A 336,692-nucleotide genomic window follows, 5' to 3' on the forward strand; every position below is an offset into this window, starting at 1 on the left:
CCCGGCGCCTCTCCGGGGTTCGGGCCCCCCCCGGGGGGTTCCCCCCCGCCCGCTTTCGGGGGGGGGGGGGGCGCCGGGCCCCGGGGGGGGGGGGGGGGCCCCGGGCGGGGCGCGGGCCCCCCGCCCTCTTTCCTTCGACACCGTCGGGTCGGCCGGCTCCGTGCGCCGGCCGCCTGGCGTGCGTACGCCGGTCAGCCGGCCAGCAGCTGCTTCACGACGGCGGCGACGCGGCCGCCCTCGGCGAGGCCCGCCACCTTCGGGTTCACGATCTTCATGACGGCACCCATGGCGCGCGGCCCCTCGGCGCCGGCGGCGCGGGCCTCCTCGACGGCCTGGGTCACGATCGCGGTGAGCTCGTCGTCGCTCAGCTGCTTCGGCAGGTACCCGGCCAGGACCTCGCCCTCGGCCGTCTCACGCGCCGCCTGCTCGGTGCGACCGCCCTGGGCGAAGGCGTCCGCGGCCTCGCGGCGCTTCTTCGCCTCCTTGGTGATCACCTTGAGGACTTCGTCGTCGGAGAGCTCGCGGGCGACCTTGCCTGCGACCTCCTCCTTGGTGATCGCGGCGAGGGTCAGCCGGAGCGTGGCCGAGCGGAGCTCGTCACGCGCCTTGATGGCGGTCGTGAGGTCTTCCTGCAGCTTGGACTTGAGCGTGGTCATGGGTCGAGTCTGCCAGGTGAGTGCCCGCCGGCGCCCCCGGGTTTCGCCGGGCACGGGGCGCGTCCCGCGTCTGCGACGATAAGCACCATGCACGCGCGTTACGGAGTACCCCTGAAGGTCACCGCGGGAATCGCCGCCGTCGGGGCGGCCGGCGTGGCCTACGCCGCCGGCTTCGAGGCGAGGTCCTTCCGGCTGCGGCGGGTCACCGTGCCCGTGCTGCCGCGCGGCATGCGCCCCCTGCGGGTGCTCCAGGTCTCCGACATCCACATGGTCACCGGCCAGCACAAGAAGCGGGCCTGGCTCCAGTCCCTGGCCGGGCTGCGGCCCGACTTCGTCGTGAACACCGGCGACAACCTCTCCGACACCGGGGGCATCCCCGAGGTGCTGGACGCGCTGGGCCCGCTGATGGAGTTCCCGGGCGTGTACGTCTTCGGGTCGAACGACTACTACGGGCCCCGGCTGCGCAACCCCGGCCGCTACCTCATCGAGAAGGTGCAGGGGCGGCACGGGCTGAACGGCAACAAGCCCGTGGTCGGCGCCGTGCACAACCCGTGGGAGGAGATGCGGGACGCCTTCGACGCGGCCGGCTGGGTCAACCTCACCAACACGCGCGGGCGTCTGAAGCTCCCGGACCTGGAACTGGCCTTCACCGGACTGGACGACCCGCACATCAAGCGCGACCGGTACGAGTACGTCGCGGGCGGTCCCGCCGCCGACGCGGACTTCTCGGTGGCCGTGGTCCACGCCCCGTACCTGCGGGCCCTCGACGCCTTCACCGCCGACGGCTACCCCCTGATCCTGGCGGGGCACACCCACGGCGGGCAGCTCTGCATCCCCTTCTACGGGGCGCTGGTGACCAACTGCGACCTCGACACCGACCGGGTGAAGGGGCTGTCCACGCACGAGCTGGCCGGCAACCGCGCGTACCTGCACGTCTCGGCGGGCTGCGGCACCAACCGCTTCACGCCGGTCCGCTTCGCGTGCCCGCCCGAGGCGACACTGCTCACGCTTACGCCCGCGGAGTGACGCGCGGCAGTACGTTGACCGGATGATCGCACCCGCGTATCCGACGGCGTTCCGCGCCCTGATCGCCCTGGCCGCGCTGGCCGGCGTGACCATCGAGTGCGTCTACGGCCGCGTGCCGGTGGTGCTGAGCTTCTTCACGATCTGGACGAACATCGCGGTCGCCGTGGTCTACGGGATCTCCGCGGCCCGCACCGCGCAGCGCCGCGAGCCGCTGCCGCCGCTGGTGACGGGCGGGGTGCTGCTGTTCATCCTGATCACCGGGCTCGTCTACCACCTGGTGCTGGCGAACCCGGCGAGCCCGTTCAACGTGACGGACGACATCGCGAAGCTCACCGGGGCGCGGGCGGTCGCCGACCAGCTGCTGCACACCGTGACCCCCGTCGGGGCGGTCCTGGAGTTCGCGCTGCTGACCGCGCCGCGCCGGTTCACCCCGCGGCTGGCCGCCCTCTGGCTCGCGTACCCCCTGGCGTACGTGGGCTTCGCCCTGGTCAGGGGTGCCCTGCTGGCCCCCGGCACCCCGACCCGCTACACGTACCCCTTCATCGACGCGGCCCGGTACGGGTACGCGCCGGTCGCCGTGAACGCCGTCGTCCTGGGCCTCGCCTTCTACGCGCTGGCCCTGCTCCTGGTCCTCGCGGACCGCCTCCGCCCGGACCTCCGCCCCCTGTCCCTGCGGCCCGCCGAAAACCGGATTTCGTCTCCGGGCGAGGGTCCGCTAAAGTAATCGATGTCGCCACGGCAAGCAGAACCGCCCGGCGGCGATCGGGGTGTAGCGCAGCTTGGCAGCGCGCTTCGTTCGGGACGAAGAGGTCGTGGGTTCAAATCCCGCCACCCCGACTCAGCAGTACCAGGTCAGAGCCACCTAGGAGATCTCCTAGGTGGCTCTTCCGTTTGTCCGGGTGGGTCAGGCCTGGAGGGTGACCTTGGTGCCGGTGCGGGGGTTGATGAACCACCAGTCGTTCGACGCGGCGTTCGGGACGCCCCATTTGAACTGGTGGGCCGTGCCGTAGAAGGTGCAGGTCTTGTTGCCGGCCGAGTCCCAGGTGCAGACGTTCTTGTTGTACGTGGTCTGGGCCGACCACCAGGTCCTCGGGCCCGCGCGGCCGTCCTTCTGGAGTTGGTTGCCGTCCCAGTCGAGGTGGATGGCCTGCCAGTCCTTCGTCCGGGCTTCCGTGTTCGGGCCGAACTGGCCGTCGATGAAGCCGGTGGAGGTGATCTGGCCGTTGACGTTGTCGGCCCAGAGCACCGACTGCCAGAAGCGGATGTAGTTCGCGTCGGAGCTGCAGCCCGACCGGCAGAGCTCGGGGTTGGTGCGCCACGCGTCTCCGTCGGCGTGGGCGGTGCCCGAGCCCGCCGCCGTCGCGATGATCGCGGAGGCGGCAAGGGCCGAGAGGGCGGTCAGGGTCCGGGGCAAGCGCACGGGTCCTCCTCGTTGTTGGCGTGAGCATGTTCAATTTGGCGGGCGCGTGCGTCAAGAGGGCCTTGCCGGTCAGGGGGTGGGGGTGCGGCGCGGGAGCAGGGCCAGGGTGGTGGCCGTGGCCAGGGTGAGGAGGAGGGTGCCGGTGGCGAAGGCCAGGTGGAAGCCCGAGGTCAGCGCTTCGGCGGCCGGCCGGCCGGCGTCGGCGAGGTCGCGGGTGCGGCCGGCGGCCAGCGTGGACAGGACCGCGACGCCGAGCGCCATCCCGATCTGGCCGGTGGTGTTGAACAGGCCGGACGCGAGGCCCGCGTCCCGCTCGTCCGAGCCGGACATCGCGAGGGCGGTGAGGGCGGGCAGGGCCAGGCCGAAGCCGGCGGCCAGCAGCATCACGGGCAGCAGATCGGTCACGTAGTCGGCCCGCACCGGCAGGCGGGTCAGCAGGCCCAGCGCCCCGACCAGCAGGACGAGACCGGCCAGCAGGACGTTGCGCTCGCCGAAGCGGGCGGCGAGCCGGGCCGAGGCGCCCAGCGAGACGGCACCGATGGTGACCGCTGCCGGGAGCATCGCCAGACCGGTGGCGGCCGCACCGTAGCCCCGCACCTGCTGGAGGTAGAGGGCCACCAGCACCTGGAACGCGAACAGCGCGGCGACCATCAGCATCTGCACCAGGTTGGCCCCGACCACCGCCCGCGACCGGAAGATCCGCAGCGGCAGCAGGGGCGTACGGGCCTTCGCCTGCCGGACCGCGAAGGCGGCCAGCAGCAGCAGGGCGAGGGCGCCGGGGCCCAGGGTGCGGGCGGCGGTCCACCCGTACCGCTCCACCCCGACCACGGTGGAGATGCCCAGCATCAGGCCGCCGGTGATCAGCAGCGCGCCCCAGACGTCGGCCCCGGCGCGCAGCCCGAGCCCGCGGTCGGCCGGCAGGGCGGGGAGCGCGAGCAGCAGGGCGGCCAGGCCGATCGGCAGGTTGATGAAGAAGATCCAGTGCCAGTCGAGCGCATCGGTCAGCACCCCGCCCAGCACCTGCCCGAGGGAGGCTCCGGCCGCGCCGGTGAAGGAGAAGACGGCTATCGCACGGGCCCGTTCCCGGCCCTCGGGGAAGAGGGTGACCAGGATCCCGAGGCTCACCGCGCCGGCCACGGCGGACCCGACGCCCTGGAGGAACCGGGCGGCGATCAGCACGGCCGGGGAGGCGGCGAGGCCGGCCAGCACCGAGGCACCGGTGAAGACGGCGGTGCCGGCGAGGAACATCCGCTTGCGGCCGATCAGGTCCCCCAGCCGCCCGGACAGGAGCAGCAGGCTGCCGAAGGCGATCAGGTAGGCGTTGACCACCCAGCTCAGACCGGCCGCGGAGAAGCCCAGGTCCTCCTGGATGGCCGGCATGGCGACGGTGACGATGCTGCCGTCGAGGATCGTCATCAGCATGCCGGTCGAGAGCACGCCGAGCGCGGTCCAGCGGGACCGGAGGCCCGTGGGGGCGGGTGGCGTGGCGCGGGCGGCAGGCTCAGGGGCTGCAGGCGCAGGGGCTGCAGAGGCAGAGGCAGTGGGAAGCGCGGACATGGTCTCTCCCGTCGGGGACGCACGTGGCTGATGGATGAGACCGTAGCAGATAGATCCGTTGCAGACGATTTATTGAGAGACGATTTTTGACGGACCCGTTCGCTAGGCTGGACCCATGACTGCCATGGCCCCCCGGCGGACCGAGCCGGACCTCTCCTTCCTGCTCGACCACACCAGCCACGTCCTGCGCACCCGCATGGCCGCGGCCCTCGGCGAGATCGGGCTGACCGCGCGCATGCACTGCGTGCTCGTGCACGCGCTGGAGGAGGAGCGCACCCAGATCCAGCTCGCCGAGATCGGCGACATGGACAAGACGACGATGGTCGTCACCGTGGACGCGCTGGAGAAGGCCGGGCTGGCCGAGCGGCGGCCGTCCAGCACCGACCGCCGGGCCCGGATCATCGCGGTCACCGAGAAGGGTGCCGAGGTCGCGGCGCAGAGCCGGCGGATCGTGGACGGGGTGCACCGCGACGCGGTCGCCGCCCTCCCCGAGGCCGACCGGGCGGCGCTCGTCAAGGGACTGCGGCTGCTGGCCGAAGGGGAACTGTCCACACCTGTGGACAGTCCGCGGCCCGCGCGGCGCGCCCGCCAGTAGCCGGCGGGCCCCAGGGCCCCGAGGCCCAGGCGTCCAGAGGCCTCAGCGGTGTTCGGGGTTCGGGAAGTCGAAGCGGCAGCCGGCGTCCCACTCCGAGCGCTGGTTGCCGTGGGCCGGGATGCCGCCGGCGCGGCGGATCATGCCGGCGAGGTGCATCAGGTTCCACGCCATGAAGGTCGTGTTCCGGTTGGTGAAGTCGTTCTCCGGCCCGCCCGAGCCCTCGTCCAGGTACGACGGCCCCGGCCCGGCCTCGCCGATCCAGCCCGCGTCCGCCTGCGGGGGGATCACGTAGCCCAGGTGCTGGAGGCTGTAGAGGACGTTCATCGCGCAGTGCTTGACCCCGTCCTCGTTGCCGGTGATCAGGCAGCCGCCGACGCGCCCGTAGTACGCGTACTGGCCCTGCTCGTTCAGGAGCGAGGAGCAGGCGTAGAGGCGCTCGATCACCTGCTTCATGACCGAGCTGTTGTCACCGAGCCAGATCGGGCCGCACAGCACGAGGATGTCCGCGGCCATGATCCGCGAGTAGAGCACCGGCCACTCGTCGCTCTCCCACCCGTGGTCCGTCATGTCGGGCCACACGCCGGTCGCGATGTCGTGGTCGACGGCGCGGATCAGCTCGGTGGTGACGCCGTTGGCCTCCATCACGGCCCGGCTCTTGTCGATCAGTCCCTCGGTGTTGCTGACCTCGGGGGACCGCTTGAGGGTGCAGTTCACGTACACGGCGCGCAGGTCTTCGTACACACCCCCACCCTGCGGGGCCACCGGGCGGGTCGGCCAGCCCGGTGGGCCGTACGGCCTACGGCGCCAGGGCCTGTCCGGCGGATCAGGGTCGGACCCGGGCATGATCCGCCGGGCAGGCGCTAGGCCGTGTCTTTCGGATCAGGCCGGATCAGGGAGCGGGGCCTGGTGCGTGCGATCGCAAGGCGGAGGAGGGAGTCAACGCGGAGCGTTGGCGACCGACGACAACGCGGCGAGCGTGCGTGCCAGGCCCCGCGAGCCCGGCCTGATCCGAAAGACACGGCCTAGTCGCGTGCCGCGTCGAGCGGGTTCGCCGCGATCCGGGCCGCCACGCCGCCCGCGACCAGGTGCGCGGCGGCGCAGCCGGGCTTGCGGACGCCCTGCTCGGTGACCAGGTCCAGGAAGGCGGGGCCGAAGCCGGCCCGCGGGTACACGCCCAGCAGCGCCGCCGTGAACTCCGCGTCGAACCCGCCGACCCGCAGCCCCGACACGTCCGCGCTGGTGCCGACCTGCAGCAGGTGGCTCTCCGGGTCCTCCTCGGCCGACACGTCGTCCCGCATGTGCAGCACGATCAGCTCGGCCGCCCGCTCGCGCCGCGCCGGCGGCCAGCCGAGACCCGCGGTCAGCACCCGCGCCACGTGGCCGCCGGCCTCCTCGAAGGGCAGCGTGTGGCTGTCGAAGGGCACGGTCAGCCCCAGGTCGTGCAGGAGCGCCGCGACGTAGAGCAGCTCCCGGTCGAACTCGATGCCGTGCTGCCGCGCGTACTCGGCGCCGAAGGCGTACGAGCGCACCGAGTGGTTGAACAGCGGCTCGTCCGCGTACTCCGCGCCCAGCGTCCTGGCCGCCTCCGCGGCCGCGCCGCTCGGGACCTGCACGCCCGGGATCCAGGCGCCCGGGATCCCCGCACCCGTCGGTTCCATCGTTCTTCCCCCTATAGCCGTTGCCAGGCGGCGGCGTCGCGCCGCCGCACGAAGTCGATCATCTCGCCCTCCTCGCCCGGCCAGTCCAGCCGGGTGGCCTGGTACGGGGTCTCCGCGACCACCCGGCCCCGCGCGACCACGTAACGCGGCCGCACCTGGCGGCGCACGGCGTCGAACGGCGAACCGGCGGGCAGCAGCACGAAGTTCGCCGGGCGGCCCTCCGCGATGCCGTACTCCTCCCCCAGGCCCAGCACCCGCGCGGCCCGGTCGGTGACCATCGCGAAGGCCGTGGCGATCTCGTCGGTGCCGGTGAGCTGGGCGGCGTACACGCCGGTCAGGGCGGTCTGGAGGGGGCTGCCGGTGCCCAGCGGGTTCCAGGGGTCCATCACGTCGTCGTGGCCGAAGGCCACGTTCACCCCGGCCGCCAGCATCTCCTTGACCTGGGTGAGGCCCCGGCGCCTGGGGTAGGCGTCGAAGCGGCCCTGGAGGCCCAGGTTCGCGAAGGGGTTGCAGACCAGGCTGATCCCCGAACGCGCGAGGATCCGCTGGAGCTTGTAGCTGTACGCGCCGTTGTACGAGCCCATCGCGGTGGTGTGCGAGGCGGTGGCCCGGCCGCGGAGGCCCGACCGCAGCGCCAGCGTCGCCAGCACCTCCACGAACCGCGACTGCTCGTCGTCGATCTCGTCGCAGTGCGCGTCCACCCGCAGGCCCTCGCGCTCCGCCAGGGCGAAGGCGAAGCGGAGCGATTCGACCCCGTCCTCGCGGGTGTCCTCGAAGTGCGGGATGGCGCCCACGACGTCCGCGCCCCGGCGCACGGCCTCGGTCATCAGCCGCTCGCCGTCGGGGAAGGAGCGGATGCCCTCCTGGGGGAAGGCGACGATCTGGAGGCCGATCACGTCCCGTACGCGGTCGCGGACCTCGGCGAGGGCGTCGAGGGCGAGGAGCCTGCCGTCGGTGACGTCGCAGTGCGTACGGACGTGCAGCACGCCCTGCGCCGCCTGCCAGCGCAGCACCTCGGTGGCCCGGTCGACCACGTCCTCGCGGGTGAGGGTCTCCTTGCGCTCGCTCCAGCAGGCGATGCCCTCCCAGAGGGTGCCCGAGGCGTTCCACCGCGGCTCGCCGGCGGTCAGGGCGGTGTCCAGGTGGATGTGCGGCTCGACGAAGGGCGGGGCGAGGAGGGCGCCGTGCGCGTCGACCACGCGGGTGCGGGCGTCGGTACGGGCCTCCGCGAGGGCGTCCGTACCGGGGCCCGTGCCCGCGTCCCCGTCCGTGCCCGGCGGCGGCTCCTCGTACGGGACCACCCTCGCGATCCGGCCGTCCTCGACCAGTACGTCGGCCCGCCCCGGAGCCACCTCGCCGTCGCCGGCGTAGAGCCGCGCGTCCCGCACGATCATCCGCATACCGGCCACCCTACGAACGAGTGCGGACAGAATGGGCACATGACCGATGACACCACGATGCCCGACTGGGAGAAGCGCTTCCGCGCGCCGCGGACCGGCCTGCCGGAGTGGGCCGAGGACGCGCCGGACCGCTCGCTCTTCGTCTCCAACGCCACCGGCACCTACGAGCTGTACGCCTGGGACCGCGCCACCGGCACGCGCCGGCAGGCCACGGACCGGCCCAACGGCACCACGGACGGCACGCTCTCGCCGGACGGCGAGTGGATCTGGTGGTTCTCCGACAAGGACGGCGACGAGTTCGGCGTCTGGATGCGGCAGCCCTTCGGCGGCGGCCCCGACGAGCCCGCCACCCCCGGGCTGGCCCCCTCGTACCCGGCGGGCCTGGCCATCGGGCGCGACGGCAGCGCGGTCGTCGGCCGGTCCACCGACGAGGACGGCTCGACCGTCCACGTCTGGCGGCCCGGCACGGCGCCGGTGGAGATCTACCGGCACCGCGAGTCGGCGGGCGTGGGCGACCTCTCGCGCGACGGCAGGCTGGTCGCGATCGAGCACACCGAGCACGGCGACGCCATGCACTCCGCGCTGCGGGTGCTGGACCTGGACGGCACCACGGTCGCGGAGCTGGACGACACCGAGGGCGGCACGCAGGAACTGGGCCTGGAGGTGCTGGGCTTCGCACCGGTCGCCGGCGACACCCGGCTGCTGGTGGGACACCAGCGGCGCGGGCGCTGGGAGCCGATGGTGTGGGACGTGGCGACCGGAACGCAGACCGACCTGGTGCTCGACCTGCCGGGCGACGTGAGCGCGGAGTGGTACCCGGACGGCTCGGCGCTGCTGGTCGCGCACAGCCACGAGGCGCGCAGCGAACTGTGGCGGTACGAGCCGGACACCGGCGCGCTGACCCGGGTGGACACCCCGCCCGGCACGGTCTCGGGCGCGACGGCCCGGCCCGACGGGACGGTGGAGTACCTGTGGTCCTCGGCGGCGCAGCCGTCCTCCGTGCGCTCCACCACGGGCGCGGTCGTGCTCGACCCGCCGGGCATGAAGGCACCCGGCTCGGTGCCGGTGGAGGACGCCTGGGTGGAGGGGCCCGGCGGGCGGATCCACGCGCTCGCGCAGCGGCCGGCCGGCGGCGAGGGGCCCTTCCCGACCGTGTTCGAGATCCACGGCGGGCCGACCTGGCACGACAGCGACGCCTTCGCGGCGGCCCCGGCGGCCTGGCTGGACCACGGCTTCGCGGTGGTGCGGGTCAACTACCGCGGCTCGACGGGGTACGGGCGGGCCTGGACGGACGCGCTCAAGCACCGGGTGGGCCTGATCGAGCTGGAGGACATCGCCGCGGTGCGGGAGTGGGCGGTGTCCTCGGGTCTCGCCGACCCCGCGCGGCTGGTGCTGTCGGGCGGCTCCTGGGGCGGCTACCTGACCCTGCTGGGGCTCGGTACGCAGCCGGACGCCTGGGCCGTGGGCCTGGCGGCGGTCCCGGTGGCCGACTACGTGACGGCGTACCACGACGAGATGGAGGCGCTGAAGGCCCTGGACCGGACGCTGTTCGGCGGGACGCCGGAGGAGGTGCCCGAGCGGTTCGCGGCCTCCTCGCCGCTGACGTACGTGGACGCGGTCAAGGCTCCCGTGCACATCGCGGCGGGGGTGAACGACCCGCGCTGCCCGATCCGGCAGATCGACAACTACGTGGACCGGCTGGCGGCGCGGGGCGCGGTGCACGACGTGTACCGCTATGACGCGGGTCACGGTTCGCTGGTGGTCGAGGAGCGGATCAGGCAGGTGCGCATGGAGATCGACTTCGCGCTGAAGCACCTGGGGGCGCCGGCGGGCGGGTACGCCGGGGGTACCTCCGGGGGTGCCGCGGGAGGCGTCGCGGGCTGACCCCGCGGACCGTGGCCGGTGCACCCCCCGTACCGTGGTGGGGTGCACCGGTTTCTGCTGACCCCGCGCTGGTGGGGGATCAACCTCTTCGTCGTGCTGGCCGTCCCCTTCTGCCTCTTCATGGGGTCCTGGCAGCTCGGCCGGTTCGAGGACCGCGTCGACAGCCACCGCGAGGCCACGGCTCCCCGCCCCGCCGCGGAGAGCTCGGCGGCCCCGCTGGAGTCCCTGCTGCCGGTGGACAAGGAGACCTCGGGGCGTACCGCGTCCGTGAGCGGCACGTACGCCGACCAGTTCCTGGTCCCGGAGCGGAAGCTGGACGGAAAGTCCGGCTACTACGTGCTGACGCTGCTGCGGACGGACGCCGGGAAGGCGGTCCCGGTGGTACGGGGCTGGCTGCCGGGGACCGCTTCGGGCAAGGGGCCGGCGGCTCCCTCCGGGCGGGTCACGGTGACCGGCGCGCTGCAGGCCTCGGAGAACTCGACGAGCCGGGGCGTCCACGCGGTGGGTGGCCTCCCGGCGGGGCAGCTGGGCGTGATCGCCGCGGCGTCGCTGGTGAACCTGGTGCCGTACGAGCTGTACGACGCGTGGCTGACCGTGCCGGTGGCTTCGGGCGGGCTGACGCCGGTGCCGGCCGTTGCTCCCGCGGGGACCGGGCTGGACCTCAAGGCGTTCCAGAACCTCGGGTACACCGGTGAGTGGTTCGTCTTCGCGGCGTTCGTCGTCTTCATGTGGGTGCGGTTGTACCGGCGGGAGGCCGAGGCCCTGCGGGATGCGGAGTTCGGCCTCGTGCCGGGTGCCGGTGGCTCTGCCGTACCGGATGCCGGTAGCTCTGCCGTACCGGATGCCGGTAGCTCTGCCGTACCGGATGCCGGTAGCTCTGCCGTACCGGGTGCCAATGCCTCTGCCGTACCGGATGCCGGGGCAGGTGCCGTACCGGATGCCGGGGCAGGTGCCGATGCCGGGGCGGTACCGGGTGGCGGAGCCGTGCGGGGCTGAGCCCTGCGGGGCTGGTCCCCTACCCGCCCTTCCTCCGTTCCTCCCCCAGCTACCGCTGGGAGGTGCCCCCAGGGCTGCGCCCGGACCCTTCGGGGGCTCCGCCCCCGTACCCCCGCTCCTCAAACGCCGGAGGGGCTTGATTTGCCGGCGGCGCTGGATATCCCTGCGGCGCTGGATTCGCCCGTGGCGCTGGGGTATGCCTGCGGCGCGGGATGTGCGGGCGGGGGCTGGGTTCGCGCAGCGGAATCCAGCCTCGCCGGCGTTTGAGGCGTGGGGGTCCCCCCGGACGGAGTCTGGGGGAGGGTCCGGGGCGGAGCCCCGGGAAACGGAGAAAGGGCGGGGCGGGGAGAAGGCTCCGCGCAGCGGCAACGGACCGCACCTCGCACGGCCCGGCACCCGCAAGCGCACCGCACCCGGCACAGGACCCACACCCGCAAGCGCACCGCACCCGGCACAGGACCCACACCCGCAAGCGCACCGCACCCGGCACGGGACCCGCACCCAGAAGCACACCGCACCCGGCACAGGACCCACACCCGGAAGCACACCGCACCCGGCACAGGACCCACACCCGGAAGCACACCGCACCCGGCACGGGACCCGCACCCGCAAGCGCACCGCACCCGGCACGGGACCCGCACCCGGGAGCGCGCCGCACCCGGGACGGGACGGGCGACGGGCCCCCGGGAGGGTCAGGCGGACGGGGGCGCCGCCAGGATGCCGGTGCGGTAGACGGTGCCTTCGCACGCGTTCGGGATCGTCGTCGTCGCGACCGGCGCGCCGGGGTCGGCCACGTGCGTGACCGAGACCGCGCCGGCCTGGGCCGGCGGCGGGTTCTCCGACTGGTCCACCGGCGGTTCGCCGCCGTCCAGCGGGTCCGAGTCCGTCGCGCCGTCCGACGCGGTCGGGTCCGGGCTGGGGTCCGGCACCGAGGTCGGGTCCGGGCACGACTGGGCCGGCACCCAGGCGAACTGGACCTCGTACGCCGCGTTCGGCTCCAGCCGCAGCGCCCGCTGCTCGGACGACGGGTCCGGCAGCCCGGTGGCCGGGTCGCCCGAGGTGTGGTCGAGGACCGTGACCTGCCGCTGGTCGGCCGCGAGCGCGGACACCGAGCCGCCGCTGCCGACGACGCAGTCGCTCTGCGAGACGTTGGTGATCCGGAAGGTGCCGTAGACCTTGCCGTCCGCGTCCGGGGTACGGGTGTCCTGCACCGCCACGCCCAGCTGGTCCGCCTGGCAGACCGGGGTCCTGCCCGAGTCGTCCGACGGCGGGTTGGGGCCCCCCTTGCCGATGCCGCTGTCGGCCGGCTCGCCCTTGGGGGTGCCGCCCTTGCCGCGGTCCTTGCCGTCGCGGCCGTTCTTGCCGCCCTTGCCCTTGCCCGGCTTGCCGGAGGGGGAGGCGAGCGCCGAGGGCCCGAAGACGTCGGGGCCGGTCAGATTGGGGTTCGTACTGCCGCCCCCCGTACTGCCGTCGGGGGCCTTCTCCCCGTGGCCGGCGATGGCGGGGTTCGCGGAGTCCGGCGACGTGGCGACCCGGAAGAACGCCGGGATCGCGGTGCCGACGAGCAGCGCCGCCGCGGCGACGCCGACCAGCGCCTGGCGCTTGCGCTGCCGCCGGCGGGGGACGGCGACCTGGAGCCTGGCCAGCGCGCCGTCGGAGGGCTCCAGACCCTCCACGGCTCCCCGCAGCAGGCTCCTCAGCTCGAGTTCGTTCTCGGGGCCGGGGGTGGGGCTGGGGTTCACGCTGCCGCTTTCGGTCGGTTCGGGATCGGGGGACGACGGTGTCCGGTCCGGCACAGGACTCATTGCTGCTCCCCCATCGCCAGTCGCAGGGCTGCGATGCCCCGCGAACCGTACGCCTTCACGGAGCCCAGCGATATGCCGAGGGTCTCGGCGACCTGGGCCTCGGTCATGTCGGCGAAGTACCGCAGGACCAGCACCTCGCGCTGCCGCCGCTGGAGGCCCTTCATGGCCTTGATCAGCGCGTCGCGCTCCAGCTGGTCGTACGCGCCCTCCTCGGCGCTGGCCATGTCCGGCATCGGCTTCGAGAGCAGCTTGAGGCCCAGGATGCGGCGGCGCAGCGCGGAGCGCGAGAGGTTCACGACGGTCTGGCGGAGGTACGCCAGGGTCTTCTCGGGGTCGCGGACGCGGCTGCGCGCCGAATGGACCCGGATGAACGCCTCCTGCACCACGTCCTCGCAGGACGCGGTGTCGTCGAGGAGCAGCGCGGCGAGCCCGAGGAGCGAGCGGTAGTGCGCCCGGTACGTCTCGGTGAGGTGGTCGACGGTGGTGCCCGCGGCGATCACCGGGTCGGCACTCTCACGCGGTGAGGGCACGAGACCGGTACGCGTGGTCGGCACGGGAGCCATTACGGGCAGCCCTCCCCCGAAGCCGCTCGCCCGGGAGTTGCCTGCTGGTACGCGGGGACGCCGGATCGGCGGAACGAGCGTGCCGCGCACCGGTATGACTGCAATGTCGAGGACCTCTGCCACGCCAGTTGGACACGCATCCCCCCGTCAGGGTTGTACGCGTGAGGCATGCCGATCTGCGACACGTCAAAAGCCCTCATGCGTAACCACTCTTCCCAGTTGCCCCATTTATCCAGGCGGCAGTGGGCCATCACCTTGATCACGGGATCACTGAAGATCCTACAAAGGGATGTGCGATGCGGGCTCGGCCAGGCCGTCCCTTCAGGCGGACGCGAATTCGGCGGCGACCAGTTCCGCGATCTGCGCGGCGTTGAGTGCGGCACCCTTGCGCAAATTGTCCATGGAAACGAAGAATTCCAACGCCCTTGGATCATCAAGGGATCTGCGCACCCGGCCCACCCAGGTGGGGTCCGTACCGGCCGCATCGACCGGAGTCGGGAACTCCGCCATTCCGGGATCGTCGGCCAGCACCACACCGGGAGCTGTGGCAAGGATCTCGTGCGCCCGGGCGGCGGTGACCTCGCCCTCGAAGGAGGCGCGTACGGACAACGAGTGCCCGGTCACGACCGGCACCCGGACCCGGGTGACCGACACCGGGAGCGCGTCCAGCCCGAGCACCTTGCGCGTCTCGGCCCGCAGGGCCAGCTCGGCGGAGGACCAGCCGTCACCGGCGTCCTCGCCGGCCCAGGGGACGACGTTCAGGGCCACCGGCGCGGCGAAGGGCCCCAGACCCTCGCCCACGGCCCGCCGCACGTCCCCGGACTGCTCCCCCAGCTCCGTACCGGCCACCAGCGCCAACTGGCGGCGGAGCGCCTCCACTCCGGCCCTGCCGGACGCGCTCACGGCCTCGTACGAGGACACGGTGAGCCCGGCCAGGCCGAACTCGGCGTGCAGCGCGCCCACGGCCGTGGTGAGCGCCAGGGTGGCGCTGCCGGGCCCGGCGACGATCCCGCGGGGCCTCAGGCGCGCGGCCGCGGCGTTGAGTTCGGGCACCACCAGCGGGACCTCGGGGTCCGCGCGGAAGGCCCCGGAGCCGTCGACCACCACCGCGCCGCGCGCGGTCACGACGGGCGCCCAGCGGGCGGACACCTCGTCCGGGGTCAGGAAGACCACCACGTCGCGCGGACCGACGCCGTCGAAGGCGTCCTCGGTCAGCGCGAGCACCTCGCTCTCCTCGCCGCGCACGGCCAGGGGCCTGCCCGCCGAGCGGGAGGAGGCGATCAGGTGGATGCCGCCCCAGACGTCCGCGCGCTGGGACAGGATCTGGAGCAGGACCGAACCGACCGCTCCGGTCGCCCCGACGACGGCGAGCGTCGGGGCCGACCGGGCGCCGGTCATCGTCCGGTGCCTCCGTAGACGACGGCCTCGTCGCTGTCGGAGTCGAGCCCGAAGGCGGTGTGCACCGCGCGGACGGCCTCGTTGACGTCGTCCTGGCGGGTGACGACGGAGATGCGGATCTCGGAGGTCGAGATCAGCTCGATGTTCACGCCGGCGTCGGACAGCGCCTTGAAGAAGGCGGCCGTGACGCCCGGGTTGGTCTTCATGCCCGCGCCGACCAGGGAGATCTTGCCGATCTGGTCGTCGTAGCGCAGGGACTCGAAGCCGATCGCGGACTTCGCCTTCTCCAGGGCGTCGATGGCCTTGGAGCCCTCGCTCTTGGGGAGGGTGAAGGAGATGTCCGTCAGGCCGGTGGACGCCGCCGACACGTTCTGCACGATCATGTCGATGTTGATCTCGGCGTCGGCGATGGCCTGGAAGATGGCCGCGGCCTCGCCCGGCTTGTCCGGGACGCCGACGACCGTGACCTTGGCTTCGGAGACGTCGTGGGCGACTCCGGAGATGATGGCGTGCTCCACCTGCTCGTCCCCTTGAGGCTCGTTGCTGACCCAGGTGCCGCGCAGTCCGGAGAAGGACGAGCGGACGTGGATCGGGATGTTGTAACGGCGCGCGTATTCCACGCAGCGGTGCAGCAGCACCTTGGAGCCGGAGGCGGCGAGCTCCAGCATGTCCTCGGAGGAGATCCAGTCGATCTTCCGGGCCTTCTTCACGACGCGGGGGTCCGCGGTGAAGACGCCGTCGACGTCGGTGTAGATCTCGCAGACCTCGGCGTCGAGCGCCGCGGCGAGCGCGACGGCGGTCGTGTCCGAGCCGCCGCGGCCGAGGGTGGTGATGTCCTTGCTGTCCGCCGAGACGCCCTGGAAACCGGCGACGATGGCGATGTTGCCCTCGTCCAGCGCGGTGCGGATCCGGCCCGGCGTGACATCGATGATGCGCGCTTTGTTGTGGACCGAGTCGGTGATGACGCCTGCCTGGCTGCCGGTGAACGACTGGGCCTCGTGGCCCAGGTTTTTGATCGCCATGGCCAGCAGGGCCATGGAGATCCGCTCTCCGGCGGTCAGCAGCATGTCGAATTCACGCCCGGTAGGCATCGGAGATACCTGCTCGGCGAGTTCGATCAGCTCGTCCGTCGTGTCGCCCATCGCAGACACCACGACGACCACCTGGTGGCCGTTCTTCTTGGCATCGACGATCCGCTTGGCGACGCGCTTGATGCCCTCGGCATCGGCTACGGAGGAGCCTCCGTACTTCTGCACGACAAGGCCCACGTGCGCTCCTCGCTCAGTCCATTACTGCGGTCCGACCGTCACTCCGGTCCGGGCCAGTCTATCGAGCGACCGGATTGCGATCGGCGCGTGTCACATCATGAGATGTGATCTTCGCCAAGCCGCTGCCGGGAACTCCGCGGGGAACCCCACGGGGAACTCCGCCGGGAATCAGCGGCCGGGCAGCCCGAGCGATCCGCCGAGCTCCTCGGCCATCACCCGGCCCGCCTGCTCCGCCAGGTCCTCCTCGGCGAGGTCCTCGTCCGTGTCCAGCCCGTCCAGCTCCTGGAGCGGCTGGTCGAGGCGGACGTGCGCGACCACGGACTGCAGGGCCCGCAGGGCCGCCGACGCGGTCGGGCCCCAGTTGGTGAAGTACGAGAACTGCCACCACCACAGCGCCTCGGTCACCCGGCCCGCGCGGTAGTGGGCCAGCCCGTGGCGGAGGTCGCTGACGATGTCCGCCACGTCGTCCGAGATGCGGTGCGCGACGGGCGCCTTGCGCGGCTCGTACGGGTCGAAGACCTCGGAGTACACGTCCACCGGGTCCAGCATCAGCGCGAACCGCTCGCGCAGCTCGTCCACGTCCTGCTCGGGGCCGAGGTCCGGCTCGTACCGCTCGTCCGGGAGGACGTCCTCGTGGGCGCCCAGCCGCCCGCCGGCCAGCAGCAGCTGGGAGACCTCCAGCAGCAGGAAGGGCACCGCGCGGTCCGGGTCCTCACCCTTGGCCACCTCGGTGACCGCGACGATGAAGGACTCGACCGAGTCGGCGATCTGGACGGCGAAGTCGGCCGGATCCTGGCCCACGGCGTGCAGCGTTGCGTCAGACATCGAGTAGTCGCCTTCCTTCAAAGGCCCGCCCGAGCGTGACCTCGTCCGCGTACTCCAGATCTCCCCCGACGGGGAGCCCGCTGGCCAGGCGGGTGACCTTCAGGCCCATGGGCTTGATCATCCGGGCGAGGTACGTGGCGGTGGCCTCTCCCTCCAGATTGGGGTCCGTGGCCAGGATCAGCTCGGTGACCGCGCCGTCCGCGAGCCGCGCGAGCAGCTCCCGGATGCGCAGGTCGTCCGGGCCGACGCCCTCGATCGGGCTGATCGCGCCGCCGAGCACGTGGTACTTGCCCCGGAACTCGCGGGTCCGCTCGATCGCGACCACGTCCTTGGGCTCCTCGACCACGCAGATCACCGTCGGGTCGCGGCGCGGGTCGCGGCAGATGCCGCACAGCTCCTCCTGCGCGACGTTCCCGCACACCGCGCAGAAGCGGACCTTCTCCTTGACCTCCAGCAGCGCGTGGGCGAGCCGCCGCACGTCCGCCGGCTCCGCCTGGAGGACGTGGAAGGCGATCCGCTGGGCGCTCTTGGGCCCGACGCCGGGCAGCCTGCCCAGTTCGTCGATCAGGTCCTGGACCACGCCTTCGTACAACGGACTCTGCCTTCTCTCTCTGCTGTCTCTCGGGTTCGGACGGTCGCCGGGGTTCGTACGGTAGTGCCGGGCCGGGTCAGAAGGGCAGACCCGGGATGCCGGAACCGCCGCCGAGGCCCTGGGCCAGCGGACCGAGCTTCTCCTGCTGGAGCGCCTGGGCGTTCTCGTTGGCCGCCTGGACCGCCGCGACCACCAGGTCGGCGAGGGTCTCGGTGTCCTCCGGGTCGACCGCCTTCGGGTCGATCACCAGGGCGCGCAGCTCGCCCGAGCCGGTCACGGTGGCCCTGACCAGTCCGCCGCCGGACTGACCCTCGACCTCGGTGGCCGCGAGGGCCTCCTGGGCCGCGGCGAGGTCCCGCTGCATCTTCTGGGCCTGCTGAAGCAGCTGCTGCATGTTGGGCTGCCCACCACCGGGAATCACGGTCACACGCTCCTGTCTCTTGCGGTCAAACCGAGCCTACGTGCTCCCCGCGCGGCGCGCCCTACGCCGAGAGGACCAACTCTTTCGGGTGAGAGTTCCGCCGCCCCCGTACCTGATCAAGACCTCCTTGCGGGCGGAAATCCCGGGATTCGATGTCCATACCCCGCCGTTCGGCGGTAGGAAGGGCTAGCGCATCATTGCGCACACGCGCACCACCATCACGTCAGCGCAGGCAGAGGGAGTGCCGGGTGAGCCAGCCGGAAATGCAGCCCGAGGGGCCGCCCCGGGATCCGCGGGAGGAAGGTGGCCCGAAGGCGCACGACCTGACCGGCCGCCCGTTCCCCCTCGGGGACTGGGGAGAGCCCGCGGAGCGCCTGGACGAGCTCTACCGGTGGGTCGAGGCCGACGCGCTGCGCACGGCCGAGTGGTACCTCTCCGACCGCGCCTGGAAGCGCCGCGGGGCGCGGGCCCTGCGGGGCGTGGCCGCCGTGGGCGCGGTCACCGGCGCCGCGCTGCCGCTGCTGGAGCTGACCGGCTCCCTGCCCGGGGCCTCGACCTGGGGGTACCTCTCCCTGCTGGTGGCCGCGGCCGCGCTGGCCTGCGACCGGTTCTTCGGGCTGACCTCGGGGTGGATGCGGGACGTGGCCACCGCGCAGGCGGTGCAGCGCCGGCTGGCGACCCTGCAGTTCGACTGGGCCTCGGAGAACGTGCGGGAGGTCCTGGGGCCGACCGAGGGTACGGCGAGCGAGGCGGCGGAGCGGTGCCTGACGGTGCTGCGGCGGTTCTCCGAGGACGTGACGGAGCTGGTGCGGTCGGAGACCGCCGACTGGATGGTGGAGTTCCGGGCCGGGCCGGCGCCGCTGGTGACGCAGTCGCTGGGGTCGGGGGCGGCGCGGTCGGAGGCGGGGGCGGTTCCTGCGCGTTTCCCGCTGCCGCCGGGTACGCGTCCGAACATGCCGCGTCAGCGGCCGCCGGAGCAGCCCCGCTGACCACCCCGCTACCGGACCGGCCCGTGCGGGCCTAGCGCTGTGCCGGCCCTGCGGGTCCGGGCCGGGCCTGACCCCTGCGGGGGCGGGTGCCGTGCCGGGTGCGGGTGCGTTGCCGGGTGCGGGTGCGGGTGCGTTGCCGGGTGCGGGTGCGTTGCCCTGCGGGGCCGGTCCCCTACCCGCCCTTTCTCCGTTTCCCGGGCTCCGCCCGGACCCGTTTCGGGGGCTCCGCCCCCGGACCCCCGCTCCTCAAACGCCGGAGGGGCTGAATACGGATGTATACAGCCTCGCCGGCGTTTGAGGCGCGGGGGCCTGGGGGCGGAGCCCCCAGTTCGGGAAGGGGCGGGGTGGGGAAACGGCTCCGCGCAGCGGCGACGGCCCGCACCACCACGGCGCCTCACCCCGCACGGGACCCGCACCCGGCACGGGACCGGCACCCGGCACAGTGGCGCGCGCCGCGACCGGCACTGCGCGGTGGGCCCGTGCCAGGGGTCGTCAGCTGAAGATGATCATGGAGCCTTGGCCCAGGCTTCGGGTGGCGGCGGCGTGCAGGCCGAGCCACACGTGCCGCTCACGGGCGAAGGGGCTCTCGTCGTACGGGATCGGGCCCGCGGGCTCTTCCAGGGACGTCGGGCGGCCGGGCGGGGCCGGCGGGGCCGGAGGGTTGGCCGGATCGATGCCGATGACCGGCGCAACGAACTGCAGCTCCCGCAGCAGTCCCTGCGCGGAGCCCAGCGGGCCGCCCCCGCCCAGCAGCTCCTCGTTGGCCAGCGGCACCGGGAAGTCCACCGGCACGTACGCGCCCGCGTGGTCGTAGTGCCAGACCAGGTGGGACTGCTGCGCCGTGGACTCGAACATCTCCAGCAGCTGCTCGTAGTCGCCGCCCAGCTCGTCCACCGGCGTCACCGGCAGCCCGCAGATGTGCAGCAGGTAGGCCCGGCGCAGGAAGTGCAGGGCGTCGTAGTCGAAGCCCGCGACCGGGGCGACGTCGCCGGAGAGGCCCGGCATGTAGGCGAAGACGGGTACGGACGGCAGCCCGGCCTCGCCGAGCGCCCGGTCGTACGCGGAGATCTCCTCCGCGAAGGGGTTGTCGGGGCTGTGGCACAGCACGTCGACAAGGGGGACCAGCCACAGGTCACAGGCCACACGGGCTCCCATCGTTGTCCTCCGGTCGCCACAGCGTAGTCCGCCCGGCACCCTGCGCGAAGGGCCCTGCGCAGACCGGTGCGGTCACCTGAACGGACCGCGCCAGATCCAGACGTCCTGCACCCGCTCCGGCTGCCTGCCCAGCATCTTCGCGACCGTCTCCCGCAGCACGCCCGCCCGCTCCTGCTCGACGGGCAGCACCAGCAGGCCGGCCTTCCACCAGCGCAGGTCCCGGCGGGCCTGGTCCTTCCAGCCCTGGTCGATCTCCGGCGGCTCCTTGCCGTACCGGATGTCGGAGAGCAGGTTGGAGGTCCAGCGCGGGGTGGCGCCGTAGATGCCCATCCGCTCCGGGCCCCAGGGCCCGTTGAAGTACCCGCCGGGCATCCGGAAGCCGAGGCCGGCCTCCACCTGCCAGTGCAGGGCGTCGGCCGCGGCCGGGTCCGGCACCGGGACGGGCACCAGCGTCCGGCCCTCGGGCAGGTACCGCTGCCAGGCACCGCCGCTGATGAACACCGGCACCTCGGCACGGTCCCGCACGGGGAACGGCGTCGGCACGATCGGCAGCAGCGCCGCACCCACCGCCATGAACGCCAGCACCCGCTGCTTCGGCACCGGGAACGTCCGGATCCGGTCCAGGGCCAGCGCGACCAGGACCGCGAGCGGCGGGGCGCACACCATGCCCACGCGCCCCTCGATCACGGACTCGAAGAGCGGCTGGTGGGCCAGCGCGCGCCAGGGGCCGGGTACGACGATGTCGGTGCCCGGTACGCGGATCCGCTGGCCCAGCGAGAGCCAGCCCGCGACCACGGCGGTGGCGACGAGGGCCTTCACCGCCGGGCGGCGCCACTGCCAGACCGCCACGCCCGCGCAGAGGGCGATCAGCGGCCAGCCGTAGAAGGCGTTCTGCTCGGTGCGGTTCAGGGCCAGCTTGTCGGCCGTGGCCTCGTCGCCGAACAGGGAGCGCTGCGCGTATTCGACGAAGGCACGGGGGCTGTTGCCCGCGGCGTCCCCGTGCAGCACCGAGGTGTAGCTCTGCGGGCCGAAGAACTGCCAGTAGAGCGGGACGGCCACCAGCGGCACCGCGACCAGCGCCCCGATGCCGAGCCCCTTCAGCAGCGGCCGCCAGGCCGCCCGGGCCCGCTCGCGGTGGGCCAGCGCGTACGAGAGGGCGAAGAGCAGCATGCCCACGGCCGCCAGGAGGAACGGTTCCTCCCCGAGGAACACCTGGTACGCCGAGAACAGCCCGAGCAGCACCCCGTCCCGCACCACGTTCCGCCCGGTGCACAGCCGCAGCGCGCGGTCGATGATCACCGGGATCATGAACAGCACGCAGAAGTTCGGGTGGGCGTTGGCGTGCGAGATCATCGGCGGCGCGAAGGCGGCCAGCGCGCCGCCCACGGCGGCGGCCCAGCGGCTCTCCACCAGCCAGCGGCGCAGCAGCCAGTACCAGGCCAGCGCGGTGCCGGTCAGGCCGAGGGTCAGCACCAGAGCCCAGGTGACGGCGGGCCCCAGGGCCAGCGTGACGGGCGTGAGCGGCACGGACAGGCCGAGCATCACCGTGTTCGCCATCAGGTTGACGCCGTCGGGCATGCCCTGGAGGTCGGTGAAGAGCGGGTTGCGCAGGTGGGAGACGTTGTCCGCGGTGACCGCGAAGAACCATTCCCACTGGTTCTGGTCCTGGCCGGCGTCCGCGAGGTAGCTCGTGCCCAGGTCGGCCCACAGGCCCTTGTAGAGCAGCAGGGAGCCGAGCAGGTAGAGGCCGGCGACGGCCAGCGCGCCGGCCTTCAGCCGGGCCAGTTCGCCGAGCACCTTCACGTAGTCGGCCGGCTTCACCTTGGAGCCCTCGCGGTGCGACCAGCGCACCGGGACCTCCGTGACGGGCCAGCCCTGGCGGCGGAAGAACTGCAGGATCTCGACGTCTATGCCCCAGCCGTCGAGCCGGGAGGCGCCGAAGGCGGCCCGCGCCCGGTCGCCGTCCAGCAGCTTGAAGCCGCACTGGGTGTCGCGGATGCCGGGCACGGCCACGGCGCGGATCAGCCGGTTCCCGGCGCGGCCGAGCAGCTCGCGGAGCCGGTTCTGGTGGTGTTCGATGCGGGAGTCGGGGTGGGCGCGCGAGCCGATCGCGGCCTCGGCGCCCTCGTCCGCGTACGCCTTCTCCAGCCGGCCGAGTTCCTCGATGGGGGTGGCCAGGTCGGCGTCGGTGAGCAGGACGCGGCGGCCGTTGGAGGCGAGGACGCCCTGGCGCAGGGCGTTGCCCTTGCCTCGGTTGCGGTCGCAGCTCACCAGGCGGATGCGGGGCTCGTCGGCCGCGGCGGCGAGCACGATCTCGGCGGTGCGGTCGGTGGAGCCGTCGTCGGCGACGATCAGCTCCCAGGCGCCGGGTGCCGTGCCGACGTGCGCGTCGAGGTGGGCGCGTACGGCGTCCAGCGTGGGGCCGATGCGGCACTCCTCGTCGTACGCGGGTACGACGACGCTGAGTTCCACGGTGCCCAGCCAGAGCGCCTCGCGGTCGCCGTCGCGGTCGAGACCGGCGGGGCCGGTGGTGGCGCTCACGCGCCCGCCGCCGTTTCGAGGCCCTCGGCCCAGGCCAGGCCCTGCTCGTTGTAGTCGCGCACCAGGGCGCGCGTGCCCTCGGCGTCGCCGCGGGTGACCGCGTCGACGAGTTCGCCGTGCCGGCACCAGAGGGCTTCCCGGAGCTTGGGGTCGCGCAGCAGGTGCGGGACGGCGAAGACCCAGCACTGGACGCGGATGCGGTGCAGGAAGTCGGAGATGTAGGCGTTGCCGATCAGCCCGCTCAGCTCCCGCCAGAAGCGCAGGTCGTAGCCGATGAGCACTTCCAGGGAGCCGCTGAGGGCGGCGCGGCGGGCCTCGTCGGCCCGGCGGCGCACCGAGACCAGCGCCTCGCCCGCGCCGGGTCCCGAGCCCCGCTCGCAGAGCCTGCGGAAGATGCCGTCGACGACCAGGGCGCGGGCCTCGACCATGCCGCGGAAGTCGTCCACGGTGAAGATGCGCACCCGGAAGCCGCGGTGCTGCACGGATTCGAGCAGTCCCTGTGCCGAGAGGTCGACCAGGGCCTCGCGCACCGGGGTCGCGGAGACCTCGTACTGCTCGGCGATCTGCTTGACCGTGAACTCGGTGCCGGGTGGCAGGCGTCCCGCGAGCACCTCGTCGCGCAGCGCGTCCGCGATCTGCTGGCGAAGTGTGTTGCGGGTGACAGCTCCGCTGCCGGCCATGGGGTCCGTCTCCTTTGTAGGGCTTCGGACACCTTAGGCCAGGCAGCGGAGCGTCGGGCCGGTCGATTTTCGTGAGAATAAGGACATTCAGCCCGAGGTGGTGTGCCGGTCGGCCACCGTCAGTGCCTCGTCGAGCAGGGCGAGGCCCTCCTTGGCCTCCGCCTCGCCGATGTTGCAGGCGGGGACGACGTGGGTCCGGTTCATGTTCACGAAGGGCCACAGGCCGGACTTCTTGCACGCCGCGGCGAACTCGGCCATGGGCGCGTTGTCGGCGCCGCCCGCGTTGTACGGGACCAGTGGCTCGCGGGTGGTCCTGTCCTTGACGAGCTCCACGGCCCAGAAGGTGCCGAGGCCGCGCACCTCGCCCACCGACGGGTGGCGCTCGGCGATCGCGGCGAGTTCGGGGCCGATGACGTTCTCGGAGAGGTGGGCGGCGTGCTCGACGATGCCCTCCTCCTCCATGGTGTTGATCGTCGCCACGGCCGCGGCGCAGGCCAGCGGGTGGCCGCTGTACGTCAGGCCGCCGGGGTACGGGCGGGTGGCGAAGGTCTCGGCGATCTCCGGGGAGATCGCGACGCCGCCGAGCGGGACGTAGCCGGAGTTGACGCCCTTGGCGAAGGTCAGCAGGTCCGGGACGACGCCGAAGTGCTCGGCGGCGAACCACTTGCCGGTGCGGCCGAAGCCGGCCATGACCTCGTCCAGGACGAAGACGATCCCGTAGCGGTCGCAGATCTCGCGGACGCCCGCGAGGTAGCCGGCCGGCGGGACCATGATCCCGGCGGTGCCCGGGACGGTCTCCAGGATGATCGCGGCGATGGTGGCCGGGCCCTCGAAGGCGATGGTGTCCTCGAGGTGGCGCAGCGCCCGCTCGCACTCCTGCTCCTCGGTCTCCGCGTGGAACGGCGAGCGGTAGAGGAACGGCCCCCAGAAGTGCACGACGCCCGAGGACGCCGTGTCGGAGGGCCAGCGGCGCGGGTCGCCGGTCAGGTTGATCGCCGCCGCGGTGGCGCCGTGGTACGAGCGGTAGGTGCTCAGCACCTTCTGGCGGCCGGTGTGCAGCCGGGCCATCCGGACGGCGTTCTCGACGGCCTCGGCGCCGCCGTTGGTGAAGAAGATCTTGTCCAGGTCGCCGGGGGTCCGCTCGGCGATGAGGCGTGCGGCCTCGGAGCGGGACTCGACGGCGAAGCCGGGCGCGAGGGTGCACATCTTCGCGGCCTGCTCCTGGATGGCCGCGACGACCTTCGGGTGCTGGTGGCCGATGTTGGTGTTGACCAGCTGGGAGGAGAAGTCGAGGTAGCGGTTCCCGTCGTAGTCCCAGAAGTAGGACCCCTCGGCACCCGCGACGGCGAGCGGGTCGATCAGGGCCTGGGCGGACCAGGAGTGGAACACGTGCGCGCGGTCGGCGGCCTTGACGGCGGCTCCCGCCTGCGGATCGGGCTGAGGGGTCATACCGGGCACGCTACGAGTCCGCTGGTGGGACCCGGTATCGGCGTCCTGTAAGCCCCGGAGGGGGGCGCCTCGGCAGTGTGTCTGCCGCAACGGATTTCGTTGACAGCATGCTGTCGTTATGACAGTCTTCTGTCATCAGAGAACGGCAGCCGATCCAGGAGGCGACCATGAGCGCGACCGACCGGAGCACGACCCGCCGCAAGCCCGTCCACCTCGCCGTGTACGACACGTACGCGGACTGGGAGACCGGCCACACCACCGCCCACCTCACCCAGCGCGGGTACGAGGTCCGCACCGTGGCCCTGGACGCGGGCAAGCCCGTCACCACCATGGGCGGGGTCCGGATCCAGGCCGACCTGTCGCTGGACGAGCTGCGGCCCGAGGACTCCTCGCTGCTGATCCTGACCGGCGCCGGACTCTGGGACGAGGGCGACGCGCTCGCCCCCTTCGCCGCCGCGGCCCGGCGCTTCCTGGACGCGGGCGTGCCGGTGGCCGCCATCTGCGGGGCGACGGCAGGGCTCGCCCGGGAGGGGCTGCTGGACGACCGGCCGCACACCAGCGCCGCGTCCTTCTACCTGGCCGCCACGGGGTACGCGGGCGGCGAGCGGTACGTCGAGGCCGACGCGGTCACCGGCGGCGACCTGATCACCGCGGGGCCGACGGAGCCGGTGGCCTTCGCCCGCGAGGTGTTCGCCCGGCTGGACGTGTACCGGGGCGAGGTGCTCGACGCGTGGTACCGGCTGTTCCACGACTCGGACCTCGAGGCGTACGGGGTGCTGGCGGCGGCAGCGGAGCGCGGGGATGCCTGAGGAGCACGCGGCGGGTGTCCGGGCCGAGCAGGACCTGCTGAGCCGCACCGCGCTCGGGGTGTTCCGGCTCAACGGCCAGTTCCTCGCGGTGTCCGAGGAGCTGGCCGGCCCGGCCGGGCTGACCGCCGCCCGCTGGCAGGTGCTCGGCGCGGTGCTGCGCGAGCCGCTGCCGGTGGCGGGGATCGCCCGGGCCATGGGGATCACCCGGCAGAGCGTGCAGCGGGTGGCGGACCTGCTGGTGGCGCAGGGGCTGGCCGAGTACGCGGCCAACCCGGCCCACCGGCGGGCCAAGCTGGTCCGGCCCACCGAGGAGGGCCGGGCCGCGGTGGCCCGTATCGGTCCCGGGCACGCGGACCTCGCCCACCGGCTCGCCGCCGAGCTGGGGCCCGAGGGCTTCGCGGAGACCGCACGGGTGCTGGAACGGCTGGCCCGCGCGATGGAGACGCTCAGAACGGGTGCCGAAGAGGGCGCCCAGGGCTGAAACTGAACCCCAGGGCCGCGGCGTCTCGTGAGGCGGAGAGGGACGACCGCGGAAGACGCGACGGCGGGACGGGCCCGGTCGGAACGAGGACCCGGCCGGCCGGGTCCTGGGGGAAGGGGCCGCGCGGCCATGGAGCAGCTGGCATTCGGGGATCCGCAACGGATCGGCGGCTACCGCCTGTTGGCGCGGCTGGGCGCGGGCGGAATGGGCCAGGTCTACCTCGCCCGGTCGGAGCGCGGCCGTACGGTGGCGGTCAAGCTGGTGCGGCCCGAGCTCGCCGAACGCGCCGAGTTCCGCGCCCGGTTCCGCCAGGAGGTGGCCGCCGCGCGGCGGGTGGGCGGCGAGTGGACCGCGCCCGTGCTGGACGCGGACACCGAGGCGCCGGTGCCCTGGCTGGCGACCGGGTACGTGGCCGGGCCCAGCCTGAGCGCCGTCGTGGCCCGGCAGTTCGGGCCGCTGCCCGAGCGCTCGGTGCGGATCCTGGCCGCCGGGCTGGCGTACGCGCTCCAGGACATCCACGCGGCCGGGATGGTCCACCGCGACCTCAAGCCGTCGAACGTGCTGGTCACGCTGGACGGGCCGCGGGTGATCGACTTCGGCATCGCACGGGCGCTGGCCGGCGATCCGGGCCACACCCGGACCGGCGAACTGGTGGGCTCCCCCGGCTTCATGGCCCCCGAGCAGGTGCGGGGCGGGGCCGTGACGGCGGCGTGCGACGTGTTCTGCCTGGGCTCGCTGCTGGCCTACGCGGCTTCCGGACGGCTCCCGTTCGGGGAGGCGGAGGGCGCGGGCGGGGTGGCCGCGCTGCTGCTGCGGATCGCCGACGCGGAGCCGGACCTGACCGGGGTGCCGGAGGCGCTGCGGCCGCTGGTCCGCGACTGCCTGCACAAGGATCCGGGCGCCCGGCCGACGCCGGCCGACGTACTGGCCCGGGTGGGCGCCGGGGACACGGTGGCCGACGGCAGGGCGCTGGAACCCTGGCTGCCGGCCGCGCTGGTGGCCCAGCTGGGGCGGCACGCGGTGGAGCTGCTGGAACGGGAGGACGCCGGCCCCGCCCGCGCCGAGCCGCCCCAGGGGCCGACGACACGGGTGGGGCAGCCCCCGCCGGCCGCGGACGGGTACGGGTACGGGTACGGCCCTCCGCACGGCCCGTACGGCGGTCCTCCGGGCGGGTACGGAACCCCGCCGGGCGGGTACGGGCAGCCGGCCGGTCCCGGGCAGCCGGGCGGCCCGGCGCCCGCGCCCGGGGAGCCCGCCGGATACGGGGCACCCGGCGGCCCGGGGTACGGGCAGGGCGGTGGCTTCGGCCCGGGCGGTGGCTTCGGGGTGGCGTGTCCGCCTCCGCCGCCGGTTGCCACGGAGCGCCCCCGACCCGGGTCTTCGGCGTTCCTGGTCGCGGTGGCACTGGTGGTCGCGGTGCTGGCCGGCGGCACGGTCTTCGCCTTCATGAACGGCTGGCACGGCGACCACGACCGGGACGACCTCAAGGGAACCGGCCCGCGTCCGGCCACCGCCTCCGGCACGCCGGACGGGCAGCGTACCGGGAGCCCCTCGCCATCGGCCGCAACCCCGGACCCGACGGCCGGCGCCGGCATCCCCGCCGGCTACCTCGGCACCTGGTCCAGCGAGCTGCGCACCTGGCGCCTGACGCTGCGCGCCGGGGCGGTGGGCGAGCAGGTGATGACGCTGGTCAAGACCGACCCGGCGTACACCTGCACCTGGACCGCCACCCTGCGCTCGGCCGGTCCGCCGGTCGAGCTGGACGCCTCGGCCGTCACCTCGGGGGACCCCGCCACCTGCGGCCCCGGCCCCTGGAGCGTGCTGACCCTGCTGCCCGACGGCCGGCTGGAGCGGCGGCTGACCGGCAGCGACAAGCCTCCGCTGACCTACACCCGGGAGGGCTGAGCGGCGCCCCGCGGCCCCGGCGGCCCGTTCCTCGTCGAACGCGCGGGGTCCTGCCGTGTTCCGACCGCAGGGGGAAGAACGGTCGACGGCGGCCGTGTTCCCGGGGCCGGATAAATGGTTCCCGAATTTACGAGGTGTTGACGTTCCCTATACGGAAACCCACACCCCGGACCGTGATCACCCAGTCCCGGGAACCCAATTTCGTGCGCAGACTGCTCACATGGGTGTCGACGGTCCTGCGTGAACGGGAACCGCCCCAGACGCGGTTCATCAACTGCCGCCTCGGCACGATCGCCTCGGGGTGTGCGGCCAGGACGTGCAGCAGGTCGAATTCCTTGCGCGACAATTCGACCGGCTCGTCGTCGAGGGTCACCTCGCGGGCCGCCACGTCGATCCTCAGCCGGCCGTGCTCGATGCTCTCCGGGGCCAGCGGCTGGGGCTTCACCCGCCGCATCACCGCGTCCATCCTGGCCATCAGCTCCTGGAAGCCGTAGGGCTTGACCAGGTAGTCGTCCGCCCCGGCCTGCAGGCCCAGCACGCGGTCCAGCTCGCTGCCGCGGGAGGTCACCACGATCACCGGGACGTCGCTGGCGGCGCGGATCTGCCGGCACACCTCCAGCCCGTCGAGGTCGGGGAGTTCGAGCTCCAGCAGCACGAGGCTGGCGTCCCCGTACGACTCCAGCGCCGAGCCGCCCGTACCCGAGGTCCACACCTCGTGGCCGTGCCGGCGCAGCCGGTCCCCCAGGGCCTGCGCGTCGCGCTGCCGGCTGTCGATCACCAGCACCCGCCAGCTCTCCGACGGGCGGGGTTCGCCGCCGCGCTGGAGCGGCAGGGGGGTCTGCACCACGGACAGCGGTACCTGGCCCATCTCTCCCCCTCGCTAGTGCTCCGCGAACGCGCGAACACCGGGAATTCTATGCATCGGGGGCCGCTTGCCACCCCGGACTAATTGAGTGTGTCAAGTCGCTCAGAACCCTGACCTGTTTTCTCTTTTCTGCGCGATTCCTGCGCGCACATCACCAAACTGCGCACGGACTTGAATGGCCGCACCTTGTTCCGGCAATTACCCGGCGGCGAAGCTCGTCGCTAGCTTCCGCAGTTCTGTGTCGAAAGTTCTGTGTCGGACGACCGAGGAGAGGTACATGGATTCCGCTGTGATTGTCGTGGGCGCGGGACCCGCGGGCATGATGCTCGCCGGCGAACTGCGCCTGGCGGGCGCGGACGTCATCGTCCTGGAGAAGCTCGCCGCCCGGACCGGGGAGTCCCGCGGGCTCGGCTTCACCGCCCGCACCATGGAGGTCTTCGACCAGCGCGGACTGCTCTCCCGGTTCGGCGACATCGAAGTCAGCAACCAGGGCCACTTCGGCGGCCTGCCGGTCGACTTCGGGGTGCTCGACGGCGCGCACCAGGCCGCCAAGACCATCCCGCAGTCGGCCACGGAGACGGTGCTGGAGGAGTGGGCGACGCAGCTCGGCGCCGACATCCGGCGCAGCCACGAGGTCCTCTCCGTCCGGGAGAAGGAGGACTGCGTCGAGGTCGAGGTCAGGGGACCGGGGGGCGTGCACACGCTGCGCGCCGAGTACCTGGTCGGCTGTGACGGCGGCCGCTCCACCATCCGCAAGCAGTCGGGCTTCGACTTCCCCGGCACGGCCGCCACGCTGGAGATGTTCCTGGCGGACGTGAAGGGCATCGAGCTGGCGCCCCGGATGATCGGCGAGACCCTGCCCGGCGGCATGGTCATGGTCGGCCCGCTGCCCGGCGGGATCACCCGGCTGATCGTGTGCGAGCGGGGCACCCCTCCGCAGCGCCGCAAGACCCCGCCCGCCTGGGCGGAGGTCGCGGCGGCCTGGCAGCGCCTGACCGGCGACGACATCTCGCACGCCGAGCCGGTCTGGGTGTCCTCCTTCGGCGACGCCACCCGGCAGGTCACCGAGTACCGGCGCGGCCGGGTCTTCCTGGCCGGCGACGCCGCGCACATCCACCTGCCGGCCGGCGGCCAGGGCATGAACACCAGCATCCAGGACGCCGTGAACCTGGGCTGGAAGCTGGGGGCCGTGGTCCGCGGCCGGGCACCGGAGGCGCTGCTCGACACGTACCACGCCGAGCGCCACCCGGTCGGCAAGCGGCTGCTGATGAACACCCAGGCCCAGGGCCTGCTGTTCCTCTCGGGCCCCGAGGTGCAGCCGCTGCGCGACGTGCTGACGGAGCTGATCCGGTACCCCGAGGTCGCGAAGCACTTCGCCGCCATGGTCTCCGGCCTGGAGATCCACTACGAGCTCGACGGCGGCCGGCACCCGCTGCTGGGCCGCCGCCTGCCCGAGGTCGCCCTCACCGGCGACCGGCTCGCCGGCTCCAGCACCAAGGCCCTGCACCAGGGCCGCGGCGTCCTGCTCGACCTCGCGGACAACGCCGAGCTGCGCCGCCGGGCCGCCCCCTGGCTGGACCGGGTGGACGTGGTCACCGCGACCCCGTCCGGCCTGCCCGCGGACAGCCCGCTGACCGGCACCGCCGCCGTGCTCGTACGGCCCGACGGATACGTCGCATGGGCGGCGCCCGGCAGCCACGGCGACCTGCCGATGGCGCTGGAGCGCTGGTTCGGCCCCGCCCGCTGACCCGCCGCGGCGACCCCCCATCCACTGACGGAAAGAGACGCACATGCACAGCACGCTGATCGTCGCGCGCATGGACCCCGGGTCCAGCCTCGACGTCGCCAAGCTCTTCGGCGAGTTCGACGGCACCGAGATGCCCCACCGCATGGGCACCCGCCGCCGCCAGCTCTTCTCGTACCGGGGCCTGTACTTCCACCTCCAGGACTTCGACTCCGAGGACGGCGGCGAGCGCATCGAGGCCGCAAAGACCGACCCGCGCTTCGTGGGCATCAGCGAGGACCTCAAGCCCTTCATCCAGGCGTACGACCCGGCGACCTGGCGCTCGCCCGCCGACGCCATGGCCACGCGCTTCTACAACTGGACGGCCTCCGAGTGAAGGCGTCCGCGGACATGATCGGAGGCAGCTCGTGACGGGGCGCCGAGTGGTCATCACGGGCATCGGCGTGCTGGCGCCGGGCGGCGTGGGGGCCGAGAACTTCTGGAACCTGCTCAGCGCGGGACGCACCGCTACCCGGGGGATCACCTTCTTCGACCCCTCCCAGTTCCGGTCCCGCGTCGCCGCCGAGATCGACTTCGACCCCGAGGCCGCCGGGCTGGGCGCACAGGAGATCCGCCGGATGGACCGCGCGGCGCAGCTCGCGGTCGTCGCCGCCCGCGAGGCGGTGGCGGACAGCGGCCTGGACCTGGCCGCGGGCGACCCGTACCGCACCGGGATCACCATCGGCAGCGCCGTCGGCGCCACCATGGGCCTGGACGAGGAGTACCGGGTGGTCAGCGACGGCGGACGGCTGGCGCAGGTGGACCACACGTACGCCGTGCCGCACCTCTACAACTACCTGGTGCCCAGCTCCTTCGCGGCCGAGGTCGCGTGGGCCGTGGGCGCCGAGGGCCCCTCCACGGTGGTCTCCACCGGCTGCACCTCCGGCCTGGACTCGGTCGGGCACGCCGTCGAGCTGATCCGCGAGGGCTCGGCCGACGTGATGGTCGCGGGCGCCACCGACGCGCCCATCTCCCCCATCACGCTGGCCTGCTTCGACGCGATCAAGGCGACCACCCCGCGCAACGACGACCCGGCGCACGCCTCGCGGCCTTTCGACGGCACCCGCAACGGCTTCGTGCTCGGCGAGGGCTCCGCGGTCTTCGTACTGGAGGAGCTGGAGAACGCCCGCCGGCGCGGCGCGCACATCTACGCGGAGATCGCCGGCTACGCCACCCGCTCCAACGCGTACCACATGACGGGCCTGCGGCCCGACGGCGCCGAGATGTCCGAGGCGATCGACGTCGCCATGGCCGAAGCCCGGCTGAACCCCGAGGCCATCGACTACATCAACGCGCACGGCTCGGGCACCAAGCAGAACGACCGCCACGAGACCGCCGCGTTCAAGAAGAGCCTCGGCGACCACGCGTACCGGACCCCGGTCTCCTCCATCAAGTCGATGGTGGGCCACTCCCTCGGCGCGATCGGCTCGATCGAGATCGCCGCCTCCGTGCTGGCGATGGAGCACAACGTCGTGCCCCCGACCGCCAACCTGCACACCCCCGACCCCGAGTGCGACCTCGACTACGTGCCGCTGACGGCGCGCGAGTGGAAGACGGACGCCGTGCTGACCGTCGGCAGCGGGTTCGGCGGCTTCCAGAGCGCCATGGTGCTCGCCCGCCCCGGAAGGAGCGCCGCATGAGCGACAGGCCCGCCAAGACGGTCGTCACCGGCATCGGCATCGCCGCCCCCAACGGCCTGGGTAACCAGGACTACTGGGAGGCGACCCGGGTCGGCAAGAGCGGCATCTCCCGCATCACCCGCTTCCCCGCCGACTCCTACCCGGCCACCCTGGCCGGGGAGATCCACGACTTCCACGCCGAGGACCACCTGCCCAGCCGGCTGATCCCGCAGACCGACCGGATGACCCGGCTCGCGCTCGTCGCGACCGACTGGGCGCTGGCCGACGCGGGCGTGGACCCGAAGGACCTCGCGGCCTACGACATGGGCGTCGTGACCGCCAGCTCCTCCGGCGGCTTCGAGTTCGGCCAGGGCGAGCTGCAGAAGCTGTGGAGCCAGGGCAGCCAGCACGTCTCCGCGTACCAGTCCTTCGCCTGGTTCTACGCGGTCAACAGCGGCCAGATCTCCATCCGCAACGGCATGAAGGGCCCCTCGGGCGTCGTCGTCAGCGACCAGGCGGGCGGCCTCGACGCCCTCGCCCACGCGCGCCGCCAGATCCGCAAGGGCACCCGCCTGATCGTCTCCGGCTCGATCGACGCCTCCATCTGCCCCTGGGGCTGGGTGGCGCAGCTGGCCAGTGACCGGCTCTCCACCAGCGAGGACGCCGACCGCGCCTACCTGCCCTTCGACGCGGACGCCCACGGGCACGTGCCGGGCGAGGGCGGCGCGATCCTGATCCTGGAGGACGAGGAGGCCGCCCGCGCCCGCGGCGCCCGCGTCTACGGCGAGATCGCCGGGTACGGCTCGACCTTCGACCCCAGGCCGGGCAGCGGCCGCGAGCCGGGCCTGCGCAAGGCGATCGAACTCGCCCTGGCCGACGCCGGGGTGACCGCCGGCGAGGTCGACGTGGTCTTCGCGGACGGCGCGGCCGTGCCGGAGCTCGACCGCATCGAGGCCGAGGCGATCACCGCGGTCTTCGGGCCGCGCGGCGTCCCCGTCACCGCGCCGAAGACGATGACCGGCCGCCTCTACTCGGGGGCCGCCCCGCTGGACGTCGCCACCGCGCTGCTGGCCGTCCGGGAGGGCGTCATCCCCGCCACCACCCACGTCGAGCCGGCCGGCTCCTACGAGCTCGACCTGGTCACCGGCCAGGCGCGCACCGCCGAGGTGCGTACCGCGCTGGTGCTCGCCCGCGGCCACCACGGCTTCAACTCGGCCCTGGTCGTCCGGGCCGCCGGCTGACCGCGGTCCGGGCCCCGCCCCGCGCGGCCCGGACCGTCCCCCACGCACGCACACGGAAGACAGGAAGGCACACGCATGTCCCAGCACGAGTTCACCACCGAGGACCTCAAGCGCATCCTGCTGGAGGGCGCCGGCGCCGACGAGAGCGTCGACCTGGACGGCGACATCCTCGACACCGAGTTCGAGCAGCTCGGCTACGAGTCCCTGGCCATGCTGGAGACCGCCAGCCGCATCGAGCGCGAGTACGGCATCACCCTCGACGACGACGTGCTCGCCGACAACCCCACCCCGCGCGCCCTGGTCGCGGCCGTGAACGCGGCGGTCGCCGCGAGCGCCCCCGTCGCCGCCTGACCCGAGCCGCCCCGGCACCTTCCGGTACGCCGCCGCGGCGGGCCCGCACCCCGCCCCGGCGGCGGACCGCCCCTGTCCCGCCCCCCTTCCACAGGAGAGCCCTTTCATGTCGAACACCGAGCAGCGGGTCGCCCTCGTCTCCGGCGCCACCAGCGGCATCGGCCTGGCCGCCGCCCGCCTGCTGGCCCAGCAGGGCCACCGCGTCTTCATCGGCGCCCGTGACGCCGAGAACGTCCGCAACACGGTCAAGGAGCTCCGCGAGGAGGGCCTCGACGTCGACGGCCAGACCCTCGACGTGCGCTCCCAGGAGGCCGTCGACGCGTTCGTCGCCGCCGCGGTCGAGCGCTTCGGCACGGTCGACGTGCTGGTCAACAACGCCGGCCGGAGCGGTGGCGGCGTGACCGCCGACATCGCCGACGAGCTGTGGGAGGACGTGATCGACACGAACCTCAACAGCGTCTTCCGCCTCACCAAGGCCGTGCTCAACGCCGGCGGCATGCGCCACAAGGACCGCGGCCGGATCATCAACATCGCCTCGACCGCGGGCAAGCAGGGCGTCGTGCTCGGTGCCCCGTACTCCGCCTCGAAGCACGGCGTGGTCGGCTTCACCAAGGCGCTGGGCAACGAGCTGGCGCCCACCGGGATCACCGTGAACGCGGTCTGCCCCGGCTACGTCGAGACCCCGATGGCCCAGCGCGTCCGCCAGGGCTACGCGGCCGCCTACGACACCAACGAGGACGCCATCCTCCAGAAGTTCCAGGCCAAGATCCCGCTCGGCCGCTACTCCACCCCGGAGGAGGTCGCCGGCCTGGTCGGCTACCTGGCCTCCGACACCGCCGCCTCCATCACCGCGCAGGCGCTCAACGTCTGCGGCGGCCTCGGCAACTTCTAGGCCCCCGGCGCCCGTCCGGACCCGACGCCCGTCCAGCCCCGACGCCCGTCCGGACCCGGCACCCGTCCGGCGCACCACCGCCGGTACGCCCCTACCACCCAGAAGGGACAAGCATGTCTGTGTCCGGCCCGCGCGAGGTGCGCGAGGTGGAGCACGAGATCACCGTCTCCGCCCCGGCAGCCGCCGTCTACCGGCTGATCGCCGAGGTGGAGAACTGGCCCCGGATCTTCCCGCCCACCATCTACGTCGACCACCTGGAGCGCTCCGGCAACGAGGAGCTCATCCGGATCTGGGCCACCGCCAACGGCGAGGCCAAGAACTGGACCTCGCGCCGCGTCCTCGACCCCGGGGCGCTGCGCATCGAGTTCCGCCAGCAGGTCTCCACCCCGCCGGTCGCCTCCATGGGAGGCACCTGGATCATCGAGCCGCTCTCGGAGACCGAGTCCCGGATCCGGCTGCTGCACGACTACACGGCCGTCGACGACGACCCCGCCGGCCTCGCCTGGATCGACGAGGCGGTCGACCGCAACTCGCGCTCCGAGCTGGCCGCGCTGAAGACGAACGTCGAACTCGCCACCGCCTCCGAGGAGCTGACCTTCTCCTTCGAGGACACGGTCGAGATCGCCGGCTCCGCCAAGGACGTCTACGACTTCATCAACGAGGCCGGCCTCTGGTCCGAGCGGCTCCCGCACGTGGCCACCGTCCGCCTCACCGAGGACACCCCGGGCCTCCAGACGCTGGAGATGGACACCCGCGCCAAGGACGGCTCCACGCACACCACGAAGTCGTACCGGGTGTGCCTGCCCACCGAGAAGATCGCGTACAAGCAGACCACGCTCCCGGCGCTGATGAACCTGCACACCGGGTACTGGACCTTCCGCGAGACCGCCACCGGCGTGGCCGCCTCCTCGCAGCACACGGTGGTGCTGCGCGCCGAGAACATCGGGAAGATCCTCGGCCCCGACGCGGACGTCGCGCAGGCCAGGGAGTACGTGCGGACGGCCCTCAGCACCAACAGCCGCGCCACCCTCGGCCACGCCAAGGCGTACGCCGAAGGCAAGCGCTGAGCCCATGGACGCCGTGGACACCCATGTCATCGTCGTCGGGGCGGGCCCCGTCGGCCTCATGCTCGCCGGTGAACTCCGCCTGGGCGGCGCCGAGGTGATCGTGCTGGAGACCCGGGACGCGCCGACCACCGAGTCCCGTGCCTCGACCCTGCACGCCCGCACCATGGAGCTGCTCGACCAGCGCGGCCTCCTCGACGGGCTGGGCGCGCCCCCGCGCGAGCCCATGGGCCACTTCGGCGGCGTCCCCCTCTCGCTGGACCTCCCGAGCCCGCACCCCGGGCAGTGGAAGGTCCCGCAGATCCGCACCGAGGAGCTGCTCGGCACCTGGGCCACCGGCCTCGGCGCCGACCTCCGGCGCGGCCACGAGGTGACGGGCCTGGCCCAGCACCCGTACCACGTCACCGTCGAGGCGCGCGGCCCCGGCGGGCCCGTCCGCCTCACCGCGCGCTACGTGGTGGGCTGCGACGGGGAGCGCTCGGCCGTACGGCGGCTGGCCGGCTTCGAGTTCCCCGGGCACGACGCGGAGCGCGAGCTGATCCGGGCCGACGTGGACGGCGTCGAGATCCCGAACCGGCGCTTCCAGCGGCTGCCCGGCGGGCTCGCCATCGCGGCCCGCCGCGGTGACGGCGTCACCCGCGTGATGGTCCACGAGTTCGGCCGGGCCGCCCGTGAGCGGTCCGCGGAGCCGGAGTTCGCGGAGATCGCGGAGGCCTGGCGGAACGTCACCGGCGAGGACATCACCGGCGGCACCCCGCTGTGGGTCAACGCCTTCGGCGACGCGTCCCGGCACGCCGGCCGCTACCGCGACCGCCGCGTGCTGCTCGCCGGCGACGCCGCGCACCAGCAGATGCCGATCGGCGGCCAGGCCCTCAACCTCGGCCTCCAGGACGCGGTCAACCTCGGCTGGAAGCTCGCCGCCACCGCCCTCGGCCGCGCCGCGCCCGGGCTGCTCGACTCCTACCACCGCGAGCGGCACGAGGTCGGCCGCCGGGTGCTGGGCAACATCTCCGCCCAGGCCCGGCTGCTGCTCGGCGGCCCCGAGGTGGAGGCGCTGCGCTCCGTCTTCGGGGAGCTGATCGGGTACGAGCGGGTACGGGCCCACCTGGCCGGGATGATCAGCGGCCTGGACATCCGGTACGAGGCGGACCCCGACGCCCACCCGCTCACCGGAGCCCGGCTCCCGTACGCGGAGCCGGGCACGGCAGGAGGCCTCGGCGCCGCCCTCGGGCCGCTCCGCGCGGGCCGGGGCGTGCTGCTGGTCTTCCCCGGGCCGGACGCGGCCGCGCTGGCCGGTGCCGCCCGGTCCCGGGCCGGGTCCGTGGACACGGTCACCGTCCCCGCCGTCCCCGAGGGAGGCGAGCCGGCCGGCGTACCGGCGCTGCTGGTGCGCCCCGACGGATACGTGGCCTGGGCCGGGGGCGACCCGGCCGGGCTGACCGCGGCGCTGGACCGCTGGTTCCGGGCCGACGGGGCCGACGCGTCCGCCGGGTCCGCCGGGGACCCGGCCGGGAAGGCCGGCCGGCCCGCCGCCGCGCCCACCACCACACCACCGACCACCCCCACCACACGGACGCCCCAGCGCGTCGACAGGAGTGCCCCCATGGGAAATCTGACGGGTAAGACCGCCCTGGTCACCGGCGCCAGCCGGGGCATGGGCCGCGCCACGGCAGAGCGCCTCGCCCGCGAGGGCGCGCTCGTCGCCGTCCACTACTCCACCGGCGCGGACGCCGCCGCCGAGGTGGTCGCCGGCATCGAGAAGGACGGCGGCCGCGCCTTCGCCGTCAGGGCCGAACTCGGTGTCCCCGGCGACGTGCACGAGCTCTTCCTCGCCCTGGAGCAGGGCCTGAAGGAGCGCACCGGCTCCACCGAGCTGAACATCCTGGTCAACAACGCCGGGGTGATGGGCGGGGTGAAGCCCGAGGACACCACGCCCGAGCAGTTCGACCGGCTGTTCGCCGTCAACGCCAAGGCGCCGTTCTTCATCATCCAGCGGGCCCTGGCGAACATCCCGGACGGCGGACGGATCGTCAACATCTCCTCCGGGCTCACGAAGTTCGCCAACCCCGACGAGATCGCCTACGCCATGAGCAAGGGCGCGGTCGAGATGCTCGCCCTGCACTACGCCAAGCTGCTCGGCCCCCGGAACATCACCATCAACTCCGTGGCCCCGGGCATCACCCGCAACGACAACCCGCTCTTCGACATCCCCGAGGCCGTCGAGGCCATGTCGGGACTGTCCGCCTTCAACCGGGTGGGCGAGCCGCGGGACGTCGCCGACATCATCGCCTTCCTCGCCTCCGACGACGCCCGCTGGATCACCGGCTCGTTCGTCGACGCGACCGGCGGCACCCTCCTCGGCTGAGCCGCACGGACCATGACCCTTCCCAAGACCGCCCTGTGGGGGCTGCTCGGCGTGCTGGCGGGCAACATGCTCATCGACGCGCTGGAGGTGTCCACCGCCGTCGTGGCGGCCCCCTCGATCGGCGCCGACCTGGGCATCCCCGACAGCAGGCTGCACTGGGTGCTCAGCGCCTTCGCGCTCGGCTTCGGCGGGCTGCTGCTCTTCGGCACGCGGATCACCGGCCGGTACGGGCGCCGCCCCGTCTACCTGGCCGCGCTGCTCGGCTTCGCCGCGGCCTCCGTGGCCGGCGCCCTCACCGACGAGCCCGCGGTGCTGTTCGGCACCCGGCTGGTCAAGGGGGTGTGCGCCGCCCTGACCGCGCCCACCGGGCTCGCGATCATCGCCACCGCCTTCCCCGAAGGGCGGCCGCGGGAACGGGCGTTGTCCGTGTACACGCTCTTCGGGGCCGCCGGCTTCACCGGGGGGCTGCTGCTGTCGGGCGCCCTCACCGAGGCCGGCTGGCGGCTCACCTTCGCCTTCCCGGCGCCGGTCGTGCTCGTGCTGTTCCTCCTCGGGCTGCGGCTGATCCCGGCCGACGACACCCCGCGGGGCGCCGTGCGCGGGCCGCTGGTGCCCGGGGTGCTGCTGCGCACCCCGGCCCTGGTCCGGTCCGCGCTCGGCGCCGCCGCTCTCAACGGCTCGTACCTCGGGCTGCTGTTCCTGCTCACCCTGCGCCTCCAGAACGGCGCCGGCTGGGGACCGCTCGCGACCGGGCTTGCCTTCCTGCCCGCCAGCGTGCCGCTGATGCTCACCGCCCTGCACTCGGGGCGGCTGGTCAGCCGGTTCGGCGCGGCCCGGCTGATCGCCCTGGGCGCGGTGGCGCCGCCCGCCGGCTACCTGCTGGCCCTCGGCGTCGGCACACCGGTGCGGTACGCGAGCCAGGTCCTGCCCGTGATGCTGCTGGTGGGCGCCGGCTTCCTGCTGTCCTTCACCGCCCTGCACACCCAGGCCACCTCCGCGGTGCCCGCCGAGCTGCGCGGCACCGCCGGAAGCCTCTACCAGACCGCCGTCCAGACGGGCGCGGCCGTCACCCTCACCGCGGTGGCCGCCCTCGGCACCGCCGGGTACCGCACCGCACTGCTCCTCGTGACCGGCGTCGGCCTGGCCGGGCTGTGCGTCGCGCTGGCCGGCGTACTCCCCGGCCGCCGCACGCCCGCACCGGCGCCGGCCGTCCCCCGGACCTCCCCGACCCCTCGGAAGGAATCCCATGTCCACTGAACCCCTCCGCCTCGCCGTGATCGTCGGCAGCAGCCGCGCCGGCCGCTTCGGCCCCGTCATCAGCTCCTGGTTCACCGGCATCGCCCGCGAGCGCGGCGACCTCGACGTCGACCTCATCGACCTCGGGGAGCACGCCCTGCCGCTGGAGCTCTCCCAGGACCCCACCCCCGAAGCCAGGGCCGTGCTCGCCGAGGTCTCGCCCCGGCTCCAGGCCGCCGACGCCTTCGTCGTCGTCACGCCGGAGTACAACCACAGCTTCCCGGCCCCGCTGAAGAACCTCATCGACTGGCACTACACCCAGTGGCAGGCCAAGCCGGTCGGCTTCGTCTCGTACGGCGGCCTCTCCGGCGGCCTGCGCGCCGTCGAGCAGCTCCGCCCGGTCTTCGCCGAACTGCACGCCGTCACCGTCCGGGACTGCGTCAGCTTCCACTCCGCGCACGAGCAGTTCGACGCCGACGGCCGCCCCCGGGACGAGACGGGCCCGGAGCGCGCCGCCAAGGTGCTGCTCGACCAGCTGACCTGGTGGGGCACCGCGCTGCGCGAGGCGCGCACCCGCGTGCCGTACGGGAGCTGATCCCGGTGGGACCGATCAGGAGCGGCACCGCCCGCCCCGCCCGGCACACGGCGCTCGGCGCCACCGACACCGATGCCCGCACCCAGGTGGTCAACCGGTACGTGTACGGCGTGCTGGGCACCGTCCTGGGGCTCGGCCCCGAACTGTCCGACCCGTCGGGCGGACCGGCCGGCAAGAACTGGAGAGGAGCCGTGCGGAGCTGAACGGAACACGCACGGGGCGACCCGCCGCGCGGACCCGCACCGCGGCGGCGGAGGTGCCGGAGGACCCCACGCGGGCGCCGGGCGCGCGGGGACCCGCCTCACCCGGCGTGCCCCGGCGCCGGCGGCCCCCCAAGGGGCTGCCGGGACCGGGTCTGGTGGACCTGTGGATGCTGAAGGCGCCCCCGCCCGAGGCCGGCCCCCTGGACCTGTCCGTCCTCGACCCGGCGGAGCGGGACCGGGTGGCCGCCTTCGTACGGCCCACCGACGCCCGCGCGTACGCCGCCGCGCACATCGCGCTGCGGCGGCTGCTGGCCGGCTGGCTGCGCATCGGCCCCGAGGAGATCCCCATCTGGCGGGAGCCGCTGGGCCGGCCGGTGATCCCGTGCCCCGGCCTGAAGCTGCACTTCTCCGTGTCGCACAGCGGCGGGCTCGCCCTCTTCGCCGTGGCGGCCGCCCCCATCGGGGCGGACGTCCAGCGCAGGACCGGGGACCGGACCATCGACGCCGTCGCGCGCACGCTGCACCCGGCCGAGCGCGCCGAGCTGGAGGCGGCGCCGGAGGAGGCCCGGCCCGAGCTGTTCGGCCGCATGTGGACCCGCAAGGAGGCCTACCTGAAGGGCATCGGCACGGGCCTGCGCCGCTCGCCCGCCGCCGACTACCTGGGCTCCGACCCCCGCCTGCGGCCCCACGGCTGGACGGTGTTCGACGTGTCCTGCCCGCCCGCCCACACCGCCGCGGTGGCGGTCCAGGGGCCCGCGCCCAGGCAGCTGCGCGTCCACTGGCTGCCGCCGGACTGGCTCGCCTGACCCGGAGCGGCCCGAACAGAGAAAGGAAGCAACTGGCATGACCCGTACCGCATTCCTCTTCCCGGGGCAGGGCGCGCGGCGCGCCGGCATGGGCCGGGACCTGCTCGCCGGCCGTCCCGAACTGGCCGACCGCTACTACCTGGAGGCCGACCGGCTGCTGGGCATCCCGCTGTCGTGGGCCTGTCTGCACGGCCCCGACGGCCAGTTGCGCGAGGCGCCCGTGAGCCAGCCGGCCGTGCTGCTGACCAGCCTGGTCACGCTCGACGTGCTGCGTTCGCGCGGTGCCGAGCCGGACGTCGTGGTGGGCCACAGCCTGGGCGCGTACACGGCGCTGGTGGCGGCCGGCGTGCTGGACTGGACGGACGCGCTGTGGCTGGTGCGGCTGCGTGGCGAGCTGGTGGCCGCGGCCGACGACCGGGTGCCGGGGCGGATGGCGGCCCTTTGGGGGCTGCCGCTCGCGGCGGCCGGGCGGCTGTGCGCCGAGGCCCGGCTGGCGACCGGCGAGACCGTGGAGACCGCCAACGACGGTGAGGGCGGCCGGGTCGTCGTCTCCGGGCAGCTCAGGGCCGTGGCGCACGTGCTGGACGCGGCCCGGGCGGCCGGGTTCCGCGCCACGGGCCTGTCGGTGGGGGCGGCCCTGCACTCCAGCCTGATGCGGGAGACCGAGGCGGAGTTCGGCGAGGCTCTGGCCGCCACCGAGTTCCGGGACCCGGTCGTCCCGGTGGTCTGCGGCTCCACCGGAGGGTTCCTCACCACGGGCGCGGCCGCGCGGGAGAGCCTGCGCGGCGAGCTGAGCCGGCCGGTGCGCTGGGCGGCGGCCGCGGACCGGATGGCCGCCCTCGACGTGAGCCGGTTCGTGGAGGTGGGACCCGGCCGCACCCTCGGCGGGCTGCTGCGCCGGCTCGACCCGAAGGCCCGCGTCCACGCCACCGGCACGGCCGCCCAGCTCTCCCTGACGACCGCGGCGCTGGCCGCGTAACCGATCCGCCCCCGCGCCGCGCAGTCCGATCCGTTCCGCCGCGCGGACCGCTCCCCCACTTCACGAGAAAGGCACTCCCCTATGCCGCAGACCGTCCTGGTCACCGCCGCCACCGGCAACGTCGGCCCGCACGCCCTGGCCCAGCTGCTGGAGGCGGGCGTGACCGCCCGCGCCCTGGTCCTCAAGGACGACCCCCACATCGGCCGTGTCCCCGAGGGCGTCGAGCTGTTCGAGGGCGACCTGGCGGATCCCGACAGCCTGGACGCCGCCCTGGAGGGCGTGGACGCGGTCTTCCTCATGTGGCCGTTCTTCACCACCTCGGTGGAGACCGCGCCCGCCGTGGTCCGCAAGATCGAGGCCGCCGCCCGCCGGGTGGTGCTGGTCTCCTCGGTCGGCGTCCACATCGGCCTGGAGCGTGTGGACAACAACTGCCACGCCTACCTGGAGGAGCTGCTGGAGGACACCGCCCTGGAGTGGACCTTCCTGCGCACCACCGGCTTCCAGGCCAACGCCCTCGGCTTCGCCGGCCAGATCAGGAACGGCGGCACCGTGCACTTCCCGTACGGCGCCGCCACCCGCACCTCCGTGCACGAGGCCGACGTGGCCGCGGTCGCGGTGGCCTCGCTGACCGAGCGGGGCACGGCCCACGCGGGGCAGAAGTACCTGGTCACCGGCCCGCTCGCGGAGTCTCAGGAGGAGCAGGTCCGGATCATCGGCGAGGTGCTCGGCCGCGAGCTGGAGTGGCGGGACATCGAGCACCAGGCCGCCAGGGACGCGATGGTGGGCGCCGGCTGGCCGCCGTCCTACGCGGACGGCGCGCTCGACTACTTCAGGATGCTCACCACCGAGGCCGAGGTCGGCTCGACGGTGGTCGAGGAGGTCACCGGCAGGCCGGCCCGCACCTTCCGGGAGTGGGCGCTGGAGCACACCGCGGTGTTCCGGTGACCGTGCGGGAGGTGCTGCTCGACGCCGCCGGGATCCCGCTGTCCGGGCTGCTGGCCGAGCCGGCCGGGGGTCCGCCCCGGGCGCTGGTGCTGGCCCTGCACGGGGGCGGGATGCGCGCCGGGTACTTCGACAGCCGGGTCGTGCCGGGGCTCTCGCTGCTGGAGCTCGGGGCCCGGCTGGGGTACGCGGTGCTGGCCCTGGACCGGCCCGGGTACGGGGCCTCGGCGGCCGCGCTGCCGGAGGGGCAGCCGGTGGCCGGGCAGGCCCGCACCGTCCGCGCGGCGCTGGCCGGCTTCGTGCGGGAGCACGCGGTGGGGGCCGGGGTGTTCGTCCTCGCGCACTCCAACGGGGGCAAGCTGGCGCTGGCCCTGGCGGCGGACGGCTCGGGGCCCGGGCCCGGCTCCGGGCCCGGCTCCGGGCCCGGCTCCGGCCCCGGGCCCGGGCCCGGCTCCGGGCCCGCGCTGCTGGGGCTCGACGTCTCGGGGATCGGCAGCCGGTTCGCCGTGGGGCCCGAGCTGATGCCGGGTCCGGACACCTCGGGCGACTGGCGGCGCCACTGGGGCGCCCTGCGCTGCTACCCGCCGGACGCGCTGCGGCGGGGCCAGGAGCTGCTGGCCCGGGTGCCGGACACGGAGGCGCTGGAGGGCCCCCGGTGGCCCGAGCTGTACCCCGGCATCGCCGCCCGGGTGCGGGTGCCGGTCCGGTTCACCTTCGCCGAGCAGGAGCGCTGGTGGCGGCACGACGAGGAGGCGGTGGCGGCCCTGACCGCGCCGCTCGCCTCGGCCGTCGTACGGGTCGACCGGCAGCCCGATGCCGGCCACAACATCAGCCTGGGCTGGGCGGCCCGTACGTACCACCTGCGCGCCCTCGGCTTCCTGGAGGAATGCCTGCTGGCCCGCGACGCGGCCGCACCGGTCCGGGCCCGCGCGGCGGCCTGACCGTTCCGGCCCCGGCCCCGGCCGGCACCCCGCCCTGCCTGGCCGCCCCGCGACCGCCCCGCGGCGGCCCCACGGTCCCCGGCGGCCCCGCGGCGGCCCCACGGCTCCGGCCGTGAACCCGGCCGGCACCCCGGCCGCTCCCGGCGTCCCGGCGGCGCCCGGCCGGAGCCGGCCGGCACCCCCGCCGCCCGGCCACCGGTCCCTTCGTCCACCCCAGCTCCGGAGGAGCACATGTCCACCACCCCCTTCGTCACCTTCGACACCTGGCACGCGGACGACGGGCCGGCGGCGCTGCGCCTCGCCGACGCCCTCGCCGCGGAACTCCGCGACCGGTACGCCCCCGCGCCCGGCTTCGCCTTCGCCCGGGTGCACCTCAGCCTCGACGGCCGTACGGTCGTGACCTGCACCGAGTGGGACGCGGAGGCGCACTGGACGGCCGCGTCCGCCGCGCTGCCCGCCGGCGCGGCGCTCCGCACGGAGCCCGGCAGCGCCTTCCGCGGCACCCGCGCGGCCCACGTGGCCGGCCCCGAAGCCGGCACCGCCCCGGGCATCGTCTCGGTCGCCACCCGGCACGTCGGCACGGCCGTCGCGGCCCGCTCGCTGCTCCGGCACCTGCTGGACACGGCCGACTGGAAGCGCACCTTCCCCGGCTTCGTGTCGGCCACCCCCTTCATCAGCCTGGACGGCACCACGTACCTCAACTACCCGCAGTGGACGGACGAGGCGGCGTACCGGGCGTACATGACGGATCCGCGCAACGCGGCCGCGCAGGGCGGGATCGCCGCCCTGGAGGTCGCGCCGCCGGAGTTCGTGATGGCGGTGGTCCACGCACAGGTCACGGCGGCGGACGCCGCGGGCGCGGGGAGGGCGGCATGAGCTCGTACAGCACGGGGTCGCTGACGAAGGACCAGCTCTCGCGGCTGGACCAGGTGCGGCTCTTCGAGAAGAAGTACGACCCGGTGACCGTCTCGATCCTGGAGTCGCTGCCGGTCGGGCGCACCTGGCGGTGCCTGGAACTGGGCGCGGGCGGCGGCTCGATGGCGTACTGGCTGGCGGACCGCGCCGACCTGGGCAGCGTGCTGGCCGTGGACGTCGACACGGCGTACCTGGACGGGGACCGTGCGCCCAACCTGACAATTCAGCGGTCCGACATCAGCGCCGGTGACTTCGCCCCGGGTACGTTCGACCTCGTGCTCGCCCGCGCCACGGTCGAGCACGCGGCGAACCCCGACGAACTGCTGGAGCGGGCTGCGGGCTGGGTCGCGCCCGGCGGCTGGCTGGTGGTGGAGGACTTCTACTACCTGCCCGCCGAGCACGCGCCCACCAGCGTCGGACGGGCCCTCGTCGGCGCGTACGTCCGGCGGATGGAAGCACAGGGAGCGGATCTGGGCTGGGCCCGTCATCTGCCCGCGGCGCTCGCGCGCGCCGGGCTGACGGAGGTCGGCTCGCGGGTGACCCCGGCCGGTCCCGGGCAGTCGGCCGCCGACGACGAGCTGATCGGCCTGCGCATGCGGCAGGAGGGTCACACGCTCGTCGAGAGCGGCCTGGTCGAGGCCGGTCAACTGGCGGCCTTCATCGACGCGTTGGGCACTCCGCAGGCGCGCGACATGACGACCCTGATGGTTTCGGCTTGGGGACGCAGGCCCCAAGAGTAGATAGTTGGCCAGCCAAGCAATATGGTTGGTGGGCCAACAGTTCTTCTGAGTGGAAGGCATTGCCATGTCTGTTGTTGCCGGAACCGTGCTCGTCCTCGGTGCCACCGGCCGTCAGGGCGGCGCCGTGGCCCGTGAGCTGCTGCGCCGCGGCTGGCCGGTGCGCGCCCTCGTCCGGGACCCCGCCTCGGACGCCTCGCAGGCCCTCGCGGCCGCGGGCGCCGAGCTGGTGCCCGGCGACCTGGAGGACACCGCCTCCCTGGACGCCGCCCTGCGCGACGTCTACGGCGTCTACAGCGTCCAGACCTTCACCGGCCCCGACGGCGCGGCCGGCGAGGAGCGGCAGGGCAAGGCCGTGGCCGACGCGGCCGCCCGGGCCGGCGTCGCGCACTTCGTGTACGGCTCGGTCGGCGGCGCCCGGCGCGGCAGCGGCGTCGAGCACTTCGAGAGCAAGGGCCGCATCGAGGCCCACATCGAGGAGCTCGGCCTGCCCGCGACCGTCCTGCAGCCCACCATGTTCCTCGACAACTTCCAGTGGATCGGCCCCGCGGCGGTCGACGGCGAGCTGGTCCTCAACCTCGCCCTGGAGCCTGACACCAGGCTCCAGATGATCGCCTCCAGCGACATCGGCGTCTTCGCCGCCGACGTCTTCGCCGACCCGCAGGGCCACCTGGGCCGCACCATCGAGATCGCGGGCGACGAGCTGACCGGCCCGGAGATGGCCGACGCCTTCGCGAAGGCGGCCGGCGTCCCGGTCCGCTTCCGGCAGCAGCCGATCGAGCAGCTCCGCTCCTTCAGCGCCGAGATGGCCACGATGTTCGACTGGTTCAACAGGGAGGGCTACCGGGCCGACCTGCCCGCCCTGCGCGCCCGGCACTCCGACCTGATCACCCTTGAGACCTGGGCCGCGCGGAACTGGACCGCACCCCAGGGCTGACCCGGAGCCCCGGCCGCCCACGCACCCACGCCCCGCCCTTTGGAGGTACCCCCATGTCCGCACCGACTGCCGCGATCACGGCCGCCCGCGCCGCCGGAGCGGTCGCGGCGCGCCACGCGGCCGAGGCCGACACAGGCCGGCGCCTGCACGTCGACGTCGTGGCGGCCCTGACCGACGCCGGGTTCGCCCGGCGGTTCGTGCCGGCGCACCTGGGCGGCGAACCGGTGACCTTCGCCGAGCTGACCGAGGCCGTGGCCGCGGTCGGCGAGGGGTGCGCCTCCGCCGCGTGGGTGGCCTCGCTCACGGCCCACGTCGGGCGGTTCGCCACGTACCTGCCCCTGGAGGGTCAGGAGGAGGTCTGGGAGAAGGGTCCCGACACCCGGCTCGTGGCGGCCGTGGTGCCGCAGGGCACCACCGAGCGCGTGGACGGCGGCTGGCGGATCTCCGGCACCTGGAACTTCCTGAGCGGGGTCGAGTTCTGCGACTGGGCGCTGCTGCTCGGCCCGGCCGCGCCCGGCGGCCGCCCCACCGGGCAGGAACGATTCTTCGTGGTCCGGCGGGACGACTTCGTCATCGAGGACACCTGGAACACCCTCGGCATGCGCGCCACCGGCAGCCATTCCGTGCGGGTCGACGAGGTCTTCGTACCCGACCACCGGACCTTCCGGCAGGCCGACCTCTTCGAGGGCCGGCGGTCCGAGGCCGCCGGCGGTGCGCGCACCGGCCTGCCCGGCGAGGGCCTGCCGATCTTCGCGGTCAACGGCCTGACCTTCGCCGCCCCCGTCCTGGGCGCCGCCCGCGGCGCCCTCGCCCTGGCCGGGCAGTCCCTCGGCGGTACGGACGGCCGTCCCCCGGCCCGAGACGCGTACCGCACCGCCTTCGCCCTGTCCGCCGGCGAGATCGACGCGGCCGGGCTGCTGCTCCAGCGGGTCGCCGCCACCGCCGACCTCGGCGGCGTCACCCCCGAACTGGTCACCCGCGCCCGGCGCGACAGCGCGCTCGCGACCCGGATGCTCGCGGGCGCGGTCGACCGGCTCTTCAAGGGCAACGGCGTGCGCTCGACCGCCACCGGCGCCCCGCTCCAGCGCTACTGGCGCGACGTGACCAGCGCCGCCACCCACGGCGTGCTCCAGTTCGAGCCCGCGGCGCTGGAGTTCACCAAGCGCTGACCCAGCGCCCCGCGCGGCGCGCGCCGCCTCCCGCTTCCCGTCCCCTCCCGCTTCCTGTCCCCTCCGCTCTCCCCTGTGAGGACCAGATGAGCTCACCCAGCCCGGCCACGCCAGGCCCGGCCGGACCGGCCGGACCGGCCCCGGCCGGCGCCCCTGCGCAGCCCGCAGGCACGCCGGCGATCCTCTCCGTGCTGCTGCTCGCCACGACGCTCACCGTGATGGCCGGCGCCATCGTGATGCCCGTCGTCGAGGTGATCCGCGGCGACCTCGGGATCAGCGGCACCGAGGCCGGCCTGATCCTCACGGCGCACGGCCTCTCCCTGGCCGTCGCCAGCCCGCTCACCGGCTGGCTGGTCGACCGGATGGGCGTCCGCACGCCCCTCGCGGCGGGCCTGGTGCTCTACGGCCTGGCCGGCGGAGCGGGCCTGCTCACCGACTCGTACGTGTCGCTGCTGCTCACCCGGATCGTGTTCGGCATCGGCGCGGCCTTCGTCTTCACCGGCACCACCGTGGCCGTGCTCGCCCTCTACCAGGGGCCCGAGCGCGACAGGGTGATGGGCTGGCGGGCCACCGCCCAGTCCCTGGGCGGCGTCGTCTGGCCGCTGATCGGCGGCGCGCTCGGCGGGGTCTCCTGGCACGCGCCGTTCGCCATCTACCTGCTCGGCGTCCCGCTCGGCCTCGCCACGCTGGCCGCCCTGCCCGACACCCGCGGCGCGGGCGGCCCCGCCAAGGGGGGCACGGTGCTCCAACTGCTCCGGCAGCGGCCCGCGCTCATCGGGTTCTACCTGCTCCAGGCCGTCTGCTCGGTCCTGCTGTATGCGATCGGCGTCTTCCTGCCGCAGCGGCTGGCGGAACTGGGCGTCGAGGAGCCGTTCCTGGTGGCCCTCTACAACGTGGTCATGACCGTGGTGATGAGCCTGGTCGGCCTCGTGTACGCCAAGCTGCGCGCCGGCCTCGGCTACACCCTGCTGCTCCGGCTGGCCGCCGTGGCCTGGGTCGCCGCCTTCCTGATCCTGGGCGTCGCCGACCAGACCCTGCTGCTCTTCCTGGCCCCGGCGCTGTTCGGCCTGGGCCTGGGCATGGCCTTCCCGGCCCTGGCCGTGCTCATCGGCGAGGGCGCACCGCCCGAGCTGCGGGGCCAGGCCACCTCCCTGTCCGGCACCGCCACCTTCATCGGGCAGTTCGCCTCGCCGCTGCTGCTCGGGCCGCTGATCGGGGCCACCTCGGTGACCACCGGGTTCCTGGCCTCCGCCGGGCTCTCCGCGGTGGTGCTGCTCCTGCTGCTGCCGTTCAGGGCGGGCGGGCCGGCGGCCGCACCGGGCGGGGCGGCCGCGGCGGATGCGGCTCCGGCCGGCGCGGCTCCGGCTGCCGCCGCGGCTGCCGATGCCTGACCTCCGTACGGCGGACGCCTGATCCCCGTAGGGCCACCTGACCTCCGTACCGCCGCGCGGGCCACCCGTACCCGTGCGTCACGTACCGCCCGCGGGCGCACCTGCACCCGCATGCCAGACCCCAACCCGGGGCGCCCGTTCCCCCGTACCGGCGCCCGACTCCGTATCACCCGTTAGTGAGGACACCCATGACCACCGCATTCGACCCGGCCGACCTGGCGGGGACCAAGCTCGCCAACCGTCTCGTCATGGCGCCGATGACCCGGAGCCGTGCCGCCGAGGGCGCTCTGCCGACCGAGCTGACCGCCGAGTACTACGCCCAGCGCGCCTCGGCCGGTCTGATCATCACCGAGGGAACCCAGCCGAACGTCAACGGCCAGGGCTACCCCTTCACCCCCGGCATCCACAGCGCCGAGCAGGTCGCCGCCTGGCGCGTCGTGACCGACGCCGTGCACGCCAAGGGCGGCGTGATCTTCGCGCAGCTCATGCACGCCGGCCGCATCGGCCACCCGGTCCTGCTGCCCGGCGGCATGACCCCCGTCGGCCCCTCCCCGGTGGCCGCCAAGGGCCAGGTCTACACGCCGGAGGGCCCGAAGGACTTCGTCACCCCGCGCGAGCTGACGGGCGACGAGGTCCGCGCCACCATCGCGGACTTCGCCTCCGCCGCCCGCAACGCGATCGACGCCGGGTTCGACGGCGTCGAGCTTCACGGTGCGGCCGGCTACCTGATCCAGCAGTTCCTCGGCCCGGTCAGCAACCAGCGCACCGATGAGTGGGGCGGCTCGGTCGAGAACCGCATCCGCTTCGCGGTCGAGGTCGCCAAGGCCGTCTCCGCCGAGATCGGCGCCCACCGCGTCGGCCTGCGCATCTCCCCCGGGACCAACCCGTTCAACGACATCCAGGAGCCGGAGCCGCAGCCGACGTACGCGGCGCTGATCGAGGCCCTCAACCCGCTGGGCCTCGCCTACCTGCACATGATCGAGGGCGCCGACCGCGACCTCATGCTCGCCATCCGCAAGGAGTGGCAGGGCACCTTCATCCTCAACCCGGCCACCGAGGGCCGCCCGACCGGCGTCGAGGAGCTGAAGCTCGTCGAGGACGGCACGGCCGACCTGCTCGCCTACGGCGCGCTGTTCCTCGCCAACCCCGACCTGCCGGCCCGCCTGGCCGTCGGCGGCCCGTTCAACGAGGCCGACCCGGCCACGTTCTACGGCGGCGGCGCCGAGGGCTACACCGACTACCCGGCGCTCGCCGGCTGACCGACGGCACCGCCGGGTTCCCCCAGGCGCCCGGTCCGGCCCCGCCCACGCGGTGACCGGGCCGGGCGCCTGCCCGTACGGACGACATCCCGAGGAGACCAGAGCATGGCCCGCCGTACCACCCGCACTCCGTCCGCCTTCCGAATACGCCGTACCCCTGCCCGGCTTCGCGGCGCCGTCGGCGCAGCCGTCGCCGCGGCCGTCTCCGCCGCCGCGATGACCGCCGCGCTGCTCCCGGCGACCACCGCCGTGGCCGAGGAGTCCGACGGCCTGGCCGCGCCCCGACGGGTGCTGTTCCGGGACGACTTCACGGCCGGCTTCGCCAACTCCGGTGCGGGCGCCAAGTGGAGCACCCCGTTCACCGACGGCGTCGTGACGACGTCGGCCGCCGGCCTCAAGGTCGTCCCGTCCGGCACCGACCCGGCCACCGGGCAGCCCGCCTTCCAGTGGACCACCGGCCAGCAGTCGGGCGGCGGGATGGGCACCCTGGACCACATCAAGTGGGCCTCGATGACCACCCACACCGCGTCCACCGGACTGGCCGGCTTCGACACCCCGGCCACCGGCACGCTCAGCTGCGCCACCACCCTCTCGGCCACCGGCACGGGCATGGGTGCGCACCCGTTCGGCGCGGCCGTCTCCGACGCCGAGGCCGATCCGCGCCTGGGCTCCGGTGCGCTGCTGTTCACGGACCCCGAGTCCAACGTGGTCTTCGACTTCTTCGTGACCAACAAGAAGATCTACGCCGTCTACGAGCGGCTCCGGAAGCCGGGCACCACGTACGCCGCCTACTCGTACGCCGTGCCCGTGGCCTCACGGACCAGCACCTCGACGGACACCCTGAAGATCTCCGTCAACCGCGCCAACGCGAGCGTGACCTGGACGGTCAACGGCGCGAACGTCCTCTCGGTGTGGGGCATCGGCAACCGCGTGCCGGACCGCAAGTACATGACCCTGGACCACGGCGGCACGGAGGAGACGGTCCGGCCCCGCCAGCTCAACTGCGGTCTGGGCACCTTCACCCTGCTCGACGGTGCGACGGGCGCCGACGGCAAGGCGCTCGTGAAGATCGACTCGACGGTCGACTACTTCAACCCGCGGCAGGGAGCCCCCGCCGCGCAGACCTTCGTGGACGCCGCGGGCCTGGCCGGGAACCGGCTGTGGGGCCAGGGCGTTCAGCTGAGGGTCGGCAGCGTCGAGGTGACGAGCAGCTGAGCGGCCGTCGCCCGGTCGCCGAGCGGCCGCTGACCGGCCGCTGACCGGGCGCTGACCGGGCGCTGACCGGCCGCTGACCGGCCGCTGACCGGCCGGCCGCCCCGGGCGCACTGACCCCGGGGCGGCCGGCGTCGGTCGTCCCTGCGGTGGGAGGCCTCAGGCCCCGCGCGGTTCCACCAGGTTGCGTTCCATGCGGCGCAGCAGCCGCAGGGCCTCGGTGCGCTGGCGTTCCGACATCCCGGCCGTGGTGATCGTCTCCAGGTCCGCCCAGGCCCTCTCGACCTCGCTGCGCAGCGCCCGGCCCTCGGAGGTGAGGGAGACGATCACCGAACGGCGGTCGTCGGGTGCGGTCTCGCGGGTGATCAGACCCTGCTGTTCGAGGCGCTGCACGGTGCGCGTGACCGTCGAGCGGTCCAGCTTGAGCGCGTTCGCCAGCGCGCTCTGGGACTGGTGGTCGTTCTCCCACAGGCGCATCAGGAGCAGTTCCTGGCCGGGGTAGAGGCCGATCCGGCCCAGCAGCGGCGAAGCGGCCGCCCAGTGGGCGCGGGCCAGCCGGAGAATCATGTGTCCGATCTCCCCGTACTCCTCCACCGGGCCTCCACGCCGCCGTCCCACAATTCGTCGCCGGGCACACGTCCGTGGCCCGGCCACACACTACAGCGGCGCCGGAAGGGGTCCCTTGAACACGATCAGGCGGACGTTCCAGTCCCTCTCGGTGCGGAACTTCCGCCTCTACGCACTGGGCCAGCTGATGTCCGTGACGTGTACGTGGATGATGATCGTCGCCCAGGACTGGCTGGTCCTGGGCCTGTCCGGCGACTCCGGCACGGCCCTCGGCGCGATCACCGCGGCCCAGTTCGCCCCCGTGCTGCTGCTGACCCTGTACGGGGGGCGGCTGGCGGACCGGCACGACAAGCGGCGCATCCTCGTGCTGGCCAACCTGGCCGCCGGCGTGCTCGCCCTCGCGCTGGCCCTGTGGGTGGTGGCCGGGGGCGTGCGGCTCTGGCACATCGGGGTGTTCGCCGTGCTGCTGGGCGCGGTCAACGCCGTGGAGGCGCCGACCCGGATGTCCTTCATCAGCGAGCTGGTGGGCTCGGAGCTGCTGCCGAACGCCTCGGCCCTGAGTGCGGCGTACTTCAACACCGCCCGGGTCGCCGGGCCCGCCCTGGCGGGGCTGCTGATCAGCGGTTACGGGGTGGGGCCCGTGATGCTGCTGAACGCCGTGAGCTACCTCGCGACCGTGGTGAGCCTGCTGCTGATGCGGCCGGGCGAGATGCGCGGCGGGGGTGCCGGGCGGGCGCGGGACACGCGGGTGGTGGACGGGCTGCGGTACCTGCGGTCGCGGTCCGACCTGCTGCTGCCGATCGGGCTGGTCGCGGTGAACGGCCTGTTCGCCTTCAACTTCCAGCTGACGCTGCCGCTGCTGGCCAAGACCGTGTTCGGGGCCGGCTCGACGACGTTCGGGCTGCTGAGCAGTTCCCTGGCGGTGGGCTCGCTGGTGGCCGCCTTCGCCACCACCGCACGGCGGGGCCGGCCCTCCGCGGGCGTGGTGACGGGCGGTGCGGTCGCGTTCGGGGCGCTGGAGGCGCTGACCGGGTTCGCGCCCTCGCTGCCGGTGGCGCTGGTGCTGCTCGCGGCCACCGGGTACGCCATGAGTCATTTCGCGCAGTCCTCGAACCACCGCATCCAGCTGGGCTCCGATCCGCGGTACCGGGGGCGGGTGATGGCGGTGTACACCCTGATCTTCCAGGGGTCGACGCCCGTGGGGGCGGTGCTCACGGGCCTGGTCTCCGAGGAGTTCGGGGCGCGCTGGGGGATGACCGCGGGCGGGCTGGTCTCGCTGGCTGCGGGGCTCGGCGCGTGGTGGCTGCTGCGGCGTGGCTACGGGCTGGCGGCTTCGGGGAGCGGGGCCGGGGATACGGCGGACGAGGTCCGTGCTTCTGGGGAGGGGGCCGTCACCCCCGTAGTACTTGAGAGCTACGCGGAAAGGGCGCTCCCCAGCGGGACGCCGACCACGCGGCGCGGTTCGTAGCTTCGGGTCCGGTGGGGGCGCGACCGGTGTCCCCCAGGACCCGGAGGTGCCGCGATGACCACCCAGCACGATCGTGCCGCCCGCCCCCCGCGCTTCGGCCGGCTGCGCCGCACGCTGCTGGCCGCGCTGGTCGCCGCGGCGGTGGTGGTGCCGGTCTCAGCCGCGGCGCTGCCGGACGCGCCGGCGCCGGCCCCGGTGCGCTTCGGGGAGGCGGTCCCGCTCCAGGAGCGGTACGCGGCGAACCGCGCCGCGCTCGCCGGAGCCGCTCGGATGGCGGCTGGTGCGGGGCACGAAAGCCGTGCGGCGAAGCTGAGGGCCATGGCGTCCGGGCGGTTCCTGGCCTTCGACGGCCACGGGACCGGGCGGGCCGTGGAGGTGCTGGGGGACCTGGCGGGAGCCCGGCGGGTGGCGTTGCTGGTGCCGGGTTCCGACACGACGCTGGACACGTACGCGCGCTTCCGTGCCGGTGCGGCCGCGCTCCGGGAGCGCCTGCTGCGGGAGGGCCACGGGGACACGGCGGTGGTGGCGTGGCTGGGGTACGACACTCCGGGCACGGTGAGCCCCGCGGTGGTCACCACCGGGCGCGCCGACGATGCCGCCCGCGAACTGGCGCCCTTCCTTTCCGGGTTGGCGCGGCTGGCGCCCGGCGCCGGGATATCCCTGCTGTGCCATTCGTACGGCTCGGTCGTGTGCGCGCGTACCGCCACGCCGGCCGCCGTGACGGACGTGGTCCTGTACGGCAGTCCGGGCACGGGTGCCGACCGGGCCGCGGACCTGCCGACCGCGGCCCGGGTCTGGGCCGGGCGGGGTGCCGGGGACTGGATCGCCGGTGTGCCCCACGTGCGCGTGGAACTCCCGGGCGGCTCGCTCGGGTTCGGCACCGATCCGGTCGATCCCGGCTTCGGGGCGCGGGTGTTCGACGCCGGGGACGGCGGTCACAGCGGCTACCTCCATGCGGGCGCGGCCTCGCTGGCCCGGCTCGCGCGCATCGCAGCGGGTGAGCGGCCGTGACCCGAGTCCGGGCCACCTCGCCCTCCCTCCGCGCCGGTTCTTCCCCTGCCGTCAGCCCGGAGCCACGCCCTCACCTTCGGAGGCTCGCCATGCCGAAACCCGCCGGACTCGCCCACCGGATAGACGCCGCCACCCCTCCCGGCCGCGACCGTGCCGTCGACGGGCTGCGGGCCCTCGCCATCACCGGTGTGGTGCTCGGCCACTGGCTGGTGACCGCACTGACCCCCGCGGACGGCGCGCTGCGGGGCACCAGTCCGCTGGCCCACCTGCCCTGGCTGGCGCCGGTGTCCTGGATCTTCCAGACGCTGGCCGTGTTCTTCCTGGTCGGCGGGTACGTGGCCGCGCGGAGCCACGCCTCGGCCCGGTCGCGCGGGGTGACGTACGCGCGGTGGACGGGGGGCCGGCTGGCCCGGTTGTTCCGGCCGGTCGCCGCCGTCCTCGTGCTGTGGACCGTGGCCACCGGGGCCATGCTGGCGGCCGGGGTCGGCGCGGAGACGCTGCGGACACTGCTGCGGCTGGTGCTGTCTCCGCTGTGGTTCCTCCTGGTGTTCGCCGCGCTGACCGCCGCCACTCCGCTGGTCGCGCGGCTGCACCCGGGGTGGCCGCTGGCCGTGGTGGCGGGCGTGGACCTGGCCCGGTTCGGGTGCGACGGGCCCGCCTGGCTGGGCTGGGTCAACGTCGCGGCGGGCTGGCTGGTCCCGTACTGCCTCGGTGCGCTGTGGGCCCGGGGGGCGTTCGCCCGGCGGCGGCCGGCCGTGCTGCTCCTGGCGGGCGGGGCGCTGTCCACCGGGGTGCTGGTGGTGTGGGGCGGTTACCCGGCGTCCATGGTGGGGGTGCCCGGCGCGGAGGTGTCGAACCTCAACCCGCCGACGCTGGCCGCGGTGACGTTCGGGCTGGCGCAGTGCGGGCTGGCGCTGCTGGTGCGCGAGCCGCTGGGCCGGGTGCTGCGGAGGCCGGCGGCCTGGGCGGCGGTGGCCCTGGTGAACCTGTCCGCGATGACCGTCTTCCTGTGGCACCAGACCGCGATGATGGCCGTCACCGCCACGGGGCTGCTGTTCGGGACGCGGCTGCCGGGGCTGCACACCGTGCCGGACAGCCTGGTGTGGATACCGGCCCGGCTGATGTGGCTGCCGGTGTTCGCGGTCGCGCTGCTGGTGTGCTGGGCGGCGTTCCGTACGTACGAGCAGGGCGGGCGGCGACGCTCCCGCGGGGCGTCCGTGGTGGTCCGTGAGCACCACCCCTCCGGACAGGGGGCGTTGCATGCCTAGGGTGGAGGACGTGAACCCGCACGAGACGACCAGGGCGCCCGGTCCGCCGCCCGACCGGCAGGATCCGGACGAGCTGACGGCCGCCCTCGACTGGACCGCCCACGCCACGCGGAGGCTGGTGCGGGTGGTCGCGCGGACCCTGTGGGAGGACCTGTTCACGCTGGAGCGGGACCCCCTGCCGCGGATGTCCCGGCCGCGGTGGCTGGCCCGGCTGCCGCACGTCCTGGTCTTCCTGTACGGCTGGGTGGCGACGATTCCGTCCGTCCAGCTGCTGCTCAACTCCTACCAGGCGCGGGGCGAGCTGGTCGTCATGCAGGTCGTCGTCCAGGCGGCCGCCCTGCTGATGGCGATGAGCAGGCCGGTGCTGGGCTGGTGGCTGTCGCTGGGTGCCGCCTTCATCACCCAGCTCGCCGTGACCCGGGTCGGCGAGAACCCCTGGCCCTGGACGCTTCCCGAACTCGCCCTTCACGGACTGGTGTTGCTGCTGCTCGCGCTGCGGGTGCGGCCGCGGGTCGCGGTCGAGGCCCTGGTGCTGTCGGTGGGCTTCGGCTTCGCGGCCGTCGCGTTCAACAACTTCGGTGTCGGGTACCGGGGCACGGCGGTCGGGGCCCTCGTCTACTTCGGCCTCACCGTGGTGATCGGCTCGGCGCTGCGCGCCCGCCGGGTGGCCAGGACGCAGCTGGTGGAGCAGACCTCGCTGACGGCGGAGGAGCGGGCCCGGCGCACGCTGCTGGAGGAGCGCAGCCGGATCGCCCGCGAGCTGCACGACGTGGTCGCCCACCACATGTCGGTCATCTCGATCCAGGCCCAGGTCGCCCCCCACCTGGTGGAGAACCCCTCCGAGGAGCTCAAGGAGAACCTGGCGGGGATCCGGGAGAACGCGTTGGAGGCGCTCACCGAACTCCGCCGGGTGCTGGGCGTGCTGCGCTCGGAGAACGCCGCCGACCCGGCCAACCCGCACCACCCGCAGCCCACCCTGGCCGACCTGGGCGGGCTGGTGGACAACGTGCGCGGGGCCGGCCTGGACGTCACGACCGAGATCGCCGGGGTGGCCCGGCCGCTGACGCCCGGCGTGGAACTGACCGCGTACCGGATCGTCCAGGAGGCGTTGAGCAACTGCCTGCGCCACGCGCCCGGTTCCGAGGTGGAGGTGGGCATCGCCTACGGTCCCAGGGAGCTGCACGTGTGCGTGGCCAACTCGGCGCCCACCCGGTCCGTGCCGCCTTCCCCCGGCGCCGGGCACGGCCTGCTCGGGATGCGCGAGCGGGCCGGGATGCTCGGCGGAGAACTGGCCGCGGGCCCCCGCCCCTCCGGGGGTTACGAGGTGACCGCGGTCCTCCCGATAGACACCCCCGCCAGGACGACCACCGAGAAGGACCCCGTATGACGACGACGCCGATCCGCGTGATGATCGCCGACGACCAGATGATGGTCCGCCAGGGCTTCACCGTGCTGCTCAACGCCCAGCCCGACATGGAGGTCGTCGGCCAGGCCGTGGACGGCGCCGACGCCGTGGCCAAGGTGGCCGAGCTGCGTCCGGACGTGGTGCTGATGGACATCCGCATGCCCGGGGTCGGCGGGATCGAGGCGACCGCCCGCATCACGGGCGAGCCGGACGCCACCGTGAAGGTGCTGGTGCTGACCACCTTCGACCTGGACGAGTACGTCTACGAGGCGCTGCGCGCGGGCGCCTCGGGCTTCCTCCTGAAGGACGCGTCCGCGGACCAGCTCGCCGAGGCGGTGCGGGTGGTGGCGGCGGGCGAGGCGCTGCTCTCGCCGAACATCACCAAGCGGCTGATCACCGAGTTCTCCCGGCTGGGTGCGCCCCGCGCGCCGCTGAAGGAGCGGCTGGGCGAGCTGACGGAGCGGGAGACCGAGGTGCTGTCGCTGGTCGCCCAGGGCCTGTCGAACGCGGAGATCGCCGCCCACCTGCACGTGGCGGAGCAGACCGTGAAGACCCACGTGAGCCGGATCCTGGTGAAGCTGGGCCTGCGCGACCGCACCCAGGCGGCGGTCTACGCGTACGAAACCGGGCTGATCCGTCCGACGGGCTACTGAGGGTGGGGCGTAGTACCTGAGGGGGACCTGGAGAAATCCCCTTCCGGCCCGACGTGGGTGAGGGGGACGGCGGCCTACCGTTCTGTACGTGACCGAGACGACCACCGGGGGGACCCGGACCCATTCGCCGGAGCTGAAGCTGGCCTCCGGGATCGTTGCCCAGCTGCGGCACGACCTCATCACGGACGCGTTCGCGTACCGGCCGCTGGAGCGGATGCGCACGGACGGGCCGCTGACCCGGCTGCTGCCCCGGCGGATACGTCCACGGGCGGCCTGGACGCCGCACGCCCTGGTCGTCGCGGGTGCCGGGTTCGTCCTGCTGATGAGCCTGGCCAACGGCAGCGGCGCCGCCGGGCCCTTCAGCGCCTTCGTCTTCGGCCTCGTCGCGGCGGCGCCGGTGCTGATGACCCTGGTGCGGCCGGTGGGCGCGTTCTGGGCCTCGCTGGCAGCGACGCTGGTGCTCGGGGTGGTCGGCCGCACCGATTTCTGGCCCTGGTCGCCGGCCACGTTCGTGGCCCACGTCCTGGTCATGGTGCTGGTGACGGCCCGTACCCGGCCCCGGGTCGGGGGGTGGATGTGGTTCGTCACGGTGCTGGTCGGCGGCCTGCTGAGCAGCGCGCTCAGCCTGGACGGCACGGACAACACGGGCCCGCTGGCGGTCGTGTCCGCGATCGCGCTGCTGGCCGTCAGCGTGCTGAAGATCCGCAGCCAGGCGGCGAAGGAGGTCACCGCGCAGCAGGAGGTGACGGCCGTCGAGCGGGACAAGCGGACGCTGCTGGAGGAGCGCACCACCATCGCGCGGGAGCTGCACGACGTGGTGGCGCACCACATGTCGGTGGTCGCGATCCAGGCGGAGGCCGCGCCGTACCGGGTGGAGAACCCTCCGCCGGAGCTGGAGCAGGCCTTCCTCACCATCAGGGAGAACGCGGTGGCGGCGCTGACCGAGTTGCGCCGGGTGCTGGGTGTGGTGCGGTCCGCCGACTACGAGGCCCCCGAGGCCCCGCAGCCCACGCTGGCCTCGCTGGACGGGCTGCTGGCCAACGTCCGTGACGCCGGGCTGACGGTGGACAAGACGGTGACCGGAGCGGTGCGGGAGCTGCCGCAGGGCGTGGAGCTGTCGGCGTACCGGATCATCCAGGAGGCGCTGAGCAATACGCTGCGCCATGCGCCCGGGGCGCGGGCCGGTGTGGAGATCGGGTACGTCCTGGGCGGGCTCGGGCTGCGGATCGTGAACGACGCGCCGACCGGGGACGTCAGGCCCTCGCCGGGTGCGGGGCACGGGATCACGGGGATGCAGGAGCGGGTGGCCATGCTGGAGGGCGAGATGACGGCCGGGTCCACAGCGGACGGCGGCTACGAGGTCGCGGTCTTCATACCGGTGCGGGCGCGGACGGACGAGGACGCCGCATGACGATCAGGGTCCTGATCGTGGACGACCAGATGATGGTCCGCGAGGGCTTCTCGGTGCTGCTGAACGCGATGCCCGACATCGAGGTGGTGGGCGAGGCGGTCGACGGCCGCGAGGCGATCACGCAGGTCGCCGCGCTGCGGCCGGACGTGGTGCTGATGGACATCCGGATGCCGGTGCTCAACGGCCTGGAGGCGACCCGGGAGATCGTGGCGGCGGACGCGGACGCGAAGGTGCTGGTGCTGACCACGTTCGACCTCGACGAGTACGTCTACCAGGCACTGCGGGCGGGGGCCTCCGGCTTCCTGCTCAAGGACGCCTCGGCGCGTCAGCTGGCCGACGGGGTCCGGGTGGTGGCCTCGGGCGAGGCACTGCTGGCGCCTTCGGTGACCAAGCGGCTGATCGCGGAGTTCTCGAAGCTCGCCGAGTCCCCCAAGGTGGGCGACCGCACCCAGGTCGGTGAGCTGACGGACCGGGAGACGGAGGTGCTGATCCTCATCGCCCAGGGCCTGTCCAACGCGGAGATCGCGGAGCGGCTGGTCATCGCCGAGTCCACGATCAAGACGCATGTCAGCCGGATCCTGGTGAAGCTCGGGCTCCGCGACCGCACCCAGGCCGCCGTCTTCGCGTACGAGGCCCGGCTGGTCACGCCGGGGTAGGCGCGTTCACCCCCTCGGGTGGCATATGCCGGAAGCTGTTGCCGCCCTCGGCTACGGCCGACACGCTGGCCTCGGCCTGGAAGGAGGGGCACCATGACGCTTATGGCAGAGCGCACGTCAAGCATGTCGGTCCGTGACTTCGAGAAGATCGCCGCGTTCGCAGCCAGGGAATCCGATTCCGCCAGGTTGGAGTTCGTCGGTGGAAGGATCGGAGAGAAGGCCGTGCCGGACGGCGATCACAACCAGATCTGGTGGTGGCTGGCGGACATCTGCCTGGAGCATCGGCCGGACCTGCGTCTGTTTCCCGAGTCGCAGGGATTGAAGGTCGAGCACTACCGGAAGGGCAGGGCACGCCCGGACGGATCGCTCGCGCCGCGCGAGGCGTTCACGGGCGGTGGCGAATGGGCCGATCCCGAGGCTGTCCTCATGGCAGTCGAGATCACCTCGTACGACTCCGACACCGACCGCCGAGACCGACGGGAGAAGCCCGCCGCCTACGCCGCAGCCGGCATCCCGGTCTACCTGCTCATCGATCGCGAAGCCGGCAAGGTCGTCGTCCACAGCACCCCGGAGGACGGCGACTATGCCACCGTGCAAGCGGTGAGCTTCGGACACGAAGTGATGCTGCCGGAGCCCGTCGGCTTCGCATTCGACACCGGGAAGCTCAAGGACTACGTCCGCTAGGCGGTAGCGTCGGGGCATGGACGAGGGCGCTGTTTTCGATCCGTGGTCGGCCGGGTTCGTCGCCGATCCCTATCCCGCGTACGCCCGGCTGCGGCGCGAGGGGCGGGCCGTGTTCTACGAGCCCACCGGCCAGTGGCTGATCCCGCACTACGACGACGTGAGCGCGCTGCTGCGGGACCGGCGGCTGGGGCGCACGTACCTGCACCGGTTCACGCACGAGGAGTTCGGGCGCACTCCCCCGCCGGCCGCGCACGAGCCCTTCCACGTGATGAACGGCAACGGGCTGCTGGACCTGGAGGACCCGCACCACGCGCGGGTCCGGCGGCTGGTGGCGAAGGCGTTCACGCCCCGGATGGTGGAACGGCTGGCGCCGACCGTCCGGCAGCTGGCGGGCGAGCTGGTCGAGGGGCTGCTCGCGGACGGCGGCGGGGACCTGATCGCCCGGGTCGCGGAGCCGCTGCCGGTGGCGGTGATCGCCGAGCTGCTCGGGGTGCCCGAGGGCGACCGGCACCTGCTGCGCCCCTGGTCGGCGGCGATCTGCGGGATGTTCGAGCTCAACCCGTCCGAGGAGACCGCGCAGGCGGCGGTGCGGGCCTGCCAGGAGTTCGACCTCTACCTGCGGGAGCTGATCGAGGAACGCCGCCGGGAGCCGGACACCGATCTGATCTCGGCGCTGATCGCCGCGCACGACGAGGAGGGGCGGCTGAGCGAGCAGGAGATGGTCTCCACCTGCGTGCTGCTGCTCAACGCCGGTCACGAGGCGACGGTCAACACCACGGGCAACGGCTGGTGGACCCTGTTCCGCCACCCCCAGCAGCTGGCCGCCCTCCGCGCCGACCCGGCCGGGGTGCTGTCCACAGCTGTGGAGGAGCTGATGCGCTTCGACACCCCGCTCCAGATGTTCGAGCGCTGGGTGCTGGACGACATCGAGGTCGGGGACGTGAAGATCCCCCGCGGCTCGGAGGTGGCCCTGCTGTTCGGCTCGGCCAACCGCGACCCGGCCCGGTTCGCCCGCCCGGACGAGCTGGACCTCGTACGCACCGACAACCCGCACATCACCTTCGGCGCCGGCATCCACTACTGCCTGGGCGCCCCGCTGGCGCGGCTGGAGCTGTCCGCCTCCTTCGGCGCGCTGCTCGCGGACGGCGTGCCGCCACTGCGGCTCGTCGCCGAGCCGCAGTGGCAGGAGGGCTATGTGATCCGGGGCCTGAAGGAGCTGCCGGTCGAGTTCTGACCCGCGGCCGCAGCGCCCTCCGGGGCCCGCCTCGCCTACGTCGTCAGGTCCCGGCGGCGCAGGGCCGCGAGGCCCCCGGCCGCCAGGGCCGCGGCGAGCAACCCCAGCACCGGCAGCGGCGCCCAGGCCACCTCGTCGCCCGGCAGCTTCGGCAGGTGCGCGAAGGGCGACAGGTCCAGGACCGCGTCGGGCAGGTTCAGCGCCGGGCCGATCCAGCCCAGGCCCAGCGCGAGCCCCGCGGCGGCCCAGGCGGCCACCGCGGCCCGCGGCACGGCCCCGTACAGCAGCACCGCCAGCCCCCCGAGCGCCCACACGGCCGGCAGCTGCGCCAGGCAGGCGCCGACCACGGGCCAGAACCGGTGCCCGTACCCGGCCGCCAGCCCGACCCCGCCGGCCAGCAGGACCAGGGCGGAACCGCCGAAGGCGACCGCCAGGTGTCCCCCGGCCCAGCGCAGCCGGCCGACCGGGTGGGCCAGCAGCGGTTCGGCCCGGCCGCCGGTCTCCTCGCCCCGCAGCCGCAGCACCGCGCCGACGGCGAAGAGACCGGCCACCATCCCGAGCATCCCGGCCATCGCAGCCAGGAAGGCGTCGGTCAGCGCGGCCTGGCCGCCCATCCGCTCGAAGATCTCGCGGGTCTTCGCGTTCTGGCCGACCAGGTCCGCGACGCCCTCGGTCATCCCGCCGAACACCACCCCCGCGACCAGGAAGCCCAGCGCCCAGGCCAGCAGCGCGCCGCGCTGGAGGCGCCGGGCGAGCGCCCCCGCGGACCCGAGCCGCCCCTCCGCCGGCCCCGGGCGGGCCGGCAGGAAGCTCATCCCCACGTCGCGCCGCCCGGCCAGGGCGTACGCCAGCAGGGCCTGCGCCGCCACCGCGGCCGCGAGGAGGCCCAGCACCCACCAGCGTTCGGCGGCGAAGGCGCGTACCTGCCCGACCCAGCCCAGCGGCGAGAGCCAGGTCAGCGCCGAGGAGCCGTCGGCCGCCCCGGCGTCGCCCGCCGCGCGCAGCACGAAGGCGGCGCCCAGCACGGCCGCGGTCAGCCCCTTGGCTGCCCGGGCGCTCTCGGTGGCCTGTGCCGCGAGGGCCGCCGTGGTGGCGAAGAGCATCCCGGTGCCGCCGACGGCCAGGCCGAGGGCGGCCGCGCCGGCGGCGCCCTGTCCGGCGAGGCCGGCGGCGACCAGTACGGCGAGCAGCCCGTTGGCGGTGAGGGCGGCGAGCAGGGCCGCCGTCAGCGGCGCCCGACGCCCCACCATCGCGGCGGAGACCATTTCCTGCCGGCCCGTCTCCTCCTCCTCGCGGGTGTGCCGGACGACGACCACCAGGCTCATGACGGCGGCGAGCAGGGCACCGAAGACCCCCATCCGCCAGGCCGTCAGACCGCCGAGCGAGTCGCTGAACACGGGCCCGTACATGGCCCGCATCGAGCTGTTGGCGTTCATGGTGGCGGCCACCGAGGCCCGCTCGGCGGCGCTGCCGTACACGCTCCCGAGGGAGCCGGGCATGCTGACCAGCATCGTCGTGATCACCAGCACCCAGACCGGGATCAGCACGCGGTCCCGGCGCAGGGCCAGCCGCAGCAGCGTGCCGGTCCCGGCGAACGGCCGCTTCACCGCGCGCCTCCCGCCCCGTCGCTGCCGGCCGCGGAGCCGCCCGCCCCGGAGCCGTCCGCCGCGTAGTGGCGCAGGAACAGCTCCTCCAGCGTGGGCGGTGTCGAGGTCAGCGACCGCACTCCGGATCCGGTCAGGGAGCGCAGTACCGCGTCCAGCTTGTCGGTGTCGACCTGCAGCCGGACCCGCAGCCCCTGCACGTCGACGTCGTGGACGCCCGGCAGGCGGCTCAGGCCGTTGGGCGGCGTGGCCAGCTCGGCGGAGACGCTGGTCCTGGTGAGGTGGCGCAGGTCGGCGAGGGAGCCGGTCTCGACGGTGCGGCCGGACCGGATGATGCTCACCCGGTCGCAGAGCGCCTCCACCTCGCTCAGCACGTGCGAGCTGAGCAGCACGGTCCGCCCGGCGGCACGCGCCTCGGCGACGCACTCCCGGAAGACCTCCTCCATGAGCGGGTCCAGGCCGCTGGTGGGCTCGTCGAGGACGAGCAGTTCGGCGTCCGAGGCGAAGGCCGCGACCAGGGCCACCTTCTGGCGGTTGCCCTTGGAGTAGGTACGGCCCTTCTTGGCCGGGTCGAGCTCGAAGCGCTCGACCAGGGCCGCGCGGCGGGCCCGGTCGAGTCCGCCGCGCAGGCGGCCGTAGAGGTCGATGACCTCGCCGCCGGTGAGGTTGCGCCAGAGGGTGACGTCGCCGGGCACGTACGCGATGCGGCGGTGCAGCTCCACCGCGTCCTTCCAGGGGTCGCCCCCGAGGAGCAGCGCGGTGCCGGAGTCGGCGCGCAGCAGTCCGAGGAGCACCCGGATGGTGGTGGACTTCCCGGAACCGTTGGGGCCGAGGAAGCCGTGGACCTCGCCGGTCCCGACGGTCAGGTCGAGGCCGTCCAGCGCGTGGGTGCGCCCGAAGGACTTGTGGAGTCCGGCGACGCTGATTGCCTTCGTCATGGCTCCGAACGTACGCTTCTTTCACAAATTTGTGAACCTCGGGAAGTCTCGGAACCTCACGTAGAGTCCGGAGGATGGAGCGGATGGAGCGGATGGAGCGGATGGGGACAGCCAGGGCCGGCGACCGGGACGACGGCCGGGACGACGGCCGGGACGACGGCCGCGACCAGGAAGCCGTCTCGCGCTTCGTCGAACGCTTCGCGGCCCAGCTGACCGACGCCGGCATGCAGCGCATGGCCGCCCGCGTCTTCGCGGCCCTGCTGGTCAGCGACCGCGGCGCGATGACCTCCGCCGAGCTCTCCGAGGCCCTGAGCATCAGCCCGGCGGCCGTGTCCGGCGCGATCGCCTACCTCTCCCAGGTCGACATGGTCAGCCGCGAGCGCGAGCCGGGTTCCCGGCGCGACCGGTACGTGCTGCACAACGCGATCTGGTACGAGACCTTCGCCCGCCGCGACCAGCTGCTGGACCGGTGGGAGACGACCCTGCGCGAGGGCGCGGCCACGCTCGGCCCCGGCTCCCCCGCCGGGGCGCGGGTGGCCGAGACGGCGGCCTTCTTCGCGTTCCTCCGCCAGGAGATCCTGGGCATGATGGACCGCTGGCGCGCCCACCGCGCGACCCTCGGCCTCCCGGACGCCCCCTGAGGCCGTGTCTTCGGCTCAGGTGGGGCCCGCTACCCGCGCGGCAGCGTCAGCCCCCACGCCCCCGGCCGCAGGGTCCACGTACGCCGCCGCACCGGGCCGGTGACGCGATGGTCGGCGCGGTAGCGGAAGTCCGCGCCGGAGACGGTCACCGTCCGGGCCCGCGCCGTCACCGGGTCACGCGACAGCCCGGTCCGTACGGTGACCTCCGCCAGCCCGCCCGCCGACGCCACCGACACGTCCCGCACCGGCCGGTCCACGTCGCTGAGCAGCACGCCGTCCGCCTCCACCCGCAGCCGGGCCCCGGCGTGCGCGCCGACCGGCGGCCGCACCAGGGTCCGCACCAGCGACCGGCAGGCGCTCCACACCGAGGGAGCCGGCGGGGGCGCCGCACCCATCGCGGGGATCCGCAGGCCCCCCAGCACCACCCCGTCGCTGTCGTCGACCAGCAGGTCGAGCCGCTCCACCACCCCGTCCAGCGCCGCCCTGGCCGCCAGCACCGCGCTCGTCGGCACGCCCAGCGACCGGGCCACCGCCAGCGAGCCGGACGGTCCCACCGGCACCAGCGAGACGGCGCCCTCGCGCAGCTCCCGCTCCCGGTGCAGCAGCGACACGGCACGGGCCAGAGCCCGGTCGTCCCCCACGATCACCGGCCGCCGATGACCCCGCCGGGCGAGTGCCCGCGCGAACTCCTCCGGCCCCTCGGGGAGGCAGATCTTGGCCTCCGCACCGGCGCTCAGCACGTCCTTCGCGATCCGCACGGACTCGCCGTCCAGACGGCGGGCGACCGGGTCGACGAGCACGAGCAGGCCGGCCTCCGCCGCGCCCGCGTGGCTCATGGTGGGCTCTGGAGCCGACACCTCGGTCCTTCCTCGGGTAGCATCTTTGTGCAAGAGCCCCTTGCGCTATTGCGCCAGGGGCTTCGTCTATTCCGGGGCACCGGTCCGACGGCTCAGCCTGCGGTGTACATCGTCGTACGCCCCCTGACCTTGGACATGCCCCATCCGGAAGAGGTGTACGCCTGTGCCCGCTCTTGTGCTGCTCGGAGCCCAGTGGGGTGACGAGGGCAAGGGAAAGGCCACCGACCTCCTCGGTGGTTCCGTCGACTACGTCGTCCGCTACCAGGGCGGCAACAACGCCGGCCACACGGTAGTCGTGGGCGACCAGAAGTACGCCCTGCACCTCCTCCCGTCCGGCATCCTCACCCCTGAGTGCACCCCGGTCATCGGCAACGGCGTCGTCGTCGACCCGGCCGTGCTGCTCTCCGAGCTCAAGGGCCTCAACGAGCGCGGCGTCGACACCTCGAAGCTGCTGATCAGCGGCAACGCGCACCTCATCACGCCCTACAACGTCACCCTCGACAAGGTGGGCGAGCGCTTCCTCGGCAAGCGCAAGATCGGCACCACCGGCCGCGGCATCGGCCCCACCTACGCGGACAAGATCAACCGCGTGGGCATCCGGGTCCAGGACCTCTACGACGAGTCGATCCTCATCCAGAAGGTCGAGGCGGCGCTGGAGAACAAGAACCAGCTGCTCGCCAAGCTCTACAACCGCCGCGCGATCGAGGCCGGCGCGATCGTGGAGGAGATGCTCCAGTACGCGGAGCAGATCAAGCCCTTCGTCGCCGACACCACCCTGATCCTCAACAACGCGCTCGACGAGGACAAGGTCGTGCTGTTCGAGGGCGGCCAGGGCACCCTGCTCGACGTCGACCACGGCACGTACCCCTTCGTCACCTCCTCGAACCCGACCGCCGGCGGCGCCTGCACCGGCACGGGCGTCGGCCCGACGAAGATCACCCGCGTGATCGGCATCCTCAAGGCCTACACCACCCGCGTCGGCGCCGGTCCGTTCCCGACCGAGCTCTTCGACCAGGACGGCGAGGACCTGCGCCGCATCGGCGGCGAGCGCGGTGTCACCACCGGCCGTGACCGCCGCTGCGGCTGGTTCGACGCGGTGATCGCCCGCTACGCCACCCGCGTCAACGGCCTCACCGACTTCTTCCTCACCAAGCTGGACGTGCTGACCGGCTGGGAGCAGATCCCGGTCTGCGTCGCGTACGAGATCGACGGCAAGCGCGTCGAGGAGCTGCCGTACTCGCAGACGGACTTCCACCACGCCAAGCCGGTCTACGAGTACCTGCCGGGCTGGTCGGAGGACATCACCAAGGCCAAGACCTTCGCCGACCTGCCGAAGAACGCGCAGGCGTACGTGAAGGCCCTGGAGGAGATGTCGGGTGCCCCGATCTCCGCGATCGGCGTCGGCCCCGGCCGCACCGAGACGATCGAGATCAACTCGTTCATCTAGGACCACGCATGCGAGGAGCCCCCCACCGCACCGCGGTGGGGGGCTCCTCGCGTTCCGGGCGCCGCGGACTCAGCTGTCCCGCAGCTCCAGCGTGCAGCACTTGACGCTGCCGCCCGCCTTGAGCAGCTCGGACAGGTCCACCCCGACGGGGTTGAACCCGCGGGCGGCCAGCTCGGCGGCCAGCCGCTCCGCGGCCTTCGGCAGCACCACGTTGAGCCCGTCGGAGAAGGCGTTCAGCCCGAAGACCTCCGCGTCCTCCTCGGTGGCGAGCAGCGCGTCCGGGTAGAGCCGCTCCAGCACCTCGCGGCTCTCCGGCGAGAAGGCCGCGGGGTAGTACATGACCTCGGTCTCGCCGAGCACCGCGAGCGCGGTGTCCAGGTGGTAGAAGCGCGGGTTGACCAGGTGCAGCGGGGTGACCGGGACGCCGAGGAACGCCTCGGCCTCGGCGTGCGAGCGCGGGTCGGTACGGAAGCCCGTACCGGCCAGCAGCCGGTCGCCCACCAGCAGGTAGTCGCCCTCGCCCTCGTTCACGTACTCGGGGTCGAGGAGGTCGGCCCAGCCCTGCTCGCGGAACCAGGAGAGGTACGCGGGGCCCTCGGCGGCGCGCTCGGGGTACCGGAAGCGCGCGCCGAGCACCTTGCCGCCGACGACGGTGGCGCCGTTCGCGGCGAACACCATGTCGGGCAGGCCCTCCACGGGGTCGATCTCCTCGACCTTGTGTCCCAGCTCCTTGTAGAGCTCGCGCAGCTGGACCCACTGGCGCACCGCGAGGGGGTTGTCCGCGCCGTCCTCCGGTTCCATCCACGGGTTGATGGAGTAGCGGACGTCGAAGTGGTGCGGTCGGCACATCAGCAGATGGCGGACGGTTGCCTGGCGGGTCATGCCTTACTGGTCCTTTCGCTGCATTGCGGATATCCGGCCGGGCAGGGACCAGATGTAGGAGAAGCCCGTACCGGCGCCGTGGTCGAACTCGGCCTCGGACTCGTACGAGGCGATGCTCAGCCGGTACAGCGAATGGCCGGAGTGGCGGGTCTGAACGGTGACGGAACCCTTGTAGAGGCGGACGGACACCTCGCCCGAGACCCGCTCCTGCACGTGCTCGAAGAAGGCGTCCAGGCTCTGCCGCAGCCCGCCGAACCACTTCGCCTCGTATACCAGTTCGGCATACTTGCGCGAGACGAGCTCCTTGTAGTGGAACAGGTCCGACTCCAGGACCAGGTTCTCCAGCTCGCGGTGGGCCTCGTACAGGATGGCCGCGGCCGGAGCCTCGTACACGCCGCGGACCTTGAAGCCGACCAGCCGGTTCTCCATGATGTCGATCCGGCCGACGCCGTGCGCCCCGCCCAGCTCGTTGAGCCGCGAGACCAGCTCCACGGGGCCGAGCCGCACGCCGTCGAGCGCGACCGGTACGCCGCGCTCGAAGCCGATCGTGACGGTGGCCGGCTCCTCGGGGGCCGCCTCCGCCGCCGCGGTGATCTTGTAGACCTCCTCGGGCGGCGCGGCCGAGATGTCGTCGAGCGGACCGCACTCGACGCTCGTGCCCCAGATGTTGGTGTCCCGGCTGTACGGGCTGGTCTTGAAGGCCGGGATGGACAGGCCGTGCTCCTCGGCGAACGCGATCTGCCGGCCGCGGGTGGTGAGGTCCCACTCCATCACCGGGGAGATGATCCGCAGGTCCGGGTTGAGCGCCGAGATGCCCGCGTAGAAGCGGACCTGGTCGTTGCCCTTGCCGGTGGCGCCGTGCGCCACGGCGTCGGCACCCTCCGCCTCGGCGATCTCCACCAGCCGCTGCGCGATGAGCGGGCGGCTGAGGGAGGCGGCCATGTAGTACTTGCCCTCGAAGACGGCGTCCGCCTTCAGGGCCCGGAAGGCGTACTCCTCCAGGAACTGCTGCCGGAGGTCGTCGACGTACACCCCGGACGCACCGTTGCGCTTCGCGCGGTCGGCGACGTCCGAGAGGTCCTCGAACTGGCCGATGTCCGCGCAGAACGCGATCACCTCGGCGTCGTAGTGCTGCCGCAGCCAGCCCAGGGCGAGGGAGGTGTCGAGTCCGCCCGAATACGCCAGAACGATCTTCATTGGCACCCTCTCTGCGACCGGGTCAGGAACCGACGGCGGAGAGCTCGTGCGCGAAGGGCGCACCCTCTCCGGCGCGGAAGCGGGTGAGCATGGCCCGGGTGTAGAGGCGGGGGCCCCAGACCTCCGGGGAGAGGGGCAGTTCGGCGCCGTCGTGGAGCAGGCCGACGACCTCGTAGAAGAGGGTGAGGCAGTAGGCGGCGGTGCGCTCGCTGAGCCCCTCCGGGGTCTCCTCGGCGGCGTTGATCGGGAAGCGGACCACCTTGATGATCGGGCCCGCGTCGATCTTCGCGTTGATGTGGTGGGCGGTGGCGCCGAACTCGGTGCCGCCGTCGTTGATCACCCAGTCGTAGCCGCCGATGCCGCGGTACGTCGGGATCGCGGGGTGGAAATTGATCGCGGACTTCCTGGCACTGGCCAGGTTGTCCGGGGTGAGGATCAGGTCCGCCTTGAAGCAGAAGATCCGGTCGCCCTGCCAGGAGTCGACGAAGGCCGGGCGTTTACCGCCGTGGTCCCACAGCACGGTGTCGGTATGGGGGAAGAGGGAGGTGAGGTACGCGGAGGCGAGTTCGCTCCAGCGCGAGTTGTCGCCGATGAATAAGACGGAGTCGTTCGACATGGTGGAGCCTCTTCTTCTCTGTTGTCGTTTTCGTCGTACGAACACGAGCGCCGTCGGCTGCTACTCCGACTGCACGGAACGGCCCTTGAAGATGAAGGCCACGCCGCAGAGCACCGCGACGACGGCGGCGGCGGTGACGGGGGTGATGTCCTCCGACAGCAGCCAGTACCCGAGGAAGACCGCGATCACGGGCGTGACCAGCGTGTAGCTGGTGGCGATCGCCGTGCGGACCGTCTTGAGCAGGTACATGTACGCGGTGTAGGCGAGCAGGGAGCCGCCCACGATGAGGTAGAGCCACGACCAGACCGCGCCGGAGTCGGGCGTCTCGGTGATCCGCTCGCCGCCGATCAGGCCGACGAGGGTGACCAGGGTGCCGCCGGCCAGCATCTCGGCGGCGTAGGCCATCGGGCCCTCGGGGATGTCGACGTGCTGGCTCATCACCGAGCCCAGGGACCAGCAGAGGGCCGCGATGCTGATGATGACCGCGCCCTTGGTGGCACCGGAGATGCCGCCTTCGAGGTTGATCAGGATCACGCCGAGGAAGCCGCAGGAGATGCCGACGATCTCGAAGCGGTTGGGCCACTTCTTGGTGTAGAGGCCCGCCATGAGGGCGGTCCAGATCGGCACGGTGGCGATGCCGACCGCGGCCAGGCCGCTGGTGATGGACTTCTGCGCCACGGCGATGCTGGCGACGCAGCCGCCCTGCATCAGAGCGCCGATGACGGCACAGTTCACCCACTGCTTGAGGGTGGGCAGCGAGTGCTTCCGCAGGTACAGGAAGGGCAGCAGCAGGAGCCCGGCGAGCAGGAACCGGGTGCCCGTCATGACGTAGGGCGGCATGGTGGCGAGCGTGTAGTCGATCGCCAGGTAGGTGGAGCCCCACACGATGTACGTGATGATCACCGCGACGATCGCGAGCGGTGCCAGCCCGGTCTTGGTCTGGGGGGTGTCAATGGCCGTCACGAATGACTCGCCTTCTCACAGGGGGACGGGGAACACGCGGGAAACACGGAGAACGCGTCCGCGGGGACGCGTACGGCGAGCGCGGGCACGAATGCGGGCGCGGGTGTGTGTGGGGCCGGAGGTCCGGCTACTGCTCCTCGAAGCCCGGCGAACAGGTGTAGCCGAGGATGAGGATGTCCCGTACGGCGGGAGCGGAGTGGTCCACGACGGTGATCGGGCTGACCGAGTGCAGGACCTTGCGGTCCGCCCAGAACATCGTGTCCATCGGGCCCTGCAGCTGGAACTGCGCGGTCAGCCGCTCGTCGTTGTCGTAGACGCTGGAGATGCCGCCGTCGGCGTTCGTGCGGGACATGAGGTGGATCGCACCGAAGTCGATCTCGTCGCGGTGCACGCCCTCGGGGGTCGGTTCGCCGATCTCCTCCGGCCGGGCGATGATCCTGAACTGGTGGCAGGCCACGAGCCAGGGATGGTCGAGGCGTTCGTCCTCGACGGGGAAGTGGTCGAAGTCGAACTCGACCAGCTCGCGCATCAGCGGGTTCTTGACGGCCGCCTCGGTGACGGGCTCGACCACGCGGTGGATGCCGCCGGCGTAGCGGTTGGCCGTCTCCGACTGGAAGTACGGCTGGTGACCGAGGAGGCGGAAGCTCCTCTCGCGCGGGCTGTAGAGGAAGCGGCCGTAGCGGCGCTCCCGGAACCGCGCGTTGTCCTTCAGGTAGTTGTCGGGGCCGAGACGGTCCCACTCCGCGGCAAGCTCCGCCTCGTAGGCGGTGCTCGTCAGTGCCGCGCGCATCTCGGCCCCGCGGACTAAGGAGTAGCCCTGTCCTGCGAGGTCGTCGGATATCTGCTTCGTGCTGCTTGCAACTGCCATGTGCCGTGCACGCCCTTTCGGGTGCCTTGCGAACCTTGTAAGGAGACGCACCCGGGAACGACTGTGACGGAGGTGATCGGGGTCACTCAAGGCAAGCCATTGAAATGTGACCCCAATCACATTCAAGTGTTTCTCTGTTAGAACTGGCTTGTTTTTTAGCAAAGTTGGAGCATTTTTGGCCAGCCGGACCGGGGCTGGTTCAGGCGGCGGCGATCACTTCGATCTCGACCATCCAGGACTCCGAGAGCGTCTGCGCCACGATCGCCGTCGTGGGCACCGGACGCCCGCCGAGCGCCGCCGTCCGGGCCTTGGCGTTCGCGCCCGCATACGACGCGTCACGCAGGTAGCTGGTCAGCCGCACGATGTTGTCGACACCCATACCGGCTGATCCGAGGATGGTCCGCAGGTTCGACCAGATCAGGTCCAGCTGGTCCTCCAGCGTCGCGCCCGCCGCGCCGCTCTCGTCCAGCCCCATCGTTCCCGCGACGAACAACAGCCGCTGCGGGTTGACGACTTCCATGGCGTGGACGTAGTCGCCGCTCGCCGGGTACACGCCGCGGTCGGGGTTGTGGGTACGGGTCTCCGCAAGGGTGATCTCGCTCATGTGACGGATCCTGGCAGGAGGTACGAACCAATCAGGACAGCAGCGCCCTTGCTTACCCCGATCAAGTGACGGACATGTCCGACTTCGTAACCCGTCCTTCACCCTGGCTCGTTAACGTTGCCGTTACGCGCTTTACCAGGCGAGTTGGGCGATCTCCTCGGACACCACCGCGCAGGCGTCCGCTGCCGGGTCGATCAGCGGGAAGTGCCCGACCCCGTCGAGCACCGTCAGGCCCACCGTTTCGCCGGCCTTCGCGGCGGCCGCCACGTACGACTCGGCCACCCGGCACGGCACGACGATGTCCTCCCTGCCGTGGACCACCGTCGTGGCGATGCCCGTCGGCAGCAGCGCGGCCGGGTCGGCGTAACGCAGCCGCTCCTCGAAGCGGGCTTCCCCGCCCAGGAGTTGCGCACACGCCCCGCCGCAGACCGCGAGTTCCTCGGAGAGCCGGAAGTCCGCGATCGGCGCCAACGCCACCACCCCGCGCAGCGGAGGCGGCTCCGCCAGCCGCCAGGGCGAGTCCGCCGGCAGCACGTGCCGTGCCGCCGCCCACAGCGCCAGCTGGCCGCCGGCCGAATGCCCGGTCACCACCGTCCGCCGTACGTCGGCCCCCGGCAGCGCCGCCGCGGCCAGCCCCGGCAGCGCGTCCATCGCCGCCGCCACGTCGTCGAAGGTCTCCGGCCAGCGGCCCGCCACCGGACCGGCACCGCCCTGGCGGGGTACGGAACTCCCGCGCCGGTACTCCACGTTGGCCACCGCGAAACCCTGCCGGGCCAGGAAGTCGGCCAGCGGGGTGATGTGCTCGCGGTCGTACGGGGCGCGCCACGCGCCACCGTGCAGCACCACCACCAGCGGTGCCCGCTCCCCGCCGTCCCGCGGCGCGTAGAAGTCGACCACCTGGTCCGGGTGCGGACCGTAGGCGGCCGTCGCGTCGGGGGCCACGGGCGGGTGCGAGAAGGCCGACGCCTCCTCGGCGGCGTCCCGTTCCACTGCGGGGTCCGTCACGTGGGTCAGCCTCTCTGGGACAGGGGACCCGTCGGTCCGGGCAGCGGGACCGTATCAGCATCCGCCGGAGCGTCTTCTTCCGGCCGGGGCGCGGGTCCCGTCGCGGGCGGGACCGGGGTCCCGCCCGCGCAGCGGAGCAGTGTCGTTTCGCCCCGGGCACCGTCCCGGGCGGTGATGATCACCCGGAAACGTGACCCGGGGCGGGGCCGGTCAGGCCGAGAGGATCCCGGCCAGCGTCCGCGCCGCGCGCTCCGCGTCGGCGAAGCCCACGTACAGCGGCGTGAAGCCGAACCGCAGCACGTCCGGGTGGCGGAAGTCGCCGATCACGCCGCGCGCGATCAGCTCCTTCATCACCGCGGCCGCGTCGTCCGTGCGCAGCGCCACCTGGCTGCCCCGCTCGGCGTGGGCGGCCGGGGTGACCGACTCGACGCGGCCCGCCGGCACGTACGCCTCGACGCACTCCAGGAAGAAGTCCGTCAGGGCCAGCGACTTGGCGCGCACCGCCTCGACGTCCACCCCGTCCCACACGCCGAGGGCCGCCTCCAGCGACAGCATCGACAGGATGTCCGGGGTGCCGACGCGGCCGCGCAGCGCGCCGTCCGCCGGCACGTACCCCGGGCTCATCGCGAAGGGCTCGGCGTGCGAGTTCCAGCCCGGCAGCGGGGAGTCGAAGGCCGCCTGGTGGCGCTCCGCGACGTAGAGGTACGCGGGCGAACCCGGGCCGCCGTTGAGGTACTTGTACGTGCAGCCCACCGCAAGGTCCACGTCGTGCGCGTCCAGCCCCACGGGCAGCGCGCCCGCCGAGTGGCACAGGTCCCAGACGGCCAGCGCACCGGCCGCCCGGACCGCGGCGGTCAGACCCGGCAGGTCGTGGAGGCGCCCGGAGCGGTAGTCCACGTGGTTCATCAGCACCACGGCGGTACGCGGACCCAGCGCGGCCGGCAGCTCGGCCGGGTCCACCGGGACCACGGTCAGCCCGGTCATCCGGGCCGCCGACGCGGCGATGTAGCCGTCGGTCGGGAAGGTGGTGGCGTCGACGAGCAGCTCCGTACGGGGCGCACCGGCGGTCCCGGTGCCGGCCTCGGCGTCGTCGCGCGCCGCGACCAGCCGGGCCGCGCCCACCAGCGCCTTGAAGAGGTTGACGCTCGTGGAGTCGCCCACCACGATCCGGCCGGGAGCCGCGCCCACGAGCGGGGCGATCAGGTCGCCGATCCGCTCGGGGGCGGTCCACCAGCCGCTCTCGTCCCAGGAGCGGATCAGCAGCTCGCCCCACTCGCGCGAGACCACGTCCGCGACGCGGCCGGGCACGGCGGCGGGCAGCGCTCCGAGGGAGTTGCCGTCGAGGTAGACCACGCCCTCGGGGAGGGCGAAGCGCTCGCGGAGCTTGAAGAGTTCGTCCGCGGCGTCGAGCTCGGCGGCGCGTATGGACAGGTCGGTGTGCGGGGTCGCGGTCGGCTCAGACATGGCTGCGCGCCGTCCACAGCTCGGGGAAGACGTTCTTGGCGGCGCGCTTCTCCAGCCAGGCCACGCCCGCGGAGCCGCCGGTGCCGACCTTCGCGCCCATCGCGCGGCGGGTGGCGACCAGGTGGTCGTTGCGCCAGCGCCAGACCAGCTCGCCGACGTCCGTCAGCGCCTCGCCGAGCCGGACCAGCTCGCCGTGCTGGTCGTCGGCCGAGTAGATGCCGGCCCAGACCGCCTCGACCTCGGGCGAGGGCTCGTACTTCTGGGACAGGTCGCGGTCCAGCACCGCCGCGGGCACTCCGAGGCCGCGGCGCGCGAGCAGCCGCAGCACCTCGTCGTACAGGCTGGGCTCGTGCAGCGCCTTCTCCAGCTCGGCGTGCACGCGCGGCGCGCCGCGGTGCGGGACGAGCATGGAGGCGGACTTCTCACCGAGCAGGAACTCCATGCGGCGGTACATCGCGGACTGGAAGCCGGATCCCTCGCCGAGGGCGCTGCGGTAGGCGTTGAACTGCGCGGGGGTGAGGTTGATCAGGGGCCGCCAGGAGGCGTTCAGGGCCTCCAGCTCGCGGCAGGAGCGGGCCATGGCGTCCATGGCGACTCCGAGGTCGTCCTCGCGGAGGGCCCGCGCGGCGGTCTCCCACTCGTGGACGATGACCGTGAACCACAGCTCCATGACCTGGGTGGTGACCAGGAAGACCATCTCTCCCGGGTCGTCCGAGAGGGGGTGCTGGAGGTGGGTGAGCACGTCCGCCTGGACGTAGTCCTCGTAGGGGGTGGTGCCGGCGAAGTCGAGGTTCGGGGTGTCCGAACCGGCTCCGGAGGCATCAAGGGCGTGCGACATCGCTGTCTCCTCGACACGAACTTCCGGGTAGCGGTCCGCTCCTTCCTGGTGGCTGTGGAGCCCCGGTCCCCTGCGGGCATCATAAGCCGCATCCCCCGGCCCGTCCCGGGGTGATATGGGCCACTTTCCGGCCGCGCTCGAGCACAACCGGAAAGCAGCCCTCCGCCCCGCGGGGGCTCAGCCGAGGGTCTCGGCCGCGGTCTCCGAGGAGTCGCGCAGGAAGGTGGAGCAGCGCTCGTACTCCTCCTGCTCACCGATCGCCTGCGCGGCGCGGGCGAGGGCGTGCAGGGCACGCAGGAAGCCGCGGTTCGGCTCGTGCTCCCACGGCACCGGGCCGTGTCCCTTCCAGCCGGCGCGGCGCAGGGCGTCGAGACCGCGGTGGTACCCGGTACGGGCGTAGGCGTACGACTCGACCGCGCGGCCGCCCTCGAAGGCGTCGTCCGCGAGGCGGGCCCAGGCCAGGGAGGAGGCGGGGTACTTCGCGGCCACCTCGGCCGGCTCCGTCCCGGCGGCCAGCAGCTCGCGGGGCTCGGGGTCGTCGGGCAGGTGGGTGGGGGCGGGGCCCCCGAGGAGGTTCTGGTGGGTTGCCATGTGCCCAGTGTGCCGCGTACCCCCCGGTCTTCCACGGCGCGGGGGGCCGCCGGGGCCCCACGGGGGCCGCGGGGTGGGGTCAGGGGGCGGTGATCAGGGTGGACAGGAGGGCCGCCGGGGACGGGGAGGTGAGGAGGGCCGTGCCCACCAGGAGGGTGTCGGCGCCGGCTTCTCCGAGGGTGGTCGCGTCGGCCGGGGTGGTGATGCCCGACTGGGCGATGCGGATCACGTGGGGCGGGACCGGGGCGGCGAGCTTCGCGAAGGCGTCCGGGTCCAGGGCCAGGGTGTGCGGGTTGCGGGCGTCGATCGCGATGATCCGGGCGTCCGCGGCCAGGGCGCGGGTCACCTGTTCCTCCGTGTGCGCCTCGACGACCGGGGTGAGGCCGATGTCCTCGGCCAGGTGCAGGAAGCGTTCGAGCTTCCGGCCCGGCAGGGCGGCCGCCATCAGCGGCAGCAGGTCGGCCCGGCGCGCCCGCGCCTCCCAGACCTGGTACTCCGTCACCACGAAGTCCCGCAGCATGACGGGTACGTCCACCGCGGCCCGTACGGCGTCGAAGTCCCCCTGCGCGCCGCGGTGCCGGCGCTGCTCGGTCACCACGCTCACCGCCACAGCGCCGCCGGCCACGTACGCGGCGGCCAGTGCGCCCGGGTCGGGTACGTCGGCCAGCGGACCCCGGGCCGGGTCGGCCCGTTTGACCTCGCCGATCACCCGTACCCCGTCGGGCCCGCGCAGGACGGCGCCGGCGTCGACCGGCCGGCAGGCCGTCGAGACCCGCTCCCGCAGATCGCTGAAGGGCACCGCCAGCTGGCGGACCACGACGTCGGCACGTACCCCTTCCATCAGTGTGGCGAGGGGGGAGTGGGAGCGCATGCTGCCGGTACGAGGGGTTCCGCTTCGATTCACAGGCCGATGCTCCGGGCCCCGCAGGCCGGGGCACAATCGGCGCCCGGCCGGTGTGTCAGATTGTCAGGGACCCCTGTCAGGTGCGCGGGAGGGCCGCCGGGGGTGCCGGCAGGCGGTCCCGGTACGGCGCCTCGCCCGGCAGGGCGATCGTGGCACGGCTGACGAGCTGCGCCCGGTCCGGGTACGACAGCTCCAGCCCGAACACCTCCTCCAGCAGATCCGGCACCTCGGCCGGCGCGAAGCGCCGCTCGGTCGCCGTGCCGTCCGGCATGACCGTGGTCAGGACGGTGCTGTCGAGGAAGAGGTGCCGGTCGGGGGCCATCCGCTGCGCGACCAGCCGTACGGCGAACGGCGAGCGGCGGTGCGTCGACATGAAGTGGCTGGCCACCAGCCAGTCCGACGGGTGGCGCTCGTCCGTCGTGAAGGCGTGCAGGTCGAACCACCCCTCGGGGCCGCGCGCCCGGAGCGCGTACACCCCCCGGCCCAGCCCGGTCGACTCGCGGCGCAGCCGGAAGCCCCAGCCGTCGGTGCTCGTGGCGCCGTCGGCCAGCTCCAGCGGCTCCAGCGGGCTGCGGCCGAAGCCGGGGTCGCAGATCCAGGCCCGCCCGGTGTCGGCGGTCTCGGCGGTCTCGACCCGGAGCAGCGCGTGGGTGGCGGGCCGGACGCCGGCGGCCCCGGTGCGCACGCGCGAGCAGAGACCGGTGACGCCGAAGCCGATGCGCTCCAGGGCGGCGGCGAAGAGCAGGGCGTGTTCGTAGCAGTAGCCGCCCCGGCGGCGGTGGACCAGCTTGTCCTGGAGGTCGGCCAGGTCGAGGGAGACGGTCCGGCCGAGCGCGATGTCCACGGTCTCGAACGGGACGGAGGTGACGTGCGCCCGCGACAGGGCCCGCAGCACGGCGAGGGTGGGGGCGAGGTCACCGTCGTACCCGATCCGGCGGAGGTACGCGTCGAGGTCGAGGCGCCGGCCGTCCCAGGAGGGGGCGGGCGCGGTGAACGGGGCGGGCGGGGAGAGCGGGGCGGCGGTCATGGCGCCCCATCGTGCACGTCCGGCCACCATCCGCCTCACGGCCCGTAGCGAGAACGTCACCTCCCGCCGCCGGTACGTCACCTCACGGCACCTTCCCGCGACGGGGGTGGTGGGCCCCCCACCACCCGGCGCCCGAGCCAGGTGCCCGGCGCACCTCCCCGCGGGACCGCCCCCGGAACGACGGTGTAGAGGCAACCGACTCAGCCAGAGGGGGCATGGCGTGAACACCGTTGTCAGGAAGGAACTGTCCGTCGTGGGGGCGCAGGCGGGGCGAGGCCCGGCCCGGCTCCACCGGGACCACGTCGCCGAGGTGACCGAGGACCTGTGCTCCACGGTCTTCACCTCGCTGCGGCGCCGGGACCAGCGTGAGAAGGGGCGGCAGTACGTACGGGGCCTGCTGGCCACGCGCGGCCGCAAGTCGATCCGCAACATCGCGGCCCAGATCGGCGGCCCGGCCGCCGAGCAGAGCCTGCACCACTTCATCTCCAGCTCCACCTGGGACTGGCAGCCGATCCGTACGGCGCTCTCCCGCTACCTGGAGTCCTCCACGCCGCTGACGGCGTGGGTGGCCCAGCCGATGGCCATCCCGAAGGGCGGGGACCACTCGGTGGGGGTGGGGCACCGCTTCGACCCGCACCAGGGGCAGATGTTCCGGGGCCAGCAGGCCTTCGGGATCTGGTTCACCTCGGCCGACGTGATCACGCCGGTCGGGTGGCGGCTCTTCCTGCCGGAGCAGGGAGAGGAGGGCGAGGCCGCGGCGTACGAGGCGCAGGCCGCCGCCGGCGGCGAGGGGGCGCCGGTGCCGGGTCCCGGTCCGGGCCTGGGTTCGGGCCTGGGTTCGGGTCCGGTGCCGGGTGAGTCGTACGAGGAGTGCGCGACCACCGGTGTGCTGGACACGGTCCGGCAGTGCGGGATGCCGCCGCGGCCGGTGATCATGGACATCCGGGACATCGGAACGCGGTCGACGATGAACCGTTTCGCGGAGGCGCGGCTGCCGGTGGTCGCCCGGATCAGCCCGTCCACCCGGCTGCTGGTGACGGACCCGGCGCTGCCGGGCCACGGCGCGGGGACGCTGGCCGCGCGGGACATCCTGCAGTCCGTGAAGGGGCTGCGGGCGCCGGTGGAGTGGCCGGACCCGGTGCACCCGGGGATGCGGCGGAACTCGCTGGTGGCCGCGGTGCGGGTGATGATGCCGGACCCGTCCCCGGCGCGGCGGCGGCACCTGCTGCTGCTGGGCGAGTGGACGGACCCGCGGCGGCTGCCGTCGCAGCTGTGGGTGACGGACCTGGTGCGGATGCCTGCGGCGCCGTTGCTGCGGCTGACGAAGCAGGCCCGGCGGGTGGCGGTGGCCTCGACGCAGAGCGTGCAGGAGGTCGGGCTGCGGGATTTCGCCGGGCGGTCGCTTCCGGGGTGGCACCGGCACGTGACGATGGCCTCCGTGGCGCATGCGGCGCGGTGCCTTTCGGCTGGTGCCGGGGCGGGTGGTGCCGGGCGGCTGGCGGTGCCGGCGTACGCACGCGCGGCCCTGGCGTAGGGCCCCGCGCCGTGCCGGCCGCGCGCCGTGCGGGTCCCGCGCCGGCCCGGACCGTGCCGGTCCCGCGCCGGTACGGGCCCTGCCGGGTGCGGGTCCCGTGCCGGGTGCCGGTCCCATGCCGGGCGCCGGTCCCATGCCGGGCGCCGGTCCCATGCCGGGTGCGGGTCCCGTGCCGGGCGCCGGTCCCATGCCGGCGCCGGTCCCGTGCCGGGTGCGGTGCGCTTGCGGGTGCCGGGCCGTGCGGGGTGCGGGTCGTTGCTCTGCGGGGCTGTCCCCTACCCGCCCTTCCTCCGTTCCCCGGGCTTCGCCCGGACCCTTCGGGGGCTCCGCCCCCGGACCCCCGCTCCTCAAACGCCGGAGGGGCTGAAAACAGCCTCGCCGGCGTTTGAGGCGCGGGGGCCTGGGGGCGGAGCCCCCAGTTCGGGAAGGGGCGGGGTGGGGAACAGGCTCCGCGCAGCGGCAACGGCCCGCACCACCCACGGTCCGGCACCCGCAAGCGCACCGCACCCGGCACGGGACCTGCACCCCGCACGGCCCCGCACCCGCAAGCGCACCGCACCCGGCACGGGACCTGCACCCCGCACGGCCCCGCACCCGCAAACGCACCGCCCCCGGCACGGGACCGGCACGGGACCCGCACCCGGCACCCGGCGCGGGGCCGGTAGGGCACGGGGCTACGGGACGCGGCGGCGGAGGGACGTGCGGGCCTTGCGGAGGCGGAGGGCCATCTGGATCTCCAGGGCGGCCGCCGGCTTCTGCCATTCCGGGCCCAGCAGCTCCGCGATCCGTTCCAGGCGCCGCGACACCGTGTTCGGGTGGACGTGCAGCGAATCGGCCGCGTGCGTCGGGCTGCCGCCCGAGTCGAAGTACGCGTCCAGCGTCCGCGTCAGCTCCGTGAAGCGGCCCGCGTCGTACTCCAAGACCGGCCCGATCGTCCGGCCGATGAAGGCGTCCACGTCGTGGTCGGCCGACAACAGCAGCCCGAGGAAGCCGAGTTCGCGCAGCGAGGCCGTGCCGCCCACGCCGTCCAGCGCGGTCAGCGCGTCCAGGCAGCGCACGGCCTCCTCGTACACGCCCGCCATCGAGGACGCGCCCTCCGCCGGCCCGGCCGCCCCCGTCGAGACGGGGTGGCCCAGCAGCGGCGACAGCTCCGCGGAGACCTGGTGGCCGGCGGCCGAGGCGTCGGTGCCGGGCAGCATCAGCACGATGCAGCCGCGGCGCACGCTCTTCAGGCCCGACATCCGGTACGCGTACGAGGACGCCCACGCCACGGCCTTGCCCAGCTCCCCGCCCTCCGGCCGGGCCACCACGATCACGTGCGGGGTGTCGAGGTCGATCCCCAGCCGCCGGGTGCGCTCGCGAAGGTGCAGGTCGGAGCCCTGCGGGCGGTCCAGCAGGTCCTGGAGCAGCTCGTCGTGCACGGGGCCCTCGGCGGCGGCCGTGCCGCGCTGGATCAGCATCAGGGAGGCCACCGACTGGCCCGCGAGCTGGAGCAGCCGTACGTCCTCGTCCGTGAGCGGCGCCGACGGGCTGAGCACCAGCACGCCGAGGTCCTCCGCACCGGCCAGGACCGGCGCCACCCACGCGCCGCCGTCGGCCGCGACCGGCCGCCGGTCGGTCTGGGCCTGGAGCGCCGCCCGAGTGATCGTTTCCTCGGCCAGGCCGCCCGGCGGGAAGACACCGGTCACCGTGAGCTGCCGGCCGCCGGGGTCCCGTACCTCCAGTACGCCGTCCAGCGCGTCCGCGATCGCCCGGGCCAGGGTGCCCAGGCCGGCGCCGTCGAGCACCAGGCCGGCCATCCGCGCGTGGCACTCCCACAGGTAACGGACCCTGGTCAGCGCGGTGTTGGTGCGCGAGCCAAACCGTTCCAGCTCGGTCACCTCGTCCCGGGTCTGTTCCAGCAGCCGCGCCTTCTCGATGGCCACCGCGGCCAGGTCGGCCAGCGAGAGCAGCACCCCGATCTCGTCCGGGGTGAAGTGCCGCACCTTCCGCTCGGCGCCGTACAGCGCGCCCAGCGTGGTGTCCCCGTGCCGCAGCGGGACCGCGATGATCGCGTGCAGGCCCTCGGCCCGCACCACCTCGTCGATGCCGGGGGCGTGCGGGATGGTGTCGTCGGCCAGGTAGTCGGCGCTCCAGACCGGCGCCTTGCGGGCCTGCGCGAGGCTGCCGAGCCCCTGCCCGTCGCCCAGTTCGAGGCCGACGTTGAGGGCGGTGGTCTCGCCCTCGGAGGTACGGACGTACGCCGACCCGTCCGGCCGGTTGAAGCTCACGTACGCCATGTCGAAGTCGAGCAGCCTGCGCGCGCGGCGCGTGATGACCCGCAGCAGTCCGTCGATGTCGTAGGGGGACGTCAGGTCGTGCGCGGTGTCGACGAGCGCCGCCAGCGCGGCCTCCCGCTGTCTGCGCCGGCCCGCGCTGTCGCGTACGGACCGGGCCAGTTCGACGGCCCGGGACAGCTCCTCCAGCTCCTCCTGGGCCGCGCCGGACCGGCGGGCTTCGTGCAGCAGATCCTCGAACCGGCTCCCGGGCGCCTCCTGGGCCAGGAGTTCGAGCACCGCGAGCGCACCGCCCCCCGCGGATTCGTCGTCGGCCATGGCGATTCCCCTCCCTCCCCGTCAGCGGAATCAAGCCACGGTGATTGAACCTAGGTTCCTGTGATCCACGGGTCAAGCGGGCTCCTGACCAGCGAGTCGAGCGGTGGCCGGACCACCACCGGGGGGCGGATATGTGTCACCGGGTCACCTTCCCGCGCGCCTCCCGGGGCGGGGAGTGTGGCGGTCACAGGCACCGGGGGGTGCTCCCCCCTGCCTGTCCACAGCTGTCCGCACAAGGCTCCGTAACTGGGGGGACGCCATGTCACACATCAGCGACTACCGCCGCTCGCTGGAGCGCAGCAGGCTGTCGCGCGCGAGCGGGGACCGGCCCGGCACGTTCGCCCTGCGGGGGCGGGAATGGGACCTGCTGCCCGACGTGTTCGCGCCATCCCACTCGCGGTCCACGGACGTGGCGATGAAGCTGCTCGGCTTCGACGACGACCTGGAGGTCCCGCGTGCGGGCTCGTTCCTGGAGATCGGCAGCGGCACGGGCGTGATCGCCGTCTCCGCGGCGCTGGCCGGCTGCGAGCGCGTCGTCGGCTCGGACATCAGCCCCCAGGCGGTGCGGAACACCGCGCTGAACGCGGAGCGGCACGCCGTCTCGGACCGGCTGCGCGCGGTGCAGGGCGACCTGTTCGAGGGCCTGACGCCCGGCGAGCGGTTCTCCACCGTGTACTGGCACTCGAACTTCGTGCTGGCCCCGGCGGACTACACGTACCGGCACGTGCACGAGCGGGCCTACGTGGACCCGGGCTACGCGGCGCACCTGCGCTACCTGCGCGAGGCGCCGCTGTGGACGGAGCCGGGCGGCTCGGCGCTGCTGCACTTCAGCGACCGCGGCGACGTGCCGGGGCTGTGGAGCATGGCGGACTCCTGCGGCCGGGAGCTGCGCGTGCTGCGCAGCCGCCGGATCAAGGAGGGGGCGGAGACGGTGGAGCACATGCTGTTCGAGATCACCGTGGCGGAGGCGGTGGTGCCGATGCCGCTGCCGAAGCCGGTGCCGCGCCGCACGGTCCCGCTGCGGGGGCAGGGACACCTCTGAGGGACGCCGCGGGCGGTACGGGCTCCTGCGCGGCCCCGGCCGGTACGGGTCCCTGCGCGGCCCCGGCCGGTACGGGTCCCCGCCCGGCCGCCGGAGGTACGGGGTCCCCAACGGCCAGCTCGCGGGTCACCAGCCGCACCGCGCGCGACCAGAGGGCGAGGGCGGCCCGGGTGTGCGCGGCCGCGAGGGCGGCGGCGGTGGCCGGGGCGGTGCCGCCGCGCGACGGCAGGCGGCCGATCCTGGGGCCCGTACCGCTGAGGGTGTCGCCGCGCAGCCGCGTGCTGCGCGCGACCCGGGCCAGCGCGGGCAGGGAGAGGGCCATGCCGGTCCCCCAGCCGACCAGTCGCTCGACGGCGCCGCCGTCCCCGAGGCCGGTCCACATCAGACGCTGCGGGCGGGCCCCGGCCCGTACGAGGTCATGCCAGCGGGGTGCGCCGAGGGCGGCCTCGTAACACTCGTACAGCAGCCGGGCGAGGCCGACGGCGGTGGCGCCGAGGTCCTGGACGCGGACCGAGGCGAACGAGGCGATGGCGCGCAGGTCGAGGCCGCGGTCCCGGGCGCGTTCGAGGCCGGCGAACCAGGCCTGGACGAGCGCGGTGTAGCCGTCGGGGCCGAAGACGGGGCCCGCGTGCACGCCGAGGCCGGCGCCGAGGCAGCGTTCGGAGGCCGCGAGCCCCTCCTCCGTGGCCGGCAGGACGACGACAACGTTGGGGCGGTCCACCGCGAGCACCGTGCGGTGGGCCGCCTCAACGGTGCCGTCGACACCGCCGTGCCACGGCGCGAGGGGGACGGCGACCAGGCCCTGGGCGCCGTCGGTGGCCCGGTACAGGGGCAGCAGCGCGTCGCAGGCGCGCCGGGCGTCGTGGACGAGCAGCTCCTCCAGCGCGGTCCGGGCGGGTGTGCCCCGCGCGGCGAGTTCGGCGAGCTGGGCCGCGTACGCGCCGGTCTCGCGGAGGCCCTGGACGAGCGCGCCCAGGTCGCAGAGCAGCCCCTGGACGCCGGTGCGCCCGGCCAGCCGCCGGAGCTGGCCGCCGTCCAGCCCGGCCCGGCCGATGCCCTCCAGCCAGGGGGTGACCCCCTCGTCGGCGAGCTGCCGCAGCACGTCCGGGGTTTCGGACAGGTCGGCGCAGGTCATGGGGCCGCTCCCCTCGGGTGGTCAGGCGTCCAGGGAGGGCAGCAGCAGGGCGCGGCGGCCGTGCAGCCCGCCCTGCTCGATGCGCCGGTGCACGTCGGCGGCGGCGCTGAGCGGCAGCCGCTCGACGGAGCGGGGGCGCAGGGTGCCGGCGGCGAGCAGCCGGTTGATGGCCACGGCGGCCTCGGCGAGTTCGGCGGCGGTGGCGCTGGAGATGACGAAGCCGCGGACCGAGCCGTCCTTCATGTACAGGGCTCCGGCGGGCAGTACGGGCTCGGTGCGGGCGCCCGCGAGGAGCACGATGCGGCCGCGGGGTGCGAGCAGCGCGACGGCGGCGGCCAGGTCGTTGCGGCCGGAGGTGTCGAGGTGCAGGTCGATGCGGCCGGCGAGGGCCCCGGCGGCCGCGGGGTCGCGGTAGTCGAGCACCTCGTGGGCGCCGAGGGAGCGCACGTACTCGGCGTCCTCGGCGCGGGCGGTGGCGATGACGCGGGCGCCGGCCTCGGCGGCCATGACGGTCATGGCCGAGCCGACGTTGCCGGCGGCCCCGGCGACCAGGACGGTCTCGCCGGCGCGCAGGCCGCCGTGGGTGAAGAGGCCGAGGTAGGCGGTGGCGGCCGGGTGGACGACGGCGACGGCGTCGTGCGGGTCGGCGCCCTCGGGCAGCCGGTAGAGGCGGTCGCCGGGGACGACGGCCAGTTCTGCGGCCGGTCCCTGACGGCCCGCGTGGCCGAGGCTGTTGCTCCACACCCGGTCGCCGGGACGGAACGCGGCGGCGCCCGGGCCGGCCTCGACGACGGTGCCGACGAGATCGCGGCTGATCACGAACGGGAAGCCCAGCGGGGTGCGGTAGAGGCCGGAGCGGACGAAGGTGTCCACCGGGTTCACCGTGGTGGCCGTGACGCGCACCAGGACGTCGGTCGGCCCGGGAAGCGGGTCGGGGAGTTCGCCGTACCGGATGGCGTCCGGGGTCCCGAGGTCTTCGATGAAGGCAGCACGCATACCACGGGAGTCTGGCCGGGCCCCGGCGGCCCGGCACCCTGCCGCCCGCCAGTCTGTCAACTCTCGCTGACGCCATCGGGCTTCCTTCCGTACGGTGTGCCGCGTGGAACTGGAATTCACTGACGCAGAACCGGGATCCGCCCTGCTCGACGGGCCGGTCCGGACCCTCTACCGGAACCTCCGTCCGGCCCTGACGGACGACTCCTTCACCGACTTCGCCCGGGAGGCCGCCGGGCAGGGCCTGGTCTTCACCGTGGGCCTGAGCAGCGGCGAGGCCGTGGGCGTGGCCGGCCACCGCGTGCTGGCCACCAGCCGGGGCCGGGTGCTGTTCGTCGACGACCTGGTCACCGGTCCGGCCCTGCGCGGAGGCGGTTTCGGCGCGGCGCTCTTCGGTGAGCTGGAGCGCCGGGCGCGGGCGGCCGGCTGCGTGCGCATCGAGCTGGACTCGGGGGTGGTGAACCGCGGGGCGCACCGCTTCTACCACCGGCAGCGGATGTCCGTGGCCGCCTTCCACTTCGCGTACGAGCTCCCCGCCGCGGGCTGACCACCCGCCCGTACGAACCCCCGCCGCGGGCTGGGCCACCCGCCCGCCCGGACCCGCCGGATTTCCGGAATCGTTCGGTCCCCCGATATCCCGGCACCGCCCCACCTGACGTACTCCATTACCGTCAACCCCGCCTCTGAACAGGGAACTTGACGGACCTCCCGGGCATTCTTTGACCCTCCGCCGCGACGCTCAGCAAGCTCTCGGCCATGGCTCAGACGACACACACCGAAACCCCGATCTTCGAACTCAGCTCCTCGCTCCACGTCGACGCGGCCCCGGAAGAGGTCTACGCCGTCGTCAGCGACCTCGGCCGCAGTGGCGAATGGAGCCCGGAATGCGTCGGCGGCGCATGGATCAGCGGTGAGCCCCGCACCGTCGGCTCGGTGTTCCGCGGCGAGAACCTGCGCTCCGACGACGTGGTCGGCTGGGCGCCCGTCGTGCGCGGCACCTGGTTCACCGAGTCCGAGGTCGTGGCCGCCGAGCCCGGCCGGATCTTCGACTGGGCCATGCGCGACAGCGCCGGCCGCAGGCAGGAGAGCGTCTGGGGCTTCGCCATCGCCCCCGAGGGCACCGGCTCCCGCCTCACCCACCACTTCCGGATGGGCTCCGCCACCGAGGGCATCAAGGGCATCACGGCGGAGATGACCGCCGAGCGGAAGCAGCAGTTCTTCACCGAATGGGGCGCGAAGGTCGAGGGCGACCTCGGTGCCACGCTCGCCCGCATCAAGGACGTCGTCGAGGAGAACTGACCGGTTCCGGGAATTCCCCTCCCCGCCGGGAGCGGGAAAGGGAATTCCCGGAGAACCGCAGCCCGCCGGAATTCCGGCGCTCCCTCCCCACCATCCCACGCAGTGGAGTCGCGGTTTCCCCGACCGGATTCCCGTACCCAAAGACGAGATTGGCCATATGCTTCTGCAGCGCATAGGAAATCGTGGAATCCGCCTGGGAACCCTCTTCGAGCGAGCTGCTTCCCGGCACCCCTCGAACGTCCTGATCCTCGACCACGACCTCGACACCGCACCGCAGCTCGGCCGCCGCGCCACGATCGCCGAGGCCGCCGACGCCGTGGACGACCTCGCCTCCCGGCTGTGGGCCGTCGGCGTCCGCCCCGGCACCCGCGTCGTCGTCTACAAGACCGACGGCTTCGACATCACCCTCATGGCCTGCGCCGCCGCCCGCGTCGGCGCGGTCCCGGTGCTGCTCTCCCCGCAGCTCGACGGCGCCACCGCCGCCGAGCTGGTCCGCCGCACCGAGCAGCCGTTCCTGGTCACCGACCGGACCAAGCTGGACACGGAGCTGCCGGAGGAGGTCTTCGCGCTGGCCGAGCGCGTGATCCTCACCTCCGGCGACCACGAGCAGGCCACCGCCCTCGCCTCGCTGGCCGGCGTACGGCGCATCCCGCCGGTCACCATGCCGCCGGACCACCCGACCCTCATCACCCACACCTCCGGCACCACCGGCACCCCGAAGCTCGCGGTCCACACCGGCCGCAGCCTCCAGGCCCGTTACCTGCCGCAGGCCACCGCCGTCCGCCCGGTGCTGCCCGGCCGCGAGACGATCGCGCTGCACGTCTCGTTCGTCCACTCGCGGCTCTTCACCGCCCTGGCGATCTCGCTCCTGCGCGGCTTCCCGATCGTCGTGCTGCGCGACTCCGAGCCCGCGCACGTCGCGGACCTCTTCGCCCGCCTCAGGCCCGGCGTGCTGGAGGCCCACCCCAACTCCTTCATGGAGTGGGAGGAGCTGGCGGACGACCCGCGCGGCCCGCTGTCCAACGTGAAGCTCTTCAGCTCCACCTTCGACGCGATCCACCCGCGCACCGTGCGCACCCTGCTGGCCGCCACCCGCCGCCGCGGCGCGCTCTTCGGCCAGCTGTACGGCCAGAGCGAGGTCGGCCCCGCCGTGGTGCGCGCCTTCTCCCGCCGCCGCGGCGAGGACGAGGACGGCCGCTGCGTGGGCGTCCCCTTCCCCGGCATGACGGACGTCCGCGTGGTCAGCCGCGACGGCAACCCGCCCTCCGCGGACAACCCCGGCTACATCGAGGTCCGCAGCGACGGCCGGATCGTCACCTACCTCGGCGAGCAGCAGCGGTACGACAAGCAGCTCTCCGACGGCGGCTGGTGGCGCATGGGCGACGTCGGCTACCGCACCAAGTGGGGCTGCGTGCACCTGCTGGACCGCGAGGTCGACCTCATCGAGGACTTCGGTTCCACGCTCGCCGCCGAGGACACCCTCTTCGGCCGGCTCGACGAGCTGACCGAGGTCATCATCATCCCCGGCCCCGACGGCCGCGCCACCCCCATCGTCTGCACCAAGAACGACGAGCCGCTGGACAGCGTCCGCTGGCAGTCGGCCGCGTCCCTGCTCAACCCGATGGCCGAGCCGGTGCACATGCGCCTGGACGAGCTGCCGCAGACCGCCACCACCAAGATCAAGCGCCTGGAGCTGGCCCGGCTGCTCGCCGACCGCCTCCCCGTGGGCGCCTGACCGCTGCCCGGAGACGACATGTCAAGGATCATCATCGTGGGCGGCGGCATCGGCGGACTCGCCACCGCCCTCAGCGTGAGCGCGCGGGGCCACCAGGTCCTCGTACTCGAACGCGCCCCGGAGTTCGCCGAGATCGGCGCGGGCATCCAGCTCGCCCCCAACGGCCTGCACGCCCTCGACCGGCTCGGCGTCGGCGAGGAGACCCGCGCCATCACCGTCCGCATGGACGAACTCCGCTTCATGGACGGCGTCTCCGGGCGCCACGTCACCAGCCTGCCGCTCACCGAGGAGTACCGGGAGCGGTTCGGCAACCCGTACGCCGTCGTCCACCGCGCCGAACTCCACCGCATCCTCCTGGAGCGCTGCCTGGCCGACGACCGCGTCGAGCTGCGCGGCGACTGCGAGGTCACCGGCTACGGCCAGAGCCCGCACGACGCCACCGTCCTCCTGAAGGACGGCGGGCAGCTCACCGCCGACGCCGTCATCGGCGCCGACGGCATCAACTCCGCGATCCGCGCCCAGCTCGTCGGCGACGGCGCCCCCCGGATCTCCGGGATCACCGTCTACCGGGCCGTGATCCCCATGGCCGAGGTGCCGGCGGAGCTCCGCGACCTGGCGCACATGGACCGCGCCGTCGCCTGGTGGGCCGGTCCCCACTGCCACCTCGTGCACTACCCGATCGCCGGCGGCCGCCACCTCAACCTGGCCGCCAGCAAGGACGACGGCGGCACCGAGGCGTTCGCCGGCCGACCGGTCGACGAGGCCACCGTGCTCGGGGAGTTCGCGGGCCTCGGCGACACCGCCCGCCGGCTCCTCTCGCTGGGCCGCGGCTGGAAGACCTGGATGCTCGTCGACCGCGACCCGGCCGACACCTGGACCGACGGCCGCGTCGCCCTCCTCGGCGACGCCGCCCACCCGATGCTCCACTACGCCGCCCAGGGCGCCTGCCAGGCCCTGGAGGACGCCATCGTGCTCGGCGAACTGCTCGACTGCCCGGCCGGCTCCTTCGCCGCCCGCTTCGAGGAGTACACCGCCCTGCGCCGCGAGCGCACCGCCCGCGTCCAGCTCGCCGCCCGCTGGTCCACCGCCCTCTGGCATCCCTCCGGCGAGGCTGCGGCGTCACGCAACACGCTGCTGGAGTCCCTCACCCCGGCCGAGCTGACCGACCACGTCACCTGGATGCACGGCGTACGCGACCCGCTGCGCGACTCCCTCACGGGGACGGCGCCCACCCGCGCCGCCCTCACCCGTCCCGCCACCAGCCCGATCGGAGCCACCGCATGACCGCGTCCACCGAGAACCATGCCGAACTGTGCGTCGTGGGCGCCGGCCCGCGCGGCCTCTCCGTCATCGAGCGGCTGCTCGCCCGTGAGCGGCACACCCCCCGCCACGCCTCCGTGACCCTGCACGTCGTCGACCCGGCGGCGCCCGGCGCCGGCGCCGTGTGGCGCACCGAGCAGTCCCGGCACCTGCTGATGAACACCGTCAGCTCGCAGATCACCGTCTACACCGACGCCAGCTCCCGGATCGACGGCCCGATCGAGCCCGGCCCCAGCCTCTACGAGTGGGCCCGCTCCCTCGCCCTGCTCGGCACCGACGGCGAGCACTCCGAGGAGACCCTCGCCGAGGCCCGCTCCCTCGGCCCCAACACCTACCCCTCGCGCGCCTTCTACGGGGAGTACCTGCGCGACAGCTTCCGGCGCCTGGTCGCCGGCGCCCCCGCGCACGTCACGGTCGAGGTCCACCGCGCCCGCGCCGTCGCCATCGCCGACACCCAGGGCATCCCCGGCGGCCCCCAGGGCGTCCGCCTGGACAACGGCACCCGCCTCGACGACCTCGACGGCATCGTGCTCGCCCTCGGCCACGTCCCGGCCCGCCTCTCGGTCCGCGAGGAGCGCACCGCGAGCCTCTCGCGCATCCACCACCTGACCTACGTCACCCCCGGCAACCCGGCCGACGTGGACCTCAGCACCATCGAGGCCGGGCAGCCGGTCCTGCTGCGCGGCCTCGGCCTCAACTTCTTCGACCACATGGCGCTGTTCTCCGCCGGCCGCGGCGGCACGTACCAGCGGCGCGCGGACGGCACGCTGGGCTACCTGCCCTCCGGCCGCGAGCCGAAGCTGTACGCCTTCTCGCGGCGCGGCGTCCCCTACCACGCCCGCGGCGAGAACGAGAAGGGCACCGACGGCCGGTACTTCCCCCGCCTGCTCACCGCCGAGTTCATCTCCGGGCTGCGCGAGCGCGCCGAGGCCGGCGTACCGGTCAACTTCTCCGCCGACCTGTGGCCGGTGATCTCCCGCGAGGTCGAGTCCGTCTACTACGCGACCCTGCTCGCCGCCTGCGGCCTCGGCGACGAGGACCGCGAGCGGTTCACCCGCCGGTACCTCGCCTTCCCGCACGGCGTCGACGCCGGCGGCCTGCTCACCGAGTACGGCATCGGCGAGGCGGACCGCTGGGACTGGGAGCGGCTCTCCCGCCCGTACGGCGACCGGAAGTTCACCAGCCGCGCCGAGTTCCACGCCTGGCTGGTCGAGCACCTCGCCGCGGACGTCGTGGCCGCCAAGGAGGGCAACGTCAGCGGCCCCCTCAAGGCCGCCCTCGACGTCATGCGCGACCTGCGGAACGAGATCCGCCTCGCCGTCGACCACGGCGGCCTGGAGGGCAACTCCCACCGCGACGACCTGGAGGGCTGGTACACGCCGCTGAACGCCTTCCTCTCGATCGGCCCGCCGGCCTCCCGCATCGAGGAGATGATCGCGCTGATCGAGGCCGGGGTGCTCACCGTCACCGGTCCGGGCACCGTCGTCCGCATCGACACCGCCACCAAGCAGTACGTCGCCGAGTCCACGGAGGTCCCCGGCGAGGCGATCCGCTCCACCGCCCTCATCGAGGCGCGCCTGCCGGAGCCGGACATCCGCCGCACCGCCGACCCGCTGCTCCAGCACCTGCTCAACACCGACCAGGCGGCCCCGTACCGGATCGCGGGCACGCACGGCACGTCGTACGAGACCGGTGGCCTCGCCGTCACCGAGCGGCCGTACCACCTGATCGACGGGCGTGGCCAGGCCCACCCGCGGCGCTTCGCGTACGGCGTTCCGACCGAGGCCGTGCACTGGGTCACCGCCGCCGGCATCCGCCCGGGCGTGGACTCCGTGACCCTCGGCGACTCCGACGCCATCGCCGGCGCGGCCCTGGCGCTGCCGCGCGCCACGCAGGTGCCCGCCGGGGTGCGGCCGGTCGTCTCCGACGCGGCCCTGACCGGTGTGATCGTGTGACCGGCCCGCTCGACGGGGGGCCGCCGCGGGGCGGCCTCCCGGCGGCCGGGGGGCCCTTTGCCGGGGGTTCCCCGCGGGCCGGGCGGCCTTCTGGTGGGGGCTCCGGGCGGAAGGGGGAGCCCCTTGCCGGGGGTTCCCCGCGGGCCGGGGGGCCCTCTGCGGAGGGTTCCGCACCGAGCGGGGCGCCTCTTGCCGGAGGTTCCCCGTCGGATGGGGGGCGGCCGGGCGGCGGGCGGGTTCCCGTCGACGTCGGCCTGCTGTCCCCCGTCCGGGCCGGCACCCCGGTCGAGGCCGCCACGGACGACCGGGCGTGGTTCGCCGCCATGCTCGGCGCCGAGGCGGCCCTCGCCCGGGCCCAGGCCCGGCTCGGCACCCTGCCGCCCGCGGCCGCCGAGGTGATCACCGCAGCCGCCGACCCCGACCTGTACGACGTACGGGCCCTGGCGCTGGCCGCCCGCGAGACCGCCAACCCGGTGGTCGGCCTGGTCGCCGCGCTCACCGCCGAGGTCGCCCGCCGCGACCCGGCCGCCGCCGACTTCGTCCACCGCGGATCCACCAGCCAGGACGTCTTCGACACCGGCGCCATGCTGGTGGCCCGGCGGGCCCTGCGGCTGGTCCGCGCCGACCTGCGCCGGACCGCCGCCGCCCTCGCGGAGCTGGCCCGGGACCACCGAGACACTCCCGTCGCCGGCCGCACCCTCGCCATGCAGGCCGTCCCCACCACCTTCGGCCTCAAGGCCGCCGGCTGGCGGGAGCTGGTCCTCGACGCCGAACACCGGCTGTCCGCCGTCCTGGAGAGCGGGCTGCCGGTCTCCCTCGGCGGCGCCGCCGGCACCCTCGCCGGCTACCTGGAGTACGCCGAACTCGACTCCGGCTCCGGCTTCGACCGCGAGCGGTACCTCGACGACCTGGTCGACGCCTTCGCCGACGAGACCGGACTGGCCCGGCCGGTACTGCCCTGGCACACCCTGCGCACCCCGCTCGCCGACCTCGGTGCGGCCCTCGCCTTCACCGCCGGCGCCCTCGGCAAGATCGCCGTGGACGTGCAGGGCCTGGCCAGGACCGAGACCGGGGAGGTCAGCGAGCCCGGCCCGGCCGGCCGGGGCGGTTCCTCCGCCATGCCGCACAAGCGCAACCCCGTACTCGCGACCCTGCTGCGCAGCGCCGCGATCCAGGTGCCGCCGCTGGCCGCCGGGCTCGCGCAGTGCCTGCTCGCGGAGGACGAGCGGTCCGCCGGAGCCTGGCACGCCGAGTGGCTGCTGCTGCGCGAGTGCCTGCGGCTCGCCGGCGGGGCCGCGCACACCGCGGTCGAACTGGCCGAGGGGCTGGCCGTGGACGAGGAGCGGATGCGGGCCAACCTCGCCCTCACCCGCGGTCAGATCGTCTCCGAACGGCTGGCCGCCCGCCTCACCCCGGAGCTCGGCAAGGCAGCCGCCAAACGGCTGCTCACCGCCGCCTCCGCACACCCGGGCCCGCTCGCCGAGGCACCCGAGCTGGCGGGCCGGCTCACCCCGGCCGAACGGGCCGAACTGTGCGAGCCGGCCCGGTACACGGGCGCCGCCGGCCTCCTGGTCGACCGCGCGCTGAACCGCGGGGACAGCAGGGACGGCAAGGGCAGCAGGGACAGCAGGGACAGCAGAGAACACGGATAGGGCAGGACCCCGGAGCTTCGGAAGGGACCCGATGAACGTGCACAACGGCCGCCACCACGGACGGTGGATCACCGAGTGGGACCCGGAGGACCCCGTCTTCTGGGAGCGCACCGGCCGCCACGTCGCCCGCCGCAACCTCTGGCTCTCCGTGCTCTCGGAGCACATCGGCTTCTCCGTGTGGAGCATGTGGTCCGTCCTCGTGCTCTTCATGTCCCCGGAGATCGGCTTCGACTTCACCAAGTCGGAGAAGTTCCTCCTGGTCATCACCCCCACCCTGGTCGGCGCGGTGCTGCGGCTGCCCTACAGCAGTGCCGTCGCCCGCTTCGGCGGCCGCAACTGGACGGTCTTCGCCTCCGGGGTGCTGCTCGTGCCGGCCGGCCTCGCCGCGTACTTCGTCCAGCGTCCCGGCACCCCGCTGTGGGTGTTCCTGCTCGTCGGCGCCCTCGGGGGCGTCGGCGGCGGCAACTTCGCCTCCTCGATGACCAACATCACCGCCTTCTACCCGCTGCGCCACCAGGGCTGGGCCCTCGGACTCAACGCGGGCGGCGGCAACCTCGGCGTGGCCGTGGTCCAGCTGCTCGGCCTGCTGGTCATCGCGACCGCCGGCGACACCCACCCCTCGTACGTCGCCGCCGTCTACCTCCCGCTGATCGCCCTCGCGGCCGTGCTGGCCGCGCTCAGGATGGACAACCTGGCGAGCGTACGCACCGAGAAGGGCGCCCTCCGCGAGGCGGCCGCCCACCCCCACTCCTGGTGGATCTCCGCCCTCTACATCGGCACCTTCGGCTCCTTCATCGGCTACGGCTTCGCCTTCGGCCTGGTGCTGCAGAGCCAGTTCGGCTCCACCGCGCTGGAGGCCGCCTCGGCCACCTTCCTGGGCCCGCTGCTCGGCTCGCTCTCCCGGCCCGTCGGCGGCAGGCTCGCCGACCGGTTCGGCGGCGCGCGCGTGACGTTCTGGAACTTCCTCGCCATGGCCGCCGGCACCGCGGTGCTGCTCGCCGCGTCCGCAGGCGGCTCCTTCGGCCTGTTCATCGGCGCCTTCACCGTGCTCTTCGTACTGAGCGGGCTGGGCAACGGCTCGACGTACAAGATGATCCCCGCCGTGCACGCGGCCGAGGCCGAGCGCGCCGTGGCCGCCGGGCACGACGCCGCCGACGCCTTCACCCGCTCCCGCCGCCTGTCCGGCGCCGTCATCGGCATCGCCGGAGCCGTCGGCGCACTCGGCGGGGTGGGCATCAACTTCGCCTTCCGCACCGCGTACGGCACCTGGGGCTCCGGCACCGCCGCCTTCGCCGTGTTCCTCGCGTACTACGGCCTGTGCATGCTGCTGGTGCGCGCGGTGTACCTGCGGCGCGGTCCGGGGCGCGGCCAGGACCCGGACACGTCGCCCGCGGCCCCGTCGTCCGCGGCCGGCCCGGCCGCCCGGGTGCGGAGCGGCGCGGGTGTCTGAGGTGCGTACGGCGCGGGTGGCTGAGGTGCGTACGGCCCGGGGGTCCGGCGTGCATGCGGCCCAAAAGGCCGAGGCACGCCCGGCCCGGGTCGACACGCACTGCCCGTACTGCGCCCTCCAGTGCGGGACCGTGCTGGAACGGGACGGGGTCGGCGGGGACTTGGACGGCGGGGACTGGCACGGGGACGGCGGGGACTGGCACGGTGTCACCGTCCGGCCCCGCGAGGACTTCCCCGTCAACCGGGGCGGCCTGTGCCAGAAGGGCTGGACCGCGCCCGAGGTGCTGGGCGTCGCCGACCGGCTGCGCACGCCCCTGGTCCACGGCCGCCCCGCGACCTGGGACGAGGCACTCGACACCGTCGCCGACGGCCTGCGCCGGATCCAGGACCGGTACGGGAAGGACGCCGCGGCCGTCTTCGGCGGCGGCTCCCTCACCAACGAAAAGGCCTACCAGCTCGGGAAGTTCGCCCGCGTCGCCCTCGGCACGAGCCAGATCGACTACAACGGCCGCTTCTGCATGTCCTCCGCAGCGGCGGCCGCCAACGCGGCCTTCGGCGCCGACCGCGGCCTGCCGTTCCCCGTCACCGACCTCGGCACCGCGGACGTCGTCCTGATCGCCGGCGGCAACCCGGCCGAGACCATGCCGCCGCTGATGCGGCACCTGGAGCACCCCGACCTGATCGTCATCGACCCGCGGCGCACCCGCACCGCCCGGCAGGCCGCGCTGCACCTCCAGCCCGCTCCCGGCACCGACCTCGCACTCGCCCTCGGGCTGCTGCACGTCGCCGTGGCCGAGGGGCTGGCCGACCGGGCGTACGTCGACCGGCGCACCACCGGCTTCGACGCCGCCTGGCAGCGCGCCGCGGCCTGGTGGCCCGAGCGCACCGAGCGCGTCACGGGCGTGCCCGCGGCACAGCTCCGCGAGGCCGTCCGCATGCTGGGCGGCGCGGAGCGCGCGTACGTGCTGACCGGGCGCGGCGCGGAGCAGCACAGCAAGGGTTCCGACACGGTCGCCGCCTTCGTCAACCTGGCTCTCGTGCTGGGCCTGCCCGGCCGCGAGGGCGGCGGCTACGGCTGCCTCACCGGCCAGGGCAACGGCCAGGGCGGCCGCGAACTCGGCCAGAAGGCCGACCAGTTGCCGGGGTATCGGATGATCACCGATCCGGCCGCCCGCGAGCACGTGGCGCGGGTCTGGGGCGTGCCGGCGGACTCGCTGCCGGGCCCCGGCCGCAGCGCGTACGAGCTGCTCGACGCGCTCGGCACCGAGGGGGGCCCGCGGGGCCTGCTGGTCTTCGGCTCGAACCCGGTCGTGTCCGCGCCGCACGCGGGCCGGATCCGGGACCGGCTGGCGTCCCTGGACCTGCTGGTGGTGGCCGACTTCGTGCCGTCGGAGACGGCCCGGATGGCGCACGTCGTGCTGCCGGTGGCCCAGTGGGCCGAGGAGGAGGGCACGATGACCAGCCTGGAGGGCAGGGTGCTGCGCAGGCGGCGGCTGCTCCCCCCGCCGCCGGGCGTGCGGACCGACCTGGAGGTGCTGGCCGGACTGGCTGCGCGCCTCGGGGCCACCAACGGCTTCCCGTCCTCCCCGCGCGAGGTCTTCGCGGAGCTGCGCGAGGCCACGCGCGGAGGCATCGCGGACTACTCCGGGGTGAGCTGGGAGCGGCTGGACGCGGGCGAGGTGCTGCACTGGCCCTGCCCCGAAGGCGGCGACGGCACGCCCCGGCTCTTCCTGGACGCCTTCGCGCACCCCGACGGCCGGGCCCGCTTCGCGGCCGTGGACCACCGGGACAGTGCGGAACTGCCGTCCGCGGAGTACCCGTTGTACGGGACCACAGGACGCGTCCTGGCCCAGTACCAGTCCGGTGCGCAGACGCGCCGCGTGCCGGAACTGGTCGCGGCCGCGGGCGAGCCGTATCTGGAGGTCCACCCCGACACCGCGGAACGGGCCGGTCTGGCCGACGGCTCCCTCGCGCGGGTGTCCTCGCCGCGCGGAGGCGCGGTGGCGCGGGTCCGCTACGACGGCGCCCTGCGCACCGACACCGTCTTCCTGCCCTTCCACTGGCCGGGCGGAGCGAGCGCGAACCTCTTCACGAACCCGGCCCTGGACCCGCGCAGCCGGATGCCGGAGTTCAAGGTGTGCGCGGTCCGGATCGGGCCGGCGGGGGAGGCGGAGGGTGCGGAGCCGGGGGCAGTTGCTTCGACTTGGGGCGACGGTGTTCCTGGCTCTGCCGCGAACTCGGCTTCTGGCGAGGCTGGTTCGGATCATGTTGCGAACTCGGTTTGCGGACACGGCGGTTCGGGTCGCACGCTGAAGTCGACTGCGCAATCTGGCGGTTCGGGCTCGTCGCGGAACTCTGCCTTCAGCAAAGGCCGTTCGGGATCCACTCCAAACTCGGGTTCCGAGAGCGCCCGTTCGGAGGGATCTTCGAACTCGGCTATGGGCAGCGTCGGTTGGACCTCGGGTCGCGCGGCTGTGGCTGGCTTGGCTTCAGATGAGGCCGGCTCGGCTGCGGCCGGGGCCGGCACGACCGGGGCCGGGGCTGCTCCGGCGACGGCCGGCGCGGGAACGGCTGGCGGCGGCTCGGTCTCGGATCCGGCTTCCGCCGGAACGGGCGCGGACGGCTCCGCTGCGCGCGTGACCGCCGGCCCGGATCCAGGGGCGCGCCCGGCTGCCGGCCTGGATGCAAGGACGCGCCCGGCTGCCGGCCCGGACGCACGCGCCGAGGCTGCTCCGGCCGTGACGGCCCCGGGCCGGATGGTGGCGGGCGCGGGCGGGCCCGGGGTGCGGACGGAACCGCCGGCCTCCGGAGAGGCGGGGGCGGCATGACCGGGCCCGGAGTGGTGGTCGTCGGGAACGGTACGGCCGGGCGGGCGGTGGCCGAGCGGCTGGTGGCCCGCGGGGTCGCCGTGACCGTACTGGGCGAGGAGGCCGCGTACCACCGGCCGCTGCTGGCCGGCGTGCTGTCCGGTGCCCTGCCGGCGGCGGCGCTGGAACTGCCGCCGGTGCCGGGCACGCGGGCCGGGGTACGGGTGACCGGCCTCGACCTCGCGCGCCGGGTCGTGCGGTGCGCCGACGGTACGGAGGTGCCGTACGCGCAGCTGGTGCTGGCCACGGGTACGGTGCCCCGGCTGCCGGAGCTGCCGGGCATCGACGGGCCGGGCGTCGTGGTGCCCCGTACCGCGGCGGCCTGCGCGGCGCTTCCCGAGGGCGCGGCGGTGGTGCTGGGCGGGGGCCCGCTGGCGGTGGAGGCCGCCTTCGCCCTGCGCCGGTCGGGCCGCGAGGTCGCGCTGGTCCACCGGGGCCCCTGGCCGCTGGACCGCCACCTGGGCGCTCGTGCGGGAGCCGCGCTGGCCGGACGGCTGACCGCGGCCGGCGTCTCCCTCCACCTGGATGCCGAGGCGGCCGAGTACGTGCCGGGCAAGCTGTTGCTGGCGGACGGCACGGTGCTGCCCGCCGACGTGCTGCTGCCGTGCACCGGAGCGTCTCCCGACACCACCCTCGCCGACGCCGCCGGCCTCCCCACGGCCACCGGCATCCTGGTGGACGCCTCCCTGCGCACCCCCGACCCGCACGTCTGGTCCCTGGGCGGCTGCGCCCAGCCCGTCGCCCCGCGGGAGTTCACGGCGGTACGGCGCGCGCACGAAGCCGCCGGCACCACCCTGGCACGCGCGGCCGGGTGGGCAACACGATCACCCGAAGCCGGACCCGAGGCCAACCGGACGACACCGGCACCCGAAGCCGCGCCCGCGGCCGCGCCGACATTGGCCGGCCCGGGAGCAGCACGGCCGGAACCGGACGCCGCGGCAGCCACGCCCGGCACCCCGGTGCCCCCGCCCGCACCGGGCGCCAGGGCCACCCCTCCGCCGCCCACCCGCACGACCCCCGCCCCGGCAGCCCCACGGGCGGAAACGGCCACCCTCGCCACGCCCGCACGCGCCCCGCGCGTACCCGCACCAGCACCGGCACCGGGGTCGGCGCCGAGCCCATCGGCCGGCGGCACCGGGATCGCCCCCGGCCTCGACGCCACGCAGCCGGCACCCGGCAGCGCGTCCCCCGGCTTCGACACGGTCCTCCGGCAGGCGGACACCCTCGCGGCGGCCCTGGCCACGGTCCTCCAAGCCGAGGCCGGGCCCGACCACGACGCCGACGCCCCCGGCACCCGGGGCCAGGCCCCCACCGGCGCCGGCCGCGGCCCCGGAACCACCACCACAGCCACCACAGCCACAGCCACAGCCACAGCCACCGGCATGACCGACCTGCTCCGTCTCCAGGCGCCCGAGGCCGACGTACTCCGCCTCGGCACGCTCGACGGCGCCCACGAGACCGTCACCTTCAGTGACCCGGCACGGCACCGCCACGCGGAAGTGGCCCTGTGGGAAGGGCGGTTGGCCGGGGCCGTCACTGTGGGCCTCCCGCACGGCGCCGCAGCCCTCACCCGGCTCCACGCCTCCGGCGCCCCCGCGCCCCGGGACCTGCTGGCCCTGCTCCTCGGCACGCCCGCGGTGCTCCCCCGTACCACCGACCCGCTCGACGACGTGATCTGCCACTGCAACAACGTCACCGGCCGGCACCTCGCCGAGGCCCACGCGGCCGGCACCCGGACCCGGGCCGGCACCGGCTGCGGGGGCTGCGCCGAGGACGTCCGGGCGTTCTGTTCCACCCTTGTCCCCACCACCAACGGAGCACAATGACCCGGCACCTGGTCGTCGTCGGCTACGGAATGACGGGCCACCACCTGGTGGCCGAGACCCACGCCCGGGACGACGCCGGCGAGTGGCGGATCACGGTGCTCGGGGAGGAGGACCGCCCCGCGTACGACCGGATCGCCCTCACCACCTGCGCCACCGGCCGTGACCCGGACGAACTCGCCCTCCCCGCACCGGGACCCGGCGCGGCGTCCCTCCGCCTCGCCACCACCGCGATCCACCTCGACCCGGAGGCCCGCACGGTCACCACCGCCACGGGTGAGGCGATCCGGTACGACGCGCTGGTCCTGGCCACCGGCTCACGGCCCTTCGTACCGCCCGTACCCGGGCACGACGGGCCGACCTGCCACGTGTTCCGCACGGTCGACGACGTACGCGCCATCCGCACCGCCGCCCGCCCGGGCCGGCCCGCCGTCGTCGTCGGCGGCGGTCTCCTCGGCCTGGAGGCGGCCGCGGCCCTGCGCGACCTCGGCATGCGCGTGCACGTCGTCGAGCGCGCGCCGTGGCTGATGGCCCTCCAGGTGGACGAGGGTGGCGGAGCAGCGCTCGCCCGCCAGATCACCGCTCTCGGTGTCGAGGTGCACTGCGGGGCCTCGCTCCTCGCCGTGGACCCGGCCGGCGTCGACCTCGACTCCGGCCGCATCCCCGCCGACCTGGTCGTCTTCGCGGCCGGGGTCCGCCCCCGCGACGACCTCGCGACGGCCGCCGGCCTGGCCCGAGCCGAACGCGGCGGCATCCTCACCGACGTCCGCCTCCGCACCTCCGCCCCCGGCATCTGGGCCATCGGCGAGTGCGCCGCGGTGGAGGGCCGCTGCCACGGCATGGTCGCCCCCGGACAGCGCATGGCCGAGGCCGTCGCCGCACAGCTCACCGGCGACCCCGGAGCCGCCTTCCCCGGCGCCGACCTCTCCGCCCGCCTGAAGGTCCTCGGCGTGGAGGTGGCCGGCTTCGGCGACGTCCACGCGCGCGAACCGGGCGCGGTGGAGTTCACCCGCCAGTCCCACACCACCGGCGCCTACGCCAAACTCACCCTCGACGCCGAGGCGCAAACCCTCCTGGGCGCCGTCCTCGCGGGCGACACCCGCCCGTACGCCCGCCTCCGCGCCCTCCACCACACCCCCCTCCCCGCCTCAGCCGACCGCCTCCTCCTGCCGTCCTAGCCTGCGGGTGGTGCCCTCGCCGGCTGCACCGGCTGAGGCGGGATCAGTGCCCCCGCGCCACTCCGGGTGCGCGTACGCCGGTTCCCTCGCGCCACTGGCGGAGAAGCCGTCGTGGACCAGGTTCGCCCGGCGCGGCGCGCACCGCTACGCGGAGGGGCCCCCGGCCCCCCATTACGCCTTGACGATCGCAGCCAGCTCGGCCAGGGAGTCGAGAGACCAGTCGGCGGCCGCGCGCACCTCCGGGTCGTCGGCCCACCAGTGGCCCCACGGGCCCCGCCGCAGGTGGGCCGTGCGCAAGCCAGCCGCGCGGGCGGGATGGATGTCGTTAGCGGGGTGGTCGCCCACGTAGAGGGTCTCGTCCGCCGGGGCGCCGGAGACCTCCAGTACGCGGGTGAAGAACCGCGGATCGGGCTTCGACACCCCCCACTCGCCCGAGGTGGCCACCAGGTCGGCCGGCAGGTGGAGCGCGCGCAGCAACTCACCCATCCGCGGGCTCTGGTTGCCCGCGACGACCACGCGCGTCCCGGTCGCGCGCAGCGCGGCCAGGGCGGGGCGGACGTCTTCGTACAGGTCGCTCTCGTCCAGCCGTTCGCCGCGGCCGGCGGCCTCGCGGGCGGTGTACTCGGCCGCGAGGTCAATACCCGGGCGGAGCAGGCGCACCGCGTCAGCGTTGTCGCGTCCGTCGACGACGACCGCCCCCACCAGGGCGGAGAGCGTGTGTCTCGGCACCCCGAGCCAGTCGGCCCAGGCCGCCCAGTAGCGGTCGTCGCGGGTGAGCGTCTCGCCTACGTCCAGCGCCACGGTGCGGATCACCGGGCCACCGTACCGGCCTCCTGCCGTCCGGCTGAGACGGCCGGTTACCGTGGCCAGGACGGGCCGACCCGCTACCGGACCACCGGCCCGAGCCCCGCCCGCCAGTCGTCGATCCGCTTGCGGATGCCGGCCACCATCGGCAGCCGGTCCACGTCTTCCGGGGCGTACCAAGCCACCTCATGGGACTCGTCCGAGACCCGGATCTCCCCGCCGGTCGGCCGGGCCAGGAGGCAGACGGAGAACTCCTGCCGGACCTCGCCGTCGTCGTAGGCGAAGACGTGCCGGGGGTTGGTGTACGTGCCGACGATGCCGGTGATCTCCACCGTCAGCCCGGTCTCCTCCCGGGTCTCCCGGACCGCGCACTCCCCGATGGACTCGCCGATCTCCATCTTGCCGCCGGGCAGCGCCCACATCCCGTTGTCCACACGCCGCTGCAACAGGATCCGGCCCGCGCCGTCCACGACCACCACCGAGGCCGCGGGCACCAGGCTGTTCGCCTCGGGGGCGTCCGGATCGTCCTCGTAGTCACGCCGTGCCATCGGCCCCCGCCTCCCGGATGTCGCGCCCGCGACTCCACAACTCCTCGACGTGCGCGGCAAAACGGTCGAACATGCCGTCCGACTGACAGCGCCGCAAGTGCATCATCGGCGAGTCGTGCCCGACCCGGCGGGCGAGGATCGGCGTCACGATCATCTCGTCGTCGAATCGGAAGACGGACAAGTTTACGTGCCCGGTCTCGAAGCGGCCCTCAATGCCGGTCATGTCCCGCAGCTTCTCCAGCTCGGCCAGCGTGACCGTGATGCGCATCGTCAGAGTGAGGGGCACACCCTCCTCGGCCTCCCGGTCGGCCCACCTGACTGTGGAGGTCACCTACCAGGAACCGCACCCGGCAACCGGCGCGAGCCTTCTGACGCAGCGCGCTCCCCAAGTTCGCCTGCTCCATACCGGATTCCGCCACGTCGTGACCGGCTTCCTCCACGTGGTGCCCGCCGGCTGAGCCGGGGCGGGGACGTTGTCCGTCCCCGCCACGGGCGCGCGTACCTGCGGCAGGACGGTGCCCCGTACGGGGCGGACCCGGGACATGCCGGACCCCTACGTGACGGACCCCCCGCCGCACCTGACGGAGTGCGGGGTTCGCGATGGCCGGGGAAACGTGGCCGGAACAGGATGCATTCGACTCACCACGCACGCTCCCCCGACGGAGGAAGTCGAACCATGTCCGGTACCGCCCCAGCAGAACAAGACCAGACAGGCCAGGCCCCGTTCGGGGCCACGGTCGCGGTGATGGCCGTCGTCGGGCTCGTGCTCGGCAGCCAGGCGTACGTGACGATCCCCCTCATGCCGCAGATCGCGGAGGCCTGGGACGTCTCGCAGTCCTCGGCCGCCTGGGCCACGTCCGCCTTCGCCATCGCCTACGCGTGCGGCTCGCTGCTCAGCGGCCCGCTCGCCGACCGCTTCGGCCGCCGCAGCGCCATCTGGTCCACCCTCGCGGTGATGGCCGTGGCCACCGTGGCCGTGCCGCTGGCCGGCGGGCAGGGCACCGGGCTCGCGCTGCGTGCCGTGCAGGGCGTCGCGGCCGGCGTGTTCGCGCCCGTCGTGTTCGCGTACTTCGGCGAGCGGCTGCCCGCCCAGCGGCTCGCGCTCGCGCTGACCACCGTCTCCGCCGCACTCGGCGGCGCGCTGGTCTTCGGCCAGCTCGCGGCCCAGTTCCTGGAGGCCCAGCTCGGCTGGAGCGCCGTCTTCTGGATCACCGCCGTGGTGCTCGCGCTCGGCGCCGTCGCCGCCCGCAAGGTGATGCTCCCGGACGCCCCGCGCACCACCCGCGGCGGCTTCGCCTTCGGCAACGTGCTGAGCAGCCCGCGCCTCGTCCCGCTGTTCGTCACCGCCCTGGCGGTGCTCGGCGGCGTGACCGCCATCTACACCGGCGTCCAGCTCTACGGCCCGGACTCGCTCGGCGACCCCGACGCGATGTTCGCGCTGCGAGCCAGCGCGCTGCCCTCCCTGCTGGTGGCCGTGCTCGCCGCCCCGAAGCTCGCGCACGTCAAGCCCACCACCCGCGCCTGCGGCGCCCTCGCGCTGGCCGCACTGGGCATGGTCGGCGCCGCCCTGTCCGGCGACAGCGTGCTGGTGCTCGGCATCGCGCTCTTCGTCACCATGGTGGGCGCCTCCACCGCCGGACCCGCGCTGGTGCAGGCCGTCGGCGGCGCCGCGGGCGCCGACCGCGCCACCGCCATCGCGGTCTACAGCTTCCTGCTCAACCTCGGTGCCGGCCTCGGCGCCCAGGTCCCGCAGTCCACGGACGTCTTCACCCACCTCGCCCTCTGGATCGCGCTGGCCTTCGTCGCCGCCATCGGGCTGGTCGCGCTCGCCGCCAAGGCGTCCGCCAGGACGGCCGCCGCCGAGCAGAAGGCGGCCCCCGTCCTCAGCCAGGCCCGCTGATCCCAGCAGCCAGGCCGGTCCCCAGTGGCCGGGCCGGTCCCCACGGGCCCGGCCGATCCCCACAGGCCCGCTGATCCCCACCGGCCCGGCCGCTCCACCGGCCGGCCGCTCCCACAGCCCCGCCGACTCCCACAGCCCCGCCGACTCACACAGCCCCGCCGACCCCCGCAGGTCCGCCGATCCCCCCAGGTCCGCTGATCCCCGTACGAGAGGTCTCTTCCGCATGAGCACCCTGCCGCCCCCGCCGAGCACGGACTGGAACTCCGACGCGCTGGTCCTCGACGTCTATCTGCACCGCATCGGCTACACCGGCGAGATCGCCACCGACGCCGAGACGCTGCGCGCACTGCACCGCGCCCACGCCGACGCCGTCTCCTGGGAGATCGTCGACCTGGCCCTCGGCAACCCGATCACCCTCGACGTCCCCAGCCTCTACAAGAAGATCGTCGACGCCGGCCGCGGCGGTTGCTGCCTGGAGTCCAACCTGCTCTTCGCCGCCGCGCTGGAGCAGGCCGGCTTCACCGTCACCCGCCACCTGGCCCGCGTCCGCCGCGGCAGCACGGCGCTGCGCTACCGCTCCCACGCCGTGGTCGTCGTCGAGGCCGGGGGCCGCCGCTGGCTGGCCGACGTCGGCTTCGGCGACGAGGGCCCGCTGGAGCCGCTGCCGTTCGAGGACGGCGCCCAGGTCACCACCGGCGACTGGACCTGGCGGCTGGACCGCGAGGGCGAGGACTGGATCCTGCGCTGCCTGCACCACGACGGCTGGTTCGACGTGTACAGCCTGCGCGAGGAGCTCCAGGCGCCGGTCGACTTCGAGGTGTCGAACGTCTACACCTGCAACAACCCCTCCTCGCCGTTCATCGGCAAGCTGGTGGCCCAGCGCGGCGGCGACACCGTCCGCCACGTCCTGCGCCACCGCACGCTGACCGGGACCTGGCCCGACGGCCGCCAGGAGGTCACCGAGCTGACCGCCGACGAGACCGTCCGGCACCTGCGCGAGACCTTCCGCATCACCCTCACGCCGGACGAGGAGCGCGCGCTGCGCGAGGGCGTCCTGTCCCGCTAGCGGCTCCCACGGGCCTGCTCTCCGCGACGGGGGGAGCAGGCCCGTGCCGTACCCCTGCCCGTACCGCCACCCGTACCCACCCGCCCGTACCCACCCGCCCGTACCCCGTACGAGGAGACACCTGATGCTGCGGAATCCCGCCCGAACGAGCGGGCTCTACATAGGGACCGTGCCCGAGCAGGCCGCCGCCACCCGCCCCGGCACCACGATCACGGTGGACCACGCCCTGGACGTGCTGCCGGACGTCTCGCGCCACCTGACGGTCACCGAACTCGCCGGTCACGTCGACGACATGGCCGCGCGCCTGTACGCGGCGGGCGTCCGGGCGAGCGACCACGTGGCGATCTACAAGAACAACAACTTCGACATCTACATCCTGGCCAGCGCCACCTCCCGGCTCGGCGCCGTGCCCGTGATGCTGTCCCCCGCCCTCGACGGGGCCAGCGCCACCGCGCTGCTCGGCCGCCTCGACACCCCGCACCTGCTGACGGACGACACCAAGCTCGACGGCGTGCTCGACGCCGCCGGGGTCGCGGCCGTCACCCGCGGCGTGATCTCCGCGTCCCCCGCCCGCGAGGGCGTCGTCTCGCTGCACGACCTGGCCGGTTCGCCGCGCCGCGAGCCCGTGCTGCTCGACGCCGACCAGCCCGCCCTGATGACCCACACCTCGGGCACCACCGGACTGCCCAAGCTGGTCATCCACTCCGCGCGCAGCCTGTACGGGCGCTTCCGCCCCCAGCGCCGCCTGGCCCGCCTCATCAAGAGCGGCGAGACGGCGGCCATTCACCTGTCTTACGTCCACTCCCGGATGTACCTGGGCATGGCGGTCCTCCTCGGCAAGGGCATGCACGTGGTGGTCATGAACGACACGGAGCCGGAGCGGGTGGCGGACCTGTTCGCCCGCGTCCGGCCCGGGTTCGTCGAGACCCACCCCAACTCCTTCATGGAGTGGGAGGAGCTGGCCTCGGACCCGCGCCGGCCCTTCTCGAACGTCAAGTACTTCTCGTCGACGTTCGACGCCATCCACCCCGGCACGATGGACCGCCTGCTGAAGGCGTCCGACCGGGACGGCGCGGTCTTCTTCCAGATCTACGGGCAGAGCGAGTGCGGCCCCCTCACCGGCCGCTCCTACACCCGCAAGAACGCGCACAAGGCCGACGGCCGCTGCCTCGGCTTCCCGATGCCCGGCATCACCAAGTACCGCCTGGTGCCGCGCAACGGGCAGCGCCCCTCCCGCGAGCACCCCGGCTACATCGAGGTCAGCACCCCGGGCCGGGCCATCGGCTACTACGGCGAGAAGGAGCGCTTCGCGCAGCAGGCCTTCGGCCAGTGGTGGCGCGGCGGCGACGTCGGCTTCCGCACCAAGGTCGGCTGTCTGCACCTGCTCGACCGCGAGGTCGACGTGATCCCCGGCATCCACTCCACCCTGGAGGTCGAGGACGCGGTGCTGCAGCGCCTGGAGGAGCTGGCCGAGCTGGTCCTCGTACCCGGCCCGAACCAGGAGCCGCTGCCGGTCGTGTGCACGCGCCACGGCGAGCCGCTCGACGAGGCCCGCTGGGCGCAGGCCGTCGCCGACCTGCCGCGGATGGCCGCCCCGATCCAGATCCCCCTGGCCGACCTGCCCAGGACCGCCACCATGAAGGTGCAGCGGATCAAGCTGGCGGCCGACCTCCGCGCACAGCTGGAGCAGGCGTCGTGACCGAGCACATCCAGAGCACCGCGACGGACTACGACGTCCTGGTCGTCGGCGCCGGCCCCACGGGCCTGATGGCCGGCTGCGAGCTGCTGCGCCGCGGCGTCCGCGTCCGCATCATCGACATGGCCCTGGAACCGCTGGAGGTCCCGAAGGCGCTGGCGCTGTGGCCGCGCGCGCTGGACATCCTGGAGGACATGGGGGCCGGGCCCGCCATCCGGGCCGCGTCCACGCAGATCAACGGCTTCAGCTACTACTCCGACCGGCAGCACCTGGCCACCTTCGACTTCCCCGAGGACCTCGCGCCGCGGCACCTGCCGCAGCCCGAGACGGAGCGCGCGCTCACCGCCCGGCTGCACGCGCTCGGCGGGAAGATCGAGCGCGGGGTGCGGCTGCTGGGCGTGGAGAAGGTCGACTACTCCGGCGACATCAGCGCCACCGACGGGGTCACGGCCGTCCTGGAGCACGGCGACGGGATGATCGAACGGACCCGCGTGCCCTTCCTGATCGGCGCGGACGGCGCGGGCAGCAAGGTGCGCGGCGAGCTGGGCTCGGGCTTCACCGGCAGCACGTACGAGATGGAGTTCGCGCTCGTCGACTCCCGCATCGAGGGCCACCTGCCGGCCGACCAGATCCTGTACTTCCAGAACCCGAACGGCACCCTCGTCATCGTCCCGCAGCCGGACGGCGTCTTCCGCTTCCTGTCGGTCATGCCGCGCGGCGGCGAGGGCAAGGTCGGCACCGAGATGATGCAGCGGATCCTGTACGACCGGGGGCCGCGCGGCGTGAAGCTGACCGAGCCCGTGTGGGAGACCGTCTTCCGCGTCCACGCGCGCACCGCGACCGACTTCCAGCGCGGCCGGATCTTCCTGATGGGCGACGCGGCGCACGTGCACAGCCCCGCGGGCGGCCAGGGCATGAACAACGGCCTGCAGGACGCCCACAACCTGGCCTGGAAGCTCGCCGCCGTCGTCCAGGGCCGCTCCCCCGCCGCGCTGCTCGACACGTACGGGCCCGAGCGCTCCGCCGCGACGCAGCGCATCGTCCGGGACACCGACCTGCAGACGCGGGCGTGGATGTTCAACGGGCGGGTGCAGGTGCGGGCGCGGGACGCGGCGTTCCGCGTGCTGGACCGCACGGGGATCGTCTCGCACTTCTACGCACCCGTGATGGCGGGGCGCCGGCTGGCGTACGACATCGTCCGGGAGACCCAGCGGCCTTCCCGCAAGGCGGGCTGCGGTCTGCACGAGAAGCTGCCCGGCGGCCTGAAGGTCGGCGCGGTCTTCCCGCGCAAGCTGGCCGTCTCCCACCGGATCTCCGGTCCCGACGCGGACCCGGAGGCCTGGTCGCTGGCCGTGCTGCCGCCCTCCAGCGGCGGTTCGGACTGGCTCACCGAGATCGGCCACATCGTCGACCGCTGGCCGCAGGTCCGCGTCGAACGGCTCCGCAGGCGCAACTCCGTGCGGGCCACCGGCTGCTGGCGGCCCGGGTACTACCTGGTGCGGCCCGACGGCCACATCGCGGCGCACGGCCACGACCGCGACCTCAACCGGCTCGAAGCCGAGCTGGCCGCGGCCCTCCTCCCGATCGGATCCCGCTGATGCGCCCCCTCGTCGTCGTCGCCTACCACTCCGGATACGGACACACCGCCGCCCTCGCCGCCGCCGCCCGGGAGGGCGCGGAGGAGGGCGGGTCCCGCGCGGTGCTCGTGGACGTGGAGACGGTGGAGGACGCCGGGTGGGCGCTGCTGGACGGGGCCGACGCCGTCATGTTCGGCGCCCCGACCTACATGGGCAGCGCGTCGGCGGCCTTCCACGCCTTCGCCGAGGCCAGCTCGAAGCGGTGGGCGGCCCGGGCCTGGCAGGACAAGCTGGCCACCGGCTTCACGGTGGCCGGCTCGATGAACGGGGACAAGCTGCACACCCTGCAGTACTTCTCGATCTTCGCGGCCCAGCACGGGATGCACTGGGTGAACCTGGACGTCCCGCCGGGCTGGAACTCCACGACGGGCTCGGAGCACGACCTCAACCGGCTCGGCATCAACCTGGGCGCCGGCGCCCAGGCCAACACCGACCAGGGCACGGAGGGCGTCACGAAGGCCGACGTGGAGACCGTCCGCCACCTGGGCCGCCGCATCGCGCAGCTCGCGGTGGCCCTGCATGGGGTGGCACGGGCCCACTGAGCCGCCCGGCCCCGAACACGACGGCTGAGGCCGACGGCCCGGCCCCGCTCGTGGAGAGCGGGGCCGGGCCGTCGTGGCACCGGCACCTACTTGTCGCGGCGGCGGTCCCGCACCTCGGGGAGGGGGACGAAGCCGGCCGCCCGGTACGTGGCGACGGCGGCGGTGTTGGCGCTCGGGGTGCAGACGTCCGCGCTCGACGCGCCCAGTTCCCGGAGCGCGGCCGCCGCGGCCCGGGCGACCGCCGTGCCGTAACCGCGCCCGCGGTGGTCCCGGTGGACGCCGAGCGGTTCGAGCAGCCCGGGCCTGCCGGGCCCGGCCGACCACACGGTCACCGCGGCCACCGCCGCACCCTGCCCGTCGTACGCGACCAGGCACCGGGCGGCCGCGTACGGCGCGCCGGCCGCCATCGCGCGCCAGCGCTCCTCGGTGAAGGTCGACCCGTCGAACGCCGACCGCAGTACGGCGGTGAACGCGGCCGCCCCGTCGGGCCCGGCCGCCGCGACCCGCAGGCCGGGCTCCCGCGACGGCCCCCGCGCCGAACCTCGTACCGGCACCCGCCCCGGCACCAGCACCCGCCCCTGCACCGGCTCAAGCCCCGGCACCGGCACCGGCACCGGCCCCTGCACCGGCTCCGCCAGGCCGCACCGCAGCTGCGTCCACGGCTCGTCCACTCCCCAGCCGTCCCCGTGCAGCAGTTCCTGGAGCAGCGCGTCCGCCGGAGCCTCGACGTTGGCGCTCCCCGCCGGCAGCACCCCCCGCTCCGGCCGGCCCGCGTCATCCGCCAGCCGCCGCGCCAGCTCCTCGTCCCGCCGCGCGTCCGGCGCGATCGTCAGGCGCAGCAGCCGGGGCCCGTCCAGCAGCCCCACGGCGAGGATCCGGCCGTCCCGGCTCCACGTGCGGACCGCCGCGGCCGTCGCCCCCGCCCCGAACCGCCAGAACCACCCCACGTCCCCGGGGTGCAGCTGCACCGCCGCCCCGTCGTCCTGCCACTCCCGCAGCGCGTCCAGCGCCGCGCCCAGCCCGTCCACGTCCGGCGTACCCAACTCGATGGCCATCGCCCGATCCCACACCACCGCTCCGCCGCTCGCACCCGAAAATCCGGTCCGCGAGGCGAGGTTGACCCTGCCACCGTGTCAGGGTCTGGAATGGGTCCCCGGTGACCGGCCGGCCGGACGGGCGGCTGCGGAAGAGGGGACAGTCGTGACGTACTACACCGGCTCGGGGCCGTACTGCTTCAGCAACTCCCTGGCCATGGTCCTGGGGCCGGACGCGCCCGCCGTCGGCCTCGTGGAGGTGCTGACCGGGTCGCCGTTCGGGTTCCAGCTGCTCGGAGGCCGGCTGCCGCTGTTCGACCCGTACGGCTGGCACCCCGACCTCGGGCTCGACGCCGCGCTGTCCCTGCTCGCGGTCGGGTGCGCGCGGACCGCGGGCGGGACCGCCGGCGAGGCGGAGGCCCGGCTGCGCGAGGCGGCCGCGCGGGGGCCCGTACTGGCCGGGCCGGTCGACATGGGACTGCTGCTGCACCAGCCGGGGACGCCGAACGCCGAGGGCGGGGACCACTTCGTGGTCGTGCTCGCGGTGACGGGCGGTGAGGTGGTCTTCCACGACCCGCACGGGCACCCGTACGCGACGCTGCCGGTCGGCGACTTCCTCACCGCGTGGGAGGCGAAGTCCGTCGGGTACGTCGACGAGCCCTATGTGATGCGGGCCGGGTTCGTGCGGGAGCGCGAGGTGACGGCCGGGGAGGCGCTGCTCCGGTCCCTGCCGGGCGCGGGCGCGTGGCTGGCGGGCCGGACGGGCCTGCCCGTGCCGCCCGGCACGCTCGGCGGGGCGGCCGGGGTGGAGGCGCTGGCGGTGCTGGCCGACGGCGGTCTGGACGCCGGCACGCGGGCCTTCCTCGGGCACTTCGCGGTGCGGGTGGGCGCACGGCGTCTCGCCGACGCCGCGCACTGGCTGGGGTCGCTGGGGCTCGCCGGGGCGGCGGGCGTCGCCGGTGAACAGGCCCGGCTGGTCGGCGGGCTCCAGCACCCGGTGGTCACGGGGGACGACCGGGTGCTGGCTGAGCGCCTGCGCCGGCTCGCGCCGACGTACGAGCGGCTGCGCGCCGCCCTGGAGGACGGCGCGGCGGCCTGACGCGGGCGCGGGCCGGCGTCAGCGTGCGGTGCCGGCCGCGAGTGCGCGCAGCGCCAGGTGGTACGAGACGGGGCCGAAGCCGGCGATGGTGCCGGTCGCCACGGCGGAGATCACCGACACGGCGCGGAAGTCCTCGCGGGCGTGCGGGTTGGAGATGTGCACCTCGATCAGCGGGGCGCTGCGCTGGGCCACGGCGTCGCGGAGGGCGTACGAGTAGTGCGTGAACGCGGCCGGGTTGAGGACGACCGGGATCTCCTGGTCGGCCGCCTCGTGCAGCCAGCCCACCAGTTCGGCCTCGGCGTCGGACTGGCGCACCTCGACGTCGAGGTCCAGCTCCTTGCCGAGCCGTACGCAGCCGTCGGCCAGTTCCGCGTGCGTGGTGGCGCCGTAGATGCCGGGCTCGCGCAGACCCAGGCGGCCCAGGTTGGGGCCGTTCAGCACGAGCACCCGGCGCGGGGCGGCGCCGCCGTCGGCCGCGGGAACAGGAACCGGTGCCGTCCCCTCGGCGAGGGCCGTCCCCTCCGCCGGGGCCGAGAGCTGCGCGAAGGCGGCGTCCAGGGTGCTCCTCGCGGGGCCCTCCAGGATCCCGGGGCGGCCCACCCCGTCGAGGACGACGAACCGCAGCTTGTCGCCGCGGCTCTTCTTGTCGACCCGCATCGTGTCCAGCAGCTCGGGCCAGCGGTCGGCCCGGTAGGTCAGGGGCAGGCCGACGGCGTCGAGCACCGCGCGGTGGCGGCGCACCGTGGCCCAGTCCAGCCGCCCCTCCACGCGGGCGAGTTCGGCGGCGAAGACCATGCCGACGGCGACGGCCTCGCCGTGCCGCCAGGTGTAGCCCTCGGCCTTCTCGATGGCGTGGGCGAGGGTGTGGCCGTAGTTGAGCACCTCGCGCGGCCCGGCCTCCTTGAGGTCGGCGGAGACCACCTCGGCCTTGACCCGTACGGCGCGGACGACCAGCTCGGCGGTGTGCGGGCCCTCGGGGGTACGGGCGGCCGCCGGGTCCGCCTCGACGAGGTCCAGGATCACGGGATCGGCGATGAACCCGGCCTTGATGATCTCGGCGAGGCCGCTGGCGTAGTCGGCCGCGGGCAGGGAGGCCAGGGCGTCGAGGTCGCAGAGCACGCCGGCCGGGGGGTGGAAGGCGCCGACGAGGTTCTTGCCCTCGGCGGTGTTCACGCCGGTCTTGCCGCCGACGGCCGCGTCGACCATGCCGAGGACGGTGGTGGGCACGGCGATCCAGCGCACCCCGCGCAGCCAGCCCGCGGCGACGTACCCGGCCAGGTCGGTGGTGGCGCCCCCGCCCAGGCCGACGACGACGTCGGTACGGGTGAACCCGGCCCGGCCCAGGGCCGCCCAGCACTCCCCGGCGACCCGGAGGGTCTTGGCCTCCTCGGCGTCGGGCACGGGGAGGGTGGTGACGCGGTGGCCGAGGGCGGTGAGCCGGTCCCGCACCTCCTCGGCGCGCGCGCCGAGGGTGTCGGGGTGGATCAGGGCCACGCGGCGGGGCTCCTCGCCGACCAGCGGCGGGAGGTGGCCGAGGAGGTCCCGGCCGACCAGCACCTCGTACGCGGGATGGCCGGCCGAGGCGGCGACGGGCACGCAGGTCACGGCGGGGGATGCGGTCGTCATGGGGTCTCCTGCTCCAGTGCGTCGAGGACCGCGTCGGCGACCTCTTCGGGGGTGCGGTCGTCGGTGGGCACGACGACCCGGGCGACCGCGGAGTACAGGGGGCGGCGCCGGTCGCGCAGTTCGCGCCAGCGGCGGCCCGGGTCGGCGGCGAGCAGGGGGCGGGTGCGGCCGTCGCCGACCCGGCGCAGGGCCACCTCGGCGGAGACGTCGAGGAACGCCACCGGCAGACCGGTGAGGAGAGCACGTGTCCCGGAGTGGAGCACTGCTCCGCCGCCGAGCGAGAGCACCGCTCCCGGTTCGGCCACCGCCCGTGCCACGGCCTGGTGTTCGCGCTCGCGGAAGGCGGCCTCGCCCTCCCGGGCGAAGAGCTCCGCCACGGTCAGGCCGGTCTCGGCGGCCACGTCCTGGTCGGTGTCCCGGTAGGCGGCACCGAGCCGGCGCGCCAGCAGCGCGCCGACGGTGGACTTCCCCACCCCCATCGGCCCGACGAGCACGACCGCCGGCCCCGGCCCCGGGCCCGCCGGCCCGCCGCCCGACCGGCCGCCGCCCGCCCCCGCCCTGCCCGTCACCGGTAGTTGAGGTTCTCGAGGTACGACGTGACGTTGCGGCGGGTCTCGGCGACCGAGTCGCCGCCGAACTTCTCCAGCACCGCGTCCGCCAGCACCAGCGCCACCATCGCCTCCGCGACGATCCCGGCCGCCGGCACCGCGCACACGTCGGACCGCTGGTGGTGGGCCGCTGCGGCCCCACCGGTCGCCACGTCCACCGTCGCCAGCGCCCGCGGCACCGTCGCGATCGGCTTCATCGCGGCCCGCACGCGCAGCAGTTCACCGGTGGTCAGCCCGCCCTCCGTACCGCCCGAGCGGCCCGACGTACGCCGGATCCCGTCCCCGGTCGGCACGATCTCGTCGTGCGCCTGCGAGCCCGGCACCCGCGCCAGCCCGAAGCCGTCGCCGACCTCGACGCCCTTGATGGCCTGGATGCCCATCAGCGCCGCGGCCAGACGTGCGTCGAGACGCCGGTCCCAGTGGACGTGGGAGCCGAGGCCGACGGGGACCCCGTACGCCAGCACCTCCACCACGCCGCCGAGGGTGTCGCCGTCCTTGTGGGCCTGGTCGATCTCGGCCACCATCGCCTCGCTCGCCGCAGCATCAAGGCAGCGCACCGGGTCGGCATCCAGCTTCGCCACGTCGGAGGGGGCGGGCAGGGATCCGTACGGGGCCTTCGCGGCGCCCAGTTCGACGACGTGGGAGACGATCTCGATGCCCGCGGCCTCCTTCAGGAAGGAGCGGGCCACGGCGCCGAGGGCGACGCGGGCCGCGGTCTCACGGGCGCTGGCGCGCTCCAGGATCGGCCGGGCCTCGTCGAAGCCGTACTTCTGCATGCCGGCCAGGTCGGCGTGACCGGGGCGCGGACGCGTCAGCGGCGCGTTGCGGCCGGTCTCCTTCAGCTCCGCCGGGTCCACCGGGTCGGCCGACATGACCTTCTCCCACTTGGGCCACTCGGTGTTGCCGACCATCACGGCCACCGGCGAACCCAGCGACAGCCCGTGCCGGACACCGCCGAGGAAGGTCACCTCGTCCTGCTCGAACTTCATCCGCGCACCCCGCCCGTAGCCCAGGCGTCGCCGCGCGAGGTGGTCGGCCACCAGGGCGGTGGTGGCCGGGACCCCGGCCGGCAGCCCCTCCAGGGTGGCGACGAGCGCCGGTCCGTGGGACTCACCGGCGGTCAGCCAACGCAGCCTGCTCAGCACTTTCTCTCACTTCTCCTTGGTGGGGACTTCGTACAGGGGGAAGAGGCGGGCGAGTTCGCCGTGGAACTCGGGGAAGGTCTTGGCGACGCAGCCCGGGTCGTCCAGCGTCAGCGGCACGCCGCTGCCGAGCCCGAGGACCGCGAAGGACATCGCGATCCGGTGGTCGCGGTGGCAGTCGATCAGCGCCGGGCGCGGCAGGCCGGGGTGGACCGTGAGCGACTCGGGGGTCTCGTCGACGCGGATCCCGCAGGCCCGCAGGTTCGCGGCCATGGCGGCGATCCGGTCGGACTCCTTGAGCCGGGCGTGGGCGACACCGGTGATGGTGACGGGCCCGTCGGCGAGCGGCGCGATGGCGGCCAGGGTCATGAAGGTGTCCGAGATCTCGCCCATGTCCACGGTGAACCCGCCGGTCAGCCCGCCCGCCGGGCCGGTGACGGTGGTGGCGTGGTCGCCGATCTCCACCTCGGCGCCGGTCAGCCGGAGCACCTCGGCGAAGCCCAGGTCCCCCTGGAGGCTGCCGGAGCCCAGGCCGGGCACGGTGACGGTGCGGCCGGTGACGGCCGCGGCGGCGAAGAAGTACGAGGCCGTGGAGGCGTCCGGCTCCACGACGAAGTCGGTGGCCGTGTAGCCGGTCGGGGCCACCTCGACGGTGCCACCGGTCTCGGTGACCTCGGCGCCGAAGTACCGCATCAGCGCGATCGTCATGTCCAGGTACGGGCGGCTCACCAGCCGCGGCACGTCCACGGTCAGCGGCCCGCCCATCAGCGGGGCCGCCATCAGCAGGCCGCTCAGGTACTGGCTGCTCAGCCCGGAGTCCAGCTCGACCCGGCCGCCGGCCAGCCCGTTCGCCGCGATGGTCAGCGGCAGCCCGCCGCCGGGCGCGGCCTGCACGTCGGCCCCGAGGCGGGCCAGCGTCCGGGTGAGCGGGCCGAGCGGGCGGGCGCGCAGCTGGTCGGAGCCGTCGAAGACGAAGGTGCCGCGTCCGGTGGCCGCGAAGGGCGGCAGGAAGCGGGCGGCGGTGCCGGCGTCGGCGCACCACACCCGGCCGGGCGCGAACGGGCCGACGCCGTTGCCGGTGACCTCCCAGCACTCGTCGGAGGGCGTGGCGGAGGTGGCGACGCCGAGGGTGCCGAGCGCCCGCCGGAAGGCGACGGTGTCGTCGCTGACCAGCGGGGCCCACAGGCCGGAGGTGCCGGACGCGGCGGCGGCCAGCAGCAGGGCGCGGTTGGTGAGGCTCTTGGATCCGGGAACGCGGGCCGACAGCACGGGCGGCCGGGACGTGTCGAGCGGCATGGTGACTCCTGGGTCTCAGCGGGCGCGTGGACTGCGGGCACGGCTGCGGGCGCGGCTCCGGGCGAGCGAGTGGCGGGCGGCGGCCGCGACGCGGTCGGCGGTGAGCCCGTACTGGCCGTAAAGGCGGCGGAACGGGCCGTCGGCGCCGAAGCGTTCGAGGCCGACCGCGTCCCCCGCCCCGCCGACCATCGCGTACCAGCCGAGTGCCGCCCCGGCCGCCACGGAGACCCGGGCGGTCACGTGCGGGGCCAGGACCCGGTCGCGGTAGGCGCGGTCCTGGGCAGCGAACCGTTCGGGACGCGGCAGGCACACCACGCGGGTGCCGATGCCGTCCCGTTCGAGGATGTCCCGGGCCTCCAGGGCCACGGCCGTCTCGCCGACGGCGGCGATGAGTACCGTCTGCGGCTCACCGCCGCAGGCCTCCGCCTCAGCGAGGACGTATCCGCCACGCGCTTCGTCGATCATGCGGTCATCGTGGGCCAGGGGGCCGGGCCCCTCCAACGGCTCCGGGGCCCGCTCGTCAGGTCGGTGCCCCGGTACGTCAGGTCCCGGCGGCGGGACCGCCGCCGGGACCTGCCGCCGGGACCTGACGGGGGCGGCACTAGAGCCGGCCACGGCCGAGTTCGAGCAGCAGCCGGGCGAACTCCTGGCCCACGACGCCGAACTCGGCCTCGTAGGAGCCGACGATGTGCTGCTCGCGGCCGCGCACGACCCGCGGCCCGCCGGAGGAGATGCGGGCCTTCTGGACCTCGCCGGACAGCCGGCACCGCTCCTTGATCAGCTCGATCAGGCAGCGGTCCGCCTCGTCGATGGCGGCCCGGTGGGCCAGTACGGCCTCCACGGCCTCGGTCGCGTTGTGCGCCTCGGCGCGCACCCCGGTGGCCGGGTCGAAGGCCAGGCCGAGGGGTGCGCCGAGCGCGGTGTCGAGGGACAGGGTGGACATGGGAACTCCCTTGGTGATCGGGACGAACGATCAGACGGCTGCGGGCGCGGGCGCGCGGAGCCCGCCGAGGGCGAGGGCCGCGACCACGCGGGTGGGGACGGCGCCCCGGCCGGTGTGGCGGGCGACGGCCGCGCCGAGGGTGTCGAGCAGCAGCCCGGCGCACAGGTCCGGCGGCAGGTCCTGCCGTACGGAGCCCTCGCGGGCGCAGTCGCGGATCAGCTCGGCGACCCGCCGCTCGAGGTCGGCGCGCGCGCCGGTGACGGACCGTCCGTCGGGTCCCAGCAGCAACTGGACGAAGGGGAGTTCGCGGGCCGGCCGGTCGGGCACGGACCGCACGAACCGTTCGAGCCGGACGAACGCCGGGTGGGCGTCCTCCGACGGGCGGAGTGCGGACAGGAGGTGCCGGCCGGCCCGGTCCAGGGCCATCTCCAGCAGTTCCTCCTTGCCGCTCACGTGGTGGTAGAGGGTGGACTTGGTGATGCCGAGGCGTGCGGCGAGCACGCCCATGCTGGCGCCGGCGAAGCCCTTCTCGTTGAAGAGGCGGACCGCCTCGGCGAGCAGGGTGTGGCGGGAGTGCGGGGTCCGCCGGGTGGGCGGGCGGCCGGCTCGCCCGGGCGCTGCGGCCACTGCGGCCGATGGGGCCGGTGCGGCCAGCGGGCCCGCTGCGGCCGGTGGGGCCGGTGGGGCCGTGCGGACCGCCGTCACAGGTCGGCCAGGGCCCGGACCGGGTCCTCGATGCAGTCGGCGACGAACCGCAGGAAGCCGCCGGCCGCGCCGCCGTCGCACACGCGGTGGTCGAAGACGAGGGAGAGCTGCGTGGTCTTCCGGGAGAGGACCTGACCGCCGACCGACCAGGGCCGCTCGACGATCCGGCCGACGCCGAGGATCCCCGCCTCGGGGGCGTTGAGCAGCATGGAGCTGCCGTCGACCCCGAAGACGCCGAAGTTGTTGAGCGTGAAGGTGCCGCCGGTCAGCTCGGCCGGGGACAGCCCGCCCTCGCGGGCGCGGCCGATCAGGGCGGACACCTCGGCGTGCAGGGTGCGGGCCGACTTCCGGTCGGCGCCGCGGACCACGGGTACGAGCAGTCCGGCGTCGGTCTGGGCGGCGACGCCGAGGTGTACGTCGCGGTGGCGCAGGATCTCGTCGTCGCGCACGGTGGCGTTGAGCTCGGGGTACCGGCGCAGACCGGCGACGGTGAACCGCGCCAGCAGCGCCAGCAGCCCGGGGCCGTCCGCGTCCTGGCGGGCCCGCAGCGCGAGCAGCTCGGTGGCGTCGACGTCCACCCACACGGTGGCCGTGGGCACGGCGGCGGCCTGCACCAACTTCCGGGCGATGGCCCCCCGTACCCCCTTGAGCGGCACCCGCTCGACCCCGTCCGAGCCGGTGCCGGTGCCGGTGCCGGTGCCGGTGCCGGGCAGAGCGCCGACGGCCGCGCCGGAGGCAGGCCGGCCCGCGGCGGGCCGGCTCGCGCCGTGCGCGGCGTGCGCCCCGGAGTCCGCTCCCGAAGCCGTGCGAGGGGCCGCGGCGGGCGCCACGGCACCCATCGCACCCGCGTGGGCTGCGGCCGTCGTCGCAGCCTCAGTACGGGCCTGCTCCGCGGCGCGGCGCAGGTCGCGCTCGGCGAGCGCCGCGTCGACGTCCTGACGGGTGATCACTCCACCCGCACCCGACCCGGTCACGCCCGCCAGGTCCAGCCCGTGCCGGGCGGCCAGCGCCCGCACGACGGGCGACACGACGAGCACGGCCCGGGCAGCCGGAGCAGCCGGGGAAGGCGGCGCGGCAGCACCCCCGCCCGCATCAGGACCGGCAGCCGCCACCCCCACCCCCGCACCCGCACCCGCACCCGCACCTGCGAGGGAGCGTCGCGGCGGGCGACGGCGGCCTGCGCCGGACGGCTGGGTGCCGTAGCCGATCAGGACGCGGCCCGAGCCCTCCGGCTCCGCCGCGTCGGCGGCATCCGCATCACCCGCTGCCCCTGCATCCGGCGCGAACGAGATCAGCGGGCGGCCGACCTCCACCACCGCGCCCTCGGCCGCGTGCAGGGTGGCGACGCGGCCCGCGTACGGGGACGGCACCTCCACCGTGGCCTTGGCGGTCTCCACCTCCACCACCGGCTGGTCGACGGCGACGGCGTCGCCCTCGGCGACCAGCCAGCGGACCACCTCCGCCTCGGTGAGGCCCTCCCCCAGGTCGGGGAGCAGGAAGTCCGTCGTGGCCAGGGCGTTGTCCGGGGCGGTGCTCATGCGCTCTCCCACTGGAGTTCGTCGACGGTGTCCAGGATCCGGTCCACCCCGGGCAGGTGGTGCCGTTCCAGCTTCGGCGGCGGGTACGGGATGTCGAAGCCGGTGACCCGCCGCACGGGCGCGTGCAGCGCGTGGAAGCACTGCTCTCCGATGCGGGCGGCGATCTCGGACGCCACGCTCGCGAAGCCCGAGGATTCCGCGATCACCACGGCCCGCCCGGTGCGCCGCACCGAAGCGGCCACCGTCGCCTCGTCGAACGGCACGAGGGACCGTACGTCGACCACCTCCAGCGAGCGGCCCTCCGCCGCCGCGGCCTCGGCCGCCTCCAGCGCGACCGGCACCGAAGGCCCGTACGCCACCAGCGTCGCGTCCGTGCCCGCCCGCCGGACCACCGCCCGGCCGACCGGCTCGGTCCGCGCCGGCAGCGCCACCGGCTCCTTCGCCCAGTACAGCCGCTTGGGCTCCAGGAACACGACCGGGTCGGGCAGCTCGACGGCCTCCCGCAGCAGGCTGTAGGCGTCCGCGACGGTCGCCGGGGCCACCACCGTCAGGCCGGCGGTGTGCGCGTAGTACGACTCCGACGAGTCGCTGTGGTGCTCCACACCCCCGATGCCGCCCGCGTACGGGATGCGGATCACCATCGGCAGGTTCAGCCGCCCCCGCGTCCGGTTCCGCATCTTCGCCACGTGGCCAACCACCTGCTCGAAGGCCGGCAGCGCGAAGGCGTCGAACTGCATCTCGGCGACCGGCCGGAAGCCGTTCATCGCCATCCCGACCGCCATGCCGATGATCCCGGACTCGGCCAGCGGCGTGTCGAAGCACCGCTCCTCGCCGAACCGCGCCTGCAGCCCGTCCGTGATCCGGAAGACGCCGCCCAGCGGGCCCACGTCCTCGCCCAGCACCACGACCGACGGGTCCTCGGCCATCGCGTCGGCCAGCGCCCGGTTCAGGGCGCCCGCCATCGTGACCCGCTCGGCAGCCGCAGCCGGCCCGGCCACGGCATCCGCCACGGCAAGCGTCGGCGTGCTCATCGGCCCTCCTCCAGCGTCATCTCGGCGGCCAGCAGGGCCGCCTGTTCCGTCAGTCGGGCCGACCCGCCGCTGCGCACGTGCCGGAACAGCTCGCCCGCCTCCGGCGGCGCCGAGCGGACCAGCCGCTCCCGCAGGTCCGCGGCCCGCTCCTCCGCGACGCGCGCCGCGTCGGCGGCCTCCGCGTCGGACAGCAGCCCGGCCCCGCGCAGGTACGCCTCCAGCCGCGCCAGCGGGTCCCGGGCCACCCAGCTCTCGGTGACGGCCGGGTCCCGGTAGCGGGACGGGTCGTCGGCGCTGGAGTGAGGGCCCATGCGGTACGTGTGGGCCTCGACCAGCGTCGGCCCCTCCCCCGCACGCGCCCGCGCCACCGCCCGGTCCAGCACGGCCAGCAGCGCTGCCGCGTCGTTCCCGTCGACCTGCTCGGACGGGATCCCGTACCCGATGCCCTTGTACGCCAGCGAAGGCGCGGCGCTCTGCTTCTCCAGCGGCACGGAGATCGCGAACCCGTTGTTCTGGATCAGGAAGACGACCGGGGACCGGAAGACCGCGGCGAAGTTCAGCGCCTCGTGGAAGTCGCCCTCGCTCGTCGCGCCGTCACCGATCAGCACCAGCGCCACCGTCGGCTCGCCGCGCAGCCGCGCCGCGTGCCCGACGCCCACCGCGTGGGGGGCCTGCGTGGCCAGCGGGGTGGCCTGCGGCGCCGTACGCCAGCGCACCGGGTCGTAACCGCAGTGCCAGTCACCGCGCATCAGCGTGAGCGTCTCGACCGGGTCCACCCCGCGGGCGGCGACGGCCACGCAGTCGCGGTACGTCGGGAACAGCCAGTCGTCCTCCCGCAGCGCGAGGGCGGCCGCGATCTGGCAGGCCTCCTGCCCGTGCGCGGACGGGTACACCGCGAGCTGGCCCTGCTTGGCCAGGGCGGTGGCCTGCTGGTCGAAGCGCCGGCCGACGACCATCGCCCGGTACGCGGCCAGCAGCCGCGCCCCGTCGGGCAGCCGGTCCGCCGCCCCGTCCGTCAGGGTGCCGTCGGCCTCGATGAACCGTACGGGCCGCTCGCCGGGCAGCAGCGGATGCCGCCCGGGCCCCGGCACGGCGGCCGTGGCGCTCCCCGCTCCGGTCGTCCCCGCCGCACTCCCGGCCGCGGCCGGCCGGGGCCGCCTGCCCCGCGTGGTGGCGGCGGGCCGGCGCTTCGTCTCGGCCCCCGCCCCCGCCCCGGCCCCTGCTCCCACGGCGGAACGCGTCTGTTCGACGGTGCTCACGACTTCCCTTCTTCCTGCCCTCGTGGGTCTGTGGATCCCTTGGTCACTCCGGGTACGGCCAGCTCGGCCGTACCGCGCCCGGTCCGCGCGTACAGCACGGCCCCGTACGAGCCGCCCGCCCGCCGCACCCGCAGCGTCCGCTCCTCGCTCCGCCCGGCGAACCGGAACTCGGCGCCGCCCAGGTGCGTCAGCGGCAGCACCCGCCCGCCCCCGGTGCGCAGCCAGAGCCGCTCCGCCCGGTCGTCGGCCGGCTCCAGCGTCACGGTGGTACGCGCCTGTCCCGCCCGGAACGGGTCCTCGTCCTCCCGCACCAGGAAGCCGGCGGGCACGCTCAGCTCCCCGGCCAGCGCCGCGGCCTCGCCCGGCGCCAGCGGCCGCGGCGGCCGGTTGACCAGCACGTCGCCGCGGAGGAGGAACTCCCGCCAGGCCACCGGGAAGGCGCGCACCAGCCGCTCCGTCACCGGCACGTCGAGCGCCAGGTGCACGCAGTGGTCCTTGCCGTGGTTCAGCACCTGGTGGGTCCGGGTGAAGTCCCCGAACCACAGGTCCCCCGGCGCCCACCGGTGCACCTCCCCGTCCAGCACCAGCGCCGTCTCGGTGTTGGTCTGCACGGGGACGTGCAGCCGGGCCGTGCCCCAGCGCAGCCCCTGGGCGGCCTCGATCCGCCCCGCCGCCCCGGTGCCGGGCCGGCGGCACATGAAGCGCGCCCCGAACACCGGTGCCGGGAAGGTGTCGAGGATGTACCGGACGTGCGGGAAGCGGTCCAGCAGCGGCGCATCGGTCCAGTCGCCCGGCCCGCCCGGCGAACGCAGCACCAGGCAACGCCAGTCGTCGGCGGGCGGCCGTACGCCGCGCAGCTCGGCGGCGAGCCAGCCGGCGTTGAAGGAGGTGCTCAGCCGGGCGGCGGCCGCGGGCATGGGCACCACGGCCGCCCCGGCGAGCACCTCCGTGCTCACAGCGCGGTCCCGAGCCGGGCCAGCGACGTCAGCGTGTGCACGCCCTCGGTGGTGGCCTCCACGTCGAAGACCATCCGCTCGTCCGGCATCTTGCCGATGATCTCGGCGGCACGGGTGGACAGCGGCTGCCCGAGGGCCTCCGCCGACTCCCACAGCTGCACGGCGCCCCAACGGCCGCGCTCCTCGTCGCTGATCCACACCTTCAGCAGCAGGCCCTCGTAGCCGGCCCAGCGGTCCACGGCCTCGTCGCGCAGGAACTCCCGCAGCGACTCGGGCGTGTGGCCGGTGCCCTCCAGGTCCCACCAGGCGATGACGGCCTTCACTCGGTCTTCCCCTCTCCCGCGAGCAGTTCCCGCACCAGGCCGCCGACGATCCGGGGCCCGTTGCGGGTGAGCAGTGATTCGGCGTGGAACTGCACGGACGCGAAGTGCGGTCCGCGCAGCGCGTGCACCTCTCCGGTCTCCCGGTCCCGGCTGATCTCGACGACGCCGACGCCCTCGACCTCCGCCTTGTCCTCGGCGGAGCGGGCGGCGAACGTGTTGTAGAAGCCGACGAGTTCGTCGGCGCCGAACAGCTCCACCGGCTTCTGGACGCCCTGGTTCGGGGTGTCCCGGCGGACCAGGTCGAAGCCGAGGAGGGTGCTGAGCACCTGGTGGCTCAGGCAGACCGCGAAGAAGGGCCGCCGCTCGTCGAGCAGCCGCCGGACCGTGCCGCGCAGGTGGGCGATCTTCGGGTGCCCGGTCTCGCGCGGGTCGCCGGGCCCGGGCCCCATCACCACGAGGTCGTACGCGGTCACGTCGTACGGCTCGTCGAAGCGGCGTACGGTCACCCGCGTCCCGAGCGAGCGGAGCTGCTGCTCGATCATCGAGGTGAAGGTGTCCTCTGCGTCGACCACCAGGATCCGCTTGCCGGCCAGGGCCGGGTCGGGGTGGGCGGTGAGCCGCTCGTCGGCGTCGTCGAACCAGAAGCGGGCCACCGTCTCGTTGCGGACGGCCAGCGCGGACAGCACCTCGGGGTGCCGGGCGAAGGACGAGGGGCCGGTGTCCTTGAGGGCGCCGAGCAGCGAGGACGCCTTGGCGCGGGTCTCCGCCACCTCGCCCTGCGGGTCGGAGTGGCGCACCAGGGTGGCGCCGACGCCGATGCGGACCTGCCCGGTGCGGTCGATCTCCGCGGTGCGGATCAGGATGGCCGAGTCCATGGTGCGGGCGCCCTGCTCGTCGCGGCCGATGAGCGCGAGGACGCCGCTGTAGTAGCCGCGGCCCTCGGGCTCGTACCGGGCGATGACGCGCGCCGCGCTCTCCAGCGGGCTGCCGGTGACGGTGGGCGCGAAGAGGGTCTGGTGCAGGATCTCGCGCGGGTCGCGGTCGGTGCGTCCGCTGATGAAGTACTCGGTGTGCGCGAGGCGGGCCATCTCCTTGAGGTGGGGTCCGGTGACGATGCCGCCCGCGTCGCAGATGCGGGCCATCATCTTCAGTTCCTCGTCGACCACCATGTACAGCTCGTCGGCCTCCTTGCGGTCGGCGAGGAAGTCCAGCAGCCCGGACAGCTCGGGCCCCTGCGGCGGGTAGCGGTAGGTGCCGCTGATCGGGTTCATCACGGCGGTGCCGTCGTGCAGGCTGACGTGCCGCTCGGGGCTGGCGCCGACGAGGGTGCGCTCGCCGGTGTGGACGATGAAGGTCCAGTAGGCGCCGGACTCCATGCGCAGCAGCCGCCGGTAGAAGGCGAGGGCGTGGCGCGGGGAGTAGTCGGAGATGTCGGCGACGAAGGAGCGGCGGATGACGAAGTTCGCGCCCTCGCCGCGGCCGATCTCGTCCTCGATGATCCGGCGGACGGTGTCGGCGTACGCCTCGTCGTCCACGTCGAAGCCGCCCTCGGACACGCCCAGCGGGATGTCCGGCAGCCGCTCCAGCGCACTGGACACCGGCAGGACCTGGCGGCCGGTGACGCGCAGCGAGAGCAGCGGGGCGCCGTCGTCGGGCGCGTGGAAGCCGCGCTCGGCGAGCTGGCGGTACGGGATGAGGGTGAGCACCTCGGGGCCGGGCCCGGCGGCCGGGTCGAGGGGGACGCCGGCCAGCGTCTCGGACGCGGTCACGTCGCCGGTGAGGACCTCCAGCCGGCTGCCGTTCGTCTCCGGGCGGTGCAGCACGGCGAAGGCGGGCGGGCGCTCGCCGAGGATCCGGCGGAGCAGGTCGTCGGTGGTGTCGCGGCCGGTGGTCCGGTCCTGGGCCGTCATGCGGTGACCTCCTTGGCTGTCGTGACCACCGCACAGCGCGAAGCCGCGTACCGGACGGTCATCCAGTGGTCCTCGGCCGAGAAGTCGGCGATCGCGTCCGCGACGAGGAACGGCTGGATGTCGTGGGTGAAGGCCTCGACGGCGCTGGCGAGGATCCCCACGTGCGCGTAGACGCCGACGATGATCAGCTGGTCGCGGCCGGCCGACCTGATGCGGTCGAGCAGGTCCGTGCGGAAGAAGGCGCTGTAGCGCCACTTGGTGAGCACGGTGTCGCCGTCGCGCGGCGCGAGCGGCTCCACGATCTCCCGGTCGGCCGGGTCGGCCCGCATGCCGGGCCCCCAGAAGTCCTTCAGCAGGCCGCGGTCGGCCTCGCTCATGCTGCCGGGCTGGGCGGTGTAGTACGTCGGGATGCCGTGCCGGGCGGCGAACTCCCGTACCTGCACGGCGTTGTGGACCAGCGACTCGCGCAGGTCGCCGGGGAGGGGCTTGAGGAAGTAGCGCTGCATGTCGTGCACGAGCAGCACGGCGCGGTCCGGGTCCACCGTCCAGTCGGCGGTGTTCCCGGGCAGCTCGCCGGCGGTGGGCAGCGGGTAGGAGGTGATGGGCGGGATCCCGGCCATGTCGGTCCTCTCGTGGCTGGAGTGGTGCGAAGGGACGGGCCCGTGCGGCACTCGGGACAGGGCCGCACGGGCCCGGGCGGGGCCGGCCGGGGCAGGGGGCCGGCCCCGGCGCGGGGCGGGCACCCGGGGCGGGGCCGGCCCTCGGGACAGGGCCGGCTCCACCGGCGGGGCGTGCCCCGGTACTGGGCGGACCCGGTCAGGCGGCCCCGAGCGAGGCCCCGCCGTCGACGGTCATGACGTGCAGGGTGATCTGCTCCGCCTCGTCGGACAGCAGGAAGGCGACGGCGTCGGCCACGTTGTCCGGCTGGGCGATCCGGCCCAGCGGGATGCCGACGCGGAAGGCCTCGGGATTGCCCTCCAGCGTGCCGCGCGCCGCCGACTCGTCGGGCCACATCGACCGCAACATCGGCGTGTCCGTGGAGCCGGGGGCGACGATGTTGCAGCGGATCCCGTGCCGGGCGACCTCCAGGCCCAGCGACTTGGTGAACATCGCCGCGGCCGCCTTGGACGCGGCGTACGCGGCCATGTCGGCGCGCGGCGTCGCGGCCGCGTTGGAGGCGACCGTGACCAGCGCGCCCCGGTGCCGGGTGAGCATCCGCCGGGTCACCGCGCGGGACAGGTGGAAGACACCGTCCGCGTTCACCCGGAAGGTCGTCTGCCAGTCCTCGTCGCTGTAGTCCGTGACCTTGCCCAGCCGCAGCACGCCCGCCGAGTTCACCAGGTACTCGATCGGACCCAGTTCGTTCTCCACGCGCTCCGTCAGCTCGTCCACGGCCGCGCTGGACGCGACGTCCGCGGCGAACGCGTAGATGCGCGGCCCCTTGTACTCGGCGGCCGGCGCCTCCGGCACGTACTGGCCGTCCGACCCGATCCGCACCGCCTCCCGCACCTCGGCGAGGTGGGCGGCCTCGGCGGCGCGGGCCGCGGCGCACTCCACGCGGAGCTCCTCGTTGAGCTCCTCGACGGCCGTGCGCAGCGTGTCCGCGTCCCGGTCCACGGCGGCGATCAGCGCCCCGCGCCGCGCCAGCGCGCGGACGACGGCCCGTCCGATGCCCCCCGCCGCGCCCGTGACGACGGCGACCTTGTCCAACATGCTTTCCCCTCCAAGGAAATCGCGGGGCCGCCCCATCTCAGCGGCCGCGTTGTCACCGCGGCCGGCCGGACACCGCCGCGGCCGCGTCACTTCTGCCAGGCGGTGACCACCGAGATGGCCTGCGACGGGTTGAGCCGCGGATCGCAGAAGCTCGTGTACGCATCGCCCACCCGGTCGGCGGCGGACGCGTTGACCACGCACTCCGTGACGTCGTCGGGCGTCGTCTCCAGGTGCAGGCCGCCGGCGACGCCGCCGGCCGACTCGACGGCGAACTGGAAGGCCCGTACCTCGCGTTCGACGGTCTCCAGGTACCGCGTCTTGTAGCCGCCGGGCGTCGAGACGGTGTTGCCGTGCATCGGGTCGGTCAGCCAGATCACCGGGTGCCCGGCCCGCCGAACCGCCTCCACCAGCGGGGGCAGCTTGTCGGCGGCCGCGTCCGCGCCCATGCGGGCGATCAGGGTGAGCCGGCCCGGCTCGCGCCGCGGGTCGAGGATCCCGCAGAGCGTGACCACGTCCTCGGGGCTCATCGAGGGGCCGACCTTGCAGGCCACCGGGTTCTCGACCTGCGACAGCAGCGCCACGTGCGCGCCGTCGAGCTGACGGGTGCGCTCGCCGATCCACGGGAAGTGCGTGGAGGCCAGGTAGTGGCCGCCCTCCCCGTCCTGGCGGACCTGCGGCAGCTCGTAGTCGAGGAGCAGCGCCTCGTGGCTCGTCCACACCGGCGGCTCCAGCAGCACGTCGTTGCCGTCGCGGCGGTCCGCGTACCAGCCGAGGTGCTTGTTGATCTCGCAGGCGGCCATGTAGCCGGTGAGCATGCGCAGCGGGTCGGGGCGGCGCGAGGCCGGGTCCGGCTCGGGGCCGTTGACCAGGTGCCCTCGGTACACCGGCAGTTCGACGCCGTCGATGATCTCCGTGGGGTTGGAGCGGGGCTTGGCGAACTGGCCGGCGAGGCGGCCGATCCTGACCACCGGCCTGTGGGTGATCATCTTGAGAGCGCCGGCGACCAGGTCGAGCACCGCGGCCTTGCGGTGCACGTCGCGGGCGGTGCTCTCGTCGGGGTCCTCGGCGCAGTCCCCCGCCTGGACCAGCTTGGCCTCGCCGAGGGCGACCCGCGCGAGCGCCTCGCGCAGGGTGCGCACGTCCTGGGCGCGGACCAGCGGGGTGTGGGCGGCCAGCTCCTGGCGGACGAGCTCGACCTGCGCGTGGTCTTCCCATTCGGGCTGTTGGAGGGCCGTCTTGAGGCCGATGTCGAGCAGGGTGTTGTCCACGGGTGTCTCCTGGTGCGTAGATCGTTCCGAGGTACGAGTGACTCGGCGCGCGTCGTCGTCGGCACGCGCCTGGGTGTGGGGTGGCGGGGCGGTCAGGCGCGGCCGGGCACCCGTCCCGTGTCGTCCCAGAAGCGCAGCTGCCCCTGCGGAGGGAGCGCGCCGGTCCCGGCGACGGAAGCACCGCCGAGGACCAGCGCGCGTGGCCGGCCGGGGGAGAGGGCCGGCCAGTCCGGAACACGCGGAGCGCGCGGCACTCCGGTGCGCGCGAAGGAGACCACCAGGTCGGCGAAGACCTCGCCGGCCTCCGTCACCTCCCGGTCCGGCCGTCCGTCGGCGGTGCCGGCGGGGCGTCCCGCCGGCCCGTGGGTGCCGAAGAGGAGGGCCACGGCGGCCTCGTGGGCGGCGCCCGGGCGGGCGGCCGCCGGCTGTGCGGGGTCCCCCGGGTCGGCGGCCGCAGGGAGGGCGAGCTCCATCACGTACTGCGGCCAGCGGCCGGCCCGCGCATGGCGGTCGGCCATGCTCAGCACCGGGTGGCGGAAGTGGGCGTCCTCGCGGATCGCGGCCCACAGGGACGGGAGGTCGGCGGTCCGGCCCTCGGCGAGGGCCGCCTCGCGGTAGGCGCGCAGCACCTCGTCCGCCGCCGTACGGTCGGCGGCCGGGTCGGCCTGGCGCAGCAAATCCGTGATCCAGGTGCGCAGTTCGGCTTCGTCCGCCGGCCCAGGACCGGCCGTCCGGCGGCCGGGAGCGGCGTACACCGAGAGCACGGGCAGTTCCGGGGGCGGCTGCTCGTGGTCGTACGCGCGCAGCCAGACTCCGTCGAGCACCGGCCCGCGGTAGTGGCGGCCGCTGCGCACGAGGCGCTCCTCGGGGCGTACGGAGAACAGCCGGTGCCAGGCGGCGTTGAGTTCGGCAGCCGGCACCTCGCGCAGGCCGGGCACGGTGGTGCCGAACCGGGCGGCGAGGGTGTCGTACACGGTGCGGGCGTCCTCTGCGGTGAGTGAGAGGCCGGGGGCCCGTACGTGCGCGGGACTGACGGGGACGATGCGGCGGATCAGCGGGCGCGTCACCGGCAGCAGGGCCAGCTGGTGCACGCTCGCACCGCCGGCCTCGGCGCCGACGAGGGTGATGTTGCCGGGGTCGCCGCCGAACGCGGCGGCGTTGTCGTGGGTCCAGCGCAGGGCGGCGACCTGGTCCTGGAGGCCCCAGTTCGCGTACGAGCCGGTTTCCGGGTCGGCGAGCTCCTCGTGCAGGCCGAAGCCGAAGACGCCGAGGCGGTGGCCGAAGGTCACGACCACGACGTCGCCGCGCTCGGCCAGCCGGGCGCCGTCGACGCCGGCCGCGCCGCCGGAGCTCCAGGAGCCGCCGTGCACGTGGACGAGGACGGGGCGGGCGGTGGTCTGGTGGGTCGAGGGGGTCCAGACGTTGGCGTACAGGGCATCCTCGGACCCGGCCCCATCCGGCTGAAGAAACGTTCCTGCCGCCTCACGGGCATCCCGTACGCCGCTCCAGGCGGCCGGCGGACGGGGCGACGCGAACCGCAGCGGGCCCACGGGCGGGGCGGCGTACGGAATGCCGCGGAAGGCGATCACCCCGCCCGTGCGCTCGCCCTTCACGTAACCGGCGGTGGTCCGGGCGACGGGCGGCGCCAGCGGGACGCCCGCCTGAGCGGACAGCACGGCCGGGGCCTGGGCGCGGGTGACGTCCACCTCACACCTCCCGGCGGGACGGGAGGCGGCCGGGGGGTACGGGAACACAGGTGGCCGAGCAGCAGAAGACGGCGGCCGTGGTCATGCCGGAACTCACTCCTCGACGGATCAGGGAGGCTCGTGGCGAGCCGGTGGCGGGTCCTGTCGATCGTGTCGGCTGGCCCAGGAGCCGCCCAACGCAGTGATCCGCTTTCCGTCAAGTGCCGTCACAGTGCGTCAGGTCCTGTGGGGCGGGGTTCCAGTGCCCTATTGGGCTTCTGACGTGGGGAGTTGATGTTCGGGGACGTCGTGTCGGCGGTCAGGCGGGGGGCCGGTTCCGGCCGCGGCTGCCGGTCGGGCGAAGACCGTTTCCCCGGCCTGGCGGCCGACGATCCGCAGCAACTGTGAGCCCGTGGACATGTCCTCTGGATTGCGCCTCCCGGCATGCCCACTGCTTCAACCGGCAGTGCGCCTACAGGCCTTCATGCGCTTCCCGGTCCTACCTTCTGTAGCCGGCTCATGCGTTCAGAGAAGCGTGGCTGAGCTGGCTGGTGGGCTGATGGAGGCTCCCGTGCACCGGATACCGCCTCACGGTTTCGCTTGGGCGCACCTTCTATGGCTGGTGTTCACGACTACCGGATCTCGATGGTTGCTGCCGTCTCGGACCTCAGCCACAGAAGGTGCGCCCACGCGAAAGGTGCGGGCGATCACCGGCGCACGGGAGCCTCCATCAGCCACCCACGAACAGCAACCACGCTTCTCTGACCGCCTGGGCTGGTTACAGGAGGTAGGAGGCCGGGGCGCATGAAGGCCTGTAGGCGCACTGCCGGGCGGGCTTGGCTCGCTTCGGGGAGGCGCAATCCAGAAGACATGTCCACGGGCCCACCGTTGGCCACGGCCCCGGCCGCCAGGCCGGGCACGGCCCGCACCCCAGTCAGGAACGGCCCGCACCCACCCGAGAACGGCCCGCACCCACCCCAGAACCCCTCAGGCCACCTGCCCCGCCGCCGGCTGCGTCCCCAGGAGCAGTGCCCGCCGGACCGCGCGGGCCGCTGCCGCGCCGTTGCGGCCCACGTCCGCGCGCAGCGCGTCGGCCAGCGACCGGTAGGTGTCCAGCGACTCCGCCCGCCGCCCGGAGCGCCGCAGGGCCGACAGGTACGGGGCGCTGCCCGCCTCGCGGCCCTGGTACGAGGCGATCAGCCCGGAGAGTTCGGCGCGCAGCTCCTGGTGACGTCCCAGGGCCAGTTCGGCCTCCACCCACTGCTCCAGTACGGACAGCCGGGTGGCCTCCAGCTGTGCGATGCGTTCACCGAGGCGGGCTCCGGCGGTGACGCCGTCGAAGGCGGGCCCCTTCCACAGGAGCAGCGCGCCGCGCAGCCGGCGGGCCGCGGTCTCGTAGTCGCCGCGGGCCATCGCGCGGTAGCCGGCGCCGGCCTCGCGTTCGAACTCGTGCAGGTCGGAGCGGCCCCAGCCGGTGTCGAGCAGGTAGCCGCCCGGCAGCGAGACCAGCACGGTCTCGGGGGTGCGGGCCTCGGCGCCCTCCGCGCGGCCGAGGGCCGCGCCGAGCTGGTCGCGCAACTGCCGTACGCAGCTGTGCAGTACGGCGCGGGTGTGCTCCGGCGGCGCGTGCGCCTCCAGCTCCTCGGCGAGCACCGCGACCGGGACCACCTGGTCGGTGTGGGCCGCCAGCACGGCGAGCACCTGCCGCGACTGCGGCGTGGCGGGCGTGATGGGCACACCGTTCTCGAGGACCTCCAGCCCTCCGAGCACGTCAATGTCCACAGATCTCTCCCAGGGCACGGCGAGGCCCCGGTCGGCGGCGAGCCTCACTCACGAAAAAAATAATACCCGGAAGTTTTTTTCAGGGCTACAAGGATGCGCCCACGGGGATGCGATCCCCGTCACGGCCCCCCGGCGGCCGCCGGGGCCCTCACGCAAACCGGCGGCCCGGCGCGAGGCCGGGCCGCCGGAAGGGGCGGGGAAGGGAGGAACGTCAGGCGGCAGGAACTCCGGGGGCGGCGTCGGTGCGACACGAGGGGCAGTCCCCCTCGGTGTCGGCCGCCACCTCCTCCTCGGGAGCGATGTCGGCGGCCGCGCCCAGGTCCGGCGCGAGCGCGCCCAAGGCCCGCCCACCGCGCCCGGGCAGCGTGTCGAGCAGCACGGCAACGGCCGGGATCACCAGGCTGGGCATCAGCAGCGTGTAGAGGGTGGAGACCTGTTCGTCCAGGTCGGAGCCCTGGAGCGTCTGCGACATCAGGTTGATGCCGGCGTACGCGCCGACCACCAGGCGGGCCGTCGCGACCGGGTCCACGTGCGGGAGCAGCTCACCGCGCTCCTTGGCCTCGGCGAGGATCCCGGAGTTGAGGTCGATCCAGCCGTGGAACGGACCCGAGCGGGCCAGGCTGCGCCCGGTCTGGTCGAGGGTCAGCCGCGCGCTGCCGCGCATGAGGATGTCGTGCTTGAGCCGGTACGAGAAGATCATCCCGACGTCGACGAACTCCTGCGCCTTGAAGTCCTGCGGCGTGTGCGTGGGCTCCACGTGCACCTGCGCGTCGATCACCGCCTGCGCGAGGTCTTCCTTGGAGTCGAAGTGGAAGTACAGCGCCCCCTTGGTCACCTGGGCGATCTTGACGATGTCGGTGAGCTTCGCGGCGTCGTAGCCCCGCTCCTCGAACACCGTGGCGGCCGCCTCCAGGATCGCCTGGCGCGTGCGCACCGCCCGGTCCTGCTTGACCATGGGTCGTTCCATCCTGCTCATCTGCTGTTCTTCCCTCTCCTGCCCCCCATCTTTCAAAGCGCCGCACAACCCCTCTGCAGCGAACGGTGAGCGCGTTCCGTCCTGTCGTGTTCCGGTGTTCCCAGTCTGTTTTCTGGCACCCGCGGCAATACATGCCCGCGGGTACGTTCCTCAGGAACCAGCTTCACACCATCGTGAAGCCGCCGTCCACCGGCATGGTCACACCGGTGACGAAAGACGACCGGTCACTGCACAGCCAGGCGGCGGCCTCGGCTATCTCCCGCGGCTCGGCCGTACGCGGCTGCGGCGTGGCGGCGTGGAGCTGCTCCTCGATGCCCGGAACGGCCGCGAACCACTGCTCCACGACCTCGGTGCGCGTGGTTCCCGGCGCGACCGCGTTGACTCGAATTCCCTGTGCGGCGTACTCGGCGGCGGCGGCCCGCGTCAGGCCGATCACCGCGTGCTTGGCCGCCACGTAGGGCGCGGCGACCGGGGTCGCGACCACGCCGCCGACGCTGCTGGTGTTCACGATGGCACCGCCGCCGGTCTCCAGCATGGCGGCGATCTCGTCGCGCAGGCAGTTCCAGATACCGCGGACGTTGACGTCCATGATCTCGTCGTAGAGCTGGTCGCCCATCTTGTGCAGCGGGCTGCGCCCCACGCCCCAGCCCGCGTTGTTGAAGGCCGCGTCCAGCCGGCCGAAGGTCGCGACCGCCTGCTGGACCGCCTCGGCGGTGTCGTCGGGCCTGGTCACGTCCGTCACGGCGTACGTGGCCTCCGCACCCCCCGCCCGCAGCTCGTCGACGATCTCCTTGAGCCGGTCCTCGCGGCGGGCGGCCAGCACGACCTTCGCGCCCTCGCGCGCGAAGACCCGGGCCGCGGCGGCTCCGATGCCGCTGCTCGCTCCGGTGATCAGTGCGACCTTGCCTGCCAGCAGTCGGTTCTCGGACATGGATGGGCCCCCTTGGTGGCGAATATTGATTGTTGCTACGTGGTCCTGGAAATCAAGCGGCCCAAGCGTGCCCGCTGGCGGCCTCTCCGTCCAAAGCGCGCAGCAGCGGCTCGTCGATCTCCGCGAGGGAACCGACGACGTGGCGGACGCCGGCCTCGCGCATCAACTGCCGCTGGAAGCCGTACTCGAAGGTGCTCGGGTGGCCGATGAAGGCGGCGCCCAGGTCGCGGGCCGCGTCGGAGACGCGGGCGACGTCGTCGATGAAGACCGTCCGGGAGGGCTCCAGCCCGAAGTAGTCGGTCGCGATCTCGCGGACCCCGGGGCGGAAGTCGTTGGTGCAGACGTACTGGGGGCCGTCGAAGAGGTGCGCGTAGTGGCCGAGGTGGCGGTCGAAGTGCTCCTTGGACAGGCCGCCGTAGCAGACCGTGCGCAGTCCCATCGCCCGCAGCCGGTGCAGGAGTTGCTCGGCACCCTCCAGCACCCGCAGCGGGTTGCGCTCCAGGTACGCCGCGCGCTCCTCGAAGTAGACCTCCAGCACCCGCTGCGGCGTCCAGTCCAGGCCGGCGGCCGCGGCGGCGGCGCGGGCGGCGATGTGCCGGGGCTGCGAGAAGATCTCGCGCTCGACGGCGGCGTCGTAGTGGCCGCCTCGACTGGTGACGAAGTGGTGGATCACCGGGCTGAAGGTGTCGCTCAGGAGAACGCCGTCGATGTTGACGGCGGCGAGACGCAGGTGCCGCAGCGGACGGATGTGCTGCACGGAGTGCACGGGGTTCTCCAATCGGCGGAGCCGGTATCGCGTGGGGTTCAAGAAGGTTTCCGGGCGGCCACCGCCATGTGCATGCAGAGGATCCGCCCGAAAAAAACCTGACAGCAGGGATGTTGTCAGGTCCCAAAAGATACCCGATTACGTTCCGCGGGGCACCCCTGGACCGGACTTTTCGATCATCCCGGAACGATCAATTCCTCCCGGCTGACCAGCCACTTTTCCCGTCTGACCAGCGAAAACGCCAGTTTTGAGGCGTGTGAATCATGTCACTAGGGGCCCCCGGAGGGGATGATCATCGGGTAATCCTGGGCCTGTCAAAGAAACCCGGAAGTACGTACTTTGCCTTCGGCGGGCTCAAGTCACTTTCGGCCAGACCTCAAGGGACCTCATGATCACGACCCTGGAACCGACCGACCGCGCGACCACGTCCACCCCCGTGCTCTGCGAGTGTCCGTCGCACCTCGACGGGCTCACGACCACGGTCCCGCGACAGCTCGTCCACCGGGCGGCCGTCGCCGAGGTCTTCCTGACCGGCTGGTGCCGCCTCTCCGAGGACCGCTTCCACGTGCGGGCCCAGTGGCCCCGCGGGCACAGCTTCTTCACCCCGATAGCCGGCAGCCACTACGACCCGATGCTCGTCGCCGAAACGGTCCGTCAGGTCGGCGCCCTCATCGCGCACGCGGCGTTCGACGTGCCGCAGGGCTACCAGTTCCTCATGTGGGGCCTGGACTACACGGCCGTCGCCGACGACCTGGTGATCGGCGGAGCGCCGGCCTCCCTCGACCTGGAGGTCACCTGCCCCGACGTCCGCCGCCGCGGCAAGCAGCTCACCGGCCTGCGGTACGAGGTCGTGGTGCGCCACTCCGGCCGGGTCATCGCCACCGGCGGCGCCGGCTACACCTGCACCTCGCCCGCCGTCTACCGGAGGCTGCGCGCCGAGCAGCTGGCGCAGCAGCCCGTCCCCGGCCTGCCCGCCGCCCCCGTCGCCCCCTCGCAGGTCGGCCGGCTGTCGCCGTTCGACGTGGTGCTCTCCCCCACCGGCCGCCCGGACGCCTGGAAGCTCCGCTACGACACCCGGCACCCGGTGCTCTTCGACCACCCCGGCGACCACCTGCCGGGCATGGTGCTGCTGGAGGCGGCCCGGCAGGCCGCGGTGGCGCTCTCGCCCGAGCGCGGGGTGCTGCCGGTCGCGGTCGACAGTTCGTACCACCGGTACGCCGAGTTCGGCAGCCCGGTCCTGATCGGCGCCGAGCGGCTCGGCCAGGGGCCCGACGGCAGCCGCCTGGTCCGCGTCACGGGCACCCAGGACGGCGAGACGGTCTTCACGGCCGTGGTCACCACCGCCCGCCCGGCCGTCCCCCTCGCCCTCTGGTCCTGACCGCACGCACCACCCGCACCACACCCCCGGGCACGGATCCCCTGTCCCTGCCGGGGGACCTCGCACGTCCGGGCCCGTACGCGCCGGGAACCACACGCATCGGACGACGCCGAACGCCGGAAGGGGCCTCCCCACCCGCATACGCGGACGGGAAGGCCCCTTCCTCCACAACCTGGGGACAACCGCCGGCCCGACGGCCGCCCGGCCGGCGCCCCCGGTCGTTACTTCAGCTTGGTGCCCGTGGAACGCAGGTTCGCGCAGGCCTCGGTGACGCGCTTGGCCATGCTCGCCTCGGCCAGCTTGCCCCAGGTCCGCGGGTCGTAGGTGGACTTCTTGCCGACCTCGCCGTCGACCTTCAGGACACCGTCGTAGTTGCGGAACATGTGGTCCGCGACCGGGCGGGTGAAGGCGTACTGGGTGTCGGTGTCGAGGTTCATCTTCACGACGCCGTTCTCCAGCGCGGTGGCGATCTCCTGCTCGGAGGAACCGGAGCCGCCGTGGAAGACGAAGTCGAACGGGCTGGTCTTGCCGTACTTCTCGCCCACGCCCTGCTGCAGGTCCTTCAGCAGCTCGGGACGGAGCACCACGTTGCCCGGCTTGTAGACGCCGTGCACGTTGCCGAAGGACGCGGCCAGCAGGTAGCGGCCCTTCTCGCCCAGGCCCAGGGCCTCGGCGGTGCGGATCGCGTCCTCGACCGTGGTGTACAGCTCGTCGTTGATCTCGTGGCTGACGCCGTCCTCCTCGCCGCCGGTCGGGGTGATCTCGACCTCGAGGATGATCTTCGCGGCGGCGGCCTTGGCGAGCAGCTCCTGGCCGATGGCCAGGTTGTCGGCCAGGGTCTCGGCGGAGCCGTCCCACATGTGCGACTGGAACAGCGGGTTGCGGCCGGCCTTGACGCGCTCGGCGGAGATGTCGAGCAGCGGGCGGACGTAGCCGTCCAGCTTGTCCTTCGGGCAGTGGTCGGTGTGCAGGGCGACCGTGATGTCGTACTTCGCGGCGACGACGTGCGCGAACTCGGCCAGGGCGACCGCGCCGGTCACCATGTCCTTGTTGTACTGGCCGCCCAGGAACTCCGCACCGCCGGTGGAGATCTGGATGATGCCGTCGCTCTCGGCCTCCGCGAACCCACGCAGGGCCGCGTGCAGGGTCTGGGTCGAGGTCACGTTGATGGCCGGGTAGGCGAACTTGCCTGCCTTCGCCCGGTCGAGCATCTCGTTGTAGACCTCGGGGGTTGCGATGGGCATCTGTCCGCTCCTTGTGATGTGCGGGTGGTGTGCTGTTGGCCCTGACCTGGGGGCGACGTCATCGTCGGGGCTATCTTTCCAGACTCTCGGCCCCGGTCCACCCGGCGTATCCGTGCCACAAGCACACAAGGCGGAGCGTTTCACGTGAAACACTCCGCCTTGCCCATATAGCCGCAGGTCAGCCGCGCCGAAGGACGAAAGTCACGACTTGTCGCCCGTCAACGCAGGGTGCTCCTAGGCCAGGCCCAGCTCGTCGAGCTGGTACCCGGTCAGGTACGGCAGCCCGGCCTCGGCGATGGCGCCGGCCGCGCCGCGGTCCACGATCGTCGCCACGGCGACGACCTCGCCGCCGGCCTCGCGCACGGCCTCGACCGCCGTCAGCGGCGAGCCACCGGTGGTGGAGGTGTCCTCGACGACCAGGCAGCGACGGCCCTTGACGTCGGTGCCCTCGATGCGGCGCTGCATGCCGTGCGCCTTCTGGGCCTTGCGGACCACGAAGGCGTCCAGGCGCTGACCGCGCGCGGCGGAGGCGTGCAGCATCGAGGTCGCGACCGGGTCGGCGCCGAGGGTGAGGCCGCCGACGCAGTCGAAGTCGAGGTCGGCGGTGAGGTCGAGCATGACCTGCCCGACCATCGGCGCCGCCTGGCCGTCCAGGGTCACCCGGCGCAGGTCGATGTACCAGTCGGCCTCGCGGCCGGAAGAGAGGATGACCTTGCCGTGCACGACGGCCTTGTCCTTGATCTGCTGGAGCAGCTCACCACGTACGTCACTCATGCCTTTGAGCTTAGGCCCTGTCTTCCCGCCCCGGTCCCGCGCCGATCCCGTCCTGAACCGCCGCTAGAGACGCCGCCAGGACCACACGGTCTCGATCTCCAGCGGATCGACGGGCGTCACGAGCCGGGGCAGCGTGTTGAGCCCGTTCGGCGGGCCCGACTGCGGCTCCACGCACACGGCCTCGGCCTGCTCGTCGTACACCACCACCCATTCGGCCCGGCTCCGCACCGTCAGCTCCAGCTGCCCGGGCCAGGTCAGCGTGACCCGGACGCCCTCGGGCATCCCGAAGCAGTCGTCCCAGGGCCCCGGCCGCGGATCGATCCGCCGCCCGGTGGGCAGGTGGTCGTCCCCGCGCTCCTCCTGCCAGGCCGCGTCGAACTCCACCCGCGCGTCCTCGCCGCCGATGTTCCGCAGGAACCAGGGGTGCCAGCCGGCCTGCGCCGGGAAGGAGTCCTGGTACGTCTCCACGCCGAGCGCGAGGGTCAGCGAGTCCTCGGCCAGCTCCACGCGCTGCGTCACCCGCCCGCTGTACGGCCAGGGGTCGGCCAGGTCGTACGTGAACGCCGCCGACGCCTTCTCCGCCGAGGCCACCCGCCAGGCGGCGTCGCGGGCGAAGCCGTGGATGGCGTGCGGGGGTGCGTTCAGCGGCATCCGGTGCTCGGCGGCCCCGTCCCGGAACCGCCCGTCCCTGATCCGCCCGCACCAGGGCACCATCGGAAACGCCCCGTACCGCTCGCCCTGCCGCAGCAACTCGGTCCCGTCGACCCGCAGACTCGCGATCCGGCACCCGTTCCCCTGATCGACAACCAGATCCACGCCACCGGCGCTCAGTTCGGTCACTTCAGTCATGCCCCGACCCTACGACCGCCGCCCCGATTCCTCCCCCACCGCGCCCGATCCCTGACCCGCACAAAGCCCCACCACACGGCCGCCCCTGAGGCCCGGAAACACCCCTGCCGGAACGGACGGCCCCGGAGCACACCCCCACCAAAGCCCGGGACACGCCCCCGCGGGCCCGGGACCCGCTCGAGGCACAGCCCGAGCGGGTCCCGGGCACGCCCCACAGGGGATCCGGCGCACGGCCCGGAGCGGGTGCGGGCCACGCCCCGCAGGGGCCCGGGGCGCAGCCCCGGGGGGTCCGGGACACAGCCCGTCCGGGACCGGGGCACAGCCCCGAGCGGGCCCAGGGCCGCAGCCCGTGCGGGTCCGGGCCGCAGCCCCGGTGAACGGGAGAAGGGCGGGACCGGGGCACGTTTCAGCGGGTCGGCGGCGCGGCCCGCACGGGGCCAGGGTCCGGGCCGGGGTCCGGGGCGCGGCCCCGTGCGGGTCCGGGGCGCAGCCCCGAGCGGGTCCGGGGCGCAGCCCCGAGCGGGTCCGGGGCGCAGCCCCGAGCGGGTCCGGGGCGCAGCCCCGAGCGGGTCCGGGGCGCAGCCCCGGTGAACGGGAGAAGGGTGGGACCGGGGCACGTTTCAGCGGGTCGGCGGGGCGGCCTGCACGGGGCCGGGGTCCGGGGCGGAGCCACGGTGAACGGGAGAAGGGCGGGACCGGGGCACAGCGGCAGCAGGCCCGGACCGGGAGGTCAGAGGCGCCGGCGCCGAAGCGACCGCGCCACCACGACCGCACCCGCCAGCGCCAGCGCAGCGGCCGGCGCAACCCACCGCAGCGCCCCGCCCGCTCCCCCCGCCTCCGGGGCCGGAACCGGCGCGTACCGCCCGCGCGGCGGCGCATGGTCGACCTCCTCCGCACTGCGCCCGATCATCGTGCGCCGCGCATGGGCCGCCTCGGCCGGCACCCGCGTGCCGAAGTCGTCCTCCAGGAAGGGATCCAGCGCCGGATCGAGCGACGGCGGCGGCACCTCCGTCTCGAACACCGAGGCCGACCCGGCAGCCCCCGCACCCGGCTCCCGCTCCGGCTCCCGCTCCGACTCCGGCTCCGCCCCGCCCGGCGCCACGGCCGCCTCGTCCCCAAGAGCCGAACCCACCCGGTCCAGCAGCCTGCGCACCGCCGCGTCGGCGGCCTCCGGCGCGAACTCGGCGGCCCTCCCGGCCACCTCCGCGTCCCCGGCGAACTCCAGCCAGGTCCCCTCGCCCTCCGCCCGCAGCGCCACCCGCAGGGTGACCGACACCGAGCCGGAGCCGCGTACCTCCTCGCCCTCGGCCACCACCACGAACCCGGCGTCACCCGCCTCGACCACGGAGACCACGCCCCGGTACGTCACGGTGCTGTTCCCGACCCGGACCTTGAGCCGCCCGCCGAACGACCCGCCACCGGCACCGCCCCCCGCACCGCCACCCGCATCGCCCACGGCGTCAGGGGCGGCCACCGCATCCCCCGCGTCCCGCTGGAGCCCGGGCACGCAGCCCGCCACCCGCGCGGGATCCCGCAGCACGGCTCGGAGGTCGTCCACGGCCACCGGTACGAACACCTGATGCTCCATGACAGCCGAGCCTACCCACGGGGACGCCCCGCGCACCCTCCCGCGCACGGGCGACCCACCGGTCGCGGCCCCGACCGCCCGGCACCCACCCCGGCGGAGCCCTACGTGTACCGGGGATGCGGCAGCGTGGAAGCCGGCAGCCCCCGCATCCTGGCCCGCTCCGCGTCCCGCGAGGCCGCGTCCAGCGCGGCGTCGGAGAGCGAGCGCAGCGCACCCGCGTCCCGCCGCACCCCCAGCGCGGGCGGACGCCCCGACCCGGCCAGTACGAAGCCCCAGTCCACCGGCGCCCCGCCGCGCCCGGTCGACCGGTCGGGCCCGGCCTCGAACCCCGACAGCCGGCCCCCCGCCGTGTACGGCCGGGTGGCGAGCCCCGCGGCCCGCAGCGTCGCCTCGACCGTCCAGTACGTGTGCGGCCGCGCCGACAGCGACCCGGCGTGCACGACCGCACGGCCCCCGGGCCTCAGCGCCCGCGCGACCAGCCCGTAGAACTCCTGCGAGTACAGCTTCGAGCTCGGCGTGATCCCGGGATCCGGCAGGTCGGACACGACCACGTCGTAAGCGGTCGAGGCCCGACCGGCACCAGCACCAGGACCACCCCGTTCCCCGTCCCCGTCTTCCCCCACTTCCCCCTCCCGCAGCCACCGGAAGGCGTCCGCCGTCACCACCCGCACCCGCGGGTCGTCGAAGACGCGCCCGTTCAGCTGCGACAGCATCGGGTCCGTCCGCGCCAGCCGCACCACCCCCGCGTCCAGCTCGACCACCGTCACGCGCCGTACGTCCGGGTACCGCAGCACCTCGCGCGCGGCCAGCCCGTCCCCGCCGCCCAGCACCAGCACCCGCTCGTGCGGTCCGTTCATCGCGGGGTGCACCAGCGCCTCGTGGTAGCGGTGCTCGTCGTACCCGCTGACCCGCAGCCGCCCGTCGAGGTACAGGTCGAGCGACCGCGGTGACCCGCGGGAGGGGCCGGTGACCACCAGTTCCTGTACGTCGGTCTGTACGGCGACCCGCACCTCGGCCCCGTACACCGCCCGCCGCGCCACCCGCTCGAAGTCGTCGGCCAGCACGGTGGCGGAGGCGAGCACGGCGAGGACGCAGAGGTTGGCCGCGAGCAGCAGCCACCGCGCCCGCCTGCTGAGGTCCCCCCGGAACAGCCACAGCACGAGCGCTCCGCCGACGGCGGCGTTGACGGTCCCGGTCAGCATCGCGCCGGTGAGCTGCCCGAGCACCGGCAGCAGCAGGAAGGGGAAGGCCAGGCCGCCGACCAGGGCACCGACGTAGTCGGCGGCGAAGAGGTCGGCGACGGCACCGCCCGCGTCCTGCCGTCTGACCCGCTGGATCAAGGTCATGAGCAGCGGGATCTCCGCGCCGATGAGCACCCCGATCCCGAGGGAGAACGCCACCAGCGCGGGCCTGGACTCGCCGAGCCAGGCGAAGCACGCGTACAGCGCTGTCGCGGACAGGCCGCCGACGAGCGCGAGCACCGCCTCCACCGCCCCGAAGCCGACGGCCGGCCGGGCCCGCAGCCGCTTCGCGAGGAGGGAGCCGACGCCCATCGCGAAGACCATCACGGACAGCACGACGGAGGCCTGGGTGACGGAGTCGCCGATGAGGTACGAGGCGAGCGCGAGCAGTTCGAGTTCGTACACGAGTCCGCAGGCCGCACAGATGAACACGGTCGCGAGCACCAGCAGCCGTCCGGTCCTGGGCCGCACGGGCAGCGCCGCCGGACCGGCCTCCGCCGCAACCGCATCCGACGGGCTGGCCTCCGCCGCAGCCGCCACACCCTCCAGGCCCAGGCCCGCCAGAGCCTCGGGCCCGTCCTCGTCCACGGCCACCCGCGCAGGGCCCGCCACGGGCACGGGATCCGCCACCGGCACGGGATCCGCCGCGGGCGCCGGGAGCCCGCCGCGGGCGGCGGAAGCGCACGGGGCCTCCCCACCACGGGCAGGGGAACGGTCGATCATGAACCGAACCGTACGTCACTCCATGCCCACACCCCGTCACCCACATGGGTGCAACTGGCGCACTGTGTCAGCCAGTTGGCGGATCGTTTGTGCGGCGGCGCACCCCACCCCGCGCCGAACCGGACCACCCGCACCACCGCCGGCACGACGCCGCACGCAACCACCCGCGACACCACCCGCACCACCGCCACCACGACACCACCCACCCGCGCCGTACCTCAGATCAGCGTGGCCGCCATCCGCACCCCCACGCGTGTCCGCGTGGCCACGAGCTGGCCTTCCTGCGGGTACGCGTGCCACGTGCGCCACCGCACCTGGCCCTCGTACCGCTGCGCCAGCATGGCCGTGAAGGCGTGCGGGCTCCCGGGAAAGGTGCCGGCCAGCCCGTTCGGGTGATCCGCGACCAGCGCGAGCAACTCCTGCGCACGCCCCGCGAACGAGCCCTGCGACAGCGTCTCGACGCGCGCGGCGAACTCGTACTCCCAGGCGCCGATGCGCTTGGCGACCCCGAGCGGCAGCGGCGTACTGCTGCCGGGCATGCAGGCGACCGTCTCGGAACAGACGGCGTCGCCTTCTTCGAGCAGCACCTGGTGAGAGGCCCCGAGCAGGCGCAACTCCACCTTGGCGCCGGTGAGTTCGAGGTTCATTACGGCGAGGGCGGGCAGCGGTTCACGGCCCAGGGCCCAGGCGAGGTCGGCGGCACGCGTGTCGGTGTACGTGGTCTTGAGGGTCGTGAGCATGAATCGGCTCCGCAAACGCGCGAGGGAGGTCGGCCGGACGCGCCCCGGCCGGCCGTGCGGCGGATGGGGGTGTCACCGGCTCGTCCACAGGAAAGCCCTGGGAGATCCGAGGAGGCCCGAGGAGGTCCGAGGACTGGTCTACTCAACCGAGGGAATCATGAAAGGCACGGCGCACACAGCGTTTTTACCCAACTTGACGTGGTTTACATCCCCTCGGGGGCTACCCAGTTCACCTGTTCAACGCGACAGGGCCCGGCGGAAGTTGCGCCGCCGGGCCCCTCGGACCTTGCCGGGTCGCGCGCGGCCCCTCAGGACCCGCCGCCCCCGCACCCCCCTCCCCCGCCCCCGCAGGACGAGGACGAGCCGCCACAGGACGAGGAGGAACCGCAGGACGACCCCGTGCCGCACGACGTCCCGGCGCCGTGGGAACCGGAGTCGGCCCACCAGCTCCGCGACCGGCGGCCGCGCGGGCGACCCTGCGCCCCGCTGCGGGCCATCACCCAGACGAGTCCCGCCACCAGCAGCACCAACAGCACTCCAAAGGCCAGGAACATGATCCTCGCCCCCTTCTGCACTCGCTCGGTCCCCCGAGTGCGGGATCCCCGCGTCCCGCGTATCCGGGGTGTCCCCCCGCGCGCCACGGCCCAAAGCACACTTGAGCAAGTCCAGAGGTTCCGCGCAGGATGGCGCCCATGACCGCACCTCACGGCACCCCGCCCGGGCCCGGATCCGCCGCCGGCGGCCGCCCGTTCCTGAACCGGCGCCTGGCCTCCTTCGGCACCACGATCTTCGCGGAGATGTCCGCGCTCGCCGTCCGCACCGGCTCCGTCAACCTGGGCCAGGGCTTCCCCGACACCGACGGCCCGGAGGAGATCGCCGAGGCCGCGGTGCGCGCCGTCCGCGCGGGCCACGGCAACCAGTACCCGCCCGGCCCCGGCATCCCCGAACTGCGCCGCGCCGTCGCCGACCACCAGCGCCGCTTCTACGGGCTCGCCTTCGACCCGGACACGGAGGTGCTGGTCACCGCGGGTGCGACCGAGGCCATCGCGGCCTCCCTGCTGGCCCTGCTGGAGCCCGGCGACGAGGTCGTCGCGCTGGAGCCGTACTACGACTCGTACGCGGCCTGCATCGCGATGGCCGGAGCCACCCGCGTCCCGGTCACCCTCCGCCCGCACGAGGGCGCGTTCCGGCTGGACCTCGACGAGCTGCGCGCCGCCGTCACGCCGCGCACCCGCCTGCTCCTCCTCAACACCCCCCACAACCCCACGGGCACCGTCCTCACCGAGACCGAGCTGCGCGCGGTCGCGGAGCTGGCCGTGGAGCGCGACCTGCTGGTCGTCACGGACGAGGTGTACGAGCACCTGGTCTTCGAGGGCGCGCACGTCCCGATCGCCTCGTTCCCCGGCATGCGCGACCGCACGGTCACCATCTCCTCCTCCGGCAAGACGTTCTCCTTCACCGGCTGGAAGGTCGGCTGGATCACCGCCTCCCCCGCGCTGACGGCGGCCGTCCGCACCGCGAAGCAGTTCCTGACCTTCGTCTCGTCGGGACCGTTCCAGTACGCCATCGCCGAGGCCCTGGCCCTGCCGGACGCGTACTACGAGGGCTTCCGCGCCGACATGGCCCGCAAGCGCGACATCCTGACCCGCGGCCTGGAGGCGGCCGGCTTCGAGGTCTTCCGCCCCGCGGGCACGTACTTCATCACCACCGACATCACCCCGCTCGGCGAGCGGGACGCCCTGGCCTTCTGCCGCGAGCTGCCGGCCCGCTGCGGCGTCGTCGCCATCCCGAACTCGGTCTTCTACGACCACGAGACCGCGGGCCGCTCCCTCGTCCGCTTCGCCTTCTGCAAGAAGGACGAGGTCCTGGAGGAAGCCGCCACCCGCCTCCGCAAGCTGTAGCGCCCCCAGCCGGGCGGCCTCCGCCCCCGCCCACAGGCTGTGGATCATGCCCGGTTAGAGTCCCCGGACCGTCATCACCGACCGAATCCGGGGGGATCCAGTCATGCCGACCGCATCGTCGCCCACGCCCTCGTCCGGGGCGTTCAGCCGCCGCTCCGCCCTGGCCGCCCTGGCCGGGGCGGCTGCCGCGGGCACGCTCGCCCAGGCGCCGCGGGCCGCCGCGGCCCCTGCCGCCGTACCCGCCGCCACCACGTCCACCGGGAGCTCGACCGGCCCCGCCGCCCCGGTGCCCGACCCGCTCCGCCGTGCCCCCGTCGTCATCGACGGCGGCGGCACCTGGCCGTTCACCCCGCACCCCGCGGGCACGCTGACCACCCGCACGGTGACGTCGGGCGGGCTGGCCCTGACCGAGGTCCTGGACTCCGAGGGCGTGCTCGCCACCCTCACGAAGGACGCGAAGACCGTGACCGTGCGGGGGCCGCGCCGCTGGTTCACGGAACAGAAGAAGGACTTCACCGACGAGTTCCACCGCGATCTGCCCGACAACACCGGCTGGGGTTCGTCGCCCGGCGGCGGCAAGTGGGACATGGTGAACGGCCAGAGCACCGATTACGACATCGACAACGAGCGCGGCGTCGTCAAGCTCACCACGGACAACTCCGCGCGCTACGGCCTCCTCCTCGACGACGAGATCGGCGATCTCGACGTCACCGCCCGCTTCTCGTTCGCCCGGGTCCCCACCGGAGCGCCCTGCTCCCTCGCGCTGGTCTTCACCGCGGATCCCGAGCGCACCGGCGGAGCCGTCAACAACCACTACCGGGCCCGGCTGATCCTCACCACCGCCGGCCAGGTCCAGCTGGTCCTGGAGAAGGAGGTCGACGACCAGTCTTCCGAGCTCCGGTCACCCACCCAGGTGGGCACCGGCTACCAGGCGTACGAGCACTGGTACGTCCGGGTCGTGAAGGCCGGGCCGCACATTCGCGCCCATGCCTGGAAGAAGGACACCCCGGAGCCGCCGACCTGGGTCGAGGCCCACGACACCACCTTCGCGAAGGGCAGGATCGGCATCCGCGCCCTGGCTTCCGCCGGCAGCACGGGCCTCCCGCTGAACGCGTACGTGTACGACATCGCGGTCACCGAGGCGTACTGGGCCGAGCCCCCGGTGGTCTCCCACGACACCTGGGTGCGTCTGCTCCCGGCGAAGTTCGACGGCCAGTGGACCCCCGAACTGGAGCAGCGCATCCGCGCCTGGGCCGCCGACACCTCACCCGACGCCCTCGCCTACGCCTCGGCCCTGCGCGCCTTCGGCACCCCGGTGACCAGCGCCGCGCAGGGCGGCGCGCAGGTGCTCGGCGAGTCGGGGTACAGCCCCCGGCTGCCGGACGGGACGCGTCGCGTCGGCGCCGACTTCAACCACTACATGGGTCTGCCGTGGGACTACCCGGCTCCCGACGAGGACGCCAAGGCCGCGCCCACGACGGGAGCGGCCGTGGATCCCGACGATCCGGACTGGAAGCGCAATCTCGACTGCTCCGGCTACGTCCGGATGGTCTACGGCTACCACATGGGCATTCCCATGGTGCACAGCAACAACTTCGGGAACGGGAACCTCCCACGGACTTCCGCGGACCAGAACAAGTGGGGTCCGGGCGTCACCGTGATCGACAGCGTGGACGTCCGGCCGTCCTCCCTCGCCGGGCTGCGGATCGGCGACGTGGTCTTCTTCGACGCCACCGGCTCGAAGGACGACCCGGAGACCCCGGACGGCAAGGTCGATCACACCGGCATCTACATGGGCCGGGACCAGCACGGCGACCACCGCTTCGCCTCCAGCCGGCGGACGCCCAACGGCCCGACCATGGCGGACCTCGGGGCGACTTCGATCCTCAACAAGAAGACCTCCGGCAAGGAGCTCTACCCGGACTCCCTCCGCAGGGTCCGCCGATTCTGACCCCAGGGCGGAAATGACGAAAGCCCGGCCGAGGTCCGCGGTCGTCGTGACCGTGGCCCTCGCCGGGCTGTCGTACGCCCACGGGACCTGCCCGGCGCTCAGCGCCGGGGTCCCGCTCCGGGCGCGGCCGCTCAGGCCTCGTCGTCGCCCTCGGGCTCGTCGCCCGCGGAGTCGATCTCCTTCTCCAGGCCGAGCTGCTCCACGAGCCACTTGTCGAACTCGATGGAGGCGCGGACCCAGCTGACGGTCGAGGAGACGAAGTGCTCCAGGCTGACGCCGGTGCCGATCAGCATCTGCGCCTCGCCGATGAGGCGGACGGAGCCGTCGTCGTGGGTGTGGGTGTAGACCTTCGGCCACAGGGTGCGGCGGTTCCAGTCGTCGATCGACTCGAGGAGCTGCGGACGCTCCTCGATCGCGTGCGGACGGTCGTAGAACGTCCGGACCGAGAACACCTGCTGCTCGTCCTCGCCGCGGAACATGAAGTACGTGCGGAACTCCTCCCACGGCGCCGCGAGGTCACCCTCGTCGTCGACGACGTACTTGAGCTCCATCTGCTCCAGCAGCTGCTTGACCAGGTCCTGGTCGGGCACGACGGGACCCGCCGGTCCACTGGCCTGCGGGTCGGGCTGGCCCCCGAAGTTCGGAATCGAGGCCGGATCGATGCTCACCGTGTTTTCCCTTCGTGCGGATACCGCCATCCTCCCCCATCACGCCCACCCCATGGCAAGCCCCGCCGCCGCGATCCGCTGCGGGCGGAACCCGTCCGCCCCCGGAGGGTGCGCAAAGGGGCGGCGGGACCCCGGAGGGTCCCGCCGCCCATGGCCTCTGAGCAGGGACGATCAGGTCGCGCGGCCCACGATCAGGCCTACGCCCGCCACGTCCACGCGGACCGTGTCGCCGTCCTTGATCTCGCCGGCCAGGATCTCCTTGGCCAGGCGGTCGCCGACGGCCGTCTGGATCAGGCGGCGCAGGGGGCGGGCGCCGTAGGCCGGGTCGTTGCCCTCGTCGGCGAGCCAGGCCAGGGCCTCCGGCGTGACGTCGAGGGTCAGGCGCCGCTCCGCCAGCCGCTTCGCGAGGCGGGCGATCTGGAGCTCGGCGATGTGGGCCAGCTCGTCCTTCGAGAGGGCGGAGAAGACCACGATGTCGTCGAGGCGGTTGAGGAACTCCGGCTTGAAGGAGGACCGGACCACCTCCAGGACCTGCTGCCGCTTCACCTCGTCCGAGGTGCCGGGGTCGGTCAGGTACTGGCTGCCCAGGTTGGACGTCAGGATCAGGATGGCGTTGCGGAAGTCCACCGTCCGGCCCTGCCCGTCCGTGAGCCGCCCGTCGTCGAGCACCTGGAGCAGCACGTCGAAGACCTCGGGGTGGGCCTTCTCGACCTCGTCCAGCAGGACCACGCTGTACGGGCGCCGGCGGACGGCCTCGGTGAGCTGGCCGCCCTCCTCGTAGCCGACGTAGCCGGGCGGCGCGCCGACCAGCCGGGCGACGCTGTGCTTCTCGCCGTACTCCGACATGTCGATGCGGACCATGGCCCGCTCGTCGTCGAAGAGGAAGTCGGCCAGGGCCTTCGCCAGCTCGGTCTTGCCGACGCCGGTGGGGCCGAGGAAGAGGAAGGAGCCGGTGGGCCGGTCCGGGTCGGCGATGCCGGCGCGGGTGCGGCGCACGGCGTCCGAGACGGCGCGTACGGCCTCGGTCTGGCCGATCAGGCGGCGGCCCAGCTCGTCCTCCATGCGGAGCAGCTTCTGGGTCTCGCCCTCCAGCAGGCGGCCGGCCGGGATGCCGGTCCAGGAGCCGACCACGTCCGCGATGTCGTCCGGGCCGACCTCCTCCTTGACCATCGTGTCCCTGGAGGCCTCCTGCTCGGCCTCGGTGGCCTCGGCGAGCTCCCGCTCCAGGGCGGGGATCTCGCCGTACAGCAGCTTGGAGGCGGCGTCGAAGTCGCCGTCGCGCTGGGCGCGCTCCGCCTGGCCGCGCAGGTCGTCGAGGCGCTCCTTGAGCTCGCCGACGCGGTTGAGGGACTGCTTCTCCTTCTCCCAGCGGGCGGTCAGGCCGCGCAGCTCCTCCTCCTTGTCGGCGAGGTCCTTGCGCAGCCGGTCCAGCCGCTCGCGGGAAGCGGGGTCGGACTCGTTCTTCAGCGCCAGCTCCTCCATGCGGAGGCGGTCCACGGACCGCTGGAGCTCGTCGATCTCCAGCGGGGAGGAGTCGATCTCCATGCGGAGGCGGGAGGCGGCCTCGTCGACCAGGTCGATGGCCTTGTCGGGGAGGAAGCGGGAGGTGATGTAGCGGTCGGACAGGGTGGCGGCGGCGACCAGGGCGCTGTCGTTGATGACGACCTTGTGGTGGGCCTCGTACCGGCCCTTGAGGCCGCGCAGGATGGCGATGGTGTCCTCGACGCTGGGCTCGGCGACCAGCACCTGCTGGAAGCGCCGCTCCAGGGCGGGGTCCTTCTCGATCCGCTCGCGGTACTCGTCGAGGGTGGTGGCGCCGACCATGCGGAGCTCGCCGCGGGCCAGCATGGGCTTGAGCATGTTGCCGGCGTCCATGGCGGAGTCGCCGCCCGCGCCCGCGCCGACGACGGTGTGCAGCTCGTCGATGAAGGTGATGATCTGCCCGTCGCTGTCCTTGATCTCGGCCAGGACGGTCTTCAGGCGCTCCTCGAACTCGCCGCGGTACTTGGCGCCCGCGACCATGGCGCCGAGGTCGAGGGAGACCAGGCGCTTGTTCTTCAGCGACTCGGGCACGTCGCCCTTCACGATGCGCTGGGCGAGGCCCTCGACGACGGCGGTCTTGCCGACGCCGGGCTCGCCGATGAGCACCGGGTTGTTCTTGGTGCGCCGGGACAGGACCTGCACCACGCGCCGGATCTCGTGGTCCCGGCCGATGACCGGGTCGAGCTTGCCCTCGCGGGCGGCGGCGGTGAAGTCGGTGCCGAACTTCTCCAGGGCCTTGTACTGGCCCTCGGGGTCGGGGGTGGTCACCCGACGTCCTCCTCGTACGGATTCGAAGGCGGCCAGCAGCTTCTTCGCCGTCGCGCCCTCGCGGGTGAGCACCTCGCCGGCCGCGCCGCCCTTGGCGGCCGTGGCGATCAGCAGGTGCTCGGTGGACAGGTAGTCGTCGCCGAGGTCCTTGGCCTGCTTGTCGGCCTCGGCGAGTACGGCGAGCAGGTCGCGGCTGGCCTGCGGGGGCGCGACGGTGGAGCCGGTGACGCTGGGCAGGCCGGCCAGCACCTTGTCGGCGCCGGCGCGCACGGCGGCCTGGTCGGCCTCGACGGCGGCGAGCAGGTCGGTGATGTTCTCGTTGTCGGTCCCCGAGAGCAGGGCCAGGAGCAGGTGCGCGGGGGTGAGGTCGGGGTGGCCGTCCTTCACCGCCCTGGTGGTGGCGGCGTTGAGGGCTTCCCGGCTCTTGTTGGTCAGCTCGGCGTCCACGTACGGCTTCTCCTCTCCGGGACGATCGGCGGGTCCGACCGGAGGTCCCGGCTGCGGCGCCGGGGACCCACATCGGTCTGACTTCATCAACGGATACAAAGTTGAGTCTGTTCCGCTCAACCAATGAAGTTGAGTCTAGCCGACTCAAGCCAGGGCTCAAGCCCTACGCTGCGGTCATGTCCCTGGATCCACTGAACCCGACGCCCGAGTACCTCGCCTTCTGGCGGGAGCGCCACATCTGCACCCTGACGACGTCGCGGCCGGACGGCACGCCGCACGTGGTCCCGGTGGGCGTGACGTACGACCCGGAGGCCGGCCTGGCGCGGGTGATCAGCAACAAGAACAGCAAGAAGGTCCGCAACGTGCTGGCGGCGCAGCCGGGCGGCGCCCGGGTCGCGGTCTGCCAGATGGAAGGACGCCGCTGGGCGACCCTGGAGGGGCGCGCGGTGATCCGTACGGACGAGGAGGCGGTGGCGGACGCGGTGAACCGCTACGCGGAGCGGTACGGGCGCATGCCGTCGCCCAACCCGGACCGGGTGGTCATGGAGATCACCCTGGACCGCGCGATGGGCCGGGCCTGAGGGACGGCACGACGGGTCCGGACGGCCGTACGGCGGACCTGCGCGCCGCCACGACGGACCTGCGCGGCCGTACGGCGGACCTGCGCGGCCGTACGGCGGGCCTGCGCGGCCGCACGGCGGGCCCGCACGCCCGCCCGGTGGGTTTCGGCACCGGAAGGACCAGTACGCGCCACATGCCCCGTTCTTTGGCCGGTCCGCGGTATGGACGCGGACAGCACAACGGCGCCATCGTGTTCAGGTCCACGATGGCGCCGTTGTGTGGGGGAAGCGCCTAAAGCGATCTGCAACGACGGGGGAATCGCTTCAGGCACTGCGGGGGGTGGCGGTGGTGAAATCGGGCTCGAAGAGCTGGTGGTCACGCTGATCGAGGTTGACGAAGACCATGCCGTAGCGGACTTCGCACCGCACGGGCTGGGGCGCGCCCCGCGGCCTGCGCAGGCAGCGGTACGCCCGCACGTCCTCGTCCTCCTCGCGCACCACGACGATGGGCTGGCCGAACAACGTGACCATCAGTGAGTCGCCGGCGTGGGGGATCGCCGTGACGAGATCGATGAACTGCCAGCCGGAGCGGTACGCGGAAGCCATTTCCCGGCGGAAAGAACGGTCGTCAGGAGTCATCACGCCACCGCCTCGGGGAGCGAGTTCCACCCGGTGTCCGCCTTGGTACCCGTCGGCGCGGTGGTCCAGCCGGTGTCGTCGGCAGCGCCGGCCACCACGGCACCCGTCCCCCCGGACCCGACACCGCCGCCCAGAGCCCCGTAGGCCACAACCGTGGAGAAAACAACGGCAAGCGCCGAGCGAAGCATTCTCTTATACATGGTCGGCTTCGTCCTCACTTGATGGAATCCTCTCCCCCGCGTGTCAGACGATGGCTCATTCAGGCACGTCCGTGCCACAAGGACGATGCATCATGTTCTTGCATGTTCAGGACCCTGGGGGGTGGAGATTTGCCCAGCATCACCACAAAGCCGACACATCCCCACTCGGTCACGGCCCTGTGCGACGACGGCGTGCGGTTGTACGCCACCGCGCTCAGCACCGGACGCATCGCCCGCGCAGAAGTTGAAAGCGCTCCTTGCCTGCTGGAATTCGCGCTGCTCCATCCGGATCCGGATGACGCGAACTCCCTGCGGCCGGTTCCCCCGTCCGTCGCACTCGCGCAGCGTCTCCACCCGATCGAACGCGAGATCCAGGACCGGCGTCGGCTGTCCGTAGAACTCACCGACACTTTCGAGCCGTTCCTCGCCATCAGCGCGCAGACGCCCTCCAACACCCACGCCATCACCGTGCTGGAGGGTTTCGACCGCATCAACGCGGCGCTCAACATCGCCACCGCCGAGTGCCACACGGAGGTCCTGACGGTACAGCCCGGCGGCCCCCGTCCGTCGCTCGCGCTGACCCAGGCGCTGGAGCGGGACGCGCCGCTGATCAACCGCGGGGTCAGCATCCGCACGCTCTACCAGCACACCGTCCGCCACAGCCAGGGAACCCTCGCCTACGTGGACCGCATCTCCTCGGGGAAGGTGGAGATCCGCACGCTGGAGGAGCTCATCGAGCGGCTCATCATCTTCGACCGGACGGTGGCCTTCATCCCCGCGAGCGACGACCGCCGGGTGGCCCTGGAGCTGCGCCACCCGGGCCTCGTCGAGTACCTCATCAAGGTCTTCGAACAGCTGTGGCGGCGCGCCGTGCCGCTGCGCGAGGAGGTCACCTACACCCCGATGCCGGACGGCATCACGGGCGTCCAGCGCTCCATCGCCCAACTCCTCGTCGAGGGGCACGTGGACGAGGCGATCGCCCGCCGGCTGGGGATGAACGTGCGCACATGCCGGGCGCACATTGCCAAGCTGGCCAGCCATCTCGGCAGTGGGAGCCGGGCGCAACTCGGTTACCTGATAGCCCAGTCGGGCATCCTCGACGCGCCGGAGAACTGAACGGCCCCCGCCCGCAGGGGCAGGGGCCGATCTTGGCCTGAAATCGCCTACTCGGACGGGCGCTTGGGGCGCCAGACCACCAGCGCACTCGTGTGCTGGACGTCCTGGTACGGGACCAGGTCGCGCCGGTACGACGCGTGCACCTGCGCCTCGCGCTGCTGCATGGCCGCTGCGGCGCCGTCCAGCGCCGAGGAGAGCTCGGCGACGCGCTGCTGGAGCGCGGCCACCTGGTTCTCCAGTTCGATGATGCGCTTGATGCCCGCGAGGTTGATGCCCTCGTCCTGCGACAGCTGCTGCACCGTGCGGAGCAGCTCGATGTCGCGGGCGGAGTAGCGGCGGCCCCGCCCGGCCGTGCGGTCCGGGGAGACCAGGCCCAGGCGGTCGTACTGGCGCAGGGTCTGCGGGTGGAGGCCGGAGAGCTGTGCGGCCACCGAGATCACGTACACCGGCGATTCGTCGGTGAGTTCGTACGGGTTGCGTCGTCGGCCGTCGCCGTTCATGGCGTCACGCTCCCTTCGCGGCCTGGAACAGTTCTTCCCTGGGGTCCTCGTCCGCCGTGGCGTCGCGGTACGACTCCAGGGCCTCGCGCGCCTTGTCCGACAGCCGCGTCGGTACGGCGACCTCGACGGTGACCAGCAGGTCCCCACGGGTGCCGTCCTTGCGCACCGCGCCCTTGCCGCGCGCCCGCATCGTACGCCCATTCGGTGTGCCCGCCGGGAGCTTCAGCGTGACCGGCGGCCCGCCGAGGGTCGGCACCTTCACCTCGCCGCCGAGCGCGGCCTCCACGTAGGAGACCGGCACGGTGACGGTGAGGTTGTCGCCCTTGCGGCCGAAGACCGGGTGGGAGTCCACGTGGACCACCACGTACAGGTCGCCGGAGGGACCGCCGCGCTCGCCCGGCGCGCCCTTGCCGCGCAGCCGGATCCGCTGGCCGTCGGAGACGCCCGCCGGGATGCGGACCTGCATGGTGCGCGAGGAACGCGCCCGGCCGCTGCCCTTGCAGACCTCACAGGGGGTCTCGGCGATCAGGCCGCGCCCCTTGCAGTCGACGCAGGGGTCGGTGAGGGAGAAGCCGCCACCGCCGCCGCGCGAGACCTGACCGGTGCCGACACAGGTCGGGCACACCCGGGGCGTGCCGTTCTTGTCGCCGGTGCCGGAACAGGCCTTGCAGGGCGCCTGGGACGACATCCGGAGCGGGACGGTCGCGCCGTCCACCGCCTCCGTGAAGCTGAGGGTGACCTCGGACTCGATGTCCTGGCCGCGCCGGGGCTGCGTACGCGTGCCCGCACCCGCACCCCGGCCGCCGAACAGGCCGCCGAAGACGTCCCCGAGGCCGCCGCCGAAGCCACCGGCCCCGCCTCCGGCCTGGGCGCCCCCGAAGAGGTCGCCCAGGTCGAAGTTGAAGGAACCGCCGGCCCCGGGACCGGGGCGGAAGCCGCCGTTGCCGAAGAGCGCGCGGGCCTCGTCGTACTCCTTGCGCTTCTTGGGGTCGGCGAGGACGTCGTTCGCCTCGGAGATCTCCTTGAAGCGCTCCTCGGCCTCCGCGTTGCCCTTGTTGGCGTCCGGGTGGAACTCGCGGGCGAGCTTCCGGTACGCCTTCTTGATCTCGGCCTCGGTGGCGTCCTTGGGGACGCCGAGAACCTTGTAGTAGTCCTTCTCCACGAAGTCCTTCGTGCTCATCGACGTCCCTCCTCCCGCGTGCGGGTGCTGCCTACTTCTTACTCACTGTCCTGCTCGGAGTCTTCCGACTCCTCCGCCTTGGCCTGCGCCCCGGGCTGGGGCTCGGCCACCGCGACGCGCGCGGGGCGGATCGTACGCTCGCCGATCCGGTACCCGGGCTGCAGGATCGCCACGCAGGTCGTCTCGGTGACGTCCGGCGCGTACGAGTGCATCAGGGCCTCGTGGATCGTCGGGTCGAAGGGCTCGCCCTCCTTGCCGAACTGCTGGAGGCCCATCTTGGCGACGACCGTCTCCAGGGATTCGGCCACCGACTTGAAACCGCCCACCAGCTCGCCGTGTTCCCGGGCGCGGCCGATGTCGTCGAGCGTGGGGAGGAGCTCGTTCAGGAGGCTCGCGACGGCGATCTCCTTGACCGTGATCCGGTCCCGCTCCACGCGGCGGCGGTAGTTCTGGTACTCGGCCTGGAGCCGCTGGAGGTCCGCGGTGCGCTCGCCGAGCGCCGTACGGGTCTGGTCCAGCTGGGCCACCAGGGCCACGTCCGTTGCGTCCCCGGCCGGGGCCGCCGCCTCCTTGGCGGAGTCGGCGGCCTTCGGCTCGTCGGGCGTGCCGTCGGCGGGGACTTCGGGCTTCTCGTCGAAGCCCGGGGTCTCCTCCGACATCAGACCTGGCCGCCCTTCGGCTTGTCCTCGTCGATGATCTCGGCGTCGACGACGTCGTCGTCGGCGGCCTGGGCACCGGCGTCACCGGCAGCGCCGCCGGCGGCACCCTGCGAGGCCTGGGCGTCGGCGTAGATCGCCTGGCCGAGCTTCTGGCTGACCGCGGCGACCTTCTCGGTCGCGGTGCGGATCTCGGCCGTGTCCTCGCCCTTGAGCTTCTCCTTCAGCTCGGCGAGGGCGCCCTCGACCTCGGTCTTGACGTCGCCCGGGACCTTGTCCTCGTTGTCCTTGAGGAACTTCTCGGTCTGGTAGACGAGCTGCTCGCCCTGGTTGCGGGTCTCGGCGGCCTCGCGGCGGCGGTGGTCCTCCTCCGCGTACTGCTCGGCCTCCTGGCGCATGCGGTCGACCTCGTCCTTGGCGAGCGAAGAGCCGCCGGTGACGGTCATCTTCTGCTCCTTGCCCGTGCCCAGGTCCTTCGCGGTCACGTGCATGATGCCGTTCGCGTCGATGTCGAAGGAGACCTCGATCTGCGGGACGCCACGCGGGGCCGGCGGCAGGCCGGTCAGCTCGAACATGCCGAGCTTCTTGTTGTACGCCGCGATCTCGCGCTCGCCCTGGTAGACCTGGATCTGCACCGACGGCTGGTTGTCCTCGGCCGTCGTGAAGATCTCGGACCGCTTGGTCGGGATCGTGGTGTTGCGCTCGATGAGCTTGGTCATGATGCCGCCCTTGGTCTCGATGCCGAGGGACAGCGGGGTCACGTCGAGGAGCAGGACGTCCTTGACCTCACCCTTGAGGACACCGGCCTGGAGGGTGGCGCCGATGGCGACGACCTCGTCCGGGTTGACGCCCTTGTTGGCCTCCTTGCCGCCGGTCAGCTCCTTGACGAGCTCGGCGACGGCCGGCATGCGGGTGGAGCCGCCGACGAGGACGACGTGGTCGATCTCGGACAGGTTGATGCCCGCGTCCTTGATGACGTTGTGGAACGGCGTCTTGCAGCGCTCCAGGAGGTCCGCGGTCAGCTGCTGGAACTGGGCGCGGGTCAGCTTCTCGTCGAGGTGCAGGGGGCCCTCGGCGGAGGCCGTGATGTACGGCAGGTTGATGGTCGTCTCGGTGGAGGACGACAGCTCGATCTTCGCCTTCTCGGCGGCCTCGCGCAGACGCTGCAGCGCCATCTTGTCCTTGGACAGGTCGACGCCGTGGCCGTTGGCGAACTGCTTCACCAGGTAGTCGACGACGCGCTGGTCCCAGTCGTCACCACCGAGGTGGTTGTCACCGTTGGTGGCCTTCACCTCGACGACGCCGTCGCCGATCTCCAGGAGGGACACGTCGAAGGTGCCGCCACCGAGGTCGAAGACGAGAATGGTCTGGTCGTCCTTGTCGAGGCCGTACGCCAGGGCGGCCGCGGTGGGCTCGTTGACGATGCGGAGGACGTTCAGGCCCGCGATCTCGCCGGCCTCCTTGGTGGCCTGGCGCTCGGAGTCGTTGAAGTACGCCGGCACGGTGATGACCGCGTCGGTGACCTTCTCACCCAGGTAGGCCTCGGCGTCGCGCTTCAGCTTCTGCAGGATGAAGGCGCTCATCTGCTGCGGGTTGAAGTCCTTGCCGTCCAGGTTGATCTTCCAGTCGGTGCCCATGTGGCGCTTCACCGAGCGGATGGTGCGGTCCACGTTCGTGACCGCCTGGCGCTTGGCCACCTCGCCTACGAGGACCTCGCCGTTCTTGGCGAAGGCGACGACGGACGGCGTGGTCCTGGCACCCTCGGCGTTGGTGATGACGGTGGGCTCGCCGCCTTCGAGAACGCTGACGACGGAGTTAGTGGTGCCCAGGTCGATGCCGACCGCACGTGCCATTTTTGATTCCTCCATGACTTGAGTGGAACAGGCTCAAGGATGCCGCAACGCCGCGCGCGCGTCAACAGACCTGAGCCCATGCGGCTCAACTCTTACGCGGCCCTTACACTCACCCCGGCCTGGCGGACGACCAGGATCCGGGCCCGCCGCCCCGCCCCGGAGCGGAAAGTCGGGCCGAGCGGGGCGGAGCCCGGCCCGGCGGCAGTACGGGGGAGCGTCGGCGGCCGTGCGGGGGACTCCGCACGCGCGGCGGACAGGACCCTCGGGGCGGAACCGGCAGGGTGCCCCTATGCCCGCGCTCCCGCTGCCCCCGCTTCCGGCGTCACTCCCGCGCCCCCGGCCGGGCACGGCCAAGCGCGGCACGGACCTGTTCGGCGCCGCCCTCGCGCTGGCCCTCGCGGCACTGCCCCTGCTCGCCGTCGCCGCCGCGCTCGCCCTGACCACGCGCCGCTCCCCCCTCGTACGGGAAGAAGTCACGGGACGGGGCGGCACCAGGTACCACCGCCACCTGTTCCGCGGGGCCCCCTGGGTCACCCGGTACGCCCTCGACGGCCTGCCCCAGCTGTTCGACGTGCTGCGCGGCGAGATGTCCCTGGTCGGGCCGCGCCCGCTGCCGCCCGGGGACGGGATCCCGCGCGAGCGGGCCCTCGTACGCCCCGGCATGACCGGCCTCTGGCAGGTCAGCGCCCGCTCCGACCTCCCCTGGGAGGAGATGGCCCTGCTCGACCTGCACTACGTCGAACACCACTGGCTCGGCATGGACCTCGCGATCCTCGCGCAGACCCCCCGGGCGGCCCTCCGCGCCCGCCGCCCCGCGGCCGCCGCGCCCCGCGCCGAAGTGAGGGCGGCCTGAGCGACACAGATCACCGCCTGCACGACTACAGTGCGGCGGTGGGGGGCGGTAATCTCAGCTTGACTGAATAAGTTACCGCTTAGTAAGTGCCCGCCCGAGGAGCCCCCAATGCAACTCGCCGCGATCATCGTGTCGCTGGTCCTGACCGTGGTCGGCGTCGCGCTGCTCGCCCGAGCCGTGGCGTCCATCTACCGGTTCGTCAAGATCGGCCAGCCCGTCCCGGCGGGCAGCCGCACGGACCGGCCGAAGGAACGGACGATCACCCTGGTCCGGGAGTTCCTGGGCCACACGCGCATGAACCGGTGGGGCATCGTCGGCTTCGCGCACTGGTTCGTCGCGATCGGCTTCCTGACGCTGCCGCCCACGCTGGTCCAGGCGTACGGGCAGCTCTTCCAGGCGGACTGGCTGCTGCCGATCGTCGGCGACTTCCTGCCGTTCGAGCTCTACACCGAGTTCATCGGCCTGATGACGGTCGTCGGCATCGTCGTCCTCATGGTGATCCGGCTGCTGTCACTGCCCTCCCGGGCCGGCCGCAAGTCCCGCTTCGCGGGCTCCAAGGCCTGGCAGGCGTACTTCGTCGAGTACGTGATCCTCACCATCGGCCTCGCGATCCTCACCCTGCGCGGCCTTGAGGGCGCCATCCACGGCGTCGAGCACTACGAGGCCGCGTACTTCGCCTCGTACCCGCTGGTCGAGGCCTTCAACGGGCTCGAGCTGAGCACGATCCAGAACCTCATCTACGCCGTCGCCATGGTGAAGATCAGCGTCTCGCTGATCTGGATGATCGTGGTCTCGCTCAACACCAACATGGGCGTGGCCTGGCACCGCTTCCTCGGCTTCCCGAACATCTGGTTCAAGCGCAACGCCGACGGCGCGACCGCACTCGGCGCGCTGCAGCCGATGACCTCGGGCGGCAAGGAGATCGACTTCGAGGACCCGGGCGAGGACGACGTCTTCGGCGTCTCCCAGGTCGAGCAGTTCTCCTGGAAGGGCATCCTCGACTTCTCCACCTGCACCGAGTGCGGCCGCTGCCAGTCGCAGTGCCCCGCGTGGAACACCGGCAAGCCGCTCTCGCCGAAGCTCCTGATCATGTCGCTGCGCGACCACGCGCACGCCAAGGCCCCGTACCTGCTGGCCGGCGGCGGCAAGACCATGGAGGGCGAGGAGAAGGCCACCGAGGAGCAGCTGAAGGACGTCCCGGCCGCCGCCCTGGCCGAGGCCGAGCGCCCGCTGATCGGCACCGCCGAGGAGAACGGCGTCATCGACCCGGACGTGCTGTGGTCCTGCACCACCTGCGGTGCGTGCGTGGAGCAGTGCCCGGTCGACATCGAGCACATCGACCACATCGTCGACATGCGCCGCTACCAGGTGATGATCGAGTCCGCCTTCCCGTCGGAGGCCGGCACGATGCTGAAGAACCTGGAGAAGAAGGGCAACCCCTGGGGTCTGGCCAAGAAGCAGCGCGTCGAGTGGACCAAGGAGGTCGACTTCGAGGTCCCGATCGTCGGCAAGGACGTCGAGGACCTGTCCGAGGTCGACTACCTCTACTGGGTCGGCTGCGCCGGCGCCCTGGAGGACCGGGCCAAGAAGACCACCAAGGCCTTCGCCGAGCTGCTGCACATCGCGGGCGTCAAGTTCGCGATCATGGGCGGCGAGGAGAAGTGCACCGGTGACTCGCCGCGCCGCCTGGGCAACGAGCCGCTGTTCCAGCAGCTGGGCCAGGAGAACGTCGCGATGCTGAACATGGCGTTCGGCGAGGACGACGAGGACGAGTCGACGAAGAAGCCGAAGTCGGCGAAGAAGATCGTCTCCACCTGCCCGCACTGCTTCAACACCATCGCGAACGAGTACCCGCAGCTCGGCGGCGACTACGAGGTCATCCACCACACGCAGCTGCTCCAGCACCTCATCGACGAGGGCAGGCTGATCCCGGTCACGCCGGTCGACGGTCTGATCACGTACCACGACCCGTGCTACCTGGGCCGTCACAACAAGGTCTACACGCCGCCGCGCGAGATCATGTCCGCCGTCCCGGGCCTGCGCCAGCAGGAGATGCACCGCCACAAGGAGCGCGGCTTCTGCTGCGGCGCCGGTGGTGCGCGCATGTGGATGGAGGAGCGGATCGGCAAGCGCATCAACACCGAGCGCGTGGACGAGGCGCTGTCCCTCAACCCGGACATCGTCTCCACCGCCTGCCCGTTCTGCCTCGTCATGCTGACCGACTCGGTCAACGGCAAGAAGAACGACGGCCAGGCCAAGGAGTCGCTCCAGGTCGTGGACGTGGCGCAGCTCCTGCTGGACTCGGTGAAGACCCCGGTCGAGCCGGAGTCGGACGGCGAGGGCGTCTCCGAGCCGGAGCCGGAGCCGGCGAAGTAACCGCGTAGCCACCGCACCGCTCCACCGCACAACCGCTTCACCGCACAACCGCACAGCCGAAGGCGAACGGCCGGTCTGCCCCCCGTGGCAAGACCGGCCGTTCGCGTGTGCGGGGGCTGGGATCAGCCCTGGTGGCGGCCGCGGCGCAGGAGGGCGAAGCCCAGGCCCGCGGCACCCGCGGCGGCCATGCCGCCGCCGGCGGCGACCAGGACCGGGGTGTCGGAGCCCTTGCCCTCGACGCCCTCGGCGCCGGCCTTCACGCCGCCCTTGGGCAGCACCTGGTGGGCCGTGGCCTCCTTGACCTGGCGGGTGTCCCCGGCGTCCTTGGCCGAGGTGGCGACGGCGGCCTTGCGGCCGGTCCTGCGGTCGGCCTTGTACTGCTCGACGAGCTTGCCGTGGAAGTCGTAGACCCAGCTGTCGCCGCCGTTGCGGCAGTCGACGACCACGAACTTGGCGCGCTTGCCGTCCTTGACGATCTTGTAGGTCCAGCCGTCGTTGACGGTGCTGGGGTGCTTCAGGTCGAGGGTGCCAAGGTGGTTGCCGTTCGGCATGGAGATCTCGACGCGGGGGCCGTTCTTGCCGCCCTTGATCAGCTTGGCGATGCGGCCGTCGGGCATCTTGACCGTGGCGACGGAGACGGCCGGGACGGTCTTCTTCCCGCGCTGCTCGTGCTTGTCGTGCTTCTTGTGCTGCGGCTTCTGCTGCTTCTTGCCGCCCTCGACCCACGAGGTCACCGTGCCGTTGGGCTGGAGCACCACGTGCAGGCCGTTGTTCTGGCCGTAGGACGGCCGGCCGTCCTTGGAGACGAGGGTGTCGATCGTGACGCCGTTGGCGGAGATCACGGCCTCGAAGTGGTTCGGGCCGATCTTGTAGACCTTGGCGACCGAGCCGTCGGCCAGGCGGACCGTGGTGACGAACTGGCGGACCTTGTTCCCGTCCTTGCCCCTGTCCTTCTCCTTGTCCTTGCCGGGGAGGACCTCGGGCTTCACCTCGGGCTTCACCTCGGGCTGGATCTCCGGCGTGACGTCGGGCTTGCCGGGAAGGACCTCGGGCCGGATCTCCGGCTTCACGTCCGGCGTGGCCTCGTCCGTGCCCGGCAGGACCTCCGGCGTGGTCTCGCCGGCAGTCTGGCCCGCCTCCGTCTGGTTGGCCGCGGGCGCCGGGGAGGCGGCGAAGGCGGCGTGGGCCGGGAGGGCCAGGGCGGCGACTGCCCCGGTGGCGACGGCGGCGGTGCGGACGGTGCGACGGATGGCGCGCATGACGGTTCCTCGTGACTTCGTTGGGTGCGTGACCTGCGGTTCTTCGTTTTCCAGGCCCCTTGCGGTGGCGACAGATACGAAGTTACGCACCATTTGTCTGGACCATCCGTAGGGAATGTAACGGCCGACCGCAGAGTCCCCCACGACCCCGTAAATGCCCCCGATCCCCACAAAACGGACCTGAGGCAGACCCCCCAGGGTCCCCCTAGGGGATGTCACAGCTCAGCCGCAAAGGCCCCCGGTTCCGGCCGCCCGCCCACCCTCTCCGCGACGACCAGGTACTTTCGATCACGTGGCTGGATTCAGGATCGGACGCGGCCGGGACAACCGCACCCCCCAACAACCCCCGCGGCAGCAGCCGTACGGACAGCAGCAGGTGCCGCCGTACGGGCAGCAGCCCTACCCCCCGCAGCAGCAGTACCCCTCTCAGGGGCCGCCGCAGCACTGGCCCCAGCAGGGCGGCGGCACTGCGGGCGGCCAGGGCGAGCCGGAGTACTTCGACCCGTACCACCAGGCCCCCCAGGGCGGCGGCCACGCCCCCCAGGGCGGCCCGCAGTACGGCGCCGGACACGGTGACCCCTACTCCGCGGACAACCCCGGTCACACCCGGGCGTTCTCGATCGGCGAGGAGCCGTACGGCGGCGGCGCGACCTACCAGGCCGGCCAGGCGGCGCCCCCCGCGGGCCCCCGGCTGCCCTGGAAGCAGCTCCTGAGCGGCATCGTCCTGCGCCCGGGGCCGACCTTCCTCCGGATGCGGGACTACGCCGTCTGGGGCCCGGCGCTGGCCGTGACGTTCCTGTACGGGCTGCTCGCGGTCTTCGGGCTGGACGACACGCGCGAGGACGCGATCAACTCCACCCTCTCGAAGGCCGTCCCGATCGTGCTGTCGGCCGGCGTGGCCTTCGTGGTCTGCGGCCTGATCCTCGGCGCCGTCACCCACACGCTGGCCCGCCAGCTGGGCGGCGACGGCTCCTGGCAGCCCACCGTGGGCCTGTCGATGCTGGTCATGTCCATCACGGACGCCCCGCGGCTGGTCTTCGCGATGTTCCTGGGCGGCGAGCACGCCCTGGTGCAGGTGCTGGGCTGGGCCACCTGGGTGGCCGCCGGCGCGCTCTTCACGTCGCTGATCAGCAAGGCGCACGACCTGCCGTGGCCGAAGGCCCTCGGGGCCTCGGCGATCCAGCTGGTCGCCCTGCTGTCGATCATCAAGCTGGGCACGCTCTAGCCGGGGCCCTTCCCCACGAGCCACACGAAAGGGCCCCCGCCGGATTCCGGCGGGGGCCCTTCGTGCGTCCGGGGGCGGGACTCAGGCGTCCAGCACCTGGCCCTCGCGCTTCACCACGGGCGGCTCGACGCTCCACGGGAACTCGATCCAGTCGTCCGTGCGCTTCCACACGTACTCGCACTTCACCAGCGAGTGGGACTTCTCGTAGATCACGGCGGACCGGACCTCGGCGACGTTGCCGACGCAGAAGTCGTGCACCAGCTTCAGGGTCTTGCCGGTGTCGGCCACGTCGTCCGCGATCAGCACCTTCTTGTCGGAGAAGTCGATCGCGTCGGGCACGGGCGCCAGCATGACGGGCATTTCGAGGGTGGTCCCCACGCCGGTGTAGAACTCCACGTTCACGAGGTGGATGTTCTTGCAGTCCAGGGCGTACGCCAGACCGCCGGCCACGAAGACGCCACCCCGGGCGATGGACAGGATGATGTCCGGCTCGTAGCCGTCGTCGGCGATGGTCTGCGCGAGCTCGCGCACGGCATTGCCGAAGCCCTCGTACGTCAGGGACTCTCGTACTGCGCTCATACCGGCCTTCACTTCCTGACTTCGGTGCGGTGGAAGTTCACGAAGGACCGCGAGGCCGTCGGGCCGCGCTGGCCCTGGTAGCGCGACCCGTACCGCTCGCTTCCGTACGGGAACTCCGCGGGCGAGCTGAGCCGGAACATGCACAGCTGCCCGATCTTCATTCCCGGCCAGAGCTTGATCGGGAGCGTGGCCAGGTTCGACAGCTCCAGGGTCACGTGACCCGAGAAGCCCGGGTCGATGAACCCGGCCGTCGAATGCGTGACCAGCCCCAGCCTGCCCAGGCTGGACTTCCCCTCCAGTCTGGAGGCGATGTCGTCCGGCAGCGAGATGACCTCGTACGTCGAGGCGAGGACGAACTCGCCCGGGTGGAGGATGAAGGCCTCGTCCCCCTCGGGCTCGACCAGCCGGGTCAGATCGCTCTGCTCCTCGGCGGGGTCGATGTGGGGGTAACGGTGGTTCTCGAACACTCGGAAGAACCGGTCGAGACGCACGTCGATGCTGGAGGGCTGCACCATCGATTCGTCGAACGGGTCGATGCGCACCCGTCCGCTGTCGATCTCGGCCCGGATGTCCTTGTCTGAGAGAAGCACGTCCCGAGGATACGCAAGGCGCGCGGCCCCGCCCCAATCAGGACAGCCCGCGCGCCTCTCACTGTCAGCCGCTACCGCTTCACCGGCACCGCGTGCCGGAGCCGTGCGCAGCGCGGGCAGCGGATGAGCCGCCCGGGCCCGATCCGTCCGGCTCCGAGCTGCTGCATCGGGAACGAGGCGGTGCTGAATACGTGCCCTTCGGCACAACGGACGACGGTGTGCTCCATCGAGTCCCTTTCCCCAACGAGCCGACTGCGACGAATCGCCACATTAGGGGATGAACCACTGCGCGCTCCACGCGCCGCTCCGCCCGCCCACGGTACGCCTCAACTCCCGCCCCGCGCACGCGTATCCCTGACCGGAAACAACACGAGGGCCCCGCGGCTTCTCCGCCGGGGGCCTGGGATGGGGTACAGTATGCGACGATGCATCACACACAACCGATGCACCATGCGGATGTAGTTTAATGGTAGAACATGAGCTTCCCAAGCTTATAGCGCGGGTTCGATTCCCGTCATCCGCTCTTCCACGAAGGCCCAGGTCACAGACCTGGGCCTTCGTCGTTGTCTAGACCGGATCAGGAGCCCCGCACTACTCGCGCACCACCTCACCCTTGCGCAACCTGCAACGTGCCCTTATCCGGGGACTGGCGGGCGCGGACCGTTGGGTCTTCCGTGGTGGCGGCCCTGAGGGCGATCCGCGCTTCGAAATGACCAGGCGCGCGGCGGTTTAGCACTGGGAGCAGCGGCTCATACGACCCATATTCGTCCGTCGTCCCAACAGAGTCTGTAGGGCAAACCCCACATTGCTGCTATCCCGGCGAATCCTCGAACCGCCGGGCAGCGGACCCAGGGACTCCACCGAAACCAGGACACCCACTAGCAGCAGGGGGCAAGATTTCAGGTACACGGAGCTCGACCGCAGGAGCAGGATCACTTTGAACGCGTCAACCCTTCAGCAGGCCCGACGACTGGTCGCCCTGCTGGCCTCGGAAGACCCTGGCATGACTGCGGCAGAGTTACTCGAGCGCATTGATGAGATCGCCGAGGGCATCAGCTCAGCCACGGAGCGGTCGACGTGTCGGAACTGCAGGCAGCCCATCGAGCGGGGGCCCAGCGAGGACAGTTGGGTGCACTGCAACCGGGCCCGCAATCGCGGTTGCCGAGCAGCTTCGTTCGACTACGAAGCCGAGTCTGCATGGGACGGCTCCTTGGCCAAGTCCTGGAAGGCCCAGCCCCTCGCCTGACCGACACTCCGGCGTCACCGACAGCCGGCCCTCACAGACCGCACGAGGAGCCGAACACCCACATCGTCACAGCCGCGACCCGGAGGGGCTCCTCCACTGCTACGCAGCGGAATGCTAGATATGGACCTGACTGCCATCCGGCTGATCGCCGCTGCCGCCACCCCAGAACTACACAGCCTGACAACGGCGTTCTCGCGACCAGCTCGCGCATCCAAGGCCGAGCAGCCACGTACTCGTAGGGCGTCCCACTCGACCCTGAGGTCGACATCCACAGAGAGCAACATCGCACGCCTCCTAGCAAGAACCGACCTGACATAGGTCATTCTTCGCGGCTCGAAGATCGAAGTCAGCGCCATGTATCAGGCTTTTTGGGATCTTGGATTGAGGCGCACGCCGGCCGCGGAGCAGCGAAGCGCGCCGCGAAGAGATGACGGGCAGCCGTACGACCCCGATCCCGGAGCGACCATCCCGACCCAGCGCCGCTGACGCGGCTGATGCCGGGACGATGAGCCTGGCCGCGAAATCCATGAGGCTCTGGGGACCTACGCGTTGCATCCCACGCGGGCTGGAGTGCATTACGCATGGTCCCCGTTGGCGTAATGGGCGTGCCATAACGTGCCAGTAGCACCGGTCAACAAGGGTCATCAGGGGACCCAGCGACGTGCCGCGAACAGGTCCCCTCTGGGGTGTTTTCGCAGTTCAGACACTACATCCGGGCTCAAGTGCCGGGTGATTCCCAAGCTTATAGCGCGGGTTCGATTCCCGTCATCCGCTCCACGACAAAGCCCCAGGTCAGCGACCTGGGGCTTGTTTTCTTCTAAGCCTGTCTCAGGGTGCCGTCATCGAGGGCGTCCCGCAGGACGTGGGCGATCTCCTCGGGCCTGAGGTCGATGCCGTCGAGGCCCTCGACGGTCAGCGGGATCTCCTCCAACGCGTACTCGCCGCGGCCCTCGGCGCTGAACTCGGGGCCGGTGCGGTCCTCGAAGGACCAGGCCGCGATGCGGGCGAGGTAGAAGAGCTGACGCTCGTCGTCGGACTCCATCGTGTGGAGGAGGCGGATGATGTCGGCCTTCCCCGCGATCTCCTCGTGGATCTCCCTGTGGAGGGCAGCCTCCCGGGACTCGTCTCCGGGCTCGACGCCGCCGCCAGGCAGCACCCAGTACTCGGGAATGTCGGGCTTGGTGCGGCGGATGACCAGCATCGTGTCGTCAGCAGTGACGAGGACGGCGCGGACTCGTTCCTTCATTTCGGTCTGTCTCCTTGCTCGTTGACGTCTCAGTGCAGCAGCCGGCCGCCGTCGACGTGGACGGATTGCCCGGTGATGAACAACACGGAGGGACCCACGAGGAACGCGACCAGCGCCGCGGCGTCCTCGGGCCGTCCACGGCGAGGGACGCACCGGCGCTTGATCTGGTCCTCCGGGAGGGCGGGCACGGCGAGGAGCCGCGCCTCTTCGGCCTATACGCGGACGCGCTGCGCGGCGCCACCACGGCGTAGGTCAGCACGGCCAGGGCCGCGAAGGCGCCGATCACCAGCGCCATCGGCAGCGCGGAGGCCGCCCCGCCCAGCCCCACCAGCGGGGCGGCCACCCCGCCGAGGGCGTACTGGCACAGGCCCAGCAGCGCCGAGGCGGTGCCGGCGTTGCGCGGTCGCCCGTCCAGGGCCAGGGCGGCGGTGTTGGGGCCCAGCAGCCCGATGCTGGAGACCACCAGCAGCAGGGCGGGCAGCACGGCGGCCGGCCCGAGCCCGGCGAGCGCGGCGGCCAGCAGCAGCGCGGCCCCCGCGGCGCACATCGCGACCCCGTACCCGACCAGCCTCCGCACCGGAGCGCGGCGCAGCAGGCGGGCGTTGAGCCGGCCCATCGCCACGATGCCGAGCGCGTTGGCGCCGAAGACCAGGCTGAACTGCTGCGCGCTGAGCCCGTAGACCTGCTGGAGCACGAAGGGCGAGCCGGCGATGTACGCCATCAGGGCGCCGAAGCCGAAGGCTCCGGTGAACGTCACGCCGAGGAACCGGCGTTCGCGCAGCAGCGCCCCGAACCCGCGTACGGTGCGGTCCAGTCCGCCGACGGCCCGCGCCCCGGGCGGCAGCGTCTCGCCGAGCACGAGCGCCGCGGCGGCGAGGATGCCCGTCCCGATCAGGGAGAGGGCGACGAACACCCCGCGCCAGTCGGTGAGCCGCAGGATCTGGCCGCCGACCAGCGGGGCCAGGATCGGCGCCGCGCCGTTCACCACCATGAGCAGGGAGAAGACCCGGGCGGCGGCGGTGCCGGAGTAGAGGTCGGAGACCACGGCCCGGGAGATCACGATGCCGAAGCCGCCCGCGAGGCCCTGCACGAACCGGAGGCCGGTGAGGGCCCCGACGGAGGGGGCGAAGGCGCACAGGAGCGAGGCGAGGGCGTAGCCGGCCAGGCCCCACAGGAGCGGGCGGCGGCGGCCGAACGCGTCCGCCAGCGGGCCGCCGGCGAGCTGGCCCAGGGCCAGGCCCAGCAGGCAGGCGGTCAGGGTGAGCTGGGCGTCGGAGGCGGCGGCGCCGAACTCCCCGGCGAGCTGGGGCAGGCCGGGGAGGTACATGTCCAGGCTGAGCGGCCCGAAGGCGGACAGTGCCCCGAGCACGAGCACCATCCGTACGCCCGGCCGCTCGGCAGGGGGCCGGACGGCCACGGCGGCTTCGGCGCGGGAGCCGGCGCCCGAGCCGGCGCCGGAGCCCGAGCCCGATCCGGGTGCCGAGCCCGAGCCCGAGTTGAAGCCGGGGCTGGTTCCGGAGCCGGAGCCGCCTTCGGAGCCGGTTCCGGCACTCGGGAGACCGGTCGAGCGGGGGCGTATGACACTCATGCCCGTAAATATACCTGCGTACGCAGGTAGTTTTTCAAGGGTGCCACCGGTGCCGGTCTCCGGACGTGGCGTCCGGATGGCGGAGGATGGGCGCATGGGAGAGACCACCGCCCCCGGCGCGGAGATCGACCGGCTCGCCGAGACCGACGGCGTGCGGCTGCTGGGCCACCTGAGCCGCGTCGTCCACCTGCTGCACAACCGCACCCGGCCCGTCATGGCCGCCGCGTCCGGTCTCGAGGGGCCGGAGTTCGAGCTGCTCCTGCGGCTGTGGCAGCAGCCGGGTCACACCGCCCAGGCGGCACCGCTGGGCGAGGCGATCGGACTCACCTCCAGCGGTACGACCCGCCTGGTGGCCCGCGCCCTGGCGAAGGGCCTGGTCAGCCGCGAACCCGACCCCTGCGACGGCCGGGCCTTCCTCCTCCGGCACACACCTCTCGGCCGGGAGAAGCTGCACGCCGCGCTGGACGCGCACGCGGCCCAGCTGCGGGAACTCCTCGGCCGCCGCCTCCCGCCGGACCTGACCGCCCGGCTCATCGAGGACCTGGCCGCCTTCGACGCGGCGCTCTGACGAACCGGACCGAGCTCCGCACGACCACTCCGGCGGCCCGGCCCGGCCCTCGCACGACCACTCCGGCGGCCCGGCCCGGCCCCCGCGCGATCACTCCGGCGGCTCCGGCGCCTCCTCCAGCCCCCGCGTCGCCGGCCCCTGGAGCAGCGTGCCGTCGGCCGCGAAGCGGGAGCCGTGGCACGGGCACTCCCAGGTCCGCTCGGCGGTGTTGAAGCCCAGCTCGCAGCCCATGTGGGGGCACCGTACGTGCGACCGCCCGGCCACGTAGTGCCGGGCCACGGAAGCCTGGGAGCGCAGCACCGACGGCACGTCCCGGAAGGGCAGCCGCCGCCGCGGGTCCAGCAGCTCCGTCCACGCCGGCCGCGGCGCCCCGGTGACGTGCGCGGCCAGCAGCGGCCCCGCCGCCACCCCGTTGGTCAGCCCCCAGCCCCCGAAGCCGGTGGCCACGAACACGTGCTGGGTGTCGGGGTGCTCGTGGCCCACGAGCGGCAGCCCGTCCACCGAGTGCACGTCCTGCGCCGCCCAGCGGTACCAGGGCTCGGCGATCCCGAAGCGGGCCGCCCACTCCCCCAGCCGGGCCAGCCGCGCGTCCGTGTCCGGGGCGCCGGGCTCGAAGGCCTCGCCCGTGACCACCAACAGCCTGCGCCCCCCTTCGTACGGGGCGGTCCGCACCGACCGGACGCCGTCCTCGGGCGTGAGGTACATGCCCCGCGGCGCACTCTCCGCGTCCACCGGCGCGGCCAGCACCAGTTCCCGCCGCACGCTCAGCCGGGCCAGCAGGGCCGTGTGCGCGGTGACCGGGAAGCCGGTGGCGACCACCACGTCCCCGGCCGATACGGTGCTCCCGTTCTCCAGGCGCAGCAGGCAGTGCGTCCGCTCGTGCACCTCCACCACCCTGCTGTGCTCGTAGATCCGCATGCCCCGGGCACTGAGGGCGGCGGCCAGGCCGAGCAGGAAGCGCCGCGGGTGGAACTGGTACTGGTCCGGCACCCGTACCGCCCCCGCCACCTCGAAGGGCAGCTCGGTCTCCGTCACGAACGCGGCGTCGAGACCGGCCTCGCGGGCCGCCTCGGCCTCCGCCTCCAGCTCGGCGACGCCACCGGGGTCGGTGGTGTAGGTGTAGGCCGGGGCGCGCTCCAGTTCGGCGTCGATCTCCAGCTCGGCGCAGAGGGCGGCCACCCGCTCCATGGCGTCCTGCTGGGCCGCCGCGTACAGCCCGGCGGCGTCCGCCCCGTGCTCCTTGCGCACCCGGCCGTACGTGAGGCCGTGCAGCGCGGTCAGCTTCCCCGTCGTGTGGCCGGAGACGCCGCGCACGATGCGGTCCCCCTCCAGTACGACGACCTCGGCCCCCGCCGCGGCCAGCTCCCAGGCGGTGCAGAGGCCCGCGATGCCCCCGCCGATGACGGCGACGTCCGCCGTGCGGTCGTGGTCCAGGGCGGGATGGCCGGTGCGCGGGGTGCTCGACACCCAGTACGACGGCCCCATGTCGCTGCTCATGACCAGCACGTACCCGTACCCCCGCCGTAGAATCCGATATGCACCTGTAGTGGGTGGATTGCCACGGAAAAGCACCGAGACGGGGCACCCGAGGACCGGGCAACACGGGGACGCGGGTCCGGGACCAGCCGGGGAGCCGGGACGAGACCAGCCGGGGAGCCTGGATGTCGGTCCCAGAGAGCGGGCTGGCGGCCGCGGTCGCCGAGCTGACGGCGGAACTCGCCGCCATGCGGTCCGACCGCGCCCGGCGCAGGCTCGTCGACCTCGCGACCGGGGTGCTGGTCAGCCAGCTGCGCATCCCTCCGGCGGAGGCCGGGGACCACCTGACCCGGCTGGCCGCGTCCACCGGCCTCGGCGTGCCCGACATGGCCGCCGACATCGTCAACGGCGCGGCCGGGGCGCCCTCGGCCGCCCCCGGGGTGCCGGCCACGTCCACCGGACCGCCGCCCGCGGAGGCCCGCCGGATGCGCCGCGGTGTCGCGGCGGTCCTCTCGAACGACACGGCCGCCGACGCGGCAGCCTCGCTGCTGGAGGGCAGCCTGCGCGCCCTCGGCGTCCGGGCCGTCTTCCTGTGGCGCCGCACCGGGACCGACTGCCTGGAACTGGCCGGCCAGGCCGGCGCCGGCCCGCAGGAGGCGGAGCACTGGCACTGGGTCCCGCCCGAGGGCGAGGGTCCCCTGCACCGCGCGCTGCGGTCGGTCGCCCCCGTCTGGCTGCCGGCCGGCACCCCGCCGGAGCGGGGCGAGCGCCTGCCGGGCCCCGCCCCGGAGGCCGCCCGGGCCCTCGTGCCCCTGGTGCGCGACGGGGCGGTGACCGGGCTGGCGCTGGCCGTCTGGCCGGGGCCGGCCGAGCTGACCGAGGAGATACGGCGCACCGTGCCCGCCCTGTGCGCGCCGACGGCGTACGTCCTGGACGCGGAGGCACCGGTGTCGGCCGTGCCGCCGCTGGTCACCGCCCTGCTGGACGTGCTGGACCGGCCGGGGGCGGTGCTGGGGGCGGACGGTGCGGTCGCGCACCTCAACCCGGCCGCCCTCCGGGCGCTGGGGGGCGCGAGCCGCGTCGGGCGGCCGGCCGCCCAGGTCTTCCCGCACACCCACGCCGAACTGCTGGCGCTGGCCGGACGGGCCGCCGCCACGACCGCTCCCCAGGTGGCCGACCGGCTGCCCGCGGACGGCGAGCGGCGGCCGCTGATGCGCGACGTACGGGTGGTGCCGCTGGGGCAGGGCCGGGCGGTGGCGCTGTGGCGGACCTCGGAGGACCGGGGTCCGCTGCTGACGCGGGCCCTCGGACGGCTGGAGAGACTGGCCTCCTTCGAGGACGACCTCGCCGGCGGCGGCTCCCGGTGGAGCGAGCACGCGTACGCCGTCTTCGGGCTGCGGCCCGGCGACCCGCCCGTACCGCTGCGGTCCCTGGCTCCCCTGCTGCACCCGGAGGACGTGCCGGAGCTGCAGGAACTGCTGACCACCCTGGCCGAGAGCCACGAGGGCGGGCAGGCGCTGGTCCGGGTGGTGCGCGGCGACGGCGGGGTGCGCCACGTGCGCATCGCGGCCGAGCCGGTGCTCGGCGGCGGGGCGGCCACGGGCGTGGTGGGCGTCTTCCAGGACGTGTCCGCCCAGCACCACACCGAGGTGGCGCTCAACGCGACCTTCGACCAGCTGAGCGCCGTCCAGCGGGACGCGGTGCTGCGCAACCGCCTGGTGCTGCGGCTCCAGCACGCGATCGTCCCCGAGGCGCCGACGCTGGAGACCGTGCCGGGACTCCAGGTCGCGGCCCGCTACCGGCCGGCCGTGGAGGAGGACCGGGTGGGCGGGGACTGGTACGACGTCCAGACGCTGCCCGGCGGGAAGGCCCTGGTCACCGTCGGGGACATCGCCGGGCACGGCATCGCGTCCGCCACGTCGATGATCGCCCTGCGGGGCGCGCTGCGCGGGCTGGCGTTCGCGGAACGGGCCCCCGGAAGGCTGATGGCCTGGCTGAACGAGGTCACCCTGCACACTTCGAGCCAGCCCACCGCCACCGCGCTGGCGGCGCTCTTCGACCGGGCGGACCACTCGCTGCGCTGGACGAGCGCGGGTCACCCGCCGCCGCTGCTGCTGCGGAACGGCCGGGCGCGCTTCCTGACCGGGCCGCACAACGTGCTGCTGGGCGCCCTGCCGGGGGCCGCGTACGAGGAGGCCACGGTTCAGCTGCGGCCCGGGGACACCCTGCTGCTCTACACGGACGGCTTCGTCGAGCGCCGGCACACGGGTCTGGACGAGAGCCTGGAGGCCTTCCGGCGGGCGGCGGAGCTGCTGGGCCCGGGCCCGCCGGACGAGCAGGCCGACCGCCTGATGACCGGGGTCATCGGCGACACGGACGACGACACGAGCCTGGTCGTGGTGCGGGTCGCGTGACCGGCCGCCGGCGGAGCGCCACCGCGCCGGCCGAGAGTCATGCGACCGGGCCGGCCGGCGGGGCCGGCCCGGGGCGGGACGGGGTGCGTCAGGCGGTGATCCAGTCGCTGGTCGCGATGACCGGGGTGACGCCGTCGCGGTGGATGGTGCCCTCGATCAGGCCGTACATCCGGTCGGCGGCGTAGTAGACCTCGTTGTCGTTCTTGAGGCCGAAGGGCTCCAGGTCCACCAGGAAGTGGTGCTTGTTGGGCAGGTTGAGGCGGACCTCGTTGACCCGCGGGCAGTTGTCGAGCACGCGCTCGGCCATCTGGTTCAGGGTCTGCTGGAGCGAGTACGAGTACGTCTCCGCGAAGGCCTCCAGCATGTGCTTGCGGACCTTCTTGTACGACCGGTCCCAGTCGTGACCGGCGTCCTCGGCGGCCAGGTTGGAGTGCGCCCAGCGGGCGGTGACCTTGGTGGCCAGGATGCGGTCGTACGCCTCCTGGAGGGTCGTGTACCTGTCCTTGATGTAGCCGTGGAACTCGGAGTCGGTCGAGTTCATCACGGTCAGGTCCTTCAGGCCGGAGATGACCTGGAGGCCCGTGGTCTCGCTGTAGGTGATCTGCGCGGTGCGCACCTCCTGGCCCTTGAGGACGAAGGAGTGCTGCTCCTTGCGGGTCGGCACGGGGATCCGGTCCCAGGCGAACTCCTCGATCCGGATCTGCGCCTCGCGGATCGGGGACTGGGAGGAGACGAAGTGCTTGGCGAGCAGGATGCCGAAGGCCTCCGGGGACTCCACGCCGTGCTCCTTGGCGAAGGCGTACACGGTGTTCTTCGTGGTGTCCGTCGGCAGGCAGTTGGTGTTGTCGCCGGTCAGGTGCACGTCGCGGAACTCGCCGCGGAGCGCCACCGAGACGTTGAGGTCGCGGATCTCGTGCCAGGAACCGTCGCTGCCCTTGCGGGTGACCTTGACGATGCGGTTCTCGGCCTTGCCGTACTGGTTCTGGGCCAGGACGTGCTTGCTCATGCTCTGGTGTCCTTCGGGTACGCGGAGTCCATCGGATCCCGTACGCCCGGCGTCCGGCGTCCGCCCCGGAGCCCTTTTCCCCGGACGGTCACCCCCCGCCGTTCGGTCCCGGGGGACCGCCCCGGGACTGACGTGCATCCCGGTCCGTAGGTGGTTCATCGGATTGCAACACGCTTGCTGGGGGTTCGTCCCCGCGCGGATCGTCCGAGAGCGGGGGCGGTTCTTCGTCGGAACCGCCCACACCTGCGCACGCTCCGCGCGGGGCGGGCCCGCCCCTCAGTCGACGTGCGCGTCCGTGACGGCCAGGGCCTCGTCGAGGATCTCCAGGCCGGTCCGCGCCTCGGCCTCGGAAATGGTGCAGGGCGGGGCGATGTGGGTGCGGTTCATCGTGGTCAGCGGCCAGAGGCCGCGCTTGCGGCAGGCCGCGGCGAAGGCGTTCACCGGGGCGTTGGCCTCGCCCGTGGCCGCGTACGGCACGAGCGGCTCCCGCGTCTCGGGGTTCCGTACGAACTCCAGCGCCCAGAAGGCGCCCGTGCCCCGCACCTCGCCGACCGACGGGTGGCGGGCGGCCAGCTCCCGCAGACCGGGGCCCAGCACCTCGGCGCCGATGCGGGCGGCGTGCTCGACGACCCCCTCCTCGGCCATGGTGTTGATGGTGGCCACGGCGGCGGCGCAGGCCAGCGGGTGGCCTGAGTACGTGAGGCCGCCGGGGTACGGGCGGGTCGCGAAGGTCTCCGCGATCTCGGCGGAGATCGCGACGCCGCCCAGCGGGACGTAGCCGGAGTTCACGCCCTTGGCGAAGGTCAGCAGGTCGGGGGTGACCTCCCAGTGGTCGGCGGCGAACCACCGGCCGGTGCGGCCGAAGCCGGCCATGACCTCGTCCAGGACGAAGACGATCCCGTACCGGTCGCAGAGCCGCCGTACGCCGGCCAGGTAGCCGGGCGGCGGCACGAGGACGCCGGAGGAGCCGGGGACGGTCTCCAGCACGACGGCGGCGATGGTGGCCGGGCCCTCGAAGACGATGGTGTCCTCCAGGTGGGCGAGCGCCCGCTCGCACTCCTGCTGCTCGGTGCCGGCGTGGAACGGCGAGCGGTAGAGGAAGGGTCCCCAGAAGTGGACCGTGCCGGCCGTGCCGGTGTCGGAGCCCCAGCGGCGCGGGTCGCCGGTCACGTTGATCGCCCCGGCGGTGGCGCCGTGGTACGAACGGTACGCGCTCAGGATCTTGGGGCGGCCGGTGTGCAGCCGGGCCATCCGGATCGCGTTCTCGACCGCCTCGGCGCCGCCGTTGGTGAAGAAGATCTTGTCCAGGTCGCCGGGGGTCCGCTCGGCGATCAGCCGGGCGGCCTCCGAGCGCGGCTCCACGGCGAGGCCGGGGGCCAGCGTGCAGAGCCGGCCGGCCTGCTCCTGGATCGCGGCGACGACCTTCGGGTGCTGGTAGCCGATGTTCGTGTAGACGAGGGCGCTGGTGAAGTCGAGGTAGCGGTTGCCCTCGTAGTCCCAGAGGTGGCTGCCCTCGGCCCCGGCGATGGGCAGCGGGTCGATGAGGGCCTGGGCGGACCAGGAGTGGAAGACGTGGGCCCGGTCGGCGGCGCGGACCCGGTCGCGCTCCGCGCGCAGCCGCTCGGCCCGTGCCGCCGGCGCGCGGTCGGACGCGGGCATATGGGCGGACGCGGGCGTGTGGCCGGACGCGGACGTGTGGCCGGACGCGGGCGTGTGCTCAGACAACGTGCCGCCCGCCGTCCACGGTCAGGATGTCGCCGGTCGTGTAGGCGGCGTCGGCCAGGTAGCGGACCGCCTCGGCCACGTCCTCGGGGGTGCCGACGCGGCGCAGCGGGGTGTTCTCGGTGATCCAGTCGCGGGAGCTCTCCCAGACCTGGTCCGCCCCGTCGTACCAGGGGGTGTCGATCAGTCCGGGGGCGACGGCGTTCACCCGGACCTCGGGGCCGAGCTGGGAGGCCAGCAGCCGGGTCATGTGGTTGAGGGCGGCCTTGCTGACGGCGTAGGGGACGGAGCTGCCGAGCGCGCGGGTGGCGGAGACCGAGGAGACGTTCACGATCGCGCCGGCGCCGGAGGCGCGCAGGTGCGGGGCGGCGGCGGTGCTCATCTGCCAGGCGCCGATGACGTTGACCCCGAAGATGTCCCGCCAGGCGGCGGCGTCGGCGCCGTCCAGGTCGTCGAGGGGGATGAAGCGGGTGGTCCCGGCGTTGTTCACGAGCAGGTCCAGGCGTCCGTACGCCTCCACGGCGGCGGCCACGATGCGGCGCGCGTCCCCGGCGTCGGCCACGTCGCCGCGTACGTACACCGCGTCGGGGAGTTCCGCGGCGAGGGCCTTGCCGGCCTCCTCGCTGCGGGCGGAGTTGACCACGATCCGGAGGCCGGCGGCAGCCAGGCGCCGGGCGACGGCGGCCCCGATCCCGGAGGAGGATCCGGTGATCAGAGCAACGCGGCTCTCGGTCATGCAGTGCTCCCATGGTCGTGCCGGATGGAGCGGGAAAGCATAGTCCATCTACCGCTAGACGGAAGTTTGATTCCGAGGGACGGAAACAAGGAGGCTAGGGTTCCGCACCCGGCCGTACCGAATGAGACCGGGGCCACGGGGTAGCCGCGCTGTGTATCGGGTTGCATACCGGGGCAAGGAGGACGCCATGGCCACCGATATGGCCCAGCTCATCGGGTACCGGGTCGAAGCATCGGACGGACACATCGGGAAGATCGACAGGCACTCCGAGTACGTCGGCCGGCAGTTCGTCGTGGTCGACACCGGACCCTGGATCTTCGGCAGGAGCGTGGTCGTCCCCGCCACCCTGGTGGCCCGGGTGGACGACGAGGCGCAGACGGTCCACCTGGCGGCGACCAAGGACGAGATCAAGGACTCGCCCGACTTCGAGAGCGGGCAGCACGACGACGACGTGGCCTTCATCCGTCTCGTCGAGCAGTACTACGCGAACCGCCACATGTGACCCTGGACCCGGGACCTGGACGACGGAGCGGGAGGGCTTGCCATGGTGTCGGCAGCGGCCGGAGGGCCGGAACCGGAGAAGCGGAGCGGCGGACGCTTCGCAGTGGAGTCGCGCCCCGTGGACGGGGCCGTGGTGCTCTCCCTGGCGGGGGAGCTCGACCACGACACGGCGGAACCCCTCCGCGAGGCCCTGACCGCCGCCCTGCGGAGCGGGGCGCCGCGCCTGCTGGTGGACTGCGCGGAGCTGAGCTTCTGCGATTCCACGGGCCTGAACGTGCTGCTGCGCGGCAGACTGGAGGCCGAGGAGGCCGGAGCCCGGCTGGAGCTGGCCGGACTGCCGCGGCCGGTGGCCCGGATGTTCCGCATCACCGGCGCGGAGCAGGTCTTCCCGGTGCACGCCGACCTGGCGACGGCACTGGCGGACGGACGGGGAGGCAGCGATGAGTGACGTGGACCCTTCCCCGGGCCCGTCCCCGGCGGCCCGCCCCGGCGAGCAGACCCGGCGACTGGCGCTCCGGGGCACGCGGGGCGTCGTCACCCGCTGCCGCGACTTCACCCGCGAAGCCCTCGCCGACTGGCACTGGTTCCCGTCCGTCGACGGGCCGGCGTACGCCGGTCTGCCTCCGGAGCAGGAGGAGCGCTGGGCCGTCGTCGAGGACGTGCTGCTGCTGGTCTCCGAGGTGGTCACCAACGCCTGCATGCACGCGGGCGGCCCCAGCGAGCTGGTCCTGCACCACACTCCCGAGCGGCTGCGCGTCGAGGTCACGGACGGGAGTCCGGAAGCGCCGCGGCTCCGCCCGGCCGGCGACCCGGCCCAGCCGGGCGGGCACGGGCTGGTCGTGCTCCAGCGGCTCGCCCGCGAGTGGGGCTGGCGCCCCGTCGGGAGCGGCAAGACCGTGTGGCTGGAGGTGCCGTCACCGCTGCGGTACGAAGGGGACGGCCACCGGTCGCCCGGGGACCACGGGCAGGAACTGCCCGGGCCGGGCGGTCACCCGGACCGGGACGGCCGCGGGGGCGGCGCGCCCGGCCTCACGGGGCGTCGTCCCGGGGCGGGTCATCCGTCAGCAGGCCGGAACGCAGCGCGCCCAGCGTCCGGCTGAGCAGCCGCGAGACGTGCATCTGGGAGATGCCCAGCCGGGCCCCTATCTCGGCCTGGGTGAGCTCCTCGCCGAAGCGCAGGGAGAGGATCTGCCGGTCCCGCTCCGGCAGCTCGGCGAGCATCGGCTTCAGCGCCTCCAGACACTCGATCCGCTCGTACGCCGCCTCCTCCTGGCCCAGTGACCGCTGGACCGTGCCCGGGTCGGCGTCCTCCTGCACCGGGGCGTCCAGCGAGCGGGTGGAGTACGCCTGGGCCGCGCGCCGGCCCTCCGAGAGCTCGTCCTCGCTCACGCCGAGGCGGGCGGCCAGCTCCGCGTCGGTGGGGCCCCGGCCCAGGTCCTGCTCCAGCTGGTCGGAGGCCTTGGCCAGGTCCAGGCGCAGCTCCTGGAGGCGCCGCGGGACCCGTACGGCCCAGCTGGTGTCGCGGAAGAAGCGCTTGATCTCGCCGGTGATGGTCGGCAGGGCGAAGGAGGTGAACTCGGCCCCGCGCTCCACGTCGTAGCGGTTGATCGCCTTGATCAGGCCGACGGTGCCGACCTGGATGATGTCCTCCAGCGGCTCGCTCCGCCCGCGGAAGCGGCGGGCGGCGTACTTCACCAGGCTGAGGTTGAGCTCGACGAGGGTGTTGCGGACGTACGAGTACTCGGGCGTGCCCTCCATGAGGGTCGCCAGACGGCGGAACAGCACCACCGACAGGGTCCGCGCGTCAGCGGTGCTGACCTTCAGCGGATCCTGCGGGATCTCCGCGGACAGTCCGGCGGGGGCTCCCCGCAGGGCGTCCTCCCCGGCTGCGGGGCCGGGGCCGGTAGGGAGCGGCTCCTGGACGGAGCGCGGTGCGGTGCGGTGCATGACGGTCCTCCGACGTGGTCGGCGGGCGGCAGTTCCGACCGGTTTATACCCGGCGTACGGGCCACCGACCCCTTCTCATGACAAAGTGGAACAGTCGACGTCATATGAGGTCATTCATGGCTGAATCGGATCGGGCGCTGGAAGAGCTGCTGGCCGGGCTGACCGCCGTCCGGGACGGCGACTTCTCCGTCCGGCTGGCCGAGGACGTGCCGGGGCTGCCCGGCGAGATCGCCGCCGTCTACAACGGCATGGTCGGCCAGCTCTCCCTCGTCACCAGCGAGGTCACCCGGGTGGCGCAGGAGGTCGGCGGCCAGGGCCTGCTCGGCGGGCACGCCCACGTGCCGCGGGCCGGCGGCGTCTGGCGCGAGCTGACCACCGGCTTCAACAGCATGGCCGACAACCTGACCTCCCAGGTCCGGAACATCTCGCAGATCGCCCAGGCCGTGGCCCGCGGCGACCTCACCCAGAAGATCCGCGTCCAGGCCAGCGGCGAGATCCTGGAGCTGAAGGAGACCATCAACACGATGGTCGAGCGGCTGTCGGCGTTCGCCGAGGAGGTCACCCGCGTGGCCCGCGAGGTCGGCACGGAGGGCAACCTCGGCGGCCAGGCCACCGTCCACGGCGTCTCGGGGACCTGGAAGGACCTCACCGACAACGTGAACTCGATGGCGACCAACCTGACCAACCAGGTGCGCAACATCGCGCAGGTCACCACCGCCGTCGCCCAGGGCGACCTCACGAAGAAGATCGACGTCGACGCCCGCGGCGAGATCCTGGAGCTCAAGACCACCATCAACACCATGGTCGACCAGCTGTCCTCCTTCGCCGCAGAGGTCACCCGCGTCGCCCGCGAGGTCGGCAGCGAGGGCCGGCTGGGCGGCCAGGCCGAGGTCGCGGACGTCTCCGGCACCTGGCGGCGGCTGACCGAGAACGTGAACGAACTGGCCGGCAACCTCACCCGCCAGGTCCGCGCCATCGCCGAGGTCACCAGCGCCGTCGCCGAGGGCGACCTGACCCGGTCCATCGCCGTGGAGGCCCCCGGCGAGGTCGGCGAGCTGAAGGACAACATCAACGCCATGGTCGAGTCGCTCCGCGCGACCACCCGCGCCAACGAGGAGCAGGACTGGCTCAAGACCAGCCTCGCCCGGGTGTCCGGCCAGATCCAGGGCCTGCGGGACCTCCCCGCCGTCGCCGAGCTGATCATGCGGGAGGTGCCGCCGCTCGTCTCCGCCCAGTACGGCAGCTTCTTCCTCGCCCAGCCGGGCTCCGCGGGCACCGAACTGGTCGCCATCGCCTCGTACGGCCTGCCCGACGACCCGGCCGACGGCCCCCGGCGCTTCCTGCCGGGCCAGTCGCTGGTCGGACAGGCCGCGCTCGACCGCAGACCGCTCGTCGTGGACGACGTACCGCCCGGTTACGCCACGGTCGCCTCCGGCACCGGGGCCATCGACCCGACCACCCTCATCGTGCTGCCCATCGTGGCCGAGGACCAGGTGCTGGGCGCGCTGGAACTGGCCGCGCTGCGGCCCTGGAGCCCCGTGCACCGGGACTTCCTGGAGCAGTTCGCCGAGCTGGCCGCGGTCAACGTCGGCTCCCTGATCGCCAACGCGCGCACCGACGAGCTCCTCGACCGCTCCCAGCGCCTCACCGTCGAACTGCGCGCCCGGTCCCAGGAACTCCAGGTCCGGCAGGGCGAACTCCAGCGCAGCAACGCCGAACTGAAGGAGAAGGCGGCCCTGCTGGCCGACCGCAACCGCGACATCGAGCGCAAGAACCTGGAGATCGAGCAGGCCCGCCAGGAGCTGGAGGAACGCGCCCAGCAGCTGTCCCGCACCTCGATGTACAAGTCGGAGTTCCTGGCCAACATGAGCCACGAACTGCGCACCCCGCTCAACAGCCTGCTGATCCTGGCCCAGTTGCTCGCCCAGAACCCCGACGGCAACCTCACGGAGAAGCAGGTCGACTACGCCACGGTGATCCACTCCGCCGGCTCCGACCTGCTCCAGCTGATCAACGACATCCTGGACCTGTCGAAGGTCGAGGCCGGCAAGATGGACGTGCACCCCGAGCCGGTCTCGCTGCGCCGCCTGCTCGACTACGTGGACGCCACCTTCCGCCCGGTGGCCGACGAACGCGGCCTCGACTTCCGCGTCTCGGCCGCGACCGACGTCGCCGACGAACTGGTCACGGACGAGTCCCGGGTCCGCCAGGTGCTGCGCAACCTGGTCTCCAACGCCCTCAAGTTCACCGAGACCGGCGGCGTCGAACTCGGCGTCGAGGTCCCGGACCCCGACCTGGTCCCGACGGAGCTGCGCGGCGCGGGCCCCCTGCTCGCGTTCACGGTCACCGACACCGGGATCGGCATCCCCCAGGACCGGCTCGACTCCGTCTTCGGCGCCTTCCAGCAGGGCGACGGCACCATCGCCCGGCACTACGGCGGCACCGGCCTGGGCCTCACCATCAGCCGCGAGGTGGCGGTGCTGCTCGGCGGCGTGATCACCGTGCGGAGCACCGAGGGCGAGGGCAGCAGGTTCGCCCTGTACCTGCCGGTGCGCATCGGCCGGGACGCCGCGGAGCGGGCTCCCGACGAGTCCGGGACGGCGGCCGAGGAGCTGGGCGAGGAGACCGGCACGGCGACCCTGGCGGGACGCACCGTGCTGGTCATCGACGACGACCCCCGCAACGTCTTCGCGCTCACCGAGATCCTGCGCGGTGCCGGGATGGAGGTGCTCAGCTCGGGCAACGGCGAGGCCGGCATCGAGCTGCTGATCGCCCACCGGGAGGTGGAACTCGTCGTGATGGACCTGATGATGGCCGGGCTCGACGGGTACGCCGCCACCCGCGCCATCCGCGCGATGCCCGAGTTCGCCACGGTGCCGGTCGTGGTGGTCACGGCCAAGGCCATGCCGGACGACCGGACCGAGGCCCTGGCCGCCGGGGCCACCGACTACGTCACCAAGCCGGTCGACCCGGAGCGGCTGCTGGCCGCCGTGCGGACCTGGCTGGCGGTGGACTGAGGGGCCCTACACCGCCGAGCCGAGCCTGAGGTTCCAGCGGCCCGCGCGGCCGCTGAGTTCCGTCGTCGTGCCGGGGCGGGCGTCCAGCCGCCAGAAGACCGCCGGCGGCAGGCCCAGGGCGTGCACGACGGCCGCGCGGACGAAGGCCTGCTCGGCCTCCACGCGGTGCGGGCCCGGAGCAAGTCCGGCCAGCCAGTCCCCGGCACGGGCGACCAGCTCCTCGACCGATTCGCCGCCGGGGGGCGCGTACGCAGGGTCGGTGAGCCAGCGGTGCACGGCGGCCGGGTCCTCGGCGGCCACCTCGTCCAGCGTGCGGCCGGCCCAGACCCCCGTACGAAGGCCGAACGGGCCTCCGGCGCCGAACCGCCCCCGCCCCGCGTCGCCGTCCAGGAGCGGGGTGACCAGGCGAACTCGTACCGATGGGGGGTTCATAAGCGGAGCATAAACGCGGTACGGTCTCGGACGACATGACGACGGTATGACGGAAGCACCGGTGAGAATCCGGCACGGTCGCGCCACTGTGAATCCCCTCCCACGGGCGGGGTGAGTCAGACCCGTAGCCGTCGTTGAGTGCACCACTGACCGGGACGCGTGTTCCCTCTGGAGGTACTGCCATGGCTCAGACCGCCGTGCCCGCGACGACCGAAGTCGCCCCCATCGCCCCCATCTCCCTGAAGACGCTGGCTCCTTGGGCCGTGTTCTTCGGCGTCGTGATGCTGGTCCTGCTCTACTTCGTCGGTGCCGAGCAGGGCGCCACCTCCGTCATGCAGGGCGAGACCATCCACGAGTGGCTGCACGACGGCCGCCACCTCCTCGGCTTCCCCTGCCACTGATCCAACGGCGAGGAACCGATCGTGAACTCTGTCTCCGTACGGGCCCTGCTGGTCCGCGGAATGCTGGCGGGGCTGGTCGCGGGCGTGCTCGCGATGCTGGTCTCGTACTTCCTCGGTGAGTCGAAGGTCGACGCGGCCATCGCCATCGAGGAGGCGGGCGCCCACGCGGCGGCCGCCGGCCACGCCCACGAGCACGCCGAGGAGGTCGTCAGCCGCGCCCTGCAGTCCACGGCCGGTCTGGCCACCGGCGTCGTGCTCTACGGCGTCGCGCTGGGCGGCATCGCGGCGCTTGTCTTCTGCTTCGTCCTGGGCCGCATCGGGCGGTTCGGGGCGCGGGCGACGGCCGCACTGGTGACGGCCGGGGCCTTCGTGGCCGTGACGCTCGTGCCGTTCTTCAAGTACCCCGCCAACCCCCCGGCCGTCGGCGACCCCGACACCGCCGGGAAGCGCACCGTGCTCTACCTGCTGATGATCGCGCTGAGCGTGCTGCTGTCGGCGGGTGCGGTGATCCTGGGACGCCGGCTGGCGCCCAGGCTCGGCAACTGGAACGCCTCCGTCGCCGCGGGCGTGTTCTTCGTCGCCGTGATCACCCTGGCGTACGCGTTCCTGCCCGCCGTGAACGAGGTGCCGGCGGACTTCCCGGCCACCCTGATCTGGCAGTTCAGGCTCGCCTCCCTGGCGATCCAGGCCACGCTGTGGGCCGCCTTCGGCGTGGCCTTCGGCATCCTCGCGGAGCGGGTGCTGGAGCCCGCGCCGGCCGCGCCGGCGGGGAACACCGCCGGCAATTCCGCCGCAACTGCCGCCTGAGGAGCTGTTTCTGCCTTCTCAGGACTACTTCACACGCTGCCCCTTCGGGTACAACGGCCCTGTCACAAGGGCGAGTTATCCGGGGGGCGGCGCCGTGAACGAACCTGTCACGCGACAGCGGGTCTGGTACTGGTACGGCTGGACGGGCTCCGCGCCGTTCTGGCTGAACGCGTTATTGCTGGGGCTCGTGCCCTTCCTGCACGTGCTGCTGGTCCCGCAGATAGCGATCATCACCACCCTGGCCGCGCTGGGCGGACTCGTACGCCAGCTGGTCTTCCACGACTACGGCCACGCCGGGCTGCACCTCGCCGCGCTGGTCCTCGGCGCGCACGCGGTGGTCCTCGGGTTCATGGTCAGCACCTAGGCGGTGGCCTCCGGGCCGGGCCGGGTCAGCTCGCCGCGTCCGGTGCGGTGCGTACGACGGCCTGGTCGCCCCGCGGCCCGAACAGGTGCAGGATCTCCACCGGCTCCGGCCCGGCCGGGCCGAACCAGTGCGGCTCCCCCGTGTCGAACTCCGCCACCTCGCCGGGCCGCAGCGTGAACTCGGCGCCGCCGAGGACCAGCCGCAGCTCCCCCGCCAGGACGTACAGCCACTCGTAGCCGTCGTGCTTCACCAGCTTCGGCTCGCGGGGCGCCAGCACCTGTTTGAACACCTGCACCCGGCCCGGGTACTGCGTCAGCGGCACCAGGACGCTGCCCGCGCTGCGGCGCAGCGGCCGCAGGTGCACCCGGGGGTCGCCGCTGGCCGGCGCGGCCACCAGCTGGTCCAGGGCCACCCGGTGGGCCCGGGCGAGCGGGATCAGCAGGTCCAGGGTCGGGCGACGCTTCCCGGACTCCAGCCGGGAGAGCGTGCTCACCGAGAGGCCGGTCGTCGCGGCGAGCGCCTCCAGCGTGAGCCCGCGGTCCCGGCGCAGGGTGCGCAGCCGGGGGCCGATGCCGTCGAGCACCCGCTCGAGTTCCTCGTCCACGGCCCCATTGTGGGGGCCGCCGGGCCGTCGGCCGGGGCCGTTTTGCGGTTTCCGCAAAGACGCTCGGCCGGTGCGGCCGTCCGGGCGGAGCCTGGCCGGGCAGACGAACCCGGAGCCGAGAGGCGAAGCGCAGCCATGACGACCCATCCCCCCGGGCCCGCGAGCGGGCCCGAGACCGGGCCGGTGAACGGGCCGGTGGACGGGCAGGTGAACGGGCCGGTGGACGGGCAGGTGAACGGGCCGGTGGACGGACCGCGGCCCGGACCGCCGCCCGGGTCCGTGACCGCGGCGTCGGCCCCGGCCGCCGGTCCGGCGCTGAGCAGACGCGGCCGGTGGACCGTGCTGGCGGTCTGCTGCCTGAGCATGTTCCTGGTGGGCCTGGACACCACCATCGTCAACGTGGGCCTGCCCGCGATCGGCGAGGGCCTGGGGATGGACACCCGGGGCCTCGAATGGACCGTGGACGCCTACACCCTCGTGCTGGCGAGCCTGCTGATCTCCTCCGGCGCGCTGGCGGACCGGTTCGGCCGCCGCCGGGTGTTCCGGCTCGGGCTCACCGTCTTCGGCGCCGCCTCGCTGCTGTGCGCCGCGGCCCCCTCGGCGGGGCTGCTGGTCGCGGGCCGTGCGGTGCAGGGCGTCGGCGCCTCGATGCTCAGTCCGGTGGCGCTCGCGATCGTGGTGAACGCGATGCCCGACCCCAGGGAACGGGCGCAGGCCATCGGCGTGTGGGCCTCGGTGTTCGGGCTCAGCATGGCCGCGGGTCCCGTCACGGGCGGCGCGCTCGTCGAAGCGCTCGGCTGGCGCTCGGTGTTCTGGGTGAACGCCCCGGTCGTCGCGGTGGCGCTGCTGCTGAGCGTGTTCTTCGTACCGGAGTCGCGGGCACCGCGGGCCCGGCGGCCCGACCTCCCGGGGCAGGTGCTGCTGGTCCTGCTGGTCGGGGCGGTGGTCGGCGCCCTGATCGAGGGGCCGCACTTCGGCTGGGCCTCGCCCGTGGTGCTGGGCCTGTACGCGCTGGCCGCCGGGGCGGGGGCCGTGTTCGTACGGGTGGCGTCCCGGCGGCCGGAGCCGCTGGTGGACCTGGCGCTCTTCCGGCGGCCGGTGTTCGCGGGCGCGGTGGTGGGGGCGGTGGCCGTGTTCACCGCCCTGAGCGTGGCGCTGCTGCTGACCACCCTGTACCTCCAGGAGGCGCGGGGGTGGACGCCGACGGCAGCGGGGGCGGCGACGCTGCCGATGGCCCTGGGGGCGACCGTGTGCGCGCCCCTGTCGGGCCGGCTGACCGGGCGCCGCGGGCCCCGGCTGCCGCTCGCGCTGGCCGGCGGTTTCATCGCGGCCGGCGGGCTGCTCCTGCTGGTGCTCCCGGCGGACACCGGGGTGCCGCCGCTCCTGGTGGCGTACGGGCTGGTCGGCACCGGCTTCGGGTTCGCCAACGCCCCGATCACCAACACCGCGGTGAGCGGTCTGCCGCCGGACCGGGCCGGGGTGGCCGGCGCGATCACCTCCACCGCGCGCCAGCTGGGCTCCGCGGTCGGCATCGCCGTGGCGGGCGGTCTGGTGGCGTCCGCCGCCCCGTCCGGACTGGCCTCGGCCGCCCGCCCCGGCTGGGCCCTGGTCACCGCCTGCGGGGCCCTGCTGCTGGCCCTGGCGCACACGACGGCCCGCCCGGCGCGCGCGACACGCCCGGTCGCGGCCGCGGGGGCCGATCACCCGAACGGCCGCAGGTGACGGTCCGGTCACCCCGTGCGACCGTACGTGTCGCCAACTGCGGTGACGCGCACGGGGTTTGCCGGCACGCCGCACGTGATACCGCCAACGGCCTTTGTTCCGGCGGGTGGTGACGGGCGGACGGGGATCTCCTCGTGCCGGTCCGCAGCGGCCGGCGGCCGGGCACACGAGCCGCCGTCGGCCGCTGCCCAACCGGACGCGTGCCGTCCTCCCATCGGGGGGTTCTGCGTCACGTCGGGCACGGGAGCCGAGCGGCGCGGGAAGCTCCTGTGCATGAGCGGGACGCGGTACGTGCTGACGAAGGCCCTGGTGGCGGTCTGCCTCGTGCTGCTCACGCTGCTGGGCGGCGGCACCCCCGCCACGGCCGCCCCCGCCGGCGCGTGTCCGGCTCCCACCGCTCCCGCGGCCCCGGCCGCCCCGGCACTCCCCCTCGCCCCGGCACCGGCCGAGGGCCCCGGTGCACCCGGCGGGTCCGGCGAGGGTTCCGGCGAGCCGGTGCCCTGGGACACGGAGCTCCGCTTCGCGGTACGCCATTCCGCGCGCGGCGCGGAGCCGAGGACGCCCGCCGGCCGGACCCCGGGCGGCACCCCCGCCCCGGAGCCGCCGGCCGCCGGCGTGCCCCGCGTGCGGTCCGCCGCACCCGGGCCCGGCGCATCCCTGCTCACGGTGAGGTGCGTGGTCCTGCGCTGCTGACGGCCCCGGCGTCAGACGCGAGTACCCCGACACCCCCCACACCGTGAGGACGTCCGCCATGCCCTTCGACCCCTTCGCGGCGCTCAACGCCATGCTGCGCGCGGAAGCCGCCCGCTCCACCCCCCGGCCCCAGGACCCCGCCGGGACCGGCCCCGAGCCCGAGCCGCGCCCCGCGACCGGGACCCGGCGGGACCCCGTGAAGCGCGGGAGCACGCCGCAGGACTGACCCGTACGCCGGACCGGCACGGATGAGCGCCGGTTCCCGCGCCCTCGGCAACGGAGAGTGGTCATGTGTGAGGTTCGACCACGGGGCGCGGGAACCGGCGCCTGCAACCATGCTGCGCCGGGCGGGCCGGCCGGGGCATCGGGCTTTCGTCCCGACCCGGACGGCCGAAAGTACGGGCCTACGGTTCGTGCTGGTAGAACCAGTAGAAGGCGGCGACGCCGACGCCGAGGGCCACCGACAGCGCGACCACGACCGTGCGCCAGATGCTGTCGCCGGTGAGGCTGTAGAGGTAGCCCATCGAGATGCCGGCGAAGGAGAACCACAGGGCGGCCCGGATCTCCCGCACCACGTTCTTCCCGTACCTGAGCAGCAGGAACATCAGCCCCGCGAACAGGACCCCGCACAGGATCCCGTAGAAGACGTTGGCCGCGTCCACGGGACCGGTGTCGCGCTTCATGAACGCGCAGTAGATCCCGTACACGGCACCGATCAGCAGTGGACCCAGCCAGGTCCCGGTGTGGATCTCACTCATCGTGCCCATGTGCCGCCTGGCGGCGCTGGGTGCGGCATGTGCCATCGCGGGCTCCTTTCGCCGGCCCCCGGCCTCCCCACCCTCAAGGGCACACCCGCGCCCCCGGACCGGCAAGTGGATCTCCGTCACCCGTGCGCAGCAGCTCCGGTCGCGCCACGCCCGGGGGCCCGCGTTCCCTGGTGCCGTGCGGACTCGGGCGACGGCGGTGCGGGCGGTGTGGAGCGCGGTGGTGATCGCGCTGCTCGCCGTGCTCGTGCCGCTGGGCGCCGTGGCGATCTGGGCGGACCGGGTGCTCGGCGACGAGGAGGAGTACGTCGTCGTCATGGCCCCGCTCGCGGAGGACGGCGCGGTACGCGGAGCCGTGGCCCGGGGTGCCGCGTCGGCGCTCGCCCGGCAGATCGACGCGGGACCGGTCGAGGCCGGCGCGGAGCGGCTGCTGGGTGAGGCGACCTCCTCCTTCGTCGGCACCCAGGCGTTCCGGACGGCGTGGAACGCGGCGAACCGGGCCGCGCACACCGCCTTCACGGACGCCCTCGACGGGGGCACGGGCGACACCGTCACCGTCGACCTCGCGCCGGTCGTCGCGGAGGTGAAGGCGGACCTGACGGCCGACGGCGTGCCGTTCGTCGACCGCATCCCGGTCGCCCGCACCGCGGTCACGGTCATGGAGTACGAGAACCTCGGCACGCTCAGGAAGGGCTTCCACGTGCTGCAGAACGCCGGCGTCCGGCTGCCCGCCGTCACCCTGCTGCTGCTCGGTGCGGCGGTCGTGTTCACCCGGCGGCGCAGGGCCCTGCTCGTGGCCGCCGGGACCGGTCTCGCGGCCGGGGGCCTGCTGCTGGCGGGAGCCGTGTCCGTGTGCCGCCGGCTGACCCTCGACGACCTGCCGGCCGACGTCGACCGGGCGGCCGCGGGGGTGGTGTACGACGCGCTGACGGCCTTTCTGCGGGCCGGCGCCTGGGCGGTGCTGGGGGCCGGGCTGGTCCTCGCGCTCGGTGCCTGGCTGTCGGGCCGGCTGCCCTCCCGGGAGCGGGGACGGATTTTCCCAAGGGTGTCCGGAAGGGTCCCGCATACCCCATAAGCTCGGTTGTGTTGAGAGAAGGAACGATTCGCGAGCTGCGCTACGGAAGCGGAATGAGCACGGAACAGGCACGGCCCGAACGCTCCACACCCCACGCCCTGGCCCCGCCCTCCTGGCTGCTGGAGGGGCTGCGGCCCAGCTCCGCCCCCATCCCCTGGGCGGCCGTCGTCCGGGCGGGCATCGCCCTGGCCGCCCCGCTGGCCGTCGGTTTCGCGCTGGACGAGCCCGAGTACGGCGCGCTGGTCTCGATGGGCGCGCTGTCCGGGGTGATGGCCGACACCGCGGACGCCTACCGGATGCGGGTCTACAACATCGCCGTCCCGCAGCTGTTCGGCGCCGTGGGCGTCGCGCTCGGCACCCTGGTCTACGGGCACGGCTGGCTGGCGGTGGCCGTGCTGACGCTGGTCGCGCTGGTCTCCGGGATGATCTCGTCGATCGGCCAGGTGGCCTCCGTGTCCGGTCTGCTGCTCCTGCTCAACGCCGTGGTGGGAGCCGGCCTGGCGATGCCCCGTCCCTGGTGGATCGCGCCGGTGCTGCTCTCCGCGGGCGGCCTGTTCGTGCTGCTGCTGTCCCTGCTGGGGTGGCCGGTGCGGGGCCGGGCTCCGGAGCGGGCGGCGGTGGCGGCGACGTACCGGGCGCTGGCGGACGCGCTGGCGGCCGCGGGGACGCCCGGGCCCGCGTACGAGGAGCGCCGCCAGACCGTCACCCAGACCCTGAACCACGCCTACGACCTGGTGCTGGCCCGGCGGGCCAGGGTGCACGGGCGCAGTCCCTCGCTGGTGCGGATGCTGGCCCAGCTCAACGTGATCATCCCGATGGTCGAGGCCGCCCCGGTCGCGCACCAGCGCGGCAGGCCGCTGCCGCCCGAGATCCCGGCCGCGGTGCGCGAACTGGCCGTAGCCGTCGAGGAGGAACGCACCGGCACCGGCGAACTCGACCTGGGGCTGCCCGCCCCCTCGGGCCCCTCCGAGCGGGCCATCGAGTCGGCCCTGCGCCATGCGGCGGCCATCGTGCACGCCCCCGACCCCGACCCGTACAACGTCGACGACCGGCTCGGGCGTCCCGCCACCCTGCGCATCAGGGCGCGGCACGCGGTGCGCGACGTGATGCTGTCCGGCGACTCCTGGCGCTACGGGCTGCGACTGGCCCTGTGCATCGGGCTGGCCCAGTCCCTGGTCTCCCTGGTCGAGGTCGAGCGCTCGTACTGGGTGGCGCTCACCGTCACCTTCGTCCTCAAGCCGGACTTCGGGTCCGTCTTCTCCCGGGCCGTGCTGCGCGCCGTGGGCACGGCGGTGGGCCTGGTCCTGGCGGCGGGGGTGCTCGGAGAGGTGCCGCGGGGCTGGTGGGACGTGCCCGTGATGCTGGTGCTCGGCGCGCTGATCCCGGCCTTCTCGGCCAAGGGGTACGCCTTCCAGACCGCCGCCATCACGCCGGTGATCCTGCTGCTCTCGGACCTGCTCAACCACCAGGGTTTCGACCTGATCAGACCCCGGCTGATGGACAGCCTGATCGGCTGCGCGATCGCCCTGGTCGCGGGCTACCTGCTGTGGCCGGAGAGCTGGCGGACCCGGATCGGCGACCGGCTGGCCGACACGGTCGACGACGCCGCCCGGTACGTCGAGCGGTCCTTCCGCAGGGACCTCGGCGACGATCCGGACGCGCTGCGGGCCGCCCGGGTGTCCCGGATCCAGGCCCGGCGGCGGATCTACCGCGACCTGTCGTCCGTACGGTCGGAGTTCCAGCGGGCCCTGACCGAGCCGCCGCCCGCCGGGACGCGGGCCGCCGCCTGGTGGCCGCTGGTGGTGGCCGTCGAGCGGATCGTGGACGCCACCACGGCCGCCCGGGTGCGGGTCAACCACGGGGCGGAGCCGCCCCGGCCCGAGGAGGTGGAGCGGATCGCCGCGCAGCTGCGGGAGCTGGCCTCGGAGGTACGGGACGACCTGGCGGCGCTCCCGGTCCGGCCGCGCCCGGAGGACACCGACGAGGAGGGCGTGCTGGGACCGCTCCGCCAGGAGGTCGTGGCCGCCCGGGCGATCGCCTCGGACCAGGTCTGAGCGCCGGGTCCCCCGAACGGGCCCGTCGCCACGCCCGGCCCGCCCGGCCGGGGGACCATCGGAACATGTGGCACCCCAGTGAGCGCGTCCTCGGCCCCGTGCTGCTGGCCGTGCCGCTGTCCCTGGCCCTGGCGGGATGTGCCGACGAGTCCGGGCTGCGCAGCCGCGGCAACCTCGGGGAGGTGCACGCCCCGGAGAGCCTCTGGACGGAGATCCACCCCTCGCCCCCGGCCCCCGGTGAGCGCCCCGGGCAGCCGGCCGTCGTGCCCGGCCTGCCCCGGGTGCCGGGCGGCGACATGCGCGGGGCGGACGTGCTGAAGGTGGTGCGGGCCGACATCGGCTCGGCCACCCGCGAGGACGGCGGCACCGGACGGCTGGTGGACCCCCGGGCGGTGCAGCGGCTGGCGCTCTGCCCCGAGAGCGGGAACCCGGAGGAGGGCTGCCCGGTGCGCCGGGCGGTCTTCCACGACCTGACCGACGACGGCAAGGACGAGCTGATCACGGCCGTGGACGTGGACGGGCGGCTGAGCGAGCTGCGCGTCTACACGGTCCGGGACGGCCGGGTGACGCGCGTGCTGTCCCGGCGCGCGGTGCTGGAGGGCGTCGAGGTGGCCGCCGAGCACCTGGCCGTCCGGGAACCCACCTCCAACCCGAAGCTCGTCGCCATCTCCGACTACGTCTGGGAGCCCGAGAGCGGCAGCATGGCCCTGTCCCAGCTGAGCCTCGACGAGTGCCGCCTGCTCAAGGAGGCGTCCACGCCCTGCCCGCCGAGCGAGATCTGAGCGGGGCGGCCCATGTGGACCAGCCTGCGCTGGAAGATCGCCGCGACGACCACGGCGGTGTGCTGCGCCGTCGCGGCCGTCCTCGGGATCCTCGTGCACAACGTCGTCGCCCGGCAGATCTCCGGGGAGGTGCGCAAGGAGGTCGACGAGAAGCTGGAGCACGCCATGGGCCACTACCAGTACGGCACCACGCACGGCGACGTGAACAGCTCGCTCGACCCGCCGGACCTGCCGCGCGACCTGGCCGCGCTGGTCGCGCGCGGGGAGACCGGCAGCATGGTCGGCACGGCCGGCGGCAAGCCCGTGATGTGGGCCGCGACCCCCGCCGACGGCAGACCACTGGCCGTGTGGGTGCCGTACGGGGAGACCCGGGACCGGCTGAACTCCGTCGACGCCGCCATCCTCGCCTCGGCCGCACTCGCCGCCGGGCTGGTCGCGCTGGCGGGCCTCTTCCTCGCCGACCGGATCAGCCGCCGGCTGGCGCTCACGGCGGGGGTGGCCCGCCGGATCACCGAGGGCGACCTGGACGCGCGGGCCGGCTTCCCGACGGACGACACCCGGCGCCACCGGGACGAGGTGCGGGACGTGGCGGTCGCCCTGGACTCGATGGCCGAGGCGCTGAAGGACCGGCTGGAGGCCGAGAAGCGGTTCACCGCCGACGTGGCGCACGAGCTGCGCACCCCGCTGACCGGGTCGATCGCCGCGGCGGGGCTGCTGCCCGAGGGCCGCCCCAAGGAGATGATCGACGACCGGCTGCGGGCCCTGCACCGGCTCACCGAGGACCTGCTGGAGATCTCCCGGCTGGACGCCGGCGTCGAGCACGCCGACCTCGCGCGGATCCAGCTCGGGGCCACCGTCACCCGGATCGTGGCGGCCTCCCGGCTCGATGCCGAGGTCAGGGTGGTGCGCGAGGCCGTGGTGCTCACCGACCGCCGACGGCTCGACCGGATCCTGGTCAACCTGATCGTCAACGCCCACAAGCACGGGGCACCACCGGTGGTGGTGACCGTGACGGGCCCGGTGGTCCAGGTGCGCGACCACGGTCCGGGCTATCCGCGCGAGCTCGTCGACCGGGGGCCGCAGCGCTTCCGCACCGGGGACCCGGGGCGCGGGAAGGGGCACGGGCTGGGCCTGACCATCGTGGCGGGCCAGGCGGCCGTCCTGGAGATCGGGCTGGACTTCGCCAACGCACCGGACGGCGGCGCGGTGACCACCCTGCGGCTGCCGGTCCGGGTGCCGCCCGAAGGGAGCTGAGCCGGGGTGTGTTTCACGTGAAACACACCCCGGCTCACTCAACTGCCGGATCAGACGCCGATGTTCTTGCCGTCCTTGCGCCAGACCGCGACGACCGCGGGGCGGACGATCTTGCCGGGTCCGTCGGGCCACACCGACATCGGGTTCTCGACGGAGGCGCCGTCGAGCTCGCCCGGGTGCTGCACGGCGACCAGGACGCGGCGGTCCTGGACCAGCGGGCCGCAGGTCTCGGCACCGCGCGGGACGGTGAGGAACTGCTTCAGCTCACCGCGGCGCTCGCCACGGGTGGCCACGCCGAACAGGCCGTCGTGCGAGCCGAGCTGGTTGCCGTCCGTGGAGATCCACAGGTTGCCGTGCGAGTCGAACGCCACGTTGTCCGGGCAGGAGATCGGGCTGACCTTCTCCTTCGGGAAGCCCGCGAAGTAGGTGGCCGGGTCGTTCGGGTCGCCGGCGACCAGGAACAGGCGCCAGGCGAAGCCGTCCGAGGCCGGGTCGTTCCAGTTCTCGGCGAGCTCCAGGATCTGGCCGTGCTTGTTGGCGTTGCGCGGGTTGGCCTCGTCGGCGGCGGCCTTGCCCGCCGCACCGCGGTCCTTGTTGTTGGTCAGCGCGACGTAGACGCGGCCGGTGCGCGGCGACGGCTCGATGTCCTCGGGGCGGTCCATCTTGGTGGCGCCCACCTTGTCGCCGGCCTGGCGGGTGAAGACGAAGACCTCTTCGGCGGTCATGCCGTCGACGTGCGAGACGGCGCCGTCGGCGGTGGCGGTGGCCAGCGGGATCCACACGCCGGTGCCGTCGAACTCGCCGTCGTTCGGGAGCTTTCCGGTGCCGTCGATCTCGGCGGCCGGGGAGTCGCCGGTGAGCTTGGCGACGTACAGCGTGCCCTCGTCGAGGAGGGTCAGGTTGTGCTCGCGGGCGGAGCGGGACTTGCCCTTCTTCATCCGCTTGCTGGAGACGAACTTGTAGAAGTAGTCGAAGCGCTCGTCGTCGCCGGAGTAGACGACCGGGCGGCCGTCCTCGGTCAGGCGCGGCTGTGCACCCTCGTGCTTGAAGCGGCCGAGCGCGGTGTGCTTGCGCGGGGTCGAGGTCGGGTCGTACGGGTCGAGCTCGACGACGTAGCCGAAGCGGTTGACCTCGTTGGGCTCCTGGAGCACGTCGAAGCGCTTGTCGAAGCGCTCCCACTTGCGCTCGGAGGCGGCGCCGCCGATGCCGTAGCGCTTGAGGCGGGCGGCCTGGACCGGCTCGGTCACGGCGCCGCCGTTGGCGAAGTACTGGTTGAAGTTCTCCTCGCCGTGGAGCGTGGTGCCCCACGGGGTGGTGCCGCCGGAGCAGTTGTTCAGCGTGCCGAGCACCTTGGTGCCGGTCGGGTCGGCGGAGGTCTTCAGCAGGTCGCTGCCGGCGGCCGGGCCGGTCAGGCGGAACTCGCTGGTCGCGGTGAGGCGGCGGTTCAGCTCGTGGCGGCGGACCGGGGTGAGCTTGCCGCTGCGGTGGTCCTCCTGGACCACGACGACGCCGAGGCCGTGCGCGGCCCAGGCGATCTCGACCTGCTCGCGGGTGGGGTTGTTCGCGTCGTAGTTCGCGAACATCAGGACCTCGTCGGTGTACTCGTGGTTCGCGACGAGGACCTGGCGGCGCGCGTACGCGTCGTCCAGCGGGAGGAGCGAGAGGAAGTCGTTGTTGTAGCCGAACTGGCCGGCCTGGGCGGCGGCGGTCTGGTTCTTCTCGTCGAAGGCCGGGGCACCGCGCAGGATCGGGTCGCCCCAGCGGATCACGACGCCCTGCTCGTAGCCGGCGGGGATGGTGACCTTGTCGTCGGTGTTGGGCGCGACGGGGGCGAAGCGCAGCCCGCGGGCGGCACCGGCGTCGACGGCGGTGGCGGCGCCGGCGGCGCCGGCAGCGGCGCCCTCGGCGGCCACGGCCGGGGTCGCGCCCTGGCCGACGACGGCAGTGGTGCCGGCGGCGGTGGCGACGGTCACGACGGCGGCGGCGCGGAGCACCGAGCGGCGCGAGAGCGCACCGGCTATGACGTCACCGACGTACTCGTTGTCGCTGGTGTTCGGCACCTCGTGGAAGCAGGCGTCACCACAGCGGAAGCGGCAGGTGAGCACCGAGCGGCCACCCGCGTGCGGGGTGCTGATGAGCGGCAGGAGCTTGCGCACGTATGTCCTCCGGTGAATACACGGCGACGCTTCCCTGCGCCGACATCGTGTCGGAACGAATCCAGCCGCGACGGTAGGAGGCAGTTCCGCCACGGCGGCGGCGGGCGGATGAACGGTGGGTGAATCCGGCACGAAGGGGCGGAAGTTCACTCCGGCGGACCCCGGGACGGGCGCGTGGGGCCTCCCCTCCCTTGTTACGGGGAGCGGTATCGATAACCTTACGTGTCCACTCTGGTCAGGGATCTTTCGCCAATTCCCCCGCAGTACGGACAAACATCGCACCCCCAGCTCATGCGAAAGGCCTCGCTCATGGGTATTCGGAGTTTGTTGCGCAAGGTGTTCGGCCGCGAGCGTGCGGAGTCCGTCACCGCCACGGGTACCGATCAGCCGGAGCGAGCCGAACCGATGGTCCCGGCCCAGTCCCCGGCCTCGGACAAGGCCCCCCTGGACGCGGCCGCGGAACTCGTCGCGGCGTCGTTCGACAACCCCACCGTCCCCTCCCAGTCCGCACCGCGCGACTCCGACCCGGTGCCGGTGGGCGCCCCGGAGCAGCGCGCCTCGCTCGGCGTCGCGCCCCCGGCCGACGCCACCGTCCCGGAGGCCCGGCGCGAGTCGCCGGCCCCGGCGCCGGCCGCAGGGCCGGAACCCGCTGCCGAGCCCGCTGCCGCTGAGGTTGCGGACCCCGAGCCCGCTGCCGCCGAGCCGGAGGCGGAGGCCCCCGTGGCGGAGGCCGAGCCCGAGCCGGCTGCCGCCGAGGCCGAGCCGGTCGTAGAGGCCGAGCCCGAGCCCGCCGCGGAGACCGAGCCGGTGGCCGCCGAGGCCGAGCCCGAGCCCGTCGTGGAAGCCGAGCCCGAGCCGGCTGCCGAGGTCGAGCCCGTCGCCGAGACCGAGCCGGTCGCTGCCGAAAGCGAGCCCGAGCCGCTCGTAGAGGCCGAGCCGGAGCCGGTCGCCGAGCCCGAGCCGGTCGCTGCCGAAGCCGAGCCCGAGCCCGTCGTGGAAGCCGAGCCGGAGCCCGTCGCCGAGGCCGAGCCGGTCGCTGCCGAAGCCGAGCCCGAGCCCGTCGTGGAAGCCGAGCCGAAGCCCGTCGCCGAGGCCGAGCCGGTGGCCGCGGAAGCCGAGCCGGTCGCCGTCGAGGTCGAGGTTGAGGTCGAGGCGGTCGCCGAGGCCGAGCCGGAGCTCGTTGCCGCCGCGGAGGCGGAGACGGCCGAAGCGGGCGAGCCCGAGGCCGTCGAGGGCCCCGCGCGGACGCTCGCTCAGGTGCGTGCCGCGTCCAAGGAGCTCGCCGACCCCTACAAGGCCGCCGGCAGCGTGCTGCGCGGCCGTGGCGCCGTGGGCGCCCGCGCCAAGGTGTACCTGGTGCTGGACCGCTCCGGGTCGATGCGCCCGTTCTACAAGGACGGCAGCGCCCAGCACCTCGCCGACCACGCCGTCGCCCTCGCCGCGCACCTGGACGAGGACGCCACCGTGCACACCGTGTTCTTCTCCACGGACATCGACGGCACCCACGACCTCACGCCCGCCAACCACGCGAGCGTGGACGAGACCCACGCGGGCCTCGGCCGCATGGGCCGCACCAGCTACCACCGGGCCGTCGAGCAGGTCCTGGAGCACGTCGGCGACTCCGACGTGCCCACCCTGGTCGTCTTCCAGACCGACGGCGCCCCCGACGCCAAGCAGCCCGCCCGCCAGGCCGTGGCCGACGCGGCGAGCTCGGCGAAGAACGTCCACTGGCAGTTCGTGGCCTTCGGCGACCACGACAACAAGGCCTTCGACTTCCTGCGCAAGCTCGAAGCGGACGCGGACAACGCCGGCTTCTTCCACGCCGGCCCCGAGCCCCGGGAGCTGACCTCTGCCGCGCTGGTCAAGGGCATCCTGGGCGACTTCCTGCGCTGATCCGGCAGGACGCGTCACGGCACGGCGCAGGGCCCGGAACCGACCTCGACGGTTCCGGGCCCTGCGCGTTTCCCACCTCACCAAGTGGTCCTAGAAGAGCAGCTCCCCGGCCGGGTAGCCACTGCCGGTCCGGACGCGGGGCGCGTAGCCGCCCGCCCCGTCGCCCTTGTAGAAGTACAGGTCGCCGGCCGCGTCGCGGCCGAGCAGGTCGGCCCTGCCGTCACCGTTCACGTCGCCGGGCGAGGTGAGGGCGGTGTAGACGTCCCAGTTGGTGCCGATCCTGACCCGGGCCTCGTACCCGCCCTGTCCGTTGCCCCGGAACAGCCACAGGTCGCCGGCGGCATCGCGGGCCAGCAGGTCGGCCCGCCCGTCGCCGGAGAAGTCCCCGGGGCTCAGCAGGGCCTCGTACCCGGACCAGCCGGTGCCGATCCGGACGGGCGCGGCGTAGGAGTGCGCACCGGTGCCGGCGTGCAGCCACAGGTCGCCCGCCGTGTCGCGGGTGACCAGGTCGGCGCGGCCGTCCCCGTTGGAGTCGCCGGGCGCGAGGATCCGGTCGTACGCGCCCCAGCCGGTGGCCGCCTGGACCCGGGTGGAGCCCGAGTACGCGCCGGCCGCGTCCGCCGGGTAGTGCCACAGGACGCCGCCCGCGTCCAGGGCGGCCAGGGTGGTGCTGCCCGTGGGGCGGACCACCTGGCGCATCCCGGTCCAGCCGGTGCCGGTCTTGCAGGCACCGGAGAGGGTGCCGTCGCCCTTGCCCGTGTACCGGAAGAGGGCGCCCGAGGCGTCGCGGCGGAAGAGCGCGCCGGTGGCCGGGGCGAAGGCGCCGCAGTCGGCCCAGGAGGCCGCGCCGCGCACCATCCGGTGGTCGGAGACCGCGGTGTCGAGCGGCAGGGCGTCGCCCTTGGGGGTCTTGAAGTGGGCCCGGCTGAAGAACACGTAGTCGAGCTTCTTGTCCAGGCGGGTGGTCTCGCCGGACCGGCAGCGGGTCTGCGTCCCCGGGGTGCAGGCCGCCGGGTCGAAGAACTCCGTGTCGGTCTCGTCGGCCTCCACGAAGGTGCCCTCGGCGGCGTCGCCGATGGTCTTGTCGTAGAAGGGCCGCAGGGAGGTGGTGCGGGGTGTGTGGTTGAAGTCGCCGCCCAGCACCACGGGGGTGCCCTGGGCCTGCCACGCCTCGGCCTGCGCCGCGAGCTTCTCTGCCTCCGGGGCGGCGAGCGTGCCGTCGTCCCAGTAGAGGTGGACGGAGCAGGCCCAGTTGGCCCGGCTCTGTATGTAGTTCCTGACGCAGGGGATCTTGATGGGCTCCGCCTCGCCGCCGACCGTCAGGTCGAGGTCGGCGGTGGCGGTGACCGGCCCCTTCACGAGGACGGCGTTGCCGTAGTCGGCGCCGCCGCAGACGGTCGCCTTCCCGGAGATCGTGGGCGTGTAGTGGCCCTTGAAGCCGAGCGGCGCCAGGCGGGAGAGGATCTCGTCGTACTGCGGCCGGCAGACCTCCTGGAGGAAGATCTGGTCGGCGTTCCAGGTGCCGACGGCGGCCTGGGCGACGACGCTGTCGATCCGCTTGGCGTTGTCGTGGTCCGCGCCGACGCACATGTTGCCGCAGATGTTGTAGCTGACGAAGCGCAGGGGCGGGGCGGTGGCCGCGCCGACCGTGTCCGCCTGGGCGGGGGCGGCGAGGCCGACGGCCGCGGTGAGGGCGAGTACGGCCGAACCGAGGGCGGTCCAGGCGGACGCGGTACGGCGGCTCACCAGTTCGTACCGATCTGGACCGCGGTGCCGCCGGTGAACGACGGGCCGGAGTAGCGGTACAGGTTGCCGGTCGAGGCGTTCACGGCGACCAGGTCGCCCTTGCCGTCGCCGGTCACGTCGCCCACGCCGGCCAGGCCGCGCATGGAGTCCCAGTTGGTGCCGACCTTGACGCGGGCGGCGCCGCCGGTGAAGTTCGGGCCCGAGTAGCGGTAGAGGTCGCCGGTGGCCTTCTCGACGGCGACGAGGTCGGCCGTGCCGTCCCCGGTGACGTCGTCGACGCCGACGATGGTGGAGTAGATGTTCCAGCCGGTGCCGATCTGGACGCGGGAGCCGCCGCCGAAGGAGGGGCCGGCGTAGCGGTACAGGTTCCCGGTGGCCTTCTCGACCGCGACGATGTCGCCCTTGCCGTCGCCCGTGACGTCGCCGACGGCGGCGATGTTCGTCATCGAGTCCCAGTTGCTGCCGATCTTGACCTTGGTGCCGCCGTTGTAGTTGGGGCCCGAGTAGCGGTAGAGGTCGCCGTTGTTCTTGTCGACGGCGACCAGGTCGCCCTTGCCGTCGCCGGTGACGTCCCCGACGCCGACGATGTCCGAGTACGCGTTCCAGCCGAAGCCGATCTTCACGCGGCTGCCGCCGCCGTAGCTCGGGCCGTGGTAGCGGTACAGGTCGCCGGTGGCGGCGTCGACGGCCACCAGCTCGCCCTTGCCGTCGCCGTTCAGGTCGCCGACGCCCGTGAGGTTGTTCATCTTGGCCTGGGGCAGCTCGGGTTCGGACGGGTACGGGTCCGCGTGGTCGGAGCCGAGGCCCGCGGCCGGTCCGCAGTGCGGCCAGGCGCCCTCGCCCTGCTCGGCGAGGACCTTCTCGCCGATGCGTATCTGCTGCTCCTTGGTGGCCTGGTGGGCGTACGAGGCGTACGCCGTGCCGCCGAAGGCGTCCCAGGTGGACTTCGAGAACTGCAGGCCGCCGTAGTAGCCGTTGCCCGTGTTGATGGACCAGTTTCCGCTGCTCTCGCACTGGGCGACCTTGTCCCAGGTGGCCACGGAGGCGGCGGAGGCGGGGGCCGCCGTGAGCAGGGGGAGGGTGAGCGCGGCGACCGGGGCGGCCACGAGGGCGAGCAGGGCGGACTTGTTGCGGGTGAAGACGGACATCTCGGGGGCACCTCTGGTGTCGTGGCGTCAGGGCGACGGGGCGTCAGGGCGGCTGCGCGCCGGAGTCGTCCGGGTCGTCGGGGACCCGGGAGGGCACGGCGGGGCCGGGGGCCGGCCCCGCCGTGCGGGAAGGCGGTGCCTTCCGGGGTGCTGCCTGTCGGATCAGGCGGTGCGGGCTACCACTTGACGCCGATCTGGACCGCGCTGGAGCCGGTGAAGCCGGGGCCGGAGTAGCGGTACAGGTTGCCGGTGGAGGCGTTGACCGCGAGGAGGTCCGGGACGCCGTCCTTGTCGAGGTCGCCGGGGCCCGTGAGGTTGATCATCGAGTCCCAGTTGGTGCCGATCTGGACGCGGGTGCCGCCGTTGAAGTTCGGGCCCGAGTAGCGGTACAGGTTGCCCGTCGAGGTCTCGACCGCGACGATGTCCGCCTTGCCGTCGCCCGTGATGTTCCCGACGCCGACGATGGTGGAGTAGATGTTCCAGCCGGTGCCGATCTGGACGCGGGTGCTGCCGCCGTACGACGGGCCGGAGTAGCGGTACAGGTTTCCGGTGGCGGTCTCGACGGCGATGATGTCGCCCTTGCCGTCGCCGGTGATGTCGCCGACCGAGGCGATGCCGTGCATCGAGTCCCAGTTGGTGCCGACCTTCACGCGGTTCGAGCCGCTGTAGGACGGGCCGTAGTAGCGGTACAGGTCGCCGGTGGAGTTCTCGACGGCGATGATGTCGCCCTTGCCGTCGCCGTTCTGGTCGCCGACGCCGACGATCGTGCCCATGGTGTCCCAGTTGGTGCCGATCTTGACGCGGGCGGCGCCGCCGGTGAAGTTCGGGCCCGAGTAGCGGTACAGGTCACCGGTGGCGGAGTCGACGGCTATCACGTCGCCGACGCCGTCGCCCGTGATGTCGCCGACCGCGGTCACGTCGGTCATGCCGGTGTCCTTCACCGTGGCCGGGGACTCCGCGACCTTGTTGTAGCGGTACGCGGACATGCCCTCGCCCTGCATGTAGCTGCGGGTGACCTTGATGTGGCGGGCGTTGGTGCCCGGGCGGGCGTGCTCGTAGATCCACATCTCGGTGTGGGAGGAGTCGACCCACTTGTCGAAGAGGACGACGTGGGCGTTGACGTTGTTCAGCGCGTCGCCGGGCAGCAGCTGGTCGTAGCCGGAGAGCTTGGTGGAGTAGTCGGGCAGCGTCCAGGTGACCGCGCTGGTGTTGAGGTGCCAGGCCATCGAGACCAGACCGGAGCAGTCGGTCCGGTAGTAGCGGCCCTGCGGGTCCCTGGCCGTCGCGCCCTGGTTGTACGGGACGGCGTTGTCCACCCAGAACTGGGCGCGCTCCAGGATCTCCTGACGGGTGATCTGGCCGCCGACGGTCGAGGTCGCGGTCACCGCACTCACGGCGGCCGGGGCCACCGCGGGGCTCGCGGCCTGGGCCGGGGACAGGCCGCCGAGGGCCAGGGCTCCGAGCGAGGCGGCGACTGCGGCGGCGGAGGCGATGCGACGGGTCGAGAGAGTCATGGACATGACAGAGATCTCCTGGTGAGGATTTCGAGGTGAGGTGTGAGGTGAGGTGAGGTGAGGTGGAGCAAGTCGAGGTGGCGCGGGGCGGACCGGTGCCGGAGCCGGCCGGCACGGGCGCTTCCGGGCAGCGCGCACCGCGGCACCGGCCGGCACGCGTTCAGGCGTGCGGAAGGGACCGGGCGGTGCCGGGAGGGCCGTGACCCGCGTTCAGGGAGAGGGGGAGAACCGCACCGGGACGGATCCGGTGCACCGAGGGGACCGGGGCGTCAGCGCGCCGGCCGGCGGCCTGCGGCCGCGGGGAGCTGGATGCCCGTCACTCCAGCGGTTGCAGGGGGGTGTACCCCTGTGCGGCGAGCGGGGCGGAGGCGCGGCCGAGGAGCGCGAGCGCTCCGCACGGGACGCCGGTCCCGTACGCGCTGCTCAGCAGGAACACCGCCTCCAGACCGACCCAGTGGGGCCGGACCCGGATGTGTTCCAGGCGGTCGGCGGGGTCCGTGTGGGCCCAGAGCAGGTCCTGGACGAGGTCGGCGCGCTTCCGGCTGCCGTCCACGTCCGCCGCACCGAGCAGCAGCGCCGTGACCATGTGCATGAGGATCAGTCCCAGCCGATCACACCCGCGCCGCCGCCGGCGACCGCCGTCGAACCGGCCGGGGCCGAGTCCCAGCCGATGACCGGCTTGCCGGCCGCGACCGCGCCGGGCTTGGCGGAGTCCCACCCGATGACCCCCTGGGCCGCGCCGGTGCCGGCGGCGGCGAGGAGAACGGTGAGAGCGGCGGTGGCGAGGTGCCTGGACATGGACATCGGATCCCCCTGAGGTGCAGACATTACCGTCAACTTGGTTTCTTCTCTCGAGGCGTTGGGCCCGTTTCCGGTGTCCCGCCGCCCTCTCGGTGATCACCATCCTGCAGGGGTCCGGAACCCTCCGGAAGGCATTCGGGGTGGCACCAAGAGGGCTGGCACGGAGGTGCCACCTCGCCCGAACCTCCTTGCGGATCGGTGGCCGTATGCCGACGATGGGCCCGGGGGACGATCAAGATCACGGCGGGCATCCGAATGCGCGCCGAGGACCCGGGGGTGGGGAAAACATGCTGGAAGTGCTGGGTCTGGGGGCCTCGGCGGAGTCCGTGTACCGAGGGCTCCTGGAGCAGCCGGGCGCCGGCGTCGCCGAGCTGTGCGAGCTGCTGGGGATGCCCGAGACCGAGGTACGGGACGGCCTGGACCGGCTCATCGACCTGGAGCTGCTGCAGCCGTCGCGCGACGTGCCCGGCCTCCTCCGGGCCCTCACCCCGGACGTCGGCCTCGAACTGATCCTGCGCCGCCAGGAGGCCGAACTGGTGCGCCGCCAGCAGGAGCTGGCGGCCGGCAAGGAGGCGATGGCCCGGGCCGTCGCCAGCTTCTCCGGGCTGCGCACCGGCACCGAGGTGGACGGCGCCGAACGGCTCATGGGCCTGGACGCGATCCAGCGGAGGCTGGAGACGCTCGCCCGGGAGCTGCGCCACGAGTGCCTGGCCATCCAGCCCGGTGCCCAGTCCCAGGCCAGCCTCGACGCGTCGCGCCCCCTGGACCAGGACGCGCTGGCCCGCGGCATCAGCCTGCGGGTCATCCACCAGGACTCCGCCCGCAACGACCCGCCCACCCGGGCCTACGCGCGCTGGATCACCGAACTGGGCGGCGAGATCCGCACCAGCCCGGTCGTCCCGCCCCGGATGCTGATCTTCGACCGGACGACCGCGCTGGTCCCGATCGACCCCGCCAACAGCAAGCTCGGCGCCCTGTGCACCAGCACACCGGGCATCGTCAGCTCCCTGATCGCCCTCTTCGAGCAGACCTGGGAGGCGGCCGTCCCGCTGGGCGCCGACACCCGCGGCCACGGCGACGACGACGGCCCGTCCCCGGCCGAGCTGGAGCTGCTGAAGCTGCTCGCCTCCGGGATGACCGACGAGGCCGCCGGCAAGCGCCTCGGCGTCTCGCTGCGCACCGTCCGCCGCCAGATGTCCGCCCTCATGGAACGCCTGGACGCAGGCAGCCGCTTCGAAGCGGGCCTCAAGGCGGCCCAGCGCGGCTGGCTCTGATCACCGGACGGTAACTCTTGGGAGCCGGGGCCCCGCGGCGTACAACCCCGCGGGGCCCTGGCGGGTCTCCTGTGCGAAACCAATCGACTTCGTTCACGGGGAACTCATGCGTCGCTCTCTTTCCGTCCGCTCCCGGCGCTCGCTGGCCACGTTCGTAGCCCTGGCCGCCGTGGCCGGTGCCGCCCCCGTCCTCGCGTCCGGCACCGCCGTCGCCGCCGACCTGGGCCCGTGGTCGCAGGCGTGGAAGGTCAACGGCACCAACGCCCCCACCAACCCGATGGACCTCGTCAGCGCCCCGGACGGCTCCGCCGTCGCCCTGTGGCGCTGGAAGGACACCCAGACCTCGCACTGGAAGCTCTACGCGGCCCGCCGCCCGGCCGGTGCGAACTGGACGGGCCCGCGGCTGCTGGCCACCACTCCCACCGAGGCCGGCGCCTGGGACGCGCACCTCACGGTCGCCGGCGGCCGGGCCGTCGCGATCTGGACGGAGTTCCCCGGCGACCTCGGCCCGGGCGGCGAGAACCGCAGCGCCGGCCGGGTCATGACCGCCACGCAGAACGCCGACGGCGACACCTGGTCGACGCCACAGCCGCTCGTGGACCAGGACGCGAACGTCGAGCCGGGCGGCACGAGTCTGGCGGCCGGGCCCGACGGCAGCGTGACCGCGGCGTGGAACGCGTACCCGCTGGGTGGCGGCAAGGCGGAGGTCTGGACGGCCACCCGCACCCCGGCCGGCGTCTGGTCCGCCTCGGTCCAGGCCAGCACCGCCGCCGCGGACGGTGATTCGGGCTCCGAAAGTCCCCGCGTGACCGTCACGGCGGACGGCACGGCCGTCATCGCGTACCGCCAGAGCAACACGAACCCCGAGACCGGCGGCGGCAGCAGCATCCTCACGACGACCCGCGCGGCCGGCGCGACGTCCTGGAGCAAGCCCGTCCCGGTCGCCACCTCCACCGGGTCACTCGGCTTCCCCAGCCTGGCCACCGCCGCCGGCAAGGTGGCGCTGACCTGGAGCTCGTCCGACCCCGAGACGGGTGACGTGACGTTCCATTCGGCCCTGGCCGCAGACCCGGCGGCCGGCTGGACCGAGGCCAAGCCGTTCGCCGCCGGCGGGAACACGGGCACCCCCGAGACCGTCCTGGAGCCCGACGGCGACCTGACCGCGGTCTGGGTGGACTACCGCGAAGCGGACTCCTTCGGCACCCGCACCACCACCCTGGACCACGCCACCGGCTCCTGGTCCCCCGTCAAGACCCTCTCCACCCGCTACGCCTCCGAGCAGTTCGACGTGGCCATGGGTACCGACGGCACGGTCCGCGTCCTGTGGACCCAGAGCACCGCCGGTGACAGCCGCGAGCTCTGGCAGGCCGCCCGCACCGACGACAAGTGGTCCGCCGCGGGAGCGATCCAGGGTTCGCAGGGCGACAACGCGTACGGCCAGATCGCCGCGGACGGCAAGGCCAACTCCGTGGCCATCTGGTCCGGTACGCGACTCGGCAACGAGTACCTCTGGTACGCCTACACCACCGAGTACGTCCCGCCGCTGGCCGTGGTCTCCTCGACCGTCCCCGCGACGATCCCCCTCGCCGGCACCAACACCAGCAGCAAGCCCTGGGCCGCGGTCTGGACCGTCAACCACTCGTTCAGCAACTACACGCTGACGGTCACCGACCTGCGCGGCAACGTGCTGAAGGCGCTGAAGGGCGTCACCAGCACCAACAAGATCGAGCCCGGCTGGAACGGCCGCACCACCTCCGGCGCGGTCACCCCCAACGGCCCGGTGAAGTGGACCCTGAAGGGCACCGCCGCGGGCGGGACCACCGAGGTCACCCTCGCCTCCGGCAACGCCACCGTCACCGGCGGCGGCGCGGTCTACCGCGACTTCGGCAGCGCCTCGGGCACCCCGGACGGCTTCGGCGACGCGGTCGTGACGACCACCAACGGCGGCATCCGGTCCGTCTTCGGCGACCGCGCCACCGGCGCGTTCAAGGGCTCGGCCACCGGCTACGGCTGGCCCGCCGGCATCCGCGTGGTGCCGGTCAAGGACATGAGCGGCGACCGCTGCAACGACTTCCTGGTCCGCAACTCCAAGGGAGAGCTGCGCCGTTACACCCCGGCCTGCGGCAAGCTGCCCACTCCGGCCACCACCAGCCGCCTGATCGGCGGCGGCTGGAACCAGTACGACGTCCTGACGTCCACCACCGACGTCACCGGCGACGGCCGCCCGGACCTGGTCGCCCGGAACGCCTCCACCGGTTACCTGTACCTGTACGCCCGCACCAGCGACGGCGTCTTCGCCCCGCGGGTCCAGCTCTCCGGCGCGTACAAGCAGTACAAGAAGGTCGTCGGCGCCGGCGACCTGAACGGCGACGGCAAGGGCGACCTGCTGCTGCAGGACTCCTACAACAACGCCTACCGCATGTACGGCCAGGGCAACGGCACCTTCTCGAACCCGGAATACGTCAGCGCCAAGTGGGGCGTCTCGTACAACTCCGTGGTCTCGGCCGGTGACTTCAACGGCGACGGCAAGGACGACCTGCTCGCCCGCGACACCTCCGGCAACATCTGGCGCCACTACGGCACCGCCAACGGCGCCCTCGGCGCCGGCGTGAAGATCGCCACCGGCTGGCAGGTCTACGGCGGCCTGGTCTAGCAGGCCGCGCCGGGGGCCGTACGGACCGTACGGCCCCCGGGCAAGGCGAAGGGGCCCGGGATCCACTGAGGATCCCGGGCCCCTTCGTACGAGCGGTGCGGTCGGTACGACCGGTGTGACCGGTGTGGTTACCGCGCGGCGTCCGGGTGGACGGCCTCGGAGACCGGGCGGTCGCCGGTGACCTTCTTCTCGACCGGCTTGCGCAGGGCGATGTTCAGCTCGCGCAGGCGGGCCTCCTCCAGCTCCGTCGGCGCGCCCATCATCAGGTCCTGGGCGTTGCCGTTGAGCGGGAAGGCGATGGTCTCGCGGATGTTCGGCTCGTCGGCCAGCAGCATCACGATGCGGTCCACGCCCGGGGCGATGCCGCCGTGCGGCGGGGCGCCGTACTGGAAGGCGCGCAGCATGCCCGCGAACTCGGTCTCGACGGTCTCCTTGGAGTAGCCGGCGATCTCGAAGGCCTTGAACATGATCTCGGGCTCGTGGTTCCGGATGGCGCCGGAGGAGAGCTCGATGCCGTTGCAGACGATGTCGTACTGCCAGCCGAGGACGTCCAGCGGGTCCTGGGTCTCCAGGGCCTCCAGGCCGCCCTGCGGCATCGAGAAGGGGTTGTGCGAGAAGTCGATCTTGCCGGTCTCCTCGTCCTTCTCGTACATCGGGAAGTCGACGATCCACGCGAAGCGGAACACGCCCTCCTCGAACTGGCCCGCGCGCTTGGCCGCCTCGACACGGACCGGGCCCATGATCTTGGAGACCTCGTCGAACTCGCCGGCGCCGAAGAACACGGCGTGGCCCGGGGCCAGGCCCAGGCGCTCGGTGAGGACCTTGACGTTCTCCTCGGTGAGGAACTTGGCGATCGGACCGGTGAGGGCGTTCTCCTCGCCCACGCGGACCCAGGCCAGGCCCTTGGCGCCCAGGGAGACGGCGAAGTCGCCCAGGCCGTCGAAGAACTTGCGCGGCTGGTCGCCCGTGTCCGGCACGGCCAGGGCACGGACGTGCTTGCCGGCGAAGGCCTTGAACTCGGAGTTCTCGAAGACGTCGGTGATGTCGACGAGCTCCAGCGAGGTGCGCAGGTCCGGCTTGTCGTTGCCGTACTTCAGCATCGACTCGCGGAACGGGATGCGCGGGAACGGCGAGCTGACGTGGCGGCCGCCGCCGAACTCCTCGAAGAGCTCGGTCATCAGCTTCTCGACGGGCTGGAAGACGTCCTCCTGCTCGACGAAGGACATCTCGATGTCGAGCTGGTAGAACTCGCCCGGCGAACGGTCGGCGCGGGCGTCCTCGTCGCGGAAGCACGGCGCGATCTGGAAGTAGCGGTCGAAGCCCGAGATCATCAGCAGCTGCTTGAACTGCTGCGGGGCCTGCGGCAGGGCGTAGAACTTGCCCGGGTTCAGGCGGGACGGGACCACGAAGTCGCGCGCGCCCTCGGGGGAGGTCGCGGTCAGGATCGGGGTCGCCATCTCGTTGAAGCCGAGCGACACCATCTTGTGGCGGATCGCGCCGATGACGGCGGAGCGCAGCATGATGTTGCGGTGCATGCGCTCGCGGCGCAGGTCGAGGAAGCGGTACTCCAGGCGGCGCTCCTCGTTCACACCGTCGTCGGTGTTGATCGTGAAGGGCAGCGGGGCGGCGGCGCCGAGCACCTCGACCGCGGCGGCCTCGATCTCGATCTCGCCGGTCGGCAGCTCGGGGTTGATGTTCTCCGCGCCGCGGGAGACGACCTTGCCGTCGACCCGGACCACGGTCTCCTTGGAGAGCTTGTCCAGGACCTCGGCGGCCGCGGTGCCGGGACGGGCGACGAGCTGCGTGATGCCGTAGTGGTCGCGCAGATCGATGAAGAGGATGCCGCCCAGGTCTCGACGATTGTGCAGCCAGCCGCTCAGCCGGACGTCGGTGCCGACGTCAGAGGCGCGGAGCTCGCCGCAGGTGTGGGACCTGTACCGATGCATCGTTCATCCAGTTCTTCGCGACAGCGCGTCTTTCGCGACGCGATAGCAGGGTGTGATTCAACCCTCCCAAGGTTACCGCCCGGGCGCGACCGGCACGGCGGGCCGCCGTGGACGCCCCCCGTCCGGTACGGCCGCGCCCCCGCCGGGGTGCCGCGACAGGCAGTGCGCGCCGATGACCTGTAAAGATGAATCAATGCGCACCGAGGACGTCCTGGCCGCGATCGCGACCGGCCTGTGGCGGTGGGACAACGCCTCCGGGACGGTCACCCTCGACGGCGAGGCCGCCCGGCTGCTCGGGCTGCCCGCGGAACCCGTGGAGCTCCCCGAGGTCGCCGTCCGCTCCCGCTTCCACCCGGTGGACTGGAACGAGATCAACGGCATCGTGAACCTGGCCGTGGCCGAGGGCACCCTCGCCGAGGCCCGGCTGCGCATCATGGACGAGGACGGCCGGGTGCTGCGCACCGTCCGCAGCCGCTCGAAGCCGCTGGCGAACGTCACGCCCGAGGGGCGCCAGGACTACCAGCTGATCGGCACGATCCAGGAGATCGCCGAGCCGCAGCCGGGCACCACCGCCGCCCACACCCCCATCACCGGCGACTGGCGCCGCTCCCGCGAGGCCTTCCTGCTGGACGCCGGCCGGGCGCTGGCCGAGGCCAGGTCCACGGCCGAAGTGCTGCGGGTGGCCGCCTCCCTCTCGATGCCGGGCTTCAGCCCGGACGGGCTGGCCGTCTTCGGGGTGGCCGGGGAGCGGCTGTCGATCATCGGGCACCACGGGCACCTGCCGGGGGACGAGGTCCCCTTCAGCGACATGCGGCTGGACACGGACTACCCGGCGGCCGAGGTCGTGCGCACCGGGCGGGCGATCTACCTGCCCACCCCGGAGGAGTACAAGCGGCGGTTCCCCGCGACCTGGCCGCTGGCCCAGCGCTTCGGGCGGATCTCCTGGGCCTACCTGCCGCTGATCGTCGCCGGCCGGACCATGGGCGCCTGGATGGCCGCGTTCAAGCACCCGGTCTCCTTCTCCCCCGACGAGCGCTCGGTGCTCACCACCGTGGCCCGGATGCTGGCCCAGGCCCTCCAGCGGGCCGGCGTCGCGGAGTCCGAGAAGGAGCTGGCCACCGGCCTGCAGCGGTCGATGATGCCCACCCTCGGCCCCTCGATCCCGGGCATGCGGGTCGCGGCGCGGTACGTGCCCACCGGCGGCGGTCTCCAGGTGGGCGGCGACTGGTACGACATGATCCCGCTGCCCTCGGGCCGCTTCGCCCTGGTCATCGGGGACGTCCAGGGACACGACGTACGCGCGGCCGGGCTGATGGGCCAGCTGCGGATCGCCGTGCGCGCCTACGCCTCCGAGGGGCACCGCCCCGACGCGGTGCTCTCCCGCGCCTCGCGCTTCCTGGCCGGGCTGCACGCCTCGTCCGAGGAGGAGGCGGAGCCGTACGACGACGCCGACTTCCGCAGCCCGCGCTTCGCCACCTGCCTGTACGTCGAGTGCGACCCGGAGACGGGGGTGCTGGAGGTGGCCCGGGCCGGCCACCCCGACCCGGCGGTCAGGATGACGGACGGCACCGTGCTGATGCGGTCCACGGCCGGCGGCCTGCCGCTGGGGATCATCCCGGACACGGACTACCCGACCACCCGGTTCACGCTGGAGCCGGGCGAGATGATGATGCTCTGCACCGACGGCCTGATCGAGACCGGCGGACACGACCTCGACACCGGATGGGCCCGGCTGAGGGAGGTCCTGGAGGGCGAGACCCACCGGGCGGAGAGCCTCGACAAGCTCGCGGACGCGCTGGTCGCCGCCGTGCACGGCCCGTCCTCGCACCACACCACCGGACCGCTGGCCGACCGCCGCGAGGACGACATCGCGGTGGTCCTGCTCTGCCGCGAGGGCCCCGGCTGCGGCTGCGGCGACTCCGTCGCGCACCCGTCCCGGCCGGCCCGCCGCACCATGCTGACCGTGGCGCAGGCCGAGCCCGAGCGCATCGCCGGCGCGCGCCGGCAGATCCGGGAGCTGCTGCACGACTGGGCGGACGCGGAGCAGGTCGACTCGGCGGTGCTGATGGTCTCCGAGATGCTCACCAACGTGCTGATGCACACCGACGGCGACGCGATGCTGCTGGCCGAGGCCAGCGGCGAACTCGGTGCGCGGCGGCTGCGCGTGGAGGTCGCCGACGGCAGCGACGAACTCCCCCACAAGCGCCAGCCGGGCGAGATGGCGAGCAGCGGCCGGGGCGTGCTGCTGACGGAGATGCTGGCCGACACCTGGGGCGTGGACCCGCGCGGCGAGGGCAAGTCGATCTGGTTCGAGCTGTACGAGCGCTCGAAGCCGGCCGAGGACGCGACGACGGACGCGGGCCCCGACCGGCCCTGAACGCACCGTGGTTGGATGACGGGATGCCGAACAGTCCCCTGCTCCCCGACCCCGTGCGCCGCGTCGCCGCCTGGTGCGCCGTCTTCCTCCTCGTCACCGGCGTGGCCGCGGTCCTGGTCTGGCTGTGCATCACCTTCAAGGCAGCCGTCACGCCCGTGCTGCTCGCCGTGCTCGGCGCGGCCCTGCTCCGGCCGATGCACGGGCGGCTGATCCGGATGCGGGTGAACCGTTCCCTCGCCGCCGCGCTGACCTGCCTCGCGGTGGTCGCGGTGGTCGGGGGCGCGACGTACGTGGTCGTGCTGGCGCTGATCGAGACCGGCGACCAGATCGTCCTGTCCCTGCGCAAGGCCGGCGAGGACCTCCGCGAGCACTTCGGCGCGGCCGGCACCTCGCTGTCCGACCTGGCCAAGAACTCGCGGGAGCTGCTCTCGAAGTTCGGCGGCACCGCCGCCTCGGGCGTGATCACGGGTCTCAGCGTGGTCGGGCAAATGTTCGCGACCGCCCTGCTCGCGATGCTCCTGATCTTCTTCTTCCTGCGCGACTCCCACCGCGCGGCGACCGGCCTGCGCTCGCTGGTACCGAGCCACTCGGGCGACCTGATCGAGGCGATGGGCCGGCGCGCCTTCTACGCCGTCGAGGGCTTCATGCGCGGCACCACCTTCATCGCCGCGATCGACGGCGTGCTGATCACCATCGGTCTGCTGGTCCTCAAGGTGCCGGGCGCGGTGGGCCTGGGCGCGCTGGTCTTCGTGACGGCCTACATCCCCTACCTCGGCGCCTTCCTCTCGGGCGCGATCGCGGTGCTCGTGGCCTTCGCCGACCGGGGCTGGGTGGTCGCGCTGTGGACCCTGGGCGTGGTGCTCGCGGTCCAGGTCATCGAGGGCAACGTGCTGCAGCCGGTGGTGCAGAGCCGTACGGTCCAGATGCACCCGGCGGTGGTCATGCTGGCCATCACCGCGGGCGCGAGCGTCGCCGGCATCCTCGGCATGCTGCTGGCCGTCCCGCTGACCGCCGCGGCCTTCGGTGTCATCTCGGAGCTGCGGGCGCGGTACACGAACACTCCCGGACCGGTGCCGGACGAAGTCGGGTAGCCCGGCAGGGCACGGACGACGGGAGCCGGCCGCACGCTCCCGCGTGCGGCCGGCTCCGTTGCGTTCCGTTCCGTCCTGCTCCGTTCCCGCGGGACGTCAGTCCTCGTCGGCCTCACCCGTGCCGCGGTGGCCGAGGCCGGTGCGGGCGGTGGTGGGGATGACGCCCAGGCGGCCGGCCTGGAAGTCGTCGAAGGCCTGCTGGAGTTCGGCGCGGCTGTTCATCACGAACGGGCCGTAGTGCGCCATCGGCTCGCGGATCGGGCGGCCGCCGAGCAGTACGACCTCCAGGTCCGGGGCGTTGGAGTCCTGGTTCTCGTCGGCCCGCAGCGTGATCGAGCCGCCCTCGCCGAACACGGCCGTCTGCCCGGTGTGGACGGGCCGCCGGTCCGTGCCGACGGTGCCGCGGCCGGCCAGCACGTACGCGAGGGCGTTGAAGTCCTCGCGCCAGGGCAGCGTGAGCTGCGCACCCGGGGTGACGGTGGCGTGGATCATCGTGATGGGGGTGTGGGTGATGCCCGGGCCCTGGTGGCCGTCGAGCTCGCCCGCGATCACGCGGAGCAGCGCGCCGCCGTCGGGGGTGCTGAGCAGCTTGACCTTGCCGCCGCCGATGTCCTGGTAGCGCGGGGGCATCATCTTGTCCGAGGCCGGGAGGTTCACCCACAGCTGGAGGCCGTGGAAGAGCCCGCCGCTGACGACGAGGGACTCCGGCGGGGCCTCGATGTGGAGCAGTCCGGCCCCGGCGGTCATCCACTGGGTGTCGCCGCCGTTGATGACTCCGCCGCCGCCGTTGCTGTCCTGGTGCACGAACGTGCCGTCGATCAGGTACGTGACGGTCTCGAAGCCGCGGTGGGGGTGCCAGGGCGTGCCCTTGGGCTCACCGGGCGCGTACTCCACCTCCCCCATCTGGTCCATCATGATGAACGGGTCGAGGTGGCGGTAGTTGATGCCGGCGAAGGCACGGCGCACCGGGAAGCCCTCGCCCTCGAATCCACCGGGTGCGGTGGTCACGGCCAGCACGCGCCGCGCCTCCGTCCCCTGTCCGGGCTCGGCGACCCGGGGAAGCGTCAACGGGTTCTCAACAGTCACTGCAGGCATGGTCCGGCCTCCTTCTGCCTCGAGTTTAGTTGAAACTCGAACTTTCTGCCATCCCTGCAACCCGAATGGCCCCGGAGGTATTTCCTCCGGGGCCATTCTCCGGCGCCCGACCTGCGCCGACACGCCACGCGCGGCGACCGCCGGGCCGTGGGGTCCCGGCGGTCGCCGTCGGTGGTCGCCGTCCGTACGGCCGGTTCGCCTAGCCGTTGCAGGCCGGATCGGCGTAGCGGCACCAGTGGGCGGGCGAGGCGGCCGCCTCGCCCGCCGCGACCACTCCGGCACCCAGGGCCAGCGCCACCACGGCCATCAGTGCGGCCGCCTTCGCGCGGATCGATGTACGCGTCATCTCTGCCTCCTCCGGTCGACGGGCCGGGGCTCCCCCGTTGGATCCCCCGTGCCCCCTCACCCGCCCGGGCCCCCGTGCGTCGGAGGGGCCCGGGCGGGCCGGCCGGGGGTTCCCCCGAACTCCCCCGGCACACCGATCTTCCGGCCGCCGAGGGCGGGGCCGCGATGGTTTCGGTCCTGGCCGAAGCGAGGCGCGGCGGGGCCGGAGCGACGGCCGGGCGGCGCCGAAGCGAGGCGGGGCGGGGCCGGAGCGACGGCCGGGCGGGGCGGTCCGGCCGCGGTCAGGCGCCGCTGTGCAGGAGGTCCACGCCGAGGCCGGTGACCGAGTGCAGGACCGCCTTGCCGTCGCGCTCGGTGGTGATCAGGCCGGCCGCCCGCAGGGTGCGGGTGTGCTCCGAGACCGAGGGCAGGCTGATGGCCAGGTCGCGGGCGAGTTCGCTGGTGGTGCGCTGCTCGACCAGGGACTGCAGCACCGCGGCCCGGGTACGGCCGAGCAGCGCGTCCAGCGCCCCCTGTGCGGGTTCCGCCGCGGCCAGCGGGAGCGGGGTCATGGCCGGGTAGACGAGGAGCGGGGGCCCGTCGCCCTCCGCCGCCAGCAGCGGTCGCCCGGTCCAGAAGGCGGAGGGCACCAGCCTCAGCCCGCGGCCGTCCAGCCGTACCTCGTAGTCCGGGGGCAGGCCGACCTCGAAGGCGGTCCCGTGCCAGCGGGCGGCCGGGTGGGTGCTGGCGAGCGCGGCCCGGATGCCGTGCGTGGCCATCAGCCGGGTGCGCCAGGCCACGTCCGCCCGGAAGGACTGCCGGACGCGGGCCCAGTGCGGGACGAGCACGGCGTCGTGCGCGGCCCGCAGCGCCCGCTCCAGGTCGTCCCAGGCGTCCGCGTCGCGGCCCCACAGGGCGCGCAGCCAGGAGGACGCGCCGGGCGCGCGGGCGGCCGTACGCGGCAGGGACTCGGGCGTGAGCGTCCCGGCGGACGCGCGGACCCGCTCCAGGCCCTCCTCGAAGCCGTGGGTGAGCGGCTCGACGAAGGAGGGGTTGTCGCCGTCGGGCCCGAGCAGGTCGAAGAGCGGGCGGACCCGGGCCGGCAGCTCGCGGCCCAGCCGGCCGCGCCAGCGGCCGAAGACGGCCTGCTGGTCGGTGCGCTGCCAGGCGACCAGCGCGAGGGCCAGCTCGACCAGCGGGTACGGCTCGGGCGCGAACGTGACGCCGAGCAGGTCCTCGGCAGTGAAGTGCACCCGCAGCATGAGCCCCCCTCGGTCCCCGCCGCGCGCCCCCGCGGCCCGGCGGCCGTCCGGGCAACCCTGCCGGGGCCGCCGCCGTCTTGGCGGACATGATGGAACTCTTCGACGTCGAGGACAACAGCGACCCGTCGGACATCGGCCACCTGCCGCCGTGGCGCCACGCCGCCTGGGCGGCCTCGTGGGCCGCGGCCGGCACGGCCCTCGGCTGGGCGGCCTCCCGCTTCCGGCTGGGCCCCGACGACGTGGGCATCCCGGTGGCGGCCCCCGGCTCCCCCTGGCCCTACCTGGCCGTGTCGCTGCTGGCCGGCCTGGCCGCCGCCGGGCTGCTGCGCGCGGTGGCGACGCGGGTGCCGGTGGCCGGCGCGGGGGCGCTGTGCGCGGTGCTGGTCTTCCTCGGCACCCGGGCCTCGCTGGCCTGGCGGCCGGGGCCCGCCGTGCTGGCGGCCGGAGCCGCCGGGCTGCTGCTCGTGGCGGCGGCCTGGGGCGCGTACGCGTGGCGGACCACCCGGCAGGCGGCCGGGCGGGCCGCGGAGGGGACGGTCTAGCCGTACATGCGGCGCATCGCGTAGTCGACCATCTGCTCCACGGCCTTCGCGTCGAAGACCATCCGGTGGTCGCCCTCCATGTCGAGGACGAAGCCGTATCCCGTGGGCAGCAGGTCGATCACCTCGGCGCCGGTGATGACGAAGTACTTGGACTCCTTGCCGGCGTACCGGCGGAGCTCCTTGAGCGTGCTGAACATGGGGATCACCGGCTGCTGGGTGTTGTGCAGCGCGAGGAAGCCCGGGTTGTCGCCGCGGGGGCAGTAGACCTTGGAGGTCGCGAAGATCTGCTGGAAGTCCTCGGCCGCGAGCTGGCCCGTGGTGAAGGCGCGTACGGCGTCGGCGAGCGACGGCGGCGAGGGCTCGGGGTACAGCGGCTGCTCGGCGTACCCGCCGGCCATCTGCCCCGGCATCTGCTGGGCCATCTGCGGCGGGGGCTGAGGGGCCGCGTACTGCTGCTGGCCCGGCACGTTCTGGTCGTAGCCGTACATGGCCCAAAGAGTAACGAGTCACAGATGGCCCGATAGGGGTTGCTTCTTATTACCGGTGGGTAGCATCATCGTAGCTACTTGCTGGTAGATGTAACCGACCCTGCTTACGGAGCCGTCGCCATGGGGCACTACAAGTCGAATCTCCGCGACATCGAGTTCAACCTCTTCGAGGTCCTCGGCCGCGACAAGCTGTACGGCACCGGCCCGTTCGCGGAGATGGACACCGAGACCGCCAAGGACATCCTGTCCGAGATCGCGCGCCTCGCGGAGAACGAGCTGGCGGAGTCCTTCGAGGACGCCGACCGCAACCCGCCCGTCTTCGACCCCGAGACCAACACCGCCCCGGTCCCGGCCTCCTTCAAGAAGTCGTACAACGCCTTCATGGAGTCCGAGTACTGGCGCCTCGGCCTGCCCGAGGAGATCGGCGGCACCACCTCCCCGCGCTCCCTGATCTGGGCCTACGCGGAGCTGCTGCTCGGCTCGAACCCGGCCATCTGGATGTACTCCTCCGGCCCGGCGTTCGCCGGCATCCTCCACGAGGAGGGCAACGAGGCCCAGAAGAAGATCGCGCAGATCGCGGTCGAGAAGCGCTGGGGCTCCACCATGGTCCTGACCGAGCCCGACGCGGGCTCCGACGTCGGCGCCGGCCGCACCAAGGCGATCCAGCAGGAGGACGGCTCCTGGCACATCGAGGGCGTGAAGCGCTTCATCACGTCCGGTGAGCACGACATGGAGGAGAACATCCTCCACTACGTCCTCGCGCGCCCCGAGGGCCACGGCCCGGGCACCAAGGGCCTGTCCCTCTTCCTCGTCCCGAAGTTCCACTTCGACTGGGAGACCGGCGAGCTGGGCGAGCGCAACGGCGTGTACGCCACGAACGTCGAGCACAAGATGGGCCTCAAGGCCTCCAACACGTGCGAGATGACCTTCGGCGACCAGCACCCCGCCAAGGGCTGGCTGATCGGCGACAAGCACGACGGCATCCGCCAGATGTTCATGATCATCGAGTTCGCCCGCATGATGGTCGGCACGAAGGCCATCGCGACGCTCTCGACCGGCTACCTCAACGCGCTGGAGTACGCCAAGGAGCGCGTCCAGGGTCCCGACCTGGCCAACTTCATGGACAAGACCGCGCCCAAGGTCACCATCACGCACCACCCGGACGTCCGCCGCTCGCTGATGACGCAGAAGGCGTACGCCGAGGGCATGCGCGCCCTGGTCCTCTACACCGCCTCCGTCCAGGACGAGATCGCCCTGAAGCAGGCGGCCGGCGAGGACGCGTCCGCGGCCATCGGCCTGAACGACCTGCTCCTGCCGATCGTGAAGGGCTACGGCTCGGAGCGCTCGTACGCGCTGCTCGCCGAGTCCCTCCAGATCTTCGGCGGCTCCGGCTACCTGCAGGAGTACCCGATCGAGCAGTACATCCGGGACTCCAAGATCGACACCCTCTACGAGGGCACCACGGCCATCCAGGGCCAGGACTTCTTCTTCCGCAAGATCGTCCGCGACCAGGGCGCGTCCCTGAACATCCTCTCGGAGACGATCAAGAAGTTCCTCGCCGAGGGCGCCGGCGGCGAGGAGCTGGCCCCGGCCCGCGACGCGCTGGCCAAGGCCGCCGTGGACCTCGAGGGCATCGTCGGCAAGATGATCACCGACCTCACCGCCACCGGCGAGGACGTCAAGAACATCTACAAGGTCGGCCAGAACACCACCCGCCTGCTGATGGCCTCCGGCGACGTCGTGATCGGCTACCTGCTCCTCAAGGGCGCCGCCGTGGCCGCCGAGAAGCTGGCGACCGCCTCCGCCAAGGACGTGGCGTTCTACCAGGGCAAGATCGCGGCCGCGAAGTTCTTCGCCGGCCAGGTCCTGCCGGGCCTCGCCGTCCAGCGCCAGCTGGCCGAGGCCGTCGACAACACGCTGATGGAGCTGGACGAGGCCGTCTTCTAGGCCTCCCCTCCTGAAGGGGACGGGGTGCGGGGTGCCGTGTGCGAGCGGCACCCCGCACCCTTTGTCGGCGGTCCGTGGCACGCTCGTACCCATGAGTCCACACGAGCAGCACGGCGCCAGGGGGTACTCCGTCCCGACCGGACGGCCGTACGCCCTCAAGGAACTGCAGGCGCAGCTGGGCACCCTCGGCGACCGCGTCCAGGAGCTGTACGAAGGCGCGCACCCCACCGAGTACGACCCCGTCGCCGACGCACTCCACGCGGCCTTCCAGCAGGCCGCCGGACTCGCACCCGCCCGCACCTACACCGGCTGCCCCGACCACCCCAACGGCGCGCTGGACCCCGAGGCGCCCGAAGGCTGGGGCCGCTGCCTCCTCTGCAACGACCGCAGGAGGATGGCCGCCCGGCGCCAGGGCACCCGCACCCCGGCCCCCGTACCGGCCGGCGAGCACCCGCGGCTCGGCTACCCCGTGCCCGACGGCCCGTACACGCTCCAGCTCCTGCGCGCTTACCTGCGCAGGGTCGAGGAACAGCGCTTCCACCTGACGCCCTCCTCGTCCGACGAGGACTTCGTACGGCTCGCGGACGACCTGCACCGCTCCTTCATCGTGGCCCGCGAACTCTCCCGCCCCCGCAACGCCTCGGGATGTGCCGAGCACCCCGGAGCACCCATCGACCCCGACGCCCCTCCCGGGGAGGCCTGTATCTTCTGCGCCGGACGCAAAAGGCGCGCCCAGCGGTCACCGCAGACCCCCGAGATGCTGCCGCGCATCCGCCGGGGAGAGCGGCGGCAGCTGCACCGGCGCTTCGACCGTCCGACGGGCTGAGACCGGGCCGTGGGCGCCTCGCACCTGAAGGCGCCCCGCGACACATCCCACCTCTTCGGCTACCCGCCGCAGTCCGGACATGGCGAACACGACCGTCGTTAAGGTGAACCACATGAGCTCTCCCGCCCGCTTCGACCGCGGCCACACCGACGACCTGATGACCTTCCTGGCGGCGAGCCCCTCGCCGTACCACGCTGTGGCCAACGCGGCCGAGCGGCTGGAGAAGGCCGGATTCAGGCAGCTGTCGGAGACGGACGCCTGGGACTCGGGCGCGGGGGGCAAGTTCGTGCTCCGCGGCGGGGCGATCATCGCGTGGTACGTGCCCGAAGGCGCCTCCGCGCACACGCCGTTCCGCATCGTCGGCGCGCACACGGACTCCCCCAACCTGCGCGTGAAGCCCCTGCCGGACACCGGCGCGCAGGGCTGGCGGCAGATCGCCGTCGAGATCTACGGCGGGACGCTGCTCAACACCTGGCTCGACCGCGACCTGGGCCTGGCCGGCCGGCTGACCCTGCGCGACGGCAGCCACCGCCTGGTGAACGTCGACCGCGCGCTGCTGCGCGTGCCGCAGCTGGCCGTCCACCTGGACCGCTCGGTCAACAGCGACGGCCTCAAGCTCGACAAGCAGCGCCACATGCAGCCCATCTGGGGCCTGGGCGACGTCCAGGAGGGCGACCTGATCGCGTTCCTGGAGGAGGAAGAGGGCCTGGCGCAGGGCGAGGTGGCGGGCTGGGACCTGATGGTCCATTCGATCGAGCCCCCGTCGTACCTCGGCCGCGACCGCGAGCTGGTCGCCGGCCCGCGGATGGACAACCTGATCTCCGTGCACGCCGGTACGGCCGCGCTGGCGGCCGTCTCCACGCGCGAGAAGCTCGACTTCATCCCGGTCCTGGCCGCGTTCGACCACGAGGAGAACGGCTCGCAGTCCGACACCGGCGCGGACGGACCCCTCCTGGGGAACGTGCTGGAACGTTCAATCTTCGCCCGCGGCGGTACGTACGAGGACCGCGCCCGCGCCTTCGCCGGCACCGTCTGCCTGTCCTCGGACACCGGCCACGCGGTGCACCCCAACTACAGCGAGCGGCACGACCCTTCGCACCACCCGCGCGCCAACGGCGGCCCGATCCTCAAGGTCAACGTCAACCAGCGGTACGCGACGGACGGCAGCGGGCGCGCGGTGTTCGCCGCGGCCTGCGAGCGGGCCGGCGTGCCGTGGCAGACCTTCGTGTCCAACAACTCGATGCCCTGCGGCACGACGATCGGCCCGATCACCGCCGCCCGGCACGGCATCCACACCGTCGACATCGGCGTGGCCATCCTCTCGATGCACAGCGCGCGTGAACTGTGCGGCGCGGACGACCCGTTCCTGCTGGCGAACGCGCTGGTGGCGTTCCTGGAGGGCTGAGCCCCGCGGCGGAGCCGAAGGGGGTCACCTGCCGGCACGGGCAGGTGACCCCTCCCGCGTTCCTAGGCCCGGTCGTCGTCCATCCCCGCGAGGACCAGCGGCAGCCGGGCGGCGCCGCCGGGCACCACACGGACCGGAACCCCCCAGTCCTGCTGGTGCACGTGGCAGGCCGGGTACTCGTTGTCCGGGTCGTCGTCGCACGAGGCGGCCATCGCGGAGACGTGCAGCACGCCCTCGGTGACGCCCTCGGCCAGGGTGAGTTCGCGGGACAGGTCCGTCCCCTTGCCCTCTCCGGCCGCCAGCAGCTCCGGCGGGGTCGAGCTGACCAGCAGCCGGGTGGAGGGCCCGTACCGGGTGTCGAGCTTCTGGCCGGCCGGCGCCTGGAACACCACGTCCAGCCGGAGCGTGCCGGGGGCCACCTCGGTGGCGGCCCGCTGCGTGCGGTGCGCGACCGCGTCCACCCGTACCGCCTCCTCGGGCAGCCGGAGGCGGGTCAGCCGGTGCCGGGCCGACTCGACGACCACGATGTCGTCCCCCACGAGGACGGCGTCGCTGGGCTCGCGCAGGTCCGTGGCGAGCGTGGTGACCTGGCCGGTGGCCGGGTCGTAGCGGCGCAGGGCGTGGTTGTACGTGTCGCAGACCGCGACGGAGCCGTCGGGCAGCGCCGTGACGCCGAGGGGGTGCTGGAGCAGCGCCTGGGCGGCGTCGCCGTCGCGGTGGCCGAAGTCGAAGAGGCCGGTGCCGACGGCGGAGGCGATGGCGAACCCGTCCCCGTCCCCGGCCCGGTGGACGTACCGCAGGGCGCTGGTCTCGGAGTCGGCGATCCACAGCCGGTCGCCGGCCGCCGCGAGCCCGGAGGGCTGCGCGAACCAGGCCTCGGCGGCGGGGCCGTCGACCAGGCCCTCGTTGGTCGTACCGGCCTCGACCCGCACCGTGCCGGTGGCGGGGTCGTAGGACCACAGCTGGTGCACGCCGGCCATGGCGATCCACACGCGGTCCGCCCACCAGGCCACGTCCCACGGCGAGGACAGGTCCACCTCCAGGGCGGGCCCCGAGGTCGGGGACCCCTGCCACCACTGCCGGCCGGTGCCGGCGACGGTGGTGACCTCGCCGGTCGCGAGGTCGAACCGGCGCAGCGCGTGGTTCACGGTGTCGGCGACGATCACGGAACCGTCGGGCAGCAGGCACAGCCCCTGAGGCTCGTTGAAGGAGTCACTCCCGAACCCGCGCTCACCGGACCCGATCCGCCGCACCACACTCTCGCCGTCGGGCTCGACCTCGACGAGCTGGTGCCGGGTGGAGTCGGACACCAGGAGGTTCCCGGACGGCAGCACGAGTGCCTTCCCGGGGAACCGCAGGTGCGTCGCCACGGGCTCGGGCGCCACGTACGGGCCGTCCCCGCGCCGCAGCGTCCCCTTGGCCTCGTGCTCGGCCTCCAGCTCCTCCACGAGCCGCGCGATGGCGTGCGCGTGCCCCTCGCCGGCGTGCTGGGCGACGACGTACCCCTCGGGGTCGATCACGACGAGGGTGGGCCAGGCGCGGACGGCGTACTGCTTCCAGGTCACCAGCTCCGGGTCGTCGAGCACCGGGTGCTCGACGCCGTACCGCTCCACGGCGTCCACGACGGCCGTATGGTCCGCCTCGTGCACGAACTTCGGCGAGTGCACGCCGATGATCACCACGGTGTCCCGGTGCTTCTCCTCCAGCTCGCGCAGCTCGTCGAGGACGTGCAGGCAGTTAATGCAGCAGAACGTCCAGAAGTCGAGAATCGCGATCTTTCCGCGCAGATCGGCGAGGCCGAGGGACTTCCCTCCGGTGTTGAGCCAGCCCCCCTCCCCCACCAGCTCGGGAGCACGGACACGGGCACGGCGGGGCGCGGGCGCGGGGGTGGGCGCCGGAGCGACATCGTTCATGCTTCAAGCATGACATCCCTTGCATGTCGCCCCCAGGGGTGACCGCCACCCGACATCCAGCCGACACGAACGCCTGTGTGGGAGCGTGACACTGGCACCTACGGAGGGAGCACCCCGCATGGCCACTGCGCCGGAGTACGGCGAGGGGATCGACCCCGAGCACGCGCTGAAGTACGCCATCCAGCACATCGCGGGCGACCGAGTGGAAATCGTCGAGGGGGTGATCGTGCCCGTGACGCCGACCTGGGACCACGAGAACGCAGCTGCCGAGATCCGGGACCAGATCAACGCCCGCGCACGGGAGCTGGAGTGCGTCATCGGCTCGGGGAACCTGGACCTGCCGAACTCCTCCAACTGGTATGTCCCTGACCTCGCCGTCGCACCCAAAGCCCTGGCCAAGGGCGGTTCCGCGCTGCTGCCCGACCAGACGCTGCTCGTCGTAGAGGTCACCTCTGAGTCCAACGCCGAGACCGACCGCGTCGTGAAGCGCAGGCGGTACGCCGAGTACGGTGCGCCGCTCTACCTGCTGGTCGACAGGCAGGAAGAGACCGTCACGCTGTTCTCCGGGCCCGGACACCTGGGCTACACGGCCGCCGACGGACCGCACCCCTTCGGTACCCCGGTCCGCCTCCCCGCGCCGTTCGACCTGACCCTCGACACCACCGGGCTCTAGGCCAGGAACGCCCGCAGCGACTGCGCGAAGGCCGTGACGAAGGCGTCGCGGGTGGCCTCCGGCAGGAGGTCCAGGGAGAGGTACGGGTTGAGGTCCTCCAGTTCGACCAGGAGGAGGTCGCCCGAGGGGGCGCGGCAGGCGTCCACGCGCTGGATGCCGTGGTCGAGGGTGTTCCACGTGACGAAGGTGCGGGCGAAGGCCAGGTCCGCCGGGGTGGGGTCGTACGGCTCCAGGACCCAGCGGCGGGCCGGGTCGGGGGCGTACAGGGCGTACTGGAAGGCGTCGTCCACGAAGTAGAAGGACACCTCGTACGCGAAGTCGATGCGCGGCTGGACCAGGACCTCGCCGGGGGTGCCCGCGGGGGCGGCCGTGAAGTGCAGGCCTATGGAGTCGGCGCCCTGCTTGGGCTTGACCGCGTACTCCGGGACGGAGGGCAGGGCGGCCAGGTCCGCCGGGTCGTCCACGGTGGGGATCACCGGGTAGCCGGCGCGGGTGAGGTCCAGGAGGTAGTCCTTGCCGGCCATGTCGCCGCGGCCGGTGAGCGGGTTGTAGACCCGGGTGCCGGAGGCCAGGGCGCGGGCGCGGAAGTCGGCGTACGCCTCCTGGTAGCCGAGGACCGGGCCGCTGTTGCGCACCACCACCGCGTCGAAGCCGTCCATCAGGCGGGCCGCGTCGAGCGGGTGGCAGAGCGCGAGGGGGAACTCCTCGCGCAGCCGGGAGGTGAGGAAGACGTCCTCGTCGCCGTAGCGGCGGCCGCGCGCCGGGTACGCCAGGTCGGTCACGTAGAGAAGCTGCATGGGGTCAACGTAACCCGGGCAACGATCACGTCATGAAATACCTCGTACGGGACAAAATCTTCGCGGTCGGCGACGACTACTGGATCGAGGACGAGTTCGGCCGCCACGCCTTCCTGGTGGACGGCAAGGCCCTCCGGCTCCGCGACACCCTGGAGCTGAAGGACCCCGACGGCCGCATCCTGATCACCATCCGGCAGAAGCTGCTCAGCCTGCGGGACACCATGACCCTGGAGCGGGACCTGGCCCCGCTGGCGACGATCCGCAGGAAGCGGCTGTCCCTGATCCGCAACCACTACCGGGTCACCCTGGTCGAGGGCACCGAGCTGGACGTCGGCGGACGCGTCCTGGACCGCGAGTTCCGCATCGACTACGACGGCGAGCTGCTGGCGCTGATCTCGAAGCAGTGGTTCACGGTGCGCGACACGTACGCCGTCGAGGTCGTGCGGGAGGACGCCGACCCCGCGCTCCTGGTGGCCGTCGCGGTGTGCGTGATCCGGATGGCCGAGAGGGAGCGCGAGGGCGACTGACCCGGCGGTCTCAGCCGAGCTTCCGGAGCCGGCAGCGGGCCGGGCCCTCCGGGCGGAGGGTGATCTCGGCGTTCACCGGCACCTCGGTGTCCACCGCGGTCAGCTCGTACGCGTCCAGCACCATCGCCAGCGTCAGCACCGACTCCAGCATGGAGAAGTGCTGCCCGATGCAGGCGCGCGGGCCGCCGCCGAAGGGGAACCAGGCGTAGCGCGGGCGGCCCTTCTCCTCCTCCGGCGTGAAGCGGGAGGGGTCGAAGCGCTCGGGGTCCGGCCAGTAGAGCGGGTTCCGGTGGGTGACCCAGGGGGCGACCAGCACGTCCGCGCCGGCCGGGATGACGTACCCGTCGATCTCCGTGTCGGCGACGGCCCGGCGGCCGATCACCGGCGCCGCCGGGTAGAGCCGCATGGCCTCCTTGAGCACCTGGGTGAGGTAGGGCAGCGCGTCGAGGTCGGCGGCCGTGGGCGTACGCCCGCCCAGCACCCGGCGCACCTCCTCGCGGGCCCGCTCCTGCTCCTCGGGGTGGCGGGCCAGCAGGTGGAGCGCGAAGGCCAGGGAGGTGGCGGTGGTCTCGTGGCCGGCCAGCAGGAAGATCAGCACCTGGTCGCGGAGCTCGGTCGCGTCGAAGGTGCCGTCCTCCGCGCTCTCCGCCTCCGCGAGGAGGGTCAGCAGGTCCTGGCCGGGGTCCCCGTCGGTGCCGGCGCCCGCCGCGCGCCGTTCGGCGATGATCCGGTCGCAGACGGCGTAGAGCTCGGCGGTGGCGGCCGCGGCCCGCCGGTTGTCGGGGGTGGGCCAGTGGCGCGGGAGGTTCACCGGCGCGTACCCGCGGCGCAGCACGTAGTCGCCGATGACGGGGAAGGACCGGTCGACCACGTCGACGGCGGCGTCCACGTCGGCGCCGAAGAGGATCCGGGCCACCGCCCGCAGGGTGAAGCGGGTCATCTCGCCGATGAGCTCGACGTCCTCGCCCCAGGCGTCCGTCATGCGGGCGGTCTCCTGGGTGACGGCCGCCGCGTAGCCGTCGACCCGGCGGCGGGTGAACAGCGGCTGGACCAGGCGGCGCTGGCGCAGGTAGTCCTCGTCCTGGGCGGTCAGCAGGCCGTTGCCGAAGGACTCGCGGAGCTCCTGGTAGAAGCGGTTGTCCTTGCGGAAGTTGGCGGACTCGGTGGCCAGCACCCGCTGGGCGCCCTCCGCCGAGAACACGGCGTGCACCTCGGCGCGCAGCCCGGGCGGGCCGCCCCAGATGCGGACCACGTCGCCGTGCTCGCGCTGGGCGCGCAGCAGGGTGTCGATGGTGCTCTTCTTGAGGTCGAACAGGGAGCCCAGCAGCGGCACTCCGGCCGGTCCCGGTATCTCCCGCTTGCCCGTCACGGTGTGCGTCGTCATGCCAAGGCCCCCTGTGTCGTCGTCCCGGCAGAGATTGTTTCGCAGTCGGGCGGCGGCACGGGGGGCCTTTTCGGCCAATGCAGTTGCACTTTGCGGCAGTTGGACGGCTATGCGCCTTCGGGGGCTACGGTCACCCCGTCGGCCCCACCGGCCCCACTGGCCCCACCTGCTCCACCTGCCCCACCTGCTCCACCTGCTCCACCGGCGACACGAGCCGCCTCCGCCCGCCGCACCCCGCGCGACTCGGCCACCAGCGTCGCCACCAGCACCAGCAGCAGCGCCCCCAGCTGGACCGCACCGTTGAACCGGTGTCCGGCCGCGGCCGTGGCCAGGGCGCCCGCCAGGGCCGCGGCCCGGTAGCGCAGCACGCCGATCCTGAGCACCGTACGGAAGGCCAGGTCCCCGGCGAGGTAGAGCGCGACGCCGCCCGCGAGGGCCAGGGCGGGTCCGGCGGGCAGCGGGTCGCCGAGGTGGCCGATGGTCTTCTTGACCCCGGCGGCGAAGGTCGCGACGCCGATCAGCACCGGCAGGAAGAAGTAGTAGTACGCGAGCATCGACAGCTTGAAGCGGCGGGCGCCGTCCGCCGCGGCGAGGTACTCCTCGGCCCGCCCCTCGTCCCGCACGAAGTACAGCCACCACAGCGCGGACGCGATCCCCAGGGCCAGGAAGGCGCCGCCGAACAGCCCCACCGTCAGCGGCAGTCCCTCGACGCCGATGCCGATCGCGATGACCGACTCGCCGAACACGATGAGCAGCAGCAGCCCGTGCCGCTCGACCAGGTGCGCCGCGCTCATCCCGCCCAGCTGGCCGCTGACGGTCTCCTCCTCGGCGTCCGCGGGCGCGCCGGCGAACCTGACGACCAGCTGCGTGCCGAACTGGAAGACCAGCGCCAGCACCCACAGCGCCCAGGCCGGGCCGCCGTCGAAGAAGCCGGCGGCCAGCACCGACAGCGCGCACAGCACGTTCGGGGCGGCGAACCAGATCACGCTGCGCCCGTGCGCCTCGGTGTACATCAGCCCGTGCACGACCGTCACCAGCAGGTAGCCGATCCCGAAGGGGACCCCGCCGGCGCCGAAGGCCGTGGGCACGGACAGCGCGCACATCAGGAAGCCGCACATCGCGAGCATCAGCAGCAGGCGGCGGCGCGGGCTGTCCGGCGGGACCTGGTTGGTGAGGTGCGCGTAGCCGCCGTACATCCAGAACAGCACGGTGAAGACCAGCACCACCCGCAGGAAGCCGGTGACGTGGAAGCCGTGCGAGAGCAGCACGGTCAGCTGGGTGACCGTGAAGACGAAGACGAGGTCGAAGAAGAGCTCCAGGGTGGTGACCCGGCGCTCCTCCTCGCTGGACAGCTGTGCTTCGGTGCTTCCGGTACTCACGTGCTCTCCCCCTGAGCGGTGGCCGAACCCCTTCGAGCGACGCCGCCAGGGAACCACACCACCGCCCCGGGAGGCCCTACCGTCCCAGAACTACCGTCCCAGAACCCGGTCCTTCAGCGCCGGGAACTGCTCGCGCGTGACGGCGACCTTCTCCGGGTCCAGCTCCACGACGAGCACCTCCTCGCCCGCCCCGGCCTCCGCGAGCACCTCGCCCCACGGGTCCACGACCAGGCTGTGCCCGGACATCTCGACCCCGGCGTGCGTACCGGCCTCGGCGAGCGCCAGGACGTACGCCTGGTTCTCGATGGCCCGGGCGCGCGCGAGCACCGTCCAGTGCTCCCGGCGGCGCTCGGGCCAGCCGGCCGAGACGACGAGGGCCGTGGCACCGGCGTCGACCAGCCCGCGGTACAGCTCCGGGAAGCGGAGGTCGTAACAGGTGGACAGGCCCAGGGTCAGCCCGCCGGCGGGGAGCGTGACCAGGTCGGTGCCGGCGCCCATCATCACGGCCTCGCCCTTGTCGAAGCCGAAGCGGTGGATCTTGCGGTAGGTGGCGGCCAGTTCGCCGTCCGGCGCGTAGACCAGGGAGGTGTTGTACATCCGGCCGTCCGCGGCCCGCTCGACGACCGAGCCCGCGTGCAGCCACACCCCCGCGTCCCGGGCGGCCGCGGCCATCACCGCGTGCGTGGGACCCTCCAGCGGCTCCGCCTCCGCTTCGAACAGCTCGTAGGCGAAGGCGCCCGTCGGCCAGAGCTCCGGCAGCACCACCAGGTCCGAACCGGCCTGGCCGCGCACCAGCTCAGCGGCCCGCAGCCGCCGGTCCGCGACCGACTCGCCCCCGTCGATGGCGATTTGGATCAGAGACGCGCGCACACTGCCACCGTTCCGCCGGGCGTCCGCTGGGGGCCGGGCTCATGACTCGTCAATTCGGGCCTACGATCGTCACACGAAAGCACTGCCGGGGCGCTGCCCAGCAGCGTAACTTTGGCAGAAAGACTCCCCAGCCGGCCCCAGCCAGCGCCCAGTCACCCGTCACCAGTCACCACCTGTCCGCACTGAACAGCACGAGGGGTCCCGTGACCGTCGAGACCGTCCATCCCAGCCTTCAGCCCTATGCCGACGCGTGGACCCACTCCATCGAGGCGATATCCGAACTCGTGCAGCCGCTGGCGGAGGGCGAGTGGAACCGGGCGACCCCCTGCCCGGGCTGGTCGGTCCGTGACGTGGTCTCGCACGTCATCGGCATAGAGACCGAGATGCTGGGCGACCCGCGGCCCATCCACAGCCTCCCGCGCGATCTGCGGCACGTGGTGGACGAGTTCACGCGCTACATGGAGGTGCAGGTCGACGTACGGCGCCACCACACCGCGCCCGAGATGACCTCCGAGCTGGAGTACACCGTCATCCGCCGGTCCCGGCAGCTGCGCACCGACAAGCGGGATCCGGCCACGCTCGTCCGCGGCCCGCTCGGCGACCAGGTCAGCCTGGAGCTCGCGCTCCGGCTGCGCGCCTTCGACGTGTGGATCCACGAGCAGGACCTGCGCACCGCGCTCGGCGTGCCGGGCAACCTCGACTCCCCCGGCGCCCACATCGCCCGCGACATCCTGCTCCAGGGCCTGCCGAAGGCCGTCGCCAAGCGGGCGGGCGCGCCCGCGAACTCGGCGGTCGTCCTCGACGTCCACGGCCCGCTGGAGTTCATGCGGACCGTCCGCGTGGACGCCGAGGGACGCGGCTCGATGGACGCCTCGGTCTCGCTCGGCCCGGCGGTCACGCTGGGCATGGACTGGGAGACGTACGTGCGCCTGGCGGCCGGCCGGGTCAGGCCGCACGCCGTCGCCGACCGGGTCAAGGTGGAGGGCGATCAGGACCTGGCGGACGCGATCCTGCGGGAGTTCGCCGTCACGCCCTGAGCGGGCAGCAGCGCGGCCGCGCGCTCGCGCTCGCGGTGCAGGGCCCGGGTGCGCAGCCGCAGGATCTGTACGACCCCCAGCGCCTCCAGCACGAACACGGACGAGAACGCGATCCGGTAGTCGTCCCCGGTCGCGTCCAGCAGCACGCCCACGGTCAGCAGGGTGGTCATCGAGGCGATGAAACCGCCCATGTTGGTGATGCCGGAGGCGGTGCCCTGACGGGCGGCCGGGTTCGCGGGCCGCGCGAAGTCGAAGCCGATCATCGAGGCCGGCCCGCACGCGCCCAGCACCGTGCACAGGGTCACCAGCAGCCACATCGGCGCGCGGTCCCCTGGGTACGCGAGGGTGGTGCCCCAGAGCAGGGCGGTAACCGCCACCGTGCCCAGCGCCAGTGGGATCCGGGTCGACTGGCGCCGGGCGATGACCTGCCCGTACACCAGGCCCAGCGCCATGTTGGAGGCGACGACCAGGGTCAGCAGGGCGCCGGCCGTGCCGCGGTCCAGGCCCTGCGCCTCGACGAGGAAGGGCATCCCCCACAGGAGCAGGAAGACCATCGCGGGGAACTGGGTGGTGAAGTGCACCCACAGGCCCAGCCGGGTGCCGGGCTCCCGCCAGGACTCGGCGATCTGGGAGCGTACGAAGCCCAGCCCGGCGCGCTGCACCGGCTCGGGCCCGTGTCCCTCGGGGTGGTCGCGCAGGAACAGCAGCAGGGGCACCAGCACGACCAGCCCGGCCACCGAGCTGCCGGCGAAGGCGGCGGTCCAGCCGACCCCGTGCAGGACGGGGGCGAGGACGAGGGTGGAGACCAGGTTGCCGGCCATGCCCACGAGCCCGGCCAGCTGCGCCATCAGCGGTCCGCGGTGTGCGGGGAACCAGCGGGTGCCCAGCCGCAGCACGCTGATGAAGGTCATGGCGTCGCCGCAGCCGAGCAGGGCGCGGGCGGCGAGGGCCATCCCGTAGGAGGGGGAGAGCGCGAAGCCGAGCTGGCCGAGGGTGAAGAGCGTGACGCCGAGGGCCAGCACGCGCTTGGTGCCGAGGCGGTCCACCATCAGGCCGACGGGTATCTGCATGCCCGCGTAGACCAGCAGCTGGAGCAGCGAGAAGGTCGACAGGGCGGAGGCGTTGACGTGGAAGCGGTCGGCCGCGTCGAGTCCGGCGACGCCGAGGCTGGTCCGGAAGATGACGGCGACGAAGTAGACGGCGACGCCGATGGACCACACGGCGACGGCCCGCCGCCCGCCGGGGGGCTCGCGGTGGGCGGGGTGCGCGGGGGCGGGGGTCTCCGGGGAGTTCGGGTCGGCGGCCCCGGCGGGGTCCGCTCCGGCGGGGTCCGCCCCGGCGGCGGGGTTCGTTCCGGCGGTCATCGGACCTCGCCGCCCCGGACCAGCACCTCGACACGGCTCAGGTGGGCCCGTACGGCCGCCGCGGCGGCGTCCGCGTCGCCGGCCCTGAGGGCCTCCAGGATCTCGGTGTGCTCGGTGACGTTCTGCGCGACCCGGTCGGGGTGGGCGTGCATGAGGGCGACGCCCATCCGCAGCTGGCGGTCGCGCAGCTGGTCGTAGAGGCGGGACAGGATCTGGTTGCCGGCGTGCCGGACGATCTCGGCGTGGAAGCACCGGTCCTCGACGGCGAACGCGGCCAGGTCACCGCTCTCGACGTGCCGCCGCTGGGCTTCGAGGAGCTCCTCCAGCCGGGCCAGCAGCGCGGGCGGGGCCGGCACGGCCCTCCGCACGGTGAACTCCTCGACCAGCACCCGGGTCTCCACCACGTCCGCGATCTCCTGGGCGGAGACGGGCAGCACGAGGGCGCCCTTCTTCGGGTAGAGCCGCAGCAGCCCCTCGGTCTCCAGCCGCAGCAGCGCCTCGCGCACCGGCGTCCGCGACACCCCGACGGCCTCGGCCAGCTCGCCCTCGGTGAGCAGCGTGCCGCCCTCGTAGCGGCGGTCGAGTACGCCCTGCTTCACGTGCTGGTAGACGCGGTCGGCGGCGGGCGGCTGCTTGGCGGGGGCGGCGCCGGGGGCACTGGCGGCGGTGGTGGGCGCGGAGGCCGGGACGGATGGCATGGGCACAGCATAGATACAACAGAGGTGCAACCGAAGAACCGTTCCACGATCCGGACGCCAGGCGGAGCCGGCACTGCACCGAAGGATGTACCGCCGCCCCGCAGGCTTTCCTCCGGCCGCACGACGAAAGGGCGTTGGCGCGACGGGACGCTGTGAGCATGTCCCAGACAGCCTCGCCGTCCGTCGCCGCGCCGGCCCCCGCCGGTACGCGCAACCCGCTGCTCGACGTCCTGCGCGGTGCCGCCATCCTCGGCACCCTGATGACCAACGTCTGGATCTTCTCGACCCCCGGCTCCGAGTGGTCCGTGCTCCAGGGCGTACGCCTGCCCGACCCGGTCGCCGACCCCTCGGCGGCCGTCCTCTCCGAGACCGTCTTCCGCTTCCTCGCGGACGGCAAGTTCCTCGCCCTCCTCACCGTCCTCTTCGGCGCCGGCCTGGCCGTCCAGTACGACTCCGCCGTGCGGCGGGGCCGCCCCTGGCCGGCCGGCTACCGGCCGCGGGCATGGTTCCTGCTGGCCGAGGGCACGCTCCACTTCGTCCTCGTCTTCGCGTGGGACGTACTGATGGGCTACGCCGTGACGGCCCTGCTCACCGCCTGGCTGCTGGCCCGCTCCGAGCGGGTGCGGGGCCGCGTGATGTGGACGGCCGCGGGCCTGCACCTCGTCTTCATGGCCGTCCTCACGGCGGGCCTCGCCGCCTCAGAGCCGGGCGGCGGGGACCCGGACGGCGTCAGCGACCGGGCCGTGGACCTCTACGCCCACGGCGGCTACCTCGCCCAGGTCTCCTTCCGCCTCCAGAACGCCCTCGCGCTGCGCATCGAGCCGGTGATCTCCTTCGGCCTGCTGCTCTTCCTCTTCCTGCTCGGGGTACGCCTGTACCGGGCCGGGGCCTTCGGCGCCGACGCGCGCGGCCGCCGGCTGCGCGCCCGGCTGCTGGCGTGGGGCCTGGGCCTGGGCGTCCCGCTGAACGCGGCGTGCACCCTGGGCGGGGACGACTGGTACCTGCTGGGCCGCTATGCGGCCGCACCGCTGGTCGCCCTCGGCTACCTCGGCCTGATCGGCCTGGCGCTGGACCGGTCCTGGCTGCCGCGCCGCCTGGTCGCGGGCCTCACGTCGGTGGGCCGGACCGCCCTGTCGGCGTACGTCCTCCAGAACCTGCTCTGCATGCTGGCCTGCTACGGCATCGGCCTGGGCCTGGCCGAGCGCTTCGCGGACGACGGCCCGTGGTGGGTGTTCGGCCTGTGGGCGGCGGTCTGCGCGGTGCTCGTCACGGGCTCGACGCTGTGGCTCCGGCGGTTCGCGTACGGCCCGCTGGAATCACTCCAGAAGCGACTAATCCATGTGAAATCCTGACGAACTCAACTCTGAGCATCTCAAGTTGGTCAAGAAATGGGTTCTTCGTGCAGCCATATGATCCCCTTGCACGTCTTGGTCGAGTAGGCCCGCACCGCAGGCGGTCCTGAAAAGCCAAGAAATGCGAACGAATCACACACACCTGAACATTCGCGAACTCGGGGACAACACTTGATATTCAGCCTCACCCGCGTGCGCCGCGCGCTCGCCGTTTCGGCGGTCACCGGTGCCCTCCTCGCGGCGCCCCTCGCCACGTCGTCCCAGGCTGCATCTGCGCCGGCGACGTACGCCAAGGGTGCGTTCCTGATGGACAGCACGACGGGCTCCACGCTGTACAGCAAGTACGCCGACACGAAGCGGCCGCTGGCCAGCACCGCGAAGATCATGACGGCCCGCGTCGTCCTGACCACTCCGGGCCTCGACCTGGACAAGCGCATCACGATGAAGCAGGCGTACAACGACTACGCCGACAGCGTCGGCGGCTCCAAGGCGTGGATCTACAACGGTGACCGCCTGACCGTCCGCGGCTGGCTGAACGCCCTGCTGACGCCGTCCGGCTGCGAGGCCGCCGCCGCGCTCGCCGACACCTTCGGCAAGGGCACCACGCAGTCCGCCCGCTTCGCCGACTTCATCAAGCAGATGAACGCCAAGGCCGCCTCCTACGGCCTGACCAACACCCACTTCGACTCGTTCGACGGCAACTCGCCCGTGAAGACGGGTACGTACTCGACTCCTCGCGAGATGGCGAAGCTCGCCCGTACCGCGATGAAGAGCGCGACCTTCCGCGGCATCGTCGACGGCTACGGCAAGGCCACGGCCATCGCGTCGAACGGCAACTACCGCTACTACACCTGGAAGAACTCCAACCTCCTGGTGCGTCCGACGAACGACGGCGGCTACGGCTACACGGGCGCCCTCGGCATCAAGACGGGCACCAACACGCCCGCCGGCAAGTGCCTGGTCTTCACCGCCACCCGCAACGGCAAGACCGTCATCGGCGTGCTGCTGAACGACGAGGAGCGGTACGCCGACTCCATGAACCTCATGAACTGGACGTTCGGCGCGGCCGCGACGTCGTCCACGATGCGCGCGAACACGAACCCGATCCCGGACGTGCTCGACTAACGGCTTCGGCATGACTGAAGGTGCCGGGTCCCCGCAGGGGGGCCCGGCACCTCTGTTTTTGAGTCACGAGAGCGACGAAACGACGATCCATCACTCTCACACTGACGCCACCCCTACCCCTGACCAGCGAAAACGCAGTCGCCAGACTCGGAAAGCAACAGCCCCTTAGCTGCTGGTGGCGGCTGGGGTCTTGTCGGTCTTCTCGGGGTGGCCGAGGCCGATGGTCCAGTCGGCCGCATCCCCTTCGCGGGAGACGGAGACGCGGATCTTGAACGGCTTGCCGGCGCTGTCTGTGCCGGCCACGTCCACGTCTGCGACTTCGGGGCCGAAGGGGTGGGAGACCTTGACGTCGGTGACCTTCAGGCCCCGGCCACCGTCCTTGGCGATGATCGCGGCAGCGTCGGCCTCCTGGCCCACGATGCCCGCGGTAGGCCTGGCAAGGGCCACGAGCGCGTCGGGGTCGCGGTCGTTGAGCGCCGCAATGTATGCCTTCGCGGTCTCTTCCTCGCTCCTGCCTTCACCGGAACAGGCGGTGAGCGTCATGAACAGGGCGGGTATTGCCAGCAGTGCCAGAGCCTTCCTCAAAGGAGGTTGTCCTCTCGGGTCAGGTGCGGTGGGCGTACCACCAGGTACGCGGCTTCTCGGCTATGAGGGTGCTCAGCTTCTTGTTGTACGTGTTCGACGTGTGGTAGCTGAGGTAGATTTCGCTGCTCGACTTGGCGGTGACAATCATGGTGTGGTTGATGTTGTCGTTGGGGTACGGGCCCCAGTCGGCCTGGAGAACGTCGGAAGGAAGCATCTTCCACACGTTGTCCAGTGGCTTGGTTCTTCCCGAGTGCCGTGTGGCGAACCAGTACCAGTTCTCCGCCCCGGCCCACGTGTAGCTGGTGGTCCAGGTGTAGTTGCCGTAGAACCACTTGCGGTTGTCACCACGCGAGGACATGCTCCCGGACGTGGTGGCCCATCCACCGGACCGCATGGCCTGGGAGATGAAGTTCGTGCAGTCGTTGTCGTACTTGCGGTAGCCGGGGTTCGGGGTGAGTGCGAACCTCCTCGCGTAGTTGACCATGTTGTTGTAGTTGTACGACGCCGTCACCATCGGCTTCACCTCCAGGGCCATCACATCGGAGGCCGGCATCACCGTGCTGCTCGGCTGCTCCTTTTGTCCCTCGTCCTGGGACTCTGGAGCGGTCTCCTCGCCAGGAGCAGGGTCGTGGGGGCCGGGCTCGTTGATCGGGCCGGGGTCCTCGATCGGCTCGCTGATCTGCGTACTTGGCGCGGGTGCGGAGGAATCCGTGTTCGCCTGGTCTTCCGCGAGGTCCCATCCCCCGTCTGTGGAACGGGTGAACGTCATGGTGTGGGGGAGGGCGTACTCCTCGTATGCGGGCGCCCCCGGATCGGGGTTCGGAAAGTACAGGCGGGTTCGCTCGTTGACCTTCACCGTGGCGGTGTCCCCGCTGAGCGACGTCTCGCTGTCAGTGACGGTGACCTCGGCGCGGCTGTAGCCGCCGTTGATCTTCTGAAGGGCTTGGGCGTTGTGCTGCAACACGGCCAGATCTCCGGCCAGGTCGTCAGCCGCGGCGTCCGTCATCGGTACGGGCTCGGCGGCCATCCGTGGCTGTGGGGTGGTGGTGACAGCGTCGGCGCGGCGCTGGAGAAGCGTGTCGGCCATCTGGCCCAGGGCGCTGGTGTCGGCGTCCGACAGGGCGGCGTCGTGGGCGTGCGTGGCGGGTGCGGTGATGGCCAGGGAGGCCAGAGCCATGGTTGCGGCGCTGGCGGCGCGTATGGGCAGTCGGGTTCTGCGCAAGGGTTCCCCCCCTTGGGTCGCGTCGAGTTGGCCTTGGCAGTCTGCGCTACCCGGTATCCGCGCGGGCGAGCGCGGCGATCGTCCGGCCAGTAACCCTGCGGATCTGGCCGGATCCGGAGCTGAGCGCGGGCGTGATCGACTCGCAGTCGGTCAAGGCGGACGCCGTCGTCGGCTCCGACAGCCGAGGCTTCGACGGCGGCAAACTGATCAACGGACGCAAGCGACACGTCGTGGTCGACACCCTCGGCCTGCTGCTGGGGGTGATGGTCACCGCGGCGGACACCGGCAGCCTCGTCGAGCACTGTCCGGCCGCGCTCGCCCTGGTCCTGGCGATCGTCGAGCGCGGCGACGACACGCGTGGGTTCGTGGTGCTGCCCATGCGGTGGATTGTCAAGCGGTTCTTCGCCCACCTGATGCGAAGCCGCCGCCTGGCGCGCGACTTCGAACGCCGCACCGCCAGCACCGAGGCGGTGATCTACTGGTCGATGACCATGGTCATGACCCGCCGAATGACCCGTTCACGCCCCACGCGAGCGTGAACCGGCCCGGCGCCGGCTCGGCCAGCCAGCCCCGCGCGACCAGGCGTTTCGCCTTTGGCCGCAGCGCCTCCACCTTGGCCGGCACCACGTCCATGCCGAAGGCGGAGGCCAGCTCCTGGCAGGTCGGCGGGCGCTGACCGAGACGGACCCGATCCGCGAGCGCGGCCAGGATGCGCTGATAGTCCGCCTACAGTGCCGTCCGGGCCAGCCCTTCGCGCCACACCGGAACCTGCGACTTCGCCTTTGCCGCCACCGGCACGGACTCCTGCACTCCGGCTTCCGTCCGGCACCGCCCGGTCGCTCGGGCGGCCACCGCCTCGGCTGGACTCCCGCCCGGCGCGGACAGCACCGCACACACACGCTCGCGGTCGATCGTCCACTCCAGCCACTCCTGCTCGGCCGCCGCGAGCTCAGCCTGGATCCGGTCGGCTTCCTCGCGCAGCCTGTCCACGCGACGAAGGGCGGCAAGCTCGTGCTATCCGCTCACGCCGCCGCCCGCGCCAAGGAAGGCCGCCCACGCCTGCGGCGATACGCGGATCAGCTCGCGGTGCGGGTCCTTGCTGTCCCGCACCGCGACGATGCCGGGCACGTTGACCGCAACCTCGACGCATTCACTGCCGGTCGTGTTCTCGCTGTAGCTGGACCTGCTGAACTCGAACCGGGTCATGGTTAGACGATTCCTCGGGCGAACGCGACCCACGCCTCCGGCGATACGCGGATCGTCTCGCGGTGCGGGTCCTTGCTGTCCCGCACCGCGACCGTGCCGGGTACGTTGACCGCGACTTCCACGCACTCCCGGTCGGTGGTGCCGCTGCTGAAGCTGGACTTCACGAACTCGAACTCTGCCACCGCTACATACCTTTGCTGATGCTGAGGATCAGGTCTATGGAGTCACGAGGAGCCAGGCTCGCCCGGGACAGACGGTCGAACGCCTTGCCGTAGACGGCGCTGCCTTCCATGCTCTCGACCCATACAGCGGAAGCCTTGTCCTCGACGTAGGCCACGTCGATGGAGCCCGGCTCGGCGAATGAGATCAGGTTGAAGGCCCCGGCGAGGCCGTCGTGCGCACCCGCCCGGAACGGCAGAACCTGCACGTTGACGTTGGGCCGTCGCGCCATTTCCGCCAGGTGGTTCAGCTGTGCACGCATCACGGCCGGCCCGCCGACCTCCTGCCTCAGGGCGGCCTCCCAGATCACAGCGTGGAACTGGAGGGGTACGTCACCCCACAGCCTGGCCTGCCGCTTCACCCGCAAGTCGACCAGCGTCTCGATCTCGTCGGGATGCTTCCACCAGTCACCGCTGACGCCCAGCGCACGGATGTAGTCCGGGCTCTGCAACAGCCCTGGAACGAGCGCCAACTGCCACGTGCGGATGTGGGTCGCGGCGTCCTCCATGGCGACGTACTCGGCCATGCCACCCATGCTGGGGTCGTTGCGCCACCACCCTTTGGTCTTCCGCCGCTCCCGGTCCAGGCGCGCGAGGTTCAGCAGCCGGGCCACGAACTCCTCGTCCCGTACCCCGTACAGCTCGCACAGCGCCCGTACGTCCGGGTCGCGGAACGGGACCCAGCCGTGTTCCATCTTGGCGATCTTCGCGGCGGTGGCGCTCAGGGCCTGGGCGGCCTGGGGCTGCGTGAGGCCCGCCGCGTCGCGCAGGCGCAGGAGCTCGCCGCCCAGCCTGCGGGCCAGCACCGTCGACACCCGGTTGCCCATCGCCGCCTGGTTTACGGCCACTTGGCCCCACCTCCCTAGCGGAACCAGTCTGGCATACCCCGTGGGGATAGATTTCCCCGTAACCGCTTGCACGGATGGTGCCCGTCGCCCTACGTTCGGTAGCGAACTTCCCGTGCATCGGCACGAGTTGGCGGAAGTGCACCGTGCTGCCCGCACAAGGGCACCGGCAGGCCACCGCATCCCACCCCGCTCACCGACGAGGAGGTCGGCGACATGGACCGGTATGACGTGCGGAGCTATCCGCCCCGGCAGGATTCCGTGACCGCGGCACGGCGGCGGGCCGCGTGGCTGGCCTGTGCCTGGGGGTACCCGGCACTCGCCGCCGACGCGGCCCTCGTCACCAGTGAGCTGGCCACCAACGCCGTCCTGCACGGCAGCCTCAGCGACCGGCTCGTACGGGTCGAGCTCACCCTCGACGACACCGCGCTCCGCATCGCCGTCACCGACCCACGGGGCGAACGGCACCCCAAAGCGCGGAGCCCGCGTCCGGACGAGCAGTTCGGACGCGGGCTCCGCGTGGTGGAGGCGCTCACCTCCGGCTGGGCGGTCAGCCCCCTGGTGGTCGGCAAGACCACCTGGGCCGACCTGCCCCTCAGGCGGCCTTAGGGCCCTTGCCGCCCTTGTCCGGCTCGCCGCGCTTGTTGGTCAGGCGCAGGGTGACCTCCGACGCACCGTTCGACTCCGTGACCCGGACCGGGCCCGTCACCGGGTTCCGCGGCAGGACGTAGCCCTCCGGCACGTCGATCTCGTTCAGGTAGTACTCGCCCGCCGCCAGGTCCTCGAAGCGGCACTCGCCCTGCTCGCCCGTCGCGCAGCCCGCGTCCACCAGTTCGTCCGCGTTGATGCCGATGGTCTGGAGGCCCGCAGTGGCGTTGCTCTCGCGCCACAGCTCGAAGACCGCGCCCTCCAGCGGGCGGCCCGACTTGGAGTCCGTCTTCAGCACCACGATCCGGCCCCGCGCCGGCGGTTCCGGCGTACGGGTGTTGCGCGCCGTGATCTCCACGCCCGCCGACGCGTTCTGCGCGGTCAGCTCCAGGGGGCCGAAGACCGCCGGCGACGGGAGGTCGTAACCCGAAGGCGCCGCCGTCTCCTGCCAGTAGTACGTGCCCACCGGCACCGTCGCGGCGCAGCCGCCGCCCGTCGGAGTCGTGCAGGTGGTCACCGACGTGTCCGCGTTGATGCCGGTGGTCTGGAGGCCCGCCGTGCCGTTCGTCTCCCGCCACAGCCGGAACGCCGCACCCTCCAACGCCGCGCCGGTCGACGCGTCCACCTTCTTCACCCGTACCTCGCCCCGCGCCGGCGGCTCGGGCGTACGGGTGTTGCGCGCCGTGATCCCGACGCCCGCCGACGCGTTCTCCGCCGTGAGCTCCAGCGGGCCGAAGACCGCCGGGGACGGGAGGTCGTAGCCCGAAGGCGCCGCCGTCTCCTGCCAGTAGTACGTGCCCACCGGCACCGTGGCGACGCAGCCGCCGCTCGGCGGGGTCGTGCACGTGGTGACCGAGGTGTCCGCGTTGATGCCGCCGGTCTGGAGGCCCGCCGTGCCGTTCGTCTCCCGCCACAGCCGGAACTCCGCCCCCGACAGCGCCGTGCCCGTCACCGCGTCCACCTTCCGCACCCGCACCTCGCCCCGCGCGGGCGGCACCGGATCGTCACCGCAGGACGGCAGGTCGCCGTTGAAGGGGTACGCGTGGAACTCGGCCCCCGCGGTGTCCGAGGTGTGGGTCAGCGAGCCCGCCGTGAAGAAGCGGCCGTTCATGCCCGGCAGCGAGACCGTGGTCGCGGAGGCGTTCTGGCCCACCAGGACGCTGCCCTGGAACTGGCCCGAGCCCGTCAGGGCCACCCGCGTCGCGTCCGGGAAGTTCCACAGCAGCCGGTCGCGGTGCGGGCTGTCGCCGCTGTACGTGCTGATGGTGCGGGCCGTGCCGAGCAGGTTGACGAGGATCGTCGCACCCCGCGGGATGTTCGCGAACTCCAGCCCCTGTGCCGCGCCGTTCCTGCCGACCAGGTCGAACTCCACGTTGAAGACCTGGAGGGCGGACGTCCCGTCGCCCGTGAAGAGGGTCGAGTAGCCGTTGTTCACCGCCCGGCCCGTCGGCGTGCGGGGGTTCCCGTCCACCTTCGCGTAGCACTGGCTCGCGGCCGTGAGGCGGGGGCGCAGGCCGAGGTAGGGGGCGGCCGCGTTCGTGTCCTTGGTCTTCGTGCCGTCGACCGTTCCGGTCAGCTCGCCCGCGTACCTCACCACGCCGCCGTCCGCGATCAGCCGCTCGCCGGCCGCGACGGCGACGTTGCCGCCCGTCGTGAGGAAGTCGGAGCGGAGCGGGGGCCGCACCTGCGAGCCCGCGCCGACGATGCCGATGTTGTACACCGAGCTGCCGGCCGGGTCCTTGTCCTGGTCGAAACCGCCCAGGACGACGACCTTGCCCTCGGCCTCCGCGGCCCGGCCGCGGACCCGGAAGTCCCCGCCGACGAAGATGCTGATGCCGCGGTCCTCGCCCGTGGGCTCACCGGTGTGCACGGGCGGGTACGGGTCGGGGCACCGGCCGGGCAGGCAGGGGCCGAGGCCGTCCGGCAACGGGGCGGCGGCCACCGCCCGCGGTGCGCCCGCACGCGCGAGCCCGCTCGTACGCGCGAGGTCGCCCGTCCGCGTACGGTCCTCCGGTCCCGCCCCCGCGGCCAGGGCGGGAACGCTCCCGGCGAACACCGCCCCCACGGCGAGCGCGACGGCCCACTTCCTCACAGGCATGCCACTTCCGTCCCTCGTATCCGACTTGGCGTCAGACAGCCTGTGCGGCACGGCCGACGCCCCGGGCCGCCGACACTCCTTTACGACCGTACGGTCGTCGGACAATCACCCGACCAGACGGCCCGGGCCCTGCGCCCGGCGGCTCCTGACGGTCTGTTTAGGGTGGCCGCATGGCGGAAGCGGCATGGCAGGCACCCGGCCTCACGGAGCGGCGGCTGTACGAGGCGAAGACCCGGAACGACTGGTCGGCGTACCTCGCCGTGCTCGCGGAGTCGCACCTCTTCATGGCGCAGTCCCGGGCCGCCGTGGACGCGCGCCCCGACGAGACCTTCTTCCACCCCTACGTCGACCCGCGCTCCGGCGCCCGCTGCATAGCCGTCCAGACCGTCGGCCTGCTCCCGGCCCCCGCGCCCGACCCCGTCTTCGAGCGCGTCTCCCTCTACGGCCTCGCCAACACCTGGCGGGCCGACGACCCGCCGTACCTGGCCGTGAACCCGGGCACCCCCTGCGAGGCCTACCTGCCCACCACCCCCGAGGACCGCGCCGGCTGGCTGCGGCACTCGGCCGCCACCGAGGTGTACGGGCTCCCGGACGGGGCGGTGCACGCACTGCACGTGGGCGGGCCGCTGCACGGACCGGTGGCCCGCGGACTGGCCGTCGGCGCACATCTGGCCGTGCACAACCGGCAGTTCTGGAACGCCATGGCCTTCCACGGCGAGGGCTACCGCAAGGAGCGCGAGAAGCTGGAGGAGTGGTGGGGGATCACGACCCCCGCGGAGTGGGCCGAGACCCAGGCCGACCTGCTGGCCACCGAGTTCGGCGCCGGGGGCACCTGGGAGTCCGTCCTCGGCATCCGGCACTCCCTCTCGCGCACCTTCGGCGGGCTCGTCGGCACCGACCACTGGCGGCAGGCCGCCGAGCAGGTGCTGCGCAGGAACGCCGAGGAGCGGGCCCGGCCGCGGCTGACCCCGGACGGGGTGACGGCGCCGACGCCCGGCCGGCTCGACTCGCTGGAGGCCGAGGTGACGGGCGTGCAGCGGCTGATCGGGCGCATCGCCCGCTACGAGGCGCGGTTCCGCGCCGACGGACTGCTGCCCGAGGGCCGGTACGTCCGCTCGGTCGAGGCCTGGGACCTCGGCCGCGCCTCCCAGATGGCCCGCTGGGGGCTCGCCTCGCGCTTCTGCACCCTGGAGGAGGCCGAGCAGGCCGTCGTCCGCGCGGGGAAGGCCGCCCGGCTGACGTACCGCTCCTGGGAGGACTTCTCCGCCGGCTACGTCCTCGGGCGCTGCCTGCACTTCGACGAGGAGGAGTTCGGCCGCTGGTACGAGGACATGCTCGACGTCCACCGCCTCCTCACCACCGACCCGGGCAGCCCCTGGCGCAACATCCCCTGGTAGCCGCCTGCGTCAGGCGTGCGGCTGCTCCAGGTTGAGGCGGACCTCGGTGACCTCGTAGCCGGCGCGGCGGAAGGCGGCGGCCATCGGGCGGTTGGCCAGGTCCGTGGTGGCGGTGATCCGCTCGGCGCCCGCGGCGGCGTGGAAGCGGGTGATCTCGCCGAGGACCTCGTCGATGAGGCCCCGGCCGCGCTGCCCGGGTACGACGCCCAGGTAGCCGACGTTGCGGGCGTACGGGGTCGCGGACGGGATGGCCATGCCCGCGAGGGTGCCGTCGGGCAGGTGGGCCAGGCGCCACCAGGAGCGGTCGCCCACGGCGTCGAGGTAGAACTCCATGTCGTCGCGGGCCTGCTCCTCCGCGCCCATCGCCTCGACCGTGCGGCGGGTGTGGACGTCCAGGCTGCCGGCCGCGACCTGCCGGAAGACCTCCAGGAAGGCCGCGTCGTCCGCCTCGGTGAAGACCAGGCGCCCGGTGGGCTCCGGAACCGGCGAGCCGGCCGTCCAGGCGAACTGCAGCCGCTCGTTCTCGTCCGTCAGCCCCGCCCCGGCGGCCGCCGCGCGCCGCCAGTCCACGGCCGCGACCACGTCCGGGCGCTCGCGCCAGTCGCCCGGCAGCGACATCAGGTTGTACGTGGGGGCGCGCCCGGCGCCCGCCGCCCGGAAGGCCCCGTGCCCGGCCGCCAGCAGTCCGGCGGCCAGCCCGGCCGGGTCGGCCACGGTGTCGCGTACGTGCAGGCAGTCCAGGGCTGCGGGGTACGCGCCGTCCCCGCGGCCCCACCACAGCGCCCGCGCCAGCAGCTCGCCGTCCTCGGCCTCGGCGACCCAGGTCCACTCGGGACGGTACTGGGCCGCCGCCCAGTCCTCGCGGAAGCGGTCCTCCGCGATGGCGGGGACCGGTCCGCCGGCGGGGTACGCGGCGAGGCGGTCGAGTTCGGCAGGGGCGGTGGGGCGGAACAGCATGCGGCCTCCGGGGCACGGGAAAGCCGGCCCACCTCGTGGTGGACCGGCTTCCTCATGATCACTGCGGGAGGGCCGGACGGCCAGCCCTTTACGGGGCCGGCCGCCTCGCTCCGGCTACGACCAGGTCATCAGGCGCTTCGGGTGCTCCAGGACCGCCGCCACGTCGGCGAGGAACTTGGAGCCCAGCTCGCCGTCGATGAGCCGGTGGTCGAAGGAGAGCGCGAGGGTGGTGACCTGCCGCGGCTTCACCTTGCCCTTGTGGACCCAGGGCTGGAGCTTGATCGCGCCGACCGCGAGGATCGCGGACTCGCCCGGGTTCAGGATCGGGGTGCCGGTGTCGACGCCGAAGACGCCGACGTTGGTGATGGTGATCGTGCCGCCCTGCATGTCCGACGGGGAGGTCTTGCCCTCGCGGGCGGTGGCGACCAGGTCGGAGAGGGAGTGCGACAGCTCCGCGAGGGTCTTGGCGTGCGCGTCCTTGATGTTCGGCACGATCAGACCGCGCGGGGTGGCCGCGGCGATGCCCAGGTTCACGTAGTGCTTGAGCACGATCTCCTGGGCGGCCTCGTCCCAGGCCGCGTTGACGTCCGGGTTGCGCTTCAGCGCGACCAGGACGGCCTTCGCGATGACCAGCAGCGGGTTGATCCGCAGGCCGGCCATGTCCGGGTCGGCCTTGAGGTCCGCGACCAGCTTCATCGTGCGCGTCACGTCGAGGGTGACGAACTCGGTGACGTGCGGCGCGGTGAACGCCGAGCTGACCATGGCCTGGGCGGTGACCTTGCGGACGCCCTTGACCGGGATCCGGGTCTCCCGGGCCGCGTCCGAGGACACCGGCGCCGGAGCGGCCACCGGGGCGGGGGCCGCCACGGGCGCCGCGGCCGCGGCACCGGCGTGCGGCTGCTGGGCGGCCTGGGCCGCCGCGTGCACGTCCTCGCGGGTCACGATTCCGTCCGGGCCGGTCGGGGTGACCGTGGCCAGGTCGATACCGAGGTCCTTCGCCAGCTTCCGCACCGGCGGCTTGGCCAGCGGGCGGTCGCCGTGGGTGCCGTGCCCGTTCAGCGCCGGAGCGGCGGCCGGTACGGGCGCCGGAGCGGCCGGGGCCGGGACCGCGGGGGTCACCGGGGCCGCGGCGGCCGGCACCGCGCCGGCCTTGCGCGGGCGGCGCTTGGTCGAGGACTGGGAAACGCCGTAGCCCACCAGCACGGGCTGGCGGCCCGCGGGCGCCTCTTCTTCGGCGGCCGGGGCGGCAGCCGGGGCGGCGGGCGCGGCCGCGGGGGCCTCGGCGGCGGCCGGAGCCGCACCGCCGTCACCCGTCTCGACCGCGATGATCACCTGGCCGACGTCGACCGTGGTGCCCTCGGGGAAGCGCAGCTCGGCGACCACCCCGTCGAACGGGATCGGCAGCTCGACGGCCGCCTTCGCGGTCTCGACCTCGCACACGACCTGGCCGTCGGTGACGGTGTCACCCGGCTGGACGTACCACTTCAGGATCTCGGCCTCGGTGAGTCCCTCGCCCACGTCGGGCATCTTGAACTCGCGCAGTGTCGTCGTCATCGTCGTCACGACCCTCTCCCTCAGTACGCCAGCGAGCGGTCGACGGCGTCGAGCACGCGGTCCAGGCCGGGGAGGTACTCCTCCTCGACGCGGGCGGGCGGGTAGGGGGCGTGGAAGCCGCCGACGCGGAGCACCGGGGCCTCCAGGTGGTAGAAGCAGCGCTCCGTGATGCGGGCGGCGATCTCCGAGCCCACGCCCAGGAACACCGGCGCCTCGTGCACCAGCACCAGGCGGCGGGTCTTCTCGACCGAGGTCTGGATGGTGTCGAAGTCGATCGGGGACATCGAACGCAGGTCCACGACCTCGATCGACTTGCCCTCCTCGGCGGCGGCCGCGGCGGCCTCCATGCAGACCTTCACCATCGGGCCGTAGGCCGCGAGCGTGAGGTCGGTGCCGGCCTGGGCCACGCGCGCCCTGTGCAGCTCGCCCGGGATGGCCTCGGTGTCGACCTCGCCCTTGTCCCAGTAGCGGCGCTTGGGCTCGAAGAAGATCACCGGGTCGTCGCTCTGGATGGCCTGCTGGAGCATCCAGTACGCGTCGGAGGCGTTGGAGGGCGAGACCACCTTGAGGCCCGCCACGTGGGCGAACAGCGCCTCGGGGGACTCGCTGTGGTGCTCGACGGCACCGATGGCGCCGCCGTAGGGGATCCGGACGACGACCGGCATCTTGACCTTGCCGAGCGCGCGGGCGTGCATCTTCGCGAGCTGCGTGACGATCTGGTCGTACGCGGGGAAGACGAATCCGTCGAACTGGATCTCCACCACCGGGCGGTAACCGCGCAGGGCCAGGCCGATGGCGGTGCCGACGATGCCGGACTCGGCGAGCGGGGTGTCGATGACCCGCTCCTCGCCGAAGTCCTTCTGGAGACCGTCGGTGATGCGGAAGACACCGCCCAGCTTGCCGACGTCCTCGCCCATGATCAGGACCTTGGGGTCCGTGTCGAGGGCCTTGCGCAGCGACTCGTTGAGCGCCTTCGCGATCGACATCTTCTCGATTGCCATGATCAGTGACCCTCCTCGAAGGACGCGAGGTAGGCCGCGAACTGCGCGCGCTCCTCGTCCACCAGCGCGTGGCCGTCCGCGTAGACGTTCTCGAAGATCGACATGGTGTCCGGGTCCGGCATGGCGCGCACGACCTCGCGGACGCGCTTGCCCATGGTCTCGCTCTCGGTCTCCAGCTCGGCGAAGAACGCCTCGTCGGCGCCGCCGGAGGTCTCCAGGTAGGTCTTCAGGCGAAGGATCGGGTCCTTGTGCTCCCAGGCCTCGCGCTCCTCGTCCCGGCGGTACTTCGTCGGGTCGTCGGAGGTGGTGTGGGCGCCCATGCGGTACGTGAAGGCCTCGACCAGGGTCGGGCCCTCGCCGCGGCGGGCGCGCTCCAGCGCCCAGCGGGTGACCGCGAGGCAGGCCAGGACGTCGTTGCCGTCGACGCGGATGCCCGGGAAGCCGAAGCCGGAGGCGCGCTGGTAGAGCGGTACGCGGGTCTGGCGCTCGGTGGGCTCGGAGATGGCCCACTGGTTGTTCTGGCAGAAGAACACCACGGGGGCGTTGTAGACCGCCGAGAAGGTGAAGGCCTCGTTGACGTCGCCCTGGCTGGAGGCGCCGTCGCCGAAGTACGCGATCACGGCCGAGTCCGCGCCGTCCTTGGTCACGCCCATGGCGTAGCCGGTGGCGTGCAGCGTCTGCGAGCCGATGACGATCGTGTACAGGTGGAAGTTGTTGCTGTTCGGGTCCCAACCGCCGTGGTTCACACCCCGGAACATGCCCAGCAGGTTGGTGGGGTCGACCCCGCGGCACCAGGCGACGCCGTGCTCGCGGTAGGTCGGGAAGACGTAGTCGTCGTCGCGCAGCGCCCGGCCGGAGCCGATCTGCGCGGCCTCCTGGCCCAGCAGCGAGGCCCACAGGCCCAGCTCGCCCTGGCGCTGCAGGGCAGTCGCCTCGGCGTCGAAACGGCGGGTCAGGACCATGTCGCGGTACAGCCCGCGCAGGTCGTCGGCGGTGATGTCGGCGACGTAGGGGGCGAACTCCGGGTCGTCGACCCGGTCCCCTTCAGGCGTCAGCAGCTGTACGAGCTGGGGCTCGGCACTCTGCGCGGCGGCGGCGGTCTTGCCGGCCGTCCGCTTGGTGCCGCTGCTGCGTCGCGGCTTGCGCGCGGCAGTGCTCTCCACGGTCACGTGTGCTCCTCCGTCGGTCCGGCGCCCGGGGTCGTCCGGGGACCAGTGCGGCTCGCCCGCTCCGTACCGCGCACGGGGTGGGTGCGACTCGACGGGAAACAGGCGTGACAGGTGCCCCGGCTAGTGCCCTGCGCAAAGCACGTTACCCAGGTTGCCGCATAACTGCGAAACCCCGCTTGACCTGGGATTTTGCTTGGAAATCCAAGTAAATCCGGGGAATCGGGAACAACTACTGGTCACAGCCTTGCAGGGGGCCGGAACAACGGCACGTTATCCCGGGTAACTGCGGCAGGGAAGGGGTGAGTGTGTGAAACTGACTCTGTGCGCGAAGATGGAAAAATCACGGTATTCCTCCTTGACGACCACGAAGTGGTGCGTAGGGGCGTCTACGAGCTCCTCTCCAGCGAATCGGACATCGAGGTGGTCGGCGAAGCGGGCACCGCGGCCGACGCGCTGGTCCGCATTCCGGCCACCCGTCCGGACGTCGCCGTCCTCGACGTGAGGCTGCCGGACGGCAGCGGCGTGGAGGTCTGCCGGGAGGTCCGGTCGCTGGACGAGGACATCAAGTGCCTGATGCTGACCTCGTTCGCCGACGACGAGGCGCTGTTCGACGCGATCATGGCCGGTGCCTCCGGTTACGTGCTGAAGGCCATCCGGGGCAACGAGCTGCTGAACGCCGTGCGCGACGTGGCGGCGGGCAAGTCCCTGCTGGACCCGGTGGCCACCGCCCGGGTGCTGGAGCGCCTCCGCGACGGCAAGAACGGCAAGGGCGACGACCGCCTGGCGAACCTGACCGAGCAGGAGCGCAAGATCCTCGACCTGATCGGGGAGGGCCTGACCAACCGGGCCATCGGCGAGCGCCTGCACCTCGCCGAGAAGACGATCAAGAACTACGTCTCCAGCCTGCTGTCCAAGCTGGGCATGGAGCGCCGCTCGCAGGCCGCCGCCTACGTGGCGCGGCTCCAGGCCGAGAAGCGCTGAGGGAGGGTCCCGCGGACCGCGGAACACATCGGCGCGGGCCCTTTCCCGGGGCTCCGCGCCGATTCCGCTTTTCCACCGGACACGATCTTCATATCGGGACCAACGTCCTGGATCACGGGGGCCGCGGCCTCTTTTCCGGCACCGTGTCGGTATCGCAGGGTGGGGGCATGTCGCCCGAGGAACTCCACGCCATCGAACTGCTGCGCCGCGTCCCGTACGGCCGCGTGGCCACCAGCATGCGCGCGCTGCCCTTCCTCGCCGCCGCCCGCCACATCGTGGTGGGCGGCCAGGTCGTGCTGAGGATGCACGCCGGCTTCGGCTACCACCAGGCCTGCAACGGCAGCGTGGTGGCCTACGGCGCCGACAACTTCGGCACCGGGGACGACCGGTTGTGGACGGTGCAGTTCACCGGCACGGCCCGCACCGTCGAACCCACGACCGCGGAGCTCGAACTCTTCGGCCCGGGCCCGCACTACGTCGACGGCGAGCTCTTCGAGCCCGTCTACATGCGCATCGAGCCCCACTTCGTCACCGTGCACTCCATGGCCGCCAACGTCGGCCGGCAGTACCAGCACGCGCTCTGACCGGCCCCGAACGCGCGGAGGGAGCGGCCCCGTTGGGGACCGCTCCCTCCTCCCGTCGTGCGTCGGCCGTCCGTCAGGTGCCGGACTGGCCGTCCGTCGTGCCCGCGTCGGTGCCGGGCGACTCGTTGTTGCCGTCCGTCGGGTCCGTCGTCGGCTCGGTGGTGTCCGTCGGATCGGTCGTCGGGTCCGTGCTCTCCGTCGGGTCGGTCGTCGGCGGCGTCCACGAGGGCGTCGGCGACGGCCGGTGCGTCGGCGGGTCCCAGGACGGCTTCTGGCTGGGCGTCCAGCTCTCCTCGCCGCCCGAGGACGAGCCGTCCTCGGTCTCGCCGCCCTTGGAGGACTGCTCGGGCTTCGGGACCTCCGCGGTCTCCTGCTTGGGGCTCTCGATGCCCGGGTTGTTCGGCTTCTCGGTGGTGCCGCCGCCGGTCTTCGCCTTGTCGAGGGCGTACGTGATGCCGCCCGCGACGGCGACCACGGCCAGCAGCGCGACCAGCCACATCTTCCAGCGCCCGCTGCCGCCCTGCGCCGTGCGGTCGTCGTGGTAGCCGCCACCGCCGCCGGAGTAGGCCGAGCCGTCGTCCGGGTTCAGCGGGGGCACCATCGGGCCGCCCATCGCCGAGGTGGTCGCGTGGGACGGGTACGGCTGCACGCCCGGGCCGCCGGCCGCGGGGTTCACGGCCGTCGCGCCGGGGGCGCCGTGCGGCAGCGCCATGGTGACCGGCCCGGTGTTCCACGTACCCGTGCCCGGGCCCTGCTCCTGGAGCATCTGGAGCGCGTACTGGACCAGCCCGCGCATCTCCTCGGCGCTCTGGAAGCGGTCGTCCGGGTCCTTGGCGAGCGCGCGCATCGCCAGGCCGTCCAGCTCCGGCGGCACGCCGGGGTGCTGCTGGGAGGGCGGCACCGGGGCGTCCTGCACGTGCTGGTAGACCACCGAGAGCGGCGTCTCGCCGGTGAACGGGGGCCGCAGGGCCAGCAGTTCGTAGAGCAGGCAGCCGGTGGCGTACAGGTCGCTGCGGTGGTCCACCGCCTTGCCGAGGGCCTGCTCGGGCGAGAGGTACTGCGGGGTGCCCATGACCATGCCGGTCTGGGTCATCGTCGTCGAGGCGCCGTGCAGGGCGCGGGCGATGCCGAAGTCCATCACCTTCACCGCGCCGGTGTTGGTGATGATGACGTTCGCCGGCTTGATGTCGCGGTGCACGATGCCGTGCTGGTGCGAGTAGGCCAGGGCCTCCAGAACGCCGGAGACGATGATCAGGGCCTGGTCGGGGCCGGGGGCCTCGGCACTGATGAGGAGGTCCCGGATCGTCCGGCCCTCCACCAGCTCCATCACGATGTAGGGGACGACGTTCCCGTTGACCCGGTCCTCGCCCGAGTCGTACACGGCCACCACGGCATGGTGGTTGAGGCCGGCGACCGACTGGGCCTCGCGCGTGAAGCGGGCCTTGGAGACCGGGTCCTCGGCGAGGTCCGCGCGCAGCAGCTTCACGGCGACCGTGCGGCCCAGCCGTACGTCCTCGGCGGCGAAGACCTCGGCCATGCCGCCGCGGCCCAGACGGTGGGTCAGCCGGTACCGGCCGTCGCCGACCACCGCGCCCGAGCCGATCTGCTCGCCGAACTGGTCGGGAACATCAGCCATCCCGGCTCCGTTGCCCTCGGGTTCGGGTGCCATCAGTCCTCGCCGTCATGATCCGGCCGCGTGTCAGCGGTGCGTCTTTTCCAGGGTGCTCCGATGAACGCTACAGCCTCCCCGCCCCTCTCCCGTCCGGGATTGCGCCCTGTCCGCGTGTGGTCACGGAACGGGCACCCGGCTTGACTGGTCACCGCCCTCCGGCAGACTGTGGCCCGTCATACGGATCGCCAGGGACCGCCGAGGGGAAGCACAGTCATGAGCCAGGACGGCACACAGGGGCGTTACGCAGGCGGCTCCCTGGCCCGCGGCCGTTACCAGCTGAGGGACTTGCTCGGCGAGGGCGGCATGGCGTCCGTCTACCTCGCCTACGACGCCGCGCTCGACCGCCAGGTCGCGATCAAGACCATGCACACCGAGCTGGGTCGCGAGCAGTCGTTCCGCGAGCGCTTCCGCCGCGAGGCCCAGGCTGTAGCCAAACTGTCGCACACCAACATCGTCTCGGTATTCGACACGGGCGAGGACTCCGTCTCCATCGGCGGCGAGGACGGCGCGCTGATGCCGTACATCGTCATGGAGTACGTGGAGGGCCAGCCGCTCGGCTCGGTGCTCCAGTCCGACGTCGCGCAGTACGGCGCGATGCCCGCGGACAAGGCGCTGAAGGTCACCGGCGACGTGCTCGCCGCCCTGGAGGCCAGCCACGAGCTGGGTCTGGTGCACCGCGACATCAAGCCCGGCAACGTGATGATCACCAAGCGCGGCGTGGTCAAGGTGATGGACTTCGGCATCGCCCGCGCGATGCAGTCCGGGGTCACGTCCATGACCCAGACCGGCATGGTCGTCGGCACCCCGCAGTACCTCTCGCCCGAGCAGGCGCTGGGGCGCGGCGTCGACGCCCGGTCCGACCTGTACTCGGTCGGCATCATGCTGTTCCAGCTGCTGACCGGCCGGCTGCCGTTCGACGCGGACTCGCCGCTGGCGATCGCGTACGCCCACGTGCAGGAGGAGCCGGTCGCACCGTCCTCGGTGAACCGCTCGGTGACGCCGGCGATGGACGCGCTGGTGGCGCGGGCCCTGAAGAAGAACCCGAACGAGCGCTTCCCCACGGCCGCGGCCATGCGGGACGAGTGCCTGCGGGTGCTGTCGGCCGGCCAGACCGGCGCCCCGGTCATCGTCCAGGGCGGCCCGGTGAACAGCGGGGCCGGCGTCGGCTCTGCCGTCTTCCCGCCGGTGGACTCGGGCCTCCAGGCCCCGCCGCCGCAGTCGGTGCAGCAGCCGTACCAGCCGAGTGCGTACGCGCAGCCGGCGCCGCACGTCCAGACGCCCCCGCCGCACGTCCAGACGCCCCCGCCGCACCTCGCGCAGCAGGGCGGCTATGCGTACCCGCCGCAGCAGCAGATGCACCAGCAGCCGGTGCACCACACGCCGGTGCCGCAGCCGCAGGCCGCCACCCCGCCGCCGTACACGATCTCCCCGTCCGCCGCGCCCGCCCGCCAGGGCGGCGGCAAGAAGGGCTCCCCGGTTGCCATCGGCGCCGCCGTGGTGGCGCTGCTGGCGGTCGGCGGCCTGGTCACGGCCCTGATCGTGAACGGCGACGACGACGGCGGCGAGGGCGGGACGCCCGGCAAGAACGGCACCTCGGCGAGCGCCCCCGCGGTGGCCGGCCACAAGGGCCCGGACCGCACGCGCACCATCGAGGAGACGGAGTGCTCGGAGGCGGACGAGGCGTACAACGACCCCTCGAAGGTCCGCGCCCCCGACTTCCGCTACAAGGACATCCTGTCGGTGAAGAAGTGCCTCCAGGCGGCCGGCTGGAACCTGGACGAGAAGTCCAAGGACGAGAACGTCTACGGCGAGGGGTCGGTCGTGGACCAGTTCCCCTCCCCCGGTGACGACATCGACCCGAAGGACGCCACCTTCAGCCTCCGCGTCTCCACCGGCAACCCCGAGTAGCGCTTCCCGGGGGTCGCCTGCGGGGGCCGCTCCCACCTGCGTGAACGCCTGCGGCGCGGCTGGATTCAGTCGCGCCGCAGCCGCATGCCCATGAAGCCCAGGCCGATGCCCATCAGGGTGAGGCCGGCGCCCAGCGGGAGGATGTGTTCCGCGAGGTCGGCGGCGCGGTCGTTGCCGTCGGCGCCGAGGGCGGAGACCATCCCGGCCTCGCTCGGCTCGGGGCGCGGCGGCTGCGGCTTCGGCGCCTCCGCCTCCGGGACCGGGCGCGCGGCCGGCAGCAGGGCCTCGGGGAGCGGCTCGTCCATCACCCGGCCGGGGCGGGCCCGGCCGGCTCCGGCGACGCTGCCGGCCAGTTCCCCGTCGGTGGGGGCGGCCACGGCCGACGGGGAGGCGGTGGCGGCGTACGCCTGGGGCTGGGGCGTCAGGGCGCCGAGGGCGAGCGCGGCGCCGGCCGTCCACCTGAGCGCGCGACGGTGCTGAGTCACGGCGAGCCCCTCCCGTCCCGAGCGACCGACTGTCCACTCAGGGTCACATGACCCGACACAACCGGCATCCCGGACATAGCACCCGCGGAACCTGAGGATCCCCCGTGAGATGTACATCTCAAGTCGGTTGTGGGGGCCTGCATACTCGGTATACATACTGAGTATGTCGATTCGCCACGGCCTCCTCGCCCTGCTGGAGCAGGGTCCCCGGTACGGCTCCCAGCTGCGCACCGAGTTCGAGTCCCGCACCGGCTCCACCTGGCCGCTGAACGTCGGGCAGGTCTACACGACCCTCGCCCGCCTGGAGCGCGACGGGCTCGTCGCCCCCGGCGGCGAGGACGAGGCCGGGCACACCCTCTACGCCATCACCGACGCCGGGCGCACCGAACTCCACGAGTGGTACGAGCGCCCCGTCGACCGCACCAGCCCGCCCCGTGACGAGCTGTCCATCAAGCTCGCCATGGCCGTCGGCACCCCGGGCGTGGACATCCGCGCCGTCATCCAGGCCCAGCGCAGCGCCACGATCAAGGCGATGCAGGACTACACCCGCCTCAAGGCGCAGGCCCTGGCCGCGATCGAATCGGGGCGCTCCCAGGAGCGCGACGACATCGCCTGGCTGCTGGTGCTGGAACAGCTGATCTTCCAGACCGAGGCCGAGGCCCGGTGGCTGGACCACTCCGAGTCCCGGCTCGTACGGCTCTCCGTGACGGCCGACCGGAGAGCCACCGCCGTACCGGCCGCCCACGAGAACCAGACCGCGGCTCCGGCCGACACCCAGGCCGCGCCCACCACCGCACCCCGCCGCAGGCTCTGAACCGTCCCAGGGGGGAACCCTCTTCATGCCCGACCACAACCAGCCCGTGCTGCGCCTGATGCAGCTCACCCGCGTCCACGGCAGCGGCGCCACCGAGGTGCACGCCCTGCGCGGGATCGACCTGGCCGTGTACCCCGGCGAACTCGTCGCCGTCATGGGTCCGTCCGGATCCGGCAAGTCCACGCTGCTCACGCTCGCGGGCGGCCTCGACACCCCGTCCGGCGGCCGGGTGCTCGTCGAGGGCACCGACATCACCACGGCGAGCCGCAGGGAACTCGCGGCCCTGCGCCGCCGCAGCATCGGCTACGTCTTCCAGGACTACAACCTCATCCCCGCCCTCACCGCGGCCGAGAACGTCGCCCTCCCCCTGGAGCTCGACGGCACCTCCGCCCGCAAGGCCAGGGCCGCCGCCCTCGCGGCCCTGGAGGAGATGAACCTCGCCCAGGTGGCCGACCGCTTCCCCGACGAGATGTCCGGCGGCCAGCAGCAGCGCGTGGCCATCGCCCGCGCCCTGGTCGGCGACCGCCGCCTCGTGCTGGCCGACGAGCCCACCGGCGCCCTCGACTCCGAGACCGGCGAGTCCGTGCTCGCCCTGCTGCGCTCGCGCTGCGACGCGGGCGCCGCCGGCATCCTCGTCACCCACGAACCCCGCTTCGCGGCCTGGGCGGACCGGGTGGTCTTCCTGCGCGACGGCTCCGTCGTGGACGAGACCCTGCGCTCCCAGCCGGACTCGCTGTTCACGGGGCGGGCGGGCGCCCTGTGAGGACCTGGTACCACTCCTGGGTCGCGGCGATACGGATCGCCCGCCGCGACGCCTGGCGCTCCAAGGGCCGGAGCTTCCTGGTCCTCGCGATGATCGCCCTGCCCATCCTGGGCGTGAGCGCCGCCGACATCACCCTGCGCAGCTCCGACGTCTCCGCGGAACAGGAGCTGGACCGCTCCCTCGGCCGCGCCGACGCCGTGCTGAGCGGCACCGGCATGGGCAACACGCCCATCCACCAGAAGCCGGACGGCAACGGTCTCGCCCCGGCCGACGGCGACGAGGACAGGGCCGTCCCGAACAGCCCCACCGACATCCGGGCGGCCGTCCCGCGCGGCGCCGAGGTGCTCAAGGACTCCTCCGGCACCGGCAGGTTCCGCACCCGGCACGGCCTCCTGAACGCCACCGTCCACGAGTTGGACGCCCTGCACCCGATGGCCGCGGGGCGGCAGACCGTCGTCCGCGGCCGCTTCCCCGCCAAGGCCGGCGAAGTCGCCGCCACCACGCGGTTCCTGGAGGACTCCGGGCTGTACGTGGGCTCCCGCCTCGTCCCACGCGGCATGGAGGGGACCGACTACCGCATCGTCGGCGCCTACGAACTCCCCTCGGAGCTCAAGACGTACGAGGTGCTCGCCCCGCCCGGCACCCTGCTCCCCCCGCTCGAAGCGGCCCTGAAGGCCAACGGCATGCCCGGCGCCGACGTCACCAACGAGTACTACGTACGCGTCGGCGGCGAAGGTTTCACGTGGAACATGGTGAAGGCGGCCAACGCCAAGGGCGTGGTCGTCGTCTCCCGGGCCGTCGTCCTCGACCCGCCGGCCGACTCCGACGTCCCCCTGTACCAGCACGAGACCTCCGACTCGTACACCTCCGGCGGCAGCGGCGTGGACAAGGCCGCACTGGCCGCGGCCGCCACCGTCGTGGTCCTGGCCATGCTGGAGATCTGCCTGCTGGCCGGCCCCGCCTTCGCCGTCGGCGCCCGCCGCTCCCGCCGCCAGCTCGGCCTGGTCGGCGCCAACGGCGGCGACCGGCGCCACATCCGCGCCATCGTCCTCTCCGGCGGCCTGGTCATCGGCTTCGCCGCCGCCGTGACCGGCATCGTGCTCAGCGTCGCCCTGACCCTCGCCCTCCGGCCGGTGCTGGAGAGCGCCCTGGGCGAGCGCTGGGGCGGTTTCCGGCTCCTCCCCCACGAACTCCTCGGCATCGCGCTGCTGGCCGTCGTGACCGGCCTGCTGGCCGCCGTGGTCCCCGCGGTCACCGCCTCCCGGCAGACCGTGCTGTCCTCCCTCACCGGGCGCCGCGGGGTGCGCCGCGCCAGCCGCGTGCTCCCGGTGGTGGGCCTGGTGGCCATCGGCATCGGCGCCCCCATCGCCCTGTTCGGCTCCGTCCAGGACAACAACGGCTACCTCTACGTGGCCGGCGGCAGCGCCCTCGCCGAGCTCGGCGTGGTCGCGCTCACCCCCGTACTGGTCGGCCTGTTCGGCCGCGCCGGGCGCTGGCTGCCCCTCTCGCCGCGGCTCGCGCTGCGCGACGCGGTGCGCAACCGGGGCCGTACGGCGCCCGCGGTGGCCGCGGTGCTGGCCGCGGTCGCCGGTACCGTCGCGGTGGCCACGTACGCCCAGAGCAACGACGCGCAGGCCCGGCAGGAGTACGTCGCCCAGATGCCCGACCGCTCCGGCACGGTGACCATCAGCGAGGCGGGCGGCCACCGGCAGGTGCCCGCCGTGCGCGCGGCGCTGGAGAAGGAACTGCCGGTGGCGGTGCGGGCGGACCTCGACCGGGTCGTGGTCGGCCGGAAGGACTGCGAGCTGTGGTCCGACGCCCCGGGGTGCGGCCAGATGGAGCTGACCACGCCCAAGGAGAACGAGTGCCCGCTGCACACGGCCGACGACCCCAGGGCCTCCTTCCCGGAGGCTGAGCGCCGCCGGCTCGCCAAGGACTGGCGCTGCGTCTTCCCGGAGTCCTACACCTCCCAGGACGTCGTGGTCGCCGACGAGAAGCTGCTGACCACCCTCGCCGTCCGGGACCCGGCCGCCGCCAGGGCCCTGCAGGAGGGCCGCTCGGTCGCCTTCGACCGGCGGCACGTCAAGGACGGCCGGATCACCCTGAAGCTGATCGCCGACACGGCCAAGGCGCGTCAGACCCCCGACGGCCAGGAGGTCCCGGGCATCCGCAAGTCCTTCGCCGTCCACCTGTCGACCGCCAACGGCTACGGACTGCGCGTGGTCATCCCGCCCGCGGCCGCGAAGGCCGCCGGTCTCCAGACCGCCGCGTACGGCTCGTACTTCACCCTGGACCGGCTGCCGACCAGTGAGGAGCGCCAGCGCTACGACGCCGCCGTCGACCGGATCGGCGCCTCGCCCGAGTTCCGCATCGAGAGCGGCTACGAGAGCGGGAACAACATCGAGCTGCTCGCGCTGGCCGTCTTCGCCGGACTCGTCACCATCGGCGCGGCGGGCATCGCCACGGGCCTCGCCCAGGCCGACGCCGAGGCCGACCTGAAGACCCTCGCCGCGGTCGGCGCCGCCCCGCGGATCCGCCGCTCCCTGAGCGGCTTCCAGTGCGGCCTGGTCGCGCTCATGGGCGTGGGCCTCGGGTCGGCGGCCGGTGTGCTGCCGGGCGTCGGACTGCGGCTGGCCGAGCGGCGCGAGAGCGTGTCGCGGTACGAGCAGTCGCTGGCGGACGGCTGGAGCGACCCCGGGGGCGTGCCGGACGTGCCCGTCGTGATCCCGTGGGAGACCCTCGGCGCCCTCGTGGTGCTGATCCCGCTGGGCGCGGCGCTGCTCGCCGCGCTGGTCACGCGCTCGTCCGGGGCGCTGGCCCGCCGCGCGGCCTGACAGGCCGCCGGACGTCCACCGGTACGGCCGGCCACGGGGGGGCCGGCCGTACCGGCGCGTAGGGGCTCCGGCTGCCGTCCGCGGATCTCGTGCCCCCGCACAGGGTGGATCACTCCTGTGCGGGGGCACACCGTGTGGAGACGAACGTGTGCGAGAGAATGGCGGCATGGAGATGCCGAGGAGCGAACGGTCGCAGGACAGCCCCCCGCAGGTTCTGATCGTGGGCCAGGACGGGATGGCGGTCGGCGGCGCCGATGACGAGTCGCGCGAGGTGCCGGTGACGGAAATGGTCGAACAGCCCGCCAAGGTCATGCGCATCGGCAGCATGATCAAGCAGCTTCTGGAAGAAGTCCGCGCTGCTCCTCTCGACGAGGCCAGCCGGGTCCGGCTCAAGGACATCCACGCCAGCTCGGTGAAGGAGCTGGAGGACGGGCTCGCTCCCGAGCTCGTCGAGGAACTGGAGCGCCTCTCCCTGCCCTTCACCGACGAGGCCATTCCCTCCGAGGCGGAACTCCGCATCGCGCAGGCCCAGTTGGTCGGCTGGCTGGAAGGCCTCTTCCACGGCATCCAGACCGCCCTCTTCGCCCAGCAGATGGCGGCCCGCGCCCAGCTGGAGCAGATGCGCCGCGCCCTCCCGCCCGGCGTCTCGCACGACGACGAGGACGGCCAGCACGGCCCGGTCCGCTCGGGCCCGTACCTGTAGGACCGGGGGTCCGCCCGTTGCGGACCCGGCCGGCCCCACGGCGCCTTCGTCCGGCCCCGTCCGGCACCGCCCCCACGGGCGGTGCCGGACGGGGCCGTCGCGCGTAAGCACCGGGTAAGTGCGAGACGCCGCAAGAAACATGGGCCGCGCATACTCGGGTCATGACCTACGACGCGATCGTGTTGGCAGGAGGCGCGGCACGCCGGCTCGGCGGGGCCGACAAGCCGGGGCTGAGCGTGGGCGGCCGCCCGCTGCTCGACCGGGTGCTGGACGCCTGCGCCGGCGCCGGGACGACCGTGGTCGTCGGCGGCCGCCGGGCCACCGCCCGGCCCGTCACCTGGGCCCTGGAGGAGCCGCCCGGGGCGGGCCCGCTGGCCGCCCTGCACGCCGGACTCCGGCACACCGGCGCCGACCTGGTCCTCGTGCTCTCCGCCGACCTGCCCTTCCTGGACGCGGCGACCGTACGCGCCCTGCTCGCCGGCCCCGGCGCCGAGGGCACCCTGCTGCGCGACCCCGACGGCCGCGACCAGCCCCTGGTGGCCGCCTACCGGGCCGAACCGCTGCGCCGCGAGCTGGCCCTGCTGGCCACCGAGCACGGCAGCCTCACCGGCCTCCCGCTGCGGGCGCTCACCGCAGAACTCGACCTGGCCCGGGTCGAGGGCAGCAGCGCCGCCTCCTTCGACTGCGACACCTGGGAGGACCTGGCAGCCGCCCGTGCCCGCATCAGGGAGCATGGGACCGTGCTGGACGAATGGATCACCGCAGTCAAGAACGAGCTGGGCCTCGACGTCCCGGTCGACGTCACCGAGCTGCTCGACCTCGCCCGTGACGCCGCGCACGGCGTGGCCAGGCCCGCCGCGCCGCTGACCACCTTCCTGGTCGGTTACGCGGCCGCGCTGGCCGCCGCCGACGGCGCCGACCCGGAGGCCGCGCTCTCCGAGGCCTGCCGCAAAGCCACCGCGCTCGCCGGCCGCTGGGAGGCCGAGACGGGCCCCGCCGGGAAGGGCAGCGGATGACGACCGCCCCCGTGACACCCGAGGAGCGGGCCGTGACACCGGAGGAGCGGGCCGTGACACCGGAGGACCGGGCCGTCGAGGAGGCGCTGGCGCTGGTGAACGACCGCCGCACGGAGCCCGCCGGGGCGGCCCCCGGACACCGCGGCACCGACTGGGCCCGGGCCCGCGCCACCGCCGCCGCCGCGGGCCGGACCGGGCGCTCCCGCACACGTGCGGTACCGCTGGCCGACGCCCTCGGCGAGGTGCTGGGCGGCCCCCTGGAGGCGTTGACCGACCTGCCCTCCTTCGACACCTCGGCGATGGACGGCTGGGCGGTCGCCGGACCGGGTCCCTGGCGGATCCGGGAGGGCGGCGGGGTGCTGGCGGGCGCGGCCCGGCCGGAGCCGCTGGCCGACGGCGAGGCGGTGCGGATCGCCACGGGTGCCCGGATCCCCGGCGACACCACCGCGGTGATCCGCAGCGAGCACGCCCGGCACGACGCCGCCAAGGGGCAGCTGCACGCCGAGCGCGAGGTGGTGCCGGGCCAGGACATCCGGCCGCGGGGCCAGGAGTGCCGCTCGGGCGACCGGCTGCTGGCGGCCGGGACGCCCGTGACGCCCGCCGTGCTGGGGCTGGCCGCCGCCGCCGGGTACGACGAGCTGGTCACGGTGGCGCGGCCGCGCGTCGAGGTGCTGGTGCTCGGGGACGAGCTGCTGGCCGAGGGGCGGCCGCGGGACGGGCTGATCCGGGACGCGCTGGGGCCGATGCTGGGGCCGTGGCTGCGGGCCCTCGGCGCCGAGGTGACCGGGACGCGGCGGCTCGGCGACGATGCCGGGGCGCTGTACCGGGCGGTGACGGACTCCGCGGCGGACCTGGTGGTCACCACCGGGGGCACGGCCTCGGGGCCGGTGGACCACGTGCACCCGGTGCTGCGGCGGGCCGGGGCGGAGCTGCTGGTCGACGGGGTCTCCGTACGGCCGGGGCATCCGATGCTGCTGGCCCGGCTCGGGCCCGGGAAGCACCTGGTGGGGCTGCCCGGCAACCCGCTGGCCGCCGTGTCGGGGCTGCTGACGCTGGCCGAGCCGCTGCTGCGGGCCCTCGCGGGGCACGGGGTGCGGGAGGCGTACGCGGTGCCGGTGCGCGACGCCGTACCGGGCCACCCTCACGACACCCGGCTGGTGCCGGTGGCGCTGGACGGGGAGCAGGCCGTGCCGCTGCGGTTCCACGGGCCCGCGATGCTGCGCGGGATCGCCGCGGCGGACGCGCTGGCCGTCGTACCCCCGCACGGGGCGGAGGCGGGGCAGGAGCTGGAGGTCCTGGACCTGCCCTGGGCGGGCGGGGGCGCCGGCTCCGCCGGCTTCGGGTGGTCGCGGTGAAGCTGCCCGGACAGGACGCGATGGCCCGGCAGGCCGACGAGCGGCTGCTCGACCACCGCGTGAAGATGCCCAAGCGGGTCATCGAGAAGCCGCTGCGGCAGGTGGGCAAGCGGCTGCTGATGGCCTTCGGTGTGCTGGCCCTGACGGTCTTCATCGTCTGGATCGACCGCGCCGGGTACCACGACAACTCCGACGAGACCATCGATCTGCTCGACTGCATGTACTACGCGACGGTCACCCTCTCCACCACCGGGTACGGCGACATCGTCCCGTACAGCGACTCGGCGCGGCTGGCGAACATCCTGCTGATCACGCCGCTTCGCGTGCTGTTCCTGATCATCCTGGTCGGCACCACCCTGGAGGTCCTCACCGAACGGACCCGGGAGGAGTGGCGACTGAACCGCTGGAGGGCCCAGTTGCGTGAGCACACCGTCGTCGTCGGCTTCGGCACCAAGGGCCGGTCGGCGCTCCAGACGCTGCTGGCCACCGGCCTGCGGAAGGAGCGCGTGGTCATCGTCGACCCCAGCGCCAAGGTGATCGACATGGCCAACGCCGAGGGCTTTTCGGGGATCGTCGGCGACGCCACGCGCAGCGACGTGCTGCTCAGCGCCGAGGTCCAGAAGGCCCGTCAGATCGTGGTGGCCACCCAGCGGGACGACACCGCGGTGCTGGTCACCCTGACGGCCCGGCAGCTGAACCGCGGCGCGAAGATCGTGGCCGCGGTGCGCGAGGAGGAGAACGCCCCGCTGCTGAAGCAGTCGGGCGCGGACGCCGTCATCACCAGTGCGAGCGCGGCGGGCCGGCTGCTGGGGCTGTCGGTGCTCAGCCCGAGCGCGGGCGCGGTGATGGAGGACCTGATCCAGCAGGGCAGCGGCCTGGACCTGCTCGAACGCCCGGTGACCAGGTCCGAGGCGGGCAGGAACGTCCGGGAGACCGACGACCTCGTGGTGAGCGTGCTGCGGGGCCACCGGCTGCTGCCGTACGACGACCCGCACGCGAGCCCGCTCCAGCTGACCGACCGGCTGATCGTCATCGTGCGCGCGGCCCCGCCGGCCGAAGTCCTGGGCCCCCGGGGCGAGTAGCCTCGCGGGCATGCATGCGATCACGATCCCCCAGCCCGGCGGCCCAGAGGCCCTGGTGTGGGCCGACGTACCCGATCCGGTGCCCGGCGAGGGCGAGGTCCTCGTGGAGGTCGCGGCCAGTGCCGTGAACCGGGCCGATCTGCTCCAGCGGCAGGGCTTCTACAACCCGCCGCCCGGGGCCTCCCCCTACCCCGGCCTCGAATGCGCGGGCCGGATCACGGCGTTGGGGCCCGGGGTGACCGGGTGGGCCGTCGGCGACGAAGTGTGCGCGCTGCTCAGCGGCGGCGGGTACGCGGAGCAGGTGGCGGTGCCGGCCGGTCAGCTGCTGCCGGTGCCGGAGGGCCTGGACCTGGTGACGGCCGCCGCGCTGCCGGAGGTGGCCTGCACGGTGTGGTCGAACCTGTTCATGGTGGCCCACGTGCGGCCGGGCGAGACCGTGCTGGTGCACGGCGGTGCGAGCGGGATCGGCACGATGGCGATCCAGCTCGCGAAGGCCGTGGGGGCCCGGGTGGCCGTGACGGCGGGCGGCAAGGAGAAGCTGGCCCGCTGCGCGGAGCTGGGCGCGGACATCCTGATCGACTACCGCGAGCAGGACTTCGCCGAGGAGCTGAAGGCCGCCACGGGCGGTGCCGGGGCGGACGTGATCCTGGACATCATCGGGGCGAAGTACCTGGCGCGGAACGTGGACGCCCTCGCCGTGAACGGGCGGATGGTGGTCATCGGCCTGCAGGGCGGCGTGAAGGCGGAGCTCAACCTGGGGGCGCTGCTGGCGAAGCGGGCCGCGGTCGCCGGTACGACGCTGCGGGCCCGGCCGCTGGAGGAGAAGGCGGCGATCGTCGCCGCCGTCCGCGAACACGTGTGGCCCCTGGTCGAGGCCGGCCGCGTCCACCCGGTGGTCCACGCGACGTTCCCCCTCGCCGAAGCCTCCGCGGCCCACGCCGCCCTCGAATCGGGCACGCCGGTGGGCAAACTCCTGCTGACCCGCTGACGGCCCCGTGCCGGATGCGGCCCGTGCCGGGCCCGCTCCGCAAGCGCCGGAGGGGCTGGAACGTGCCACTCAGGGCATATCCGGCCTCGCCGGCGTTTGAGGCGCGGGGCTCTGGGGGCAGAGCCCCCGGTTCGGGATGGGGCGGGGTGGGGAAACGGCTCCGCGCAGCGGCAACGGCCCGCACCCCGCACCGCCCGCACCCGGAAGCGCACGGCACCCGGCACGGGCTCGGTGCGGGACGTGCGGCGGCCCCGTACCGCGTCCCGGACGGGAGCGGTACGGGGCCGGCCAGGGCTAGAGCGACCGCAGCAGCACCGTCGGGGACTCCACGCAGTCGGCGACGTACCGCAGGAAGCCACCCGCGGTGCCGCCGTCGCAGACCCGGTGGTCGAACGTCAGCGACAGCTGGACGACCTGACGGACCGCCAGCTCACCGCCGTGCACCCACGGCTTCGGGACGATCCGCCCCACGCCCAGCATCGCGGCCTCCGGGTGGTTGATGATCGGCGTGGAGCCGTCCACCCCGAACACCCCGTAGTTGTTCAGCGTGAACGTGCCGCCCGTGAGGTCCGCCGGCGCCAGCTTCCCGCCGCGCGCCAGCTCCGTCAGGCGGGCGAACTCCGCCGACAGACCCTCGGCGTTCATCGCGTCCGCGCCCTTGACCACCGGTACGACCAGGCCCCGCTCGGTCTGGGCGGCGAAGCCCAGGTGGACCGAGGGCAGCCGGACGATCTCGTTCGACGCGAGGTCGACGGTGGAGTTCAGCTCCGGGAAGCGGGCCAGCGCGGCCGTGCAGATCCGGGCCAGCAGGGCCAGTACCGAGACCTTCGGGCCGCCGGCGGCGTTCATCGCGGCCCGCGCGGCCATCAGCTCCGTGGCGTCCGCGTCCACCCAGCAGGTGGCGTCCGGGATCTCCCGGCGGCTGCGGGACAGCTTGTCGGCGACCACGCCGCGCAGCCCCTTGAGCGGGATCCGCTCCCCGGCCGCCGTCACCGGAGCCGCAGCGGCGGCGGCAGCGGCAGCGGCCGGAGCCGGAGCGGCGGCCGCGCGCAGCGCCGCCTCCACGTCGGACCGCAGGATCAGGCCCTCGGGCCCGCTGCCGGCGAGCCCGCGCAAGTCGATGCCGTTGTCCTTGGCCAGCTTGCGGACCAGCGGGGAGATCACCGGCACGGGACCGGCGGCGACCGCCACGGCGGCCGGAGCCGCAGCCACCGGGGTCGGGACCGGGGCAGGAGCAGCCGGAGCGGCAGCCGGCACGGGAGCCGCGGCCGACCCCGCCGGCCGCACCCGGCGACGCCGCGCCGGCCGGGAGTGGTCCGTGCCGTAGCCGACGAGCACGTTCCCCGAACCCGAGGCCGCCTCCGGCTCCGCGCCGCCGCCTTCCGGCAGCGTGGCGGTGCCCACGGCGACCGTCAGCAGCGGTGCCCCGACGGGCAGTTCGGTGCCCTCCTCGCCGAAGCGGGCGGTCACCACGCCCCCGTAGGGGCACGGCACCTCGACCATGGCCTTGGCCGTCTCGACCTCGACCACCGGCTGGTCGATGGCGACGACGTCGCCCACCTGCACCAGCCAGCGCACGATCTCGGCCTCGGTGAGCCCCTCACCGAGGTCGGGCAGCTTGAACTCCAGTACCTGAGGCATCAGTTCTCCCACTGGAGACGGGCCACGGCGTCCAGGATCCGGTCGACGCCCGGCAGGTGGTGCTTCTCCAGCATCGGCGGCGGGTACGGGATGTCGAAGCCCGCGACGCGCAGCACCGGGGCCTCCAGGTGGTGGAAGCACCGCTCCGTGATGCGGGCGGCGATCTCGCCGCCGGGACCGCCGAAGCCGGTGGACTCGTGGACCACGACCGCGCGGCCGGTGCGGCGTACCGACGCGGCCACCGTCTCCTCGTCGAAGGGGACCAGCGAGCGCAGGTCGACGACCTCCAGGTCCCAGCCCTCCTCCTTGGCGGCCTCGGCCGCCTCCAGGCAGGCGGGCAGGGAGGGCCCGTACGTGATCAGCGTGGCGCTCGTGCCGCGGCGGCGGACCACCGCGCGTCCGATCGGCTCGACCGCGGCCGGGGCCTCCGGCGACCAGTCGGACTTGGACCAGTAGAGCCGCTTCGGCTCCAGGAAGATCACCGGGTCGTCGCTGGCGATCGACGCGCGCAGCAGGCCGTACGCGTCCTCGACGGTCGCCGGGGTCACCACGTGCAGGCCGGGCGTGGCCATGTAGTACGCCTCGGAGGAGTCGCAGTGGTGCTCCACGCCGCCGATGCCGCCGCCGTACGGCACGCGGATCGTGATCGGCAGCGGCATCGCGCCGCGCGTGCGGTTCCGCATCTTCGCGACGTGGCTGAAGAGCTGCTCGAAGGCGGGGTACGCGAAGGCGTCGAACTGCATCTCGACCACGGGGCGCAGCCCGTACATCGCCATGCCGACGGCCGTGCCGAGGATGCCCGCCTCGGCGAGCGGCGTGTCCGTGACCCGGTCCTCGCCGAACTCCTTGGCCAGCCCGTCGGTGATCCGGAAGACGCCGCCGAGCGCACCGACGTCCTCGCCCATGATGTGGACGGTCGGGTCGTCGGCCAGCGAGTCGCGCAGCGCGCGGGTCAGGGCCTGCGCCATCGTCGCGGGCTTGCGCCCGGTGGCGGGCTGGGTGGCGGTGGTCATCACTCGCCCTCCGCTTCCAGTTCGGCACGGAGCATGGCCGCCTGCTCGCGCAGCTGGCTCGTCTGCTCCGCGTAGACGTGCGTGAAGAGGTCCATCGGGTCCAGCACCGGGTCGGCGTTCATCCGCTCGCGCAGGGCGGCGGCCATCGTCTCGGCCTCGTCCTTCGCCGCGCGCTTGAGGTCCTCGTCGAGGATGCCCCGGGCGGTCAGCTCGCGCTCCAGGAGCAGGATCGGGTCGTGTCCGCGCCAGGCCTCGACCTCGGCGTCACCGCGGTAGCGGGTGGCGTCGTCGGCGTTGGTGTGCGCCTCCATCCGGTACGTGACCGCCTCGATCAGGGTCGGGCCGCCGCCGGCCCGCGCCTTGCGCACGGCCTCGGCCAGCACCTCGTGGACGGCGGCCACGTCGTTCCCGTCGACCAGACGGCCCGGCATCCCGTACCCGACGGCCTTGTGGGCCAGGGAGGGGGCGGCCGTCTGCTTGGCGAGCGGGACGGAGATGGCGAAACCGTTGTTCTGGACCAGGAAGACCACCGGCGCCTGCCATACGGCGGCGAAGTTCAGGGCCTCGTGGAAATCGCCCTCGCTGGTGCCGCCGTCGCCGACCATCGCCAGCGCCACCACGTCGTCGCCCTTGAGGCGGGCGGCGTGGGCCAGGCCCACGGCGTGCGGCAGCTGGGTGGCGAGCGGGGTGCTCAGGGGGGCGATCCGGTGCTCGTGGGGGTCGTAACCCGTGTGCCAGTCGCCGCGCAGCAGCGTCAGCGCCTGGACGGGGTCGAGACCGCGCGCCACGGCCGCCAGGGTGTCCCGGTAGCTGGGGAACAGCCAGTCGCGCTCTTCCAGCACCATCGCCGCGGCGATCTCGCACGCCTCCTGGCCGACGGTGGAGGGGTACACGGCGAGCCGGCCCTGCTTGGTGAGGGCGGTGGCCTGGGCGTTGTAGCGCCGGCCGCGCACCAGCTCGGCGTAGGCCCGGCGCATCAGCTCCGGGTCGAGACGGTCCGCCGCCGGGGTGCCGAGCACGCGGTACGGCTCGGCGTCCGGCAGCAGCGGCGCCGCGTCGGTACGGGGCCGCCAGGCGGGCGGCGGGGTGGGGCGGTAGTCCGCACCGGGCAGCTCTTGCACCGTCATGGCGCGAGCACCTCCTCGTGGGAAGCGGGCTGGGGTACTTCCCGGCGGTGACCGGGACGCGGGCAGCCCCGGGTGTGAGGTGCCTCACCTACCGATTGTTCGGTCGTGGGCGCATTTTGGCTACAGGCCGCATGAGGCTGTGGACAAAAGGACATCCAGACCCTGGGATGTATGCAGGACGTCCAGGACAGGGAGGCCGAAGGCGATGGCGGATGAACAAATGGCCGAGGCGGCGACGGACGGGCCCGACGCCCCCCTCGCCGTGCCGGGCCCCGCGGCCCCGGCTCCCGCGGCACCGCCCCGCCCGCTGGACGCGATCGACCGTGCGATCCTCCAGATCCTCAAGACCGACGGCCGCGCCTCGATACGCTCCGTCGCCGAGCGGGTCCACGTGTCGCGCGCCAACGCCTACGCCCGGATCAACCGCCTGATCGACGACGGCGTGATCCGTGGGTTTTCGGCCAGGATCAACCACGAGCGGGCGGGCCACGGCGCCTCCGCGTACATCACCCTGCGGATCGTGCAGAACTCCTGGCGGACCGTGCGGGAGCAGCTGGAGGCACTGCCGGGCGCCGCCCACATCGCGCTGGTCAGCGGGGACTTCGACGTCCTGCTGCTGGTGCACACGCCGAACAACCGGACGCTGCGGGAGCTGGTGCTGACCCGGCTGCAGGCCATCCCGGAGGTGCTGTCGACGCGGACGCTGCTGGTCTTCGAGGAAACCGACCTGGACGCGTCGACGGAGGCGCCCTGAGCCGTTCCCCCTCCGGGGGAAACGGCCTAGCCGGCGGCGGTGACGACCGTGATCACGGTGACCGCTGCCATCGCGGCCTGCATGTCACGGAGGGCGGAGCGGACGCTCTCGGCCGCCCACTGTCCCGTCGCGACCTCCTCCATCCGCGACGCGATCTGCCGGGCGGGGCCCTCGGGGAAGGCCAGACGGTGCAGCTTGGACGCATGGAGCAGCCCGATGAGGCCGGCGGTCCGGGTGTCCGGCTCGGCGCCGGCCAGCACCACGCCCCGCAGCCGGTCCCGCAGTTCTCGTTCCACCGCGCCGTCGGCCTCGGGGTAGCGACGGATCGGGAACATTCCGAGCGCCATGCGCCTCTCCTCCACCACCACGCCGCGCGCACACAGGCGTTCGAGGGTGGCGGACACGGCCTTGGCCTGGTCCTTCGTCAGCCAGTCCGTCACCCGGCGCCTGCCCCGGGCCCCCAGCCAGCTCGCGATCAGCGCCGCCCTGCCATCGAGCAGCGGGTCCCCGGTCGGGGCCGCATCCACCAGTTCCAGGTGCTTGCCCCGGACCGCGACCCTGCCGGCCAGCACCAGTTCGAGCAGGATCCCACCCGCCACCGCCCAGCCGGCGGCCTGCCGCTGCTTCGCCGATCCGGACTCGTCGTCCAGGGAGAGCAGCATGATCTCCTCGGCCAGTGTGACCGCCATGGCCAGTACCCCCGTGCATCCAAATGATCACTGTCTTGCCTGGTCAGACGCCTCGCCCCCCGAGGAGGTTCCTGCGCGGCCCCCGCCGCCGGATGTTCGTCTCGAACCCTCCGGCCACCTGGCCTGATCCACGGGACACGGCTCAGGGCGTGGCCGGGGGCCCCTGGGCCGTGGGCGGGGTTCCCCAGCCGTCCTCGCGCACCCGCAGCGCGAGGTCGATCTTGGTGTAGGCGGGCCGCCCGGCCCGCTGGTACTTCTCCTTCACCTGGTCCAGGTAGTACTTCGCCGTGTTCGGGCTGATCCGGGCCCTGCGCGCGGTGGCCTTGAGGGTCAGCCCCGAGGCGTAGTCGAGCAGCACCTGGAGCTCCCGCGGGGCCAGCCGGGGCCGGTCGGGGGCGCTGTCGTGGGCCCAGGCGAAGGCCAGCTCCGGGGAGTGCGCCGTGCCGCCGGCCGCGACCGCCCCGACCGCCTCCGCCAGCACCTCCAGGGAGTGGTCCTTGGTGAGGTAGCCGTCGGCGCCGGCGGCCACCGTCGCGACGATCCGCTCCCGGTCGGCCACCGTGCTGATCACCAGCACCCGGCAGCCCGCGGCGCGCAGCCGCCGGACGTTGTCCTCCGGCGCCGAGCCGTCCCGCAGCACCAGGTCGAGCAGGACCACCTCGGCCGCGGCCCCGCCGGCCGCCAGCAGGGCGTCCACCGTGGCCTCGGCGGCCAGCAGCCGCAGCAGCGGGGCGGCGGGGCCCGTACCCGGGCCGGTGCCGTCCGTACGCGCCGCCGCGGGGCCCGTACCGGCGCCGCCGGCGCCCGGCTCCGCGTCCCCGCTCCCTGGCCGCGCATCCCGGACGCCGGGCCCCGCGTCCCCCGCCCGTACGTCCGTCCGTACGTCCGCCCGCCCCAGCCACGAGGCCAGCCCGTCCCGCAGCATCCGGTCGTCGTCCACCACCGCGACCCGCACGACCCGCCGCCCGCCCCCGGGCGCGCCGCCGGTCACGCCGGCCACCGGAGCTCGACCCGGGTGCCCTCGTCCGGGGCGCTGTCCACCTCGGCCCGGCCCCCGATGCCGGCCAGCCGCTGGTGGACGGACCGGCGCAGCCCCGTACCGCCGCCCGGCGGCCGCCCGGGGTCGAAGCCGGCCCCCCGGTCCACCACCGTCACCACCGCGCCCCGGCCGGTCCCCGCGGCGGTCAGCCAGGCGCGCCCGGTGCCGGCGTGGCACAGGACGTTGTTCAGGGCCTCGGACACCGCCGCGGCCAGGGCCACCGCCACCGGCCGGGGCACGCCGGGCAGCGCCGCGTACTGGGCGGTGATCCGCAGCCCCAGGCACTCGGCACCCCGTACCGCCTCCTCCAGCGCCGCACCCAGCGGCACCTCCGCGAAGGGCTCCGCACGGCCGTGCTCCCGGCAGCCGCCGCCCTCCGCACAGCCGTCCTCCGCCCAGCCGTCCTCCGCACAGCCCGGCTCGTCGTCGCGCTGGATCAGCCGCCGCAGGTACGCCGCCTCACGGCCGCAGCGCTCGCGGACCTCCGGCGCGTTCGCGTCCACCCGGCCCGCGGCGATCGTGGTCAGGGTGGCCAGCACCGTGTCGTGCAGGGCGCGGTGGTGGGCCATCCGCTCCGCCTGCCGGGCGCGCCGGGCCTCGGCCCGTACGGCCTGCTCGGTGGCCCGGTCGAGCAGGGTGCCCTGCCGGGTCAGGTACCACCAGAAGACCCGCGCCATCACGGCCGAGGAGACCACGGAGCTGAGGTGGCCGAAGAGCGCGCCGGTGGCCTGCCCCTGGGCCGCCACGAGCGGCGCGGCCAGCAGCACCGCCACCGCGCCGGCCACCGACCGCAGCCCCAGCCCGGCCCCCGCGGCGGCAGCGGCGGACCCGCCGAGCAGCACCGTCCAGGGGTTGGCCAGCACCGTCCCGAGCCCGAGCGCGTACGAGGCCCCCACGGGCAGCGCGAAGCCGGTGACCAGCACGTCCGCCCACACCCACGCGGGCGCGAACCAGCCGCGGCGGTGCGCCGTCCCGAACAGCAGGGCACTGGCGGCGAGGGCGGTGCCGAGCAGGACCCAGCAGGCCGCGCCGGCCACGGTGCCCCGCACCACGGCTCCCAGCGCGACGACGAGGTGGCTGAGCCGGTAGAGACCGGTCGCCAGCAGGACGAACCGCTGCGCGCGCTGGAGCCCCGAGCCGCCGACCCTCACCACAGCCTCCGCCGTGAACACACCCCCCAGAAAGGGCGGGTACCCGTGGGCCAGTGGATCTCGCTAGGTTCACAACCGTCAAGAACGTCCCCAGACAGACCTTTTCAGTCGTTTCCAGTCAGGGGGGACGTCGAGCCACCCGCAGTTCCAGGGGGTTCTGTGGGGTCACCGGCCGAAGGGTCTCGGGGGAGCCCCGTGCCCTCCCCTCCGGATCTCCCCCGATTCCGGAGGGAAGGGCCTAGCCGGTGGTGCGGAGGCCGTCGAAGGCGAGTCCTGCGACGGCCTCCGCGACGCGTTCCGCCTCCACGCCCGCGCTGGTCTCCGGGTGCGGGCGGTACCACTCGACCAGCGAGTTGACCATGCCGAAGAGCAGCCGGGTCGCGAGCCTGATGTCCACGTCGGCCCGCAGGTCGCCCTCGGCCTGGGCGGCCTTGAGCAGGTCGGCGACCTGGTGGTCGAACTCGCGGCGGCGCTCCAGCGCCCACCGCTCGGTCCGGGTGTTGCCCCGGACGCGCAGCAGCAGCGTCACGTACGGGAGCTCCGCGACCAGCACCTCGACGGTGCGGCGCGTGACGTACTCGACCCGCTCGATGGCCCGCCCGCGGGTGGCGCCGGGCTCGTCGAGGATGCCGAAGAGCCCGTCGAGCGCCCGGCTCACGGCCCGGCGCAGCAGCTCCTCCTTGCCCGCGACGTGGTGGTAGATCGAGGACTTGGAGATGCCGGCCGCCTTGGAGAGGTGCTCCATGGAGGTGCCGTCGTAGCCGCGCTCGTTGAAGACCCGCACCGCCACCGAGAGCAGCGTCTCGGGGGTGTACGTGTCCCTCCTGGCGGTGGTCACGGGGCGCTCACCCCGTCCGCGTCGTCGGGGGCCGTCGCCTCGGGAGCCACGCCCTCGGAGCCGGTGGCCTCGGAGGGCCCGTCCGCGTCCTCCGGCCCGGCCGCGTACGACTTGCGGAAGAGGGCGAGCGAGGGCGCGTACCGGCCGCCGGGGCAGCGTCCGTCGAGGTTCTCCAGCAGCTCGTACGCCCAGTCCTGGCCCACCCGCTCGTGCCACTGCCCGGGGCCCAGCGGGTAGTTCACGCCGAGCCTCATCGCGGTGTCGATGTCCTCCTCGCTCGCCGCGCCCTTGGCCACCGCGTCGGCGGCCAGGTCGATCAGCATCGCGACGGTGCGGGCCACGATCATGCCCGGGACGTCGCCGATCACGCTGACCTGCTTGCCGAGCCGCTGGAAGAGGCCGACCGCCTCGGCCAGGGTCTCGGGGGAGGTGTCCTCGGACGCCGCGAGGGCGATCCGGGTCGCGCCGCGGTAGTCGAGGGCCAGGTCGAAGTAGACGACGTCGGCGAACTCGACCGAGGTCTTGCCGTCGGTGAGGACCAGCTGGCCCTCGCCCGGCAGCTGGATGTACGGCCCGCCGGCCTCGACGGCCTCGACGGTGATCCCGGCCTCCTCGATGAGGTCGACCAGCCCGGCGGCCGGACCGAGGTCGCCCACGACGGTGACGTACTCCGGGGCCTCCTCGGGGCCCGCGGTGTGCGGGGCGGGGACGGCGGCGCCGCCGCCCTCGTACGCGAACCAGCCCTGCCCGGACTTGCGGCCGAGCCGGCCCGACTGGACCAGGCGGCGCTGCGAGAGGGAGGGCAGGAACTTGGGGCTGCGGAAGAACGACTCCCAGACGGAGCGGGTGACCGCCTCGTTCACGTCCTGGCCGATCAGGTCGGTCAGCTCGAACGGGCCCATCTTGAAGCCGCCGCTCTCGCGGAGCACGGCGTCGATGGTGGCCGGGTCGGCGCCCTGCTCCTCGTGGACCGCGAAGGCCTCGGCGTAGAAGGGGCGGGCGATCCGGTTGACGATGAAGCCGGGGGTGTCGGCGCAGCGGACCGGGGTCTTCCCCCAGGCCAGGGCGGTGCCGAAGGCGCGCTCGGCGGCCTCGGGCTCGGTCGCGTACCCGCTGACCACCTCCACGAGCGGGAGGAGGGGGGCCGGGTTGAAGAAGTGGAGTCCGACCAGGCGGCCCGCGTGCTTGAGGGGGGCCGCGAGCTCGGTGACGGAGAGGGAGGAGGTGTTGGTGGCGAGCAGGCAGTCGGGGGCGACCACCGCCTCCAGAGCGGTGAAGAGCCGCTGCTTGGCCGCCACGTCCTCCAGGATCGCCTCGACGACCAGGGCGCAGTCGGCCAGCTCGGACAGCTCGCGCGCCGCACCGATCCGGCCGGTCGCCGCGTCGGCGGCGGCCCGGTCCAGGCGGCCCTTGGCGACCAGTCGCTCGACACGGCCGATGACGGCCGTGACGGCCGCGTCGGCGCGCTCGGGCACGGCGTCGTGGAGCAGTACGGGGTGACCCGCGAGGAGGGCGACCTGGGCGATGCCCTGGCCCATCGTGCCGGTGCCGACGACCGCCACCGTGCGGGACCGCTCGATTCCTGTCATGACCCCGATCCTCCCGCATGCGTTGTCCACAACCCGACCCCGGGCCCTCTTGTCCCGACCGATCGTTCGGTTACTCTACTTCCAGTCTGCTCTTCTCCACCCGCCTCTGCGCGATCTCACCCCGATCCAGCCCGGCTCAACGAGGAGTTGGTCCCTGATGTCCGCCGCGCTCTCCCTCTCGACGCTCTCCGAGAAGCACCGGCCCACCCTCGACCAGGCGCTGGAGGCCATCCGCAGCCGCGCGTACTGGTCCCCGCACCCCGAGCACCCCAAGGCGTACGGCGAGACCGCGCCGGCCGACGGCCAGGCCGCCTTCGAGGCCCTCCGCGGCACCCGCTTCGACCTGGGGCAGCCCGGCACCGACGACTGGACGGGCAGCGAGGTCTCCCCGTACGGCATCGAGCTGGGCGTCGAGTACCCGCACGTCGACGCGGACGTGCTGCTGCCCGCCATGAAGGCGGGGATGGCCGCCTGGCGCGACGCCGGCCCCGAGGCCCGTGCGCTGGTCTGCATCGAGATCCTGGCGCGCATCGGCGCCCGCACCCACGAGTTCGCGCACGCGGTGATGCACACCAGCGGGCAGGCGTTCATGATGGCGTTCCAGGCGGGCGGCCCGCACGCGCAGGACCGCGGCCTGGAGGCCGTGGCGTACGCGTACGCGGAGCAGGTCCGGGTGCCCGGCCAGGCCGACTGGTCCAAGCCCCAGGGCAAGCGCGACCCGCTGAAGCTGGACAAGCGCTTCGTCGCCGCCCCGCGCGGCATCGCGCTGATGATCGGCTGCAACACCTTCCCGACGTGGAACGGCTACCCCGGCCTGTTCGCCTCCCTCGCCACCGGCAACCCGGTGCTGGTCAAGCCGCACCCGCGTGCCGTGCTGCCGCTGGCGCTGACCGTGCAGGTCGCCCGCGAGATGCTGGCCGAGGCCGGCTTCGACCCGAACCTGGTGGCCCTGGCCGTCGAGCGTCCGGGCGAGGGCATCGCCAAGGACCTGGCCACCCGTCCCGAGGTCAAGATCATCGACTACACGGGATCGACCTCGTTCGGCGACTGGCTGGAGGCCAACGCCCGACAGGCGCAGGTCTACACGGAGAAGGCCGGCGTCAACACGGTCGTCATCGACTCGACCGACGACTACAAGGGCATGCTGTCCAACCTGGCCTTCTCGCTGTCCCTGTACAGCGGCCAGATGTGCACCACCCCGCAGAACCTGCTGATCCCCCGCGAGGGCATCGCCACGGACGCCGGCCACAAGTCGTACGACGAGGTCGTCACCGACCTCGCCGGCGCGGTGGACGGCCTGCTGGGCGACGACGCCCGGGCCAACGCCCTGCTGGGCGCCCTGGTCAACCCGGACGTCAAGGCCCGCCTGGAGGCGGCGGCCGGGCTCGGCGAGGTCGCGCTGGCCTCCCGCGAGGTGGCCAACCCCGAGTTCCCGGACGCGGTGGTCCGTACGCCGGTCATGGTCAAGCTCGACGCGGCCAAGCCGGACGACTCCGCCGCGTACATGTCCGAGTGCTTCGGCCCGGTCTCCTTCGCCGTGGCGGTCGACTCCACGGCGGACGCGCTGGAGCTGCTGCGGCGCACGGTCCGCGAGCAGGGCGCGATGACGGTCGGCGCGTACACCACCGACGACGCCACCGAGCGCGCCCTCGAAGAGGTCTGCCTGGACGAGTCCGCGCAGCTCTCGCTGAACCTCACCGGCGGGGTGTACGTCAACCAGACGGCCGCCTTCTCCGACTTCCACGGCTCGGGCGGCAACCCGGCGGCCAACGCCGCGCTGTGCGACGGCGCCTTCGTCGCCAACCGCTTCCGCGTGGTGGAGGTCCGCCGCCAGGCCTAGGCCTTCACGGCCGTTCCACTGGGGCGGGCCCGCCCCAGTGGAACAGGGCCATGGCCACGCTGGTGGCCAGGTTGTAGCTGGAGACCTGCGGGCGCATCGGCAGCGACACCAGGTGGTCGGCACGCTCGCGCAGCTCGGGCGAGATGCCGTGCCGCTCGGAGCCGAAGGCCAGCAGGGCGTTGTCCGGGAGGGTGAGGGCGCGGATGTCCTCGCCCTCCGGGTCCAGCGCGTAGAGGGGGCCGGGCGGCAGCGTGCCGACCGTCAGCCGCTCCACGGCGGTGGCGTAGTGCAGGCCGGCCCCGGCCCGTACGACGTTCGGGTGCCACGGGTCCAGGTCCCCGGTGGTCACCACCCCGGTGGCCCCGAAGCCGGCGGCCAGCCGCACGACCGCGCCGACGTTGCCGAGGTTGCGCGGGTTGTCGAGCACGATGACCGGCGCGGGGCGCGCGGGGTCGGCGAGGGCGGCCATGTGGGCCTCCCGGGCGGGCCGCACGGCGAGGGCGGCCACGCCCGTGGGGTGCACCCGCAGCAGCAGCTCGTGCAGCACCTGGGTGGGCACCTCGCGCAGCAGCCGGTCGAGGTCCGGCACCACGTCGGGCGCGAGCCCCCGGGCCAGCCGCAGCACCGCGGCCTTGTCGTCGCTGAGCGCGATCCGCACGTCGGCCCCGAACCGCAGCGCGTGCTTGACCGCATGGAACCCGTCGAGCAGCACCCCGCCGTCCCCGGCCCCCCGCCACTCGACCACGGCCTCGGCCACCCCGGCCCCGTCGCCCGCGCGCGGGCCGACACCCTGCCCTCCCCGGACCCCATCACCCCGGCCCGTCCCGGCCCCGTCCCGACGCCCTCCGTCACCACGGAACCCGCCCACGCCTCCGGAACCAGTCCCGCCCGACCCCCCGGGACCCGACTCTCCCGAACCCGGCCCGCCCAACTCTCCCGAACCCGGCCCGCCCGACCCCCCAGGGCCCGACTCTCCCGAACCCGGCCCGCCCGACTCTCCCGAACCCGGGCCGCCCGACCCCCCAGGGCCCGGCTCTCCCGAACCCGGCCCGCCCGACTCTCCGGAACCCGGGCCGCCCGACCGTCCAGGGCCCGCCGCCCCGCCCTCGTCCGGGCGTACCGCCCCGCTGCGCTCGCTCATAAGCCCAGCCTATGCAGCCGCGGGCCCCCACCCCGCGCCGCACGCCCCGCCTCCCACCACCACGCCCGAACGCAGTACCACCGGCCGCTGCGCGGGCAGTCCCCACCCCGCCCTTCTCCCGTTCACCGGGGCAGGCCCCGGACCCCGCCCGGTCTCGGCCACCGCCTCCGGGGCTCCGCCCCGGCCGCCGCGCCTCAAACGCCGGCGAGGCTGCAACGTCCCTGGGGCACATCCAGCCCCTCCGGCGTTTGAGGAGCGGGGGTACGGGGGCGGAGCCCCCGAAAGGGTCCGGGCGAAGCCCGGGGAACGGAGGAAGGGCGGGTCGGGGACAGCCCCGCAGGGCAACCACCCGCACCCGGCAACGACGCGGCACCCGCAACAGACCGCATCCGGCACGGCCCGGCACCACCGCAGCACCGGCACCAGCAGCCCCGGCACGGGACCGGCACGGGCCCGGCACGACCCCACAGCCGCCCCCGGAACCGCGGCTCAGCGCACCGCGTCCGGCGCAGCCGCAGGCTCCCCACCGGCCACCTGCCCCGGCACCGAAGCAGCCGCCGTCACGCTCCCGGCCCCCGGAGAGGCACCGGCAGCTCCCGGCACGGGCCCGGCACCGCCGCCACCCGCCCCCGGCACGGAACCCGGCACAGGACCCGGCCCGGAACCCGGCACGGGACCCGGCACCGCAGCCCCCCGCCCCCCAGGCCACCGCAGCCGCCCGCCAAGGGCACCCACCCACACCAGGAAGGCCGTCGGCAGGAACACCGCATCGGCGGCGATCATCGCCAGCGAAAAGAACGGCAGCCCCAGCACCACCGCGATCCCCGCGTGCTCCAGCATCATCACGCCCAGCAGCACGTTCTTCACCCGCCGGTTGAACAGCGTGAACGGGAACGCGACCTGCACCGCCACCGTCCCGTAGGACAGCAGCAGCACGACCACCCCGCTCGCCCCCAGCAGCTCCGACAGCGCGGGCCACGGCGCGAAGTAGTCCAGGTTCAGCGGGTAGTACAGGGCGGTCCCGTCCTGCCACCGCGAGCCCTGGATCTTGTACCAGCCGGCGGTCGCGTAGATCAGGCACACCTCGGCCATGACCACCAGCATCCCCGCGTTGTGGATCACGTTCGCCACCACGTCCAGCAGCGCCCGCCCCTCCCCCCGCGGGTCGTACCGCTCGGCGAGCCACCACACGCCCTGGGCCGTCCACAGCACGGCGAACACGCCGAGCCAGCCGACACCCAGCTTCCCGGTCCCGCCGGCGGCCATCAGCACGGCCCCCAGCAGCACCCACAGCACCGCCCCCGCGCCCCCAGCGGAACCGGCGGAACCAGCGGAACCAGCGGAACCAGCGGAACCAGCGGAACCAGCGGAACCGGCCGCACCACCACCGGCACCCGCACGCCCCCGCCGCGCATCCAGCGACCACACCTGCGCGCACCGCGTCAGCACCAGGTACATCGCCATCAGGTGAATGACGTTGTCACCGCCGTCGCCCATGAACACGCTGCGGTTCTGCAGGGACAGCACCCCGACCAGGAACAGCGCCGACGCCGCCCTGGTGTGCCACCCCAGCAGCAGCATCACGGAAGCGGCCACGGCGAGCGCGTACACGGCCTCGAACCACACCACCCCGTCCGACCACAGCAGCACGGTGAAGGCGTCGTTTCCCGCTACCAGCCGCTCCGCGAGGTCGAAGCTCCAGGGCCCCCCGGGCCCGTACAGCTCGCGCCGGTTCGGGAACTCCCGCAGCAGGAAGAGCAGCCAGGTCGCGGAGAAGCCGATCCGGATGACCGCGCTCTGGTACGGGCCCAGGGCGCGCCCGGTGACCTTCCCGAGGGCCCGGGCGGCGGCGGCGGTCAGGCGGTCGGCGGCAGGGGCGCTCACGGTGCGGTCTCCTCGCGCTGGGCTCCGGCCGCGGTGGCGGGGAGGTCGGCCGCGGTCACGTTCCACCAGGGCAGTTCCCGGTAGTAGACCTGGGTGTCGGTCTTCTCGTCGCTGTACGGGGGCGCGGGGACCGCCCGCGTCGCGGAGCGCAGCTGGACCCGCTCGACGACCCCGGCCGGCCGGCGCTCGTGCAGCCGCTGCATCGCGATCCGGCGCAGGTAGGCCTCGGAGAGGCGGCCGCGCTCGCCGTTGGCGCGGTTCTGGTCGTCGTGCGAGCCGGTGAAGAAGTCCCAGGCGCGTCGCAGTTCGTTCTGGTGGACGTGGCTGGGCAGCGGATTGTGGCGTATCTCCGCGCCGTCCTCGGCGGACAGGTCGCGCCAGCCGGTGGTGACCCGCTCGCCGCTCGGGGTGCGCAGCTCGGCGCGGACCTGGACGGCGATGTTCTGCTGGAGGGGGTTGGGGGCGAACAGCTTCCAGTTCTGCTCGAACTCGGGGTAGATCCACTCGTCGACGGTCCCGGCGTGCTTCCTGCTGACCGTGTTGGCGGGTGCGACGTGCAGGAAGACCATCGCCAGGTGCCAGCAGGCGGTCACCACGACCGCGCCCAGGGCGAGCGCGGCCAGCGACCGGTACGGCAGGGACAGCCCGGCGATCCCGGGCGCGCGTACGGCCCCGTGCCCCGCTACGCCGCCGAACGCACCCGGCACCTCGCCGGCCGTCGCATCGGCCTCACCCGGCACGCCACCAGCAGCCTCACCAGGCCCAGGAACCTCGCCCGGCACCTCCGCCCCAGGCGCCCCGGCGGCCGTCACGACGGGCCCGGACTCCCCCGCCGGGGCACCGCGGCCCCCGCCCTCGTTCGCATCCATCCCGCCCCGCTCCTCGGCCGTCCACAGGGGTCAGCGACACCGGTGCGCGGCAGTCCGCGGCAGCGACGTCGTCCACAGAGGTTGACACCCTACGGGCCGCCGTCTCACCATTGAAGAGGATGAACCGAACGATCGGTCGGTCGGGACCCGGACAGGGGGCCAGCATGGTGGCAGTGACGCAGGACGCGGCGGCGGGACAGGTGCCCGACCCGGCGCTGGTCGCCGCGTTCGAGGCGGCCGTGGCGGCCGACGAGCGCGTCGAGCCCCGCGACTGGATGCCGGACGAGTACCGCGCCTCGCTGGTCCGCCAGATGGCACAGCACGCGCACTCGGAGATCATCGGCATGCAGCCGGAGGCGAACTGGATCACCCGCGCGCCCTCGCTGCGCCGCAAGGCGATCCTGATGGCCAAGGTGCAGGACGAGGCGGGCCACGGGCTGTACCTCTACAGCGCGGCGGAGACCCTCGGCACCAGCCGCGACGAGCTGCTCGACAAGCTCCACGCCGGCAAGCAGAAGTACTCCTCGATCTTCAACTACCCCACCCTCACCTGGGCCGACGTCGGCGCGATCGGCTGGCTGGTGGACGGGGCCGCGATCACCAACCAGGTCCCGATCTGCCGCTGCTCGTACGGCCCGTACGCCCGCGCGATGGTCCGGATCTGCAAGGAGGAGTCCTTCCACCAGCGGCAGGGCTTCGAGCTCCTGCTCGCGCTGTCGAAGGGCACCCCGGAGCAGCACGCGATGGCCCAGGACGCGGTGGACCGCTGGTGGTGGCCGTCGCTGATGATGTTCGGCCCCCCGGACGACGAGTCGGTGCACAGCGCGCAGGCCATGGCCTGGAAGATCAAGCGCCACTCGAACGACGAGCTGCGCCAGCGCTTCGTCGACATCGCCGTCCCGCAGGCCGAGGCGCTGGGGCTGACGCTCCCGGACCCGGACCTGAAGTGGAACGAGGAGCGCGGGCACCACGACTTCGGCGCCATCGACTGGTCCGAGTTCTGGAACGTCCTCAAGGGCAACGGCCCGTGCAACGAACAGCGCATCACCCAGCGCCGCACGGCGCACGAGGAAGGCGCCTGGGTGCGCGAGGCCGCCGCGGCCTACGCCGCCAAGCACACGCACGACACCGGCACGCACACGCACGACCAGCAGCAGGAGGCACGGGCATGACGCAGAACTGGCCGCTGTGGGAGGTGTTCGTGCGCTCGCGCCGCGGGCTCTCGCACACCCACGCCGGGAGCCTGCACGCCCCGGACGCCGAGATGGCGCTGCGGAACGCCCGCGACCTGTACACGCGGCGGAACGAGGGCGTCTCCATCTGGGTGGTGCCGTCCGCGGCCGTCACCGCGTCCTCGCCGGACGAGCGGGACCCGTTCTTCGCGCCGTCCGCCGACAAGCCGTACCGCCACCCGACGTTCTACGAGGTCCCGGACGGGGTGAAGAACCTGTGACCGCCACGCCCGAGACCGGCACCGCCGTCCGGACCGCCGCCCTCGCCCTGGGCGACGACGCCCTCGTCCTGGCCCAGCGGCTGGGCGAGTGGGCGGGCCACGCCCCGGTCCTGGAGGAGGAGGTGGCCCTGGCGAACATCGCGCTGGACCTGCTCGGCCAGGCCCGCGTGCTGCTCTCCATGGCCGGTGACGAGGACGAGCTGGCGTACCTGCGCGAGGAGCGGGAGTTCACCAACCTCCAGCTCGTCGAGCAGCCCAACGGCGACTTCGCCCACACCATCGCCCGCCAGCTGTACTTCTCCACTTACCAGCACCTGCTGTACGCGGCGCTGGCGGCCGGGGACGGCGAGTTCGCCCCCCTCGCCGCCAAGGCCGTGAAGGAGACCGAGTACCACCGCGACCACGCCACCCAGTGGACGCTCCGGCTGGGCGACGGCACCGACGAGAGCCGCGCCCGGATCCGGCGGGCCCTGGACGCCCTGTGGCGGTTCACGGGCGAGATGTTCCAGCCGGTCGACGGCCTCGACGTGGACTGGGCTGCCCTGGAGGCCGCCTGGCTCGCGGCGGTCGGCGCGGTGCTGGAGCGGGCCACGCTCACGCTGCCCGAGGGGCCGCGCACGGGCGCGTGGACGGCCGGCGCGGGCCGCCAGGGCCTGCACACCGAGTCGTTCGGCCGGATGCTCGCCGAGATGCAGCACCTGCACCGCAGCCACCCGGGGGCGACGTGGTGACCACGCCCACCCGCCTGGAGGAGGAGCTGGCCGCGCTGGCCGGGTCCGTCCCCGACCCCGAGCTGCCCGTCCTCACGCTCGCCGAGCTGGGCGTGCTGCGCGGCGTGCGGGTGCTGGAGAGCGGCGCGGCGGAGGTCGTCCTGACCCCCACGTACACCGGCTGCCCGGCCGTCGAGGCCATGTCGGCCGACATCGAGCGGGTGCTGCGGGACCACGGCATCCCCGAGGTCTCGGTGCGCACGGTGCTGGCACCGGCCTGGTCCACGGACGACATCAGCGCCGAAGGGCGCCGCAAGCTCGCCGAGTTCGGCATCGCCCCGCCGCGGCCGCACTCGGCCGAGGGCCCGGTCCCGCTGACCCTGTCGGTGCGCTGCCCGCACTGCGGGTCCACGGACACCGAGCTGCTGAGCCGCTTCTCGTCCACCGCGTGCAAGGCACTGCGGCGCTGCGTCTCGTGCCGCGAACCGTTCGACCACTTCAAGGAGCTGTAGATGGCCGCATCCCGCCACGGCGCGTTCCACCCGCTGAAGGTGGCGGCGGTCGAGCGGCTCACCGACGACTCGGTGGCGCTGACCCTGGAGGTGCCGGAGGAGCTGCGCGAGCAGTACCGCCACGCGCCCGGCCAGCACCTGACGATGCGCCGGACCGCGCAGGACGGCACCGAGGTGCGCCGTACGTACTCGATCTGCTCGCCCGCGCCCCGGGGCGAGGGCCCGGCGCGGCTGACGGTCGGCGTGCGCCTGGTGGAGGGCGGCGAGTTCTCCACGTACGCGCACAAGGAGATCGCCGCGGGCGACGTGCTGGACGTGATGACCCCGGCCGGCCGCTTCGTTCTGGAGCCGGCCGCCGGGCACTACGCCGCGGTGGTCGGCGGCAGCGGGATCACCCCGGTGCTGTCGATCGCGGCCACGCTGCTGGCGGAGCGGGCGGACGCCCGGTTCTGCCTGGTGCGCAGCGACCGCACGGCGGCGTCGACGATGTTCCTGGACGAGGTGGCGGACCTCAAGGACCGCTACCCCGACCGCTTCCAGCTGGTGACGGTCCTCTCGCGCGAGGAGCACGAGGCGGGCCTGGGCTCCGGGCGCCTCGACCAGGAGCGGCTGACCGGGCTGCTGCCCGCGCTGCTGCCGGTGGACGAGGTGGCGGGCTGGTTCCTGTGCGGGCCCTTCGGGCTGGTGCAGGGCGCCGAGCAGGCGCTCCGCGCGCTCGGGGTGGACCGGTCCAGGATCCACGAGGAGATCTTCCACGTCGCGGACGCGGAGGGCCCGAAGCCGCCGGTGGTCCGGACGGGCGCGCCGTCGCACAGCCGGGTGACGGCGAAGCTGGACGGCCGCTCCGGCACCTGGCCGGTCCAGGAGGGCGAGACGCTGCTGGACGCGGTGCTGCGCAACCGCGCGGACGCACCGTACGCCTGCAAGGGCGGCGTGTGCGGCACCTGCCGGGCCTTCGTGGTCAAGGGCGAGGTGCGGATGGACCGCAACTTCGCGCTTGAGGAGGAGGAGACGGAGGCGGGCTTCGTCCTGGCCTGCCAGTCCCACCCGGCCACCGACGAGGTGGAGCTCGACTTCGACCGCTGACGCGGCCCCTCCGGGCCATTGCCGGGCTGTGCTTTTCCAGGAACGTGTTCTATCTTGACGCACCGTCAGATAGAACACGTTCCGGTGTGCGCGGGAGGACTGGCAGTGGACTTCACCTTCACCGAGGAGCAGCAGGCCGCCGTCGAGGCGGCCCGGGCCGTCTTCGCCGACGTCGCGCCCGACAGCGTGCCCAGCCCGGCGCTCTCACCGGGAGCGGTGGCCGACGACTTCGACCGCGCGCTGTGGGCCAAACTGGCGCAGTCGGACCTGCTCGGCCTGGTGCTGGCACCCGAACACGGCGGGGCCGGACTCGACTCCATCGCGCTCTGCCTGGTGCTGCGCGAGTCCGCGAAGGTGCTCGCGCGGGTGCCGCTGCTGGAGCACTGCGCGACCGCCATGGTGCTCGGGGAGCACGGCGGTCCCGAGCTGGCCGGACTGCTGCCCCGGGCGGCCAGCGGGGAGCTGGTGCTCACTGCGGCCGCCAACGGCCGTACCGGCCACGACCCCGCCGAACTCGCCGTCACCGCCCGCCGCGACGGCACCGACTGGCTGCTGGACGGCACCCAGACCGCGGTGCCCTGGGCGCACGGCGCCGACCTGATCGCCGTCCCCGCGCACTCCGGTGAGGGAGACCCCCTGATCGCGCTGATCCCCCGGGTCACCGAAGGCCTGTCCCTGGCCGACCAGTTCTCCACCAGCGGCGAGCGCATGGCCGAACTGACCCTCGACGGCGTACGGGTCCCCGCCGGCCGGCTCATCGAGACGCCCGGCGCCTGGGACCGGCTGCGCCACCTGCTGGCCACCGGCACCTGCGCCCTCGCGCTGGGACTCGGGGAGGGCGTGCTGGCCATGACCAGCGCCTACACCAGCAAGCGGGAGCAGTTCGGCCACCCGGTGGCGACCTTCCAGGCCGTCGCCGTCCAGGCCGCCGACCGCTACATCGACCTGCGCGCCATGGAGGTCACCCTCTGGCAGGCCGCCTGGCGGCTGGACAGCGGCACGGGCGGCCCGCTGCCCACGGCCGGCGACGTCGCGGTGGCCAAGATCTGGGCCTCGGAGGGCGTACGCCGCGTCGTCCAGACCGCGCAGCACCTGCACGGCGGCTTCGGCGCGGACACCGACTACCCGCTCCACCGCTACCACGCCTGGGCCAAGCAGCTGGAGCTCTCCCTGGGCCCGGCGGCGGCCCACGAGGAGGCCCTGGGCGACCTGCTGGCCGCCCACCCCCTCGGCTGAGCCGCCGGGGCCCTCAGAACGTCAGAACGTCAGAGGACGAACGCGGCGGCGCCGGTGTCCGTGGTCATGGGGCGGCCGGCGCCGTCCCAGGCGAGCATGCCGCCGTCCACGTTCACCGCGTCGATCTCGTGCTGGAGCAGGTACTGGGTGACCTGCGCCGAGCGGCCGCCGACACGGCACATCACGTGGACCCGGCGGCCGTCCTCGACGGCCTCGGTCAGCTCGCCGAAGCGCGCGACGAAGCCGCTCATCGGAATGTGCAGCGCGCCCTCCACGTGGCCGGCCGCCCACTCGTCGTCCTCACGGACGTCCAGGACGAAGCCTTCGGCGGGCACCTCGGCGGCAGCCACCGAGGGGAGACCGAAATTCATAGCGCCTTCTCTCGTTGCGGGTCTTCCCCCGAACCTAACCGACGAGCCCGGCCAGCTCGGACTCGCGCTCCGCGACCTGGGCCAGCAGCTGCTCGGCGATCTCGTCCAGCAGCCGGTCGGGGTCGTCCGGCGCCATCCGCAGCATCGCTCCGATGGCGCTCTCCTCCAGCTCGGCGGCCACGGCCGTGAGCAGCTCCTTGCGCTGCGCCAGCCACTCCAGCCGGGCGTACAGCTCCTCGGTCTCGGTCGGCCGGGAACCCTCGGGCTCCGGGCCGGCCGCCCACTCCTCGGCGAGCTCCCGCAGCAGCGCCGCGTCCCCGCGCCCGTAGGCCGCGTTGACCCGGGCGATGAACGCGTCCCGGCGCGCCCGCTCCGGCTCGTCCTGCGCCAGGTCCGGGTGGGCCTGCCTGACCAGCTCGCGGTAGAGCTTGCGGACCTCCTCGGTGGGCCGCACCCGCTCCGGCGGCCGCACGGGCCGCTCCGTGAGCATGGCACCGGCGTCGTCGTCGATCCCGTCCGAGCCCAGCCAGTCGTGGAACAGCTCCTCCACGCCCGGCATCGGCATCACCAGGGCCCGCGCCTCCTGCGCCCGGCGCAGGTCCTCGGGGTCCCCAGTGCGCGCCGCCCGTGCCTCCGCGATCAGCGCATCGAGCTCGTCGAGCCGCGTGTACATCGGGCCGAGCTTCTGGTGGTGCAGCCGGGAGAAGTTCTCGACCTCCACCCGGAACGTCTCCACCGCGATCTCGAACTCGATCAGCGCCTGCTCGGCGGCGCGCACGGCCCGCTCCAGCCGCGCCTCGGGCCGCTCGTCTTCCGGAATCTCCTGGCTCACCCGCTCAGCCTATGCCCCGCCGGACGCGGCAGGAGCGGCGAGGATCACACCGTCCCGATCCGGAGGCCCTGGTCGCACGCCCGGTAAGCCCGCGCCCCCGGGCCGGCCGGCTCACACCCCCTCCTCGGCCGCGATCCGGCCCGACCGCACCGCGGCGACCAGTTCGGCGTGGTCCGCCTCGGTCCGGTCGGCATAGGTCACCGAGAAGGCGCCGATCGCCTCGTCCAGTTCCTCGTTCTTCCCGCAGTACCCGGCGATCGCCCGCGGGTCCGCGCTGTGCGCGTGCGCCCGCGCCAGCAGTGCCCCGGTCATCCGCCCGTAGTCGTCGAGCTGCTCCGGCGAGAGCGCGGCCGGGTCGACGCTGCCCTTGCGGTTGCGGAACTGGCGGACCTGGAAGGGCCGGCCCTCGACCGTGGTCCAGCCGAGCAGGATGTCGCTCACCACCTGCATCCGCTTCTGTCCGGCCACCACCCGGCGCCCCTCGTGCTCCTCCTGCGGCACCGGGAAGCCGACCGCCCGCAGGTGCGGTATCAGCACCGAGGGCCTGGCCTCCTTGACCTGGAGCACCAGCGGCTCGCCGCGGTGGTCCAGCAGCAGCACCACGTACGACCGCGTGCCCACGCTGCCGGTGCCGACCACCCGGAAGGCCACGTCGTGGATGGCGTACCGGGCCAGCAGCGGAAGTCGGTCCCCCTGGAGCGTCGCCAGGTACTCGCCCAGCGCCGCGGCCACCGAGGCCGCCTCCCCGTCCCCCACCCGCCGCAGCACGGGCAGCGCGTCCACGAACCGGCGCCCCCCGTCGGGCGTCGCCTCGGTGGCCTTCGCCGCGAACCGGGCACTGGTGTTGTTCCTGGCCTTCTCCGAGACCCGCTCCAGCGTGCCCAGCAGGTCCCGGGCGTCGGTGTGCGAGACCAGCTCCTCGTCGGCGATCGCGTTCCACGCGTCCAGCGCCGGGAGCTTCGCCAGCAGCCGCATCGTGCGGCGGTACGCGCCCACCGCGTCCCGCGCCGCCGCGAGGCACACGTCCTCCCCGGCACCGGACACCCGCCCGGCCAGCACCAGCGAGGTGGCGAGCCGCTTCAGGTCCCACTCCCAGGGCCCGAACACCGTCTCGTCGAAGTCGTTGAGGTCGATCACCAGCCGCCCGCGGGCGTCGCCGTAGAGGCCGAAGTTGGCCGCGTGCGCGTCACCGCAGATCTGCGTCCCGATCCCGGTGACCGGTGAGCCCTCCAGGTCGTGGGCCATCAGCCCGGCGGCGCCCCGGAGGAAGGCGAAGGGAGAGGCCGCCATCCGCCCGACCCGTATCGGCGTCAGCTCCGGCACCCGGCCCTGGTTGGACTCCTCCACGGCCCGCACCGCGTCCGGCCGGCCCTCGACCGGCACCAGCCGGGCGTGCGCCGACCGCGGCACCCGCGCGCGCAGCGCCTTGCCCTCGTCCCGGGGAGACCCCTGCGCCTCCCGCGGACCGAACCCGGCCACCACCGGAATCCGCTGATCCGTCATCGCTGCCCCCCGCTCACACGCCGCGCCCCGCGCCGGCACCAACATCAATAGCGACAGACCGTACAGCCGCCCGAGAACACCCGTCTCCCCCTGTGGACGGCCCGGCCCGTGTGGAGAACCCCGTCACCCACAGGAGCACCCCGAGCACCCCGGACCGCCCGGCACCACCGCCCCCTACAGCCCCGCGTCCCGCGCCAGCAGCGCCGCCTGCACCCGGTTCTCGCACTCCAGCTTCGCCAGGATCCGGCTCACGTACGTCTTCACGGTCGCCTCGCTCATGTGCAGCCGCCGCCCCGCCTCCGCGTTCGACAGCCCCTCGCCCAGCAGCGCCAGCACCCCGCGCTCCCGCTCGCTCAGCTCCGCGACCCGCCGCCGCGCCTCCCCGACCCGCGCCGCGGCCCGCCCGGAGGCCTGCCCGGCCGCCAGCTGGTCCACCACGTGCCGGGTGGCACCCGGCGAGAGGTACGCGTCCCCCGCGGCGGCCGCCCGTACCGCGCCGATCAGCTCCGCCGGCGCCGAGTCCTTGAGCAGGAACCCCGCCCCGCCCTCGCCCAGCGCCCGCAGCACGTTGTCCTTCTCACCGAAGGTCGTGAGGATCAGCGAGCGCGCCGACGGCACCGCCCGCCGCAGCTCGCCCAGCGCCGTCAGCCCGTCCATCACCGGCATCTGGATGTCGAGCAGCACCACGTCCGGCTGGTGGGAGCGCGCCAGCTCCACCGCCTCGCGCCCGTTCGCCGCCTCGGCGACCACCTCGATGGCCGGGTCCGAGGTGAGGATCATCCTGATCCCGGCCCGGATCAGCGGCTCGTCATCGGCGATCACGATCCGGATGGTCACTCCTGCTCCTACCGCTTGGCGTTGTACGACGTCTTCTCGACGAGCCTGCCGTCCCTGAAGCAGAACCGGAACACCGGTTCCTCGGCCAGGCCGCCGGACTCCTCGGAGGACAGCAGGACCAGGCACTCGGTTCCCGCGGGCCGGGGCGGCCCCGAGGACTCCAGGCCGTGGGTCAGCATGCTGTCACCGGAGGGCAGCGCGGACCGCACCTCCCGCTCGGACTGGCCGACCCGCACGGAGTCGTACTGGGCACGGTCGATCATCGCCTCGTTCACCGAGCCGATCATCACGAAGGCCAGCCCGCCCAGCGCGAGCAGCAGCAGCACGAGCGCCCCGACCGCGATCCCGCAGCCCAGCACGAACCCGCCCCGCCCCGTCGACCGGCTCATCAGCTCCCGGTCCACCGCGCTCCAGTCCACCGGCACCCCGTCGGCCCGGAAGGGCACCGGCCGCGCCTGCTGCCCGAAGTCGTCGGCCGCGTCCAGCGGCGGGAGCGTCGGAGCCCCGGCCTGCTCGGGCCCGTAGGGCAGCACCCCCGCGACCCGGAAGCCGCCGTCCGCCGCGGCCCCCGCGTGCACCATCCCGCCGACCAGCCGGGCCCGCTCGCGCAGCCCGGTCAGTCCCTGCCCGCCGCTCACCACCTCACCGGTCCCGGTCCCCGGCGCCGGCCCGTTGGCGACCTCGACGACCAGGGAGTCGTCCTCGTACCGCAGCTCGACGGTGATCGGCGCCCCCGGGGCGTGCTTGTACGCGTTGGTCAGCGCCTCCTGCACGATCCGGTACGCCGCGTGGTCGCTGGCCGCGGCCAGCGGCCGGGCCGTGCCGGCCGTGCGCAGCCGTACGTCGGTCCCCGCGGCCCGCGCGGCCTCCACCACGCCCGCGATCCCGGCCACCCCGCGGCCGGGCTGGGCCTCGTCGGGACCGGCCGGCGCCTCGACGCCGTCCCGCAGGATCCCGACCACCGACCGGAGTTCGTGCATCGCGGTCACCGAGGCCTGCCGCAGCACCCCCACCGCCTCGCGCTGCCGGTCCGTCAGGGCCGGGTCCACCTCCAGCGCACCGGTGTGCACGGAGATCAGCGCCAGCTGGTGCCCGAGGCTGTCGTGCATGTCCTGGGCGATCCGCTGCCGCTCCCGCAGCCGCGCCTGCCCGGCCACCATCTCCCGCTCGCGCAGCAGCTGGGCGTTCCGCTCCTGCATCGCGTGCAGCAGGGTCCGGCGCTGGTTCCAGTACCGGCTCGCGAGACCGGGCACGACGGTCGTCGCCACGTACATGAGCGTGGAGAAGAAGATGAGCGGCAGCGGCCGCAGCTGCGGGCCCTCGGCGGCCAGGCCCGCGGCGATGCTCAGGACGAAGGCGAGGGTGAAGGCGCCCAGCGCCCGCCCCACCCCGACGATCCGCCGGCCCGCGGTCCAGCCCGCCAGGATCGTGAGCGGGGCCATCCCCACCGCCCAGCCGGCCAGTGCCGACGAGACGACCAGCACACCCGCGGGCAGCCTGCGCCGCAGCAACGAGAGCAATGCCACACCGACGCCCACCGCCGCCGCCTGGGCGTTGGAGCCCTCGACGATGTCCTGGACGCCGGCCGCCATCAGCCCGAACACCCCGGCGAGCACGCACTCGCCGGCGATCCGGCGCCGCGGCCAGGGGTCCGGCCCCTTCAGCCAGGTCCAGCCGTCCCTCAGCAGCGAAGTCACATCCACGCCCCGACCCTAGGCACCGGCCGGCACCGGCCGCCGCTCTCTTTCGTCGCGCGCCGCCCGACGAAAGTCGTCCTGGTGCGAAAGCCGTCCCCCTCGCGCGGCCCCGGCGACGGAAGCCGTCCCAACACCGCGCCGCAGACACGAAGAAGCCCCCCGGACCGTGAGGTCCGAGGGGCTTCCACTCGGTGGGCGAGGGGGGATTTGAACCCCCACGTCCCGAAGGACACTGGCACCTGAAGCCAGCGCGTCTGCCGTTCCGCCACTCGCCCGAGTAGCTACCTTGGGGCCTTCCCTTTCGGGCCGTTCCCTTGGCGACACCGGAACATTAGCACGTCGGAGGGGGTGGATTCACATCGCTTTCCCCGGGCCCCGGATCCGGCCCCCCGGGTCCTCCCCGCCGCAGTCCTCCCCGGGTACGGGACACTGTCCCCAGGGCGCCTCTACGATCCCTTGTGAGTACCAACACTCGCCGGTGGAGCGGAGAAGGGGAACCAGCCGATTTCCCTACGCGTGGATACGATCAGTAAGCAGTACAGGGCGACAACGACGGAGGAGGTGCCCCATGGGAGTCCTGAAGCGGTTTGAGCAGCGGCTCGAAGGTCTGGTGAACGGCACCTTCGCCAAGGTCTTCAAGTCGGAGGTCCAGCCGGTCGAGATCGCGGGCGCGCTGCAGCGCGAGTGCGACAACAACGCGACCATCTGGAACCGCGAGCGGACCGTCGTCCCCAACGACTTCATCGTGGAGCTGAGCGCCGGCGACTACGAGCGCCTGAGCCCGTACTCCGGGCAGCTCGGCGACGAGCTCGCGGGCCTGGTCCGCGACTACGCCAAGCAGCAGCGCTACAGCTTCATGGGCCCGATCAAGGTCCACCTGGAGAAGGCCGACGACCTGGACACCGGCCTGTACCGGGTCCGCAGCCGCACGCTCGCCTCCAGCACCTCGCAGGCGCAGCCGGACCGAGGCCAGGCCGGCCCGCCCCAGGGCGGGTACGGCTACCCGCCCGCCGGCGGCGCTCCCGCGGGTCCCCCGCCCATGCCCAGCTCGCCGCCTCCGGGCGCGACGCCGCGGCGCCCGGGACCGCCCGCCGGTCCCGCGCCCGTGACCGGCGGCGGCCAGACCCGCCGCTGGATCGAGATCAACGGCACCCGCCATCAGATCTCCCGCCCGACGCTGGTGCTGGGCCGCAGCACCGAAGCCGACGTGCGGATCGACGACCCCGGCGTATCCCGCCGGCACTGTGAGATCCGGACCGGAACGCCCTCGACGATCCAGGATCTCGGGTCCACCAACGGCATCGTGGTGGACGGGCAGCACACCACCCGCGCTACGCTCCGCGACGGCTCGCGGATCGTCGTGGGCAGCACCACCATCATTTACCGGCAAGCCGAAGGGTGAAGCGGGGGCAATGTCAGAGCTGACCCTGACGGTCATGCGGTTGGGTTTCCTGGCCGTTCTGTGGCTGTTCGTCATCGTGGCCGTCCAGGTCATCCGCAGCGACCTCTTCGGTACGCGTGTGACCCAGCGCGGCTCGCGCCGCGGCGCGGACACGAGGCCGCCCCAGCAGCAGCAGGGCGGCCGCCAGGCGCAGCCCCCGCAGCAGCGACAGCGCCGTAACGCCCCCACCAAGCTGGTGGTCTCCGAGGGCACCCTGACCGGCACCACGGTCGCGCTCCAGGGCCAGACGATCACGCTGGGCCGTGCCCACGACTCGACGATCGTGCTGGACGACGACTACGCGTCGAGCCGGCATGCCAGGATCTACCCCGACCGCGACGGCAACTGGATCGTCGAGGACCTCGGGTCCACCAACGGCACGTATCTCGACCGGGCCCGGCTCACCGTCGCGACACCCATTCCGCTGGGCGCCCCGATCCGCATCGGCAAGACCGTCATCGAGCTGCGGAAGTAGTACGAGAATGAGCGAGCGGAGCGAGCGAGCCGCGGCGGTCCCGACAGCGGACCCGAGCGCGCTCCCGACCGGAGGGTGGGCAGTGTGGCTCGAGACCGGTTGTACCCGGACGGCTTGTCGACAGGGCAGGTGCGCATGAGTCTGTCCCTGCGGTTCGCCGCCGGATCGCACAAGGGCATGATCCGGGAAGGCAACGAGGATTCCGGTTACGCCGGCCCGCGCCTGCTCGCGGTCGCCGACGGCATGGGCGGCCAGGCCGCCGGCGAGGTCGCCAGCTCCGAGGTGATCTCCTCGCTCGTCCAGCTCGACGACGACGTGCCGGGCTCCGACATCCTCACCGCGCTCGGCACCGCCGTGCAGCGCGCCAACGACCAGCTCCGCGTGATGGTCGAGGAGGACCCGCAGCTGGAGGGCATGGGCACCACGCTCACCGCCCTGCTGTGGACCGGCCAGCGGCTCGGTCTCGTGCACGTCGGCGACAGCCGCGCGTACCTGCTGCGCGACGGCGTCCTGACGCAGATCACGCAGGACCACACCTGGGTCCAGCGGCTGGTCGACGAGGGCCGGATCACCGAGGAAGAGGCCACCACCCACCCGCAGCGCTCCCTGCTGATGCGCGCGCTGGGCAGTGGCGAGCACGTCGAGCCCGACCTCTCGATCCGCGAGGTCCGCGTCGGCGACCGCTACCTCATCTGCTCCGACGGCCTGTCCGGCGTCGTCTCCCACCAGACGCTGGAGGAGACCCTCGCCGGCTACCACGGCCCCCAGGAGACCGTGCACGAGCTGATCCAGCTCGCGCTGCGCGGCGGCGGCCCCGACAACATCACCTGCATCGTCGCGGACGTCCTCGACAACGACAACGGCGACACCCTGGCCGGTCAGCTCAGCGAGAACCCGGTCGTCGTCGGCGCGGTCGCCGAGACGCAGCACCAGCTCTTCGACGGCGGCGCGATGCAGACGCCGGCCGGCCGTGCCGCGGGGCTCGGCCGCCAGGCTCCCCCGCCGCCGGGCAGCTTCGGCCCGCCCGGGTCGGGTCCGGCGCCGTCCTACGGGGCGCCTCCGGAGGCGTACGGCTCGTACGGCGAGTTCGGCGACCCCGACGACTACGTGGACGAGTTCAAGCCCCGCACCGGGCGGAAGTGGCTCAAGAGGTCCTTCTTCCTGCTGCTCGCGCTGGGCGTGATCGGCGGCGGCCTCTACGGCGGCTGGCGCTGGACGCAGACGCAGTACTACGTGGGGGTCAAGGACGACCACGTGGCGCTGTACCGCGGGATCAGCCAGGACCTGGCCTGGATCAAGCTCTCGAAGGTCGACAAGGACCACCCCGAGATCGAACTCAAGTACCTGCCCGAGTTCCAGCGCAAGCAGGTCCAGGCCACGATCAGCGAGGGCGGCCGCGACAGCGCCGCCGAGAAGATCGAGAAGCTGGCCGTCCAGGCCTCCGCGTGCAAGAAGGCGGAGGAGCGGGCCAAGGCCGAGGCCTCCGCCAAGCCGAAGACCGGCGACACCGGCACGCAGGCCCAGAAGCAGCCGACGCCGTCACCCGGTCCCAGCCTCAGCGAGGAAGAGCAGAAGCTGGTCGGCCAGTGCGGCAAGCAGTAGCAGCAAGCGGGCGCAGGGGGCCTGCCACACCATGAGCGTTGTCACCAACACGACCACCATCGGGGCCATCGAGCTGCCGAGCCGGCGCAACACCGAGCTCGTGCTGCTCGGCTTCGCCGTGGTCATCCCGATCTTCGCCTACGCCAACGTGGGCCTGGCCATCGACGGCAAGCTGCCCCCGGGCATGTTCGTCTACGGGCTGGCCCTCGCGGTCGTCGCGGGGATCGCGCACCTCGTCGTACGGCGCTTCGCCAAGTACGCCGACCCGCTGCTGCTGCCCCTGGGCATCCTGCTCAACGGTCTCGGCCTGGTCCTGATCTGGCGTCTGGACCAGTCGGAGCGGCTGCAGAACCGCGCCAAGGCGCTGTACGGCGTGTTCACGCCGTCCTCGCCGAACCAGATGATCTACACCGCCATGGGCATCGCCCTGTTCGCGGCCGTGCTGCTGGTCCTCAAGGACCACCGCACGCTCCAGCGGTACACGTACATCTCCATGGCCGCGGCGCTCGTGCTGCTCATCCTGCCGATCATCCCGGGCCTCGGCGCGGACGTGTTCGGCGCCAAGATCTGGATCCGGGTCGGCGGCTTCTCGATCCAGCCCGGTGAGTTCGCGAAGATCGTCCTGGCGGTCTTCTTCGCCGGCTACCTGATGGTCAAGCGGGACGCGCTGGCGCTGGCCTCGCGCCGCTTCATGGGTCTCTACCTGCCGCGCGGCCGCGACCTCGGACCGATCCTGATGATCTGGGCGATGAGCCTGCTCATCCTGATCTTCGAGAACGACCTCGGCACCTCGCTGCTGTTCTTCGGCATGTTCGTGATCATGCTGTACGTGGCCACCGAGCGGACCAGCTGGATCGTCATCGGCCTGCTGATGTCCGTCGGCGGCGCCGTGGTGGTCGCCGGCTTCTCCAGCCACGTCGGGGCCCGCGTCGCGGCCTGGACGGACCCCTTCGGCTGCTGGGAGCGCAACGGCGCCGACGCGGGCGCGTGTGAGCAGATCGCCCAGTCGATCATGAGCTACGGCTCGGGCGGGGTGCTCGGCGCCGGCTGGGGCCAGGGCAACTCCGACCTCATCGGCTTCGCGGCCAACTCCGACTTCATCTTCTCCACCGTCGGCGAGGAGCTCGGCCTCTCCGGGGTCATGGCCATCCTGCTGCTCTACGGCCTGGTCATCGAGCGCGGTGCGCGCACCGCCCTGGCGGCCCGCGACCCCTTCGGCAAGCTCTTCGCGATCGGCCTCTCCGGCGCCTTCGCCCTCCAGGTGTTCGTCGTCGCCGGCGGTGTGATGGGGCTGATCCCCCTCACCGGCATGACGATGCCCTTCCTCGCGTCCGGCGGTTCCTCCGTCCTCGCGAACTGGGCCCTCATCGGCATCCTGATCCGGATCAGCGACACCGCGCGCCGTCCGGCCCCGGCTCCGGCCGCCTCCCCCGACTCCGAGCTGACCCAGGTGGTGCGGCCCTCGTGAACAAGCCCCTGCGCCGCATCGCGATCTTCTGCGGTCTGCTGGTCCTCGCCCTGCTGCTGCGCGCCAACTGGCTGCAGTACGTCAAGGCCGAGGACCTGGCGACCCGCAAGGAGAACCGCCGGGTCCAGATCGCCCAGTACGCCTCGGAGCGCGGCAACATCATCGTCGGCGACAAGGCGATCACCGGCTCCGCGGTCACCGACGGCAGCGACTACAAGTACAAGCGCACCTACATCGACGGCCCCATGTGGGCGCCCGTCACCGGCTTCGCCTCCCAGGCCTTCGGCTCGACGCAGCTGGAGGCCCTGGAGGACGGCATCCTCACGGGCAACGACGACCGGCTCTTCTTCGACCGGACGATCGGCATGTTCACCGGGGAGAAGAAGCAGGGCGGCAACGTCGTCACCACCCTCAACCGCGCCGCCCAGGTGGCCGCGTACAAGGGCCTGGGCGACAACAAGGGCGCGGTCGCGGCCATCGACCCGCGGACCGGCGCGATCCTGGCGCTGGTGAGCACCCCCTCGTACGACCCCTCCAGCTTCGCGGGCAACTCGAAGAAGGACGAGAAGGCCTGGGTGGCGCTGAAGGACAGCCCGGACAAGGCGCTGGTCAACCGCGCGCTGCGGGAGACCTACCCGCCCGGCTCGACCTTCAAGGTGGTGACCGCCGCGGCGGCCCTGGAGCACGGTGTCGTCTCCGACATCAACGCCCCGACGGACACCCCCGAGCCGTACATCCTCCCCGGCACCCGCACGCCGATGGTCAACCACGCCTCCGGCTGCGAGAAGGCCAGCCTGAACGACGCCCTGAAGGTCTCCTGCAACTCCGTCTTCGCGAACATGGGCGACAAGGTCACCCGCGACAAGATGGTGGAGACGGCGGAGAAGTTCGGCTTCAACAACGGCAAGATCGACACCCCGGTCCGCGCCTACGCGAGCGTCTACGACAAGACGATGAGCCGCGACGGCAACGCCCAGTCCTCGATCGGCCAGTTCAACACCGCCGCCACCCCGCTGCAGATGGCGATGGTGGCCGCGGCCGTGGCCAACGACGGCAAGCTGATGAAGCCGTACATGGTCGACCAGCTGACCGCGCCCGGCCTGGACGTGCTGGAGCAGACCGAGCCGGAGGAGATGAGCCGTCCCCTCTCGGCCGAGAACGCCCAGAAGGTCCAGGAGATGATGGTCAACGTCGTCGAGAACGGCACCGGCCGCAACGCGGCCATCGACGGTGTGACGGTCGGCGGCAAGACGGGTACCGCGCAGCACGGCGAGAAGAACAAGAAGCGCCCGTACGCCTGGTTCATCTCGTACGCCAAGACCGACCAGGGCTCTCCGGTCGCGGTGGCCGTCGTCGTCGAGGACGCCGGCGCCGTCTCCCGCGAGGACATCTCCGGTGGCGGTCTGGCGGCGCCGATCGCCAAGGCGGTCATGCAGGCGGTGCTGAAGAGCCAGGGCTGAGCCCGGCAGGGGCCCCGGACCGGGGCCCCTGGGTCTGAAGTGACGTAAATCACCCACTGGTGCGGCCCGGTGGGTCGGTACCGGTCCTGTATCAGCCTGCGGTCACGGGCTTCGGACCCAGCCGCGCCCGGTAGCCTTTGCGCGAACAGCACACCGCCGGACCACACACGGGTGCGGTCGGGACTGACGGAGAGGGCTGGTAGTAGCTATGGAAGAGCCGCGTCGCCTCGGCGGCCGGTACGAGCTGGGCTCGGTGCTCGGCCGTGGTGGCATGGCCGAGGTGTATCTCGCGCATGACACCCGGCTCGGCCGCACCGTGGCCGTGAAGACGCTGCGGGCCGACCTCGCCCGCGACCCGTCCTTCCAGGCCCGGTTCCGCCGGGAGGCCCAGTCCGCCGCCTCGCTCAACCACCCGGCGATCGTCGCGGTCTACGACACCGGCGAGGACTACGTCGACAACATCTCCATCCCGTACATCGTGATGGAGTACGTCGACGGATCCACCCTGCGTGAGCTGCTGCACTCCGGCCGCAAGCTGCTGCCCGAGCGCACCCTGGAGATGACCGTCGGCATCCTCCAGGCCCTGGAGTACAGCCACCGCGCCGGCATCGTCCACCGCGACATCAAGCCCGCGAACGTCATGCTGACGCGCACGGGCCAGGTCAAGGTCATGGACTTCGGCATCGCCCGCGCCATGGGCGACTCCGGCATGACCATGACGCAGACGGCCGCCGTCATCGGCACCGCCCAGTACCTCTCCCCCGAGCAGGCCAAGGGCGAGCAGGTCGACGCGCGGTCCGACCTCTACTCCACCGGCTGCCTGCTGTACGAGCTGCTGACGGTGCGGCCCCCGTTCGTCGGCGACTCCCCCGTGGCCGTCGCGTACCAGCACGTGCGGGAAGAGCCCCAGCCGCCGAGCAACTTCGACCCCGAGATCACGCCCGAGATGGACGCCATCGTCCTGCGGGCCCTGGTCAAGGACCCCGACTACCGCTACCAGTCCGCCGACGAGATGCGGGCCGACATCGAGGCCTGCCTCGACGGCCAGCCGGTCGCGGCGACCGCCGCCATGGGCGCGGTCGGGTACGGCGGGTACGAGAACAACGGCTACGGCTACCCCGACCAGCCCACCACGGCGCTGCGCGCGACCGACGCGGGCCAGACGTCGATGATGCCGCCCATGCCCCCCGGCGACGGCGGCTACGACCCGCACGGGTACGACGACCGCGGTCCGGCCAGGCGCCGCCAGAAGAAGAGCAACGCGTCCACGATCCTGCTGGTCGTGGCCGCGGTCCTGGTGCTGGTCGGCGCGATCCTGATCGGCCGCTCGCTGTTCAGCAAGACCGGCGGCGACGGCGTCAGCGCCCCGCAGCTGGTCGGCCTGACCCTGGCCGACGCCCAGAACCGGGCGGACAACGCCGGCCTGAAGGTGGTCAAGGACAAGGAAGAGCCCTGCAAGGACCAGGCCAAGGGCCTCGTCTGCAGCCAGGACCCGGTCAAGGGCACCAGCGTGGAGAAGGGCTCCACCGTCCACGTGGTGATCTCCACCGGCGCTCCGAAGGTCCTGGTCCCCGACGTGACCGGCATCTCGTTCAACGAGGCCGAGAAGCAGCTGGTCGACAAGGGCTTCACGGTCGACCGGAAGAACGAGGAGTCGGACCGCAAGCCCGGCACCGTGATCAGCCAGGACCCCAAGGGCGACTCCTCGGTCGAGACCGGCACCAAGATCACCCTGACGGTGGCCAAGGAGGCCGAGAAGGCGATCGTCCCGGACCTGCTGGGCAAGACCCCCTCCGAGGCCCGCAAGGCCCTGGAGGAGGCCGACCTCAAGCTCGGCACGAAGGAAGAGGTCGACTCGACCGCGACGCCGAACACGATCGTCCAGCAGAGCCTGGAGGCCGGCTCGGAGGTCCAGCCCGGGTCGACGGTGAACGTCCAGGTCGCCAAGGCCGCGGCGAAGACCTCGGTGCCGCAGCTGTTCGGCAAGACCATCGCCGAGGCGCGGGTGATCCTCCAGCAGAACAACCTGACCTTCGGCACCGTCCTGTCCGGTCCCTCGGACGAGAACGCGCGCATCCTGACGACGGAGCCGGGCGCCGGCCAGCCGGTCGACGGGGGCACCGCGATCAACGTCACCACGATGGGCGGGGACGGCCAGCAGCAGGGCGGGAACAACAACGGCGGGAACAACGGCGGAGGCCTCTTCGGCGGGCTCTCCAGCGGCCGCTGAGGCCCTTCCGCGGTACTCCTGGAACTCCCCGTCGGCCCGGCCGGCGGGGAGTTCCGCTTTTCTGCCGGACAGCCGGGGCCGCCGGACAGCCGGCCCCGGCCGGGGCCCGCGGGTGGGCTCAGCCGGGGCCGTGGGCGGGCTCAGCCGGGTCCCGCGGGCGGGCTCAGCGGATTTCCGCGGGCGGGGTGCGGTCCGCGTCCACCTTCTGCGTGCGCTGGAGCTCGCCCCAGACGATGTAGCGGTACTTGGACGTGTAGACCGGCGTGCAGGTCGTCAGCGTGATGTACCGGCCGGGGACGACCTTGCCGGACTGGCGGGGCACGGGCGCCAGCACCTCGGTGTTGTACTTCGAGGTCTGCTGCAGCGCCGCGTAGACGCGGTAGACGTACCAGGTGTCGCGAGTCTCGAAGACGACCGCGTCGCCCGTGCGCAGCTTGTGGATGTTGTGGAACTTGGCTCCGTGGCCGTCCCGGTGGGCGGCGAGCGTGAAGTTGCCCTGCTTGTCCCAGGGGAGCGCCGACTTCACCGGCTCCGTGTAGTACCCCGCGACGCCGTCGTTGAGCACCTCGGGCGAGGTGCCGCGCTTGACCAGCACCTCGCCGTCGCCCATGGCGGGTACGTGGAGGAAGCCGATGCCGTCGCGGGTGTCGAGGGCGCCGGGGCCGGCTGCGGGGGGCGCCGACCGCCACACCTCGCGGACCTGGTCGCCGCGCTCGGCGGCCGAGCGGTCGGCCAGCACGTTGGTCCACCACAGCGAGTACGCGACGAAGAGCCCGAGGACCAGTCCGGCGGTGATCAACAGCTCGCCGAGCAGGCTCAGGGCGCCGGCGATGCGGCTGCGGCCTCGTGACAACGTCTTTCCCCTACGCGAGTGCGGGCGGCGCGCCCTGGCTGCGGGGACGCTCGTCGACCATCCTGCCCCAGACGATCATCCGGTACGTGCTGGTGAACTCGGGGGTGCAGGTCGTCAGCGTGAGGTAGCGGCCGGGTGCGGTGAAGCCGGAGCCCGCCGGGACCGGCGCGATCACGGACACGTTGGTCGGCGGGGTCTGCGGGAGGATGCTCGTCATCTCGTACGTGTAGTACGCGTCCCGGGTCTCGACCACGATCGGGTCGCCGGGGGTGAGCCGGTTGATGTACCGGAACGGCTCGCCGTGGGTGTTGCGGTGGCCGGCGACCGCGAAGTTGCCGCGCTTGTCGCCGGGCATCGCGGTCTTCAGCTGGCCCTCCGCGTAGTGGCCGACCATGCCGCGGTCGAGGACCCGCTGCTTGCTGATGCCCTCGGCGATGGGGACCTTCACGTCGAGCTTCGGGATGTACATGATCGCGAAGCCCTCGCCGGGCTCGAAGGCGGTGGGACCGGGCGCCGGCGGCGCCGCCGCCCAGTTCCGCTCCAGGTGGCGGGTGGCTCCGTCGGTCTCCCGGCCGGCCAGCACGTTCGTGTACCAGAGCTGGTAGGTGACGAAGAGCAGCATGAGGACGCCGAGGGTGATGAAGAGCTCCCCGGCCACGCGGCTCGCGATCACCAGGGGGCCGCCGCGGCGCCTGCGGCGCTCGCGCTTGGCGGCCTCCTGTGCTGCCCTCCGCCGCGCGGCCCGGCCCCCGGTGGGCGCGGGCGGCGCGACGGCGGTCACGCGAGTGCCTTGCCCACCACCGGGGCGAGCCCGGCGGAACGCTCGACGGCGCCCTTGTCACCGCAGTCGGTGAGCCAGTTGGCGAGCATCCGGTGGCCGTACTCGGTGAGCACGGACTCGGGGTGGAACTGCACGCCCTCGACCAGGTGCTCGCGGTGCCGCAGGCCCATGATGATCCCGTCCTCGGTGCGGGCGGTGACCTCCAGCACGTCCGGGAGGGTCATGGGCTCGGCCGCGAGCGAGTGGTAGCGGGTGGCCGTGAAGGGCGAGGGCAGGCCGCGGAAGACGCCCTGGCCCTCGTGGGTGACCGGGGAGGTCTTGCCGTGCAGCAGCTCGGGCGCCCGGCCGACCACACCGCCGTACGCGACGGCCATGGACTGCATGCCGAGGCAGACGCCGAAGACCGGGACGCCGGTGTCGGCGCAGTGGCGGACCATGTCCACGCAGACGCCGGCCTCCTCGGGGGTGCCGGGGCCCGGGGAGAGGAGGACGCCGTCGAAGCCGTCCTGCGCGTGGGCCAGCTCGACCTCGTCGTTGCGCAGCACCTCGCACTCGGCGCCCAGCTGGTACAGGTACTGGACCAGGTTGAAAACAAAGCTGTCGTAGTTGTCCACGACCAGAATGCGCGCGCTCACCGGGTCCCCGATCCCTCGTCGACGGTCACATCGTTGAACGGAAGGAGGGGCTCGGCCCAGGGGAAGACGTACTGGAAAAGCACGAAGACCACCGCGAGGACCAGGGCCAGGGAAATCAGCGCGCGAACCCACGCGTTTCCCGGCAGATGGCGCCAGATCCAGCCGTACATGCCGTCCCTTCCGTTCCGTGTACCGCACCAGATTACGGGCTGAGGTGTCCCGTGGAACGGGTCTCGGTGAGTTCGGCCCAGACGATGAGACGGTGGCTGTGGCCCCACTCCGGCTCGCAGGTCGTGAGGGTGAGGTAGCGGCCGGGGGCGGTGAAGCCCGACTTCGCGGGGACGGGGTCGAGGACGGCGACGTCGGTGGGCAGGGTCCGCAGGGGCCGGTTCGTGATCCGGTACGTGTACCAGGTGCGGGCGTCCTTGATCAGCACGCGGTCGCCGGGCCGCAGCAGCGGGAAGTCCTTGAAGGGGTCCCCGTACGTGCGCCGGTGGCCGGCGACGGCGAAGTTGCCGGTGCCGCCGAGGGGGGCGCTGGCCGCGTAGTGGCCGAGGCCCCGCTTGAGGACGCCGGGGGCGGTGCCCTCCAGGAGGGGCTTGCGCCAGTCGGCACCGAGGCGGGGGATGTACATCTCGGCGAAGGCGGTGCCCTCGGCGTACCGCTCCTCGGCCGGCGAACCCGCGGTGCCGGCGGCGGGGGCGGCCGACTGCCAGCGGGCGCGCAGGCGCTCCATCTCGCCGTCCATGGCGAGGTCGGCCTTGACCCCGGTCCAGAAGAGCAGGTACGCGACGAAGAGGACGATCAGCGTGCCGGTGGTCAGACAGAGTTCGCTGAGCGTCCGGACGGTCAGCCGGAGCACGGTCCGGCCGTCCCACCTACTGCTGCGGTTGCTCCACGGGCTTCGCATAGTGGAGGTCAACTGTGCCCGAATAGCCGGGCAGAGTCAGCGCCTTGTGGTCCTCCACTTTCCAGCCCAGGCCGTAGGCGTTGACGTAGAGCTGGTAGTTCTGGATGGCCGGCGAGGCGGTGAGGGCCCGGCGCAGCTGCGCGGGGTCGCCGACGGCGGTGACCTTGTAGGGGGGCGAGTAGACCCGGCCCTGGAGGATCAGGGTGTTGCCGACGCAGCGCACGGCGCTGGTGGAGATCAGGCGCTGGTCCATGACCCGGATGCCTCGGGCGCCGCCCTGCCAGAGGGCGTTCACCACGGCCTGGAGGTCCTGCTGGTGGATCACCAGGTCGTTGGGCTGGGGCTCGGGGACGTTGGGGATGCGGGCGGTGGCGCCGGGCGGGGCGTCGTTCAGGGTGACGGTGACGGCGCGGCCGGTGATGGGGTCGGTACCGGCTGCCTTCTCGAGCGCGTTGAGCTTGGCGTCCTCGGCGCGGGTGCTGCCGTCGTCGCGTTCGGCGAGGGCGTCGACCTCCTTGCGGATGACGCCGGTACGGTCCTCGAGGTCCGCGTTGTCCTGGCTGCGGTCGTGGATCAGATCGGAGAGTTTCAACAGCGAGGTGTCGGTGCGGATGTCCGTACCCTTGGACGTGTTGAAGCTGGTCACGAAGATGAGACCGGCGAGCGCGAACACGCCGGCCGTGAGCAGCCGGACCGGCCTGCGGTCGTCGGAATTGCTCAACGTACCCTTCTCCTTCAGCGCCCCTGACCCACTACGCTAACGGACGCCCGGGGGAGGCTCGTCCCCAGCGCATCGACAGGAGAGACCCTCGTGCCGAAGTCACGTATCCGCAAGAAGGCCGACTACACGCCGCCGCCGGCGGCGAAGCAGGCACAGACCATCAAGCTGGGCAACCGCGGCTGGGTGGCTCCGGTGATGCTGGCCATGTTCCTGATCGGCCTGGCCTGGATCGTCGTCTTCTACGTGACCGATACCCGGCTGCCCATCGAGGCGCTGGGCAATTGGAACATCGTGGTCGGTTTCGGCTTCATCGCCGCGGGTTTCGGCGTATCCACCCAGTGGAAGTAAGTCAAGCTCTCCGCAGAGTTATCCACAGCGCTATCCACACCTGAGGAAAAGGCAGAAGATCTGTGGATAACCTGGACCCAGGTTGACGCCGGTGTGATTGATCCGGCCGCCGACCTGGGTCTTCTCGGTTCCAGGGGCTCTTTCCACATCGTGCACAAGATCCGCCACGGACTGTGGACAACTTCCGCTCAGGTGAGCGCGGCGGTCCTCAGGAGCACGGCCGCGAGCACACCCGCGAGGACCAGCCCACAGGTCCCCCACTGGACGAGCGCACGGCGCTCGCGGGGTGCGTAGACCATGCCCGCGCCCATCACGGCTCCGGCGACGAGACCGCCGATGTGGGCCTGCCAGGAGATCCCGCCCCAGCCGAAGGTCATGATCAGGTTGATCGCCAGCAGCGCGATCACCGGCCGCATGTCGTAGCGCAGCCGCCGCATCAGCACGGCGGTCGCGCCGAACAGGCCGAAGATGGCGCCCGAGGCGCCGAGGGTCAGGGAGAACGGCGGCTCCAGCAGGTAGACCAGCGCGCTGCCGGCCAGGCCCGAGAGCACGTAGAGGGTCAGGTACCTGGCCCGGCCCAGCGCCTGCTCCAGGGGCCCGCCCAGCCACCAGAGGCTGAGCATGTTGAAGCCGATGTGCCAGATCTCCTCGTGCAGGAACATCGAGGTCAGCAGCCGGTACCACTGGCCGTCCACGACGCCCTGGAGATCGGTGTTCCAGTAGTAACCGCCGATCAGTCCCAGCTCACGGAGCACCGGGTTCCCGAAGCCGTCGCCGCCCACCGCGTGCACGGCGATGAAGAAGGCGACGTTGATGCCGACGAGCACCTTCGTGACCAGGTGCGGGTCCCCCGCGACGGTCCCGCCGACCACGGTGCGCGGCTGGTTCGCGGCCGGGCCGTGGCCCGTACCGGAGCCGGTGCGCACGCACTCGGGGCACTGGAAGCCCACCGAGGCGTCGACCATGCAGTCCGGGCAGATCGGGCGCTCGCAGCGAGTGCAGCGGACGCCGGTCTCGCGGTCCGGGTGGCGGTAGCAGCCCGGCAGGTGCTCGGTTTCCATCGGTCCCCCTCGTGTGGGCTCGGCCCGTGCGTCAGCGCTTCTCGACGACGACCGACTGGAGCACGACGTCCTCCAGAGGGCGCTCGGTGCGCGGGTTGGTCGGCGTACCCGCGATGGCGTCGACCACCTTGCGGCTGGCGTCGTCGACGACCTCGCCGAAGATGCTGTGCTTGCGGGTCAGCCAGGCGGTCGGGGCGACCGTGATGAAGAACTGCGAGCCGTTGGTGCCCGGGCCCGCGTTCGCCATGGCCAGCAGGTAGGGCTTGGTGAAGTTCAGGTCGGGGTGGAACTCGTCCGCGAAGGTGTAGCCGGGGCCGCCGGTGCCGTTGCCCAAGGGGTCGCCGCCCTGGATCATGAAGCCGCTGATCACCCGGTGGAAGACCGTGCCGTCGTAGAGGGGGTCGGTGGTCTTCGCCCCGGTCTCCGGGTTGACCCACTCGCGCTCGCCCTTGGCGAGTTCGACGAAGTTGCGGACCGTCTTCGGCGCGAAATCCGGAAGAAGGAGGATTTCGATGTCTCCGTGACTGGTCTTCAGGGTGGCGTACAGCTTCTCGGCCACGAATCTGCCTTCCATAGTCCTCACTGACGTCCTCCGATCCTCGCACGGCCGGGGTGAGAGGGGACAAACCGTCGGCGGGACACCCGGATGCCTTTGCGCGCGTGCCGGCCAGCGTTATGACAGGCATGATCCGACAAAGGGTGGAAAGGTGAGCTGTGTCCGCCACCGAGGAGGAGGAACACGTGACCCGCATGGACAGCGTGCGCGCCGCCGGGACTTCGGCGAAGGAAAGCGTGCGGCACGCCGCGGAAGTGGTGGCGCCGTACGCCGAGACCGCCAGGGACGCGGCGACGCAGTACGCGCACGAGGCGCGCGTACGCGTGGCGCCGAAGGTCGCGAGCGCCGCACACCAGGCGCGCGCCCAGTACGACGTACACCTCGCACCGCGTATGCATCAGGCCCGGGAGGCGCTTCCTCCCCAGGTCGACCAGGCAGCCACGAAGGCGGTGATGAACACGCGCAAGGCGGCCCGCCAGGCCGTCGACTACACCGCTCCGCGCATCGAGAGCGCGGTCGAGGCGACCAGGCCGGTGGCCGTGGAGGCTGCGGCGCGCTCGACCGCGGCACTGTACGCGCTCAGGGGGCAGGTGACGCCCCACGAGATCCGGAAGATGGCGCGCCGGCACGAGCGGCGGCACAAGACCGCACGGATCCTCAAGGGCGTCGCGGTCGTCGGCGTGGTGGCCGGCGTCGCGTTCGCGGTCTGGAGGTGGTGGGACCAGCAGTCGAACCCGGACTGGCTGGTCGAGCCGCCGGCCGCGACCGAGGTCCCGGACCCCGGCGGACTGGGCTCGCTGGACGGCAGCTCGTCGTCCAACGGCGCCTACGACCCCGAGGTCGAGGCCAAGCAGGCCGAGGCCGACCGGGAGCGCGGGGACCTCTGAGCCCCGGCCCGTCAGGCCCCACAGAACCCGGGGCCCGGATCCGATGGAGGATCCGGGCCCCGGCTCCGTGTGGCCGTCGGGCGCGCCTGCTCTCAGCCGGGGAGGGTGAGGACCATGCCCGGGTGGATCATGTCGGGGCTGTTCCCGATGACGCCCCGGTTCATGGCGTAGAGCTCCCGCCACCGCGCCTCGTTGCCGAGCTGGGTACGGGCGATCGCGGCGAGCGAGTCGCCGGGCTTCACGGTGTACGTGCGCTTCCTGGCGGCCGGCGGCGGCTGGGCGGCGGGGGTGGTGGTCATGGCGGTGTCGGCTGCCGGGGTCATCGCGGTGTCCGGTGCCGGAGCCATGGCGGTGTCGGCTGCCGGGGCCATGGCGGTGTCCGGTGCCGGAGCCATGGCGGTGTCCGGTGCCGCGGTCATCGCGGTGTCCCGTGCCGCGGTCCCGGGCATCGGGGCCATGGGCTCCGGGGCCATGGCGATGCCGGGCGTCGGGGCGACCGTGGGCGACGAGGCGGACTGCTTGGCGGTCCCCGCGCCCGCGTACCTGGTCGTGGTGCCGGCCGGTCCTGCGGTGGGCCCGTCCGTGGCCGCCCGCTGCTCCTGGACCTGCTCCTTCACCGTGTCGGCCGGGTGGTGCGCCCGTTTCCTGTCTGGTTTGAGGAAGTCGAAGATTCCCATGTCGGTCACGCCTCCGGGCGACGGGTCTTCCCCCACTTCCAAGGATCCCACCGCACGGCGCCGGGGGACCCGGTCCCGCGGCCTTCCGGGCGAACGGTTCCGGTCCGGCCGGTCCGGTCCTCAGCCGGAGGTCCGCTCGGGAGTGGCCGCGGCCGGCCGTACGGCCTCCGCCCCGTCCCCGGCGGGCGGCCCGGCGCCCTCCTCCAGGGAGACCGCCACCCCGGCGGCCAGGACCAGGGCCATGCCGGCCAGCTGCCAGATCCCGAGGGCCTGGGCCAGTACCGCGAACCCGATCAGGGCGGCCACGGCGGGCTCCAGGCTGAAGAGGATGCCGAAGGTCCGCGAGCTCAGCCGGCGCAGCGCCGCCATCTCCAGCAGGTACGGGACGATCGGGAACAACACCGCGACGCCCGCCACCGCCAGGAGCACCAGCCACCGGTCACCGCCCGCGTCGGCCAGCCCGCGCACGGCCTCCGAGAGCCCGAAGGGCGCCACCACCAGGGCGCCGACGGTGATCGAGGCGGCCAGGCCCTGGAAGCCTTCGAAGGTGCTGCCGACCGCCTTGGTCAGCACGATGTACAGGGCCCAGCAGACCGCCGCACCCGCCGCGAAGGCCAGGCCCAGCGGGTCCAATCCGGCCGCGCCGTCCAGCGCGTGGTCCTCGGTCAGGGTGATCAGCGCGACTCCCCCGCCGGCGGCCAGCGCCCACAGCACGTCCCGGACGCGGCGCGAGCCGATCAGCGCCACCGTGAGCGGCCCGAGGTAGTCGATGGTGGCGGCGATGCCGAGCGGGATCCGGTCGATGGCGGCGGCGAAGAACAGGGTCATCCCGCCGGACACGGCGCCCAGCACCAGGACCGAGCCGAGCTGCCGCGGGGTCTTGCCGCGCAGCACCGGCCGGGCGACGGCGAGCAGCAGCAGTGCGGCGAAGACCAGCCGCAGCGCGGTCGTCCCGCGCACTCCCACGTGGTCGAACAGCGGCTTGGAGGCGGCCAGGCCCAGCTGGAGCACCGTCATCGAAGCCACCGCGTAACCGGTCACCGGTATGCGCGGCCCGCGTCCCGCACCCATGGCGCCCCTCCCCCGTCGACCGCCCCAGCCTCACCCAGGAGCACCGGCCGTGTCCCGGGCATTCCCGCTACGGGCCGAGAGCGTCCGCCTTTTGGCCGGGACCGGGCGGGGAGCGGCGTCCCCTGCCCCCGGTACGGCGTCCCAGCCCACGGCTCAGGCTCCCGGACGGGGGGCGGGGCGGGCGTGCGCGAAGCCGCGCTGGTGCCACAGCAGCCCCCCGGCCGGAGTGAGGCCGAGCCCGTCCTCGTCGACCGAGACCACACGGCCGACGAGGATCGTGTGGTCACCGCCGTCCAGGGTCTCGTGGCGCTCGCACACCAGGCGCAGCGCGGAGTCGGCCAGGCCGGGGGCCGCGCCCTCGCCCGCGGCCAGCCGGACGCCGTCGAAACGGCGGTCCGGGCGACCGGCGAACTTCAGGGCCAGCTCCTCGTCCCCCGGGGCCAGCAGGTTCACGCAGAAGGATGAGGCCCCGACCAGCGCGTCGTGGCTGGAGGACTTCCGGTCCAGGCAGACCAGGAACAGCGGCGGGTCCAGGGAGAGGGAGGAGACGGCACTGGCGGTCAGTCCGCGCGGGGCGCCGTACTCGTCGTAGCAGGTCACGACCGTGACGGGGGCGGCCAGCGCGGCCATCGCGGCACGGAACTCCTCCGCGGTGACCCCGGTCCGCTCCAGCAGTGCGGCGCTCATCGGGCTCCCTCCGTCTCGGAACCGGCAGCCGTCTGTGTTTCACGTGAAACATGGGCGCTGTCCGCAGCGAGCTGTCCCAGGACCGCCGGGGCGGGTGCGAGCCAGCGGCCGGCCGGAGTGCCGGTGAATCCGGAGCGGACGTCCCAGACCTGCTCGCCGCCCTTGATGACGGTGGTGAAGCGGCCGCGGAAGAGCCAGCCCTCGTAGGCGGACCAGCCGCACTTGGCCTGGATGTCGTCCCGGGTCGGCTGCCAGCGCTCCGCCGGGTCGAGGATCGCGAGGTCGGCGTCGGCGCCGGGGACCAGCCTGCCCTTGCCGGGGAGCCTGAAGAGGTCGGCGGGGCCCGAGCCCATCAGCCGTGCCAGGTGCGCGGCCGCCTGGTCCGGGTCGACCCGCTTGGTCATCATGCCGGTCCAGGCCGCGATGGCGAGCTCCTGGACGCCGGGCAGGCCGGGCGGAGCGTCGGCCGGGACCTTGTTCTTCTCCTCGATGGTGTGCGGCGCGTGGTCGCTGCCGAGGCTTGCGGCCTCGCCGGTCAGCGCCGCGTGCCACAGCCGGTCCTGGTCGCCCAGGCCCCGGATGGCGGGCGAGAGCCGGGTGCGCGGACCGCGCCGGCAGGTGTCGGCATCGGTGAAGGAGAGGTGGTGGCCGGTGACCTCGAAGGTCAGCGGCAGTCCCTCCTGGGCGGCGGCGACGAGCATGTCCGCCTCCTCCGCCGTGGAGGCGTGCAGGATGTGGGCGCGGGTGCCGTACGTCCGGACGAGCTGGATCACCTTGGCGCAGGCCACGATCGCGCCGGAGCGGGGGCGGTGGGGCTCGTACTCGTCGTACGAGCCGGGCTCGCCGCGCCAGGTGTCGAGCAGGTCGAAGATGTGCTGGTCCTCGGCGTGCAGCACGAGCTGGACGTTGCCTCGCGCGGCGGCGGCGAAGGCGTCCTCCAGGGCCCGCCAGTCACGGAAGACCACGGGGGCGGTGTGGTGTCCGGCCATGAACACCTTGGCGGAGGTGGCGACTTCGGGGTCGAGGGTGGCCAGCACCTCGGGGTGCTCGGGGTCCGCGCCGATGTGGAAGCGGTAGTCCACCCAGGAACGGCCCTCGATGATCGCGGCCTTGGCGCGGACGTCGTCCTCGTTCAGCGACGGCGGGCGGGTGTTGGGCATGTCCAGCACGGTGGTCACGCCGCCGGCGATCGCCGCCCGGCTCCCGTGCTCCCAGTCCTCCTTGTACTCCAGGCCCGGGGTGCGGAAGTGCACGTGCGAGTCGATGAGTCCGGGCAGGACGTACCGTCCGGCCGCGTCGACGCGCGGGCCTTCGGGGAGTTGCTCGCCCGGCTCCAGGACGGCGTCGATCCGGCCGTTGCGGATGACGACGGCGCCGTCCTTGACGCCTTCGGGGGTGACCAGGCGGCCGCCCGTGACGACGAGGTCGGCGGTGACCGTGCGGCCGGTCAGCTGGTCGGCGGAGTTCAGCGGTTCCATGAGAGGCTCACCAGTTCCCTGCAGAGGTCGTTCGTGGGGCCCATGAGGGCGACGGCGCGGGCGTCCCGGCCGTACCGGTTGACGGGGTGGTTCTCGACGTATCCGGCCGAGCTGAGGATCTGCTCGACCTCGGAGACGACCCGTTCGGCGGCGGCGGAGGCGAAGAGCTTGGAGTGGAGGGTGGTCAGCCCCGGGTCGGCGGACTCGCGGCGGCCGGCCCGCTCGACCACCGCGCGGGCGGCCTCGACCTGCGTGGTCAGGTCGACCAGCCGGTAGCGCAGGGACTGGTGGCCGTACAGGCCGCGCTTCGCGGCGTGCGCGTGGGCGGCGTCCAGGGCCGCCTGGGCCAGTCCGACGGCGACCGCGCCGAGGGTCGCGCCGCTCTCCCGCACCCTGGCGATGACGGAGGCCGCCACGCCTTCGGCGCCGAGCCGGTCCCCGTCGGTGACGTGGCAGTCGCGCAGGTCGACGAAGCCGGTGGCGGAGCCGCGCATGCCGGCCAGCCGCATCGAGGTGTCCGGGACGAGGCCCGGGTTGTCGCCGCGGACGAGGAAGAAGGTCTGCCCGGCGGCGCCGTAGCCGGTGTCGCCCCCGGCCCCCGTGTCGTCGCCGGTCTGGGCCAGCACGAGGTAGACGTCGGCCACTCCGGCGCTGGTGGTGAAGGCCTTGGCCCCGTCGAGGCACCAGCCGGTGTCGGTCCGGACGCCCTTGGTGGCCAGGTTCTTCTTGTTGGCGCCGGCCCCGGTCTCGCTCCAGGCGGAGGCGGCCAGCCACTCGCCCGAGGCGAGCTTGGGGAGCAGCTCGCGGTGCTGGGCGGGGGTGCCCTGCTCGACGATGCGGCTGCTGACCGCGAAGTGCTGGAAGAGCATGATCGAGGCGGAGGCGTTGACCGCGGCCACCTGCTCGACGCAGCGGTTGAGGTCGACCGGGCCGGCGCCCGCGCCGCCGAACTCGCGCGGCACGGCCAGCCCGAGGAGGCGGCTCTCGCGGAGGACCGCGACGGCGTCCAGGTCGGGCTCGCCGGTCCGGTCCGCGGCCACGGCGCAGGAGGCCAGCGCGTCGCGCACCTCGGGGTCGAGCGCCGACAGCGAGAGCCGCAGCCCGGCGTCGGGGGTGGTCAGACTGGCAGTGGCAGACATGCGCGCTCCTGGGACGAGGACGGGGAAGTGGAGAGGGAGGGGGCGGCGGCGTACGGGAAGCGGGCGGCGGGCAGCCCGGCCCAGCCCTGGTAGTCGACGCGCTTCCCGGCGACCGAGACCCAGGCCAGCCGAGGACCGGTCTCCGTCCGCACGGACGACGCGGAGACCTGGAGTTCTCCGCCCGGCGTGACGAGCGTGACGAGGCCCTCGCGGTAGCCGCTGTTCCAGGCGAGCGACCACGGGACGGTGCCCTCGATGCCGACCGCCGTCCCCAGGCAGATGGCGCCGGTCAGGGCCAGCGTCGGGTGCCACGAGGGCACGGAGACCGCCCGGACGGCCAGGGCGCCGCCCTCCTGCGGCAGCACGGCCGCGATCTTGGGGAAGGCCCCGGACGGGTCCCAGCCCTGCTGCTCGCACACCGCGAGCCGGATCCGGGCGAACTGGTCGAAGAGCTTGCCGTCGGCGGCGAAGAGCTGCTCCTTCGTCTCCACCCCGAGGTGGCGGGCGGGGACGAACACGTACGGGTTGCCCATCGAGACCAGCGAGACCGGGACGACCATCCGGTCCACGTGGACCTCGGTGACCGGCTCCCCCGTCATCAGCAGCTCGGCGTACGGCTTGGTCGGCGTGCACAGGAAGTGCGCCGTGAAGCTCGTGCCGCCGTCGGAGGTCTCCTCGACCTCGCAGACCACGTTGTCGCCGTTGTTCAGCACGTTCACGCGCACCCGGGCACCGGGGACGAGCGGCGGGATCATCCCGGACCTGGCGGCCGCCTCGACGGCCGCCAGGATGGAGTGCCCGCAGGAGCCGCGCAGGTCGAACGAGGCGTGCGACTGGGGCAGCGACTGCACGAACCGGTAGTCCAGGTCGAACAGCGGGTGCGCGGAGGGCCGCACGATCGCGTTCTTCAGCACGTCGCCGGCGCCGTCGGCGCTGAGGTCCGCGCGGATGGCCGTCAGGCTGTCGAGCAGCTCGTCGGTCTCCTCGGGCAGGCCCTGGCCGTCGAGGACCAGCGTGGGGCAGGGCGCTCCGTGGGCGTTGGCGAAGTAGCCGCTCACCGCGCCCCCTGGAGGGAGTCCGCCCGGGAGGCTGCGGCGCCGAAGAACTGCGTGCGCCACATCTGGTGGGACATCAGCGCCCAGATCGCCAGGGACGCGCCGTCGGACGGACGGGTCGCCTGCTCCTCGAAGAGGCCGGTGACCACCTCGGGGCGGATGCGGCCGTCCGCGCGCAGCGCGCCCTCCGACAGGGCGTCACGGGCGACGTCCCACAGGGCCTGGCCCGGCGTGAGCATCGCGGTGATGGGCAGGGTGAAGGGCTGCTTGGGGCGGTTGAGGACGCTGTCCGGGACCAGGCCCCCGGCCGCCGCGTACAGCGCCCGCTTGACCCCGGTGGAGTTGATCTTCTGCTCGTCGGTGAGGGTGGTGGCGAACCGGACCACCTCGGGCTGGCAGAACGGCAGCCTGGCCTCGACGGAGCTGGCCATCGACAGGTGGTCCACCCGCCGCAGGTGGTACGAGGGCAGCCGGTACTGCTGCTCGATGGCGCAGATGCGCCGCATGCGCGAACCCTGGCCGCCCTCCAGCGTCTCGGTGAGCCCGGCCGGCAGGGCGGGGCCGTGGGCCCGTACCGCTCCGGCGTACTCGTCCGTGTACAGCCGCTCGCGCAGGGCGCGGGGCACCGCCGAGAGGTGGTCGAGGTACTCCTGGACCCAGCCGAGGCCACCGGGTGCGGCCATGGCGTGCGTCATCCGCGCGTAGCCGCCGAACAGCTCGTCCGCCGCGTCCCCGGTGAGGGCGACCTTGAAGCCCGCGTCGCGGACCGCGCGGAACAGGGAGAACGTCGACAGGGTGATGGGGTCGGCGTTGGGCTGCCCCAGGTGCCAGACCACGTCCGCCAGCAGGTCGGGGAAGGTGGCCGGGTCGACCTCGACCTGGTGGTGCACCGTGCCGGCGCGGCCGGCGACCTCGGCGGCGAAGGCGCGCTCGTCCGAGGGCCAGTTGCCGGTGTAGGCGATGTTGAAGGTGTGCAGCCGGTCGGTGGCCCGCGCCGCGAGGGCGGTGACCAGGCTGGAGTCCAGACCGCCGGAGGTGATCGCGGCGACGGGGGCGTCGGCGATCAGCAGCCGGGAGACCTCCTTGGCCAGCAGCTCGCGCAGCTCCTCGCCGGCCTGGGCCAGGCTCCGCGCGGTGTCGGGGCCGGCGGCGGTGTGGCCGAGCGGACGGGTGGTGATGCGCAGTCCGCCGCGGCGGCCGACCACGGCCGTGGCGGCCGGGGGCAGCACCTGGATGCCGCGGAACATGGTGCGGTCGCCGAAGGGGGTCTTCGAGACCAGGTAGGCGTCGAGCCCGTACTCGTCCTCCTCGGCCGTGACGTCGGCGAAGCCGAGCAGCGCGGGGATCTCGGAGGCGAAGCGGAACCGGCCGTCGGCCTCGTCCCAGGCGTAGTAGAGCGGCTTCATGCCCGACTCGTCGGTGGCGATGACGAGCTTGGGCTCTTCGCGCAGGTCCATGACCGCGACGGAGTACATGCCGTCGAGCTGCTCGGCGAAGCGCTCGCCGTACTCCAGGTAGAGGGCGGGCAGCACGGAGCCGTCGCAGTTGTCCGGGATGCGGTGGCCGCGCGCCTCCAGGCGGGCCGCCAGCTCGCGGTGGTTGTACAGCTCGCCGTTGAAGACGACCGTGACGGCGCCGAGGCGGTACGGCTGCTCGCCGCCCTCGGGGTCCATGATCGAGAGCCGGTTGTTGCCGAGGGCCCAGTCGTCCTTCCCGGTGAAGGTCTGGGCGTCGGGGCCGCCGTGGCGCAGCAGAGCGGCGACTGTGCGCAGCTCCTGGTCGCTCGTGCCGGCATTGAAGGATCCGTAGATACGGCACATGTCGGTCAGACCACCTGTGAGGAGACGCCGGCGGCGTCGTAGAGGGCAGGGTCGAAGGGGGTCGGGCCGCCGCAGGTCACGAAGCGGCGGGCGTCCGGACCCGTGTGGGGGTTGCGGGCCCCGTGCAGCACTCCCGGGGCGGCGAAGAGCACGTCACCGGCCGCGACGTCGATCCAGCGGTCCACGAGGTACATCTGGCCCACGCCCTCGAAGGCGATGAACGCCTCGTCGCTGTGCGTGTGGAGGTGGACGTTGAACGTCTCGCCGGGCTGCTGGATGCCGCAGTGCAGACAGAGCTGGCAGCTGCCGGCCCCGGGCCAGAAGATGAAGTTCATGGTGGCGCGGGGGGCCTCTTCGGGGGCCACCTGGCCGGTGCCCGCGAAGCCGCGCAGCTGGGTCTCGTCGTCCCAGAGGGTGGAGAAGACCTTCGGGTCGGTGCCGAGGGTGCGGCCCTCGGCCAGCGGGGTGCGCCAGACGTACGCCGTCATGCCCTCCGGGCCCGCGAACAGCGTGAGGGCACGTCCGGTGGGGGCGTACGCGGCGGACGCGCGGCCGGCGTCCCGGGTCTCGTCGCCGACCCGCAGGCGGCCCGATCCCTCGTAGACGACCGCGGTGTTCTCCTCGAGCGTGGTGTCCTCGGGGCTCCAGGCCTCCCCCGCCGCGACGCGCACGATGTGCAGCGTCACCCAGGTCGCTCCGAGCGCCGGGCTCACCGGGGTGGCGACCTCGGTACCGCCGGGACCCGGCACGGGCTCGAAAACGAACTCCTCCGAGTGGATGATCCGCGCCTCGCCCAAGTGGCTTGAAGTCTTCATGGGTGCTCCGTCTGTGCTCTCTCCTGCTGGCCCGTGAAGCTTCGGTTTCGGAGTTCCCGATCACCTCCCGGAGCAGTACCGCCCGATCCGGGAACCCTTTACGCTCTTTTCCAAAGCAGGCCCCTCACCTGGGGTTTTGCGAGCACGTCGGGTGGGGGCCATGAGCGAGCGGGAAGAGGTCAAGGTACGGTTCAACGTCCTTGGCTCACTGGAGGGTTGGGCGGGCGGGAACCGGCTCAGACTGGGCGGTCCGATCCAGGAGCGGGTCCTGGTGACCTTGCTACTGGAACCGGGCCGAGTGGTTCCGGTGGCCCGCCTCGTGGAGGCCGCCTGGGAGGACGAACCGCCCGCAACCGCCTCACATCAGATCCGCAAGGCCGTGGCCGATCTGCGCCAGCGCATTCCGGGCGGAAGTGGCTTGATCGTGACGGACGGCCCGGGCTACCGCGCCCTGGTCGAGGACGACCGGCTGGACCTCACCCTCTTCACCCGCCACACCCAACGGGCCCGCGAGGCGCTGGCGGCCGGACGGCCCGCCGGGGCCGAGGAGGAGCTCCGGTCCGCCCTGTCCCTGTGGCGCGGCCCCGTACTGTCGGGCACCGGCGGACCCGTGATCGACGCGGCGTCCACCGCCCTGGACGAGCGCCGGCTGGCCGCGGCCGAAACCCTTTTCCAGCTCCGGCTGGAGCGCGGCGAGACCGCCGAGCTCGTCGGGGACCTGCGCGAACTGGTCGCAGCCCATCCGTTGCGCGAGACCCTGCGCGGCCATCTGATGCTGGCCCTGTACCGCTCGGGCCGCCAGGCCGAGGCCCTGGAGGAGTTCGGGCGGGTACGCGAGCTGCTGGTCGAGGAGCTGGGCGTGGATCCCGGCCCCAAGCTCACCCAGCTGTACGAGGGCATCTTGCGCGACAGCCCGGAACTGGCCGCCCCCGAGCCGCCCGCTCCGGCCCCCGCCGAGGAGCCGGCTCCAGGTGATGTTTCACGTGAAACATCGACCGGGCCGAAGGATGCCCAGGCGCCCGCCGCGCCCTGCACCCTGCCGTACGACCTCACCGACTTCACCGGCCGGGAGCAGGAACTGGCCGCCCTGCTGAGGGCGGCCGGGGAGACCACCGAAGCGGGCACCCGGATCCTCGCCATCGACGGCATGGGCGGTACGGGCAAGACCTCTCTGGCGGTCCGCGCGGCGCATCTGCTGGCGGACCAGTACCCGGACGGCCGGCTCCACATCGACCTGCGCGGCTACACCCCCGGCGAGCAGCCGCTCCAGCCCGGGGCCGTGATCGCCAGCCTCCTGCGCACCCTCGGTGTCCCGGGCGACGAGCTGCCCGACGACGCGTCGGGCCGGGCCGCCCTGTGGCGGACCACCCTGATGGGGCGCCGGCTGCTGCTCCTGTTCGACAACGCCTCGGACGCCGCCCAGGTCCGGCCGCTGCTGCCCGCCTCCCCCGGCTGCCTGGTCCTGATCACCAGCCGGGCCCGGCTGGTCGAGCTGGACGGCGCCGAGTGGATCTCCCTCGGGGTGATGTCCCCGGAGGACAGCCTCGCGCTGATCACCGAGACCCTGGGCGAGGAGCGCACCGAACGCGAACCGCGGGCCGTGAGCGACCTGGCCTCCCTCTGCGGGCACCTGCCCCTCGCCCTGCGCATCGCGACCGCCCGGCTCCGCAACCGCTCCCGGTGGACCGTCGAGCACCTCGTGGGGCGGCTCTGCGACGAGACCCGGCTGCTGGACGAGCTGAGCTCGGGCGAGCGCAGCGTGGCGGCGACGCTCAGGCTCTCGTACCAGGCGATGGACGAGGAGCACCGGACGGCCTTCCGGCTGCTGAGCCTGCACCCGGGCGCGGAGATCGACGTCCACTCGGCGGGGGCCCTGCTGGACACCGACCCGCGCGACGCGGAGGACCTCATGGAGGACCTCCTGGACATGCACCTGGTCCAGCAGCACGAGCTGGGCTACTACGCCTTCCACGACCTGGTCCGCAGCTTCGCCCAGAGCCTGCGCAACACGGAGACGGCGGAGGACGACGCCGCGGCGCTGGAACGGCTGCTGGACTACTTCTACGCGGCGACCGACGCGGCCTGCGCCGTGCTGTTCCCCGGGCGCACCCACTACGTCACCGGCCTGGACGGATCCGGGGCCGGACTTCCACCGCTGGGCGACGCCGAGCGGGCGACGGCCTGGTTCGACCGCGAGGGCGACGCGGTGCTGGCGGCGGTGTCCGTCGCCGAGTCCCGCGGCTTCCTCCGCCATGCGGTCTGGCTCGCCCGCAACGTGATGTTCCACCTCAACATGCGGTCCTACACGGACCAGTACCTCCAGGCGGGGCAGGTCGCGGCCGCGGCGGCCCGCCGGCTCCGGGACGCCCAGGCCCTCCGGCTGAGCCTCAACAACCAGGTGACCTCCCTGTGGAAGCTCGGCCGCTTCCGCGAGGGCATCGCCGTCTCGGAAGAGGCGCTGAAGCTGGCCCAGGAACAGGGCGAGCGCCTCGGCGAGGGCTCCAGCCTGGAGGCACTCGGGCTGCTGCTCAGCTGCCTGGGCGAGTTCGCCGAGGCGGTGTGCCACCAGGAGCAGGCCGTGGAGGTCTTCCGGGAGACCGGGGCCGTCCAGTCGGAGATCCACGTGCTGTGCTCGCTCAGCACCACCTACTCCTGCCTGGGCCGCGGCCAGGACGCCGTCGAAGCGGCGGAGCGGGCGGTCCGGCTGGCCGGGGAACTCGGCATCCTGGGTCAGGAGGTCATGGCCCTGAACGACCTGGCGAGCGCGTACCTCGACCTCGGCCGGTCCGAAGAGGCCGAGGTCTGCCTCAAGCAGGCCCTGGTCCGCTTCGACGAATCGCACCAGCCCGACAACTTCGCCGTGACGCTGGCCCTGGTCGCCACCCTGCGCCAGCGGCTCGGCCTGACCGAGGAGTCCCGCTGCTGCGAGGCGGAGGCCCTCAAGCTGCTCGGCCACCGGCCGACCCTGCCCCGGCAGACGCTCGTCGAGCGGCTGATCGGCAACCTGCGTCTGGAGCGCGGCGAGCACGCCGAGGCCCTGGAGGTCTACCGGAGCGCGCTGGGGCGCGCTGCGGAGGTCGGGTACCGGATGGAGGAGGCGCGGGCGCTGGCCGGCATCGCGCGGGCCACGGCCGACCCGGCAGAGGCGGACGAGAGCCGGGCGCGTGCCGTCGCGCTCTTCGAGGCGATGGGTGTGCCCGACGGGGCCCGGCGTCCGCTGTGACCCCGCGCGGGGGTCACGCGTGACATGACGGAAGGCGGCCCGCCCCTGTCGGGGGCGGGCCGCCTTCCGTCTGTCGGGTCCGTTCGGCGTCAGGCGCCGGGGGAGACCGGGGCAGGGCTGCCGGGGCCGTGGGTGTCGGCCTGGACCGTCCGGTCGTTCACGGAGTCCGGACCGAGGTCCGCCGTGGCCCCCAGGACGACCGCGAGACCCAGCGTGACGATTCCGACGACTCCGGCCAGCTTGCTGCGCATTTCTGTATCCCCGCCCCTTGGTTTCCGTGATGTCGTGCGTATCGCTTGCGACATGACAGAGATTCGCGGGCCCCGTTCCCCAACGGTTCCCACTCTGATACCGGGGTCGGACAGTACAGCGGGAAACAGCCCGGGAACAGGCTCTGTCCGCCGGTTGGGCCCCTCAGTTGGCCCAGCGTTCACATCCCGTCAATCAATCACGATCTCCGTCTCGAACCGTGCGCCGAGGGCTCTCAGCCGAACCTCGCATTCCGCTCGGGTCCGGGCCGAAAGCACCGCCGCAGCAAGGAAGTCGGAGGAGATCGCGGCCCGCCCGATGACCTCTCCGGGCTCCGCGAAGACCCCGTAGAACTCCACCCACGGCTCCTCCGGCGTGACCGGCACCGAGCGCACGGTTCCCGGCCGCCTCATCATCAGGACCTGACCGGCCATCCGGACCGGCGCCAGCCGCTCGCCCCCGGCCAGGTCCGCGATCGCGGGCATCGGCAGCCCGGTGTGGGCGCGGGACGCCAGCTCGACCGGGTGGACGCCGAACACCGCGTTCAGCACGTCCCGGATCCGGGCGCCCGCCGGCCGGGCCGCCACCTCGCAGACCACCAGCCGGTCGTCCGGGGTGTGGAAGACCTCGGCGTGGAAGGCGTAGTCGGCCGGCCCGCCCAGAGCTGTCAACGCGCCCTCCGCCAGCGCCAGCAGACGGGGGGTCAACGGGTCGTCCGGAGCCAGCGTCAGGTCGACCCGGGCGCCCCCGTCGGCCTGGAAGGACGACAGGTCGTACTGGTACTGGGAGGGCCAGGCCATGACGGTCCGGCCACCGGCCACGACCCCGTCCACATGACACATCCGGCCGGGTACGTACGCCTCCAGCAGCAGGTCCTCGCGCGGGCCGGAGCCGGGCGCGAAGTCCTCGGCCAGCCGCAGCTCCAGCTCCTCCTCGCTGCGCACGATCCGCAGCCCGATGGAGCCGAACCCGTCCCGTGCCTTGAACACCAGCGGCAGCCCGTGCGCCGCCGCGAAGGCCCGCACCTCGGCGGCCGTGCCCGGCACGGTGTGCGGGGCGACCTCGATGCCGGCCCCCGCCAGGCGCTGCTTCATCAGCACCTTGTCGCGGAAGGGCAGCACCTCGGCGGGCAGCTGGCCCGGCAGGCCGAACTTCTCCCGGAGCCCGGCCGCCCTGATCAGGTCGGCCTCGTGGTGGGCGATCACGTGCGTGACGCCGTACTCGTGGGCCAGGTCGAGCGCCAGCCGGTCGACCAGCTCCTCGTCGTCGAACGTGTCGACGACCTCCAGATGGCGGTAGCCGCCCGGGCCGTCCGGCACCCGCTCACCGCCGCCCTCGATCCTGTCGCGGGCGGCGATCATCACGACGCCGCTTTCGAGTCCGTCGAGCCACCGGTCGTACGGGAACGGGCCGAGCGGAAAACGGTGCAGCACGAGCGCGGTCATACCGCCGCCTCCAGACGTTCCTGGGCGGCCGCCGCCGGGGCCACCTCGATCTCGATCTCATCGGTCAGCCGCTCGCACAGGGCGACGGCCGTGTCGGTGTCGGCCGCCGTCACGGCGACCAGGCCGAGCCGGTCCCAGTTGTCGCGCAGCGGACGGACCGTGTCGCCGGGGCGTACGGAGACCTCCGCCACCAGCACGTCGGGCCGCGCGGCGATCTCCTCGGCCCCCGAGACGGCCGTGACCGTGCCGGGGTCCCGGAGCACGTAGCGCGTACAGGCGGCGGCACGGGCCGCGGGGGCCTCCGGCAGCGCCTCGGCCAGGCCCATCGGCCAGGCCACCCCGTACCCGAGGAGGTCGATCCCGTACGCGGCCTCGACCAGCTCGTTGATCCGGCCGCCGCCGACGCGGTTGTGGGACTCGATGACGACCGGGCCCCGCGAGGTGAGCCGCAGCTCGGTGTGGGTCGGGCCGTCGGTCACGCCCATGGTGTCGAGGAAGTCGGTGACCGCCGTCCTGACCCGGTCGTGGTCCCCGGGGGAGAGCCGGGCCGGCAGCGCGTGTCCCAGCTCCGCGAAGTGGGCGTCGCTGACGAGCTTCTCGGTCACGGCGACCACGACGTGGCGGCCGCCGAAGCTGAAGCCCTCCACGCTGAACTCGGGTCCGTCGAGGTAGGACTCCATCAGCAGCTCGTCGACCGTGAAGAGGGTGGAGCCGCGGTCGGTGCGCCGCCCCCGCAGCTCCTCGATGCGCTGCCAGACCATGTCCAGGTCGGCGGCGCCGCGCACCCTGATCAGGCCGAAGCTCGCGGTGGCCGCGGTCGGCTTGACGATGAAGGGGAAGCCGGCCAGCTCGGCGAAGGCGTCCAGGGAGGCCCGGTCGGTGACCCGCTCCACGTGCATGTCCAGCTTGCCGTGCGCCGCCAGGTGGCTGCGCATCAGGTACTTGTCGCGCATCCGCCGGCTGACCTCCGGGCGGGTGCCGGGGAAGCCGAAGTGCTCGTTCAGCCGCGCGGCCGTGTCGAGCCCGCCCTCGGTGAGCGAGACGACCGCGTCGAAGCCCCAGACCGCGCGGGCGGTCTCGGCGACCGGGACGACGGCCTCCCAGTCGGTGTAGTCGACCACCGTCAGTTCGTCGGCCAGGCCGCTCTGGAAGGGGTTGACCTTGTCCGGGTGCTGGAGCATGACGACCCGTACGCCCAGGGCCTTGGCGAGCTCCAGGTGCTGGTCCGTGCCGCCGACCAGCAGCATGGTCCGGTCCGGGCGGCCCGCGGCCGTCGCCGCGTTCTGCGTGGTCATCAGAGGGTTTCCTTGGGTGTGGCGGTGATCGTGGCGCGGAGCCCGTCCTGCACGGAGGCGATCCGCTCCGCGGCCCCGGCGGGGCTCGCGGCGTCGACGACGGCGTAGCCGTGCCGGCTGCCGGAGTCGGTGGTGTGCGGCAGGACGTCGCCGGGGGCGAACGGGAAGACCACGGCGTGTACGTAGGGCCGCTCGGCCAGCTCGGCCAGGCCGTCGACCGACTCCAGCCGGCCCGCGGGCAGCCGGAAGAAGCCGATCGAGGCGTACCGCTCCGGGGCGGGCGTCGTGACCGGCTCGCCGGCCAGGGCGCGGAAGATCCCGGCCTCCAGGTCGAAGCCGCCGGCGACCTCCACGAGGAGGGGGATCCGGTCGCCGCCGAGGCGGGCCTGGGACTCGACGATCCGCGGCCCGGCCGGGGTGAGGATCACCTCGGTGTGCGCCGGGCCGAACCGGTAGCCGGCGAGGTCGAGCAGGGCGGTGGTGGTGGCGCGGATCGCCGCCGCGTCGGCGGGGTCCAGCGGCGCGGGGTGGACGTGCCCGGTCTCCACGAACCCGGGTGCGCCGCTGGTCTGCTTCGCGGTGATCCCGACGACCTGGTGCATGCCGTCGACGGTCAGCGTCTCCACGCTGAACTCCGGGCCCTCCAGGTAGTCCTCGACGATGAAGGGGCCCTCGATGCCCGCGGCCTTGACCCGCTCCGTCCACTCCGCCAGGTCGGCGGGCCCGCGCACCAGGGCGATGCCCTTGCTGCCGGCCGAGTTGCCCGGCTTGACGACCGCCGGCAGCCCGAACTCGGCGAGCAGCGGCTCCACGTCGGCGAGCGTCGCCGCCTCGCGGGCCCGGACCACGGAGACGCCGTTGCGGTTCAGCAGGCGGCGCATCGCGTTCTTGTCGTTGAGCAGCCGGACCGACTCGGCGGTGTTCGGCGACAGCCCCAGGGCCTCGGCCTCGGCCAGGACCGGTGCCATGCTGGCCTCGGAGCCGAGGTGGAGCACGTGGTCCACGCGGTGCTCGGCGGCCATGCGGGCCACCAGGGCGCGCAGGGCGGCCTCGTCGTCGAAGTCGACCAGGGCCAGGTCCTCGGAGTGGGCCGCGACCTTGGCCAGGTACTCGGGGGCCCGCAGCTTGGGGTCCCAGACCGACCACACCCGGAACCCGGCCTCCACGGCCTTGCGGACGAGCTGCTCGTACGGCATGACCATCAGGAGCCGTCCGGCGCCGCTGGGGAGAGTCATGAGGAGGCTCCGTTCTGGGCCGGCACGGCGGCCGGGACGTTCTGCTCCACGGCGGCCTCGCGGGGTGCGCGCGGCTTCAGCAGGGAGCGGTAGCAGAGCATCGCGCCGAGGCCGAAGACCGCGAACAGCAGGCTCATGCCGACCGGGGAGAGGAAGGCGCCCAGGGTCACGCAGAGCGAGCCGATGATCAGCCCGATCCGGTTGTTCAGCCCGTAGGCGGCCATGTACTTGGTGCGCGCGGCGGGATCGACGAGGTCGGCCAGCAGGGCCTGCTTGACCGGCACGTGCACGATCTCGCCCACGGTCATCGCCACGGCGGCGGCGATCAGGATCCAGCCGTCGTTGCTGACGGCGAGGACCATGTACCCGGCGGTGAAGACGCCGAGGCCGGCGATCAGCCGGACGCCGTCCGGCAGCCGTCGGAACAGGCTGCCCGCGAAGAGCGCGAACCCGACGACCAGGGCGCTGTTGACGGCCCGCACGATGCCCAGCATCGCGACGCCGTCCACCGAGGGGAACCAGCGCTCCAGGCCGGCCAGCGCCTGCTCGGGGAACTCGTCCGCGAGGCGTACGGCGATGTAGTAGCCGATCTGCACCTCGATGGCCCGGGCGAGGGTGGCCGCGCCCAGCAGCCGGAGGAACGTCCGGTCCCGGGAGACGGCGAGGTAGCCGCGGAGCATGGCCGGGATGCCGACCGCCTGCTCCCTGGAGTCCTCGGGGGCGCTCTCGGCGATCCACCACCAGGTGGCCGCGGCGGTCGCCGCGGAGAGCACGGCGGCGGCGGTCAGCAGCAGGGTGAAGTGCTCGCCGTAGAAGAAGCCGCCGACCAGGGCGCCGGTGGTGAAGGCCAGGTTGATCGACCAGTAGTTGATCGTGTAGACGAGCTGCCGGTTCTCCGGGCTGGAGACGTCGATCATCATCGCGTCGGCGGCGGGGGTGGCCGCGTTGGACAGGCAGGTGTTCAGCAGGAAGAGGACGAAGGTCGCCGCTCCCGACTGCCACCAGGGCGAGTTGGCCAGCGCCAGCAGCCCGAAGGTGAGGGCCGCCCCCACCTCGCCCCACACCATCAGCGGCTTGCGGCCGTGGACGTCGGCGAGGTGGCCGCCGAGGAAGTTGCTGCCGATGCCCGCCGCGGCGACGACCAGGGTGAGGACACCTGCGGTGGCCGGGCCGTACACCTTGGAGAGGTGGATGACCATCAGCGGCATCAGCATGATGCCGAGGAACCGCTGGACGAACCCGATGCCGAGGCGCAGCTTGATGTTCGGGTGCAGCGCGCCGAAGGTCATTCCGCACCCCCGTCGCTGCCCGGTCCGACAAGGGTGTCGGCCAGGGCACCGCCCTTGCCCCAGTGGCTGGGCTCCACGTCGCGGACGATCACGGTCACGGCGTCGTGGGGGCAGTCGGCCACCTTGGCGACGGTCTCGGTCAGTTCGGCGACGAGCTCGGCACGCTGGGCGCGGTCGTTGCCCTTCCACCAGTCGACGGTGATCACCGGCATGTCGGGGTTCCTTTGCAGAAGAGGGGGGCTGGGGGTGGTGGACCGCCGGGGCGGGTCAGGGGCGGGTGGCCAGGGCGGAGGGCCCCGCGGCAGCCGGCTCGGCCCGGCCGGCCTCGGACTCGTTCCAGAGGCTGAGGTAGCGCTCGCCCGTGTCCGGCAGGACGGCCACGATCGAGGCGCCGATGTAGTCGGGGTGCGCGGCCAGCTGGGCGCAGGCGTGGGCGACGGCGCCGGAGGACACCCCGGCGAAGATGCCCTGGCGGCGGGCGAGGGTCCGGGCCGCGGTCATCGCGTCCTCGTCGGCCACGGTGACGACGCGGTCGATCAGGGAGACGTCCGTGGTGGGGGCCACGAAGCCGCCGTTCAGACCGGGGATCCGGTGCAGGCCGCCGACGCCCTGGGAGAGGACCGGGGAGTTCTCCGGCTCGACCGCGACCACGCGGATCGACGGGTCCTGCTCCTTGAGGTACTTCGCGGCGCCGCTGAGCGTGCCGCCGGTGCCCACGCCGCAGACCAGGACGTCGATCCGGCCGGCGGTGTCCGTCCAGATCTCCGGGCCGGTGGTCTCGTAGTGCGCCTGCACGTTGTCGGGGTTCTCGTGCTGGCAGGGGAACCACGAGCCGGGGGTGGCCGCGTGCAGCTCCTCGGCCTTGGCGATGGCGCCCGGGTAGCCCTGCTCGCGCGGGGTCTGCACGATCTCGGCGCCCAGGGCCTTCAGCAGGGCCACCCGCTCGGCCGTGGCGCTGTCGGGCAGCACGATCACGCAGCGGTAGCCGCGGGCGGCGGAGAAGGCCGCGAGCGAGATGCCCGTGTTGCCGGAGGTGGCCTCGATCACCGTGCCGCTGCCGGGGGTGAGTTCACCGCGCAGCTCCGCGGCCCGCAGCATGTACAGCGCGGCCCGGTCCTTGCTGCTGGACATCGGGTTGGCCGACTCCAGCTTGGCCAGCACCTCGGTGCCGGGCGCGGTGTCCTCGAAGCGCAGGCGGATCAGCGGGGTCGAGCCGACCAGGTCCTCGATGCTGTCGGCGATGCGGCGGTTCTCGGAGCTTGCGGAGCTGTTCACGTCTCGTTCCTCACCAAGTCGGGTCGTACGGCTGTGTGTCGGGTGGTCGTACGGTCAGCCGTACGCCGGTGGGGTCTTCGGGGGCGCAGGAGCGCGGGGGCGCCGGACCTACCAGGAGCCGGCCGAGGCGGTCACGGCGTACAGGTCCTCCATGGGCTGCGGCTCCTCGCCGACCGCCTTGATCACGGCGGTCGCGGCCAGCACCCTGGCGCCCGGGGGCACGTCCTTGTTCACCAGTGCCTGCGCCCCGATGACGGCGTGCTCGCCGATGGTGACCGGGCCCAGCACCGTCGCGTTGGTGCCGAGCACCACGTCGTGGCCCACGACGGGGTGCCGGCGAGCACCCTCGGGGCGCTTGTTGTCGCTCCACCAGCCCACCGCGCCGAGCGTCACCTGGTGGTAGATGGTCACGTCGTCGCCGACCACCGCGGTCTCGCCGATCACCACGGCCGCGCCGTGGTCGATGAGCACCCGGCGGCCGATCTCGGCGCCGGGGTGGATCTCCACGGCGGTACGGCGGCGGGCGGACCAGGCGATGGCGCGGGCCGTCAGCCGGAGCCCCCGGCGGTGCAGCCGGTGGGCGACCCGGTGGGCCCAGAGCGCCGGCAGGGCGGCGTGCAGCAGTGCCTCCCTGCGGTTGCGCATCGAGGGATCGCGGGCGACGACCACGTCGAGGTCCTCCTTCATCAGGCGCAGCAGCCCGATCTCCCCGGAGGCCATCAGACGAGCACTTCCGCGCGGCCGGCCACCGCGGCCAGCACCGCGCCCGTCAGGCTCTCCAGCGCGGCGACGGTCTCGGGGTCCTCGTACCGGCCCTGGGCGTTGCGCAGGTTCGCGGCACCGCCGACGGCGACCGGCTCGTGGGCGACGATCTGTGCGCCCACCCGGGTGAGTACGCCGACCAGGCCGGGCTGGGCGTCGAGGCCACCGCGCGCGCCGGGCGAGGCACTGGTCACGGCGGTGATGCGGTCCTTCAGCGGCGAGGCGCCGCCCGGGCGGGACAGCCAGTCCAGGGCGTTCTTCAGGACGCCGGGCATCTCACCGTTGTAGGAAGGGGTGCTGATGACGACCGCGTCGGCACCGAAGACCAGCTCCTTCGCCGCGCGCACCGCATCCGAGCTGTCCGCCCGCTCGGTCTCCACGTCGTAGAACGGGAGCTCCGCGATGGGGAGCAGCACCGCCTCGTGGGAGCCGGGCAGCTCCGCCAGGATGCCCCGGACGGTCTCCAGGACCGCCGTGTTCACCGACTCCCGGCTCGTGCTGCCGGACACCAGAACGATCTTCGCCACGGGAACCCCTTCTCCTTGGCCGCCCGGTCGGCAGGCCTTCGACTGGTACGGAGCCTCCCTCCCGTGGTTCCCGAACCCCTCCCGCTCCGTTCCCGGCGCGGGAGGGCCGCGTACCGCCCGCTACCCCAGGGCCTCGGCCAGCCCTGCGACATGGGGGTTCCGGAGTGCGGCGGGACTTTCGGCGCCGATTCGCTCCAGGAGCCCCCGCGCCGCCCCGTGCACCGCCGCGCGGAGTTCCTCGTAACCGCACACGATCTCGCCTTCCTCGAAATCGGCGGTGACGGCGATCCGGTGGTCCGGCCGGGCCGCCAGCAGCAGCGTTCCCTCCCCTTCCGTGAATTCGTATTCCGCTTCCCCCTCGGCGGAGAGTTCGTCGAGCGTGAGCGGCATGACCCGGGCGAAGTCGAACACCGTGGCCTCCTCGACGGAAAAGACCACACCGCCGCCTTCGAGGGTCACCGTTCCCAGCGGAAACCTGTACGTGAGGTCCGTCAGGCTCGCCCCCGGAAGGCTTCTGGCAGCGCGTCCCAGCCCTCCTCCCCGCAGCTCGATCCGGCAGCTGACTCCTGTGCGTGCATCCATGGCCCGGCCTTCTCGGACAGCACCCTGCCGGGTGCGAAAGGGAGCGGGCGGAACGCTCCGGGAAAAGTGCCCCCGGAGTCGTCCCGCCCGCGTCATTCGTGTTCCGGAACGGATATGCGTACTAGAACGGATATGCGGTGATCACGCGGCCGCGTACCACCACGACCCTCACCCGCTTCTTGTTGCTCCGTCCCTGCTTGCCCACATTGTCGCCGTACCGCTTCTCGTAGGTGTGACCAGGACGGCCCTTCGTGGCCTTCTTCTTGGTACCCGTCCTGACGGTGTCGCGGATCAGGCGGCGGACCTCGGCACGGCTCCCGTTGAACTTGCTCTTCTTCTTGTACGAGTTCTTCGAGATGTGCCTCGGATAGATGTGCCCGGACCAGTCCTTGTTCTTGATCCGGCAGCTGCTGTTGTGGACCAGGGCGTCCGCCGACGCGATCCGCACGCTGTACGTGTGCGCGTTTCCGATGTTGAGGTTGACGACGTACTGGTCGCCGACCTCACCGCGGTTGCGGGTCGCGGTGACGCGCTGGACCGTCTCGTCGGCGGACAGCAGCGCGTCCCCGACCCTGACGTCGGCCGCCTTGGTCCAGCCCTTGTCCACCACCCAGAGCGGGTGGTCCGCGGTGGCCTGCAGCTCCGGCGTCGCCGGGTCGCGGTCGGTGTCGATCCCGACCATCGACTTGGTGCCGTGGCCGGTGTAGACGTCGAGCACCGGCTGGGCGCTCTGCAGACCCGTCTCCGGGTCCGTCGCCGTGACCTCGTCGCCGATCCGGATGTCACCGATCGGCAGGTAGCTGCCGTCGGCCATCAGGACCTGCGTCTCCGGGGCGAAGGAGTTGCACCGCGAGCGCCGGAAGACGCGCTTGGCACGTGACCGCACCCGGTTGACCCTGCTGGCCTTGCGGATCGTGCGCGAGGCCTTGTACGCCCTGACCGCGAGGCGGCCGGCCGAACCGAAGGCGACACCGACGCCCATCTCCGCGGCCTTGCGCCAGTTGCCGGTGGCGGCGTAGGAGATCGCTCCGACGGCAGAGGCGATGTTGCCGATGGGGCCCGGGATGTAGGAGGCGATCTCCGCCACCCGGGCGACCTTCTTGAACATCTTCTTGAAGCTGAAGCCCCAGTTGCCGTCGAGGTCCGTGCAGTTGACGGGGTCGCCGCTGCAGTAGTCGTACGGGTTGGCGTTGCCGCCCGGCTGCGGGTCGACCTGGAGGAAGCGGCCCAGCTCCGGGCTGTAGAGACGGGCACCCATGAGGATGACGCCGTCCTGTGCCTCGCTCGACCGCTGCTTGGCGCCGAGCCACCCGTACCGCTGCACCGCCTGGCCCTGCGCGGGGACGCCGAACTCGTCGAAGAGGTGCGTCTCCGGCGTGGTCGTCGCCGTGTCGAGCGTGACGGCGATGTCGCCGTGCAGGTTGGCGAGCTGGAGCTCCACGTCGCCGGTGGCGGAGGTGGTGGCGGTCAGGTCGCCGTCCGGGCCCGAGACGTTGCGCGTCAGGGTGCCCTGGGTGGTGTCCTCGACGGTCCAGCGCGGCTCGTCGGAGTCGTCACCGTAGTGGTTGAGCTTGCTGGTGGCGTTCGCCCAGGTGCCGTCCTGCTGCCTGGCCTCCGTGGTGAAGGCCGTGAAGCGGTGGGCCGGGTCGAGGCTCCAGGACTGCCGGGTGTCGCCCTTGGTCTGGCTGGCGACCAGGTCGTTGGCCCAGTAGGTGTTGAGCGAACCGGTGCCGGTGGCCGTCGTACGGCCGAAGGCGTCGTAGGTGTACCCGGCCGTCAGCAGCCGGTCGGCGCTGTCGTACGAGCTCGTGGTGACCGTACCGCCGGACGCGGTGCAGGAGCCGTCCTCGGCGGCCGCGAAGACCGTCCGGGAGGTGCGGTTCATCCGCCCGGCGATGCTGCGCCCGGCCTCGTCGAAGGCGTAGGTCCGGGTGGTGCAGCCCTCGGTGGTCGACTGGACGGCCTTGGTCAGGCGGCCCAGCCGGTCGTAGGTGTACTCCTTGCTGTCGGTCGACGAGGTGTCGGAGGCCATGGCCCCCTGGGTGGTCATCTCGATGTGCTGGCCGTAGACGACCTCGCCGTCGGAGACCCGGGTGTACGAGCGGCCGATGGCCGCGCCCTCCGCGTTGAAGCTGTCCTTGCGGACGTAGCCGCCGGGGTAGGTCTGCTCGGTGAGCTGGCCGTCCGGACCGTACTTCGCGGTGAAGGTGCCGGCCACGCTGTCCGTCACCGAGGTGACCAGGCCGCGGGGCTCCTGCGTGCGGTCGTACGCGTACGTGGTGCTGCCGGTGTTGTCGCTGACCTTGACCGGCTTGCCGAACTTGTCGAACTCGGTGGTGGTCGTACCGCCGTCGGCGTCCTTGTACGAGAGCAGACGGTCGAGCGCGTCGAAGACACGGGTGATCGTCTTGCCGCCGGCACTGGTGCTGACCGCGTGCCCGGTGACCGGGTCATACTCGGTGGTGACCTTGGGCAGGGGCTGCCCGAGGTCACCGGTGATCTCGGTGGAGACGATCCGGTCGGCCGCGTCGTAGACGGTCACCGTCTTGCGGGACTTGCCCGCGTTGGTCTCGGTGACCTCCTCGATGTCGCCGAAGCGGGAGTAGCGGGTGATCCGCTTGACCGGGAGGGTGTCGGGCATCCGCGCGGTGTCCGCGCCGGTCACCGCGCCGCCGGGCAGGGTGGCGCACGGGTTGCCGGCCCACTCCGGGCGGTTGCCGCAGGCGGCGTCCTCCGCGTTGGCGCCGGCCGTGTAGAACACGGTCTTCACCGTGCCGGTGTCCGCGCCGCCGGAGCCCGGCCGGCGCGACTCGACCGCACGGCCCGCCGCGTCGTACTTGATCGTCGCGGTCAGGTTGGCACCGCCGACGACCGCGTCGGTGGTCACCGAGGTCTCGGCGCGCAGCAGCCAGCCGGACGTGCCGCCGATCGGCGTGCCGTAGCCGGTCTTGGTGACGCGCACCTCGACCGGGTCCGTGTAGCCCTCGATCCTGGCGCCGTCGCGGGTCGTGGTCTCCAGGTGGTACGCCGTGCCGTCCGGCTTGCCCTCGTCGTAGACGTGGGCGGTGTGCTCCCGCACGACGACCGACGTGCCGGCGGCGAGCGCCGGCATGGCCGGGTCCGCCTGGGCCGGGACCGCCTCGTCCAGCACCGCGCGGTACGCGGGGCCGGTCTCCTCGAGCAGGTCCTGGCCGTCCAGGCTGTAGACGTTCCGGTTGTCGAGCAGCCCCGCACGGGCGGCGGAGTCGTCGGGCAGCTGGAGCTCCACGGCGCGCGCCGCGGCGTCGTCACCGAGGCCGAGGGCGAGCAGGCGGCCCGAGGCGTCGAGGGTGCGGACGGTGTTCCCGAACCGGTCGTACTCGTTGGTGTCGATGTCGCCGACACCGGTCGGCGACCAGGTGGCGCTGTTCACCTCCTGGGCGGAGGCGTTGAGGTAGTGGACCGTGGCCTGCTGGTAGCCGTCCTTGCCGGGGAGCGCGGAGGTGGCCGTGTGCGTGCCCGGCGCGCCCTCGACGTCGAAGACCGCCGTCGCGTCCGTCGGCACGTCCGACTGGGCCCACTTGGCCGCGTCGGCCCCGGACAGGTCGTACGGGCCGCCCGCGGCCCGGGTGAGCGGGACCTCGTAGACCACCTGGGAGGCGGTCTCGCCCTCGGTCTCGTCCTTGCTGCCCGGCTTCAGCGCCGGACGGCGGACCTTCAGCAGCCGGCCGGGATCCTGGTCGGCTCCGGCCTGCCCGTAGTCGAAGTACCAGGGCAGCTCGCCCGCGGAGTCGACCGAGACGAGCCGGTTGCCGCTGTCGTAGCCGTACTTCGTCTTGAAGACGGAGGTGTCGGCGCCCGAGCCCTTGCGGGCGTCCCACGCCTCCACGAGCCGGCCGGCGGCGTCGTAGCGGTACTCCGCCACGTCCACCGCGTTGACCGCGCCGGCGACCGGGTCCCAGGACCAGATGCGCACCGACTTGACCCGGTCGACGACGTCGCCGGGGGTGCTCGCCGTTGCGGTGGTGGCCGTCGCGTAGACGTACTCCAGCACCTCGCAGCCGCGCGCCGGCACGCTGCCGGTGCACTGCGCGGTGTCGTCGACCCCCGGCTCGACCTCGCCGATGACCCGCTTGACGAGACTGCGGCCGTCGGTCGTGTCGTACACGTAGCGGCTGGTGGACCCGGCGTCCGTGCCGGAGACGGAGGCCACCACGTAGACGTCGGAACCGGTCTGGCGCTTGAAGGTGGTGAGCGTCCCGTCGTCGTCGGTCAGCAGGTAGTCGCTGCCCGAGGCCTTCAGGATCAGGCCCTCGGAACCGGGCTCGGGGCTGAAGGAGCCGTCCGAGCTCTTCGCGAAGGAGGTGGTGGTGTCGTCGTAGCCGGTGATGACCGCGACGTCCTTGCCCGGGAAGGTCAGGGAGTGCAGGTCGTTGTCCGTGACACCGCCCGCGGCACCGCCGGACCACTGCGGACCGAAGGGCGCCACCAGCTCGCGCAGCGAGACGTGGTCGTAGAAGACGGCCTTGCCGGAGTTGGCCGGGAAGCCGTTGTACAGGCGCACGAACGCCGAGGTGGCGTCCGCCGGGACGGTGAAGTCCATCGACAGCTCGGCCCACGCGTCGGTGTAGGGAACCTTGCGCGAGGTGGGCTCGACGTAGCCGCCCGGGGTGTCGAAGCCCGCGTAGAGGCGCAGGCCGCGGGCGTGCTGCGGGGACAGGCCCGTCGCCGAGGGGACGTACGCCCAGGCGGAGAACCGGTACGTCTTGCCGGGCTTCATCCCCAGGCGGAAGGCGCCGTAGTCGCCGCCGACGGCGGCGTAGGAGTCGCCGTTGGTGTTGGTGGTGGGGACGATCTTGAGCGAGTCCGTGGACCCGTCCTGGCCGATCGTGGTGTCACGGGTCAGCGTCGCCGGGCCGGCGTTGAAGCCGGTGGTGTCGGTGGAGATCTGCTGCTGGTTGGCGGTCAGCCGCTCGCCCTGGGCGATCCAGCCGCGGTCGGTGCCGCGGGAGGACGCGCTGCGGGAGGAGGACAGGCCGTACTCGTCCGCGTCGGTGACCTCGACCGAGTAGTCACCGGTCAGCAGGTTCACCGAACCGGGGCCCACCTCCTCGGAGGCCGCGCCGTCCGCGTTCGGGTCGACGGTGAAACCGCGCCACTCGCTGATGTAGGCGGGGTCGGAGTCGCTGTTGGTGAAGAGCTGCGCACGGACCTGGACCACACCACCGACCTGGCCGAGCGTCTCCAGGACCGACCAGTTGGCGTGCGGGCCCATCTCCGACAGCGGGGTCTTCACCGCGGTGAACGCGGTGTTGTCCGACTTCGTGAGGTGGGCGAGCGGAACCGGGTAGACGGTCGCTCCCGGGCCGCGGCGCCACTCGTACGTGACGCGCGTGTACTTGGGCTGCGCGTCGAGGGCGAGCTTGACCCGGCGGGCGCTGACCTCGCCCTCGGCGGGCGAGACCATCGCGCCCTGGCCGACCAGGAAGTCGTAGGTGACGGCGGCCGACAGGTTGCCGGCCTTGTCCTTGCTCTGCACGCGCACGGCGCGGTGGCCGTCGGCGGTCGGCGTCAGGGTGACGTTGGTGCTGCCGGTGGCGGTCACCGGCACCGGGGCGGCGCCGTCCAGCGAGTACACGTACCCGGCGAGGTCGGTGGTGCCGGCGGCCGGGGTGAAGGTGAACTGGCCCGGAGTGCCGCCGCTGCCGTGCCACGCGCCGTCCTGCGGATACGCCGAGGAGGTCACGAACGGTGCGCCGGGCTGGGTGGTGTCGACCGTGAAGTTCTGCCAGGCCGACCAGGTGCCGTTCCAGTCCTGGCCGTCGTAGACCGCCGCGCGCCACTTGTACGCGCCTTCCGCCAGGGCGGTGCCCGGCGTCCAGGTCGCGGCCGCGCCGGAGGCCACGTACGCCGAGACGCCCGACTGGAGGGCCGCGGTGCCGTCGGACTTCCAGACCTCGAACGTGAGGCGGACCGTGTTGCCGTCCGCGTCGACGGCCTTGCCCGAGAGGGTGGGCGTGGTGTCGTTGGTGGCCGCACCCGTCAGCGGGGACAGCGGGGTCGCGGCACCGGGCTTGGTGTTGTACGTGACCGATATGTACGGGGTGTTGGAGGCGGCGTTACCGGAGTTGAACCGCTTCCAGCCGTAGGCGTCGGCCTCGTCCGTGGCACGGATGCCCAGCGTGTTGGTGCCGTTGCCGTTCGCCGCCCAGGCGGCGGTCAGGCTGGTGATGCTCGTGCTCACCCAGCCGTCGGCGCAGGACGAGGAGTAGCCCTTGGTCGCCGTGCTGCTGGCCCACTTGTTGTTCCAGTTGGGCTGCGCGGTCCACCGGGAGGCGGTGGAAGCGCTGCTGGTGTCCCACACGTCCCAGCTGCGTGCGGTGCAGGACCAGGAGTGGGAGTTCCACAGGTTGAGGCTCGAGGACTTGATCACCTTGCCGGTGATCTTGGCCATCGGGAAGGCGAGGTAGGAGCGCGCCACCTGGCCGGAGCCGTTGTTGCCGAGCTTCAGCTCGGTCGCCGTGGACTGGTCGGTGGTGTAGCCCTGCTGGACGAAGGTGTCGAAGCTCGCGCCGATGTTCACGGCCGGGTCGATGGTGACCGGGAACTTCGTGGCCGGGTCGGCGAGGAACTTCGCGTCCGGGGTCAGGGTGATGTCGACCGTGCTGCCGCTCTGCGCGACCTTTAGGCCCACGTCGGCGGTGTTGGTGTGCTCGCCCGACTTGGGGGAGACCTGCGAGTCCCACATGACGGGGGAGGGCAGCAGGCCGACCTGCTTGCCGTTCTTCGCGTCGAGGAAGGCCACGGAGCGGTCGGCGTTCGCCTTGACCTTCAGGCCCTTGGCCTGGAGCGTCAGCGTCACGGAGCCGTTCGCGCCCACTGCGGAGCGGTCCTTCAGCTCCAGGAACTGCTCGAAGCCCGTCCGCGTCGACTCGATGACCATGTCGGTCGCGGTGGTGACCCCGGGATAGCGGGCGACGGTGCCCTTCACCGACGGGTCGGGCAGCGCCCCGCGCCAGGAGAGGGTCATCTCATGACCCTCACCGCTGTCGAGCGTGACCAGCGGCACGGCCGCGGTCCGCTTCTCACCCGGCTTGCCGCCCGACTTCCTGACCCGGGCGACCTCCGCGGCGGAGGACTTGCCGGCCAGCGTGAGCCCCAGGGGGTGCGCGGCCGCCTCGACGTCGCCGTCCGGGGTCTCGGTGAGATCGGCGTCGATGGTGCGCCAGGTGCCCCGGTCGTCCTGGAAGCGGACCGGCCCGGTGAACGTGTCGAGCGACAGCGTGCCGTCGGGGTTGGCCCAGCTGGTGGTCGACGCGGTGCGCTCACCGGTGATCTCGATACGGCGGTTCTGCAGACGGGCCATCAGCACCGCGGAGGCGGTGTCGGCCGCCTCCGCAGGGCCCTTCGGCTTCGCCTGCGTGGTCTGCGCCTTGTCCCGCGAGGGCTCCGCCAGCGCGGCTCCGCCCTCGATCAGGGTCACCGACATCGCCATCACGGCGACGAGCGCGATGCGCCTCAGCCGTGACGTCGATGGCAGGGGATGCCGCTCCCGGGGAGCCGGCGTCCGCTCTCTCATGTGGGGGTCTCTCTTGACGATGGTCGAAATGATCGATTTTGATCAGGGGCATCTAAGGCCATCGCCTGCGGAGCCAATTGCGGCAAGTCGGTCATGCGGGCTTATCGAACCGACATCGAAATCAAACCGTTCCCGACCAGCGCAAATGATCATGAAACGCGCATCACCCGGGCTCCACCGGACGCCCGGCCCGCCGCCGGCCGCCCCGGCCGGCCGCCGGACCACCCGCCACCCGTACGCAAAAAAGACCCTCCTCCCCACGTTTCCGCAGGTCGGAGGGTCTTTCCGAAGTGGAGCCTAGGGGAGTCGAACCCCTGACATCTGCCATGCAAAGACAGCGCTCTACCAACTGAGCTAAGGCCCCGAAAGTGGATGCGACCGGACTCCGCTGAGCCTCGGCCACTGCCGCAGACCAGAGTACCGGGTCATCCCCTGTATCCCGCAAAATGATAGGGACTCCCGGTCCGCGACCACTCTCCGTAAGATGCTCGCGAGGTTCGCACCAGCGAAGGGGAGTAGTAGTGGACGCAGTACAGCAAGAGGCCACGGCCAGAGCCAGAGAGCTTCAGCGCAGTTGGTACGGAGAGCCCCTCGGCGCGCTCTTCCGCCGGCTCATAGATGACCTCGGCTTGAACCAGGCCCGCCTCGCTGCCGTGCTCGGCCTGTCGGCGCCCATGCTGTCCCAGCTGATGAGCGGCCAGCGCGCCAAGATCGGCAACCCGGCAGTGGTCCAGCGCGTCCAGGCCCTCCAGGAGCTGGCCGGGCTCGTCGCCGACGGCAGTGTCAGCGCGGCCGAGGCCACCGACCGGATGGACGAGATCAAGAAGACCCAGGGCGGCTCCGTCCTGAGCAACACCTCGCAGACCACCACCAGTTCCGGTGCCCCCACCGTGCGCCGCGTGGTACGTGAGATCCAGTCGCTGCTGCGCTCGGTGGCCGCGGCGGGAGACATCATCGATGCGGCGGACTCCCTCGCACCGACCCACCCGGAACTGGCAGAGTTCCTCCGGGTGTACGGCGCCGGGCGCACCGCTGACGCGGTGTCCCACTACGAGGCGCACCAGGGCTGACACCAGACGGGGAGCGGGCGCAGCGCGATGGGTGAGGTCTTCGCCGGTCGGTACGAACTGATCGATCCGATCGGACGAGGTGGGGTCGGGGCGGTCTGGCGGGCCTGGGACCAGCGGCGGAAGCGGTACGTGGCCGCCAAGGTGCTCCAGCAGAGCGACGCCCACACCCTGCTGCGTTTCGTCCGTGAGCAGGCACTGCGGATCGATCACCCCCATGTGCTGGCCCCCGCCAGCTGGGCGGCCGACGACGACAAGGTGCTGTTCACCATGGACCTGGTGAGCGGCGGCTCGCTCGCCCATGTCATCGGCGACTACGGGCCCTTGCCGCCCCGCTTCGTCTGCACCCTGCTCGACCAACTGCTGTCCGGATTGCAGGCGGTGCACGCGGAGGGCGTCGTGCACCGCGACATCAAGCCGGCCAACATCCTGCTGGAGGCCACCGGAACCGGCCGGCCGCACCTGCGGCTCTCGGACTTCGGCATCTCCATGCGCAAGGGCGAGCCCCGCCTGACGGAGACCAACTACGTCGTGGGGACACCGGGTTACTTCGCACCCGAGCAACTGATGGGAGCGGAGCCCGACTTCCCCGCCGACCTGTTCGCCGTCGGACTGGTCGCCCTCTACCTGCTGCAGGGCCAGAAGCCCGACGCGCAGGCGCTCGTGGAGCACTTCATGGCCCACGGAACTCCGGGTGCCCCACAGGGCATTCCGGAGCCGCTGTGGCAGGTCATCGCCACTCTCCTGCAGCCCGACCCGGCGGTCCGCTTCCGTACGGCCACAGGGGCCCGCAAGGCCCTCACGGCGGCCGTGGAGCTGCTTCCCGAGCCCGGCCCAGACGAGGAGCCGGTCGAGGTGTTCGACCAGCTGGGCCCCCTCCCCGGGGGCTTCGGCCCCGAGGGGCCGGCACCCGTCGCGAGTGCCGCTCCCACACCGGCCGATGTTTCACGTGAAACACCTCCCCCGCCGGCGGCGGCCACCCCTTCCGCCACGGTGTACTCCCCCGGCGAACCCACCCAGACCTCGGCAACCATGGCCCGGAGCCCGTACGCGACGCCCCCGGCGAACCCGTACGCGCCCCAGCCGGCCATGTCGGAGACCGGCAGCTTCCACCTGGCTCCCCCGCCCGGCGCCCCTGCCGGCCCCTTCCCCCAGCAGGACAGCACCCGGCCCTACACGGCCCCGCACCCCCTGGCGGGCCCGCCGGCCACCCCGCCGCCCACGCAGCCCCCGGCGCCCCGTCCCGGCCCCCCGAGGAAGGTCGCCGTACCGGTCCTGCTGCTCGCCCTGGTCTGCTTCGCCGTGGGCCTCTGGGCCCTCACCCAGACCTGAGCCACCCGGCGCCGTACCGGGCCTCCTACGCGGCGGCCCTGCGCCGCGCCAGCAGCGTCCAGCCGCCGAGCCACAGCAGCAGCACGGTCCCGGCACCGATGCCGCCCGCCGCGACGATCCGCATGGTGGCGCGGGAGTCGGCCGCCTCGGAGGCCTCGATCGCGGTCTGCCCCGCGTCGGCGGCCGCCCGGTCCTCGTCGGTCAGCCCGAAGCCGGCCTTCGTGGCCTGCTCCGGCTCGGCGTAGGCCGGTCCCTGGGCCGCCTGTCCGGTCAGCTTCACCCGCAGCGTGAGCGGGACGGAGCCCGTGGTGAACTCCCCGACCTTCTGGTTCAGCGTGACGGCCAGGTAGTGCCATCCGGCGCTGCGCAGCTGCCGCATGTCGCTGTTGTCGGAGAAGCGGTTCTCGTACGCGACCGGTGCCAGCGGTCCGAGCGGCAGCCTCAACTGCTTGCCGCTGTAGGTGTCGTTCGTGGAGTGCACGAGGTTCCGCACGGGCGTGTAGACCTCGGAGATGAGGCCGTAGGAGGCGTAGCCGGAGTCCTTGGTCATCTGGGCGTCGGACAGCTCCACGTCCACGCTCAGCTGCTGCCCCCAGTCCACCGGCACCCGGTAGAAGAGGGTCTGCCCGGGGCGGATGTCCGCAGTGTAGACGCCCTTCCCCACGGCGCGCGCGTCGTTGAACCCGGTGCCGCCCGCACGCTTCACCGGCGCGCCGCCGGGAGCGGAGACCGGAGCGGACGGGTAGGCGCTCGGGCCGGTGGTGGGCGCGTTGCCGCCCGCCAGGCCCGGCTCCCGCACGACCTGGAGCTCCATGGGCCACTCGCCCTGGTCGGACTCCTTGTCGGTCTCCCGGGTGACCTTCACGTAGTAGGTGCCGGCCGCCTGGCAGTCGCCGTCCTCCTCCAGCCGGCGCACCGCGAGGTCCGCGAGGGGCCGGGCCTGGTCGCCGCCGAAGGTGACGGCGCCGGAGCTGGTGCACTCCTTGCCGCCCGTGTCCATCAGGACCACGTCGACGCCGTCGCCGTACTTGACCTTCGCGTCCGCCTTCGGCCGTACCGTCGCCGAGACGTAGACGCTGGACTTCCCGTCGAGCTCCACCCGGTAGAACCGCTCGGTGCCCACCGGCAGCGTGTCCTCGTACGTCCGGCCGGCCCGCAGCTCGGGGCCGTTCGCCGTGCTGGCGCCGCCCTCGACCGCCTCGGCCCCCGGGCGCGGCACGTACGACGGGACGGGCTCCGGAGCCGCGTACGCCGTCCCGGGGGCGGCCGCCAGGGCACCCGCCACCAGCGAACCGACCAGTCGCCTCGACCCGTGCTTCATCACGCCCCACCCCGAGTTTGCTAGCGCAAGCAGAAAGTTAGCAAAAACGAACGAACTACCGCAGAACAGCACAAAGCCCCGGCCGCAGCGGCAGCCGGGGCTTCATGACTCAGCCTTCGGTCGGTCTCACACACCGGAGCCGGACGGCACGGAGTCGGTCGCCTCCGTCCACAGGTCCTGCTCGGCGCGGTCCGCCTGGATCTGGCGGTACACGAGGAGCCCGCCGATGGCGGCCAGTGCGACCAGGAGCAGCTTCTTCACCGCGCGACCTCGTCTTTCGTTGACGTAGGGGACTTCTGGCGCCCGACTATACACACCGACCGATACCGATCGGTGACCTAGGGAACGACCGGGGGCCCACAACGGCAACGGCCCGACGGAGAGTCTCCGTCGGGCCGTTGCCGATCTGTGGGGCTAACAGGATTTGAACCTGTGGCCTCATCCTTATCAGGGATGCGCTCTAACCAACTGAGCTATAGCCCCTCCGCGCTGCGCGCTGACCTCTGAAGATTAGCGCACAGACCCGGTAGTTCCCAAATCGCTGGTCACGGCCCTGCGAGGGCCCCAGCAGAGCGCCCTACTCGTCCTCGGCGAGGGTCAGCTCGACGCCGCCCACGAAGCCCGCCGACAGGTTGTAGATGAAGGCGCCCAGCGTGGCCAGCGCGGTGGCCAGCACCACGTCGATGACCGCGATCACCGACGTGAAGATCAGCACCCGCGGCAGGGACAGGAAGGACTGCAGGTCGAAGCCGTTGCTCTCGTTGGAGCCGGTGGCCTCGCTGATCGTCCCGCCCACGGTCGAGAAGACGCCCATGGCGTCCATGACCATCCACAGCACCGCCGCCGCGATGATCGTGCAGATGCCCAGCGCGATCGACAGCAGGAAGCTGACCTTCATGACCGACCAGGGGTCGGCCTTCGCCACGCGCAGCCGCGCCTTGCGCGTACGGGGCGTCGTACGGGCCCCCGTGCGCGCCACGCGCTGCTGCTGCTCGCCGCGCTGCGCACCGGGCCCCGCAGGGGCCGCGTACGCCTGCGGCGGGTGGTAGGGACCGGCAGCCTGGGGCTGCGGCCCGCGGGTGTCCGTCACGGTTCCCCCCTGGGAGTCCGCGGCGGGGCCACCGGCACCGTTCTCTCCAGTGGTGGCCGATCCGGCGCCGGTGGCTCCGCTCACGTTCTACTCCTACTGCTCCGCGGCCGAGGACTCGGTGCCCTCGGCGGCCTCGGTGACCTGTGCTTCCTCGGCCTGACCCTCGACTGCGTCGGTCTCGTCGACCTCGTCAGCCTCCTGGCCGGCTTCGGCGTTCCGCGCGATGCCGACGACGGCGTCGCGCTTGCCCAGGTTGATCAGCTGGACGCCCATGGTGTCACGGCCGGTCTCCCTGACTTCGTTGACTCGCGTACGGATCACACCTCCGCCGAGCGTGATGGCGAGGATCTCGTCCGTCTCCTCGACCACCAGGGCCCCGACGAGGGAACCACGGTCCTCCACGATCTTGGCGGCCTTGATTCCGAGGCCACCTCGTCCCTGGACGCGGTACTCGTCGACGGGGGTCCGCTTGGCATAGCCGCCGTCCGTCGCGGTGAAGACGAACGTACCGGGCCGGACGACATTCATCGAGAGCAGCTCGTCACCCTCGCGGAAGCTCATGCCCTTCACACCGGAGGTGGCACGGCCCATCGGGCGCAGCGCGTCGTCCGTCGCCGTGAAGCGGATGGACTGCGCCTTCTTGCTGATCAGCAGCAGGTCGTCCTCGGAGGACACCAGCTCGGCGCCGATCAGCTCGTCGTCGTTGCCGTCCTCCTGCTCGCGCAGGTTGATGGCGATGACGCCGCCCGAACGCGGGGAGTCGTAGTCCTTCAGCGCCGTCTTCTTCACCAGACCCGCCTTGGTGGCGAGGATCAGGTACGGGGCGGCCTCGTAGTCGCGGATCGCGAGGATCTGCGCGATCTGCTCGTCCGGCTGGAAGGCCAGCAGGTTCGCCACGTGCTGGCCGCGCGCGTCCCGGCCGGCGTCCGGCAGCTCGTACGCCTTGGCGCGGTAGACCCGGCCCTTGTTGGTGAAGAACAGCAGCCAGTGGTGCGTGGTGGAGACGAAGAAGTGGTCGACGATGTCGTCTTCCTTCAGCTTCGTGCCCCGGACGCCCTTGCCGCCGCGCTTCTGCGAGCGGTAGTCGTCGGTCTTGGTCCGCTTGACGTAGCCGCCACGGGTGATCGTGACGACGATGTCCTCTTCGGCGATCAGGTCCTCGATGGACATGTCGCCGTCGAACGGCACCAGCTTGGAGCGCCGGTCGTCGCCGAACTTCTCGACGATCGCCGCCAGTTCCTCGCTGACGATGGCGCGCTGCTTCTCCGGGGAGGCCAGGATCGCGTTGTACTCGTTGATCTTGGCCTGGAGCTCGTCGTGCTCGGCGACGATCTTCTGGCGCTCCAGGGCGGCCAGCCGGCGCAGCTGCATCTCGAGGATGGCGTTCGCCTGGATCTCGTCGATCTCCAGGAGGTCCATCAGGCCGGTACGGGCGACCTCGACCGTGTCGCTGCGCCGGATGAGGGCGATGACCTCGTCGATCGCGTCCAGCGCCTTGAGCAGGCCGCGCAGGATGTGGGCGCGCTCCTCCGCCTTGCGCAGGCGGAACTTCGTACGCCGGACGATGACCTCGATCTGGTGGTGCACCCAGTGGCGGATGAACGCGTCGAGCGACAGCGTGCGCGGCACGCCGTCCACCAGCGCCAGCATGTTGGCGCCGAAGTTCGTCTGGAGGTCGGTGTGCTTGTACAGGTTGTTCAGCACGACCTTGGCGACCGCGTCCCGCTTGAGGACGATCACCAGGCGCTGGCCCGTGCGCGAGGAGGTCTCGTCACGGACGTCGGCGATGCCGCCGATCTTGCCGTCCTTGACGAGGTCGGCGATCTTCTGCGCCAGGTTGTCGGGGTTGGTCTGGTACGGAAGCTCCGTGACCACCAGGCACTGGCGGTTCTGGATCTCCTCGACGGCGACCACCGCGCGCATCGTGATGGAGCCGCGGCCGGTGCGGTACGCCTCCTCGATGCCCTTGCGGCCCACGACCAGCGCGCCGGTCGGGAAGTCGGGGCCCTTGATGCGCTCGACGAGCGCGTCCAGCAGCTCCTCGTGCGAGGCCTCGGGGTTGGCCAGGTACCACAGCGCGCCGTCCGCGACCTCGCGGAGGTTGTGCGGCGGGATGTTGGTGGCCATGCCGACGGCGATGCCGGCGGAGCCGTTGACCAGGAGGTTCGGGAAGCGCGCCGGCAGGACCGTCGGCTCCTGGTTGCGGCCGTCGTAGTTGTCCGTGAAGTCGACGGTCTCCTCGTCGATGTCGCGGACCATCTCCATCGACAGCGGCGCCATCTTGCACTCGGTGTAGCGCATGGCGGCCGCCGGGTCGTTGCCCGGAGAGCCGAAGTTGCCGTTGGAGTCGACCAGCGGCATGCGCATGGACCACGGCTGGGCCAGGCGCACCAGGGCGTCGTAGATGGAGGAGTCGCCGTGCGGGTGGTACGTGCCCATGACGTCGCCGACGACGCGGGCGCACTTGTAGAAGCCCTTCTCGGGCCGGTAGCCGCCGTCGTACATCGCGTACAGCACGCGCCGGTGGACGGGCTTGAGGCCGTCACGTACGTCCGGCAGCGCGCGGGACACGATGACGGACATCGCGTAGTCGAGGTAGGAGCGCTGCATCTCCGTCTCGAGCCCGACGGGCTCGATCCGCAGCTGCGGCTCCTCTTCGGGGGTCTCGGTGGTGGTGGGAGTGTTCTCGTCGGCCATTGCTGGTCTTCAAGTCCTTTCAGGCGGTCAGCGACGGACCGACTCAGATGTCGAGGAAGCGGACGTCCTTGGCGTTGCGCTGGATGAAGGAGCGTCGTGCTTCGACGTCCTCGCCCATCAGTACCGAGAACAGGTCGTCGGCCTGGGCCGCGTCGTCCAGCGTGACCTGGCCGAGCACGCGGTGGTCCACGTCCATCGTGGTCACCCGCAGCTCCTCGGCGTTCATCTCGCCCAGACCCTTGAACCGCTGGATCGAGTCTTCCTTGATCCGCTTGCCCTGCTGCTTGCCCAGCTCGACCAGCGCGTCGCGCTCACGGTCCGAGTACGCGTACTCGAAGTCGTCACGACCCCACTTGATCTTGTACAGCGGCGGGCGGGACAGGTACACGTGCCCGGCCTCCACCAGCGGCCGCATGAACCGGAACAGGAACGTCAGCAGCAGGGTGTTGATGTGCTGGCCGTCGACGTCGGCGTCCGCCATCAGAATGATCTTGTGATAGCGGAGCTTCTCGAT

295 protein-coding genes, 5 tRNA genes, 5 pseudogenes and 1 riboswitch are annotated in these 336,692 nt (G+C 73.1%); of the genes and pseudogenes, 133 read left to right on the plus strand and 172 right to left on the minus strand.

Annotated elements, in window-relative coordinates:
- Window positions 1-191 precede the first annotated feature (191 nt).
- Entirely contained in the window at window positions 192-656 is a 465-nt protein-coding gene (locus ACIQUQ_RS09550; protein ID WP_403664294.1) for a GatB/YqeY domain-containing protein, read from the minus strand.
- 87 nt (window positions 657-743) lie between these two features.
- On the opposite strand from ACIQUQ_RS09550, the gene ACIQUQ_RS09555 reads away from it, so the two are divergent.
- The 3 genes from ACIQUQ_RS09555 to ACIQUQ_RS09565 all read left to right on the plus strand — a co-directional run bounded on the left by ACIQUQ_RS09555 (window position 744) and on the right by ACIQUQ_RS09565 (window position 2,519).
- Window positions 744-1,682: a metallophosphoesterase gene (locus tag ACIQUQ_RS09555; protein ID WP_403973200.1), complete on the plus strand. Its 939-nt coding sequence runs from the start codon at window positions 744-746 to the stop codon at window positions 1,680-1,682.
- Between the two features lie 22 nt (window positions 1,683-1,704).
- A complete protein-coding gene (locus ACIQUQ_RS09560) occupies window positions 1,705-2,406 on the plus strand; it encodes a Pr6Pr family membrane protein (RefSeq protein ID WP_403973202.1) in 702 nt (233 codons plus the stop codon).
- Window positions 2,407-2,445: 39 nt separating this feature from the next.
- Window positions 2,446-2,519, plus strand: a tRNA-Pro gene (locus ACIQUQ_RS09565).
- A gap of 67 nt (window positions 2,520-2,586) precedes the next feature.
- Here the strand turns inward: ACIQUQ_RS09565 and ACIQUQ_RS09570 are convergent.
- Window positions 2,587-3,102 carry a hypothetical protein gene (locus tag ACIQUQ_RS09570; RefSeq protein ID WP_403973204.1) on the minus strand — a complete coding sequence of 172 codons (516 nt, stop codon included), beginning with the start codon at window positions 3,100-3,102 and terminating at the stop codon, window positions 2,587-2,589.
- Between the two features lie 69 nt (window positions 3,103-3,171).
- Window positions 3,172-4,659, minus strand: a complete 1,488-nt coding sequence (locus ACIQUQ_RS09575) for an MFS transporter (RefSeq protein WP_403973207.1) — start codon at window positions 4,657-4,659, stop codon at window positions 3,172-3,174.
- Window positions 4,660-4,774: 115 nt separating this feature from the next.
- On the opposite strand from ACIQUQ_RS09575, the gene ACIQUQ_RS09580 reads away from it, so the two are divergent.
- Complete coding sequence (locus tag ACIQUQ_RS09580; RefSeq protein WP_403973210.1) at window positions 4,775-5,254, plus strand: MarR family winged helix-turn-helix transcriptional regulator; 480 nt, start codon at window positions 4,775-4,777, stop codon at window positions 5,252-5,254.
- Between the two features lie 42 nt (window positions 5,255-5,296).
- Here ACIQUQ_RS09580 and ACIQUQ_RS09585 read toward each other — a convergent pair whose 3' ends face one another.
- The 3 genes from ACIQUQ_RS09585 to codA all read right to left on the minus strand — a co-directional run bounded on the left by ACIQUQ_RS09585 (window position 5,297) and on the right by codA (window position 8,312).
- Window positions 5,297-5,995 (minus strand): flavodoxin family protein, encoded by a 699-nt coding sequence (locus ACIQUQ_RS09585; RefSeq protein WP_403973213.1) that lies wholly within the window; start codon window positions 5,993-5,995, stop codon window positions 5,297-5,299.
- A 281-nt stretch (window positions 5,996-6,276) separates the two neighbouring features.
- Window positions 6,277-6,912: an HD domain-containing protein gene (locus ACIQUQ_RS09590; protein ID WP_403973215.1), complete on the minus strand. Its 636-nt coding sequence runs from the start codon at window positions 6,910-6,912 to the stop codon at window positions 6,277-6,279.
- An 11-nt stretch (window positions 6,913-6,923) separates the two neighbouring features.
- Window positions 6,924-8,312, minus strand: a complete 1,389-nt coding sequence (gene codA / locus ACIQUQ_RS09595; RefSeq protein ID WP_403973218.1) for a cytosine deaminase — start codon at window positions 8,310-8,312, stop codon at window positions 6,924-6,926.
- A gap of 39 nt (window positions 8,313-8,351) precedes the next feature.
- Here codA and ACIQUQ_RS09600 point away from each other — a divergent pair, with 39 nt between their 5' ends.
- Both ACIQUQ_RS09600 and ACIQUQ_RS09605 read left to right on the plus strand, forming a co-directional pair.
- A complete protein-coding gene (locus ACIQUQ_RS09600) occupies window positions 8,352-10,196 on the plus strand; it encodes a S9 family peptidase (protein WP_403973220.1) in 1,845 nt (614 codons plus the stop codon).
- A 42-nt stretch (window positions 10,197-10,238) separates the two neighbouring features.
- Window positions 10,239-11,192, plus strand: coding sequence for an SURF1 family protein (locus ACIQUQ_RS09605; RefSeq protein ID WP_403973222.1), 954 nt, complete (start codon window positions 10,239-10,241; stop codon window positions 11,190-11,192).
- Window positions 11,193-11,884: 692 nt separating this feature from the next.
- Here the strand turns inward: ACIQUQ_RS09605 and ACIQUQ_RS09610 are convergent.
- The 7 genes from ACIQUQ_RS09610 to ACIQUQ_RS09640 form a co-directional block, all read right to left on the minus strand.
- Entirely contained in the window at window positions 11,885-12,934 is a 1,050-nt protein-coding gene (locus ACIQUQ_RS09610; protein ID WP_403973225.1) for a hypothetical protein, read from the minus strand.
- A 59-nt stretch (window positions 12,935-12,993) separates the two neighbouring features.
- Window positions 12,994-13,683, minus strand: coding sequence for a SigE family RNA polymerase sigma factor (locus ACIQUQ_RS09615; RefSeq protein WP_403973228.1), 690 nt, complete (start codon window positions 13,681-13,683; stop codon window positions 12,994-12,996).
- A gap of 198 nt (window positions 13,684-13,881) precedes the next feature.
- Window positions 13,882-14,958: an aspartate-semialdehyde dehydrogenase gene (locus ACIQUQ_RS09620; protein WP_403973230.1), complete on the minus strand. Its 1,077-nt coding sequence runs from the start codon at window positions 14,956-14,958 to the stop codon at window positions 13,882-13,884.
- Window positions 14,955-16,226, minus strand: a complete 1,272-nt coding sequence (locus tag ACIQUQ_RS09625) for an aspartate kinase (protein WP_399947033.1) — start codon at window positions 16,224-16,226, stop codon at window positions 14,955-14,957. The genes ACIQUQ_RS09620 and ACIQUQ_RS09625 overlap by 4 nt, the downstream gene beginning before the upstream one ends.
- Window positions 16,227-16,394: 168 nt before the next feature.
- Complete coding sequence (locus ACIQUQ_RS09630) at window positions 16,395-17,051, minus strand: DUF5063 domain-containing protein (RefSeq protein ID WP_403973234.1); 657 nt, start codon at window positions 17,049-17,051, stop codon at window positions 16,395-16,397.
- Window positions 17,044-17,643 carry a recombination mediator RecR gene (recR, locus tag ACIQUQ_RS09635; protein ID WP_403973236.1) on the minus strand — a complete coding sequence of 200 codons (600 nt, stop codon included), beginning with the start codon at window positions 17,641-17,643 and terminating at the stop codon, window positions 17,044-17,046. Before recR ends, ACIQUQ_RS09630 begins: the two co-directional genes overlap by 8 nt.
- 76 nt (window positions 17,644-17,719) lie before the next feature.
- Window positions 17,720-18,064, minus strand: a complete 345-nt coding sequence (locus tag ACIQUQ_RS09640) for a YbaB/EbfC family nucleoid-associated protein (protein WP_403973831.1) — start codon at window positions 18,062-18,064, stop codon at window positions 17,720-17,722.
- Between the two features lie 248 nt (window positions 18,065-18,312).
- On the opposite strand from ACIQUQ_RS09640, the gene ACIQUQ_RS09645 reads away from it, so the two are divergent.
- Window positions 18,313-19,053 carry an SLATT domain-containing protein gene (locus tag ACIQUQ_RS09645; protein WP_403973239.1) on the plus strand — a complete coding sequence of 247 codons (741 nt, stop codon included), beginning with the start codon at window positions 18,313-18,315 and terminating at the stop codon, window positions 19,051-19,053.
- Between the two features lie 492 nt (window positions 19,054-19,545).
- On the opposite strand, the gene ACIQUQ_RS09650 is transcribed toward ACIQUQ_RS09645, so the two are convergent.
- The 4 genes from ACIQUQ_RS09650 to ACIQUQ_RS09665 form a co-directional block, all read right to left on the minus strand.
- Window positions 19,546-20,196 (minus strand): hypothetical protein, encoded by a 651-nt coding sequence (locus tag ACIQUQ_RS09650; protein WP_399947268.1) that lies wholly within the window; start codon window positions 20,194-20,196, stop codon window positions 19,546-19,548.
- Between the two features lie 84 nt (window positions 20,197-20,280).
- Window positions 20,281-22,689: a dolichyl-phosphate beta-glucosyltransferase gene (locus ACIQUQ_RS09655; RefSeq protein WP_403973834.1), complete on the minus strand. Its 2,409-nt coding sequence runs from the start codon at window positions 22,687-22,689 to the stop codon at window positions 20,281-20,283.
- Window positions 22,690-22,745: 56 nt separating this feature from the next.
- Complete coding sequence (locus tag ACIQUQ_RS09660; RefSeq protein ID WP_403973241.1) at window positions 22,746-23,429, minus strand: GntR family transcriptional regulator; 684 nt, start codon at window positions 23,427-23,429, stop codon at window positions 22,746-22,748.
- Between the two features lie 87 nt (window positions 23,430-23,516).
- Window positions 23,517-24,878 (minus strand): aspartate aminotransferase family protein, encoded by a 1,362-nt coding sequence (locus ACIQUQ_RS09665; RefSeq protein ID WP_403973244.1) that lies wholly within the window; start codon window positions 24,876-24,878, stop codon window positions 23,517-23,519.
- A 167-nt stretch (window positions 24,879-25,045) separates the two neighbouring features.
- Here ACIQUQ_RS09665 and ACIQUQ_RS09670 point away from each other — a divergent pair, with 167 nt between their 5' ends.
- The 3 genes from ACIQUQ_RS09670 to ACIQUQ_RS09680 all read left to right on the plus strand — a co-directional run bounded on the left by ACIQUQ_RS09670 (window position 25,046) and on the right by ACIQUQ_RS09680 (window position 28,073).
- Complete coding sequence (locus ACIQUQ_RS09670; protein ID WP_403973246.1) at window positions 25,046-25,687, plus strand: DJ-1/PfpI family protein; 642 nt, start codon at window positions 25,046-25,048, stop codon at window positions 25,685-25,687.
- On the plus strand, window positions 25,680-26,168 hold the full coding sequence (locus ACIQUQ_RS09675) for a MarR family winged helix-turn-helix transcriptional regulator (protein WP_403973249.1): 489 nt from the start codon (window positions 25,680-25,682) through the stop codon (window positions 26,166-26,168). Before ACIQUQ_RS09670 ends, ACIQUQ_RS09675 begins: the two co-directional genes overlap by 8 nt.
- 129 nt (window positions 26,169-26,297) lie before the next feature.
- Window positions 26,298-28,073 (plus strand): serine/threonine-protein kinase, encoded by a 1,776-nt coding sequence (locus ACIQUQ_RS09680; protein WP_403973251.1) that lies wholly within the window; start codon window positions 26,298-26,300, stop codon window positions 28,071-28,073.
- A gap of 127 nt (window positions 28,074-28,200) precedes the next feature.
- On the opposite strand, the gene ACIQUQ_RS09685 is transcribed toward ACIQUQ_RS09680, so the two are convergent.
- Window positions 28,201-28,941, minus strand: a complete 741-nt coding sequence (locus ACIQUQ_RS09685; RefSeq protein WP_403973254.1) for a response regulator transcription factor — start codon at window positions 28,939-28,941, stop codon at window positions 28,201-28,203.
- A 274-nt stretch (window positions 28,942-29,215) separates the two neighbouring features.
- Between ACIQUQ_RS09685 and ACIQUQ_RS09690 the strand changes: the two genes are divergently transcribed.
- From ACIQUQ_RS09690 to ACIQUQ_RS09795, 22 genes are all read left to right on the plus strand, one after another.
- Complete coding sequence (locus ACIQUQ_RS09690) at window positions 29,216-30,685, plus strand: FAD-dependent monooxygenase (RefSeq protein ID WP_403973256.1); 1,470 nt, start codon at window positions 29,216-29,218, stop codon at window positions 30,683-30,685.
- Between the two features lie 43 nt (window positions 30,686-30,728).
- Window positions 30,729-31,058: a TcmI family type II polyketide cyclase gene (locus tag ACIQUQ_RS09695; protein ID WP_399947066.1), complete on the plus strand. Its 330-nt coding sequence runs from the start codon at window positions 30,729-30,731 to the stop codon at window positions 31,056-31,058.
- Window positions 31,059-31,089: 31 nt separating this feature from the next.
- Entirely contained in the window at window positions 31,090-32,361 is a 1,272-nt protein-coding gene (locus ACIQUQ_RS09700) for a beta-ketoacyl-[acyl-carrier-protein] synthase family protein (RefSeq protein ID WP_403973259.1), read from the plus strand.
- Window positions 32,358-33,581 (plus strand): ketosynthase chain-length factor, encoded by a 1,224-nt coding sequence (locus ACIQUQ_RS09705; RefSeq protein ID WP_403973261.1) that lies wholly within the window; start codon window positions 32,358-32,360, stop codon window positions 33,579-33,581. The genes ACIQUQ_RS09700 and ACIQUQ_RS09705 overlap by 4 nt, the downstream gene beginning before the upstream one ends.
- Before the next feature lie 75 nt (window positions 33,582-33,656).
- Window positions 33,657-33,932: an acyl carrier protein gene (locus tag ACIQUQ_RS09710; RefSeq protein WP_403664373.1), complete on the plus strand. Its 276-nt coding sequence runs from the start codon at window positions 33,657-33,659 to the stop codon at window positions 33,930-33,932.
- 106 nt (window positions 33,933-34,038) lie between these two features.
- Window positions 34,039-34,824, plus strand: a complete 786-nt coding sequence (gene fabG / locus ACIQUQ_RS09715; protein WP_403973263.1) for a 3-oxoacyl-ACP reductase FabG — start codon at window positions 34,039-34,041, stop codon at window positions 34,822-34,824.
- Window positions 34,825-34,937: 113 nt separating this feature from the next.
- Complete coding sequence (locus ACIQUQ_RS09720) at window positions 34,938-35,891, plus strand: aromatase/cyclase (RefSeq protein WP_403973265.1); 954 nt, start codon at window positions 34,938-34,940, stop codon at window positions 35,889-35,891.
- Window positions 35,892-35,895: 4 nt separating this feature from the next.
- The gene (locus ACIQUQ_RS09725) at window positions 35,896-38,253 is read left to right on the plus strand and encodes an SDR family oxidoreductase (RefSeq protein ID WP_403973267.1); all 2,358 of its coding nucleotides are present in this window, start codon (window positions 35,896-35,898) and stop codon (window positions 38,251-38,253) included.
- A gap of 12 nt (window positions 38,254-38,265) precedes the next feature.
- Window positions 38,266-39,510, plus strand: coding sequence for an MFS transporter (locus tag ACIQUQ_RS09730; RefSeq protein ID WP_403973270.1), 1,245 nt, complete (start codon window positions 38,266-38,268; stop codon window positions 39,508-39,510).
- Window positions 39,500-40,084, plus strand: coding sequence for an NADPH-dependent FMN reductase (locus ACIQUQ_RS09735; RefSeq protein ID WP_403973272.1), 585 nt, complete (start codon window positions 39,500-39,502; stop codon window positions 40,082-40,084). Before ACIQUQ_RS09730 ends, ACIQUQ_RS09735 begins: the two co-directional genes overlap by 11 nt.
- Window positions 40,085-40,089: 5 nt before the next feature.
- The gene (locus ACIQUQ_RS09740; RefSeq protein WP_403973274.1) at window positions 40,090-40,287 is read left to right on the plus strand and encodes a hypothetical protein; all 198 of its coding nucleotides are present in this window, start codon (window positions 40,090-40,092) and stop codon (window positions 40,285-40,287) included.
- Between the two features lie 167 nt (window positions 40,288-40,454).
- The gene (locus ACIQUQ_RS09745; RefSeq protein WP_403973276.1) at window positions 40,455-41,093 is read left to right on the plus strand and encodes a 4'-phosphopantetheinyl transferase superfamily protein; all 639 of its coding nucleotides are present in this window, start codon (window positions 40,455-40,457) and stop codon (window positions 41,091-41,093) included.
- Between the two features lie 37 nt (window positions 41,094-41,130).
- The gene (locus ACIQUQ_RS09750) at window positions 41,131-42,072 is read left to right on the plus strand and encodes an ACP S-malonyltransferase (RefSeq protein ID WP_403973279.1); all 942 of its coding nucleotides are present in this window, start codon (window positions 41,131-41,133) and stop codon (window positions 42,070-42,072) included.
- A gap of 81 nt (window positions 42,073-42,153) precedes the next feature.
- Window positions 42,154-43,017 (plus strand): NAD(P)H-binding protein, encoded by an 864-nt coding sequence (locus ACIQUQ_RS09755; RefSeq protein ID WP_403973281.1) that lies wholly within the window; start codon window positions 42,154-42,156, stop codon window positions 43,015-43,017.
- 2 nt (window positions 43,018-43,019) lie between these two features.
- A complete protein-coding gene (locus tag ACIQUQ_RS09760) occupies window positions 43,020-43,955 on the plus strand; it encodes an alpha/beta hydrolase (RefSeq protein ID WP_403973836.1) in 936 nt (311 codons plus the stop codon).
- 231 nt (window positions 43,956-44,186) lie between these two features.
- Window positions 44,187-44,831: an antibiotic biosynthesis monooxygenase family protein gene (locus ACIQUQ_RS09765; RefSeq protein WP_403973284.1), complete on the plus strand. Its 645-nt coding sequence runs from the start codon at window positions 44,187-44,189 to the stop codon at window positions 44,829-44,831.
- A complete protein-coding gene (locus ACIQUQ_RS09770) occupies window positions 44,828-45,610 on the plus strand; it encodes a class I SAM-dependent methyltransferase (RefSeq protein ID WP_403973286.1) in 783 nt (260 codons plus the stop codon). The genes ACIQUQ_RS09765 and ACIQUQ_RS09770 overlap by 4 nt, the downstream gene beginning before the upstream one ends.
- Window positions 45,611-45,674: 64 nt before the next feature.
- Window positions 45,675-46,544: an NmrA/HSCARG family protein gene (locus tag ACIQUQ_RS09775; RefSeq protein ID WP_403973289.1), complete on the plus strand. Its 870-nt coding sequence runs from the start codon at window positions 45,675-45,677 to the stop codon at window positions 46,542-46,544.
- Between the two features lie 53 nt (window positions 46,545-46,597).
- A complete protein-coding gene (locus ACIQUQ_RS09780; RefSeq protein WP_403973291.1) occupies window positions 46,598-47,713 on the plus strand; it encodes an acyl-CoA dehydrogenase in 1,116 nt (371 codons plus the stop codon).
- A gap of 86 nt (window positions 47,714-47,799) precedes the next feature.
- Entirely contained in the window at window positions 47,800-49,104 is a 1,305-nt protein-coding gene (locus tag ACIQUQ_RS09785; protein WP_403973293.1) for an MFS transporter, read from the plus strand.
- 188 nt (window positions 49,105-49,292) lie between these two features.
- A complete protein-coding gene (locus tag ACIQUQ_RS09790) occupies window positions 49,293-50,363 on the plus strand; it encodes an alkene reductase (RefSeq protein WP_403973295.1) in 1,071 nt (356 codons plus the stop codon).
- Between the two features lie 105 nt (window positions 50,364-50,468).
- Window positions 50,469-51,578: a DUF6081 family protein gene (locus ACIQUQ_RS09795; RefSeq protein WP_403973298.1), complete on the plus strand. Its 1,110-nt coding sequence runs from the start codon at window positions 50,469-50,471 to the stop codon at window positions 51,576-51,578.
- A gap of 156 nt (window positions 51,579-51,734) precedes the next feature.
- On the opposite strand, the gene ACIQUQ_RS09800 is transcribed toward ACIQUQ_RS09795, so the two are convergent.
- Complete coding sequence (locus ACIQUQ_RS09800; protein WP_403973301.1) at window positions 51,735-52,142, minus strand: MarR family winged helix-turn-helix transcriptional regulator; 408 nt, start codon at window positions 52,140-52,142, stop codon at window positions 51,735-51,737.
- Window positions 52,143-52,266: 124 nt separating this feature from the next.
- On the opposite strand from ACIQUQ_RS09800, the gene ACIQUQ_RS09805 reads away from it, so the two are divergent.
- The 9 genes from ACIQUQ_RS09805 to ACIQUQ_RS09845 all read left to right on the plus strand — a co-directional run bounded on the left by ACIQUQ_RS09805 (window position 52,267) and on the right by ACIQUQ_RS09845 (window position 61,932).
- Window positions 52,267-53,610 carry an MFS transporter gene (locus tag ACIQUQ_RS09805; RefSeq protein WP_403973839.1) on the plus strand — a complete coding sequence of 448 codons (1,344 nt, stop codon included), beginning with the start codon at window positions 52,267-52,269 and terminating at the stop codon, window positions 53,608-53,610.
- Between the two features lie 54 nt (window positions 53,611-53,664).
- Window positions 53,665-54,621, plus strand: a complete 957-nt coding sequence (locus ACIQUQ_RS09810) for an alpha/beta hydrolase (protein ID WP_403973304.1) — start codon at window positions 53,665-53,667, stop codon at window positions 54,619-54,621.
- An 89-nt stretch (window positions 54,622-54,710) separates the two neighbouring features.
- Complete coding sequence (locus tag ACIQUQ_RS09815) at window positions 54,711-55,889, plus strand: acyltransferase (RefSeq protein WP_403973307.1); 1,179 nt, start codon at window positions 54,711-54,713, stop codon at window positions 55,887-55,889.
- On the plus strand, window positions 55,882-57,276 hold the full coding sequence (locus ACIQUQ_RS09820) for a sensor histidine kinase (RefSeq protein WP_403973310.1): 1,395 nt from the start codon (window positions 55,882-55,884) through the stop codon (window positions 57,274-57,276). The genes ACIQUQ_RS09815 and ACIQUQ_RS09820 overlap by 8 nt, the downstream gene beginning before the upstream one ends.
- A complete protein-coding gene (locus ACIQUQ_RS09825; RefSeq protein ID WP_403973312.1) occupies window positions 57,273-57,947 on the plus strand; it encodes a response regulator in 675 nt (224 codons plus the stop codon). Before ACIQUQ_RS09820 ends, ACIQUQ_RS09825 begins: the two co-directional genes overlap by 4 nt.
- 88 nt (window positions 57,948-58,035) lie before the next feature.
- Entirely contained in the window at window positions 58,036-59,358 is a 1,323-nt protein-coding gene (locus tag ACIQUQ_RS09830) for a sensor histidine kinase (RefSeq protein WP_403973314.1), read from the plus strand.
- Window positions 59,355-60,014 carry a response regulator gene (locus ACIQUQ_RS09835; protein WP_399947117.1) on the plus strand — a complete coding sequence of 220 codons (660 nt, stop codon included), beginning with the start codon at window positions 59,355-59,357 and terminating at the stop codon, window positions 60,012-60,014. The genes ACIQUQ_RS09830 and ACIQUQ_RS09835 overlap by 4 nt, the downstream gene beginning before the upstream one ends.
- A gap of 93 nt (window positions 60,015-60,107) precedes the next feature.
- Complete coding sequence (locus ACIQUQ_RS09840) at window positions 60,108-60,698, plus strand: Uma2 family endonuclease (protein ID WP_403973317.1); 591 nt, start codon at window positions 60,108-60,110, stop codon at window positions 60,696-60,698.
- Between the two features lie 16 nt (window positions 60,699-60,714).
- Entirely contained in the window at window positions 60,715-61,932 is a 1,218-nt protein-coding gene (locus tag ACIQUQ_RS09845) for a cytochrome P450 (protein WP_403973319.1), read from the plus strand.
- Window positions 61,933-61,967: 35 nt separating this feature from the next.
- Here ACIQUQ_RS09845 and ACIQUQ_RS09850 read toward each other — a convergent pair whose 3' ends face one another.
- Together ACIQUQ_RS09850 and ACIQUQ_RS09855 are read right to left on the minus strand one after the other, a co-directional pair.
- Window positions 61,968-63,539 carry an ABC transporter permease gene (locus tag ACIQUQ_RS09850; RefSeq protein ID WP_403973321.1) on the minus strand — a complete coding sequence of 524 codons (1,572 nt, stop codon included), beginning with the start codon at window positions 63,537-63,539 and terminating at the stop codon, window positions 61,968-61,970.
- Window positions 63,536-64,474 (minus strand): ATP-binding cassette domain-containing protein, encoded by a 939-nt coding sequence (locus ACIQUQ_RS09855; protein WP_403973323.1) that lies wholly within the window; start codon window positions 64,472-64,474, stop codon window positions 63,536-63,538. Before ACIQUQ_RS09855 ends, ACIQUQ_RS09850 begins: the two co-directional genes overlap by 4 nt.
- 101 nt (window positions 64,475-64,575) lie before the next feature.
- Here ACIQUQ_RS09855 and ACIQUQ_RS09860 point away from each other — a divergent pair, with 101 nt between their 5' ends.
- Window positions 64,576-65,115 carry a GbsR/MarR family transcriptional regulator gene (locus ACIQUQ_RS09860; RefSeq protein WP_403973841.1) on the plus strand — a complete coding sequence of 180 codons (540 nt, stop codon included), beginning with the start codon at window positions 64,576-64,578 and terminating at the stop codon, window positions 65,113-65,115.
- Window positions 65,116-65,144: 29 nt separating this feature from the next.
- Here ACIQUQ_RS09860 and ACIQUQ_RS09865 read toward each other — a convergent pair whose 3' ends face one another.
- The gene (locus tag ACIQUQ_RS09865; protein ID WP_403973326.1) at window positions 65,145-65,972 is read right to left on the minus strand and encodes a diacylglycerol kinase; all 828 of its coding nucleotides are present in this window, start codon (window positions 65,970-65,972) and stop codon (window positions 65,145-65,147) included.
- A 163-nt stretch (window positions 65,973-66,135) separates the two neighbouring features.
- Between ACIQUQ_RS09865 and ACIQUQ_RS09870 the strand changes: the two genes are divergently transcribed.
- Window positions 66,136-67,419 carry an adenylosuccinate synthase gene (locus ACIQUQ_RS09870; protein WP_399947128.1) on the plus strand — a complete coding sequence of 428 codons (1,284 nt, stop codon included), beginning with the start codon at window positions 66,136-66,138 and terminating at the stop codon, window positions 67,417-67,419.
- A gap of 69 nt (window positions 67,420-67,488) precedes the next feature.
- Here the strand turns inward: ACIQUQ_RS09870 and ddaH are convergent, their stop codons facing one another.
- The 12 genes from ddaH to ACIQUQ_RS09930 all read right to left on the minus strand — a co-directional run bounded on the left by ddaH (window position 67,489) and on the right by ACIQUQ_RS09930 (window position 78,378).
- Window positions 67,489-68,301: a dimethylargininase gene (ddaH, locus tag ACIQUQ_RS09875; RefSeq protein ID WP_403973328.1), complete on the minus strand. Its 813-nt coding sequence runs from the start codon at window positions 68,299-68,301 to the stop codon at window positions 67,489-67,491.
- 3 nt (window positions 68,302-68,304) lie between these two features.
- Window positions 68,305-69,498: an argininosuccinate synthase gene (locus tag ACIQUQ_RS09880; protein WP_403664435.1), complete on the minus strand. Its 1,194-nt coding sequence runs from the start codon at window positions 69,496-69,498 to the stop codon at window positions 68,305-68,307.
- Window positions 69,499-69,520: 22 nt separating this feature from the next.
- Window positions 69,521-70,114 (minus strand): formyltransferase family protein, encoded by a 594-nt coding sequence (locus ACIQUQ_RS09885; RefSeq protein WP_403973332.1) that lies wholly within the window; start codon window positions 70,112-70,114, stop codon window positions 69,521-69,523.
- 60 nt (window positions 70,115-70,174) lie between these two features.
- A complete protein-coding gene (gene yedA, locus ACIQUQ_RS09890) occupies window positions 70,175-71,077 on the minus strand; it encodes a drug/metabolite exporter YedA (protein WP_403973334.1) in 903 nt (300 codons plus the stop codon).
- Between the two features lie 127 nt (window positions 71,078-71,204).
- A complete protein-coding gene (locus ACIQUQ_RS09895; RefSeq protein WP_403973337.1) occupies window positions 71,205-71,867 on the minus strand; it encodes a 2OG-Fe dioxygenase family protein in 663 nt (220 codons plus the stop codon).
- Between the two features lie 277 nt (window positions 71,868-72,144).
- The gene (locus ACIQUQ_RS09900) at window positions 72,145-72,549 is read right to left on the minus strand and encodes a RidA family protein (protein ID WP_403973341.1); all 405 of its coding nucleotides are present in this window, start codon (window positions 72,547-72,549) and stop codon (window positions 72,145-72,147) included.
- A gap of 132 nt (window positions 72,550-72,681) precedes the next feature.
- Window positions 72,682-73,554 (minus strand): alpha/beta hydrolase, encoded by an 873-nt coding sequence (locus tag ACIQUQ_RS09905; RefSeq protein WP_403973343.1) that lies wholly within the window; start codon window positions 73,552-73,554, stop codon window positions 72,682-72,684.
- A gap of 210 nt (window positions 73,555-73,764) precedes the next feature.
- Entirely contained in the window at window positions 73,765-75,018 is a 1,254-nt protein-coding gene (gene kynU, locus ACIQUQ_RS09910) for a kynureninase (protein WP_403973345.1), read from the minus strand.
- Entirely contained in the window at window positions 75,011-75,856 is an 846-nt protein-coding gene (locus ACIQUQ_RS09915) for a tryptophan 2,3-dioxygenase (protein WP_403973347.1), read from the minus strand. Before ACIQUQ_RS09915 ends, kynU begins: the two co-directional genes overlap by 8 nt.
- Window positions 75,857-76,033: 177 nt before the next feature.
- A complete protein-coding gene (locus tag ACIQUQ_RS09920; RefSeq protein ID WP_403664450.1) occupies window positions 76,034-76,447 on the minus strand; it encodes a DUF3151 domain-containing protein in 414 nt (137 codons plus the stop codon).
- A gap of 79 nt (window positions 76,448-76,526) precedes the next feature.
- Window positions 76,527-77,288: an indole-3-glycerol-phosphate synthase gene (locus ACIQUQ_RS09925; RefSeq protein WP_403973349.1), complete on the minus strand. Its 762-nt coding sequence runs from the start codon at window positions 77,286-77,288 to the stop codon at window positions 76,527-76,529.
- A 139-nt stretch (window positions 77,289-77,427) separates the two neighbouring features.
- Window positions 77,428-78,378: an arylamine N-acetyltransferase gene (locus ACIQUQ_RS09930; RefSeq protein WP_403973351.1), complete on the minus strand. Its 951-nt coding sequence runs from the start codon at window positions 78,376-78,378 to the stop codon at window positions 77,428-77,430.
- A gap of 220 nt (window positions 78,379-78,598) precedes the next feature.
- On the opposite strand from ACIQUQ_RS09930, the gene ACIQUQ_RS09935 reads away from it, so the two are divergent.
- Window positions 78,599-79,912 (plus strand): IS701 family transposase, encoded by a 1,314-nt coding sequence (locus ACIQUQ_RS09935; RefSeq protein ID WP_403973353.1) that lies wholly within the window; start codon window positions 78,599-78,601, stop codon window positions 79,910-79,912.
- 674 nt (window positions 79,913-80,586) lie between these two features.
- Here ACIQUQ_RS09935 and ACIQUQ_RS09940 read toward each other — a convergent pair.
- The gene (locus tag ACIQUQ_RS09940) at window positions 80,587-82,506 is read right to left on the minus strand and encodes a helix-turn-helix domain-containing protein (protein WP_403973355.1); all 1,920 of its coding nucleotides are present in this window, start codon (window positions 82,504-82,506) and stop codon (window positions 80,587-80,589) included.
- A gap of 259 nt (window positions 82,507-82,765) precedes the next feature.
- Between ACIQUQ_RS09940 and ACIQUQ_RS09945 the strand changes: the two genes are divergently transcribed.
- On the plus strand, window positions 82,766-83,548 hold the full coding sequence (locus ACIQUQ_RS09945; protein ID WP_403973357.1) for a 50S ribosomal protein L11 methyltransferase: 783 nt from the start codon (window positions 82,766-82,768) through the stop codon (window positions 83,546-83,548).
- On the opposite strand, the gene ACIQUQ_RS09950 is transcribed toward ACIQUQ_RS09945, so the two are convergent.
- Together ACIQUQ_RS09950 and ACIQUQ_RS09955 are read right to left on the minus strand one after the other, a co-directional pair.
- A complete protein-coding gene (locus ACIQUQ_RS09950; RefSeq protein WP_403973359.1) occupies window positions 83,460-84,683 on the minus strand; it encodes a transaldolase family protein in 1,224 nt (407 codons plus the stop codon). The two genes, ACIQUQ_RS09945 and ACIQUQ_RS09950, sit on opposite strands and share 89 nt — an antisense overlap.
- A 21-nt stretch (window positions 84,684-84,704) precedes the next feature.
- Window positions 84,705-85,679, minus strand: coding sequence for an NADPH:quinone reductase (locus ACIQUQ_RS09955; RefSeq protein ID WP_403973361.1), 975 nt, complete (start codon window positions 85,677-85,679; stop codon window positions 84,705-84,707).
- A 103-nt stretch (window positions 85,680-85,782) separates the two neighbouring features.
- Here ACIQUQ_RS09955 and ACIQUQ_RS09960 point away from each other — a divergent pair, with 103 nt between their 5' ends.
- From ACIQUQ_RS09960 to ACIQUQ_RS10005, 10 genes and pseudogenes are all read left to right on the plus strand, one after another.
- The gene (locus ACIQUQ_RS09960; RefSeq protein WP_403664466.1) at window positions 85,783-86,223 is read left to right on the plus strand and encodes a GNAT family N-acetyltransferase; all 441 of its coding nucleotides are present in this window, start codon (window positions 85,783-85,785) and stop codon (window positions 86,221-86,223) included.
- A gap of 209 nt (window positions 86,224-86,432) precedes the next feature.
- Window positions 86,433-86,975 (plus strand): SRPBCC family protein, encoded by a 543-nt coding sequence (locus tag ACIQUQ_RS09965; RefSeq protein ID WP_403973363.1) that lies wholly within the window; start codon window positions 86,433-86,435, stop codon window positions 86,973-86,975.
- A 157-nt stretch (window positions 86,976-87,132) separates the two neighbouring features.
- On the plus strand, window positions 87,133-88,710 hold the full coding sequence (locus ACIQUQ_RS09970) for a class I adenylate-forming enzyme family protein (protein ID WP_403973365.1): 1,578 nt from the start codon (window positions 87,133-87,135) through the stop codon (window positions 88,708-88,710).
- Window positions 88,711-88,728: 18 nt separating this feature from the next.
- Window positions 88,729-89,994, plus strand: coding sequence for an FAD-dependent oxidoreductase (locus ACIQUQ_RS09975; protein WP_403973368.1), 1,266 nt, complete (start codon window positions 88,729-88,731; stop codon window positions 89,992-89,994).
- Window positions 89,991-91,985 (plus strand): FAD/NAD(P)-binding protein, encoded by a 1,995-nt coding sequence (locus ACIQUQ_RS09980; RefSeq protein ID WP_403973370.1) that lies wholly within the window; start codon window positions 89,991-89,993, stop codon window positions 91,983-91,985. The genes ACIQUQ_RS09975 and ACIQUQ_RS09980 overlap by 4 nt, the downstream gene beginning before the upstream one ends.
- 254 nt (window positions 91,986-92,239) lie before the next feature.
- Window positions 92,240-93,637, plus strand: a complete 1,398-nt coding sequence (gene pcaB, locus ACIQUQ_RS09985) for a 3-carboxy-cis,cis-muconate cycloisomerase (RefSeq protein WP_403973844.1) — start codon at window positions 92,240-92,242, stop codon at window positions 93,635-93,637.
- 31 nt (window positions 93,638-93,668) lie between these two features.
- Window positions 93,669-95,087, plus strand: coding sequence for an MFS transporter (locus ACIQUQ_RS09990; protein ID WP_403973372.1), 1,419 nt, complete (start codon window positions 93,669-93,671; stop codon window positions 95,085-95,087).
- Between the two features lie 49 nt (window positions 95,088-95,136).
- Window positions 95,137-97,263: pseudogene (locus tag ACIQUQ_RS09995) on the plus strand (molybdopterin oxidoreductase family protein); the annotation flags it as partial.
- Between the two features lie 647 nt (window positions 97,264-97,910).
- Window positions 97,911-99,779: an FAD-dependent oxidoreductase gene (locus ACIQUQ_RS10000; protein ID WP_403973374.1), complete on the plus strand. Its 1,869-nt coding sequence runs from the start codon at window positions 97,911-97,913 to the stop codon at window positions 99,777-99,779.
- Window positions 99,776-100,954, plus strand: a complete 1,179-nt coding sequence (locus ACIQUQ_RS10005; protein WP_403973377.1) for an NAD(P)/FAD-dependent oxidoreductase — start codon at window positions 99,776-99,778, stop codon at window positions 100,952-100,954. The genes ACIQUQ_RS10000 and ACIQUQ_RS10005 overlap by 4 nt, the downstream gene beginning before the upstream one ends.
- A 171-nt stretch (window positions 100,955-101,125) precedes the next feature.
- On the opposite strand, the gene ACIQUQ_RS10010 is transcribed toward ACIQUQ_RS10005, so the two are convergent.
- The 3 genes from ACIQUQ_RS10010 to ACIQUQ_RS10020 form a co-directional block, all read right to left on the minus strand.
- Window positions 101,126-101,767, minus strand: a complete 642-nt coding sequence (locus ACIQUQ_RS10010; RefSeq protein ID WP_403973380.1) for an HAD family hydrolase — start codon at window positions 101,765-101,767, stop codon at window positions 101,126-101,128.
- Window positions 101,768-101,838: 71 nt separating this feature from the next.
- Window positions 101,839-102,306 (minus strand): NUDIX hydrolase, encoded by a 468-nt coding sequence (locus ACIQUQ_RS10015; RefSeq protein WP_403973382.1) that lies wholly within the window; start codon window positions 102,304-102,306, stop codon window positions 101,839-101,841.
- Window positions 102,293-102,574, minus strand: coding sequence for a hypothetical protein (locus tag ACIQUQ_RS10020; RefSeq protein WP_403973384.1), 282 nt, complete (start codon window positions 102,572-102,574; stop codon window positions 102,293-102,295). The genes ACIQUQ_RS10015 and ACIQUQ_RS10020 overlap by 14 nt, the downstream gene beginning before the upstream one ends.
- 408 nt (window positions 102,575-102,982) lie before the next feature.
- On the opposite strand from ACIQUQ_RS10020, the gene ACIQUQ_RS10025 reads away from it, so the two are divergent.
- The 5 genes from ACIQUQ_RS10025 (at window position 102,983) to ACIQUQ_RS10045 (ending at window position 109,147) form a co-directional block, all read left to right on the plus strand.
- Window positions 102,983-104,206 carry an MFS transporter gene (locus ACIQUQ_RS10025; protein ID WP_403973386.1) on the plus strand — a complete coding sequence of 408 codons (1,224 nt, stop codon included), beginning with the start codon at window positions 102,983-102,985 and terminating at the stop codon, window positions 104,204-104,206.
- A gap of 223 nt (window positions 104,207-104,429) precedes the next feature.
- Window positions 104,430-105,272, plus strand: coding sequence for an arylamine N-acetyltransferase (locus tag ACIQUQ_RS10030; protein ID WP_403973388.1), 843 nt, complete (start codon window positions 104,430-104,432; stop codon window positions 105,270-105,272).
- A gap of 124 nt (window positions 105,273-105,396) precedes the next feature.
- Window positions 105,397-106,971 (plus strand): class I adenylate-forming enzyme family protein, encoded by a 1,575-nt coding sequence (locus tag ACIQUQ_RS10035; RefSeq protein WP_403973390.1) that lies wholly within the window; start codon window positions 105,397-105,399, stop codon window positions 106,969-106,971.
- On the plus strand, window positions 106,968-108,566 hold the full coding sequence (locus ACIQUQ_RS10040; protein ID WP_403973393.1) for an FAD-dependent monooxygenase: 1,599 nt from the start codon (window positions 106,968-106,970) through the stop codon (window positions 108,564-108,566). The genes ACIQUQ_RS10035 and ACIQUQ_RS10040 overlap by 4 nt, the downstream gene beginning before the upstream one ends.
- On the plus strand, window positions 108,566-109,147 hold the full coding sequence (locus tag ACIQUQ_RS10045) for an NAD(P)H-dependent oxidoreductase (RefSeq protein WP_403973395.1): 582 nt from the start codon (window positions 108,566-108,568) through the stop codon (window positions 109,145-109,147). The genes ACIQUQ_RS10040 and ACIQUQ_RS10045 overlap by 1 nt, the downstream gene beginning before the upstream one ends.
- 86 nt (window positions 109,148-109,233) lie before the next feature.
- On the opposite strand, the gene ACIQUQ_RS10050 is transcribed toward ACIQUQ_RS10045, so the two are convergent.
- Window positions 109,234-110,202: a GNAT family N-acetyltransferase gene (locus ACIQUQ_RS10050; RefSeq protein WP_403973397.1), complete on the minus strand. Its 969-nt coding sequence runs from the start codon at window positions 110,200-110,202 to the stop codon at window positions 109,234-109,236.
- 145 nt (window positions 110,203-110,347) lie between these two features.
- Here ACIQUQ_RS10050 and ACIQUQ_RS10055 point away from each other — a divergent pair, with 145 nt between their 5' ends.
- Window positions 110,348-111,280, plus strand: a complete 933-nt coding sequence (locus tag ACIQUQ_RS10055; RefSeq protein WP_403973399.1) for a hypothetical protein — start codon at window positions 110,348-110,350, stop codon at window positions 111,278-111,280.
- Between the two features lie 18 nt (window positions 111,281-111,298).
- On the opposite strand, the gene aroQ is transcribed toward ACIQUQ_RS10055, so the two are convergent.
- The 22 genes and pseudogenes from aroQ to ACIQUQ_RS10165 form a co-directional block, all read right to left on the minus strand.
- Window positions 111,299-111,727 (minus strand): type II 3-dehydroquinate dehydratase, encoded by a 429-nt coding sequence (aroQ, locus tag ACIQUQ_RS10060; RefSeq protein ID WP_403973846.1) that lies wholly within the window; start codon window positions 111,725-111,727, stop codon window positions 111,299-111,301.
- Between the two features lie 81 nt (window positions 111,728-111,808).
- A pseudogene (gene aroB, locus ACIQUQ_RS10065) lies at window positions 111,809-112,906 on the minus strand (3-dehydroquinate synthase); the annotation flags it as partial.
- Window positions 112,903-113,385: a shikimate kinase gene (locus tag ACIQUQ_RS10070; protein ID WP_403973401.1), complete on the minus strand. Its 483-nt coding sequence runs from the start codon at window positions 113,383-113,385 to the stop codon at window positions 112,903-112,905. The gene ACIQUQ_RS10070 and the pseudogene aroB, both read right to left, overlap by 4 nt.
- 86 nt (window positions 113,386-113,471) lie before the next feature.
- Entirely contained in the window at window positions 113,472-114,656 is a 1,185-nt protein-coding gene (gene aroC / locus ACIQUQ_RS10075; protein ID WP_403973848.1) for a chorismate synthase, read from the minus strand.
- 9 nt (window positions 114,657-114,665) lie between these two features.
- Window positions 114,666-115,952, minus strand: coding sequence for a 3-phosphoshikimate 1-carboxyvinyltransferase (gene aroA, locus ACIQUQ_RS10080; RefSeq protein ID WP_403973404.1), 1,287 nt, complete (start codon window positions 115,950-115,952; stop codon window positions 114,666-114,668).
- Window positions 115,953-115,967: 15 nt separating this feature from the next.
- The gene (locus ACIQUQ_RS10085; RefSeq protein ID WP_403973406.1) at window positions 115,968-116,417 is read right to left on the minus strand and encodes a transketolase-like TK C-terminal-containing protein; all 450 of its coding nucleotides are present in this window, start codon (window positions 116,415-116,417) and stop codon (window positions 115,968-115,970) included.
- A 136-nt stretch (window positions 116,418-116,553) separates the two neighbouring features.
- Complete coding sequence (locus tag ACIQUQ_RS10090) at window positions 116,554-116,895, minus strand: chorismate mutase (protein ID WP_403973409.1); 342 nt, start codon at window positions 116,893-116,895, stop codon at window positions 116,554-116,556.
- A gap of 30 nt (window positions 116,896-116,925) precedes the next feature.
- Window positions 116,926-117,522, minus strand: a complete 597-nt coding sequence (locus ACIQUQ_RS10095) for a TetR/AcrR family transcriptional regulator (RefSeq protein ID WP_403973411.1) — start codon at window positions 117,520-117,522, stop codon at window positions 116,926-116,928.
- Window positions 117,523-117,596: 74 nt separating this feature from the next.
- On the minus strand, window positions 117,597-119,138 hold the full coding sequence (locus tag ACIQUQ_RS10100; protein ID WP_403973414.1) for a dihydrolipoamide acetyltransferase family protein: 1,542 nt from the start codon (window positions 119,136-119,138) through the stop codon (window positions 117,597-117,599).
- Window positions 119,135-120,169, minus strand: a complete 1,035-nt coding sequence (locus tag ACIQUQ_RS10105) for an alpha-ketoacid dehydrogenase subunit beta (RefSeq protein WP_403973417.1) — start codon at window positions 120,167-120,169, stop codon at window positions 119,135-119,137. The genes ACIQUQ_RS10100 and ACIQUQ_RS10105 overlap by 4 nt, the downstream gene beginning before the upstream one ends.
- The gene (locus ACIQUQ_RS10110; protein ID WP_403973851.1) at window positions 120,166-121,260 is read right to left on the minus strand and encodes a thiamine pyrophosphate-dependent enzyme; all 1,095 of its coding nucleotides are present in this window, start codon (window positions 121,258-121,260) and stop codon (window positions 120,166-120,168) included. Before ACIQUQ_RS10110 ends, ACIQUQ_RS10105 begins: the two co-directional genes overlap by 4 nt.
- Before the next feature lie 164 nt (window positions 121,261-121,424).
- On the minus strand, window positions 121,425-122,384 hold the full coding sequence (locus ACIQUQ_RS10115; protein ID WP_403973419.1) for an aspartyl/asparaginyl beta-hydroxylase domain-containing protein: 960 nt from the start codon (window positions 122,382-122,384) through the stop codon (window positions 121,425-121,427).
- Window positions 122,381-122,707, minus strand: coding sequence for a hypothetical protein (locus tag ACIQUQ_RS10120; RefSeq protein ID WP_403664515.1), 327 nt, complete (start codon window positions 122,705-122,707; stop codon window positions 122,381-122,383). The genes ACIQUQ_RS10115 and ACIQUQ_RS10120 overlap by 4 nt, the downstream gene beginning before the upstream one ends.
- Window positions 122,704-124,617, minus strand: a complete 1,914-nt coding sequence (locus ACIQUQ_RS10125; protein ID WP_403973422.1) for an anthranilate synthase family protein — start codon at window positions 124,615-124,617, stop codon at window positions 122,704-122,706. Before ACIQUQ_RS10125 ends, ACIQUQ_RS10120 begins: the two co-directional genes overlap by 4 nt.
- Window positions 124,614-125,237: an isochorismatase family protein gene (locus ACIQUQ_RS10130; protein ID WP_399947225.1), complete on the minus strand. Its 624-nt coding sequence runs from the start codon at window positions 125,235-125,237 to the stop codon at window positions 124,614-124,616. The genes ACIQUQ_RS10125 and ACIQUQ_RS10130 overlap by 4 nt, the downstream gene beginning before the upstream one ends.
- Window positions 125,238-125,433: 196 nt before the next feature.
- Window positions 125,434-126,330 carry an SDR family NAD(P)-dependent oxidoreductase gene (locus ACIQUQ_RS10135; protein WP_403973424.1) on the minus strand — a complete coding sequence of 299 codons (897 nt, stop codon included), beginning with the start codon at window positions 126,328-126,330 and terminating at the stop codon, window positions 125,434-125,436.
- Window positions 126,331-126,416: 86 nt separating this feature from the next.
- Window positions 126,417-127,598 carry a 3-deoxy-7-phosphoheptulonate synthase gene (locus ACIQUQ_RS10140; RefSeq protein ID WP_403973426.1) on the minus strand — a complete coding sequence of 394 codons (1,182 nt, stop codon included), beginning with the start codon at window positions 127,596-127,598 and terminating at the stop codon, window positions 126,417-126,419.
- Window positions 127,599-127,690: 92 nt separating this feature from the next.
- Window positions 127,691-129,304 carry a carboxylesterase family protein gene (locus ACIQUQ_RS10145; RefSeq protein WP_403973428.1) on the minus strand — a complete coding sequence of 538 codons (1,614 nt, stop codon included), beginning with the start codon at window positions 129,302-129,304 and terminating at the stop codon, window positions 127,691-127,693.
- A gap of 966 nt (window positions 129,305-130,270) precedes the next feature.
- Window positions 130,271-131,065, minus strand: a complete 795-nt coding sequence (locus tag ACIQUQ_RS10150; RefSeq protein WP_403973430.1) for a BTAD domain-containing putative transcriptional regulator — start codon at window positions 131,063-131,065, stop codon at window positions 130,271-130,273.
- Between the two features lie 211 nt (window positions 131,066-131,276).
- Window positions 131,277-132,041: a ScbR family autoregulator-binding transcription factor gene (locus tag ACIQUQ_RS10155; protein ID WP_403973432.1), complete on the minus strand. Its 765-nt coding sequence runs from the start codon at window positions 132,039-132,041 to the stop codon at window positions 131,277-131,279.
- A 163-nt stretch (window positions 132,042-132,204) separates the two neighbouring features.
- The gene (locus tag ACIQUQ_RS10160; protein ID WP_403973434.1) at window positions 132,205-132,972 is read right to left on the minus strand and encodes a glucose 1-dehydrogenase; all 768 of its coding nucleotides are present in this window, start codon (window positions 132,970-132,972) and stop codon (window positions 132,205-132,207) included.
- A gap of 52 nt (window positions 132,973-133,024) precedes the next feature.
- Window positions 133,025-133,738 (minus strand): HAD family hydrolase, encoded by a 714-nt coding sequence (locus ACIQUQ_RS10165; RefSeq protein WP_403973437.1) that lies wholly within the window; start codon window positions 133,736-133,738, stop codon window positions 133,025-133,027.
- Window positions 133,739-134,126: 388 nt separating this feature from the next.
- Here ACIQUQ_RS10165 and ACIQUQ_RS10170 point away from each other — a divergent pair, with 388 nt between their 5' ends.
- On the plus strand, window positions 134,127-135,116 hold the full coding sequence (locus tag ACIQUQ_RS10170; protein ID WP_403973439.1) for a ScbA/BarX family gamma-butyrolactone biosynthesis protein: 990 nt from the start codon (window positions 134,127-134,129) through the stop codon (window positions 135,114-135,116).
- A 221-nt stretch (window positions 135,117-135,337) separates the two neighbouring features.
- On the opposite strand, the gene fbaA is transcribed toward ACIQUQ_RS10170, so the two are convergent.
- From fbaA to ACIQUQ_RS10200, 6 genes are all read right to left on the minus strand, one after another.
- Complete coding sequence (fbaA, locus tag ACIQUQ_RS10175) at window positions 135,338-136,360, minus strand: class II fructose-bisphosphate aldolase (RefSeq protein ID WP_403973442.1); 1,023 nt, start codon at window positions 136,358-136,360, stop codon at window positions 135,338-135,340.
- Between the two features lie 234 nt (window positions 136,361-136,594).
- Window positions 136,595-137,134, minus strand: coding sequence for an orotate phosphoribosyltransferase (pyrE, locus tag ACIQUQ_RS10180; RefSeq protein WP_399943528.1), 540 nt, complete (start codon window positions 137,132-137,134; stop codon window positions 136,595-136,597).
- Window positions 137,135-137,197: 63 nt separating this feature from the next.
- On the minus strand, window positions 137,198-137,983 hold the full coding sequence (locus ACIQUQ_RS10185; protein ID WP_403973445.1) for an aldose 1-epimerase: 786 nt from the start codon (window positions 137,981-137,983) through the stop codon (window positions 137,198-137,200).
- A 730-nt stretch (window positions 137,984-138,713) separates the two neighbouring features.
- Complete coding sequence (locus ACIQUQ_RS10190) at window positions 138,714-139,571, minus strand: SRPBCC domain-containing protein (RefSeq protein ID WP_403973448.1); 858 nt, start codon at window positions 139,569-139,571, stop codon at window positions 138,714-138,716.
- 101 nt (window positions 139,572-139,672) lie between these two features.
- Complete coding sequence (locus ACIQUQ_RS10195) at window positions 139,673-141,535, minus strand: polyamine aminopropyltransferase (RefSeq protein WP_403973450.1); 1,863 nt, start codon at window positions 141,533-141,535, stop codon at window positions 139,673-139,675.
- Between the two features lie 218 nt (window positions 141,536-141,753).
- A complete protein-coding gene (locus tag ACIQUQ_RS10200; protein ID WP_403973453.1) occupies window positions 141,754-142,275 on the minus strand; it encodes a DUF2617 family protein in 522 nt (173 codons plus the stop codon).
- A gap of 683 nt (window positions 142,276-142,958) precedes the next feature.
- On the opposite strand from ACIQUQ_RS10200, the gene ACIQUQ_RS10205 reads away from it, so the two are divergent.
- Both ACIQUQ_RS10205 and ACIQUQ_RS10210 read left to right on the plus strand, forming a co-directional pair.
- Complete coding sequence (locus ACIQUQ_RS10205; protein WP_403973456.1) at window positions 142,959-144,176, plus strand: pyridoxal phosphate-dependent aminotransferase; 1,218 nt, start codon at window positions 142,959-142,961, stop codon at window positions 144,174-144,176.
- Between the two features lie 103 nt (window positions 144,177-144,279).
- Window positions 144,280-146,127: a hypothetical protein gene (locus ACIQUQ_RS10210; protein ID WP_403973458.1), complete on the plus strand. Its 1,848-nt coding sequence runs from the start codon at window positions 144,280-144,282 to the stop codon at window positions 146,125-146,127.
- 131 nt (window positions 146,128-146,258) lie between these two features.
- Here the strand turns inward: ACIQUQ_RS10210 and ACIQUQ_RS10215 are convergent, their stop codons facing one another.
- Together ACIQUQ_RS10215 and clpB are read right to left on the minus strand one after the other, a co-directional pair.
- Window positions 146,259-146,795, minus strand: a complete 537-nt coding sequence (locus ACIQUQ_RS10215) for a YbjN domain-containing protein (RefSeq protein WP_403973460.1) — start codon at window positions 146,793-146,795, stop codon at window positions 146,259-146,261.
- 171 nt (window positions 146,796-146,966) lie between these two features.
- Window positions 146,967-149,552, minus strand: coding sequence for an ATP-dependent chaperone ClpB (clpB, locus tag ACIQUQ_RS10220; RefSeq protein ID WP_403973463.1), 2,586 nt, complete (start codon window positions 149,550-149,552; stop codon window positions 146,967-146,969).
- A gap of 176 nt (window positions 149,553-149,728) precedes the next feature.
- On the opposite strand from clpB, the gene ACIQUQ_RS10225 reads away from it, so the two are divergent.
- Complete coding sequence (locus ACIQUQ_RS10225) at window positions 149,729-150,133, plus strand: pyridoxamine 5'-phosphate oxidase family protein (protein ID WP_403973466.1); 405 nt, start codon at window positions 149,729-149,731, stop codon at window positions 150,131-150,133.
- Between the two features lie 303 nt (window positions 150,134-150,436).
- Here the strand turns inward: ACIQUQ_RS10225 and ACIQUQ_RS10230 are convergent, their stop codons facing one another.
- Complete coding sequence (locus ACIQUQ_RS10230) at window positions 150,437-150,751, minus strand: (2Fe-2S)-binding protein (protein WP_403664555.1); 315 nt, start codon at window positions 150,749-150,751, stop codon at window positions 150,437-150,439.
- Between the two features lie 302 nt (window positions 150,752-151,053).
- On the opposite strand from ACIQUQ_RS10230, the gene ACIQUQ_RS10235 reads away from it, so the two are divergent.
- Complete coding sequence (locus tag ACIQUQ_RS10235; RefSeq protein ID WP_403973468.1) at window positions 151,054-152,067, plus strand: helix-turn-helix transcriptional regulator; 1,014 nt, start codon at window positions 151,054-151,056, stop codon at window positions 152,065-152,067.
- Window positions 152,068-152,114: 47 nt separating this feature from the next.
- Here the strand turns inward: ACIQUQ_RS10235 and ACIQUQ_RS10240 are convergent, their stop codons facing one another.
- The 4 genes from ACIQUQ_RS10240 to dnaK are packed head-to-tail and all read right to left on the minus strand — an operon-like array spanning window position 152,115 to window position 156,256.
- Window positions 152,115-152,567: a heat shock protein transcriptional repressor HspR gene (locus tag ACIQUQ_RS10240; RefSeq protein WP_399943553.1), complete on the minus strand. Its 453-nt coding sequence runs from the start codon at window positions 152,565-152,567 to the stop codon at window positions 152,115-152,117.
- Window positions 152,568-152,571: 4 nt separating this feature from the next.
- A complete protein-coding gene (dnaJ, locus tag ACIQUQ_RS10245; RefSeq protein WP_403973472.1) occupies window positions 152,572-153,747 on the minus strand; it encodes a molecular chaperone DnaJ in 1,176 nt (391 codons plus the stop codon).
- A 38-nt stretch (window positions 153,748-153,785) separates the two neighbouring features.
- A complete protein-coding gene (grpE, locus tag ACIQUQ_RS10250; RefSeq protein WP_399943558.1) occupies window positions 153,786-154,406 on the minus strand; it encodes a nucleotide exchange factor GrpE in 621 nt (206 codons plus the stop codon).
- The gene (gene dnaK, locus ACIQUQ_RS10255; protein WP_403973476.1) at window positions 154,406-156,256 is read right to left on the minus strand and encodes a molecular chaperone DnaK; all 1,851 of its coding nucleotides are present in this window, start codon (window positions 156,254-156,256) and stop codon (window positions 154,406-154,408) included. The genes grpE and dnaK overlap by 1 nt, the downstream gene beginning before the upstream one ends.
- 289 nt (window positions 156,257-156,545) lie before the next feature.
- On the opposite strand from dnaK, the gene ACIQUQ_RS10260 reads away from it, so the two are divergent.
- Entirely contained in the window at window positions 156,546-157,109 is a 564-nt protein-coding gene (locus ACIQUQ_RS10260) for a sugar transferase (RefSeq protein WP_403973478.1), read from the plus strand.
- Between the two features lie 108 nt (window positions 157,110-157,217).
- Window positions 157,218-159,485, plus strand: a complete 2,268-nt coding sequence (locus tag ACIQUQ_RS10265) for a (Fe-S)-binding protein (RefSeq protein ID WP_403973480.1) — start codon at window positions 157,218-157,220, stop codon at window positions 159,483-159,485.
- 122 nt (window positions 159,486-159,607) lie between these two features.
- Here ACIQUQ_RS10265 and ACIQUQ_RS10270 read toward each other — a convergent pair whose 3' ends face one another.
- On the minus strand, window positions 159,608-160,744 hold the full coding sequence (locus ACIQUQ_RS10270; RefSeq protein WP_403973482.1) for a hypothetical protein: 1,137 nt from the start codon (window positions 160,742-160,744) through the stop codon (window positions 159,608-159,610).
- Window positions 160,745-161,036: 292 nt separating this feature from the next.
- Between ACIQUQ_RS10270 and ACIQUQ_RS10275 the strand changes: the two genes are divergently transcribed.
- A complete protein-coding gene (locus tag ACIQUQ_RS10275; protein ID WP_403973484.1) occupies window positions 161,037-161,969 on the plus strand; it encodes a Yip1 family protein in 933 nt (310 codons plus the stop codon).
- Window positions 161,970-162,050: 81 nt separating this feature from the next.
- On the opposite strand, the gene ACIQUQ_RS10280 is transcribed toward ACIQUQ_RS10275, so the two are convergent.
- Both ACIQUQ_RS10280 and dcd read right to left on the minus strand, forming a co-directional pair.
- A complete protein-coding gene (locus ACIQUQ_RS10280) occupies window positions 162,051-162,548 on the minus strand; it encodes a phosphoribosyltransferase (RefSeq protein WP_399943572.1) in 498 nt (165 codons plus the stop codon).
- An 8-nt stretch (window positions 162,549-162,556) separates the two neighbouring features.
- Window positions 162,557-163,138, minus strand: a complete 582-nt coding sequence (dcd, locus tag ACIQUQ_RS10285; RefSeq protein WP_399943575.1) for a dCTP deaminase — start codon at window positions 163,136-163,138, stop codon at window positions 162,557-162,559.
- Window positions 163,139-163,590: 452 nt separating this feature from the next.
- Between dcd and ACIQUQ_RS10290 the strand changes: the two genes are divergently transcribed.
- Window positions 163,591-163,661: transfer RNA gene (locus ACIQUQ_RS10290), tRNA-Gly, on the plus strand.
- A gap of 1,540 nt (window positions 163,662-165,201) precedes the next feature.
- Here the strand turns inward: ACIQUQ_RS10290 and ACIQUQ_RS10295 are convergent.
- From ACIQUQ_RS10295 to ACIQUQ_RS10305, 3 genes and pseudogenes are all read right to left on the minus strand, one after another.
- Complete coding sequence (locus ACIQUQ_RS10295; RefSeq protein WP_403973486.1) at window positions 165,202-165,630, minus strand: NUDIX domain-containing protein; 429 nt, start codon at window positions 165,628-165,630, stop codon at window positions 165,202-165,204.
- 29 nt (window positions 165,631-165,659) lie between these two features.
- Complete coding sequence (locus ACIQUQ_RS10300; protein WP_403973853.1) at window positions 165,660-165,818, minus strand: SDR family oxidoreductase; 159 nt, start codon at window positions 165,816-165,818, stop codon at window positions 165,660-165,662.
- A 65-nt stretch (window positions 165,819-165,883) separates the two neighbouring features.
- Window positions 165,884-167,314, minus strand: a pseudogene (locus tag ACIQUQ_RS10305) (multidrug effflux MFS transporter); the annotation flags it as partial.
- Here ACIQUQ_RS10305 and ACIQUQ_RS10310 point away from each other — a divergent pair.
- Window positions 167,313-167,786 carry a MarR family winged helix-turn-helix transcriptional regulator gene (locus ACIQUQ_RS10310; RefSeq protein WP_403973488.1) on the plus strand — a complete coding sequence of 158 codons (474 nt, stop codon included), beginning with the start codon at window positions 167,313-167,315 and terminating at the stop codon, window positions 167,784-167,786. The pseudogene ACIQUQ_RS10305 and the gene ACIQUQ_RS10310 overlap by 2 nt on opposite strands.
- Window positions 167,787-167,876: 90 nt before the next feature.
- Here the strand turns inward: ACIQUQ_RS10310 and ACIQUQ_RS10315 are convergent, their stop codons facing one another.
- A complete protein-coding gene (locus tag ACIQUQ_RS10315) occupies window positions 167,877-169,283 on the minus strand; it encodes an FAD-dependent oxidoreductase (protein WP_403973491.1) in 1,407 nt (468 codons plus the stop codon).
- A 164-nt stretch (window positions 169,284-169,447) separates the two neighbouring features.
- Here ACIQUQ_RS10315 and ACIQUQ_RS10320 point away from each other — a divergent pair, with 164 nt between their 5' ends.
- Window positions 169,448-171,676 (plus strand): SpoIIE family protein phosphatase, encoded by a 2,229-nt coding sequence (locus ACIQUQ_RS10320; RefSeq protein WP_403973493.1) that lies wholly within the window; start codon window positions 169,448-169,450, stop codon window positions 171,674-171,676.
- Window positions 171,677-171,764: 88 nt separating this feature from the next.
- Here the strand turns inward: ACIQUQ_RS10320 and pucL are convergent, their stop codons facing one another.
- The 3 genes from pucL to ACIQUQ_RS10335 form a co-directional block, all read right to left on the minus strand.
- Complete coding sequence (gene pucL, locus ACIQUQ_RS10325) at window positions 171,765-172,682, minus strand: factor-independent urate hydroxylase (RefSeq protein WP_403973495.1); 918 nt, start codon at window positions 172,680-172,682, stop codon at window positions 171,765-171,767.
- 276 nt (window positions 172,683-172,958) lie between these two features.
- Complete coding sequence (locus ACIQUQ_RS10330) at window positions 172,959-174,341, minus strand: aspartate aminotransferase family protein (protein WP_403973498.1); 1,383 nt, start codon at window positions 174,339-174,341, stop codon at window positions 172,959-172,961.
- A 58-nt stretch (window positions 174,342-174,399) separates the two neighbouring features.
- Window positions 174,400-175,140, minus strand: a complete 741-nt coding sequence (locus ACIQUQ_RS10335; RefSeq protein WP_403973500.1) for an SDR family NAD(P)-dependent oxidoreductase — start codon at window positions 175,138-175,140, stop codon at window positions 174,400-174,402.
- A gap of 187 nt (window positions 175,141-175,327) precedes the next feature.
- On the opposite strand from ACIQUQ_RS10335, the gene ACIQUQ_RS10340 reads away from it, so the two are divergent.
- Genes ACIQUQ_RS10340 through ACIQUQ_RS10350 form a run of 3 tightly spaced genes read left to right on the plus strand, consistent with a single transcriptional unit; the run spans window position 175,328 to window position 176,741 of the window.
- Window positions 175,328-175,642: a PRC-barrel domain containing protein gene (locus ACIQUQ_RS10340; RefSeq protein WP_403973502.1), complete on the plus strand. Its 315-nt coding sequence runs from the start codon at window positions 175,328-175,330 to the stop codon at window positions 175,640-175,642.
- 42 nt (window positions 175,643-175,684) lie between these two features.
- Entirely contained in the window at window positions 175,685-176,089 is a 405-nt protein-coding gene (locus ACIQUQ_RS10345) for an STAS domain-containing protein (protein WP_403973505.1), read from the plus strand.
- Window positions 176,082-176,741 carry an ATP-binding protein gene (locus ACIQUQ_RS10350; protein ID WP_403973508.1) on the plus strand — a complete coding sequence of 220 codons (660 nt, stop codon included), beginning with the start codon at window positions 176,082-176,084 and terminating at the stop codon, window positions 176,739-176,741. The genes ACIQUQ_RS10345 and ACIQUQ_RS10350 overlap by 8 nt, the downstream gene beginning before the upstream one ends.
- On the opposite strand, the gene ACIQUQ_RS10355 is transcribed toward ACIQUQ_RS10350, so the two are convergent.
- Window positions 176,671-177,588 (minus strand): RNA polymerase sigma factor SigF, encoded by a 918-nt coding sequence (locus tag ACIQUQ_RS10355; protein ID WP_403973510.1) that lies wholly within the window; start codon window positions 177,586-177,588, stop codon window positions 176,671-176,673. The genes ACIQUQ_RS10350 and ACIQUQ_RS10355 overlap by 71 nt on opposite strands.
- Window positions 177,589-177,665: 77 nt before the next feature.
- Here ACIQUQ_RS10355 and ACIQUQ_RS10360 point away from each other — a divergent pair, with 77 nt between their 5' ends.
- A complete protein-coding gene (locus tag ACIQUQ_RS10360; protein WP_403973512.1) occupies window positions 177,666-180,605 on the plus strand; it encodes a HAMP domain-containing protein in 2,940 nt (979 codons plus the stop codon).
- Window positions 180,606-180,611: 6 nt separating this feature from the next.
- On the opposite strand, the gene ACIQUQ_RS10365 is transcribed toward ACIQUQ_RS10360, so the two are convergent.
- On the minus strand, window positions 180,612-181,037 hold the full coding sequence (locus ACIQUQ_RS10365; RefSeq protein WP_403973515.1) for a histidine phosphatase family protein: 426 nt from the start codon (window positions 181,035-181,037) through the stop codon (window positions 180,612-180,614).
- A gap of 4 nt (window positions 181,038-181,041) precedes the next feature.
- Window positions 181,042-181,185: riboswitch (cobalamin riboswitch) on the plus strand.
- Between the two features lie 34 nt (window positions 181,186-181,219).
- Here ACIQUQ_RS10365 and ACIQUQ_RS10370 point away from each other — a divergent pair.
- From ACIQUQ_RS10370 to ACIQUQ_RS10380, 3 genes are all read left to right on the plus strand, one after another.
- Complete coding sequence (locus ACIQUQ_RS10370) at window positions 181,220-181,438, plus strand: CbtB-domain containing protein (protein ID WP_399943729.1); 219 nt, start codon at window positions 181,220-181,222, stop codon at window positions 181,436-181,438.
- Between the two features lie 21 nt (window positions 181,439-181,459).
- The gene (locus ACIQUQ_RS10375; RefSeq protein WP_403973517.1) at window positions 181,460-182,245 is read left to right on the plus strand and encodes a CbtA family protein; all 786 of its coding nucleotides are present in this window, start codon (window positions 181,460-181,462) and stop codon (window positions 182,243-182,245) included.
- Between the two features lie 187 nt (window positions 182,246-182,432).
- A complete protein-coding gene (locus ACIQUQ_RS10380) occupies window positions 182,433-182,609 on the plus strand; it encodes a hypothetical protein (protein ID WP_399943734.1) in 177 nt (58 codons plus the stop codon).
- A gap of 25 nt (window positions 182,610-182,634) precedes the next feature.
- Here ACIQUQ_RS10380 and ACIQUQ_RS10385 read toward each other — a convergent pair whose 3' ends face one another.
- The gene (locus ACIQUQ_RS10385; protein ID WP_403973520.1) at window positions 182,635-183,213 is read right to left on the minus strand and encodes a helix-turn-helix domain-containing protein; all 579 of its coding nucleotides are present in this window, start codon (window positions 183,211-183,213) and stop codon (window positions 182,635-182,637) included.
- 135 nt (window positions 183,214-183,348) lie between these two features.
- On the opposite strand from ACIQUQ_RS10385, the gene ACIQUQ_RS10390 reads away from it, so the two are divergent.
- The 3 genes from ACIQUQ_RS10390 to ACIQUQ_RS10400 all read left to right on the plus strand — a co-directional run bounded on the left by ACIQUQ_RS10390 (window position 183,349) and on the right by ACIQUQ_RS10400 (window position 185,854).
- Window positions 183,349-184,935 carry an MFS transporter gene (locus ACIQUQ_RS10390; protein WP_403973522.1) on the plus strand — a complete coding sequence of 529 codons (1,587 nt, stop codon included), beginning with the start codon at window positions 183,349-183,351 and terminating at the stop codon, window positions 184,933-184,935.
- A gap of 273 nt (window positions 184,936-185,208) precedes the next feature.
- On the plus strand, window positions 185,209-185,628 hold the full coding sequence (locus ACIQUQ_RS10395; protein WP_403973524.1) for a hypothetical protein: 420 nt from the start codon (window positions 185,209-185,211) through the stop codon (window positions 185,626-185,628).
- Between the two features lie 58 nt (window positions 185,629-185,686).
- Complete coding sequence (locus tag ACIQUQ_RS10400) at window positions 185,687-185,854, plus strand: hypothetical protein (protein ID WP_403973526.1); 168 nt, start codon at window positions 185,687-185,689, stop codon at window positions 185,852-185,854.
- 178 nt (window positions 185,855-186,032) lie between these two features.
- On the opposite strand, the gene ACIQUQ_RS10405 is transcribed toward ACIQUQ_RS10400, so the two are convergent.
- Window positions 186,033-186,431 carry a hypothetical protein gene (locus ACIQUQ_RS10405; protein WP_403973528.1) on the minus strand — a complete coding sequence of 133 codons (399 nt, stop codon included), beginning with the start codon at window positions 186,429-186,431 and terminating at the stop codon, window positions 186,033-186,035.
- Between the two features lie 139 nt (window positions 186,432-186,570).
- Here ACIQUQ_RS10405 and ACIQUQ_RS10410 point away from each other — a divergent pair, with 139 nt between their 5' ends.
- The 4 genes from ACIQUQ_RS10410 to ACIQUQ_RS10425 all read left to right on the plus strand — a co-directional run bounded on the left by ACIQUQ_RS10410 (window position 186,571) and on the right by ACIQUQ_RS10425 (window position 191,557).
- Complete coding sequence (locus tag ACIQUQ_RS10410; protein ID WP_403973531.1) at window positions 186,571-187,467, plus strand: hypothetical protein; 897 nt, start codon at window positions 186,571-186,573, stop codon at window positions 187,465-187,467.
- A gap of 53 nt (window positions 187,468-187,520) precedes the next feature.
- Window positions 187,521-189,521 carry an FUSC family protein gene (locus tag ACIQUQ_RS10415; protein WP_403973533.1) on the plus strand — a complete coding sequence of 667 codons (2,001 nt, stop codon included), beginning with the start codon at window positions 187,521-187,523 and terminating at the stop codon, window positions 189,519-189,521.
- Between the two features lie 65 nt (window positions 189,522-189,586).
- Entirely contained in the window at window positions 189,587-190,303 is a 717-nt protein-coding gene (locus ACIQUQ_RS10420) for a hypothetical protein (RefSeq protein ID WP_403973535.1), read from the plus strand.
- Window positions 190,304-190,315: 12 nt separating this feature from the next.
- Complete coding sequence (locus ACIQUQ_RS10425) at window positions 190,316-191,557, plus strand: sensor histidine kinase (protein ID WP_403973538.1); 1,242 nt, start codon at window positions 190,316-190,318, stop codon at window positions 191,555-191,557.
- 50 nt (window positions 191,558-191,607) lie between these two features.
- Here the strand turns inward: ACIQUQ_RS10425 and ACIQUQ_RS10430 are convergent, their stop codons facing one another.
- Complete coding sequence (locus ACIQUQ_RS10430; protein WP_403973540.1) at window positions 191,608-193,713, minus strand: PhoX family protein; 2,106 nt, start codon at window positions 193,711-193,713, stop codon at window positions 191,608-191,610.
- Between the two features lie 309 nt (window positions 193,714-194,022).
- On the opposite strand from ACIQUQ_RS10430, the gene ACIQUQ_RS10435 reads away from it, so the two are divergent.
- Entirely contained in the window at window positions 194,023-195,606 is a 1,584-nt protein-coding gene (locus tag ACIQUQ_RS10435) for a VWA domain-containing protein (protein ID WP_403973542.1), read from the plus strand.
- A gap of 90 nt (window positions 195,607-195,696) precedes the next feature.
- On the opposite strand, the gene ACIQUQ_RS10440 is transcribed toward ACIQUQ_RS10435, so the two are convergent.
- The 5 genes from ACIQUQ_RS10440 to ACIQUQ_RS10460 all read right to left on the minus strand — a co-directional run bounded on the left by ACIQUQ_RS10440 (window position 195,697) and on the right by ACIQUQ_RS10460 (window position 200,818).
- On the minus strand, window positions 195,697-197,352 hold the full coding sequence (locus ACIQUQ_RS10440; protein ID WP_403973545.1) for an endonuclease/exonuclease/phosphatase family protein: 1,656 nt from the start codon (window positions 197,350-197,352) through the stop codon (window positions 195,697-195,699).
- Window positions 197,349-198,500 carry a transglycosylase family protein gene (locus ACIQUQ_RS10445; RefSeq protein WP_403973547.1) on the minus strand — a complete coding sequence of 384 codons (1,152 nt, stop codon included), beginning with the start codon at window positions 198,498-198,500 and terminating at the stop codon, window positions 197,349-197,351. Before ACIQUQ_RS10445 ends, ACIQUQ_RS10440 begins: the two co-directional genes overlap by 4 nt.
- Before the next feature lie 176 nt (window positions 198,501-198,676).
- Window positions 198,677-200,020, minus strand: a complete 1,344-nt coding sequence (locus ACIQUQ_RS10450) for an FG-GAP repeat domain-containing protein (RefSeq protein WP_403973549.1) — start codon at window positions 200,018-200,020, stop codon at window positions 198,677-198,679.
- 310 nt (window positions 200,021-200,330) lie between these two features.
- Window positions 200,331-200,606 (minus strand): hypothetical protein, encoded by a 276-nt coding sequence (locus ACIQUQ_RS10455; protein WP_403973551.1) that lies wholly within the window; start codon window positions 200,604-200,606, stop codon window positions 200,331-200,333.
- Between the two features lie 5 nt (window positions 200,607-200,611).
- Window positions 200,612-200,818, minus strand: coding sequence for a hypothetical protein (locus ACIQUQ_RS10460; RefSeq protein ID WP_403973554.1), 207 nt, complete (start codon window positions 200,816-200,818; stop codon window positions 200,612-200,614).
- 284 nt (window positions 200,819-201,102) lie between these two features.
- Between ACIQUQ_RS10460 and ACIQUQ_RS10465 the strand changes: the two genes are divergently transcribed.
- A complete protein-coding gene (locus ACIQUQ_RS10465; protein ID WP_403973556.1) occupies window positions 201,103-202,089 on the plus strand; it encodes a LuxR C-terminal-related transcriptional regulator in 987 nt (328 codons plus the stop codon).
- A gap of 106 nt (window positions 202,090-202,195) precedes the next feature.
- Window positions 202,196-204,742 carry an FG-GAP-like repeat-containing protein gene (locus ACIQUQ_RS10470; RefSeq protein WP_403973559.1) on the plus strand — a complete coding sequence of 849 codons (2,547 nt, stop codon included), beginning with the start codon at window positions 202,196-202,198 and terminating at the stop codon, window positions 204,740-204,742.
- A gap of 128 nt (window positions 204,743-204,870) precedes the next feature.
- Here the strand turns inward: ACIQUQ_RS10470 and aspS are convergent, their stop codons facing one another.
- Window positions 204,871-206,688, minus strand: a complete 1,818-nt coding sequence (aspS, locus tag ACIQUQ_RS10475; RefSeq protein ID WP_403973561.1) for an aspartate--tRNA ligase — start codon at window positions 206,686-206,688, stop codon at window positions 204,871-204,873.
- A 193-nt stretch (window positions 206,689-206,881) separates the two neighbouring features.
- On the opposite strand from aspS, the gene ACIQUQ_RS10480 reads away from it, so the two are divergent.
- Window positions 206,882-209,065: a SpoIIE family protein phosphatase gene (locus ACIQUQ_RS10480; protein ID WP_403973564.1), complete on the plus strand. Its 2,184-nt coding sequence runs from the start codon at window positions 206,882-206,884 to the stop codon at window positions 209,063-209,065.
- A 23-nt stretch (window positions 209,066-209,088) separates the two neighbouring features.
- Window positions 209,089-210,156: an AI-2E family transporter gene (locus ACIQUQ_RS10485; RefSeq protein ID WP_403973567.1), complete on the plus strand. Its 1,068-nt coding sequence runs from the start codon at window positions 209,089-209,091 to the stop codon at window positions 210,154-210,156.
- Between the two features lie 96 nt (window positions 210,157-210,252).
- Here the strand turns inward: ACIQUQ_RS10485 and ACIQUQ_RS10490 are convergent, their stop codons facing one another.
- The 3 genes from ACIQUQ_RS10490 to ACIQUQ_RS10500 form a co-directional block, all read right to left on the minus strand.
- Window positions 210,253-211,251, minus strand: coding sequence for a pirin family protein (locus ACIQUQ_RS10490; RefSeq protein WP_403973569.1), 999 nt, complete (start codon window positions 211,249-211,251; stop codon window positions 210,253-210,255).
- Window positions 211,252-211,450: 199 nt separating this feature from the next.
- Complete coding sequence (locus ACIQUQ_RS10495) at window positions 211,451-211,597, minus strand: hypothetical protein (RefSeq protein ID WP_403973571.1); 147 nt, start codon at window positions 211,595-211,597, stop codon at window positions 211,451-211,453.
- Window positions 211,598-211,877: 280 nt separating this feature from the next.
- A complete protein-coding gene (locus ACIQUQ_RS10500; protein WP_403973573.1) occupies window positions 211,878-212,837 on the minus strand; it encodes a DUF5937 family protein in 960 nt (319 codons plus the stop codon).
- Window positions 212,838-212,923: 86 nt separating this feature from the next.
- Between ACIQUQ_RS10500 and ACIQUQ_RS10505 the strand changes: the two genes are divergently transcribed.
- Window positions 212,924-213,379, plus strand: a complete 456-nt coding sequence (locus tag ACIQUQ_RS10505; RefSeq protein WP_403973576.1) for a hypothetical protein — start codon at window positions 212,924-212,926, stop codon at window positions 213,377-213,379.
- Here ACIQUQ_RS10505 and ACIQUQ_RS10510 read toward each other — a convergent pair.
- Window positions 213,376-213,867, minus strand: coding sequence for an SseB family protein (locus ACIQUQ_RS10510; RefSeq protein ID WP_403973578.1), 492 nt, complete (start codon window positions 213,865-213,867; stop codon window positions 213,376-213,378). The two genes, ACIQUQ_RS10505 and ACIQUQ_RS10510, sit on opposite strands and share 4 nt — an antisense overlap.
- 120 nt (window positions 213,868-213,987) lie before the next feature.
- On the opposite strand from ACIQUQ_RS10510, the gene ACIQUQ_RS10515 reads away from it, so the two are divergent.
- The 3 genes from ACIQUQ_RS10515 to ACIQUQ_RS10525 all read left to right on the plus strand — a co-directional run bounded on the left by ACIQUQ_RS10515 (window position 213,988) and on the right by ACIQUQ_RS10525 (window position 218,045).
- Window positions 213,988-215,814, plus strand: a complete 1,827-nt coding sequence (locus tag ACIQUQ_RS10515) for an acyl-CoA dehydrogenase (protein ID WP_403973856.1) — start codon at window positions 213,988-213,990, stop codon at window positions 215,812-215,814.
- A 91-nt stretch (window positions 215,815-215,905) separates the two neighbouring features.
- Entirely contained in the window at window positions 215,906-216,640 is a 735-nt protein-coding gene (locus ACIQUQ_RS10520) for a hypothetical protein (protein ID WP_403973580.1), read from the plus strand.
- 112 nt (window positions 216,641-216,752) lie between these two features.
- Window positions 216,753-218,045, plus strand: coding sequence for a M18 family aminopeptidase (locus ACIQUQ_RS10525; RefSeq protein ID WP_403973583.1), 1,293 nt, complete (start codon window positions 216,753-216,755; stop codon window positions 218,043-218,045).
- Window positions 218,046-218,107: 62 nt separating this feature from the next.
- On the opposite strand, the gene ACIQUQ_RS10530 is transcribed toward ACIQUQ_RS10525, so the two are convergent.
- Window positions 218,108-219,958, minus strand: coding sequence for an NHL domain-containing thioredoxin family protein (locus tag ACIQUQ_RS10530; protein WP_403973585.1), 1,851 nt, complete (start codon window positions 219,956-219,958; stop codon window positions 218,108-218,110).
- Window positions 219,959-220,076: 118 nt separating this feature from the next.
- Here ACIQUQ_RS10530 and ACIQUQ_RS10535 point away from each other — a divergent pair, with 118 nt between their 5' ends.
- Window positions 220,077-220,631, plus strand: a complete 555-nt coding sequence (locus ACIQUQ_RS10535) for a Uma2 family endonuclease (RefSeq protein WP_403973589.1) — start codon at window positions 220,077-220,079, stop codon at window positions 220,629-220,631.
- On the opposite strand, the gene ACIQUQ_RS10540 is transcribed toward ACIQUQ_RS10535, so the two are convergent.
- Window positions 220,628-221,428 carry a hypothetical protein gene (locus tag ACIQUQ_RS10540; protein ID WP_403973591.1) on the minus strand — a complete coding sequence of 267 codons (801 nt, stop codon included), beginning with the start codon at window positions 221,426-221,428 and terminating at the stop codon, window positions 220,628-220,630. The two genes, ACIQUQ_RS10535 and ACIQUQ_RS10540, sit on opposite strands and share 4 nt — an antisense overlap.
- A gap of 32 nt (window positions 221,429-221,460) precedes the next feature.
- Between ACIQUQ_RS10540 and ACIQUQ_RS10545 the strand changes: the two genes are divergently transcribed.
- Window positions 221,461-221,955: an LURP-one-related/scramblase family protein gene (locus ACIQUQ_RS10545; RefSeq protein WP_403973594.1), complete on the plus strand. Its 495-nt coding sequence runs from the start codon at window positions 221,461-221,463 to the stop codon at window positions 221,953-221,955.
- 10 nt (window positions 221,956-221,965) lie between these two features.
- On the opposite strand, the gene ACIQUQ_RS10550 is transcribed toward ACIQUQ_RS10545, so the two are convergent.
- The 3 genes from ACIQUQ_RS10550 to ACIQUQ_RS10560 form a co-directional block, all read right to left on the minus strand.
- Window positions 221,966-223,339, minus strand: a complete 1,374-nt coding sequence (locus tag ACIQUQ_RS10550; protein WP_403973596.1) for a cytochrome P450 — start codon at window positions 223,337-223,339, stop codon at window positions 221,966-221,968.
- A 107-nt stretch (window positions 223,340-223,446) separates the two neighbouring features.
- The gene (locus ACIQUQ_RS10555; protein WP_403973599.1) at window positions 223,447-224,718 is read right to left on the minus strand and encodes a low temperature requirement protein A; all 1,272 of its coding nucleotides are present in this window, start codon (window positions 224,716-224,718) and stop codon (window positions 223,447-223,449) included.
- 90 nt (window positions 224,719-224,808) lie between these two features.
- A complete protein-coding gene (locus ACIQUQ_RS10560; protein WP_403973601.1) occupies window positions 224,809-225,588 on the minus strand; it encodes a carbon-nitrogen family hydrolase in 780 nt (259 codons plus the stop codon).
- 203 nt (window positions 225,589-225,791) lie between these two features.
- Here ACIQUQ_RS10560 and ACIQUQ_RS10565 point away from each other — a divergent pair, with 203 nt between their 5' ends.
- Window positions 225,792-226,625, plus strand: coding sequence for a maleylpyruvate isomerase family mycothiol-dependent enzyme (locus ACIQUQ_RS10565; RefSeq protein WP_403973604.1), 834 nt, complete (start codon window positions 225,792-225,794; stop codon window positions 226,623-226,625).
- Here the strand turns inward: ACIQUQ_RS10565 and ACIQUQ_RS10570 are convergent.
- Together ACIQUQ_RS10570 and ACIQUQ_RS10575 are read right to left on the minus strand one after the other, a co-directional pair.
- Complete coding sequence (locus tag ACIQUQ_RS10570; protein ID WP_403973606.1) at window positions 226,577-227,989, minus strand: nitrate/nitrite transporter; 1,413 nt, start codon at window positions 227,987-227,989, stop codon at window positions 226,577-226,579. The two genes, ACIQUQ_RS10565 and ACIQUQ_RS10570, sit on opposite strands and share 49 nt — an antisense overlap.
- Complete coding sequence (locus ACIQUQ_RS10575; RefSeq protein WP_399943825.1) at window positions 227,986-228,687, minus strand: GntR family transcriptional regulator; 702 nt, start codon at window positions 228,685-228,687, stop codon at window positions 227,986-227,988. Before ACIQUQ_RS10575 ends, ACIQUQ_RS10570 begins: the two co-directional genes overlap by 4 nt.
- Before the next feature lie 158 nt (window positions 228,688-228,845).
- Here ACIQUQ_RS10575 and ACIQUQ_RS10580 point away from each other — a divergent pair, with 158 nt between their 5' ends.
- Both ACIQUQ_RS10580 and ACIQUQ_RS10585 read left to right on the plus strand, forming a co-directional pair.
- Window positions 228,846-230,039 carry a DUF418 domain-containing protein gene (locus ACIQUQ_RS10580; RefSeq protein WP_403973609.1) on the plus strand — a complete coding sequence of 398 codons (1,194 nt, stop codon included), beginning with the start codon at window positions 228,846-228,848 and terminating at the stop codon, window positions 230,037-230,039.
- Between the two features lie 171 nt (window positions 230,040-230,210).
- The gene (locus ACIQUQ_RS10585; RefSeq protein WP_403973611.1) at window positions 230,211-231,164 is read left to right on the plus strand and encodes a D-alanyl-D-alanine carboxypeptidase family protein; all 954 of its coding nucleotides are present in this window, start codon (window positions 230,211-230,213) and stop codon (window positions 231,162-231,164) included.
- Between the two features lie 165 nt (window positions 231,165-231,329).
- Here ACIQUQ_RS10585 and ACIQUQ_RS10590 read toward each other — a convergent pair whose 3' ends face one another.
- Both ACIQUQ_RS10590 and ACIQUQ_RS10595 read right to left on the minus strand, forming a co-directional pair.
- Entirely contained in the window at window positions 231,330-231,749 is a 420-nt protein-coding gene (locus ACIQUQ_RS10590) for a hypothetical protein (protein ID WP_403973613.1), read from the minus strand.
- Between the two features lie 19 nt (window positions 231,750-231,768).
- Complete coding sequence (locus ACIQUQ_RS10595; RefSeq protein WP_403973615.1) at window positions 231,769-232,926, minus strand: amidase domain-containing protein; 1,158 nt, start codon at window positions 232,924-232,926, stop codon at window positions 231,769-231,771.
- 176 nt (window positions 232,927-233,102) lie between these two features.
- Between ACIQUQ_RS10595 and ACIQUQ_RS10600 the strand changes: the two genes are divergently transcribed.
- Window positions 233,103-233,510 (plus strand): transposase, encoded by a 408-nt coding sequence (locus tag ACIQUQ_RS10600; RefSeq protein ID WP_403973618.1) that lies wholly within the window; start codon window positions 233,103-233,105, stop codon window positions 233,508-233,510.
- Here the strand turns inward: ACIQUQ_RS10600 and ACIQUQ_RS10605 are convergent.
- From ACIQUQ_RS10605 to ACIQUQ_RS10620, 4 genes and pseudogenes are all read right to left on the minus strand, one after another.
- Window positions 233,467-233,961, minus strand: a pseudogene (locus tag ACIQUQ_RS10605) (hypothetical protein). The gene ACIQUQ_RS10600 and the pseudogene ACIQUQ_RS10605 sit on opposite strands and share 44 nt — an antisense overlap.
- A gap of 24 nt (window positions 233,962-233,985) precedes the next feature.
- Window positions 233,986-234,177 carry a DUF397 domain-containing protein gene (locus ACIQUQ_RS10610; protein WP_403973620.1) on the minus strand — a complete coding sequence of 64 codons (192 nt, stop codon included), beginning with the start codon at window positions 234,175-234,177 and terminating at the stop codon, window positions 233,986-233,988.
- Window positions 234,178-234,179: 2 nt separating this feature from the next.
- A complete protein-coding gene (locus ACIQUQ_RS10615) occupies window positions 234,180-234,359 on the minus strand; it encodes a DUF397 domain-containing protein (RefSeq protein ID WP_403973622.1) in 180 nt (59 codons plus the stop codon).
- 2 nt (window positions 234,360-234,361) lie between these two features.
- A complete protein-coding gene (locus ACIQUQ_RS10620) occupies window positions 234,362-235,222 on the minus strand; it encodes a helix-turn-helix domain-containing protein (protein WP_403973858.1) in 861 nt (286 codons plus the stop codon).
- Window positions 235,223-235,456: 234 nt separating this feature from the next.
- Here ACIQUQ_RS10620 and ACIQUQ_RS10625 point away from each other — a divergent pair, with 234 nt between their 5' ends.
- Entirely contained in the window at window positions 235,457-235,849 is a 393-nt protein-coding gene (locus tag ACIQUQ_RS10625) for an ATP-binding protein (protein ID WP_403973624.1), read from the plus strand.
- Here the strand turns inward: ACIQUQ_RS10625 and ACIQUQ_RS10630 are convergent.
- Window positions 235,836-237,986 (minus strand): choice-of-anchor A family protein, encoded by a 2,151-nt coding sequence (locus ACIQUQ_RS10630; RefSeq protein ID WP_403973626.1) that lies wholly within the window; start codon window positions 237,984-237,986, stop codon window positions 235,836-235,838. The two genes, ACIQUQ_RS10625 and ACIQUQ_RS10630, sit on opposite strands and share 14 nt — an antisense overlap.
- 170 nt (window positions 237,987-238,156) lie before the next feature.
- Here ACIQUQ_RS10630 and ACIQUQ_RS10635 point away from each other — a divergent pair, with 170 nt between their 5' ends.
- On the plus strand, window positions 238,157-239,383 hold the full coding sequence (locus ACIQUQ_RS10635; protein WP_403973629.1) for a DUF1266 domain-containing protein: 1,227 nt from the start codon (window positions 238,157-238,159) through the stop codon (window positions 239,381-239,383).
- Window positions 239,384-239,392: 9 nt separating this feature from the next.
- On the opposite strand, the gene ACIQUQ_RS10640 is transcribed toward ACIQUQ_RS10635, so the two are convergent.
- The 4 genes from ACIQUQ_RS10640 to pdhA (ACIQUQ_RS10655) form a co-directional block, all read right to left on the minus strand.
- On the minus strand, window positions 239,393-240,340 hold the full coding sequence (locus tag ACIQUQ_RS10640) for a GNAT family N-acetyltransferase (RefSeq protein ID WP_403973631.1): 948 nt from the start codon (window positions 240,338-240,340) through the stop codon (window positions 239,393-239,395).
- 114 nt (window positions 240,341-240,454) lie between these two features.
- Entirely contained in the window at window positions 240,455-241,903 is a 1,449-nt protein-coding gene (locus ACIQUQ_RS10645) for a dihydrolipoamide acetyltransferase family protein (protein ID WP_403973634.1), read from the minus strand.
- Window positions 241,904-241,914: 11 nt separating this feature from the next.
- Window positions 241,915-242,895, minus strand: a complete 981-nt coding sequence (locus ACIQUQ_RS10650; protein ID WP_399943849.1) for an alpha-ketoacid dehydrogenase subunit beta — start codon at window positions 242,893-242,895, stop codon at window positions 241,915-241,917.
- A gap of 2 nt (window positions 242,896-242,897) precedes the next feature.
- A complete protein-coding gene (pdhA, locus tag ACIQUQ_RS10655; RefSeq protein ID WP_403973638.1) occupies window positions 242,898-244,064 on the minus strand; it encodes a pyruvate dehydrogenase (acetyl-transferring) E1 component subunit alpha in 1,167 nt (388 codons plus the stop codon).
- A gap of 321 nt (window positions 244,065-244,385) precedes the next feature.
- On the opposite strand from pdhA (ACIQUQ_RS10655), the gene ACIQUQ_RS10660 reads away from it, so the two are divergent.
- Together ACIQUQ_RS10660 and ACIQUQ_RS10665 are read left to right on the plus strand one after the other, a co-directional pair.
- On the plus strand, window positions 244,386-245,045 hold the full coding sequence (locus ACIQUQ_RS10660) for a response regulator (protein WP_399943855.1): 660 nt from the start codon (window positions 244,386-244,388) through the stop codon (window positions 245,043-245,045).
- A 167-nt stretch (window positions 245,046-245,212) separates the two neighbouring features.
- On the plus strand, window positions 245,213-245,629 hold the full coding sequence (locus ACIQUQ_RS10665; protein ID WP_403973640.1) for a pyridoxamine 5'-phosphate oxidase family protein: 417 nt from the start codon (window positions 245,213-245,215) through the stop codon (window positions 245,627-245,629).
- A 73-nt stretch (window positions 245,630-245,702) separates the two neighbouring features.
- On the opposite strand, the gene ACIQUQ_RS10670 is transcribed toward ACIQUQ_RS10665, so the two are convergent.
- Window positions 245,703-247,298, minus strand: a complete 1,596-nt coding sequence (locus ACIQUQ_RS10670; protein ID WP_403973642.1) for a protein kinase — start codon at window positions 247,296-247,298, stop codon at window positions 245,703-245,705.
- 216 nt (window positions 247,299-247,514) lie between these two features.
- On the opposite strand from ACIQUQ_RS10670, the gene ACIQUQ_RS10675 reads away from it, so the two are divergent.
- Window positions 247,515-249,209, plus strand: a complete 1,695-nt coding sequence (locus ACIQUQ_RS10675; RefSeq protein WP_403973645.1) for a protein kinase — start codon at window positions 247,515-247,517, stop codon at window positions 249,207-249,209.
- Between the two features lie 65 nt (window positions 249,210-249,274).
- Here ACIQUQ_RS10675 and ACIQUQ_RS10680 read toward each other — a convergent pair whose 3' ends face one another.
- Window positions 249,275-249,694 carry a hypothetical protein gene (locus ACIQUQ_RS10680; protein WP_403973648.1) on the minus strand — a complete coding sequence of 140 codons (420 nt, stop codon included), beginning with the start codon at window positions 249,692-249,694 and terminating at the stop codon, window positions 249,275-249,277.
- Between the two features lie 163 nt (window positions 249,695-249,857).
- On the opposite strand from ACIQUQ_RS10680, the gene ACIQUQ_RS10685 reads away from it, so the two are divergent.
- The 8 genes from ACIQUQ_RS10685 to ACIQUQ_RS10720 all read left to right on the plus strand — a co-directional run bounded on the left by ACIQUQ_RS10685 (window position 249,858) and on the right by ACIQUQ_RS10720 (window position 259,249).
- Entirely contained in the window at window positions 249,858-250,508 is a 651-nt protein-coding gene (locus ACIQUQ_RS10685) for a PadR family transcriptional regulator (RefSeq protein ID WP_403973651.1), read from the plus strand.
- A 25-nt stretch (window positions 250,509-250,533) separates the two neighbouring features.
- Window positions 250,534-251,271, plus strand: a complete 738-nt coding sequence (locus ACIQUQ_RS10690; protein ID WP_403973653.1) for an ABC transporter ATP-binding protein — start codon at window positions 250,534-250,536, stop codon at window positions 251,269-251,271.
- The gene (locus ACIQUQ_RS10695) at window positions 251,268-254,105 is read left to right on the plus strand and encodes an FtsX-like permease family protein (RefSeq protein WP_403973655.1); all 2,838 of its coding nucleotides are present in this window, start codon (window positions 251,268-251,270) and stop codon (window positions 254,103-254,105) included. The genes ACIQUQ_RS10690 and ACIQUQ_RS10695 overlap by 4 nt, the downstream gene beginning before the upstream one ends.
- A gap of 166 nt (window positions 254,106-254,271) precedes the next feature.
- Window positions 254,272-254,808, plus strand: a complete 537-nt coding sequence (locus ACIQUQ_RS10700) for a bacterial proteasome activator family protein (protein WP_403973658.1) — start codon at window positions 254,272-254,274, stop codon at window positions 254,806-254,808.
- Between the two features lie 161 nt (window positions 254,809-254,969).
- Window positions 254,970-255,824 carry an NTP transferase domain-containing protein gene (locus ACIQUQ_RS10705; protein ID WP_403973660.1) on the plus strand — a complete coding sequence of 285 codons (855 nt, stop codon included), beginning with the start codon at window positions 254,970-254,972 and terminating at the stop codon, window positions 255,822-255,824.
- Window positions 255,821-257,179, plus strand: a complete 1,359-nt coding sequence (locus ACIQUQ_RS10710; protein ID WP_403973663.1) for a molybdopterin molybdotransferase MoeA — start codon at window positions 255,821-255,823, stop codon at window positions 257,177-257,179. Before ACIQUQ_RS10705 ends, ACIQUQ_RS10710 begins: the two co-directional genes overlap by 4 nt.
- Complete coding sequence (locus ACIQUQ_RS10715; RefSeq protein WP_403973665.1) at window positions 257,176-258,261, plus strand: potassium channel family protein; 1,086 nt, start codon at window positions 257,176-257,178, stop codon at window positions 258,259-258,261. Before ACIQUQ_RS10710 ends, ACIQUQ_RS10715 begins: the two co-directional genes overlap by 4 nt.
- Before the next feature lie 10 nt (window positions 258,262-258,271).
- Window positions 258,272-259,249: an NAD(P)H-quinone oxidoreductase gene (locus ACIQUQ_RS10720; protein WP_403973667.1), complete on the plus strand. Its 978-nt coding sequence runs from the start codon at window positions 258,272-258,274 to the stop codon at window positions 259,247-259,249.
- 294 nt (window positions 259,250-259,543) lie between these two features.
- Here ACIQUQ_RS10720 and ACIQUQ_RS10725 read toward each other — a convergent pair whose 3' ends face one another.
- From ACIQUQ_RS10725 to pdhA (ACIQUQ_RS10735), 3 genes are read right to left on the minus strand one after another with little or no spacing between them, the layout of a single operon-like run.
- A complete protein-coding gene (locus ACIQUQ_RS10725; protein ID WP_403973669.1) occupies window positions 259,544-260,890 on the minus strand; it encodes a dihydrolipoamide acetyltransferase family protein in 1,347 nt (448 codons plus the stop codon).
- Complete coding sequence (locus ACIQUQ_RS10730; RefSeq protein ID WP_403973671.1) at window positions 260,890-261,903, minus strand: alpha-ketoacid dehydrogenase subunit beta; 1,014 nt, start codon at window positions 261,901-261,903, stop codon at window positions 260,890-260,892. The genes ACIQUQ_RS10725 and ACIQUQ_RS10730 overlap by 1 nt, the downstream gene beginning before the upstream one ends.
- On the minus strand, window positions 261,903-263,030 hold the full coding sequence (pdhA, locus tag ACIQUQ_RS10735) for a pyruvate dehydrogenase (acetyl-transferring) E1 component subunit alpha (protein ID WP_403973674.1): 1,128 nt from the start codon (window positions 263,028-263,030) through the stop codon (window positions 261,903-261,905). Before pdhA (ACIQUQ_RS10735) ends, ACIQUQ_RS10730 begins: the two co-directional genes overlap by 1 nt.
- 205 nt (window positions 263,031-263,235) lie before the next feature.
- On the opposite strand from pdhA (ACIQUQ_RS10735), the gene ACIQUQ_RS10740 reads away from it, so the two are divergent.
- The gene (locus ACIQUQ_RS10740) at window positions 263,236-263,784 is read left to right on the plus strand and encodes an Lrp/AsnC family transcriptional regulator (protein ID WP_403973677.1); all 549 of its coding nucleotides are present in this window, start codon (window positions 263,236-263,238) and stop codon (window positions 263,782-263,784) included.
- A gap of 26 nt (window positions 263,785-263,810) precedes the next feature.
- Here the strand turns inward: ACIQUQ_RS10740 and ACIQUQ_RS10745 are convergent, their stop codons facing one another.
- The 5 genes from ACIQUQ_RS10745 to ACIQUQ_RS10765 all read right to left on the minus strand — a co-directional run bounded on the left by ACIQUQ_RS10745 (window position 263,811) and on the right by ACIQUQ_RS10765 (window position 269,090).
- On the minus strand, window positions 263,811-264,473 hold the full coding sequence (locus ACIQUQ_RS10745) for a GPP34 family phosphoprotein (RefSeq protein ID WP_403973679.1): 663 nt from the start codon (window positions 264,471-264,473) through the stop codon (window positions 263,811-263,813).
- A 142-nt stretch (window positions 264,474-264,615) separates the two neighbouring features.
- Complete coding sequence (locus tag ACIQUQ_RS10750; protein WP_403973682.1) at window positions 264,616-265,464, minus strand: LuxR C-terminal-related transcriptional regulator; 849 nt, start codon at window positions 265,462-265,464, stop codon at window positions 264,616-264,618.
- Window positions 265,461-266,663: an ATP-binding protein gene (locus tag ACIQUQ_RS10755; protein WP_403973684.1), complete on the minus strand. Its 1,203-nt coding sequence runs from the start codon at window positions 266,661-266,663 to the stop codon at window positions 265,461-265,463. Before ACIQUQ_RS10755 ends, ACIQUQ_RS10750 begins: the two co-directional genes overlap by 4 nt.
- A gap of 238 nt (window positions 266,664-266,901) precedes the next feature.
- The gene (locus tag ACIQUQ_RS10760; RefSeq protein ID WP_403973687.1) at window positions 266,902-267,501 is read right to left on the minus strand and encodes a TetR/AcrR family transcriptional regulator; all 600 of its coding nucleotides are present in this window, start codon (window positions 267,499-267,501) and stop codon (window positions 266,902-266,904) included.
- A complete protein-coding gene (locus tag ACIQUQ_RS10765; protein WP_403973689.1) occupies window positions 267,498-269,090 on the minus strand; it encodes a 3-hydroxyacyl-CoA dehydrogenase in 1,593 nt (530 codons plus the stop codon). Before ACIQUQ_RS10765 ends, ACIQUQ_RS10760 begins: the two co-directional genes overlap by 4 nt.
- A 157-nt stretch (window positions 269,091-269,247) precedes the next feature.
- Here ACIQUQ_RS10765 and paaN point away from each other — a divergent pair, with 157 nt between their 5' ends.
- On the plus strand, window positions 269,248-270,930 hold the full coding sequence (gene paaN / locus ACIQUQ_RS10770) for a phenylacetic acid degradation protein PaaN (RefSeq protein WP_403973692.1): 1,683 nt from the start codon (window positions 269,248-269,250) through the stop codon (window positions 270,928-270,930).
- A 4-nt stretch (window positions 270,931-270,934) separates the two neighbouring features.
- Here the strand turns inward: paaN and ACIQUQ_RS10775 are convergent, their stop codons facing one another.
- The 3 genes from ACIQUQ_RS10775 to ACIQUQ_RS10785 all read right to left on the minus strand — a co-directional run bounded on the left by ACIQUQ_RS10775 (window position 270,935) and on the right by ACIQUQ_RS10785 (window position 274,824).
- Window positions 270,935-271,687: a TrmH family RNA methyltransferase gene (locus tag ACIQUQ_RS10775; protein WP_403973695.1), complete on the minus strand. Its 753-nt coding sequence runs from the start codon at window positions 271,685-271,687 to the stop codon at window positions 270,935-270,937.
- 873 nt (window positions 271,688-272,560) lie between these two features.
- Window positions 272,561-273,955: an HTTM domain-containing protein gene (locus tag ACIQUQ_RS10780; RefSeq protein ID WP_403973697.1), complete on the minus strand. Its 1,395-nt coding sequence runs from the start codon at window positions 273,953-273,955 to the stop codon at window positions 272,561-272,563.
- A complete protein-coding gene (locus ACIQUQ_RS10785) occupies window positions 273,952-274,824 on the minus strand; it encodes a DUF5819 family protein (protein WP_403973700.1) in 873 nt (290 codons plus the stop codon). The genes ACIQUQ_RS10780 and ACIQUQ_RS10785 overlap by 4 nt, the downstream gene beginning before the upstream one ends.
- A gap of 164 nt (window positions 274,825-274,988) precedes the next feature.
- Between ACIQUQ_RS10785 and paaA the strand changes: the two genes are divergently transcribed.
- The 6 genes from paaA (at window position 274,989) to ACIQUQ_RS10815 (ending at window position 279,821) form a co-directional block, all read left to right on the plus strand.
- Complete coding sequence (gene paaA / locus ACIQUQ_RS10790) at window positions 274,989-275,996, plus strand: 1,2-phenylacetyl-CoA epoxidase subunit PaaA (RefSeq protein ID WP_403973703.1); 1,008 nt, start codon at window positions 274,989-274,991, stop codon at window positions 275,994-275,996.
- The gene (gene paaB, locus ACIQUQ_RS10795) at window positions 275,993-276,277 is read left to right on the plus strand and encodes a 1,2-phenylacetyl-CoA epoxidase subunit PaaB (RefSeq protein ID WP_365045891.1); all 285 of its coding nucleotides are present in this window, start codon (window positions 275,993-275,995) and stop codon (window positions 276,275-276,277) included. Before paaA ends, paaB begins: the two co-directional genes overlap by 4 nt.
- Window positions 276,274-277,008 (plus strand): 1,2-phenylacetyl-CoA epoxidase subunit PaaC, encoded by a 735-nt coding sequence (gene paaC / locus ACIQUQ_RS10800; protein WP_403973706.1) that lies wholly within the window; start codon window positions 276,274-276,276, stop codon window positions 277,006-277,008. The genes paaB and paaC overlap by 4 nt, the downstream gene beginning before the upstream one ends.
- A complete protein-coding gene (paaD, locus tag ACIQUQ_RS10805; RefSeq protein ID WP_403973709.1) occupies window positions 277,005-277,499 on the plus strand; it encodes a 1,2-phenylacetyl-CoA epoxidase subunit PaaD in 495 nt (164 codons plus the stop codon). Before paaC ends, paaD begins: the two co-directional genes overlap by 4 nt.
- Complete coding sequence (locus tag ACIQUQ_RS10810) at window positions 277,500-278,585, plus strand: 2Fe-2S iron-sulfur cluster-binding protein (RefSeq protein WP_403973711.1); 1,086 nt, start codon at window positions 277,500-277,502, stop codon at window positions 278,583-278,585. It begins immediately after the preceding gene.
- A gap of 105 nt (window positions 278,586-278,690) precedes the next feature.
- Window positions 278,691-279,821 (plus strand): acyl-CoA dehydrogenase family protein, encoded by a 1,131-nt coding sequence (locus ACIQUQ_RS10815; RefSeq protein ID WP_403973714.1) that lies wholly within the window; start codon window positions 278,691-278,693, stop codon window positions 279,819-279,821.
- Between the two features lie 29 nt (window positions 279,822-279,850).
- On the opposite strand, the gene ACIQUQ_RS10820 is transcribed toward ACIQUQ_RS10815, so the two are convergent.
- From ACIQUQ_RS10820 to ACIQUQ_RS10845, 6 genes are all read right to left on the minus strand, one after another.
- Complete coding sequence (locus ACIQUQ_RS10820; protein ID WP_403973717.1) at window positions 279,851-280,192, minus strand: rhodanese-like domain-containing protein; 342 nt, start codon at window positions 280,190-280,192, stop codon at window positions 279,851-279,853.
- A gap of 34 nt (window positions 280,193-280,226) precedes the next feature.
- Window positions 280,227-281,024, minus strand: a complete 798-nt coding sequence (locus ACIQUQ_RS10825) for a J domain-containing protein (protein WP_403973720.1) — start codon at window positions 281,022-281,024, stop codon at window positions 280,227-280,229.
- Between the two features lie 111 nt (window positions 281,025-281,135).
- Window positions 281,136-282,527 (minus strand): DUF2252 domain-containing protein, encoded by a 1,392-nt coding sequence (locus ACIQUQ_RS10830; protein ID WP_403973722.1) that lies wholly within the window; start codon window positions 282,525-282,527, stop codon window positions 281,136-281,138.
- 174 nt (window positions 282,528-282,701) lie between these two features.
- On the minus strand, window positions 282,702-283,364 hold the full coding sequence (locus ACIQUQ_RS10835) for a response regulator (protein WP_399943945.1): 663 nt from the start codon (window positions 283,362-283,364) through the stop codon (window positions 282,702-282,704).
- A gap of 8 nt (window positions 283,365-283,372) precedes the next feature.
- Entirely contained in the window at window positions 283,373-285,067 is a 1,695-nt protein-coding gene (locus tag ACIQUQ_RS10840) for a sensor histidine kinase (RefSeq protein ID WP_403973726.1), read from the minus strand.
- Window positions 285,068-285,253: 186 nt separating this feature from the next.
- A tRNA-Leu gene (locus ACIQUQ_RS10845) sits at window positions 285,254-285,336 on the minus strand.
- Window positions 285,337-285,629: 293 nt separating this feature from the next.
- On the opposite strand from ACIQUQ_RS10845, the gene ACIQUQ_RS10850 reads away from it, so the two are divergent.
- The 6 genes from ACIQUQ_RS10850 (at window position 285,630) to pknB (ending at window position 293,737) form a co-directional block, all read left to right on the plus strand.
- The gene (locus ACIQUQ_RS10850) at window positions 285,630-286,463 is read left to right on the plus strand and encodes an FhaA domain-containing protein (protein ID WP_399943951.1); all 834 of its coding nucleotides are present in this window, start codon (window positions 285,630-285,632) and stop codon (window positions 286,461-286,463) included.
- Between the two features lie 10 nt (window positions 286,464-286,473).
- Window positions 286,474-286,977: an FHA domain-containing protein gene (locus tag ACIQUQ_RS10855; protein WP_403973731.1), complete on the plus strand. Its 504-nt coding sequence runs from the start codon at window positions 286,474-286,476 to the stop codon at window positions 286,975-286,977.
- 135 nt (window positions 286,978-287,112) lie between these two features.
- Window positions 287,113-288,579, plus strand: coding sequence for a PP2C family protein-serine/threonine phosphatase (locus tag ACIQUQ_RS10860; protein ID WP_403973733.1), 1,467 nt, complete (start codon window positions 287,113-287,115; stop codon window positions 288,577-288,579).
- Between the two features lie 31 nt (window positions 288,580-288,610).
- On the plus strand, window positions 288,611-290,047 hold the full coding sequence (locus ACIQUQ_RS10865; RefSeq protein ID WP_399943960.1) for an FtsW/RodA/SpoVE family cell cycle protein: 1,437 nt from the start codon (window positions 288,611-288,613) through the stop codon (window positions 290,045-290,047).
- Entirely contained in the window at window positions 290,044-291,507 is a 1,464-nt protein-coding gene (locus tag ACIQUQ_RS10870; RefSeq protein ID WP_403973736.1) for a penicillin-binding transpeptidase domain-containing protein, read from the plus strand. The genes ACIQUQ_RS10865 and ACIQUQ_RS10870 overlap by 4 nt, the downstream gene beginning before the upstream one ends.
- Window positions 291,508-291,715: 208 nt before the next feature.
- The gene (gene pknB, locus ACIQUQ_RS10875; RefSeq protein ID WP_403973738.1) at window positions 291,716-293,737 is read left to right on the plus strand and encodes a Stk1 family PASTA domain-containing Ser/Thr kinase; all 2,022 of its coding nucleotides are present in this window, start codon (window positions 291,716-291,718) and stop codon (window positions 293,735-293,737) included.
- A gap of 163 nt (window positions 293,738-293,900) precedes the next feature.
- On the opposite strand, the gene ACIQUQ_RS10880 is transcribed toward pknB, so the two are convergent.
- From ACIQUQ_RS10880 to ACIQUQ_RS10905, 6 genes and pseudogenes are all read right to left on the minus strand, one after another.
- Window positions 293,901-294,590, minus strand: coding sequence for a class E sortase (locus ACIQUQ_RS10880; protein ID WP_403973740.1), 690 nt, complete (start codon window positions 294,588-294,590; stop codon window positions 293,901-293,903).
- A gap of 10 nt (window positions 294,591-294,600) precedes the next feature.
- A pseudogene (locus tag ACIQUQ_RS10885) lies at window positions 294,601-295,422 on the minus strand (class E sortase); the annotation flags it as partial.
- A complete protein-coding gene (locus ACIQUQ_RS10890) occupies window positions 295,368-296,006 on the minus strand; it encodes an aminodeoxychorismate/anthranilate synthase component II (protein WP_403973742.1) in 639 nt (212 codons plus the stop codon). The pseudogene ACIQUQ_RS10885 and the gene ACIQUQ_RS10890, both read right to left, overlap by 55 nt.
- Window positions 296,003-296,176, minus strand: coding sequence for a hypothetical protein (locus tag ACIQUQ_RS10895; protein WP_403664801.1), 174 nt, complete (start codon window positions 296,174-296,176; stop codon window positions 296,003-296,005). Before ACIQUQ_RS10895 ends, ACIQUQ_RS10890 begins: the two co-directional genes overlap by 4 nt.
- Window positions 296,177-296,208: 32 nt before the next feature.
- Window positions 296,209-296,916 (minus strand): class E sortase, encoded by a 708-nt coding sequence (locus tag ACIQUQ_RS10900; protein WP_403973744.1) that lies wholly within the window; start codon window positions 296,914-296,916, stop codon window positions 296,209-296,211.
- Window positions 296,885-297,637, minus strand: a complete 753-nt coding sequence (locus ACIQUQ_RS10905; protein WP_399943975.1) for a DUF881 domain-containing protein — start codon at window positions 297,635-297,637, stop codon at window positions 296,885-296,887. The genes ACIQUQ_RS10900 and ACIQUQ_RS10905 overlap by 32 nt, the downstream gene beginning before the upstream one ends.
- 90 nt (window positions 297,638-297,727) lie before the next feature.
- Between ACIQUQ_RS10905 and crgA the strand changes: the two genes are divergently transcribed.
- Window positions 297,728-297,985: a cell division protein CrgA gene (gene crgA / locus ACIQUQ_RS10910; RefSeq protein WP_403973748.1), complete on the plus strand. Its 258-nt coding sequence runs from the start codon at window positions 297,728-297,730 to the stop codon at window positions 297,983-297,985.
- A 188-nt stretch (window positions 297,986-298,173) separates the two neighbouring features.
- On the opposite strand, the gene ACIQUQ_RS10915 is transcribed toward crgA, so the two are convergent.
- Together ACIQUQ_RS10915 and ACIQUQ_RS10920 are read right to left on the minus strand one after the other, a co-directional pair.
- A complete protein-coding gene (locus ACIQUQ_RS10915) occupies window positions 298,174-299,046 on the minus strand; it encodes a rhomboid family intramembrane serine protease (protein ID WP_403973751.1) in 873 nt (290 codons plus the stop codon).
- A 31-nt stretch (window positions 299,047-299,077) separates the two neighbouring features.
- Window positions 299,078-299,605 (minus strand): peptidylprolyl isomerase, encoded by a 528-nt coding sequence (locus ACIQUQ_RS10920; RefSeq protein WP_403973754.1) that lies wholly within the window; start codon window positions 299,603-299,605, stop codon window positions 299,078-299,080.
- A 182-nt stretch (window positions 299,606-299,787) separates the two neighbouring features.
- Here ACIQUQ_RS10920 and ACIQUQ_RS10925 point away from each other — a divergent pair, with 182 nt between their 5' ends.
- Window positions 299,788-300,489, plus strand: coding sequence for a DUF5324 family protein (locus ACIQUQ_RS10925; protein ID WP_403973860.1), 702 nt, complete (start codon window positions 299,788-299,790; stop codon window positions 300,487-300,489).
- 92 nt (window positions 300,490-300,581) lie between these two features.
- Here ACIQUQ_RS10925 and ACIQUQ_RS10930 read toward each other — a convergent pair whose 3' ends face one another.
- The 8 genes from ACIQUQ_RS10930 to ACIQUQ_RS10965 all read right to left on the minus strand — a co-directional run bounded on the left by ACIQUQ_RS10930 (window position 300,582) and on the right by ACIQUQ_RS10965 (window position 309,231).
- On the minus strand, window positions 300,582-301,166 hold the full coding sequence (locus ACIQUQ_RS10930; protein ID WP_403973862.1) for a LysM peptidoglycan-binding domain-containing protein: 585 nt from the start codon (window positions 301,164-301,166) through the stop codon (window positions 300,582-300,584).
- A 120-nt stretch (window positions 301,167-301,286) separates the two neighbouring features.
- Complete coding sequence (locus ACIQUQ_RS10935) at window positions 301,287-302,237, minus strand: EamA family transporter (RefSeq protein ID WP_403973756.1); 951 nt, start codon at window positions 302,235-302,237, stop codon at window positions 301,287-301,289.
- A 153-nt stretch (window positions 302,238-302,390) separates the two neighbouring features.
- A complete protein-coding gene (locus ACIQUQ_RS10940) occupies window positions 302,391-302,924 on the minus strand; it encodes a flavin reductase family protein (RefSeq protein ID WP_403973759.1) in 534 nt (177 codons plus the stop codon).
- Window positions 302,921-304,402 carry a dihydroorotase family protein gene (locus ACIQUQ_RS10945; RefSeq protein WP_403973762.1) on the minus strand — a complete coding sequence of 494 codons (1,482 nt, stop codon included), beginning with the start codon at window positions 304,400-304,402 and terminating at the stop codon, window positions 302,921-302,923. Before ACIQUQ_RS10945 ends, ACIQUQ_RS10940 begins: the two co-directional genes overlap by 4 nt.
- The gene (locus ACIQUQ_RS10950; RefSeq protein ID WP_403973764.1) at window positions 304,390-305,541 is read right to left on the minus strand and encodes an acyl-CoA dehydrogenase family protein; all 1,152 of its coding nucleotides are present in this window, start codon (window positions 305,539-305,541) and stop codon (window positions 304,390-304,392) included. Before ACIQUQ_RS10950 ends, ACIQUQ_RS10945 begins: the two co-directional genes overlap by 13 nt.
- Window positions 305,520-306,599: a PrpF domain-containing protein gene (locus tag ACIQUQ_RS10955; RefSeq protein ID WP_403973767.1), complete on the minus strand. Its 1,080-nt coding sequence runs from the start codon at window positions 306,597-306,599 to the stop codon at window positions 305,520-305,522. The genes ACIQUQ_RS10950 and ACIQUQ_RS10955 overlap by 22 nt, the downstream gene beginning before the upstream one ends.
- On the minus strand, window positions 306,596-308,416 hold the full coding sequence (gene asnB / locus ACIQUQ_RS10960; protein ID WP_403973769.1) for an asparagine synthase (glutamine-hydrolyzing): 1,821 nt from the start codon (window positions 308,414-308,416) through the stop codon (window positions 306,596-306,598). The genes ACIQUQ_RS10955 and asnB overlap by 4 nt, the downstream gene beginning before the upstream one ends.
- A gap of 5 nt (window positions 308,417-308,421) precedes the next feature.
- Window positions 308,422-309,231 (minus strand): cupin domain-containing protein, encoded by an 810-nt coding sequence (locus ACIQUQ_RS10965; protein ID WP_403973772.1) that lies wholly within the window; start codon window positions 309,229-309,231, stop codon window positions 308,422-308,424.
- Between the two features lie 160 nt (window positions 309,232-309,391).
- On the opposite strand from ACIQUQ_RS10965, the gene ACIQUQ_RS10970 reads away from it, so the two are divergent.
- A complete protein-coding gene (locus ACIQUQ_RS10970; protein WP_403973774.1) occupies window positions 309,392-312,454 on the plus strand; it encodes an AfsR/SARP family transcriptional regulator in 3,063 nt (1,020 codons plus the stop codon).
- 89 nt (window positions 312,455-312,543) lie between these two features.
- On the opposite strand, the gene ACIQUQ_RS10975 is transcribed toward ACIQUQ_RS10970, so the two are convergent.
- From ACIQUQ_RS10975 to ACIQUQ_RS11030, 12 genes are all read right to left on the minus strand, one after another.
- Entirely contained in the window at window positions 312,544-312,705 is a 162-nt protein-coding gene (locus ACIQUQ_RS10975) for a hypothetical protein (RefSeq protein ID WP_403973776.1), read from the minus strand.
- 189 nt (window positions 312,706-312,894) lie between these two features.
- Window positions 312,895-314,148, minus strand: coding sequence for an acetyl-CoA carboxylase biotin carboxylase subunit family protein (locus ACIQUQ_RS10980; RefSeq protein WP_403973778.1), 1,254 nt, complete (start codon window positions 314,146-314,148; stop codon window positions 312,895-312,897).
- Window positions 314,145-315,443, minus strand: a complete 1,299-nt coding sequence (locus ACIQUQ_RS10985) for an ATP-grasp domain-containing protein (protein ID WP_403973781.1) — start codon at window positions 315,441-315,443, stop codon at window positions 314,145-314,147. Before ACIQUQ_RS10985 ends, ACIQUQ_RS10980 begins: the two co-directional genes overlap by 4 nt.
- On the minus strand, window positions 315,443-316,678 hold the full coding sequence (locus ACIQUQ_RS10990; protein ID WP_403973784.1) for an ATP-grasp domain-containing protein: 1,236 nt from the start codon (window positions 316,676-316,678) through the stop codon (window positions 315,443-315,445). Before ACIQUQ_RS10990 ends, ACIQUQ_RS10985 begins: the two co-directional genes overlap by 1 nt.
- Window positions 316,675-317,967, minus strand: coding sequence for an MFS transporter (locus ACIQUQ_RS10995; protein WP_403973787.1), 1,293 nt, complete (start codon window positions 317,965-317,967; stop codon window positions 316,675-316,677). Before ACIQUQ_RS10995 ends, ACIQUQ_RS10990 begins: the two co-directional genes overlap by 4 nt.
- Window positions 317,964-318,179, minus strand: a complete 216-nt coding sequence (locus ACIQUQ_RS11000) for a 4-oxalocrotonate tautomerase family protein (RefSeq protein WP_403973790.1) — start codon at window positions 318,177-318,179, stop codon at window positions 317,964-317,966. Before ACIQUQ_RS11000 ends, ACIQUQ_RS10995 begins: the two co-directional genes overlap by 4 nt.
- Window positions 318,180-318,234: 55 nt before the next feature.
- The gene (locus ACIQUQ_RS11005) at window positions 318,235-319,242 is read right to left on the minus strand and encodes a PLP-dependent cysteine synthase family protein (protein WP_403973792.1); all 1,008 of its coding nucleotides are present in this window, start codon (window positions 319,240-319,242) and stop codon (window positions 318,235-318,237) included.
- A 108-nt stretch (window positions 319,243-319,350) separates the two neighbouring features.
- A complete protein-coding gene (gene epsC / locus ACIQUQ_RS11010) occupies window positions 319,351-319,962 on the minus strand; it encodes a serine O-acetyltransferase EpsC (RefSeq protein ID WP_399944024.1) in 612 nt (203 codons plus the stop codon).
- Window positions 319,962-320,531 carry an NADPH-dependent FMN reductase gene (locus ACIQUQ_RS11015; RefSeq protein WP_403973795.1) on the minus strand — a complete coding sequence of 190 codons (570 nt, stop codon included), beginning with the start codon at window positions 320,529-320,531 and terminating at the stop codon, window positions 319,962-319,964. Before ACIQUQ_RS11015 ends, epsC begins: the two co-directional genes overlap by 1 nt.
- Window positions 320,532-320,651: 120 nt before the next feature.
- The gene (locus tag ACIQUQ_RS11020; protein WP_403973797.1) at window positions 320,652-320,990 is read right to left on the minus strand and encodes a hypothetical protein; all 339 of its coding nucleotides are present in this window, start codon (window positions 320,988-320,990) and stop codon (window positions 320,652-320,654) included.
- Window positions 320,991-321,234: 244 nt separating this feature from the next.
- Window positions 321,235-328,671 carry a DNRLRE domain-containing protein gene (locus tag ACIQUQ_RS11025; RefSeq protein ID WP_403973800.1) on the minus strand — a complete coding sequence of 2,479 codons (7,437 nt, stop codon included), beginning with the start codon at window positions 328,669-328,671 and terminating at the stop codon, window positions 321,235-321,237.
- Between the two features lie 291 nt (window positions 328,672-328,962).
- Window positions 328,963-329,035 (minus strand) — tRNA-Ala (locus tag ACIQUQ_RS11030).
- 157 nt (window positions 329,036-329,192) lie between these two features.
- Here ACIQUQ_RS11030 and ACIQUQ_RS11035 point away from each other — a divergent pair.
- Together ACIQUQ_RS11035 and ACIQUQ_RS11040 are read left to right on the plus strand one after the other, a co-directional pair.
- A complete protein-coding gene (locus ACIQUQ_RS11035) occupies window positions 329,193-329,741 on the plus strand; it encodes a helix-turn-helix domain-containing protein (RefSeq protein WP_399944030.1) in 549 nt (182 codons plus the stop codon).
- Between the two features lie 27 nt (window positions 329,742-329,768).
- Window positions 329,769-331,070 carry a serine/threonine-protein kinase gene (locus tag ACIQUQ_RS11040; protein ID WP_403973802.1) on the plus strand — a complete coding sequence of 434 codons (1,302 nt, stop codon included), beginning with the start codon at window positions 329,769-329,771 and terminating at the stop codon, window positions 331,068-331,070.
- Window positions 331,071-331,095: 25 nt separating this feature from the next.
- On the opposite strand, the gene ACIQUQ_RS11045 is transcribed toward ACIQUQ_RS11040, so the two are convergent.
- The 6 genes from ACIQUQ_RS11045 to ACIQUQ_RS11070 form a co-directional block, all read right to left on the minus strand.
- A complete protein-coding gene (locus ACIQUQ_RS11045) occupies window positions 331,096-332,391 on the minus strand; it encodes a hypothetical protein (protein ID WP_403973805.1) in 1,296 nt (431 codons plus the stop codon).
- 126 nt (window positions 332,392-332,517) lie between these two features.
- A complete protein-coding gene (locus ACIQUQ_RS11050; protein WP_208809277.1) occupies window positions 332,518-332,652 on the minus strand; it encodes a DLW-39 family protein in 135 nt (44 codons plus the stop codon).
- Between the two features lie 148 nt (window positions 332,653-332,800).
- A tRNA-Ile gene (locus ACIQUQ_RS11055) sits at window positions 332,801-332,874 on the minus strand.
- Between the two features lie 94 nt (window positions 332,875-332,968).
- Window positions 332,969-333,481 carry a DUF3566 domain-containing protein gene (locus tag ACIQUQ_RS11060; protein ID WP_403973807.1) on the minus strand — a complete coding sequence of 171 codons (513 nt, stop codon included), beginning with the start codon at window positions 333,479-333,481 and terminating at the stop codon, window positions 332,969-332,971.
- Between the two features lie 93 nt (window positions 333,482-333,574).
- On the minus strand, window positions 333,575-336,178 hold the full coding sequence (gyrA, locus tag ACIQUQ_RS11065; RefSeq protein WP_403973809.1) for a DNA gyrase subunit A: 2,604 nt from the start codon (window positions 336,176-336,178) through the stop codon (window positions 333,575-333,577).
- A gap of 43 nt (window positions 336,179-336,221) precedes the next feature.
- On the minus strand, window positions 336,222-336,692 hold a 471-nt coding region (locus ACIQUQ_RS11070; RefSeq protein WP_403973811.1), incomplete at its 5' end, for a toprim domain-containing protein.

Origin of the sequence: Streptomyces sp. NPDC101118, assembly GCF_044759445.1 — a bacterium.
In the GTDB taxonomy this organism is placed as follows: Bacteria; Actinomycetota; Actinomycetes; order Streptomycetales; family Streptomycetaceae; genus Streptomyces.

What these genes read in the sequence shown, in the direction of transcription:
- ACIQUQ_RS09835 (WP_399947117.1), top strand. Translation starts at nt 59,355, where the DNA reads ATGACGATCAGGGTCCTGATCGTGGACGACCAGATGATGGTCCGCGAG.
- ACIQUQ_RS10630 (WP_403973626.1), bottom strand. Translation starts at nt 237,986, where the DNA reads ATGCCTGTGAGGAAGTGGGCCGTCGCGCTCGCCGTGGGGGCGGTGTTC.
- ACIQUQ_RS09925 (WP_403973349.1), bottom strand. Translation starts at nt 77,288, where the DNA reads ATGGAAGGGGTACGTGCCGACGTCGTGGTCCGCCAGCTGGCGGTGCCC.
- ACIQUQ_RS09990 (WP_403973372.1), top strand. Translation starts at nt 93,669, where the DNA reads ATGAACGTGCACAACGGCCGCCACCACGGACGGTGGATCACCGAGTGG.
- ACIQUQ_RS09775 (WP_403973289.1), top strand. Translation starts at nt 45,675, where the DNA reads ATGTCTGTTGTTGCCGGAACCGTGCTCGTCCTCGGTGCCACCGGCCGT.
- ACIQUQ_RS10690 (WP_403973653.1), top strand. Translation starts at nt 250,534, where the DNA reads ATGCCCGACCACAACCAGCCCGTGCTGCGCCTGATGCAGCTCACCCGC.
- ACIQUQ_RS09555 (WP_403973200.1), top strand. Translation starts at nt 744, where the DNA reads ATGCACGCGCGTTACGGAGTACCCCTGAAGGTCACCGCGGGAATCGCC.
- ACIQUQ_RS10235 (WP_403973468.1), top strand. Translation starts at nt 151,054, where the DNA reads ATGTTCAGGACCCTGGGGGGTGGAGATTTGCCCAGCATCACCACAAAG.
- gyrA (WP_403973809.1), bottom strand. Translation starts at nt 336,178, where the DNA reads ATGGCCGACGAGAACACTCCCACCACCACCGAGACCCCCGAAGAGGAG.
- ACIQUQ_RS09710 (WP_403664373.1), top strand. Translation starts at nt 33,657, where the DNA reads ATGTCCCAGCACGAGTTCACCACCGAGGACCTCAAGCGCATCCTGCTG.
- ACIQUQ_RS09620 (WP_403973230.1), bottom strand. Translation starts at nt 14,958, where the DNA reads ATGACCGGCGCCCGGTCGGCCCCGACGCTCGCCGTCGTCGGGGCGACC.
- ACIQUQ_RS09680 (WP_403973251.1), top strand. Translation starts at nt 26,298, where the DNA reads ATGGAGCAGCTGGCATTCGGGGATCCGCAACGGATCGGCGGCTACCGC.
- ACIQUQ_RS10515 (WP_403973856.1), top strand. Translation starts at nt 213,988, where the DNA reads ATGGGGCACTACAAGTCGAATCTCCGCGACATCGAGTTCAACCTCTTC.
- ACIQUQ_RS10620 (WP_403973858.1), bottom strand. Translation starts at nt 235,222, where the DNA reads ATGGGCAACCGGGTGTCGACGGTGCTGGCCCGCAGGCTGGGCGGCGAG.
- ACIQUQ_RS09940 (WP_403973355.1), bottom strand. Translation starts at nt 82,506, where the DNA reads ATGGCCGACGACGAATCCGCGGGGGGCGGTGCGCTCGCGGTGCTCGAA.
- grpE (WP_399943558.1), bottom strand. Translation starts at nt 154,406, where the DNA reads ATGTCGGAGGAGACCCCGGGCTTCGACGAGAAGCCCGAAGTCCCCGCC.
- kynU (WP_403973345.1), bottom strand. Translation starts at nt 75,018, where the DNA reads ATGTCTGAGCCGACCGCGACCCCGCACACCGACCTGTCCATACGCGCC.
- ACIQUQ_RS10830 (WP_403973722.1), bottom strand. Translation starts at nt 282,527, where the DNA reads ATGACGGATCAGCGGATTCCGGTGGTGGCCGGGTTCGGTCCGCGGGAG.
- ACIQUQ_RS10785 (WP_403973700.1), bottom strand. Translation starts at nt 274,824, where the DNA reads ATGGATGCGAACGAGGGCGGGGGCCGCGGTGCCCCGGCGGGGGAGTCC.
- ACIQUQ_RS10635 (WP_403973629.1), top strand. Translation starts at nt 238,157, where the DNA reads ATGGCGGAAGCGGCATGGCAGGCACCCGGCCTCACGGAGCGGCGGCTG.
- ACIQUQ_RS09735 (WP_403973272.1), top strand. Translation starts at nt 39,500, where the DNA reads ATGTCCACTGAACCCCTCCGCCTCGCCGTGATCGTCGGCAGCAGCCGC.
- ACIQUQ_RS10000 (WP_403973374.1), top strand. Translation starts at nt 97,911, where the DNA reads ATGACCGGGCCCGGAGTGGTGGTCGTCGGGAACGGTACGGCCGGGCGG.
- ACIQUQ_RS10580 (WP_403973609.1), top strand. Translation starts at nt 228,846, where the DNA reads ATGTCCCAGACAGCCTCGCCGTCCGTCGCCGCGCCGGCCCCCGCCGGT.
- ACIQUQ_RS09820 (WP_403973310.1), top strand. Translation starts at nt 55,882, where the DNA reads ATGCCTAGGGTGGAGGACGTGAACCCGCACGAGACGACCAGGGCGCCC.
- ACIQUQ_RS10450 (WP_403973549.1), bottom strand. Translation starts at nt 200,020, where the DNA reads ATGTCCATGACTCTCTCGACCCGTCGCATCGCCTCCGCCGCCGCAGTC.
- ACIQUQ_RS10650 (WP_399943849.1), bottom strand. Translation starts at nt 242,895, where the DNA reads ATGGCAATCGAGAAGATGTCGATCGCGAAGGCGCTCAACGAGTCGCTG.
- ACIQUQ_RS09945 (WP_403973357.1), top strand. Translation starts at nt 82,766, where the DNA reads ATGTCACACATCAGCGACTACCGCCGCTCGCTGGAGCGCAGCAGGCTG.
- ACIQUQ_RS09900 (WP_403973341.1), bottom strand. Translation starts at nt 72,549, where the DNA reads ATGAGCGAGATCACCCTTGCGGAGACCCGTACCCACAACCCCGACCGC.
- ACIQUQ_RS09690 (WP_403973256.1), top strand. Translation starts at nt 29,216, where the DNA reads ATGGATTCCGCTGTGATTGTCGTGGGCGCGGGACCCGCGGGCATGATG.
- ACIQUQ_RS10950 (WP_403973764.1), bottom strand. Translation starts at nt 305,541, where the DNA reads ATGTCTGCCACTGCCAGTCTGACCACCCCCGACGCCGGGCTGCGGCTC.
- ACIQUQ_RS10985 (WP_403973781.1), bottom strand. Translation starts at nt 315,443, where the DNA reads ATGACCACGCAGAACGCGGCGACGGCCGCGGGCCGCCCGGACCGGACC.
- dnaJ (WP_403973472.1), bottom strand. Translation starts at nt 153,747, where the DNA reads ATGAGCACGAAGGACTTCGTGGAGAAGGACTACTACAAGGTTCTCGGC.
- ACIQUQ_RS10295 (WP_403973486.1), bottom strand. Translation starts at nt 165,630, where the DNA reads ATGAAGGAACGAGTCCGCGCCGTCCTCGTCACTGCTGACGACACGATG.
- ddaH (WP_403973328.1), bottom strand. Translation starts at nt 68,301, where the DNA reads ATGACCCGCCAGGCAACCGTCCGCCATCTGCTGATGTGCCGACCGCAC.
- ACIQUQ_RS10190 (WP_403973448.1), bottom strand. Translation starts at nt 139,571, where the DNA reads ATGGAGCATCAGGTGTTCGTACCGGTGGCCGTGGACGACCTCCGAGCC.
- ACIQUQ_RS10185 (WP_403973445.1), bottom strand. Translation starts at nt 137,983, where the DNA reads ATGACTGAAGTGACCGAACTGAGCGCCGGTGGCGTGGATCTGGTTGTC.
- ACIQUQ_RS10595 (WP_403973615.1), bottom strand. Translation starts at nt 232,926, where the DNA reads ATGGCTCTGGCCTCCCTGGCCATCACCGCACCCGCCACGCACGCCCAC.
- ACIQUQ_RS10965 (WP_403973772.1), bottom strand. Translation starts at nt 309,231, where the DNA reads ATGAAGACTTCAAGCCACTTGGGCGAGGCGCGGATCATCCACTCGGAG.
- aspS (WP_403973561.1), bottom strand. Translation starts at nt 206,688, where the DNA reads ATGCATCGGTACAGGTCCCACACCTGCGGCGAGCTCCGCGCCTCTGAC.
- ACIQUQ_RS10315 (WP_403973491.1), bottom strand. Translation starts at nt 169,283, where the DNA reads ATGAGCAGCGACATGGGGCCGTCGTACTGGGTGTCGAGCACCCCGCGC.
- ACIQUQ_RS10070 (WP_403973401.1), bottom strand. Translation starts at nt 113,385, where the DNA reads ATGGGGGTGGGGAAGTCCACCGTCGGCGCGCTGCTGGCGCGCCGGCTC.
- ACIQUQ_RS10195 (WP_403973450.1), bottom strand. Translation starts at nt 141,535, where the DNA reads ATGATCGACCGTTCCCCTGCCCGTGGTGGGGAGGCCCCGTGCGCTTCC.
- ACIQUQ_RS10725 (WP_403973669.1), bottom strand. Translation starts at nt 260,890, where the DNA reads ATGCCTCAGGTACTGGAGTTCAAGCTGCCCGACCTCGGTGAGGGGCTC.
- ACIQUQ_RS09815 (WP_403973307.1), top strand. Translation starts at nt 54,711, where the DNA reads ATGCCGAAACCCGCCGGACTCGCCCACCGGATAGACGCCGCCACCCCT.
- ACIQUQ_RS09560 (WP_403973202.1), top strand. Translation starts at nt 1,705, where the DNA reads ATGATCGCACCCGCGTATCCGACGGCGTTCCGCGCCCTGATCGCCCTG.
- ACIQUQ_RS10210 (WP_403973458.1), top strand. Translation starts at nt 144,280, where the DNA reads ATGCCGACCGCATCGTCGCCCACGCCCTCGTCCGGGGCGTTCAGCCGC.
- ACIQUQ_RS09725 (WP_403973267.1), top strand. Translation starts at nt 35,896, where the DNA reads ATGGACGCCGTGGACACCCATGTCATCGTCGTCGGGGCGGGCCCCGTC.
- ACIQUQ_RS10700 (WP_403973658.1), top strand. Translation starts at nt 254,272, where the DNA reads ATGGAGATGCCGAGGAGCGAACGGTCGCAGGACAGCCCCCCGCAGGTT.
- ACIQUQ_RS09895 (WP_403973337.1), bottom strand. Translation starts at nt 71,867, where the DNA reads ATGCGCGCGGCACTGACGAGCACCGCCTACGAGGCGGAGCTTGCCGCG.
- ACIQUQ_RS10225 (WP_403973466.1), top strand. Translation starts at nt 149,729, where the DNA reads ATGTCCCTGGATCCACTGAACCCGACGCCCGAGTACCTCGCCTTCTGG.
- ACIQUQ_RS10850 (WP_399943951.1), top strand. Translation starts at nt 285,630, where the DNA reads ATGGGAGTCCTGAAGCGGTTTGAGCAGCGGCTCGAAGGTCTGGTGAAC.
- ACIQUQ_RS10240 (WP_399943553.1), bottom strand. Translation starts at nt 152,567, where the DNA reads ATGAACGGCGACGGCCGACGACGCAACCCGTACGAACTCACCGACGAA.
- ACIQUQ_RS10530 (WP_403973585.1), bottom strand. Translation starts at nt 219,958, where the DNA reads ATGAACGATGTCGCTCCGGCGCCCACCCCCGCGCCCGCGCCCCGCCGT.
- ACIQUQ_RS09765 (WP_403973284.1), top strand. Translation starts at nt 44,187, where the DNA reads ATGTCCACCACCCCCTTCGTCACCTTCGACACCTGGCACGCGGACGAC.
- ACIQUQ_RS10310 (WP_403973488.1), top strand. Translation starts at nt 167,313, where the DNA reads ATGGGAGAGACCACCGCCCCCGGCGCGGAGATCGACCGGCTCGCCGAG.
- ACIQUQ_RS09720 (WP_403973265.1), top strand. Translation starts at nt 34,938, where the DNA reads ATGTCTGTGTCCGGCCCGCGCGAGGTGCGCGAGGTGGAGCACGAGATC.
- ACIQUQ_RS11000 (WP_403973790.1), bottom strand. Translation starts at nt 318,179, where the DNA reads ATGCCGGTGATCACCGTCGACTGGTGGAAGGGCAACGACCGCGCCCAG.
- ACIQUQ_RS09575 (WP_403973207.1), bottom strand. Translation starts at nt 4,659, where the DNA reads ATGTCCGCGCTTCCCACTGCCTCTGCCTCTGCAGCCCCTGCGCCTGCA.
- ACIQUQ_RS09800 (WP_403973301.1), bottom strand. Translation starts at nt 52,142, where the DNA reads ATGATTCTCCGGCTGGCCCGCGCCCACTGGGCGGCCGCTTCGCCGCTG.
- pyrE (WP_399943528.1), bottom strand. Translation starts at nt 137,134, where the DNA reads ATGAGTGACGTACGTGGTGAGCTGCTCCAGCAGATCAAGGACAAGGCC.
- ACIQUQ_RS10665 (WP_403973640.1), top strand. Translation starts at nt 245,213, where the DNA reads ATGTCGCCCGAGGAACTCCACGCCATCGAACTGCTGCGCCGCGTCCCG.
- ACIQUQ_RS10090 (WP_403973409.1), bottom strand. Translation starts at nt 116,895, where the DNA reads ATGTCCACCCTGTCCCTCGACACCGCGCTCGGCGCACCCCTCGGCCTG.
- ACIQUQ_RS09590 (WP_403973215.1), bottom strand. Translation starts at nt 6,912, where the DNA reads ATGGAACCGACGGGTGCGGGGATCCCGGGCGCCTGGATCCCGGGCGTG.
- ACIQUQ_RS10445 (WP_403973547.1), bottom strand. Translation starts at nt 198,500, where the DNA reads ATGTCCGTCTTCACCCGCAACAAGTCCGCCCTGCTCGCCCTCGTGGCC.
- ACIQUQ_RS10425 (WP_403973538.1), top strand. Translation starts at nt 190,316, where the DNA reads ATGTGGACCAGCCTGCGCTGGAAGATCGCCGCGACGACCACGGCGGTG.
- pucL (WP_403973495.1), bottom strand. Translation starts at nt 172,682, where the DNA reads ATGAGCAAGCACGTCCTGGCCCAGAACCAGTACGGCAAGGCCGAGAAC.
- ACIQUQ_RS11045 (WP_403973805.1), bottom strand. Translation starts at nt 332,391, where the DNA reads ATGAAGCACGGGTCGAGGCGACTGGTCGGTTCGCTGGTGGCGGGTGCC.
- ACIQUQ_RS09685 (WP_403973254.1), bottom strand. Translation starts at nt 28,941, where the DNA reads ATGGGCCAGGTACCGCTGTCCGTGGTGCAGACCCCCCTGCCGCTCCAG.
- ACIQUQ_RS10710 (WP_403973663.1), top strand. Translation starts at nt 255,821, where the DNA reads ATGACGACCGCCCCCGTGACACCCGAGGAGCGGGCCGTGACACCGGAG.
- ACIQUQ_RS09580 (WP_403973210.1), top strand. Translation starts at nt 4,775, where the DNA reads ATGACTGCCATGGCCCCCCGGCGGACCGAGCCGGACCTCTCCTTCCTG.
- ACIQUQ_RS10365 (WP_403973515.1), bottom strand. Translation starts at nt 181,037, where the DNA reads ATGAACCCCCCATCGGTACGAGTTCGCCTGGTCACCCCGCTCCTGGAC.
- ACIQUQ_RS11025 (WP_403973800.1), bottom strand. Translation starts at nt 328,671, where the DNA reads ATGAGAGAGCGGACGCCGGCTCCCCGGGAGCGGCATCCCCTGCCATCG.
- ACIQUQ_RS10205 (WP_403973456.1), top strand. Translation starts at nt 142,959, where the DNA reads ATGGCGCCCATGACCGCACCTCACGGCACCCCGCCCGGGCCCGGATCC.
- ACIQUQ_RS10045 (WP_403973395.1), top strand. Translation starts at nt 108,566, where the DNA reads ATGCGCCCCCTCGTCGTCGTCGCCTACCACTCCGGATACGGACACACC.
- ACIQUQ_RS10330 (WP_403973498.1), bottom strand. Translation starts at nt 174,341, where the DNA reads ATGCCCGCGTCCGACCGCGCGCCGGCGGCACGGGCCGAGCGGCTGCGC.
- pknB (WP_403973738.1), top strand. Translation starts at nt 291,716, where the DNA reads ATGGAAGAGCCGCGTCGCCTCGGCGGCCGGTACGAGCTGGGCTCGGTG.
- ACIQUQ_RS10320 (WP_403973493.1), top strand. Translation starts at nt 169,448, where the DNA reads ATGTCGGTCCCAGAGAGCGGGCTGGCGGCCGCGGTCGCCGAGCTGACG.
- ACIQUQ_RS10390 (WP_403973522.1), top strand. Translation starts at nt 183,349, where the DNA reads ATGACGACCCATCCCCCCGGGCCCGCGAGCGGGCCCGAGACCGGGCCG.
- ACIQUQ_RS10820 (WP_403973717.1), bottom strand. Translation starts at nt 280,192, where the DNA reads ATGAATTTCGGTCTCCCCTCGGTGGCTGCCGCCGAGGTGCCCGCCGAA.
- epsC (WP_399944024.1), bottom strand. Translation starts at nt 319,962, where the DNA reads ATGGCCTCCGGGGAGATCGGGCTGCTGCGCCTGATGAAGGAGGACCTC.
- ACIQUQ_RS09785 (WP_403973293.1), top strand. Translation starts at nt 47,800, where the DNA reads ATGAGCTCACCCAGCCCGGCCACGCCAGGCCCGGCCGGACCGGCCGGA.
- ACIQUQ_RS10230 (WP_403664555.1), bottom strand. Translation starts at nt 150,751, where the DNA reads ATGACTCCTGACGACCGTTCTTTCCGCCGGGAAATGGCTTCCGCGTAC.
- ACIQUQ_RS10540 (WP_403973591.1), bottom strand. Translation starts at nt 221,428, where the DNA reads ATGCAGCTTCTCTACGTGACCGACCTGGCGTACCCGGCGCGCGGCCGC.
- ACIQUQ_RS09825 (WP_403973312.1), top strand. Translation starts at nt 57,273, where the DNA reads ATGACGACGACGCCGATCCGCGTGATGATCGCCGACGACCAGATGATG.
- ACIQUQ_RS10340 (WP_403973502.1), top strand. Translation starts at nt 175,328, where the DNA reads ATGGCCACCGATATGGCCCAGCTCATCGGGTACCGGGTCGAAGCATCG.
- ACIQUQ_RS10435 (WP_403973542.1), top strand. Translation starts at nt 194,023, where the DNA reads ATGGGTATTCGGAGTTTGTTGCGCAAGGTGTTCGGCCGCGAGCGTGCG.
- ACIQUQ_RS10765 (WP_403973689.1), bottom strand. Translation starts at nt 269,090, where the DNA reads ATGACAGGAATCGAGCGGTCCCGCACGGTGGCGGTCGTCGGCACCGGC.
- ACIQUQ_RS10935 (WP_403973756.1), bottom strand. Translation starts at nt 302,237, where the DNA reads ATGGGTGCGGGACGCGGGCCGCGCATACCGGTGACCGGTTACGCGGTG.
- ACIQUQ_RS10335 (WP_403973500.1), bottom strand. Translation starts at nt 175,140, where the DNA reads ATGACCGAGAGCCGCGTTGCTCTGATCACCGGATCCTCCTCCGGGATC.
- ACIQUQ_RS10030 (WP_403973388.1), top strand. Translation starts at nt 104,430, where the DNA reads ATGAGCACCCTGCCGCCCCCGCCGAGCACGGACTGGAACTCCGACGCG.
- ACIQUQ_RS10495 (WP_403973571.1), bottom strand. Translation starts at nt 211,597, where the DNA reads ATGACGCGTACATCGATCCGCGCGAAGGCGGCCGCACTGATGGCCGTG.
- ACIQUQ_RS10550 (WP_403973596.1), bottom strand. Translation starts at nt 223,339, where the DNA reads ATGACGACGCACACCGTGACGGGCAAGCGGGAGATACCGGGACCGGCC.
- ACIQUQ_RS10395 (WP_403973524.1), top strand. Translation starts at nt 185,209, where the DNA reads ATGAGCGGGACGCGGTACGTGCTGACGAAGGCCCTGGTGGCGGTCTGC.
- ACIQUQ_RS09600 (WP_403973220.1), top strand. Translation starts at nt 8,352, where the DNA reads ATGACCGATGACACCACGATGCCCGACTGGGAGAAGCGCTTCCGCGCG.
- ACIQUQ_RS09845 (WP_403973319.1), top strand. Translation starts at nt 60,715, where the DNA reads ATGGACGAGGGCGCTGTTTTCGATCCGTGGTCGGCCGGGTTCGTCGCC.
- ACIQUQ_RS09930 (WP_403973351.1), bottom strand. Translation starts at nt 78,378, where the DNA reads ATGACCGCCGCCCCGCTCTCCCCGCCCGCCCCGTTCACCGCGCCCGCC.
- ACIQUQ_RS09965 (WP_403973363.1), top strand. Translation starts at nt 86,433, where the DNA reads ATGGCTCAGACGACACACACCGAAACCCCGATCTTCGAACTCAGCTCC.
- ACIQUQ_RS10720 (WP_403973667.1), top strand. Translation starts at nt 258,272, where the DNA reads ATGCATGCGATCACGATCCCCCAGCCCGGCGGCCCAGAGGCCCTGGTG.
- ACIQUQ_RS10280 (WP_399943572.1), bottom strand. Translation starts at nt 162,548, where the DNA reads ATGAGCGCAGTACGAGAGTCCCTGACGTACGAGGGCTTCGGCAATGCC.
- ACIQUQ_RS10345 (WP_403973505.1), top strand. Translation starts at nt 175,685, where the DNA reads ATGGTGTCGGCAGCGGCCGGAGGGCCGGAACCGGAGAAGCGGAGCGGC.
- ACIQUQ_RS09980 (WP_403973370.1), top strand. Translation starts at nt 89,991, where the DNA reads ATGACCGCGTCCACCGAGAACCATGCCGAACTGTGCGTCGTGGGCGCC.
- ACIQUQ_RS09885 (WP_403973332.1), bottom strand. Translation starts at nt 70,114, where the DNA reads ATGTCGAACGACTCCGTCTTATTCATCGGCGACAACTCGCGCTGGAGC.
- ACIQUQ_RS10265 (WP_403973480.1), top strand. Translation starts at nt 157,218, where the DNA reads ATGCAACTCGCCGCGATCATCGTGTCGCTGGTCCTGACCGTGGTCGGC.
- ACIQUQ_RS10740 (WP_403973677.1), top strand. Translation starts at nt 263,236, where the DNA reads ATGGCGGATGAACAAATGGCCGAGGCGGCGACGGACGGGCCCGACGCC.
- paaA (WP_403973703.1), top strand. Translation starts at nt 274,989, where the DNA reads ATGGTGGCAGTGACGCAGGACGCGGCGGCGGGACAGGTGCCCGACCCG.
- pdhA (WP_403973674.1), bottom strand. Translation starts at nt 263,030, where the DNA reads ATGACGGTGCAAGAGCTGCCCGGTGCGGACTACCGCCCCACCCCGCCG.
- ACIQUQ_RS10035 (WP_403973390.1), top strand. Translation starts at nt 105,397, where the DNA reads ATGCTGCGGAATCCCGCCCGAACGAGCGGGCTCTACATAGGGACCGTG.
- ACIQUQ_RS10525 (WP_403973583.1), top strand. Translation starts at nt 216,753, where the DNA reads ATGAGCTCTCCCGCCCGCTTCGACCGCGGCCACACCGACGACCTGATG.
- ACIQUQ_RS10125 (WP_403973422.1), bottom strand. Translation starts at nt 124,617, where the DNA reads ATGACGGCCCAGGACCGGACCACCGGCCGCGACACCACCGACGACCTG.
- aroA (WP_403973404.1), bottom strand. Translation starts at nt 115,952, where the DNA reads ATGCCGCTCGACACGTCCCGGCCGCCCGTGCTGTCGGCCCGCGTTCCC.
- ACIQUQ_RS09550 (WP_403664294.1), bottom strand. Translation starts at nt 656, where the DNA reads ATGACCACGCTCAAGTCCAAGCTGCAGGAAGACCTCACGACCGCCATC.
- ACIQUQ_RS10520 (WP_403973580.1), top strand. Translation starts at nt 215,906, where the DNA reads ATGAGTCCACACGAGCAGCACGGCGCCAGGGGGTACTCCGTCCCGACC.
- asnB (WP_403973769.1), bottom strand. Translation starts at nt 308,416, where the DNA reads ATGTGCCGTATCTACGGATCCTTCAATGCCGGCACGAGCGACCAGGAG.
- ACIQUQ_RS09630 (WP_403973234.1), bottom strand. Translation starts at nt 17,051, where the DNA reads ATGTCTGACGCAACGCTGCACGCCGTGGGCCAGGATCCGGCCGACTTC.
- ACIQUQ_RS09840 (WP_403973317.1), top strand. Translation starts at nt 60,108, where the DNA reads ATGACGCTTATGGCAGAGCGCACGTCAAGCATGTCGGTCCGTGACTTC.
- ACIQUQ_RS10940 (WP_403973759.1), bottom strand. Translation starts at nt 302,924, where the DNA reads ATGAGCGCCGCACTGCTGGAGCGGACCGGGGTCACCGCGGAGGAGTTC.
- ACIQUQ_RS10900 (WP_403973744.1), bottom strand. Translation starts at nt 296,916, where the DNA reads ATGCGAAGCCCGTGGAGCAACCGCAGCAGTAGGTGGGACGGCCGGACC.
- ACIQUQ_RS10350 (WP_403973508.1), top strand. Translation starts at nt 176,082, where the DNA reads ATGAGTGACGTGGACCCTTCCCCGGGCCCGTCCCCGGCGGCCCGCCCC.
- ACIQUQ_RS09670 (WP_403973246.1), top strand. Translation starts at nt 25,046, where the DNA reads ATGAGCGCGACCGACCGGAGCACGACCCGCCGCAAGCCCGTCCACCTC.
- ACIQUQ_RS10105 (WP_403973417.1), bottom strand. Translation starts at nt 120,169, where the DNA reads ATGAGCACGCCGACGCTTGCCGTGGCGGATGCCGTGGCCGGGCCGGCT.
- ACIQUQ_RS10415 (WP_403973533.1), top strand. Translation starts at nt 187,521, where the DNA reads ATGAGCACGGAACAGGCACGGCCCGAACGCTCCACACCCCACGCCCTG.
- ACIQUQ_RS10025 (WP_403973386.1), top strand. Translation starts at nt 102,983, where the DNA reads ATGTCCGGTACCGCCCCAGCAGAACAAGACCAGACAGGCCAGGCCCCG.
- ACIQUQ_RS09810 (WP_403973304.1), top strand. Translation starts at nt 53,665, where the DNA reads ATGACCACCCAGCACGATCGTGCCGCCCGCCCCCCGCGCTTCGGCCGG.
- ACIQUQ_RS10480 (WP_403973564.1), top strand. Translation starts at nt 206,882, where the DNA reads ATGCGCACCGAGGACGTCCTGGCCGCGATCGCGACCGGCCTGTGGCGG.
- ACIQUQ_RS10015 (WP_403973382.1), bottom strand. Translation starts at nt 102,306, where the DNA reads ATGGCACGGCGTGACTACGAGGACGATCCGGACGCCCCCGAGGCGAAC.
- ACIQUQ_RS09970 (WP_403973365.1), top strand. Translation starts at nt 87,133, where the DNA reads ATGCTTCTGCAGCGCATAGGAAATCGTGGAATCCGCCTGGGAACCCTC.
- ACIQUQ_RS10170 (WP_403973439.1), top strand. Translation starts at nt 134,127, where the DNA reads ATGATCACGACCCTGGAACCGACCGACCGCGCGACCACGTCCACCCCC.
- ACIQUQ_RS10915 (WP_403973751.1), bottom strand. Translation starts at nt 299,046, where the DNA reads ATGGAAACCGAGCACCTGCCGGGCTGCTACCGCCACCCGGACCGCGAG.
- ACIQUQ_RS10500 (WP_403973573.1), bottom strand. Translation starts at nt 212,837, where the DNA reads ATGCTGCGGGTGCACTTCACTGCCGAGGACCTGCTCGGCGTCACGTTC.
- ACIQUQ_RS09860 (WP_403973841.1), top strand. Translation starts at nt 64,576, where the DNA reads ATGGGGACAGCCAGGGCCGGCGACCGGGACGACGGCCGGGACGACGGC.
- ACIQUQ_RS10020 (WP_403973384.1), bottom strand. Translation starts at nt 102,574, where the DNA reads ATGCGCATCACGGTCACGCTGGCCGAGCTGGAGAAGCTGCGGGACATG.
- ACIQUQ_RS10570 (WP_403973606.1), bottom strand. Translation starts at nt 227,989, where the DNA reads ATGACCGCCGGAACGAACCCCGCCGCCGGGGCGGACCCCGCCGGAGCG.
- ACIQUQ_RS09695 (WP_399947066.1), top strand. Translation starts at nt 30,729, where the DNA reads ATGCACAGCACGCTGATCGTCGCGCGCATGGACCCCGGGTCCAGCCTC.
- ACIQUQ_RS10610 (WP_403973620.1), bottom strand. Translation starts at nt 234,177, where the DNA reads ATGACCCGGTTCGAGTTCAGCAGGTCCAGCTACAGCGAGAACACGACC.
- ACIQUQ_RS10685 (WP_403973651.1), top strand. Translation starts at nt 249,858, where the DNA reads ATGTCGATTCGCCACGGCCTCCTCGCCCTGCTGGAGCAGGGTCCCCGG.
- ACIQUQ_RS09915 (WP_403973347.1), bottom strand. Translation starts at nt 75,856, where the DNA reads ATGTCGCACGCCCTTGATGCCTCCGGAGCCGGTTCGGACACCCCGAAC.
- ACIQUQ_RS09750 (WP_403973279.1), top strand. Translation starts at nt 41,131, where the DNA reads ATGACCCGTACCGCATTCCTCTTCCCGGGGCAGGGCGCGCGGCGCGCC.
- ACIQUQ_RS09780 (WP_403973291.1), top strand. Translation starts at nt 46,598, where the DNA reads ATGTCCGCACCGACTGCCGCGATCACGGCCGCCCGCGCCGCCGGAGCG.
- dnaK (WP_403973476.1), bottom strand. Translation starts at nt 156,256, where the DNA reads ATGGCACGTGCGGTCGGCATCGACCTGGGCACCACTAACTCCGTCGTC.
- ACIQUQ_RS09660 (WP_403973241.1), bottom strand. Translation starts at nt 23,429, where the DNA reads ATGGCCGGCAGCGGAGCTGTCACCCGCAACACACTTCGCCAGCAGATC.
- ACIQUQ_RS10360 (WP_403973512.1), top strand. Translation starts at nt 177,666, where the DNA reads ATGACAAAGTGGAACAGTCGACGTCATATGAGGTCATTCATGGCTGAA.
- ACIQUQ_RS10675 (WP_403973645.1), top strand. Translation starts at nt 247,515, where the DNA reads ATGAGCCAGGACGGCACACAGGGGCGTTACGCAGGCGGCTCCCTGGCC.
- ACIQUQ_RS10895 (WP_403664801.1), bottom strand. Translation starts at nt 296,176, where the DNA reads ATGTACGGCTGGATCTGGCGCCATCTGCCGGGAAACGCGTGGGTTCGC.
- ACIQUQ_RS10405 (WP_403973528.1), bottom strand. Translation starts at nt 186,431, where the DNA reads ATGGCACATGCCGCACCCAGCGCCGCCAGGCGGCACATGGGCACGATG.
- ACIQUQ_RS10730 (WP_403973671.1), bottom strand. Translation starts at nt 261,903, where the DNA reads ATGACCACCGCCACCCAGCCCGCCACCGGGCGCAAGCCCGCGACGATG.
- ACIQUQ_RS10945 (WP_403973762.1), bottom strand. Translation starts at nt 304,402, where the DNA reads ATGGAACCGCTGAACTCCGCCGACCAGCTGACCGGCCGCACGGTCACC.
- ACIQUQ_RS10575 (WP_399943825.1), bottom strand. Translation starts at nt 228,687, where the DNA reads ATGCCATCCGTCCCGGCCTCCGCGCCCACCACCGCCGCCAGTGCCCCC.
- ACIQUQ_RS10485 (WP_403973567.1), top strand. Translation starts at nt 209,089, where the DNA reads ATGCCGAACAGTCCCCTGCTCCCCGACCCCGTGCGCCGCGTCGCCGCC.
- ACIQUQ_RS10420 (WP_403973535.1), top strand. Translation starts at nt 189,587, where the DNA reads ATGTGGCACCCCAGTGAGCGCGTCCTCGGCCCCGTGCTGCTGGCCGTG.
- ACIQUQ_RS10050 (WP_403973397.1), bottom strand. Translation starts at nt 110,202, where the DNA reads ATGGCCATCGAGTTGGGTACGCCGGACGTGGACGGGCTGGGCGCGGCG.
- codA (WP_403973218.1), bottom strand. Translation starts at nt 8,312, where the DNA reads ATGCGGATGATCGTGCGGGACGCGCGGCTCTACGCCGGCGACGGCGAG.
- ACIQUQ_RS09920 (WP_403664450.1), bottom strand. Translation starts at nt 76,447, where the DNA reads ATGGCAACCCACCAGAACCTCCTCGGGGGCCCCGCCCCCACCCACCTG.
- ACIQUQ_RS10085 (WP_403973406.1), bottom strand. Translation starts at nt 116,417, where the DNA reads ATGATCGACGAAGCGCGTGGCGGATACGTCCTCGCTGAGGCGGAGGCC.
- ACIQUQ_RS10155 (WP_403973432.1), bottom strand. Translation starts at nt 132,041, where the DNA reads ATGAGCAGGATGGAACGACCCATGGTCAAGCAGGACCGGGCGGTGCGC.
- ACIQUQ_RS09770 (WP_403973286.1), top strand. Translation starts at nt 44,828, where the DNA reads ATGAGCTCGTACAGCACGGGGTCGCTGACGAAGGACCAGCTCTCGCGG.
- ACIQUQ_RS10545 (WP_403973594.1), top strand. Translation starts at nt 221,461, where the DNA reads ATGAAATACCTCGTACGGGACAAAATCTTCGCGGTCGGCGACGACTAC.
- ACIQUQ_RS10990 (WP_403973784.1), bottom strand. Translation starts at nt 316,678, where the DNA reads ATGACTCTCCCCAGCGGCGCCGGACGGCTCCTGATGGTCATGCCGTAC.
- ACIQUQ_RS10865 (WP_399943960.1), top strand. Translation starts at nt 288,611, where the DNA reads ATGAGCGTTGTCACCAACACGACCACCATCGGGGCCATCGAGCTGCCG.
- ACIQUQ_RS10130 (WP_399947225.1), bottom strand. Translation starts at nt 125,237, where the DNA reads ATGGCCGGGATCCCGCCCATCACCTCCTACCCGCTGCCCACCGCCGGC.
- ACIQUQ_RS10705 (WP_403973660.1), top strand. Translation starts at nt 254,970, where the DNA reads ATGACCTACGACGCGATCGTGTTGGCAGGAGGCGCGGCACGCCGGCTC.
- ACIQUQ_RS09705 (WP_403973261.1), top strand. Translation starts at nt 32,358, where the DNA reads ATGAGCGACAGGCCCGCCAAGACGGTCGTCACCGGCATCGGCATCGCC.
- ACIQUQ_RS10810 (WP_403973711.1), top strand. Translation starts at nt 277,500, where the DNA reads ATGGCCGCATCCCGCCACGGCGCGTTCCACCCGCTGAAGGTGGCGGCG.
- ACIQUQ_RS10200 (WP_403973453.1), bottom strand. Translation starts at nt 142,275, where the DNA reads ATGCTCACGACCCTCAAGACCACGTACACCGACACGCGTGCCGCCGAC.
- ACIQUQ_RS10745 (WP_403973679.1), bottom strand. Translation starts at nt 264,473, where the DNA reads ATGGCGGTCACACTGGCCGAGGAGATCATGCTGCTCTCCCTGGACGAC.
- ACIQUQ_RS10855 (WP_403973731.1), top strand. Translation starts at nt 286,474, where the DNA reads ATGTCAGAGCTGACCCTGACGGTCATGCGGTTGGGTTTCCTGGCCGTT.
- ACIQUQ_RS09730 (WP_403973270.1), top strand. Translation starts at nt 38,266, where the DNA reads ATGACCCTTCCCAAGACCGCCCTGTGGGGGCTGCTCGGCGTGCTGGCG.
- ACIQUQ_RS09950 (WP_403973359.1), bottom strand. Translation starts at nt 84,683, where the DNA reads ATGACCTGCGCCGACCTGTCCGAAACCCCGGACGTGCTGCGGCAGCTC.
- paaB (WP_365045891.1), top strand. Translation starts at nt 275,993, where the DNA reads ATGACGCAGAACTGGCCGCTGTGGGAGGTGTTCGTGCGCTCGCGCCGC.
- ACIQUQ_RS10505 (WP_403973576.1), top strand. Translation starts at nt 212,924, where the DNA reads ATGATGGAACTCTTCGACGTCGAGGACAACAGCGACCCGTCGGACATC.
- ACIQUQ_RS10270 (WP_403973482.1), bottom strand. Translation starts at nt 160,744, where the DNA reads ATGCGCGCCATCCGTCGCACCGTCCGCACCGCCGCCGTCGCCACCGGG.
- ACIQUQ_RS09790 (WP_403973295.1), top strand. Translation starts at nt 49,293, where the DNA reads ATGACCACCGCATTCGACCCGGCCGACCTGGCGGGGACCAAGCTCGCC.
- ACIQUQ_RS10370 (WP_399943729.1), top strand. Translation starts at nt 181,220, where the DNA reads ATGGCTCAGACCGCCGTGCCCGCGACGACCGAAGTCGCCCCCATCGCC.
- ACIQUQ_RS10160 (WP_403973434.1), bottom strand. Translation starts at nt 132,972, where the DNA reads ATGTCCGAGAACCGACTGCTGGCAGGCAAGGTCGCACTGATCACCGGA.
- fabG (WP_403973263.1), top strand. Translation starts at nt 34,039, where the DNA reads ATGTCGAACACCGAGCAGCGGGTCGCCCTCGTCTCCGGCGCCACCAGC.
- ACIQUQ_RS09955 (WP_403973361.1), bottom strand. Translation starts at nt 85,679, where the DNA reads ATGCGTGCTGCCTTCATCGAAGACCTCGGGACCCCGGACGCCATCCGG.
- fbaA (WP_403973442.1), bottom strand. Translation starts at nt 136,360, where the DNA reads ATGCCCATCGCAACCCCCGAGGTCTACAACGAGATGCTCGACCGGGCG.
- ACIQUQ_RS10465 (WP_403973556.1), top strand. Translation starts at nt 201,103, where the DNA reads ATGCTGGAAGTGCTGGGTCTGGGGGCCTCGGCGGAGTCCGTGTACCGA.
- ACIQUQ_RS09855 (WP_403973323.1), bottom strand. Translation starts at nt 64,474, where the DNA reads ATGACGAAGGCAATCAGCGTCGCCGGACTCCACAAGTCCTTCGGGCGC.
- ACIQUQ_RS10670 (WP_403973642.1), bottom strand. Translation starts at nt 247,298, where the DNA reads ATGGCACCCGAACCCGAGGGCAACGGAGCCGGGATGGCTGATGTTCCC.
- ACIQUQ_RS10930 (WP_403973862.1), bottom strand. Translation starts at nt 301,166, where the DNA reads ATGGGAATCTTCGACTTCCTCAAACCAGACAGGAAACGGGCGCACCAC.
- ACIQUQ_RS10625 (WP_403973624.1), top strand. Translation starts at nt 235,457, where the DNA reads ATGGACCGGTATGACGTGCGGAGCTATCCGCCCCGGCAGGATTCCGTG.
- ACIQUQ_RS09675 (WP_403973249.1), top strand. Translation starts at nt 25,680, where the DNA reads ATGCCTGAGGAGCACGCGGCGGGTGTCCGGGCCGAGCAGGACCTGCTG.
- ACIQUQ_RS10995 (WP_403973787.1), bottom strand. Translation starts at nt 317,967, where the DNA reads ATGACCTTCGGCGCGCTGCACCCGAACATCAAGCTGCGCCTCGGCATC.
- ACIQUQ_RS09745 (WP_403973276.1), top strand. Translation starts at nt 40,455, where the DNA reads ATGCTGAAGGCGCCCCCGCCCGAGGCCGGCCCCCTGGACCTGTCCGTC.
- ACIQUQ_RS09975 (WP_403973368.1), top strand. Translation starts at nt 88,729, where the DNA reads ATGTCAAGGATCATCATCGTGGGCGGCGGCATCGGCGGACTCGCCACC.
- ACIQUQ_RS09880 (WP_403664435.1), bottom strand. Translation starts at nt 69,498, where the DNA reads ATGAAGATCGTTCTGGCGTATTCGGGCGGACTCGACACCTCCCTCGCC.
- ACIQUQ_RS09665 (WP_403973244.1), bottom strand. Translation starts at nt 24,878, where the DNA reads ATGACCCCTCAGCCCGATCCGCAGGCGGGAGCCGCCGTCAAGGCCGCC.
- ACIQUQ_RS09795 (WP_403973298.1), top strand. Translation starts at nt 50,469, where the DNA reads ATGGCCCGCCGTACCACCCGCACTCCGTCCGCCTTCCGAATACGCCGT.
- ACIQUQ_RS10470 (WP_403973559.1), top strand. Translation starts at nt 202,196, where the DNA reads ATGCGTCGCTCTCTTTCCGTCCGCTCCCGGCGCTCGCTGGCCACGTTC.
- ACIQUQ_RS10100 (WP_403973414.1), bottom strand. Translation starts at nt 119,138, where the DNA reads ATGAGCACCGCCCCGGACAACGCCCTGGCCACGACGGACTTCCTGCTC.
- ACIQUQ_RS11040 (WP_403973802.1), top strand. Translation starts at nt 329,769, where the DNA reads ATGGGTGAGGTCTTCGCCGGTCGGTACGAACTGATCGATCCGATCGGA.
- ACIQUQ_RS10975 (WP_403973776.1), bottom strand. Translation starts at nt 312,705, where the DNA reads ATGCGCAGCAAGCTGGCCGGAGTCGTCGGAATCGTCACGCTGGGTCTC.
- ACIQUQ_RS10640 (WP_403973631.1), bottom strand. Translation starts at nt 240,340, where the DNA reads ATGCTGTTCCGCCCCACCGCCCCTGCCGAACTCGACCGCCTCGCCGCG.
- ACIQUQ_RS10355 (WP_403973510.1), bottom strand. Translation starts at nt 177,588, where the DNA reads ATGCACCGCACCGCACCGCGCTCCGTCCAGGAGCCGCTCCCTACCGGC.
- ACIQUQ_RS10455 (WP_403973551.1), bottom strand. Translation starts at nt 200,606, where the DNA reads ATGCACATGGTCACGGCGCTGCTGCTCGGTGCGGCGGACGTGGACGGC.
- ACIQUQ_RS10005 (WP_403973377.1), top strand. Translation starts at nt 99,776, where the DNA reads ATGACCCGGCACCTGGTCGTCGTCGGCTACGGAATGACGGGCCACCAC.
- ACIQUQ_RS10400 (WP_403973526.1), top strand. Translation starts at nt 185,687, where the DNA reads ATGCCCTTCGACCCCTTCGCGGCGCTCAACGCCATGCTGCGCGCGGAA.
- ACIQUQ_RS10980 (WP_403973778.1), bottom strand. Translation starts at nt 314,148, where the DNA reads ATGACCGCGCTCGTGCTGCACCGTTTTCCGCTCGGCCCGTTCCCGTAC.
- ACIQUQ_RS10460 (WP_403973554.1), bottom strand. Translation starts at nt 200,818, where the DNA reads ATGTCCATGTCCAGGCACCTCGCCACCGCCGCTCTCACCGTTCTCCTC.
- ACIQUQ_RS09755 (WP_403973281.1), top strand. Translation starts at nt 42,154, where the DNA reads ATGCCGCAGACCGTCCTGGTCACCGCCGCCACCGGCAACGTCGGCCCG.
- ACIQUQ_RS10535 (WP_403973589.1), top strand. Translation starts at nt 220,077, where the DNA reads ATGGCCACTGCGCCGGAGTACGGCGAGGGGATCGACCCCGAGCACGCG.
- ACIQUQ_RS10260 (WP_403973478.1), top strand. Translation starts at nt 156,546, where the DNA reads ATGCCCGCGCTCCCGCTGCCCCCGCTTCCGGCGTCACTCCCGCGCCCC.
- ACIQUQ_RS10135 (WP_403973424.1), bottom strand. Translation starts at nt 126,330, where the DNA reads ATGTTGGACAAGGTCGCCGTCGTCACGGGCGCGGCGGGGGGCATCGGA.
- ACIQUQ_RS10490 (WP_403973569.1), bottom strand. Translation starts at nt 211,251, where the DNA reads ATGCCTGCAGTGACTGTTGAGAACCCGTTGACGCTTCCCCGGGTCGCC.
- ACIQUQ_RS10860 (WP_403973733.1), top strand. Translation starts at nt 287,113, where the DNA reads ATGAGTCTGTCCCTGCGGTTCGCCGCCGGATCGCACAAGGGCATGATC.
- ACIQUQ_RS10510 (WP_403973578.1), bottom strand. Translation starts at nt 213,867, where the DNA reads ATGTACGGCTACGACCAGAACGTGCCGGGCCAGCAGCAGTACGCGGCC.
- paaN (WP_403973692.1), top strand. Translation starts at nt 269,248, where the DNA reads ATGTCCGCCGCGCTCTCCCTCTCGACGCTCTCCGAGAAGCACCGGCCC.
- ACIQUQ_RS10970 (WP_403973774.1), top strand. Translation starts at nt 309,392, where the DNA reads ATGAGCGAGCGGGAAGAGGTCAAGGTACGGTTCAACGTCCTTGGCTCA.